The sequence below is a fragment of the Formosa sp. S-31 genome (assembly GCF_051172795.1).
Classification (GTDB): Bacteria; Bacteroidota; Bacteroidia; order Flavobacteriales; family Flavobacteriaceae; genus Formosa.
In genome coordinates this window covers 1-461373 of sequence record NZ_JAENDK010000002.1, presented here as the reverse complement: position 1 = coordinate 461373, position 461373 = coordinate 1, and the positions used below count along the sequence as shown (strand labels likewise).

Sequence of the window (461373 nt, the reverse complement as noted above, 5' to 3'; positions counted from 1 at the left end):
AGTAATATTCCAGCCAGGGTTTAAAGGCATGACCACCAATTTTTAATCTGGCGCGATTTATTTTAAATATCCTTCGGTTGTCGTCGTAAAGTTCGTCGTAAGTTAAGGGGTTCTGGTCGCTGGGTGTGGCAAACCTGAACTGAAATCGAGATTCTATTTGCAGTAAATAATTATCGTCTCTGGTACTGAATTCAAATCCCTTTTTACCATATTCTACCTTTATTTTTGGAAGTTCTTTTTTCGAAATTAAAGTGTCTTCACCAGGTGATTGCGCCAGTAAACCGGCAATACTACTAAGAAGAAAAAGAAAAAACAGTAATAAATAGTTGGTTTTTGTCGACATGCGGTTTGATTAAAGCAATTACTAATTTACTAAACTTCTTTGAAATTAATTTGCTTTTAATCAAACTATTAATCGTTTTTATGCGTTTTCTATAACACTTAAAGCCAGTCGGATTTTAAAATAATCGAGTTGTTCTTCGAAATAGTCGTAATACGGTTTAAGGCTGGAAGGCGATTCTAAAGCAGATTTCGCTTTTTTAACTTCGGCTACTTCACTTTTACTTACAAAGTCGTAAATATTTATGTTTTTACCATCGCTGTGTAACTTGGCGATATGCGAATAAATGGTCGTAGATTTTAATTTACGTTGCATAGAGATTTCTTCTATAGACAAGCCTTTTTTGTACAAATCGTAAGTAATTAAATGAGTTGCTTTCTTTTTTTCTTTCTTGAGTTTAGCTCCCAGGAAATTAGTAATCTCAGCAATAAATTCATCCCCGTAAACTTCGGCTTTATGTTGTCCCACACCGCTTACATCCATAAGATCCATTAAACTCATCGGGCGCACGCGCTCCATTTCAATCAGTGTTTTGTCGCTAAAAATTAGATATGCCGGGATATCTTCTTCTTTAGCAATGTTATAACGCAGTTTACGTAAACGTTCAAATAAAGTGTCTTCTGTGGTTGTTTTTGAGCGTTTTGCCTTTTTACGAGGGGCTTTTTCTGCTACTTTAGGCTCAGCGATATGAAGGGGTTTGGTTAAAGGTACTTTGGCGCCGTTGAATAAGACATGTTTAGAAAACTCGGTAAGCTGTAAAGCATTGTTTTTATGAAAAGCGATTTCGCAATAGCCCTGATTGATGAGCTGAATGATAAAATGCTGCCAGTCTTTCCAGGCAATATCCTTACCGATGCCAAAAGTCTTTAAGTTTTGATAGCCTTTTTCCAGAACAGAAGCGTTGTGTGCGCCACGCAATACATCTAAAACCATACCTATAGGCTCCTGCTGATTTAAACGATAAACAGCAGATAAGATTTTTTGAGCGATTATAGTACCATCGAAAATCTGAGGCGGATTTTTGCAGACATCACAATTTCCACAATTGGCTTCCAGTAGTTCACCAAAATAGCTCAGTAAAATTTTACGACGGCAGGTGGTGGCTTCGCTAAACTGTTTCATACGTTCTAGTTTAGCAATTTGTACGTCTTCGTTTGCTGCTCCTAAAGCGAAACGGCGTAATTGGATAACATCGGAATAACTGTGAAACAATAGGGCATGAGCATTAAGTCCGTCTCGACCACCACGACCAATTTCCTGATAATAGCCCTCTATATTTTTTGGCATATTATGGTGAATTACCCAGCGCACGTTAGATTTATCAATCCCCATTCCGAAAGCCACTGTAGCGCAAACTACTTGTGTATTATCGTATACAAAGTCTTCCTGAACTTTATTTCGCTCGTTAAAATTAAGTCCGGCATGATAGGCTGTTGCTTCAATACCATTACTGTTTAACTTTTTGGTAAGCTGTTCTGTGTTTTTTCGGCTTAAACAATAAATAATTCCCGATTGATTTGGACGCTTTTTTATAAAACTTATAATTTGTTTTACGCGATCTGTTCCCGGGCGCACTTCTAAAGAAATGTTCTTTCTGTCGAAAGAGGAAATGAATTGTTTGGCATGGGGTATTTGTAATTGATCTAAAATATCCTGGCGTGTGGCTTTGTCTGCTGTAGCCGTTAAAGCAATAATCGGGATATTAGGAATAGACTTTTTAAGGAACCCCAGTTGCTGATAAGAGGGTCTGAAATCGTGACCCCATGACGATATACAATGGGCCTCATCTATTGCAATACAGCTAATAAAGCGATCGTTTAAAATGTTTGAAAGTCCGGGAAGACTCTCTGGAGCCACATAGAGTAATTTTATATTCCGATTAGCAACCTGTTCTAAAATAGTGTATTGTTCTTCTGCAGTCTGGCTGCTGTTAAAGTAATTTGCCGAAATACCATTAGCTTTAAGCCCGTCTACCTGATCTTTCATAAGTGCAATTAGCGGCGATATTACTAAAGTAACACCCTCAAAAAGTAATGCAGGCACCTGAAAACACATCGATTTTCCACCACCTGTTGGCATAATAACCAGGGTGTCGTTACCTTCCAAAACGTGTTCTATAATAGCCTGTTGCTGTGCACGAAAGGCATCGTAACCAAAATGTTTTTTAAGTGTGGGAAGTAGCAGGTCTTTATATTCAGGTAGTGGCATATACTATAATTTCGGATTGCAAAATTAAGGGAAACAGATTGTAATATCATTTGTTATTAGAAAATACTATAAAATAATTTGCTTATTGGTTTTTGAGATTTGTGATATGGAATTTTAAAATTGTCAATTGTCCATTTTCAATTAAGCCTCGATACATTACAAATAATATGATTTCAATTTCTTTAGAATTTATTTGTTTCTCTGCACAAAAATCATTTAGATTTGTAGGTATAAATAAACTTTAGGAGTAACTACGAAGTAGTTTGAGAAATATCCTTGGAACCTGACGCTGTTGATACAGCCGGAGGAAAAAGTTAAGTCTTTTCAAAATCATTTCATTACAACGGTAATTGTCTTACTGTTGATTCTTAAAAGTTTATGGAGTTTTATCTAAATCAAGATTATGATATCTATAAACGTAAACAATTCTATTACCCAGGTTACAGAACATAGTAGCTTAGCTGCTGTTATTGCGCATTTTAGTGTTTTAACTTCCGGTATTGCGGTAGCCGTTAACAATACGGTAATTCCAAAATCTTATTGGGAAAATATTACAGTGCATGCAAACGATAATATTCTGATAATTCAGGCTACGCAAGGCGGATAGAACAGTTTCTTTTTATATCAAAGTCTTATTAACTAATTGTTTTCACAGCTAGATAAATATGTTGTGAACTAAAGTAAAATAACCATGAAAAAAAAAGACACTGCGCCGCAAAATGGCGTAACCAGGCAAGCATTTCCAAATTCTAAAAAAGTGTATGTTCAAGGAAGCTTGTTTCCCGAAATTCAGGTCGCTTTGCGCGAAATTAAACTTAGTGATACAGTCGATTCCATGACCAGGGAACGCACCCCTAATCAGCCAGTAACGGTTTACGATACCTCAGGGCCATACACAGATCCGGAAAAAGCCATAGATGTACGCAAAGGTATTGAACGCATTCGTGAACCCTGGGTGCTGAAACGAGGCGATGTTGAGCGGTTGGATACATTTTCATCGGAATATTGTAATGAAAGACTAAATGATGAGACTTTAGATCATCTACGGTTTACTACTTTACGAAAGCCTTTAAAAGCAAAACCAGGGAAGAACGTATCGCAAATGCATTATGCGCGACAAGGTATTATAACTCCGGAAATGGAATATGTTGCGATTCGTGAAAATCAGAAAATAGATGAAGTCATGCGTTTATCGGAGCAGCACGCGGGTCAGGATTTTGGAGCTGCTATACCTAAGAAAATTACCGCGGAGTTTGTGCGTGAGGAAATAGCCAGAGGTCGTGCAGTAATACCTTCAAATATCAATCATCCGGAAAGTGAACCCATGATTATTGGTCGAAATTTTCTGGTAAAAATTAATGCCAATATCGGAAATTCAGCAACAACTTCAAGTATCGAAGAAGAAGTTGAAAAAGCGGTTTGGGCCTGTCGCTGGGGAGCTGATAATATTATGGATTTATCTACGGGAGAAAACATTCACGAAACACGGGAATGGATTATACGAAATTCCCCCGTCCCTGTTGGCACAGTACCTATTTATCAGGCCCTGGAGAAAGTTAAAGGAAAAGCAGAAGACCTGACCTGGGAAATTTTCAGAGATACTTTAATTGAACAAGCCGAGCAGGGTGTCGATTATTTTACCATCCATGCCGGAGTACGATTACGTTACATTCCGATGACGGCTAAACGCATTACGGGAATCGTGTCGCGTGGTGGTTCCATCATGGCAAAATGGTGTCTGGCACATCATAAAGAAAGTTTCTTGTATTCGCATTTTGAAGACATCTGCGAAATAATGAAGGCTTATGATGTTGCTTTCTCTTTAGGAGATGGTTTACGTCCGGGATGTATTGCCGATGCTAACGACGAAGCCCAGTTTGCCGAATTGGAAACTTTAGGTGAATTGACAAAAATAGCCTGGAAACACGATGTGCAAACCTTTATTGAAGGCCCGGGGCATGTACCTATGCATATGATAAAGGCTAATATGGACAAGCAGCTGGAAGCTTGTCAGGAAGCACCGTTTTACACTTTAGGGCCATTAACAACAGATATTGCACCAGGGTACGATCACATTACTTCTGGTATTGGAGCAGCTATGATTGGTTGGTTTGGTTGTGCTATGTTGTGCTATGTAACCCCTAAGGAGCATCTTGGATTGCCGAATAAAAATGATGTAAGAACTGGTGTAGTGACCTATAAACTGGCGGCCCATGCTGCAGATCTGGCTAAAGGACATCCCGGAGCGCAACACCGCGATGATGCTTTAAGTAAGGCACGATTTGAATTCCGTTGGGAAGACCAGTTTAACCTGGCTTTAGATCCAGAATTAGCTCGGGAATATCACGATGAGACTTTGCCAGCTGAAGGCGCTAAAATTGCCCATTTCTGTTCGATGTGCGGACCAAAATTCTGCTCTATGAAAATATCTCAGGAAGTACGCGATTTTGCTGCGGTAAACGAGATTAAAGAAGATGAAGTCTTTATTAAAGGGATGGCCGAAAAATCGGAGGAGTTTAAAGATAAAGGAAGTGAAGTGTATCTGTAAATTTGAATGGAAATAAAACCAGTGCTATGCTCGTACTTTTTTCACCGCCTGAGAATCATCCGAATGAACAGGACTTGTTACAAGACATGTTTTGTAATGGATTGGCAGTATATCATCTTAGAAAACCGGGGATAAGTCTAGAGGTCTTTGAGGAGTATTTAAATGCTGTTGATCAGAAATATCATAATCGTATTGTACTTCATAATCATCATGAAATTAGTCAAGTGTATAATGTAAAAGGTATTCATTTTAAGGAATTTCACCGGGAACAACTAGAAAATAAAATACCTGAGTATGCCAAAGTATTGAGAAAATCAGGAAAAACAATAAGTTCATCGTTTCACAATTTAGATGCCCTTAATCAATGTTCTGTAGAATTCGATTATCAATTCTTAAGTCCGGTGTTTAACTCTATTTCAAAATCAGGTTATACGGGAAAAGGCTTTCATGTGCAACACTGTTTAAAAAAGCTTATTGCATTAGGCGGTGTTCATGTAAATCGGTTACAAGAGGTGTTAGAGCTGGGTTATGCAGGAGCGGCTGTTTTAGGTGCTGTCTGGGAATCAGATAATCCGGTAACCAGTTTTAAAGATTTACAACAGCGCATGGATATTTTAACACAACGATAGTAATTATGGAGCAGTCAAAACTATTTGTTCTGAGTATTGCCGGTTTTGACCCATCGAGTGGTGCGGGAATAACATCAGATATTAAAACTTTTGAGGCGAACGGCGTGTATGGGCTTTCGGTTTGTACAGCTGTAACCGTTCAGAATGATATCAATTTGGAACAGTGTTTTTGGCTTCCTCAGGACCTGATTCAGGATCAAATTACAACTTTATTTGGACGTTTTAAGATTGAAGTAGTCAAGATTGGAATCATTGAATCCTGGGAGTTTTTACAGCAATTAGTCAGATTATTAAAACGACTAAATCCGGATATTAAAATTGTTCTGGATACTGTTTTAAAAGCCAGTTCAGGGTTCGATTTCCATAAAAAAAGCAATATACCTGTGATATTGGAGGTGTTTAAAGTGTGTTTTTGTATTACCCCAAATTACGACGAAATTAAAACATTTTATCCCGAAAAATGTGTTCATGAGATTGCTGAGACATTATCAGAAAATACCATCGTGTTTATAAAAGGAGGTCACCGTAAAGACAAACGAGGCTGGGATGACATGTATGTTAAAGGCGCATTACAAAAAAGTTTTACTCCGGGACATTTAAAAGTTTATGACAAGCATGGAAGTGGCTGTGTTTTATCTGCGGCTTTAGCTTCAAATTTAGCAAAGAGGCTTCCTTTAGAAACAGCTTATAAACAAGCAAAAGAATATACGGAGTCGTTTTTAAACTCCAGTTTAACTTTATTAGGAGTACATAATTATAAAGAAAATGATAAGTAAATTACATTATATAACGCAGGGGAATAGTCCGGAAGCACATCTGAATCACCTGGAAAACGCCTGTCGTTTTGGTGCAGACTGGATTCAGTTGCGAATGAAACAATTCGAAACAATAGTTGTTTTAGAAACAGCTAAAAAAGCGAGAGAAATTACTCGGTTATACGGGGCTAGGCTTATAATTAACGACTTTTATGAAATCGCTAAAGCAGTTGAAGCAGACGGCGTGCATCTGGGGCAAACTGATGCTTGTCCAAAGAAAGTGCGTTCAGTGTTAGGGACAGATTTTATTATAGGAGGAACTGCTAATAGCTTAGAACATTGTAAAACACTCTTAGAAAAAAACATTGATTACATTGGTCTGGGACCCTATAGATATACAACAACCAAAACGAAACTGGAACCACTTTTAGGGATTTCGGGGTATAGTACTATTTTACAAAAATTAAATACAGACGTTCCGGTTATAGGAATTGGCGGAATTACTACCAAGGGCCTCTCCGCATTGTTAAATACTGGACTTCATGGTGTGGCTGTTTCCGGAGAAATCACTAAAGATTTTAGTGCTATTACGGCATTCCAAAGCAAACTGTATAAGGAATTATCGCCTGCATTTAACACAAAAAAAAATTAAGTTATGATACATGATAAATTAACCATAGCAGATAAAACATTCGAATCGCGTTTATTTACCGGCACAGGTAAGTTCTCAAATACTACCACCATGCGCGAAGCCATTTTAGCTTCAGAAAGTGAGTTGGTAACGGTGGCCTTAAAACGCGTAGAAGTAAAGGACACACAGGATGATATGTTACTACATTTAAATCATTCTTCTATTCATCTATTGCCTAATACTTCTGGAGTACGTACCGCAGAAGAAGCTGTTTTTGCGGCGTGTTTGGCGCGAGAAGCCTTACATACAAACTGGGTTAAACTGGAAATTCATCCGGATCCTAAATATTTGTTACCCGACCCTATAGAAACGTTAAAGGCTGCTGAAATCCTGATAAAGGAAGGCTTTGTAGTGATGCCGTACATTCATGCCGATCCTGTGTTGTGTAAACGACTTGAAGACATAGGTGCTCAATGCGTAATGCCGCTTGGAGCTCCTATTGGGACTAACAAAGGCTTAAAAACCTTGGATTTCCTCGATATAATTATTCAGCAGAGTAATGTGCCTGTTATTGTTGATGCCGGTATAGGAAGTCCGTCCCATGCAGCTCATGCTATGGAATTGGGCGCGGATGCCGTGTTGGTCAATACAGCTATTGCAGTTTCTCAAAACCCTGTAGACATGGGAAAAGCCTTTAAATTGGCCGTAGAGGCTGGCCGCATGGCATATCGTGCAAAACTGGCACCAGTAAAAGAAAGGGCAGAAGCCAGTAGTCCTTTAACCGGTTTCTTAAATATATAAGGTATGGGAGTGTTTAAAACTGTTCTCGATACATATGACTGGGATGAAACACTGAAAAGTATTTATACTAAAACCGAAGCCGATGTAGTAGCTGCGTTAAGGAATGATAAGCGGAATCTGGAAGATTTTAAAGCGTTAATTTCTCCTGCGGCAAGGCCTTTTCTTGAAGATATGGCTCAGGAAAGCAGACTGCTTACCCAAAAACGATTCGGAAATACCATACAAATGTATGCGCCTTTATATTTAAGTAACGAGTGCCAGAATATTTGCACGTACTGTGGTTTTAGCATGACGAATAAAATTCCGAGACGCACTTTAACAGATAATGAAATTTTAAAAGAAGTTGGTTATTTAAAATCCAAAGGCTATAATCATGTTTTACTAGTAACTGGAGAAGCAAATAAAACTGTAGGTGTATGGTATCTTAAAAATACCATTCAATTAATTCGTTCTCAGTTTGCAAATATCACCATAGAAGTTCAGCCTCTGGATCAGGAAGACTATGAATTGCTAATCGCTCATGGCCTTTATGCCGTTCTGGTGTATCAGGAAACTTACAATAAAACAGAATATAAAAAGCATCATCCTAAAGGAAAAAAGTCTAATTTTTATTACAGACTGGAAACTCCCGATCGGCTGGGAAAAGCAGGAATTCATAAAATAGGACTCGGTAGTTTATACGGATTGGAAGACTGGCGAGCAGATAGTTTTTTTACCGCCTTACATTTTAAGTATCTTCAGAAAACCTACTGGAAAACAAAATATTCCTTGTCTTTTCCTCGTTTAAGACCTTATTCAGGTGGTTTAGCTCCTAAAGTAGAAATGACCGATACGGATTTAGTTCAGCTTATTTGTGCGTTTCGATTGTTAGATGAAGATGTTGAACTCTCTATGTCTACACGGGAAAGCGAAGTGTTTAGAAATCATATTGTGAATTTAGGTATTACTTCTATCAGTGCTGAATCGAAAACCAATCCCGGGGGTTATGTGGTAGAAAAGCAATCGCTGGAGCAATTTGAGATTTCAGATGAGCGTTCAACAGAGATTATAACGGAAATGTTAAAATCAAACGGATTAGAAGTCGTTTGGAAAGATTGGGAAAATAGTTGGCAATAATGTGTATTTTTATACTATGCTTAACAAAGAAGAACAAATACAATATAAACGGCATTTAACACTTGATGCCATAGGGTTAACAGGTCAGGAAAAACTGAAATCAGCTAAAGTCCTGGTTGTTGGAGCGGGAGGTCTGGGCTGTCCGGTACTCCAGTATTTAACTGCTGCGGGTGTCGGAACTATTGGAATTATAGACCATGATGTTGTAGACCAGACCAATTTGCAACGTCAGGTTTTGTATACTTATAATGATATTGGGAAATCCAAAGTGTCCTGTGCAATAAACCGATTAAAGCAGTTAAATCCTTTTATTGAATTTCAGGGCATTGAAGACCGCTTGTCGGCAAAGAATGCTTTGACTTTGTTTAAGGCATATGATATCATTGTAGATGGCAGTGATAATTTTACTACCCGCTATCTGGTTAACGACGCTGCTGTTTTGTGTAATAAGCCTGTAGTATTTGGTTCTATTTTTAAATTTGAAGGGCAGGTATCTGTGTTCAATTATTTGAATGGGCCAACGTATCGCTGTTTGTTTCCTGAGCGTCCAACTGGAGGATTAAACTGTGAAGAAGCGGGAGTTTTAGGGGTTTTACCCGGAATAATTGGAGTATTTCAAGCCAATGAAGTGATTAAGATCATTTGTGAAACAGGAGAGGTGTTACGTGGTAAGCTTGTAGTTATTGATGCTCTTAGCTTAAATCAAAACATATTACAGTTCCAAAAAACAGAACGTGCTATCATAGATAAACTGGAAGAACAGACCGCTTTTTGTGATGTTTCTTCAGAAATTGAAGAAATGAGTTTTGAAACGTATACTGCTGAAAAAGCTAAGTTGTTCGTTTTGGATGTTCGTACAGACGAAGAACGGGACTATTTTCATTTAGAGAGTTATCACATTCCTTTAGATGAGCTGGAAACACGTTATCAGGAAATTAAAACTTCAAAACCTATTTTAGTGTATTGCCAGTCGGGAGCACGTTCTAAACAGGCCATACAAATATTAAAGTTTTTAGGTGTAGATAATAGTATGTTTAACCTCACAAAGGGGATTAGTCATGTTCCTATTTAAATTAGTGCCACCAGACTATAAAGCATTTTTCGGTCTCGCCGTTAGGATATTTCACCCAGCAAAGTGGTGACGACTGCTGATTTAAAATAGGAGCAATTCTGGTTCTAAATTCTGAATAAGATAACCACGGGGTTTGTATTTGAATATTTTGTAACCAATCTATTTTATGGGGTAAGTGAAATTTGCAGTGTTTTAAGCTTTCCAGCTCGGAATAATGCAAATAGAACCCTGCGATACAACTGTTATTTACTTCAGGAAAATAATTATTTTTCATATCTGCAGGTACAAATAACTGGGCTTTAAAATAAACGTATTGCTTGATGTTAGTTGAAGCTATTCCCAGAGTTTCAAGATAGGGTAGGGTTTCCGGATTTAATAACAGCGGAAGCTGTTTTTCTTTGAGCTTGCTAAGTTTTTCAACCAAACTATCTCTTCTGTTAGGGCCTATCCAGTGTTCTGATTCGGTTGTTCCTACATTTTTATCATAGAGATAAAATTTATACACAATTTCCAGATGAATATTTTGATTGTTTTGTTTTAACAGGCAGTCCAATTCGCCCAGAGTTTGTTTTTGATGTAGAATCTGAATATTTTCAGCAATAATTTTTATATCCGGCTGCTGTTGTAATTCGTAAGACACAAAACGTTCTACACGTTTCCCTAACCTTAAATTTCTATCCAAATTGTAGGGGTAGGTTTTTACTTGCGGACCTTCAAAATCAAATTGTGTTAATCCAAAACTATTGGTACCCTCCCATAATTTTGGAGTGTTTAAATAACCGGTAAACTGTAGGAAAATTGAAGACATATTTAAAACTTGATATAAAAATACGTTCTAAATTAATTAGCCCAAAATAAATATTAATTACAGATAGCGCACTATTTAAATTAGAGGCAAATCGTTTGTTATGATAAACTTTAAAATAAAATTAAAAATTCTAAAGTTTGATTTTCAAACCGTTGTTAATAAAAAATAGGAATCTGCCATAATTTCTCAAGAAATATAACCAAAAAGCCTAGAAAACGCCTTATTTTTGCAACTCTTAAAAGTCAATGTGAATGTCAGTTACAGCTACAGAATTAGCAGAAAGGAAAGCCGGAAAAGATTTATATAGTTACCAACGCGGGGCCATAAATAAAATTTTCAAATGTTTTGAAGAAGCCCCGGAAGATTACCATTTACTATACCAGTTACCTACGGGAGGTGGTAAAACCGTAATATTTTCTGAAATCGTCAGACAATATTTAAAGCATCATAATAAAAAGGTGCTGGTTATGACACACCGTATAGAATTGTGTAAGCAAACTTCGGGAATGTTAACCGAATTTGGGGTAACCAATAAAGTCATTCACAGTAAGGCTAACCTGGACGACCAGAAAGAATACAGCTGTTTCGTGGCCATGGTAGAGACTCTAAATAACCGTTTGAACGACGATAAACTTGATATTTCAGATATTGGTTTGGTTATTATCGATGAGGCACACTATAACTCCTTTACTAAATTATTTAAGTTTTTCGAGAATTCTTTTATTCTTGGAGTAACCGCAACACCTTTAAGTTCGAACATTAAGTTACCTATGAATGATAACTATAACGAACTTATCGTTGGTGAATCAATTCAGTCGTTAATCGAAAATAATTTCCTTGCCCGGGCAGAAGTATATTCCTATAATGTAGGATTAACCTCTTTAGTGGTTGGTGCCAATGGTGATTATACCGTAAAATCTTCGGAAGATTTATATACCAACAGCGATATGCTTGGTAAACTGTTACAGGCTTACGAAGAGCGATCTAAAGGTAAAAAAACACTGATTTTCAATAATGGTATTAATACGTCGCTTCACGTGTACGACACGTTTAAAGCTGCCGGATATCCGGTTGCTCATTTGGATAATACCAATACTAAAAAGGAGCGTAAAAAAATATTAAAATGGTTTAAAGAAACGCCGGATGCTATTTTAACTTCGGTTAGTATTTTAACCACCGGATTCGACGAACCTACAGTAGAATCCATTATATTAAATCGTGCGACTAAATCACTTACCTTATATTATCAGATGATTGGTCGTGGATCGCGTATTTTAAAAGATAAATCGACTTTTAATGTGATTGATTTAGGAAATAACTTCCATCGTTTTGGTCCTTGGGGAGCAGATTTAGACTGGCAAAAAATATTCAGATCGCCAAACTTCTATCTGGATGGAATTTTAAGTGATGAAGAGCTTGAGGAAAATTTCAGATACGAAATGCCGGAAGATTTAAGAAAGGAATTTTCTAAATCAAATTCAGTGTATTTCGATGTAAGAAAAACCTATATTGATTCTATTCGTAAGGGAGAGTCTTCTAAAGTAGTGTTAGAGCGTTCTATTCGCCATCATGCTTATATTTGTACAGAGAACAGTGAAGACATGTACGATGCTCTGGGCTTGGCTAAAATGCTTGGTGATGATATTGATTATCGTATTCAGCGCTATACCAAATGTATTAGTAAAAGTACTTATAATTTTGTGGAATGGTTACGAGACGATTATCGCAAAAAGTTAAGAGCTTATATTCGTGAGAATTTTGATGAATTATACGAAGAGATTAATGGTTTTCCACCGGAAGATTAAAACGGAATAAATTCAAATATACTTAAACGGTCTTTTTACAAAAGACCGTTTTTTTATTAAAATTTCCAGGCAAGAATACGACTCTTTTTATTGCCATGCTCCATTTCAATAACTTTATACGTTGCTTTTAGTTTTTCTAATTGCTTTAGAAGCTTAGCTAAATGTATTTTATGAGCTACCAGCGTTGTAAACCATCCCACCTGAGTTTTGAAACCGACACTTTGTTTTATCATTCGTTTAATAAATAATGCCTCACCACCATTACACCATAGTTCGTTAGCCTGACCACCGAAATTTTGAGCGGTATTCCCGCTTATTTTTAATTGCTTTAATTTAGTTTTAGTTGCTTTGTCAGCATCAGCTTCCGAAGTAAAAAAAGGCGGATTACACATCGTAAAATGGAAGTATTCTTCCAGTTTAATAATACCTTTAAAAATATCGGCATTACTGGTCTGCTGTCTTATACTTATACGATTAGTCAATTCTGGTGTATACGCAATGTTTTCTCTGGCACTTTTTACTGCCTTGGCGTTAATATCGCAGCCCACCATATGCCAGCCGTAAGTTTGAGTGGCAAGAATGGGGTATATGGCATTGGCTCCAATACCAATATCCAGACCTTTAATTTGTTGATTACTATCTACCTGTACTAAATCGTTAAGGTGGTGAATATAGTCTGCGCGTCCGGGAATAGGAGGACATAAATAGCCATGTGGAATATTCCATTCCTTTAAACCATAATCTGTTTTAAGAATAGCCTTGTTTAATTGTATTACCGCATCGTTAATGGAAAAATCTATAGTATCCTGTCCGGATAGCGGACTTATAAAAACATAAGGAGCTAAAGCCGGATGTTGCTTTATTAGGGCTTTAAAATTATACGGTTTGTTATGTTTGTTGGCGGGATGCATTGAAAAACTTTAGGCCAAAGATAAAAAGAAAAAAGCCTTCATTCCTAAAATGGAATAGAAGGCTTTTGCTTAGTTAATATTTGGGGAAAATTTTAGTATGCCATAGTTACTATGTGCTCTACATCTTCGGGTTTTAAATTTTGGTGTTCACCTAAGCCCATCCAGCCGCGCTCATAAAAGCGTTGAGAAATTAATTCTGCTGTACCTTCATATGCTTCGGTATATTCCGATAATCTGGTGTGTATGCCTAAAGATTTAAAAAAGGCCTCTGTACGTTCTATAGCCTGGTAGGCTTTATCTTCCAGACTTCCTTCTGTGATTTGCCATACACGCTCGCCGTATTGTGCTAATTTTTCCTTTTTAGTTTCAAAATTATACTGATAGTGACTTGGGGCAATTATAGCAAGTGTTCTGGCATGATCAATTCCGAATAAGGCTGTTAATTCATGTCCCATAGCATGGATAGCCCAGTCTGTAGGAACACCTTTTTGAATCAATCCGTTTAAAGCCATGGTACAACTCCACATAAAATTAGAAGCCGCATTATAATCCTTAGGATCTTCGATTATTTTAGGTGCTACTTCTATTAATGTCTGCATAATACTTTCAGCAAAACGGTCTTGCAACAGGGCACCTGCAGGGTAGGTTATATATTGCTCGAGTACATGGGTAAAGGCATCGGTAATGCCGTTTACCAATTGACGCTCGGGAATAGATTGTATTACCTGAGGATCTAAAACAGAAAACTTAGGAAATAATCCGGCACCACCCATAGCCAGTTTTTCCTGCGTTTCGGCTCTTGTAATTACTGCTCCCGAATTCATTTCCGAGCCGGTTGCAGGTAAGGTTAATACCGTTCCAAAAGGCATACCTTCCAGTGTTGGTATTTTATTGGTTAACAAGTCCCAGGGTGTTTCTCCTTCAAAATATGCCGCTGCCGATAAAAATTTAGTACCATCAATAACAGAACCTCCGCCAACAGCAAGGAGATACGTAATCTGTTCTTCCTTAATACATTTTAAGGCTTTTAAAAGAATGTCGTATTCCGGATTGGCTGGTATCCCTCCAAATTCCAAATGGTCTATATCTTTTAAGGCTGCTTTAACCTGATTGTATATGCCATTCTGTTTTATACTTCCTCCACCGTAAAGTAGCAATACTTTAGCATCTGAAGGAATTTCGTTTGCTAATTTTGCAATAGAATCTTTTCCGAAAATTATTTTTGTTGGATTTTTGAATTCAAAATTATTCATCGTCTTTAATTTTTATTGAAAATACAGCTTATTTAGGGGATAAGGCTATTATTGATTTTATCCGGAATTAGTCTATAACAGTAATAAACTCTTCTTTCGATTTTCTTACTTTCACCTGATTTACTAACCAGTCGTTTTCTTCGTCTCTATACCCTAAAGGTAATAATAGAGTACTGCGTAAACCTTTTGCTCTAAGACCTAAAATTTCGTCCACAGCGTCAGGTTCAAAGCCTTCCATTGGCGTTGCATCTACACCTTCGTAAGCCGCAGCTGCTGTAGCTAAACCAAAGGCGATATACGCTTGTTTAGAAGTGTGTATAAAGTTTTCTTCGGCATCTTTTTGAGGATAAACATTTAGTAGCATCTGACGGTAATTTTCGAAGCCTTCGTTTTTATAACCTCTAATATCGTTCGTGTTATCGAACACTTTGTTTATACGGTCTGCTGTGTAAGTATCCCAGGCAGCAAACACTAATAAATGAGAACAGTCTGTTACTACAGATTGATTCCATGCTACTGCCTTAATCTTTTCTTTAAGTTCTTTATTGGTAACCACTAAAATTTCAAATGGTTGTAATCCACTGGATGTTGGAGCTAAACGTGCAGCTTCTAAAATGCGTTCAATTTTGTCTTCTGCTACAACTTCGCCATTCATGGCTTTCGCTGCATATCTCCAGTTTAATTTGTCTAAAAGTTCCATATATGTAATGTAAATAAATTTAAATATTAAAGTTTAATGCTGTCCCAGGCCATCTGGTAGGCATGTTCCAGATGCGCTTTGGTAAATTTAAATTCGCCACTACGCTGGGCATGCATTAAAAACCCCAGAGGGTGTATACTATAAGCATAAAGCAGGTAAGGCGAAATAGGTTTAATAAGACCTATATCCTGTCCGCGTTTCCACAGGTCGAGCAGGGGCTCCAGATATTTTAAACCGCGTTGTCTGCTACTTTCGTCTATCATTGGCGTATTTTGACATTGAGCCAGGAAAAAGCCCTCATCTTCATTCTCTAATTTAAACTTGGCAATACGATGCCAGATCAGTTTAAAACCGTCTTGAACAGACATGTTTTCTACATAAGTTTTAAAGGCGTAATCAAGATATCTGCCATAAACCTCTATATAAACCTGATTGATTAAATCCTGTTTGTTTTCGAAATATAAATAAATAGTTGCCGGTGAAACATTGGCCATTTTGGCAATTTTAGCCATAGGAGCATCGTGGAATCCCTGATTATTAACTAAACTAATTGTAGCCTTTACCAAAGCCGCCCGTTTTATTTCACTCTTTTTTAAAGTAAGCATCTATATTAATTTCGGCTGCAAATATAGTTTTAAAAAAAGAATAAACATTCATTTTTTGAATGTTTAGTATCGATTTAACGCCGTGTTAAATTCCATTTAATTTTAAGCTCATTTCAATAATTATTCATTAAAGGGTATTATATTTGTCTAATAATACAAAACAAACAGTTAGACATTTTGTATGTATCTAAACGCATTTTTAATTTAGCATTACTATGATAAAAAATATTAAGTCATATGAGGGACTGTAACAGTATATATGATATTCCATTAAAAGATTTATCAGGACAACCGATAGATTTAGGTAGGTATAAAGGAAAATACCTTTTAATTGTTAATACGGCTTCTAAATGTGGTTTTACCGGACAATATCAAGATCTGGAGGCATTATACAAGCAGTATCAGGATAAATTAATGGTTATTGGCACACCTTGTAATCAATTCGGACAGCAGGAGCCGGGAACGGCTCCAGAAATTACTTCATTTTGCGAGCGTAATTACGGAGTGTCTTTTGTGATGAGTGAAAAACTCAAGGTAAAAGGCGAGGAGCAACATCCTTTATACGCGTGGTTAACGAAAAAAGAATGTAACGGAAGTAAAAATTCTACGGTACGCTGGAATTTCCAAAAATATTTAATCAATCCAGAAGGGCAAATAATAGACTATTATTATTCCATTACTAAGCCGTTGAGTATAAAAATCACAAAACATTTAAAATGAAATACTACTGGAAAATCTTTTTGTTTCTGATTATTAATTTTGGATGTTTAGCGCTTGGCAGTTTCCTAATGAATAATGGTCCGGCTAGTGCGTGGTATTTAAATTTAAATAAAGCACCGTGGACACCGCCGGGTCGGGTGTTTGGTTTAGCCTGGTCTGTTATCATGTTTTGTTTTTCTTTTTATATGGCCAAATTAATCAGCCTAAAAAATCAATCTGAAGTTTATCTTTTGTACGGCTTGCAATGTATTTTAAATGTGATCTGGAACTATTTGTTCTTTAATTTGCATGTTGTGAATTTAGCTATGTTGATATTATCAAGTTTAACGGTTTTAATAGTTCTGTTTTATGTAAAATATAAGTCGCTTTTAAAACAAAATAGTCTGTTAATAGCCCCTTATGCCATTTGGTTATTACTTGCCTGTAGTTTAAATGGGTACATCATTTTATTTAATTAATAGTTTATGGAATTTACGAGATACGGTTTGGTGTATCAATTAAAATGTTCGCAAACATTGCCAATCCCTTTAGATGAAGCCTGGGCATTTTTATCCCGACCTGAAAACCTGAAGACAATTACTCCGGAATATATGTCTTTTGACATTTTATCAGGTGGTGATACCGAAATGTATCCCGGCCAAATTATTCAGTATATCGTAACGCCTGTTTTAGGGATTAAAACACATTGGGTAACTGAAATAACCCACGTTAAGGATAACTCGTATTTTGTAGATGAACAGCGTTTTGGACCATATAAATTATGGCATCATAAACACATCTTAAAACCTGGAATCCACGGTACAGAAATGGAGGATATTATAGATTTTAAATTGCCTATAGGTATTCTGGGACGTTTTATATTTCCCCTGCTAATAAAGCCAAAGCTGACAGAAATTTTCCAATACCGAAGAAAGAAACTGGAGGAATTATTTGGAAGTCCACAACGTACATAAAAGCATCTTTATAACACGAGTTCCTGCATTAAAGTCTTTATCGTTTTATCTAAGTCGTAACTAAATCCGGGGTGTGGTCTGGAGGTTTGTATTACCGAACTTCGCACAGCTGTTAACCATCGGAACCTAGATGCTTCGTCGAGTTCAGAAATTACGCTACGTTTAGCTGTCCCCAAAGCAATAGTTGTAAAAGCGTTAAGATGCTCTCGAACCAAATCGATGTCCACAGCTTTACTGAATGCCATAAGACGTTTAGTATCTAAATGATATTCTATTTTTACACAGCGCTTGGATTTCGAGTATAACACAACCCCAAGGTTAACGAATTCCTCTCGTTCAACCTGCGGCAAGTACCTGATTACGGCATACTCATATAATATTTTCTCTTGCATGGATGGCAGTTTTAGTAAAGATTTCTGAATGTGCTAATCGTGTAGTTAAAAACTGGAGGTATCCTGCCTTAAATTCTTCCGGGGTTTCTAAAAACCCTTCCCACTGTAGCCAGCTTTCAGGGATTAATTCTATCAATTCCGTTAAAAACTCAGGAGTAATAAGCGTTTTGCTTGATTTTTCAATGGCTTCTAATTCCGAAGCCGATCGAAGCAGAACATGATCTTTAATCATAGCAAACGGGGTCTGTGCTGCCTTTTCAATATCTTTCCAGGTATGGTGAAAGTAAAACGAAGCACCATGATCTATAAGCCATAATTCCTTATGCCACATCAACATATTTGTATTTCTGTGCGTACGATCTATATTGGTAATAAAAGCATCTAACCAGACAATTTTAGAAGCTGTTTCAGCATCGACATCATTTACAACAGGATCGAAGTTTATCGCCCCGGATAGAAAATGAAGACCAATGTTAACACCCTGACTCCATTTTAAAAGGTCTTGTATTTCTTCATCTCCTTCAGTTCTACCAAAGGCTTCGTCCAGTTCGGCAAAAACAACTTCCGGTACGCGTAGTCCTAATTTGCGAGCTATTTCACAACCAAGAAATTCCGATATTAATCCTTTTGGGCCATGACCGGCACCTTTAAACTTAACAACATAGTTAAAATCATCGTCGGCGGCAGCTATAGCCGGTAAAGAACCACCTTCTCGCAAAGGTGTAATATACCGCATGACCTGAACCTCTCGTATTTGTATGCTCATAATCTTTTAAAATGAATGCAAAGATAAAGTAAATGCACTAACAGAAACAATGGATGGTATATTACGTAGAAAATAAAATGGCCTGAAAATAGACATTCCAGGCCAAGATACTAATGAGTCGGTTACTTATATTATTTAAATATATGAATCATGACCTGAAAGGCATGTTCGAACCAATTTGTTTTGTAGGTTTCAGTTTCTGCTGTTTTATAGCGTTTTATATTTTGGTAAATCGGGAATATCAATCCTACACCTAGTGTTATACTACCTAAAAGGAAAATATTTGAAGCATGAGTAAACGTTGTTCCTGCGGTTAAAATTCCTAATATATATAGTACCGCCAGAGGAAGAGATAATGCCAGTATGGATAAAGCAAAATCGACATGAAATGTTTTTTGCACCTCTTCAACATCAACTTCTTTGGCTGCAATTGAAGAAATATGGGCGAAAGGCCAGAAACTACAGGCACTTAATCCAAAAGCTAAAAGCAATAGAATATCCTGTGGCACCTTAATATCTACAACTGAAATAATCGTACCGATAAGTAAAAGGGTTACGCCGTACTTTAACATTAATAAGGTGAAAATCTGAGCAATCTGTTTCTTTTTTATCACTACAGCTAATCCAATAAAAAGAAGTATTAATGGTGTCATTATATTACTTAAACGACTTAAATTAAGCTGAATAAACCCAGGAAGATTCGTCATGGTTATTCCAAATCCCACACAAATTAAAGCTACCAGAATAAATATATTCACTGGTTCAAAAAGCATAACTTTAGCTAATGATTTCAGTTTTGTTTTAATAGGTTCCGGTTTGGTATTCTGATTTTTATAATACCAGGATATTGCCAGTATATATAGGATAAACAGTACAAAAAACTTGTTTCCTAAATCAGCCATAGCTGCCTTAGCCAGATACGGAGACCCCAGAAATTCCAAAATAAAAGGAAAGCAGGATAAACCCGGAGCTAAAGAAGGTAAAAGTAATTTAGCGGTATTCCTGATAGAAGTATCGTGTATTCCGGTAATATTTAAAAGTGTTGGAGTAATACCGTAAAGTATACCGTTAAACGCCAAAGCAATTAAAGGTAAAAGCAATAAATGGGTGTTTATTTTTACCTGAAGCAAAGCAATAAATATAGTGGCTGGCAGAGCCAGTAACAGAATAATCTTTTTTAGTCCGTTTACTTCATCTTTAGAGGAAAATTTCTTTTTAAGGGCTATTCCAATTAAAATAAAGCAGAGGAAAGAAAGTGCTTTTATATGCGCTTCTGTCATGTTTTATAAAATTTGGTCTATAGCTTCTGTAAATAATTTCATTTCTTCCATTGTTCCCATGCTTACACGGCACCAGTTTTTATCCCAGAAGGTAAACGCTCTCACACCAACACCTTTACTATACATTTGCTCCAGGAAAGGTTTGCCATCCATAGAAATTTCAAATATGATAAAGTTGGTTTCTGATGGCAGGTAGTGATAGCCTTTTTTGTCTAAGAACGCTTTAGTATAATTACGGGCTTCTGCAATTTTGGATTTTGACATTTTTAGAAATTCTTCACCTTTTAAACTGGTTGTAGCCGCCATAATAGAAGGTCCGGTAATCCCCATGCCTCCACGGGTAATATCATTGATACGCTTTAAGGTTTCAGTTTTACCAACTAAATACCCAATACGCAATCCTGCCATACCATGGATTTTAGAAAAGGTTCTTGCGATCATTACATCTTTACCCTGACTTACTAAATCAACCATACTGTCTTTAAGTCCGTTATCAGACAGTTCGATATAAGCTTCATCTACAAAAACCGGAACTTTTTCTGATACTCTAGAACAGAATGCTTTTAGCTTTTTAGCGTCGGTTAAAGAGCCTGTCGGGTTGTTAGGGTTACAAATGTATATCAGTTTTGTATTCGCATCAATACCGGCTTCCATAGCCTCTAAGTCGTGCTGTGAATCGGGAGTTAATTTATAAGATTTCCATTGCCCACCAACAGCTTCAGAGACATGAATTAAAGACATATAACTCGGATCGGCACTAATAACATCGCCACCTTTTTGAAAGAAAACCATTGCAACTTTTTCCAAAAGGTCAGAAGACCCTGGAGCCATAAGGATGTTTTCTTTTTTAACACCTTCTTTTTCTGCAATCATACCTATTAGGTTGGTTAAGGTGCCCCAGGCATATCGGTTTCCGGCAAATACTTCGTCCTGAAAAGCCTTTGCCGCTAAGGGTGGTGGTCCATAAGGATTTTCATTGGCTCTTAAAATAGCTTTTAATTCTACGTCATCCACCAGAGGAGGAGTAAATTCATTAAAATTCGTAGCATTTGAAAATACAAATGGACGATTGGATTTTTGAGCATCTTCGACAGATTTCGCCCAGATTTCGGTTGGCATCATAGCCAGACCAGCAAAAGTAAGGGTTCCCGTTTTTAACCAATTTCTTCTACTAATAGATGATGATTTCATTGTGATTTTTTTAATGTTTAGTTTAAAATTAGAATTTTATTTAAATATAAAATGTTAAAATCAGGAATAAACGTTAAAATTTTTATTGAATTTAATAATTGATTAATAATATTTCAAAAAATTATTTTATAATCAAAAAAACGTTTAAAAAATATCAAGTTTACAACGGTAATTTTGTGTTATTTTGGGAATGGAATATATTATTAACCCTAGTAATTTAGAGTGGTAACGGGGAATACAACCTTGTTTTAAAAACACAAAAAAACCTGATTAATTTCTAAAAAATCAATCAGGTTTATGGATAATAAATTTAATATAAAGGTTTTATCCTTTTATATCTACAACTTCTAAATCGAAAGTTACATCATGTCCGGCAAGCGGATGGTTGGCATCAACAGTAATTGTGTCTTCCTTTACTTCCACAACCATTAAATTATGCTCTGTACCATCAGGAGCGGTAGAGACTAAAGCCATACCAACTTCCGGATTTATTTCCGGTGGTAATTGATTTTTCTGTACTTCCTGAATTAATTCAGGGCGCGATTGTCCAAACGCCGCTTCCATTGGTAAATCGATGGTCTTTTTTTCATTCAGTTTCATGTCGATCAACGCAGCTTCAAACCCGGGAATCATTTGTCCTTGGCCTAAAGTAAACTCAAGAGGCTCACGACCTTCCGATGTATCAAAAACCTGACCGTTAGATAGTTTACCCGTGTAGTGTACTTTAACTGTATTGTTCTCTTTAACTTGACTCATAAACTTTTGTTTTTAATTTTTAAACAGGTGGCTCATAACTTTTATGAATTCCTGATTAATATTTAGCATGTCAAGCGCTAAAACCAAGCCAAAGGCTGACACCTGTAATATTGACAGGTTTTAACTACATAATAATAGGACTATTTGATTTTACCTGATAAAATAACATCCTGAAAGTAATTAATTGGTTCTGACTACGGAATTGAGTAACTTTATATGCCTCATCATAAGAACATTACATTCTAAACACATTAATTTTTATGGAAACAAAACAAGTAAAGGCCTTCGGAACGGACGCTTCCGATTATGCTTTGGGGGCAATGGATATTAAACGGCGACTGGCAACACCTAAAGATATAGAACTGGAAATTTTGTATTGCGGCGTATGTCATTCCGATCTCCATTTTGCCCGCAACGATTGGGGATTCACAGTATATCCTGTGGTACCGGGACATGAAATTGTAGGCAGGGTAACTCAAACAGGAAATGGCGTTACCAAACATAAAGTAGGTGATATTGTTGCTGTAGGCTGTTTGGTAGATTCCTGCCGCAGCTGTAATAACTGTAAAGCTGATCTGGAACAATACTGCCCGGAATGGGTGGGAACGTATGGCGGACAAGATAAACATTTACAACAACCTACCTTTGGCGGATATTCAGAAAGTATAGTTGTTGACGAACATTTCGTGCTATCTGTTCCCGATAACCTGGATCTTGCCGGTGTTGCACCGGTGTTATGCGCCGGAATAACAACCTGGTCACCTTTACGGCACTGGAATGTAAGCGAAGGGAGTAAAGTAGCTGTAGTAGGATTGGGTGGTTTAGGACATATGGCCATAAAGCTGGCACATGCACTAAAAGCCGAAGTCACTTTGTTTTCCCGTTCTCCCGAAAAAATAGAGGATGCCAAAAGGTTGGGAGCAGATCATGTGGTTATTTCCACAGATGAGAGTCAAATGAAAGATGTACAAGGTAAATTTGATGTAATTATAGATACGGTTCCTTATGCACACGACATAAATCCGTATGTTGGTACCTTAAATGTAAACGGAACTTTAGTGCTTGTGGGGTACTTAGGCCCCTTAGACCCAATGCTTAATTCTGTTCCTATGATTATGGGACGTCGAAAGGTTGCAGGTTCTCTTATTGGAGGAATTGCAGAAACCCAGGAACTGCTGGATTTTTGTGGTGCACACAATATTACTTCCGATATAGAGGTTATAAATATTCAGGAGATTAATGAAGCATATGAACGCATGTTAAAGAGTGATGTACATTACCGATTTGTAATCGATATGGGATCACTTAAAAATTAAAGCCCCAACTAATAGCTAACTAAAACCGATGCATTACCGTATCGGTTTTTTAATTTAATAATAGGTGCTTTGTACGGAAAGCTTTATTTTTATACTAGCATATTAATCCATAAATAAAGTGATATGACTATCATTACCTTAACCGTAAATCCGGCATTAGATAAAAGTGCAAAAGTAGATCAGGTTATACCCGATCAGAAATTAAGTTGTTATGATATCCAGTATCAGGCTGGAGGAGGGGGGATTAATATATCCAGAGTACTACATACTCTTGGGGTAAAAAACACCTGTATTTATACTGCCGGTGGTGACACTGGATTCCAGCTCACTAAATTATTAAAAGAAGAACAAGTAGACACTTTACCTATTAAAGTTCAGGGTGTGACACGAGAGAATTTATCGGTAGTTGATACCCATACACAATTACAATATCGATTTGGAATGCCGGGACAAACCTTAACGGAAAAAGAAATTGAAACCATTACAGAAACCGTTCTGGCTAAAGCTCAGGAACCGGCATTGGTTATTTTAAGCGGTAGTTTATCAGATTCCATGCCTCAGGATTTATATGCCAGATTAGTTAAGTTACTAACCGACAGGCACATTAAAGTCGTTATAGATACTTCGGGTAAAGCATTAACAGAAACTTTAAAGGAACCTGTGTTTTTAATTAAACCCAATAGAAAAGAACTGGCGCAACTGGCCGGGAATACCGAATTGAATAAAATGCAGCAGGAAGAATTTGCAATGGATCTGGTACAATCTAAACAAGTGCAGTATGTTGCTGTATCTCAAGGAGGGGAAGGAGCGTTTCTGGCTTGTCCTTTGGGAATTTTCTATTGTAAACCTCCGGAAATTACCGTAAAAAGTACAATTGGTGCCGGAGATAGTATGGTTGCCGGAATGGTTTATGCCATACAAAAAGGGATGACTCCACAAGACATAATTAAATGGGGCGTAGCCTGCGGCGTGGCGACCACAATGACTGAAGGCACAAATTTAGCAACCCAGGACCATATTAATAAGGTATTGACTTTCTTAAAATAATTATGTAAAATAGAACGCGTAATTAGTCTTTAAAATGAAGACGATACAGGAGTTCGACTTTAAATAAGGCGCCATCCTTAAACCTTGTATTCAGTCGGTTGCGGTGATCTCCAAAATATATATTGGTTATAGCAAAATCTACGGTATAATTACCGTCATAAACATCGTATGAACGTCCTATAGCATACCCAACTTTAGCGTTTAAATAAACAGAATCAAACAGTTTGTATCTGAGATATCCCGATATTTCATTAGTGGTTTTAACCACGTAATCCTTGGCTTCGGTATAGTTATTCTGACTTAAATTATAGGTCGTTCCAAGGCCATCAAACTTAACACCAGTCCAGAACCGGGAACTTAATCTGTAATTAATATCAGCTAAAATAGGAAGATTTAAATTGGCTTCCAGCTTGTCATTTTCGCTCAAATAATAAATTCCTAAAATGGGAACAAACAAAAGCCCGTAGTTTTCAGTATTAGCATATAAACCATATTTTAATTTAAAATCTGTTGTTCTGGTGTTAGTTATTAAAGCCAGAAAAGCACATTGAAAATTGTCGCTGTTAAATCTTAATTTATCACTTGCCAGTTTAGGAATAAGCATATAAGTCGCCGACCATTTTTTATTATAAACATGGTTTAATCCGAGGCCCAGACCAATAACTTTTAAATCTGTTGTAGATTGCTCGGGATCTAATTTTAAATTCGTTGTATTGGCAAACAGTCCGGTTAAAAGTGCAGTGTTTTCATTTAATGGAATTGGAAGTGTAATATCGAGTGATAATTCCTCAATTTGGGTTTGGGCTTTAGAATTTTCAAAACTATTGTTTGGTGTATTACTATAAAATGCGGTTGCCAGATTTACATATTCTTGTGAGAAACTGAAAAGAGAACATAAACAGAAAAGAACAGAAACTAAAACTTTCATTTATTGTAATACGGATTTGGGATATTATGCTTTAACAAAGGTATTAGTTTGTGTAATACATATAAGAGTAATTCTTCATTTTTTATAATCCTTGGTCAGTTTAAAAAGTGCTATTAGGTCGTAAAATAGCTCTAACTTAATTGTTGACGATATAAAACACTGCGTATTCATTATATCTACAACTATGTTAAATACCAATATTCGGCATTTTACACATTATGTGCTATAATTTATATTATGTAAAATAGAATATTTTTAACCTTAACCTTCTCCAACATTATTTACTGCTACGTTAGTTTTTCACTAAAAGCCTAGTTTAATATACATGCGTATAATTTTAATATACGGGTTTTGGTAAAGGAAATTTTTAAATACGCGATTCTCAGCGATTGCAATTTTTGAAGTTTTCTAATCAAATTTTCATTTTCAATCAACATTTAAAAACATCTGTTACACATAGTTACTTCTTTTCATTACTTATCTTTCCTTTTGGCTCGTCTCCAAACGATATAAAATATAATCATGGCTATTGGCATAACTATAAATACAATCACATCGAATGGACTGGATAAATCTATAGCGGAATTATCATCGGGATTTGGTGTCCCTATGGGTAATTGTAACATTAAAGCCCCGTATACTAACAACATAACTATTTTAAATTAAGTTCTTTATATTCTATAAGTTACAAAATATAAAATGAAACGGTATCGGATACAGTTCACGATACCGTATTGTTGGTCAGATTATCAGTATTTCCTTTCAATCTTTACTAGCCACATGTTTATTACCTCCCTGGTATACCTTAAATTCTAACAGATTATATTTATTTAAAAGTGGTTCCGGATTCATAGCAATATTTTCGTGTTTTAAATGGGTATCAAAAAAATTGAGTAAAAGATCATTGGTAAGTGCTATACCTAATTCAGCATCGATAGTTCCTGTTTGTGCCAGAGATTGTACAGGGACCATAAACGGGATATCCATAAAATTAGGATGAGCCGCAGTCTTAATTTTCGTTTCGTAAAAATAATCGGTGCTTTTATTTTTATACACATGAGCATTGATATCTTCATGATCTTGAGGCCAGTCTGCCGAAATATATAAAAATGGTTTTGTGTATATGGTGTCCATCATTTCTCCCCATTGCACACCGTCTATATTTGCAGCCGCTTTAATGCGCTTATCCTTTAAAGCTACCTGACCGGCAGCACCGCCACCGCGCGAATGTCCGAACACTCCAATTTGAGTTAAATCCATTTTATCTTTTAAGAAACCTTCGGAATTCCAGGCTTCAAACTGATCTATAGTATACATTATATCTGCAGTCCAACGCTTAACCATATGTGTTACATTGTAGTTCTTGGAAGCTTCGCGAATTATAGCATGACGTTCGCTATACGATAAATTTTTATTCTTAAAAGCCTCGCGTATAGGTTGGATATGTGACATAGCATCGGCATCTTCACGTTGCTGAAATTCATGGTTGAAATATTTTTCTGATCCGTCAGGAAATGTGGATCCCAGACTTTCATACGTATGGTTCATATTTACAATAATGTAACCATGACTTGCAATTTCTGATAACAAAGCGTAATACCCTGAGGCATTGGAACCATAGCCATGAGAAAACACCAAAACAGGAAAACGATTATTGGCAATTTTTGCTTCCGGATACACATGAGTTTTTACTAGATCCAGATAATTCATGGATGCAGGAGGCAGTAGTCCTCCCCCATATTTCATGATAAAATTAGTCCTGTTAGCATGATCGAGATATGGTTCCTGTTGTCCTAAAGACGCGGTAGTTGCCGGATACCATATTTTAACAATAAATTCGCGTTTATCGTTAATGTCCTTTGTTATAGGCTCGTTCATTGGTGTTTTTAAAAGTATATTGTGTGTCCCCACAGCGTACTGGCCTGTAGGTTTTGGTAAAGAAAATACGGGAAGTATTTTGGGTAAACCCCAGGCTGGAATAAGAGCAAGAATTAGTACCCCATAGCCTAATCCTCTTAAAAAAGTCATGCGTTTTGTTATGGAATAATCTGTGTTCCAGATACGCCAGATTAGAAATAAAAGGAGTCCGTAGGCAGGAAACATCTGCCAGCGCCCGCCCTCTATTATAATATGTAATAGCAGTACCATTGTTAATGTAATAGTGACTTGTTTTTTAGATATTAATTTTAGTACAGGACGTTTAATAAATGGTAAAATACTGACTATAAGTAATAATACTAGTTCTAAAATTCTCATAAGGTTAAAAGTTTAGTGAAACAATACTATAAAAGTACTTGTGAAGTTTAACTCAATCAAGGTGAAATCGGGGTGTAAATTCGTTGTTTAAAGTGCTTATTCTGAAAATGGATAAAATAATATGAGAATTATAAAATTACAGAACTATTAAAGGTAGCTTGGACATCCCCTATCTTTCAGTGCTATTAAGTGTTCATCAAAATCGGGATCAAGTATATTTCCTGATGGCTTATGACAAAACGGACACGAATTGAGGTTACCGTTAGTATCGATATAAATGCTTTTGTTTCCAGCACTTAAACACCCCATTCTGCGCTGATAATAGCCATGATACGTTAAAATAGGGTAATCTTTATATTTTGGGTTAAAATTTATGGTTTCAAAAACATCTTCCAAAATTTTAATTTCCTTCTTTTGTAGTAAGACATCTTTATTACTATAATGTCCGACCGCTTTCGGTTCTAAAATTTGCACAAAAGGAATTTTCAAATTTTTGGCCAATTCCAAATAACAGAACAAATGATTTTTGCTGGCTAACTCACGTGTAACACAAACTGAAAGTCCTGTAATCAATTTGTGTTTTCTTGCATTTAAAATAGCTTGCTCTACCCAAAAATAGGCATCCTTAAATTGCCTGAATCTATTATGCTTTTCGGGCAAATAATGGTCTAAACTAATAACAACACCGGTTAAGCCCGCATCTTTTAATTGTTTGGCATTAGCATCTGTAAGTTTATATCCCGAGGTATATATCCAGAAATCAGTAACTGACTTCGCTTGTTTTAAAATAGCCATAATATAGTCCATTTTTAACAGAGGCTCTCCGCCAGATATAAAGAGCTGGCTTACTCCCTTTTCCTGAATAATGTTTACAATACGCTGTAAATCTTTTTTATTTAAGGTATCTTTTTTATTAAGTTCGTCCCACTCAAAGCAATGTTCACATTGTAAAGCGCATTTTTTAGTTATCGCCAGTATGGTGCTTGAAAACCGATTTACTTTTTTATTCGTTATTGGTTTGTAGCCCTGTATTTGAGATAAAATAAAGGCGTCAAACACAAGTCCTGGCCACCCTGGAGTATAGAGTTCTAAATAATATTTACCATTACTTTTTATCATTTTCTGTACGCTATGGTGTCCCAGAAACTGGCGTCTTAGTTTAATTATATAACGCAAAGCGCCCAACCAGTCCATTGGACTGGAATAGCTACCGCGAATTAATTTTAAAATGTTTAACTGCATTTTATAGCGTATCCATTGTAATGTTAATCCACGAATAACCTCATGGTTACCATCCAACTCATGACTCTTGATTAAAGGAGATACTTGATTTTGTTTTTGAAGTTCGAATGCCATAATGCTATTTATTTAGAAACTAAATCGAACTGACTTTCATAATCCATTAGGGCTGCATATTCCAGTCTGGAATACTCTGTAAATGCCTCAGCTTCTTTAAAAACTTTTAGTTGCATTAAATTGGGCTTGGTTTTATAATCTCTTATATAGGTATAATAGCCTCTATTCTTTAAAAAGTAGGACGCCTTCATTTGAGCACTAGATGTATTCGTTTTAAAGGAAACAGTAACGGCATCTCCTACATTGGGTTGTACCAAATATTTACCCTCGGATTCCAATAATAAAGGTGTTACATCCTGATGATTCTGATCTATAGCCTGAAATGGATTTATATAATTTACTTCCAATTTGTCCTGACTGGAATAGTCTACTGCGGTATAGTCAACTTCCCAGAACATGAAACCGGTCTCCAGCTTTATCTCCAGATCTTTAGTTTGTATTTTTGTTAAATCTATAGGTACTACTATATCCCGTGTTGCCATGGGCCCAACAGTCTGTATACGCTGGACTAATTCCCAGCCCGTTGAATTTTTAACATAAACAGCTAATGGTAAATGCTGAGAGTTTATCCAGTTTGTGTTTTCCTCTCTGGTATATTCAGCTTGTTTTTTCTGAAATTCGGGAAAATAAGTGCCAAATAAAGCATTGAATTTTCCAAAAACATAGTCTAACCAAAGCGAATTTTTTAGAGTTAAAACCAGTTTGGCCTGAGTTGCATTTAAAGGTTTTTCAAAACTAAGTTCTACCTGTCTCGTATTTTTGTTTGTATTTAGGTTTGTATTGAATAGATACGAGTTCTCATCCTTTTCCATAGCCGGAATTATATTGGAAGTTTCCTGATCTATAAGAACTTGTTTTGGAGCCTGAGGGTTTTTAATGCTATACGGGGTTCCATCAGAATCCATTAAAACCTCTATGTCTTTGGGGTGAATTACTTCTATTAGCTGGACCAAATCTGTATATTGAACTTCCTTTAATTCGTTAGAGATTTTTACGTTAAAGTCATCATTTTCAGAAAAAATTTCAGGTAATTTAATATAATCATCCCGCTGTTGGTTTTCTGTAAGCACCCCCGGATATAATTCACCAGTGAAAACGAAATTATCACCATTCTGAACATAGATATACGGGCAGGAACTTTTAGTTAGCGCAACAACTATCGTCGCTATAGCCAGAACGCCAATAACCCCTAAAAACGCATTAGCAATACTTCGGCCTGTATTTTTATCGTTTACCGAAATTTTAGTAATGGCTGAAAATGGAATTGTTATCGGTGATCCATATTGACGTAAATCAATGTCTTCTAAATAAAAATGCAGTTCGTTAAAAGGTGATGCTTTACTTTGTGAATATGCATGTACGCGTTTGGTCTCACGAGGCTTTTCTGTTATATGTTTTGCTGTCAATTCCGCTACAGTACCCGACATGGTTTTATCGTATTCGTTTAAAGTGATATTTTCCAGATGCCAGGTAACCAGAGGGGAATGCATAACCGCATAAGGCTTTTCCTTATTTAAAGTTTCTATTTGTTGTCCGAGAGTTTCAGGTTGGGTTACCACATCATGAACGTTATAATAGCTACATGCCGTAACAAGATGTGATAACAAAATGATTAAAATATAGGCTATAACCCGTGTTGTTTTTTTATGAATTGAAAAGTATGTTAAGGGACAAAAACCGGAATGTAATGGCGTTTTCATAGTTCGGAAACTTTATATAATAAGTTTCGAAAATGGTCAATTTGGAACTCTGTAACACTAACTCTTAATAATAACTTAAAGTATTGATTTAAAGTAGTATAAATTTAATTAATTAAACTAAAAAACACAATTTATTAATTCGAAGAATTTTGAATCTTTCAAAACAAAATGGGAACAAAAAAAAGCGTATTTAATTCGATACGCTTTTTTTAAATTTTAATTAAATTAACTGTACTATTTAGTTCACGTCTAGTAATTCTACATCGAAAATTAAAACTGCACCTGCCGGGATAGTCTGGCTGCCATATCTGCCATAAGCCAAATGCGACGGAATTAATAATTTACCTTTACCACCAACTTTAAAATAAGTAATACCTTCTTTAAAGCCTTCAATTACATTACTAACATTAAAGCTAACCCCTGTATCGTTACTATGATCGAATACCGTTCCATCTGTAAAATACCCTTTGTAAATAACGCTAATTTCAGAAGAACTATTTGGTTGCTCGCCTGTACCCTGCTCCTCAATCACATAATATAAACCAGAATCTGAGGCCTGAGCTGTTAATTCATTCTCGCTGATATAATCTAAAATTTCCTTTTCGTTTTCCACTTTCAAATCGATAACTTCGATTTCGAACACAATTACCGAACCACCTGGAATGTCCTGATAATCATTACTCCCATAAGCAAGATGTGCGGGAACAAGTAGCATCCCGCTTCCTCCTTCGTTAAAATACTGAAGGCCTTCGGTCCAGCCCGGAATAACGTATTGAAGATTCAGACTTATCATATCTTCTAAATTCTCATCCAGAACGGTTCCATCGGTTAACATAGCTTTATATTTTACAGTAACATCGGATGTAGCAGTAATAGCAGCTCCACTCCCCTGTTCTTCTATAACGTAATATAACCCTGAATTTGTGCCATATGCATTTAAATTGTTATTCGAAATATAAGCCTGAATTTCCAGTGCATTTTCTTCGGAATAATCTTTATTTGAAAAGTCATCGTCAGCACTACAAGACACCATAAATAATACAATAAAAGCAGATAAAATATACTTCATGATTTGAGATTTTAAATTGATTCGCAAACATAAAAAATTAGCCTGAGCTTTAATTGGTAACAGGCTTTTAATTGCAGGAAAATTAGGCAAAACTAGGCCTGATAGGCTACTTAATTTTAAGAATATACACGTTTATTAAATGAATTTTACTAGATTGAACTCTAAATTAATCCCTTTCTTCCATGTTCCAGTGTTTACGTGTTTTAGTATGTATTGTTTGTTTTGCCTGTGGCGTAAGGGCTCAAAAGGCACATATAAAACAGATGGAAACTTTAGAGGACTTCATAGCGCATTCTAAAATAACAGACTGGGAAGTGGTTCAGCAAAAAGATGGTGTAGTTGTTAGCTACAGAGATCTGGAATTTAACGATACTATTATAACCCGGGAATTATGTGTGAAGTTCAAAACCCAATCGACCGTTGAGAAAGTGTATGAACTGGTTGTGAATCCTAATAAAATAACAGATTGGAACGATGCCATAAAGAGTATGAAAACACTAAAACAAACAGATTCCTACTGGATTGCACATAGTATTTATAATATTCCATTTCCATTAACCAAACAGGATCTGGTTGCAAAATACTGGCTGGAACGTACGCCGGAAAGCCTTATCATTCATGTAAAAGCTGTACCGGACTATATCCCTGAAGTAAAAGGTCTGGCTCGTGAAGCTTATAATTTATCACAATGGACATTCACTCCACAACAATCAGGTTTTATAGATGTGGAATTTACAGGTATTACCCTGTCCGATTCTAAAATCCCCAGATTTATTAAGGACCCCATTATACAGCGGAAATTATTACATTCCTTCCTGACCTTAAAAAATCTATTATAGATTGATTAATTTAGTTTTCTACATTTAATTTCTTAGCTCTGAACCTCTGAAAAATTAAAATCTTTTTCTTAGTGTTAATAAAATATACACCAGTTAATAAAATGCCTCCGGCAATTACAGACTGTAAACTGATTTGTTCATCCAGTACATACCAGCCTAAAAGTAAAGCAATAACAGGATTAACATAAGCCGAAGTGGATACTTTTTCTGTAGCAACTGTCTTTAATAAATAATTAAAAGCAGAGAATGCCACTATACTTCCCAACAGGATGAGTAAGACCATTGCTATTTGTGCATTTAAACTCCATTGCAAGGGTGAAACCCAGGATTCATTGAATGCCCAACTTCCCAAAAGCAATATACTACCCGCACTTACCATCTGATATCCGGTGCTAACAAAAAAATGAGACGGTAAATTAGCTTTGGATACAAAAATACTGGCATAGCTCCAACTCAACACGCAGGTAAATAACATTATAATTCCGATGGTACTTTCGTGGTTCAATTCTAAAGTATCCTGACTAATTAAAAAGTACATCCCAATTAACCCCAGAAATACACCGACTAAAGATTTAGGTTGAATTTTATTTCCGTGCAGTATACGCATAAGGAAAATCACAAATAAAGGCTGGGTTGCAGCAATTAAAGCAGCAAATCCGGAATCGACATATTTTAAAGCCCAAACAAATATACCATTACCATATACTAAAAATAAAAAACCAGCTATACCACAGTTTAACAGTTGTCTTTTGCTAATGCGCAGGGATAATTTTAAAAGTCTGGCAATAACAAGAATTAAACCCCCAGCACTTAAAAACCTTATGGCTGCCAGAAGTAATGGCGCCACTTCGCTCACGACAATTTTATTCATTAAATAGGTTGAACCCCAAATGACGTAAATAGCGAAAAATGACAAAACAATAAGCAGCCCTTTTTGAGGTTTACTCATAACCAATTGCATTAAAATTTAACGCGTAATGATATGAAATCTTTGGCTATATACGGTGTAAAATCCAATGATTTTTTAATAACTAAATTAGGGGTTAAAAACAGTAAGCCATTGTGCTCAAAGCGAAGGATTAACTGTATTTCGCGACCTTACCCTGAACTCCTTTAAAAAAACGCTGAATAACTTTAAAATCGGCTTCCATATCGTCTGTAGGGTAAAATGGAACCGATATTTTATTTTGTTTTTTACCAAAATCGAAAGTAACCATTACAATTGGTACCTGCGCTGTTTTGGCTATAAAATAAAATCCTGTTTTCCAGTTTTTAACTTTTTTTCTGGTGCCTTCCGGAGCAATAGCTAATCGGAATTCTTCTCTGGAGTTAAATAAATCAGCAATAGCCTGCACTTTATTTTGTCCAGAAGTACGATCGAGTGCAACACCGCCTACTCCACGGAAATACAGTCCCATTGGCCACTTAAATAATTCCTTTTTAGCTACAAAATTTATTGGAGTATCGGTGATTTTTCTAATTAACAAGCCGAAATAAAAATCATGCCAGCTGGTGTGAGGTGCGGCAATAACCACATACTTTTTTAATTCCTTAGGAAATTCACCTTTTAGTTTCCATCCTAAAAGTTTAAAATATATAAACTTGTAAAGTGACTTAAACATTCTAAAACTTTCTTAGATCTACATTTTTTCATACAGGCTGCGTAACTTCTCCCTAGTCATAATAGATTCCCATTCTTTTCCCAGTGCATTTTCCCAAAGTGGAGCAAGTCCAAGAGCAACATCCATCATGGTTTCGAATTCACTTTCGCTAAGATTCTTACATAAGCCTTGAGGTAATTCTATATTGTGTTTTGCTTTCATTGCTTTAAATAACTTTACACCTTCAGGATAAAATTCTTCCAGATAATCAAAAACAATACAGTTTCCAATACCGTGTTTAACTCCAAGAACATAGGCTAAACCATAACTCATGGCGTGAGCTACACCAACCTGAGAGTATGCGATACTCATACCGCCGTGCCAGGATGCCATCATGAGTTTATCCTGTGATTCTGCTTCAGATAAAGTGTCTTCCAGAAAAATTTCCTTACATAATTCTAAAGATTTTTCACCGTAACTCTGGCTAAAAGCATTTAAATAGCTACCCGTTAAAGATTCTATACAATGAATATAACAATCCATGCCGGTATAAAACCACTGGTCTTTAGGGACGTCTTTTGTCAATTCAGGGTCCAAAAGCACCTGATCGAAAGGTGTATAATCTGAATTTATCCCTAATTTTTTATCCGGTCCAGTTAAAACTGTAGTTCTGGAAACTTCTGCCCCGGTACCAGAAATTGTTGGCACTCCAACATGATAAATCGCCGGATTGTTTACCAGATCCCAACCCTGATAATCCTTGGCTTCTCCCGGGTTGGTTAACATAATGGCTACGGCCTTGGCTAAATCCAGTACGGTACCACCACCAATACCAATTATTCCAGACGGGCGCTCTTTAAATTCTAAAATAATCTGTTCTACCAAAGCATCTACCTGTGATGTTTTTGGTTCTTCACTGGCTGAAATAAAAATAATCTGATCCTGATAGGCCAACGGTATTCTGGTGTTTAACCAAGCGTTTTCTTCGAAAACATCATCAACCAAAAAAATAAACGGTGCATTTACGTTTATACGTTTTGGCTCTAAAATGTCTCCTAACTGATCAAAACTACCGCGTCCAAATACAACTTTAGACACCATTGGAAAATTTTTGTATTGCATTTATATTTTTAAAATGACTTTATTATTAATTTAAAATGTCTAAAACTTCCGATAATTCCGAAAGGGTTTTATACGCTTTACCATTGGTTTCCTTTTCGGTAACCTGTTCATGAATCCACGTGGTATGAAATGGCACATGGATGGCATGAGCTTTAATATTGATTAAAGGCAAAACATCTGATTTTAAGGAATTACCTATCATTAAAAACTCCGAAGGGTTTATATCCAGATGATTTAGAAGTTTAGAATAATTTGATTCTGTTTTATCGCTTAAAACTTCTATATGATGAAAATAATCCAGTAAACCGGATTGTTTTAATTTTCGCTCCTGATCCAGTAGATCGCCTTTTGTGGCAACGATTAACTTATACGATTTTGATAACTCCTGTAATACGGTTTCAACGCCATCCAATAATTCCACTGGTTTATTAATCATGTCTTTACCAATGTTAAGAATGGCATTAATCGTTTTGTTAGATACTGTGTTATTCGATAATTCTAAGGCCAGTTCGACCATAGATAACACAAAACCTTTAATGCCATAGCCATATAATGGTAAATTTGCCAGTTCCTTTTTAAAAAGTTCCTGATCTATTTTATTTTTGGTTTCGAATGCAGATAAGAGTTTACCAAATTCAGCTTCGGCATCTCTGAAATACGTTTCGTTAACCCAGAGGGTATCATCGGCATCAAAACCAATTACTTTTATGTTACTGTAATCTATTTCCATAGTTTTTTAGCGCGTTCCAAATCCTCAGGGGTATCAATTTCAACGCCCTGAACATCGGTTTCAACCATTTTTATACGTTTTCCGTATTCCAGATAACGAATGCATTCAATCTTTTCTGAAGCTTCCAAAGGTTTCATAGGTAATCTGTAAAAATCTAAAATAGCTTCTTTTCTGAAGGCATAAACGCCCTTGTGCTTATAATATTTTACAGGAGCATTTGTATCTCTTGGATAAGGAATCGGACTACGGGAAAAGTATAAGGCAAAATTGAAATTATCTACAATAACCTTTACTGTATTAGGGTTATTTATTTCTTCCGGATCTGTAATATGAACCATTAAAGAGGCCAGATCTATTTGTTTATCCGGATCTTCTTTAAATACCTCTATTAATTTTTTAAGCGATGTAACTTCTGTAAAAGGTTCATCTCCCTGAACATTTACTACGATATCTATATCTAAATCGGCTACGGCTTCGGCTATTCTGTCGCTACCACATTCATGTTCTTTCTTGCTCATTATAGCTTTACCGCCGTTTTTTACAATCTCGTTGAAAATAATCTCACTATCTGTAACCACAAAAACATCATCGAATAATTGTGTTTCTACTGTAGCTTCATAAGTTCTTAAAATAACCGTTTTTCCTCCCAGATCCTGCATTAGTTTTCCAGGAAATCGAGAAGCGCTGTAGCGCGCAGGAATCATAGAAATGATCTTCATAAAATATTATTAATTCTGTTCCAAAAATAGGACTTTAATACAGACTTTAAGTCCTATTGGATTTAAACTTTTTATAAAACTTGAAAATTAAAAAGATTAGCAGAGCTACTAATACTACAGCCAGTACAGGCAGAAAAATGGAAAACGCAGCCAAAAGTATTGACGTTAGGGTTTCTACAATAGAAACTACCGAATTCCCAACCCCCGCTGTAACAGTGGTTGAAGTTAATCTGGCCGAAGAAGCAGACCCTGCGATGGCTGCTGCTGTTCCTCCTCCTGCAATTATGGCCAGTGCCCAGCTAATTACAGGACTAAAATCGCCTATTGTTGATGCCATGACTATGGTTCCTGCTATACCTGCCAGAGGTATGGCTATAGTGTCCAGTAGATTATCGAGGTAAGGAATTAAATATCCTAGAATTTCCATGATAGTTGCTACACTAAAAACGATCATAGCCGAAGTTTGTCCCAACCATTGCCAGGATGTATTTAGTTCTAAAAGATTAAAATAAGACGCTAAGCTCAATGCAAGCAAAGGTATAAATACCCGAAATCCTACAGCAGCTGCTAAGCCAACACCCAGACATACACTTATTACTGACTCGAATGTCATAATTCCTAAACTTAATCCAACTCAAAAAAGTCGTCTTTAAAGCCTATAAGATACAATTTTTCTTTGGCACGTGTAACAGCAGTGTAGAGCCAACGTAAATAATCCCTATCGATACCATTTGGTAAATAAGGTTGTTCTACAAAAACAGTATTCCACTGGCCTCCCTGAGATTTGTGACAGGTAATGGCATAAGAAAATTTAACTTGTAGTGCATTAAAGTAATTGTTGCTTTTAACCTTTGTAAACTTCTTATAATTAATGGTTTCGTCCTGATAATCGGCCATTACTTCCTGATACAATCTGTTACTGTCCTCGTAAGTTAAAGATGGGGATTCTGCCATAATCGTATCTAACAATAAAACTGTTTCGAAAGGTTTCATTTTAGGGTAATCTACCATACGTACTTTTACTTCGGCAAACCGAAATCCGTATAAATCCTTAAAGCCGAAAATTTCAAGAACTTCTATAATATCACCATTAGCAATAAATCCGGCTTCAGTAGTTGGTTTTACCCAGAAATAATTATTCTTTACAACCATTAAAAAATCTCCGGGAGTCAGCTCATTTTCATTAAAAAGTATTCGACTTCTAATTTGCTGATTATACAGATTAGCGCGCTTATTACTTCTTACTATAATCGCCGTATCCTCGTTTCCTAATTCCTGATACGAGTCGTTAATAGCATCCATAATCTCCTGTCCGTCGGTTAGTCTTACTATATCATTGAAACCTTTAACATCGAATTTAAACGTATCAAAGAAAGTTCCAGACAGCAATTCACGAAGTTGAGTGGCATTATATAGAATACCGGAATCCTGTTCCTGCCGTACCACTTCATCCAATTCTGTATTTGTTACCTCTTTATTGTAATTTAGGCTTAATAATTTAGGGTCTAATGCCGGACTTAAATCTAATTTTACAGGAGGTAACTGCGCTGTATCTCCTATTAAAAGTAACTTACAATGGTGTCCGCTATAGACATACTGCATTAAATCATCAAGTAAAGATCCGTTTTCAAATAATTTAGATTCCCCTGCTGTATCTGAAATCATAGAAGCTTCGTCTACAATAAAAATGGTATTTCGGTGCTTATTCGGCTGTAAGACAAATTTTACGCCTCCACCCTTTTCTTTTTTCGGAAAATATATTTTTTTATGTATCGTAAACGCCTCTTTTTTGGAATAATTGGCAATAACTTTTGCTGCTCTCCCTGTAGGCGCCATTAAAACAGCACTTTTTTTAATTTTCCATAAATTACTTACAATCGTACTGACAATGGTGGTTTTCCCGGTTCCGGCATACCCTTTTAACACATATAAGGCTTTTGGGTCTTTGTTAAAAATAAATTCTGATAATTGTAATAATACAACATCTTGTTTTAAGGTTGGCGTAAACGGAAACTGCTGTTTTATAAGGGAATAAAATTCTGAAGCCTTCATTAAAGGGAATATCGATTGTAGTTTTTGTCAAAGATAGGAATGATTTTTACTCTCATTGGTTTTTACGAATAAAAAAAAATTGTAGATTTGCGAAAGACCTTTAATAAAATTTAATTAACAAAAAACACTATGCTTACAATAATTCTTATTGCAGTTGCGGCAATTCTGCTTACAATTGGTTTAGTTTGGATCATTGACAAATTTTTACCTTCAAGTTTAAAACCAGTTTTAATTATTGCACTTTGGGCTCTAATTGCATTTTTAGGATACCAAACGTTTATGTCGGTTTACAAACCCATCGAATTCAACCAGATTAAGAAAAAGCGTTATACTCAGGTTATTGAAAAATTAATCGATATCAGAGACGCGCAGATGGCTCACAAACAAGTAACAGGAGACTTTGCAGGTAATTTTGATAACTTAATTAAATTTATTGATACAGCACAATATACCATTACACAGCGTAGAGATTCTACCATTATCGATGAGGAACTTACAAAACGTTACGGTGGTGTAGAAATGACCAAAGATATCATTATTATTGATACTTTAGGATTTGTACCGGTAAAAGATTCATTATTTAAAACGTCTAGCCGTTACAAGAATATGATGGAGCTTCCTGCAGGAATTGGACCAGAAGGAGCTAAAATAGAAATGAAGGCAGGGACTTTAAATCAGGATGATGTTAAGATTCCTGTATTTGAAGCGTCAGTTAAAAAAGATGTTATTCTTTCTGATCAAGACAGAGATTTAGTAATTCAGGAAAATCAGGTTGTATCTGTAGACGGTGTAAACGGAGACAGAATTCAGGTTGGTTCTATGGATGAAGTAAAAACTAACGGAAACTGGCCAAAAACTTTTGGAGACGACGAATAATACCAAACAAACAATAAAACATCTGGAATTGTCCATTCAAATTAGTTTGAGTGGACTTTCTTTTTCTGTATTAAACCGAAGTACTAAAGAGGTTTTCACTCACAAACGTATTCAGTTTAAAACTCCTGAAAACCCGTTCAGACTTTTAGACCACATACAAACCCTATTCAATACAGAGGAAGTGCTTAAGCAGGACTTTGCTGCTGTTCAGGTTATTCACTGTAACGAATTATCTACCCTTGTACCCAAGGCATTGTTTAGCGAAGACCATTTGGGCGACTATTTAAAATTTAATTCTAAAATTTTAAAAACCGACTTTATCACTTTTGATGTTTTAGAAAGTAACGACGCTGTAAATGTATACGTGCCATACGTAAACATAAATAATTTTGTTTACGATCATTTTGGAAGTTTTACATTCAAACACTATTCAACGGTGTTAATCGAATCCATACTTCAACTGGAAAAAAATAACAAAGTACCTAAATTATATGTGCACATTGATAAGCGTCATTTCGAAATTGTAAGTGTAAATAATGGTGTCTTACAATTTTACAATACCTTTGAATATAACACTAAAGAAGATTTTATTTACTATCTTCTGTTTACCATAGAACAGCTAAAACTTAACCCGGAAACTATAGATCTGGTGTTTGTTGGAGCTATTTTAAAACATGACGATTTATACAATATGGCATACACCTATATACGTCACGTTAGTTTTGGTAAACTAAATAACAACTTTACATTTAAACAACAACCACAAACTCAGCATGCCGAGTTTATTTTACTAAATAGTTTTTAATGCGTATTATTTCCGGAACATATAAAGGTCGAAAAATAGTGGCTCCTAAAACCCTTCCTGTAAGGCCAACCACCGATATGGCTAAAGAAGCGCTGTTTAATATTTTAAATAATCAGTATTATTTTGATGAAATATCTGTGCTAGATTTGTTTGCAGGAACGGGGAGCATAAGTTATGAATTTGCATCTCGGGGAACTGAACACATTACCTGTGTGGATCAGGACTTTGGCTGCATAAAGTTTATTAATACCACTGCCGAAGCTTTCGACATGCCCATTCGCACGATTAAAAGTAATGTCTTTAAATATTTAGAACAGGCTACTCAAAAAGCAACTGTAATTTTTGCAGATCCGCCTTACGCCTTCGAATTGGAAGAATTTGCTAAAATTCCGCAATTGATTTTTGAAAATGACGTATTGGAAAAACATGGCCTTTTAATCGTAGAACATTCTAAACATACCGATTTATCGCATTTAAATATGTTTAGTTACTCCAAAAGCTACGGTGGTAATATGTTTAGTTTTTTTGAATACCCACAAGACGATTACACCACCGAATAAATGAAATACAGTGTTTTAATCGTTAGTCTCGTCCTTGTTCTATGGTCATGTAGTTCTAAACCAGAACAGCATATTACAGGGACGTGGAATATGATTTATGCGGAAACAAAAACCAACAACTCTCTTACAGTTAAAGATTTGAACACTGTTTCTTTTACAAAAATTATTACCCCTACACATTTCGCCTTTTTTAACACCGATTTAAAGGATGTAAAAAACTCCTACAGCGGCGGTGGCACCTACACTTTAAAAGATTCTTCATATATCGAGGTATTACAATTTACAAATATACCAGGCTTAAAAGATCAGACTTTCGACTTCATCATTCAGTTTAAAGGAGATACGCTTATACAAAAAGGGCACGAACATATACCTGAAGCAGGAATAAGCAGGTTTATTACCGAAAAATATATAAAGCAACAAAAATAGGTTTACACCTACTTACTAACATAACATCTACACTTGTATATGTTCAACTATTATTTTTTAAATAAACATATAATTATTTGTTAAAATAAATATAATTTATGTATTTTAGACCTCGCTAAGTTAAAACCGTTGAATATCTCAATCTTTTAACGAAACCATTAAAAGATTGTAAAGATACTTGAAAAAGGAAAATTTCCGCCAACCAATTAACAACTAACCAACCATTATATAACCAAAAACAAAGCCCTTTTTAAAGACTTAAAAAGGGCTTGTTTGTTTTAAGTAAATCTATAAGCCGAATTCTGTACCCTTTAAATTACAAGAATAAATTAAAAGGCCCTTATCATTTATCTGAATGTATTGTTACCAATACACTTTAGCTGCCTACCCTCCAACATCGAACGTGCCGCCCTCAAACATTGGTATACATGGCATTGCACCACATAGAGTTTACCTGATTTCACTACAGCATTACCTGTACATTCTTTCTGTTGCACTTTTCCTAACCTTGCGGCTGGTGGCCATTAACCACTATGTTGCACTATGGTGTTCGGACTTTCCTCTATTCTAAACGAACAGCGATAAGGCGATTTACTCGGTGTAAAATTACAACAAAGAAAATCTATATCCCATTTAAAAGTTTATAATTCTCCAGGTGCTTTTTCCTGTGCTGTTGTTAATAACTCATCGTAAATTATAAGTTCGGGATTCCGATTTTTAAATTGAATGTTTAACTTTGCTTCCTAATATTACCTATGGAACATTTTATAGTATCAGCTCGTAAATACAGACCTCAAACCTTTAAGGATGTTGTGGGGCAACAGGCTATTACAAATACTTTAGTAAACGCCATAGATAATAATCATTTAGCTCAGGCGCTTTTATTTACAGGTCCTCGAGGGGTTGGTAAAACCAGTTGCGCCCGAATTCTGGCTAAAATGATAAATCAGGAAGGTAATGAGAATAGCGAAGAGGATTTTGCTTTTAATATATTCGAACTCGATGCCGCTTCCAATAACTCCGTTGATGATATCAGAAATTTAACCGATCAGGTTAGAATTCCGCCACAGATTGGAAAATATAAGGTGTATATTATCGACGAGGTGCACATGTTGTCTCAGGCCGCTTTTAATGCCTTTTTAAAAACATTAGAAGAGCCACCAAAACACTGTATTTTTATTCTGGCAACAACCGAAAAGCATAAAATAATTCCTACTATTTTATCGCGTTGTCAGATTTTTGATTTTAAACGAATCACGGTTAAAGATGCTAAGGAATATTTAAAATATATTGCCGAAGAACAGGGAATAACTGCCGAAGATGATGCCTTGCATATAATCGCTCAAAAGGCCGATGGTGCTATGCGAGATGCGCTTTCCATTTTTGACCGAGTAGTTAGTTTTTCCGGAAAGAATTTAACAAGACAAGCCGTAACAGAGAATTTAAATGTTCTGGATTACGAAACCTTTTTTAAGAGTACCGATTTAATTCTTGAAAACAATATCCCGCAATTATTATTACAATTTAATAATACACTTGCCAAAGGTTTTGATGGACAGCACTACATTGCCGGTCTTGCTTCGCATTTCAGAGATTTACTGGTTTGTAAAACACCACAAACAGTAGAATTACTCGAAGTTGGTGAAGAAACTAAAGAACATTATCTTACTCAGGCCAGTAAAGCCAGTCAGCACTTTTTGCTGGAAGGAATTAATCTTGCCAACGAATGCGATTTAAAATATAAATCGAGTAAAAATCAACGACTACTGGTCGAACTTTGCTTAATGCAGCTTGCCTCTATCACTTTTGATGGAGAAAAAAAAAATAGCAAACGGTTCGTAATACCGCCTTCTTATTTCAGAGCGAAAGGTATCGCACCTATCGCGGTTAATGTACCGGACACCTCCAAAGTTAAAGCTGTAGCGGCCACTCAGTCTCATGTTTCTGAAACTGAAATTCCTCCAGTCAAACCTAAAGTTAACGTAGAAGTTTCTAAACCGGGTATAGAAAAAATTGTGTTATCCGGAGCTAACAAACGAACATCCGGCCTGTCACTAAAAAGCATTCGGGCTAAAAAAGAGCACGTTATAAAACAAAATGAAATTGTTCATGACGAAGCCGACAAACCTACGGATGATTTTACAGAGGAGGCTATGCAGCAAGCATGGCAGGAATACGTGGGTATTATAGAAAAAGACGGCATGTTTAACTTGGCCTCTATTTTAAGTATAGATACGCCTAAACTTGTAAATACAACCACTATTAAAGTGGTCTATCCAAACGAAACCAATAAGTTAGAGGTCGAAAGAAACCAATTCGACCTTATGAATTATCTAAGAAAACGTCTCAATAATCACGACGTAACTTTAGAAATAGAAATTAACGAAGAAAAGGAAAAGCAATATGCTTATACTGCCAGAGAAAAATTTAATAAACTCTGCGAAAAGAATCCAAGTTTAGAACTTTTACGTAAAACCTTCGATTTAGATGTCTAAGTTTATTCTGAATAAAATACTACCCTTGTTTTTTTTAGCGTTTATTTTGCTATGCTTTAATTGTGATGGCAGAGATAGTATAAAAAAAAATCATACTCAGGTGCTTGAAGAAAATAACTTAATTCAGGAATTTTCAGAACAGGTAACCTATATTCCGGAAACTAATTTAGAAACAGTAACAGATACACTTTTAAGTTCCGGATATAAGATTCATATTAAAACCTATTTTAATATGGATTCCAGCGTGTTAAAGACCAGGCATCAGGATAGTTTAAATCTTAAATCGTATTACAGAAATGGCCTGGCTGATGTTATAATTAGTACAGATGATAACGTTTTGTTTAGTAAAACCATAACCAAAACTTTTATAAGGGAAAACCTGAGTAAACCAATAGAGGGATTGAAATCTTTTATTTTAAAAAGTATCTGGATCGACGAAAATACAGCTCTTAATGGTACAGTAATTGCAATACAAATGGAATATTGTATACCTGAAACACAGGACTGTCTTACGTTTAAATTAAGCGTTAAAACCTCAGGCGAATACCAATTAAAACAATTATAAAGTATGTTAGGCTTAAAATTACCAACGGACCCAAGATGGGTAAATATTGTAGAAAAGAATATTGAAGATATTTTAACAGACCATGCATACTGCGAACAAAAAGCAACAAGTACGGCAATTTCTCTTATTGTTAGTTTTCCGGAATATACTGATTTGGTTCAGGAAATGATAGCTTTGGTAAAAGAGGAAATCAGTCATTTTAAATTGGTGCACGACAAAATTTTAGAAAATGGCTGGGTACTTGGTCGCGACAGAAAGGATGAATATGTAGTTAAACTTCATACGTTCTTCCCAAAAGGTGGAAGTCGTACTACTCAGTTAGTTCATCGTTTGTTGTATGCCGCTTTAATAGAGGCACGTAGTTGCGAACGATTCCGTTTACTTTCTGAAGAACTGGAAGATAAAGATCTGGCTGAGTTTTATCGCAAACTTATGGTGAGCGAAGCGAACCATTATACTATGTTTCTGGGCTTTGCAAGACAATATGGAGATCGCGCAGAAGTAGATAAAAAATGGCAGGACTTATTGGAATTTGAAGCAGATATTATGAAAGATCTGGGAAAAAGAGAAACCATTCACGGTTAACACGGTTTAGCTTATACACGACTTTATTGCCGAAATAGCATAATCTATTTCTTCTTTAGTATTAAAACGACTAAACGAAAATCGTAATGAGGCCTTCTTCAAGTCCTCTTCATTTAAAATAGCCTCCAAAACATGGGAGCCTTTCTGGCTTCCACTCTGGCAGGCACTTCCTCTGGAGCAGGCAACCCCCTTTAAATCCAACTGAAATAATAGTATCGATGCTTTTTCGGCAGGAAAAGGTAAACATACATTTACCAAAGTATAAGTATTACTATTTAAACTATCAGAATTACCATTAAACTTTACTTCTGGAATTTCTTCCTGTAAATGCTTAGTAAAATAGCTTTTTAATTCACCTATATATTGTGCTTCGGTTTCTAAATTCTCGTAAGCCAGTTTGAGAGCTTCACCTAAACCAACAATGTTATGTACCGATTCTGTTCCAGCGCGCAAACCACGCTCCTGTTCGCCACCAAGAATTAATGATTTTAGTCCTGCTTCCTTTCTAAAAAACGTAAATCCAATGCCTTTTGGACCATGAAATTTATGGGCGCTGGCTACTATAAAATCTACAGGAATCTCATTTAAATCAAGCTTAAAATGCCCTACAGACTGAACCATATCACTATGGAAAAGCGCCTCGTAATTTCTGCATAACAGACCTACTCTTTTTAAGTCGAGAATATGTCCTGTTTCGTTATTAATATGCATTAAACTAACAAGAGCCTTACCTGCTTTGCCTTTCAGCAATTCTTCCAAATGCGAATAATCTACATGACCTGTTCGGTCTAAATCAATATAATCAACTTTAACATCGTATTGCCCAGCTAAAGCCTCTACAGTATGTAAAACCGCATGATGTTCTATACGTGATGTAATAATATGCTTAACCTGTAAATCGCGAACAGCATATAACAGCACCTGATTATTAGCTTCTGTACCACCAGACGTAAACACTATTTCGGAAGCGGTGACTCCAAGTGTAGATGCAATGTACTTTCTTATTGTTTCAATTAAAACTTTAGACGAACGACCGTATCTGTGAGTAGATGAGGCATTTCCAAAAAACTCTCGCATTACAGATGTCATTTTTAAAATCACTTCTTCACGTAGCGGAGTCGTTGCCGCATTGTCTAAATACACTTGTTTCATAATCACAAAAATACTTCAAATAAAATAATTTGTGCTTTGCCTCCTTATAAATTCTCAAATCATTTATTTTTGCAATTAAATTATATTTCTATGCGCAAATTATCTTTGTTTTTAAGTCTGAGTTTATTTAGTATATTATCCTGCGACGATGGTGATTTGATTACAGTAGAATTTGATTTTGATGATACGTTTGCAGCATGTGGCGAATTGGTATTTTACAATATAAAAAGTGATCCTTACGAATCTTTATCTTTAAAAATTTCCTCACCAAGTATTACTCTGGATACACTATATAATGTAGGTGCCGATAATACTAAAACCATTACAGTAAATATAAACGAAACCTCAAATCCGTTTAACTACCGATCGTACAATGCAGATCCTTCGGATTTTTTCTGCAACGATGTTCCTCCTTCGGGTATAACAATAACAAACGATTTGCAAAGTTCGGGTGGTGTAGCGACTATTTCTTCGCTTTTAATAGAAGACGATAACGATGGTATTCCAGCTGAAGTTGAAGACGAGAATTTAGACGGAGATAATGATCCTAGTACCAATCCAACCGATCGTGACGGTGATGGTATTCCAGATTATTTAGATGATGATGACGATGGTGATAATGTAAAAACCAGTAGTGAATCGCCAAATTATGTTGTTGGCGTTGGCTTTGTTGATTCTTTAGACACAGATGGCGATGGTATTCCTGATTATTTAGATCCGGATGACGACGGAGACGGCGTTTTGACCCGTGATGAAGAAAACAAATCTCAGGACCAAAACCCGACTAACGATATTACTTATAGTAGTGTAGGCGCCGATTATTTAAATCCGGATGTTGCAACTACAGTGAAAGCAACAGCTTATAGAGAACATACTATAGAACAAAGTTATGAGGTAGATGTGCAGCTTACCAATATACAATTACCGGGTGTGAGTCAGGATGTTTTTGAACTGGGAACTTTGGAGGATAGCTCCTCATCTAAAAAACGATATGTAACGCCTGAATTTCCTTAATTACTTCTGGTTTTGAAAAATATATACTTCGGTAGCTCCCAAACCGTATTTCTGGTAATTGGCATCGTAGAATTTTAAATTGTCGTAGCGATTAAACAGGTATTCCAATTCCATTCGTAATACCCCCTCACCTACACCATGGATAAACACAACTTTTTGTATTCGGTTTTTAATGGCGTATTCCAGTTTATGCTTAGCTGTATCCAGCTGTATGTTTAACATTTCATGATTAGCCATATATTTTGTCGATTTCACCAGTTGATGAATATGTAAATCGACTTCCATAGCGGCTTCGAAGCGCTCCTTTGGTTTAATTCTTACAGACTTTTTCGGCTTATAAGATTCTTTTTCTGAGATGACATCATGTAAATTTTCATTAAATAATTGTCGGTCAAAATCCTGTTTCCCTCCTAGTTTAATAAGCTCTCTGGCTTCAAACTGCATCGGAAACCCATCCATCGTCTCAACTGAAATCAAACTACCTTCAACCTTCGATACCACACCTGTAATATCTTCGTCTAAAGCAGATACCTTATCCCCGACCTTTAATTTACTCATGCTCTGCATCGTTAAATTCGTCTTCTCTGTTCTTTTTACTCGGAATAGATTGTGATAATCTAAAAATTCCAAACATTAAAACACAAATACCAATAATTAAAATATATTTATTCTGATTCGGATCTATTTTGGCGAACATGGCCACGATAATACCAATAACGATTAAAATGTAATTTATACCTTGTCTTGATTTCATGAGTAAGAAGCTAATCTATTTGAAAATCCAAAATTACAATTAAAATCACATTTTCGCTTAAATTAATAGGCAAGGCATTGTATTTTACCTGGACATCTTGTTTATTCGTCCTACGCTAAATTTTATATTTGTAGTATAACTTCCGGAATATGGTATCGATTGAAGATTATATGTTACCCTGTCTTACCAAGAAATTTCTTGGTATGGATTGTTTTGGTTGTGGTATGCAGCGCGCCTTAGCTCTTGTTTTACATGGTGAATGGACTGCTGCATTTAAAATGTATCCGGCCATTTACACCTTAATTCTTTTAGGCCTTTTTCTTATCTTTAACATATTCGTCACTTTTAAATACGAAGAGTTTATAAAAAAGTGGCTTTTTATAATCAATATTTCAATTATCGTAATCAGTTATCTATTAAAAATAACCCACTAATCAAGACCAAATGGAAAAAATTAAACTAAACTCGAATGTCGTATATATCTTATCTGCACTGGGACTACTTTGCTGTTGTTTCGCGGGATTTGGTGTTATACCTTCAGGAATTGCCTACTACATCGCACAAACTAAACTAAAGGAAGCGGAATTAAATCCAGAAAATTACGATAATATTCAGGGGATGAATACTGCTAAAACAGTGGCTCTGGTGATTGCCGTTATAAACATCATGTATTTATTGTATACCGCATACCAGATTTATACTGTTGGCTGGGATAACATTATGATCCAGTCAGAAGAAATGATGGAGCAATGGAATATGCAGCAACCTGTTTAATTAATTAATTAATTAATTAATTAATTAAATGATTGCATTTTACTAAACCGAAAGTATTAGAAATATAAAAAGCGGCTAATATTATTATTAGTCGCTTTCAAATTTATAGCAAAATTAAGTTAGTTTACTCGAACTGTTTTAATGTTTTAACTATGATACTGACACAATCCTGTAGTTGATACTTCGTCATAACCAGTGGTGGAGCAAAACGGATAATATTACCATGTGTTGGTTTGGCTAATAAGCCATTATCGCGTAAGGCAAGGCAAATGTTCCAGGCTGTATCGCTTTCTTCGTCATCATTTATAACTATAGCATTTAATAAACCCTTTCCTCTTACCAGCTTGGCAATTTTACTCGTTTCTATATATTTATTTAATTCACTTCGGAACAATACTCCTAATTCTTCGGCTTTTTCAGCTAAATGTTCGTCTTTAACCACATTTAAAGCTGCAATGGCTACTGCAGCTGCAACTGGGTTTCCTCCAAAAGTACTACCATGATTTCCTGGTTTAATAACATCCATTACAGCGTTATTAGCTAGAACTGCACTTACAGGATAAACACCTCCACTTAATGCTTTTCCCAGAATAAGAACATCTGGCTTCACATTTTCATGATCTACTGCCAGTAATTGCCCTGTTCTTGCAATTCCGGTTTGTACTTCATCTGCGATAAACAAAACATTATGTTTTTCACACAAAGCTTTTGCTTTTGCCAGGTATCCTTCACTAGGTACATAAACTCCCGCTTCTCCCTGTATAGGCTCAACCAGAAAACCTGCTACATTTGGATTTTGCTTTAAAGCGACTTCTAACGCTTCAAGATTATCGTATTCTATTTTTATAAACCCTTTAGTAAACGGTCCAAAATGTTCTCTGGCCACCGGGTCATTGGAGAAAGAAATTATAGTTGTGGTTCTTCCGTGAAAATTATTTTCGCAAACAATTATTTCTGCATCATTCTCGTGGATTCCCTTTTTTTCATAAGCCCATTTACGACACAGTTTTAAAGCCGTTTCAACAGCTTCGGCACCTGTATTCATAGGTAACAGTTTATCGAAGCCAAAATAATCGCAGGCAAACTTTTCGTATATTCCTAACATATCATTATAAAAAGCACGCGACGTCAGGGTAAGACGTTTAGCCTGCTGAACCATGGCTCCAATAATTTTTGGATGACAATGCCCCTGGTTTACGGCCGAATAAGCCGATAAAAAATCGTAGTATTTTTTTCCTTCTACATCCCACACAAACACACCTTCTCCCTTTGTTAAAACTACAGGTAGTGGATGGTAATTGTGTGCGCCGTAATCGTTTTCTAATGCAATAGCCTGTTGTGACGTTAATTGTTCTAAAACAGCCATAATCAAATTTTGTTTAAAATTGAAACTTTACTATTCCTATCTTTTTTCCTTAATAAAAGCGAAGAAAAATGGAGAGAAATCATCCATTATTGCAACGCAAATTACTAAATATTAAAGGTTCCTTAAAATTATTAGACTTGTTTTTATAAGATTCTAATCGTTTTAAAACAGAAATTAAGCTCAGGGGTAAAAATTTTCTTTAGACATACATTTCAAAAGCCAAAAAGACCTTATTTTTGCGGCATGTCTAGAAGAAATAAAAAGAAAGTATTTACCAATATAGAAGTGGTAGATGCCGGAGCAAAAGGAAAAACCATTGCCAAATCGCCGGATGGTGCTGTTATATTTTTACCTAACGCCGTTCCTGGCGATATCGTAGATATTCAAACCTTTAAAAAACGTAAATCGTATTACGAAGGGAAAGCTACAGTGTTCCATAAACTATCGGAAAAAAGAACAGAACCACAATGTGAGCATTTTGGTGTTTGTGGTGGTTGTAAATGGCAGGATATGGATTATAAATACCAGTTGTTTTACAAACAAAAAGAGGTAGAAAATAATCTTACCCGTCTGGGGCATATTGAACTACCGGAAGTAACACCTATTTCCGGTTCTAAAAACCAATACTTTTACAGAAATAAAATGGAGTTTTCTTTTAGTGATAGCCGATGGTTAACATTAGAAGAAATAAATTCTGATGAAAATTTAGAGGATAAAAACGCTTTAGGATTTCATATTCCCGGTATGTGGGATAAAATTTTAGACATCAAAAAATGTCATCTTCAAGCCGATCCGTCAAATGCTATTCGTAATAGTGTTCGTGCATTTGCTGTTGAAAACGATCTTGAATTCTTTAATACCAGGAATCAGACCGGACTTTTACGTACACTCATGATTCGCACGTCCTCTACAGGAGAACTTATGGTACTTATTCAGTTTTTTAAAGAAGATAAGACTAAACGCGAATTATTACTTAATCATTTAGTGGAAACTTTCCCTGAAATTACTGCTTTGTTATATGTAATTAATGGAAAAGCAAATGATACGCTTTACGATCAGGAGATTCTATGTTACCATGGGCGTGATCATATTTTTGAAGAAATGGAAGGCTTAAAATTTAAAATTAACGCCAAATCCTTCTATCAAACCAATTCCGATCAGGCCTACGAATTATATAAAATTACACGTGATTTTGCCGGATTAACCGGTAAGGAATTAGTATATGATTTATATACCGGAACGGGAACTATAGCTCAGTTTGTAGCAAAAAATGCTAAAAAAGTTATAGGTGTTGAGGCTGTACCTGATGCTATTCTTGCGGCCAAAGCTAATGCTGAAGCTAACAATATAGCTAATGTCGATTTTTATGTTGGAGACATGAAAAACGTGTTTAACGATACCTTTATTAAAACTCACGGTCAGCCAGATGTTATTATAACCGATCCGCCAAGAGATGGTATGCATAAAGATGTGGTCGCTATGTTACTTAATGTGGCACCTGAAAAAATAGTGTATGTAAGCTGTAATAGTGCTACTCAGGCCAGAGACTTAGCTCTAATGGATGAAATGTACAAGGTTACTAAAGTGCAACCCGTTGATATGTTCCCGCAAACACATCATGTGGAAAATGTTGTACTTTTAGAAAAAAGATAAATCATTATTTATGAAATACCCCTTAATTCTAGTAGTCTTACTTGGTCTATGCTTTATAAGTTGTGAAAGAGATGACATCTGTTCTAACGATGTTCCTACAACCCCGAGTATTATCATCAGGTTTTACGATGTAACCAATCCTAATGTAGATACCGAAAAACAGGTTGTAAACTTAAGAATTCAGGGTGTAGGTAATTCGGAAGTGTTGCCAGACTATAATATTGTAGCCACAGATTCCATTACCATACCATTAAAAACAAACGATACAATTACAGAATACAGGCTCCATAAGGAATATGTTGTAGATGATAATGACACCGAAGACGATACAAGTGATGATATTGTTAAGGGTAATGAAGACATTATTACTATTTCTTACAATATGGAGCATGAATTTGTATCTCGCGCCTGTGGCTACAAAACCATTTATAATAATGTAAGTATAAATCTGGTTGAAGACGATAATAACTGGATTCAACTTATACGAGCTGTAAACGATAACCAATCTGTAGAAGATGAAAACCAACAACATTTTAAAATATATCACTAACTCCTTTATTTTTTTATTGTGTTTTAACGGCGCTCTTCTGGCTCAAAATGACTCCTTAAGTATTGTGGTTGTGGATTCGGTTAAAACAACAGTACAGGATTCTGTAAAAATAAAGCAGAAATACGGTTTACGTGTTGGTATCGATATTAGTAAACCAATCAGGACCTTATTTGAAGACGACTATAAAGGTTTAGAAATTGTTGCCGATTATCGCCTTACAAAATTCTGGTATATTGCAGGAAGTATAGGTACCGAAGATAAAACAACGACTAATGACTTTTATAGTGCTACTACTACCGGAAGCTATTTCAAGGCAGGAATAGATTATAATGCTTACCGTAACTGGCTGGATATGGAAAACCTTATTTATGGTGGTTTACGTATTGGAGCAAGTACATTTAGTCAAACTGTAAATAACTATCTGATATATACAGAAAATCAGTACTGGGAACCACAGTTCTCTACCAGCGAATCCTATAAACAATCCGGACTTTCAGCACTTTGGACAGAGTTAGTGGTTGGTTTAAAAGTAGAAGTTTTAAACAATCTGTTTCTGGGAGTGCATGCTGAATTCAAAATGATGCTGGCCCAGGATGAACCCAACAATTTCGAAAACATTTACGTTCCCGGATTTTATAAAACTTACGACAGCGGAGCCTTCGGTTTTGGTTATGGCTACAGTATATCTTATCTCATTCCGCTTTACAAAAAAGACAAATAAACTTTTGTCCGTTTTCCTGCTTCTTAGCGCGTATTAAAATGTTATTATTTTCTTAATTATCAAGGAATTCCAATTGTTCCTTCTACTACTTTACGTTTTATTTAATTAACTTTAATGGAGATATCAATTAACGCTAAAATCAATAACATTTTAATTATGAAAAACTTAAAAAATATTTTTATGGTATTAGCTCTTGGGCTAATAACTGTTTCGGTACAGGGGCAAACCGAAAAAGATAAAAAAATAATGACGGATGCCGATAATGCTAAAACCACTTTACTGACCAGTAATCCCGACCTAAAAAAATTCTTTAATGAAGCTGCTGGTTATGTCATTTTTCCAAATGTTGGGAAAGGCGGTTTTATCGTTGGAGGTGCAGCTGGTAACGGAGTACTCTACAAAAAAGGAGGCAAAAAACTAGGAATGGCTAGTCTTAAAAAAGTTAATGTGGGCTTTCAGGCTGGTGGTGAAGCTATTATAGAAGTTATCTTTTTTGAAACCGATAAAGAACTGAAGGAATTTATGGAAAGTAAATTCAATTTCTCAGCAGAAGCCTCTGCCACAGCTTTAAAATCAGGAGAATCTTTCAATGCCAAATATACCGAAGGTGTTGCTGTATTTACGCAAACCAAAGGAGGCTTAATGGCTGATGTCTCTGTTGGTGGACAGAAATTTAATTTTGAAGCCTTTGATGAATACTAAATATCAAAATGTACTATAATAAAGAAAAAAGCAAGTGGTTATACTTGCTTTTTTGCTTTCTTACTACCTTCATACATCATATATTTCACCAATCGCGATTCTAATTTCGCATTGAATAGTTTTATTTTTCGCGAAGGTCTTAAACCAACAAACTTTAATGCATCCAGATTCGAAGTAATTAACCAGGCATCTGTTCCTGGGTAATTTTGCTTTAAAGTATCGCCTATATTTTTGTAAAACGCTTCCATTTCTATATTTAAACGTTCTCCGTAAGGCGGATTAAATAACATGTGTAATTTATCCTGACCTCCTTTTTGCGTTTTGAAAAAATCCTCGTGTTTAACCGTTATAAATTCATCCAGATGTGCATTTTTCACATTCTCTTTAGCCTTTGCAACAGCAGAAGGCGATTTATCATAACCAATAATTTTATAATGAAAATCTCGTGTTTTCTTTAATAAAGATTCCTCTATTTTTTCAAACAAATCCACATCCCAGTCTGCCCAGCGTTCAAAGGCAAATTCTTTACGCATTAAGTTTGGCGGTATGTTACAGGCAATCATAGCGGCTTCGGCCAGAATGGTTCCACTACCACACATCGGATCCATAAAATCAGACTGTCCATCCCATCCCGATAACATAATTAATCCGGCGGCCAGCACCTCATTTATTGGAGCAATGTTAGTGGCGGTTTTATATCCGCGCTTATGTAATGAGTCTCCCGAAGTATCTAAAGAAATTGTACACTTCTGACGGTCTATATGAATGTTGATTTTTAAATCGGGAAATTTCAAATCTACACTTGGCCTCACTCCTGTTGTATTCCTGAATTTATCTACAATAGCATCTTTCGTTTTTTGAGCAATATATAAAGAATGCGTAAACACTTTAGAATTTACTGTAGCATCTACAGCCAAAGTCCCCGTAGGTTTTAAATACTCTTCCCATGGCATTTTATAAATATTATCGTAAATATCCTGCTCAGATACCACTCGGAAGGTCTTAATAGGTTTTAAGATTTTTATGGCTGTTCTAATTCCTAAATTGGCCTTATACATAAATCCTTTATCGCCAACAAAACTGACATTTCTCACACCCTGTTCTACGTTCTGAGCTCCAAGCTGAGTTAATTCCTTTGCCAATAATTCTTCAAAGCCAAATAAGGTTTTGGCAACCATCTTAAAATTATTCTCCATTATTTACTTTAAATAGATTACAAAAATACAGTATTTTTGCGCCTTATAAAGTTTAGTAATGATAAAAGATAATACAACGTGGTATACTGCATGGTTTGACACTCCGTTTTACCATATTTTATACAAAGAAAGAAATGATGCTGAGGCACATCACTTCATGGATACTCTTACTAGCTATTTAAACATTTCAGAAAACAGTAAAATTCTGGATCTAGCCTGTGGCAGAGGGAGACATTCGTTGTATTTAAATTCTCTTGGATTTAACGTAACCGGAGCCGATTTATCCGAAAACAGTATCAGGCATGCTAAACAATTTGAAAACGAACGGTTAAGATTTAAGGTTCACGATATGTGTAAACCGTTTTCCGAAAAATTCGATGCTGTTTTTAATTTATTTACAAGTTTTGGATATTTTGACAATGAAGAAGATAATCTTAATACTATAAAAGCCATTAAAACCGATTTAAACGAATTTGGTATTGGTGTAATCGACTTTATGAATAGCGACTATATAATTAATAATCTGGTTGCTGATGAAACTAAACACATCGATGGGATAACCTTTAATTTAAAACGCTATACCCAAAACGGTTATATTTATAAAGACATTAATTTTAATTTTGAAGGCGAAAACTTTAATTATCAGGAACGTGTTAAAGCATTTACTTTAAATGATTTTGAAACGCTTTTTGAAGCTGCTGAAGTAAACCTTTTAGAAGTTTTTGGAAATTACAAACTACAAAAATTCGATCCCCAAACCTCCGATCGATTAGTCATGTTATTTAAATAATGAATTCATATTTACTTCCCATATTAGCCGTAGTTTTAGGTGTTATTCTGGCTTTCTTCGGTAAAGACAAAACCATTTTCAATACCAAGTTATTGTTGTCGTTTAGTGGTTCATTCCTACTGGCTCTAACTTTATTTGAATTGTTACCGGAGGTGTACCATCATTTACCTACCAAACAAACCGGCCTTTTAATTATGTTTGGAATTTTAATACAGATTGTATTGGAATTCCTGTCTAAAGGTGCCGAACACGGTCACATTCATATTCACAAACATCAGCATCAGTTTCCTTGGTTATTGTTTATAAGTTTGTGTATCCACAGTTTTTTGGAAGGTTTTCCAATACATCATCATAACGATATGGTATATGGTGTGCTAATACACAAAATTCCAATAGCGACTTTAATAACTACATTTTTAATACAATCCAATTATAGTAAAAAGCAAATTATAAGCTTCTTATTTATTTTTATGATAATGACTCCGTTGGGAACCTTTATTTCCAATCATGTTACTCTGATAAAAGAGTATATATTGTATATTAATGCCATAGTTATTGGGATATTTTTCCATATTTCGACCACCATTTTGTTTGAAAGCAGTGAAGGTCATAAATTTAATCTTACTAAACTTCTGGCTATAATTGCCGGAGTTGCTATAGCCTATCTCATTTAAATTAAATTATGTTTAGCAGAGAAGAATCCAGACAACTACGAGAATTATTTTGGACCAGTTTCGGAAAGTCCTTTCCCAGAAAATGGCTGTTGTACAACACTAAAATAAAAGGCTTCAGCTTTAAATTTCATTTCGATACCAAAAGTGCACTAGTCGCTTTAGATGTGGAAGAAGATCTTGAAAACCGAATAAAATACTGGGAGAAATTAGAATCCTTAAAATCTATTTTAAAAGAGGATTATTTACCTGATGCTATTTTTGAGGAAGAATTTATGTTAGACAATGGTAAAGAAATATCGAGGATATATCTGCCTTTAGAGCAAAAAGTGTCCATTCACAATAAAAACACGTGGCAAGAGGTTATGGAGTTCTTTAACGAAAATATGGCTAAGTTCGAATCTTTTTTCGAAGATTATGAAGATGTAATTAAAGATTAATCTTCATTAAATTACATACTTAAAAATCATCAGGAAATGACTAATGGCACCTGCCAGAACAAACAAATGCCAGATGACGTGATTATATGGCAAGCGTTCTAAAGCATAAAATAGAATGCCTACTGTGTAGAAAAATCCTCCGGCAAAAAGTAAATACACGCCATTTGTTCCGATTACCTGAGATAAATTGGTAAAATCGAAAACAATAAGCCAGCCCATAACAAGGTATAATAAAGTAGAAAACACTTCAAATCGTCCGGTAAAAAACAATTTCAGAATCAATCCAAACCCGGCAATTCCCCAGACAGTCCAAAATAAATTCCAGCCTAAACTTTTGTGTAAAGCTATTAATAATACAGGCGAATAGGTTCCTGCAATTAACAGGTAAATACTAATATGATCTATGATGCGTAGATAGTATTTATGACGCTTTTTGGTTACCGAATGGTACAGTGCTGATGCTGAGAATAGGATAATAATAGAAATACCGTAAACTATAATACTAAACAAACTCCAACTGGAATGCTGTTTGGTGTAAAGTAATAAAAGTATCAGCCCAATAACACCAAGAACAGCTCCAAAAGCATGGGTTATAGTATTCCACTTTTCTTCTACAGATGTTTGTGTACGTCTCATACTAATCTTCTTCTAATCGTTTTTTCCATCTTGCGACAACCTCTAGAAAGTCAAAATCTAAAACCGAGGGTTGCCGCTCCAGTACTCCATTTTGAAAGTTACGCTGTAAAATATCTTCTATAAAATAATCTTCTTTAACCTCCATCGGATTAAATTCTTCTTTTAACGAAATGTCAAACAATTTCGCGGTATTATTAAACCAGAATGCTCTCCAACCACTTCTTAAACTTTTAATCAAATCGAATGTTGTATTTCCGGTTTGCCGGTGAATTAATTTTACAAGAATTTGTCCTTCCGTGCGTGTTAGTTTTTTTAATTCTTCAGAAAATTCTTCTTCCAAATATTTCTGAACCTGTTTGGTATATTTCTTTTGTTGTCGCTTCTTTCCCAATAATTCAAGACGTGTATTAAGCTCCTGCAACCGGTCGGCAGCCATTTTAGCATAAGGATATACTTTAAGCGTTTTTCGTCGTAAGATTAAATACTGTACACGTTCCTTTTTGTCTGTAAAATGAATCTGGTTAAAAATAAGCACTTCGTCCAGGTCTATAGATTTCCTTACTATCGAATCGCCTTCCATTACAATATAATAATCTGATATACTGTCGTTCCTTTTCTCAATCTGAGAAAAAACGATTACAGGGAAAAAGAATAAAATAATGGGTAGTATTTTCATACAATCAAGACAGCCAAAAACTATTCCAAAATTAATAATTTACAGGGCTTATAACTTTAAATTCGCTTTAATATTATTATTTTTATCCAAAACTTACACGAATGGCAAAGAAGAGTATATTAAATAAAAAATCGCTTGACTTTTTAGAAGCGTATTTAAATAATGCAGCTCCAACTGGTTACGAATGGACCGGACAAAAATTATGGATGGATTATTTAAAACCTTATGTAGACGAATTTATTACCGACACTTATGGTACTGCTGTAGGTGTTATTAATCCTGACGCACCTTATAAAGTGGTTATTGAAGGACATGCCGATGAAATTTCCTGGTACGTAAATTATATTTCGGATAACGGTTTAATTTATGTTATTAGAAACGGAGGTAGTGATCACCAGATTGCGCCAAGTAAAATAGTAAATATTCACACGAAAAATGGCATTGTAAAAGGCGTGTTTGGCTGGCCGGCTATCCATACCAGAGATAAAGCTAAAGAGGAAACTCCCAAACCAGAAAACATTACCATAGATGTTGGTGCTAAAGATAAAGCAGAAGTTGAAGGCATGGGCATTCATGTTGGTTGTGTAATAACTTACCCGGATGAATTTCATATTTTAAATGGAGACAAATTTGTTTGCCGTGCTTTAGATAACAGAATGGGTGGATTTATGATTGCGGAAGTTGCGAGATTGCTTCATGAAAACAAAAAGAAATTACCATTTGGATTATATATTACCAACTCGGTTCAGGAAGAAATTGGTTTACGTGGTGCCGAAATGATTACTCAAACCATTAAACCAAATGTGGCCATTGTAACTGATGTAACGCACGATACCACTACTCCTATGATTGACAAAAAGAAAGAAGGTCATTTAGAAATTGGTTTAGGTCCTGTTGTAGCGTATGCACCGGCTGTTCAACAAAAATTAAGAGATTTAATTACAGATACAGCTGAAGAGAAAAACATACCGTTCCAGCGTTCGGCTTTATCAAGAGCTACAGGAACAGATACCGATGCCTTTGCTTACAGTAATGGCGGAGTGGCTTCTGCTTTAATCTCATTACCGCTTCGTTACATGCATACCACGGTAGAAATGGTACATAAAGACGATGTTGAAAATGTAATTAAACTGATTTACGAATCGCTTTTAAAGATTGAAGAAGGCGAAACATTTAGTTATTTTAAATAAAAACATTAAGCCTCAGAAATCTGAGGCTTTTTTAATTGCTATTATGGACGAACTTATAGATATCGTTACAGAAACCGGGAAAGCAACAGGTAAAGTTGCGCCTAAATCGGAAATTCATTCTAAGGGCTATTACCACAATACAGCGCATTTATGGTTATATACTAAAACAGGTGAAATTTTACTGGCACAGCGTAGCTATAAAAAAGCTATTTGTCCGGGAATGTGGGACGTTTCTGTAGCAGGACATGTGGATGCTGGAGAAAGTATAGAAGCAGCAGTACTGCGTGAAACTAAAGAAGAACTGAGCCTGACGCTTTCTGAAAAGCAATTAACAAAAATAGGTGTCTTTCCCTGTTTTCAAAGTTATAATTCCGGTATTACCGATAACGAATTCCATCATACTTTTCTTGCAGAATTAACGGTACCTGTGGATAACTTAACACCACAACCCGAAGAGGTTGAAGCTTTTAAATTAGTATCCATAGCACAGTTTAAAAAGCTTTTAACCAATAGTGAAAATAATGAGTATTTTGTACCTTCCAATCGTGCCTATTATTTGGAAGTTCTTAAAAATATAACCGAGTCTTTATAGTATTTTACGCATGAATCTACTAGTTTTAGCCCTCGCTCCCATAGTCATTATTGTTACTTATATCTATTATAAAGACAAATACGAGAAAGAACCTAAACTTCTATTGGTTTACAATTTCTTACTAGGCGCCTTTGTAAGTATTTTTATCACTACCTTATTTTACATTATTTTCGACTATGCACTTCCCTTAGATAGTGCGAGTGTATTACAACAATTTGTAAAAGCATTTCTTGTTGTTGGCTTTACCGAAGAGTTTAGCAAGTATGTCATTATTCGCTATTTCGCGCAAACCAATCCCGCATTTAATGAACCTTTTGATGGTATTGTATATGCCGTTATGGTGTCTATGGGGTTTGCTGCAACAGAAAACATTTTTTATGTGTTGGAAGGCGGTCTTAATTCTGCTCTTTTAAGAGCTTTTACGGCAGTGCCAGCTCATGCGACATTCGGTATTTTAATGGGGTATTTTATGGGTAAAGCAAAATTTTCAAAAAAAAGTATAAAACTTAATTTAACTGGATTACTTTTGGCTATAATTTTTCACGGGAGTTATGATTTCTTTTTATTCATAAATTTTGTGCCTGGAGTATGGGTTGGAGCTTTCATTTCGCTAGCTATAGGACTGCTCTTAGCAAGAAAAGCAATAAAAACTCACCAAGAGAATTCATATTTTAAATAATAATTGCAAACAAAGCATTATATTTAGTACCCGAAAATTAGTTTAAATGAGAAGCATGAAGAATACGATTGCAGAGCGCGTAGCAGACTTTATAAAACATTTTCCTCCTTTCGATTTGCTTAGCAAAGAGCAATTGCTGGATATTTCTAAAGAAGTTAAAATTAAATATTTAGATAAAGAAAACACTATTTATCGAGCTAATACCGCCTTGCATGATCAGTTTTATATGATTTATAAAGGTGCTGTTAAACTTAAAAAAGTTATTAATGATAAATTAGAAACTATCGATAAGTTTGACGAAGGTGATGTATTTGGTCTGCGCCCTCTTTTTGCTCATGAAAATTATGCTATTACTGCGATTACCGAAGAAGAAACCATTTTATATTGTATTCCTATTGATATTTTTAAGCCTATTATTGAACAGAATAAGCAGGTTAATCAATATTTAATAGAGAGCTTCGCTTCTAATACCGAGAATCCGTTCTCTAACGAATTTGAAAAAAAATTACATCTGGACGATGAAGTTAAACTGGATTTTAGCAAAGAATTGTTCGAAATGCAACCGGTACGTCTGGTAAAAAATGTAGTAACTACAAAAAAAGAAACCTCTATTAGAGAAGCGGCTAAATTAATGAGCACACATAATGTGGGATCGATAATTATAGAAGAAAAAGAATGCCCTATTGGAATAATAACCGATAAGGACTTAAGAATTCGCGTTGCTACAGGTGACTATGCTATAGACGATACCGTTGCTGCTATAATGAATAGTCCTGTTTTGTGTTACAACAGAAACATTACCATTGCTCAAGCGCAAATCACGATGATGAAACATAAAATAAATCAAATCGTGGTAACCAAGGACGGTACACCTCACAGTAAAATTGTCGGAGTGTTTTCAGAGCACGACATTATTGTTATGAAAGGAACCAACCCTTCGGTATTGATGAAAGCTATTAAACGCGCAAACTCTACTAAAGAATTAAAACGCATACGTGAAAAAATAATGATGTTACTGGAAGGTTATATTCAGCAAAATATACCACTTACCCACATTAACAACATTATTTTCGAATTAAACGATGCAACCATTAAACGCGTAATAGAACGTTGCATCGACAAATTAGATCAGGCGCCTCCGGTAAAATTTGCCTGGATGTCTTTGGGCAGCCAGGGAAGAAAAGAACAGTTGTTACATACCGATCAGGATAACGCCATTGTTTTTGAAAATGTTGATGCGGATCATCTTGAGGAAGTAAGAACTTATTTTTTAACTCTTGCTAAAAAAGTTAATAAGCGCTTAAAGAATATTGGTTTTGCCTATTGCCCTGGAGAAATGATGGCCAAAAACCCTAGATGGTGTTTAAGTTTAGAGGAATGGGAAACCCAGTTTAGCGACTGGACAAAAGAAACGGGTGACGACGAATTATTATTGTGTTCTATATTCTTTGATTTTGATATAACTTATGGAGATGCTGCACTTACAAATGCTTTGTCTGACCATATTATGGAAATCACCAGAAACAATATGATCTTCTTGTCAAAACTAGGCGCCAGTTCTCTACGCAGTCCGTCACCTTTAGGATTCTTCAGACAGTTTTTAGTTGAACAGGATGGAGAACATAAAGATTTCTTCGACTTAAAGAAACGTGCTATTATGCCAGTTACCGATGCTGGTCGATTATTAGCTCTGCACTATCAAACCAAAAATATTAACAATACCGCAGAGCGTTTTGAAAAGTTTGCAGAGCTAATGCCTGAAGATAAAGAGCTGTTTTTATCCTGTTCTTACGCTTCTAAAGCCTTATTAAAATTCAGAACTAAACACGGATTACTTAACAACGATAACGGTCGTTTTATCGCTTTGGCTGAACTCTCTAAAGAAGAGAAAATGAAACTAAAACGTTGTTTTAAAGCCATAGCCAAAGTTCAGGAACTTATAAAACTTAAATTTAATCTAAAGAATTTTATATGATTCGGTGGCTTTTCAGTAATCCAGAACAAAAATCCTATCCCGACTATTGGAAGCGCTACGAAGCCTTATTTGATGAACCTAAAGAAACTGAAATACCAACAACAAATTTTGTCGTTTTAGATACAGAAACTACAGGCTTCGATTATAATGCAGACCGTATGCTATGCATAGGTGCATTAAAATTGCTGAATAATGAAATAGATTTAAAAGACGTTTTTGAAATCTATATTAAACAGGATTATTTTAATGAAGAAACGGTAGCTATTCACGGTATCATAAAAAATGAAAAATTTAAAACCTACACCGAAGAAGAAGCTATTATTCTGTTTTTAGATTACATTAAAGATGCGGTATTAGTAGCGCATCATGCCTTTTTCGATATTACTATGATTAATGAGGCCTTAAAACGCCTGGGCTTACCACGATTAAAAAACCGGGTTTTAGATACTATGGATGTCTATAAAGCTACTCGTATTAAATCGAATCTAATCGATCAGAAAAAAAGGTATACTTTGGACGAAATTGCCGAAAATTACGACATCGATGTTTCCGATCGTCATACTGCAGCAGGAGACGCCTTAATTACTGCTATTATTTTTGAGCGTGCTGTTCAGGAACTGATAAAGACCAAAAACTATACTCTTAAAAACTTATTTAAACTGTAATTAATTTCTTAATTCTTTACAGTTTACGTAAACTCATCATATTTCTTATATTTACTATAAGAAAAACGTTCACGATGAGTAAACCGTTCAATATCGTTGTAAATTCTCACCATCAATTTAAGTTAAATGCAAATCAGTTAACGGATTTTGATGTTGTAGAAATTTCACCTAAACAGTACCATATTTTAAAAGAGCATACCTCCTATTCGGCTGAAATAACAGCTTCAGACCAGGAACGTAAATCCTATACGGTAAAAGTTAATAATAGCAAATATGAGGTTGTCATTCAGGATGAACTGGATGTTCTTATTCAAAAAATGGGCTTCGAGCAAAGTGCTTCAAAGCAGATAAATAATATAACTGCTCCCATGCCAGGTCTTATTCTTGAAATCCCAATATCTATAGGCCAACAAGTTTCTGCTAACGAAACTCTTCTTGTTCTTGAAGCCATGAAAATGGAAAACAGTATAACCGCTCCTCACGAAGCAACAGTAAAAACCATAAATATAGCCCAGGGCGATGCTGTGGATAAAGGTCAACTTTTAATAGAACTGGAATAGTATGATACAGAAAATTTTGGTGGCCAACCGTGGAGAAATTGCCCTGCGTATAATGAAAACAGCTAAAAAAATGGGAATAAAAACCGTTGCTGTATTTTCTGAAGCAGATCGAGAATCACCACATGTAACTTATGCCGACGAGGCTGTTTGTATTGGTGAATCACCTTCTAATCAATCCTATCTTTTAGGTGATAAGATTATTAAGGTAGCCAAAAATTTAAAAGCAGATGCCATACACCCAGGATATGGATTTTTAAGTGAAAACGCCGAATTCGCAGAACAGGTAAAAGCGAACCAGCTTATTTTTATAGGTCCGGATGCTCATGCGATTAAAATTATGGGAAACAAACTCGCCGCTAAAGAAGCGGTTAAATTCTACAATATTCCCATGGTTCCTGGAACGGAAGATCCTTTAGACGATATTGCTGAAGCCAAAGCAATTGCAGAAAAAATAGGATTCCCCATTCTCATAAAAGCAGCTGCTGGCGGTGGTGGTAAAGGTATGCGCATTGTAAAAAATATTCAGGAGTTCGAAATACAAATGGAACGCGCCAAAAGCGAAGCACTTTCTGCCTTCGGCGATGGTTCTGTATTTATAGAAAAATACATTGCTTCTCCTCGACATATAGAAATCCAGATTTTAGCTGATTCTTTTGGACATACTGTGCATTTGTTTGAACGGGAATGCAGTATACAGCGCCGCCATCAAAAAGTCATAGAGGAAGCGCCTTCTACTGTGTTAACTCCTAAATTACGTGATAAAATGGGTGATGCTGCTATTCATGTAGCTAAAGCCTGTAATTATGTCGGAGCCGGAACAGTTGAATTTTTACTAGACGATCAGAACAATTTCTATTTTCTGGAAATGAATACCCGACTTCAGGTCGAACATCCCGTAACCGAGATCATAACAGGTCTGGACCTGGTAGAGCTTCAAATTAAAATCGCGAACGGTGAAGACATCCCTTTTATTCAGGCTGACCTGGAAATTAGTGGGCACGCTTTGGAATTAAGAGTATATGCAGAAGATCCACTTAATAATTTTCTACCTAGTGTTGGACTTTTATCTACTTATAAACTCCCAAAAGGCGACTATGTAAGAGTCGATAACGGCTACACTCAGGGAATGACTGTTCCTATTTATTACGATCCGATGCTTGCTAAATTAATCACTTATGGTGCTACGCGTGAAGAAGCTATTTTAAATATGTTAAATGCTATTAATGATTATAAAATAGACGGAGTTGAAACCACCTTACCCTTTGGTGAATTTGTGTGTAACCATCATGCTTTTCGCACCGGTAATTTCGACACCAATTTTGTAAACATGTATTATGCTCCGGAATTAATTGATAAAGCTACCGAAAAAGAAGCCAGAATAGCGGCTTTAATAGCCTTAAAACAATATCTTAAAGATATCAATCAACTTAAACTTCCTAATTGATTCAAACTGAAATGGACGACAAAATAAAACAACTAAACGATAAGCTAAATCTGGCGCATTTAGGAGGAGGTAAACATCGTATTGAAAAACAACACAAGAAAAAAAAGCTAACGGCACGAGAACGTATAAATTATTTGCTGGACCAGGGCTCTTTTGAAGAAATAGGTAATCTTGTTACTCATCGCTCTACAGAATTTGGCATGGACAAAGAGTTGTATTATGGCGATGGTGTAATTACGGGATACGGTACAATACATAAAAGACTCGTTTATGTTTTCGCTCAGGATTTTACGGTATTTGGAGGTTCTTTATCGGAAACCCATGCAGAGAAAATATGTAAAATTATGGATAAGGCTTTGCAAATGGGAGCGCCTCTTATCGGTTTAAACGATTCAGGTGGAGCGCGAATTCAGGAAGGTGTTCGGTCTCTTGGTGGTTATGCCGATATTTTCTTCAAAAATGTAAAAGCATCAGGAATAATACCTCAGATTTCAGCGATTATGGGCCCCTGTGCCGGTGGTGCTGTATACTCTCCGGCTATGACCGATTTTACTATTATGGTTGAAAATACCAGTTATATGTTTGTTACCGGGCCTAATGTAGTGAAAACAGTAACCAATGAAGATGTGACTTCAGAAGATTTGGGCGGAGCACACACACATGCTACCAAATCCGGAGTTGCTCATAAAGTATCTCTAAACGACATTGCATGTCTGGAGGATATTAAAACGCTTTTGAGTTATCTGCCTCAAAACAATACAAAAACCCCTGAGAAACTACCGTTTGTGTTACAGGATGAAATTCGCGATGAACTAAGCCAGCTGATTCCGAAAAATGCCAATAAACCTTACGATATGCACACCGTAATAACCGGCATTATTGATAAAGACAGTTTTTTTGAAATCCATAAGGAATATGCCGACAATATTATAGTGGGCTTTGCCAGACTCGGTGGACGTAGTATCGGTATAATAGCAAATCAGCCCATGGTACTGGCCGGCGTTTTAGATGTTAACAGTTCTAAAAAGGCAGCGCGTTTTACACGATTTTGCGACAGCTTCAATATTCCGCTTTTAGTTCTTGTAGATGTGCCTGGCTTTTTACCGGGGACCGACCAGGAATGGGATGGTATCATTTTAAACGGAGCCAAACTACTATATGCCCTAAGCGAAGCCACAGTACCTCGTGTTACTGTTATTACCAGAAAAGCTTATGGTGGGGCTTATGATGTAATGAACTCAAAACACATTGGAGCCGATATGAATTTTGCCTGGCCTACAGCCGAAATAGCTGTTATGGGTGCAAAAGGTGCCAGTGAAATTATTTTCAAAAAAGAAATAAATGAAGCCAACGACCCGGCAAATAAACTTAAAGAAAAGGAAACAGAATATGCCGATACCTTTGCTAATCCCTATAAAGCCGCACAACGCGGATTTATAGATGAAGTTATTGTGCCAAAAGACACCCGCCGTAAACTATTAAAGGCATTCAGTATGCTTGAAGATAAGCAGGTTGATTTACCTAAGCGAAAACATGGAAATATACCGCTTTAAACTTTAATCCGATGTTTTTTATCCTTTTTGGCTTTATATAACGTATTTAGAATGAGGGCTATAATTATCATAGAAATCCCAAGGAGGCTCCAGGATGTATATACTTCACTAAACAAGGACACGCCGAGTAGCATAGTGAAAATAACTTCAACATACTTAAAAGGAGCCACCACACTGGTCTTAGCCCCCTGAAACGCTTTGGTCATAAATAATTGTCCAAAATATCCGAAAACACCTAACAAAAATAAAAACAGCCATTCAAAACCTTTGGGAGTTACCCAGTTATTAATGGACAACACACCTCCAAAGAGTGTCGCTATTACCATAAAGTAATTAACCACTACTACGGGATGTTCGCTTTTTCCTATTTTATTGATAATAACATAAACAGTTCCACTGGTTACTGATGCGATTAACACTAAAATCAATCCATAAGTATTGACCTGAGTGTCTAAACCTTTCAAAATAATAACTCCCAGAAAGGCAATGATAAAAAACAGCCACTGTAATTTCCATATTTTTTCTTTCAGGAATAACACGGCGAAAATAGCAGCAAAAATGGGAGCCAAATATCTAAGCGATACAGCAGTGCCTATGGGTAAATATTTGGTAGACATGAAAAACAAAGTCATGGAAGTGACTCCGGCCACTCCTCTTAATATAAGCAAGCGCTGATTATTCCCTATTAAAGGAATACGGTTTTTCAATAAAAATCCAAACGTAAAAAAAAGTGAGCTAAACGATCTGAAAAACACAATCTGGAATGCATTAATGTCTTCTAAGTATTTTACTGTGGCATTCATACAAGCAAAGGCCATAGTGCTTAAAATCATTAATTTAATAGTTTGTTTTACAGGCATAGTTTTACTTAATCATTTTCTGAAAAATACAAGTCAAAAGTATATAATATTGTTTTACATTTCCGAAAAACACCCGTTTATTAATCCAGCACTAAACCAAATCGTATCACGATTAAAAACTTTTCCACCAGGCCGTGTCATCTGGATTATTTAGTTTTACAATAATCTCCTCTCCTATTTTTGGAGTTTCTACTGCAAGATTAAGACTTTGAGCTGCTTTTAAAACCCGGGTTACAGGCTCATCCCATTCGTGCATTGCTAGTTTAAATGCCCCCCAGTGAATTGGAATAATCCGGTTTGCATTTAAATCGACTCCTGCCTGTGCAGTTTCTTCCGGATACATATGAATGTCATGCCATAGCGTATTATACTGCCCACATTCCACTAAAGCCAGATCAAACGGACCAAACTCTTCGCCAATAATTTTAAAGTGCTTACTGTAGCCACTGTCTCCACTAAAGAAAATCTTCTCTTCTTTGGTCTGAATTATCCATGAGCACCAAAGTGTTTTTCCTCTGTCTGAAAAACCACGACCAGAAAAATGTTGTGCCGGTGTACAGACAAAGTTTAAGTCAAACAAAGTTGTATCCTGCCACCAATCCAGTTCTATAATTTTATCTTCTGGAATTCCCCAGGCCTTTAAGTGGCCCCCGACACCTAAAGGCGTATAAAACAAATCAACTTTGTTCTTTAAAGCTTTTATAGAATTGTAATCTAAATGATCGTAATGGTCATGAGATATTAATACAGCATCTATTTTTGGAAGATCTTTAATATCAATTGGTAACTCGTCGCTAAAACGTTTGGTTCCTAACCAGGGATGCGGTGCAGGAACTTCACCAAACATCGGGTCAATAAGAATATTTTTTTTATTTATTTGTAATAAAAAAGTTGAATGCCCATACCAGAATAGTCGGGAACTTCCTTTGTAATCCATTAATTCAGTTGGATTAACCTTTGCTACGGGAATTGGAGTATCAGGAATGGTAAATTTGGGAGGATTAAAATATTTAAGCATGGTTTTACTCATATCTCCAAAACTCATATTTACGTCTGCTCCTGTTTCGTTTACAAATTTCCCATTTTTATACTGTTTGGATTCTGCATATAACTTTTGTTGTTCCAGACTTGGTTTTCCTCCAAATTGCGGACTTAAATATAAAAACAATATGGTGATAGTGCTTATTAATAAAATTGTGATTCCTATAGTCATTGCAAGTTTTTTTAATATGTTCCTTATCATTTTTTATCGAATAAATATTCGTAAACTAAGCTTTAATCGCATCCCATATACAGGTAAACATGATATCTGTATCGGTTTCGGTTAATGTCAATTGCTTATTTTCTATCATTTTTACGGTTTGTAATAAAAACGATTCCATAATACCAGACAGGATTATACTATCTATATTTTTAATTAATCCTTCAGTTTTTCCTTTTTCCAGAAGGCTAATTCCTATTGAAGATTTCAAGTCCCTTATAGCCTTGGGAATTAAATCATAATACGGTGAAGTTTTAACCTGCATTATAAAATTAATCTCTTTCGCATTATTAATCCAAAAGTTGAGATAAAACACCCAAAACGCCTTTAATTTAAGCTTATATGGTAAATTTTGATTAAGTATCTTTTTTGTATCTGCAGTAGTTGTTTCAATTAATTCACTGGCAATGCTAAGTATTAAATCGTCTTTATTTTTAAAATAGACATACAAAGTAGATGGCGATAAGTTTACAGCTTTAGCTATCTGTGCCATTTTAATACCTGCAAACCCCTTATTGTACACAACGGTTAGTGTTTCTTCAATAATGGCCAATCTTTTTGTATCGTCTTTTAGTTTCATATGCAAATATACCTATAAACGAATAAATATTCGATTATAATCTTTAGTTTAACATTCTTAACACTATATGACTTGTATATTACCAGAAAATTCAGGGAAGATATTCCATCAAAAATTCGGGATCATCAAGCTTCAAATTGGAACCTTTAAAAATGATTTATTATGTAATTAAAAATTCAATAATTTAACGATATAATAATTGCGAAAACGACATAAAAATGTATCAAAACACAGTTGATTTTCTTAGGATTAAAAAAATGATAAATAAAAGTTTAATTGTCTAGTTTCGCATATAATTCATACAAATTTTATTTAATTTAGTCTTTTAACCAATAACAAAAACAGAGTACTATTAATCAAAACTAAGCTGGCTTTTTTTAAATCCGAACTAGTTTTTATATAACACCATGTATGGCATTAAAAGTTGTAATTTCTCATAAAACGACCTATAAATACGACCGAAAAGTATCGCTTTCCCCACATATTTTCAGACTTAGACCTGCACCGCATTCCAGAACGCCTATAGAATCTTATTCCATAAAAATAACTCCGGAAAACCAGTTTTTTAACTGGCAGCAGGATCCATTTGGAAATTATATGGCACGTCTGGTTTTTCCTGACAAAACAGATGAATTATCTATTGACGTAGAAATCATAGCCGATTTAACGACAATAAATCCTTTTGATTTCTTTGTTGAGGATTATGCAGAGGATTTTCCCTTTGAATATGAAGACACCATTAAAAAGGAGTTAATACCATATATGGAAATTACAGATGAAGGCCCTTTGTTAATGAAGTTTTTAAAAACAATAGATTATACTCCAAGAAAGACCATTTATTTTTTAATAGATATAAACAGGAAAATCTACGAATATTTAAACTATAATATTCGTATGGAACCCGGAGTACAATCCTGTGAAGACACCCTTCAATTAAAAAGTGGTTCCTGCCGTGATTTTGCATGGTTATTTGTTCAGACCCTTAGACATCTTGGCTTTGGTGCCCGATTTGTTTCTGGTTACCTTGTGCAGTTGAAATCTGATGAAAAGTCACTGGATGGACCTTCCGGTCCAGAGCAGGATTTTACAGATTTACATGCCTGGGCCGAAGTGTATATTCCTGGAGCTGGCTGGGTAGGTTTTGATGCTACTTCGGGATTATTGGCTGGAGAAGGTCATATCCCATTAGCCTGTACACCGTCTTTTGAAAGTGCTGCCCCAGTTTCGGGTATGACAGATGTTTGTGAAACGGAATTCTTTTTCGAAAATTCAGTTAAGCGTATATTCGAATCCCCGCGGGTAACAAAACCCTATACCGAAAAGCAATGGAAGGAAATTTATAAACTCGGATTTAAAGTAGAAAAACAACTTGAAAAGGGAGATGTAAGATTAACTATGGGAGGTGAACCCACATTTGTATCAATCGATGATATGGAGTCCGACCAATGGAATACTGCTGCCGACGGAGAACATAAACGTGAGTTAGCTGGAGACCTCTCTAGACGCTTGTTGGAAAAATTTGGAAAAGGCGGAATGTTGCATCATGCACAGGGCAAATGGTATCCTGGCGAACCGTTACCAAGATGGCAAATAGAATTGTGCTGGCGAAAGGATAACAGACCAATATGGTATAACAAAAAGTTGCTGGCTGCTTATTTATCAAAACCGGTTAAACTCCCAAAAGCTGCCGATAAGATATTTCTGGAAACGCTTACTGAATACCTCGGTATTACAAAAAAGCATATTCTACCGACTTACGAAGATGCCTTTTACTTTTTATGGGAACAGGGAAATTTGCCTGTTGATGTAAATCCCGGAGAAGATAAGGATGCTACACTGGTACAAAAAAAATTAAAGGAAATACTGGATAAAGGTACCGATAAAGCTGTAGGTTACCTGTTACCTTTAAATTATACGGAAGAGCAATGGTTTTCGAGCGCATGGACCTTTAGACGTAATCATTTGTTTTTAACACCAGGCACCTCACCTATCGGACTGCGGTTACCTATAAACTCATTAATGTCCAAGCCGGAGCATGAATTGTTTCCTGTTTACGAACCCGATTTATTTACGAAGAAAAAAAGGCTTCCAAGTTTTAAAAATAAAGTTGTAAAACGTCATAAAACGTTTCTAAAAAAGGGACTGGACTCAAACACGCCAAATTATTTTGTTAGAACAGCTATTTGCTCAGAAATCAGAGATGGCAAATTGTTCCTGTTTCTGCCACCATTAGAATCTGCCGAAAGTTATTTAGATCTTATTGCTTCAATAGAATTAACAGCTAAGGCATTAAAAATACCTGTCGTTTTAGAAGGTTACGAGCCACCTAAAGATAATCGTCTGGAATCCTTAAAAATCACCCCGGATCCCGGCGTAATTGAAGTTAATGTACATCCGGTTACCAATTGGAATGATTTATGCGAAAATACGTTTACACTTTATAATGAAGCCAAACAGGCGCGTTTAGGAACTGAAAAATTCATGCTGGACGGTAAGCATACTGGTACAGGAGGAGGAAATCATGTTACCCTTGGGGGAACAACACCAAAAGACAGTCCGCTGCTACGCAAACCAAGTTTACTTAGGAGTTTATTAACTTTCTGGCAACATCATCCCGGTTTAACCTATTTGTTTTCCGGTGCTTTTGTCGGACCTACAAGTCAGGCTCCAAGAATTGATGAAGCCCGCTTAGATAATTTATACGAACTGGAAATCGCGTTTAATCAAATTCCTAAAAACGGTAAAGTACCATTTTGGTTAACCGACAGGCTCTTTAGACATTTGCTTACCGACTTAACGGGAAATACACATCGCGCCGAATTTTGTATAGACAAACTGTATTCACCAGATTCGTCTTCCGGACGTCTCGGAATATTGGAACTAAGAGGTTTTGATATGCCGCCTCATCCACAAATGAGTCTGATGCAAATGTTACTGGTAAGAGCACTTGTAGCCTGGTTCTGGAAAAAACCATACGAACACGATCTGGTACGTTGGGGCACTGAGTTACACGATAAATTTTTAATAGAACACTATGTTCGAGAAGATATTAAAGATGTAGTTGCACAATTAAACAGAGCTGGTTATGGTTTTAAAGAGGATTGGTTTGATCCATTCTTTGAATTCAGATTTCCGTTACATGGCATGGTTGAAGTTAATTCCATTCACCTGGAGTTGAGAGCCGGTATAGAACCCTGGAATGTTTTGGGTGAAGAAATGACTGGTGGAGGAACTGCGAGATATGTAGATTCTTCTTTGGAGCGTCTACAGGTGAAAGTTACAAATTTTGTTGAGGAGCGTTTTGTTTTAACCTGTAATGGCGTGAAAGTACAACTGAATAATACCGGTGTTAAAGGCGAATACGTCGCCGGAGTAAAATATAAGGCCTGGGATCCGTATTCTGCCTTACACCCTACAATACCTGTAGATACCCCTTTAGTTTTTGATATCGTAGATACCTGGAACAGACGTTCCATTGGCGGTTGCACTTATTTTGTTTCGCATCCGGGTGGTAGATCTTACGACACCTATCCTGTTAATAGTTTTGAGGCCGAATCCAGAAGAATAAATCGTTTCTGGGAATTTGGTCATACACAGGGAGAAATTGACCCTGTTGAAAGTATTAATGTGGAAACCGAAAGCCCAAATAGAAGCGTTCATGAAAAAGGAAGCTCCAAACGCTTTAGATTTAAAGAATTACCTGTTAACTTTGAATTTCCTTATACTTTAGATTTAAGAAAAAAATAAGGGGACGCTCTCATGGAAACGAAAGGACATACTATTTTCCAACATTATTTTAAAGATTTTAGTAATTATGATGAATTGCTGAAGTCTGACCTCACTATTAAATCCGACTGGGAAACCCTTTTAAAAAACCTAACCGATATTGGCGGTGATGCCTTAAAGGAGAAGCAGGCCGACATCGATTGGTTACTTGCGGAAAATGGAGTAACTTATAATGTTTATAATGATCCTAAAGGATTAAACCGACCGTGGAATTTAAATGTTGTTCCTTTTATTATTCATCAGCGTGAATGGGAAAAAGTAGAAAAAGGTATTCAACAGCGATCTGAAATTTTGAACCTTGTTCTAAAAGACCTTTACGGAAAAAGGGAGCTCCTTAAAAATGGTATAATTCCACCTGAAGTTATTTATGCTCATCGCGGATTTTTAAGATCTTGCGATCAGATTCAATATAAATCATCTAAACATTTATTAATTCATGCAGCCGATCTGGCCCGTGGTCCGGACGGAAGAATGTGGGTGGTTAACGACAGAACTCAAGCGCCTTCAGGGATGGGCTATGCTTTGGAAAACAGATACTCTACAGGTAGAATTATTCCTGAATTATATTCAGATATTAATGTTTTACCACCATCTAATTTCTTCAACGATTTTAACCAGTTGTTGTTCAGTACTGCACCAACAAATAAGGCTAATCCAACCATAGTGATCCTTACCCCTGGTCCGCATAACGAAACCTATTTTGAGCATTCTTACTTATCATCCTTCCTTGGCTATCCTTTAGTAAAAGGAAATGATTTGGTAGTAAGAGAAAGTAAAGTGTGGCTTAAATCCTTAAACGGTTTAAAACAGGTCGATGTCATTTTAAGACGAGTTGACGATGTATTTGTCGATCCTTTGGAGTTAAGAGAAAATTCATATTTGGGAGTTGCCGGTTTACTGGAAGCTGTAAGGCAGCAAAATGTCGCTATAGTAAATCCTATAGGTAGCGGGGTTTTGGAAAATCCGGGTCTGATTCCTTTTATGGAGAATATTTGTAAGTATTTCTTAAAAGAAGACTTAATTCTGCCTCAAATAGCCTCCTGGTGGTGCGGACAGAAAAAAGAAAGAGATTACGTTGTAAATAATTTAAAATCGTTCGTGGTTAAACGGATTGATCGTTCACACAGAGAAAATATATTTTTCTGTGAATTTTATACAAAAAAGGAATTAGATAATTTAAAAGCTAAAATCTTAGCTAATCCTTGCCAATATGTGGCACAGGAAAAGATTTACTTTTCCACGGCTCCAAACCTGGTTAACGGCAATCTGGAACCAAGAAAGATTGTATCCCGTACCTTTTCAATAGCCAAAGACAAAGGTTATAGTGTTATGCCGGGAGGATTAGTGCGGGTGGCCGCAGAACGGGAAGAACTTTTTGTATCCAATCAACGTGGAGGAACAAGTAAAGATTTTTGGGTTATAAGCGATAAAAAGCAGCAGACCATTCATTTGTATTCCTGGAATAAAAGTCTGTATAATTACACTTCGAATATTAATGATGTCTCGAGCTACACAGCCGAAAATCTATTCTGGTCCGGTAGATATCTGGGGAGAACCGTTTTAACAGCCCGGTATATTCGAATGATTTTAAACCAGATGACCAACGTGCAATACAACGTACGAAAACCGGAATCTGAAAGTTTAAATATTTTATTTCAGTCATTAACCAGTATTACTTCAACCTACCCCGGATTTATTGGAGACAAGAAAAACTTATTAGATCCGTTGAAAGAAATTCAAAATATTGTGATGGATGAAACCCGTATGGGGACTTTTGCCCAAACATTAATAGGTTTAAGTAATTCAAATTATACCTTGAGAAATCTGTGGTCTAAAGATATGTGGCGTGTTTCGGAAGATATTCAGAAACTATGGCGAAATTTCAAATCAGAAGACACTTATTCCATACCTTCACTTACTAAATTTTTCGATAAAATAATTACCCGACTTATTGCATTTATGGGATTAACCGAGGAAAGTATATTGGTTAAGCAAGGACTTCTCCTCTACTTTATTGGTTTGCAACTGGAGTCGGCAACCATGACTATTTCTAAGTTTAGGTCTTTGGTAATTGTAGAACAGGATGAAGAGCTTGAATACGAAATTCTGGAAGGCTTATTGGCCAGTCACGAAAGCTTAAATATTTACCGGTATAGTTATCAGTCCTATTTAAGTCTGGAAAATGTAATTAAACTCCTTTTACTGGATAAGGATTATTCACGTTCCTTAACCTATCAAATCCATCGTCTTAAAAAAGATATCGATCAATTACCGAATCTAAAGAATGACAAGGTTACAAGTTCACAAATTCAAATCAATAAGGCATTAGAAACCATACAGAACCTTAATCTAAACTCTTTAATGGAGGTAGATAAGGAATCTGGAATGTATTTGAATTTAGAACAGATGTTATCCGAATTAAATGACATTTTATTTGAAACATCTTTAGCTATATCCGATACTTATTTTAATCATTCCTATCAGCAAAAGCAGTTGGTTAATCATACAAAATAATTATTATGATTTTCGATATTTCACATACTACCAAATATAATTATGAAAATGGCGTATCTTTTTGTCAGAACTTAGCAACTCTAAAACCTAAGGATTTTAAAGGACATCGCTTACTGGATTACCATTTGAAAATTAGCCCGACTCCGGTTGAACAATCTGAACGTATTGATTTTTTTGGAAATACTATTACCCGATTTTCAATTCAGCAATTTCATGAAGAATTAATTGTTACTGCTAAAAGTAGAGTTGACCGAAACTACGACTTAGAAATTGAAGATATCAATATGTCTTCCCGGAAGCTTGTGACCGTTGCATTGGCCAAAAAATTACTTTTAAGTATAGAACCCGATATTTTAGAGGCCCGTCAGTTTTCGCTTTTGTCTCCCTTAATTTCGAAGATTGGTAGTGACATTAAAAGTTATGCAGAAAGTTCTTTTAAACCTGACAGACCATTATATGATGCGGCTTTTGAATTGATGCAACGCATTTACACCGATTTCGATTTTGTTCCGGGCTTTTCCAATATAGCGACACCTTTAGATATGGTTATGAAAGAAAAAAAAGGAGTTTGTCAGGATTTTGCTCATATTGCAATTGCTTGCATGCGCTCTATAGGTTTACCTGCCAGATATGTTAGCGGATATATAGAAACTATTCCTCCTCCCGGAAAAGAAAAGTTAGTGGGAACAGATGCATCTCACGCCTGGTTTTCTGTATTTATACCAACATTGGGATGGTTTGATTTTGATCCTACAAATAATCAGATTCCAAAAAATCAACATATAACAGTGGCACATGGCAGAGATTACTACGATGTGCCACCATTAAAAGGAATAATTTATACCACCGGTAAAAATGACATGGACGTTTCTGTTGATATCAGGCCTGCTACAAATTCATTAGAAATTCAGAAATAACGATACTTGCATTTAGTAAATGAATTCTGTTTTTTTAGTAGAATTTATAATAACCGAATTAGAAATATTGAAATAATCTTCTTCAAGTTTTTCTGCTATGGTTTCCAGTTTTGTTACAAGAGAACCAATACAGCTTTCTAAATCATCGTCTATTTCTTCTATAAGTTTAAAATCGTATTCACATTTCATTTTTGCAATTAAAAACGATGCAGATGTATTCGATACATGTTTTTGCTTGGAAATAATGGAAATGTATTTATTGATTTCATTTAGACAATTTTTTATCGAGCGCGGACATTGCTTATTCAAAATAATAAATTCTAAAGCCGATTGACGCTTAGGTGTTTTCTTATATAATCGTCGCATCATATCGTAAGACGAAACACATTTTAACAACGTACTCCACTGATACCCCCTATTATCGCTATCTGTACTATACATATCTTTTTCGGCAGAAGCATCACTAACCTTAGAATTTATAATACGACTCACCTGCATGGCGCGTTCCAGATAAATCCCCAACATAATTATGGCATAAACCTCGTCGTGAAGTAAGGTGCTCCTGATTTTAGTTCTTATCCCGGAAGTCGCATCGGTGACTAAAGTTGTTAAATCGTATAAACCATTTCTTAAATAGGTATCTACAGGATAATTTTTAACCTCGTTTCTGATTTTGTTTATCGATTCAAACAATTCTGTAGAAATTAAGTCCCTCGAACTTCTGGCATTTTCATAGGCATTGGTAATAGAACTTATTATAGAATACGGTACATTTTTATTTAATCCTACATTATAAAGCACATCTTCTTCCTTCAATTCTATTTCCGGGTCAATAATATCGTTGGCGCTCATATACATAATGGATCTAAATACAAATTGACGCGATTGAGACACATCGTCGGGTGCGTCCAAAGAAGAAAAATAATTAACATTTAGATAGCGCGCTAAATGTTCGGAACGTTCTATATATCGTCCCATCCAAAATAAATTATTTGCAACTCTTGCTAACATACTACTATTTTTATTTTAAAACCCAGGTGTCTTTAGACCCTCCACCCTGAGAAGAATTCACTACTAAATTTCCTTTTTTAAGAGCTACTCGGGTTAAGCCCCCCTTTAATACATACTCTTTGTCTTTTCCTAGCAAAGTAAAAGTTCTAAGATCTACATGTCTTGATTCAAAAGATTCTGTTTCATGAACAAATGTAGGATGCGTAGACAGGCTCATTATAGGTTGAGCTATGTATTTTCTGGGCTCGGCTTTAATTGTGGTTTTTACTTTTTCTATTTCCTCTTTGGTTAATTTATTACCTATGGAAATACCGTAACCTCCAGATTCATCCACCGGCTTCACAACCAGTTTATCAATATTATTAAGTACATAATCAAGTTCCTTTTTTCTGCTGCAATGATAAGTGTGTACGTTATTTAAAACAGGCTCTTCTCCTAAATAATATTGTATAATTTCCGGCATATAGGTGTAAATGGCCTTATCGTCAGCTACACCGGTTCCAGGAGCATTTACAAGTGTAACATTTCCTTTTTGATATACCGAAAATAAACCCGGCACTCCTAAAAGAGAATCCTTTTTAAATACCAGTGGATCTATAAAAAGATCGTCTACACGTCTGTAAATCACATCTACTTTCTCTAATCCGTAAATAGTGCGCATATACACAAAGTCATTCTCTACGATTAAATCGCGACCTTCTACAAGGACAACTCCCATTTGTTTGGCCAAGAACGAATGTTCGTAATAGGCGGAGTTGTAAACCCCCGGTGTTATAATAACACAAACAGGATTATCGACTCCCGAAGGTTTTACAGATTCCATGGTTTCTAAAAGATTAGCACCGTAATCTACAACTGTGTGAGTTTTATATTGATCAAAAACCCCAAACAAAGCGTGTTTTACAGCCTGACGATTACCAATGACATAACTAACACCCGAGGGGCAGCGTATGTTATCTTCCAAAACATAATACTCTCCATCACTATGTTTAATAAGATCGGTTCCGGAGATGTGATTGTAAACACCTTCAGGCGGATTTAGACCTTTCATTTCAGTGAGGTAATTTACTGAAGAGTTTATTAATTCAATTGGTACAATTCCCTGTTTAATTATTTTCTGATCATGGTAAATATCCCATAAAAACAGATTAAGCGCTTTACTACGTTGTAAAACACCTTTTTCTATGGTACTCCATTCTTTCTGATTTATAATTCGCGGAAATAAATCGAAAGGAAAAATCTTTTCCTGGACTTCTGTTTCGCCATAGACCTGAAACGTAATACCTAAATTAAAAAAGGAATCTTTAGCGCGTTTATTTAAATGCTCAAACTCTTCTACCGAATAGGTTCGGAACAGATTAAACAAGGTTTTATAAATATCCCGGATTTCATTATTGTCTTTAAACAATTCATCATAAAATCTGGAATCGTAATCATAGGATGAAAATAATGGTAATTTTTCAAGCGTTTTCAAATTATTGGTCGTGTTAATTTAATAGGTTTGTTGAATAAAAATACATCTATTTATTAGGATTACCAATATACGAGAGCGTAGAATTCTGTCCCCTTCAATCAATATTATTAAAATGATAAATTATAAGTAAAGCAATTTTTATTCATGCAATTTTCTGGCTTTATTTTTAACTATTTGTTATTTACCTAAAAGGATTTAATACTAAGAGACACCATCTTTTTAATTCATTGGTCATGCTGTTAATTATCTTTCAAAACGGTATCTTCGCGCCATGTGGATATATTTAGGACTTCTGTCGGCATTATTCTTAGGTTTACATAATTTATGTAAAAAACATGCGGTTCAAGATAATGAAGTATACCCAGTGTTACTTGGGACAACTTTTGCCGGATTTTTAACCTTATTGCCTTTTTTTATACTTTCAAAATACAGTCCGGAACAAGCCAAATCCATAGGTTTATATATTAATTCTATTCCATGGGAAAAACACGGGTTTATATTTTTAAAATCTCTTGTTTTGGCGGTGTCCTGGATTTTAGCCTATCAGGCTTTAAAACATTTACCTATTACTATAGTAACGCCTATACGTTCGGCCGGCCCTTTTTTTACATTTATTGGCGCATTGGTACTCTATAAAGAACAGCCCAACACCTGGCAATGGTTGGGATTTTTTATCATTATATTTTCTGTAATTGGCTACTCACGAGTCGGTAAAAAAGAAGGTATTGATTTTAAAAGTAATAAGTGGATATTTGCTATAATAGCGGCTACATTTTTAGGCGCTTCTACCGGGTTATACGATAAATTTTTAATTCAGTATTTAGAATTACAACCGCAGACTTTGCAGTTCTGGTTCTGTTTTTACATTGTATTAATACTGTTAATAATCTTACTTTTTATTTGGTTTCCTAAAGCAGAAAAGCGTAAGGCATTTAAATTCCGCTGGAGTATTCCCGCCGTGGGCGTCTTATTGCAAACTGCCGATTATTTTTACTTTAAGGGATTACAGGATCCGGAGGCTTTAATCATGCTGCTTTCGGCTATAAAACGAAGTCAGATTCTTATTGCTGTAATTCTTGGTGGCTTGATTTTTAAGGAAAAAAACAAACGAAAAAAACTACTTCCACTTTTTGGAATTTTATTGGGGGTTGTTTTAATTCTATATGCAACATAAAAAAAACGACTGGAAGATTAACCAGTCGTTTTTTTTATTGTTTTAGAGCTTATAGTAGTAAATGATCGTCTTCTTCGCCCGGTAATTCCAGAGCTTTTACAGATTGAATAGCATTCCCGGCTATTCCTTTTATAGAACCATACATATCTATAGTATTGGTAACCACTTTTTCAATCTGTTTTTCTCGTTGTTTCCAGATACGTTGCATAGATCGTTTTTCACTTTCTAAATCCGATTTCATTTGAGTAAAGCCTTCTACAATAGCTTCTATTTGCATTCTAAAGGTTGTACTCGTTAAATAATCGTACAACAAGTCCATTTTGTCTCCTTTGTGTTCCTGAGCTACCATAGCTCTGTTTAACTGAATTACAGACTCTCTTAACACGGCACAAAGTCCTTTAAATTCTTCGTAATTACAAATCCAGATTCCATCTTTTAACCCGAGTCTATCCATATCCGAAGGCATAACTTCGGTTACCAAAACCCCGATATTTGCACCTTTGTCTCTAATATCGGCTTTAAATTTTTCTATCCAGCTTGGTTGAAAATCTTTGGTTCGTTTACTCTCGTAATAAATAGAGCCACAGTTTTGCTCGGTACGGGTATGTACAATTTGTATGCAATCTCCACCTCTCGCTCCTTTTTTAATTTCTTCAATAGTATCTAATGGAAATTTAGAAGCCAGCCATTCTTCAATGGCCAATTCCTGAGCCTCACCTTGTAACTGCATTGAGCCCTGCTCCTGTTTTCGTTTCATTTCTTCGGTTAACTTTTTCTGAGCCTCCAGCTGTATTTGCATTTCTTTAAAACGCAATTCGTTTCTTTCTTCCTCCGTTTTTCTGATTTTTTCACGTTCGGTTAACAACAGATCATTGAGCTTTTTCTGTGCTTCGGCTTCAGCCTGCTCTTTTAATTCGCCTTTTTCACGTTTTAACTTTTCTATTTCGGCTTTAGTTCTGTTCAGCTCCTTAATTTGCTCTGATTTTTCGTTTAATTCTGACTGTAACGCTTTAAACTGCTCAGATTGCTCTTCGGTAATTTTATGCTTTATAGACAATTCCAGTCTACGCTTCTCTTCTTTTAAGGTTAACTCCAGACGTTCCTGAAACAATTCGTTTTCTCTTTTTTTCTTTTCTTCAAAAGCCTGACGTTCCTGATTTAAGGCGTTTTGATTAGCTGTTAATATTTTATTGTTTTCAGCAATCTGAGCCTGATATTTTTGTTTGATTTCGTCTTCTAACTGATGCGCTAATATATCCTGCACGTCTATGGATGTCCCGCAATTTGGACATTTTATCTGAGTTTCGTTTTTCATTTAGACTATATAAAGAAGGTTTATTGTGTTGATAGGAATTCAAGAAGTCAAATATAAAGAATTTATAATTGCTTCCTTTTTGGTAATACGACTTTGCTGTTTATAGATAAAAAAAATCCCGATAAATAACTATCGGGATTTTTTAGTTTTAACTTAGATTAAAACTGTTTAATATTTAAAACCAGTAATGGTATGCTGGAATGATTACTTATCGATTTACTGTAAGACATGCCTAAAAAGCGTTTTAAAAAGTCCTGTTCTTTAGCAACTACACATAATAAATCCAGGTTTCTGCTTTCCACAAAAGCATGAACTCCAGAAGATACACCTATATCGGTTAGTGTATAAAAATTAGTCTCGGTATCTCTAAACAAATCTTGTAACTGAGCTTTACCACGTTCCTGAATTTCTGTTAATGGTCTTGCCTTCTCCATGATATTAACCACCGAAACTTTGGCCTCAGTTTTCTTAATTATGTATAATAGTTTGTCTAAACCTTTTTCATTAAAATCGATTTCGAAATCTGTAGAAAAACCAATCTCTTCAATTTCTTTAAATTTAGCATTCTGAGGAATGGCAAGAATTGGACACTGAGCTACACCTATTAAACCAGAAGTATTACTTCCTATAGTCATTTCTTTTAATGCAGTAGCGCCTTTAGTCCCCATTATTATACTTTGAATCTCCTTATCTTCTACTACTTTTTTTATCGCAGCTGGGAAGCTATCGTAAACCGATAAGGTTACAAACTTGTGTTGTTCGTTTTTAAATTCGCTTTTAATTTTATTTAAAACTTCAGCCAAACCTTCTTTACTGGCTTCCAGCTGGGCTTTATAAATAGATTCCTTTATTTTAGTAGATGTAATTCCCGCTGTTGGAGTCGACATAGGTTGACTAAAAGAGTTTAACAGGTAAAACGTACAGGCTTCATCCTTAAATAACTGTAAAGCAAAGGTTATTGCATTCCAAGCATTATCTGAAAAGTCTGTTGGTAAAAGTATTTTTTTCATTATTTAGAATCTTTGATTTTGTTAGTTAAAATTACATTTAAGGTATTAAATTTAAAATGATTTTGCTCAGTTTCAATGGCAATTAAAAGTTTTTTTTAAAATCTGCTTACCACTCATCTGCTTGTTAAAATTATTAATTTGTATCAGAGCATTTTAGCATGCTTTAAAATTTTGTTGTCCTTTCTCGTTTCTAGACCTTGAAGTACAAATTTTTGATATTAATTTTTTTAACAAATTTTAATCTCAAAAACTACTGGACTTTCCTTTTAAACGCATTTTTAAACAACTAAAAATCAGTACTCTATTAACGATAAAGAAAATCAGTGAAATTGAAGAACCTTTAAAAATCAGAAAGAAATTTTATAGGATGTTTAACAAACACAGGGCTTTTATTTTGATAGCTTAAAGAAGCTTTGTAATTTTATAAGAAAAGAAATTCCCTGAAATGAAAAACACTTTAAAAAACTGGGTTGTTACTCCAATATCTAAATTCGTACAGATTGAAAGTTTTGGAGGTATATTACTTTTTATTGCAACCATAGTAGCCTTAATCTGGGCAAATTCACCTTTAGCAGAATCTTATCACGCCATCTGGCATTACGAGGTCGGTTTTGAGTTTGGAAATTTTAAATTGTCCAAAACACTTATCCACTGGATAAACGATGGTCTAATGGCAGTATTCTTCTTTGTTATCGGACTGGAAATAAAGAGGGAAATATTAATGGGAGAATTAAATACCATAAGAAAGGCTTCTTTACCAATATTTGCGGCCTTAGGTGGTGTCTTTGTTCCTATAGGCATCTTTATGTTTTTAAATAAAGACCCGGAAACCTTTAGAGGTTGGGGAATCCCAATGGCTACCGATATTGCATTTTCATTAGCTGTATTGCAAATTCTGGGAAACCGGGTTCCTCTAGCCTTAAAAATATTTTTAACAGCCTTTGCTATTGTTGATGATTTAGTAGCGGTCTTAGCTATAGCTATTTTTTATAGTTCTTCAATCGATTGGATGTTGATTTTGTATTCGTTAGTGCCCCTAACAATAATGTTTATACTAAGTAGAAGACAGTATTTTAGTAAGTTTATTTATGCTATTTTAGGTTGTTCAGTCTGGTTTTTATTTTTAAAATCTGGAATACATCCTACCATTTCAGGAGTAATCGTGGCTTTATCTATACCTATTCATCAGAAAATGGAGTTGGCTTCAAATATCTATCAGTTAGAAGGCATCGCTAATAAGCTCTTTAAAATAAGTAAAGGTTCCAGTCCTATACTATCAAGAAAACAAATTTATTTAATTGACGATATTCAGGAATGGACCAGTAAGGTGCAATCGCCTTTACAATATTCAGAGCATGTGTTACACGGCTGGGTCGCTTATTTTATTATTCCCCTATTTGCTTTAGCCAATGCCGGGATTTCATTTAGTTCGGATGCAGAACTTAATCTCGATTTAGCCTGGCATATTGCCATTGCCTTAATTGTAGGGAAATGTATTGGTGTGGTATCCTTTTCTTATTTAGGATTAAAATTACGTTTAGCCGATTTACCTGGAAATATCAAGTTTCCTCATCTGCTTGGAACAGGTTTCCTTGCCGGAATAGGCTTTACCATGTCCATTTTTGTAACCAATCTTGCCTTTGAAAACAGTGCCATTTTCGCCGATTCTTCGAAAGTTGGTATCCTTGCCGGCTCTTTTATCGCAGGATTAATCGGATATATCATCCTCAGACTTTCTAAACCTGTTGAAGACGAGTAAAAATTAAACTATGGAAAAACTATTTCGGGCCATATTAGCCGCTATAGGGGCAAAGAAAATTGGAGGAGGTAAATGCGGATGTTTTGGTACTATAATAGTTTTTATTATTCTTTACTGGCTTTTAGGTTATGTTTTTAACCTGTTTTAATTTTATGAGTGTAAATAAAAAAAAGGAAATCAAAATAAAATGATTTCCTTTTTTATATCTAATCTTGAAGGTATGTTTTACTCCGGAATTTGCTGACTTAAACAATGTAAAGTACCAAATCCCCAGATTAAATCTATAGCACTAATCCCAATAACTTCATGATTTGGGAAACAATCTGCTATGGTATTTAAAGCGATTCTATCATTACTATCATTAAAAACAGGAACTAAAACAACCGCATTTAGTATTAAGAAATTTGCATAACTGGCTGGAATTTGCAAACCATCAAATATTAAAGGCTTAGGCATTGGTAAGGTTACTATATTAGGTGTTTTACCTGTTTCCAGTGTAGATGCCTTTAATCGCTCCAAATTATCCTGTAAGGCTTTATAATTACCATCTTCCGGATTCGTTTCAACCACTGTAATAATGGTATCTTCATTTACAAAACGGCATAAATCATCTATGTGTCCGTGTGTGTCATCGCCCACAATACCATCGCCCAGCCAGATCACATTTGTAATGCCCAGATATTCTTTAAAAACGGCTTCGTAATCGGCTTTACTAAAGTTTTCATTTCGTACCTGAACAGATGGATGAAGTAAGCATTCTTCAGAAGTTAATAAAGTACCTCTACCATTACTATCAATCGCACCGCCTTCCAACACAACCGGTTTCCCTTTGTAAGTTACCTGAATCAAAGGTGCATTTATTGCATTGGCCATAACTTGTGGCACTCCCCTGTCCAGTTTATAATTATTGTATTTTGCCCAGCCATTAAAGTTGAAGTTTAACGCCACACGCTCACTGCCTTTTTTAACGATTATGGGACCAGAATCGCGCATCCAGCTTCGATTTGTTTTATGAATTAAAAAAGATACACTGCTTGTGTTTACATGCGCTAATTCCAGCATAACAGAAACATGTTCCTTTTGCTTTTCATCTTTAACCATTAAAAATACAGTTTCTACAGCGGCAACTTTTTTAATAAACTCTACAAAAGCCCACTGAATCGCTTTATATTTTCCTGGCCAATCGTTGCCTTTGTAAGGAAAGCATAATAAAACGCCTTCCTGCTTCTCCCATTCCGCCGGTAATCGATAAGCTAATTCTGCCATGCTTAATCTATTGCACGTTTAGTAATGTCTCCAAAAGCATCAATACGTCTGTCCCTGAAAAATGGCCAGTTCTGACGTACATTTTCCTGTAAATCCAGATCTACTTCTGCTATTAAAATCTCTTCTTTATCATGCGATGCCTGAGCAAGAATTTCTCCTTGTGGACCTGCGATAAAAGAAGATCCCCAAAACTGTATACCATCGGTATCTGGTAAATATTGCTCTAAACCAATACGGTTCGCTGCTGCAACATAAACACCATTGGCTACGGCATGACCTTTCATAACATTCATCCAAGCTCCGTGCTGGTTTTCTCCATATTGCTCTTTTTCCTGCGGGTGCCATCCAATAGCTGTTGGATAAAACAATACTTCTGCTCCTTTTAAAGCTGTTAAGCGGGCTGCTTCAGGATACCACTGATCCCAACAAATTAAAGTACCCACTTTACCCTTATTGGTTTCGAATGCCTGAAACCCTAAGTCTCCAGGTGTGAAATAGAATTTTTCGTAAAAATGAGGATCATCCGGAATATGCATTTTTCTGTATAATCCGGCTTCAGATCCATCTGTATCTATAATATAAGCACTATTGTGATAAATACCTGCCATGCGCTTCTCGAAAAACGGCACTATAATTACCACGCCCAATTCTTTGGCTAATGCACTAAACGCAATAAAAGACGTACTGTATAACGGTTCTGCCAATGCAAAATTCTCTACATCCTCACTCTGACAGAAATAATGGCTACTATAAAGTTCGGGTAACAAAATGACTTCAGCACCCTGATTGGCAGCATCTCTTACCCAACTTAAACATTTTTTTAAATTGTTTTCAGCTACATCATTTAAGTTTAACTGAACAACGGCAATCTTATATTTTTTTGTTGACATTTTAAAAAGATATTAAAGTGTAAAAGTAGTTATTTTATAAAAGTGAATTTAAAACCACAATTAAAATTACAGTATTTTATTTATAATACTTTTTACGCAGCCAAAAGGCTACTTTCACCAGTAGAATTAAAGCGGGAACTTCTACCAAAGGCCCAATCACACCTGCGAAAGCCTGCCCGGAATTTAATCCGAAGACGGCAATCGCAACCGCAATAGCGAGTTCGAAATTATTACCTGCTGCTGTAAAGGCTACTGCTGCAGTTTTATCGTAGCTTCCCCCCATGGCCTTTGTAAAAAAGAAACCTAAAATGAACATAACTGTAAAATAAATAAGAAGCGGAATAGCGATAACCACTACATCCATCGGAATTTCAACTATTAACTCTCCTTTCAAGGAAAACATAACTACGATTGTAAACAACAAAGCAATTAAAGTTAAAGGTGAAATGGTTGGTATAAATTTGGTGTTATACCAGGTATCTCCTTTTATCTTCGCCAAAATACTTCTGCTTAATATGCCCAGTAAAAACGGTATCCCTAAATAAATAGCTACACTTTCAGCAATGGTTCCTATTGAAATATCAACTATAGCCCCTTCAAAACCAAATAGCGGTGGTAATTTGGTAATAAATAACCAGGCGTAGAAACTATAAGCAAAAACCTGAAAAATACTGTTTAAAGCGACTAATCCTGCACCGTATTCACTGCTCCCCTCAGCCAGGTCGTTCCAAACCAGTACCATGGCAATACACCGGGCCAAACCTATTAAAATTAATCCCACCATGTATTCAGGATAGTCCTGAAGGAAAATCAGTGCCAAAGCAAACATAAGAATAGGACCAACTACCCAATTTAACAGCAATGAAATAGAAAGGATTTTTACATTCTTAAACACTTTTGGTAATAAGGCATAATTAACCTTTGCCAAAGGCGGATACATCATTACAATTAATCCAATAGCAATAGGAATATTAGTTGATCCTGTACTGAAAGAATTAATGAAATCCGGAATGGAAGGCATAAGATATCCTAAGCCTACACCTATAGCCATTGCCAGAAATATCCATAAGGTAAGATTACGATCTAAGTAGCTTAATTGTTTCATTTATGGCTTGGTTTTATTTAATATTTGAAAATACGTATTTTAATTCAGTCGCTATCTGCAGGCTACGCTCAGCATATTTTTCTGCCTGCTGTGGTGTACCGTCAAACGCCTTTGGATCTTCAAAAGTAACAGGGATACGACATGCAGCACCTGAAACTACTGGACAGGCTTCATTAGCAGAATCACAGGTCATAATCGCTGCGAAATCAGATTTTGGATTAAAATCGTCGTCCAGACGTTTAGAAAAACAAATAACAGAATGATCATTACTAGCAAATTTTACAGCATAAACTGGATTTTTGCTTTCTGACAATTTTTGAATTTTAAAGCCCTGATTAATTAAAGTTTCGGCTACCTTTGGAAATAATGCTGTTGCTTCTGTACCTCCTGAATAAGAATCCACATTTTTTATATTGTAATACTCCGCCAAAGTTTGTGCCCAGATCTGCGACAAATGACTGCGTCTGGAATTATGTGTGCATATAAAGTTTAAGCGAATCGTCTCCCCATTAGCATGCTTCTCCTGAATAAAATCAATAAGTGGTTGTAACGTTTCTTTTCGAGTTTCTGAAATAGAATTTGTATCCAAATTAGAAATTAATTTGTCTACAGCTTCAAATAATTGGGTTTTCATTTTTATCATCATATGTTATAATTAACAACAGTTGCCACCTGGGGTGCAACCAGCTTGGGTATTTAAATCTCTTAATTTTACTTTTGGTTTTTCAACAGGAATTCCACAATTGTCTTTGGCTAAACAATCCGTTTGTTTTATTACTAACTCAAACATTTTTCCGTTAAAATCTAAGCCGAATTTCTGAATGGTTTCTCCTTGATATTCTACTTCTATTTCTGAATTTGCATCTAGTTTTAATTCACGTTCAGCTAATTCTATAATCTTAATTAGTTTCTCCGGATGCAGTCTGTGATTATAATCATTGGCATTCCATAATTGGAAATTTATTACAGATTCCTGTCTTAAGGTACCACAACAATCGATGAATTCTTTAGTAATCTTCCCGATTTCTGTAACGTGAAAAAGACTATGCACCAAGCTCCCGTTGGGCAACTGAAAAGCTATAGTGTCTAGTTTTTGTAAATGGTCTTTAATGTGTTTTAGTGTCATAAGCTTTAATATGTGGTACTAATTTTAATCTAGTTAACAACACCCGGTATTTGGGTTACATGTATTGTTTTGTATTTCGGAAAGTTTCAATTTAGGTTTATTAGTGGTTTTTCCCGGTTTTTCGGCATAAACAGTAATACTATAAATTCCGGTACCACCTTGATTAAAGGTATTAATTTCTTCTTCTGAAAGGTACTTTGAAAGAATATCATCCGGGATACTAATTGGCTTTTCTTTTTGAATACTGATATTTTTAAAACCGGTTTCGTTTATAAATTGTAAATAATCCTGCTTTTGAATAGCACCTGCCACACAGCCGGCATACATCTCTGCATCCTGTTTTAAAGCTTCTGGTAATTCTCCAATCAGCACTATGTCTGAAATACTAAAGTGTCCTCCGGGTTTTAATACTCGAAAAATTTCACTTATAACTTTTTGCTTATTGGGTACTAAGTTTAAAACACAGTTACTAACTATAACATCGGCTACGTTTTCGTTAACGGGCATATTATCAATATCGCCTTCACGAAACTCGACATTGTTGTAGCCTAATTTTTCAGCATTTAATCGTGCTTTATTAATCATAACCGGTGTAAAGTCTATACCAATTACTTTTCCTTCTGCTCCGGTTTCATGCCTCGCCACAAAACAATCGTTTCCCGCACCAGAGCCTAAATCTATAACGGTATCTCCTTTTTTAATTTTAGCGAAAGCCGTAGGTAAACCGCAACCTAAACCCAAGTCTGCATCTTCTACATAACCACTGGTTTCAGAGTAATCATCCATCATGATATTATATACTTTATTTGATGGTGTGGTAGCTCCGCAACAAGATGCTGCGTTTTCAAGTTTACCTTGTTCCGCAATCTTGGTATACTTCTCTTTAACGATGTCCTTTAATTCTTGTTCTTTTTTCATTTTAAACTATTTTACCAGATTAATAACTTCATTTATTGTTAACAGCATTTTGTCGTCTTTTCTGATGTTTTCTGATCAAAAAAATCAGCAAACATAAGCTTAATGCTGTTCCAATTGTCTTTATCTATACAGTAACAAACACTTGTTCCCTCGATTGTACCTTTTATAAATCCTGCCGATTTAAGTTCCTTTAAGTGCTGAGAAATTGTGGCCTGCGCCAATCCTATTTCTTCTACTAAATCGCCACAAACACAGGCATTGGTTTTAATCAAATACTCCAAAATACTTAGCCTGGCAGGGTGCCCCAGGACTTTTGCCATTTTAGCCAGTTCGTTTACTTTCTCGCTAAACATTTCTGTTTTTGTAACTCCCATAGATTTATTTAATTTATATATCGCAATATTACGATAAAGACGAATTAAAACAAAAAAAAGATAGTTAATTAACTATCTCTTAATATAAATTTGAATTACCAGTCAATCGGGAAATAATCCTTTAGAAATTTACCACACCAGTGTTTACCAGTATTAATACCGTCAAATAAAGGATCCATTACCCGAGCAGCTCCATCTACAATATCTAATGGTGGTTGAAAATCGTGTACGTCTATTTTATGTTTAGACAATTCAGCAGGATCTTCATCAGTAACCCAACCGGTATCCACTGCATTCATATAAATACCGTCTTTAGCTAAGGTGGCTGCCGAGGTATGAGTTAACATATTTAAAGCTGCTTTTGCCATATTGGTATGCGGATGACGATCTTCTTTATGAAAACGATGAAATTTACCTTCCATAGCCGAAACGTTGATAATATGTTTTTGACCTGTATTTTCCTTTTGCATTAAAGGCGATAAACGGTTACATAAAACAAAAGGAGCAACAGCATTTACCAATTGTACTTCTACCATTTCGGTTGTTTCTATCTGTCCCAGTTTTAGTCGCCAGCTATTTGTTTTCCTTAAGTCAATTTGTTGTAAATCGGCATCTAAAGCACCTTCCGGGAAAACCTCATTAGTCTGTAAAGTATTATCAAAACTATAAGGTATTTGCGATAATTTAGCCGAAGCAGACAAACCAATACCTGGTTCTGGTGCATGCCAGGACACGGGCATATTTCTATTCTCGACCGCGTTACTGTTTAAAGCCTTTAGTTCTGCCAGACATTCAGAATGTCTTCTTAACAAATCCTGAGCATATTGAGGAAGCTGTTCAATTGGTAACTCCTCTTTGTTCATTAAATGTTTGTAAAAACCTGAAGGGCGTCTTACGGTTTGGGCTGCATTATTAATTAAAATATCCAGACGATCGTATTTCTGTTCTATATAATTACAAAATATTTCAACACTGGGAATATGCCTTAAATCTAATCCGTGTATATGCAATCGGTGTCCCCAGGTTGTAAAGTCACTTTCCTCTGCAAAACGTAACGCAGAATCGACAGGAAATCTGGTTGTGGCCACTACAGTTGCGCCTGCTCTTAATAGCATTAAAGTAATATGATAGCCTATTTTAAGTCTGGACCCGGTAACTACAGCAACCTGATTTCTTAAATCGGCAGTTTGGAAGCGTTTCGCATAATTAAAATCTCCGCACTCGGTACACATGCTGTCGTAAAAATGATGTAATCTGGTATATACCGTTTTACAGACATAACAGTTTCTAGGCGATTCCAACTCTACAACTTTTTCGTCTGTCTTAGTTAAATCGATTAGTTTAGGGGCTATAAAAACAGGATTTTCCCGAGCAGTTCTAATACCTGTTTCTTTTCTGGCATGTTTATCGCGCTCTATCATTTTGCGCTTGGCAGCTTTTTTGGCGTCCTTTCGTCTTCTTATAAATTCATCTCTATCCGGACGAGTTATAAGTCCGGCAGCTTTCATTAAAGCTATGCGTTTAGCTTCCGGAAGTTCAAACAACTGATTGGTATCCTGCACCAGTTGTTCTAACATTTCAATACAAATATCTATAGGTTCGCGATAATTTGTATCGTTCTGTTTTACAGGTATGTCGTTCATTTAAATTATAAACATTAAGCGCGCAAATATACATTTAAATTCAGTTGAAATTATTTTTTAACACCGAACTGTATAAAATATTATAAAAACAAAAAGCACGGCAATATAATTAACCGTGCTTCAATATTTTAAAATGAATTTTTAGAATTTATGGATTAGTAGACCAAATACTAGATTCTTTAATAAACACACGTCTGTTTAATCGTAATTGCGCAATTATTAACTCCGCAAAATCTTCCGCTTGCATCACACTTTCCGGATTACCATCGGTTAAATTCAAATCTACAGCCATATCAGTGGCAATGGTACTAGGGGTTAAGGCAGTTACACGTATATTATGCTTTCTAACTTCCTGCATTAAAGACTCTGTTAATCCTAAAACAGCAAATTTAGAAGCGCTATAAGCACTGGTTACAGCGTTCCCTTTTAATCCGGCTGTGGACGAAATATTTACGATGTCTCCAGACTTGTTTTCAATCATTTGTGGTAAAAACGCACGGGTTACATAATAAATTCCCATAACGTTTACCTGAATAATATGTTCCCACTCTTTAGGATCCAGAGCTAAAAAAGAGCCGAATTTAGCTATACCGGCATTATTAATTAAGATATCGATGGACTTAAACTGATATAAAATGGTTTTTGCGGCAATATTTACATCTTCTATAGAAGACACATCAGCGGTAACAGTAATGGCCTCTACTCCTAATTTTCTTACTTCTTTTGCAACATCTTCTATATCTGAGGTGGTTCTCGATAAAAGAGCAATGTGAACGCCTTCTTTAGCCAAGGCTATGGCAAGTGCTTTTCCAATACCTCTTCCGGCTCCTGTAATTACAGCGTGCTGTCCCTTTAATGATCTCATAAATTATATGTATTTAAACGATTTTATCCGGCATCAAATTTACGGATAAAATGCCCTTTGAGAAAGTATTTTTTGGAATGGATTAAAAAAATATCTGAATGTATTAAGGTTGTTTATAACCTGTGTTTAGCTTTGAAATTGAAGCTGAAAGCCTATTCGTTTTGTCGGACTAAAGTGATTTTTATCGGATTTTTTTACATTTTTTTAAAGGCTTATCCTACAATAAATCAAATATTTAGATTTAAAATGTTAAAAAAGTTCAAAATTAAAAAGTCTAAAAAACGAATTAAGGCGTAGATATATTAAACCAAAAAATCAAAATTATGAGAAAAATTTCAATCGGAATTATAGCTTTAAGTTTAATGGCTACTTCTTGTGTTTCTAAAAAGAAATATGTTGCCTTACAACAAGAAAATGGAGAAATTAAAAGTCAGTTAACCAAAACAGCTGTTGAGAAAGAAGAACTGGAAGCTAAATTCAGTGAAATTCAAAAGCGTGTAGACGCTTATAATTCAAAAATCAATTCTTTAACAGAAGAAAACGATTCAAAACTTGTTGCAGTTGGTGATGTTGCCGTTATTTCTAACGACACCAAGAAAAGCATGAGAGAGACATTAAAGCACGTAGATCCTGCGAAATTAGGTGAAGCTAAAACGCTTAAAGATTCTATGAACTTAGCGGTATCTTATAACCTTCAGAAATCTTTAGACAACAGTTCTCTTAACGAAGACGAAGACATTGCTATCGATATTAACGAGACAGTAGTAATGATCTCAATTTCTGATAAAATGCTATTCAATACTGCTAGTTACCGCGTAAGCAGCAAAGCCGACGGAATTTTACAAAAGCTAGCGGACGTTATTAACTCAGAGCCTAGTATTGAAGTTATGGTTGAAGGCCATACAGATTCAAGAAGCATCAATACTGCAAACATTAAAGATAACTGGGATTTAAGTGTATTAAGAGCAACGTCTGTAGTTCGTAAATTACAAGATGATTACGAAGTAGCCCCAGAGAAAATGATTGCAGCCGGTCGCAGTAGTTACCACCCTATTGCCGATAATGATACCAGAGCAAATCAGGCTAAAAACAGAAGAACAAGAATTGTGATTCTTCCGAATATCAATAAATTCTTTGCTTTAATGGAATCTAACGAAGTGGCTAACCAATAGTTTACGCACTTTATAAATTAATAAAAGACTGCTCTAACAGCAGTCTTTTTTTATGTCTTACATTTTAGGTCTAAAGCGTATTACGATAAAATCCTTTAAGCTTTAGTATATTTGTACAAATTTTAAATTTATGAACACATTATTAAAAGTATTACGCATTGTGGGGTATTTAGAAGGTCTTTCCTATAGCCTGCTTTTGTTTGTCGCCGTGCCTGTTAAGTACATTTTAAACGACCCTCAATATGTAAAATTATTGGGGATGCCACACGGTTTATTGTTTGTAGCTTACGTTGTAATTGCCATACTTATTGGTCTGGAATTAAAATGGAGTAAAAAAACTATGGCATTCGTTCTTCTGGCTGCAGTCATTCCTTTCGGTACGTTTATCGCTGACAAAAAATACTTCAAACTAGCTTAATACATGCGACAGTTTAGTCATCTTTTTTACGATTATTTTAAATCTCTAGAATTCTCAGATGGTACAGCTACGTATTTAAATATGCTCGCGCTGCTACTGGTATTATTACTTATTGTTTTCATTACCGATTTTATTGCCCGTAAAATTTTACTTCAGGCGTTTTCTTCGTTTGCGAGTAAATCTAAAACCCAGTTTGACGATTTGCTTGTAGCTCATAAAACCCCAAGAAATATAGCACATTTTGTACCGTTAATTTTAACTTTAAAATGTCTTCCCATAGTTTTTATCGATTTTCCATCGTTCGAAAATGCGGTTGAACTTCTTTTAAAATTATATTGTGTTGTACTTGTTATCTGGATTATAAGAAGTGTACTCAGAACCTTCGAATCCTATTTTAAAACCATCCCAAGACTTAAAGATAAACCCATAGATAGCTACATACAGGTGCTTATGCTATTCTTATGGGCCGTTGGTATTGCCTTGATATTTGTCATGCTTACTGGGATTGATATCAAAACCTTTTTCACCACACTGGGGGCGGCATCTGCAGTACTGCTTTTAATTTTTAAAGACACTATTTTAGGTCTGGTGGCCAGCATACAGGTAGCCATTAACGATACCGTACGTATTGGAGACTGGATTACCATGGATAAATACGAAGCAGATGGAACCGTAATAGAAATTAATTTAAATACGGTACAGGTTCAGAACTTTGATATGACTATTACCAACATTCCTACTTACACCTTAATTTCTGATGCCTTTAAAAACTGGCGTGGTATGAATGATTCCGGTGGCCGACGTATTAAAAGAGCTTTAATATTAAAAGCTACAAGTGTAGCTTATTTAAGTGATGAAAAGATAAACGACTTAAAGAAAATCCAGTTGATTTCTGATTACCTGGAGCACAGACAACAGGATATTAACGCATTTAATACAAATAATGAGGTTGATAAATCCTTATTAATAAATGGTCGTAACATGACGAATCTGGGTGTGTTTAGAAAATACATTCAGAGTTATATTGAAAACCATTCTGCAATTAATAAAGACATGACCATTATGACGCGACAACTTGCTCCAACACCTCAGGGAATTCCCCTGGAAATTTATGCTTTTAGTAGCGATAAACGCTGGCAGAATTACGAGTATATCATGTCCGACATTTTCGATCATACTTTAGCTGCAGTACCGTATTTCGATTTAGAGCTTTATGAGCTCAATGCGATACAACCGAATTCTTAATTTAAGACATAAAAAAAGTCGAGTTTGAAACTCGACTTTTTTTATGCTGAGATAGAATAACAACTTTTAATTTGCCTGCGCTTTAGCATCTTCTATCATCTCTTCATTTGCTGAAATACCCATTTCCACACGTCTGTTTTTAGAACGTCCTTCATCTGTGGCATTATCAAATCTTGGTTTTGTTTCTCCATAAGCTTCAACAGTAAAACGACTGGCCGCAATACCCTGAGCTTCTAAATAATCTACCACAGATTGTGCACGGTTTTTAGATAATTTCATATTGTAATTCGCATCACCAGAACTGTCTGTATGGCCTTCCACTAATAAATTAGTGTCCGGAAATTCTTTAAAAATTTCAGCAATAGCATCTAAATTTTTCTTGGCCTCATCCGTAAGGGTTGCTTTATCGAAAGCGAAATTCACACCACTTTTATCGTCAAATACAACTTGTATCCCTTCTCCTACCCGATTCACCTCTGCACCTGGTAAAGCCTCTTCAATTTTATCGGCCTGTTTATCCATTTGATGTCCAATAATTCCACCGGCAGCACCACCTACTGCTGCACCAATTAAAGCTCCTGTAACATTACCTCCTATAAGCCCTCCAACAAGAGCTCCTGTGGCAACACCTATACCTGCTCCTTTCTGACTGCTGTTGGCATTTTTAATGGAATCACAGCTTACAAACGAGAGTGAAAAAATCAAGGCAATAGCCGTAAATATACTTGTAAATTGTTTCATTTTTATTTGTGTTAATGGTTAATTATAAATCTATATTATCTGACGTTTTATTAAAAGTCATAATCACATCAAAAGGATTGCCTTCATAAGTAGTTGGTACCTTTAAAACCATCACATTATCTGATAAATCCTGAATTGTCGCCCTATAACCCGAGGCAACATTTTTAGCTTTTATATCATCTCCTACATACTTAAACTGAAACTGGGTTATTCCATCTCCACTTTCTAAAAAAGACCAGTGTATTTTGTTTGTTGTAGCTTCACAAATGGAACTGTTGGCATTTGTAGAAAATTTACCTGAACCATTGTTGGGAATAAACACCCATTCTCCTCCTTTAAAACACGAGGAATCAGATAGGTCAAATAAAAAGGCTTTATAAATACCTTTATCTCCAATAAATTTAAGGTTAGTAACTTCCCAAGTCCCTTTTAACGTTTTTTTACTTGGTTGTTTTTGTGCTGTGGACTTTGAACCGGAACATGATAGTACCAACACGGCCAAAGTCATGTAAATAATTTTTCTCATATCTTAATTTAAATGGTTGATTAATAGATATACTAAGGTAATAATTCTAAATTTTAAAAAACAGAATTTGAATTAAAAAGTAAGAAAAGAAATCAATCTTTTTCAGCTGTATTCAGACGGTCCCTTACATATTCAATTTCTGTTTTACCGTGAGGCTTGGGTTTTCCGTCTTCGTCCAGATTTACCATTATGATATTGTCTACTTTAATTATGGTTTCCCGTGTCATTTTATTCCGGACTTCGCAATTTAAAGTCAGTGACGATTTACCAAAATTAACGACCTCAATACCAATTTCAACGATATCTCCGGTTTTAGCGGAACTCAGAAAATTAATTTCCGACATGTATTTTGTTACTACTCTGTTATTCTCTAGCTGGATTATGGAATACAAGGCTGCCTCCTCGTCAATCCAGGCTAATAATTTACCTCCAAATAAAGTGCCGTTGGCATTTAAATCTTCGGGTTTAACCCATTTTCTTGTGTGAAATCTCATGTATATACGTTTACGTTATTTCTCTTTGCATTCAAGCCCTGTATTACATTTGGCTTAAATACGTAATATTTTATATAAAGATACTTCTTTAATTGTTCATAACAACGTTAACAAGTAATAGCATTAACATCTATTTCATTAGAGATAATTAATACTTTTAAGAAAAATGTTTAAAATTATGACAACAAGACACACCAATTTGAAAGCTATGAGGCCTGAATTAGAGTCGGGAATAATTAGTGAAAACATGAGTAGTGACGAACGTTTTCAAAACGAAACATTACGCCCAATCATTAAACTTCAGGAAGACCTATTTATTGTAGTGGTTAAAAATTACATTGCCAAGCACAAAAATGTGTTTTACGGTTTAAGCCTGCCTAAAAAAATTGCCTATGTAGAAAACGCCATTCAAAGGGACATGAAATTCAGGAATTCGGTAAAAGGCATGATTATAGGGCAGTTTACCGTAGATGAATATTTACGATATATCGAAAATTCTTCTGCATTAAATAAACGCATGATGAATATCACCAAAGAACAGTTAATTAATAACATTCAGCTGTTCGATTTGCCTTTGGCAGAAGTGGTTTAAAGCAAGGATTCTCCGTTTATATTTGTGGTTAACACATCACTCATATAATCAAAATAGGGTTTTATCGCTTTAAAATCCACAGTTACTTTTGAAATAAAATCAGACGATAAAACTTCAGCATCCGTATAAGATTTAGTAAAAATAAACTGCTTCTTCTTAATTAAATCGATGTCTGGGTGATTTCTGTCAAATCCTTTTGGGGCCGTTTTCAATTCTTCTCCCTGTAAATCGCCCCAAACGGATTTTAAGGCGTTTTCATTTAAAATATCACGAAGTTCACTGGCGTCAATTTCTATCTCTTTTCTAATCCGCAACAGATCTTCTTTGTTCGGATCCCAAAATCCGGTAGCACTAAAGGATTTGTTATTAGGTTGGATTTGTAAATAATATCCACCCCTAAACTGTGGTTTCACACGATGAAATGTTCCTCCAAAATGAGTTTTATACGGTTGTTTGTTTTTAGAAAAGCGCACATCTCTGTAAATTCTGAAAATCTTAATGGCATCTACATCATCATGCTGCTTCAAAGCATCAAATAATAATTGAAAATGGTCTTTAACGATTTTTTCAACCACCTTAAACTCTGATTTATGCTCCTGAAACCAATCTCTGTTATTGTTGCTTTCCAGTAATTGTAGAAAACTAAGAACCTCCTGTGTTATCATAATACGCTATTTAAATGCTAAAAATATAAAAAAGCCTCAGTAAAACTGAGGCCTTAATTTCTTTGAATGATATAAACTTATTTCACCTGTTTGTATACTACCGACTCGACAGAATTTGTAGATTGATTCATTTCCTGCACTATAAAGTCGCCCTCCTGGTCAAAATAACCTATTGCTGTTTTGCCATTATCATCTAAGACAAACTGCGTATGATCTTTAGACTGTTTGGCTGTGATTATTTTTGAAGTCGTTGTATAAGTAATTGTAAACCCATCATCTGTTACTGTAAACAGACATTCCTGGCCATTAATAGTATATTTAATGGTCTTTTTACTTTCTGTAAAAGGGCTGTTACTTGGCACAGAAACCGTTTGAGAAATATCAACAACATCTGTACCCGTATTTTTTTCCTTGTGCGTACTGATTTCAATTTCTTCCTCTGTGACTGTTTTTCCGTCATTAACTTTTCTAACTACAACTTCAGATTGTTCTTCAACATCTTTCGGTTTCACCTGAGCATTGGATAACTGAAAAGCAAACAATACTCCTATAATAATAATATATTTCATAAATAAATATTTTACTGATTTTCAATTCTTTTAGTGTCCTATTAAAATAGGAAAAATTTTAATTTGAAGCAAAATTATTAGTTAAGGCATACATAACCATTGAAGTTATACCAAACATACAGTACACTCCATATGCAATCCTTTTATATGCAGGTTTTTTATTTAAGAGCACCTTTAAATAAAGTACCCACAAATAACAAAACAAAAACAAAGAACAGAATTTTAGCAAAACCGGCAGAAGCTCCTGCTATTCCGCTAAATCCTAATATTCCTGCTATAATCGCAATAACAATAAATGTAATAGCCCAACGTAACATAATGCAACATTTTAAAATTAATAATCAGTGAAGACATAAATTGCTGTTAACGAGAGAAAATTTAATCCATTTAACGTTCAATTTACGCTCTATATAAGTTACGTCGATTATGTAATAAAATGAAATTTGTTAACGGTTTTTAACCTTAATCCCTGAGTATTAACTGATTTTCTTCTAAAATGTAAGAAAATTATGAACCAAATAGCTTCCAAATTAAATAAGCTCCTATAATCTATTCGAAATCTACCTTATGCAATATCAAACCTGATGCCGGGGCTATATAATCCATAACGGCTGTACTTTCCGGTTTCAGGCTGTTTTTAATATAATCAAGAGTAATTTCATGGTGTCCCAATTTAATTAAAGCTCCCATCATTAATCGAATCTGATTTCGCATAAAACCCTGACCTTTTACACGAAGAATATAGGTCTGCTCCGGAAAAAAATTTGCTGTAAACAACGTGTTTTCTACAATTTCACAGGTATCTATTGTTCGATTGAAAATACCGGTTTCGGTAGGTTTATAACAATAGGTTTTAAAATTGTGAGACCCTTCAAATAATTTAGCACCCGCTTTCATTAGTTCTATATCCAGTTCATCTAAAATAGTAGTCATGATTGGGGCACAAAACGGATGAAACTTTCCACCATGCGCAAAAACATAGACATACTCTTTCATTTTAGATGTTTGTATGATATTGAATGCTTTATCCACTTCTTTTATCGATAAGGCTCTTAAATCCTGAGGTAAATTGTAATTGAACAATGCCAGAAAGGCATCCAGATCTTCTATCGGTTCCTCTAAAAACAATTCAAACGCTCCTTGTTCTGCCGATACCATAGCATCTGTTCTTCCCGAGCCCATAGTTTTAAAGACTTTACCATCAAGAATAAAACGCATGGTTTTATCAATCATTAAATGCACGGTTTTTAAATTAGGCTGTTTTTGCCACCCGTGAAAACGATAGCCTAAATACTGAATTCTAATGAGATAAAAAAAGCGCTTTTTCAATTGAAATTATTTTAAAAGGTCCGCAAGTAACTTATTTTAACAGACATCACAAAAAAATTATTAACTTATCTCCATAATTACTAACTAACCTTAAACGATATGAGTAACTTAATTAAACCTCCAATTTGGTATTGGATCGTCAGCGTTTTTTACCTGTTATGGAATGGTATGGGCGTAAATCAGTATTTACAACAGGCTTATAATACCGAGACTTACAGGTCGCAATACACTGCCGAACAACTGGAAGCTGCAGCCAATATGCCATCCTGGATTATGGGAGCTTTTGCCATTGCAGTATTCTTTGCCTTCCTTGGGAGTATACTTCTACTTCTCCGTAAAAAATTCGCTTATATCATGGCTTTAGTCGCATTAATCGCAGTTATAGCACAGATGAGTTACCTGTTTTTTGCAACGCAACCAACAAGCTTAATTTTACCTATAACGGTTTTAGTTCTTTCGGTTTTATTTATGTGGTTTTCAAAACACGCTATGAAAAAACAATGGATTGGATAAAAGCAATAAGCACTGGAAATCCAGTGCTTATTTTTCTCTTCCTTTTAAAACAGAAATGACATCCTCTATTTTAAAGCCTTTAGCCTGAAGCAACATGAGATAGTGAAACAACAAATCGGCACTTTCATTTAAAAACAGATTGTCGTCGTTATCTTTGGCTTCAATTACTACTTCTACAGCTTCTTCTCCTACTTTTTGAGCCACCTTATTTATACCTTTTGCAAAAAGCGATGACACATAAGATTCACTGGGCTTGGAATGCAATCGTCTATCCTCAATTATGGCTTCTAAATGCGAAATAAATCCGTAGTTCGACATATTGTCTTCCCCCCAACACGTATCTGTTCCTTTGTGGCAGGTTGGCCCCTTTGGATTAACGCTCATCAATAAAGTGTCGTTATCGCAATCCAGTTTTATGTCTACCAGGTGTAATACATTGCCACTTTCTTCTCCTTTAGTCCATAACCTGTTTTTAGTTCTGCTAAAAAATGTCACTAATTTAGTCGCTTTGGTTTTTTCAAAAGCTTCTGCATTCATATACCCCAGCATTAAAACCGATTTAGTACTTGCATCCTGAATAATTGCAGGAACTAATCCATCTGTATTTTTATTAAAATCTATAGTCATAGTATAATTTTATTAATATGTTATAATCTTACAGTTATACCGTTTTCCCTCAATGACTCCTTTAAATCCTGAATTGGAATTTCTCCAAAATGAAAAACACTTGCTGCCAGTGCTGCATCGGCCTTTCCTTCCTTAAATGTATCTACAAAATGTTGAATAGTACCTGCTCCTCCCGAAGCGATTATAGGAATATTAAGTTGTTCTGAAAGTTGAGCCAGAGCCTCGTTTGCAAAGCCATTTTTAGTTCCATCATGATCCATGGATGTAAATAAAATTTCTCCGGCTCCGCGCTGCTCCACCTCTTTAGCCCATTCGAATAACTCTATTTCTGTAGGAATACTTCCTCCTGCTAAATGCACCTTCCATTGTCCGTCTATCTGCTTGGCATCTATGGCTACAACGACACACTGACTCCCGAATTTATCCGCCAGTTCATTAACCAGTTCAGGGCGTTTTACAGCCGAGGAATTCACCGAAACTTTATCTGCACCACATTTTAAAAGGGCGTCGACATGTTCTACCGAAGAAATACCGCCTCCAACAGTAAACGGAATATTTACTTGTTCGGCGACATGTAGTACCATATCTAATGTTGTAGCCCGACCTTCCAGAGTAGCTGCAATGTCTAAAAACACCAGTTCATCTGCTCCTTTCAAGGCATATTGCTTAGCTAATGCAACCGGATCTCCGGCATCGATTAAATCGACAAAATTTACACCTTTTACTGTTCTCCCGTTTTTAATATCCAAACAAGGAATTATTCGTTTTGTAAGCATAATGTTTAAGAATTTACAACCAGTTTTTCCAGATCCTTCAAACTGATTTTATTTTCATAAATGGCCTTGCCAATAATAACACCTTCACAACCTAACGCTTTTAGTTTGGGTAGTTCATCCATTCCTGAAATTCCGCCTGAAGCAATCAATTTAACCGTCGGATTTTCTTTAATAATCTTTTGATATAAATCGAATGAAGGTCCTTCCAGCATACCATCCTTAGAAATATCTGTACAAATAACATATTGAATGCCTTTTGTAATATAAGTTTTTATAAACGGTAACAAATCCAGAGTGCTTTCTTCCATCCATCCGCTTATAGCTACTTTTTCGTCTTTAGCATCTGCTCCTAGAATAATTTTCTGACTACCGTATTTTTGAATCCATTTTTCGAAAACGTCTTTATTTTTTACTGCGATACTTCCGCCTGTAATTTGTTTAGCTCCGGAATTGAAGGCGATATATAAATCTTCGTTGGTTTTTAATCCTCCCCCAAAATCTATTTTTAAACGGGTTTTTGAAGCAATTTGCTCCAGCGTTTTATAGTTTACTACGGTACTTGCCTTTGCGCCATCAAGATCGACCAGATGCAGGTATTCTATTCCGGCATCTTCAAATTGTTTGGCGACTTCTAAAGGGTTTTCGTTATAAATTTTCTTGGTATCATAGTCGCCTTTCGTTAAGCGGACACATTTGCCATCTATAATATCTATGGCTGGTATAATTCTCATGGTTATATATTGATTAATTTATGATTTAAGGTCTAAAAAGTTTTGAAGTAACTGAGCTCCGGCCGTACTGCTTTTCTCCGGATGAAATTGAACCCCGTAAAAATTATTATGTTGCAAAGCTGAAGCATATTTTCCATTATAATCAGTCAATGCAATCGCTTCTTTACAGTTTTCGGCATAATAACTGTGCACCAGATACATATACGCGGATTCCTCAATACCGTGAAACAATTCCGATTTTAAATTGGTAATGGTATTCCACCCCATCTGTGGTACTTTTACAGTATTCGGAAACCGTTTTACATCTACCTGAAAGATACCCAGCCCTTTGGTATTACCTTCTTCTGTCGATTTACATAGTAACTGCATTCCGAGACAAATACCCAAAACTGGTTGCTTCAATGTGGGAATTACAATATTTAATCCCGTATTTTTTAACATTTTTAAAGCGGAACTGGCTTCTCCCACCCCGGGAAAAATAACCCGGTCTGCCTTTAAAATGGTTTCCGGGTCATGGCTTAAAACAGCCTCTATACCTAAGCGGTTAAAGGCAAACTGAATGCTTTTTATATTTCCCGCACCATAATCTATTATTACTACTTTCAATGGTTTAAGTTTTCTTATTCGTAATTCCGTTATAACACCCCTTTGGTTGAAGGTAAAATCATTTTTTCTATATCTCGTTTTACTGCCATTTTTACGGCTTTCGCAAAGGCTTTAAATATGGCTTCAATTTTGTGATGTTCGTTTGTACCTTCTGCCTTAATGTTTAAATTACATTTTGCTCCATCCGTAAATGATTTAAAGAAGTGAAAAAACATTTCTGTAGGCATTTTACCAACCATTTCACGTTTAAAATCAGCTTCCCAGACCAACCAGTTTCGTCCTCCAAAATCGATGCCCACAGAAGCCAGACAATCATCCATAGGTAAATAAAACCCATAACGTTCTATACCTAATTTATTCCCCAAAACCGTATTAAACAATTCACCTAAAGCTATAGCAGTATCTTCGATGGTGTGATGTTCGTCAACTTCGAGATCTCCAGCTACTTTTATATTTAAATCTAATTGGCCGTGACGTGCAATCTGATCGAGCATATGATCGAAAAAAGCGATTCCAGTATCGATATTACTCTGTCCGGTACCATCTAAATTTAATTCGATCTGGATTTTAGTTTCATTAGTATTTCTTACAATTCGCCCTGTTCTGTCCTCTACTTTTAAAAACTCATAAATACTAGCCCAGTCATTTGTTTCCAAAGCTATATAGGGGTTTAAAGCTTCGCGCTTTACCGTAATCTCATCAGTGCCTAAATGGGTTTCATCATTGATAAATATTCCCTTGGCGCCTAAGTTTTTCGCTAATTCTATATCTGTTAAACGATCTCCAATTACGTATGAATTTTCCAAATCGTAATCTTCAGTAAAATACTGGGTTAATAACCCGGTGTTTGGTTTACGAGTAGGTGCATTATCCCTGGCAAAGGTTCTATCGATAAACTGTTTCTTAAATTCAACTCCTTCACTTTTAAAGCTGTCTATTATAAAATTATGAACAGGCCAAAAGGTGTTTTCCGGAAATGCATCTGTCCCTAAACCATCCTGATTGGTTATCATAACAATTTCAAAATCCAGTTCTTTAGCTATTTTGCTCAGATACTGAAATACTTTAGGATAGAACTTTAATTTTTCAAAGCTATCAATCTGTTCATCTGCGGGCTCTTTTATTATCGTACCATCGCGATCTATAAATAATACTTTCTTTTTCATTGTAATGTGCTAAGTGCGGTTATTAGTGTTTTATTTTCAGAAGGAGTGCCTACCGTTAAACGAAGACAATTTTCACATAAAGGCTGCGTAGTTCTGTTTCTAACCACAACTCCTTCTTTAATTAATTGATTATAACGAGCGGTGGCATTATCCACCTTTACTAAAACAAAATTTGTGTCGCTTGGATATATTTTTTTTACATATGAGATATTTCCCAAAGCCTTAATTAAGTTGGTACGTTCCTTCAATATGGAATCAATTTCTATGCTGACGATTTCCCTTTGATTTAATAGTTCAACCGCTTTATTCTGCGTTAAAACATTTATATTATAAGGCGGTTTAATCGTATTTAAAACAGAAATAATTTGTTCTGAAGCATAACAAATTCCAAGTCTGATTCCTGCCATACCGTAAGCTTTAGACAGCGTTTGGGTGATGATTAAATTTGGAAATTCATCCAAGCGCTTTAACCAACTGTCCTGAATAGAAAAATCAATATAAGCTTCATCCAAAACAACTATGCCCTTAAACTCATTCAACAACTTTTCAACCGATTCAGTAGTAAAACTGTTGCCTGACGGATTATTAGGTGAACACAGAAACAAAATTTTACTGTTGGCATCTGCACTGTTTAAAATCTGATCGATTTCAGGTTGAAATGATTCCGATAAATTTACACGGGTAATACTTACTGCATTTAAATTGGCTAAAACCTCATACATCCCGTAAGTAGGTGGTAAAATAATAATGTTATCCTGATTGGGTTCGCAAAATGCCCGAACGATTAAATCCAGAACTTCATCACTTCCATTACCTAACAGTATATTGCTTGTTTTTACACCTTTTATTTCTGATAAAACTGATTTCACCTCCAGTTGCTGAGGATCGGGATAACGATTTATTCCATTGTTAAACGGGTTTTCGTTAGCATCCAGAAAAACCATATTACTGGTTTCCTCCTGAAATTCATCGCGTGCAGACGAATACGCTTTTAAGGCTTTAATTGACGGCCTTAATAAATCCTGTACATCTGTCATACCTAATTTTTTAAATCGTTTAACCGCAGGCTAACAGCATTTTTATGCGCTTGTAAACCTTCAGCTGCTGCCATGGCTTCGATTACCGGTCCCAATTCCAGTAAGCCTTCTGCTGTAATTTTTTGAAAGGTGATGCTTTTACTAAAACTATCCAGATTTACTCCCGAATAGGCTCTGCTAAATCCATTTGTCGGTAAAGTGTGATTGGTTCCCGAAGCATAATCTCCTGCGCTTTCCGGCGTATAATTTCCTATAAAAACCGATCCTGCATTTTGTACTCCGTTAATAAATACACTTTCATTAGCTGAACAGATAATAAAATGCTCCGGAGCATAAGCATTGATTAAATTAAGAGCTATAGATTCGTTTTCTACTAGGATAAGTTTCGAATTTGCTATGGCTTTTTTCGCTATATCCCGACGCGGTAACTGTTCAATCTGACTGCTTAATGCTGCTGAAACATCAGTGATAAATCCTTTGGAAGTCGATACTAAAATAACCTGACTATCGGCACCATGTTCTGCCTGACTCAATAAATCGGAAGCCACATAACTGGCATTTCCAGAATCATCGGCATATACCAGTAATTCACTTGGACCAGCAGGCATATCTATAGCGACTCCGAATTTTGTAGCCAATTGTTTTGCTACTGTTACAAACTGGTTACCCGGACCAAATATCTTATAAACCTGAGGTATAGTTTCCGTTCCAAAAGTCAGGGCGGCAATAGCCTGAATACCTCCTACTTTAACTATTTTTGATACCCCGCACAGTTGAGCAGCAAAAAGTATTTCATTCGCTATTTTTCCAGATGCGTTTGGAGGAGTGCACAACACTATTTCTTTGCAACCGGCTATTTTAGCTGGAATCGCTAACATTAAAACCGTAGAAAATAATGGAGCTGTACCACCGGGAATGTATAGGCCTATTTTTTCTATTCCTCGTTTTTCCTGCCAGCATTTTACGCCATTAGTAGTTTCAACTTCTACACGACTGGTTTTTTGCGCTGCGTGAAAACGTTCAATATTCGAAAAAGCCTTTTTTATGGCCGTTTTAAGATCTTCACTTACCTGATTAGTAGCAACTTCTATTTCAGCTTCTGAAACCAGACTGTTTTCCAGGGATACACCATCGAAAATTGACGTATATTTTGCTACAGCAGCATCACCGTGACGTTTTACATCTTCGAATATTTCATTTACTGTAGTTTCTATGTCATTCACCGTCTGGGTAGGTCGCTTTAATATGTCTGACCATTCTGAAGGATTCGGATTTTCTATAATATTCATTTTTCCTCGTATTAATACATTATAACACCATATTATCTATCGGGCATACAAGAATACCTTCGGCTCCATGCAGTTTTAATTCGTCTATAATTTCCCAGAACTGGTTTTTATTAATTACCGTATGTACAGAGCTCCAGCCTTCTACAGCTAAAGGTAATACAGTTGGACTTTTCATTCCCGGTAATATCGAAATTATTTCATCCAATTTATCGTTTGGTGCATTTAACAGAACATATTTAGATTGTCTGCCTTTTAAGACTGACTGAATTCTGAATTGAATTTTATTTAAAATCGCTTCGTTTTCTTCGCTTATCAAAGGGGATGCAGCCAGAACAGCTTCAGATTTAAGTAGAACTTCTGCTTCTTTCAATCCATTTTTAAACAGCGTGCTTCCGCTGGACACAATATCAACAATAGCATCAGCTAAGCCAATATTAGGAGCTATTTCTACCGATCCATTAATGATGTGAATATTAGCAGAAATATTATTCTTATCTAAAAACTGTTTTACTGTATTGGGATAAGAGGTTGCAATACGTTTGCCGTCCAGTTCCTGAACGTTTTTATATTTTACCGATTTTGGTACGGCCACAGAAACTCTGCAGGAAGAAAACCCTAATTTTTCCTTAATCTGAATGTTTCCGCCTTTTTCGATAAGAACATTTTCGCCGATAATCGCGGCGTCGACCACACCGTCTTTTAAATATTGAGGAATATCACCGTTTCTTAAATAAAAAACCTCGAGAGGAAAATTTCTGGCAGAAGCCTTTAACTGATCTTTTCCATTATCTACAGAAATTCCTATATCCTTAAGAATTTGCATAGATTCGTCGTATAAACGACCTGACTTTTGAACTGCAATTTTTAGTTTACTCATTGTTTTGATTAATACGGTTTGAGTAAATCTAGGCGGGAAAAACAAAACCCCATTTGATTTACTCAAACGGGGTTTAAAAATATATTATTCTGAATTTATTCAATACATTTTCAGCTCGCCTGAGTGCAAGTATGAAAATGATGATGATGAAATTGAATAAATAACATGTTTTCGATTTTGTCTTACAAAGATTCGGAAATTAAAAACACTTATGCAAGCTTTTGAATTAAAAATATTTGAAATTTATTGGTTTCCTAAAATAATGGGCATTCCACTCTCTCCTGCTCCAATTACTATAACCTTTGCATTTGAAGATTGCGATAATTTAACTGTAGCTTCTATACCTTTATCCTGTAAAATTCTCTCGTTCAGGGATTCACTTAAAATTTTATTAGCATCAGCTTTACCCTGGGCTTCAATAATTTGTTTCTGCGCTTCCTTTTGAGCCGTAACCAATCTAAACTCGTATTCCAAAGATTCCTGTTCCTGCTTCAACTTACGCTCTATCGCATCTTTAATTGTTGCTGGTAATGTAACATCGCGAACTAAAACTTCGTTTAACTGAATATACTGATCCTGTACTATATTTCTGGTTTCTTCGAAGATTTCCTGCTGAATGGCATCACGCTTACTGGAATACAACTGTTCTGGCGTATAGCGTCCAACCACACTACGTGCAGCAGAGCGAATAGCAGGAAGTAAAATACGTTCCTTATACATTTCACTTTTTTCCTGATGTAATTTTCCAAGATATTCATACTGCGGCTGGAACCAGGCCGAAGCCTCCAGTTTAATATCCAGACCGTTGGATGATAGTACATTCATTCGTTCGTAAATTTCCTGCTGTCTCACCTCGTAAACAAATACTTTATTCCAAGGTGCTACAATATGAAATCCTTCACCTAACGGCGGTTCATCTGTAACAACACCACCACCAAACGTTCTGTAAAGCACTCCTGCTTCTCCAGAACCAATGGTAATAGCCGATTTTGTAATAATAATTAGTAATGCCACTATGGCAATAACAAAGGGTAAGGCAATTTTTGGTAATTTTTGCATATCTCAATTTTTATATTAATCCGTTATATTTTCTAATAAACCACTCTAAAGCCAGACAACTAACTATAATACCCAAAAGGAATTTCCAGTCTATCATAGCCTGAGTTGTTTTAGTACTTTTCTGAATAGGTTTAAATCGGGAGTCTTCTATTAAATCTTCTAACAATTCAGATGAATCTGTAACAAAATATGATTTTCCTAAAGTATTAGACGCCAGTTGTTGCAACTTTGTTACGTCTGCATTCAGGAATTGCTGCTCTATATTATAATCTAAAATAGTTAAACTTCCCGACTTAGATAAATTAGACGCTAAAGCCTTTACAGTAAAATCGTATTCCGAAGCAGGTAAATGACTCAAATCGACCTGATAATTATTATTTTTCAACACAAAAGGTAAAGTAGTATTTATGTTGGTATTTTTATCTTTTAGAGAAATCTGGACCCGCTCAGTGGTATCAAACTCATAATTTTTATTGAACACCTGAGCTTTAACTACCACTTGATTTATCCCTTCATAAAACGCATCGTAGTCTAAGACCAGTCTGCTTTTACGTTGTGTTGAAGCCAGATACTGAACCTGTTTTCCAATAAAATTATCAAAAGGATAAAAACTGTTATGGTTCAAAAAACTCTGTGCTCGCCATTGCCAGATGTTCTCTCCAAGCAATAATGCCACTCTTCTTCCCTGATCTTCTACCGTAGCCAGTAAAGGTTTATCTGTTGTAATCTGCCCTAGCTTTTTAAATAAAATAGGTTCAAATGGCACTGAAAATTCGATATCCCCGAATACCGTTGTTAATGGCGGAAAAGATTCAAAATTTAAGTCGTCGACTATAAATGATGAAAAGTTTGAATTATAACTTCCCTGATAAAGTTCTGATTGCCCGGAAATATCGTGCTTAAAAAAACTAGATTCCCGGTTCAGAAAATACCAGTCTGTTTTAGGTCCTGTAATTATAAATGCATTACGCTTATTTGTCTTTAAATCATCGAAAATATATTTAAACTGATTATCCGGCTGATATAGAATAACCAATTGAAATTCATCCATTTTAGATTTAAATGTTCTAGTATCAAAAACCGTTACAGTTCGTTGTTCGTTGCTTTCAATACTTTTTTTAAGCATTCCAATATCCGGATGTATGAAATTGGAAATTATGGCGATTTTCATTTGCTCATCAATAACTTCTACAGCAAAATTCTTAGTGTTATTCAACACATTTTTCTCTGTACTTAAAGGCGTTATTGTGGCCTGATATGTACTTACACCAACCTGGGCTGCCGGCAAGGTAAATTGTATAACTTCGGAATTATTGGTTTTAGAAAAGCTAATGGATTTCTTAAAAACAGTTTGCTTACCTGTAGTAACTGTAAAAACAGATTCTACAGCCTCCGTTCCCTGATACACCAATATGGCTTCAACTGGAAATTTATTTTTTAAATAGGCATATTTGTTCACATTTAACTGCGATATCCTAAGATCTATGTGGCTTATGGTGTCGCCCAAAATAACAGGAAATACCGGCTGATTTATATCCGAATACACATAATCTTCTCCATAGGTCTGATTTCCGTCAGAAATCAATAAGATTGGAGCCAGTTGGTCATTATAGAGTGATTTAAAAGTTTTAAACAAGCTGGAAATATCAGTTTGTTTTTCAGAAAAACTTAGCGAATCTGTATCTTTTATTTCTGAACCAAAAGTGAAATAAGTAATGTTAAACTTATCGTTTAAGGCTCTGTTTTGTTTAATGGCATTTAGCACTTGCTGCACATTTATATTCTGATTAAGTTCTGTAACAGATTCAGAATTATCCAGCGCAACATTTAAGACTGGTTTTTGGGTTGTGGTTTTAAGTTGTTCGAATTTCGGATTTATTAAAAGCAACAAAATACAGAACACAGTTAAAAACCTTAAAAAAGAGAAAAGCATGTACCGTTTCGACATGCTTTTCTCCTTGTATTTATACTGAAAAAGCGCTACCAATAAAGCTACAATTCCAGCGAGTATAATATAAATTATGGTTGTTACAGGCATATATTAAGTTAACATTCCGCCGTCTACATTTAACGTTTGTCCAGTAACATAAGCACTCATATCACTTGCTAAGAATACACAAACATTTGCAATATCTTCTGGTGTACCTCCTCGTTTTAACGGAATGGCGTCGCGCCAGCCTTTAACTGTATTTTCATCTAACTTAGCTGTCATTTCGGTTTCAATAAACCCTGGAGCGACAACGTTACTTCTAATATTTCTTGATCCTAATTCTAAAGCTACAGATTTTGAGAATCCTATGATTCCGGCCTTAGACGCTGCGTAGTTGGTTTGTCCGGCATTTCCTTTAACCCCAACAACAGAACTCATATTAATTATAGATCCTTTACGTTGCTTTAACATAGTACGCTGTACGGCTTTAGTCATGTTAAATACAGATTTTAAATTAACTTCAATAACTGTATCAAAATCTTCTTCGCTAATACGCATTAATAAATTATCCTTGGTAATTCCGGCATTATTAACCAGGATGTCGATACTCCCAAATTCTTTTACAACAGCATCAGCCAGGGCCTGTGCCTCACTAAAATCAGCTGCATTACTCTGATATCCCTTTGCTTTAACACCTAAAGCGTTTAATTCTGCTTCTAAAGCATTTGCAGCTTCAACAGAAGAACTGTATGTAAACGCTACATTTGCACCTTGTTGGGCAAAAACCTGAGCAATTCCTTTTCCTATTCCTCGGCTTGCACCGGTAACAATTGCCGTTTTTCCTTCTAATAATTTCATGTGTGATTAAATAAAATTTTGTAAATCAAAGATACTAATTCCAATATTGACAAGACAAAAAAACCTCACAAAATTGTGAGGTTTTAATCTGCTTTTGTATTTTAATTAGCGGTTGTTATAATGCAACATCCTTGGCTGTTTCGTAATTAAACAGATAATCTACATCCATTTCTTCTACTTCGCCTAATTTACGTAAGGCATTAAAATCGATATCTTTCTTATTTCCTATAACCATAATATTGTAATGCTCACCCTTAATATTTTCATTAAAGAAGTTCATTAAATCATCTATCGTCATATTCTTTATAGTATAATACATTTTTTCACGGTTATCGTGATCAATCCCTAACTTTTTTAAACGCTCATAATTCCAGAAAATATTGGCTTTTGTTATACGCTGCGCAGCTATTTTTTTTAAAGCTGCGTCCTTTGCTGCCTCGAATTGCTTTTCTGCTTGTGGCATATCAGACATTAATTCCATCATTGCACTTACAGCCTGATCCATCTTATTAGCTTGCGTACCAATATAAGCCGTTACGTAATTAGACTCATCCTGTCTGTCTGCTGTATCATATCCAGCATACGCCGAATACGCCAGAGATTTAGATTCCCTGATTTCCTGAAATACTATTGAAGATAAGCCGCTACCGAAATACGCATTGAACAAATTAGCCGCTGCAAGATTCTCAGGATCGAAAGGTTTGCCTTTGGCTAAAAAGATCATTTCTGACTGAACCATATCGTAATCTACAAAATACACATGACCTCCTGTTTCTTTCTCCTGGAACGTCATCGGTTCTGGATATTCCTGCAATACTTCAGGTATCTTATGATGTTCATTTAAAGCATTTACAGCCATTTGGTAATCCTTACCATAATAGAAAATACGTTGTTTATAAGCTCTTAAATCTTTAATTATATCCACTAGTTCCTGTGGATCCTGAGCTTGTAATTCAGACGCTTTATTGATATTTCTTAAACGTGAATGCTCTCCATACTTCCCGTAATTTACCAAACCATTTCTTAGAATGTTTCCTTTCTCTGTTTTACCATCTTCTCTACGTTTTAAAATGGTTTCCACATATTTGGAATAGGCTTCCGAATCCGCTTTTGCATTTATCCATAAATCCTCCAATAATACTAATCCCTTAGGTAAGTTCTCTTTTAATCCACTTAAACCAACATATGTAACATCGCTATTTGCACTAACGTAATAGTTGATTCCAAGTTTATAAAACTCCTTTTTAATGTCTTCCGCTGTTTTACTGTCAGTCCCTAAATATTCCAAATACCCCACTGCTAAACTTAACTTTTTATCATGATCGCTTCCCATATCGAAAATGATATTTAAATTGAAGAGGTCGTTGGTTTCATTTTCAATGTAATCTACCTGCAGACCATTCTGTAAAGTCGTTTTATTTATAGCTTTATTGTAGTCTACGTATTTAGGTTGTAATGGTTCCGGTTCTATAGCCTGGAAATCGATTAAATACTGAGAACTTTTATCTCGGTTTAAATTTACAGGTGTAATTCCGGGATTTTCAACTTTTACAACATTAGGATCCTCTCCTTTACGTTTATAGGTTAACACATAATTGTCCTTATAAAAACGATTGGCAAACGTCACTAGCTCTGCCTTAGAAATATCACGTAAGGATTCTAAAAAGGCTACTTTATCTGACCAGTTTTGATGATGTATAAAAGCATTATAATACGCCGATGCTAAAGCGGTGCTGTTTTCGTATTCTCTGGTCTGACTCAGTTTTAAATCGTTAATAACCGCATCAAGCAACCATTCATCGAATTCACCTTTTTTAAGTTTTTCAATTTCCTGAAACAATAACGTTTTAACATCGTCCAGGCTTTGTCCCGATTTAGGTACACCGTAAAATTGATGAAATCCATAATCGTTTAAAAACATAGCTGAACTTCCTGCCGATTGGACCATTTGCTTCTGATTTAAATCCAGATCAATTAATCCTGCCTTACCATTGGCTAAAATCATATCGGCAAGGGTTACCAGTTTTTCATCTTCAGTATTTATACCATTACTTCTAAAAGCAATACGTATATTTTCGGATGTTGGTCCGAAAACTTCCTTCACGATTGGTGCTGTAATTGGCGCTTCTTTTGGTAATTCCGGATGTTTTACATCTTTACGTTCTAACGTTCCAAACGTAGTATTTACTGCCTGAATAGTCTTATCGAAATCTAAATCACCTACCAGCACCATAGCCATATTATTTGGCACATAATAGGTGTTGAAATAATTATTTATATCAACTAAAGACGGGTTTTTAAGATGTTCCGCCGTACCAATGGTTTGCTGCTGTCCGTAAGGGTGTGTCGGGAACAAACCATCTAACATAGCCGTGTAAACTTTTCTGCCATCATTATCCTGAGTCCGGTTAAATTCTTCAAAAACAGCTTCTAGTTCGGTATGAAATAATCTTAAAACCAAAGTACTGAATCGCTCACTTTCAAGATCCAACCATTTATTTAATTCGTTTGCCGGAATTTTATTTTTGTAAATCGTTTCTTCAAACCAGGTATGTGCATTGGTTCCTGTAGCTCCCATACCGTTAGTCATTTTATCATACTCGTTAGCTACAGCATAGTTTGATGCTTCTAAAGACACTTCATCTATCTTTCGGTAAAGTACTTCTTTTTTATCTTCATCAGTTTCGGCTCTGTGGGCTTCGTATAAATCGGAAATTTCCTGTAGATATGCCTTTTCCTTTTCCCAATCTAAAGTACCAATCTTATCGGTGCCTTTAAACACCATATGCTCTAAATAATGCGCAAGACCTGTGGAATTACTCGGGTCGTAATTAGATCCGGCACGAACGGCAATATAAGTTTGTATTTTAGGCTCGTCATCGTTTTTACTTAAATACACTTTAAGACCATTATCTAAAGTGTATAATCTAAGTCCGGTAGGGTCGTTCTCTACAGTCTGATACTTGAATCCATTAGCATCGGAGTGTTCTACAGTGGTCGATTTAATTTCTGTTATAGTATCGTGTTGTTTACAACTGATGTTGAACGTTACGATAATGCCCAGACAAATCAGAGTTTTAATTGGCTTCATACATTTTGGGTTAGAGTGAATAAAAAAATCCGTTAACAATTTAATGTCAACGGATTTAATATAAGTTTTATTTATAAAGATTTTAACAAAAAGCTAAACCTGTACACTTATACAGAAGCTACGTTTGCTAAAACTTCAGCAACTTTTTTACCTATTTCTGCAGGAGAATCCACTACGTGAATACCACAGTCTCTCATAATAGCTTTTTTAGCCTGAGCAGTATCGTCGCTTCCACCTACAATAGCACCTGCATGTCCCATAGTACGCCCTGCAGGAGCAGTTTCACCAGCAATAAATCCTACTACAGGTTTAGTACTTCCACTAGCTTTATACCAATTTGCAGCATCAGCTTCTAATTGTCCTCCGATTTCACCAATCATTACTACAGCTTCTGTCTCAGGATCGTTAATTAACAATTCAACAGCTTCTTTAGTAGTCGTTCCGATAATCGGATCTCCTCCAATACCAATTGCAGTAGTAATACCTAAACCTTGTTTTACAACCTGGTCTGCTGCTTCGTAAGTTAAAGTTCCTGATTTTGATACAATACCTACATTTCCTGACTTAAATACGAAACCTGGCATAATACCTACTTTAGCCTCTCCTGGAGTAATAACACCCGGACAGTTAGGACCAATTAAACGACAATCTTTTCCTTTAATATAATCGGCTGCCTTAATCATATCGGCAACAGGAATACCTTCTGTAATAGTGATAATAACTTTAATTCCAGCATCTGCAGCTTCCATAATCGCATCTGCAGCAAAAGCTGGCGGAACAAAAATGATAGTAGTATCTGCCTGTACCTGATCTACAGCATCTTTTACAGTATTAAAAACTGGTTTATTTAAATGGGTCTGACCACCTTTACCAGGAGTTACACCTCCAACTACATTTGTACCATATTCAATCATCTGACCAGCGTGAAAAGTACCTTCACTACCAGTAAAACCCTGAACTATAATTTTTGAATCTTTATTTACTAAAACGCTCATTTTTGTTAATTTTTTATTTTAAAAGCTTTACAAATGTAAAGTTTATAACGTATTTAAAAAGAATTTTTTCTACTTTTCTTTTAATAATTAAACCTGTTTTTAACTTAATTATTATTATTTACCTTTTAATTTTTCGAAAACCTCAGGAAGTCGTTTTACAAATGCCATACCTTTTAAATACCCCCTTACTTCTTCTGCCGGTGTACCCCAATAGGTTATTCCTCCTTTTATACTTTTAGTGACTCCCGATTGAGCCATTACTACAGCTTTCGTTCCAATCGTTATTCCGCTCGTAACACCAACCTGTCCCCAGATTGTTACCTGTTCTTCTACAATTACACAACCTGCAATCCCCACCTGTGAAGCGATTAAACACTTTTTACCAATTACAGTATCATGCCCAATCTGAATCTGATTATCGAGCTTAGAGCCTTCCCCGATAATTGTATCACCGGAAACACCACGGTCTATAGAACATAATGCTCCAATATGTACATTATCCTTTACGACTACACGTCCTCCGGATTTTAACTGATCGAATCCTTCCGGACGATTTTTATAATAAAAAGCAGAAGCGCCCAAGACGGTACCAGAATGTATTTCTACATTATCACCAATTATCGTATCATCGTAGAGACTTACATTAGAGTGAATAATACAATTATCACCTATTTTCACATTATGTCCTATAAAGCAATTAGGCTGAATAACAGTATCCTTACCAATAATGGCACTCGAAGCAATAGATTTGCTAGCGCCCTTAAAAGGTTTAAAATGTTTGGTAAGTAAATTGAAATCTCTAAAAGGATCATCTGAAATCAATAAGGCTTTACCTTCCGGACAGTCCACTTTTTTGTTAATTAAAACTATAGTGGCTGCAGATTGTAAAGCCTTATCGTAATATTTAGGATGATCTACAAAAACAATATCACCTGGTTCTACAACATGAATTTCATTCATGCCCAGAACAGGGAAGTCATTCGGACCAACAAATTCACAGTCAATTAATGATGCTATTTGTTCTAAAGTATAAGATTGTGGAAATTTCACAAGCCTTATTCTTTTACGCGTTCCTTATAAGTTCCTTTTTCAGTTTCAACTTTAATTTTGTCACCTTCATTAATAAATAGAGGTACATTTACAGTTGCTCCTGTTTCAACAGTTGCTGGTTTTGTTGCATTTGTTGCCGTGTTTCCTTTAACACCAGGCTCTGTTGCGGTTACTTCCAAAATAACACTTGCCGGCATTTCAACAGAAAGTGGCATACTGTCTTCAGAGTTGATTAAAACAGTTACAACTTCACCTTCTTTTAACAATCCAGGATTATCTAAAGCATTTACGCTTAAAGTAATCTGAGTATAATCTTCCACATTCATAAAGTGAAAAAGATCTCCCTCTGGATATAGGTACTGGAATTTATGTGTTTCTACACGAACATCATCTAATTTATGTCCTGCAGAAAAGGTGTTATCTATTACTTTACCTGTAGTTACACTTTTTAATTTCGTTCTTACAAAAGCAGGTCCTTTACCTGGTTTTACGTGTAAAAATTCAATTATTTTAAAAATATCATGATTATATCTGATACATAATCCATTTCTGATATCTGATGTTGTTGCCATTATTTATTTAATTTGATTTAAAATATCCTTTCATTATTCCGCGTTGAGAGTCTCTAATAAACTGAAGAATCTCATCGCGTTCCGGAGTGGCCTCCCACTCTGCTTCTATTATCTCTACAGCTTGTGTATTGTTGTAGTTTTTTTGATACAACACACGATAAATATCCTGTACTTCTCTTATTTTTTCAGTTGAAAATCCTCGTCTTCTTAATCCTACTGAATTAATACCAACGTACGATAATGGCTCTCTTGCCGCTTTAACAAACGGAGGCACATCTTTTCTTACCAATGATCCACCCGTTACAAAGGCATGATTACCTATAGAGCAAAACTGATGTACTGCCGTCATTCCTGCAAGTACTACATAATTTCCAACATTAATATGCCCGGCTAAAGTACTGTTATTAGAGAAAATACAATTATTACCTACTATACAGTCGTGTGCAATATGGCAATACGCCATTATTAAACAATTATCGCCTATAACTGTTTTCATACGGTCTGAAGTCCCCCTGTTAATAGTAACACATTCTCTAATGGTTACATTATCACCTATTATGGCCAAAGTTTCTTCATCATTATATTTAAGATCCTGAGGAACGGCAGAAATAACGGCTCCTGGAAAAATATTACAATTTTTACCTATGCGAGCACCTTCCATAATGGTTACGTTACTTCCTATCCAGGTTCCTTCACCAATTACAACATTGTTATGAATAGTTGTAAATGGGTCGATTACAACATTTTTTGCAATTTTCGCACCGGGATGCACATATGCTAATGGTTGATTCATCTATATATTTATTATTTAACTTTAGAAATTTGAGCCATTAATTCGGCTTCTGCACATAATTTACCATTCGCATAAGCATAACCTTGCATATGACAAATTCCTCTTCGTATTGGTGTAATCAGGTCACATTTAAAGATTACCGTATCACCTGGTACTACTTTCTGCTTAAATTTAACATTGTCAATTTTCATAAAGAAAGTTAAGTAGTTTTCAGGATCCGGTACTGTACTTAGTACAAGTATACCTCCGGTTTGTGCCATAGCCTCTACAATTAAAACTCCCGGCATTACCGGTGCGCCCGGGAAATGACCTGCGAAAAACGGCTCGTTCATGGTCACGTTTTTCATTCCTATAACACCTGAATCCGTTAATTCAAAAATTTTGTCAATCAATAAGAATGGTTGTCTGTGCGGCAACATATTCATAATTTGATTCACATCCATTAACGGCTCCTGATTTAAATCTATTACCGGTACGTTATTTCGACGTTCGTTCTTTATAATTTTAGACACTTTCTTGGCAAACTGTGTGTTTACAAAATGTCCTGGTTTATTAGCAATAACCTTTCCACGAATTTTAGTTCCAATCAGGGCTAAATCTCCAATAACATCCAGTAATTTGTGTCTTGCGGCCTCGTTTGGATGATGCAAGGTTAAATTGTCTAAAATGCCGTTAGGTTTAACTGCGATGCTGTCTTTATCAAAGGCTACTTTTAGTTTTTCCATTGTTTCTGCAGATAATTCCTTATCCACATACACTATGGCATTATTTAAATCGCCACCTTTAATTAAACCATTTTCCAAAAGCATTTCAATTTCATGTAAAAAACTAAAAGTTCTGGAATCTGAAATATTGTCCTTAAAATCGGAAATCTGATTTAAGGTAGCATTCTGAGTTCCTAAAACTTTAGTTCCAAAATCTACCATGGTAGTAATCTGATATTCCTTACAAGGCATCAGTAAAATTTCGCTACCCGATTCCTCATTGGTATAAGCAATAACATCGGTTACCACATATTCTTCTCTAAAAGCGTCCTGTTCTACGATTACCGCATTTTCAAGAGCTTCTACGAAAAACTTGGAGGATCCATCCATAATCGGAGGTTCTGCAGCATCTAATTCTATAAGAACATTATCTAAATCTAACCCGACTAAAGCTGCTAATACGTGTTCACACGTTTGAATTACCACGCCATTTTTTTCCATTACCGTACCGCGTTCGGTATTGGTAACGTAATTAGCATCGGCTTCGATTACAGGAGTTCCTTCAAGATCTAAACGCTTAAAGGCAAATCCAAAATTTTCTGGAGCTGATTTAAATGTTAAAGTCACATTTTTTCCAGTATGAAGCCCAACCCCATTTAAAGACACTTCTTTTTTAATGGTTTTTTGCTTGATTTCAGTAGTAACTATAGCCATTATTTTTTTTCTATTTCGTTTATTACTTTTACTAGTTTAGGTAAGTTTTTAAAGTGGACATACGATTTATTATAGTCCGTTAAAGTAAAGGCCGGAGAGCCTTGCAGTATTTCGTTATCTTTAACACTTTTATTTATTCCGGATTGCGCCTGGATCTTCACATTATTTCCTATAGAAATATGCCCTACGATACCAACCTGACCTCCAATCTGGCAATTTTCGCCAATTTTGGTTGAGCCTGCAATTCCTGTTTGCGCCGCAATAACCGTATTTTTTCCGATTTCTACGTTATGTGCTATTTGAATTTGATTATCCAGCTTAACGCCTTTACGAATTATTGTAGACCCCAGAGTTGCCCTGTCAATAGTTGTGCCGGCACCTACGTCCACAAAATCTTCCAGAATTACATTTCCTATTTGTGGCACTTTATCATATTCACCATGTTCATTAGGTGCAAATCCAAATCCGTCAGCTCCAATGATAGTTCCTGAATTGATAACACAGTTTTTACCAATAACACAGTCTGAATACACTTTAGCACCAGAAAAAAGCACGGTATTATCTCCTATAGTTACATTATCGCCAATGTAAGAATTCGGGTAAATTTTTACATTATTTCCCAGACTTACATTTTCACCTATATAGGTAAATGCGCCTATATAAATATCTTTTCCCTGTTTACAGGATTCAGCTATATAAACCGGGTGCTCTATTCCCTGCTTATTCATTTTCACACTATTATAGTATTCCAGCAATTTCGAAAATGCCTTATAAGCATCATCTACTTTAATTAATGTGGTTGCTATATCGTGTTCAGGCTCAAAAGTTCTGTTAACTATTGTTACAGAAGCCTTTGTAGTGTATATATGTGATTTGTATTTAGGGTTAGCCAGGAAAGTAAGAGCGCCTTCTACACCCTCTTCTATTTTAGATAATTTAGACACTTCTATTTGCGGATTCCCCACAACATCACCGTCTAAAACACCTGCTATTTGTTCTGCTGTAAATTTCATCGTGGCAAAAATAGGAAAAATGTACTAAAGTTTGACTTTAGGATAACATATAAAATATTTAGTAACAGGTTTAGATAAGGCTTTCAAATTTAATTGATCGGAGGCTTTTACAATATCTTCAATCTTACCCGATTTATGCAAAATGTTTATATGCTGTCCTTTTTGCTGATAAGCCTGATTAGAAATTTCGCCTGTAAACACAAAATATTCGGCCTCGTCTTCACTTATATTGTATTTAGTTGTTAATGCTGAAATATGACTATGCAATAGTTCCTTCTTTATTTTTTTCTTTTTAAGCTTAATGGTGAGTAAATCTCTGTTCAAAATCATTTCACATAGATTTTTCAAAACAAAATCATCGTGATACTGCCACTCTTTCATAGCAGAAACAATATCGTAATCGTCCAATTTGCTAAAGGTTTCTAGAGTCACCACATTAAAATTAGTTTCCGAAATTTCCTGATTTAAAAAATAGGACAAAGCCCGACTCGCTTTTAAGTGCACCCCTTTATGTGCCAATTCTTTTGCGCGCTTTAACACCCGAATTAAAAGCTGTTCGGCCACCAAACCTGTTTTATGCAAGTACACCTGCCAGTACATTAACCTTCGAGCAACAAGAAACTTTTCTACGCTGTAAATACCTTTATTTTCCACTACAAGTTCATCGTCTACAACACTAAGCATCGTAATTAAACGTTCGCTGTTTATATTACCCTCTGCCACTCCGGTATAAAAACTATCGCGCTTTAAATAATCGGCCCGATCCATATCCAGCTGAGAAGAAATAAGCTGACACATGAAATTTCGGGGGTATTCCTTTTTAAAAACAGAGATGGCTAAAGTTAAACTTCCGTTAAATTCATCATTCAAATGCTCCATAAATAACAGAGAAATCTGTTCGTGCGACACCCCGTTTACGATACTGTGTTCCATAGCATGAGAAAACGGTCCATGGCCAATATCATGTAAGAGAATTGCAATATAAAGCGCTGTTTCTTCGTCTTCAGAAATTTCAACACCTTTAAAACGCAGCACATTAACCGCTTTTTGCATTAAATGCATACAACCTATAGCATGATGAAATCTGGTATGATGGGCTCCCGGATATACCAGATACGACATGCCCATCTGAGTAATTCTACGAAGTCTCTGGAAGTATTTATGTTCTATTAAATCGAAAATTAACGAATTTGGTATAGTAATAAATCCGTAAATTGGGTCGTTTAATATTTTTAGTTTATTCATCTAAAATGTTTAATTAGCACTTCAAAACAAGCTTCAAAATAGTAAAAAAAATCGCAATAGCATTGCAAATATAACGATATGAACAACATAAATATACTTTGGGTAGATGATGAAATTGATTTGTTAAAACCCCATATTTTATTTTTAGAAAAGAAAAATTATAAAGTAACAACCTGTACCAGTGGCACCGAAGCTTTGGAAGTATTGAACGAGCAGGTTTTTGATATCGTATTTTTAGATGAAAACATGCCGGGGTTAACCGGACTGGAAACGCTTAACGAAATTAAAGAGAAAAACCATAATCTTCCTGTGGTTATGATAACCAAAAGTGAGGAAGAGTACATTATGGAAGAAGCCATTGGTAATAAAATTGCCGATTACCTGATAAAGCCAGTAAATCCCAATCAGATTTTATTGTCACTTAAAAAAAACCTGGATCACTCCCGACTAGTTTCCGAAAAAACAACTTCAAATTATCAGCAGGAATTTAGAAAAATAGCTATGGATCTCGCCATGGTAAATTCTTACGAAGACTGGGCTAATCTGTATCAAAAACTTATTTACTGGGAAATTCAGTTAGAAAACATTGAAGATCCGGGTATGATTGAGATTCTCGAATCTCAAAAAACGGAAGCTAATTCCCTTTTCGGAAAATTTATTGAAAAACATTACGAAGACTGGTTTTCTCCTAACTCAGATGCTCCAACTATGTCGCATACCTTATTTAAAGAGAAGATAGTCCCTCAACTTTCTAACGACCAACCTACTTTACTGGTCGTTATAGATAATTTAAGGTACGACCAATGGAAAGCTTTCGAACCTTTTGTAACAAATTATTACAAAAAAGAATCAGAAATTCCGTTTTACAGCATTTTACCTACAGCCACCCAATACGCCCGTAATGCTATATTCTCGGGGCTTATGCCGGCAGAAATGGAAAAAATGCATCCTGAATACTGGAAAAACGACACCGACGAAGGTGGGAAAAATTTATATGAAGCCGAATTTCTTGCCGCTCAACTAAAGCGACTCGGTTTATCTCATTTAAAACATGAGTACCATAAGATTACCAGCATGAAATCGGGCAAAAAAATGGTTGACAACTTCAGAGCAATGAAAAACAACGACCTTACTGTAGTTGTTTACAATTTTGTAGACATGCTGTCTCACGCCAAAACCGATATGGATGTAGTAAAAGAACTCGCAGCTAACGATAAAGCCTACCGCTCTTTAACACAAAGCTGGTTTAAAAATTCGCCTTTGTTCGAAATTATTCAACAGGCACAGCAATTAGGCTTTAAACTCATTTTAACTACAGACCACGGAACCATAAATGTGAAAAATCCTTCCAAAGTTGTTGGCGATCGCGATACCAGCTTAAATCTACGCTACAAAACAGGAAGAAGTCTCAGCTACGAAAGCAAAGATGTATTGGAGGCTAAAAATCCTAAATCAATTCACCTTCCGTCTATTACCATGAGTAGCTCTTTTATTTTTGCTAAGAACGACTTGTTTTTTGCTTATCCTAATAATTACAATCATTATGTGAGCTATTACAGAAATACCTATCAGCACGGAGGCGTTTCTCTGGAAGAAATGATTATTCCTTTTATTGTATTAAATCCGAAATAAAATTTATCAAAAACTGCATTTAAAACGCTGCAAAAAAAAGCATTAGCAATTTTAATTTATAATACTTATAATTGCATACATATACTATGCCGATAACAAAAGAATATAATCTGAATGAGCTTGAGGAGGTTGCCAAACTTATATTACGGGAGGCTACGTCTAAAATGTTGCTCTTTTATGGTGAAATGGGTTCTGGAAAAACCACTTTAATTAAAGCTTTAGTAGAAGCTTTGGGTGGCACCGACGAAGTAAGCAGCCCCACTTTTTCTATAGTAAATGAATATCAGGTAAATAACGATTTGGTTTACCATTTTGATTTGTATAGAATAGAAGATGAAGAAGAGGCTTACAACTTTGGTATTGAAGACTATTTAAGCTCTGATGCCTGGATGTTTATAGAATGGCCAGAACGTTTAAAAGATTTGCTTGAAGAAGAACAAAGCAATAGTATTGGTATTGAAGTAAAAAATAATGAAACGCGAATTTTAAAATTTTACAATAACGAAAGCCAAAATACAGCTGAAATTAAATTGTTTAATTAATACGAGTAGTTTTTACGGTAAAACCGTAACACTCAAGCCTTAAAACACGTTATTTTAACATAATTTTAACATTTTAGCGGATTTTTAATCTATGCATTCCATATATTTGAATCATTAATTAATTAATCCCTTAAAATTATGAAAACTAAAAAGTACGTAATCGCATTCGCGATTTTTGGAGGCATGTTATTTACTGCTCAGGCTGCAAACCTAATTAACTTAGATGACCAACAAGCACCACAAATCGAAAGATGGAGAATTAAAGTTCCAACGCACGGATAATAGAAACCTTATATTAGGGAGTATTATCGCAACGTTTATTGCTGCTACTCCTTATTTGTTCTATTTATACGAAAGTGTTCCAGATACTAAGATCTGGGACACTTTTTTATTTACATACGACAGTAAATTCTACGGGAGTGTATATGTTGTAGCTTGGACAATTACAGGAAAAATCATCCCTCTATTATTAATGTTCATTTGGTTTTTCACCTGTAGACATTGGTGGTATCACGTATTAATTGTACCTATCGCCATGTTTTCATTTCAGATATTTACCATTTTAAATGATGATCTTCAATATGTAGACAGTAACCAGATTTACTACCTTATTCCAATAATGGCCATCATTATCCCGTCCATATATTTAATACGTGCACAAATATTCAACGAGGTTAGCAATGCCAACCAAAGCATGCAGGAATTGGAAGACGAATTTAAAATAAGTCCAAAGGGGTTCTTCGGTAAACTCAGGGATTATTTTTAATTTCCTTAAAAACTTTAAGATATTTATTTGTAATTTGACCTTCTATTTTAGCGTCTAACAAATATGGCTATTTCGTTTTCACCTTTTACACAGCAACAACTTATTCCTCAGGAAGAAACACTTGAGATTTTAAAACACAAGGGCAATTTATTTATTGGTATTCCTAAAGAAACAGCCTATCAGGAAAAACGAGTTTGCCTTACTCCAGACGCCGTATCTGCCTTAATTAACAACGGGCATAAAGTACTTTTAGAATCGGGGGCTGGTTTAGGTGCTAATTTTACGGATAAGGATTATAGCGAAGCCGGAGCAGAAATCACTAAGGATACCGCTAAAGTATTTTCCTGTCCAATGATTTTAAAAGTGGAACCCCCTACTCTGGATCAGATTGAACTTATCAATCCGCAAACCATTTTAATTTCGGCATTGCAATTAAAAACGCAAACCAAAAAATACTTTGAAGCTCTGGCAGCTAAACGCATTACTGCTTTAGCTTTCGAATTCATTAAAGATGATGATGGTCATTATCCGGCTGTAAGATCTTTAAGTGAAATAGCTGGTACCGGAGCTGTTATAATTGCTTCGGAATTACTATCAAATATTAATCAGGGTAATGGTTTATTATTCGGTAATATTTGTGGTGTTCCGCCGGTGGAAGTTGTAATTATCGGAGCCGGAACCGTGGGTGAATTTGCAGCAAGAAGTGCTATTGGATTAGGAGCTAATGTCAAGGTATTCGACAATTCCATTTCAAAATTAAGACGCATACAAACCCATTTAGGACGCCCTATATATACATCTACGTTACAACCTAAAAATTTAACCAAAGCATTAAAACGCTGTGATGTTGCCATTGGTGCGGTAAGAGGAAAATCGCGTTCTCCTATTGTTGTCGATGAAAAAATGGTAGAGAGTATGAAAACAGGCGCTGTTATAATCGATGTCAGTATCGATATGGGAGGTTGTTTTGAAACCAGCGAGGTTACATCTCATAAAAACCCAACCTTTAATAAGCATAATGTAATACATTATTGTGTGCCAAATATTCCGGCCCGTTTTTCCAGAACAGCCTCTATTTCAATAAGTAACATATTCACCCCTTATCTTTTAAAAATTGCGGATGAAGGCGGATTAGAAAATTCTTTAAGATTTGAGAAAGGTTTAAAAAATGGGTTGTACTTTTATCACGGCATTTTAACAAACCGTTCGGTTGGAGAGTGGTTTAATTTAAAACATAGTGACATTAACCTTTTAATTTTTTAAATGACTTTATTTCAGCGTATTGGATATTATCTTGGCGGATTTTCTATAGGATTAATTATTCTGGCATTTTTTCTCAGTGGAAAAAAAACATCCTGTAGCTACGGGCCGGAATCGCGTGTTCTAAAAAACATTAATTCCAAAAACGTCACATTTTCCGAAGCAGCTCAGGCAGTTATAACAGAGAAACATCTGGATACCGTTGTCGTAAACCATATTTTAAGAAAAGGTGATGTGGATTTCTCAAAAAGTGATACAAAATCTGAACCTTGTAAAACCTATGTTTTAAATGGTACCTCAAACAAAAAGGCCATAAGTTTAACCGTAAAAAACTGTGAAACCACAGCCACTGTAGAACATATTACTGTGCAAAACTAACGCCCTAACTCCCTATCGTTTTCACGTTTGAAAACAATTAAAACAAAATAATTTCTTTACTTTTAAGAGCGTTTTAGTTGCACACTAAAATGATTATCACAGCCTTAAAATGTAAAGTATATGGATTTTAAAACAAACTCTATAAAGCTAATCGCTTTAGCTTTATTCTGTATCGCTTGCAGAACCGAACCTAAAACCAATGCTGTTTCGGAAATAAGCACTGCGGATACCATTAGCATACAATCTGAAGAAAAATCAACTCACCCACTTCAAGACAGCGTTGATTCAAAATATACCCCATCCAGTGTAAACGACGAACTCGCCCTTAAAATAGAGGTGTATATTAAAACTAAAATGCTTACAGCAAATGAAATTAATATTATCCCTGCAGAACAGCGTAAATTTCAGTTGTACCAGACAGATTTAAACGGAGATGGTCAAAATGAAATTCTAATCAATTTCATGACGTCCTATTTTTGCGGTTCGGGAGGCTGTACTATGGTTTTATTAGATCATAATTTTAATGAAATCACCAATTTTTCAGTTATGCGAACTCCCGTGTATGCCGAAACTACTACAAAGAATGAATGGCGCATTTTACTTACGCGATCCCAAGGTGAATTAAAAGCATTAGTTTTTAATAATGGCACCTATCCTTCCAACCCTTCCGTGGTAGAAAAAGCACCTTATGACGCTCCTAGTGGTCACGCCGAAATTATGTTCGATGACACTTTTAGTCCTGCTAAAACATATACTTTTTAACAGAAAACCATATCTTTCAAATACACCTATTTTAATCAAAAAACTCACAATCTAACACCTATGACTTCTATATCAAACCTTAAATTTAAACTTAAGGTTACTGTTTACATTTTCATATTTATTTCTTTTGGTTTTACCGGACACTGCGCAAATGGCATCTGGTTTAGTCCCGCAACGCAAACAGAAATAGCTTACACGGTTACGGATTCTAAAACACCCCTAAAAGATGCTACAGGCAACTATATAACTATAGTTTATTTGGAACATCTGGCTATAAAAAACCTTAGCGGTTTTTCCAATACCGAAAATAAAAACTGGTTATTAAAACAAGGGTATCGAATTATTACTTTGGACTATAAAAATCACCCTAAAACAGTTTCTCCTCTAATTAATCAGGATATTACAGCCATTAACCAGGAATTAGCCAACGGAAAATTCTTGACGACACTACAATGTTCTAATTATAAAAGCTATATTTTATTTGAAGGTTACCGGATTGCCAGAGATATAGATTATTTTAAAGATAATCCTGAGGTTTATAATACACCTGCTGAGTATAAAGCGGGAGACATGCTACATATGGATATCATTTATCCTGCAAACCCGAGCCATCCGGTTCCTGTTGTTTTATCCTTTTCTTATAGTAATAGTTACGCGTTCTATGATAAAAATTTAAACAGACTAAGTGATGCTGGTAAAGATTTACGCTTACATTTGCCATATACCTTAGCGGGATTTAAAGATTCTATACTTGAAGGAGCCCCCGCCAGTGGCATAGCATGGGTCATTGCCGATCATCCTAAGTACTGCCCCTGGGGTAGCGGTAAACCCGTGAACGGCCCCAATGATGCCTATAAATCATTTGAAAGTAATCCTGATACCGCTCAAAAAGTAAAATCCGCTATCCGTACATTACGAACTAAAGGTGCTATGTTAGGACTTTCGGGCCAAATTGGAATTTATGGCTTTTCACGAGGCTCTACAGCGGGTTCTATGGCACTTGGCACTAAATCTGTACTGGAGGTCAATCAAGCCGGCTTTTATCAAAATACTGACGATCAGATTCAAGCTGCAATATTAGGTCCTGGTGTATTCGATTATACCATTATTTATAATACTTTAAATGACGGTGATAAAAATTTAGAACAACGCTGCCCTTTGGTATGGGGAAACTTAAAACAAAATTACAAGCTTTGGAAAACCATGGGCTCTGAATATCTCATTGAAAGCTCAAAAACGCCTCCCGTACTCCTGTTTTACAATACGACCGATGATGCCTATTACGGTGAGCAAATTACGCATCTTAGAGTAAAATTAGACCGATTAAACATTACCAATACCCTTTTAAAAGATTATGGTAAAGGACATTCTGTTCCTCAAACTCCAGAAGATTTAAAAATTCTATATAACTTTTTAAAAGCGCATTTAAATCCTCCAAAAGTCAATTAGAAACATAAAAAACAAGGTTAAACTAAATTAGTTTAACCTTGCTGCTATTAATCTACCCGTTTAACACTTTAAAAACTTAAAGTTATAACGTAAGGAATATCAATTTATTTTAAAATAAAGTCAGAATTTCTAAAGCCAGGGGCCTTTGTTAATGTTATAGAAGAAAGAAAATGAAATTCTGACTTTATATGTTAGATTTAATCATTTATTGGGGAAAACGATACAAACTAAACTTTTAATGTTTTTAAAGGCGTGCCTTCAGTTATTACACTCGGCTTTTTAGATTTTGAGATTGATACTTTCATTAATATTGAAATAATTAAAGCAACCACAAAAAATACCGAAAATACCATTAACGTACTGTCTAATGATCCTGTACGATCTTTAACCCAGTCGTAAACTGTCGGTCCTACAACGCCGGCCACTGCCCAAGCTGATAAAACCCGACCGTTTATTACACCTAAACTTTTGGTTCCGAACAAATCGCCAACAAAAGCAGGTAACACGGCATAGCCTCCGCCATACATGGAGATTACTAAAAACAACACACTTAAAAATAACCATTCCATACCAATTTTTGGCAACATATAAAAGGCTACAATCTGAATTAAGAAGAACACAATAAAGGTATTATCCCGGCCTAAATAATCTGATAAGGTAGACCAGATTAAACGACCTAAACCATTAAATATTCCTATAAATCCAACTATGGCAGCAGCTTCCAGAGGTGTATAGTTCAACATTTCCTGCATCATAGGACTGGCAGCAGCAATGAGCGCAATACCACAGGAAATATTAATAAACATCATGGTCCACAAGTACCAGAACTTTTTAGATTTTATAGCCTCGGAAGAACTTATTTCTGTAGCAACAGCATGTTGCTCTTCTTGTTTAGGCGGCACATAACCATCGGGTAAATACCCTTCTGGCGGTGCTTGTAAATACAGCGAAGACAAGACTATTATAACCGCATATAAAGCTCCTAAAGTGTAAAATGTTGGTGCCACACCTAAATGTTCAAAAAGGGTTTGCATAAACGGTCCGAAAATAAGAGCCGAAAATCCGAATCCCATAATCGCCATGCCCGTAGCCAGACCTTTACGGTCTGGGAACCACTTTACTAAGGTGCTAACTGGCGCAATATATCCTAAACCTAATCCTACACCACCAATAACTCCATAAAAGATGTAAAATAAAGGCAGGGAATTGAATTGCGCCGCCAGTCCAGCACCAAATATCCCTAAACCATAGCAAAGTCCTGCTGTAATACCACTTTTTCTAGGTCCGACACGTTCTACCCATTTTCCTAAAAAGGTGGTCGTTAGTCCTAAGAATAAAATGGCCAATTTAAAGGCCCATTTAATATCGCTGCCTTCCACACCAAACACCTCTTTTACCGGGTTGGTCATAACCGAATACGCGTAAATGGAACCTATTGATATATGAATGCCTATTGCCGATGCCGCAATAAGCCATCTGTTTTTTAGTTTGTTTGTCGACATGGAGTTATTTGTATTAATTTACTTTAACCTCTTTAAAATAATTTTGAAGTACAGCAACAGCACGGTCTATTTCTTCTGGGGTATTCTCTCTGGCATCTTTCAATTCGTAGTCCCAACCCAGGGCTTCCCATTTGTGTACTCCCAGTTTATGATAGGGTTGTAATTCTATTTTCTCTATTGTTTTATAATCTTTAAAATGCGCACCAAGTGCATGCAGTAAGTCCGGAGAATTTGTTATTCCAGGAATTAAAACATAACGCAACCACATAGGTTTTCCTGTAGCTTCACGCTGAGCTGCGTAATTAAAGCTGATTTCTTTATTTTTTGCAGCTACCAGTTTTTGAAACCCTTCTTCGGTCATATGTTTAATATCCAGCATAACCAGATCGGCATAATCGTGAAGTGTTTCTGTAAAATGGTTTAAAATTCTACCATTAGTATCTATGTTGGTATGAATTCCTTCTTCTTTAAGACGTTTAAAAAACGGAATTAAGGCCTTGGCCTGTAATAAAGGTTCTCCCCCGGAAACGGTAACACCACCTGTGGTTCCAAAATACGGTTTCATTTTAACGGCACGATCAACTAAGGTTTCGATCTCATAAGTTGTTCCGCCGTGGGTATCAATCGTATCAGGATTGTGGCAATACTGACACTTTAATTTACAGCCCTGCAAAAAGATTACAAATCGTATGCCGGGACCATCGTGAGTGCCAAAAGATTCTAAGGAATGTACCTGGAGTGTGTGAGTTATTGGTGTTTCCATTGTAATGTTATTTAATTATAAAATTAAAAAAAAGGTGCTCAGGACATTCAGGTAAGAAATAAAATTGCCGTTAGCCAAGTCTGAAAATAATTACCTGAACGCTACTGAACACCTTTAATAAACATTACATGGATTCATGGAACGATCTTGAGATCACTTCCATTTGTTGTTCACGAGTTAATCTGATAAAGTTAACTGCGTACCCGGAAACACGGATTGTTAATTGTGGGTGTTCTTCCGGATTGACCATTGCATCTAAAAGGGTGTCTTTGTTTAACACATTCACATTTAAGTGTTGTGCGCCTTTTTCAAAGTAACCATCCAGAGTGGCCGATAAATTTACTATCTGATCTTCTACTGTAGCTCCTAAAGATTTAGGTACTATAGAGAATGTATTTGAAATACCGTCTAAAGCATCTTCATAATTCAATTTAGACACTGAGTTTAATGATGCTATAGCTCCGTTTTTATCGCGACCATGCATTGGGTTAGCTCCTGGTGCAAAAGGTATACCTTTAGCGCGTCCGTCTGGAGTAGCCCCTGTTTTCTTACCATACACTACGTTAGAGGTAATAGTAAGTACAGACATTGTTGGTTCTGCGTTTTTATAAACTGGTAATTGTTTTAATTCATTATTAAAGTCTGCGACAGCATTGGCAGCTAAAATATCTACACGATCGTCGTCGTTACCATAGGTTGGGAATTCACCTTCGATTTCAAAATCTGTAGTTAACCCTTGCTCGTTACGAATTGGTTTTACTTTCGCATATTTAATTGCTGAAAGTGAATCGGCAACAATAGATAATCCGGCAATACCATATGCGATATTAATATCTGGATTCGTATCGATTAAAGCCATCTGAGATTTTTCGTAGTAGTATCTATCGTGCATGTAGTGAATAATATTCATAGAATCGTTATACACTCTTGCAATTTCTTTCATCGCTACTTTAAAGTTAGCCATTACTTTATCGAAATCTAAATACTCATCGGTATACTCAGGGATGCCTGCAACCACTTCTTTACCTGTATTTTCACAACGTCCGCCATTAATCGCTAATAATAAAGTTTTAGCCAGGTTGGTACGTGCGCCAAAGAACTGAATTTGTTTTCCAATTTCCTGGTAAGACACACAACAAGCAATACCGTAGTCGTCTGAATTACGACTTGTACGCATTAACTCATCATTTTCAAACTGAATTGAAGAGGTGTCTATAGATACTTTAGAACAGAAATCTTTAAAGTTCTGTGGTAAATCTTTAGACCAAAGTACTGTAATATTTGGTTCTGGTGATGGCCCTAGGTTGTATAAGGTATGTAAGAAACGGAAAGACGATTTTGTTACTTTTGTTCTTCCATCCTGGAAAATACCACCAATGGCTTCAGTTACCCAGGTTGGATCTCCTGCGAAAATTTCATCGTATGCCGACATTCTTAAGTGACGAACCATACGAAGTTTCATAACAAACTGATCGATATATTCCTGAGCTTCAGCTTCAGTAATTAAACCAGCTTCAAGATCTCTTTCAATATAAATATCTAAGAAAGAAGACACATTACCTAAAGACATTGCAGCACCATCCTGCTCTTTTACAGCCGCTAAATACGCCATATACGTCCATTGAACGGCTTCTCTTGCTGTTTCTGCAGGACGACCAAGCTCTAACTCGTAATAGTTACCCATGGTAATCATATCCTGTAGCGATCTGATTTGCTCAGACACTTCTTCTCTTAAACGAATAACATCGTCTGTAAAAGGTCCGTTTATATTAGCTAAATCTTTTTGTTTTTCAGCAATTAAGAAATCAATACCATATAAAGCCACACGACGGTAATCTCCAATAATTCTTCCACGTGCATAGTTATCTGGTAATCCGGTTACAAAACCTAACGAACGGAATTTTCTGATTTCATCATTATACGCATCAAAAACACCATCATTATGGGTTTTTACATATTTAGAAAATAATTCAGTGATCTTATCGTTAGCCTGTAAGCCTTGCTCCTCTAATGCTTTTTGCACCACTTTAAAACCTCCAAACGGTTTCATGGCACGTTTTAAAAGCTCATCGGTTTGTAAACCTACAATTGTTTCGTTGTCTTTATCTATATATCCAGCCTGAAAAGCACTTACTCCTGAAATAACATCGGTATCTACCGAACGTACACCATTATTCGCGCGTTCCTCTTTCATTGCAGCTTTACAGATATCCCATAAAGTTTCTGTTTTCTTAGTTGGTCCAACCAAGAAATCGCTGTTTCCGTAATAAGGTGTAATGTTTTTAAGTACGAAGTCACGTACGTTAATACTGTTATTCCAAGCTCCGGCCTGGAAGTCTTTTGCTTTTTTCTCTTCTCTTATTAACTCTGCTGTTTCCATATAATGTTTATTTTGTTAATTAGAAATCCATTTATTAACACAACAAATGTACCTCAGGAGTCCTTTTTAAAACATGAACTTTGTCATGTTTCAAGATTCAGCAGTTATTATAAGTCATTACAACGTTTTAGTAAAATTAGAAGGAATTCAAATTAAAAGGGTTGATTTTAAATTATTTAAACAAAATTCAACAAACCCCTAAATAACACTAAAAAAAGATTGATTTTTATTGCGATAAATATAAAAAGTTGAAAAATTCTTAATTTTTTCACAATTTTTATCATTTCAGACACACTAAACTTACACCATTAATTTTCAAACGTTTACGTAAATTACACAACAAATTAAGTTTCATTAATTTAAAGTAATTTAAACATAAATATTGAAACACTTTTTTAAAATTTAAGTGCTGAAACAATCGGTTTTTAAACCGAATTATACTCTGTGAAGATGAGGAACAAATAGCCTATTGGCCCCGGAAAAATATAACGGTACTAATTGTTTTTACTAAAATATTTAAATCCAGAAAGAACCCGCGATGTTTTATATAATACAGGTCGTATTGTAATTTTAATAAACTGTCGGCAACGGTTTCCCCATAACGTACTTTAATCTGAGCCCAGCCCGTAATTCCGGGCTTAATCATATGTCTGGCTTCGTAAAACGGAATAGTTTCCGATAAATCCTTAACAAATTCAGGACGTTCAGGACGTGGACCGATTAGACTCATGTGTCCTTTTAAGATATTTATACATTGCGGAAATTCATCTAACCGTGTACATCTTAAAAACCTTCCAAAAGCAGTCACACGTTTATCGTTTTTACACGCCCATACTGCGCCGTTTTTTTCGGCATTTACCACCATGGTTCTGAATTTAACGATATTAAACGGCTTTCCATGTCGCCCTACGCGTTCCTGTGTATAAAATAAAGGACCTCGGTTTGCAAAAAGATTTCCCAGGGCAATAAAAGGTATTAACAGCACACAAAACAAACAGCCTACAACGGCAAAACTAATATCGAAAATCCAGCGTTGTAACAAATACAGTTTATTGTGGTTGTTTCGGCTAAACGGAAAATATTTATAAAAGTCTTTCCCTAAGTAATGTACAGGCACTCTTCCAGTCATAGATTCGAAAGCGTGTGTGTATTCTTTAATTGGAAACCCTTTTTCGAGCAGACACATTAAGTCGTGATATAAATGCGGAGTAATTAATTCGGCGTCATAGGCTGCCACAATAATTTCAGATACATGTTCTTCTTCAATAATACGATGAAGATCTATTGAATTAAAAGCTCTGGTATTTTGTTGTGTATACGTGTTTTCCGGCTGACAGTTAATAAAGCCCACGATATTATAATTTGGGTCTACACTTTTAAAAGACTTTACAATATCATCGATCTGTTCCGGTTCTCCTACCAGCAGTACATGCTTAAAAAACCGTGGACTCGCAATAAGGGTAATATATGCCGAACGCCAAACCATGATTCCACCTAAAATCCCAAGAAAGAAAAACAGAATCTGAATCCGCTTTTCAGGTAAAAACGGTGTAAAATAAGGCGTTAACAAATAGAAACACACCACGACCATCGTAGTCATAAACACATTAGGTAAAGTGCTTTCGAAAACACTGGACTTCTGCAAATCGTAAATTTCGAATACCGTACCAAAAATGGTAATATAAACCACTAAAACAAGTACCCACAACCAGTTCTCGTTGGAAATGGTAAAATAATCAAAATGGAAATAATAACTTAAGCCAAACAGTACAGAAAGTACTATAAAAATATCTACCAGACGCAACAAAATCTTTCGCTCGGAGATATTAAAAGAGATTTGATTTTTGGGCATAGGTTAATTAGTTGGTCTTCATAAATATATGTGATTTATTGACCCGTTCCCATCGCAAACACTCCGGATTCGATGTACGACTAAAATTTTCGTTATGCCGCTGAATTTCAATTATGAAGTTTTTAAAACTTTATAAATTTTATTACGGACTTACGGGTTTCCGTAAGAAAATGTAATAGTATTCTTAAATCTTTGTCATCTAAAAATCTTATTTTATGAAAAAACCAGTTTTATTTATTGCATTATGTTTAAGTTTAATTTTATCAACAGCTTGTAGTAATTCTACATCAGATGAATTTGAAGAAGCGAATGGAGACGTGAAAGAAAAATTATTAAAATCAGTAACGGTAAACTCCAACGGAGATTACAATGAAAGTCGAACTATAACCTTGACATATAATAATCAAGGCGCTCTAAGTACAATTAGTAACGGCGAAGAAAGTAGTGTACTTATATACGAAAACAACTCTTTAACTAACATAACAGGAGGCGGTGAATCCGCATCGATTGAAGATATTTCTGATTCGCCCTATGATGCTTTTGAAACAGGCATTCCTTTAGAATATGATAATAATGGGAACCCTACTTTAATTGAGTTCATAGAAGAATCATATGATTACGAAACCGATAGCTATTATAACAAAGTATACACAGCAGAAGTATCATACGATAAAGCTCCAAACCCTTATTATTACACCTTAGAATCTGCTGGAATAATTTCAGCGATGGATAAGATTAAATTAAACTTTAGTTTAACAAGTAGTCCAGAATTAGTTAAAGCAAAAAGTCTCTTTCCTGTAAACAATCCGTCACAAATCATATATAAAAATAACGAAGGAGATTTATTATTAACACTAACAGCTAACTACGATTATGATGACGAACAATACCCTGAGACAGCCACAATAACAGCTGTGAGTACAGAATATAATGAAACCTCAATTGTAACTGCTATATACTCGTATTTAAAATAATCGAATTTAAATTGAGTATTAAATACTGAATTGCTATATAAAATATGCAATTCAGTATTTTTTTTATTGCCCTGTTCAAACCATTTTATTCCGTATTTTCGTCTAAATTTCAAGTTATATGACTCTGGTTCGCACAGATGCTTTAAATCCCGATTTTGTAGGTCTGGTACGTTTATTAGACAGCGATCTCGCTAAACGCGATGGCGAAGAGCATGCCTTTTACCATCAGTTTAACGGTATCACCCAATTAAACCATGTGGTACTCTATTATCAGAACGGTATTCCTTTAGGTTGTGGTGCTATTAAACCCTTCGATAAAGACACTATGGAAGTAAAGCGTATGTACACCGCCCCGGAAGCGCGTGGTAAAGGTATCGCCTCTGCTATTTTAAGCGAACTGGAAGCCTGGGCAGCAACTCTGGGTTATAGCTATTGCATACTGGAAACCGGCATTAAACAACCCGAAGCGATAGGCTTATACACCAAACAAGGCTACAGTGTTATTCCTAATTATGGCCAGTATGAAAATGTAGCAAATAGTAAATGTTTTAAAAAGACCTTAGGACAATGAAACCAATACTAAGCATATTAGGCTGCGGCTGGCTGGGACTTCCTTTAGCGAGTCATTTAATTGAAAAGGGATATACAGTTAAAGGGACTACAACAACACCAGAAAAACTGGAGCTCTTAAAAACCAAAGGAGTTGAACCCTACCTATTTCAATTGGAGGTTGATTCGAGAATACCTGCAGGTTTCCTCGATACTATAACTTTAATTATTGCGATAACCTCTAAAAACATCGATGGGTTTAAAACGCTGATTACTGCCATAGAGTCCTCTACAATTAAACAGATTATTTTTATTAGTTCTACCTCGGTGTATCCCAACACCAATGGTGTGGTTACAGAAGACACACCTGTTCTGGATACACCACTTGCACAAATAGAACAACTGTTTATTAACAACCCTAATTTTAAAACCACCATTATTCGGTTTGCCGGACTATTTGGAGGCAGCAGACACCCGGGAAACTTTATGAAACCCGAACGTCCTGCCAGTAATCCGGAGGGCTATATTAACCTGATTCATCTGGACGATTGCATTGGCATTATTACTAAAGTCATACAGACAAATACTTACAATACTATTTTTAATGCCTGTTCTGATACGCATCCTACACGTCGCGAATTTTATACAAAGGCAGTTTTACAACAAGGACGCCCCGCACCTGTATTTAACGAAAACTCGTCTAACAGCTACAAAATTGTAAGTAATGCTAAAGTAAAACAGTTATTAAACTACAACTTTACACATTCAGATTTAATTAATTATATTTCAGCATTATAAAACATATAAAGGCAGTTTAAAACAAATTTTAAACTCGCGCATATAATTTATTATTACGCTGTCCTAATTATCTGTAAATTAGTGGTATTAATCCTCTAATTCCGTTTTGTAATGACGCGTATATTAAAAGTCTTTTACCTGATTCTCTTTATTTGTTCTGTAAACCTTCCATCTGCCAAGTCACAGATTAACTCTTCAGAAATTGATGCTCTCATAGCCCGAGCTCTGGATAGTTTTGCTGTTGCCGGTGTGGCTGTAGCTATAGTTAAAGACGGTAAAATAGTACATGAAAAAGGTTATGGTGTAAAATCTATAGATACTAAAACCCCCGTAAACGCCAGTACCAATTTCGGCATTGCCTCAAACAGTAAAGCTTTTACCTGTTCTGCACTCGCCATGCTAGTAGAAGACGGCAAGTTAACCTGGACTGACAAAGTAGTACAACACATTCCGGAATTTACCATGTACAATCCTTACGTTCAGCAAAACTTCACTATAGAAGATCTGCTTACGCACCGTAGCGGACTGTCTCTGGGTATGGGAGATCTTATGTTTTTTCCAGACGGCTCAGATTTTACTATAGACGACATCATTAGTAGCTTTCAGCATTTTAAACCAGTATCTGCATTCCGTACCAAATGGGATTACGATAACCTGCTCTATTTGGTGGCCGGCGAAATTATAAAGCGTGTAAGCGGTATGAGTTACGAGACGTTTATTGAGACTCGGATTTTTAAACCACTGGGTATGGACCACAGTTACAGCTCGTATAACTATATAAAAGACCACAGCAATACTGCCGTACCGCATCTTAATGAAGGCAAAACCATAACAACAGTGCGCCCGGAACAATGGGATCCTGAAAAAATTAACGGTGCTGCCGGGGGTATCTATTCCAATGTTCACGATTTAGCACAATGGATGCTGGTGCAGCTTAACCATGGCAAGTACGGTGAAAATCTGGATAAGGAACTGTTTTCTCTTGCCAGCCAGAACGCTATGTGGACCATACACACCGTACAGCAGGCCAATAAGAATCCGCGGTACAATTCGCATTTTGCCGGCTATGGTCTGGGTTGGCAACTTACCGATGCCAAAGGGAATATGGTCGTTTCGCACACGGGAGGTTTAATAGGCATGCTATCTAAAACGCTGCTTATCCCCGATTTAAACCTAGGTATTGTTGTGCTTACCAATACCTATCTGGACGGTGCAGGTGTTTTTTCAGCAGTATCGCAAACCATTGCCGATTCGTATATGGGATTAGAGACGTTCGACTGGGTAGCTACCTATACTAATACCTTAAAAAATAAAAATACTGAGGCACAAGCTGTTGTAGACGTCGTATGGCAAACTGTAAAGACTAATAAAACAGTACCTGTAAAACCAGAACACTATTTAGGCACCTATGCAGATGCCTGGTTTGGCAAAATCGATATCTATTTAAAAAACAACAAACTCTGGTTTAAATCGCAGCGCTCGCCAAAATTAACAGGTGAATTGTTTTACTATAAGGCCAACACCTTTGTATGTAAATGGAGCGATTCGTATATGGTAGATGCCGATGCCTTTGTCATGTTTAGTCTGGATGAAAACGGACTTGCACAAAGCATAAAAATGAAAGGGATTTCGCCTGCTATAGATTTCAGTTTCGATTTTCAGGATCTCGACCTGCAACGTATTCCTAATCAACAGGAAACCCGGACACACCACTAAAACGCCCGGTTTCTGCTTAACATTCGCTTTATTCTAATTTAACATATTTAAACATTTTATATAAAAACACTCATATTTCTCAAGGTTTCTTAATAGTTACTTAATAGGTTTTAAAATTTCAGTTAACATGTTTCGGTTTGTTTTGCATTCAGAAATAAAAACCAAATAAACTATTACCATGACTATTAAGAAAAGAAGTATTTTTGCTGCTTGTAGCCTACTTGCTTTCAGCTTTATCTCGTGTAGTAACGACGAAGATTCTATTAACGAACAGGACTATGTAACCTACGACAATCATATCGAGCTTATAGGTGAAGATAATATGAGAGACCTTGGAGGGTTTGTAGGTGCCGAAAATAAGCGCATATTATACCGTAAACTATTCCGCTCTGGAGAATTATCGGCTTTAACTGCAGAAGATCAGGCTACGCTTATAGATCTTGGTATTAATCAGGTGATCGATTTACGTACAGACAGCGAGGTTGAAGAAGCTCAGGACGTTTTACCAGCAGACATTGCAGCGTACCACTACTCTTTAATAGACGATTCTAACGGGGCTACCAATGGTACCGATTATATGGCTATGGTAATGTCTGGCGAGCTTAAAGCCACAGACCTTATGCTACCTGCATATTCAGAAATTGATACCCACAGAGAACAACAATGGGAAGCAATTTTCGATTTATTAGAGCAGGATAACGCTGTATCCCTTTGGCATTGTACCGCAGGTAAAGACCGTGCAGGTATGACTACTGCTTTAGTGTTAACAGCTTTAGGTGTAGATAAAGAAACTATTATAGAAGACTTTATGAACTCGAACACCTATCTATCTGAATACATAGAGAATACAGTAGCTTATATGAACAGTAACTACGGCCCTGGTGTTGGCGAATTATTGCGCCCGCTTCTTGGTGTAGAACGCGATTATATCGATGCGTTTTATACGGCTGTAAACGAAAAATACGGTAGTATGGACAATTTCCTAGAGGTACTTAAAGTAGATGTACAAAAACTTAGAGCCATTTATTTGGAAAAATAAGTGTCTTCATTTTTTAACTCGTTATATTTTCACACGTTTCAGAGCCTTGTAGTTTACTACAGGGCTTTGTACTTTTAGATAGAGTCCTGCCCTGACTTTATTCAGTTTAAATTGCGATAACTCCTCTCTGTTTCAAAAGCTTAAAATATTCGTTAACTTTAATAGTATGCAGGACCTGTTACCTAATACTATGATATTTTGGTTTTCGGTTCCTGTGCTAATACAGACCAACAATGCCAGAAACACAATTCGACATACAGGGCTTAAGCAGTGCCCAGGTAGACCAGTCCAGAGCAGAACACGGCACTAATGTTTTAAACTACAAACAGCAAAACACCGTACTAGATGCTTTAAAGAGTCTGGCTAAAGAACCTATGATTTTACTCCTGCTCGCCGCGGCCATTATCTATTTTATCAGTGGCGAAACAGGCGATGCCCTCTTTTTATTAAGTGCCATAGGTATTGTATCGGCCATTGCATTGTATCAGGACACTACAAGTCGCAATGCGCTCGAAAAGTTAAAAGCGCTAACGCAACCCCATTGCAAAGTAATACGCGACGGCGAAGTGCAATCTATAAACAGCGAAGCTCTGGTTGTTGGCGATTTTATGATGATTGAAGAAGGCACCGCCATTCCTGCCGATGGCCGCATTGTGCAATCCAACGACTTTTCGGTTAACGAATCCATACTAACAGGAGAAGCACTGCCGGTATTTAAAGACAGTACCCTAGACAACAATCAGAATGTTATTTATAAAGGCACTACTGTGGTTAGTGGTTTGGCTATTGCCACGGTAAGCCATATTGGTAATGCCACCCAGCTGGGTAAAATAGGGAAAAGTCTGGAAGACATTAGCGAAAGCAAAACCCCGCTTGAACTACAGATAAACAATTTTGTAAAGAAACTGGTTATTCTGGGTACCCTGGTGTTTCTAATTGTCTGGGCCATTAATTTCTTTAATTCGCGCAATGTTTTAGACAGTCTTTTAAAAGCCCTTACTCTGGCCATGAGTATACTGCCCGAAGAAATCCCCATGGCCTTTAGTGCCTTTATGGCTATAGGTGCCTGGCGACTCATGAAAAAAGGCATCCTTGTAAAGCAAATGAAAATGGTAGAAACACTGGGGAGCACCACAGTAATTTGCAGCGACAAAACCGGAACCATAACCGAAAACAGAATGCATCTGGCTAAGGTATTTACCTTAAACCCGCCTACAGTCACCGTTATAGATTCTGAGTTATCTGTACAAGCCATAGACCTTATTACCACCGCTATGTGGGCCAGCGAACCCATCCCCTTTAACCCTATGGAAGTCGCCCTGCACGAGACCTATGCCCAACACACCACTACAGACCTTCGTCCGCAGTACAGTATGGTACACGAATACCCGCTGGAAGGCAAACCGCCTATGATGACCCATGTTTTTGAAACCCGCGACGGACAGCGTATTATAGCCGCCAAAGGTGCCGCCGAAGCCATAATGGCGGTGTGTAACCTGAGTGCATCAGACAAACAGGAGGTAGAAACCGCCATACAGACTATAAGCAGTTCGGGGTATCGTATACTGGGGGTAGCAAGTAGTGATTTCAGTAGTAACACGTATCCAGAAAAACAACAGGAACTCCCCTTTAATTTTAAAGGTCTTGTAGCCTTTTACGATCCGCCAAAAGCCAACATTCATAGCGTGCTCAATCAATTTTACCAAGCGGGTATCGATGTAAAAATTATTACCGGCGATAATGCTGCAACCACCACAGCCATAGCGCAGCAAATAGACTTTAAAGGTCTGGAAGCGCATATGAGTGGCGAAGACCTTATGAAACTTTCAGATGCCGCCTTACAGGACCAGGTAAAACACACCTATGTGTTTACCCGCATGTTCCCCGAAGCCAAATTGCGCATTATAAATGCCCTTAAAGCCGACGGCCAAATTGTAGCCATGACCGGCGATGGTGTTAACGATGGGCCTGCGCTTAAAGCTGCTCATATTGGCGTGGCTATGGGTAAAAAAGGCACCGAAATAGCCAAACAGGCCGCGTCGTTAATCTTACTGGAAGACGATCTCTCTAAAATGGTCGATGCCGTATCTATGGGACGTAAAATATATACCAACCTTAAAAAAGCAATACAGTATATTATTTCCATACACATTCCCATTATCCTTACGGTGTTTATTCCGCTGGCACTGGGCTGGGTATATCCCAATATCTTTACCCCTGTACACATTATATTTCTGGAACTTATTATGGGCCCTACCTGCTCTATCGCGTTCGAAAACGAACCTCTGGAACCGCATGTCATGACCCAGAAACCACGCCCTTTAAGCACGACGTTTTTTAATAAAAAGGAACTCACCACCAGCATACTTCAGGGACTGGCCATTACTTCAGGAACTTTATTGGCATATCAGACAGCTGTACACTATCAGTGTAACGAAGCGCAAACCCGTACCATCGTATTTACTGTGCTTATTACTGCCAACATTTTTTTAACCCTGGTTAACCGCTCGTTTTACCATTCTGTTGTTACCACATTGGGCTATAAAAACAAACTCATCGGCCTTATTATTGCCATAACCATTGGTATTACCGCACTCTTGCTGTTTATACCGCCATTTACAGCCTTCTTTAAGTTTGAAACTTTAACCGCTACCCAAATTGCTTTTAGTATTGCTATTGGTTTTATATCGGTAATCTGGTTCGAAGGGGTTAAATATGTTAAAAGAAAAAAAAAACTTGCTTTAAATTTAAACTAACCCTCACTTAAACAACTCTATACTAATGCCATAATCTATTATAAAATATATTCACATCTTTATCCCCTCTTATTAATGCCTTATGCGGTAATTATTCCTTATTTTGCTAAGTTTTAAATCAATTATACAGTACCCAAATAACACAAATGACTCGTATAGTAACCTTAATTTTCAGCCTTATTTTAGTTTGTCCATACTTAAGTGCTCAGGATAGTTGGAGAACCCAATTAAAACTCGTGGAGTTTGACAGTTCGATTCATGAAAGACTTTATGAAGTTGATATCGAAGACTATCAGGTGCTTCAACTTATAGAATTAAAAAACGGAGATTTTAAAGGCGTTTTAACAAATGCCATTTCCTCAAGTAAAGACCAAGACGGTCATTTAAAAAGAGACGTGCAAAACATTAGCATTACTCAAACTACAGTTGAAAAACTTATGAAGTTATTGAAACAAAATGACTTTGAAACTATTCCTGACGATTGTTCTTACAATCAGACTCTTGATGGCAGCATGACCACGTTCGTAGTAAATACAAACTCCTTACAACGCAGCTATTCGTATTGGGAACTGGAATCGGACTATTACCATCGCGAGCCCAATATTTCTCCTGAATTGAGAAAAGTCAGAAAAATAATGGATGCTATTAATGCAGAATTTAATTTAAAACAACAGCTTAAAACACTGGTAAAAATATTACACCTTGAACAGCAATATTTTCATTCTATTTTTATGGATGTTGAGACCGAAAAGGGCACTAAAGCATTCAGAATATTTAATTTCAAAGAAGACAGTAAAACGAAAAGAGTAACTAAACAGCTCGAAAAACATGGGTTTACAGATATTCAAATTATAGCCCTAGAACAGGTAGACCATTTTTTGACCGCGCAGGAAAAAAATAATTCGTCCCATGAGGAATCGGCTGATGCTTTTAAAAGTATTATATCTCAGGAGGATTACAACAATTTACCTCTTACAGAAACACTGTATTACCGCGTAAAATTTGTAGAAAAAGCTCATCCGGATAAACTTAGATTAGTAAAACTAGACCTGTCGTTTAAATTTCAAAACACGATTCAATAAGCCTACTCTCGCGAATTTATATAATCTAAACAATCTACTACATTAGCTTCTTATAGTTACCCGTTAGTTATCCCTCGGATAACGCAAACACGATTTTAGAGGGGTTTTGTTCGAGGTTTGTTCGTCTCTGGCTCGGGGCTATATTTTAAAAATGAACGTTTTTAAAACGAATATAGTAGGATACTGCACCCGTATTAAGACAACACAGGAAAAACAGCTCCGGTTTACGGTTTGCCGTAAGGAAAGTCTTAAAAATAATAACTATTTTAGAAGCGGTAAACGAAAACTTAACACCTAAACCTAACAGCACTATTTTTTATATACTACGTTGAGATTTTGAAGATAAGCGTTTATAATTAACTATGAGAAAAAAAGCATATATACTATTTGCACTTTTTATTTTTACATCGTTATGCAGTTACAGTCAGGAAGAAAAAGAGATTTCAGACATCGCATTCGAGAAAGCTGTATTTTATGATATTTTTCCTTCAATTATAGATTCTATTTATTTTGAGACACGCCTGCATCTACCACCTCCCCCTCCTCCCGGTTTTTTCTATAGCAATGAAGAATACAAAAGCGACAGTAATAAAGCCATTAAAGACTACAGAAACACTAAGGAATATAAGACTTATATGGCTAAATACGAGCAAAAAAAAGACGCTTTAAACAAAGATACATCTGCTATCTTTTTAGTAGTTTATGATTCTATTTGTAGATTCGAAAAAAAGGACATCGATGAACTGTCTAAACACTTTAAAATTCAAACTACAATACAAATTAACCCTGAACTAAAGTACCGCATCGACTTAAATAAGCTAATAACGAATAACGAGAAATTTAAATTTAAGTATCGTTCTCAGTTCCCAAAAGGACGTGAATTCTGGAGAACCGAATATGATTATTTTATTGCTGCAAGCGTTGGTTTTAATAGAATTATATTTGACCAGACCAGAACTTATGGTGTTCTTAATGCGGGTTACTCTATTGGCATCTTAAATGGAAGAGGATATAGAATTTTTATTAAGAAAAATAAAAGTGGTAAATGGGTAATTGATTCCATTGAGGATACCTGGTATTCTTAAAAAGGACTACCCCAAACAGCTAATTAAACGTGCATTGCATAACCAGAAAATAAAACAAGGAAAAACTAAATGCATAAAACAATATTTGAGATTACTAAAATGGATTGCCCGTCGGAGGAAAATCTAATCCGCATGAAACTGGACGGGTTTTCAAGCATTGCTCATTTAGATTTTGATATCCCCAACCGTACATTAACTGTTTTTCACACCGGAGACACTGAACAAATAGAAACATCTGTACTTGAACTGAATTTAGGAGGAAAGAAACTATCGACAGAAAAAACACATCAAGTAGATTTTAAAGACAATGTAAACCAGAAAACCTTACTACAGACAGTACTTGCCATTAACTTTGCTTTTTTTATAATTGAAATAACCACGGGTATACTATCGAAATCGATGGGTTTGGTGGCCGATAGCTTAGATATGCTTGCCGATAGTTTTGTTTACGGTATTAGCTTATTTGCAGTTGGCGGCACTGTAGTTAAAAAAAAGCGCATTGCTAAGCTTGCCGGATATTTCCAAATAACACTTGCATTTATTGGGTTTGTTGAGGTTTTGAGACGATTTTTTGGAAATGAAAACCTTCCAGATTTTTCGACTATGATTATCGTTTCAATTTTTGCGCTTATAGCTAACGCAATTTGTCTTTATCTGTTACAACGGTCTAAAAGTAAAGAAGAAGCACATATGAAAGCCAGTATGATTTTTACTTCTAATGACGTTATTATTAATTTGGGCGTAATAATAGCAGGACTTTTAGTTAATTGGTTAAGTTCGAGCACTCCCGATTTAATTATAGGAACAATAGTTTTTGTTTTAGTTGTACAAGGCGCGTTCAGAATATTAAAATTAAGTAAATAAGACTATATTTAGAATTACTAAACCAGATAACTATGAAACTAAAATTTGGCATTTTGAGCCTGGTTATTGTTTTAGCTTTTCAAGCTTGTACAGAAAAAGAAGACGACCTAATAAGCCAAAATTGTGAAACCAATTGTACCGAAATAATTGGAAAATTAATGACAGACAATGCAACTGTACCTATTGTAAATAGAAAAATAACTGTTGTATGGGATAACACAACATATGGTGCCGGGGTTTTAAGAAAAAAAGCAACTACAAGAACGAATGAAAAAGGAGAATTTAATTTAAAGTTTTTAATTCGAGACGACGAGCTAGAAGAAGGCATTCACACAATGTATTATGATGAACTAGATGAGGATAAATTTATTGAGACAGACTTACGCAGAATTTCAATTTATCCGCTTAAAAGAGATACAATTTATATTAGAAACCATAATGTACCCAAAAAAGCGTTTTTAGATTTAACCTTATTAAACTTAGATGATTATCAACAAAAAGATTATTTCTCTACAAATTTCGATTACATCACTCCAGTTGGTTTTTCTCAATCTGTTAGTGGTTTAGTTCGGGGATGGTCTAATGAATTTGAGAGCAATCAATTAATTGAAATAGCTGGCAACCAACCTGTGGCTCTACAAATAGTTAGAAAAATAAATGATGTATTTACAAGGGAATACGACACACTATTTGTTGACGCCGGAACTACAAAAAAATATACTATTGATTTTAACAACTAAAAAACGAACTAGATACCAGATTACTTTTGCATATACTCAGGCTGTCTAGATGTATGATTTTGTTTACATTACGATATTAAAACCAAAATAGATGAAACTAAAAAAAAGAACCTTCGACTTCATTTTTATTGTTGTTTCTACCGCCATATTGCTAACATTATCGGCATATGGACTTTTAGAAAAGTATATGGCTTTTGCTTTAATTCCTATTTTAATAGCATACCAATTAGGACAATATTCTGAAAGAAAGTTTAAGAATAAATGATTTATGAGTTTGTAAATGGAAACACAAACTGACGAACTCTCTAAAAATTAAAAAAAAACAAATTATGAATAGCATACGAATTATTGGTTTAATAATGGTGCTCGTTGGAATTGTGTTACAAATTTCTTTTGAGCATGACGGAACAGATTTCCTTACAGGTGTTTTAGTTGGTGGCGGAATAGTACTACTCGTAACCGGACAGTTTAGATCTAAAAAGAAAGCATAATCTGAATTTTAGCTTGTTTACCATCATTTAAAACTAAAACCTATGAAAAAGCTCTTAATACTAATGGTATTACTACTACCGCTTTTTAACTGTACCACTAAAGATTCAGGAGCTTCTGAAGTACATATAAGACTCTCTAATACCAGTGCTTTTAACTATCAGGATATTATAGTAAACACCTCCACCGGTAACGTTAACTTTGAAGATATTGGCCCTGGTAAGGTATCCGACTATAAAACCTTTGAAATCGCCTATCGCTATGCGTTTGTTGAATTAAAAATAAACGATGAGACCTACACCCTGCAACCCACAGATTATGTTGGAGAAACACCACTATCCAGCGGCTATTACACCTACCAGATTGGTGCAAATGATACTACAGAACAATACCACAAACTATCGCTAACACTAATTAAAGACTAATACCCTTTGCAAATGAATTACCACAACAAACGGTTTAGACCGGTACAAAACACGATTAACGGGGAGACAACAGCAGACACTGTTTTTGAATACAAACAAGAAGGCAACATACTCACTGCCATATATCGTGGCGGTAGCATTACTAAAGGCCATTTAATGGGCCTGGTAGACGCCTTGGGCAATATAGAAATGTGCTACCACCAGATAAACGATAAAGGCGAGTTAATGACCGGCCGCTGTTTGTCTAAACCCGAATTACTACCCAACGGAAAACTAAGACTGCACGAAACCTGGCAATGGACCTCTGGTGATTGCTCGAAAGGACAGTCTGTAATTGAGGAAATTTAAAAATTAGCTTGCTTAAACTATTCTGCTAAAACAAAGTATCTTTAATACCCTGGCTAAAAAGCCTGTATCTTGCTACATAGTATTAGCTTCAAGCTGTAGCAATAAAAAACAGATAGATATAAAATGAAAACATGGAAAATTATTTCGGAAACCGATGTCTCACCAAGCCCTTGGTTTCCTATACAAAAGCACACCATAGAACTCCCAAACGGGACACTAATTGACGACTACTATATTACCACCTTAGGGAATGTGGCTATGGTATTGCCGATAACTACAGATAATGAGATTGTTATGGTGAAACAATATAAACACGGCATTAAAGAAGTAGTGATTGAGTTACCTGCAGGATTTCAGCAAAACGGCAAAAGCATTGAAGACTCTGCTCTGGCTGAACTGGAAGAAGAAACCGGCATTAAAACAAGTCTGGACAAGCTTATCCCCATTGGAAAGATTGCAAATGTACCCACTAAATCATCGCAAATAAGCTTTGGCTTTCTGGCTACAGGAGTCACGTTTAACAGCACACAAAACCTGGATATTAACGAGGATATTGAAATTATAAAACGTACGCCTACCGAAACGCTGAAAATGATACAAAATGGCGAGATCTGGGTAGCCGATACTGTGGCGTTTATTATGAAAGCCTATCTCATGTTTCCTGAGCTTTTTAAATAAAGACAGTAGGCTATTGAGATTGAGCAGAATATATAAATATCCTGCTAAAAGCGTTACACAAAACACAAACAACTGATTTTCAAAATAATAAATCGCATCAGTTTTACTATCTTAGTGTTTTAACCTTAACCAGCTTACTACACATTATTAGGTTGTGTGCCATTAAAACCAACACCATTATGAACCGTATTAAATACCGATTGCCTCTAATTGTCTTATTGTTTTATATACTTACCGGATGCAAAAATGATAACACTTTAGCGCCTGAAGAAAAACCTACCGATGCTGAACTGACGGCCCTGATTACAAAACAAGTAGACAGCCTTTATAGTGTATATCAACGATTTGATTACGATTGGATTGAATTTTACGCTGACAATTACACAGCTATTTACCCTGGTTCGCCTATAAAACAGTTAACAAAAGATTCTTTAATAACACAATGGAAACACATTTATAAGACATACGATGTAAAACTGATTAGCCGAGGTAGACCAACTATTATTCCCTCTGCAGATATGGCTGTGTCTTATAATACATTTAACGAGATTTTTATTAATAAGGAAACCTCTGACACCATTAAAAACGTTGGCACCTATATTATAAACTGGAAACGACAACCCGATGATTCCTGGAAAATAGTATTCGAAACATTACAAAATCATTAAAAAGCCTTCCGCAAAGGATGGATTTTAGTTACTAAAATCAAAGTTGTCAGTTCAACATTATAGGCTCTTTAAAAATTGACAATAAAAAATCTAAACAGTTAAAATACATACCCCAACACCATGGAATTTATTAAAGAATCAATTTTATCTGATTCTGAAAAACTTCAGATTTTCAGCCTCTGGAATACGGAGTACCCTGAACAATTGGCTTATAACACTGTAATTGAATTAAACAACTATCTGAATAGCCTGAAAGCACCATCTCATATTCTTATACTGGATACCAATAAAAATATTAAAGGCTGGTATGTAGACTTTATAAGAGAACAAACAAAATGGTTCGTTATCCTTTTAGACTCAACGATTCAGGGCCGGGGACTTGGGACACAAATTATAAATATGGCTAAAGACAAAGAAACTGAATTGTGCGGCTGGGTAATTGACCATAATAACGATTACAAAAGAAATGGCACATTGTATAAATCTCCTTTAAGCTTTTATCTCAAAAATGGGTTTAATATATGTCGGGACGCTAAATTACAATCAGACAAAATATCGGCAGTAAAAGTGCAATGGAAAAGTAAATACCAGATATAGTTAAACAAAATCATCGACCTAAACCCAATACATAAAAACTTGATTACTAACAAAATAAAACATAAACATATCACAAAACAACTTCGATAAACCATTTAAAACCACTACCTTAGTAAACCTATAGTTTTACAAATCCTCCGAATTACGATATAAACCTTATAAGTAGTAATACCTTTAAAACCAATGGTAGCAAAACACTTTACTTATAAACAGCGTAAAAAAATAAATACTTTGGTTCTGATCCTAGGGAATCTAATGTTCTGGATTTACTTTACCCCTGTAATAGCCAGAGATTTGGAATTTATAAAAGTAGCAATGCTCTCACTATTCTTTATGCTTATATACTTAGTTCCCAACATCGTTTTTACGGGAATAGCAGAACGAAAAAACACTAAATTACAGGTTATTATTTCGGGAAGTTTTATGCTATTAACACAACTTATTTACACGCACCTATTCATTAAAGATATGCTGAAAAGCACCAGTTCTACTGCAGGCCTTGGCATATTATCCGTATGGATTCCTCCGCTAATCGCTTTGTTTCTGGGATTAGGAATAGCTGTTAGTATAGAAATGTTTACTAAGAAACAAAAATAGTAATGCGTTTTATTATAAAATATAAAACACCATTTAAACCTATTATATACTGCTAAAATTAATCTTCCTTAGATTTTGGCTTATACATCACGATGATCTGAATAACGATCGCCAGAAACACCATTAAATAGATTTCAATTTTAGTAAAGAGTTCTACCGTATCCATGGCACGATTACTTATAGACATTTGCCGGCTGCCTTCTGTAAGCTGAATTTTAGACAATTCGTTTAAATTGGCCTTAATGTCTGTAATTTCTCCTGTAAGATTACTAATTCCTGATACCGATTTCAATTGCTTTTCCTTTTGATTAAGCTCCTCCAGATTTTCTTTCAGTGTCCTGAAGGCTATAGCTTCATCTCTAGTGAGTTTAGTGTCTTCATAACGCGTAATTAGTCCCTCAATATGACGATTCACAGTAATATTCTCCCGTTCAAAAAACAGACTGTCGTTTGTGGCTACTGCAAGTTCTTTCTCCTGTATGGACTGCGATAAATCAAACAACAAATCGTTTGCTATTAAGCGGTCTTCGTAAATGCTCTCTACCGAATCTTTAACCCGTCGGAAATTATTACGATCAATAAGATTGGTAGTAACAATCAATACAAATACAAGGAGAATACCAAGAACCCATTTAATTTTATTATATAACCCCATAATCTACAAAATTTTAGAAGTAAAAACTGTAACACAATAATACAAAAAACCTTACATATAAACCGAGTAAAACCAGAAGTCCGTTTCATTATTAAAAGGCACTATCAGTCGTCTAAAAATCCTGGAAAATAATGGTCTGCTTAAAGAATTCCGCTATATTTATTTTTTTTGCCGAACAAATTATAACTCAACTTAAAAACTCAATATGAAAACCATTACCATTACCTTTCTCTTTATTCTAAACATCATATCGTCAGTTCATGCCCAAAGCAAACCAGCGTATCAGCTATTTAATAATTCAGGTTCCCCTGCCGATTACGACAGTATGATAACTGATCTGGCGCAAAGCGACATGGTCTTTTTTGGCGAATACCACACTAACCCCATTTCTCACTGGATGCAACTGGAAATGAGTAAAAGCTTTTACGAGCTTAAAGGCAACGCACTCTATTTTGGTGCTGAAATGTTTGAGAATGGCAATCAGCTGGTACTAAACGAATATTTACAAGGCTTTTACCCGGAGGATAAAATGCTGCCGGAACTTACGCAGTTATGGTCCAATTACAAAACCGATTATAAACCTTTACTGGAATTTGCCAAAGCTCATGAACTGGCATTCATCGCCACAAATATTCCGCGTCGTTACGCCTCAATGATTAACAAAAAAGGTATTGCAGCTTTACAGGAGTTAAGCCCTGAAGCACGAGCTATGATTGGTCCGGATTTAGAAACGTATTTCGACCCCACCGTGAAAGCCTACGCCGAAATGAAAGATAAAATGGGTGGCCACGTTCCACCAAATATGTTAAACATACAAACAGCACAGGCGGCTAAGGATGCTACTATGGCGCATTTTGCACTAAAGCATTTTACTCCGGGGAGATTTCTGTTTCATTTTGAAGGCTCATACCATTCCAACTACGATCAGGGCATCATCTGGTGGGTAAATAAAATTCACCCTGACTTAAATATTAAATCGATAACCACGGTAACGGCTATGGAATGGGCAAGTATGAATACTGAAGACAAAGCCTCCATCGCCGATTATATTCTGGTTGTGGCAGATAGCATGACACAAACCAACAGATAATATTCTAAATTAGTATTACCAAGATGAAACGCGTACTGGTTATAGGAAATTGCGGTTCGGGTAAGTCTACCTTCTCCAAAAAACTGGCAGAACGTACAGGACTTCCCCTCTTGCATTTAGACCAGTACTATTATAAGCCCGACTGGAAAGAAACTGCTCCTGAAGTATGGAAAACCAAAGTGGAAACCCTATGCCAAAAAAACCAATGGATTATAGACGGTAATTACGGGGGGACTTTGGATTTAAGACTCCAGTACGCCGATACCATTATCTTTCTTAACCAAAATACATTGACCTGCTTATGGCATATTACCAAACGCATTTTAAAATATTATAATACTGTAAGACCAGATATGGCCAAAGACTGTAAGGAACGTTTCGACTGGAACTTTTATAAATATGTGGCCCGTTTTAATAAAACCAGACGCCCTGCCCTTCTGGAAAAATTAAAGCGCTGTGAGCACGACAAAACCTTCTTAATTTTTAGTAATGAAAGTGAAATGAGCGCCTTTTTAAAATCTTTGTAATTCCCATTCAATTTATCAAATTGACAGCTACAATTTTGTCACCAGATTAAATTTGTTATTTTTAAACCCTGAACATAAAGAACACCCCAAAGTTCTTTTAAACATTAACCTACTATGATTAAACATTGTATTGCGGTCCTGGCTTTATGTCTGACGACCAGTATGCAGGCACAAATTACATTTAATACCGGTAGTATTCAACTGGATACCGATTTAAATCAAATCAATCTGAGTGCCTCTGCAAATTTTGAAAGTTTTAAAAACGATTGTGCCGTGGCTTATCACGTCTCAACTTCCAGTCTGGAAGATATGCGTGTCAGACTACACTGGTCGCCTGGAGAAATTTACTTTGCACTGGAATTGGCCAGACTCAGTCGAAGACCGGTAGCGGATGTTATCCATATTTACCAGAATAATCCCAAAAATGGCTGGGGAAATATCGCAAAGCAAATGGGTATTAAACCCGGATCTTCCGAATTTCATCAGTTAAAACAAAATGCAGGAAACACTAAAAATAAAGCCCATTATAAGTCTAAAGGCAAACCAAAACACGCCGGAAAAGGCAATAAAAAGAAATACTCTTAAAACGTGATTGATTAAAAAAAGGTCTGTATTATACAGGCCTTTTTTATTACCTAATTATCCAGATTACGTCTTAAAATGTTTTACCTTTAATAGAGCTCTGACTCGTCACCGTTTAAAACAATATACATGACACGGATACAAAAACTAACCATCGCTTTCATTGTACTTTACCTGCTTTGGGAATATGTTATTCTGGCCTCTTGGAAAGCCAACACCGATGGTCCTTTAATCCGTGTCGACCTCATGATTATTTATCCCCTTTTGGCAATTGGCATCATCATTTCTATCTGGCAGTATTTTAAAAATTGAAATGCCCTAACTCCACTAGCTCTCCTTTTGCAAAAAATAACTTATTTTTCAAACACTTACACTAGCATAATAATATTTAATTTATCTTTATGTGAATTAAAAATGGTATACTTATGTTATTGAGACACTACATTTTAGCCTGCCTTTTGTTACTGTTTACTTTATGTATAAGTGCTCAAATAAAAACGATAGACCTTATATTTCCCGAATGGGAATCCCATACAGAATTACGAAGTACATTCGTTGGAGATGAGATAACAGATTACTTATTAAATGCCAACAAAGGCGACAAACTTTATGTTACACTGGCCAGCGATATCACTTCCTGTTATTTTAATGTTTTACCTCCGGGCTCGGATAATGTTGCTATTTTTATTGGACAGAATGAAGGGAATACCTGCAGTTTAACTTTAAATGAAAATGGCACCTATAAAATCAGAGTTTACCAGATGCGAAGTTCGGCACGCCGGGGAACCAAAGTGAATTATACTTTAAGTGTTAGCGTAATGGACGAAATACCTGAACCGCATATAGAGCCTTCGATTTCTGACACACCGTATCAGGCCAAAGGCACACTTAGAGCTGCTAATGGCTCGGTGGCCCAAAACGTTAGTTTCAGTGTTATCAGAAAACCAGATGATTCAATAGAAATACAGACCCAAAACACCAATACCGGTGTAAAACGCATTTTTAAGTTTCATGAAAATTCCTGGATTTGCACCAATGCAGACTGCAGTTTAAGCTATGCAAAAATAAGTACAGACGAATGGGAACTCATCTGTAATGGCTTCGAAAAGTACTACATTCCGGATGTCGTGATTTACGGCGATTAAACCTCAACTTTAACTGCTATAAGAATTGCCTTCCCTCTGATATTTTATCGAAATTTTAACACCACATTAAGGCTTACACGCCTGATATACAATGGATTCTTTTGTACCTTTATAAGACCAGCTAAGGGCCTGATTTGTTCCATAATTTTAAAAAGCGTTCTGACATGAAAAACATACTGATTACACTTAATTTCTCAGAAAATGATCAGCGGCTTTTAGATCAGGGCTACGAATTGGCCAAGGCTTTCAAAGCCAAACTATGGCTGATGCATATTGCAGCACCCAACCCCGATTTTGTAGGATATGAAGTGGGACCTCAATACATTCGCGATAGCAGAGCCTCCAAATTACGACACGAACACCAGTTACTTCAGGAATATGCTGCTGCAATGCAAATAGAAGGTGTTGAAGCCGATGGTTTACTCATACAGGGCGCTACAACCGAAATGATACTAGAAGAATCTAAAAAACTTAAAGTAGATCTCATTATTGCAGGATATCAGGAACACGATTTTATTTATAAAGCCTTAATGGGAAATGTCTCTTCGCAACTTATCAAGCAATCTAAAATTCCCGTACTTATTGTTCCGCTTCATTGAGTTCATAAGTCAGTTAATTCATCCAGAAATGACATTATAGGCAAATATCTTCAAGAAAAAACTTGAGATATTATTGTAAGTAAGTTCGTATTAAAATTTTACAACCCTCATTTACAAAACTTTAGGATTTTTTTGTAACTTTAAAAGGTATAAATTCGTCCCTAACGATTTCTCTCCCCAATTTTCAAATTTTTAGCGCCTATATATGCCCTGAATGTTTCATGATTAACCCATTAATTTACAATAAATAAAATGGGAAATCAGTCAGGCTCCACACATCCTAAATTCTCAGGTAAAAAACTTTGGTTTTGCGGCTTTCTTATGGGCTTAAGTAGTATTCTGGGCGTAATTGTTTACAAAGCGTTTTTTGAACAACCCGTAATAGAAACTAAAACTAGTGCCATTAACACCAATTCTGCTTTTGCCATTTTTTACAAAGATTACAATCCCGACCGTTTAGCGAATACCCCGGAATACGACACCATAAAACTGGGTTATAAAATATTCAATGAAACACCCCATTTTTTAGGCCCCGATATAGCAGACACCAGTAATATTTACCAAAATAACCGACTGGCCTGCAAAAACTGTCATCTCGATTCGGGCACCAAACCGTATTCAGCACCTCTGATAGGTATCATCCAGCGCTTTCCCCAGTTTCGTGGTCGCGAAAACAAAATTGGGACTATTCAAGATCGTATAAACGGCTGTTTTGAACGCAGTATGAATGGTAGAATGCTGGATGTAAACAGTAAAGAAATGACTGCACTGGTAAAATACCTGGAATGGTTAAGTCGCTTTGCTCCCGAAGACGGTAAAATTACCGGGCAAGGCTTTTTAACCCTAAATATTCCCGACAGAGCAGTAAATCTGGAACACGGAAAATCGGTTTTTATTAACACCTGCGCCGTATGCCACACACCGGATGGTCAGGGCGTAAAAAACAAAGACGGAAAAACCTATTTATATCCTCCGCTCTGGGGAGAAGATTCCTTTAACCATGGTGCCGGAATGGCGCGAGTCATAACCTCAGCACAGTTCATTAAAGCCAATATGCCATTCGGAACAAAGTTTGAAGCACCTGCCCTGACCGATGCCGAAGCCTATGATGTTGCGGGCTATATAAACAGCCAGTCGCGTCCACTTAAATCCAACCCTGAAAAAGATTTCCCTGATCTAAAAAAAAAACCAGTATCAACCCCATACGGGCCTTATGCAGACAACTTTCCTATAGAACAACACCAAATGGGACCCTTTCAGCCCATTATGGAATTTTACCAAAAACAATTTAATATCACTAAAAACAAGTAATTATGAAAACAACCACCAAAACAACAAACACAAGACGGCAGTTTCTTGGCGCTCTGGCTATGGGGGCCACAGCAAGTACCTTATCTGTACTTACCAACCCGATTTATGCTAATTTTCCGATAGATGATGTGGAAAAAATGAATAATGCCGACACCTGGTTCGATAAAATTAAGGGAAAACACCGAATTGTTTACGACGGCTCGAAGCCTCATAATGGATTTCCGGTAATCTGGAACTGGGCTTACTACCTTACTAATAATGGTACGGGAACACCCGATGAAGACATGACCGGCGTAACCGTTTTGCGCCACGATGCGATACCTTTAGCTTTAAACGATGCCCTTTGGGCTAAATATCCTCTGGGAGAAACTTTTAAAATCAGTATGACAGATGGTTCTCCATATACCAGAAATCCATATTATGATCCGCAACCCGGCGATATGCCAATGCCGCAGATAGAAGGCATAAAACGCATGCAGGAACGTGGAGCTATGTTCTGTGTCTGCGATTTAGCTATTAAGGTTTATAGTGGCGCCATTGCTGCTCAAAAACAGATGGATGCTAAAGTTGTTTATGACGATTGGATAGCTGCTATACTTCCGGATATCCAGTTGGTACCATCAGGAGTTTGGGCATTAGGCCGGGCACAAGAACATGGTTGCGGGTATATTTTCGCCGGGGAATAACTAATACTGAAACTCATGAAAACACTAAGCAGTTTTATTTGTTTATGGCTTTTATCTGCAATGCTACAGGTACAGGCGCAGGCTGTAAACATCGTATTCGATGTTACCAGTAGCGATACCAAAGTGCATCAGGCCGCTGTAAGACACGTAAAAGGCATGTCTGAGGCGTACCCCAATGCTAAATTTGAAGTGGTGATGTACAGCGGAGCCATGGATATGGTTTTAAAAGACAAATCCTCAGTAGCAGAAGATCTTGAATCACTGGCGAAAAAAGACAATGTCGATTTTGTAATTTGTCAGGGTACTATGCGCCGCTACCAAACCAAGGAATCCGACCTCATTCCCGGGGTAAAAACAGTTCCGGACGGGATCCTGGAACTGGTAGAAAAACAACAGCAAGGCTGGAGCTATATTAAAGAAAGCCGGTAATACAACCTTCTGACCTTATAAACCTAAGACCTTTTTAGATAGTAAAACTCCTCTGAATTCTGATGCAGAACTACAGAGGAGTTTATATTTCTATACCATAAAAACTTTAATAAACTTTTAAGACCATAGCTTAGCAATACAGGTATATTTGTTAAGTGAAGAAGACGCAAAACATATCCGGAATATTAGTACTTGTAGCAGTATACTGTTTTGGTATAGGCTTAATCAGTACTTTAAATCTATCTTCTTCTGTTCAGTATAAAGCCAAAAGCCACGACGGTGATTTTGTTAGTGCTGTAACCAATAATCTATTCAGTCACCTGGGTGAAGATGAACGCGATTATTCTTCAAATTCAGATATAAATACGTCCAAAGACTCTGAACCTGGCGGAGATTTTAGTACTGTCACTCCAAATTACGACTTAAGTCTGTTTGATATTAATTATTCCACAGACACCAAATCATCAGGACAGTTTATCATTGCGCATCATAAAGCGAAACTCTTATTTCCATTTCACTACTACTGGTAATTCCTGTTTAAGTATTTCCTGTGCCTTTTTAGGCTTTAAAAAAAACATAGCAATCTTAAACTCATTTTTTGATTGCTGATTATTAATATATTTACTTAAACACCTATGGATTTAGGAACCGCAATATTAGGAGGGACCTTCTCTGCCCTATGCGCTATGCCTTTTATAGCTACAAGCATTAACAGAAAAAAACGAGAAAAAAAATTATACCATGCCATCAAAACTATGGCTGCGAAACATAAGAGTAATATAACAGATTACGGGACCTGCGGACATCTGGCTATTGGCATGGACAGTATCACACAAAAGCTGTTTTTCTATAAAAGCTCTGATGAAAACACCATTGAAAACGTTTTGGATATGAAACAAATAATGTCCTGTAACATACAGCAGATAAGACGTCCTAAAAAACATAAAACAGACAGAACTACTGCTATAGATACTTTAGATCTGAATTTTACACCTAAAGAATCACAGTCAAAATCCATAACCTGGCGTTTTTTCAATTCCGAAGACGATGCCTTAATTGCCGGAGAGCTGGAACTTATAGAACAGTGGAACCAAAAGATAAATGCAGCCATTACATCTTAACCTGATTTTAGTACCCCCTGTAATACACTTACAGGGGGTTATTTAAAACTAATGTAGTTTAGGTAATCAACTTCTTGGTTTCTCTACAGCCAATTAAAACTCAAGACACACCCTTTTCTTTATTTTAAGAACTAAGTTAATATTTTATATATTTAAACTTGGATCTAAAATATTCCGTTTGAAACATAGCAAAATCATTCTACCTGTAATTGTGTTTGCGCAATTTTGTTGCACTTCACTTTGGTTTGCAGGGAATGCAGTGTTAAACGATCTGATTGCCGAATTTCATTTTAAAACAGGAGCCCTGGCTCATATCACTTCTGCCGTACAACTTGGTTTCATTTCAGGCACCTTAAGTTTTGCTGTATTTTTAATTTCCGATCGGTTTTCCCCCTCAAAAGTATTTTTTAGTTGTGCTTGTTTAGGTGCGATATGCAATCTTGGAGTTTTAATACCAAATAACACATTATTAAGTCTGTTAGTGTTTAGAGGACTAACAGGTTTTTTTCTGGCAGGGATATATCCTGTTGGTATGAAAATAGCAGCTGATTATTACGAAAAAGGCTTGGGCAAGTCTTTAGGGTTCTTAGTTGGAGCACTGGTATTAGGTACAGCATTTCCCCATATCCTAAAAGATTTTAGCTCCGGGTATTCCTGGCGCAGTGTTATTATAGGCACTTCAATCCTGGCTGGTTTCGGAGGTCTTATAATGTACCTAAAAGTACCAGATGGTACATACCGAAAATCCAGTTCCACTTTTGAACCTGTTGTCATCTTCAAAATATTTAAATCTCTCCCCTTTCGTACCGCAGCCTTTGGATACTTTGGTCATATGTGGGAGCTTTATACCTTCTGGGCATTTATTCCGCTACTGTTAAAAACCTATTTGGTTCTGCACCCTGACACGCCATATAACGTCCCACTATTAGCCTTTTTAATTATTAGTATTGGTAGTCTGGGTTGTATTATCGGTGGTATTTTATCTAAATACATTTCTGCCAAAACCATAGCTTTTTCGTCTTTAACAGCTTCAGGTATTTGTTGTTTAATATCACCCCTGGCCTTTCATTTAAGCTCAGAGCTTTTTATTATTTTTCTGATGTTCTGGGGACTTTTTGTTGTAAGTGACTCCCCGCTGTTTTCAACTTTAGTGGCACAAAACAGTCAACCTGAATTAAAAGGCAGTGCTTTAACTCTGGTAAACTGTATCGGGTTTTCGATTACCATACTTAGCATGCAATTCCTGAATTTTATGAGTACAAAAATTTCTCCGGTCTGGCTGTTTAGTCTTCTGGCTATTGGACCATGCATTGGAATCGTTCAAAGCCTGAAACATAAAATAAACGGATAACTACAATCTGGCAAATAAAGTAAAACATACATTTCATTTTAAAATTTTGTATTTTATAAGACTAAAACTGCAGTATGACCCACTTTTGGATTGCCATAATTTCTTTATCCACATTATTTTGCTCAGGACAAAATAATCCAAGTATAAAAGCTGCTGTTTTTACAGGAGGAAAAAACTTTGAACGAGACGCTTTTGTAAATGCATTAAATTCCCTTAATCACATAAAAACAGAAGAGTTTTTTCATCCGGAAGGCTTAATTAATTTTAAAGATCCTAAGTTGGATGGCTTTGATGTTCTTATTTTTTATCATGTCTCTCAAACTATTTCAGAAGACCAGAAACAAGCCCTTTTAAATCTTTTTAAGGCAGGTAAACCTATGCTTTTTCTACACCATGCCCTGGTATGTTATCAGGACTGGCCGGAATATGAAAATATAGTAGGCGGAAGATATTATCACGCCCGAAAGGATAAAGACAGTAGCTTAATTATTCCTTCAACCTATATACACGATCAGCAGATTCCTGTACATATTACTAATCCATCACATCCGGTAACTCAGGGTCTACAGGACTTTGTTATATTAGATGAGGTGTATAATTTATATAAAATACAGCCGGATGTCAGTCCCTTATTACAAACATCTCACCTGGATAGCAAACCCATAATAGCCTGGAATCATACTTATAAAAATTCTCCTATCGTTTATCTGCAATTAGGACACAATCACACAGCCTATAACGATACGAATTACAGAACTCTTTTAGAAAATGCTATAACATTCCTGGCTAAACAGCCATAAAAAAGGCTCCGCTATGGAGCCTTTTTAAATTTAAAACCTATTTACTGTTTTATCATAACCTTATTATAGTTACCTGAACTACTTACTATACTTATTACATAGGTGCCAGACAGAAAATGCTATAACATTCCTGGCTAAACAGCCATAAAAAAGGCTCCGCTATGGAGCCTTTTTAAATTTAAAACCTATTTACTGTTTTATCATAACCTTATTATAGTTACCTGAACTACTTACTATACTTATTACATAGGTGCCAGACTGAATTTCTGAAACATCAAGGGATTCAAAATTACTTTTAAACGTTTTTATCAGAGTCCCTAACAAAGAATACAGCTTCACTTCCCTGATTTGCGAGGCATCAGATATTCGTAACACATCATTTACAGGATTTGGGTATATTTTAAATCTTTTCTCTGTAGTTTCAAGTGTACTCAATGTAAATTTCAAACTCATTAAATACAGATTCGCGACATCAGCTTTAGTGATTTCGTAATCCCCTTTTGGTATCGTTAAGGTTAAAATACCATCATTTGCCTGATAACTCACTCCGTTTATTTTGATACTATTAGAAAAGCCGGAATTAAATACCATGGTAAAAGTAGCTTCACTATCTGTGCTAAATGAAATAGTTGTAGCTGATTCTATTTTAAGGCACTGGGTTAAAGTTAAGCCTTCGTAATATACCGTGCCTTTGGAATCTGACAGATTTCCTGAAATAACGAAATAATTACTTTCCAGACCTGATTCTGTAAAATTATGTACGATATCCCCTGCTATAACATTACCGCCTTCACCAGTAGCATCTCCTCCATCCTGTGATTCTCCATCGCCCTGTATCGCAACAAGCGACGTTTTATAATTTTTTAAAGCGGCTTTTAATTCTGAATTCACAGCATAGGAAACATCATCAATTTCATTGTTGAACGTCCATTTAAAATCACCTCCAGACATTCTTCCAGACCACGTAGTCACTTTCGTTTTTGCTTCTTCAGGAGTGTCGACTGAATAGGCATACATTAGCGCGGTATCTGTATCAAAATTATTATAGGTATTATTACCATATACAGATTGTATCGTGTTAGAAATTTCAGATGTTCTGTTCTCCACTACAATACCATCGAAATCTACAGTGGCATTAGGAAAATTACTATCACCATAAGCTACAAAACGCTTTTCGCCTGTCATATAATTATTAAATACTTTTATACTTCCTCCGTCTTCTTTAGAAAAAGTAGGCATGTTACTATAATCGTTGGTGCCAAAACTCTCATTATACACATCACTCCCCTGCATAGACGTTAAAATGGGGTATTTACAATTTCTAAAATAATTCCCTTCAACAAATACTGAAGACCCCATAGTTGCTCCCACACCATATTTAGCATTGCCGTCGTAATAATTATTGTAGACATGCGCCGAATAGAACCGGACTCTCGGATGACGAGAATCGGAATGATCGTACCAGTTATGATGATAGGTAATATACAGTCCTTCTGTAGTGTCCTCACTCAAACCTAAGAGATTTGATTTTCCGGTATCCCAGAAATGATTATAGGAAAAGGTAACATACGTAGAACGTTTACAATCCAAGGCACCATCACCTTTTGCCTGATCGGAATCGCTACCCGAATCGCCATAAAAGAAATCGCAATGGTGAATCCATATGTAGTTATTGTCTTGCTGCAGACCAATATTATCGCCTTCGTCACTGTTACAATTCATAATAGCCAAATTTCTGATTTCAATATTTGAAGCATTTTTAATGCGAATCCCCCAACCATCAGCAACTGCATCGTCGCCTACGCCTTCAAGGGTAATACAACCTGTACTTAAGTTATTATTTTCAATAACCAGATCCCCTTTAATTAAATAATCCAAGTCTTTAATCTGACCAATCAAACGAATAATTAGCGGTCTCGAATCTTTCCCTTTTTTAAAACCATCTAAAATAGCCTGGAGTCCGACGCAAGGATTGCTATTGGCCCCGATAACATCCAGACTCACCGTGTTTTTACTGTTTTCTGTTATATAAAGAACTACAGCATCTGCTTTAGGCGTCCCGTCAGCATTATATGCACCGGGAACTCTCCCTTTTGAAAATGAAAATCCGCTGCGATCCTGACCTAATACAGTTATAACTTCACTTTCACTTTTTGGTCCTTCAGCATCATTTATAACAGCTGATACACTAAAGGTGTAATTCCCTGGTTTAAGCCCTAGAATATCGGCTCTGAAATAGTCTCCATAATCCCGGATTAATGGGGTATCTATGGGTTGATTTTCTAAACCTTCTCCACTGTAATACACCCTGTAGGATTGCGCAGATTCGACAGGTTGCCAGGTGAAATAGGCCGACTCCAGCCAGCCTTCAGATTTTATAAGAGCTACATCCTGAGTAAAAGCACTCACACAATAAAATAATGTAAGTACACATAAAATAAGATTTTTCATGGGTTGAATTAGTGGTTAGTTTGTTATATCGATTTGGTAATCGATTACACTAATGTAAATAAAAAAACTTCACTATTAGCAAATTCCTAATTTTAAGTATATTAAAAAGGTAGATAATCAAATATTATAATTTAAGAAAGAAACCTGGTCCATAGACTGTTTCCAACCATTGCCTGGAAAATCATGTTTAAATTTTAAACAACTCCAGCCTGATTCTTATTTTGTAAAGTGCTATGGGGAATCAACGGAGTTTTAGAAATAGATCATTTTAAACCTGAACTCCATAAAACTATCTCCTTTATAAAACAGGAAATCTATGGATAGATAGCTTCCGGGACGCTTATTTTTACTTTTTTTTCCGTACCCGATTTTTTTTTGAAATCTAATGCCAATTTGTTGGTAGATTTACTCAATCATATTTATATCTGGTTCTATTATTATTGCAATAAACTACACGATAACAAAACTAATTTACACTAATCCGGAATCTAATTAAGCCTTATAATTATCGTCCCAGTCTTTTACTTTAGGTTCTCCCAGTTTATCTACCGATTTAGCCACTAGCATTGCCACAGCAGCATCTCCTGTAACGTTTACAGTAGTTCGGCACATATCTAACGGGCGGTCAACAGCAAAAATTAAAGCCAATCCGGCTTCAGGGATACCGGCCTGAGCTAAAACAATAACGAGCATTACCATTCCAGCTCCTGGAACAGCAGCACTACCAATAGAAGCAAGTGTTGCCGTAGCTATAATTCCAAGTTGAGCGCTTAAACTTAAATCCATACCAAACGCCTGTGCAATAAATACAGCGGCTACTGCTTGGTATAAACTGGTGCCATCCATATTTATTGTAGCGCCTATAGGCAACACAAAACTTGTTACCTCTTCTTCTACTCCTAAATGCTCTTCTACCCGCTCCATTGTAACCGGAAGTGTAGCTGCACTGCTACTCGTAGAAAATGCCAGAAGTTGTGCCGGAGAAATACCATTTAAAAAGAATTTAGGTGATTTTTTAGTGAATACTGCTACTATAACTGTATAAACAGCAAGCATAATTGCCAGTCCCAAAACCACACACAAGGCGTACCATCCCAAAGCTTTAAACAAATCTGCGCTTGGAGCCTCCACAATTAAAGCTGCCAACAAGGCAAATACACCATACGGGGCTGCTAGCATTATAATATCTATAAGCTTTAAAATAACATCATTAAAGCCATCAAAGAAATCCTTTACCGGTTTTGATTTTTCTTCCGGGATAAGAATTAAGCCTACACCGAAAAATATAGCAAAGAAAATAACCTGTAACATATTCCCGTTATCGCTTGCCGCCTGGAAAATATTACTAGGCACAAGATCTTCCAGTGCCTGTAGCGGACCAGCCTGCTTCTGTTTTTCGGCCGCTGCAATTTTAGAATCAGCATCTCCCTTGTAACTTTCTACAAGCTCCTGACGGGTTTCTTTAGATATGGATGCTCCTGGTTTTATTATATTAACCACAGCCAAACCAATACTTACGGCAATAACAGTAGTTAATATATAAGTACCTATCGTTCTTCCTCCCATCTTAGAGAGCTTGGAAATATCTTTTAAATCTGAAACACCTTTAATAAGAGACCCTAAAATTAAAGGAACAGCAATAACCTTTAAGGCATTAATAAAAATATTACCAAACGGTTTTATCCAGTTTTCTACAAATTTTCCTCCCCACTCAAACTGCACCATTATCAAGGCAAAAACAACACCTAAAACCATTCCTATTAAAATTTGCCAATGCAATGCGAGTTTTTTCATAATTGAGTAGTAGTTTTTAAGATTAATTTATGTTAGTTATTATTGAATTACTGATAGACTTTGTTTAATAAAAAATAATCTGCTAGCACCAGAGCAGCCATCGCTTCCACTATAGGCACAGCTCTTGGCACCACACAAGGATCGTGACGTCCTTTCCCCTGCATTTCCACAATATTACCATCCTTATCTATAGTGTCCTGAGTTTGCATAATAGTAGCTACAGGCTTGAAAGCTACTCTAAAATAGATATCCATGCCGTTACTAATACCGCCCTGAATACCTCCTGAAAGATTGGTTTTAGTTGTTCCGTCGGTATTATACAAATCGTTGTGCTCGCTACCTTTCATTTTGGCACCACAAAATCCGCTGCCGTACTCAAATCCCTTTACAGCATTAATAGACAACATTGCTTTACCTAATTCGGCATGTAACCGATCAAAAACCGGCTCGCCTAATCCAATAGGCACATTTTGTATAACACAGGTTACCGTACCTCCAATAGTATCGCCTTCCTTGCGTATTTCCTTAATTCGGTCTATCATTTTATCAGCTGTTTCGGCATCCGGACAACGTACTATATTGCTTTCAATCTTTGTATAATCAATATCCTGATACGGTTTTTCTAAAAAGATATCGCCTACTGACGATACATATGCCTGAATATTTATCTGATTAAGAAACTGTTTCGCTATAGCTCCGGCCACCACACGACAGGCTGTTTCTCTGGCCGAACTTCTTCCTCCTCCACGATAATCACGAATACCATACTTCTTTTCGTATACATAATCGGCATGGGATGGTCTGAAAGAATCCTTAATATGCGAATAATCGTGAGATTTCTGATTGGCGTTTTCTATTACAAAGCCTATGGAAGTTCCTGTTGTTTTACCTTCGAAAATTCCAGATAAAAATTTCACTTCATCCGGTTCTTTTCGTTGCGTTACTATGGCAGACTGCCCAGGTTTTCTACGATTCATTTCATGCTGAACCGCGTCAAAATCAATAGTTATTCCTGCCGGACAACCATCTATTACTCCGCCTAAGGCTGGTCCGTGCGACTCTCCAAAAGTGGTCAGTTTAAAAATTTTTCCAAAGGAATTTCCCGCCATAGCACTACATATTTTTTTGCTAATTTAAATTTATTATTACGAAAAATAAAATTGATTCCCACCATTCTATCTCTAAATATTGTAAAGCAAGTAACACAAACTTTACAATATGCTTTATTTTAATTAATTAGGAGTTTAAGTTTAAGTAACATCAAATACATTTATTTGCAGATATACAACCCTTTAATACCCCAAAGTATTTGAAAATTAAACGAAAAATTGAAATTGCAGTTATTTCCGATGTGCATTTAGGAACTTTTGGATGCCATGCTAAAGAACTTTTGTCTTACTTAAATAGCATTAATCCTAAAAAACTGATTCTGAATGGAGACATTATAGACATCTGGCAATTTAACAAACGTTATTTTCCGAAATCCCATATGCAGGTCATTAAAAAAATTATGGATATGGCTTCGGAGGGGATAGAAGTGATCTACATTGCAGGGAACCACGATGAAATGTTAAGACGCTTCTGTGACTCGACCATTGGTAATTTTTCGATTGTTAACAAATACACAACAGAACTCGACGGTAAAAATGCCTGGTTCTTCCATGGCGATATTTTCGATGTATCCATACAAAATGCCAAATGGCTGGCCAAACTTGGAAGTTATGGTTATGACTTGCTTATTTTAATAAACCGTTTTGTTAACTGGGGATTAACCCATTTGGGAAGAGAAAAATACTCGCTTTCCAAACGCATTAAAAATGGTGTAAAGGGTGCTGTAAAATATATTAATGATTTTGAAAAAATTGCTGCCGATCTGGCCATTGAACAAGGTTATGACTATGTAGTTTGCGGCCATATTCACCAGCCCAAAATGCTGATTAAAGAAAATAAGCATGGTAAAACCATGTACTTAAACTCCGGCGACTGGGTAGAAAATTTCACTGCACTTGAATATCAATTTAAGCGCTGGAAAATTTACAATTTCAATTACGATAAACTAACACCTTTTCTAGTAGATGAAGAGGTTAAAGATATGGATTTTCAGGATCTGATAGCCGCCATTACCATTGTCGATAAAAAGTCAAAAAAAAAGAAATCAAAGTAAAGCTTCTTTTAAAATGGTTACGGGATGTTTGGCTTCGCGATGCGTACCATCCTTAATCTGGTGTCTGCAACTCGTACCATTAGCCGCAATAACAATATCTGATTTAGCCTTTCTAACCGCAGGAAATAAAGTTTGCTCCCCTACGGCCATACTCACATCGTAATGCTCCTTTTCGTATCCAAAACTTCCTGCCATACCACAGCATCCGCTTGGTATTATCGTGGCCTGATAATTACTTGGTAAATTAAGAAGCTTAAAAGTTGACAACTGATTACTCAATGCCTTTTGATGGCAATGCGCATGAATTTTAATAGTCTTGTCCTGAGTATGAAAATGCTCTGATTTAATATAACCTTTTTCCATTTCGGCATATAAAAAGTCTTCTATCAGATAGGTATGTTTTGCTATTTTTTTTGCTGCATTTTTATCATCTGCTAATTTTAAATATTCATCTTTAAAGGTAAAAATTGCCGAAGGCTCTATCCCGATTAGAGGGGTTTCTTCAGTTATTAAATCCTTAAACACAGATACATTTTTATTGGCACAATCCTTAGCCTGTTCCAGAAATCCTTTAGAAATAAATGCTCTCCCGGACTCCTCGTGTTTTACCACTTTAATCTTGTAATTTAAACCTTCCAACAGAGCTATGGCATCTAAACCAATTACAGTGTCGAGATGATTTGTAAATTCATCAACAAACAAGTATACCCTCCTAAAACACTTATTACTAACATTCTTATTATCAATACTTTGAATTCTCTTATTTAAACTTTTATATGATACCAAAGGCATACTGCGTTCTGGAGCTATCCCCAAACGTTTTTTTATAACATTAGCTGTAAATGGTGTTTTAAAAAAGAAATTAGCTATTGCTGGAAACGTACTCGAAAAGCCGTTTAACCTGTTGTTGTAGGCAAATAATTTAGAGCGTAAATCGAAACCATTTTCCTTTTGATACTGATACAAAAATTCGGCTTTCATGATAGAAATATCAACCGTACTTGGACACTCGTTTAAACAGGCCTTACAACTCAGACACAAGTCTAAAACAGCCTTAAGCTCTTTATGGTTGAACGGATTTTTTCCCGTTTCTGTCTTTGTTAAAAATTCACGTAACGCATTCGCCCGAGCACGTGTAACATCCTTTTCGTTTCGGGTTGCTCTGTAACTGGGACACATGGTTCCTCCCATTTCCACAGGCTTTCTGCAATCTCCACTTCCGTTACATTTTTCTGCCTGTCTTAAAATCCCAAGAGAATCGGAAAAATCCAACAAAGTTTCAATCTCCGGCTCAGCCCGGTCTGCCTCGTAACGCAGATTTTCATCCATTGGAAAAGCATTTACAATTTTTCCGGCATTAAAAACCACATGCGGATCGAAAACCTGTTTTATACGTTTAACGATTTCATAATTAGCTTCTCCAATAATCAATGGAATAAACTCAGCTCTAACAATGCCATCCCCATGTTCACCAGACATAGAACCTCCATATTTTTTTACCAGATGGGCAACATCTGTCGTAATCTGCCTGAACAACTTGACATCTTCCCCTTTTTTTAAGTTTAAGACTGGACGTAAATGTAATTCGCCTGCGCCGGCATGAGCATAGTAAATAGCATTTTGATTATAACCTTTCATAATCGCAGTGAACTCATTGATATAATCAGCAAAATCGTGTAAAGTCACCGCTGTATCTTCTATACAAGCTGCAGATTTATCATCGCCAATCATATTCCCTAATAGCCCCAAACCAGCTTTACGCAATTCAATGGCCTTATCGATATCGTCATCAAATAACATGACATTAGCATAGCTTAAGCCTTCATTTGCAAGACTTTTAACCAAAGCTTCTCCTTGTTCCTGAACCGATGATTTGCTATTGCTTTTTAATTCACACATTAAAATTACCTGAGGATCTCCCACGACAAATTTTCTGTTTTCCTGTTGTTTTAAATTATTTTTAGTACAGTCTAATATGGTTTTATCCATCATTTCGCACATGTACAAATGATGCTTCATACAGGTAGTCACAGCTTTTAAAGCATCTTCGATTGTTTTAAAATGTGCAGCTACCATAACCCGCTCATTAGGCGGAAGCTCATCCAATTGTAAGGTGATTTCCGTTGTAAACGCCAGAGTACCTTCGCTTCCACACAACAGCTTACACATATTAAAAGGTTTATCCGATTCAGAAAACACTTCAGAATCTAATATCATATCCAGTGCATAACCTGTATTTCTGCGATGAATTTCTGGTTTCGGAAAATTGTTATGAATCTGCTGCTGAATAGCTTCCGGTTTTAAAGATTCATAAACTGTATTATAAATCTTCCCTTCAAGGGTCTCCAATTCCAGTTTTTTACGAAAATCTTCTTCTGATAATGCTCCAAATCTTACTTTGCTACCATCACTCAATATTGTTTTTAACTCCAGTACTTTATCACGTGTTACGCCATACTGGATAGAAGTAGTTCCTGAAGAGTTATTTCCAACCATCCCACCAATCATACAGCGATTAGAAGTAGAAGTGTCCGGCGCAAAAAACAAACCGTATTCTTTTAAATGTAAATTAAGCACATCTTTAACCACACCGGGTTGAAGCGTTACTGTACGGGCCTCTTTGTCCACAGCAATAATATTGGTGAAGTATCTCGACACATCAACCACAATACCATCACCAACACACTGTCCTGCTAAAGAGGTTCCGGCTGTTCTTGGAATTAAGGTAATTTTATTTGTAGTCGCAAAAGCTATTAAAGTTTTTAAATCAATTTCATTCTTTGGATAAGCTACGGCTAAGGGCAATTTTCGATACACCGATGCGTCTGTGGCATAAATAGACTGCATTAAAGCATCGAAAAACAACTCTCCCTCTAAATCGTCTCGTAATTCATTTAACTGATAATCAGAAACCGTACTCATAGCGTTTAAAAATTTAAAACAGAATTAAATGTAAGCATTGCGATAGAACTAACAAAAAATTCAATAACACGCCTTGGGATTATTTGATATATATTAATTTTACCCTCAAAACAGAAACAGTATTTTATGAAAAAATTATTATTTACTATTGCCTTTACTACTCTGGCATTTGCCGTACAAGCACAGGAAATCTCGCAACATGCTTTAGGATTAAGACTAGGAGACAGCGATGGTCTTGGATTTGAAATTTCGTATCAACATGCATTAGGCAGTAAAAACCGTTTGGAAGCCGATTTAGGGTGGCGTAATGGCCATAATTATGACGGATTTCAATTAACAGGAATCTATCAGTGGGTATGGCCTATAGAAAACCGTTTTAACTGGTATGCCGGTGTTGGTGGTGGATTAGGAAATCGCGATTTTAATCATCACAATGATAATGACGATCATGATGACGATGGTGTTTATGTATTTATTGCAGGAGATGTAGGGATTGAATACAACTTTGAAATTCCGCTTTTAATCTCTTTAGATTTCAGACCGGGAATCGGTTCTAATCACTACGATGGTTACGATGTTGCTCTTGGCTTACGTTACCAGTTTTAATCTTAGTGAATACGCCTATAAAAAACGCCTCAACCTATAACGTTGAAGCGTTTTTTTATTTTACTGGTATTATTTCCTTTAAAATTTCATTTCCAGTTTTATCGTAGTATACACAAGTCATTGTATCAAGGCTTACTATCCACTTTTCAATTCCTGTTTCCGCGCAATGATTACAAAATGTTAAATAATCTGTTTCTCCTTTTTGGTGAATTTTTAAATAACTTTCAAATTTCTCTTTATCAGAGATACCTGCTATTATTAAATTTTCATATTTCGGTTCCGATTTAACTTGAAATCCATCCTTTCCAAAATACTCGGTATGACTGTCGAACACCCAAGTTTCAAAGCCAGAGACACCAAGTTCCTTAATCTCTTGAATATAATTTGGAAAATCAGCTCCTGATTTGACTTTTCCGTGAGCAAATTCGATTTGTTCTATTGTAAACATTCTTCTTTATTTAAATAAGATTAAACTCATCTATTAAGACACCATTTGCTAGCTTAGGCTTGGTTCACGACAATAAACTGTTTCAGCACAATTAATTAATCATGTCGATTAAAACTTCAGTATTACACTACTGCTTTACTATTTTTTAGTGTTTCCTTGTACAGTGCTTCATATTTAGGAACAATATTCATAATATCGAATTTTAAAGACTGCGTTTTGGCATTCTTTTTAAATTGTTTCAACCTCTCGTTATCTTTAAGAATATAGATGGCATTTTTACTCATTTCCTCTACATTGCCCACATCGCTTAAAAATCCGGTAACACCCTGAATATTGACCTCTGGAATTCCTCCTGTGTTACTCGATATTACCGGCACACCTGAAGCCATAGCTTCCAAAGCTGCAAGTCCGAAACTTTCAGTTTCCGAAGGCAGTAAAAACAGATCACTAAAACACAAAATCTTATCGATTTCATTACTTCTTCCAAGGAAAATAACATCGTCTATAATCCCCAGTTCTTCACACAATTGTTCTGCTTTTTCGCGTTCCGGTCCTTCGCCAACCATCATTAACCGGGCTGGAATTTCTTTATGCACATTATAAAAGATTTTAATAATATCCATAATACGTTTTACCGGTCTGAAATTACTAATATGTGTTATAATGCGCTCTTCATCGGTAGCCATCATACCCCGTTGGCAATCGGTGAATGCAAATTTATAGTGCGTATTATCTATAAAATTGGTGATAACATGAATCTCCTTTTTAATATCAAAAAGCCTTAAAGTGTCTTCTTTTAAACTTTCGGAAACTGCTGTAACAGCATCGGAATTATTGATACTGAATGTTACCGCCGGTTTATAAAACGGATGACTTCCTACCAAGGTAATATCAGTCCCGTGAAGTGTTGTTACAAAAGGAATAGTTATACCCTCTTCCAAAAGCATTTTCTTAGCCATATAGGCAGCATAGGCATGAGGAATGGCATAATGTACATGAAGAATTTCCAGTTTATGCAGTTTAACCATATCTACCAGTTTACTCGACAAAGCCAATTCGTAAGGCTGATAATGAAAAAGTGGATATTCCGGTACATTCACTTCATGATAATGTACATTATGACTAATTAAATCTAACCTAACCGGCTGATTATATGTGATAAAATGTATTTCGTGTCCGCGTTTAGATAATTCTAATCCTAATTCGGTAGCGACAACGCCACTACCTCCAAAGGTGGGATAACACACTATACCTATTCGCATTTTACTGAATTATTGATTCGTAAATTAATTCCTGAATATCAGTTCTGATATTCTCTCGTAATAAAGTATTCTGTTCTGCCGTCGGGTACGTTCTGTTGGCCAGAAACACATACACCAGCTCTTCGTCAGGGTCGGCCCAGGCATAGGTACCGGTAAATCCGGAATGCCCGAAACTTTTCATAGATAAACATCCACAGGTTGGACCAGCAGTTCCTAGTTGTGGTTTATCAAACCCCAATCCGCGTCTGTTATCATTTTTACAGTAATAACACTTGTTAAAGGCGTCGATGGTTTCCGGTTTTAAATACCGTTTTCCGCCGTAATATCCATCTTGCAGATACATTTGCATAATTTTAGCTACATCATTCGCATTACTAAATACCCCTGCATGTCCTCCTACACCATTTTCCATGGCAGCGCCCATATCGTGAACATAGCCCTGTACCACCTGATACCTGTAATAATCATCAACTTCGGTTGGTATAATATGTTTTAAACTAAACTTCTTGTACGGATTATACGTTGTATAATTCATCCCTAAAGACTCATAAAAATGCTTCTGAACAAGAAAATCTAATGTTCTGTCGTAATATTGTTCAATAAATTTCTTTAAAATATAATACGGTAAATCGCTGTAACGGTAACTTAGGCGTTTTAATAAATCCGATTCGCGTATCACTTTCTGAATAGAATCCGGATAATCGCGTTTTAAAAACAGATTATTTGCCACCTTTATATTAAAAGTTTCACTCTCTGTATGACTGTAGTAATTAGAACTTGGCTTTTTTAGCGAATCTAAAGTCGCCACATAAAACGGAACCCAAGGCTTTAATCGCGCGTAATGCGACAACATTTGCTTAATGGTAATATCCTTCTTATTTGAATTTTTATACTCGGGAAGCAATTGAGATAATTTCGAATCTATGGTAATTTCTCCCCTTTCTACGATTTCCATCAACAAAGGCAGCGTTGCCAAAATTTTTGTTAATGACGCTAAATCGTATATATCATCAAATTTAACTTCCTCAGCATCTTTGTCGTAAGTATGCTTCCCAAAATTCCGGTTATAAATTACCTTGCCTTTTCTGGCAACCAGCAACTGAATCCCTGGTGTCATATGTTCATTAACAGCACGTTCGGCAATAGCATCTATAATGTGTAATTTTTCTGAATCCACTCCTACCCGTTCCGGTACAGTATAGCCTAATCTTAAAATAGAATTCAGCTCTACACCATCGCCGGCATTTAAACTATTACCAACAGATACAGGTAACTTTCCTTTAGCAGGTATCGCTCCGAAAATAATCTGCGCCGATTTTTCCTGAGCAACAATACTATTTTGATAACTCACCACAATACTCTCGATGCTATCAACAGACGGTAAATCTAATAAAGCGTAGGGTTTCACAAAAACATCTAAAATAACCTTATGCGTTTTAGAAATATTTTCCAGCCAGACTAATTCCTGAGTCGTAAATTTATAATCTTTCCACGGATTACCATTAGAGCGATGTAACCCGATAATTACTGTATTATAATTATCCAGTTTGGTTTGAATTTCGCTTAAATCTCCGCCTTCAATATGATGTACTTTAGTGTACTTCTTTAATTCATTTAAAAAAGGAGTGCCATCATCATCTCCCATTTTAACGTAAGCAATAGACTTTTTATCCAGATCGCGAATAGGCAGTAAGTCTTCCTCATTTTTAACTACAGTAATGGCATTCTCGAACAATTCTTCATTTAAAATATCATCCTTTAAACGATTTAGATCGGAAATTAAATTCGTCGTGTCTATTGGTTTATAATGATTCAAGCCGACTTTGTATTTGGCCATTAAAATTTTCTTTACAGAATGCGCCAGACGCTGCTCGGTAATCAAATTATCATTACACGCTTCTGTAAGTTTTTCAATGGCTTTAGGAACATCTTCCGAAATCAATAAAATATCGTTTCCCGCTAAAAAAGCAGCTAAATCTATATCTCCGGGACTGCTAAAATTAGCAACTCCTTTCATTTCTAATGCATCGGTAAAAATTAAACCTTTAAACCCTAAACGCTCTTTTAAAATCCCTGTAACTATGGTTTTAGACAAAGATGAAGGAAAATTAGACTGCGTCTCCAATGAAGGCACATTTAAATGCGCCACCATAACACTGGCAACGCCTTCGTTTATCAGCGATTTATAAGGATACAACTCCACAGAATCTATACGCTGGGCATTAAATGCAACAGTTGGCAAGGTTTTATGCGAATCCGTTTCTGTATCTCCATGCCCTGGGAAGTGTTTGGCTGTAGCTAATAAACCTGCGCCTTGAAAACCTTTCATAAAGGCTATAGCATCCTGTGTGACTTTATCCCTGTTTTCTCCAAACGAACGGTTTCCTATAATTGGATTATTAGGATTGGTATTAATATCTACATCCGGACCAAAATTAAAATGAATCCCAAGTCGTTTACAATGCTCTGCTATATGTTTCCCGGTACGCTCTATTAAACGCTTATCCTGAATAGCGCCTAAGGTCATATTCCATGGAAAGGCGTAGGTGGAATCCAGACGCATCGCCAGTCCCCATTCGGCATCCATCCCGATTAACATCGGTACTTTAGACAAGCCCTGATACCGGTTATTCAATTTCGCTAATTTTTCAGGACCACCTTTGGAATAAATGATTCCTCCAATATGATGTTTAGTAATTAAATCTTCTGTCAGCTTTACATCTCTGGTATTCGCCGTTGTCATAGCCCGAACCATAAAGAGTTGACCAATCTTTTCCTGCAAATCCATACTGTTATACACACTATCGACCCATTTCTGCTGTAAAGTAACATCTCTTGTTTCTAAGGGATTTGAGCTATCCTGACCAAATGAAACTTGAATACTGAAAAGAATGAGGGACAAATAAAAAATGTAGCGCATGAATTAATTTTAATTTAAGAGCAAAAGATTGATGTATGATTAACTATCGACCAAAATAATGGATTTAAATGAAGTTAAATAAACTTTAAGATAGTTTTATAACATTTTAAATTTCAATGCCAATCTGTTCAAATGATTTCTTTTTAAGATGCTCTTTATTGAACTATAATCAGCATAAATAGAAGTCAAACTAAAAGTTTAACTTCTTGAAATCCTATTATAAAACCTGATTCATATCTGATAAATCAGAAAGTATAGCAGGCTGAAACAGCCTAAACTAAAAGTACTAATTTAAAAAACGACTGTGCCAGCTGTCTGCTGCAGGGACTTCCCAGTTTTCTTTATATTCGGCAATATTAGTGACCAAGTTATTAAACACAATAGTGTTTTTAGAAACCGCTTTATCTTTAGCCATTTTACGAAATTCGGTAAGTGGTTTATAAGCCACAAATTCACCCTGCTTGTAGGACACGTTCATTTTATCCATTAAATCGACCTGATATTCTTTTTCCAGATTTTGAATAAAATGTACCGAAGCATCTATAGAACACCCCGTAGCGTTATTAACTTCCTGATTTAATCCCAGCACGATAAAACGCTTATATTTAATCTCGTAACCAGCATTTAAATCAGCGCCGTGAGCAGTCCAGTTACTTATAAACTCCTCTATTTTTTTACTAACTTCTTCTAATTCCTGTTCACTAAATGAACGATTAGCCTGATAAATCCAAACTTTAGACGTTTCAGGCAGTGTATTAAAATCTACTAACATGTTTCTTTTTTTTAATGTAATCTGAAGTTTAACGGCGAACTATAAATCCTGGGCATTTGCTATTAATTCAGCCACATCCATTACTAGAACGTCATCTTCTTTTTCTTTTACTTTAACACCATCAGTCATCATGGTATTACAAAACGGACAACCGGCCGCTATAATATCTGGTTTTACTTCAAGAGCTTCCTCTGTTCTGGCTACGTTTACTTCTTTGTTACCCGGCTCGGCTTCTTTAAACATCTGGGCGCCCCCAGCTCCGCAACACAATCCGTTACGCCGACAGTTCTTCATTTCTATAAGTTCTGCCTCCAGTTTTTGAATTAAATCCCTAGGTGCCTCGTAAACATTATTGGCGCGTCCTAAATAACAAGGGTCGTGAAATGTAATACGCTTGCCCTTATATTGCCCTCCTTCAATACTTAAACGGCCTTCACTTAAAAGACTTTTTAAAAACTGAGTATGATGCATCACCTCATATGTTCCGCCAAGTTGCGGATATTCGTTTTTAATGGTATTAAAACAATGCGGACAAGCCGTTACTATTTTTTTTATTTCGTAAGCATTTAAAACCTCGATATTGGTAACTGCTTGCATTTGAAACAAGAACTCATTCCCCGCACGTTTTGCAGGATCGCCGGTACAGCTTTCTTCTGTTCCCAAAACAGCAAACTCTACGTTGGCCTTGTTTAATAATTTTACAAAAGCTTTGGTTATTTTTTTTGCTCTATCGTCAAAACTTCCGGCACATCCCACCCAAAATAATACTTCTGGTTGTTTACCCTGTGCCATAAATTCTGCCATTGTAGGCACTTTAAGTGATTCACTCATTGCTGTGCTCTTAAATTATAAATCATTTTAGGGTCTGTACCCCTCTAAATACTTCGGCACTAAGCCTCGTCTTTCCAGTTTAAACGGTCCATCTGGTTATAAGGCCACGGCGCACCGTTATTTTCTATATTAGTCATCATGGTATTCAGTTCTACAGGGGCTGCAGACTCTTCCATAACCAGATAACGTCTGATATCTAAAATTATTGAAAGCGGATTAATACTTACCGGACAGGCTTCCACACAGGCATTACAAGATGTACAGGCCCATAGTTCTTCCTTGGAAATATAATCGTTTAATAATTGTTTCCCATCGTCTTTAAACTCACCGTTATTAGCATCGATATTCTTACCAACTTCTTCCAGACGATCACGCGTATCCATCATAATTTTACGTGGTGACAACTTTTTTCCGGTTTGGTTGGCAGGACATTCGCTGGTACAACGCCCGCACTCTGTACAGGTATACGCATTTAACAACTGTACCCAGTTTAAATCCTGAACATCGCTTGCACCAAATTTAGCAGGTGCTTCCTCATCATCATTTTCGGGCATAGCATACGGATCTGCATCAGGATCCATCATCATTTGTACTTCTTTGGTTACAGCCTCCAGATTATTGAATTCTCCTTTTGGTTTTAAGCTACCATAGTACGTGTTCGGAAATGCAAGTAATATGTGCAGATGCTTCGAAAAATACAGATAATTTAAGAATACCAGAATTCCAACAATATGTAACCACCAGGCTGCTCGCTCAATAACATGAAGTGTAGTTTCACCCATATTTTCAAACCATGGAGCAATAAACTGACTGATAATATTACCCGAATTCATATGCTGAAAATGCACGTCTGTTGCATTCATAATCAGAAACAACAGCATTAATACCATTTCAAAATACAAAATAATATTACCATCATTTTTAGGCCAGCCTTTCATTTCGGCTTTCCAGAAGCGTTGTAATTTAATTACATTTCGCCGTATCCAGAATACTATAACCGATACAAAAACCAAAAAGGCTAATACTTCGAAAGTTCCGATTAAAAAGCCATAAAAACCGCCTAAAAATGAAAATATACGATGTGTGCCAAATAAACCATCGATAATAATTTCAAGGACTTCAATATTAATAATTATAAACCCAACATATACAACAATGTGAAGTAGTCCCGCAACCGGACGTCTTACCATTTTACCTTGCCCCAATGCAATTCTGGCCATATTATTCCAGCGTTGTACCGGATTATCGGAAACGTCTACATCCTGACCTAATTTAATATTACGCATAAGGGTCTTTATATTCTTAACAAAATACCCGATACCAAAAATTAAAATTGCGGCAAATACTATGTTGGCAACAAAACCCATAAGAATTAGTTTTGTAAAGTTTTAATATCTAAATCTAAGCCGTTATCTTCAACCTGATTCTGCCCGGCATCAAAACCATTAGGTTTCTTTCCAAATACAGAGAAGTGAAAATAGCGTTTCGGATTTAATTTTATGTCCTGAAGTAATTGCTCCAACTGTAATGTTGCGCCTTCCAGATTATTGTATAAATCTTCATCTTTCAATAATTTACCTACAGAACCGTTCCCTTGTTCTAAATCACCTAAAACACCATTTAAAGACGTTAACGTCTTTTCTATATTATTCACCATTTGCGAGATATTGGCAGAAGAAAGTGAATCTGTTAATTTAGAAATATTGGTTGAAGCTTCATTCAGGTTGGTTAAAGTACCGTCTATCTTATCTTTGTTTTCAGACAAAATACCATTTAATGAATTTGAGGTTTTCTTGAACGAAGTAATAGTTTCATTTAACCCTGCCACAGCATCTCTTAAATTCTGTTTCGTCTTTTCATCAAACACCTGATTCAAACTCACCAGTAAAGAATCAGCATTATCTGCCATTGCTTCAACTTTATCCTGTAAAGGCGCTAGTTTTTCTGCTACTAAATCGGTTAAACCGGATTTTTTTGAAGCTTTCAGAAAGCTATTATCCTTTGCTACTTCGGCGCCATCGAATGCAGGAATAATCGCTACTGCCTTCCCGCCTATTAAACCGGTATCGTAAAGCTCGGCTGTACTGTTTTTAGAGAATTGAAACTCGTGATTTACTATTAACTCAACAAGTAAACTTGCCGTACCGTCGTTTTGAATGGTAATGGTTTTTACATTACCAACCTGTAGGCCGTTTATGGTAACCGGCGTAGATGGAGTTAAACCTTCCACATTATCGTAAACCACGTAAAATGTTCTTGAAGAATCCAGCAGGTTTTCGCCTTTTAAATAATTAAATCCAAAAATTAAAAATATAACTCCTGTTATTACTAAAATGGCGGTTTTGACTTCTTGTGTTATTTTCAAAGTATTTTTTTTAGTTGATAAACAAAATTAGAAATAAAAATATTAGGAAACACTTAATTTGAAGTTGTTTTTAACACGTCGTCCAACTGCACGCGTTCTCCATTTTTAAAAGCCACAATAAAACTTGAAGCGTATCCTTTCGATTTTGCTTCGGAATGTAACACCTTTATTTTATTGTAATCTGACGTGCTGCCATAGTAATATTTGTACAACGAGCCTAAAAACTCTCTGCTCACATTTTCCAGTCCTTTAAAATTATAAGACTTCGGTTCTATTTTTTTAGAACTCGCAGCTATCTGCACTTTAAATTCTACACCATTATACTCTTGAGCCTCTTCCTTTTTTATTGTTGATGTCAATCCTAAATTCTCGCCTACATTCAAATCTAAAGATTTTTTATACTCTAAAATCGCATCGCGAATGGCGTTAGAAATTTCATTTTGTCCTTTGTTTGAGTTTAAGTAAGCGCCTTCAGACTTATTTGTAATAAATCCTGTCTCTATAAGCACACTTGGCATATACGTATTATGCATTACCCATAAACTAGCCTGTTTTACCCCACGACTTTTACGATGTAGTTTTCCCGAAAAGTTATTTTCTATCATCCCCGCCAGCAAAATACTGTAGTCTATATAGTCTTCCTGCATTAAGGTTAAACCTATCAATGATTCCGGAGCATTGGGGTTAAATCCGTCATAATGTTTTTCGTAATCATCCTCTAATAAAATTACTTCGTTTTCCTGTTTAGCCACATCAAAATTACGTTGCGTATTGGCTACCCCTACTACATAAGTTTCGGTTCCATAAGCCTGAGAGTTATGAGCATTACAATGTATCGAAACAAACAAATCGGCATCGGCTTCATTTGCTATTTTTGCACGACCCCGTAAAGTTACAAAGACATCGGTCTTTCGGGTATAAATAACTTTAATACTTGGATTTTTCTCCAGCTCTTCACCAATCTTCAAAACTATTTTTAATGCAACATCCTTTTCTTTAAAACCATACTGCGTAGGCTTTCCCGGATCATGCCCACCATGGCCAGCATCTAAAACAACGACAAATTTATTAGCGTTTTGAGCTCTAAATTCTGAAAATGAGCTTGTAAAAAACAGTATAACAAAACATAAGAAAAATAATAGGGATTTCGTTTTCATATAGTCAATAACTCTTAACACGTCTGATTATTATTAAATTTTAATGATTATTAATCAATCACAAAAAATATATGTAATTTTGGCTTTTCAAAATACCGAGCCAGACTTTACAAAAATACATTTAAAAGCATTGCGTACAAACTACTTTCAAATACTTTTAGCGTTAAGTTTTACAGTGTTTATCAACACAACCAGCTTTTCTCAAGACATTCCAAAGCCCGGCACCAAAGTAGAGGTTAAAAATCAGGACAGCACACAAATCGTGAGCGACAGCTTGCGTACCAGAGTAGTATCGGAACAGATTATGGATACTACGCATCTGGATTCTGTAAAATTAAAACAAGAATTTTTAACCGATTTAGTTAAATATACTGCTAAAGACTACACGGCATTTAACCGCACCGAACAAAAATTATATTTATACAATGAGGCCGAAATAACCTATGGGGATATGAATATAAAATCAGGGGTTATTGTACTGGATTACAGCAAAAATGAAGTATATGCCGGTCGACTTAAAGATACTGCCGGAGTTTACTCGCAACACCCGATATTTACGCAAGGACAGAATGTTGTTGAACCGGATTCTATTCGATTTAATTTTGACACGGAAAAAGCCCTGATTTTCAATTCGAAAACCGAACAATCCGGTTTTCACGTTATCGCGCCCATAGTTAAAAAAGAAAACGACTCGGTAATCTTTATGTCGAAAGCGCAGTTTACCACTTCTGAAAATCTGGAAAACCCGGAATATTATTTTAAATCAAGTAAGATAAAATTTGTTCCTAATAAGAAAATCGTTGTTGGTCCAACCAATATGGTTATTGCTAACGTGCCCACTCCCGTTGCTGTTCCCTTTGGATTCTTTCCATTAACAGACAAGCAAACATCGGGAATTATCATTCCTAGTTTTGGAGAAGATAATAACCGCGGCTACTTTCTGCAAAACGGAGGATACTATTTCGCAGTCAGTGATTATGCCGATTTAACCCTTTTGGGAGATTACTATACCAACGGAAGTTACGGAATTAGAGCTGAAAGTAATTATGCCTATCGCTACAAATTCCGTGGTAATATGGGATTTCGATTTGAAAGTTTAATCAATAGCGAAAAAGGGTTCCCCGACTATTCCAAAAGTACGGTGTACAACCTGCGCTGGTCGCATAGTCAGGATGCTAAATCAAACCCAAGCTCTCGTTTTTCAGCTTCTGTAAACCTAGGTAGTAGTCAGTATTACCAAACGTCTATTAACCAGATTAACACGGGAAACTTCCTTAATAATACCATGTCGTCGTCTGTGTCGTATTCAAAAACTTTTGAAGGCGAACCTCAGGTAAATTTAAGTGTTACCGCCACCCATTCCCAGAATACACAAACCGAACAAATAAACATGACCCTACCTACTTTTCAGGGAAATGTTAGTCGAATATTCCCATTCGCTCCTAAAACAGGAAGTAAAAAGGGAATTATACAAAACATCAATTTACAATATAGTGCCCGAGCTGAAAACCGTATTCAAACAACAGACTCCTTATTTTTCAAACCTCAGATGTTCGATGAAGCCAGAGCGGGAATTCAGCAAACCGTACCTATTAGTACAAACTTTAAATTGTTTAAACATTTCAGTTTAAGTGCAGGAACAAATTATCAGGAAATCTGGACCTTTAAAACAATAAGAAAGTACTATGACGAGATTCTAGACGATGTGATTACAGAAGATGTTAATGGATTCGATGCCTACAGAACGTATAATTTTAACGCCAGTTTAGGAACGACCATTTACGGTATGTTCAATTTTGAAAAGGAAGGCAAAGACTCTAAAATTAAAGCGATTAGACACGTTATGCGTCCTTCCGTAAGTTACAATATCAACCCATCGTTCGATCAATATTACGAAAGCTATGTTATTGACGCCGATGGCAATACTTTCGACGAATATTCACGATTCGAGGAATCCATTTATGGCGCTCCAAACCAGAATTTTTCAAGTTCTTTAGGTTTATCCCTTGCCAACAATTTTGAAGCTAAGGTAAAAGACAGCGACAGTACTGCTACAGAACCTAAAAAAGTAATGTTGTTAAACAACCTTAATTTATCAACCTCTTACAATTTTGCAGCAGATTCTTTACGCTGGAGTCCATTACGTGTTAGTGGTGGTACACAGATTTTAAATAATAAAATGAATATCAACTTTGGTGCTACCCTGGATCCTTATGCCCTGGACAACAACAACCGAAGAGTAGATATTTACAATATTAATAATAACGGTAGCTTGTTTAGGTTAACCAGCGCCAATATGACGGTAAGTTATTCTTTGTCGAATAAATTATTCAGCAAAGACAAGGACGATGATGAAAACGACCGTAGCATTCAGGAAAATTTAAGAGGAGGTGGTCGTGGAGACGACTTGTTTGGGCGCTCACAGGATTTTTCAGATCAGAGCTTTTTTGATGAAGAGGACGGTGAAGAAAAAGAGGATTCGGAATTCTACAAATTTAAAATCCCCTGGACACTTAATTTAGCTTATGCTTTAAATTACAGCAATGCAGCCAGGCAAAACGAAATATCTTCGCATTCCTTAATGTTTTCAGGTAATATCGAGTTATCGCCACGCTGGAGCGTTGGGGCATCTTCGGGTTACGACTTTAAAAATATGGGCTTCACCTATACACAGCTTCGTTTAGAAAGGGATTTACTGAGCTGGAGAATGAATTTCAGCTGGGTGCCTTTTAGTGCCAGAAAATCCTGGTATTTCTTTATCGGAATTAAATCCAGTATCTTGAAGGACTTAAAATACGATAAACGCTTACAACCAGATCAACGCTTATAATCTTAATTCATATGAAAACTATTATCACAACACCAAATGCTCCTGCACCAATCGGTCCCTACAACCAGGCCGTATTAAACAACGGAATATTATATACCTCAGGCCAAATCGCCATCAACCCTAAAACCAACGAATTGGTTTTAGACACTATAAAAGCTGAAACAACTCAGGTAATGGAAAACTTAAAAGCCGTTTTAGCAGCTGCAGATATGACTTTTAACGATGTTATTAAAACATCTATTTTTATTAGCGACATGCACAACTTTGCTGAAATTAATGCGGTTTACGGTGAATATTTTAACGAAGAAACTGCTCCTGCAAGAGAAACCGTAGAAGTTGCGAATCTTCCTAAATTTGTTAATGTAGAGATTAGCGTTATTGCTTCAAAATAAATTCGAGTTTTTTACTCATTTAGCCCAAATTGAAATTAACAACTGTTAATAACAATTTGGGCTATTTTTTTTATTCTACACCTACTAATTAAACATAACTTGTATTTTTATAAGGAAACAAATCCCCTTATAAGATGCGTATAGAACAGGAAATAAAATTAGGCTTTAAAGACGTCATGATTCGCCCGAAACGTTCAACTCTTAAAAGCCGCTCTCAGGTCAGTCTGGAACGTGATTTTACATTCCTACACAGTAAATCTACCTGGACCGGAATTCCTGTCATGGCTGCCAATATGGATACCGTTGGGACATTTCAACTGGCTTTAGCTCTCGCAAAAGAAGGTTTGTTTACCGCCATTCATAAACATTATTCTTTAGACGAATGGAATGAATTTTTAAAGTCAGCTCCCGAAGCAATAGAAAATTATATTGCCGTAAGTACCGGTACAAGTAAAAAGGATGCAGCACATTTAAAACGAATTCTGGACAGCAATCCGCAACTCAGATTTATATGCATAGATGTAGCCAATGGCTATTCTGAACATTTTGTACACTTTGTAAAAGAAACCCGCAAGGCTCACCCTGACAAGGTGATAATCGCCGGAAATGTAGTTACTGGCGAAATGGTAGAAGAACTGTTACTGGCTGGCGCAGATATCATCAAAGTAGGCATTGGCCCCGGGTCGGTATGTACTACTCGAGTAAAAACCGGTGTTGGCTATCCGCAACTCTCTGCTATAATTGAATGTGCTGATGCTGCTCATGGCTTAGGAGGGCAAATTATTAGTGATGGTGGCTGTACTGTCCCTGGCGATGTTGCCAAAGCCTTTGGTGCCGGCGCCGATTTTGTTATGCTTGGCGGTATGCTTGCCGGCCACGAAGAAAGTGGCGGAGAACTTATTGAAAGAAATGGCATGAAATTTAAACAGTTTTATGGAATGAGCAGTGAAACTGCGATGAAAAAGCATGTAGGAGGTGTCGCTGAGTATCGTGCCAGTGAAGGCAAAACTGTGGAAGTGCCTTTTAAAGGCCGCGTGATTCAAACATTACAGGATATCTTGGGTGGCTTACGAAGCACCTGTACTTATGTTGGTGCACAGCGTTTGAAAGAACTAACTAAACGCACAACATTTATTCGTGTAGCAGAACAGGAAAATCAGGTATATACTAAATAAAAAAAGTCTTAATAATCGTTTCAGAAAACTGGTCCACCCGAGACCAGTTTGTGTATTCCAAAGGTTCTTTGGCCTGAGTTGGTCCATGTGTGATTTTCATGATTAACTTAATCAATAGCCTGTCGTACCAAGTATAAGAAGCATAATCCAGTCGACCGGCAAACACATCAACAATATCCGGTCGCCAGCTAATAGTTTTAAAAAACTTAATAAGATATGGATTCGTATCTTTTGAGTTTTTCTCTGGATTTCGGGCAACTAAATTCACAGAAAAAAAAGCCGTATTAACCTGTTCCAGCTTCTTCTGATGCGTTTCTATAAATTGGATTACATTTTTTTGATGCTTACCATATCTGATACTCGCTCCTAAAATAATAGTGTTATAATCCGACACATTACCCTTAAACGATTTAAGCTCGCGCAACTCGGGTTGAAAGCCTTGTTCATTGAGATAAGCTACAATATGTTTACAAATTTTTAGCGTCTGCCCGTCAACAGTAGAATAAAGTATTGCTGCTTTTTTATCCATATTAATATTCCACAACTTTATCTACTACCAACTGTCTCATTGTCTCACCGTCTTCCAACACATATTGGATTTGTCTGGTTTTACCAGTAGCTTTTCCATTTGAATATACTGGAAAGCGCTGTACAAAAGTTCCTTCTACCATAGCAAATTCATCGTGCCCCTGATAACCTGAATTTACGTCGCTTAAGGTCTGTATATCCGGAATACCAAGCATACTTATGGATTTACCATTATTCACAGAATATCCGTAAACCTTACCAAAAGCCTCCGGCTCGTTCTGAGTGTAAATTAAAATTTCGGGAAAAGTATCTTTATTTAAATCATCGATTTCTACATTGGAAATACTACCGGAAATCTCTGTAATTAAAGGTTCATTAGCGCTTGATAAACCTATTGGTCTAACCTCTAAGTTTCCTTGATTTTCTCGTATTACAAACAAATACTCGTTATAAAACAAGGTTTTTACATATCCGGTTTTATCAATCTGACTTGAATCAAAATCACCATCAATTTTAATATACTCATCTGCAAGACTCGCACCTCCCGAACAATAAAAGGCCAAAGTAGAAGCACCTGATTCAGTTTCTGCCGAAATTGCTAAACGCTTTCCTTCAAAATTAAAACGCATTCCTGTACCGTTTTCATACAACTTTAGCGTATTGGCATTTATCACATCAGCAATACCATCGAAAGTACAGGTTGCCTTTTTCTTATCTACTCTGGAACGAATGGATACTTTTACATGGTAATCGTCAATCGCAATTATTTTAACACCAACCCAGTCGTAACCTAAATCCTTTTTAGAATAAGATTCTGTTGCATAATTCCCATAGTTTAGCGAATTAAATTGCACCGTTTCCTGATTGTTTTGAGGTGAAATTTCAGTAGTTTTTAAAGCACCTTTAGCTATTTCCCGATCTCCCTGATACCAAATAAAATCGTCATTCTTTGTCCAGAACACCCAGCCTTCTTCATTTTCGTACTTTATACCACTTGCACTTGGTACGCGCTTTAAATTATAGCTGGTATTAGACTTTACATCGAAAAGCGTTATGATACCATCACTGGAATCGGGATTGGAAACCAGTTTAAATTCTAAGTTCTTATCTGAAGAAACATAAGTAGTAGCATTTTCGAAATCAGCAGCTTTAAAGCTAAAATCCGCTTCGGTGTTAGAGTTGTTACGGCAGGAATTAAAAAGGACTACACCAAAAATTACCAGTAGTAAAACCTTAAAGTTTATTTTCCGCTTCATGGTTGTAAATAAGGATTAATTGCACTTAAAGATAACTAAATAAACCATGCTATTGCTTTATATCTTAGTGTATTTACACAATCACCTACTAAACCTCTGATACTAAATAAAAAACAAATTGATGCTGTTTTTAAGGCGACAATCTGTCTTTTTGCCAGTTATAATCTTCCTGTAATTTATAGCGAATACGATCATGCAGCCTGTTAGGTCTACCCTGCCAGAATTCCAGTTCTACAGGCCTTACAAGGAATCCACCCCAATATTCGGGTCTTGGAATATCTTTACCTTCAAACGACTTTTCCAGATCCTTAAGCTTTTCATCTAAAAATTCACGGCTTTCTATAATTTCACTCTGACGAGATACTATAGCTCCCAACTGACTGCCACGTGGACGCGATTCAAAATAGCCATCGCTCATATTAGCCGCAATTTTTTCAGCCTGACCTTTAATGATAATCTGACGTTCTGCCTGAGGCCAGAAAAACGAAAGACATACATTAGGATTTGCTAAAATTGCTTTTCCTTTTTCACTTTCGTAATTGGTGTAAAATATAAAACCTTCATAAGTATAGCGCTTTAAAAGCACTACTCGGCTCTTAGGGTAACCATCTAAACCTAAGGTCGAAACCGTCATAGCATTGGTTTCATCATCCAGAAAATGCTGATCCACTTCTATAAACCAATTTCTAAAAAGCTCTAAAGGGTTCTCCGGCGTGTCCTCCATTAGCAAAGCTCTTTTCTCGTAAGATTTTCTGTAATTTCCTAAATCCTGTTCTTCCATAGTTTATTACACATTAAAATTTAAATGGTAAATGATTTACCTGCTTCTGCGATATCCACCTCTTTAAAAATGTCCTGAGCTTCTGTAATGAAATCGTTTAAATCGTCATAGCGTGTAGAAAAATGTCCAAGCAATAGTTGTTTTACATTGGCCAGCTGGGCTATGCTAGCAGCCTCTTTTGCTGTACTGTGTTTAGTTGGTGGCGCCAGACTTGCGTGTTGTTCCAGAAAAGTAGATTCGTGATACAGTAAATCTACATGTTTTATAATTGGAACTATAGCTTCATTATACGCTGTATCGCTACAAAACGCATAACTTTTTGGCGGTATTGGTGGTTTTGTTACAGTTTCATTTTTAACAAGTTCCCCTCTTTCATTTACCACATCCGCACCCTGTTTTAATTTCCTGTAGTAGGCAATACTAATGTCATCATTCAAGATGGCATTCATATCCAGTTTGCGTTCGCCTTCCTTTTCTTTAAATAAAAAACCATTGGTATACACCCGATGGTCTAAAGGGATAGTATGCACTTCCACTTTATCATCTTCAAATATTAATGTTGAAGACTTTGATGTTAACTCATGGAAAATAAGATTGAAATTCGTCCATGACTTACTCAGTTTTAACTGAAGTGTAATCACTTCCTTAATCCCTTTAGGCCCGTAAATATGTAAGTCGGTTTCCCGAGTTAACAAACGGAAAGTAGATATTAGTCCAACTAAACCATAAAAATGATCTCCGTGGAGATGCGAAATAAAAATATGCTTTATCCTGTTAAACTTAACTTTGTATTTTCTAAGTTGCACCTGAGTACCTTCTCCACAATCAATTAGAAATATATGATTCTTTATTTCTAATACCTGAGCAGTAGGATGTGTTGATATTTTTGGCGTGGCACTATGACAACCTAAAATAGTTAATTGCATATTTTAAAACCCTAAATCGCGCTCCATTTCCTCCATTTCCACAATATCGTATGCCTCCTTTAAAGTAGGAACAACAACAATTTCGTCCGGAGTTTCATCAAGATTAATTTTATCTGAAACAATTATAAATGAATGTTTCGATTTACGATGTGTGTTAGACAATTGCAGAAATTCGATAATATTATCTAATGTCACCTTATTCAAAGACGACAGGTTAACAATAATATTATCGTTTTTAATTTTAGCGTAAGACGCTTCAATTTTTTGTACTAACTGAATTGGGGTCGCTGTTTCTTGGGTAATAATTGTAATATTACCATCGGTATTTAAAATCATAATTACTGTTTTATTTTTGACGCTAATAAATAAATCACAGCCATTCTAATTGCTACACCATTTTGTACTTGATCTAAAATTATAGCTTGCTTAGAATCGGCAACATCACTCGTAATTTCAACACCACGATTAATAGGTCCAGGATGCATAATAGTTATTTCTTTATCTAAACTATCCAGCAATTCCTTAGTTACACCAAACTGTTGGGTATACTCTCTGGTAGACGGAAAATAACTGATATCCATACGTTCATTTTGCACACGTAACATATTCGCTACATCGCACCAGTTCAACGCTTTACGTAAATCTGTTTCAACTTTTACTCCAAGATCACCTATATACTTCGGAATTAAGGTTTTAGGTCCGCAAACCATGACATTAGCTCCTTGCAACTGAAGTGCATAGATATTTGAAAGAGCTACACGGCTGTGTAAAATATCACCAACGATAACCACATTTTTACCGGTAACCGTTCCTAATCGCTCACGTATTGAAAAGGAATCCAGCAAGGCCTGAGTAGGATGTTCGTGAGCTCCGTCTCCCGCGTTTACGATACTTGCATTCACATGTTTTGATAAAAACACACCGGCTCCGGGATTAGGATGACGCATGACAACCATATCTACTTTCATAGATAAAATGTTATTGACCGTATCTATTAAAGTTTCTCCCTTTTTTACTGAAGATTGTGCCGCTGAAAAATTAATAACATCTGCAGACAATCGTTTTTCTGCCAGTTCGAAAGACAATTTGGTACGCGTTGAATTTTCGAAAAACAAATTGGCAATGGTAATGTCTCGAAGTGAAGGCACTTTTTTAATAGGCCTGTTTATAACTTCTTTAAAATGATCGGCAGTTTCAAAAATTAACTGAATATCTTTTTCCTTAAGATATTTAATACCTAGTAAGTGATTAACACTTAATTCGCTCATCTTATTTAATTATTTATTAAGTACACAGCATCTTCTTCGCCTTGCTCCTGCCATTGTACTATTACTTTTTCTTTATTAATAGCATCCACCTGTCGCCCTCTGAAATTTGGCTGAATAGGTAAATGTCTGCTAAAACGTCTGTCTATTAACGTTAGTAGTTCTATCTCTTTAGGTCTCCCAAAGGATTGAATCGCCGTTAACGCGGCACGAATACTACGCCCGGTATATAAAACATCGTCGATAAAAACCACGTTTTTATTTTCTACTATAAAACTAATTTCTGTAGTATTTGCTTCCAGAGGTTTGTCGCTTCTTCGAAAATCATCACGATAAAATGTAATATCCAGCAGGCCCAGTTTAAGATCTTCTATCTTATACTCTTCTTTAAGGATTTTTGCTATGCGCTGAGCTAAATATTTACCTCTTGGCTGAATTCCAACCAAAACAGTTTCAGAAAAATCGGTATGTTTTTCAATAAGTTGACAAGCCAATCGATGAAGAATGATGTTTACCTCTGTAGCATTAAGTAACACTTTTTGACTCATATTGTTTCCAACGTATTTGCTTAACAAAGGTAAGGTAAAATTTTAATACTTGAGTTTTTCGAAACCAAGAAACACAAAAAAAGCCTTCCAGAATATGGAAGGCTTTTAAGTTATAAACAGTTAGAAAAAAATTATTTTCCTTCCATTTTGTCTTTAAGCGCTTGTAAAGCGTCGTTAGCATCACCTAAAGTTGGTTTTGCTTCCTGGGCCTGAGCAGCTACTTTTTTAGCAGCAGCTTTTACATTAGCGATTTCTTCTTCTTTAAAGATAGCTGTGTGAGACGCTACTACTCTTTTAAATTCTTTGTTAAATTCGATAATTTTGAATTCAGCTGAATCTCCTTTACCTAATTTAGAACCATCTTCTTTCTCTAAGTGACGAGTTGGTACAAACGCTACGATATCTTCGTTAAAGTCGATAGTCGCACCTTTATCCACTACATCAGCAATAGCAGCTGTGTGAGTAGTACCTACTGCAAATTCAGTTTCGTACTTATCCCAAGGGTTTTCAGTTGTTTGTTTGTGACCTAAAGATAGTTTACGTCCTTCAACGTCTAACTCAAGTACAACAACATCTAACTTATCACCTACAGCACAGAATTCAGATGGGTGTTTGATTTTCTTAGTCCAAGATAAATCAGAGATATAAATTAATCCGTCGATACCTTCTTCTAATTCAACAAATACACCAAAGTTTGTAAAGTTACGTACAACACCTGTATGCTTAGATCCTAATGGGTATTTTGAAGTAATATCAGTCCATGGGTCTGGAGTTAATTGCTTAATACCTAAAGACATTTTACGCTCTTCTCTATCTAAAGTTAAGATAACAGCTTCAACTTCATCTCCTACAGACACGAAATCCTGAGCTGAACGTAAATGTGTAGACCAAGACATTTCAGAAACGTGAACTAAACCTTCAACACCTTCTGCAACTTCGATAAATGCACCGTAATCTGCAATTACAACTACCTTACCTTTTACTTTGTCTCCTACTTTTACTTCTTCACCTAAAGCATCCCAAGGGTGTTTAGATAATTGTTTTAAACCTAATTGGATTCTTGATTTATCTTCATCAAAATCAAGGATAACTACGTTTAATTTCTGGTCTAACTCAACGATTTCGTTAGGGTGGTTAATTCTAGACCAAGAAAGGTCTGTAATGTGAATTAATCCGTCTACGCCACCAAGGTCGATGAATACACCGTAAGAAGTAATGTTTTTAACAACACCTTCTAATACCTGACCTTTTTCTAACTGACCAATAATTTCTTTCTTTTGTTCTTCAATATCAGCCTCGATAAGAGCTTTATGAGATACAACAACGTTTTTAAATTCGTGGTTGATTTTAACAACTTTGAATTCCATTGTTTTGTTAACATACTGATCGTAATCTCTGATAGGCTTCACATCGATTTGAGAACCAGGTAAGAATGCTTCGATACCGAATACATCCACAATCATACCACCTTTAGTTCTACACTTAACGAAACCATTAACGATTTCACCAGATTCGTGAGCTGCATTAACACGATCCCAAGCTTTAATAACACGAGCTTTTCTGTGAGATAATACTAACTGACCAGTTGCATCTTCACGAACATCGATTAATACTTCTACTTTGTCTCCTACTTTTAAGTTTGGATTATAACGGAATTCGTTTAAAGAAATAACACCTTCAGATTTCGCGTTAATATCGATAATAGCATCGCGATCTGTAATGTGAACCACTTCACCAACAACAACTTCATCATCTAAAGTGTCTACGAAATTCTCTGCTACTAATTTTTCAAATTCTTTTAATTGCGAATCTTCAACTTCATCAATACCTTCCTGGTAGTTGTGCCAGTTGAACTCTTTTAAGAATTTTTCAGGGTTTGCTTGAGCTTCAGATACTACCGGAGCTTCTGCTTTTTTTGCTTCAGTTGCTTCAACTTCAGCTTGTTTTGCTTTTTCAGCCATTTAATTAAAGTAATAATGTATGGAATTTATATACAAAAAACTCCTGATACATTACGTTTTGTATCCTGCATGTTCTTGGAAAAATTAAGCAACAAACACACAGAAGTGTTATCTATAATTTATTTATCTTCCCTTTTATTTTCCAATTGCCACTAAAAGGAGTGCAAAATTAATTATATTTTTTAAAATAGCCTAATTTTAAACCTTTAAATAAAACAACTGATTTTTAAATAGTTAATAAGCAAAAAAAGTAAGAGGACTAAAATTTATTTTAATTATTGATGCGCTCTTCAGCCAGTTTTAAAATAAATTGAATTTGTTCTTCAATAGTAGCGTTTGAATTATCAATCTCTATGGCATCACTGGCTTTTAATAATGGAGAATCTGCTCTTGTACTATCCAGATGATCCCGTTTCTGAACATTTTCAAGTACAGCATCAAAAGTAATGGTTTCGCCTTTTGCCTTTAATTCGTCATATCGTCTTTCTGCTCTGGTTTTTGCTGATGCCGTCATAAATATTTTTAACTCGGCATCCGGAAACACCACGGTACCAATATCCCGCCCATCCATAACTACAGCTTTATGCGCTCCTAATTCCTTCTGAATTTTAACCAGTGTTGCCCGCACCTCCGGCACCGCAGCCACCTGACTTACAAAATTTGAAACTTCCAGAGTTCGAATCTCTCGTTCTGCATTCCTGTCATTTAAATACACTTCAGCAAAACCTAAATTGGGATTGAATTTAAATGACACTTTTATTTTCTGCAGATTTTGCAATAAATCATCTTTCTTAAACCCAGCTTCAGAAATGAAATTTTGTTGCATCGCAAAGAAGGTTACCGCACGATACATCGCTCCACTATCGACATAAACATAGCCCAATGCCTTTGCAATTTGCTTTGCTATGGTGCTTTTACCTGTTGAAGAGTATCCGTCTATGGCTATCGTTATATGTTTCATTATTGTAAATCTATATTTAAACCAAAATAGTTTGAATTTCCTGCGCTGGTATAACTTGCATACGTATAACTAAATCGCACCCGATTTAATTTAATTGAGAACCCTGCAGATAAACCTGAAAAATTTCTCTGGTCCACTATACGTAGCTCTTCTCCTCGACGAAAACTATACCCTAAGCGTACATTAAATCCTTTGTCTGGAAACAGCTCTGCTCCTACGACCGTATGACGAATTACATTTTGCAAGAAAGACACTTTTTCTTCGGTTTGGTTGCCTTCCAAATCACTTTCTGTCCGTGCCGGATTTGAAACTGCTATAGGCCATTCCTGTAAATTTTCTAAAGTAAGATGCCAACGCAAAGGTACATTTTCCAGCTTTTGCGACATTCCATAATCAATCTCTAAAGGTAAAGGCTCTCTGGTTCCTGCGTAGGTTGTAATCTGAGTTCCTAAATTACGTACAACCAGAGTCGCATTAAAATTTATATCCTCATTAATATATAAAATTCCTAAATCCACCGCTGAACCAAAAGAAGAATACTGCTCTAACCTGGATGTTATCAATTTTAAATTTCCGCCCACATAAAAATCAGAAATACCAACCCGCAAAGCATAACCCAATGATACAGCCGATTCTCCCCCACTAAAGGTTCCGGTTTCGTTTCCTTCTTCATCATAGCCTTCAAAACTTCCATAATTCACATAAGTTATTCCGCCATGAAAGGTCTGAGTTCTTCTATCCCACGTATAAGCATAAGCTGCAGAACCGTAACTAACCGCCCCTAAATGACTCGTATAATTAACTGCTAACTGGTTATCCATTTCAACATTAATAGTCGCCGGATTATACAAGGCCTGAGTTACATCGTAATCGACATTGGTAAGCACTTTACCACCAAGAGCTGCCTGGCGTGGAGATGATACTAAATTTAAAAACTGGTAAGTAGATTCACCACCCAATTGCGCAGACGCCACAACACTACTAATACCAATAAAAAAAAACAGTAATTTTTGCCTCATACAGCTGCAAATTAAATAAATCTTAAACTTAAAACGTCTATTTCCGGATTATATTTTTTAACTATAAAATGGAATACAGCACTTGCACTTTTACCTATAAAATCAAAAATGCATCAAAACAAATTATTTTGATGCATTTCAATATTATACTTTTATTAGAACAAAAACTATAAGGTCTTGGCGTTCTTAACTTTTTGATTCGTTAACGCTACTTTTAAAACTTCACTCATTTCCGTTACATAGTGGAACGTTAAACCTTTTAAATATTCCTGTTTTATTTCTTCGATATCACGTCTGTTATCTTCACATAGAATAATTTCTTTAATTCTTGCTCGCTTGGCCGCCAGAATCTTTTCTTTAATTCCGCCAACCGGCAACACCTTACCTCTTAACGTAATTTCTCCTGTCATTGCTAGACTATCTTTTACCTTACGTTGTGTAAACAGAGATACCAGCGACGTAAGCATAGTAATTCCGGCACTAGGTCCGTCTTTTGGCGTTGCGCCCTCAGGTACGTGGATGTGTACATTATATTTATCGAATATATCCGGATTTAAATCCAGTTCTTCAGCATTCGCTTTAATATACTCCATTGCAATCGTAGCACTCTCGCGCATTACTTTACCCAAATTACCGGTAATATTTAAATTTCCTTTTCCTTTAGATAAAATAGATTCTATAAATAATATATCACCTCCAACACGTGTCCACGCCAGACCGGTAACTACACCCGCAACATTATTATTTTCGTACTTATCGCGTTCTAATTTTGGTCCGCCAAGTACTTCAATAATATCCTCATTTGTTACCTTAATATTATACTCCTCTTCCATAGCAATATTTTTGGCGGCATGACGCACCATTTTTGCTATTTGTTTTTCTAAACCACGTACTCCGGATTCTCTGGTATAACCTTCTACAATTTTTTCTAATTGCGGCTTTGCTATTTTTAAATCCTTTTCATTTAAACCATGTTCTTTTAGTTGCTTAGGAACCAAATGACGTTTGGCAATCTCCACTTTTTCCTCTATGGTATACCCCGTTACGTTTATAATTTCCATACGGTCTAAAAGTGCAGGCTGAATGGTATTTAAACTGTTTGACGTTGCCACAAACATGACTTTAGACAAATCGAAGCCCATTTCCAGGAAATTATCATGAAACTCGCTGTTTTGCTCCGGATCTAAAACCTCTAGTAAGGCTGAAGACGGATCGCCCTGATGCGAATTAGATAATTTATCAATCTCATCTAAAACAAAAACAGGATTCGAAGTCCCCGCCTTTTTAAGACTTTGAATGATACGGCCTGGCATAGCCCCTATATACGTTTTTCTATGCCCTCTTATTTCTGCTTCATCTCTCAATCCACCTAAAGAAATACGCACATACTCACGCCCTAAAGCCTCGGCAATAGATTTTCCTAAAGAGGTCTTACCAACTCCCGGAGGGCCGTAAAGACATAAAATAGGAGACTTCATGTCATTTCTTAATTTTAAAACAGCCAGATATTCAATAATACGGCGTTTCACATCTTCCAGACCATAATGATCACGATCTAAAATACGTTGTGCGCGTTTTAAATCGAATTTATCTTTACTGAACTCATTCCAAGGTAAATCTAAAAACAGATCCAGATAATTGCGCTGAATGGAATATTCGGCAACCTGAGGGTTCATTCGCTGCATTTTTGAAAGCTCTTTTTCAAAATGATTCTTCACGTTATCATCCCACTTTTTCTTCTTTGCACGAAGACGCATTTCCTCAATTTCTTCCTCATAGCTAACACCACCCAATTCTTCCTGAATGGTTTTCATTTGCTGATGCAAGAAATATTCGCGTTGTTGCTGGTTCATATCACTCTGAACCTTTAACTGAATATCGTTTTTAAGTTCCAGTTTTTGAAACTCCATATTCATAAATTTCAATGTCTCCAAAGCGCGTTCTTTAAGATCGTTATTCTCTAAAAGACTTTGCTTCTCCTTAACAGTAAGGTTCATGTTAGAAGAAATGAAATTGATTAAAAACGAATTACTCTCTATATTTTTAATAGCAAATGAGGCTTCGCTTGGAATGTTAGGGCTTTCCTTTATTATTTGCAGCGACAGCTCTTTAATAGACTCTACTATAGCTAAAAACTCTTCGTTATTCTGTGCGGGTTTTTCTTCCGGCACTTCAGAAACAGTAGCTTTTAAATAAGGCTCTTCTGTAATTACTTCGTTAACCTTGAAGCGTTTTTTCCCTTGGATAATAACAGTTGTATTGCCATCAGGCATTTTTAAAACACGTAAAATTCGTGCTACGGTACCTGTTTCGTAAATATCATTAGCTGTAGGGTCTTCTATGGTTTCATCCTTTTGCGAAACCACTCCAATTACTTTCCCCCCTTTATTAGCATCGTTTATAAGCTTTATCGATTTATCGCGACCTGCAGTAATAGGGATTACAACCCCAGGAAATAAAACGGTATTACGTAATGATAAAATAGGTAAGGTTTCCGGAAGCTCTTCTTTATTTATTTCTTCTTCATCTTCGGGCGTCATTAACGGGATTAACTCTGAATTTTCATCGAACTCCTGTAATGACAAACTGTCAAGACTTAAAAAATTAGATTTTTTCATATATCAATTTAGGTCAATCTGTCATAATAAACAGATTGCATTTCAGTATTTAAGCTATTTCGTTTTGTATATCGTATTCAAAATTAGCGGAATACCAACAAAAACACACCACTAATCATCACTTAAATTTCAATTTATATGCCAAGCTTCAAAAAAAATAAAAACTTTTTTTAACCAAACTGTAACAATTAGCCAATAAGCGTATCTTTAAAATAAACCATCATTATTAAAATAGTTGTCACTAAGCCACCAACATATTAACACGCTTATAGAACAATGTAAAACCGGAACCCAATCGGCTCAAATGGAAGTTTATAACCGTTACTATAAAGCCATGTATAATGCAGCTTTTAGAATTGTAAAAAACAGTTTTGAAGCCGAAGATATTATGCAGGACTCTTTTTTAACGGCCTTTACAAAACTAAACACCTTAAACGATATTAATACGTTTGGCGCCTGGTTAAAACGAATAGTAATTAATAATAGTATACAACATTTTAATAAGAATAGTAAACACAGCGATGTTCCTTTTGACACAGTAATGTATAAAGTTGAAGATACTTATGTAGACACAGACAAAGACGATACGGCAAAACAAAAAGCCCAGTTGGTTTTACAAAAAATGAATGGATTAAAAGATAATTACAGAATTGCCCTGACCTTACATTTAATTGAAGGTTACGATTACGAGGAAGTTTCCAGTATAATGAATATCAGTTATGCCAATTGCAGAACAACCATTTCCAGAGCGAAAGACAGTTTAAGACAAAAACTAGAACACATTGTTTAAAACAAAACATTATGAAACCAGATAATATAGATACCCTTTTTAAATCGTTACAGGATGATTTTGATTTTGAAGTACCAAACGCATCTCATGAAGATCGTTTTCTGGCAAAATTAAAATCGCAATCCAAAACTGTAACACTAGAAAAGAAACATTATCCTTTCTTAAAACCATTACTGGCTGTTGCTGCCTCTATAGTCCTGTTAATTGTATTAACCTTTACTTTTAACCAGCAGAATACAACTAAAGACCTGGCAAGTGTTTCTCCTGAAATGGCTAAAACACAAAGCTTTTTTACGGCTACCATAGCTCAGGAATTAAAAACATTACAAAACGAAAATGCACCTGAGGTGCAACCCCTAATACAAGATGCTTTAAAGCAATTAAAAATTCTTGAAGACGATTATGAAAAACTAAAATTAGATTTAACTAAAAGTGGCGAAGATAAACGCGTAATCTATGCCATGATTACCAATTTCCAAAACAGAATTTCAATTCTGGAAGAAGTTTTAAAAACTATTGATACTGTAAAACAATTAAAAAACACATCTCATGAAAACAAAATTATCATATAAAATCGCTTGCTTCTTAATAGCCTTACCCCTGTTAGTCATGGCGCATACTTCGCCTTGGAATGGAAAGCACACCAAAGACAAGGTTATTAAAAGAGAGTTTAAAGTAGACAAAAACGCCAATTTAAGTGTAGATAACAGCTATGGTAACGTAGATGTTATAACCTGGAACGAAAACCGCATTGTATTCGAAATCACTATTACAACTAATGGTAATGATGCTGATAAAGTGCAAAACAAATTAGACGATATTACTGTAGAATTTGAATCTTCACCAAGTCAAGTTTCTGCTAAAACCATTTTCACAAAAAGTAAATCTAAATGGTGGAACTGGAATGGTGCAGATAATGTAAACATGAAGATTAACTATCTTATTAAAATGCCTATTACTAATAGTGTAAATCTAAGCAATGATTATGGTGCAATTAATCTGGACAAGCTGGAAGGACATGCCAAGATAAGCTGCGACTATGGAAAAATTACGACCAAAGAATTAATGGCCGACAACAATGAGATTCATTTCGATTACACCAAAAATTCTTATTTCGAGTATATTAAAAGTGGAAAAATAAATGCCGATTACAGTGAATTTACCGTTGCTAAAACCAAAGACCTGTTCATAAATGCGGACTACACTAAAAGTAAAGTTGAAATTGCCGAAAACGCAAGCTATAACTGCGATTATGGTAGTATGACCATAGACAAAGTTAACAATTTTAAAGGTGAAGGCGATTATCTGACTGTAGTAATAGGAGACGTTTACAAATCGGTAAATATAAATGCCGATTACGGTTCAATTAAAATTAAAAACATGACGGCAAATGCCAACAACATTTCGATAGACTCGGATTATGTAGGCATTAAAATTGGTTACGATCCAAACTATCACTTTAAGTTCGAACTCGATTTAGACTATGCCGATATCCGCGATCAGGACGATTTTCAATTCGATATTAAGCGCTCAGATTCCAGTGAAAAATATTACAAGGGGTATTATGGTAGTGCAAACACTTCCAACCTGATTAAAATAAATTCCGATTACGGTAGCATTTCATTTGTAAAAAACTAATCATCAACTCTATAAATCAATCAAAAAATGAAAACAACACACTTAAAAAAGGCCCTGGCGCTGCTTATAATAACAGCTACTTTAAATTCCTGTGCCCAATATGGAACAAATGGTATTAAAGGTTCGGGAAACATTATTACTGAAAACAGATCGACTGCTTCATACGATGGTGTTACCTGTACAGGCTCTATGGATTTTAAATTAATTAAAGGCATAGAAGGTCAACTTACAATTCAGGGGGAATCGAATCTTATACCATATATCATTACCGAAGTAAACAACAACGTACTTAAAGTAAAGGTTAAAGACGGTTACAGTATTAACCCTAGTAAAAATCATAATGTTATCGTAACCATACCGTTTGAAGATATTTCGGCTGTTTCTTTAACCGGCTCGGGCGATTTAACTACAGAAGATAAAATAACAGTTGACAAACTAAACGTATCCCTTACAGGGTCGGGAGATATTTCTTTAGCCCTTACTGCCATAACTACGGAATCTTCAATTACAGGGTCGGGAGATCTTACTCTAAAAGGAGAATCGGACAATTTACATGTTTCAGTTACGGGTTCTGGAGATTTTCACGGCTACGATTTAAACGCTAATAACACAGATGTATCTGTAACTGGTTCCGGAGATGCCGATGTTGTTAGTAACAACACTTTGAAAGGACGAGTTTCAGGTTCTGGCGATATTAGTTATAAAGGTCACCCGGAAAAAGAAGACACTAAAGTCATGGGATCCGGAAGTATCTCTTCGTACTAATTCAAACTATTATCCAACCATAAAAAAAGCTCCGTAACGGAGCTTTTTTCACTTCATATCTTTGGGCACTCTAAAGAGTAATACGATACCTATTAAGAAAAAGATAAACAGAAAGAGAATGGAATTTCTCATACTTCCTGTAATCTGATCGATACTTCCATAAATAAACATACCGATAACAATACCTATTTTTTCGGTTACATCAAAAAAACTAAAATAAGAAGTTGTATCCTTTGTTTCCGGTAAAAATTTAGAATATGTCGATCTGGACAAGGCCTGAATACCTCCCATAACCAGCCCAACAAACATAGCCGTTACATAAAACTGCATTGGTGTTTTCACAAAATACCCATACACACAAATGCTCATCCAGATAAAATTAACCACAATAAGTGTTTTTATATTTCCTATTTTAGAAGATACTCTGGATGTTAAAACTGCTCCTGCAATAGCCACAATCTGTATAACTAGTATGCTTCCTATAAGTCCCATAGTTTTTTCCTGCTCTCCACCCCAGTTTACTTCCTGTTCTCCAAAGTAAGTTGCCACAAGCATAATGGTCTGAACCGCCATACTATAGACAAAAAAGGCATACAAATACCGCTTTAATTTCAGGTTTTCACTTATAGCCTTTGCCACAAGTTTTAATTCTTTAAACCCATTTAACAAGACGCGCTTAGTTACCTTATGTCCGGTTTTTACTCCCTTAGGTAAATAATAATAGGTAAACTGACTAAAGATAATCCACCATAAACCCACCGTAATAAAAGAGTAACGCATGGCTTTCATAGCAGCCTCTCCTTCGGTTCCTGTAATTCCAAACCAATTTGGCTTTAATACCATTGCCAGATTTACAAGCAGTAAAATAACACTACCCAAATAACCTAATGAAAATCCTTTGGCACTAATACGATCCTGTTGCTCGGAAAATGCAATATCCGGTAAATAAGAATTGTAAAATACCAGGCTTCCCCAATAGCCAATTAATCCGAAAAAATAGAAAAACAGACTCATATAAATATAGTCCAGGCTAAACCAGTTTAACCCGATACAAGCTATACCGCCAGTATAACAAAAGAATTTCATAAATCCTTTTTTATTTCCAATATAATCGGCCACACCAGATAAGATCGGAGATATAAAAGCAATGACTAAAAAAGCAAAAGCTGTAACAAAGGAAATTAATGCCGTGTTTTTTACAGTAGTTCCAAATACATTTACATACAATTCGCCTTCGGCAAACAAAGCCCCATAAAAAATCGGGAAAATAGTAGAAGCAATGGTTAAGGTATAAACCGAATTCGCCCAGTCGTAAAATGCCCAGGCATTTAAAAGAGTTTTGTGGCCTTTAGGATAAGATTTCATTTATGGAAAGGTCAGATTAAAATCATTTTTAAAGAAAAGCGAATTATCAATTATTAAATTATTCGGTAAAACCAGTAACTCCAAATTTTTTAGCTTCAGCTCTTGCATTAGCTACCAAGGCACTCAACTGAGCAATTCTTGAACTATTAGAAGGGTGTGTACTTAAAAACTCCGGCGTATTACTACTTTCCATACGCTTCCATAATTCCGGAGCTACAGCAGGATCGTACCCTGCTATGGCCATTAATATAATTCCTATTCTATCAGCTTCTGCTTCGTGACTTCTGCTAAATGGCAGCATAGCTCCCACAGTGGAACCAACACCATAATACTGATTGAATAAGTCTCGACTTTCATCGTCTGTAATAGCAACATTTCCTGCGATTGCAATGCCCTGTTGTATATAAGCCGCACTCATACGTTGCTGCCCGTGGTTGGCTAAAGCGTGAGCTACTTCATGCCCCATAATGGCAGCAATGCCGGCATCTGTCTGGGCCACTGGTAAAATCCCAGTGTAAAACACTATTTTACCACCAGGCATACACCAGGCATTTTTTGTTTTATCTTCAATTAAATGATATTCCCATTGATATCCTTTTAAATAACCTTCATAACCGTTCGCATTTAGATAACGCTCTGCAGCTTTTGCTATGCGTTGCCCTACACGAGTTATTCGAGCAGCATCCTCAGTACCTTCAACTACTTTATTCTCTTTTAAAAATTCGTCGTATTGTTTAAATGACGCTGGAAAAAGCTGATCGTTAGACACTATAGCCATAGTTTGTTTTCCTGTAAAGGGATTGGTAGCACACCCTAAAGACATTAAGAAAACTAAGAAAAGAAGATAATTCGATTTAAGGTTCATGTATTTTATAATTTGTCTAAAAATACAAAACAAAGAAAATTAACCTAAACTCAAATCATTTTTTTATTATCGTAAGTAAATTCATAATAAACGACTATTACAGTAAACATTTAAACTTATGAAACTTCCTGTTCTACTTATTATGTGCTTCTGCTTATTCTCATGTCACAGTAAAGCACAACAACCTAAAAAAAGCACAACTTACGAGGTGTCAAAAACTGAAGCAGAATGGAAACAAATTCTTAGCCCCGAACAATATTACATTCTTAGAGAAGCTGGTACAGAAGCACCGTATTCCAGTGACTTAAACAAACAATACGCTTTGGGTACCTATTATTGCGCTGCCTGTAAAGCTCCGTTATTTAAGAGTAACAACAAATACGACTCTGGTTGTGGCTGGCCCAGTTTCGATCAGGAAATTCCCGGAGCTATAGCGTATTCTAAAGACAGTGATCCTATTTACGGTACCGAAGAACACTGCGCCAAATGCGGAAGTCATTTAGGTCATATTTTTAACGATGGACCAAAAAACACTACAGGAAAGCGTCACTGTATTAATGGAGATGCACTTATTTTCGAGCCGGCCAATTAATTATTATCCACTTTAAACTTCTTTTTATAAGGCCTTATAATTAAACGTGCCTCGCGATCGAATCGAATATAATTATAAACCCAGTTTACAAATACAACCATCCGGTTTCTGAAACCTATTAAAAAGAACAAATGCACAAACATCCAGACAAACCAGGCAAAAACACCCTGAAACTTATAATCTGGTAAATCTACAACAGCCTTATTCCGACCAATTGTCGCCATTGCTCCTTTATCCTTATAGGCAAAAGGAACCATTGGCTGCTGTTCTAATAAAAGCTTTATATTATCTCCCAACTGTTTACCTTGCTGAATAGCAGGTTGCGCCATCATAGGATATCCCTTTGGATGCTCTACGGTTTCCATCTGAGCAATATCTCCTATCGCAAAGATATAAGTATACCCGGGAAGCTGATTGAATTTATTTACCCTGATACGCTGATTTCTTGTACATAAATCTTCCGAATTCAGTCCTTTAATACCAGCGCCCTTAACTCCTGCTGCCCAGACCATAGTTTCCGTTTCGAATGACACATCGGTATTGGTTGTAACGGTTTTCCCATCATAACCTGTTACTCTAAGATTCTTCCAGACATTAACCCCAAGCTCCTCCAGAAAATCTTCAGCTTTTGCTGACGCAACTTCACTCATTTCCTTTAAAATTCTATCCCCGGACTGTATCAGATGAATTTGAGCCAATCGCGTATCTAAATCGGGATAGTCCTTGGGCAGTATCCCTTTCTTGATTTCTGCCAGTGCTCCGGCCAGTTCCACTCCTGTGGGGCCGGCTCCAACAATTACAAAGTTCATTAGTGCATTCCGTTCATTTAAATCGGCAGTAAGCAGCGCTTCTTCAAAATTCTCCAGTATCAGACTCCTAAGATTTAAAGATTGCGGTATGGTCTTCATTGCCATACTATGTGCTTCTATAGATGCATTACCGAAATAATTCGTCTCTGATCCTGAGGCTACAACCAAATAATCGAACTTTAAATCACCTATATTCGTAATAACATTCTTTTTCTCTGGTTCAATTTCCAAAACTTCAGCCAGCCTGAAATGAAAATTCTTATAGTCTTTTAATATTTTACGAATGGGATACGCTATAGAATCGGGCTCCAGGCCACCGGTAGATACCTGATATAATAAGGGTTGAAAATTATGGTAATTGTTTTTGTCCAGCAATACCACCTGCACCTCCAGTTTCGATAATTTTCTGGCCAGCGCTACGCCTGCAAATCCACCACCAATAATAACAATACGGGGATAACTAGTTCGGGATATATTCATATATAGGATCTTACAAAACAAATGTAGCAAAAGTTAATTTTTTATAGGCACTAAATTCTATATTCGAAATAGGTTTCGTAAATTCGTAGCTTTAAACGATTTAATAAATTGACATGAGTAAATACGATATTATTGTCCTTGGAAGTGGTCCCGGAGGCTACGTTACTGCTATTAGAGCATCCCAATTAGGGTTTAAAACTGCCATAGTTGAAAAAGAAAATTTAGGTGGTGTTTGTCTTAACTGGGGGTGTATACCGACAAAAGCCCTTTTAAAATCTGCTCAGGTTTTTGAATACTTAAAACATGCTGAAGATTACGGATTATCTGTAAAAGAATACGATAAAGACTTTAATGCTGTAGTAAAGCGTTCTCGCGGTGTTGCCGAAGGCATGAGTAAAGGTGTTCAATTTTTAATGAAAAAGAATAAAATTGATGTTATTAACGGTTACGGTACTTTAAAACCTGGTAAAAAGGTTGAAGTTGAAGGTACTGAATACAGCGCCGACCATATTATTATTGCTACGGGAGCGCGTTCTCGCGAATTACCAAGTTTACCACAGGACGGTAAAAAAGTGATAGGTTACCGTGAAGCCATGACCTTACCAAAACAACCAAAGAAAATGATTGTGGTTGGTTCTGGAGCTATTGGTGTTGAGTTTGCATATTTCTACAACTCTATGGGAACAGAAGTTACTATTGTAGAATTCTTGCCTAATGTAGTACCTGTAGAAGATGAAGACGTATCTAAACAATTAGAGCGCTCGTTTAAGAAAAACGGTATTAATATTATGACGTCTGCTGAAGTAACACAAGTTGATACATCTGGAGAAGGTGTTAAAGCAACTGTAAAAACTAAAAAAGGAGAAGAAATATTAGAAGCCGATATTATACTTTCAGCTGTTGGTATTAAAACCAATATTGAAAACATCGGACTTGAAGATGTTGGAATTGCTGTAGATCGCGATAAGATTTTAGTTAACGATTACTACCAGACTAACATTCCTGGATATTACGCCATTGGAGATGTTACGCCAGGACAAGCCTTAGCACACGTAGCGTCTGCTGAAGGAATTCTTTGTGTTGAAAAAATTGCAGGCATGCACGTGGAAGCTTTAGATTACGGAAACATCCCTGGTTGTACTTATGCTTCGCCTGAAATTGCAAGTGTTGGTTTAACCGAAAAACAGGCTAAAGAAAAAGGATATGAACTTAAAATTGGTAAGTTCCCATTCTCTGCTTCAGGTAAAGCTAGTGCCGGAGGAAACAAAGATGGTTTTGTTAAAGTAATTTTCGATGCTAAATACGGTGAATGGTTAGGTTGCCATATGATTGGTGCTGGTGTTACCGATATGATTGCTGAAGCTGTTTTAGGTCGTAAATTAGAAACTACAGGTCATGAAGTTTTAAAAGCAGTTCACCCACATCCAACAATGAGTGAAGCTGTAATGGAAGCTGTTGCTGATGCTTACGATGAAGTAATCCACCTATAAGATTATAACTCATTTTTCATATAAAAGAAGGTTCAAATTAATTGAACCTTCTTTTTTTATTTAAAAATTACAAACTTCGCTTTATTTGTGCAAACCTTTATTTGTTTCTACTTTTGAATAAAAAATAGAAACATGACTATTCAGGACATAATAAAAAACAGACGCTCTGTTTTTCCCGATCAATACAACAATACACCTGTAACTAAAGAAACCATCGAGCAACTATTACAGGCTGCAAACTGGGCTCCTACTCATAAAAAAACAGAACCATGGCGCTTTAAAGTCATTCAAGGCGAATCTCAAGAACGTCTGGGACATTTTCTTGCCGAAAAATTTAAAAACACCGAAGATAAATTTTCTGAGTTTAAATATAAAAAGCTACAAAATAACCCTAAAAAAGCAGGTGCTATAATCGCCATTTGCTTATCCAGAGATCCAGACGAAAGTATTCCGGAATGGGAAGAAATTGCCTCGGTTGCTATGGCTGTTCAAAACATGTGGCTTACGGCTACCAGTTTAAACCTTGGAGCATACTGGAGTTCGCCAGGTTTAATTCAGTATATGGATGAATTCTTCAACTTGCAACCTAACGAGAAATGTCTGGGCTTTTTCTATCTGGGCTATTACGACATTCCTTCACCGGAACGCATACCCGAACCAATAGAAGCTAAAGTAGAATGGTTATAATAAATAAAGCGCACTTATCTAACATAAATGCGCTTTTCTTTTCTTACGATATTTTATAAAAAACTCTGTATAGCCAATTCGTAACTCTGTAGTCCGAACCCCAGAATTACCCCTTTGGCGTGAGGGGAAATATAAGACTGATGGCGGAATTCCTCCCGACCGAAAGTATTTGAAATATGTACTTCTACTACCGGCGTTTCTATACCTTTTATGGCATCGCCTATACCGATAGAAGTATGCGTATATGCAGCTGCATTTAATATGATGCCATCATAATCGAAACCTACTTCATGTAATTTATCTATAAGTTCTCCCTCTATATTAGACTGATAATAGGATAATTCTACAGAACTGTATTTGGATTTAACCGTTTCAAAAAATTCTGTAAACGTTAGACTACCGTAAATCGCTGGCTCGCGCTTACCCAATAGGTTTAAATTGGGACCATTAATAATGATTATTTTTTTCATAAAGTAAAAATATAAAAATAGTCCAAACAAAAAGGATGGATTTACCACCTCAATCGTATTTTATATTTTAATGAATATTAATTGTACAGCCCAGATTTATGGCCGACCAGGTCCAGTAATCGGTAATTCCACTATAAGAAATATTCAATTGTAACATTTCGGAAACATTATACCCAAACATTGGCCGGTAATAAAATCCTCCATCCCAGTTATCGCTTAAACCAATGGCGTAACCAATATCTCCGCCAACGACAATCTGAGCTGTTAAACCATATCGGGTAGCAAAAGCTACTGGCAAATATCTGAAATCGGATCCATCATGAATTGGTCCCCAGAAATTACTGGTGTCCTTTCCAAAGTAAATTCCATACCCCGTTGCCAACCCCACGCCTATCGTTCTTGAAGCCTGAAAAATATAAGTCAGGTCCCCTAAAACTCCCACAGAAGTAACTTCATTAGCCCCATTAACCGGGAAAGATACACTGGCTCCAATATTTAAACCTGCCTGAACATTAAAACCAGGCATTTGCGCAAACCCGGCAGAAGAATTGGTTTCCAACATGGGACTACTTATAGTTCGATCTACAGTCTGAGAAAAAAAGGGATGCCCTACAAAAATTATAAAAACAAAAGTGAAGAAAGACGTTTTCATTTGGTAGCGATTTAATAGTGCATATTTAAACTTAGATTATTAAATATGAATTGGTTACTACATAAAAATACTATTTTAAAATTATATTCGCTGTGTATCTAAACAATTTATAGATTTGAATCGTTTAAATTTAAGCTCCAACTATCTAATTTATGAAATGGAATCAGGCCCTAAAGGACTATAGTTTATATTTAAAAATTGAACGCGGATTATCTGACAATTCCATAAACAGTTATGCTTTGGATGTAAAAAAACTAATCGTGTATTTGGAGGATAATAATGTGACTGTTTCACCTTTAGACATTTCCTCTGAACAACTTCAGGAGTTTATTTACACTAGTTCAAAACATTTAAACGCCAGATCTCAGGCGCGATTAATTTCGGGACTTAGAAGCTTTTTTGATTATCTTATTTTTGAAGATTACCGAACAACAAATCCTTTAGAGTTAATAGAATCACCTAAAATTGGCCGAAAACTCCCGGATACGTTATCAGAAAAAGAAATTGATTCTTTAATTGCAGCCATAGATTTATCTACACCCGAAGGAGAACGCAACCGAGCAATGCTGGAAACCCTTTACAGTTGCGGCTTGCGTGTAAGTGAATTGATTAATCTAAAGCTCTCCGATTTATTTTTTGACGAAGGTTTTATTAAAGTTACCGGTAAAGGCGACAAACAACGTTTTGTTCCCATTGTAGCATCAACTATAAAATATATTAATATCTACACCCAAGCTGTAAGACCCCATTTAAACATTCAATCAGGGCACGAGGATACCGTTTTTTTAAATCGCCGTGGAAAACAACTTACCAGAGCTATGATTTTTACAATTATAAAGCAACTGGCTGTAAAAATTAATTTAAACAAAACCATTTCGCCACACACCTTCAGGCATTCGTTTGCGACACATTTACTTCAAAACGAAGCCGATTTACGATCAATACAATTATTATTAGGACATGAAAGTATTACTACCACAGAAATTTATGTGCATTTGGATAAAAAGCATTTAACCGAAGTTGTGGAAAAATTTCATCCCAGAAAATAAAAAAAGGCCCGGAATATCCAGGCCTTTTAATTACTAATTACTCGAGCATACTAGCCTTTTAACCAAGCTTTACGCAATTCTACTTCTTTAGCTGTAGCATTAGGATTTGCCTTTAATACTTCTCCAGAGGTATAGCTTGGAGTTAATTTTGTTTTAACCTCCACTACTTCTCCATTTCTTAAAAGTTTCACATCGATATCCTGACCTGGCTGCCACATAAACATTTTCTGTAACATGTTATTCGCGTTTGTCATTGTAATCTCTTCTCCATCTATCGCCTTTATAACATCTTTAGGCAGTACACCTTGTTCTTTCCAAAAACTATTATCGTTCACTTTATCGCTAAAATAAATTGTTCTTGATACCGGATCGCCTTCCAGAATTAACTGTCCATTATTCATTAAATAATTAGTCTCAACCTTATCGCTTACCACTTCCAGACCTACTTTAGAAAAATAATCCTGATAATTAATAGGTGTAGTACCTACAACATAAGTATTTAAAAACGCTCCCACTTCAGGATAAGTCATAGCTGTAATTTCTTCAATTAAGCTATCGTCTTCAAACGGCTTATTTTTACCATATTTCTGAGACAACTCTTTCATTAAAGATAAAATACCGCGTTGCCCATTACTTTCCGCTCTCATAATAATATCGATACACATGCCTATTAAAGCTCCTTTTTGATACACATCGATGTAATTCTGAGCATAAGGTTCGTCTAAAATATTTTCACTCATTTTAGTAAAGCTCATAGTATCATCAAAACGATAAGACATCTGAATTTTCTCCATTAATTTACCATAAAACTGTTGTTCGCTAACAAGATCCTGATTTACCTGAAATAATGTTGCGAAATATTCAGTAACACCTTCATACATCCACAGATGTTTAGAGAAAGTTGGTTTATTATAATCAAAATAATGCACATCTTCCGAGTGTACACTTAACGGCGTTACGATGTGAAAGAATTCGTGAGATACCACATCAATCATACTTTCATCCAAAGCAGCTTCAGGCATAGATTCCTGTAACACAACCACCGTTGATGTATGATGTTCCAAAGCTCCAAATCCTTTTGGCTGGTCTTCTCCATCACCGGCTAAATACAGATAAATATCGTAACGTGGTGTACTGTTAATATCACCTAAGAATGTTTTTTGAGCACGCATCATTTTCTCCATAGTCTCACGAAGCTTTTTAGCCGTATGCACTTTGGTTGGAGAATACACACTTAAAACGATTTTAATATCACCAACCTGAAATTCTTCAACATCCAGATTTCCATACATCATCGGATTATCGGTAATATCGAAATATCTGTCTGCTTCGTAACGCGTAGTTACTTTTGTCCCATCTTCGCTTTTAGTTTCTTTAACCGTATGCAATGCAGAAGTACGCTTAAAATCTACAGGAGCTGTAACATCTAAAGTGTATTGATTATTTTTTAATGAATCGAAATATCCGATAAACCCGTGAAGATTTAATACATAATTATCCGGTTGGATATTAGTTCCTGAAGGCGAAAAAGGCTGCTCTCCTCCAATTCCACCAACGGCTTCTATATCGAAAGTATCATTTACATCGTAAGTAATATAATCCAGGTCTTCAGCATTGGCTATAGTCCAGGAATTTGTATCTAATTTAGAAGTAGTAAGTTCTTCTCCTTTGTAATTATAAGCCTTGAAATCGTCTATATATTTACCAAAATCACTTACAGAATACGTCCCCTGTACTACCCGAGGTAATCTATAAATTACCGTATCAACAGTAAATCGTCCCGGATTAATGGTAACCGGCGCTTTATCGTTAATTACTTTGGTTAAGTCTATTGCGGTTACTATTGGTGTGTTTACAGCCAGATCGTTTTTCGAAGCTGTTTTAGAAGAGCCACAACTTGCAAGCACCAAACTTGCAAATGCCAAGGCTAAAAATTGATTTTTCATTATTTAGTTATAGTTTTTATACCATTCGACTGTCAAAGTTACAATCTGTTACAGAATATTAAATATAAGTTTTTGTTAAAGAATTTCCCAAAAAGCTGTACTTATCGACATTTTTAATATTTAGCCCTCAATTCTATTTGCAATTATTATATTTGACAAACATAATTATAAGAATGCAGTTTAAACATCCAGAACTTCTTTACGCCTTAGTTTTACTTGTTATTCCTATTATTATTCACCTGTTTCAACTCCGAAAATTTAAAAAAGAAGATTTTACCAATGTCGCTTTTTTAAAAAAAGTAGTACTGCAAACCCGTAAAAGTTCCCAATTAAAAAAATGGTTAACACTTTTAGCAAGAATACTCTTGTTAGCTTGTATTATTTTAGCCTTTGCGCAACCCATTAGTTCTAAAACCAATGTAAATTCTGCGCCTAAAGAAACTGTAATTTATCTGGACAATTCTTTTAGTTTACAGCAAAAAGGCCCGCAAGGTCCCTTGTTAAAACGAGCAGTACAGGATTTAATTTCTCAAGCCGACTACGAAACTCCGATTTCCTTAGTTACCAATAACCAGATATTTAAAAACACAACTTTAAAAACCATTAAAAACGATTTAATAGCTCTGGATTATTCACCTGAACCTCTGGATTATAATGCAGCTTTGTTAAAATGTAAATCCCTGTTTAGTAAAGACAATAACAAACAGAAGGAAATTATTTTTATTTCAGACTTTCAACAACAACCATCACCCTTTAGCACCGATAAGGAGGCATATTCCGGCATAACATTAATTCCTTTAAAACCAGCTAACTCAAATAATATTGCAATAGATTCTCTGTATTTAAAGCCAGTAAATACCTTGAATTCAGAATTAATAGTTAGCCTGAAAAACTATGGAATTCCTGTCGACAACCTGTCTATCGCACTTTATAATAGCGATAAACTAATGGCGAAAACAGCAGTATCGATTAAAGATGAAGCTAAAGCAACGTTTACCATAAATAATAAACAAAGCTTAAATGGAAAACTCGTAATTGAAGATTCCGGTTTACAATTCGATAATACCATGTATTTTAATTTAAATACACCTTCGAAAATTAATGTATTAAGCATAACAGCGGCAGACGATTCGTATTTAAAACGCATTTTTACAGAAGATGAATTTAAATTTTCTTCCAGCACGTTGAATCAGCTTAATTATAATACAATTCATCAGCAACATACCATCGTGCTAAACGAGTTGAACGACCTCCCGCAAACACTTATTAATGTCTTAACTACCTTTATAAATGAAGGCGGCAATCTTATTGTTATTCCGTCTCTAAAGGTCGATTTAAGTTCTTACAATCAGTTTTTAAACCAATACAATACCCGCCTAAATCCGGCCATTACTTCAGATAAATTAATTACTACCATTAATTTCAGCCATCCTTTATACAAAAATGATGTCTTCGAAAAACAGGTTAAAAACTTTCAATATCCTAAGGTTAATTTATTTTACCCTGTTTATGGAACACTGGCAACTTCAGCCCTAAGTTTTGAAGATGGCAATCCGTTTTTGAGTCAGATTAATACAAATGTTTATCTGTTCTCTGCACCAATAAACAAAGACAACTCAAATTTTAAAAACTGGGCTTTAATTGTACCAACCTTTTATAAAATTGCGGTTAACAGCTTAAAACAACCACGATTATTTTATACCGTGGGCACAAGCAACAGCTTTGATGTGGAAACCACATTGGGACAGGACCAGATTCTGTCTATTTCAAATGCTTCAGAACATTTTATATCACAACAACAATACTTTAATAATAAAGTTACGATTAAGACCAGCGAACGCCCTGAACACGCAGGAATTTACGAGGTAAAAAACAAAGATTCGGTTATAAAAACCATTAGTTTTAACTATAATCGGTCTGAAAGTAAACTGATTTACGATGATGTTCAGAATATTAAAAATGTTACCATAGAAAATTCGATTACATCCCTATTCGACAATTTAAAAAGTGATACAAAAGTTAATGAGCTATGGAAATGGTTTCTTATTTTTGCATTAGCTTTTTTGATTATAGAAATGCTCATCTTAAAATATTTTAAATGAACGTACTTATAAAATCTGCAACCATTATTGATGCTAAAAGTGAATTTCACAATCAGACACTGGATGTATTAATAGAAAACGGCAGTATTTCTGAAATTGGAAAATCCTTAAAAAATCCAAACAATTACACCGAAATAGTTTTAGATAATCTGCACATCTCACAAGGTTGGTTCGATAGTAGTGTAAGCTTTGGAGAACCCGGTTTTGAAGATAGAGAAACGATTTCAAACGGATTAAGGACCGCTGCCTATTCCGGATTTACTACAGTGGCTATGAATGCCAACAGTCATCCTGTAATCGATAGCAGCAGTGATGTTACATTCGTAAGCAGTCGCGCCGCCAATAATGCTGTTAAGCTTTTGCCTTTGGGGGCTTTAACCCGAGACAGTGAAGGTGTAGATTTAGCTGAATTGTACGATATGAAAACAGCAGGAGCCGTGGCCTTTTACGATTACAAGCACGCCATTGGTAATGCCAACCTAATGAAAATTGCCTTACAGTATGCCGCTAATTTTAATGGTTTAGTATGCTCATTCCCTCAGGATAATAAAATAGCCGGTAAGGGTGTTATGAACGAACATATTACCAGCACTACTTTAGGTCTAAAAGGTATACCTGCACTGGCAGAAGAACTTCAGGTGGCAAGAGATTTGTTTTTACTGGAATATACAGGAAGTAAACTTCATATTCCAACTATTTCCACTGCCAAATCGGTTGCTTTAATTCGTGAAGCAAAAGCTAAAAAACTGGATATTACCTGTAGTGTAGCTATCCATAACCTTTGTTTAAACGATGATGTTTTAACCGATTTTAACACACATTATAAAGTACTTCCGCCTTTAAGAATTCAAAGCGATATAGATGCCTTAATTGAAGGTGTTAAAGATGGCACTATAGATATGGTTACCAGCGACCACAACCCGCTTAACATAGAAGAAAAGAAAGTTGAATTTGACTATGCCGCTTACGGAACTATAGGCCTGGAAAGTGCTTTTGGAGCATTGCAGACCGTATTTACCTTAAAGAAAACCATTGAAGTTTTAACTCAGGGTAAATCCCGTTTCGGAAGAGAAAACATTGCTATAAAAGTTGGTAATCCTGCTGATATAACTTTATTTAATCCGGATACTAAATATACCTTTAGTGCTTCAGATATTACCTCAAAATCTAAAAACGCTATTTTTGAAGGCCTGAATTTAAAAGGAAAAACCTACGGTATTATTAACAATAATCAATTGGTTTTAAAATAACAGACCATGACAGATCAAACAGTAAAAGAAGGCAAAACCTGGGCCATTGTTAGCCATTTAACTTTTGTGGGCTTAATAATTGCTATTATAATGAACAGCGAAAAACGAAACCCGTTTACTTCGTTTTACAATCGACAAATGCTGGGTTTAATCATAATGTTGTTCATCTCTCAAATTACCGATAAATATATAAACGGTACTTTAGGGTACGCCCTTTGGGTTATTTCTGCCGTGGGTTGGTTATTTTCTTTTATCCACATTATAAAAGGCGAAACAAAACTATTACCTTACGTAGGTGAGAAATTTCAGGAATGGTTTAGAAATATTCATTAATGACAGACTTAAGTTTACACCACATTACGCGTCCATCTAGTTTAAAAGAAAACGCGCCCTTATTACTCATGTTTCATGGTTACGGCAGCGACGAGAACGATTTATATTCATTCGCTTCAGAATTACCCGAAGAACTCTATATTATTTCGGTAAGAGCGCCCTACCCTATGCAACCTTATGGTAATGCCTGGTACGCTATTAATTTTGATGCTGAAAAAGGAAAATGGAACGATAATGAGCAAGCCAGACAATCTCGTGACCTTATTGTTACCTTTTTAGATGAAGTAATAAACTCCTACCCTGTAAACCCGGATAATGTTACCTTGTTGGGCTTTAGCCAGGGTAGTATTTTAAGTTATGCCGTTGCACTAACCTATCCGGAAAAAGTTAATAATATTATTGCTTTAAGTGGCTATATAAATACCGATATCATTCCGGATAATCATAATCCGGAAGATTACAGCCACTTGCATTTTTTCTGTTCGCACGGTAATGTAGATCAGGTTATTCCTGTAGAATGGGCAAGACAATCTCCCGAATTACTGAAAGCATTACATATTAAATACGAATACCACGAATATCCTGTAGGGCACGGTGTGGCACCACAGAATTTTTACGATTTCAGATCCTGGTTATCTAAGTTAATTTAATACTTACTGTAAAGGATACAGTAATGAATCAATAACTTCAAAACGTATCTCAGTCTGACTTTCCACCTCGTATTTAATTAATAATTCGCCCCAGAAAATACCATCGGAGAAATCGCAGATTAACCATTTATGGTTTAAAAGTTTTATAGAATTCACAAGCATGGTTTTTCCTTCATTAGCGGCATAAGGAATTAAAGGATTTCCTCCTTTTTCTGTGTTTTGCTTATATATTTCATCTTTTATAAATGGAATAAGTGCGTTTACATCGTATCCCTTATTTTCAAGATAAGTATAGGCATCTTCGTTGTTTTCAATATTGAAATACGACATTTCAAACACCTTATCCTGTAAGGTCTGAATAGAATCATTTAGCGTTTCCGTATTTTCTCTACATGCTGTTATTGTTTTTAAGTCGTCCTCAAACACGTTTTTGGAGTTTACGTACTGAAACAAAATAAGGAGTAAAGAAAAAATAAACAAGTACATAAAAATTCGTTGTTTCATGGTATAGTGATTTGTAGGTTATCGTATGCTAAATTAATATTTGACGGTAAGGTTTTCTGTACTACCTCATGAAAGCCCAACAGATGACTTATATGGGTTAAATACGCTGTTTCTGGCTGAACTTTATCAATAAAATCCAAAGCTTCTTTTAAATTAAAATGAGAAATATGTGGGTCTATACGCAAGGCATTAACCACCAGAACCTTCACTCCTTTAAGCTTTTCTATTTCTGAAGATTCAAGCGTTTTCATGTCTGTTAAGTAGGCAAAATCACCAAATCTAAAACCAAAAACCTGTAGTTTATAGTGCATGCCATTTATTGGCACAACCTCTATATTACCAAGAGTAAAAGGTTCATTCCTGATTATCTTCTCATTAACACTCGGTGCTCCGGGATATTTATTCTCCGTTTCAAAAATATAATCAAATCGGGTTTCAAGTGCCTTTAAAACACGTTCGTGGCCATAAATATCAATATTTCCTTGCCTGAAAAAAAACGGTCGAATATCGTCTAAGCCAGCAGTATGGTCGGCGTGTTCGTGCGTAAACAAAATGCCATCTAATTTAGTAACGCCAGCCGTAAGCATCTGTTGTCTAAAATCAGGGCCACAATCTACCACAAAAGTAAAGTCATCCCACTCCACCAACACCGAAACTCTTAAACGTTTGTCTTTGGGATCCGTACTTAAACAAACCGGGTGATTACTCCCTATAATCGGAATGCCCTGAGATGTCCCTGTACCTAAAAAAGTGATTTTCAAAAGCGTAAAGATTTAATACAAATTTAGACTAATCTTTTTGTCAAGTAGGCGAATTTAATACCTTTGTACCTTACATACAAATCTACATTTTAAGATGGAAATCACCCTTAAAGGAGATAAAAAATTTGAAGATATTCCTTCGTTAAAAACGAAAGCACTTCGAATAAACCTTAATGAAAACATTTACGGTACGTTTGCAGAGATTGGTGCAGGTCAGGAAACAGTACGTCAGTTTTTCAGAGCAGGTGGTGCTTCGGGGACTATTGCAAAAGCAATGTCTGCTTACGACAAGGATTTTAGTGATGCCGTTTATGGTGCAGAAGATGATGGCCGCTACGTTACCGAAGCGCGTTTAAAAAAAATGCTTAATCATGAAATTAGGCTAATTGAAGAACGTATTTCCAGAGAAAAACACCCTAATAAGATGTTCTTCTCCTACGCCAATACAGTAACTACTATAGATTTTGCCAAACAGTATAAAGGGCATGGTTGGGTAGGTTTACGTTATCAGGTTGAACCAGACCAGGAATACAACGAAATTATTTTACACCTTCGTTTTAAAGAGAACGATGCGCGATTACAACAGGAAACCTTAGGAATATTAGGAACCAATCTTATTTACGGCGCCTTTTATAAGTATAATGAACCTAAAAAGCTTTTACGCTATTTATACGACCACTTGCATAAAGATCAATTAGAAATTGATACTATAAACTTTTCAGGTCCCGTTTTTGAAGATGTAGACAATAGATTAATGAGTTTACAACTGGTTAAAAATGGTATGACCGACGCGGTAATGTTTGACCCGGATGGAAACAACGTTTTACCAGCCCGAATTTTATACAAAAAAAACATTTTAGCTTTACGTGGTAGTTTCAGACCAGTAACTAAGGTAAATATGGACATGTTTCACAAATCGTACGACATGTTTATTAAAGAAAATAAGGTGGATAAAAACAACACCAAAGTTATTTTCGAAATTACCTTATCCAATTTACGTGCTGAAGGTGAGATTGACGAACAGGATTTTATGGATCGAGCCAAATTACTGTGTTCACTGGGGCAAACCGTACTAATTTCGAATTTCCAGGAGTACTATAAACTGGTAGAATACTTCTCCCAGTACTCTAAAAACCGTATGGGATTAGCCATGGGCGTAAATAACCTGGTAGATATTTTTGACGAGAAATACTATCGCCATTTAAGTGGTGGTATTCTTGAAGCCTTTGGTAAACTGTTCTTTAAAGATCTTCGTGTTTACCTTTATCCAATGCTGGATGAAAATGGTAACCTTATGAATAGTGAAAACCTAAAGGTTCATCCACGTATGAAAGAATTATATAAATTCTTTAAATACAATGGTAAAGTGGTTGATATTACAGATTACGATCCTTCGGTGCTCTCTGTGTTCTCCAGAGAAGTGCTTAAAAAGATTGCCTGCAACGAACAAGGCTGGGAAACCATGTTACCTGAAGGTATCTCTAAATTAATTAAACAAAAAAGCCTTTTTGGTTGCGAAACCGAAGAAAGTCTGCTCGATTAGAGCATAGAAAAACAAGTAAAAGAAAACAGCCGGTTATATATTATTTATAACCGGCTGTTTTTTACCACCATATTTAAATATACTTAAGTCTATTGCTTATCTAAAATTTGACTGGCATGCTCTTTAGTTTTCACCTTACTTATTACCTCTTCAATAGTACCATTTTCATCAATCACAAAAGTAGTTCTGTGGATACCATCGTACTCACGGCCCATAAATTTCTTTGGTCCCCATACTCCAAAAGCTTCAATAACCTTTTTATCTTCATCGGCTAATAAGGGAAACGGAAATTCATTTTTAATTTTAAAATTACTTTGTCTTTTTGCGCTATCGGCACTAACACCTAAAATATCATAATTTAAAGCTTGAAAACGCTGATAGTTATCTCTTAAATTACAGGCTTCAGTCGTGCAGCCCGGAGTACTGGCTTTAGGGTAGAAAAACACCACTAATTTTTTGCCTTTATAGTCGTTTAAAGAAATAGTATTTCCATCCTGATCTTTAGCTTCGAAATTTGGAGCCTTATCTCCTGCTTTTAAAGTCGTCATATTTATTAAATTTGTCCAAAAATACAATAATGACAAAACAAGAAAAAGTAGAGTTTGTTATAAATACCTTAAAAGCGTTATATCCGGAAATTCCTGTTCCTTTAGACCATAAAGATCCTTATACCCTATTAATAGCCGTATTAATGTCTGCTCAAAGCACAGATGTTCGTGTTAACCAGATTACACCTTTGCTGTTTGAAAAAGCCGACAATCCCTACGATATGGTAAAACTAACGGTAGAAGAAATTCGTGACATTATAAAACCTGTTGGTCTATCGCCAATGAAAAGTAAAGGCATCCACGGTTTATCACAAATATTAATCGAAAAATATAATGGAGAAGTCCCTCAAACTTACGAAGCTTTAGAATCCTTACCTGCTGTAGGGCATAAAACAGCAGCCGTAGTATTGTCGCAGGCCTTTGGCATACCTGCATTTCCCGTAGACACACATATACAGCGTTTAATGTATCGCTGGAATTTAAGTAGTGGTAAAAATGTGGTTCAAACCGAAAAAGATGCAAAACGCTTATTTCCTAAAGAATTGTGGAACGATTTGCACTTACAGATAATCTGGTATGGGCGTGAATATTCACCAGCGAGAGGCTGGGATTTAGATAAAGATATTATAACTAAAACTATTGGTAGAAAGTCTGAAATCGACAAATATTATAAGCAAAAAAAATCCTGATCGATAGATCAGGATAGCTTTTAGTCAATTTAGAATTATTTTAATCTTATCCGTCTTAGCATGCATAACATGTAATGCTTTGGAATAATTAAGCAAAAATTTTATAGTTTCTGCTTTTGGGTTTAAATCAATGTCACTTGATGTCTCAGAGTAAAGTTTCGCCATTTATAACAGTTTAGTAATGTTTCTATTATAACGGCACTTAATTGCTTTTATTGTTTAATTAGTTAAAACTATATTATGTTTTTCAATTATTTTTCTCATGTTAATTAATGCATAACGCATTCTCCCCAGTGCCGTATTAATACTCACCCCGGTTTTATCAGAAATTTCTTTAAAACTCATATCGTTATACATACGCATTAAAATCACTTCTTTCTGGTCTTCCGGTAATTCCTCTATTAATTTTCTGATATCGGCTTCTACCTGATTCTTTATAATTTGCTTTTCAGCATTTAAAGAAGAATCGCTTAAAATAGAGAAAATACTAAACTCCCCGGAATTGTCGAATTTAGGCATACGATTGTTCTTTCTAAAATAATCTATTACGAGATTATGGGCTATACGCATCACCCAGGGAATAAACTTCCCTTCTTCATTATAATTTCCAAGTTTAAGGGTATTTATTACTTTAATAAAGGTGTCCTGAAAAATATCTTCAGCTACATCTTTATCATATACTTTAGAATAAATAAAGCTATAAATCTTGTGCTTATGCCTTAAAATTAAAGTTTCTAAAGCCTGTTCGTTTCCTTTTATATAATTGCTTACTAATACAGCATCTGAGATAAGTTCGTTTTGCATAATCATTACTTTTAGACCAAGAAGGCGCACCTTCTTAACTGGGGTTAACATGTGTTTAAAAGTAATGTTGCTTTATAGGCTGTATCGGTTTGGTTATAACGTATTAGAATCCAAATATAAAAAGATTATGATACAAAACACAATCTTTCATTTATATTTTTTTTAACAATTTTATGGATGACAATCTATTTTTACAGCTGAAATACTTGTGTTATCTTTGAAAATTATACCTGAATACGACTATGAAAACCAATATTTCTGAAGTAAATCCAAAAGAAAACATCATTATAAAAGGTGCCAAACTGCACAATCTTAAAAATATTGATGTCGTGATTCCGCGGAACAAATTGGTCGTTATTACCGGACTTTCCGGTTCCGGTAAATCCAGTCTGGCTTTCGACACGCTTTATGCTGAAGGACAACGCCGTTATGTCGAGAGTTTATCCAGTTATGCCCGACAATTTTTAGGGCGATTAAACAAACCTAAAGTCGATTTTATTAAAGGTATAGCTCCGGCTATAGCCATTGAACAAAAGGTTAATTCTACCAATCCACGGTCTACCGTAGGTACAACAACAGAAATTTACGACTATCTCAAATTATTATATGCCCGTATTGGAAAGACCTTCTCACCCGTTACCGGAAATGAAGTTAAGAAAGACACCGTTACAGATGTTATTAATTATGTAAAAGAATTTACGGAAGGTGATAAATTATTGTTACTATCTCCTATTATACTGGAAGAAGGACGTGATATTATTGAAAAACTTAATACGCTTAAACAACAAGGTTATGCCCGTGTAAAACTTAATGATGACGTTTTACGTATTGAAGAGGTTGAAGATACTTTGGATACCACAGCCATTGCGTTGGTAGTAGACCGAATTATTTTTAGGGATAATGAAGATTTTTACAATCGTCTTGCTGATGCCGTACAAACTGCATTTTTTGAAGGTAAAGGTACCTGTAGTATCCTTTCACTAAATGATAACAAGAAACGAGAATTCAGTAATCAATTTGAATTGGACGGCATGTCCTTTTTGGAACCCAACGTGCATCTTTTTAGTTTTAACAATCCGTATGGCGCCTGCCCAAGCTGCGAAGGATATGGTGATATTGTTGGTATAGACGACGATCTGGTTGTACCTAACACAGCGCTTTCCATTTTCGAAAATGCCATTTTTCCATGGCGAGGAGAAAGCATGAGCTGGTATCGCGATCAGCTAGTAAATAATTCTCATAAATTCGATTTTCCTATACACAAGCCTTATTTTCAGTTAAGTGACACTCAAAAACAACTCATCTGGGACGGAAATCAATATTTTGAAGGCCTAAGCAGTTTCTTTGCCGAACTGGAAGCCAAAGCCTATAAAATTCAAAATCGCGTGATGTTATCGCGTTACCGCGGGAAAACCAAATGTAAAACCTGCCAGGGTAAACGCCTGCGTAAAGAAGCCAGTTATGTAAAGGTTGGCGGTAAAACCATTACCGACTTGGTAGAATTGCCACTGGATAAATTGGCTGATTTTTTTAAAAACATTCAGTTAAACGAGAATGACACTAAAATTGCAAACAGATTATTAAAGGAAATTAACAGCCGCTTAGAATTTCTTGCCAATGTAGGACTAAATTATTTAACTATTAACAGACGCTCCAATACCCTCTCTGGAGGAGAAAGTCAGCGTATTAATTTAGCTACCTCCCTGGGAAGTAGCTTGGTTGGGTCTATGTATATACTGGACGAACCTAGTATAGGCTTACACCCCAAAGATACAGAACGACTTATTGGCGTTTTAAAAGCTTTACGGGATTTAGGTAATACAGTAATTGTAGTAGAACACGATGAAGATATCATGCAGGCCGCCGATGAAATTATAGATATAGGTCCCGAAGCTGGTACTTTTGGAGGTGAAGTTGTAGCCGCTGGTAGTTACGATGCCATATTAAAATCAGATTCTCTAACTGCTAAATACTTAAATGGCAATTTAGAGATTAAAGTGCCTGAAACGAGAAAAACGTCAAAATATCACATTGATATTACCGGTGCGAGGGAACATAATTTAAAACAGGTCGATGTTAGTTTTCCGTTAAATATGTTAACTGTAGTTACAGGTGTTTCCGGTAGTGGAAAAAGTACTTTGGTAAAGAAAATTTTATATCCGGCTATCCAAAAGGAATTAACAGGTTTTGGAGACAAACCGGGACAATTTACTGCCTTATCTGGCAATTTCAGTACTATTAAACACATAGAATATATCGATCAGAATCCTATAGGACGTTCATCACGGTCTAATCCGGTGACCTACGTAAAGGCATACGACGATATCCGAAATTTATTCGCCAATCAGAAATTAAGTAAAATAAGAGATTATAAAGCCAAACACTTTTCTTTTAATGTAGATGGCGGTCGATGCGAAACCTGTAAAGGTGAAGGAGAAGTTACTATAGAAATGCAGTTTATGGCCGATGTACATTTGCAATGTGAAACCTGCAACGGTAAACGTTTTAAAAAGGAAGTATTAGAAGTTACGTTTGAAAATCAATCTATCGACGATGTATTAAACATGACTATCGATGAAGCTATAGCCTTTTTCAACCAGCACAAACAAAAAAAAATTAAAGAAAAACTTCAACCACTTCAGGATGTTGGTTTAGGGTATGTCACTTTAGGGCAAAGTTCTTCCACGCTATCAGGAGGTGAAGCGCAGCGTATAAAACTAGCTACTTTTCTCGGTAAAGGTACCACTAAGGAAAAAGCCTTATTTATTTTCGACGAACCTACTACCGGACTACATTTTCACGATATTCAGAAATTATTAAAATCATTCAGAGCCTTAATAGATAAAGGACATTCCATAATTGTTGTAGAACACAATCTGGAACTTATTAAATGTGCCGACCACATTATAGACCTTGGTCCGGGTGGCGGTGAATACGGAGGAGAAATTGTAGCTTATGGTACACCAGAAGAACTGGTAAAAAATAAAAACAGCGTAACAGCCAAATACCTTAAAGCAAAACTTTAAAACTTTTAATAAAACATAAAAGCTGCTACGGCAAGAATTACAAAAGCCATGGGTATTACCAATAAAGCATACAAAGTACTAACAAATCCCACTTTAAAAAAGCTTGAAAATAGTCCTGATTTATAAAACTTTAATACCGCCAGATATAAATAAACAAAAGACAGTAGTGTAATAACAGTATAAATAATATTAGGCAGTTTTATAAAAAAATGGAGTATTGTAAACAGGCTCAACAATACAAAAAGAAAGGAAAAATAGTACAAACTAAACACCAGATGTACAGCAAAGACTCCTTTTCTAAAATACACGAGCTTTAACAACAAGGCAAAAATTGGAAGTAAAATAAACAGGGAAATAGGAATGTAATTATAAAAGGTTTCCAGAATAGACCCTCCGCTTTTATATTTATACAATTTATAAAGTTGTCCGTAAAACTTACGCTGAAACCAACTCGCGTCGTCTTTCATCCCCAAAGCCTTCAAGACTTCAATTTCCGGAGCGTTATGAGCAATTAAAGAATCAACCTTTTTATTTTCTAATTTTAAATCATTATAATCAGTTACAGGTGTTATGGTGTCTCCAATCGCTACCACATTAAAATTTGAATTTCCTATCTGAACGGTTTCTCTGGGTTTGTGATCTTTGGGTGTCGTAACCGCTTCCTTTTTTAATACCTTATCAAAATTGGTTTCCTGTTTTCGTACTTCAAATGAAAACAGAAAAAAGAAAACTAAACTTGCGAACAAATAAAACTGAGCAGGATGCAGATACAATAAACGCTTACCTTCTACAAATTTTGAGGGTAAAAATCCAGGTCTTACTAATAATGGGAAAAAACTTTTAAAAAACCGGGCATCTACAGAAAAATAATTATGTATCGTATTTTTAAACAATACTCCAACTGTTAAACCTTCATTGCTTTTCTGCCCACAGTTTGGACAATAATTAAAAGAAGAATCGAAAATATACTCACAATTATTACAGGTCTTACTCATTGTAAAATTAAGGTTTAGGTCTAGCGAGTTAAAAATAAACTAATATTATTTACCTTCGTTTTTCAGATAAAAAAACTATGAAATATAAAATTTTAAAGGAAGATATTGTTTACAACGATTATTTCAAAATAAAAAAGGCTACACTTTTACACGATACATTTAATAGTGATACTCAAATCGAAGTTGTAAGGCAAAGCTTTGAACGTGGAAATGCCATTGCGATAGTATTGGTTGAGAAAGATACCGCCTCTGTTTTATTAATCAATCAGTTTCGATATCCTATAGTGACTGACCCGAACTGCGACGGCTGGTTACTGGAAATTGTAGCAGGGTCTATAGAAGGCGATGAAGATCCTGAATTATGTGCTCGTCGTGAAGTAGAAGAAGAAATAGGCTATCAGGTAAAAAACATGGAGTTTATCGGGGAATATTTTGTTTCACCTGGGGGTGCATCAGAAAAAGTTAATGCCTTTTATGCCGAAGTCCATTCAACCGATAAAATTTTTGAAGGCGGTGGTCTAGATACCGAACAGGAAGACATTCAACTAGTAAAAATTCCGCTTTCAGCAATACGAGAAAAATTAAATTCAAACGCTATTAAAGATGCTAAAACGATAATTGCACTGCAATGGATGCTCTTAAATAAGTCGTATTAAATTCAATTTCAAATTGTAATGGAACCTTTAGATAATATTTATTCACAAAATAATTCAACGACTTATAAGATGCACGCTTTGCCTGTGTTTATACCTTAACATTTGTTAACAAGTTACATTTTTAAAAGTCATAAATAGTTGTATTTTTACACCTAATAAAACCAAACTGTTAATGGGTAAAATCATTGCTATTGCAAACCAAAAAGGAGGTGTTGGAAAAACTACAACTTCTGTTAACTTAGCCGCCTCCTTAGGAGTACTTGAAAAGAAAGTTTTACTTATTGATGCCGATCCCCAGGCCAATGCTACTTCGGGTTTAGGTATTGATGTTGAATCTGTTGAAATTGGAACCTACCAGTTACTAGAACATACAGCTACCGCTAAAGAAGCTATTCTTGAAACAGAAACCCCGAATTTAGATATCATTGCAGCACATATAGATCTTGTTGCTATTGAAATTGAGTTGGTAGATAAAGACCAACGGGAATATATGCTAAAACGCGCTCTGGAAGAAGTAAAAGACGAGTACGATTATATTTTAATAGACTGTGCTCCTTCTTTAGGCCTGTTAACCCTAAATGCATTAACGGCCGCCGATTCGGTAATTATTCCAATACAGTGCGAATATTTTGCCTTGGAAGGTTTAGGAAAATTATTAAACACCGTAAAAAGTGTTCAGAAAATACACAATCCAGAATTGGATATAGAAGGGTTATTACTAACCATGTACGATTCGCGTTTACGTTTATCTAATCAGGTTGTAGAAGAAGTACAGAAACACTTCAACGATATGGTTTTTAAAACAATTATTCAGCGTAACGTACGTTTAAGTGAAGCACCAAGTTTTGGTGAAAGTATTATTAATTTTGATGCAAGTAGTAAAGGCGCAATAAACTATTTAAGTTTAGCTAAAGAAATCATCACAAAAAATTCTTAGAGACAACCATGGCGAAGGCAGTAAAGAAACAAGCATTAGGAAGAGGTTTATCTGCATTATTAAAAGACCCAAGTAACGATATAAATTCTGTACAGGACAAAAACGCCGATAAAGTTATTGGCAATATTGTAGAATTAGAATTGAGTTCGATTGAAATGAACCCATTTCAGCCCCGTACTAATTTTAATGAAGAATCCCTTAGAGAATTAGCGACTTCTATTAAAGAACTTGGAGTTATCCAACCTATTACCGTACGTAAATTAAATTTCGGTAAATATCAGTTGGTATCTGGAGAGCGCCGTTTCAGGGCCTCTCAATCTATAGGTCTGGAAACCGTTCCGGCTTATATTAGAATTGCAAACGACCAGGAGTCTTTAGAAATGGCTCTTGTAGAAAATATTCAGCGTCAGGATTTAGATCCAATAGAAATTGCCTTATCGTACCAACGTTTAATAGACGAAATTAATTTAACTCAGGAACAAATGAGTGAGCGCGTTGGTAAAAAACGTTCTACCATTGCCAACTATTTACGTCTTTTAAAACTGGACCCTATTATTCAAACCGGTATGCGTGATGGTTTTATTTCCATGGGTCATGGTCGCGCTATTATCAATATCGAAGACCAAAACATCCAGTTAGAGATTTACGAAAAAATCCTGGAAAATAAATTATCAGTACGTGATACCGAAACGCTGGTAAGAACTTTTAACGAAACTCAGGAGGTTGAAGTTCCGGCTACACCTACAAAAAAAGAAGTGGAAACCCCGAAATTTGTAAAGACCAGTATCAAGGATTTTTCAGATTATTTCGGACATAAAATAGACATTAAAGTATCGAAGAACGGGAAAGGTAAAATTACCATTCCATTTCATTCGGAAGAAGATTTTAATCGTATAAAAAAACTGGTACAGAGTGCAAAGTAAATCTCTTATATCTGTAGTATTTACGCTCCTTTTTTGTTTACATAGCATTGCCCAAGAAAACGACAAAGAGTCCAAAACGGACGCCATAAAGTCGACAGATTCTTTAAGTATAGAAACCCAAACCAGTCCCGCAAAAAGCGCCAAATTAGAATCTAATTATATAGATCCTTTAGCACCTTCACGGGCTGCGTTTTATTCTGCAGTACTCCCTGGTTTAGGTCAGGCATACAACAAGAAATACTGGAAAATTCCCATTGTTTACGCCGCTTTAGGTACGGGTATTTATTTTTATATAGATAATAATAATGCTTATAACAGATATCGTGATGCCTACAAACGGCGATTAGCCGGCTATACTGATGATGAATTTTACGATAAACTATCTACAGATGGTTTGCAAAACGCTCAAAAACAACTCAGACGAAATAAAGAAATGTCTCTGCTAATCACAATAGGGCTCTATGCCCTGCAAATTGTAGATGCCAATGTTGATGCCCATTTAATGCAATTTAACATAGACGACAATTTAAGTTTAGCACCACATTATAATTATAACGAGATGGAAAATTGTTCCAATCTCGGACTCACCTTTAACTTTAAATTTTAAAACATGAAAATTGCATTATTAGGATACGGAAAAATGGGTAAAACCATAGAACAAATTGCATTAGACCGTGGACATGAAATCGTAATAAAAGCAAGTATCGAACAACCGGACTACGACATCACTACAGCCGATGTAGCTATAGACTTTAGTATTCCAGATGCCGCGGTTGGAAATATATCTAATTGCTTAAACAATAATGTACCTGTCGTTTCCGGTACTACAGGATGGTTACAGGATTACGATAAAATGACAGCCTTATGCGAAGAGAAAAAAGGCGCGTTTATATATGCTTCAAACTTTAGTTTAGGTGTAAATATCTTTTTTGAATTAAACAAAACTCTGGCCAAAATGATGAGTGCTCTGGATCAGTATAATATTTCGATGGAAGAAGTTCACCATACCCAAAAACTGGACGAACCAAGCGGTACTGCAATATCTCTGGCCAACGACATTATCTCTGAACACGCTACTTACAACCAATGGGCTTTAAATGAAGCCGAAGGCACTGCTATTCCTATTGTAGCCAAACGTATTCCTGAAGTACCGGGAACACATGTTGTTACTTACGATAGTCCAGTAGACTCTATTACTATAGAACACAAAGCTCATAACCGACAAGGCTTTGCCTTAGGTGCCGTTATAGCTGCTGAATGGCTGGTTGGAAAAACCGGGGTTTACAGCATGAAAGATGTGTTAAATATTGGTTAATTAAACACAATACAGTAACAGTGCTGCTTATAAATATACTTACTTTTATAACTAACTAAATTTTACCTGTAAGGTAATCTACAATCTTATAAATTATGACTTTAACACAGTGGTTTATCTTTTTTATTATCGTCCAAATTATTCACGCTTTAGGTACATGGAAGTTATATATTAAAGCGGGCAGAAACGCCTGGGAAGCCTTTATTCCTGTTTATAATGCCGTAATTTTAATGAAGATAATAAACAGACCCTGGTGGTGGACCATCTTGCTGTTTTTACCTATTGTTAACCTAATTATGTTTCCGGTTGTATGGGTAGAAACCGCCAGAAGTTTTGGTAAACATACGACTCTGGATACTGTTTTAGCTGTGGTGAGCCTTGGGTTTTACAATTATTACCTAAACTACGCTACCGATGTTAGTTATATTAAAGATAGAAGCCTGGAACCAAGAACCAGCCTTGGTGACTGGGTAAATTCCATTTTATTTGCTATAGTTGCTGCAACTATAGTTCACACCTATATTATTCAGCCGTTTACGATCCCAACTTCATCGTTGGAAAAATCCCTTTTAATAGGTGATTTCCTTTTTGTCAGTAAATTGAATTATGGTCCTCGAATTCCTATGACCACACTGGCTTTGCCAATGGTTCATGACTCGATTCCTAAAACTAAACTTAAATCGTACGTAGCAGACGATAATTTAGCAACCAAAGAGAAATCACTTAAAAATAAAACTTTATTACCTTATTTACGTTTACCAGGCTTTCAGGACATTAAGCGTAATGATATCGTTGTTTTTAACTGGCCCGTAGATACGGTACAGGTATTTTTTAAAAATCCGGATCGTAATTACTGGAAGCCTATAGACAAACAATCCAATTACGTTAAGCGTTGTGTCGGTTTGCCAGGTGACTCGTTGGAAGTGAGAAATGGTTTTGTATACATTAACGGAAAGCAAAATGTATTACCGGATCGCGCTAAATTACAGTTCAGCTATTTAGTTCAACCTAAAACCCATCAATTTAATCCAAAAGAATTAGCAGATCGTTACGGTATTACCGATCGTTTTGGAATCATAAACGACAAGAACACATATATGTTCATGTCGATTACAGATGAAGCTGTTGCTAAATTTAAAAATCATCCAAACGTTGAAAGCATTACCCCTATTAAAGAACAAAAAGGAGTAAGAGATGCGAATATCTTTCCACACGATCCTAATTACAACTGGAATAATGATTTCTTCGGGCCCTTATATATTCCTGAAGAAGGCAAAACCATTAAATTAAATCTGGAAGTATTACCTCTATATAAACGCGTTATTACAGAATACGAAGGAAATACTTTAAAAGTTAAAGGAAACCAGATTTACATCAATGACAAGCTAGCAGATTCCTATACCTTCAAACAGAATTATTACTGGATGATGGGAGATAACAGACACAACTCTCAGGATGCAAGAGCTTGGGGCTTTGTTCCGTTCGACCACGTAGTAGGAAAGCCTGTATTTATCTGGATGAGCTGGGATCAAAACGGCAAACCACGTTGGGACCGTTTCTTTACTACCGTTCATGGTAGTGGTAAACCCGTGTCTTATTTAATTCCTGCATTAATTGCCGCCGTTTTATTATACGGTTTCAGTATCTGGAGAAAACGTAAAAAAGAAAACGCCTAAATTTTAAGGTCTTCTCTGTATGAGTATACTTTTACACCCCACTTATTTTCCAAATATTGCACATATGGCTGCCATGGCGCAAAGCAATTGTGTACTATTTGAGAAAGAAGATAATTTTTCAAAGCAAACTTTCAGAACGAGAACTTATATCTATGCTGCTAACGGCGAATTGTTATTAAATATTCCGGTAGTATACTCGCAAAAAAATCGTCAGAAATACAAAGATATTCTGGTATCTCACGACACAAAATGGCAAGGTATACACTGGAAATCTTTACTTTCAGCCTATAAAACATCTCCGTTTTTTGAATATTATGAAGACGAATTACAACCGCTTTTTGAGCTTCCGGTAAAGTACCTTCTTGATTTTAACTTAAAATGTTTTGATGTCATTTGCGACTGTCTACAGTTTTACCCCGAGATTGACTTTACCACAGAATATCAACACGAATTACAGGGCATCACGGATTTAAGACATCTTGTTGAACGCAAATCCAATTCACAATTTCAAAACGAACCTTACACTCAGGTTTTTGATACAAAACACGGTTTTAAACCAAATTTAAGCATACTGGACTTACTTTTTAATGAAGGACCAAATGCGCTGCATTATCTGGAACAGCAAAATGTAAAATTTTAAACCATGCTGCAAACCTGTATTCATTATGGAATACACTTTCTGGGGCCACTACTGATAGCTTTTTTATGCTATAAACAAAACTGGAAACACGCTTATTTAATAATGCTTTGTGGTATGCTGATTGACTTAGATCATCTTTTGGCTACTCCTGTGTTTAGCCCGGGACGCTGCAGTATAAACTTTCATCCGCTCCACTCCTACTGGGCCATTGCTGTTTATATCCTCCTATTAATGCCAAAATCCACCAGACTTATTGCTCTGGGCCTGGTAATACATATTCTTGCAGATAGCGTAGATTGTTATTTAATGCAAACTTAAACTGGCCATTACAGGGTAATGATCCGAATATAGAACATTGAAAGTTTTAAAATCGCGAACAGCAAATGCTTCATCAGAAAATATAAAGTCAATACGCACCGGATAAAATTTAAACTCGTAAGTCTTACCGAAACCCTCTCCGGCTACTTTAAAAGTATCCGTCAAATCCCCCTTAATTTTTCTATACACATAAGAACTTGCTGTATTATTAAGGTCGCCAGTAATTAACATTTTATATTTACACGCAGTTATATGCTCGAGCAACAATTCGGCCTGTTCCTGCTGTATGGAGAACGAATTCCCTATACTTTTCAATAAGCGCTCGGAATCCTGCTTTTTTAATTCTTCAACCTGAGTATTTATACGCAAAGATTGCAAATGAAAATTATAGACTCTTATCGTGTCTTCACCTTTAACCACATCCGCATAAATAGCATTATTTGGTGTATTTGGAAACGTAATAGATCCAGAATTAACTATAGGAAATCGCGAAAATATAGCCTGTCCAAAAAGTTTATGCTCTCCCGCTAGCTGGACATAATTATGTTTGTACTGAGAAAAATCAACACGCTTTTGTTCCGGGTGAAATTCCTGTATACACAAAATATCGGGACTCGCTTCCTGTACCAAACTGCTAATCTCCTGCTCAACATCTTTATCTTCTATCCATTTATAAATATTAAACAAACGTACATTGTAACTCATTACAGAGATTGTAGTTTCATTTTCATTTTTTTCTGAAGCTCTTTCTGAGGAAAATTTATAAAATGAGCCCAGATTAAAATAGCCTATAACTAAAACCAGTGCCGATAACAACAATTGCTTTTTTAGCTTTAACAGCCAGTATAAAACAAACAGCCCATTTATAAGCATTAATAACGGCACCATTAAACTGAGTACAGACAGTAAAGCAAAATGTTTAGGTGGAATATATGGTAACAGATATGATAATAGAAGAAGTGTCGCTAAAACAGAGTTGATTATAAAAATAAATTTATCAATAATGTTTAGCTTCCTCATGGTATTATTTGCCGGCCTTAAATAAAAATTCTTTTTCCTCTTTATTTAAGCTGTCGTAGCCGCTTTTTTTTATTTTATCCAGAATAAGATCTATCCGTTTTTGCTTGTTGAACGAATTAAACTCTTCACTGCTATACCCTGCATAATCTTGTTTCTTGCGTTTGTGTACCGTTTTTAGCGGCGATTTTTTCGACTTCTTAAACCAGCCTCCAATTGATGCTATTATACTTTCAAACCCTTTACCTATATCATGGCCCTTTTTATATTCCACCGCATACAAATATCCTAAAGCTGCTCCCCCAATATGGGCCAGATTACCGCCTGCATTTGTACCGAAAACACCAATAACATCCATGGCAACAATTCCTGCTGCAATATACCACAGCTTAATATTAAAAGTAAAAAAACGAACCTGAGTATGGGGCATATAGGCACATACAAAAATTAAAAGTGCACGCACTGCTGCTGAAGCGCCAACCAAACGATTACCTGAAGTGAAAACACCTGGCAAAAGATTATAGCCCAGTAAAAACAATAATCCTCCAGCCATGGCTCCTAAAAAATAAATATTTAAGGCCAGTTTTTTACTGAACAGGTTTAAAAACATTTGCCCAATAAAATACAGCCATAACATATTAAATAGCAAATGAATGAAATCGTAATGCACAAAAGCGTAGGTAATAATACTCCAGGGCTTAACCAGTAATTTAGAAACAGCACTAGGTAACTCAAACCAGCTTAAACTGGAATGGTAAGGCAAAGACCCTGCAAGCGCCTGAATAATAAAACCAACAAAAAAAACAATAACATTTATGGCTATTATCTTTTCCAAGACATTTAAATGTGTTAGTTTTTGCTTAATATCTTGATTTAGGGTTGTCATATTTTAATCCCATCTATGGTTATTAAATTGTGTTTTCTTCCAGTACCACATAATTAAAAATCCGGTTAAAGCCCCTCCGACGTGCGCTACATAGGCCGTGTTACTCGGACTAAATATAGATTGCCCTGTAATGGCCGAAAACAAGTCTAAAGCAATTATACCCGGAATAAAATACTTGGCTTTAATTGGAATTGGCAAAAATATAAGCATTAATTTCGATTCAGGATATAACATACCAAAAGCCACCAGCACGCCCATTATGGCACCTGAAGCTCCAACCATAGTTCCGTTAAACACACTAATAAACTTACCAAGCTCCTCGCTCGATAATGCTTGTTGCCAGCGCGTATCGTAACGTGCGTAGCCAGAGCGTAAGGTATTTAAAGTTTCATTAGCATCGAAACCTGCTTCAGTTAAAGTATTCATCCCCGAATAAAACTGAAAATAATAATAACCCAGCATTAATAAGGCGGCCCCAAGACCTGAAGATAAATAGAAAAACAAAAACTTTTTCCCTCCAAACCGTTGCTCTACAGGCGTACCAAACATCCAGAGCGCAAACATATTAAACAGAATATGCATAAACCCGCCATGCATAAACATGTGGGTGAAAATCTGCCAGGGCTGAAAGGCTTCATTCTTTGGGAAATGTAAAGCAAACCAATCATAAAATAAGGTACCTCCGCCAACAACCATAGTACCAATAAACACGATTACATTAATTATAATCAGGTGCTTTACTGTTTCGGAAATTCTATTCATAAATATTTTATTTGCTTTAAGTTACATAAATTTTTTATCCAATTCGTCAACAGTCATCGTAATAAATGTAGGTCTGTTAGCTGGCGATACATTAGGCTCTTTACAGGCAAATAAACTATTTACCAGATGTTCCTGTTCCGTCTGCGATAAAGACTGCCCAGATTTAATAGCCAGACTTTTAGCCAGAGATTTTGCTAACAAATCGGCCACACTAAAATGCGCATCAGGCACCCCTTGTTCTACATCGCTGATAAGCTGATCGAGTATAATGCTCACTTCACTTTCTGGAACGTTAATAGGCAATCCTATGACTTCAAAACCGTTTTTATCGAAATTCTGAAATACAAATCCGGCATGTTCCAGATCTTCTTTTAACTGTTTTACAATATCTAACTCCTGTTTTGAAAATGTTAACTGTAACGGAAATAATAATTGCTGACTTACCGTGTTTTTTCCGGTGATATGCTGAAGAAAATCTTCATATAATACGCGTTGATGTGCCCGGTGCTGATCGATAACCAACATCCCCGATTTAATGGCACTAAATACATATTTATTGTGAATCTGATATGTAGATTGTTTCGTAGTTATCTGCGATTCATCGAACATAGAAACGGTAGTCTCGGAACTTTCAAACTCCACTTCACTAAAATCCTGTTGTGACTTTGTTCCCTTCGATTCCAATCCTACATACAAACTTTCCCAACTTGCTGCAGGCGTTTCTCGTTTAGAGGAAAAAGACTGCGAAGACACCTTTGGCTTGGACAGAGTTGAAACTTTTGTCGTTTCATCGTTAAACGGATTAAACGTGCGATCTACCTCTATTGTGGGTGTACTCGCCTGCTTTTCTGAATACTCGTAAGGGGTATCCAAATTGGCATCCCTTTCAAAATCTAGTACAGGAGCTATATTAAACTGTCCCAAACTGTGTTTTACCGAAGCTCTTAAAATGGCGTACAAGGTATGTTCATCGTCGAATTTGATTTCGGTTTTTGTCGGGTGTATATTAATATCTATAGATTGCGGATTCACTTCCAGATTTAAAAAATAACTGGCATGAGCCCCTTCTTTAATCAGGCCTTCGAAAGCCGAAGAAATAGCGTGATTTAAATAAGCGCTTTTTATAAATCTGTGATTTACAAAAAAGAACTGCTCGCCTCTCGATTTTTTAGCATATTCCGGTTTCCCTACAAATCCCGAAATTTTCAATACTTCGGTATCTTCGTTTACAGGAACTAACTTTTCGTTGGTTTTAGGACCTAAAATATTAACGATACGCTGCCTGTAATTGCTCTGAGGCAAATTAAAAACCTCCGAACCATTATGATACATCACAAAACCAATATTAGGATGTGCGAGTGCCACACGCTGAAATTCTTCCATGATATGACGAATTTCGACGGTGTTGGATTTTAAAAAGTTACGACGCGCCGGTATATTAAAAAACAAATGTTTTACTGCTATCGAAGTTCCTTTTGGTGTTACCACGGCTTCCTGACTCACGACTTCACTCCCCTCTATGGTTATCGCTGTACCAACTTCGTCCTGTTCCTGTTTGGTTTTAAGCTCGACATGCGCAATCGCAGCAATACTTGCCAGAGCTTCCCCCCTGAATCCTTTGGTGTTTAACTGGAATAAATCTTCTGCCGAACGTATTTTTGAAGTGGCATGACGTTCAAAACTTAAACGTGCATCTGTAACACTCATGCCTACACCATCGTCGATAACCTGAACCAGAGTTTTTCCTGCATCTTTTACCAGTAATTTTATGGTCTCGGCTTTGGCATCTATGGCATTTTCTAATAATTCTTTTACTACTGAAGCCGGACGTTGTACCACCTCTCCCGCTGCTATCTGGTTAGCAACGTGGTCTGGTAAAAGTTGAATAATGTCTGCCATGTATTTATTTTGAAAAAAATATGGATAAATCAAATTCTATAATAAATAGAAAAATGAGAATCAATATTACTACTATAATTAAAATTCGTCTGTTAGCCTCCTTATCAGGCGACTCTTTTAACTCTTCTATAGCCGTTTTAAATTTTGTTTTTATGCCACCTGCCGGTCCCACTGTTTTGCGGTATCCGTCAAATTTATGTTTCATTTCAAAAGGACTCCCCTCTTCAGCACCTTTATAAAACCGTGGTGTGTAAGTAAATTTCTTGTTCTTGCGTCTACTAAAAATCCCCATAATCCTACATTTCGTAATTACTTAGAACATACCATAAAATTATAATTAAAGCCAAAAGGAGCAACCAACGCCATATAGCGTTAGCCCTTTTACCTTTATGCTTTCTCGATTGTTTAATGTCCTGCCATTTCGAGGACATATCTTCAGACGCCTTTTTGTTGTCTTCCTGAAATTTAGGCTTATAATTAAACGATTTGTTTTTACGCTGATTAAATAAATTCACTGTTTTAAAATCGACTATTTCTTTTGTTTCAAATGTACTTAAAATTGGGTAGAAAGGCGAATCTCGATTCCAAAAAAATGTTAACAAAGCCCCTAAAACACTATAAACTTAATGGGTTACAGTTTCTATTTTTATTCATTTATAATCACAGTATTGTCAATCCCCCCTTTAATATCACACTCCCAGATGTAAAAAGGAATAGTAGCATAGGCTAAATTGCGCTTAATACACGCCATGTTACGGAAAAGGAAACTATCGAATTACCCCTACATAAAAATACCTGACTGATAATTATCATTGTCCCCGGTTTTTATTAATTGTAACTTAAAGTAAGCGGATAACTTGAGTGCTTTTTAATACCTGGAAATCATGTATACTAAGAAAAACCCTAATATAGACATAGGAAGAAATAGCAGCATCTATTTTGCTATCGGGTTAAATATTATGCTGTTTTTTACTTGGCGTGCTTTAGAATATAAAACCATGGAACACGAACCTGAAGCTATTGAAAATGTAAGAATTGAACCCGATTTACAGGAGGACATTCCTATTACTAAAATTGAAGTAGCCTTACCACCGCCACCTGTAGCTGTAAGTTCCAGTATACAAGTCATCGAGTCGACTGCGGAAATTGTTGAAACGATAATAGAAAGTACAGAATCGTCTCAGGAGATAGCCATTGCCCCAAAAACATCTAACGAAGGTGTAATAGCGGTAAGCGATGTTAAAGTGGAAGAAGTTGAAGAAGACGTAAAAGTACCTTTTGCAATTATTGAAAAAGTTCCCGTATTTCCCGGTTGTGAAGGTCTCAGTAATCAGGAAGCAAAAGCCTGTTTTCAAATGAAAATGATGGAGCATATAAAAACCAATATTAAATACCCTGAATTAGCCTTAGAATTAGGACTTCAAGGCCGGGTAAATGTGGTATTTGAAATTGATACCAAAGGAAAAGTTACAGGAATAAAATCCAGAGGACCTGACAAAAACCTTGAAAAAGAAGCCGAACGTATTGTGGGGCTTTTACCAAAAATGACTCCAGGTGAGCAACGTGGTGTTCCGGTAAAAGTGTCTTATGCCGTTCCCATTATTTTTAAATATCAGGACTAAAAAAGTATTCCATTACTTTCAGTATATATAAAATGAAAAGCGCCCCGACTGGGGCGCTTTTCTCGCTATTAATCAACACTAAAGTAACTAATTATCATTAATTACTATGTTTTATTACCTGGAGTAAATCCTGTTTCTGAACCACTCCGGATTGTCTCCAAACTTGATTTCCAGATTTATACAATACTAATGTAGGTACACCTCTTACTTGCAATTTTGATGCCAGTTCCTGATTTTTATCTACATCTATTTTCAATATTGTAATCTCATCGCCCAAGGTCGCTTTTAAGTCTTTTAAAATAGGACTCATAGCTTTACATGGACCACACCACTCCGCAAAAAAATCAACCAAAACAGGTTTATCTTGTTTAATAAGTTCTGAAAAACGACTCATAATACATTCCCATTTTTATTTTGCGACTGCAAAAGTACAACCTTTTTACAATATCGCAATAGTAGTTAACTAATATTTAATACTTTACCTTATTTTTTAAGGGTAGACGGACACACATAATCGGTTAAAGGAATACCAGCTTCTCGTATTGCTTTCATACCTCCAGCTACATCAACTAAGTTGTGATATCCACGACTTTTTAATATTGAAGCTGCAATTACCGAACGATACCCTCCCGCACAATGTACGTAAAACGGCTCTTCTTTTGGTATTTCTGATAAATGCTCGTTTATAAATTCTAAAGAAGCATTTTTTGCATCCTTAATATGTTCAGATACAAATTCAGAATCCTTTCTTACATCGAATACATTTAATTTATCTTTCTCCAGACGCTCTTTAAAGGTTTCTGCTGAAATTGATGAAATCGTATCGTATTCCTTACCTTCGGCTTTCCAGGCCTCAAATCCACCTTTTAAATAGCCTAATGTATTATCGAAACCTACACGAGACAAACGAATAACCGCTTCTTCTTCCATACCCGGATCGGTTACCAGTAAAATCGGCTGCTTTACATCTTTAATTAAAGCACCTACCCAAGGGGCAAAACCACCTTGTAAACCTATAAAAATTGAACGTGGAATATGTCCCTTCACAAAATCATCCTGATGACGTACATCCAGTACCAAAGCTTCAACAGTATTCGCTACCGTTTCAAATTCATTTGGTGATAAGGCTTTCGTTCCTTTTTCAATTACGGTATCTATATTTTCATACCCTTCTTTATTCATCTTCACATTTAAAGGAAAATATTGTGGTGGAGGCGCTAAACCATCGGTAACTTCTTTAATGAATTCTTCTTTAGTCATATCTGCTCTTAAAGCATAATTCATTTTTTTCTGGTTCCCTAAAGTATCGACCGTCTCCTTCATCATATTTTTTCCACAGGCTGAACCAGCTCCATGACCAGGGTAAACTATTACGTCGTCTGCCAGTGGCATAATTTTAGTTCTTAAACTATCAAACAAGAAACCAGCTAAATCATCCTGAGTAATATCGCCTTTCTGTGCCAGATCCGGACGGCCTACATCTCCCAAAAACAAAGTATCTCCACTAAAAATAGCGTAATCCTTTCCGTTTTCATCCTTTAAAAGGTAAGTAGAACTTTCCATGGTATGCCCCGGAGTATGTAATACTTTAATTGTAACATCTCCCAATTTAAACTCCTGTCCATCTTCGGCTATAATCGCATCGAACGAAGGCGTTGCCGAAGGGCCATAAATAATTGGAGCTCCAGTACGTTCTGATAAGGTAACATGTCCGCTAACAAAATCGGCGTGGAAATGTGTTTCGAAAATATATTTAATTTTCGCACCTTCCTTTTCAGCGCGTTTAATATAGGGGTCTACTTCGCGAAGCGGATCAATTATAGCCACTTCTCCTTTACTTTCTATATAGTATGCGCCTTGCGCTAAACATCCTGTATATATTTGATCTACTTTCATATTTATAAATTTAGTGTTCTTCAAAATTAATAATGTTTTTAATTTGGCAACGTAACCTGAGTTACAATACTAATTCCTTAATTAGAATATAGACACCCATAACGAGTACAAACCAGCCAAATCCTCGTTTTAATTTATCGCCTTCTATATTATTAGACAGGAAACTTCCCAATAGAATACCTACTACAGACAAACCTGTAAAAGATAACAGGAATACCCAGTCTATATTTATGTTTCCGATATCACCGATAAACCCTATTAAGGAATTTACGGAAATGATAAAAAGTGAAGTACCTACCGCTTTTTTCATGGATAAGTTCCCCAAAACAATTAATGCCGGAATAATGATAAACCCGCCTCCAGCACCAACTAAACCGGTAAAAAAGCCGATAACAATAGCCTGGTTTAAAATGAGTAGATTACTTAACCTACGCTTTTTGGTTTCTTCTTCCTCATCTCTGCTTTTCGGTTTTAGCATAGTTACAGAAGCAATTACCATCATAATAGCAAATAATACCATAATGGCAATGTCTTTGGTAAAGGCATACCCGCCGAATTCGAAAATGACTTCCGGTATAGCACCAATCAAGTACTTTCTTGTAATATATACCATGGTAAAGGCCGGAATAGCAAAAACTGCAGCTATTTTTAAATCGACAAGACCTTTCTGAAAATTCTTAAAGGCACCAAAACTTGCTGAAGTACCAACTACAAATAAAGAATATGCTGTAGCTGTAATAGGATTAATCCCTAATAAATACACTAAAATAGGAACAGTTAAAATAGAACCACCTCCACCGGTAAGCCCTAAGACCAGACCGATAACAAGCGCTCCCACATAACCTAAAATTTGAGTAACTTCCATTGATTGCTTTTTCGTGCAAAAGTACTGTTTAGATCCACTTTTACCCGTAACAAAAGTTACAAATTCTTTTAAAGGTCTAAAACCTGAATATGATTTCGCATTAATTTAATTGTACCGTCGTTTTCCAGTTTTTTTAACAATCTGGATATCACGACTCTGGAAGTATGCAAATCCTGAGCTATTTCATAATGTGTTACCTGAATATGGTCATCATGATTTACCATAGCTTTATCTCTAAGATATTTTAACAGGCGTTCGTCCATTTTCAAAAAGGCAATGGTATCTATCGCTTCCAGTAACTCCTTCATACGTTCGTGATAACTCTGTAATATAAAGTTCTGCCAGCTTTTATATTTCCCCATCCACTCGGTCATTTTCTCTACCGGAACCATAATTAAAGTCGCATCGGTTTCGGCAATAGCACGAATTTCACTCTTAGTATTGCCCATACAACAGGTAATACTCATGGCACAGGTATCTCCCGTTTCTATGAAATACAATAATAATTCATCGCCTTTATCGTCTTCACGAAGAATTTTAATCGCTCCACTAAAAAGTAAAGGCATAAACTTTATTGGTTCTCCAATATCCATTAAAGACGTCCCGGAAGGAATTTCTTTAAACAGTCCTACCTGATTAATTTCCTTAAGTAAATCGTCTTCAAACAAATACCCATAATGCCTTTTTAGTGCTTCAATCATAACCTTGTTTTTATGCCTATAAAGATACTTATAAGCTTTTATATATAGACAAAAACTCCTTTTTAACTACTATAAAATTTCAGTCCCTTCCTAAAACAAATAAGGGCAGCAAATTAAAATCGCCACCCTTATTTTATAGTAAAATGTATGTGTGTTACAAATGTATTACCAGAAATACCAGTAGAATAATCCAGTGATAACTAGGATAATTACTGAATGAATAACATCCCAATGATTCCAGGAATCTCTGTCGCTTTGTAATTCTGCTTTTGTAGCTGTACCGAATACAAGTCCTTTGATTTTAGTTTCGTCTGGAGCTTCAGTCATTAAACTCACTACCACTACCACTAAAATACAGAATAAGAACATCCAGCCACAGAAGAATAACCAGTTAAGGTCGTAGAACAGATATTTAAACGTAGAATCAGCCACTTCACCTGCATTGGTATAATATACCTTAGCACCTAGACGAGTAAGACCAATAATAAGTCCGGAAATTAATCCCCACATACCACCTAGTGCCGATGTACGTTTCCAGGTAATACCTAATAAGAATGCTGCTGCAATACCAGGCGCTAATACCGATTGTACATCCTGTAAATACGTATACAATACATCACCTACACTACGCATAATAGGAATCCATAAAATACCTAATATAACAACTACCAGCGTAGCCATTTGTCCAATACGAACTAATTTAGTCTCTGGTGTATTTGGTTTAATTTTCTTATAGAAATCTATGGTAAATAACATAGCCGATGAGTTAAATAACGAGGCTAAAGAACTCATTAAAGCTGCCAAAATACCACAAACTACTAAACCTTTAACTCCTGCAGGTAATAACTTCGCTACTAATGTAGGGAACGCCGCATCTGCATTGGCCACTCCATTAGGTAAATATGGTAAGAAACCTTCTGCTCCTGCTCCAACATGTTTCTGGTGAATAGCATAGGCAATCATACCAGGGATTAAGAATAAAAATACAGGAAGTAATTTTAAATACGCTCCGAAAATTGTACCACGTCTCGCTTCTTTTAAATTCTTACCAGATAATACACGCTGTACAATATACTGGTCGGTACACCAGTACCAGAATCCGATAATAGAAGATCCAATTAAAGCGCCTAACCATGGGAAATCCGGATCGTTGTTACTACGGATTAAATTTACCATCGTATCACCATAATCATTCACAGGTTTAGCCCCTGCTATTTCAATCATCTGCTCCCAGCCTCCTAATTCTTTAAGACCTAAAACCACAATAATTAAAGATCCTAATAATAAAATCGGAGTTTGTAATACCGAAGTATATAATACCGAACGCATCCCACCAAAAATGGTGTAAAGCGCTGTAATTACAACTAAACCAATAGCCGCTATCCAGAAGAAATCAATTCCCCAAAGTTCTTCAATACCGAACACTTGCTGGAATACTAATCCACCAGCATAAACGGTTACTGCTACTTTGGTTAATACATAACTGATTAATGAGATAACAGATAATATGGTTCTTGACTGCGGATTATAACGTCGCTCTAAAAATTCAGGCATCGTATATACCATACTTCTCGAATAAAACGGTACGAATACCCAACCGAGAATTAAAATCATCCAGCCCTGGATTTCCCAGTGTGCCATGGCCATACCACTGGATGCACCAGCACCGGCAAGACCAATTAAATGTTCAGATCCAATATTGGATGCAAAAATAGAGGTACCAATAGCAATCCATGTTGCATCTTTTCCTCCTAGGAAATAATCTTCAGAACTTTGCTGTTTTTGTTTAACAACGTAAACAATAACACCAATTAATAAAATAGCAAAAACACCAATTACTACCCAGTCTAACGTTTGTAAAGCTTGCATAGTTATTGATGTTATTTAGTTGAAAATTTATATGTTGTTGCCGACTGATACGTCTCTCCAGGATTTAATACCGTAGATGGATAATCTTCCTGGTTTGGCGAATCCGGATAATGTTGAGTTTCTAAACATAAACCGGTACGTTGTGCATACGTTCCTCCTTGTTGTGAAGGTAAAGTACCATCTAAAAAGTTTCCAGTGTAGAATTGTATTCCTGGCTCATCAGTTAAAACTTCCATAAACCTTCCACTTGTTTTGTCATACACTGTAGCGGCCAGTCTAAATCCTTTATCCTGATTGTTTAATACCCAGCAATGGTCGTAACCTGTACCGTTTTTAATCTGAATATCTTCAGCGCTAATATCCTGTCCTACTGGTTTAGGACTGGTAAAATCGAAAGGCGTTCCTTTAACTTCTGCTAATGGACCAAACGGAATAGATGTTTCATCGATTGGCACATAACGATCTGCAGCAATCATAACGTCTTCATCTAAAATAGTTTTTGAAAAATCTCCAGATAAGTTAAAATACGCATGTTGAGTTAGGTTTACAATAGTAGGTTTGTCTGTTGTTGCTTCGTAAGTAATCTCTAAAGCATTATCTGGTGTAAGGGTATACACTACAGTTGAAGTTAAATTCCCAGGGTAACCCTCTTCCATATCTTTACTTAAATATGTCAGTTTTAAGGCTACGGAATTTCCGTTTTCAATTGGCTCTGCAGTCCAAACGACTTTATCAAATCCTTTTTTACCACCATGTAAATGGTTAGAACCATCATTTGTTGCCAAAGTGTAGTCTCTTCCATTTAAGGTAAACTTACCTTTAGCTATACGGTTACCATAACGGCCGATAAGTGCTCCAAAAAATGTAGGATTAGTTAAATACGGCTCTAAAGTATCGTAGCCTAAAACTACGTCTTCAAACTTACCGTCTTTGTTAGGTACTTTTAAATTTGTAATAATACCTCCGAATGTAATGACATCGATTTCCATGCCATTCGCATTTTTTAGGGTGTACTGTTCTACAAGTTCTCCTTCGGGAGTTGTACCGAATTCTGATTTCGAAATAGATGCTTGTTCCATAGGTTTTGTGGCTTCTGCTTCCGGTTGTTTCTGCTCTTGTTTAGCATCTTTACAATTGCTTGTAAAGATGGCTAAAACAAAAAGCATAAAAATTTGAAAGCAACGTCTCATAATTTTCATATCGTTTAACTAGATTTTAATTTCTGCGGTTAAAGATATGATAATATGCTTCATTTGCGTTCATTGTATCTTTAAATTGTCTGATATTAGTATTTTGATCGATAACTAATAATTCAATTCCAGCTATATCTGCAAAATCTTCCATACATTCCGTAGTTAAAGCCTGCGTATATACTGTATGATGTGCTCCACCTGCAAGAATCCATGCAGTAGCTGCAATATCTAAATCTGGCTTACAATCCCATAATACGCGAGCCACAGGAAGTTTAGGTAAGTCTGCCATAGGTTTAACAGCCTCTACCTCGTTAACGATTAATCTGAAACGGTTACCCATATCTACTAAAGACGCATTTATTGCAGGACCAGCTGGCGAATTAAATACTAAACGTACCGGATCTTCTTTTCCTCCAATTCCTAAAGGATGAATTTCACAACTTGGTTTTCCATCAGAAATGGTTGGACAAATCTCTAACATGTGAGATCCTAAAACATAAGATTTCTCTGGAGTAAAGTGATATGTGTAATCTTCCATGAAAGATGTACCTCCTTCTAAACCATAAGCCATTACTTTCATTACACGAGTCATAGCAGCTGTTTTCCAGTCACCTTCTCCACCAAATCCATAACCATCGGCCATAAGACGTTGTGTTGCAATACCAGGTAATTGCTTTAATTCTCCTAAGTTTTCAAACGTATCGGTAAAGGCTTTAAATCCACCTGCATCTAAGAACGAACGTAATCCTAATTCAATTTTAGCAGCATCGTATAAAGATTGTCTTTGCTCACCACCTTCTTTTAATCTGTCTGAAAGGTTGTATGATTCTTCGTATACTTTAATTAAAGCTTCCAATTCATCATCGGTAACTTTATCCATATGTGCAATAACATCAGAAGAGTCGTAAGCATTTACAGACATTCCAAAACGCATTTGCGCTTCTACTTTGTCTCCTTCAGTTACTGCTACTTCACGCATGTTATCACCAATTCTTGCAACTTTTAAGTTTTGAATTTCATCCCAACCTAAAGCAACACGAGTCCACATTCCTAATCTTTGTTGAACACGCTCTGTTTTCCAGTGACCAACGATAACTTTACGTTTTTTACGTAATCTGGACATGATAAACCCAAACTCTCTGTCTCCGTGAGCAGACTGGTGCAGGTTCATGTAATCCATATCGATATCTTCCCAAGGAATTTCTGCATTAAACTGCGTATGTAAATGACATAATGGTTTGTTTAAAATATTTAAACCACCAATCCACATTTTTGCAGGAGAGAATGTATGCATCCAGGTAATAACACCAATACAGTTTGGATTTGAATTGGCATCCTGACAAACCTGTAAAATTTCGCTAGGCGACTTTACAGTTGGTTTGTAAACAATCTTAATAGGAATGTGTTTAGAGGCATCTAATCCTTTAACAACCTCCTGAGAATCTGCAGCAACTTGCTTTAAAGTCTCTTCTCCGTATAAATCCTGGCTTCCGGTTAAAAACCAAATTTCCTTTTTGCTAATGTCTATCATGTAATTAGTTTTTATGTATTAAAATTATTGACCGTAATACGCATCTTTACCATGCTTACGCTCGTAATGTTTTTTTATTAATGAATCTTTTAAACGAGGTGCTTCAGGATTTATCTGACGTGTTAAATACGCCATTTCTGCCACAACCTCTAATACTTTACTATTGTAAACTGCTTTAGCCGCATTTTTACCCCAGGCAAATGGCCCATGGTTTCCTAATAAAACCATTTCTACTTCCTGATGATTTAATTCCTTCTCGTTAAAGCAATCGATAATCTGAATTCCGGTATTGTGCTCGTAATTTCCTTCGATTAAATCGTCTCGCATAGGTGCAGCACAAGGAATATCTTTAGTTAAATGATCGGCATGTGTTGTCCCAAAAATTGGAATGTCCATCTGTGCCTGGGCCCATGCCACCGAAAATTTCGCGTGTGTATGTGCTATACCTCCAATATCATCCCAGTTTTTATATAAATACGCATGGGTTTTTGTGTCTGAAGACGGACGCAAATTCCCTTCAATAATATTGTTATCATAATCTAAAATAACAATATCCTCAGGTTTTAAATCTTCGTAAGGCACGCCACTTGGTTTAATAGCGAATACACCATTTTCACGGTCTACGGCACTTACGTTTCCAAATGTATACACCACTAACCCCAACTCATTAAGTTGCATGTTTGCTGCGTAACATTCTTCTTTTAACGCTTGATACTTAGAACTCATATTAATTATTTTTTAGTTTGTTCTTCTACAAATTCGCATAAATCACTGTACTTATGCATTAATACATCGTAAGCTTCGATAGCTTCCGGTTGCGGGAAGTACTCAGCTTCAAGCGGACTACCTAAATGTTTACTGGCTTCAATAACATTAGGGTAAATTCCAGAGGCTACTGCTGCGTAAATAGCAGCACCTAAAGCTGGAGCCTGATCTGAGGCAGCAACTTTAATAGGACGGTTAAGTACATTGGCTAAAGTTTGCATAATGAATGCCGACTTTCTTGCCACACCACCAATACCAATTACAGATTCAATTTTCACACCTTCTTCTTCGAAACGCTCTACGATTTTCTTTGAACCAAAACAGATGGCGTTAACTAAAGCTTTGAATATATGCGGTGCTTTTGTTCCTAAAGACAATTGCGTCATAGCACTTTTTAGTTCCTGATTGGCATCCGGAGTTCTTCTACCATTCACCCAGTCTAAAGCTACCGGAATACTCTCTGATAACGGAATCTGAGCAGCCTGATCGGCTAAAGTTTTAATGAAGTTATCTTGAATTTCAGCCTTAAGCGCTTCTTTTTGCTCGTCTGAAATGGTTGAAGAGTTTAATACTAAATTCTCAATTGGCCATGATAATACATCTTTAAACCAAGCTAAAACATCTCCAAAAGCGGACTGACCGGCTTCCAAACCAATTAAACCTGGAATAACAGAACCATTAACCTGGCCACTAATACCACGTACAGCATGGTGTCCTATAACCTCTGGATCTGCTACCATAATATCACAGGTAGACGTTCCCATTACTCGCACAAGTGCATGGTGGTCAACTTTAGCACCAACGGCACCTGCATGCGCATCGAAAGTACCTACAGTAATAACAGTTTCAGTAGTAAGTCCTAATTTTTCTGCCCATTCAGCATTTAAGTTACCAGCAATTTCATCTGAAGTATAAGTATCTTCATATAAGCGATCTCTTAAAGATGCTAAATACGGATCTAATTTTTCCAAGAATGTTTCTGGTGGTAAACCATTCCAGTCTTCGTGCCACATTGCTTTATGTCCTGCAGCACAACGACTACGTTTAAATGATTTTAAATCCTTAACATCACTTAAAATAAATGTCATGTAATCACAATGCTCTATCCAAGAGTACGCCGCTTCTTTAACAGCTTCATCTTCACGGATTATATGTAATATTTTTGCCCAGAACCACTCAGAAGAATAAATTCCTCCTTCGTACTTGGTGAAGTTTTCACCACCCCAGGTTTCCGCTAATTCATTAATTTCATTGGCTTCCTGAATAGACGTATGATCTTTCCATAAGATCATCATTGCATTTGGGTTTTCTTCAAATCCTGGTAATAAAGATAAAGGCGTTCCTTCTTCGTTTACCGGAATTGGAGACGATCCCGTAGTGTCAATACAAATACCTTTTACAGCCTTCGGATCAACATTAGATTCTTTTACAACCGTTTTAATAGTGTGTTCCAGACCTTCAATATGGTCTAATGGATGTTGACGGAATTGGTTTTTAGATGGCACACAATACATGTTCTTTTTCCATCGTTGATACCAATGAACTTCTGATGCAAGTTCCTCTCCGCTAGTAGCATCTATAAGTACAGCTCTACAAGAATCTGAACCATAGTCTACCCCAATTACGTATGTTTTCATTTTTTGATTATATTAAGAATTTATCAAAGATAACTATATTATTTTTTTTAAGTGTAAAAAAAACACTTAAAATTTGTTAATATCATAATTCCTTCGATTTTAAATATTTAGATGGTCTTTACTCCTTTATTTTTTGCACCACAAAATTAAGCCTATATCCCTAAAAATCAAGGGCTTTTATTTTAATATTTTTGAAAGAAAACCATTAAAAATTTGTTAATTCTACATTAAAAAAAAGCGTATCTGGTTCAACCCACCATGGATTTGAAACACCAAACACGCCTAATTAATTTCATTTTATAATTGTTTTCTTACACAGGAAAACTTAATAAAGTTCAAATAGCGGCTTACCGTCTTCATCGAATTTAACTTCCATAATCCTCGCATGACGATTTGGGTCGTATAACGGATCTGCTATAATTTCCTCTAAAGGTCGTTTATCTATTTCCGGAACCACTGCAGGATCTCCTACTGCCTTTTCGTAATCTCTGGCATGATACACGCAAATTGGGGTTTTACCATCTTCTGCTATTGTAAAACTGTTATGTCCCGGACCGTAAATTTTCTTGTCGTAATCGGTTTCCAATACAGGATATCTGGTCTTCTTCCAGGAGTTTCTATCTAGTAAATCAGACGCCTCATCAGCTTCCATATACCCCATACAATAACAGGCTCCTGTGGCACTTGCCGAAAAGGTTATATAAATTTTTCCATTGTTTTTTATTACGGCCGGCCCTTCGTTCACCCAGAAATCAACACGTTCCCAATCATAATCAGGAGTGGTTAACATAAACTGTGGTGTCTTTAATTTTACGGGCGATTCCATTTCGGCCAGATACAGATTTGAAGCTGCAAACTGTCCTCCGGTTTTCTCTGCCCAGCAAAAATAACGTTTACCATTGTTCTCGAACACTGTACCATCTAAAGAAAAATCTACAAAGGTTTTATTATCACCATCAGCCGGTTGCATCTGGCCCAGTTCTACCCATTCATCCGTTAAAGGATTTTGCCCTGTGCACTCTAAAACGTATGGTCTTAATTTCCATATATCAGTTACTTCACTCGCTGCAAAATACACATACCATTTTCCGTCTAAATAATGAATTTCAGGCGCCCAGATATGCTGACTCATAGGTCCGCTTTCATGTTTAAACCACACATTAAATGGCTCTGCATCTTTTAACTCAGCTATGGTTTTAGCGCGTCTTAGTTCAATACTATCATAAGTTGGAACAGAACCTGTAAAATAGTAATACCCATCGGTATGCTTGTAAATAAACGGATCGGCACGTTGCTCAACTATTGGTTTGTTTGAATATAAAGTCATTTTAATTAAATATGAATTTTGTTTTTAATCAATTCGTAATAGCTATCTGTTATCTTATAACGGTAAATTAAAAGCCCGTTAATTAAGTGAAAAATGGCCGGGATTAAGGTTAGCATTAAAGCCAAGCCCATTAGCGTAGATTCTGATTGAATGCTATCTGGAATATATCCGAATGAATCTAACAATACGCCGACTACAGCACCTGCTATACCCATACCTGCTTTTTGCGCAAATGAAATCCCTCCAAAGGCTAAACCTGAAACACGTACTCCTGTTTCTGCCTGACCAAAATCTACTGCTTCCGCAATTGCTGTCCAGAAAATCGGAGCATGTAAATCCACTACAAAGGATAGAATAAAATACATGACGTAGGCCAATAACATGCTTTCAGGGTGTGGTTTAACAATTACAAACATTAAAACACTTAATACAGCCACTGCAAACTGAGACATCCAGAACAGTTTTACCTTACAAAAACGTTTGGTAATTAATGTTGATATCGGCATTGCAATAATAGCAGCCGCCACACCGGTTCCCATAAAAGTAGCCTCTACCACTTCGTCTCCTCCTAAATAGTATTTTGCGTAATAAATTGCTACTGATGCTCTGATAACATAACCGATAGTTCCTGAAAAACAAGACCCTAATAATAGCAACCACTGGTTGTTTTTACCTAAATACTTTAACTGTTCCTTAAACGGGCGCTTTTCCTCTACATGCTCTACTCGTTCGGTAGTCGTGAAAAAACAGAACAATAACAGTAAAGTACCGCAAAACGCCATGATTCCCATAGCTATCTGATACCCTCGAGCCATATCGCCCGCTCCCATTTTTTTAGCCAGTATAGGCACAACTATAGACACGGCAAATGCAGCAATCTTGGCAAAAAACAAACGGTAACCACTGGCAGACAATCGTTCTTTAGGGTCGCTTGTTAATACACCTATTAAAGAAATATATGGTATCGTTACCGAAGTAAACATTAAGGTTACCAGAATATAAGTCAGGTAGGCATAAATTAATTTCCCGGCATAATCAAAATCCGGGGTTGTAAAAGTTAAGAATACCGAGATTCCGAATGGAATAGATAAATAAAGAAAATAAGGTCTGAATCGCCCCGATTTAAATTTGAATTTATCAGTAATAATTCCCATTACCGGATCGCTAATAGCGTCGATAAACCGCACTAATAAAAACATTAGAGCCACATCTTTTGGCGTAATTCCAAAGATATCTGTATAGAAATAGGTTATAATAAGGAACATTGAAGAGATTACAACATTCACCGCTGCATCTCCCGAGCCGTATCCAATTTTTTCAAGGATACTTAATTTCTGATTTTCTGATTTCATGAGATAATTTAAAATCTAATCCAACGCATGGAATGGTTACTTGTTCTCTGCATCAGACTGTGCTATTAATTAATTGTTTTGGGGCGGCGTAGATAATAATCGTACACCATAAATTCCGGCGGTACTCGAACCTTGTTCTGCTTCAAATTTTACTACTAAAATTTCGTTTTTAGTAGCTATAGATTCAGGTATACTGTAATCCACTTCAAAGAAAGTATTTCCATTAGTGCCATCTAATCGCGGTTCAGCTATTACTTTGCCATTCACTAAAATTTTAAAGTAGCGTCCTGCATCCAAACCAAAATAGGTAATGCGTAAGGTTTTAGCCTTTGCATCTTTATTTTTAAGGTCGTAGCTAAACCAGCCCAAAGCATCTCTCCAGTGTTTGTTCTGGTTTAAACCACTATTCGTGTTTTCCGATTTAATGCCATGGTCAGATTCCGGCTGTTGCTCGCCCGGTGCCACAAAATCCAGGGTTATAGCTCTTAAATAAGCTTCTGCCTGTTGCTTTTCTTCCAGTTCGCGTTGCATTTTTTGAAGTCCTTCCGGAGTTTCATTTTTAAAATAAATGGAATAACGCTTTTCGTGAATTTTATAAAATGGTTGTAAAACCAGACCTTTATCCTTTTCCGGATAAAAAGCATCGGCTGCTGTAAACTCCAGTGGTTTTCCAGCTATCGGTTTTATCTTAGCCAATACATCGCCAGAACTGGTAACAAACATCGGTGCATCGGTCATCGGTAAAAAAGGTCCGTCTGCAACATGACCACCACGACTATCATCTGCAAATAAACCGTCCTGATTGTCATCTCCGGTAATAGCTGATAAAACGATTGGCCCGTACTTTACAGACACATACCCTGAATGATCCGGAATATCTTCCAGACTAAGTTCCATTGGTAACTCCATAGTAATACGATCGCCGTTTTTCCATTTTCTGTCTAAAGCAATATAAGATCCCGGAGTTGCTGTAATGGTTTGGGCTTCTCCATTAACAAAAACCTTTAATGCTCCAGCCGCAACCCATTGCGGATAACGCAACATTAAGGTCGCTTTTGTTTTCTTCTTCCCGTTCCAAACCAACTCTGTTGAAGCTTCTTCCGGAAACTTTGTATTTTGCGTTATAACCGCATTTTTTTCGGACCAGTTTACAGTAGATGGTAGAAATAAATTCACATATAAAGCATCGCCTTTCGTGGCATAAATCAACTCATTATACTTAGTATGGTTTTCTAAGCCTGAACCTACACAACACCAAAAACTGGTTTCCGGTTGCGAATATACACGGTAATGTCCCGGACGCATTGGTGTAAAATACACAAAGCCTCCTTTGGGGTTTTGAGATGATAAAATATGATTATATAAACCAGACTCGTAGAAATCTATATACTTCGCATCGGCTGTATCTTCAAAAAGCAGCTTGCTCAATTTAAGCATGTTGTAGGTATTACAGGTTTCAGGCCCCTGTTCACTACTTAATACCGAACTAAAATCATCTATCGGGTTAAAATGTTCTCTTACACTGTTTCCTCCAATACTTAAAGTGCGTTGGTCAACAACATTATTATAAAAATTTAATGCTGATACATGATACTTTTTATCATGGTCTAACTGACTGATACGTTCAAACCCGATAAATTTAGGAATTTGCGTATTCGCATGCATTCCTGTTAAAATATCCTTATTCTCTGCCAATGGGTTTAACAAAGCGTGTTCAGAAAAACGCTTCGCTAATTCCAGATATTTTTTATCGTTTGTAATATGATACACTTCGGCAAACACTTCGTTTAATCCGCCGTGCTCAGAACGCAACATATCCTGAACCTGAGCTTCAGACAAGCCCTTGGTTACATTTATAAACCAGTCTGTTAATGCTATCAGCATGGTTTTAGCTTCTGCTTTATGCGCATGGACCCAGGCATCTTTTAAACCTGCAAAAGGTTTATGAATATTATACAACGGTACCCAGCGATCGTTTAAACTAAAACTTCCAGCATTAATTTTACCCTGTTCTATTTCACTCCAAAGCGCTTTACTTTCCGGTATCCCGCCAATATAACCGTTTCCGTTAGCCTGCTGAACCCTTTTTAGCTCTGATAAAATATAATCTAAAATAGCTTCTGCTTTACTATCTCCGGTAGAGGCGTAATACATGGATAAAGCTGAAATGTAATGCCCCAGCGTGTGACCATCCAATCCGGTATTTTCCCAGTTGGTATAGGATGATGCTTTAGGTTCCAGACCTGCTTCCCGTAAATAAGGTGCTAATAATCGGTCTGCATCAAGCTTTTGTATATAACTAAAATCGGTTTCTGCAGCTTCCTTAAATACACCGGAAGTCACAGAAACCTGATTTAATGGGAACAGGTTTACGGCCTGCTGCGCTGTAGCAGTAACCGAAACCATTATCCCTAAACTTACAATTAATCTTTTCATGTTAATCCAGTACATTATCTTTAAGACTTGGCCATAAATCGGCGTTCCATTTAAGCTCTGAAACTCTTAATTTTGGTAAACCGTCATCGCTAGCATCATAGCCGTGGAAGAAAATATAATCCTTACCATCAAAAGTATATGCGCTGTTATGCCCTGCTCCGTACCATTTAGAACTTCCTTCCAGTACCAGCGTTCCACCACCTTCATTTAAAGGCACGCCATCTTTATCCACATAAGGTCCGATAGCATGTTTTGATCGCCCTACAACCACTTTATACGTACTGTTCTCTCCACGACAACAATAATCCCAGGACAGGAACTGATAATAATACCCGTTTTTCTTAAAAATAAACGGCCCTTCTAAAGCAGCATTTCCTGCGTCGGCATCGGCAGTTTTAAAATCACGTTCTCTTTTAGCAATGGTATGCCATTCTTCAGGCTGTGCTATGGTAATTAAATCAGCATTCAACTTTACCATTTTTAAACCACCCCAAAACGATCCAAATGCCATCCAAGGTGTATTATTATCATCGAATACCAGATTCGGATCGATAGCATTCCAGGAGTCACGATTAGGAACCGATTGAATTACGATACCATGATCTACCCATTTGTAATTGTTGTCTTTAGGATTCAATGTCGTATTGGTTACCACTCCTATAGCCGAAGTATTTTTACCGAATGCCGAAATTGAATAATACAAATAATAGGTACCATTGTGATGTGCAATATCCGGAGCCCAGATATGTCCGTCGAAATTCTTAACGATACCGTCTACCCAAGCTGGTGTTTCAGGAAAAACCTGATCTACCTGAGTCCAGGTTTTTAAATCCTTAGAGGTAAAACTGGTTATACCAGGCCCTGTACAGAATAAATAATAGGTATCTCCCTGCTTTGCAACTACAGGGTCGTGTGTTATTGGCTTATCGGTCGCTTTCTGTCCACATGATACTAATGAACTAAAGAATACCGATAAAACAACAAGTCTTTTAAATACTTTCATAATGCTTAATTTTGAATCCCTTCTGAAGTCATTATTACGCGTTTAAGCGTACCATCGGCATTGTAGTATAAACGATCGATACAAACCGAGCGTCTGAAACTCCCACCATTAGGCTGAATACCACCGGTATGATAAATAAAGTAATCCTTACCTTTAAATTCGATAATAGACTGGTGGTTGGTATTCGAGTTTCCTGCCAACTCATTTAAAACACCTTTATATTCCCAAGGTCCTGTAATAGACTTACTCATAGCATAGGCTATTTTTTCCGGGAACTGATAAGCATACGATAAATAATACCAATCTCCTTTTTTATGAATATATGGAGCTTCAGTAAAATTAGGAAGTTCTACAGTATGAATCGGACCATCTAACTCTACCATATTATCTTTTAATTTAGCATAATGACACACCGTGTTACCCCAGTATAAATACGCCTGGCCATCGTCGTCTAAAAATACTGTTGGATCGATATCATCCCACGAAATGTCTGTATGCTTAGTCATATCATTAGTAATTAAGGCTTTACCCAAAGCATCTTTAAAAGGCCCGACAGGACTATCTGAAACTGCCACACCAATGGCTTTACCAGGATGTTTATCATTATGTTCTACAGTAACGTACCAATAAAACTTACCATTACGCTCTATAACTTCGGCTGCCCAGGCTTCTCCTTTAGACCACTTAAATTCTGTTGGTTTTAACGGCACCGGATGTTCTTTCCAGTTTACCATGTCTTTCGACGAATACACCAGCCATTCGTTCATTTTATAAAAATGAAAATCGTTAGGTGCTTCGTCATGTCCGGCATATAAATATACGGTATCATCGTATACCATTGCAGCAGGATCTGCTGTAAACTTATCTTTAATGATTGGATTATTATCTTCTAATTGTTCCTGAGCTACAACCGCGTTTCCATAAAACGCCGCCATACATAGTGATGCTGCTATTATTACCTTTTTCATTATATAATATATTGTGTTTGTCTAATTTATTTTCTTTGCCCAAATTGGTTTTCCTTCCGGTGTTAATCCGGAGTATGAAATGGTTACTTCTCTAGGAGATGCTTCCCAGTTCCAGGCATCGAACAGTTTACATTCGTTACCGTTTACATTAATGGTTTTACCATTAGAATCTAATTCCCAGGTCCCTGAAATATCACCGGCCAGTGTACCATTTTTATTAAAAATTAAGGTCTTAGACGTTTGCATAACACGATATTCGTAGTTCATCGTAATCTGCTCCCAGGTCCCTACAATATCATCCACTGTAATTTCAGTTTCAGGAACATCGGCAAAACGTTCAGGAGCCACAACCGGCCATCCATCGGACGTCCATTCTATTTCTCTAACATGTCCCATCATAACAGCATTAGACACATTTACACCCGGCACACCCTCTGGTAACCTACCTTGCGAAGAATAGTACCATTTTTTAGAAATATCATCCTGAAATACAGAACAGTGTGAAATACCAACCCATCCCGTATGACCATTAAATTTATACGGGTGTGTTAACATTGGCCAGCACTCTGCGCCTTCGGAAACATTTTCCCCGTTAATGCCATAATATGGGCCTAGTATGTTTGTAGATCTTGCCACACGTGTGTTATAAGCAACAGACAACTCATCGTAAGCTAAAAACAAATAATAATACCCGGTATCGGCATTATAAATGATTTCGGCACCTTCGGTTCCCTGCCATCTATTTGTCTGTAGATCTCCTCTACCTGCAATTCTCGTACCATAATCATCTAATGTATTTAATTTATATGGTTTACCTGTATTCTGATCAATTTGAACTGCGACAATACCACTATGCCAAGACCCATACACCATATAATGTTCCCCCGCTGATGTAATAACATAAGACGGATCTATAGCATTGTATTTAAAATAAGCATTCCAATCGCTAGTATATGAAGAACGACTCCAATCCGTACCTTTATCGGAAACAGAACTAATAACCATACCTTTATCCTCCCACGAAGAATTAACAGAAGGGTCAGAGGTTTCCATCATACCAATAAAAGCGCGTTCTGTCCACGTGTTATCAAAATTATCTGCAATATTTGGAAGTCCGTTACCTATAAAATGATCTATAACTATACTGTAGTACATGCGGTATACATTACCTACTTTGCGCACTACAGGTGCCCAATATCCAATTTGCAGACTACCAGTTATTGGTGCTAAATTATAACTTGCCCTAATTTTATTTAATTCTTCTTTTACCCAGGCTGGTGCTTCATTCATAGTTGCGCCCAAATATTCCCAGTTTACTAGATCTTTGGAGCGTCTTCCGTGAAAATGACCATGCCCCTCATGTGCATTTCCATAGGATGCATCGGTTTGGTACATATAATAATAATCACCATGCTTAACAACAGTTGGATCATGTACATTGGCCAGATTCCATTGACTACGTTGCGCCCAGGCGCCTTTTGAAGTATAATTATCTGCGTAAGTAGGTCCGTCGAACGTTTCTTCAGGAGTGCCACCTCCTCCACCTCCTGTGTCCGGATCCGTTGGTTTTTCAGTCGTATCGCTATCACTGGAACAGCTAAAAACAGCACCCATTATAACTAATAGTGCTAATGCTTTAATTCTTTTCATTTTTTAATATTTTCACAATTCACCGATCCTCTTCTGCGTCTGCTTCAAACTCCTACTGTAAATTGTGTAGTTTGTGTGTTATGTAATAAATCCTCTACCTTTTATTTTAACTGGTTGTAAAGATTACCAGTCCTTTTTTTTAAAAAATTTCACCTTTACGTGTTAAGCAGAAAACAGCTTTTCTATTTGTTACATTTAAAAAACTATATCTCATCACAATAGTATTAAAAGCTAAATTTTTAATAAACAATCCTGTTTTTTATTCACTTTATAAATTTACATCCTTTTCATCGTAAACGCTTAATTATCAATCAACAAAATCACACAATCTTAACTTGTAGATTTTCATAATTGAGGTATTAAGGTTTCTTGAGATATAACATAAAAGCGTTTTGAAAATCCAATGATTTAGAAAATTAAAGTTTTAGTGCTGTGGAACTAGTTTTAAATAAGATCTGAGTTTTTTTTTGAACGTTAGCTTATTTGCTACATAAGGTTAAAATAAAATCAAATTTGGTATCGGTGCCATTAAATTTTAAGACACCGAAATACCAAATATGATAAAACAACTTAATATCGATAGTTTTATATCGCAATCCGGTTTTCTTACTTCGTTGCTTCGAAAACAACTACTGAAAACGGAGGTAATTCAATTTCTAATTCTCCCTTTTTAAGTTTAAAATCTTTAAAGTTTAGTGGAGTAATTTTATTTGGATTATCGAAAGTATTATGATCTTGTAACGTTTTAGATTTTACTATAGAAGCCGTTACATTTTTAACACCAAGATCTTTAACGTTTACTTTAACTGTTTGACTTTTATGTGCATCTATATTTACCAAAGACATATGTACTTTTCCTGCCTTATCTTTTGAAGCAGAAATAGAAACTGCATCTAAAGACTCGCCATTTAGAGTATATTTAGGCGAATGAAATTCTACAGGAATTAAAGTAGCATCTTGATGTACTTTGTACATATTCATAACATGATACGTTGGTGTTAACAACATTTTTTCATCCTCAGTAAGAATAACAGCCTGTAATACATTTACAGTTTGTGCTAAATTCGCCATTTTTACACGGTCTGCTCTGTTGTTAAAAATGTTTAAAGTTACACCTGCAATCATAGCATCACGCATGGTATTTTGCTGATACAGGAAACCTGGATTTGTTCCTTCTTCCACTTCGTACCATCCACCCCACTCATCAACGATAAGGGCTATTTTATTTTCCGGATCGTATTTATCCATGATAGCGGCATGCTTATCTACAAGCTCCTCCATTTTAAGAGCTGTTTGCATCGTAGAAAAATACTGTGCTTCGTCAAATCCGGTAGAAGATCCTTTGTCTTCCCACTCTACAAAAGAATACGAGTGTAATGCCACACCTTCAATTAAGCCTTTTGGGACTTCTTTCATTAGCACTTCAGTCCAGTGATAATCGGCTACATTAGCACCTGAAGCTATTCTAAACAAACCATCGCTATTGGTCCAGTCTGTCATAAACGTTGCATATTGTCTATACACATTGGCATAATGCTCGGCAGTCATGTTTCCACCACAACCCCACATTTCGTTACCAACTCCCCAATACTTAACATCCCAAGGTTCTTTTCTACCATTTTCAGCTCTGTAATCTGACATTGGCACCCCTTGTTCTCTCATTACATATTGTGTGTATTCTGTAAATTCTTTAACTGTACTACTACCAACATTTGCAGCGAGATAAGGTTCTGTACCTAAAACTTCACACAAGTTTAAAAAATCGTGCGTTCCAAAACTATTATCTTCTACAACGCCTCCCCACCATTTATTTACCATAGATGGTCTATCCTCTTTTGGTCCTACACCATCTTTCCAATGATAAGTGTCAGCAAAACAACCTCCCGGCCATCTTAAATTTGGAATATTAAGCTCTTTAAGCGCTTCAATAATATCGTTTCTAACACCATTAGTATTTGGGATACTGCTATCCTCTCCTACATAAAAACCACCATAAATACAACGGCCTAAATGCTCTGCAAAATGCCCGTAAATATGTCGACTGATTTCTGGAGCGTCAGCCTGTTCCTTTAACTTAACATCAACGTGATTCTGTGCTACTGAAACCTGAGACATCCCTAAAGTTATACCCAGTAAAGCAACAATTACATTCTTTCTTTTCATTCTAAAAATTGATTTAAAAAAAAAGACCGCGCGCACCGCGCGGCCTTTTTAAGGTATACCGAAAACCTAATTCAAAGTGATATTCGTATAATTAATAACCTTCATTTTGACCAATAACCATTAATGGGTTATTATCCATTTCTGATTGTGGAATCGGGAAAAACTCTCTACCGTTAATATAACTACCGTATTCAGGGTCTCTCGATTTTAACCATTCTAATTTAGAGGCATCATTTAACCATCCCCAACGACGGATATCATCAAATCTGTGTCCTTCTAATGGGAATTCCAAGAAACGCTCGTGAGCAATCTGATCTCTCATTTCTGATTGAGACATTCCTGGTTTAGTTGTTGCTAAGTCAGGTAAATTAACACGGTCTCTTACTTGCTGAATATAATCGTAAGCAGCACCAGTTTGTCCTAATTCGTTTAAACACTCTGCATACATTAACAATACATCTGCATAACGCATAATACGCTCGTTAATTCCAGATCTCCAGTCGTATTCATCTGCTCTGCTTCCATCAGCATTTTGATACTTCGCACAGAATAAATCATTAAGGTACGCTTCATTTCCACCGTAGTGTGTAGCAAAATCCACACCATAAAGCATCATACCTCCTGGTTTATTGTAAAACATTGTAGCATCCAGTCTTGGATCTACCTGTCCATCTACAGTTGCTTCCTTGTGGTAATCATCAAATAAAATACGAGTTGGCTGTACATCTGTAAACCCGAAAGATGGTGGTCCGTAAGTAATTGCTCTCGCTGACGTTTTACCCCAACCAGATGCCGGAGCTCCACCCCAACCTAAATCTACTCCTCCAGCTTCTCTACTAAACTGAACTTCGAAAATAGATTCTGAATTGTTTTCATTATATAAGGTAAAGTTATCCTGATAGTTTGCTACTAATGCATACTCTCCTGAATTTATTACCTGCTCGAACGCTGATTTCGCTTCTGAATAATTTTGGTTAAATAAATGTGCTTTACCTAAATAAGCATATGCCGCACCTCTAGTAGCTCTACCTGCCTGCCCAGCATCTAATCCAGAAACATCTGAGTAATTTGCAGGTAACAAACTAGCAGCCATTTCTAAATCTGAAATAACCTGAGCCCAGCCTTCTTCCTGAGATTTTTGCTCATGGTAAATTTCTAAACTAGTTAATGGAAGCGGTACATTTTTAAACATGTTTACCAAATGGAAGAAGTACAAACCTCTTAAAAAGTATGCCTGTCCAATAACTCTGTCTTTTAAGGCAGCATCTTCCATCTCAATTCCCGGTACATTTTCTAATACCTGGTTTGCTCTGTACACCCCTTGATAAAAGGTTTCGAAAGCCCAACCATAAATAGCGGCATCAGAAACACTGGAATTAAAACGTCCAACATTAGCCATAGCTCCCCATGGACTGTTACTTCTTGTACCATCGCCTTTTAAATCTAATAAAAGTGGCGTACTTCTCATGTACGATCCGTCTGTAATTAAACTTCCGTAAGTAGCATTAACACCTTGCAAAGCATCTTCGTCTGTTTTCCAGAAGTTATCTGCTACATCGAAATTTGGATCAGTTTGATTCAAATCTGAATCGCTTACACAACCTGTCGCTAATAAAGCAGTTGCTACAGCTAATGAATAAAATATATTTTTAGTTTTCATCATTTTGTAATTTTTCAAATTATATTAAAAGTCTACCTGCACTCCTAACGCAAATGTTCTTGGGTTAGGGAAAGATCCAAATTCAAATCCTCTGTTAAATAATCCGTCACTGATAAAGTCAGGATCATAACCGCTATACTTTGTAATTACAAATAAGTTTTGTCCAGAAGCAAATACTCTTGCTTTTTTAAACACTTTAGTTTCTATAGGAATATTGTATCCAAGCTCTAAACTTTGTAATCTTACATAATCACCGTCTTCAATAAATCTGTCTGATAATCTGTTGTTCGCATTCGGATCACCAATTACCGGTCTTGGAATATTAGTATCTGTATTTGTAGGTGTCCAGTAGTTTAATATATCTGTAGAACCATTTACTAAATCTCCTGTCATTAAGGCCTGGTATGTCCCGTTATAAATTTTGTGACCAGCAGCGCCCTGGAAGAATGCAGCAACATCAAAGTTTTTATAACTAGCACTTAAATTTAAACCGAAGTTAAGCGTTGGAATTACACCGCCTTGGAATGTTCTGTCCTCATCTGTGATTAAACCGTCACCATTAACATCTCTAAACTTAACGTCTCCAGCTTGCGCTCCAGATTGGAATGCATGATTATCGATATCTTCCTGACTTTGGAATAAGCCTTCAGTTTCATAAACAAATAACTCACCAGCAGAACGTCCAACTTCAGTTCTTCCTGCACCTGCAGAAATTGGAGTATTGTCTTTACCAATTTTAATAACTTCGTTCTTTAAAGTACCTACGTTGGCCGAAATATTATACTGGAAATCTTTTTTATAATCTCCCCAGCTTGCTGTAAATTCCACCCCTGTGTTTTTTACTTGTCCTGCGTTAGACGTTAATAAAATCGGGTATGAACCAGAAGAATAAGGAATTGGAATATCAGCTAATAAATCAGTAGACTGCTTCATGAAATATTCTGCAGTAAATTGTAATCTGCTGTTAAACATTGCGAACTCAGCAGCAACGTTAGCAGATTCTGTATCTTCCCATTTAATATCCGGGTCTACAATCTTTACTACAGTTGTACCGTTAGCAATTTCATTATTAAAGTTATAACCAGCGAATGGATTTAAGTTTAATGCGAATTCGTATAATCCAATAGTGTTGTTACCTAACTGACCGTAACCTCCACGAATTTTTAAAGTATCCCACCAGTCTGGCAAATCGAAGTCGTTATGTACTTTCCATGCTCCTGATACAGAGAAGTAGTTACCTGTATTGTTTCTTGGTGCGAATTTAGATGATTTATCCTGACGGAAGTTAGCAGTAAATAAGTAACGATCGTCGTAAGAATAGTCTACTCTACCAATATAAGACTTATAAGTCTCTTCACTTTCATATTCTGATGCATCACGGTTAGCAGCATATTCTAAATGAGCAACTGTACCCGCATCATATCCAGTACCCCAGGCTCTCATGTTGTAATAGTTATTACGCTCCTGAATGTTACCAGCTAATAAGTTAAACTTGTGTTTTTCACCTAAATCGAAATCATAAGTTAACAAGTTATTTAAAATAGTACGTGTTGTGTGTCCGCTATTAACATCTAATAATGATTCTTCTGGAGTAGTAATATAGTACCATCCTAAATCACTTTCAGGGTTAAAGTATCTTGTATCCCAGTTCGTACGGTCACCACTCACGCTTAATTTATATTTTAAGCCTTCAATAATTTCGTATTCTCCCCAGATATTTCCAACAAAACGATTTCTTTTGTTTTCGTTAGTAATTAAGTTGTTATATCCAATTACGTTTAAAGAAATAGCTCTTTGAGTAATAGCGTCTGTACCACCGTATCCTCCTAGTCTGTTTGAATCGTAAACCGGCATAGTTGGAATAGCCTGTAACAAGTTAATGATAGAACTTGTACCTGCGTTGTATTCGTTAAAACTTTCTTTATCTGAGTAAGAGTAAGAAATTTTAGATCCGTATTTAAACTTACCTTTTGTACCTGTTAAGTTAATATTAGTAGAATATCTTTCGTATTCCTGAGGTGTAGTCATATACCCGGTATTCTTGAAGTAATCTAAGTTTACGTTATAACTTAAAACTTCAGCTCCACCACTTAATCCTAAAGTGTGGTTTTCTAAAACACCTGTATCAAAGGCTTCGTTTTGCCAGTCTACATCTACATCGTCTATATAATAAGGACTTTCAGGATAGTTCGCAGGAGAAGTTGCTACATTTAACCCTTGGTTATTTGCATTCGTTTCTGCAGTTCTTACCACTTCCTGGTATTGCTCTCTGTTCATTAAAGAATACCATCTGTTTTTAGGAATATTCTGGAAACCAGTAGTCATTTTATAATTAATGTCTAATTTTCCTTCTTTACCTTTTTTAGTTGTAATAATTACTACACCGTTTGCGCCACGAGCACCATAAATAGCTGCAGAAGACGCGTCCTTTAATACCTGAATCGATTCGATATCTCCAGTTGCGAAATCATAAGGACTATCAACAATAACTCCATCTACTACGAATAATGGGTTGTTGTTTCTAAATGAAGTAATACCTCTAATTTTAATGTTTACAAAACCTCCAGGTTCACCAGATGATTGCACAGTAACTCCAGGCGCCTGACCTTGAATCATTTTAGCAACATCATACGTAATCGTTTTCTTAGCATCATCTACATCAACAACACTAACTGCTCCTGTTAAGTCTGATTTCTTTTTAGCACCGTATCCTACTACTACTACTTCATCCAGGGTAGCAAGATCTTCTACTAAAGCAACATTAATTTCTGTTTGGCTGCCTACTTTAATTTCCTGAGTAACGTATCCCAGAAAAGAGAAGACTAAAATAGATTCTGAAGTAGCATTAATGGAATAGTTTCCATCAAAATCTGTTGCGGCACCTGTGGTAGTACCTTTTACTAAAACGTTTACGCCAGGGAGCGTCATTCCGCCTTCGCCCTCTGTTACAGTACCCGTAATCGTTTTACTCTGTTGAGCAAAAATACTCATAGACGAAAGTAGCAATATTGCTAAAGTTAAAACCCTGGTTCGGGATCCTAACCACCCACGTCTATTCAATGATTGTTTTGTTGTAACCATGTGTGTTAGTTTAAAAATTAATATTAAGTGTGTTTTTTACATTTATAAAAGTATATAATTTTTATATATTAGCAAACAAAGACAAGGAAATTTAACAAAAATAAATTTAAATTTGATTTCGCTAAGAATTTAATAACGGTGTTAAATCTGCGTTAATGCAGTGCAAATAAAACACTAAAGCCCTTGGTTTTCATCAAATTTGGTATGTAACCGATTACACTACTAAAATTTATCTTTTAAAGAAAAGATGCTATGAATTTAAACAATTATAACTCAGAAGACAAAGTTTTACTGGCTGTAGACTGTATTATTTTTGGATTTGACGGAGAAGATTTGAAAATTCTTCTCATTAAAAGGAACTTTGAACCGGAACGCGGTAAGTGGTCTTTAATAGGTGGATTCTTAAAACGTGAAGAAACCTTACATGATGCTGCAAGTAGAATCTTAAACTACTTAACAGGTTTAGACCATATATATATGGAGCAGTTCTACTCTTTTAGTGAAGTTAATCGTGACCCGGGAGAGCGTACCGTATCGGTGAGTTATTATGCACTTATTAATATAGAAGATCACAACGAACAATTAAATAAGGAATTTTCGGCCGAATGGTTTAGTGTATCCGAAATGCCAAATCTGATTTTCGACCACAACCAGATGGTAGACATGGCGATAAAACGTCTGCGTTACAGAGCATCTACAAAACCAATAGGTTTTGAACTACTGCCTGAAAAGTTTACCATGAAACAACTGCAAAAATTATACGAGTCTATTTTAAACACCAAACTGGACAAACGTAATTTTATTAGTAAAATAAATGGTTTAGATATATTAATCAGATTAGACGAAAAAGAAACCGAGTCGTCCAAAAGAGGTTCGTATCTGCACACTTTCGACAAAGAAAAATATTCAAAAAAGACCAACGAGGGCTTTGTGTTTAAAATTTAACCACTGTATCACTCTTTTTCTTCTAACTTTAAACACTTTATCCTAACTAATTCTAAAAATTTCTACTTTAGAAAAGCATTGCTTCTTTCATTTCAAAATCAAAAAACAGGATAAAAAGCTGCATTTTATCGATAAAATGCATTTTTAATTGGTGAGGTGCACCTTTTTTTATACGTTTATATTATGAAACCTAAAGGCTCGTCTTAAACAACCATAGTTTAAAGAAACCTTTACGATTTATTAATTTTTAAAAGCGGATATATTGAAACAAAACTAGAACACTCTTATTTAAATACTAGTAATGCAGCCCCAAAAAGCATTTTTAGCATTTAAATAAACTTTACTAAACAACCATGAAACCTACTAACCTACCAAATAAGCAGTATGTATTTGCTTGCCTGTTGTTTGGGTTTATATTTTCGATTAGGAGTTATGCACAAATTACCATCTTAGCCCCTACTCTGGATTTTACTCAAGCCTGTGCATCGGCTGATTTTAATGAGTACCAAGTGACGTTCTCATTCTATCCCGTGCAGAATCTGGCTACAGACAATCAATTCATAATTGAACTTTCGGATGCTTCCGGAAGTTTCGATACGCCTACTGTTTTAAAAAGTTTCACTTCGGTTGCTTCTCCTACTAAAGAAAAATTCGCGTTCCCGGAAACTGTTTCCGGAGATAATTACAAAATAAGAATTCGCAGTACCAGCCCGGAATTTACAAGCCCGGAATCTGCTGCTTTTTCGGCATATTACGCGGTTCACAACCAACCGTTTTCAATAAACAGTTACGACAGCAGTGTTAACCTGTGCCAGGGCGAAACGTACACACTTCAAATAGACAACAATAACACCACAGCCTCTCCGGTTTATTACCCCGATCTCACATACATATGGTATAAAAACTTTAATGAAATTGCTGGTGAAACCTCATCGGCTTTAACTGTTTCCGAGACTGGCTCATATTACTGCGTAGTGGATTATGGCGATTGTGTTATGGATAGCTATTCCAATATTGTAGATGTTAGCGTTATAACTGATATTACACCTGTAATAACTTCAGACAATTCTTCGAATGCGCTATGCGCGGGCAACACCGTAAATTTAAGCTGTAATATTAATGATACCAGTTATACTTATACCTGGTTTAAAGATGATGCCGCTATATCGAATTCCAACAGTCCAGACTTAGATGTTACAACTGTTGGGCAATATTATGTTTCAATAAATATGGGTGGTAACTGCGATTTTATTTCAAACAAAATTGATATTGAAGCTCTGGATATCGATGTTAGTATTAACAACGGAGAAAGCAGTATTTTGCTTATTCCGGGAAACACCATTAATCTGCTGACAAATACAACCGCTAATTCTCCAAGCTATACCTGGTATAAAGACGACACACTGATTACAGGCCAATCTGAAGCGGACATTCTAATAAATGAAACAGGAACTTACACTGTAAAAGTGAGTCAAACTTCCCCTTGTGCTATCGAAAAGGAAGCTGCAATTACCGTAGTGTCTCCATTGTATTACGAACTGGAAATTGCTGCCGATTCTAATTACGACGCCTGTAACAGTACTAATACGGTTTTAAACATTATTACTTTTGATGCCGTTACCAGCGAAGAAACCATAAATCTTATTGGAAGTACCCAAAGTTACTCGTTCCAATGGTACAAAGATAATGTAGCTATTTCGGGAGCCTCTGATACCTCAATTTCAATAATCGATGCTTCCGAAAACGGAGCCTACACACTGGATGTTTCACTTACAAATGATGATACCGTAATTTCCAATACGCTAAACATTACACTGTCCACTGATGTTATTGAAATCAGTAATGATAAGGGATTATGCAACAATCAACAAGTCACTTTAAGTGCTAATGTCTCCAATACCAACTACAGTTACCAATGGTATAAAAACGACAGTAGTATTTCGGGAGCAACCGCTTCAACCTACCTGACTAACGAAGCTGGTTCGTATTATCTTGAAGTTACCAGCACTGGCTGTACACTAAATTCAAATACTATAAATCTGATAGATGGTGGTATTAATATCAGTTCCTCAACGCCGGAATCGGATATTATATTACCTGGCGACACGAAAACACTTAGCATAGAAACCGATGCCATAAACCCAGCTTTTAGCTGGTATAAAGATGGTGAAGAAATTACCAATGCTAACACAAACACTTATACTGCAACAGAAATTGGCACCTACAACGTACTGGTAACACAAACCGAAAATTGCTATTCGGAAGCTGAAAAAACCTTTATCTTAAGTGCTCCATCCGATTTTAGCGCCACAGTTAGCACTGAAGACTATAAATCCTGCGCTACGGATATCATTACTGCAAACTTAACCAGTCTTACGGCAAATGCCGATTCTGGTGCAATAAATTTACTGGACGGCGATTTAAGCAACTACACCTTCCAGTGGTACAAGGATAACGAAAGTGTTGTAAATGCCACCTCAACGTCAATTGAAGTAACTGATCCTGCTAATAACGGAACGTACCATGTTGTGGTAAATGTTCCCGATTTTGGAGAAATTACCTCCAATGCCATAGAAATTCATCTGGCAAGCGTAAAAACAGTTACTATCGCTACACAAGACAGTTTTTGTAACGCATCGAGCAGTGTTACCCTGTCTACAAATATTCAAAATGTAAACGCGGTTACTTTTGCCTGGTACAAAGAGGGCGAAACAACAATTATGGATACCTCTTCCGCGCTAACCATAAATGAAGCAGGGACCTATTATGTTGATGTTACTGATGGCGATTGTGTGATTTCTTCCAATTATTTGGAAATAAACGCTTTTGATGCCAGTTTAATTTCGACAAATTATCCAGAAAACATCAACCTGGTAATCGGCACTCAACTTACTATTAAAGCAGACGGAGCTGAGTCTTACAACTGGTCTTACAATAACGAAAGTATTTCTAATAGTAATGAAGCCCTGGTAACACAAGGTGGAACTTACATCTTAACTGCCAGTTTAGATGGCTGTGAAACTTCAAAAACATTTACCGTTACCGAAGTAGAAAATAATGCCATTAGCATCCCTAATGTGGTAACGCTAAACAACGATGGATTTAACGATACCTGGGCCTTACCTAATTTTTATTTAAACAATCCGGAAATAGAGGTTATTATATATCACACAGATGGTTCCATAGCTTTTAAAAGCGCCAATTACATGAATAACTGGCCGGAACCAGATTATAAATTTTCTTCTAAAAGTCCGGTATTTTATTACGTGATTTATGAACAAGGGAAAGCAACTAAAAAAGGATCTATTACAATAATTAAATAAACAGATGATAAAACATTACATCATATTATTTTTTATCGTTCAGCTTGCCGCAGTACACAGTGTTTGCGCGCAGGATGGTCCTGTTTTATCTTTGGATGTTCCGGCGCATAATAATCTCAAATTCAATCGTTTTTTACAAAACCCGACGTTCTCATACGTAAGAGAAGACCATACAAATATTGCCTTATACCACAGAAATCAATGGATATCATTTAACGATTCACCAAAAACCTATTTGGTTAGCTATTCTGGGAAATTTTCAGATCATACAGGTCTAGGTATTGGCCTGTACCAACAAAACCTTGGAGTTATTACCAGTTTTGGTGCTTTAGCCAATTACGCCTATAATATTCGCCTGAATGAAGACATGAATTTAACTTTAGGATTTAACCTGGCGTATTACAACAGCGGCGTAAACAGAAACAAAACCATTGTTGCCGATTCTGATCCGAGATTATACGATTTAGAAAACAATGCTCTATTAACCATAGAGCCGGGAATCAACCTAAGCTACAAGCAATTTGACTTTGGTGTATTTGCAGATAATCTGGTCGATTTCGATTTTAAATCTTCAAAATTAGCTAAAGATTATATTCCTAAAACCTTTGCTGCACATGCTATGTATACCCATCCGATTTTGTCTAACCAAACTGTTTTAGAGGCAAGTGTTTTACAGGTTCAGCTTAAAGCAAGAACCAACGAAATTACAGATTTTGGTTATGGAGCATCTGCTATTTTTGATGCCCCACACTTGGGGTGGGTACAAACCGCTTACGATGATTACTACGGTATAAGTGCTGGTTTAGGTGTGCATATTACCTCTCGCCTTTCTATAGGATATACTTACGAAAAAACCTTAAAAAACAATCTTAACCAGTTTGGTGCCACTCATGAATTTAATATGGCTTTTGCTATTAATCACGAGCGCAAATCCAGAGTTTTTGAAACTTATGAGAATGATGCCGAAAAAATTGTTGCTGATTTAGAAAAAGAACAACAGCAGGAAGTAACACAAAGACTTAATGAATTGGAAACCGAGCTGGATGATTACACCTTACCTCTGTTGGAAAAACTCACTCAGGACGAAACTATATCTTCTTTAGAAAAAGAAGAACTGGAAGCGCGTATAGCCAACTTAAAAGCTTACTCTCAAAGAGCTAAAAACACCAAACTAAACGGTAAAAGCAATCAGCCTATTGTTTTAAGAAATGTAAATGCTACGTCGACTAAAGTTGAACCTAAAACACTGGAAGATCTTAAACAGGCCGAAAACGGATACTATCTGGTTTCTACCCCAATTTCAAAATTAAATAAAAAGGATTTAATCGAAATTAAGCGCTACAATTTGCTACCGGAAGCTATTAGTGCTTTAGAAGATAAAAAGAAAAAGAATAAAGATCAGGACATTTATATTGTACATGTAGACAACCTGAAACCAAATACGGTTCAGGTGGAAAAAACCGAGTTACAGATTGCTCAGGAGGAAGTAGATAAATCCGTGCGAAACAACCTTATTCTGGCAGGAACAGATCAGTTAAAACAATCGCCTAAAGCTGGGGTTACCATAGAGATGAAAGACGTTCCTGTAGGCTATTACATTGTAGCTAATGTATTCTCGGAATATTCTAATGCAACAAACTTTATGAAAGTACTAAATGATCGCGGGCTTAAGGCCGATTCATTTATAAATCCTTTAAACAATTATATGTATGTGTACTTAAAGAAATTTAACACCTGGCAGGAAGCCTTAATCAGTTATTACACCAATGTAAATAACACATATTACGACACGATTTGGATAATGCCAATTAACACAGAATTAAACGAATTAATAAAAAACAAAAATAAACAATAACGCAATGCGACAGTGCATTCCCCAAAGTGCGGTGTCGTAAACAGAGATTAATTAAACCCAGTAAATATCTATTACAAAACAGCATTCCCCAAAGTGCTAAAAATGTAAAACCTATGAAAAAACCTACTTATTTAAAATCAGTATTGATTTTCGCTATGCTGTTGTGCAGTGTGCTTAGCTATGCGCAAAACAATTATGGAAATCACGTGCCTTTTAAGCCGCGATTCGACCAAACCTTAAAGGGAGACATTCTGCTTATTGGAAACAACATCCTTAACAGAAATGAAAACGGAAATGGCAACAAACCGAACGACCCTTATTATGGTGACGGACAAAATGGAAAGCTGGATATGCAATATATCGATATAGATAATGACAACAGCACTTTTAGTTCGTCTTCAGCAGATTTAACTGTTCCTACAGATTGTTATAAAATTGTGTATGCAGGATTATACTGGGCAGGTATTTCTTACGAAGACAACCGTAGCGACTTAAATAAAGTTAAATTTAAAGTACCTAATGGAAGTTATGAAGATCTTACAGGCGAACTTATTTATGATGCGGTAAACACACCTATTCAAAACACGTCTAAATCTTATGCCTGTTATGCAGATGTTACAAGTCAGATTCAGGCTTTAGCCGACCCTGAAGGAACCTATATGGTAGGTAATGTAACCGCCACAACTGGAAACTCCAGCCGCGAAGATATAGGTACCAGTGCTGGCTGGTCCTTATTTATAGTTTACGAAGACCCTGTAATACCTGGTAAAGCCATCGTTTCGTTTGATGGATTTAGTGCTATAGGGGGACAATATGTTCTGGATGTACCTATCCAAGGCTTTAAAACTATTCCTGTTGGTCCGGTACGTGCCAAATACGCGTTCTCTACACTTGAGGGAGACAAAGGACTGTCTGGAGATTACCTTAAAATTAATGGTACAAGAATGTTTGCTCCGGGGAGAGCCAATGATAACTTTTTTAATAGTAGCGTTACCACAATTTCAGGAACAGACGTTAGAAATCCTAACAGTACAAACACTTTAGGATACGATGCCGGTATTATAGAAATTGACAACCCTGGCAACTCCATAATTGCCAATGGTGATACTGATGCTACGATTACTTTGGGGACAGAAATAGATGTATTCCACTTCTATTTTAATGCATTTGCAGTAGAAATCATTCAACCAGACATCAACGTTACAAAAATCGTTGAAGATGCAGCCGGTAATAATATTAACGATGGAGACGTAACTTTGGGGCAGGAACTAGAATACGTACTTCAATTTCAAAACACAGGAAACGATGATGCTATAAATTATAGCATTAAAGACGTTTTACCCATAAACGTAAACTTTTTAGAAATGAATCTGGAAGGTGCTCCGGGTGTAACTTACACTTACGACGAAGCGACTCACACCTTAAACTTTCAAATTCCTGATAACTTAGTAGAAGAAAAAGATCCGGTTTACGAAATCCGTATTAAAGTACGCGTAATCGAAGAGTGTTACAAACTAAGAGATGCCTGTTCTAATATCATTCAAAACCTGGCCTACTCTACCTATTACAGTGAAACATCTGGAAATATTGTAGGAAATGAAAACCCGAGTGTTTCTGGCATAGGAAACTGTGGTCTTACAACACCAGGGTCGACTAACTTTTTAGTAGATATAGATGGTTGTACTTTCGAACGCGAAGAGGTTTTATGTAGTTCGTCTATGCAAATTACAGCAGGAGATGGTTACAAATCTTACCAATGGTACAAAGGGACTCCAGGAAACGGAACCCCGCTTGGTAACACACAAACGATTACCGTTACCGAACCTGGAATTTACACCTCTGTAAACACGACAGATCAGCCTTGTATTTCCATTACAGAGACTGTTAATGTTATCCTTTTCGGAGCAGACCTTCCAAACCCGATTTTACCTTATGCAGATAAAGTACTAACCTGCCCTGACGACAATAGCAAATTACCTGTAATCTATTTATGTGGTGAAGGCGACACAAAGCTTCTTGAATCCAATATTACAGATGCCGAAAGTATTGTTTGGGAAAAATTAAACGAAGGCAGCTGTAACGATGCCGGTGCCAATTGTGCCAACAAAAACACTTCGTGTACCTGGACAGAAGTTGGCTCAGAAGCTAATTACACCGCTAACCAAGCCGGAGAATTCAGATTGCGAATTATCTACCAGTCCGGTTGTTTCGTAACGTTCTATTTCAACGTATATAAAAACCTGTTTACACCAACAGAGACTCATAACGACATTATCTGTGATACACAGGGAAACATAACTGTACTTGGTGTACCAGATGGTTATGAATTTAGTATAAGCGGACCAGATGGTCCTTATCAGGATTCGAATAGTTTCGACATTGCTACAGCAGGGAACTATACCGTTTATATCAGACCTCAGGGCTTAACTACTGAAGCCTGTATTTTCACAATTCCGAATATCCCGATCAGAGCACGCGATTTCACGGTAGATGTTATCGATATTCAACCGCTTTGTGCCACGGATAAAGGAGCTATTCGTATTCAGATTAATGATGTTGATCCGCAGTACTATTATAAAATTGTAAAAGGAAATTCAGTTTTAAATGAAGTTGGACCTATTGATGATAACGATTACAGATTCGACAATTTAAATGCAGGAGATTACACCGTTAGTGTTACCACTGCCGATGGTTGTACGTATTCCGAAAATGTTACCATTACCAATCCGGAGCCATTAACTGTTTCAGCAGCTTTAACTGCTCCTGTAGGTTGTGCGAACGGAGAAGTTACGATAACTGCCTCTGGAGGTACACCCCCTTATTTTTATTATATAAATAATGAAACTGATTATCGAACTAACAATGTGTTTAATGTAGATTCAGCCGGAACTTATACAATTCAGGTCTTCGATTCTAACAACTGTGAAGCGACTACTCAAATTGAAGTATCTCAAGCAAACGCACCTAGCTATACTATTAGTAAAACAGATAATACCTGTGCCGATACTACTGCAGGAAGCATTACTGTTAATGTAGATAATTCTAATGGATACACTTTAGAATACAGTATCGATAATGGTACAACATTCCAAACCTCTAACGTGTTTAGTAATTTAACAACTGGAGACTATGATATTGTTATTAATTACACCCTGAGTGGAGCAACCTGTACACTTCAGGATACTGTAAGTATACTTGGGTCTTCTTCTATTACAGGAGAAGCTGTTTTAATTCAGGAGTACAACTGTAATCAGGATGCCAGTATTCAGGCTCAAAATGTTAGCGGAGGCACACCGCCTAACGAATATAGTTTAGACGGAGTCAGTTTCCAGAATTCAGAAACCTTTAGTGGTCTTACTGCTGGTACTTATGCTATAACTATTCGTGATGCCAACGGATGTACTTTTACAACCAACGAGATTAAAATAGAAGCTGTAAATGCTCCTCAGGGCGTTACGTTTACCAGTACAGAAGTGTCTTGTGATACTCCTAATGCAAGCGTAACCTTAAATGTAAATGGCAGCGGAACATATCAGTACGAAATTACTGCTCCTGTTAGCGTTGACAACGGAACAAACAATGTGTTTTCAGATTTAGCTCCTGGTACCTACACCTTCTTAATTACTAACGATAAAGGTTGTAGTTTAACAGATTCTTACACTATTGAAAGCATTTCGCCAGTAACTGTTGAAGGTACAGTAATTGGAGATGTTACCTGTGTGGGTACGGCTACTGGAGAAGTAACCTTTACTGTGGCCGGTTTTGAAACTTCCTACTCCTACTCTGTAAATGGAGGAACTACTATTACCGGTGAAACCCAAACAAGCTTAAACTTTAACTACGGAGCAGGAACTTATACTATTGAAGTTACAGATGAAACCACAAACTGTAAAGCTTCGGCCAGTGTAACCGTTTCGGAAGCAGATGCGCCTTTAGCTACTTCAACTCCAGAGATAACTCCAATGTCATGTAACACTGATGGAAGTGTTACCCTTAAAGCCACCGGCGGTACAGGAACCAAAACCTACACTTTAACATTACCAAATGGTACTACTGTAGGCCCTCAAAATAATCCGACTTTTAATGGCTTAAACCAATCTGGCAATCATACTTATACTGTTACAGATGTGACGGGTTGTTCTGTGAGTGACTCGTTCAACTTACAATCTACAACTGCGCCTGTAGCGACTTTAGATGTAAGTTCAGACTTATGTTTTAACAATACAACGAATTCAACTATTGTAGTATCTGTTACTGGCGGAACTGCGCCTTATACTTACAGTATAAACGGAAGTGCTTTTCAAACTGGTAATACCTTTAGCGGATTAACTCCGGGCGATTATACAATCGATGTTTTAGATGCTAACGGTTGTCCTGCGACAGCATTAACACAGACCATCGCACCACAACTGGTAATTGATGCTGTTTTAATTAAAAATCTGGATTGTACAACAAACCCGGATGCTGAAATTAGAGTGACTGTTACCGGAGGTGCTTCAGATTTCACTTATCAGGTTTCAAAAGATGGAGGAAATTATTCTGCTGCAACAGCGTTTTCTGGTACAGAATTCACGTATAATGCTGCTACAGCAGGCACATACACCTTCTTGATTAAGGATAGCAATAATTGTACTATAGAATCTACAGGTGTAATTGTAGATCCTAAACCAATATTAAATACACCTGATATAAATGTAACTCAGGGTATTTTATGTAATGGCGACAATAGTGGTGCAATTACTATAACGCCATCAGGAGGTTTACCGCCATACACTATTAGCATAGAAAATGATAGAGGTGTAGACTTTGGTGACCAGACTTCTGGATTATTTGCAGGAAATTATACGGCTTATATTACCGATGCCAATTCCTGTACTGTAAGTCAGGATTTCACCATCACGGAACCGGATGCAATAGCTTTTGATTTCGACAAAAAAGATATTACTTGTGAAGGTTATGATAATGGTACTGGAACTCAAATAGCATCTACCGGACAAATTACGATTAAAAATGTTTCAGGTGGCTCAGGAGACTATACTTATTATGTGACCAATAATTTTGGATTCAACCAGTCTTATGTACCTGCAGCGGGCGAAGATCACACATTTATCGTTATCGATTACGGTATCTACTCCATAAACGTTGTGGATAGTAACGGATGTGCTTTATTAAAAGAAAATATTACCATTGCTTCCCCTCCAGAAGATTTAGATATTGATGTTGATTTTGCAACAACTGATTGTAATGCAGGTGGAACTGCGGTTGTTTCTGTTGTTACTCCTGTTTCAAGCGGAAATTACCAATTTGCTATTTTAGAATACAATACTCCACCATATTCAGATAATTATTTACCCGCAGATGCAGGTACTCCGGAAACAAAAACCTTTACCGGTTTAACTCCCGGCGTATTATATACGTTTGTTGTATTCGACGGTACTTCTTGTTATACTATAAAATCTTCCTCAGAACCAATCAATACACTTTCTAATTTAACAGCTACTATAGATGCTGAAAATAACATAAGCTGTACCGGAAGTGGAGATGGTAATGTATCTTTCACTTTTGGAAATTATGCCGCTACTACCTCAGAAGTAACTTACGAAATATTCCATGCGCATTCTAATGTAGCAGCAGGATATACAGGGTCTGAATCTGGTTTAACCGGTGCAGATGTAACTGTTAACAACTTTGGAATGCTTGAGCCAGGCGAATATTACATCTTATTCAAAGAAGTTGGCGGATGTTCTGTGGCTTCGAAATCGTTCAATATTATTGAATCTTCTAAGCCACTGGAATTAAGCGCTACCATTACTAAAAATGACAACTGTAATTATGAGGCGGGAGTTATAACGGCTCAGGCACAATACGGAACGGCGCCTTACAAATACTTATTATTACCGGCTGGTAGTCCAACTCCGGATGCAACGGCTGCATGGGTAGACACTAAAGTATTTCATGTTGAAGGTGGAAATTATGATATCTATGCAATGGACGTATTTGGTTGTATAAAGCAAACTTCAGCAACCATTAGCTTACCTACCGATACTGCTCCTACACTAACATTAACTGTAGACAGCAATACGATTTGTGGTGAAGAAGGAAACTTCACATTAGTAGTAACAAGAGATAATGATGGTGTTGCACCTTTCACATATAGTGTTAATGGTTCTGCCTTTAAAACCTATACTGAAGACAGCAATAATGCTTTTGAATTAACAAACCTGAATTCAGGAGAGCACACTATTGTGCTTAAAGATGCTAACGGATGTACATCAGAACAGAAAGTTACTATCTATCCTCCTCTTAACGGAACAGCGACCCCGACAATCTCTGCTACACCAGACTGTAATACAACAGATGGTATTATAACTGTAAACGCCGTTGGTGGTTCAGGAAATTACTCCTATAGCATTTCACCTGCTGCAGGTAGCTTATCTGGTGGCACGTTCTCTGGTTTAGCTGCAGGCAACTATACAGTAACTATTACAGATGTTATTACCGGATGTGTTAAAACAATTGATGTTGAAATTCCGGCTGGGACTCCTGTTACTTTCGACATTACCAATGTTCAGGTTGATAATGTTACTTGTAATGGCAATGCAGATGGTAGCATTACTGTTAAATTACCAAACAATCAAATAGACTTACCGTATACATATACCCTAACGGGAACTACGCCAGTTGTAGCTGCTCAAAGCAACACTACCGGTATATTTGAAGGTTTAGCTGCTGGTGATTATACGATTACAGTAATCTCTGCCAGAAATTGTGAAGCTGAACTTAATGTTACTATTACAGAACCAGGTAGTTTATCAGCCACAGCTTCAGCTACCGAATTTGCCTGTGCTACAAATAATACAACTAATGCTTCTACGCTGACAGTTGATGCCAATGGAGGTACTACACCATACTACTACAGTATTAACGGTACTGATTATTTTGAAACAAACACGTTCCAAATCTTGGACAACGGTACTCAACAAACCATTCAAATCTATGTTAAGGATGCAAATGGTTGCGAGGTTACTACTTCTGTTACTTTAGAGCCTCTTCCGGATATGGACAATATTCAAATCGATCAGGTAGATGCTATTAGCTGTAACAATGGAGAACGCATTGTTTTAACTATTAATGATAACCCTCCTGCTTTAGGTTACACTTATCAGTTATTACCATCAGGCACACCGCAAAGTTCAAATGAATTCATTTTAACCGAACCGGGAACGTATACCTTTAAAATGACTAACAATGTTACAGGATGTTATGCCATTTCCGAGCCTTATACTGTTAATCCGTACGACACTATTGAAACTTCAATTGTTAGCACAACAGACGTATTATGTTATGGCGATTACAGCGGAAGTGTAACCATTAACATTACAGGTTATAACGGTACCTATACCTATGGTGTACGTGATATGGATGGCAATGAATTAGCGCCTGCTATCGGAGGCACTGTAAATCCGTTCCAGGATACTTTAACAATTAACAATTTACCGGCAGGTAATTTCTATGTCGAAATTACAGAAACAGAAAAACCTTTCTGTTCTACAAATACCCCGGTATTTAATATTTCAGGTCCTGATGCTGGAATCGCGGTGGAATTAGCGACTACAAGTCCTACCTGTACTAACGACTTAGGAACCATTACAGCACTTGGTTCTGGTGGTACTGGCGTATTATTATACGAGTTTAGTAATGTACTTACCAACACTGTAATTCAAGCTGCTTCTGCCGACAATAGTATTGAAGGTTTAGCTGCAGGAACTTATAGCGTAAAAGTAACAGACGAGAGCGGATGTGAATTTACATCAGCTAACATCACTTTAGACACTCCTGCTCCTATTAACGCTGATATATTTGCAGCCCCGACAGCTTTATCTTGTATCGGTGATGCTAATGCTGTAATTACAGTAGAAAATGTTACCGGAGGTCAGGGTAACGGATACCTTTACACTTTAGTAAATACTGCTACAGGTACAAGTTCTGGTCCGCAACCAAGCAACATCTTTTCTAATATTGCTGCCGGAACGTATTATGTAATAGTTAGTGATGGCTGGAATTGTGAATATATTACAGCTAATGTCACTATCACTGAACCTGCTGATGAAATTTTGGGTACGCTTACTTTAAATGCTTCAGCAACCTGTGCTACCGATGCTTCAATTACTTTATCAGTAAGTGGTGGAACAGCTCCTTACCAATACAGTACAGATGGAACTAACTTTAGTCCGTTAACCAATCCGTCTACTTTTAATGTTGCTGCCGGAGCATACCAGTATTATATTAAAGATGCGAATGACTGTGATATTGTTTTAACTAATAAAGTTGCTGTAGAACCGGTATATCCTGTTACAATAACACTGGATTTATCAGCGGCGACTGTAAGTTGTGTAGATGGAAGTAATGCTGTTATAATTGCCGAGGCTAAATATGGTACAGGAGATTACAGCTACGAACTTATAGATGTAACAACAAGTTCTGTAGTTGCCGGTCCACAAACCAGCGGAACATTTAAAAACTTAGCTGCCGGAACATACCAGATTATGGCTTACAGCGGTAGCGACTGTAGTGCAGCTTCGCAGGAAGTAACAATTTCTAACCCTGCTCCACTGGATATTACTTATACTAAAACGGACATAAGCTGTAACGGCGAAAACGACGGAAGCATAACCATTACTGCTACCGGAGGTACCGGAACAATTCAATATGCTATTTCTCCAAACCTGAAACAGTTTGTAGACGACAATACATTTACAGATCTTGCAGCAGGAACTTACCAGGTATATGTTCAGGATCAAAGTGGATGTTTCCAGATTATTGAAGTAACTATTACAGAACCGGAAACATTAACAGCTGAAATTACTGCTACTCAAAACGAACAATGTTTAGGAGAAGCTAACGGATCTATTACTGTAAAAATTACAGGAGGTACTGCTCCTTTCTCTGTACGTCTGGATGGTAATAGCAGTATTATTACCAACTTTACAGAAATAACCGGAGATGAGTATACATTTACAAACTTATCAGGGGATATCTTCTATCAGGTTTATGTAACAGACAGTAGCGATTGTACTATTGAAAACGCTCTTGAATTTTATATGGATCCTGCTGTTGAAATTAATCCGACAGTTACTATAGAACAAGTATGTTCTAATAACGGACCACAATCAAATATCACCATTAATGTTAACGACGCGGTGTTAGGAAGTGTACAATACTCAATAGACGGAACTACTTTTGTTGCCGATAATACCTTTACAAATGTTCCGGAAGGAAATAATACAGCGTATGTATTACACAACAACGGCTGTTTACAAACAGTAGATTTCTTTATAGATACTTTAGAACCAATCGCAGCAGATTACACCGTTACCTCTAATGTATTATGCTTTGGTGAAGCTAACGGAGAAATTGTAGTTAACGCTACAGGTGGAACAGGTAATTTACAATATGCCATTTCACCAGATTTCAACTTCCAGTCATCAAATACATTCAGTAACATAACTGCTGGTATTTATGAAATCATGATTAAAGATGAAATTGGTTGTGAATTGGTTTTAGATAACATTGTTATTAACGAGCCAACTTCAGCACTAACCGCTAACGCTACCCCAACGTCCGAAATCTGTTACCAGGCAAACGACGGAACAATTACTGTAGACATTTTAGGTGGAACTGCACCTTATCAGGTAAGTCTGGATAATACAAACTTTGTAGACGTTGTAGATACCCAACATGTATTTACAGATTTAGAAGGTGGTATAGAATACACAGTTTATGTTAAAGATGCCAATGGCTGTGAGATTACGCCGGTTAATGTAACTATTGATTCCGGTGTTATTATCGAACCACAAGTTACAGTAGACGATACATGTACCAATAATACCATTGGAAACACTGTTACTGTAAATGTGAATACTGCAATTGAAAACGAAGTACAGTTCTCTTTAGATAATACGTCATTCCAGACATCTAATGTATTTTCAAATTTAGCTGCCGGTACCTACACTGTTTATGTAAAGCATAATAACGGTTGTGTGGCTCAAACAGATTTCAGTATCGATGCACTTACACCAATTACTGCTACCGCAGATGTTACCTCTCAGGTATTATGTTTTGGAGCAGCTTCGGGTGAAGTAACCGTAACGGCTAACGGAGGTTCTGGAAATTATCAGTATGCCATTTCTCCGGATTATACGTATAACACTTCAAACAGCTTTACCAACCTAACTGCCGGAAGCTATACCATTAAAGTAATGGATACCGATTTAGGTTGTGAAACTGAAGTAACAAGTGTTATTATTTCTGAACCTGCCTCTGCCCTTTCAGCATCAGCTTCTGCTACTTCAGAAGTTTGTTATCAGGCTAACGATGGTACTATTACAGTTGATATTACTGGAGGTACTGCTCCTTACGAAATCAAATTAAACGATGGTAGTTTTGTTACTGTTACTGGAAACCAACATGTATTTACTGCACTTGAAGGTGCTACAGAATACACCATATACGTTAAAGATGCCAATGCCTGTGAGATTACACCGGTTAATGTAACGGTAACTTCAGGAGCTATTTTAACTCCAACAGTAACTATAGACAATACATGTAACAGTAATACTATTGGAAATACAGTAACTATTACTATGAACAATGAAGTTAAAGATGCCGTACAGTTTAGTATTGATGGTGTTACATACCAAACTTCAAATGTATTCACCGATTTAGCTGCTGGTACTTACACGCTTTCTGTTAAACATGATGGTGGGTGTATTACAGATACAACATTTACTATAGAAGATTTTACACCTATTGCAGCTACTGCAACAGTAACTTCAGATGTATTATGTTTTGGTGACGCAACCGGAGCAATAGAAGTAAATGCCAACGGAGGTTCAGGAAATTATCAGTATGCTATTTCACCGGACTTTAACTACGGACCTTCTAATACCTTCTCAGACCTCGCTGCCGGTAATTACACTATTAAAGTATTAGATACCAGTCTTGGTTGTGAAATTGAAGTAACAGGTACTGTAATCAGTCAACCGGCATCTCAACTTAATGCTACTGCTTCTGCTACAGGAGAAGTATGCTACGATGCTGCAGACGCTTCTATAACTGTAAATATTTTCGGTGGTACTGCTCCTTACGAAGTAAGTTTAAATGGAGGTGCTTTTGAAACTGTTACCGGAAGTGAACATACTTTTACTGCGCTTCAAGGGGGAATGGACTACGAAATAGTAGTTAAAGATGCCAACGGATGTGAGATTGTTCCAATTAGCTTATCTATTGGATCTGGAATTGACTTTGAACCAACAGTAGATATAGAAGCAAACTGTACAGCTAATGCTGCTGGTAACATTGTAACAGTTACCGTAGACGAAGCAGTTCAGGATGATGTAACCTATGCTTTAAACAACGGAAGTTATTCAACAAATAACATCTTTACCAATTTAGCAGTAGGAACACATACTGTCGCAGTAAAGCATACTAATGGATGTATTAAAACGGTTGAGGTTGTAATCGATCCAACAACTGCGATAACTGCAAATGTAGAGCATACAGAACCTTTATGTGCCGGAGACGAAAGCGGAACAATTACTATTACTAACGTAATTGGTGGTCAGGGAACAACATATACCTATGCCATTTCACCAGACTTTGCTCAGACCACAGAAAACACATTCAGTAACCTTGCTGCCGGAACCTATACTGTTAGAGTTTACGATGAATTAGGTTGTTATTTCGAAACTACAGAAACTGTTTCTCAGCCGACCCCATTACAGGTTAATGTGAAACAGATTTTTGAAGAAGACTGTGGAAACGACGATAACGGAGCTATAGAAATCGAAATCATCAGAAACTCAGGAACTGCGCCATATTTCACCAGTTTAGAACCAGATAGTAACTTTGTTGAAGGTCAGTTAATTTTCGACCAGTTAGACGGAGGTAAAACATATACTATTTATGTAAAAGATGCTAACGGATGTATGACTTCTGTAGAAGCTACCCTTGCAGAACCTATTAATATTGTTCCGGAAATTGAAACGCTTTACAGTTGTGAGCAAAACATTACAAGTCTTATTTTAGATGCAGATGTTATGGCTGAATCTTCAATCTTTATCGACGGCGAAGCTTCTAAAACCGGTGGGCAATTTATGAACCTTGCTTCTGGTACTTATGAAGTGGAAGTTCAGCACATTTCAGGCTGTACAGCTACAGTTAATTTCACAATTAACAATGCGCTTCCTTTATCTTTAGATGTTGAAGAAAGCAATATTAACGAAATAACAGCTACTGTAACTGGAGGATCGGGTAATTACACTTACACTTTTAACGGTGTAGATTACGGAAGCAATAATGTGTACCGTATTGAAGAAAGTGGCATTGTTTACATTGTTGCTACAGACGAACTGGGATGTCAGCGTGAAGCTCAGATAGAAGTAACTAAAATCGACCTTGAAATTGTAGACTTCTTTACACCAGACGAAAACGGAGAAAACGATACCTGGGGCCCAATAAACTCTTTTGTTTACCCAAATATTGTAACTAAAATCTTCGATCGCTATGGTCGCGAAGTAAGTACTTTAAAAGTTGGAGAAAACTGGGACGGTAAGTACAATGGTAACAACCTGCCAACAGGAGATTACTGGTACATTATTAACCTTCACGATTCAGCTAACAATAAAGATTACGTTGGACATTTTACACTGTACAGATAATAATTAAAAAGCACTGGATAATCCCAAATTATCCAGTGCTATAAAAACACCCCAAATACCTACAAATACCATGAAAAAATTTAACCTATTTATCTTAATGTGTCTGGTAGGCATGTTTAGTAAAGCACAAGAATTATCTATACCTACGTATACCCAGTATTTAGCAGATAACCCTTTTATTATGGCCCCATCTTATGCCGGTATAGGAGAAAACATTAAAGTGAGGGTTAACGGTTTAACCCAATGGGTAGGCATTAAAGATGCACCTGATAACCAATCTTTTTCCGGAGATATGCGCGTTGGAAAACGCTCGGGCGTTGGAGTATTTATTTACAACGATAAAAACGGGTATACCAATCAGTTTGGTGCCAAGTTTTCGTATGCCCATCACCTTACTTTTAATGCAGATACAGATAGTTACCTGTCTTTAGGTTTATCGTATAACATTAATACCTTCCGTCTGGATTATCAGGAGTTCGACGGTTTTGATTCTTCCGTTACCGACGACCGCAAAACTCTGAACCACAACTTCGATGTATCGGCGCTTTACCGTTTAAAAGAGTTTTATATCAGTTTTAACATTAACAACCTTTTAAATAAAGATTTAAAGATTTACAGCACCAACGAACCTGGTCGATTACGACATTATCAGGTGTACACGGGTTATACCTTTAAAAAGAGAAAAGATTTTGAAATCGAACCATCTGCTTTTATTCAGTATTTCGAAAGTGACGGTCGTTCCACTACCGATTTAAATATCAAATTCAGAAAAGTAGACAGAGAAAATTATTACTGGGCCGGTGTTTCCTATCGATTCTTAAATGATCAACCTTTAAACCCTCTAAACCTGGGCCCTATGGCCGGAATAAAATTAAACAAGCTTTATTTTGCCTATTCTTACCAGGTTACTATAAACGATTTTTTTGGCTATAACAGCGGTACACACATGATTACCTTAGGTCTGGATATTTTCCAGGGTCCTGGAGAATGTTCCTGTACACTATAAATTTAGCCTAAATACAATATTGAAAACTCATGGTGTTTTTCATAAAGCCCCAAAATTCAGAAATGGATTTGGGGCTTTTTCTTTTTTAAGTTAAACCGTAATAACATACCACTTCCCGAATAGTTTTTTTTGAAAGCTGTTTTCCTCTATTTTTTTAACTATATTTATATCAAGCTATTAAATCATATTTTTTCACTAAAACCAACATTCTAAACCAACACAAACACATTACACTTTTACTAGTATCAGGCGTTTTTTAAAACACTAAAAATCGAAAATTACAGACAGCTACATTTTTACCCTGTTTTAATTAACAAAACCTTAACTTCTTATTAGTTCGGAAAAAACCGAACTAATAATTACATTTGTCGCAAAGCATTGAAATGGAAAAACAAATTTGTAAAGAAAAATTACGATTAGTTGAAAAGCTAGGCGTGTTTATCGAACGTAACGATAAACTGGCTCCCGTAGCTGCACGCATCATATCCTATGCTATTTTAACCGGAAAATCAGGGATTACATTCGATGATTTAGTAACCAATTTATGTGCCAGCAAGAGTACCATTTCTACACACCTAAACCATTTATTAGATTTAAAACGGCTTACTTATTTTACAAAACAAGGTGATCGTAAAAAATATTTTATAGTCAATGAAGACACTATCATTCAACATATAGATGAAATGGTAGAAGCCTGGACAACCCAAAAAGAGTTACATATTGAAATAAAACATTATAAGGAGAAAGTTAACACCACAATAGAAAATGATTCAGAAAAGTTTGATATGGACTTCCATGATAACTACATAACCTATCTCAATGAAGTAACCGACTCTGTTACCATCCTAAAGGAAAAAATTTTAAAAAGCTATAAAAACTAAATTACCATTAATCTAAAACACATATGACACATAAAAATTTAATAATGTACTCGCTGCTTATATGTACAACCTTCTTTACAGGCTGTGGAGGCGAAACCAAACCAGAACAGGCCCCACAGCAACAAGCTTTGCCTTTTGCTGTAACTGTGGTTCCTAAAAAAAACATTTCAACGGCTAAGTCCTACCCTACAAGTATCGAAGGAAAAGTTAGTAGTGAAGTACGCGCCAAGGTTAGCGGATATATTCAAAATGTTTTAGTAGACGAAGGGCAGAAAGTAAAAAAGGGACAGGCTCTTTTTAAACTGGAAACACAAGCTTTAAGTCAGGATGCCCAGGCAGCAAAAGCAGCCGTTAATGTAGCACAGGTCCAGGTAAATAAATTAGGTCCTTTGGTTGAAAAAGGTATAATTGGCGAAGTACAGCTGGAAACAGCCAAAGCCCAGTTAGCACAGGCACAAAGTAATTATAATAGTGTAGCCGCAAATATTGGTTATGCTACAGTTAAAAGTCCGGTGAACGGGGTAGTCGGCGCCATTCCTTTAAGAGAAGGGTCTTTGGTAAGTGCCACAAGCCAAACTCCCCTAACTACGGTTTCGGATATTAAAGAAGTTTATGCCTATTTTTCAATGAACGAATCGGAATATTTGGATTTTTTACAACATACCGATGGTAAATCGCTACAGGAGAAAATAGAAAATTTCCCTAAAGTGAATCTGGTATTAGCCAACGGACTTAAATACGAACAGGAAGGCACTATACAGACGGTAACAGGGCAAATCGATCCAAAAACAGGAACTGTAAGTTTTAGAGCCGTATTCGAAAACCCGAATGGACTGATTACAAATGGAAACAGCGGAACCATAGAAATTCCCACCATGTATGACGCCGCTACCGTAATTCCGCAATCTGCTACTTTCGAGCAACAAGGTCAGATCTTTGTTTATAAATTAAACGAACAGAACCAGACAGTTTCAACTCCAATAAGTATAAAAGATAAAAACAGTTATTTATACCTGGTTGAATCCGGAGTAAATCCTGGTGATAAAATCGTGGCTTCGGGCGTTGGTAAACTGAGAAACAATACCACAATTCAACCACAAGAAGTTGCTTTTGATAGTATAGTAAAACCTATTAAAGTATTATTTCAGTAATTCATTTAGAAGCTAAAGTATATGTTAAAGACATTTATAGAAAGACCTGTACTATCTACTGTAATTTCCATTATTATAGTAATACTTGGGGTCCTGGGACTATTCACCTTACCGGTTGAGCAGTATCCCGACATCGCACCTCCTACTATTAAGGTAACAGCCAACTTTCCTGGAGCCAGTGCAGAAACCGTAATGGAAAGTGTAATTATTCCTATTGAAGAACAAATAAACGGTGTGGAGGGTATGACCTACATTACCTCTACTGCATCCAATAGCGGTACAGCTGATATTACAGTATACTTCAATCAGAATACAGATCCAGATATTGCAGCTGTTAACGTGCAAAACCGTGTTGCCAGAGCAAATCCGTTACTCCCTCAGGAAGTAATACAAACCGGGGTACTAACCAAAAAGCAGCAAACAAGTGCTTTAATGTTCCTTTCGGTATACTCAGAGAACCCTGATTATAACGCTACATTTATTCAAAACTATTTAAAAATTAATGTTATCCCTACATTACAAAGGGTTCAGGGTGTTGGAGATGTAAACGTGTTCTCTTTACAGGATTACGCGATGAGAATCTGGTTAAAACCAGAAAAACTGGCGGCTTATAATATTCTGCCAACCGATGTTACTGCTGCACTTAAAGAACAAAGTTTAGAAGCTTCTGCTGGTTCACTGGGTGAGAATAACGGTCAGGCGTTTACTTATACCATCACCTATAAAGGGCGTTTTAAAAATCAGGAAGAATATGAGAACATCATCATTAAATCCTTAGATAACGGCGAATATTTACGCTTAAGTGATGTAGCTAAAGTAGAACTAGATGCGCAATCTTATGGCGTTTATGGGTTTACCGAAGGGTTTCCTAGTGTAAACATGGGAATTTACCAGACCGCGGGATCTAATGCTCAAGACATTATTGAAGGGATCAAATCCGAACTGGAACGTTTAAAAAAGGATTTTCCTGAAGGCATAAAAGTAGAGATCAATTACGATACCAACGAATTTTTATCTGCTTCCATCGAAAAGGTAGTTCATACTTTAGTAGAAGCTTTCATTCTAGTATTTATAGTTGTATTTATTTTCCTTCAGGATTTCAGATCTACCTTAATTCCGGCCATTGCCGTACCGGTAGCTATTATTGGTACTTTTTTCTTCCTGAATGTCTTTGGTTATTCAATTAACCTCTTAACCTTATTTGCTTTAGTATTAGCCATTGGAATTGTAGTTGATGATGCCATTGTAGTCGTGGAAGCCGTGCATGCCAAAATTGATCAGGGCGCGAGTAGTGGAAAATCGGCAACCATGGACGCGATGCATGAAATCTCTGGAGCGATTATTTCTATCACCTTAGTTATGTCTGCTGTATTTATTCCGGTTACATTCGTACAAGGCCCTACAGGTGTATTTTACGAACAATTTGGGGTGACCTTAATTGTGTCTATCTTAATTTCAGCCGTGAACGCCTTAACCTTAAGTCCGGCATTGTGTGCTTTATTATTGAAACCACACGACGAACATGAAGATGAACATAAAAGCTTTATACAGAAATTCTACGACCGTTTTAACAAAGGATTTAACGCCGCTACTGAGCGTTACGGAAAATCTTTAAGGTTTTTATATACCCACAAATGGATAACTGGAGCATTATTAATTTTATCCTGTGTGGGTATATGGTGGGTATCACAAACCACGCCTACAGGATTTGTACCAGATGAAGATCGTGGTATCATATTTATGAATGTGGAATTACCACCGGGATCTTCTTTAGATCGTACCAACCAGGTGAATCAGGAAATTTATAGAAAAGCCAAAGAAATACCTGGTGTTAGAGGAGTAACAGTACTTAATGGTAGAAGTTTAATTAGTGGAGCCGGAAGCAATTATGGTTTAGGTTTCGTAAAGCTAAAAAACTGGGAAGAAAGAGAAAATGATGATGAAACCGCATCGGCAATCATTGGTAAATTATTTGCCATTGGAGCAACGATTCCGGAAGCTAATATTATATTCTTTGCGCCACCTAGTATTCCTGGTTTTGGATTATCTTCCGGTTTTGAAATGAATCTTTTAGATAAATCTGGTGGTGACTTTAAAGACCTGGAAGCAACTACTCAGGAGTTTATTGGAAACTTAATGAAAAATCCGGCTATTCAATACGGACAATCTTCATTTAACACTAAATACCCTCAGTACGAAATGGAAATAGACGTACCATTGGCAAAACGCTACGGAGTACCTATATCCAGTATTTTTGCAACGATGCAGGGCTATGTTGGAGGAATTTATGCAGCGGATTTTGCCCGATTTGGAAAGCAATATCGTGTGTATATTCAGGCCTCTCCAAATGATAGAACCAACGAAAACTCCTTAGATAAACTGTATATAAAAACCGGTTCGGGAGAAATGACACCTATAACCCAGTTTGTTAAGTTAAAACGCACATATGGTCCTCAAACCGTTACGCGTTTCAACCTTTACAACTCTACAAAAATAAGTGGTGCCACAAATCCTGGATACAGTACCGGAGACGCTCTAGCCATTATTAATGAAGAACTAAAAACCTTACCAACAAATTACGATGTCGCCTATTCCGGATTAACACGTGAAGAAGTAAATGCCGGAAACCAGACCGTGTTTATTTTTATGTTGGTTGTGGTATTTGTGTACTTCCTGTTATCGGCACAATACGAAAGTTATATTTTACCTTTTGCGGTATTACTGTCTTTACCTTTAGGAATTTTCGGAGCTTTCTTTACGACCAAAATGATGGGCCTACAAAACAACATCTATTTCCAGATTGCACTTATAATGCTTGTTGGTTTATTAGCCAAAAATGCCATCTTGATTGTGGAATTTGCCTTACAACGTAGACGAAATGGCGAAAGTCTTGTCGATGCTGCAGTACACGGTGCTAAAGCCAGATTACGTCCGATCTTAATGACATCATTCGCATTTATCCTTGGTTTAATGCCATTAGTTTTAGCCAAAGGTGTTGGTGCCGAAGGAAACAATTCTATTGGAACAGGTGCTGCCGGAGGTATGTTAATTGGTACTATTTTAGGAGTATTTGTTATTCCTATACTTTATATCATATTCCAGTGGATACAGGAAAGAATAAGTAATAAACCTGTTATGGTAGTAAAATCAAATACAGAAGATTAATCCTATGACATTTCATTTAAGATATATCACATTACAAAAGGTTGCACTAGTCCTTTTTGCGTTAGTTACATTTCAGAGTTGCTTTGTGGCTAAAAATTATGAGCGTCCGGAAATTCCAGAAACAGATACACTTTACAGAACAGACAATCTGCCTGCCGACAGTGTTTCTATGGCACAGTTAAGCTGGAAAGAAGTTTTCACAGACCCTGTATTACAGCAATACATCGAAAAAGGTTTGGAAAATAATATAGATGTTCGTGTGGCACTTCAACAAATAAGAGCTGCCGAAGCCTATGCTAAACAAGGTAAAGCTGGTTACTATCCAACTGTAGACCTTGGGACCAGTTATACCTATCAGAAATTTTCACCGAGTAGTGGCTTAGGACAAATTGTAAGTTCCATACAGCAATTCGAACTTAGTTCTTCCCTATCCTGGGAGGCTGATATCTGGGGGAAAATAAGAAGTACGGACAGAGCCTCACAAGCATCTTATTTACAAACCGTTGCAGCACATCAGGCGATTAAAACCCAACTTATTTCAGATTTAGCTTCCGTATATTATCAAATAGTAGCTATAGATGAGCAGACTCATATTACGGAACAGACAATTAAAGCCAGAGAAAAACGCCTGGAAGCATCGCATGCATTAAAAGAATCGGGAGATTTAACGGAAGTAGCCATTAAACAAACTGAAGCGCAGCTTTATACAGCACAGGCGCTTTTAGTCGATTTAAATTTAAATGCCAGAATATTAGAAAACACCTTTTCAATTTTATTAGGAGAATCTCCTACCGAAATAGAAAGAAACTCCTTTGAAGCACAGGAAATGTTGGCAGAATTAAAAACCGGTGTACCGTATCAGTTATTAAGCAACAGACCAGATGTAATAGCTGCCGAACAAAATTTCAGGCAGGCGTTTGAACTTACTAATGTTGCGAAAAGTAACTTCTACCCTGCTCTTACAATAGGAGCTACCGGAGGATTCCAAAGTACAGATTTTCAAAATTTCTTCGATGCTAATTCTCTTTTTGCCAATATTTTGGGAGGATTAACACAACCGCTTTTTAATGGTCGAAAAATTAAAACACAATACGAGGTGTCTCAGGCGCAGCAAGAAGAAGCTTTACTGCGTTACAAACAATCTATATTAGTAGCCAGTAAAGAAGTTTCAGATGCATTGTATAGTTATCAGGCTTCAGAAAAAGCTAAGGAAATACGAACTAAAGAATACGAAGCATATACTTTAGCTAAAGAATATTCTGCCGAATTATTAACCTACGGTTTAGCTAATTATTTAGAAGTAATCACAGCTGAAGAAAACGAGTTAAATTCCAGTTTAGGCTTAACCGATGCCAGATACAATAAGGTCAAATCGATTATCGATTTATATAAAGCCTTAGGTGGCGGCTGGCAATAATTTTAAGTTTTATAGTTATACAAAACGCCATTTTATACCCAGTGTAAAATGGCGTTTTTACTTTTATATTATGCCATTCACTACTAAACACAGCAATTTATAAGGTTAAATGGGTTTCGTAGACGCCTTTATTCCGGATTATAGCACCATTCCAGTATTTTAAATTAATTTTAGATTTTTTAAAACACAGATTTTATGACCATAAAATTACTTGCTTTCTTAAGCTCCTTTATACTTGTTGGGGCCTGTGCCACTAAAAAACATTTTGCAAAGTCTGAGCAGGAGAAAAATGCCGTAATAATTCAGGACAGTGCTTTAGTAATGAAATACGCCAGTACGATTACAATTCCCGAATTAAAATCGCATTTAAGCATTTACGCTTCTAACGACTTCGAAGGTCGGGCAACGGGTACTCCCGGACAAAAGAAAGCTGTACATTATTTAAAAGATTTTTACCAGGATGAACACATCCTGTCTCCCATAGAAGATTCTATTTACTTTCAGCCTGTTCCTAAAGCCTATTTACCGGAAGGTACTGGTGATTCAGAAAATGTAATAGCATATATCCCAGGTTCAGAAAAACCAGATGAAATCGTCATCATATCTGCACACCTTGATCATGTTGGAATTACCGACGGAGAAATTTACAATGGTGCCGATGACGACGGATCGGGTACGGTGGCTATTTTAGAAATTGCTCAGGCTTTTAAGCAAGCTTCTTTAAACGGCCATGGTCCAAAACGCAGCATATTATTTCTACATGTAACCGGAGAAGAAATTGGTTTATTCGGTTCAAGATATTATACCGAACACCCAGTATTCCCTTTAGCCAATACAATAACTGATTTGAATATTGATATGATTGGTCGTGTTGATGAAGCACATACCAATAACCCCAATTACATTTACCTAATTGGCTCCAACAGACTAAGCAACGACTTACACTACATTTCAGAAAAAGTAAATGATACTTACTTCAAGTTCGAATTAGACTACACCTTCAATGCCGAAGATGATGAAAACCGATTTTATTACAGATCTGATCATTACAATTTTGCAAAACATAATATTCCCATCATTTTTTATTTTAACGGCACACATGCCGATTACCACAAAGCCTCGGACACGGTAGATAAAATCAACTTCCCACTGCTGCAAAAACGCACCCAGTATATATTTGCTACAGCCTGGCAACTTGCCAATCAACCGGAAAAACCAGCGTTGAACACTGTCACTAAATAATACCTGTTACAGAATTACTCTATATTCAGCTTAAAATCGCACTAAAAACAGACAGACTTTTAGCATATTTTCGTATTATCGTAAAACAATTCTTAAAATATCTTCATAAATGAAAAAAACTATCCTGCTATCCGGTATGGCAGCTTTAACTTTTGGATGCCATACATCCAAAAATGTGGCTGAATCCCAACCGGCACCTTCATCGGTTCACGATGTAAATTTTTATGCTAAAAGCATTACTGCGGCTGAATTAAAAACGAATCTTTATACTTATGCTTCAGATGACTTTGAAGGTAGAGAAACTGGTCAGCCCGGTCAGAAAAAAGCGGTTGAATATTTAAAGCAGCATTATGTTAATCAAGATATACCAGCTGCAAAAACAGATGGGAATTATTTTCAGGAGGTTCCCCTTGAAATCATAAAAACACCGGAAGTGAATTTAACTGTTAACAGTGTTAAATTTGATTTACTAACCGATTTTATCTCTGTACTACCAAGCAAATCAGGAGCTATAAATACAGACGACATTGTATATGCAGGATATGGTATAGCTTCTGATTCGTATTCTGACTACAATAATTTAGATGTGAACGGAAAGGTCGTTTTAATTAAGGCAGGAGAACCTGTTAAAGCCGATGGCACCTACGAAATATCGGGAACTAAAGATGCCAGTAAATGGTCTAATTACAGACAGGAAATCGCTCTTAAAAGAGATCTTGCTAAGGAAAAAGGTGCTAAAGCTATTTTATTTTATGCCCCGAAAGTTTACGATATGGCTGCAAATCGCTATGGTAAATCCAGAGGTAGAATGAGTTTACAGGATAAAGAAGAATCTACCTATTATTTCATTATTAATACCAAACTGGCCGAAGCTATATTACCTGAAATAGAAACGGAAAATACTCCAAAACACATCAGTACCAAATTTAACCTGGAGTACACTAAAATTAGTGAAGACTTTAATTCTGAAAACGTAGCAGCTTTTATAAAAGGTACTGAAAAACCGGACGAAATTATTATTGTCTCTGCGCATTTGGATCATGAAGGAATAAAAAATGGTGAAATTTATAATGGAGCCGATGATGATGGTTCTGGTACTGTTGCTGTAATGGAAATTGCCGATGCATTCAAAGCAGCCCAAAAGGATGGTAACGGCCCGAAACGTTCTTTACTGTTTTTACACGTTACAGGTGAAGAAAAAGGATTATTAGGCTCCAGTTATTACGCCGATATTAACCCGATTAAACCTTTAAGTAATACGATTGCCGATTTGAATATAGATATGATAGGAAGAACCGATCCTACTAGAAAAAGTTCAAACAGAAATTACCTTTATTTAATTGGAAGTGACAAATTAAGCACCGAATTACACGATATCTCTGAAGCTGTAAATAAGTCTTGTTGTAATATTGAATTCGATTATACGTTTAACGATGATAATGATCCTAATCGTTTTTACTACAGATCGGACCATTACAACTTTGCTAAAAATAATATTCCTGTAATATTCTATTTTAACGGTACACATGCCGATTATCACAAACCAACAGATACACCAGATAAAATTCAATACGATTTACTGGAAAACAGAACCCGTCTGGTATTTTATACAGCCTGGGAATTAGCAAATCGTGCTGAACCGATTAAAGTTGATAAAGCTCTTTAAATAAGGTTTTCTTTAAACTAAAAAATGCTTTAACCACAATAAAGGTTAAAGCATTTTTTTTATTTACAGACTTAAATTAAATATACAAAAAAAGCCCTCCTTAAAAAAGGAAGGCTTGGTCTTTCTGGGTGGAAGATCGGTTGCTGACGTTCACAGTCAGCATCAAGACATCAACCTTATTGATCGTCTTGACTCGATTCTTTGTATTTTAGTATAAAACTTTCCAATCTAACACGGTTTAAATTCTTAAGTTTCCTTTCTAACACCATGGCTTCTGATTTTGTTGATTTAGGGAGAACCAAAATTAAATTCCAGGGAATACCTCTTGAAGTATATTTTTCATATCCAGAATTATGGCGGTGCAAACGTTTAAATACTGAATTTGTATAACCTTTGTAGTATACATCTAACTTCTCTGAATATAAAATATAAACGAAAAACATTATTTCAATATACAAAAAAAGCCCTCCTTAAAAAAGGAAGGCTTGGTCTTTCTGGGTGGAAGATCGGTCTCGAACCGACGACCTCCTGAACCACAATCAGGCGCTCTAACCAACTGAGCTACAACCACCATGTTGTTGCATTTCGTAATGCGAGTGCAAATTTAAACGAAATTACAGATATCACAAACTTTTTTTCAATTATTTTCTATTTTAAATCAAATAAATTTTCAACGGCCACATAACGTTCTGATGTAAAGCCTTCTGCAAATTTCACCCCAACTAAGCGTCCGAGGTCTCTTGCTCGATAATTTATACTATCGGTAAAGTTTTTACTTGAAATTGGCGTTTCCGGCTCCTTGCTAGCCGGATCGAAAAACTGAGTTTTATAGGCATAAACAGCCTTTTCTTTCATTTCGATAAAATCGGAAATATCAACTACAAAGTCCGGCTCAATATTTTTCCACTGAATGTAATGATACACCAGTTTTGGTCGCCATTGTTCCTGAGATATCCCATCCATCTCTGTTTCTATCTTCTTTAGACCACTTAAAAAACAAGCATCGCTTACCAGCTTACTTCCTTTTCCATGATCTATATGCCGATCATCAATAGCATTACATAGTACTATTTCAGGTTGATACTTTCGTATCATTTTTATAATTTCCAACTGATGTTTCTTATCATTCACAAAAAAACCATCAGCAAAACCTAAGTTCTCACGCACTGAAACACCTAATATTTTTGCAGCCTCTGCCGATTCTTCTGCTCTGGTTTCTTCGGTTCCGCGAGTACCTAATTCGCCTCTTGTTAAATCTATAATACCAACACTTTTTCCGTTGGAAATTTCTTTTGCTATAGTTCCTCCACATCCCAATTCAACATCGTCGGGATGTGCGCCTATGGCAAGTATATCTAATTTCATTTTAATGTTTTAATTTTCCTTAATGTAATTAAAGTCGTTATATATGATGTTATTTGAGAATTAGTTTGTTTTCCTAGAATCACACTTACCTACAGGACTTCCTGCTTAGCCTTTTTTTTAACCGCTGCCAAAGCCTGCTCGATATCCTGTATAATATCTTCTTTATTCTCAATGCCCACTGAAAAACGAATTAAACTGGCGGTTACTCCTATGCTATCGCGTTCCTCCTGAGACATTAATCCGTGAGAGGTCAGATAAGGAGATAACATCGTACTTTCTACCCCTGCTAAGCTCATAGAAGGCTTTATTAATTTCAATGCTTTTTGAAACTCTAAGGCATCCAGTCCTTCTTGAAGTTCAAAAGACATCATTCCTCCGAATCCTTTCATTTGAGATTTCGCCAAAGCGTATTGGGGATGACTTTTAAGTCCGGGATAATTTACTTCTTTAATATCCTTATGATTGGCTAAAAATTTAGCCAGTTTCTTGGCGTTTCTGTTTTGTGCTTTAACCCGTAATACTAAAGTTTTAATACTTCGCTCCAGCATCCAAACCATGAAATCGCTTAAACTTCCTCCTAAATTCTTTGCTACACTCCATATTTCCCGCATATGCGCTTCGGAACAGGCAACGGCACCTGCCAGAATATCGCTATGTCCTCCAAGATATTTCGTGGCTGAATGTACTACGATATCAATACCAAAATCTATTGGGTTCTGGTTTACAGGACTCGCAAATGTATTATCTATAATAGTCAATAAACCTTTTGATTTGGCCAAATCCGAAATTCCTTTTAAATCGGTAATCGTTAACATGGGGTTTGATGGTGTTTCTATGTACACCACTTTGGTATTGGCCTTAATTTCTGCTTCAAAATCAGCCACCTCATACCCTTTTGTAAAACTAAATTCTATACCGTATTTAGGAAATTGTTCGCGAATAAAATTACTGGTTCCTCCGTATAAGGTATTCTGAACCACAATATGGTCTCCTGCCTTTAAAAAAGCCAGTAAAGTTGTGCTTATTGCAGCCATTCCGGAAGCAAATATCATTCCGGCTTCGGCATGCTCTAATGCTGCTATTTTTTTAGATAATCCTTCCTGATTTGGCGTATTAAAACTACGTGGATAACGTCGTACATCGACCTCATCGAACTGATAAGAGGTTGACATATATATTGGAGACACAGCACCTTTAAACTGCGTATCCTCAATTTCCCCAACATGTGTACAAATGGTTTGTATGCCTTGCTTTTTTGTCATATTACTAACTTTTAATCCAAGAAATTATTGATTCATCTGTTGGTAAGGTTCTTGGAGAAACCACACGAACTAAATAACCGTTTTCGTCTAATAAATACTTTTGAAAATTCCATTGTACTTCTGAGTCTTCCAAACCATTTCTGGACTTCTCTGTTAAGAACTTATACACCTCATGCATATCTGATCCTTTTACAGAAATTTTACTCATCATAGGAAAACTTACACCGTAATTAGCTTTACAGAATTCTGCTATTTGTTGATCTGATCCTGGCTCCTGCCCTCCAAAATTATTTGCAGGAAATCCCACTATGGTAAAATTATCTTCTTTATATCTCTCATACAATTCCTGAAGATTTTCGTATTGCGGAGTTAAACCACACTCGCTTGCGGTATTAACAACCATAATCTTTTTCCCTTTTAAAGACGCAAAATCAAACGGATTACCATACAAATCGGTTACTTTAAACTGATAGATGCTTTCCTTTTCTACAGTATCATCTGTATTTATTTGTATTCCATTTGGTGTCATTGCCAGTTCTGCTGTGGTTTTAGCCTGTTCTTTACAAGAAAATAAAGAGAATACAAGCCCTAATAAAACTATTTTTTTCATATTTTAAAGGTATAAAAATATACGCTTTCAGTTAACTTATATAGTGTATAAAATTAAGGAATGTTTAATTTAAATTCCTTTCTGTTTCAATAAACCGAAATCAAAAAATACCCAAAAATGGGTATTTCACACTATAGATTCTTAAAATACATTTGTAACCTGTCTCGAAATATTTAAGTCTTAATTTTAAATTAAGATTACCATATACAAAGATGCTATTAATTGACCTTGGGAGAAAAACTACTGGTAATACTTGTTATTATTGGTAGTTTTTTCATTTTAATTAGGATTTCATTTTTCCCTTTAATAAGCTTGTTTGCTCTTTGAGCGATTCATTAATGGTAGTTAATAACTGAATATCTTTAGGAGTTTCCACCGTTTTATCTTCAGGATCCTGAGCTTTTTTGCGCAACCTGTTCATAAACTTTACAACTAGAAATACGGTAAATCCTATAATTAAAAAATCCAAAAAAGCTTCAATTAAAGCCCCGTACCCAATGGCGATTTGTTCTTTAACAACAGTACCACTGGCATCTTTGACTCCTTCGCGAAGCACCCATACTTTATCCTGAAAATGGATTCCATCCGACAGTAATGATAATGGCGGCATAAAAACCTCCTTAACCAAAACATCTATAACTTTATTAAATGAGGCCCCGATAATAATCCCCACAGCCATATCGATCATATTGCCTTTTACGGCAAATTCCTTAAATTCCTGAATAAGTTTCATACACTTGTTTTTTAACAAATATATTTTATATCAGCCCCTTAACAAAATGTAAAACACATCTAATTATATTACCTAATATACTAATAATAATATTTATAATACCTAAAGCTAATAATTAAAAAAATAATCTTTAAAGCTAATAATTTTGAAATTTAAGAGATTTCAAATATATTTGATTGAAACCAATACACCATGACAAGTATTATTACAGGAGACATTATAAATTCCAGAGCGCATTTACCTAAACTATGGCTAGAAAGTTTGAAGGACACCCTTAGTAAATTTGGTACGTCTCCTAAAACCTGGGAAATATACCGCGGAGATAGTTTTCAACTGGAAACACCACCTGAACTTGCTTTAAAAACAGCCATACTCATTAAAGCCAGTATAAAACAATTAAAAGATATAGATGTTCGTTTAGCGATAGGAATTGGAGAAAAATCTTATGCATCAGGAGCTATAACAGAATCAAATGGCTCGGCATTTGTTAATTCAGGTGAATGCTTCGAAAACTTAAAAAAAACGACCCTGGCTGTAAAATCGGAATATCCGGAATTTGATATTACCATCAATATTATGCTTGGCTTAGCCCTTTTAACCATGAATTCCTGGACGCCCACAACAGCCCATCTGATAACTTTAGCTCTGGAACATCCGGATTATAATCAAAAACAACTGGCTAAACTTACGAACAGTACCCAAGGAAATGTAAGTCAGGGCTTAAAGCGATCTGGATACGACGAAATTTTAAAACTACTGGAATATTATACTCAAAATATTTAAAACCTTATGTTAGCCCTATTTATCAAACTACTTTTAGCCCACTTTATTGGAGATTTCCTTTTACAACCGTCGTCCTGGGTACAGGATAAAGAACAAAAAACATGGCAATCTAAATACCTGTATTTTCATACCGCCATCCATTTTCTGGCTCTTATAATACTACTTCAGTTTAACTTTAAATACATCTGGGGCATTTTACTAATTACAATTTCCCACTATATAATAGACTTAATTAAATTACTATTAACACAAAAATTAAACACACGATGGTTATTTACCTTAGACCAGATAGCGCATCTACTAGTCCTTGCCATAACAACATATATTTACGAACCTTTTTCCTTTCAACTGGAAACCATTTACAATCCCAAAATACTACTAACTTTTACCTGTGTAATATTCGTAACTACAGTATCATCAATTATAATGAAAACCATAATATCTAAATGGGCTTTAGAAGAAAACAACGAAGCGTCACTAAAAGATGCCGGAGCGTATATTGGCATATTGGAACGCCTATTCGTTTTTGCTTTTGTTGTAATGAACTATTGGGAAGGCATTGGATTTTTAATTGCCGCGAAATCAGTCTTTCGTTTTGGAGATCTCTCGAAAGCCAAAGACCGAAAGCTAACAGAATACATCTTAATTGGCACCCTGCTAAGTTTCGGTCTTGCTATAAGTTGCGGATTGGTTTTTAACTACCTTATCCTTTTATTGTAAATAAAATTATTTTCCTTTTCTGTAAAATTTAGCGTATTTACTATAAGCGAAAGCAGCTATAACGGCAATAATAGCCAGAGCAATTAAAATAAACTTGACACTTACTATCTGATCACCACTTGCATAAGAATGAAGTCCCGCTAAATAAAAATTCACTCCAAAATAAGTCATCATAATACTGGAATATGCTAAAATAGAAGCCAGATTAAACCCAAATCGCCCTCTAAGTCCAGGCACAAGTCTCATATGTATTACAAATGCATACACCATAATACTAATTAACGCCCACGTTTCTTTAGGATCCCAGCCCCAGTAGCGCCCCCAGCTTTCATTAGCCCACATCCCTCCAAGGAAATTCCCTATTGTCAACATAACCAGACCAACGGTAAGAGCCATTTCGTTAATTACAGTTAATTCACGAATATTAATTCCCATCTTTTCCTTGTTTTCCTTATTAGTGAAAATCATAAGGAATAAAGCGGTTAACCCAAGAATCATACCCAATGTAAAAGGACCATAACTGGCTACAATTACAGCAACATGAATCATTAACCAATAGCTATCTAATACCGGCTGTAAGTTCGCAATAGCCGGATCCATCCAGTTCCAGTGCGCCACCATTAAAATCATGGAAGTTACGAAAGCCGTTGCTGCAATCGTTAAATCACTTCGACGTCCAAACAGTAATCCAAATAACATGGTTGCCCAGGCGACATAAATCATAGACTCGTAAGCATCGCTCCAAGGTGCGTGTCCGGAAATATACCAACGCGCTATTAAACCTGCAGTATGCAAAATAAACAGAAGCACGACAATACCTTTTAACACGTTTACTCCTAAGTTAACAGCTTTATTGTTACTATTAAAAATCTGAACTATAAGCACAATGAACAGTAAAGTTCCTGCGTACATATACCAGCTAAACAGTTTCTTAAAAATATCGTATTTATTATAAAGGATTTCTGTTTTCACTTTCTTATCCGATAACATAACCGCACTGCCATATTCCATTTGAGTTTTATGAAATGCATCCAGTAATTTATTGGCATCGGAATAGTCTCCTGTACGTTTCGCCTGATTTAAGGTCATTAAATAAGCCGAAAACCCACTATTTATAAAGTTTGCATATAATGAATCCTGAACTTTATAATTTCCTGTACGGTATTCTATTGAAGAAATCCATTTGTTGTTTTCGTTTTCCGGAAGTGGAAAAATACGCAAGGAACGCCCCTCAATCGTGTTATACAATAAATTTACACGCTGATCGGTTTCTTTAAATTCTTTCTGAAAACCGTTAGGTACCTGGGCCTTATAAGCTTCTTCCAAAAATGGCTCCAGCTTATACTCTCCTCTATCTGTAAAAAAGTCGGCCAGAGTAGCATATTTTTGTGTTTCTGAAACCCCAATAATATGCCTTATAGAATCTGCTTTTTTAGCTTTAAGATAAATTACCGGAACATTGTACCACAGTAACGGGCTCTCCTGAATGGATAAGAATACCTGATTAGCATTAAAATCAGAATACGTATCGTATTTGGTTAATTTTCTTAATAATTCAGAAGCATACGTATTTACCGGCATCATTCTTCCACCTAAATCCTGAATAACCATATGTCCAAATTTATCGGCATGGTCTTTAGACGTGATATTGGCCTTTAAAACCGAATCTATTTGTTGCTGATTTGGTTTTGAATGCACCGAATGGTCGTGATCTTCTGTATGTTGTTCGGTTTGAGCCAATCCACTTACCGTAAAACACAATAAAATTACTGGTAACAACTTAGCCTTCTTAGCTTTAACACTGTTTAACATACGTCTTAAATCTCCAAATCTGGTACCTTTACTGAATAAAATGGCTAATAAACCAAAATACAGCAAGAAATAACCGATATAAGTAAATAAGGTACCGTAGTAATCGTGATTCACAGACAGGATTGTTCCTTTTTCATCCGGATCGAATCCAGATTGAAAAAATCGATATCCACGATGGTCTAAAATGTGATTCATGTAAATCTTATAATCGAAATCACCTTCTTCTTCATCCAGAACGGTAACCTTACTGGAAAATGCAGAATAACTTTTCTCTGTTCCCGGATAGCGTTCAGCTTCAAAATCGTTAAGTTTTATACTAAACGGAAGCTCCAAACCTTTAGATCCGTATTTAAATGCAAAGTCCAGACCACCAACTTCTATTTGTTTAAACTCGCCATTAGAACCTTTTCCGCCAAGCAATCCAACTTCCTTAGTTTCTCCATTAGTCGTCACTTTTAGCAGAACGCCATCTTCATCATTTTTAAGAAATTCTGCTTTTTTTACAATACCAAACTTACCTTTTATCACGGGTTTAGGAAACACAAGTTGCATATTTCCTATTACATATCGCGATCTTAAGGCTAATGGTTGCAGACTGTCCTTTTCCAGCTTTCCGGTGGCCATAGTTGCCATAGTCATAAATTCCCCTTCAAACGGAGAATGGATATAAATTCCATCCGGTCTGTCATAAATATTTATTGCTCCCGGAGTTTCCTTATCCAGTGCTACAAGTATATTATGAATACTTTGAACTTCTCCCGATTTTAAAAAGTGATTATGCGGCTTACCACCACCAGCTTCTACAAGTTTTAAATACGACTCTCCTTCTTCGTCCGGGATAATATCTTCTTCGGCTCCCCCAATAAAATCGACTAATTCGATAGTTACCGGTTGCTGATCGTATTTCGTTTCAATTTTAAATGTATTGTTTAATCGTGGTGAAAAATCAACTTCTCGTTCTAAAGGCAGACGCTGTGGCACGCCATCAATCATATAATCACCGTCGATATAAGTGGTGATATATGTTTTCTGAGAGAGAAATGTATTTTCTGTTGCGCCTTCTCGAATAGCCATCATACCTTCAAATCCCACGTATCTGGTAATAAAGGCTCCCAACAAAATAAATATAAAAGCCAAATGCAAAATTAACGATGCCCACTTTTCTCTTTTATGGAGTCTGTAACGCTTAATGTTTCCTATAAAATTAATCATAAAAAACACCATGATAGCCTCGAACCACCAGGTATTATAAATTAAATTTCGGGAATATGGCGTTGGTGAAGTTGCTTCTCCGGCATCCATAAATGTACCTATAGCCATCGCTCCGGCGAAAACCAAAAATAAAATAGCAGTAAGTCGTGTAGAAAAAAGAATTTTGGCAAGTTTATTTTGCATAATAAATACTCTTATTTTTAAAGCGTTGCAAATTTAACCTATTTAGTTCGGTTGAAGGCTACAGATTAAAAAGAATGATTGTTAAATTTAACTTAATTTTAAGAGGTTAATCTTATTGATTTCCTGGTCTTGATTTATAAATATTCAGATATAAAAAGGTACTCATTTTACGCGCTCTTTGTTTCGCATTTTCTGCGGTTTCCCCCGAGTACAACTCATCAATAGTCCGAATCCAGATATTTAACCAGGCGCCGAAATGCTCCTGAGTAATACCATACTCATTTTCCCTATCTACTTTAATATGCACTTCTAACGGGTTACCGTAATATTTTGTTTTTAAAAATAAACTCGACTCCCAAAAAGTGGTTAATGTATTTAAATGTTCGTCCCAGTCTGTAATTCTGGTGTTAAAAAACGGACCTAAAAACTGATCGGCTCTTATTTTATCATAAAACGCAGAAACCAGTTTAAACACATCTTCCCTGTTAGAAATATCTGCTAAGACCTCTTTCATTAATTTTCTTTTATAACGTAAAGTTTCACAAAGATATACAGTACATACCGTAATCCTTTGCGTAATTATAAAAACATGATGAGAAAACCAATGCGCATAAATTATAGGATTAGCCTACTATTAGAACTAAATATACTATTTTAGCAGCATGATTTCAGTCGTATTACTTGGCGCCGGAAATGTCGCTACACATTTGTATAAAGCTTTAAAAGCTTCCGATACTATTACCGTTACCCAATGGTATAACCGTAATATTAAACGTATATCTACTTACGCCAACGAAGTAGACATTACCGATTCTTTAAACGACATAAAAGAAGCCGATATTTATATTATTTCGGTAAGTGATGATGCTGTTGCAGAATTATCGCAATCATTGCCTTTTAACAATCGATTTGTTGTGCACACCTCTGGCACGGTAAGTCTCTACGATTTGGATAAAAAAAACAGACGCGGTGTATTTTATCCGCTTCAGACCTTTACTCAAGGAGCTGATCTGGATTTTTCAGACGTTCCCTTTTGTCTTGAAGCCATTGAAAATTCCGATTTATCTCTGTTACAGTCTTTAGCTGCAGCTCTTGGCAGTCCGAATTATAAAATTTCTACAGAACAACGCAAACGCTTACATTTAGCAGCTGTTTTTGTGAATAATTTCACGAATCAGTTATATCGTATCGGGCATGAAATTTCCGAAGCTAATTTATCTGACTTTGATATTTTGAAGCCCCTGATTCTGGAAACAGCCAAAAAAGTGCAAACCATGTCACCATACATGGCACAAACCGGCCCTGCTGTAAGGCGTGATAAAAAAACCATTAAAAAACATTTAAAATTAATTGAAAACCCGCATCATAAAGCGATATACGAACTACTAACCGATTCAATTGCATACACTCATGGAAGAAAAAAGCTATAAGGAATACCTTACTCACATTACAACATTTATTTTTGATGTTGACGGCGTTTTAACAGATGGTTCTGTTGTCGTAACCACAGCAGGAGAAATGTTACGTACCATGAATGTAAAAGACGGTTATGCTATAAAAACAGCTATAGATGCCGGTTATAGAATTTGTGTGATTTCCGGAGGGTCTAATGAAGGGGTTAGAAAACGCCTTGAAGGTTTAGGTGTTACCGATATTTACCTTGGAGCACACAATAAAATAGATCAGCTGGATGAAATTCTCTTAAAATACGACATTAAAACAGAAAATGTCCTTTACATGGGAGACGACATTCCAGATTATCCGGTAATGCTAATTGCAGGCTTAGCTGCCTGCCCACAAGATGCTGTACCCGAAATTAAAAACATTTCCAAATACGTTTCTCATAAAAACGGAGGGAAAGGTGCAGTAAGAGATGTGATAGAACAGGTTTTAAAAGTGCAGGGCAAATGGAGCGGCAATTTTGACGCCCAATACGATTAGAATGCCCTTTTTAAATCTTATTCGCTGGCAAAACATCCTGCTTATTGTTTTTGCTCAGGTTCTTATTAAATACGTTCTGTTTCCAAGTTTAAATGCCTCTATAACATTAAATGGTATTCAGTTTACACTTCTTGTTATTTCTACAATTGCATTAGCTGCTGCAGGAAATATCATCAATGATATTTTCGATGTAAACGCAGACCGAATTAACAAACCTGACAAATTAATTATTGGCAGATACATTTCGGAAAAAGCTGGATTAACCCTTTTTATAACTTTTAATAGTATAGGTATTCTACTCGGTTTTTACCTGTCTCATACTATAGGAAAAAGGGGATTTTTCACTGTTTTCGTATGTATTTCCATAGTACTGTATTTGTATTCATCTTTTTTAAAAGGTATCCCTATTTTAGGAAATATTGTTGTGTCATGCCTCGTAGCTTTCAGTCTTTTAATAGTTGGTATTTTCGATGTTCTTCCAGCCATAACGACTCAAAACAAACTGATACAATTAGAAGTAATAAAACTAGTTTCAGGTTATTCCGGACTGGCATTTATTCTTAATTTAATTCGGGAAATCATTAAAGATATCGAGGATATTAATGGCGATTATGCTTCTGGCATTAGTACTCTACCCATCCTTATAGGCAGAAACCGGACTGCAAAACTAACCTCTATTTTAACCTGCATCCCATTATCCCTGATTCTTTATTATGTAATTATGGAACTATACAAACAGCCGTTTGCTGTAGTCTATTATACTTTTTTAATTATTGGTCCTTTAATTTATATCATCATTCAGTTGTTTAGTGCTAAATCCAAAAAGGAATTTCATCAGCTTAGTTCCACACTAAAACTTGTCATGTTATTCGGTTTATTATCTTTATACATAAATAGCTTAACTCTGTACTAATGTTAAACCAAAATATAGAAGACTATAACCTAATTCTTGCTTCTGGTTCCCCAAGAAGACAACAATTTTTTAAGGATTTGGGCTTAAATTTTAAAGTCGAATTAAAACCGGTAGACGAAATTTACCCACAACGATTGCGTCATTTTGAAATCAGTGATTATCTGGCTCAGCTCAAAGCTCTTCCTTTTAAAGAACACCTGGATTCGGATGATATTTTAATTACAAGTGATACTATAGTATGGCATAATGAAACAGCTCTCGGTAAACCCAAAACCGAAACAGAAGCATTCAACATGCTAAAATCTTTAAGCAATACGACTCACGAAGTCATCACCTCTGTTTGCTTTACAACAAAATCTTTTGTAAAAACACTTAATGCTGTTACAAAAGTTACTTTTAAAGCACTTAGTGATGAGGAAATAAATTACTATATAGAAACCTGTAAACCTTTTGATAAAGCCGGGGCTTACGGCATTCAGGAATGGATTGGCTATATTGGAGTAACTAAAATTGAAGGTTCGTATTTTAACGTTGTTGGCCTCCCCGTTCATTTAGTATATAAAGTTTTAAACGAAATCGTTTCCTAAAATTATTTATTTTTTTGAGTCAGGCTTCACAGTAATTAAGCAGAAATAATAGAATTTCTTGCTGTATCTTTGTTTAGTCGATAATCAAAATTTGAATGTTCGGTATATGCCGAAACTAATTACAGACCTTAATTAGATTTTATGTTTTTAGAATCCTATTTCTCTCAAATTATAGCAACGCTTATTCTACTTATTGTATTAATCGGAATAAGACAGATTGTAATTGTACTTGTAAAAAAAATCGGAAGAAAAAGCGGTATTAACGAAGCCAGAATTCATTTAATTCAACGCTATTCTACGGTAACTATATTTCTTATCGGACTTCTGTTTTTCTCTATTATTTTAGGTGCAGAACCTCAGGACTTAGCGCTGGTATTTTCTTCTGTTTTTGCTGTAATAGGTATAGCCTTATTTGCAATCTGGTCAATTCTAAGCAATATCACATCCGGAGTGATTATGTTTTTTTCGTTCCCTTATAAGGTGGGCGATAAAATATGTATTCATGACAAAGACTTCCCTTTAGAAGCTGTTATAGAAGACATTCGCGCCTTCCAGTTACATTTACGACTGGATAATGGCAACTTAGTAACTTACCCCAATAATTTAATGTTACAAAAAGCTGTAACTTTAGTTCAGAAAGATGCTATAGACGATGGCCACGATGCCATATAATTCGACTTACTCAATCTATGTCTAAAAAAAACAGAGCCAGAAGAAATAAACAAAAAACAGGATTATCGCCCGGAACCGTAGTGTATACCGGTCATAAATCGGAACAAAAACTTTTTATTGAGGCTTTTAACTACAGTCCGACTCACGTAAAAGAAGAAGAGATTCCAAGTGTAGATGGTGTTTTCAGTTATAAATCTGATTCCAAAGATCATGTTACCTGGATTAATATAAACGGACTTAATCACACCGATGTCATTGAACGTATCGGTACACATTTTAACATCCACCCCTTAATTCTCGAAGATATAGCCAATACATCGCAACGCCCAAAGGTAGATGAATTTGAAGACTATCTTTCGTTAAACATGAAAATGCTGTATTACGATGTGGAAAAAGGACTAATTACAGAGCAAATAAGTTTAATTCTGGGGCATAATTATGTGTTATCATTTCAGGAAGCCGAAGGTGATGTGTTCAACGAATTACGCGAACGGATACGCCATGGTAAAGGCAGGATACGAACTCTGGGGTCTGATTATTTATTTTATGCCCTTATCGACAATATTGTAGACCACTATTTTGTGGTTGTAGAAACTTTAGGCGATAAAATTGAAGATCTGGAAGATGATCTGTTTAATGGCAGTACTCAGGAATTTATTTCAACTCAAATTCAGGATTTAAAACGCGAAATATTACGAATTCGTCGCTCCATATTTCCGCTGCGCGATATTATAAACCGTATAGAAAAAAGTGAGCATCGACTAATAGACTCCAAAAATCTTCCTTTCTTTCAGGATTTATACGACCACACGATACAGGTAAACGAAAACACCGAAGTTTACCGCGAAATGGTCTGGGGATTAATGGATATGTATATGACCGGATTAAGCAATAAAATGAATGAAGTTATGAAGGTGCTTACTATAATTTCTACCATTTTTATCCCTTTAACGTTTATTGCAGGAATATACGGTATGAATTTCGATAATATGCCGGAGCTTCACTATCAATATAGCTACCCTATCTTATTGATAATCATGTTAGTTATGTTCGTTTTAATGATTTTTTACTTTAAACGAAAAAAATGGCTGTAACCATTTAAATATCAACAAAATACTTCTCTTAACTCACCCCAAACAGGTTAGGTATTATATTTAAATAAGCTTATTTTTTAAAGTTAAAGAAACCTTAAAATCTCTTATAGGCTATTCCTACTTTTTATATTTGAAATTCAACACGCTGTATAACGCCATTCCATGAAAAAAATACTTTTAGCTTTTAGTTTCTCTGTTGTTAGTTTTATTAATTCGTATGCGCAGCAACCGCAAAAACCAGATGCTTCAGAAATTTTTGAATCGATTAAAAAACTGAATTTTCTGGGATCGGTGCTCTATTTAGCTGCTCATCCGGACGACGAAAACACTAAACTTATTTCGTATATGGCTAACGAAGTAAAAGCCAGAACCGCCTATTTATCCTTAACGCGTGGTGATGGTGGACAAAATTTAATTGGTCCTGAGCTTCGTGAACTCTTAGGCGTAATACGTACCGAAGAATTATTGGCTGCAAGGCGCATAGATGGAGGTGAACAGTTTTTTACACGAGCAAATGATTTTGGTTTTTCCAAGCACCCCGATGAGACTTTAAGTATCTGGAACAAAAACCAAGTTTTAAGTGATGTCGTTTTAGCAATTAGACGCTTTCAACCCGATATCATCATTAACAGATTCGATCACCGATCTCCGGGAACTACGCATGGACATCACACCAGTTCGGCCATGTTAAGTGTAGAAGCTTTTGATATATCAAATAAAACCGAGCAATTCCCCGACCAACTTAAAACCGTGGATCCATGGCAACCAAAACGTCTGTTTTTTAATACATCATGGTGGTTTTATGGCTCTAAGGAAAAATTTGATGCCGCCGACAAAAGTAAATTATTACAATTAGACACTGGAGTATACTTTCCTTCCAGCGGATTATCCAATACAGAAATCTCTGCCATTAGTAGAAGTCAGCACAAATCTCAGGGCTTTGGTAACACCGGAACCCGAGGTTCTGAATACGAATATATCGAATTGCTTAAAGGTGATATGCCAATCGACCCGAACAATATCTTTGAAGGTATAAACACCACCTGGAGTCGTGTTAAAGGAGGTGAAGCTATTGGTAAACTCCTTAAGCAGGTAGAACAGGAATACGACTTTAAGCAACCTTCGTCCAGCATTCCAAATTTAGTAAAAGCCTATACCCTTATTCAAAATCTGGAAGACACGCATTGGAAAACCATAAAATCAAACGATATAAAACATGTTATAGCCGCCTGTGCCGGATTATATCTTGAAGCAGCTGCAAATCATAACTGGGCCACAATAAATGAATTAGTCAATCTGAACATTGAAGTTGTAAACAGAAGTAATCTAGGTATAACCTTAGAAAGTATTACTCTGCCAAACGGCACTTCGCTTTCAAAAAACATGACGTTGACTAATAATAAAAAATTCAACTTTAACTATGATTATACGATTGCCGATACTACCAAATTAACCACACCATACTGGTTACTGGAACAAGGCACTTTAGGTATGTATAAGGTAGATAAAGAAGCATTAATTGGAAAACCAGAAACACCGAGAACACAAAATGTTATATTCAATATTAAAATTGCAAATATTAACATCCCGTTTAACAAAGCTGTAATTTACAAAACGAATGATCCTGTAAAAGGCGAAGTTTATAAACCTTTCGAAATTATTCCAGAAGTAACATCGCAACTCTCAGAGCCGGTAGTTATTTTTGCGGAAGACACACAAAAACAAGTGGCTGTTAAAGTTACTGCCGGCCGAAGTAATATTATTGGGCATGTCTCTTTACAAACACCCGATAACTGGAACGTAACTCCGGAGTCGCACACCTTAAACATTGCAAATAAAGGGGAAACCCAAACCGTTTTATTTACGGTAACTCCTCCTAAAACACAAAGCGAAGTTAAAGTAGCCCCCCTGGTAACGTTAAATGGCAAAACATTCTCTAAAGCTTTAATTGAAATTGATTACGAGCACATTCCGTTTCAAACCGTAGTCATGCCAAACGAAAGTAAATTTGTGCGTTTAGACATAAAACGTAAAGGTGATAATATAGCCTATATTCAAGGTGCCGGCGATGTCGTTCCTGAAAGTTTAAGACAAATCGGATATCAGGTTGCAGAAATTACTCCAGAAGACATTACCCCGATTAACTTAAGTCGATTTGATGCCGTCGTTGTAGGAATTCGCGCCTACAATACACTACCCGATTTAAAATACAAACAACAAATTTTATTTGACTATGTAGCTAACGGCGGAAATTTAATTGTACAATACAACACCAGTCATCAATTAAAAGTAGACACACTGGCTCCGTACGCACTGCAATTATCACGAGAACGTGTTACCGACGAGAATGCTAAAGTAACCTTTTTAGACCCGGATAATGAATTGTTAAATTCGCCAAACAAAATTTCAGAAAAAGACTTTGAGGGCTGGACTCAGGAGCGTGGCTTATATTTCCCGAGCCAATGGGGTCCCGAATTCACTCCGCTACTGGAAATTCACGATAAAAACGAAAGTAAAAAAGAAGGTAGCCTATTAGTAGCAAAATACGGAAAGGGGCATTACATCTACACCGGTTTAAGTTTCTTTAGGGAATTTCCTGCGGGGGTTTCTGGTGCGTTCAGACTATTTGCAAATATGCTGTCGATAGGCAAGGAAAACATTAATTTAACTTCCAATTTAAACGATTAATATGTCCCAAGAAAAAGACCTGAAACCTGTTTGGAAAACGTCCTATACCTGGGTCCTTATTGCCAATGCTCTTTATATTATAATATTCTACCTAATAATGAAATCCTTTTAAAATGGCTGCTTTAGACTGGATTGTATTAATAGGAACGTTATTAACTATTGTTATTTACGGCACCTGGAAAACCAGGGGAAGTAAAAATGTTGAAGATTATATCCGTGGAGGAAATCAGGCGCAATGGTGGACTATAGGCTTATCGGTCATGGCCACCCAGGCCAGTGCCATTACCTTTTTATCAACACCTGGGCAGGCTTTTCATGACGGTATGGGCTTTGTTCAGTTTTATTTTGGATTACCCATAGCCATGATTATTATCTGCATGGTGTTTATTCCATTATATCATCGTTTAAAAGTTTATACGGCTTATGAATTTCTGGAAAGCAGATTCGATCTTAAAACCAGAAGTCTCACCGCTTTATTATTTTTAATTCAACGCGGATTAGCTGCAGGAATTACCATCTATGCACCTGCCATTATTTTATCGGCAGTTTTGGGATGGCCCTTAAATCAGTTAAATATTATAATTGGTTTTCTAGTTATAATTTACACGGTTTCCGGTGGAACCAAGGCAGTTAGTGTGACTCAAAAACACCAGATGGCTGTTATTTTTACCGGGATGTTTATCGCTTTCGTTTTAATTTTAAACTATCTGCCCGAACAAATCAATTTTAGTAAGGCGCTAACAATTGCCAAGGCCAATAACAAATTAAACATTTTAGATTTCTCTTTCAATCTGGAAAACCGGTATACCTTCTGGAGCGGAATTATAGGAGGAACATTCCTTATGCTTTCTTATTTCGGAACCGACCAGAGCCAGGTACAACGCTATTTATCCGGGAAATCTTTAAAAGAAATGCAGTTAGGACTTTTATTTAATGGCGCACTGAAGGTACCTATGCAGTTTTTTATACTGCTTGTAGGCGTGATGGTTTTTGTCTTTTATCAGTTTAACCCTTCCCCTATTCACTTTAACCCACATGCCAAAGAAGTGGTAAAAGTGTCCTCTTTCGCAAACGAATTTGAAGTCCTGGAAAGCAAACACCAAACTATTTTTGAATCTAAACAGAAGCTTTTAAACAACTATTCTCAGTCTCCAGAACCTGCTTTAAAATCAGAAATTTTAAGCCTGAATCAAGCTGAAAAAGAAAATCGTGAAAACGCCCGAATTATCTTAGATAAAGCAGCTAAGGAACACGACACCAAAATTGAAACCAACGATAAAGACTATGTGTTTATTCATTTTATTTTAAACAACCTACCTCGAGGCCTTATAGGACTATTATTAGCTGTAATTTTAAGTGCTGCCATGTCAAGTACAGCCAGCGAGTTAAACGCATTAGCCTCTACGACAACCATAGATTTATACAAGCGAAGCATTGCTCCCAACAAAGACGACATCCATTATGTAAAAGCAACAAAATGGTTTACGCTGGCCTGGGGTATCTTAGCGATTTGTATCGCCTGTATTGCCTATTTGGCAGATAATTTAATTCAATTAGTAAATATTATCGGATCTATTTTTTACGGAAATGTTTTAGGTATCTTTCTTCTGGCCTTTTTCTTTAAATCGGTAAAATCAAATGCGGTTTTTACGGCTGCCATTATCACTCAAATTATCGTACTTGTTGGCTGGTATCAAACCTGGATGCCATATTTATGGCTTAATTTATTTGGTTGTATTTTAGTAATACTTATTGCATTGCTTATTCAAACTTTAAAACTTAAAACGTATGAAAGCTCAACACGATAAAGTCATTAAATGGGGTATTATAGGTCTTGGCCGTATTGCTAAAAAATTTGCTAAGGACCTGTTAACTATCGAAAATGCTCAGCTCTATGCTGTGGCATCCCGATCTCAGGATAAAGCAGACACTTTCGCGAAATCCTTTAAAGCTGCAAAAGCTTACGACTCTTATGAAGCATTAGCCAAAGACGAGACTATAGATGCGGTTTATATAGCGACCCCACATAGTTTACATAAATCCAATGCCATACTCTGTCTTAACCATAAAAAAGCGGTACTATGTGAAAAACCTTTTGCCATGAATGCGAAAGAAGTTTACGAGATGATTGACATTGCCAAAACGAATAAAGTGCTGTTAATGGAAGCGCTATGGACTTATTTTTTACCGCATTACCAATATGTTTTACAACTGATAAAAAACAAAACCTTTGGAAATGTATTAAAAGTTGAGGCTGATTTTGGTTTTACCAGACCTTTCGATGATACATCGAGACTGTTCAATAAAAATCTTGGTGGAGGTAGTTTACTGGACATTGGTATCTACCCCATATTTTCTGCTTTAACAACTCTGGGTATTCCCGATGATATTGAAGCACAATGTACAACTTTCGATAATGGAGCAGATGCTACCTGCGATATGGTTTTTAATTATAACTCCGGGAGTACTGCAGTTTTAAAAAGCTCGCTTATCGAGGATACACCTACAACCTGTACCATTTATTGCGATACTGCTACCATAAAACTAAATACTCAGTTTCATGCCCCAACCAGTGTTACTATTATAAAAGATGGTAAGGATGAAACTATCGATTTTAAAGGCGACAAAATAGGATACTATTACGAAACCGTTCACTTTAACGCACTATTACGAGCTGGAAAAACCGAGAGTGACATTATGAGCTTCGACTTTAGTAAGACCCTGATAGAAACCCTCGATAAAGTAAGACAAAAAATTAATCTGGAATATTAATTACTTCATTCAATCCTTGAGGTTGTAAGTCTATTCATATTCAAGAGCTCAACACTCAAACTACACTGTAAGGCTTATGATTATATTCGTCTAAACCAAAAAAAATTAATATGCTAATAAAAATATGGTCCGATATACGCTGCCCTTTCTGCTATATTGGTAAAAGACACTTTGAATCTGCTTTAGAACATTTTCCTAACAAAGAACAGATTCAGATAGAATGGAAAAGCTTCGAATTAGATCCGAATTTAAAAACAGCACCTCAAACAGATGCCCTCACTCACTTCATTGAAAGTAAAGGCGTAGAGCGTTCTCAAGCTGAACTTATGTTCTCTAATGTCTCGAATATGGCATTACAGGCCGGTTTAACATTCAACTTAGAGCAATCCATACCAGCCAATACTTTAAATGCCCATCGTTTATTACACATAGCTAAACAGGAAAGTCCGGACCTAGCTTACAACCTAAAAGAAGCTCTCTTAAAGGCCCATCTTTCCGAAGGCAAAAATATTGACGATACAGAGGTTCTCATTGCAATTGCAGCTCATCTGGGTATGGATAGTGAAAAAACCAAATACATACTGGAATCGGATGATTTTATCTACGACGTAAGACAAGATGAAATGGAAGCCAGAAACCTCGGTATTAGCGGTGTCCCATTTTTTGTTATAGATAATAAATATGGTATTTCAGGTGCTCAACCGGTATCGGTATTCACAGAGACTCTCGAAAAGGCCTGGGATGCCCGTAAAGAAGAGTTAGAAATAATTAATTCAGGAAGCTCCTGCGATATAGATGGCAACTGTAACTAGTAATTAGCTTAGCAACCATTTTTCAAAACAATTAATCTTGACTATAGCAATAAAAAAACGCAATTGTGTGAAGCAATTGCGTTTTTTTAGCTTTTAAGCGTTTTCTATAAAGCCCCCCACTCTTTTAAAGAATCGGTATTCATTTTAATATAATCGTTATTTCCTGCAGCTTTAGCGCCTTCCAAAGACTTTTTAGCTGCTGCAATAGCACCTTTTTTATCGCCTGCCTTAGCGTGAATTAAAGACTGTTGTCTGTATTGCCAGAATGCCGGATTATCTGACATAGCAATAGATTTATCTACCCATTCCTGAGCTTGGTTAATATCTTTTCCTGACTGATAATAATATACAGCAGAAGCAAAATAATCGTTCGCTGACGGACCGTTCATAGCGCGTTCTATATCTTTACCAACCATAGCATCTGTTGGTACATCAAACTTAACTCCTACATAGGTCTTCTCCCATAAAATCCCTAAAACAGCAGAATCGTTGGTTAAATCATCAAATGTCATGGTGAACGTTTCAATATTTTCAGATATATCATAAACTTTAGCCGAAGTTTTTAAAGCCACTTTAGAAGCATCCCAATTTTGCGGTAACCCCCAGTTAGTAACATCGGAATAAAACAGCACTTCCCATGATGTTTTATTTGGAATGGTATAAATGGCATAAGAACCTGCTTTTAAGGTTTTTCCATCTATAGTAACATCTGTAGAAAAAGTAATCTTTGTATTGTTATTTGCTCCTGTTCTCCAGGTAGCTCCATAAGGCACTAAATCTCCAAAAACCTTACGTCCTCTCATACCTGGTCTGGAATACTCCAAAACAACATCTGTAAGACCTACCTTTTGTTCCATTTTACTAAATGGACTGGGTTGTGGCGTTTTAATTTGTGCCTGCACACCTAGAGTCACCAAAAAGGCAATGAAAGCTAATTTTAATGTTTTCATAATTTGTAGTTAATTAAATATTTAAAGTAAAATTAAGGATATTCCTTACTAAAATTTGTTAATAAAACCTTAAAGAATATTTTAGTTAATACTCAACATTCAACTTACTGAACGTTCTAACCAAACAACATATAATAATCGTTTTTTCCATTTTAATTTTATCTCAATTTTCCGTTATATGCCGAATTCCTTTAACTTTACTAGATAATCAATAATTTAATGTGCTGCAGTTCATCTTTCCAATACAATAAAGTAGAATCCTCCAGCTACTCTCTCTAAAAACAACATCACAAAAAGTATGCTTGGTACTGGTATCATATTTATAATTCTGGCAGGATTTACCTTTTTCGCCTTAAAAAAACTAAAACCCAAACCCAGAAAATCTTTTCCGCCGCATTGGCATAAATTACTATTGGAACACGTTGCCTTTTACAAAGCTTTGACTCCGGAAAAACAAAAACGATTTCATTCTAAAATGATGCAATTTTTAAGTGAAGTCAGTATTGAGGGTGTTCAATTACAACTGGAAGAATTAGATACCATATTAATTGCTGCGAGTGCCGTGATTCCTGTATTTGGATTCGACAACTGGCAGTACACAAATTTAAGTGGTGTACTCTTGTATCCAGATAACTTCAATGAAGATTTCGATTTTTCAGCAAACAAATCAAATAAAGTAATTGCTGGAATGGTAGGAACCGGACGACTAGAAAAACAAATGATATTATCTAAAAAAGCCTTATATCATGGTTTTTCTAACACTACAGATAAAAATAATACAGCCATTCATGAGTTTGTTCATTTAATAGATAAAATGGACGGCGATACAGACGGCATTCCTGAATATGTATTACAGCATACTTACGTTATTCCCTGGTTAAGTATTATTCATAAAGAAATGCAAGCTATTCATAAAAGGACTTCCGATATCAGATCTTATGGCGGTACCAATCAGGCCGAGTTTTTTGCTGTAGCTTCAGAATATTTTTTTGAAAACCCTAAATTAATGAAACGCAAACACCCGGAGCTTTATAAACTACTAAAGACCTGTTTTAATCCGTCTAACTAATATTAATTTATAATTTATGAAAATTTCACTAATCGGTTTAACCCTGCTATTTTTAGTATTTAGTTGTCCTGTTATATTTGGACAGAATGGAACTAAAGAACGGATAAAAGTGCATAGTACAGCTTTGGAAAACAATTTAATTGGAGATCCTGCTACCAGAGATGTTACAGTATATTTACCACCATCTTACGCTTCAAACACCAGCAAACATTATCCTGTATTATACTTTCTTCACGGATTTACAGACGACGACAGTAAATGGTTTGGCTGGGAAGACCATTGGATTAACCTCTTCGATATACTCAACAAGAGTATGAGTACAGGGCAAGCCAAAGAAATGATTGTGGTTATGCCTAATGCGTATAATACGTTTAAAGGCAGTTTTTACGGCAGTTCGGAAACGACAGGAGACTGGGAAACATTTATAACCAAAGACCTCGTAAGATATATCGATTCGCATTACCGAACGCTAACCCAAAGAAACAGTCGCGGACTGGCAGGACATTCCATGGGTGGTTATGGCACTATGCGCTTAGGCATGAAATATCCGGATGTCTATTCGGCGATCTATCTCCTTAGTGCCTGCTGTATGGACAACAGTTTTATTACCGATGAAACAGTCATGAAAAATAATGAAAACTTGACCTCTAAAACCGAACTGGCATCTGCTTCCTTTGTAGAAAGTATTAACATGGCTTTATCTTCATCCTGGGCTCCAAACCCGGAAAATCCACCGTTTTTCATCGACCTGCCTTTCAAAAACGGAACGATTCGAGACGATATCCTTAAAAAATATGCTGCAAATCAGATTCTTTATACTGCCGACCAGTATATTTATAATTTAAAGCAATTGAATGCTATAGGGATGGATGCCGGCACAGAAGATACAGAAATAAGCCTCGCTACCAGAAAACTTCATGAATTACTCAACAAATACGGTATTAAACACCAATACAAAAGTTATACAGGAGACCATTTAAACAAAATAGAAGACCGTATAATTACTAAAACCTTACCTTTCTTCTCTGAAAGTTTAGAATTTGAAAACTAGACTATTAAGCGTTTTTATATACTTAATTCCGCTTTGAAAAACCCTTATAATTTCGGATATTTATATAGCATTTTTTTAATGCCTGTAACAGATTCCTGAAGTTTAATTTTAGAAATTATCTAGTAACGACACTTTATGATCTGTTTCAGATAGATCATAAAACTAGCCATTATGGATTATATTGACTATTATAAAATTTTAGGCATTGACAAATCAGCGAGTGATTCCGATATAAAAAAGGCTTACAGGAAACTGGCCAGAAAATATCATCCAGATTTAAATCCTAACGACAAAGCAGCTGAACTAAAATTCAAACAGATTAACGAAGCAAACGAAGTACTAAGTAACCCGGAACATCGCAAAAAATACGATAAGTTCGGAAAAGACTGGAAACATGCCGACGATATAGAACGTGCGCAACGCGAACAAAGCTCCAGACAAAGACAAGGTTACCAGGACTTTTCCGGCGGAGGTCAGTATTCCGAAAGCGATTTTTCAGACTTCTTTGAATCTATGTTTGGGGGTCAAGGCGGTTCGGGCTTTAGACAAGGTCGTGGAAATGTTCAGTTTAAAGGACAGGATTTTAATGCCGAATTACAATTAAACTTATCTGATGTGTATGAAAAACATGCTCAGGTACTAACCGTTAATGGAAAAAAAATCAGACTAACCATACCTGCAGGAATAGAAAATGAACAGGTTATAAAAATTCCTGGCAAAGGAAGTCCGGGCATTAATGGGGGACCAAACGGCGATTTATATATTAAATTCAATATTGTAAATAATACGAAATTTAAACGTTATGGCCATAACCTCCACGCCGATGTGGATTTAGATTTATACACGGCCTTGCTTGGCGGCGAAATAATGGTGGATACATTTGCCGGAAAAGTTAAGCTTAAAGTTGCACCGGAAACCCAAAACGAAACCAAAGTAAAATTAAAAGGCAAAGGCTTTCCTGTTTATAAAAAAGAAAATCAATTCGGCGATTTTATAATTACCTACCACATTAAAACCCCAACAAAATTAACCGAAAAGGAAAAGGACTTATTTAAAGAATTACAAAAATTGAGATAAGATGGGAGAAAATCAGTATATATTAATTAAAACAATTTGTGTACAATATAATCTGAAACCCGATTTTTTAGAGGAATTACATGGTGTAGGTTTATTACAAATTGTCGATATTGAACAGGAACGCTTTATCCATCAGGAAGCATTGAGCGATCTTGAACGAATTATTAGAATTCACAACGAACTCAATGTAAATATTGAAGGGATTGATGTTGTTTTTAATTTATTAAAAAAGGTAAACACTCTGCAAAGCGAAGTTTCACTGTTAAAAAACAGATTATATTTTTACGAAAACGACTAACAAAAAATAATTTATTACATTTCGTTTTTGTTAGCCTATGAAATCTATTTACTCTTCCATTAAACTACGTTTGTTAATTTCATTAGTACTTTACTTTGTCTTTACAATTATTATGGTACAAGCACAAAATCAAACTTCAGAATCTATTTTAAATTCCCATAGACCATTAAGTAAAACCTTTATTCTGGGAAAATTTGAATATCAAACAGATGCTTCTTTCGTTAAAGTAGCTCCGGAATTATCAAACAAAACAATCTACCTTCAACAGGAAGTTTATTCAGCTTTTTTAAATATGCAGGCTGCCGCATTAAAGGATAGTGTTCAGTTTATAATCGTTTCCGGTACACGAAATTTCGAAGAGCAAAAAGGGATCTGGGAACGCAAATGGAAAGCCAATGATAATTTATCGCCTGTAGATCGTGCCAAAAAGATATTAGAATACAGTTCTATGCCGGGTACTTCCAGACATCATTGGGGTACAGATATGGACCTGAACAATCTAAGCAACAGCTATTTTGAATCTGGCGAAGGTTTAAAACTATATAACTGGCTTTTGGAACATGCCAATTCATTTGGCTTTTATCAGGTCTATACTTCGAAAACAAATGGCAGAACCGGCTACAACGAAGAAAAATGGCATTGGTCTTACCTTCCATTGGCCAGCAAATATTTAGCCTTTTACAATAAGCATATTTCCGAATCCGATATCCAAAATTTTAAAGGGAGTAATCTCGCTACCGAACTCAGAATGATTCCTGATTTTGTGAATGGCATTTCCTTTCGCTCTAAAAATTTCAAATAAATCCACAACAACTTGATTAAAAAGTAATTTTAATGCAATCGATTTAAAAATTTATTATTATTTTTAAATCAATACGTCGGAGTTTGTTTACATTTTTTTACTTTGACATTAATTTTAATACCACCTTAACTTTGGTCTTTTAAAAAGTCCGTCTTCAAGATTATGAATTTTAAAAAAGAGATTACCATTTACGATATTGCTAAAGAAACAAATTATTCCCCTTCTACAGTTTCAAGAGCATTAAATAACAATAGTAATATTAGCGAGAAGACCATAAAAAAAATACAGGAAGCCGCAAGAAAAATGGGCTACAGTCCAAACACCATGGCTGCCAATTTAAGGAATAGTAAAAGTAACACTATTGGTATTTTAATTTCTCGAATTAACCGTCCCTTTGTATCTAACCTTATAAGTGGAATAGAAGAAACTGCCCGAAATGCTGGCTATAACGTGATTATTTCGCAGTCTTACGATGAATACGAAATAGAAGTCAATAATTCTGAAGCTCTTTACAATTCCAGGATAGCGGGTTTAATATCTTCACTGGCAATGGAAACTCAAAATTACGAGCATTTTAAAAAATTTATAGATCAGGGAATTCCGGTGGTTTTCGTAGACAGGGTACCAGATTTATTTAATGTGTACAAAGTCATTATCGATAATTATTCGGCGGGATATAACGCGACGAAACATTTAATAGAACAAGGTTGTACACGCATTGCACATTTTGCCGGTTTACAACATCGCATGGTATTCCAGCACCGAAAACAGGGCTATCTGAATGCTTTAAAAGAACATAATATTGCTGTAGACGAAAACTTAATTATACATTTTAAATCCTTAAGTTTAGAAGAAGGAAAAAAAGCCACTAAAACCTTACTGAAGTCTGAAACCCCTCCCGATGGTATTTTTTCTGCCAACGATACCGCGGCTGTAGGCGCTATAATGAGTGCTAAAAAACTTGGAGTAAAAATTCCTGATGATTTATGTATTATTGGCTTTAACAACGACCCTATTGCGACAATTGTAGACCCTCCACTATCGACTATAAAGCATCCGGCTAGAAAAATGGGGGAATTGTCGGCCTTACGCGTGTTAAACCACACACACGACAATACTATAACCAAAGTTTCAGAAATTTCTATGTTAAAAACCGAAGTTTTGGTTCGTGCCTCTTCCTCACGAAAAAAAGAAAAGCCCAGTTAACAAAAATTAACTGAGCCTAGCTTAACAAACACAAACATTAATACTAATTATATCATCAAATAACTAACAATCTCAATAACAGGTAATAATTTAGTTAAATATATACTATTTCAGTAAATAAAACAATCGATTGCATGTTTATTTCATTCAGTTGCATAATTTTCCCTAATTTGCATTTATAAATGACTGTTAATCTATACTTTTATAAATAACAATCGATTTCATAAATTTTCAAATTAAATTAACTATTATACATATAACCCATTCATAATTTAAGCTATCTAAAACTATGGATGTATTAAAAAACCCAAAACAATGACACAAAAAACTGCTATAGTTACCGGTGGTAATGCCGGTTTAGGTTACGCTATTGCTAAGAAATTCTGCGAAAACAACATTAAAACCTACATTATAGGACGTTCTGTAGAAAAAACAGAACAGGCTGCAAAAGAAATGGGCGTTAACGCCTATCCTTTAATTCTGGATGTAACAGACTTAGAAAGACTTCCGGAAGTTGTTTCGCAAATTGCATCCGAATCTTCTTCCATCGATATTTTGGTAAATAATGCCGGGATCAACCAGAAAAAGGAATTTCTGGATGTTAGCAATGAAGAATTTCAAAATATAATAAATACCAATGTATTAAGTGTATTTGCTATAAGCCGGGAAGTTGCCAAAGTTATGAAAGCACAAGGCGCCGGAACAATAGTAAATATTAGCTCTATGGCAGCCCAGTATGGTTTACCTAAAGTAATTGCTTATTCTGCAAGTAAAACAGCAATAGAAGGTATGACAAGAGCTATGGCTGTAGATCTGGCTCAATTTAATATCAGAGTAAACTGTGTCGCTCCTGGATTTATAAAAACCAATATGTCTTCGAAAGCATTAGACAGCGAACCGGAACGTAAACAACGCGTTCTTAGCAGAACGCCTATGGGAAAATTAGGTTTACCTGAAGATATTGCAGATGCTGTTTATTACCTGTCCTCAGATCAGGCTAAATTCACTACAGGGATTGTAATGCCGGTAGATGGCGGAAATTGTATAGGATTTTAATACCCCATAGTACATGAAAAAAATGCAGCAAACCATGCGTTGGTATGGACCCAACGACACGGTTAAATTAAAAGATATACGTCAAGCCGGAGTTACTGAAATTGTTACAGCTTTACACCATGTTCCTGTTGGAGATATCTGGACAGTAGAAGCTATTAAAGACCATCAGAATTTAGTAAAGGAAGCAGGAATGGAATGGACTGTAATAGAAAGTTTACCGGTTCATGAAGACATAAAACGCAAAGCAGGAGATTATAAAACCTTTATAGAAAATTATAAAATCAGTCTTAAAAACATTGCTACCTGCGGCATCAAAGTAGTTACCTACAACTTTATGCCTATTCTGGACTGGGTGCGTACGCATCATGCATTTGAAAACACAGATGGCACAAAAGCGTTATTATTCAACAAAATAGCCTTTATTTATTTTGAAGTTTTCCTGCTAAAACGACCGGGAGCCGAAAGCCAGTTTACAGAAGAAGAACTGCAAAGCGCCGAGGAATATGGCGCTGGTTTAACTCCGGATGAAAAACAAATATTATTCGATAATGTTTTATTAGGTCTGCCGGGTAGTAAAATAAACTTTACTCCAGAAGACATTTTAACACTACTCGAAAAATATAAAGATATAAACGACGAAAAATTAAGAACCCATTTGATAGAATTTTTGTCGGAAGTTGCACCTGTTGCTCAGGAATGCGGTGTAAATCTGGCGATTCATCCAGATGATCCTCCATTCTCAGTTTTAGGTTTACCCCGAGTAGTTTGTACCGAACAGGATTTAAAGCAAATTTTTGATGCTGTACCCATTCAAGCCAATGGTTTATGTTATTGTACCGGATCATTAGGAGCACATCCTGATAACAATTTATTAGACATTATTGATGCCTTTGAAGATCGTATACATTTCCTGCATTTAAGAAATGTAATACGTGAAAACGAAAATATTTTCAGAGAATCTGAGCATTTATACGGTTCAAATCCAGTAGAAGCCATTATGGAAAAACTGCTTTTACTGATGCAAAAAAGAGATATTAGCTTACCTATGCGACCAGATCACGGCTTTTTACACGATATGGAAGCCGGTATAAAACAATACGCTGGTTATTCTCTTATTGGACGTTTAAAAGGACTGGCAGAAATGCGTGGTTTGGAATTAGGTTTAGCTTATAAACTAAAATAGCAGATTACCTTCCCAAAGGTTATTTTTAAAACTCAGGAATTCGATTAATTTCTGAGTTTTTTTATAAACTAATCTCTGCTCCCATTACTTTTAAAAAGGCACTGATAAATTCAGGATGAGCCGGCCATGCAGGAGCGGTTACCAGATTACCATCAACAAAAGCTTTATCAACCGCAATATTTTGAAACTCTCCTCCCGCTAAAGTAACTTCCGGACCAACTGCAGGATATGCTGTTAATTTTCGTCCTTTAACCACACGGGCAGCGGTTAAGATCTGAATGCCATGACATATGGCTGCTACAGGTTTATCTTCCTTAAAAAAATGCTGAACCATTTCAATCACTTTATCATTTAATCTTAAATATTCAGGAGCTCGACCTCCGGCTATTACTAAACCATCATAATGTTGTACTTCTACTTTATTAAAAGCATAATTAAGCACAAAATTATGTCCCGGTTTTTCCGAATACGTCTGATCTCCTTCAAAATCGTGTATGGCCGTTTTAATATAGTCGCCTTTAGTTTTATCCGGACACACGGCATGAACCTCATACCCTACCATTTGTAACATTTGAAACGGAACCATGGTTTCATAATCTTCAGTAAAATCTCCGGTGAGAAAAAGCACTTTTTTCATGACTATTTAATTTAATTGGTATTTCCTTTAGGCTATTAAAGTTACAAGGAAATCATGGGTAAATCTGACTTTCTCTGTTAAAATAATGATAATGTTCCTCATAGAATTAATTTCCTGAAACATTCAAAATATGGCTTTATAAAATTTAGAAATCCTAACTTTTTGCAATTTAACTCGTTCTTTTCCGTTTTAATAAAAACGTGCTATTTTCGCACTCCAAAATAAATACGCCCTATGCAAAAAAACATGAAACATATTATAGCCATAATCATTTTGTGTATCTGCTTCACTTCCTGCGATACTCTGGATGAATTAACAAAATTCAATATTTCTTACGACGAACAAGTGAGTATCCCAACAGCCTCTCCTATCGATTTACCCTTTAATATTAGTACTCCGAAAATAAATACCAATTCCGATTCTAAATTTAATTCTAACGACACAGCTAAAAATCTGGTAGAAGAAATACAACTTACGGAATTTAAATTAACCCTTACAAAACCAGATACGGAAGATTTAAGTTTTCTTGAAACCATAGAAGTCTACATCGCGGCCGATGATTTGCCGGATACTAAAATTGCATGGAATGCCACTCCCATTCAAAACCTGAGTAACGAATTACAACTGGAAACCTCGAATGAAGATTTAAAGGCTTATATTTTTAAAGAAGATTTCTATTTAAAATTTAAGTTCAGTACCGATGAGTTACTCACTCAGGAGCATGATATTAATATAAACACTACCTTTTTTGTTGATGCCAAAATTTTAGGTATTTAAACAAACAAGCGCCAAATGATTTTCATTTGGCACTTGTTTTTACTTATAGAATAATTTTTAAGCCGATGTTTCTAAATCGCGCATACTTTCCATTTTCTTTAATTGCAGAAAACCATTAATATCTTCAAAGTGTTCTTTAACACGTTTATTTCCAAATTCAAATACTTTAGTCGCTAAGCCATCAAGGAAGTCCCTGTCGTGAGACACAAGTATTAAAGTGCCATCGAAATCCAGCAAAGCATCCTTTATTATATCCTTAGTTTTCATATCCAGATGATTTGTAGGCTCATCCAGAATTAACACGTTAACTGGTTCTAAAAGCAGCTTTATCATAGCCAATCGTGTTTTCTCTCCCCCCGACAAAACTTTCACCTTTTTAGTAGAGGCATCGCCTCCAAACATAAAGGCTCCTAATAAATCCTTAATTTTATTACGTACATCTCCAACAGCAATACGGTCTATAGTTTCAAAAATAGTTAGTTCGCCATCCAGTAAGGAAGCCTGGTTTTGAGCAAAATAACCTATTTGTGCATTATGACCTAATTCCATATTCCCCTCAAACTCAATTTCACTCATAATCGCCTTTACCATAGTCGATTTTCCTTCTCCATTTTTCCCAACAAAAGCCACTTTCTGTCCGCGTTCTATAACCATATTAGCTTTACTAAATACGACATGGTCTCCGTAAGCTTTCGATAACTCGTTAACCACAACAGGATATTGGCCTGATCTTGGTGATGGTGGAAACTTTAATTTTAACGCTGCAGTATCTACCTCGTCAACTTCTATAGGTTTAAGTTTCTCCAGCATTTTAACACGCGACTGTACCTGAAGTGTTTTGGAATATGTGCCTTTAAAACGATCGATAAATTCCTGGGTTTCGGCAATCATTTTCTGTTGTTCGTCGTAAGCCTTTTGCTGATGCGCTCTACGATCTTTACGCAACTCCAAATAATGAGAATATTTAGCTTTATAATCGTAAATACGTCCCATAGTAACTTCTATGGTTCGTGTAGTAATGTTATCTACAAAAGCGCGGTCGTGAGAAATTACAACTACAGCTTTCGCCTGATTGATTAAAAATTCTTCCAGCCATTGTATACTTTCAATATCCATATGATTGGTAGGCTCATCCAACAGGATTAAATCGGGTTTCTGCAACAAGATTTTAGCTAGTTCGATACGCATACGCCAACCTCCACTAAATTCGGAAGTAGGTCGTGAAAAATCACTTCGCACAAATCCTAAGCCCATTAACACCTTTTCAACCTCGGCTTCGTAATTTATTTCCTCAATAGAATAATACTTTTCACTAAGCTCTGAAACCTTTTCTATCAGCTTCATATATGCATCGCTTTCGTAATCCGTTCTAACCGTTAATTCTTCATTAATCGCGTCGATTTCAGACTTCATTTTAAAAATACCCGAAAAAGCCTTGGAGGTCTCCTCCATCACGGTGCACTTATCTTCTGTTAACAAGTGCTGCGGTAAATAAGAAATAATATAACCTTTAGGTGCCGAAACATTACCACGGGTAGGTTTACTGGCTCCTGCTATAATTTTTAACAAGGTAGATTTTCCTGCTCCATTTTTTCCCATTAAGGCAATTTTGTCGTTTTCGTTTATGGAAAAGGACACATCGCTAAACAATGTTGTTCCTCCAAATTCTACAGCAAGTCCGTCTATTGAAATCATATTTACAGCTATTATTTTTTTGAGTGGGCAAATATAGGTTTAATTCTAACATATTTATAGCTAAGCCCTAAAAAACAGCGCTACAGATTTTTAATATTTAGAGACCTGTAGCGCTGTAAGTAATAATATGTTGAGAGACTAAAAACTGTAGCCTATTCCGAAATTTAAGATGGGATATCCGTTACCGGAAATAATATCAAAAAGCTCATCGTAAGTCACCCTAAACGTTTCGCGTTGCCCGTTAACATCCCCGGTTACGTCCAAACTTCTAGGAAGCTTACCAAATGCATAACCAGCTTCGATAATACAGTACACTGCCCGACCATATTTCCAGCCTAGTTTTACATTAAACGACTCCAGCTGCTCTTTAACCGTACCGTTTCTAAAATCACGTCCATCTATATCTTCTCCGCTTAAACCACTTACTTCTGCATCCAGATTGGCGTAAGACAAAGATGCATATCCGCTTTTTCCTATACTTCGAAAATAAATATTGGTCCCTGCCTCAAAATATTTTGAATCTATATCGTTAATCGGAATCATGGCATAATCTACAAACGGCGCTATTCTATTCCCAAGTAAAGGCGTAACAAATTCAGCCTCCAGGCCAACACCGGAAGGGAATCCTGTTTTTATAGCAATCCGGAATGGGTTAATATCTTCCTGCCTTTGGGACACCCCTAAAAATGGAATACTAAAAATTAAAATTAAAATCAGAGATCTCATAATAAAAAGTTCATTATTGGTTAATAGCAGTATAAAGATAGTTTAAAAAAGGCAGTTTCCAAGACTCTGCATATTTTAAGCCACCTATCCTTCCTTCTCTCTTTTATTCACAGTTTGCTTTTACGCTAATTTTGCGCGTGTTAAAATCCATAGATTTGAAACCGTTTTTGTAATTTTAGAACACGCAATTAATCCTAAAAAACCTTTAAAATGCCGGAAACGTTAACCAATGAGCATATACAAGAATTGTCTGAAGCTGTTGCCATACTGGAATCTCCAAGTATCGCCGCCAGAATAACTAATGTAATAGGCATGCCTATCGAGCGTATACTGGAATCTATCCCTAAAGACTGGCAATCTAAAATTGAAGACATCACACAAAAATCACTTACTAAAGCTACAGAAATTGCCATCTGGTCTTTAAAGGAAAATACAACTAATACACCTTCTAATATACTCCATAAAATGGGAGCTGCGGTTTCAGGAGGTGTAGGTGGATTCTTTGGCTTGCCCGGTCTGGCTTTAGAACTTCCGGTATCAACAACCATTATGCTGCGCTCAATTGCTGATATCGCACAATCTCAAGGCGAATATTTAAACGATATAGATACAAAATTAGCCTGTATAGAAGTTTTTGCTTTGGGAGGCGAAAGTAAATGGGACGATAGTAGCGAAAGTGGCTATTTTATTATTCGGGCAGCCTTAGCTAAATCGGTTAGCGAAGCCACACATTTTATAGCTACAAAAAAAATAACCGAAGAAAGTGCCCCTGCATTGGTTAAATTAATTACCCAGATAGCTTCCAGATTTAATGTTTTAGTCACCGAAAAAGTAGCTGCTCAAGCCGTTCCTGCTATTGGTGCCGTTGCCGGGAGTGTAATAAACACTATTTTTATTAACCATTTTCAAAATATGGCAAAAGGCCATTTTATAGTTAGAAAACTGGAACGCATTTACGGTACAGAGTTAACCAAAACCTGGTACCACAAAATACTTGAACTAAACTAAATTTTAATTGCCGCGTCTGCTTCCTTCCCCAATCTGGAAGCTATAATACTGATAATAAAAATCTGAGTGGCATGAAACAACATAAGGGGTAATAAAATAACACTGGATGCTGCAGTGTTTTTAAAGAGAATCTTATAAAAAATAGTACCGTGTACCAATGATTTTTTTGTTCCGCAAAACTGAGCTGTAATGATATCCTCTCTGTTAAATTTTAATTTTGACGCAATAAATCCAATAAGGTAAAACACAAGGTAAAAAACAGCAATTACAATAAGGAAAAGAATCCCCAAATCAATCCAGTTAATACTACTAAACACATGGTTATAAAAGGATTCTGAAAAACTTTTATAAATAATTAGTAAAATAACTGATTTATCAAAAGTACTTAGCTGTTTACTGTATTTAACCGCAAAGGAGTGGCCATACCGTTGAAGTGCCAATCCTAAAATAACCGGCAAAATAATACCCACAATCAGGTTGATATATATGGTTGAATAATCGAAATCTGTACCCGACTTTTCAAGGAACAAGCCAACCCAAAGTGGAGTTACCAGTATTCCTATAATTCCTGAAATACTGGCATTAAATATAGCTGCCGGCACATTTCCTCTGGCCAGCGAAACCATGACTACTGACGAGGATACCGTAGATGGTAATGCAGCCATAAATAATAAAGCCATCCAGAATTCCTGTTGTTCTTCGGTTCTTATAAACGGATGAACCAGTAAAATTATCAACGGGAATAAAACAAAAGTCGATAACTGAACCAGTATATGTAATTTCCAGTTAAACAACCCGCTTTTAATCTGTGTCGGACTCAATTTTAATCCGTAGAAAAAGAAAATCAGAAAAAATCCAACCGCACTAATGGCTGCTATGGGAATGGGGCTACTCGGTATCCCAAATTGAGGAAAAAAATATGCAAAAACAATGGTAGCAATAATTGCTAATACAAAACGATCTATTTTAAATGCCATACACTTAAATTAATCCTGCTAAGTAACACAATTTTTACGGCACTTGCTATTACTTTATATTCAGAATAGACTATTTAACAAAAGTGTACTACAGCCTTTACCCTAGTAACAATTCGTTATTAATAATCGTATTCATCAGGTGGATTTTGTTTTAATTTTTCCGCGTTCCATTTAATCGTTTCCCCATTCAATTTTACTGTTTTAAACATAACTTCTTCTGCAAAATCAACAAAGGGGTTACGCCCGGTTTCTTTCACCTTAAAGCGATTTAAATTAATATTCCTGATAGGCTTTTTATTATACCCTTTTAAATAAATGCCATAATTATTTGCCTTCTCACACTTTACATTGCTTAGGTTAATATTGTTAATTGTACTGGGAAATCCGAAGCCTTCATTATGGTAATTAGAAGTAATCATAAAACAATCCAATACTTCACCAAACTCAACATTTTTAATAAAAATATCGGATATTTCACCACCCCGATCCGGATTGGATTTTAAATACACCCCACGTTTTACATACCCCGCATAGGTACAATTTTCAACAAAAACATTTCTAACCCCTGAAGACATTTCACTCCCTATAACCAATGCATGCAGACCTTTAAAAGCACAATTGCGTACTACGATATTTTCGCTAGGCATTTGCATTGCTCTTCCCTCATGGTCGCGTCCTGCTTTAATTGCTACATTATCGTCGTTATTATTAAAACGAATATTTTCAATTAAAATATCTCTGGAATACTCTAAATCTATGCCATCGTTATTTTTATTCTGAGCATCATATTTTACCCCTCGTAAAATTGCATTCTCACATTTTAACAAATGTACACACCAAAAGGGGGAATCTTCAATACTAACATCTTCAATTAAAATTGTTTTACAATCAAAAAACTGAATTAACTGCGGACGCAGATAATGCCCCTTTCCAAACTGCCGTTCTTCAAAAGGAATTGAATTATGATTCATTTCGCGAGAACGCAATTGATCTTCCTTTTGTAATGGATGCCAGGTCGCAAAAGTATCTGAAGATTCTCCATCTATAATTCCTTTTCCGGTGATGGCTATATTTTCTTTTTGATAAGCATAAATAAACGGACTATAATTGTACAAAATCGTCCCTTCCCAACTGGTTAATACTAATGGATACGACTCCGGATTAGAACTGAATTTTAATACAGCACCTTCCTGCAATTCTAAATTTAAATGACTTTCCAGATGTAATGGCCCCTCCAGGAAATAATTCCCTTTTGGTACTTCCACTTTTCCGCCACCGGCTTGCTTACATTCCTGTATGGCCTGATCGAAAGCTGGTTTGGCATTTGTTATGCCATCTGCAATCGCTCCATAATCTATTACAGAAAAAACACGATTTTGAAATTCAGGTTCATTAATACGTTTAAGAATAGTAGCCTTGGCGTCTAAATGCTGTGCCGATAAAATAATTACAGAAAACAAATGCAGAGAAAGCACCAGTTTTTTTACACAATTTCGCATACCGGAATTATTTCATTTTTAATACAACAGCAGAAGATTCCACTTCATTACCTAAAGTAGTCAGTTTGGTAAAATCTGTGCTGTTTGTTGAATTCAAAATAATATCGCTATTCTTTGTTCCGTTGATACGAATTGCGTCTTTAGCTTCTGAATTGAATGTAATATCGGACAATTCTAAATCCTTGGTATTATAAATATCGAAGATCTTGGAATCTGCAATATTCATAGAAATGTTGTTAATTTTAACATCGCTGGCATCAATTATAGCAAACCCTTCATCTGAATGAATAATCATATCGCTTATCGAAATATGTTCAATATTCATTTCGGGTAAGCCCTGAAGAAAAACAGCCATTTTTGCACCGTTAATTACTACATCCTTAATCGAAATATTTTTAAACTGGGGTGTTTCTTCGGTAACCGGATGCACGTCTGTTGGTCCCTGCATTCCACCTTTTTCCATCATTTCTGAAACAGATAATCCACCATAATACAAATTAAAGGAAATGGCATTTGTTGGAATATCAAGCATTCTAACATTCGAAATAAAAACGTTTTCTACAACACCTCCTCTACCGCGCTTACTTTTAAAACGCAGACCTACATCGGTTCCCATAAAAGTACAATTTGAAACATGCATATTCTTTACGCCTCCGGACATTTCACTTCCTACAGTAACACCGCCATGACCATGATATACGATATTATTTCTAATGATAATATTTTCGGTTGGCACTCCCCGATCTCTACCGTCTTTATCTTTACCTGATTTAACACAGATTGCATCATCTCCCACATCGAAACTGGAATTTTCAACTATCACATTTTTACAGGATTCTACATCAAGCCCATCACCATTTTGGGAATACCATGGATTCCTAACGGTCAGGTTTCTAACAATTAAATCTTCTACGCCTAAAGGGTGAATATTCCATGCCGGGGAATTTTGAAATACAGGCCCATCAAACATAATGCGTTTACTGTTTTGAATACTTATAAACACCGGGCGAAGAAAGTCGTGAATAGTTTCAAATTCTTCCTTTGTAGTCAAATCCTTTCTAACGTTAAGTTCGGCACTCTCAGCTGCATTTTTATATTGCTCTGATGGATACCAGATACGTTCATCTTTATCTACAAAGCCTCCTGAATTCACCAGCTTTTTCCATTGCTCTGCAGTTAATTTACTTCGTTTTACATGACGCCAGGCCTCTCCAGAACCATCCCAAACTCCAGTTCCTGTAAAAGCTACATCTTCCAGATTTTCGCCATAAACCGGGGATAAACACCGCCAGGTATCCAATCCTTCAAAGCTGGTTTCTATTATTGGATATAAGGTTTTGTCTTTTGAAAATTTTATAATAGCCCCCTGCTCTGCATGCAATTCCAGATGGCTTTTTAAAATAATAGGCCCTGTTAACCACACGCCCGGAGGAATAACAACCGTTCCTCCACCGTTAGAGGTTACAGCCTCTATTGCTGCTGTAAAAGCCTGAGTGTTTAATGTTTCTCCATCGTTTACCGCTCCGAAATCTTTTAAGTTTACCTGATAGTCTGGTATGCGCGGTTCTTCTACCTTAGTCATTTTAAACTCTATACCTTCATAGGTTTCTGAATGCAAGTCGCCACTGCTTTCCTTACTTTTTGTTTCACTTTGGTTCTGGCAACTAAACACAAATAACATACTTAATATAAAGTTGTGTTTCATTATTCTCAATGTCATTTTAATTAGTTTTAGTTAGTTGTTTTGAATTATGGTTATTAAAATCTAATATAGTAAAAAAGTATCGGTTGAATAAACAATGTGTTTATTCAATGTAAATATGCTAAGATTTAACTAACAATATTATTAAATCAAAAAAATTAATTTATAAAAAATAAGGAGCTGATAAATATCAACCCCTTACTACAAATTCCTTTTCAAAATTTTCGTTACACTTAAAAAAATCGAAAATTATGTAAACAATATGTCTAATATATTGCTAGCTATCTTTTAAAACTATTAAATGCAGCACGTTCCAATTCTTCCCTAAAATCAGGATGCGCTATGTTTATAAGTGCACTTGCTCGTTGTCTCAGATTTTTACCAAACAAATCTGCCACACCATATTCCGTTACTACATAATGTACATTTGCTCTTGTAGTGGTTACCCCTGCACCAACTTTTAGAAAGCTAGTAATTTTTGAAATACCATTATGCGTTACCGAAGGCATAGCAAAAATTGGCTTTCCACCTTCCGAGAGCGAAGCGCCTCTTATAAAATCCATCTGCCCACCAACACCTGAGTATTGTCTGTTTCCAATGGTGTCTGCACAAATCTGTCCGGTTAAATCTATTTCAATCGCACTGTTTATTGCAGTCGCCTTAGGATTACGTCTGATTATAGCGGTATCGTTAGTATAAGCTGCCTCTTTAAAATGCACAATTGGATTTTCATGTACAAAATCATACAGCGCTTTAGTTCCAATAGCAAAACAGGTTACAATTTTTCCTGTTTTCACTTCTTTATCCTCTCCCGTAATTACCCCACTTTCAACCAATGGCAAAATACCATCTGAAAACATTTCAGTATGAATCCCAATACGTTTATGATTTTTTAAATTATTTAAGACGGCATTAGGAATATTACCTATACCAATCTGCAAGGTTGCTCCGTCCTCTATCAATCCAGCGACATTTGCTCCTATTTGCTTTTCAATTTCAGATAAATTTTGTTTTTCCACACAATGAATTTCCGATTCATGTTCTACGCCAAAATCTATTTTACTGAAATGTATTACTCCATCACCATGTGTTTTAGGAACCTTTGGATTTATTTGAGCGATAACAATTTTAGAATTCTGAATTACCGGCAAGGTAATATCTACCGATGTTCCTAAAGAGCAAAATCCATGCTGATCGGGTGGAGACACCTGAATAAACGCAACATCTACAGGCAAAATATTGCGACGAAACAACAGGTGAACTTCACTTAAAAATATTGGCATGTAATCTGCGTTTACGGCATTCCTTACATTACCAGCTATAAATAAACTGTTTATTTTAAAGGCTTTATTATAGGGTTCTTCTGTATATTTCGCTTTACCTTCGGTATGAATCTGAACAATTTCAACATCCTTCAACTCTTTATAACGATCACTCAAAGCATCGATTAAAAAATTTGGAGTCATAGCCGCTCCCTGGAAAAAAACCCGGTTACCACTATTTACTTTCGATACTGCTTCAGTTATGGATACTATCTTCATTTATGTTTTTTCTGAATTACGGGTCAAAATTACAATTCTAAAATACGCCAAATTATGATTTCTATCAGGATTAACATGCCTTCACCCTTAGCAGACCTAACGAACCTCATTGTTAAGTATTTAAATTTTAACAGGTTTTACACTTGCTGCTTTTTTATAAAAGCATCTAATTTAGCATTAGTTTTGTACTGAAACTTTGTTTTAAAATACGCAGTACCACCTAGCAAAGAACCTTTAAACCCCATGGCAAGTTTAGCCCATTTATGCAAATCAAATTCATCGGTGTGTTTGTAAATTAATCCGTCTTTAAACTCAAAAACAGCATGTACTCTATTGACAACCTGTTTTTCCGGTTTACCAAAAATATAAGACACATTCCAATCACACGAACCTTCATTACCTTCTACCTTTATATTAGAATACTGCACTTTAAAGGCCTTGCCTTGCTGCGATTTGCACAACATGCGCCACATATTTTTAGCGCGTTCTCCTTTAAGTGTCCCAAAAGCAGGATCGTGAAACGTAACCTCCGGATGATAACAAGCGACCATCCCTTCCGGATTGAGATTGTTAAAGGCTGTATAAAAAGAAATAATAAGATCTTCCATAGAGTTTTTAATTTAAACACCTATGTATTAAGTTAAAAACTTTATCGCCTTTAAAAAAACTTTAGAGTAATTATTTGTTAACCAGTTGCTAATCTAAAACATATATAAGTTCTACTGCTCCACTGGCAAAATGTTTTGAAGATTTTAATTTTAAATTCGTTTCCTTAGGAATGTTTTCGAAAAGATCTATCCCTTCCGAAATAATGATTGGCATAATATATAATTGAATTTCATCTATTAAACCAGCATTTAAAAGCAAGGTGTTTATTTGTCCGCCACCTACCAACCAGATATCCTTACCTTCTTTTAATTTTAAATCGCGAATAAAATCCAGATGGTGTTCAGCAACATACATTACATTTCTATCGTTGCGCAGACTTTTATTTCTGGTAAAAACATAATTGCGTTTATCCCGATACGGAAAATCTATTTCCCAGCTTAAAATCTGAGCATAGGTAGAATTTCCCTGTAAGGTGGTATCAATAGAGTCGTAAAATGAAGCGTAACCATAATCGGATTCGTCCGGATTTGGAATAGTCTCCAGCCATTCCACGCTCCCGTCAGAAGCAGCAATTTTTCCATTTAAACTCATTGCGATATATAATTTTACTTTTTTCATAAAGCAGCATTTAGGTTAGTTTGATTTAATAGCAGTTTCATATCGCAGTTTTTTTTGATTTCGGACTTTAAAGCCGAACATAGCTTACTAAATATATAAAAAAATTATGATTTATTTAACAATTTTAATTTTAGCTGTACAGATTTTAATGCTCTTAGGTAAATAGTCCCTCTGGCCATGAATAGCTTCCTAGCTATATAGTTATTTTTTTTGAAGTATTTCCATTAAATACCATATAATAACAAAATCACAATTAGGTAAACATTACCTCCAGTAATACCAATTTATTATTCCTCCACTATATAACAGGTACAAAAAAAAGGACGTTTCGAAAAACGTCCTCTTTACGAGATATGATATGAATTGATGGATTTATTTTAATGGTTACTCTGAAAAAATTAATTAATATGGAATTACATATTAATCCATTCTCCTGATTCATTGGCATAAATGGTTTTAAAATCCCCGTCTATACTTAATATTAACTTATATTCCTTCGCGTCGTTTACATAAGCCTTAGCAATGGTTGCTTCCGAAAAATCTGCTGCTACCGCATCGGTAACGGCTATTGGCAAATCGCTTACAGCAATTTCTTTAAAATTATCCTGAGCGACTTCAATTGTATTATTCAGAGGTGAATTTGTCGCCGTAATTAGCGAAAAACTACCAAATACTAATGCTGCTGCTATTACTACTTTTTTCATGATTTCTTTCTTTTAAATTATTAATTAAATGTACTAAGAGTGGTTATTGGTTTATTTATTGATCCAGTTTCCGTTTTGGTCGGCATAGACTACTTTTACTACACCGTCTAAACTTAATTCCAGTTTATATTCTTTCAGCTCATTTACATAGGCCTGATCAATGTCTGCTCCAGTAAAATCTTTTTGAACGGCCTCTAAAATTGAAACCGGTAAATTATTTATAGTTATTTCTGAAAATTCTTCCTGAAAAATTTCATCCATAATACCATCGTGAAAAAATATGGTTTGGGAAGGATTCGCGTAAGAAGCTGCTCCTCCTAAAACTAATGCTGATGCTAAAACTATATTTTTCATGTTGTTTGTATTTATTGTAATCATGTTTATTACTAATACTATTGAAAATAACGTGCCATTCATCCTTTAAATCACAAACCACATCCTAAACACCTAAAAAACAACAAACTACATCGTTTTCAAAAACTTACACACTGGAAAAACTGAGTAAAAAGTGTGAAAAACAAAAAAATCCTGTGTAATAATTACACAGGAATTTTTTAAATCAGAGTGTTTTCAGCTTAATTATTCCGTTTATAAAAAATATAATCGGTAACCAATGGTGTAATACCTCCCTGTTTTAATTCTAAAATTATTTGTCCTTTATGGTGAGAAAAGTGATTGGTTATATGAAACAGAATATCTTTTATGGTATTGGTATATTGTTCTCCTTTAGAATTTGTATATACAATTTCTGTATTTATATCCATCGTTTCTAAAATCCTTAAAGAAGTATTTAAATTTGACTCATCTAAAGTTGTCATGACCTTAAAAGTGTGAAGATCGTTTACCCCAAGAGAAGTTTCTCCTATAATTCTGGCATTCCATATTTGGTGCGCATTAAAACAATGAGACAGTAATTCCTGAGCGCGAACGGAAACTTGAGCACTATTCTCAAGACACTGCTTAATTAATAACTGATTGAAATGATGATGGTAATTAAACAAATCTTTTAAAAAGCCTTTCATTTTTTCAGTTATTAATTTATTTCTAATTTACAATTCTAATTTCGCATTATGCGCCTGTATTTCTTCCAGGTAGTCATGCATATTAAATTCAGACGGGTCAAAACTGGCACTTCGCTTTTTTGCCTGCTTTTGACGCTTTATACTTCTGGCAAAGCGTCTCACACTGTCTTCCGAATCCAGAATAAGTCCGGGTACAGGTATACTTTTATAATCTTTGTCCTTTGCTACCATAGTAAAATAAGACGAATTACAATGTTTAACTACTCCGGTATGAATATTTTCCGATTCTACTCTAAGTCCAACTACCATAGATGTGCGCCCGGTATAATTTACAGACGCTTTTAAGGTTACCAATTCCCCTACCTCAATAGCATTTAAAAAATCCACCTTATTTACCGAAGCGGTTACCGAGTAATGCTCTGAATGCTTGGAAGCACAGGCAAAAGCAATCTGATCCATTAAATTTAAGATATACCCTCCGTGAATTTTCCCTCTAAAATTGGAGTGAGATGGTAGCATTAATTGCGTCATTGTTATTTGAGAATCTTCTATGCGTTTAAATTTCATGTTTTCTATAATCCTAATTTGTAAAATAAAAGTACTTCTTTTTTAAATAACATTAGCTTCGAGCCGTGTTACTTTTTAAATTGTGTTAACTACATTTGTTATCTAAAATCAATTAATTTTAAAACTTTAAACGGGATATAAATGGCATCAGGATTTTTCGCTTTATTAGACGACATAGCTGCATTAATGGACGACGTAGCAACTATGGGCAAGGTAGCTACTAAAAAAACAGCAGGTATACTAGGTGATGATCTTGCTGTAAATGCCGAAAAAGCGTCTGGCTTTGTATCATCAAGAGAAATCCCAGTTTTATGGGCCATCACCAAAGGCTCGCTTAAAAATAAATTAATCATTCTTCCATTCGCTTTTGTATTAAGTGCAGTTTTACCTCAGGCCATACCTGTAATTTTAATTCTGGGCGGATTATATTTATCCTATGAAGGTGCCGAAAAAATATACGAATTTATAGTGCCTCATAAACAGTCTCACGATACTGAAAGCAAAAAATCCCTATCTAAAGAGGAGATATTAAGTCAGGAAAAAGATAAAATTAAAGCCGCTATTATTACCGACTTTATATTATCTGTTGAAATTGTAATTATAGCTTTAGGTACAGTTATAGATCAGCCACTTTTAAATCAGATTTTAATAGTTTCCTTTGTAGCCTTATTGGCTACCGTGGGTGTATATGGCATAGTCGCGCTAATTGTGCGTATGGACGACTTAGGATTAAAACTTATTAATTTAAATGAACGCGACGACAGTTTTTCCGATAAAATAGGAATAGCCTTGGTTAAAGGTCTGCCATTAGTTATAAAAAGTCTTGGGGTTATTGGTACTATTGCTCTGCTTCTGGTATCCGGTGGTATTTTTATGCACAACATACCTTATATACACGAACTTTTACATAGTCTGCCTACTATTTTAGGCGAACTGTTATCCGGAATTGTAATAGGTTTTATTGTCTTCTTTATTATTCATATTTTCAAAACCAGAAAAGACCTTTCGAAATCCCATTAATTAGCGATTTCAAAAGGCCTTAATTTAATTTATTATTTTAAGTTCTATTTTATAAAGCGATTCAGACGTACAGCTATACCGCCGCCTATAGCCGCTACATTATCTACAGAAACCACTCGTTCTGAGGCTGCATTTATCCCTTTATAATAGGCAAAAAGATCTATAAAACCGTTATGCCAGCCAACTTTACTCTGATAGTAAATACCGCTGTCTAAATCATCCTGAAATCCTACAGCATACCCAAAATCGATAGAAAAGAAAATCTTTTCGCCAAACTTTCCTCGTCCGGATACAGCGATAGGTAAAAACGAAAAATTATCGTATTTAAGGTTTAAACCATCTAAACCTACTTCCTTACCTGTAAACTGAGTAAACCCTGAAGCTCCACCTACTGCAAATACATGGGTTACCTGTACCAGGTAAGATACATCTGCTCCAAAATTCAATTTGGAAATATCGGTCACATCTCGCATTGGAGCGCCTATATGCCCGCCAATTCGCAGGCCTTCCTGCATTCTGTATTTATGTTGCGCGTACGTTTGAATTGTAAAGCCCAAAAAAGCGATACAAATAACTAGTAATTTTTTCATAATAGCTTTGGTTATAGTTAATAAGTTGGTTACAATATAATGCTTTTTTTAAAATCGAACTTAAGTAATCTACTGATACTAAAATAAGTTTATAAAGCCGACATACAGCAGCCTTAAAATTATTCCTTACTTTTAAAAGACTTTAAACATCTTTAGGATTATGGAATACACAGATGCAGATATTATTGAATTTCAAAAGCAGCTGGTAGATCTTTTTATGTCTTCAGATCGGTTTCCTGAAGGTTTAAAAGACGATATGGTTGATTATGTGAATTTCAAAAAAGCACTGATAACAGAATCAGACAAAGGCTGTGCGCTACTCGCCGTCTCTCATATTGCATTTCTTTTAGAAAAAGTCTTAAAACTTAAATTTGCTGGCACCCTAAAAGTTAAACAGCAACTTCTGGATTTTAATGGGCTTTTAGGATCTTTTTCTAATCGCGTTCTTATATGCCATGCACTCGGCCTTATATCGGAACAGCGCTTACACGAATTGGAGCTCATACACAAAATAGGCAACGCATTTGGCCACTCTGTGGTTATAGCTAGTTTTGATGATGAAAAAATCACAGAACTTTGTAATAATCTTCATTATACGTTCAAATCTAATTCCTCGGCTAAATCTAAATTTCTTACTTCGGTTTCCTTTGTTTCCGGAGGACTAACTGCGCTTCCCTACAGAAGTTGTCCTTTTACTGCACTTCCCGAAAAAGATATTTCCAAAGCCCAAAACATGAGTGAACTATTTAAAGAAACCATAAGCAGTATACTTGAACTTGAGAAAAAAACAAAAATGACTTAATCACCTCTCGGATCTGGTTTCAGCGGTAATTTTTTACTCCAGATAATGTCCGCCCCCTAATGAGTATTCGTACAACAATTCAAGATTCATGTCTGAAGACTAAGCTTTATGTACTAAAAATAGAATACTAAGTGTTAAAATTTCAGTATTGAGACCAAATATATTACTATTGAAATATTAGAAAATAGAGAAGAGAACAAAAATTAATTGTACATCACTTGACTAAAGAATACCGACTAACTACTCATTATTAAACGATTCACCGAATAACTGTATAATCGACTCACGACTAAAGACTACAAACTACTAACAACTAATGACTACATACTAAAAACTACCCCACTAAACTACTCTGTGATTTCAGAAGTATACTTTCGTCTTCAGATTCGACTTCGGGCCCCAGCTGTTGAAGACAGTGTTAATCATAAAAAGCTGTTTGAGAAGGCTTAAAGCCGACGAGTTCTTTTTATGTAACCGGCAAAACGATTCTGAGTGAACAAGAATCTGCAGACTAGACCTTTTTGGTTCTTTTTGGGGCAATGCCAAAAAGAATAAAATTTAAAATCCGTTGTCACTTCGAGTGGTTTTGTGGAGCGCAGGGGAACAAAATTGTATCGAGAAGAGTTTGAGTCTCGATAGAGTCTTATCTGCTAAAGATAAGTGTATGAAAATTATTTACAACCCCTCTAAATAATTTATGCTTCTCACTTTTTTCATTGATAAAAAAGTAAGCAAAAAATCTAGGCTTACGAAAGTATTTCTAAACGTATTGTTTGATTCCTAAATTTTAGGAACTCGCTACGCTCAAACCTACCTGCCGGTAGGCAGGCAGCCTAAAATTTCACGGAATCTTCACGTCACGTTTTACGATATACTTTCGGTAGGCCATGTTTGGCATTCGCTTACATTAATCGTATTCTTCTTGTATCTTGAAAACAGAGTTATTACAGCGAACGACTCTCTATTAACGATTACACCACTATACTACTACTCCATTACCCCACTTCACTACTCACAACTAATGCTTCACGATTAACGCCTAACGACTACACTACTATACCATTCTCCTATTATACTACTACAGACTAAAAACTACCCCGCTTTACTACTCCGTAATTTCAGAAGTATGCTTTCGTCCTCAGATTCGACTTCGGGACCCAGCCGTTGAAGACGGTGTTAAGCATAAAAAGCTGTTTGAGGAGGCTTGAAGCCGACGAGTTCTTTTTATGTAACCGACAAAACGATTCTGGGTGAACAAGAATCTGCAGACTAGACCTTTTTGGTTCCTTTTGGGGCAATGCCAAAAAAAACAAATTACAAATTAATAAACACTAAACTAACACAAGAAATTCAATGTCAGGTAGTTTGAAATAAGAGTTATTACAACTAACGACTCACGATTAACGATTCTCGACTACACCACTATACTACTCCTCCATTACCCCACTTCACTATTCAATACTTAAGACTAAAAACTTACGACTAATGACTACAGACTAACCATCTAACCAAGCACCTCAATCCATTTCAACTTTACCAACTCCCAGTCAAAGCCCTCCACTTTTTTACGCGCCTGAATGGCCAAAGTATTGGTCTGTTGCGGATGATGTACCAGCCGAATGATTTCTGAAACAAAAGCCTGAGCATTATTAGGTGGCACCAATACCCCGTCTACACCATCTTCAATCAAATACGGCATCCCACCGACATTAGTAGATACAACCGGTAGCCCCAACACCATGGCTTCTATCACGCTCACAGGCATATTATCAAAATTTGTGGTGTTGATAAACAGATTATATTCCTTAGACAAGCTGATCCATTCTGCTTTACTCAGCTTTCCGGTAAACTTAATTTGAACACCTAAACGATTAGCATATACTTTAACCTCAGCCAGTGAACCATCGGTATCCGGTCCCACCATACACAATTCAGTGGGATAACCTTTCTCCTGTAAGCCCTTTAAAATGTCCACGGCCAGCTTCGGATTGTAGATATTAGAAAAGGAACGCACCCACAGCAGGCCGATATTGTCATAAGTTCTTGTCTTAAACGGGTACTGCTCTAAATTGAGACTGTTGGGTATGTACACGACATTACTATATCCTGCGTTTTCAAACGCAACCTGTAAATACAAAGAAGGAGACACCAGCGTTTTTGCATTCTTAAAAATACGCTCACTTAATTTGGGATGTTCCTGTAAACGCTGTGGTAAATTCCCGCCATGTAATATAGGTATATATGGTAATCCAAGTAAACAACAACACTGACTCACGGCCAGTGCATAATAGAAGTTCTGGGTGCTATAGGTATCTATAAGCACAACATCGGCCCATGTCTTAAAACGGAAACAAGCCCCTACCATATCCAGTAACCTCAAAACTTTAGCAGTATACCCCGACTTACAGCGTACTGTATACCCTTCATCTTCCAGAGCAGCAGCCAGTCCCTGCATAAAAGCCGTATTCGTCTTAGGATTCGATAAGTTGTTGCCTAGGTACAGGACGTTTTTTGTCATAAGTTACTCGTAATAAAGCTAATCCATAAATAAATCCGGGGGCAGCAATACGCATAGAGGAATGGTTAATAGTTGCAAACCAAAAGATTAAAAAAGCATAAAACATGACATTCCCCTTGTGTTGTCCCCGAAATGACAATGGTTTAATTATTAATATCAGTAATATCATTACCCCCAACATGCCATGTTCAGATAAAATTCGGCTCACTTCATTGTGTGAGGCTACAATGTTCCCTTCCTCTTCGAGACGTACCTGTTTCATAACACTGGCACCTACTCCCAGAAACGGATGATTAATAAAACCTTCAAATTCACGCACAAACAAATCAACACGTCCTGTAGATAAATCTTCCTTCTCTCGTCCTAGTGCATCTTTATTGACATAACGATTTTCAATTAAGCCATTGGTCTGGTTTTTAGTAATGCTCCAGGTTAATAGCACACCTGCTAACAATAAAACAAATGAAAAAATTATCTGTTGCCGCCTTTTAAATCGAGATTGTGCATATAAAACAACTAAAAAACCAGCTATCATCATTACCGCTGCTATTACACCGCCTCTACTAAAAGTAATCAAGGCCCGATACGTTAATAAAGCCAGTAATATTAAATTTAATCCCTTTAAAAACACCGAAGGCGATTTCATAAAAAAGCGTACTATTAAGGCTACCATACCCAACCCCAATAAGGTTGATACCTGATTAGGTCCAAATCCACCCGATGCAGCATGATTAGATCCTGTTCCTGACAAGACCTCCTTGATACTTGGGTTATACAAAAACAAATACACCATCATAGCCAGGATTGGAAAACTCATACAGGCAACAACCTGTAGCAATTGTTCCTGATTAATTTTTTTATCATAGCAGTACAAGGCTGAAGCTCCCAGGCATACGGGACCACTTAATACGAAAGCGACAGAAGTCCTGAAATTTAAATCGAAACCTAAATTTATGGATGCTACTAATACACTAGGAAGTAATAGAATTAGGTAAATAAAATACGGGTAACTTTTACCGGAAACCCCGGTATAAAACATCCCCAGAAGCACTAATAAAATTATATAATATTTTGAAAACTCGTAAAACAATCCACCCCCTGTCATCCGGAACAAAGACTCTGCAGCCGACAAATAAGCACAACCGAATAATACCCACATAACTTTATCTGCTTGTGGAGCTACAATAATTTTAAAAATAAAATAAAAACAAACAACAGTAAAATACAGTTTAGAGAATCCAGGAATACCATAAATACAGCCACCCAAAACAAGGTGTAACACCACCAAAGCCACATACAAATCGTTTGTAAAATGATATTTTTTCTTTTGTTTTTTAGTGGATCGCATAACTCTTATTTATAGATAAATACACTTTAAAAATACGATCAAGAATTGCATCTGCATCAAATTCACTTTTAATATGGTTTTGTAAGTGCTTTCCGCAGGACTTGCGTTGCTTTTCGTTGTTCATAAAAAACATCAAAGCTTCAGCCAGAGTTTCTACATGCGCACTAGCGACAAGACACCCTGAAGCCCTGGATTGAATCACCCTCTTATTATCACCTACATCTGTTGCAATGACAGCCAGACCTCCTAATCCATACTCCAATAAAGATAAAGGCAAACCTTCCGATTTGGAAGCCAACACACCGATATCTGACTGAGAAATAATCCATTCCGTATCAGGACAACTGCCATACAAAAACACTTGTGTCTCCAAACCTAATACCTTTATAGTTTCAAAAAGTTGTTTTGAATAATCATCATTAAAATCCCTACCCACACAATGCAACGTCCAATCCGGATACTTTTGGGCTATTAAACCAAATGCTTCCAGCAAATTAAAATGATCTTTTTGTGGCCTTAAATTGGCAAGACATAAAATACGCTTCCCTACTTCCCCCTTTAAATGGGTTTTTCTTTTATAGTTTGAGTTTGCCACAAAGTTAGGAATGTAAGTCACACATTTACAGTTTAAATGTACCCGATGCCATCGTGCCAAAGCTTCATTTACAGTAATAGTAGCCTTAAAAAAATAAGAACACCAGAAAATGGCATGTTTTGGTCTCTGACTCAAAAACTCGCTTTGGCCATAATGGTCATGCCAGATAAGATCTATTTTAGGAATAACCCACTTTAATAGTGTTGCCAAAAAGAAAGAACTGGCGTGGGCATGCACTACACTTATATCCTCCTGTTTAACAAAAGTATATAAACGCCACAAGGCCTTGACATCTAAGATTCCATTTCTTTTCAGATATAAATACCCCACTGTATCGTCTACCGTATCCTTTAAGTCTCCTTCCGCACGAGTAGCACATAAATAAGACTTACTGATTTTAGACGTTAGACCATTGGCCAAATGTACAGCCATACGTTCGGCACCTCCAGCATTTAAACTATCTATTAACTGTAAAACACGCAATACTATTTCATTATTTTGAACACCAAATTATAAAGTATTAACCAGATCCCATTGCAATAACATTTGCTTTAGCCCCTCTTGTAAAGATGTTAATTCTCGTCCTAATATAGCTTTCATTTTAATGTTATTCGGGCAACGTCTACGCATATCGCCTTCTGATAAAGCCGGTAAATGAATGATTTCAGAACTTGAATTTGTAATTGATTTTATGGTATGCGCTAATTCTAATATCGTAATCTCGCTATGACTACCTACATTCAAAACTCCATTAATAAATTGATTTTGTGTCATAGCCTTAACACAGGTTTCAATAGTGTCATTTATAAAACAAAAGGATCGGGTTTGTAATCCATCGCCATAAATAGTAATAGGGGCACCCTGTTGTGCTGCTTTTAAAAACCGAGGAATAACAAAATCTTCACTTTGGTGCGGACCATAGGTATTAAAGAATCTAAAAACTGTATATGGTAATTCAAAATCTTTATAATAAGCTTTACAAAAAGCTTCTCCTACATTTTTCACAATAGCGTAAGGTAACCTGGAATTTAATGGTGTTGTACTTTCATGTTGTGGTACCTCAAAGGGCTCTCCATAAACCTCCGATGAACTGGAATAAAACACCCGTTTTACACCTGAATTTTTACTCAAAGACAAGATGTGCTTTATGCCTTCTATATCATCCAAAACGGCAATAGGATGCGCCAAAGTACGCTTAACCCCAACTACAGCTGCAAAATGAAATACATAATCAAAATCGAAACGACCAAATATAGGCACGATATCATTATAATCATTTACATTGGCCTTAATAAAAATAACATTTTCCCGTTCAGGTACGTGGCTACGTACACCAGTTAATAAATTATCTACAATTACAATTCTATTATTTGTATCTCCAGCAAGGATTTTTGCCAGTTGGCTTCCTATATTCCCGGCACCTCCTGTAATTAATATTGTGGTCATAGCGTTCAATAAAAAGATTGGTTAACATTGGAGTTAAATGGCTTGTTGTTAAAGTTAACCAATAAATCCTGTTTTCAAAATTTATCTCAAACTTATCGACCTACTATCCTTTAGCCTCGGTAAACCTCTACGATAAATCCCAAATGACCTATACCCAACTTTTAAAACTGCCGTCCAGAACCTGTCGTATATCATTTTCTAAACGGTCAAAAGTATACTGTTGCGACCATTGCAAGGCCTTCAGCGCCATAAGCTCAAGATTTTCCGTTTTATAGACCTTTAAAAAATGAGCTACGGCAGTTTCCAGTTCAGGGTTCACAAGGATTCCGCGAGTACCATGTCCCATCATCCACCCCACACAGGATACCGAAGTGGCTACAGGAATACAGCCAAAAAACATACCTTCGGCCACAGCTTTTGGCCAGCCTTCGCTTTTAGATAATAAAATATTAAAATGGGATTTGAGCAAAGCTGCCTTAACTTCACTTTTATCGCAATTCCCTCTTAAGAAAATAGAAGATTCCAGATTATGCTCTCTTACATAAACTTCCAGCTCTGGCATTAAAGGGCCGTCACCAAATAACTCGAGTTGGGCTGGCACCCCTTTTTTGTTTAATTTTTCTATAAACTGAATGGTTAACAAGGGCCGCTTACCAGGCACTAACATCCCGGCAAAAACAAATATTAAGGGTTGCGCATAGTCTTTTGCTTTAAATACTACTTTTTCATCTTCGGTATATGTAGCCGAAATAAAAGGATAAATATTTTTGGTTTCTCCCTGCCAGTCGCCATATACTAATACTTTCATGTTTCGAGTTAAAAACGTATTACGTAATATAGCCTGTTGCAATCTATAAGTCCATGGTTGTCCACTATTAGGATCCCAATTCCCTGCATATTTAGTGGATTTAGGCTTATTAGGAAAAAAGATCTGAGCCACGCTTGCTACCAGACTTACATGCGCCGGGCAACGTAAGTGAATATGGTCGGCCTCATGCATGACCTTACAAATCCTAAAAAAAACTACTGGGATGGCAAAAAAACTTTTGAGCACCCCTAAAAGGGTTAAGATATTAAAATCAGGTACTGGTGTAAATACAATATCCTTATCATAGGCTGAATCAATCCCTGTCGGAATATTGTCTGGCCGTTGGATTCCTACGACCAAAAGCTCGTCGACATATTTGCCCCATAGATTCATTTCTCTTACATAAGGACCGTATCCATAATACTTCCTGCCTTGATAAGTATGTTGAACTAAAGTGATAATGGCTAATTTCATTATTGAATTTTAGGTTTATTAAACATAAGACTCCACCAGCCCATAAAACGCCCCAAACCCTCTGTAAAAGCATTAATTTTCCTCTTTCCGAAAATACCAGAAAACGTCAAACAGGTTAAGAGTCCAGCCGTTAAATGCCACTTAAGCTTAGCCCTTAATGTTGGCTTTGGATACCGAACTCTCCAAATATACCAGCCATTTCGCAATACCATTTTACCATAAGTAAATTGATTTGGACGACCAGAGGCCTCATGATGATGTTCCAAGCGAGCACCAGTATTAACATATAACTTTCCTATTCTGGCCAACCGAAAACAAAAATCGGCATCCTCATACAGCCCATAGCCCTCAAAATAAGAAGAAAAAGTCAAAGCATCAAACACCTCTCTTCTGTAAGAGGAAACCCCTCCCATGAATTGTTCCACCTCATAGATGCTTTCAGAAGGCGGTAAAAAGCTCACTGAACGGCCGTGTGAAAAAGTAGGCAAATAACAAGGCGGTGTATCAGGTTGTAAACCAAATCTCCGCCTCACCCGAAATCGCTTGGGTTCGTCTCGCATCCAATCTTCTATATAAAACCAATATTTACTCTGTTTACCATCAGAGATACTCCAAGCCACTTCATTCGTAATATAACCTCCAACCCCTAAAGCTTCCGGATATCTTATATAAGTACTCAACAGTTTCTCAAAATAAGTGGGTTCTAAAATGATATCATCATCCAAAAAGCAAATAAAATCTATATTTTTATTCACTTTAGAAATACCATAATTACGCTGTTTGGTCAGGCCTCTGTCAATATCATCCACTTTATAATATTTCAGGTTTGGAAATATATCTTTTTCCAAAACTAGTTTTGAATGGTCATCTAAAGAACCATCTACAACTAAAATTTCATCAGGATACAACGTTTGTTGTTTTACTGATTTTAATAGTGTCAATAAAGCTTTGGGACGTTGATAAGTACAGATAATGAGGCTAAAATTCATGCTTAATACTTATTAAGAGTAACGTTCACCCAAATTAATCAATCGTTTGGCATAAGCCAGAGATTTACTAAATTGGAATTGTTTGTAAGGCAGCCTAAAAAACCTTAGCAACAGTTGTTTTTTAGAGCCTTTGAAAAAATAAATAAAAAAATGTTTTTTTCGCCATTCCTTAACTTGATTCATTGAGAAGTGTTTTAAAACACCGTAACTAATTGTTGGGCTTGGTATTGGTCGAATCCATTTTACAGGAGTATCCAGTTCCCAAGGCTGGGTTTTTCTATTCTTTCCTAAAACCCCCGCTTGCGTTCCCCAAAAACGATAACCTCCTTGAGGCGGCTTGAGATGTAAATTAGGAGAAAACGGATTGAATAACAAGACCTCACCCATTTTTAAAATGCGCAAACCAAAATCAGAATCTTCGCCATAACCGCCATCAAAATTAACATCGTTGCCCTGTAACTGTGCAACCAACTCCCGCTTTACTACCCCATTAGCATTACTGAACATGGGAGAAACCCCTACTTTCCATCGCGCTTCACTTAAAGCATTCAAACGTTTTTTTAAATCATTTAAATCCTGAGCCACGTGCTGCGCCATAATATCTAAGCCATTACAGGCCTTGGCTCCATAAGTTTGGAGTAACTTAATGTGATTTTCTACAAAATCCGGCAGGACCCTAACATCATCATCAGCAAAAATAATGTAATCCCCTGTACATAATGCGATAGCTTCATTTCGGGCACGACAACTCCCTTTGGTAGTTTGCCATTTCAGTGTAATATCAAAATTAAAATTCCTAGATTGATAGTACCTAACGTCACGCTCTGCTTCAGGGGTTGCATCTACAATAACCGCTTCTTTAATAGGATAGGTTTGCTGGTTATAGTCCTGTAATAACAATTCGGTATAATACTGACGTTTCATGGTTGGAATTACCAAACTTACCGTAGGATTCCCTTGTATAGGCTTTAGCGCTCTTAAAGAAATTGTAGGCGCTTTGTAGCGATTAATCGTTTTTGCTTTTTTAAATGCAGCGAATTCCTTTGGGAATTTAAAAAGCCCTTGACGCCACAACATATAATAAGAATGTCGCAACTTAAAATGTTTGGCAAAAAAACGGTACCTATCTTGGGTAGAGACCTTAACAGCTACAGAATCATACTCAAACAATCCTTTTATATACATGGGTATACCAGCGGCATAACGCAATAATGTAAAACCAAAATCCAACCCTTTTACAGCAACGCCTTCATAGTCCGCATCAAAACCCTTTAAAGTTTTCCACACCGAAGCCCGTACCACAAAATGATTGGCATCTACCCTCCAATTCACCGCTTGGGAAACACCTTCAAAATCATTGAGGAACCACCAATACACAGCTGTCTGGTATACTAACTCTGGAAAACAGTTTTTAAAACCATGGTCTAAACTGCTATGCCATACATCCCCAGGACCAGTAGCTAATTCATCCAAAAGTTCCAGCTTAGGAGAACCACAATACAGGAGTACATCTCCTGACATGGTGATATATGTTTTAAATTCCGTCATAATCCTTTATAATTTTCTTATAAAACGCGATACTTTTTTGTGCAGTCCTATGGGTTGAGAATAAATCTTCAATGCGTTTTCTACCGGTTTTACCTAGTTCCAGTCCTTTATTTTTATCTTTCAAAAGTTCAACAATTGTTAAAGCATAGGCCTCATGGTCTCTAGGATTAACTGTAAACCCAGTTTCTCCATCCACCATCAACTCCTTAGCCCAACCAATATTGGAACTCACCAAAGGTTTTTCCATTGCCAGAGTTTCCAACCAAGTCATGGGGAATGCTTCGGCAAAACTGGGCAAGACCACAACCTGTGCTTGGGCAATGTAGGTTTTTATAATCTCATAAGGCACCTCAACCAAATGTTTCACCTGGGCTTTAGCATTTGGGCTTAAGGCGTTCTGAAACAAACTCCATGTAGATTGTTGGGTCAATACATCTATATTGTCCTTACCTATTAAAACCAAATTAGCAGCTGGGAGTTGCTCTACTATTCGATTAAAAATAAAGGGAAGTTCCAACACACCTTTTTTACGCACTAAGGTCCCGAAATATAGAATTTGACAGTCTTGAATCTGCGAATGATCTGGGGTAAAGCTAGCAACATCAATACCATTATAAATGGTGGTAATATCTTGTTTTAAACCAAACAGAGCTTTAGTCTCTTCTCCCGTAAATGTACTGGCCGCCAGTAAAGCATCCGCATTCTGCATGGCCTTCCCTTCTAAAAACCGATGCTTCCATTTTTGCTGCCTTCCTTCCAAATGGCAAAAATAACCATCGCTGCCATGCATACGAATCACCAGGGGCACTGTAAATGTCATAAACGCCGAAAGTCCTGTCCAATCCGGGGCTTCAATCAGCTGAATCCCCTGAAGGTCAATCTCTTTTTGGATACGTCGCTGTAGTCGTTTGCGCTCCAAATACCAGTTAAAAGCCAAATTTTTTTTTTTAGTAATACCTACCAACCGAACCCCCTGGTCTTGAAGTGCTTTGTCTTGCCTTTGGCCTGTGACAAAGACCGTAACGGTTACCCCTTGTTGCACTAATGCTGCTGCCAGATTCTTAATACTGGTGCCCAGACCTCCCGAACGGGTGAAGTCTTCATGTGGATATTCGGGTGTAAGGAAGCCTATATGCATCGTACCAGATTAAAATGCTCCTCTACCATTTTCTCTAAACTGAAATTCTTTTCAATCTGAAGATTTACAGTATTAATAATACCACGTTCTCCTTTTACTATCCCTTTTAAAATAGCAACCAATGCATTTACATCACCTGCCTGAAATACAAATCCATTATCTTCATTTTTTACTAACTCCAGATTTCCTCCCACCTGAGTGGTAATAACCGGTACGTTTGCTGACAAACTTTCCAATAACGACAAGCTAAAGCATTCCATATAAGCAGGTTGTATCATATAACTATAGTTACAAAAAAGGTCGTTAAGTTGTGAGGTACTTCCATAAAATTTCACAGTCCTTTCAAGCCCCAGTTTCTGTACTTGTTGTTTTAATTCAGCTTCAAGCGGCCCTTCTCCATATATGTCTACCTGTATATTATTTTTTAAAAACGACTCCAATTGTGCCAGGGCCTGTAATAAATCCTGCACGCCTTTGGAAGGCCTAAGGTGGGAAGCGACTATAAATTTCCCTTCATTGGGAGCACTTCTTTTTTTAAAAACTGTGGTATCAATGCCATTATAAATCACCTTAGTTTTGCTAAGTAAGTATGTACCGTAATCCTCTAAAATACAATCCATCGTGTATTGAGATACCCCTACAAACTGATCTATATACCTTCCATACAAAAAACCTTTTATTTTGTTCTTTACCCTCTTTTTAAAAGGCACACCCGCTAAGGGTCTCGGATTATGGTCTACAGCTATCACATAAGCATTGGTCAAAGCTTTTAATTCTTTATAAAAAGGTGTACACAACTCCGTAAAATGGGTTATCACCACCCCATAGGGTTTCTGATGTTTTTGTATATAGTTTAGGGCAAACTGTTCTATGGCTTGCCCTTCGGAACTTATAATAGTTAACTCTTTATAAAACTTAAACCCCGAATAACTCGTAAAAAACCAATCGACCACATACCCTTCGTCTTTCGCCTTAGTATCAAAGGCTCTAAAAAACCGATCCATCCCGCCTATTCTATCAGAACGTAACTGGTAGTTACAGATAAGGGCAATTCGTTTAGTTTCCAAGAGCTACTTCTTTTATAGTTTCCACAAATCCTTTTGAAGTACCGTTTAGGGGTTTCCCTACTTGTAATTTAAGTAATCTGTGTTGCGCTTCCAGTCTCAGTTCAGGGTTATCCAAGGATTCCTGCAGGGCATTTATCAATTCATCAGCAGTCATTACTATAGACACAGCACCACTCTCTGCTACGCGCTTATAATGTGCATACTTTAAAAACCGTTGGTCGTCATATAGACCATTTTCGGAATTACCAAATACCGGATTAATGACTGGTTTATTAAAACACATAGCATCCAGACTCATCGTAGAACACATATTTACAAACACATCACAATGTTCCAAAACGCCTCTTAGATCTTCCATATCTTCAACCGTAGGCACCCGTTGCGACCAGGTTTCCTGATGTCCTTCTCTACTTAACGTCCATTTAGGATAATTCCATTTAATAAACGGAAACTTTTCCTTTAAATACAAAAAACGTTCTGGCGTCTCAGCGGGTGACGTTCTCACAAGAAAATTCACCCCCTTAAGAAGGTCCTCCTGTATTGCTTTAGCAATGGTTTCTATATACAAAGGATCGTTCTTACTGGTAGACACATCTCCACAGCTAAAACAAATCGTTTTCACGTTTGGATTCAATTGGAACTTTACCAAAAACACGTTCCTTTCTGTTGCATATCGTGTCAGCACATAAGGTTCAAATTGAGGCGTTCCTACCACTTGAATCTGTCTGGGGGTCACTGAACTATAAAACTGCAACAGCTCTTCCTTCATTAACGCACTCCACACAAAATAAGAATTAAAATTACCTGCCATTCGTCCTTTGGAGGCCAAATTGTCCCAACTAAAAATAAAAGCTCCGTTTGGGATTTTTAAGTGTTCAGCCGCATAAATCAAAGGCGCAATATAAGGCGGACGCTGATGGGTAAAAAATAAAAAATCAGGGGCATCAGCCTTTAAAAGTTTCAAATACCCTTTAGTAATAAAATGGTTTTTAAAAGTGACCTGCTGTAAACGGTTAAACCTTTGGATCCAGCGTTCTGAATGCAGAACACCTGTATATAAAAAGACCACTCTTTTAGTCCACCCTCTTATGGTATAATTAGGTTTTCTATTAATCCTGATACTATCTTGAATTCCAAAATTCCCCTTTTTATGACGTTGTAAATGCGCCATTTCTTTTAATTTTAAAAACAACCAGGTAAAGAAACGATCGGGATATACCTCTAAAGGCCGAATTTTAATTGGCGTATCAAATTCAGGATAAACATCCTCTGGTAAACACGAATAAATAATGACTTCTTGAAATTGTTTACTAGCTTCCATCATAAAATTACTCATGATAAAATTTCTAAATCCAACACCATCTGTAATAACTATACCTAATTTATTCATGTAAACTCCTTAAATTGTTTTTGATGATTCAACGTCCACAAGCTACCTGAATTCAGTATATCCATAAATAGCTGTGCACTATTACCCGAGCCGAAATTGGCTTTTACACCGTTTCTCCTTGCCTGAGAGACCTTATTTAAAGCTTTAGTTATTGCCTCATAACTATAATCAACATTAATGATATCACTGTGAGTAACACGATTATGTTGCCGTGTCCCGATATTAATAACCGGTATACCGTAATACGGGGCCTCCCGAACCCCTGCACTACTATTCCCTATAATAAAATTTGCTTGTTTTAGTAAGGTTAAAAAGTATTCAAACCGCAAGGATGGAAACACCCTAAATCTGGAGTTATTATCTAGTATTTTATAGGTATTTATAATAGCTGTACTTCCTAGGTCATTATTCGGAAAGATTACGACATAATTTTCTGAATCCTGCAATAACGCTTGTATTAAATTTTCAGCATATTGCCCCATTGCTTCATATTCGGTTGTTACGGGGTGAAACATAACAACTCCATAATGTTTAAACGGAATATTATAATAGGATTTTACTGTTTCCAGTTCCGGCAACGTATTAGAAAACATAATATCTACATCAGGCGAACCGATTTCGAAGATGGCATTTTCTAACTCTCCCATTTGTATTAATCGTCGTTTTGCTTCTGTGTTAGACACGAAATGCACGTGACTCATCTTACTGGTGGCATGACGTATCAATTCATCTATAGTACCTGAAATTTCACCACCTTCTATATGTGCTACCAGTATATTATTTAAGCTCCCTACAATTGCACTGGCCAAAGCTTCTACTCGATCGCCATGAATTACAATAAGATCGGGTTTACATTTTTTTACATATTCAGACAAACCCGAAATGGTTTTTGCCAGAGTAAGATCCATAGTACTTTCATTAGTGTCATTTGCGAAAGTATATACTTCACTAAATCCACAACGCTCAATTTCAATTAAAGTATACCCATACGTATGCTGTAAATGCATACCCGTAACAAAAACAAAGGGTTTAAATGCTGGAGATAATTCTACGGCCTCAATCAGCGATTTTATTTTGCCAAAATCTGCACGTGTCCCGGTAACAAAAAGTATGTTTTTAGAAGTAGGTTGCACTGAATAGTTGATAATAGCTTGGAGTTTAGGTTAGTTATCAGCAATATAATAATTTTAACAAAATAATAAACGCTCTAACATAAAAAGAACGAAATACAATTATCTGTCTTTAAAAAATTATACCAGAAACTAAAAAAATAGCAACTAGAATCGGCACCAAAACGCAAAAGCTTTAACCCTTCTCAATTATTCCCTTTCTGATCAACTATTTAAATAAAGTAAACCCAATTCTAACACAATAATTATTTGGCAATTTTACTTCTTTACTGGACATCGTCCCAACGCACCTGTACATCACTCTCTAAGTCCCTTACTGCTACTTTACCTATAAGATCGTTATAATATTCTGCGAAAATTTCTCCGGTGCCCGGACGCTTTACCCAAATATTATTTTTGGTAAACACCTCTCCTTTTTTTATGGGTGCTATACTGCAAACCGTAGCAAATGCAAAATCAATAGTAACCTGTTCTTCTTCGGCAGGTGCTTTTACACCGCCTCGCATTGTTGCTATTTCTGCACTATTGGTAATTAAATCTTTACAGTTTTGCTCATCCATACTACATACTATATCAGGACCTGTACGTTTCATGTGGTCGGTAAAATGTCGTTCTAAAATAGAAGCCCCTAAAGCCACGGCACCTAAACATGCATTATTATTTAAAGTATGATCGCTCAAGCCAAACACCTTATCCGGAAAGGCATAGTGCAACTCCTGCATAGCTCCAAAACGCACTAAATGCGATGGTGTTGGATATAAATTGGTAGTATGCAGTAAAGCCACAGGAACTTTAGCTTTATCAAAAATAGCAACTGCTTTTTGCACACTTTCGATAGTATTCATGCCTGTACTTAAAATCACAGGTTTGCCAAAAGAAGCAATATGCTGCAACAATGGATAATTATTGCATTCGCCAGACCCAATTTTATAGGCTGTGACCCCAAAGGATTCCAACCTATTGGCTGCTGCCCTGGAAAAAGGCGTTGATATAAAAATCATGCCTTTACTCTGAACATATTGCATAAGTTCATATTCTTCGGCTTCACTTAAAGCACAACGTTCCATAATATCATATATGGAAACCGTAGCATTTCCAGGGATCACGCTTTTAGCTGCACTACTCATTTCATCTTCCACAATATGGGTCTGATGTTTTACGACCTCCACACCAGCGCGTTGCGCAGCATCAACCATTTCTTTGGCAACTTGTAAAGACCCTTCGTGATTGATACCTATTTCAGCAATAACTAAAGGCGGAAAGTCCATTCCTATTTTTCTACCTGAAATTTCTATGTATGGGTGACTCATTTAATAATTTTTAATTGTTCCTATTAGTAAATACAATTTCTAATATAATGCTATAATGCTTCGCTGTTTAAGCTTCCCCCTCCTTGTCAGGCTGAGCCTGTCGAAGCCCCCTTTCCAGCAAAAACTCCGCATATTCAAAATCCTCTAAAGTATCTATATCTATCTTAGCAAAAGGATGATCTACTACCATAGCGTAATGATTATCCCCTAAAAGCCTTCCCTTTTTAATATTCTCAATACTAGAAATATACAACAAGCCATTTTCATAATACAAAGGTTCCAAATCCTGACTGCGTTGTCCCAACGCGTAATTATAGGGGACAAACGTATTACCTTCCAAAGTACCAAATTTCTGCTGATTTCTACTCACAGTCATCAAGCTGTCATACCCTCCTTCTTCAAAAATTTCCAAAGCTTCTTGCAAAAGGTGTTTTGGCCTCAAAGGATTCGTAGGCTGCAACACCACCACATACTCACAAGCACAAGCAATCGTTTCTAACACATGTTTTAAAGCCGAAACAGTAGTGGCGGTATCACCACACAACACCTCAGGTCTATCTACAACTTGTGCTGCATGAGCAACTGCAATAGCTTTAACCTCAGGATCATTAGTAGTAACATAAACAGCATCTGCTAAATCAGGATGGCTCTGGGCATACGCTATACTATGCGCCACCAAAGGCGCATCGCCTAAAACGCTCACATTTTTTTTAGGCAACCGCTTGGAATCCCTTCTGGCTGGTATAATAACTATAATTCGGTTTGAACTCATACTTGCTTTAACTGTTTTTGCCATGAAATTTAATTTACCGGTACCTTCTTTAGAACTTTATCCCATCTAAACTTTGGAAAACTCGACAAAAAAGAAAGTTTAGATAAAAAAATCAATACTTTAACAACCTTTTCATTCTTCGCTTTCAAATTCTGTTTTATTACCTCCAATATATATATCAAATTCTCTTCATCCTTATTAATCACAGCTCTATAAAATTGATTTATTAACATCCTATAAGAACTTCTTATCAAATCAGTATCATCTAATTCTATAGCTCTTTCTAAATTCATGGCTAAAGCATAATTTTCAGACGTTTTATAAAATGGATTATATGAAAGTTGATTTTTATAAGATGAACCATCTTCATGCATACGGTACTGATACAAACTAATGTTTTGAACATCGTAGTCATCCCTATGTAATTTAAAAAACAAACGACTATAAAACTCCATTTCTTGGCATTTTGTCAACGACTCATTAAATAGCGCTCTACCTTTCAAAAACTCCCTAGTAAAAATCACAGTTGGTGTAATTACATCTAATCCTCCTAAAACAAAATCATAATAAACATTATCTGTATCAAATACATTTAAAAACTTTTTATGATTTAAATTTCGGTCAACCACTTCTCCACTTGTTATCAATAGCTTTAAATTTGGTTTAAAAAGCGCTACCTTTTTACTTAAAAAACCTGGTAACATAATATCATCATCATCAAACCATTGTATGTAATCACCTTTGCTCAATCTAAATCCATAATTTCTACAGGCATTAGCTCCCTTTATCAATTTATCTGGCCTTTTATAGTAACGTATACGCGAATCTCTTAAAGAAAACTCATTCATCACAATTGATGTATCATCTACCCCACCATCATCTACAACAATACATTCCCAATTTTTATAATCTTGCTTAAGAATACTATCAATTGTTTCTGTCAACAATTCTTTTCTATTATATGTAGGAATTATAATGGAGACCATATATTTACTATTAAGCTAAATTTTTTATTCGAGTAAAAAATCAATAATGCCAACGTCTTTTTGTCATTTCCTTAGGCAACCCCTTAAACTTAATAAACCAATTGATAAATTTCTTATTCTCCATAAGTTTTCGAAACAAATGGTTTTTCATAAAATAAGACAAATAAGAGGTTGTAAGCGGTTTATAGGTATAACTTAACATTTCACCTTCAAATTGCTTGAGATTGTCAAACACTTCATCCATCCAAGGTTCATGTACATTCCCCATATGATACGCGTAATTGTTTTCAGTAGTCAACCTCCAACCACCTATTTTTAATACTGGTTCATCAAAATATTTACGCAACATCATACCCATTTTTTTATTAGTTACTTCAACGGGTCTCTTTGCCAAAGCTGAATACCTGTAAGTAGCAACAAAATGACCTGAACCTACTATAGCTTTAAAACCCAATTTATTCTCGATAGAAAGTTTTACTTTTAAAAAATCTTGATTATAGTTATTATCCCAGCCAATACTCTTGTAAAAATGCTGCATAGACTCAGGATTTACAACTTTAGTAAAAGTTAATTTTTTTGAAAAAAAATGTTCAAAAAGTAAATTACTGCATAAATCAGCATACATTTTAAATTGAGGAACTATACCTACAACACCCGCTTTAGGGAAATTGTTAAAAATTCTTATAGTTTCTGTTTGCCAATCATTTAAAAACAAAACGTCTGCATCCGCAATTGTTATTAATTCAATTCTAGCTCCAGAAAGCCCCTTATTAATAGCATTTATTTTACCTATGTTTCCGGTATGAATAAGTTCTTGAATAAGTCCTTTTGAATAAAGTTCCTGAAGGTACTTTGTTACATCCATACAACTACCATTATTAACTACCGTAATAAACGTTTTTTTATGTATGGTTTTAAATAAAGATTCCAAACAACATTGTAAAATCTTTAAAGCATCTTTAAAATATCCCTCTTGGTTAGGAATATATACAGGCAGTACTACTTGATGAATATATTCAAATGCTTCTAAAGTTCTGTTTTTATTAGGATTGACACCTTTACGCATTATTAACAACTAAACTAACTATATTTTGATATTCTCTCTTAATAATATGTGTTGAATATTGTTTCAAATATAAATTTCTATTTTCAAGTCCAATTTTACAAACAGCATCCCCCTTTAACTTATTTAGTTTAAAAATTATTTGTTCTATTGAAGCTAAATTATCTTGAGAAAACCAAAATGAATTATTAGACATTTCTAACCGTTCAATCATAGCACCTACAGGTGTTGAAACTATAATCTTACCCGCTGCCATGGCTTCTAAACCAACTAATGGTCCCGTTTCTTCTTTAGATGCAACAACCAACACATCTATCAACTTAAAAAAATCTGCTAATTGTCCATGTTCTACCAATCCTAAATAAAAAACATTCGGAGCCTTATCAATCATTTTTAATATATCTCCAAGCAAAGGTCCATCTCCTGCAATAAAAAAAGAATATCCCAATTCAATAAAAATTTTAGTTAACGGAATTATTTGTTTTTCTTCACTTAAACGACCTAAAAAACCAAATTTCAATGGCCCCTGATTGTTTATTTTCAATTTCAAAAGTTGAGATTCACACGTACAACACTGATCTATTACTACATAATTATGAGGGAGAAAAAATTCTAAATTACGAGCATTTGCTTTTGAATGATGAATAAAAAAATTTACTTTATTTAAAATTGATTTTATGTTTTTGGGAACATTAAAAATTGTTCCCGTTGTTCTTACTAATATAGGTATATTGTTAGTTTCACAAAAAAGTATTGTTTCTTTTAAATATAAAGAAGAAAGCTGTACTGGCATAATAACCAAATTACTTTCCAATAATATATCATAAAGAACTTTCAACCTCTTTTTATAATAGTTAAAATACCTTTTAGCCCAAGTGTTTGAAGCATATCCAAAAAAATGCTTGGTATTACCATTTTTAAAAGCATTTAGAAAAGCTAATATTCTAATTATTCTATATCTATCTGTAATAATCTTATCCAAAGTTGAAGATTGAACTTTTTCATGTATTTCATTTAAAGCAAAAGAATTATTTGTCATATAACTAGTTGAAACAATTCTAACTTTATAATTATTACATAAGGCTTTCGCAATGATATTAACTTCGACATCTCTCCCTCCATAATCACCAAAGGGCCCCAATATTAATATTTTTTTCAAAATATCTTTTCTTTTAATTTAAACAAAATTGAGCCTCTTTTTATTGCACTTTTAAAAAACATCAGATAATATATTATTAAATACGGATATTTTTGTTTAACTATATCGTATAAGTAATCTTTAGCATTTTCTAAATAAGGATGTGGTAATCCAATTCCATATTCAATTAAAATATTTTGTATTATCCTCCAAGATTTAATAGATTCTTGAATTTTAAATCTATTATTTTCTAGTTTACTCTTTGAGTCCTTTCCTTGTCTTCGATAAAATACTAGTATATCTCTAACTACCCCTATAAAACTTGCGTTTAATATAATTCTTGTAAAAAATTCTCCATCCTGATTAACACTCAAACTTTCATTCCATAAATTTGATTTTAAAACAACATCACGGGAAATCAAATATGAATGAGATGGTAAAAAAGTTCTATTTATACCAAAATCTACCAAAATCTTACTAGGAACAATGTAATCAGTATAACTTACATTACTCCATTGCTTTTCATCTTCTTGAGGTGTTTTAACAAATCTCTTCCAATAACAAATTGATATTGACTTTTTTATTTTAAATATTTTTTCTACCTGTAACTCCAGTTTTCTTTCTCCAATTAAATCATCGCTATCCAACCAATTAATAAATTCCCCTTTACTCAACTCAAAACCATAATTCCGGGCGGCATTTCCTCCTGGTAAGCGGTCTGCCGGGCGGTGATGATATTGAAAACGGGCATCCTTAGCGCAGTAGTTAGTCATAACTTCTGATGTCGAATCGCTACTGCCATCATCCACGACGATACATTCCCAGTTCGTATAGGTTTGTGCCAAAACAGAATCTAGCGTCTCCCCTATAAGATGCGCACGGTTGTAGGTAGGAATAATAATGGACACCAATGGTGAGTTGGTCATAGACTGGGTAGTTTTTAATAGCTGTGTTCTAATATAATAAATTGTTTGTAGTCCGCTCCCTTTAGAGTGTAGTTTTTTATTTATAAAACGTGATTCGTGAAGCGTGAGACGTGAAGCGTGCAGCCAGTCAGTATTCTTTAGTCGGCAGTCTTTAGTTATTTGGTGTCACTTCGAGTGATTTTTACGAAGCGCAACGAAGTAAAATTATATCGAGAAGCACTATGTAAACCCGGTCTCGATACACCGCCTAAAGTCGGCACTCGACCTGACATTCTATATTAAAACCCTTAAACGTGGTGCGTGAGACGTGAAGCGTGTAGCGAGGAATGGTATAATAGTATAGTTGTGTAATTGATAAATAATCACTTAGTAATATGATGATATCGTCAAAGATGAACCGTGAAGCGTGAAACGGGATTTTGTATAATCGTTTAATTGGACAAATACGTTTAACAACTCACGATTAACGATTCACTATCAAACTATTATTCCATTATACTCCTATAAAAGAACCTGTCACTTCGAGTGATTTTACGCAGAGCAACGAAGTAAAATTGTATCGAGAAGTATTTTGAAACCCGGTCTCGATACACCTCCTAACGTCGGCACTCGACCTGACATTCCATATTAAATCGTTAAGGGTGATGCGTGATGCGTGAAACAGGATTTTATATAATCGTTTAATTAGACAAATACGTTTAGCCACTCACGATTAACGAATCACTATTATGCTATTATACGCCTATACAAAGAACCTGTTACTTTGAGTGTTTTTTAAAAAACATCGTGGAACAAAATTGTATCAGAAAACTAACTCTTTAAGAAAACACATCCTTAGTCCTGAAACGGACACCTATACTCTATAGTTTGCGTACGGGCGCCGAAGTAGCGTATAACATGTGGTAAGTAACGTTCCCATATAAATGCCTTTCTTCTAAACGCCCTGTTCCAACTTGCATTGGGGAACAAGCGATGGAAACGCTCCAGTATACCCAAAGGATATACTTTAACATGCGAAAAATACTTTTCTCCTATTCTGCTGTAATGCCTACCACTATTATTCCTGTCCGGATGCGGATCTGCTAACTTCCAGGCCTTAAATTTAGCGCATTGTAAACTCGAGGGTCTTCCCTTTACGGGTATCATCCAGCGCAAAGTATCTAAAATTTTACTATTTACAGCTGGTTCAACATACCTTACCTGCCCTGTTTGTTTTAAAATAGCTACAATTCTCTTTAAAAAGGCCTTTTCCTGTTCATGTGTTAAATGATGCACAAATGCCTTTCCTATTACAATATCAAATGTGGTCTCTGGCAACGGAATCTTTAAAAAATCGCCCTCCAAATAACGTATAGGATATTTAAAAGCATAATTTGCATTTAAAGCTTTTACAATCTCGCCCGATTTAGAAGAGATATCGTTTGCCCAAACCTCGGCTCCCAAAGCCGCCATGACCGCTGCATTAGTACAATCGCCACAGCCCAGCTCAAGAACTTTTTTTCCTTTTAAACTGTTTTTAAAATCATCTCTGTACATACAAACCCAAGACGTATCAGTTGTTGTAGCATCATCCAAAAAGGCATCTAAATATTCCAATTTTTTCAAAATACCGGAAATATTTACACAGCTATAAACAGAATCGTAATGTGTTTTATTTACTGCTGTATTAACTTCTGAATGTAAAGATGCCATAGGGATTAATATTTAAATCGGAATTTTAATTATCTGTTTAAAGAAAAGAATCTATAATCCTATAGCTCCTTTTTATCTACTCTAATCTAAAATAATAATTTTAAAATAAGAATTTGGCTTCTACTACTATTTTTATCACGGCATAGAACCTAAACGCACCTAAATTACTTAAACTTTTATGTTACTAAGATATTATGGATACGGGGAATGTGTAGAGAGTTTATATAGCAATACTTGGATACAGTAAATTGTTATGTACTGGAATATGATTCGTGAAACGTGAAGCGTGTAGTCAATCTGTAGTCTATAGTCTATAGTCTATAGTCGGTAGTCTTTAGTAATTTGGTGTAACTTCGAGTGATTTTACGAAGTGTAATGGAGTGAAATTGTATCGAGAAGTACAGTTTAAACCTAGTCTCGATACACCGCCTGACGTCAGCACTCGACCTGATAATTCGTATTAAATCGTTAAGGGTGATGCGTGAGACGTGAAGCGTGTAGCCAGTCAGTAGTCTTTAGTCGGTAGTCTTTAATTGCTTGGTGTCACTTCGAGTGATTTCACGAAGAGTAACAAAGTAAAATTGTATCGAGAAGTATTTTGAAAACCGGTCTCGATACACCGCCTGAAGTCGGCACTCGACCTGACATAACATATTAAATTGTGAAATTTGGTACGTGAGACGTGAAACGTGTAGCTAGTCAGTAGTCTTTAGTTGGCAGTCTTTAGTTACTAGGTGTCACTTCGAGTGATTTTGTGGAGCGCAGGGGAGCAAAATTGTATCAAGAAGTATTTTGAAACCCGGTCTCGATATAGCTCCTGCCGTCGGCACTCGAGCTGATAATTCGTGTGAATTTCACCTAAAAAAAAGTAACTAACGGAGAGGTGTAAAAAAACGTACGGTGCGAATGATAAAAACATGCGGTGGTTTTAAGTAAAAGATGCGGTGCGTTTAGTTAACTTCACCGTACGTTTTTTAGAACGGTCTTTAAGACTCTTAAAATTAACTGCAGTATATCGAATTTAACAGCTAAAATTTGGGAGGCTAAAAAGAAAAAAATACATTTAATACCATAAAAAAACCTCGAATATGTTGGAGCATATCCGAGGCCTTTAGGTTCATGTTAAAAACAATACTAAGCGGACACTTTGGTATATTTTACAGTCTTTAACATAGCTTTTAAATCAGAACCAGGCGAGAATAATATTTTCGCCTTTTTTATGGCACTTGCCGAAAGCTCTTCAGAGGTTTCGACACCTTCACTACTTAGCGACATACGAAAACTGCCTAGATCTCCAAGATCGACAATTTTACCATCTGCCAAATGGTAGGTTACCAATTCTGATAATGAAATAAGTACAGCATAACAATCTGCACGACTTACTGTACTTTGCCTGGCTGCCAGTTGCGCCAAAGCTTTAAGATCTAAGCGGCCATCACTAACAGCCTGTGCATAGAACTTTTCCTGTGCAAGTAAATCCTGAGGATTTTTCTTGCCAATGGTCTTGAATTTAACCATTTTTATTTGGGGTATTTGTAACGCCCTTTTATTCAGGCGAATCCGGCACTATTGCCTTCATGCTTATAAAGGTAACTGAAAACCAATCACTTAATAAAAAAACTTATAAACAACAAAGGAATAGAATACTTTAACTTTTATGTGTTTTTTCTTACATAAAACACACCATTTATCGAATCACCAACATTTAATCTTCAAAAAAGCACATTTGAACCACAAAAAGAAGCTATTTTCTTACTTTGCAATACCTTTTAAGCTAACCTATTAACACTCCAATTGTTAATAACTTGGAAAAAACCTTAAAAACCTAAATATCAGATTAAAAAAAAGAAACAATATTTTCTCATATTTATAACTAGTTCAACCCCAAACTCATAAAAAAATTATCCATTTTTTTTGCCAAATTTATGGGTTCTAGTTCATCTAATAATAAAGAATCTAATTTTTTTGTACTAAATACACAATCCTTCGCCGCTGAATTTAAAGCTTCAATAACCGCATTCAAATTATTTGGATTAAAAGAATAACATTCATATTTGTCAAGTATTTCAGTTAAATTCCCTGTCCGCGGTCCTACAATTACTTTCCCAAACGTTAAGCCCAAAAACAGCACCCCTGAATTCAACGAATTAAACCTTGGAATAAAAACAACATCGGCAGCCGAAACTAATTCAGATAATTTACTATGTTCTAAAAATCCATAATTAAAATAACACCTTCTATTCCAGTTGAAATTATATAGTCGTTCAATAAGATCTTTTACATCTATTATTTTTCTTAAACGCCATCTACCTTTAAATTCTATATCAGACTTTTTCCATAACATCCTTGGTACAATTAATTGTTTATGTTTTACCTTTAACTTTTTAAATGACTTAATAATTAATTTACGTTCTTCTAAATTTCTAACTCTACCAGGAGCAATTACGATAAATGAGTCCTTCCTAAAACCTAATCTTTTTCTAGCCTCAAATTTATCTTCTATTTTATAACTACACTTATATAAACTATGAGAAATTACTATATGTCTTCTTTTTGGATATATCTTTTCAAACTTCTTTTTACTGAATTCTCCTAAATGAATCATAGCGTCACAATTGGAAATGATTAGGTTATACAATTTAGTAAACATAACTGAACCTCCTTCATGAGGTTGCAAATTATGCACCATATAAACAATTTTAATCTTCTGTTTCCAATACGCCAACTTTTGCTTTAAATCCAATAATTGGTTAATTGTAGGCTCCTTCCAGTTAAACAATTGTTCTGGCCAATGAATTAAAACGAGATCATAATCAGAAATATCTACTGCATTTTCATCGTAATAATAATCATGAATACTACAATGCGTAATTTCATCAAAAAATGGATTTTTATCTTTTAATGTCGGGATTAAAATCTTCATTTAATTCTTAATTCTCTGAAAAAAACCTGCCAAACAGCCCTTTATCCGAGCTTTTAAAATATCATCTGGGAATTTTCTTTGTTTAATACATTTTATTAATTCTTTAACTATATCTTTATTAGAATTAAACAAAACCGTACTATAATTAATTTTAAGTAATTTAGCCATGAGTAACCTATTTCTCTCCATGTAATAATAATAAGTTTTCCCTTTCTTACTAGATAAATGATAAGCGGACACTCTCGAATCAACCATCAATTTATATCCATTGTTTTTAGCCCTTATACACCACTCTGTTTCTTCAAAATACAAAAAGAAATCGTTTAACATAAATCCAATTTCTTTAAAAACAGAAGTCCTCGCTAAAAAGACACTTCCATTTACATAATCAACAATATGAGGTGTATTTAAATTCTTTACTTCTGAGTTTAACTTATTATAATTTAAATGTGTAGTAAAAACACCATAAGATAAATCAATAATCCCTCCGTCTGAATATATTCTATTTAAATTTGACCTATAACAAATTCTTGGCCCTATTGCTGCAATTTTTGGATCTTTCTCAATTTCATTAAGTAGATGCTGTACAGTAGACTCTTCAATTCGAATATCCGGATTAAGTAAAAAAACATATGGTATATTAAAATCTATAGCCTTCATTATACCTAATTTATTCCCTGCCGAATATCCAAGATTAACTTTATTAATAATTAAATCTTCTATAGCTATTTTATCAATTAATAATTTTTTATGGAAATCATCAGAAGCATTATCAATAACACTTATCCGATATTGAAATTTATATGACGTCTTTATTTTATCATATAATTCAATTGTTTCTATAGCTGAATTGTAATTTAATATTATGAAATTAACTAGCATATTAATTTAAAATATTAAATATCCTGTTATAAACACTTTGCTTTTGTTTCTTTACTCTTTCATTTACATATTTGAAATCCCAATTCCGCAATCTAACTTCAATTTTGTTTAATTCTTCCATTGGAACGTTTTTGTACTTTTCTCCCATCCAAGTTGTATTGTAATTCTCTAACTTTTCTATACTAGGATTTAGTCCAATAAAAGGTACTCCGAAACTTTGGGCCGTTATTGCTCCATGTAAACTTGTTCCTAAATACAGTTTTGAATGACTAATGCAATACATTATTTCAAAAATATTTTGGGGTTGGCAATAGTAAAACGTTTCTTCCAAAGTACTAATTTGTCTTAAGACAATATCATCCTCATGTCCTAAGGCCAAACCTATAGGACATAATAAAACTTTAACATCTAACTGTATACTTAATTCCTTTAAACTGGAAACAAATGCATTTAAATTTTTAGGCCTATAATATTTTCCTATTTGAATAAAGAGATAATCATTATTTAGAGGATTGAAAGCAGAACTACATAAATCTATTAAATTATCCTTTGTAAAAAAATCCGACATTATAATTGCTGAGTCTGCTACAAGTTCTGCATTCTCTTTTATCTTTTTTATGGAATCATAACTTCTTCGATCCCTTAAACTAATTGAACTGGCAGATAGAAGTGCCCTAGATATTTCAATCTGTCTTTCACTAGGAAAGTCCTCTTTTATAACTCCCCCTACACTATTATAGTGTATCTTTACTTTATCGGATAATTCAAATTGTGCTGGACAAAATGGTTCTCTTACTCTTCTACTACATAATAATTTAGCTGCTAGATTATACTTTGTATTTAATTTTCTAAATTTATAACTCTTTAATAATTTAACGTACATCGGGTTTATATAAGAATACAGTTTTGTCCAGTCAGGAAAAAACACTTCTCCCCCTCCTATTACGACTTTACCTCCTTCTTTTTTAACTCTCTTTAGAAACGTCTTATAGGATTCAGTTTTCAAAGCCCCAAAATGACTTAAGTTACTTGATACCAAACCATAATTATAAAACACTATTGGTATTTCTAATTTTTCTGCGGCTTTTTTAAATATTATAGGAAATAATAAATCGCCATAATTAATCCTGTCTGCTGCAGACAAAAAATGAATTACTTGTTTATTGCCATTCATAATCTATGTACACTCCTTTCTTCCAACTTGGTAATTTTCCATGTCCATAAAAGTCTCCCTTCTCCCCTGAAATCCAAAAACAAGCTTCTAAATGTTCTAGTAAATCACTATTCCTTTTAATATAACAATTCATATAGTATTCCCCTTGAACTAAAGGCCATTTTAAAATTTTTAAAGTTGCAGAAAAAGTCTCTGATATATCATCATAACATTTATCCATGACTTCAGTTGAACAATGTATTAAAGGCATATCGTTAATATCATAAATTCCCACTCCAAGTGAAAAAGGACCTTCAAGAGCTTTGTTTAAAATTGATAACTCTAAATAAATTTCATCACCACTCAATACAGTGGATTTTTCCTCCCCAAAACGATTTAAAATTCTAATATTTGAAATCGATATTCCTGAAGTCTCTTTTTTTATAGTATTTCTATTAAACCCAACGGTAGTATCTTTTCTGGACACATAAAAATCAATAGCATCCTCCACATCCCCCTCAAACACACTCCTGCCATGCTCCAGTACAATTGCTCGCGTACACAAATTTTTGACCGCAGCCATATTATGGCTCACAAACAGCACCGTACGCCCTTCACTTGTACTGATGTCCTGCATCTTCCCGATGGCTTTTTTCTGAAACTCGGCATCCCCCACAGCCAGCACCTCATCTATCACCAGAATATCGGGCTCTAAAAAGGCGGCTACGGCAAAAGCCAGACGCACCCGCATCCCGCTGCTATAGCGTTTTACAGGGGTATCTACATAACGGGCACAACCAGAAAAATCAATAATCTCGGCTTCCTTAGCCTTAATTTCCGCTTTGGTCATCCCCAGAATCGCCCCGTTTAAATAGATGTTTTCCCGTCCAGTAAGTTCCGGGTGAAAGCCTGTCCCCACCTCCAGTAAACTAGCAATACGTCCGCGGGTTTTAATTTCGCCCGTCGTTGGACTCGTAACCCGGGATAATATTTTTAAGAGGGTCGACTTCCCGGCACCATTCTTCCCGATAATACCCAGCACTTCCCCCTGCTGCACTTCAAAATTAATATCATGCAAAGCCCAGGCATAATCGCTTGTACTGGCAGTACTGCGATCATTCACTTCCCCCACCTTTAAATATGGGTCGTCCTTACCCCGAATACGATGCCACCACCGATTTAAATCGTGGCTCAGCGTCCCGGTTCCAATCGTACCCAGGCGGTATTGTTTACTTATATTTTCGGCTTTTAAGATAGTCATTGTCTAATTGTATAATCGCGTAGTCGCATAATGGAATAATTGTCCTTCTATGTATTTTATCTAAAAAGATTAAAGTTTAGCCTTAATATAATTTTTATATCCTATTAACAATTTACGCACTTTATGCAGTTGCTTCTCCACTAATTCAAAATCGCTTGATATATAATTGAGCTTTTCTGATATCAATAATTGAGTCTCCAATTCACTGGCTGATCCCATGGCTATACCAATAAACTGATATAATTCTTTAAATCCGTTTCTGGCACTTCCTTCTGCTATATTGGATGGAATAGAAACTGCAGATCTCCTGATTTGCGATGTTAACCCATACAATTCGGAGCTCGGAAACGTTGTAGTTATTTTATAAACCAGCTCCACTAAGACCATAGCTTCCTTCCATACATCTAAATCCTTATGATTCATTTTCACTCCTTTTAAATTCAAAATTATATACTTCCATCACACTACTATACCACTATACTATTATTCCACTACACTAACACGCTCCTAAACCGTATCAATAAACGTTTTCTCGGTTCTGTTAAATATGAGAATCCCTGTTAACAAAACAAACAGCGTCACTCCAATGGTATATAGAATGCCCGGGAGACTAAGCGTACCAGAACTTAAGAGCATATAGCGCCAGGTTTCTATAATATAGGCTAAAGGATTGTATTCCACCAGCCAGGCTATGCGCGGCAATTTTTCTCGCATAAGGGCTAGCGGATACATAACAGCCGAGACATACATTAACAGCTGAATCCCAAAACCGATTAAAAATTTTAAATCGCGGTACTTCGTAACAAACGATGAAATAATCATGCCCAGTCCCAGTCCTAAAAGGCCCATCATGATAATGAGCAATGGGAAAAAAATAAGCGTCCAGTGCACCTGAATGTCAGCTCCCTGGAACACGAAATACATATAAAACGCTAAAAAAATTAGGAGTTGAATTCCGAATTTCAACAGATTGGAAATGATTACCGATAAGGGCATAATAAGTCTTGGAAAATAGACTTTACCAAATATAGCGGCATTACTTTTAAAGGTATCGCTGGTAGACGTTAAGCAGTTATTGAAATAATTCCAGATGCTGATACCTGCCAGATTAAACAAAAATGGCGGCACCGTTCCGGTTTCAATATTGGCGACTTTATTAAAAATGAGAGTAAAGGTAATTGCAGTAAACAAGGGCTGAATTAAGTACCATAAAGGCCCCAGTATGGTTTGTTTGTATACCGTAACCACATCGCGCTTTACAAATAAAACCAGTAAATCCCGATAGTGCCAGAGTTCCTTAAAATTAAAATCGAAAAGCTTACGCTTGGACGAAATGGTATACAGCCATGGCAGCTCTGGTGGATTTGAGGAATTCAATAGCGATTGGTTTTAGTTCTAGCTAATATAATAATCTGAAGCTAATTATCAAATCCAACACGCCTAATCCCTTTAAATTTAACAACAAACCCTAATCGTATAATCGACTAAGAGTATCATTGTTAAATAGTTTTACAGTAAATCCATTATACCACTATACAAGTAAACTATTAAACTACTACTCCACTAGTACGCTATACGATTCACGTTTCACCTCTCACGTCTCACGTCTCACAACTAAAGACTACAGACTACAGACTAAAACCACTACACGACTAAACCACTTAACTATTCTTCGCCTCATATTTCACGTTTCACCTCTAACGACTCACAACTAAAGACTGCAAACTAAGACCTAAAGACTTAAGTATCGAGACCGGGGATACAATACACTTCTCGATACAATTTTATTCCGTTCCGCTTCGTAAAATCACTCGAAGTGACACAAAAAACTAAAATCAACAAAGGATTACTAAACACTTCACGAATCACGTTTCACATCTCACAACTCACGACTAAAAACTAAGAACTAAAAACTAAAACCACTAAACAACTATACCATTATACCATTCTTCACCTAACGTTTCATCCCTAACGACTCACAACTCCTTACTACTGACTATCGACTATCGACTAACAACAACAGACTCCCCAACAAAATTAACCCGCACTTAACACCTCAATATCAATAATTACTGTATTTTTGACACTTAAAAAATAGCATATGAATTTATCTCAGGTAAAACTAGTTGTCACCGATATGGACGGGACTTTACTAAATGACAATGGTGAATTAAGTCCGAAATTTTATCCGCTTTACGAGGCATTAAAGGCTAACGACATCCATTTTGTAGCCGCCAGCGGCCGACAGTATTACAGCATTATTGAGAAATTAAATGCCATTAAAGACGAGATTACCATCATTGCCGAAAACGGAGGGATTACCAAGCGCGGCAATCAGGAACTGGCAAAAACCTTACTCACCAAGGATAAAATTGACAGTCTGATTCCTTTATTGCGCACGTTGGACAATGTATTTATTGTGCTTTGTGGAAAAACCAAAGCCTATATAGAAACTAAAGATTTACACTTCCCGAAATTACTCAGTGAGTATTACACGGAATTTGAAATTGTAGAGGATCTGACTCAGGTAAATTCCGATGAGTTTTTAAAGATGGCGATCTATCACCCGGTAAATTCTGAAACTTATATTTATCCGCATGTTAAACATCTGGAAGCCGAACTACAGGTCAAAGTATCCGGAGAACACTGGCTGGATGTATCACACACCGATGCCAATAAAGGCTTTGCACTGAAACAGGTTCAGGATAGTCTGGGCGTTACCGAAGCAGAAACGATGGTTTTTGGGGATTACAATAACGATCTGGAAATGCTGGGACTGGCATACTTTAGTTATGCGATGCAAAACGCCCATCCAAACGTAAAGAAAGCTGCTCGCTTTGAAACCAAAAGTAACGAAGAACAAGGTGTGGAATACATTCTGGAACAGCTTATTGCTTCGAAACAGTAAGTAACTGATAGTCGGTAGTCGGTAGTCGGTAGTCGGTAGTCGGTAGTGAAATTAAAGTTTCAATATTCAATATTCAAATTCCAAAGGTTTCCAAATAGAATTGAGATTTGAGTAGTGAGAATTGAGACACTACTAATTTCAACACACTTCTTCTCGATAAAATTTTGCTTTGCTATGCTTCGCTAAATCACTCGAAGTGACAGGTTTTTGTTTAGTTGTATAATAGCATAATTGAATTTTCGTGAATTGTTAATCGTGAACTGTTAAACGTTGCCTTTTAACACCCATCTACTACTCCTAATATTCCGTTTCACGTCTCACATATCACGTTTCACTAATAACGTAGACTTTCCTAAATACTTAGACTTGAGTATTAAAAATGCCGTAATCAAATAATCGACTAATAGTATAATTATTAAATAAGCTAAATCCAAATCAAATCCATTATCCCACTACACCACTACTCTACTACCCGACTAACATAACAACTAAAGACTACAGACTAACGACTAAAAAACTAAAACCTAATCCACAAAAGTTTCTTTAATAATCGCTTTACAGTTTTGAATTTCAGAATCAGACAAGCTTTCAAATACTTTTATAATTCTAATTTTATCGACTGTCCGAATCTGATCTATAGCAATCATGCCTTGTTTATTATTATGACTTACCAAGACACGCGTAGGATAGACCTTTAAATTTGTAGTCATGGGAGCTAATACAATAGTATTTAAATACGCGTTCATTTCATTGGGAGACAATATAACGCAGGGACGCGTTTTTTTAATTTCACTTCCAATTGTGGGATCTAAATTTACAAGTACAATTTGATATTGCTTTATTTCCATGCTTCTAAATCTTCCTCTTCAAATACATCCTGAATTAAAAGTTTATCATCCTCTGAATCATGCATATCCTTAAACTTTTCTGCCCAATCTGCTCTGGGAGTAGCCATTGGACGTAAAATAATCTGTCCCTGTTCAAGTATAAGCTCCACTTTATCCTTAATGTTATATTTTTCCAAAATTGTTTTACTTAAACGCAAACCTTTTGAATTCCCTATTTTAACAATTGACACTTCCATATTACAAAATATTGTTATTACAAAGTAATCACATTAAGTTTGTTTTTCAAAATTATTTCACCTATTTAACTTAGCTGTAAACATCGTATAACCAGCAGATAAAGGTATTACTAAAGTACTCTGTAAAATCCGGTCCCAAATAATGAGATGGCTTCACAATTCACGCTCCCCCACTAACGACTACACTACTACACTATTCCTCGCTTCACGTTTCACGCCTTACATCTAACGACTAAAGTCTAGAGACTACCAACTAAAAACTATAACAAAACTATTGTGTTAATCGTTTATCCAAATCAATAACCGGCCACCCGTCTTTATCCCATATAATTTCAGTAATAATTAATTTAGATTCCCCTTTATTAGGGATTGAATATCCGTGAGCAAACAGATAATCCTTTCCATCAATGGTGTATACTGAATTATGTCCTAAAGCTGCAAATGTCTTTCCATCACCCACAGCTATAACGGTACTATTTCCTTCCAGCATATCAAAACCTACCCTGTTCAAGTAAGGCCCTGTAATCTGTTTCGATCGACCTACGGCTATTTTATAATCGCTGTTTACTCCACGACAGCACATATCCAGAGACACAAACAAATAGTAATACTCCCCTTTTTTAAATAGAAATGCCGCTTCAATCTGACTATCGGTTAACTCATAATCATAAGGTTTTTGGGTACTAGGTCTTCTCGCCAGCGTATGCCATTCCTGTGGCCAGACCAATCCACTCATATCCTGTTTTAATTTTACCAGTTTAATACCATCCCAGAATGAACCGAACGCCAACCAGGGCGTTCCACTTTCATCTACTATCGCATTGGCGTCAATAGCCTGCCAGGTATCACGTCCCATAACTGATTGTACAATTTTACCATGATCGGTCCATTTAAAGTTCTTACCCTTCGGATTCAAGGTAGGCGTGGTTGCATGCCCGATTGCTGCATGAGGTTTTCCCGGCATAGCATTACACGAATAAAACAAATGATACAGTCCCTGATAATACATAATATCCGGAGCCCAGATGTGATTACCAAATCCCGGAAGTGCTTCCTTAGTCCATTCCGGAACAGTATTAAAAACAGGAGGTTCTTTTTTCCAGGTTTTTAAATCTTTAGAAGACATTACCGAAATCCCCACTCCTGTCCCAAAAACATAATACGTATCGCCATCCTTCGCCATCACCGGATCGTGTACATACGGATTTGTAGCATTAAATGGCGGGTCTCCTTGTTCATTGGTCCCGACGGCGTCCTGAGCCTGAAGTAAATTACAACATATTAAAAAACAAAACGTGCTTACTATAAATTTCATTTTTACGGATTTTGATTAAAGATACAAAACCTTAATACCAAAGGACTAATTTTTAAGGCATACAATTTACACCAAGTATAGATTAGGATTAGATTGTATAATTGTATTTTGGCGAATCGTGAATTGTTAAACGCTATATTTTACCTTTTAACAATGACACGACTATACCATTATACAATTCCTCGCTTTACAGCTAATCTCTTCTCGATAATATTTTGCTTTGCTATGCTTCGCAAAATCACTCGAAGTGACAGAGTCTTTATGTTGCAGTATAATAGCATAATTGAATTTTCGTTAATCGTTAATCGTTAATCGTGAACTGTTAAACGTTGCCTTTTACTACTCATCTACTACTTCTTATATTCCGTTTCACGTATCACGTATCACGTTTCACTAATAACGTAGACTTCCCTAAGAACTTAGAATTGAGTATTAAAAATGCCGTAATCGTATATTCGACTAATAGTATAAGTGTAAAACAGTCTAACCCCATCCATTACACCATTAAACTACTACACCATTATACCATGCACGACTAAAAACTAACCTCTTGGTTTTCTAAAAAAGGCTATAACAAAAATGCCCAATGCCAGGAACATAGCAATCCGGGCGATATAATCTCCCATTTTAACATAGAAGGTCTGAGCATCATTCACTGGAATATCAGCTTTTAAAGCACCCTGATTTTCGTAATCCAGCGTCTTTATGAGATCGCCTTTCAGATTCAGAAATGCAGAGATTCCGGTATTGGCACTCCGGGCAATGGCACGTCTGGTTTCTATAGCACGCAGGCGTGCATAACTTAAATGCTGTTTATGCCCTTGCGTATTGCCCCACCAGGCATCGTTAGTCATAATCGCTAGCACACTGGCACCGGCACGCACATAGCCTGTTACAAATTCACCATATACCGATTCGTAACAAATGATAGATCCAACATTATAAGGTGTATCTATTAAATTAAAAACACTGCGTTCAGTCTGGGTTGTTTTCATAGCCACTGTTCCTCCAAGATCCAGCATGGCATCACCAATTACAGGCTTTAACACGCTTTGATATGGAAAATTCTCTACGCCTACGACGAGTTTTGACTTGTGATACACCTCAAAATCGGGATTACTATTTATAAAAGCGGCCGAATTAAAGTAATCTATCCACAAATGATCATTATACTTATTGGAAGTCGGCAGTATCGACGCTTCACTGGTATGCTTCTGATAAAACTGAAGTCCAAGCAAATAATTTAAATTCGGATAGCCATATAAAAACTGTTTCGCTTTAAAATACTCCGTACTCCTGCCAAAACCTGGTAAATTAACCCCATAATTTTCAGCCAGTACGGTTTCAGGGGTTACTAACAATCGCGTGCTGTCTGTAAGCTCAGGTTTCGCCAGTTCTTCCAATAAATATTCTACACGGGCATTGGTTGTGTTATACTTTTCATTATACGGATCGATATTGGGTTGTACCACTACAGCTTCAATAGTCGTGGAGGGCATTTCATAAGTATAATAGCGCAACAGACTTAGTCCTATAGGAAGTGCTATCAGACTTAGTCCACCAAGTACTGCTGGTCTGAGTGCTGATTTTGTTTTGGTTTCACGATACTTTAAATAGCCTTTAAAACCAATAATATTGACTAGCCAGATCCACAGGGTACCACCAAAAGTTCCGGTAAGCTCATACCATTGTATCCATTTCGGGTATTCCGAAAAGGCATTGCCCAGATTCAGCCACGGCCAGGAAAACTCCCACCCCAGATGCATCTTTTCAAAAGCAATCCAAAAACAAATTAAAAAACACAAGGCTTTATTCAAGGTGGTTTTCTGAGCCACTTTATGATACACTACAAATACCAGTGCCATTAGCAAACTATTCACCAGAATGGCAAAAGACGCACCAAATACATCGGCATACTGCAACCAGTTGGTGGTTATAAAATTCCAGATAAAGAAACTTAAATACGACCAGCCTAAGACCTTCCATCCCTTATGCTTAGCTTCTTGGTGTAAAATAGTATACTGAAGTATTAATACCGGAACAAATGCCACAAAAAGCAAAAGAGGCATGCCATAGGTGGGCCAGCCTAATGCCAGTAAAATTCCTGAAGTCAGGGCGAGGAACAGTTTTTTCACGTATAAACCTGAGGTTAAAAAAGATTCAAAATCATTTTATCGTCTAAAGATACTAAAATCCATTTTTAATGAAAACACATTCGAATATAAGGCCACACTCTGGTCGCCTATATCGGTAAACGCATAATCCACCTGAATCCCTTTATAATTAAATCCAACCCCTAAACTGGGTTGAAAACTAAGCTGCTCGCTGTTATCAATTTGAAGCTCCTGCTGAAAGTTCCCCATACCGCCACGTAAAAACACCATATCCAGATATCCGAATTCAAATCCAAAAGAGGGATTTACACTTACAAAAGACGACGAAATGATATCGTTATTTTCTTCAAAACGGAATTGTAGATCCACAGCGGTTTCCAAAGTATAATCGTAATGAAAAATGAATGTTTTCGACACCCCGAACTGCAGTTTCGGAATGGTGATTTCTGTAGTTTCTGGCAACTCCTGGTTCTGACCTTCTACCGCATCCTGAATATCCTGAAATTTATCTTCGTCTATCTGCCAGGCATTAAATGTGGTCGTAATATCTCGTGCCATTAAACCAATTTTCCAGGAATTCGATTCAAACTGAATGGACGCATCCAGACCAAACCCCCAGGAATTGGCAAAATCACCAATAATACGACGAATCACTTTAGCATTCACCCCGTAATTCAGGCCCTGAATGGGTAAAGCGCGGGCATAAGAAAAGGTTAAACCGTAGTCTGCAGTGGAAAACAATCTAATACGATCGTAATTTATATGCCCCTCATCATCAATTAACTGTGTGGTATCCAGAATATCATCTACTGCAAAACGAATTAATGACACCCCTACAGCACTTTGATGATCTATCGGCATGGCGTAAGCTATATAATCGTAATTTGCAATATTGGCAAAATAACTGGAGTGCATTAAGGCCAGCTGATTGTCTTCCAGATGCACCAGCCCTGCAGGATTCCAGTAACCGGAATTCACATCGGCCGACTGTGCTGTTACGGCATGACTCATCCCCAAAGCCTTGGCATCGACCCCGATATTCATAAACTCATTGGAATATTTTCGGGCTACCTGAGAAAAAGCAACCGTGGTAAACACTATCAGAAACGACGTAAATAAAATCCTCAATACCTAATTTTTTACAAATATGCAGATATTTTTGTTGGGGTAAAAACTTTATTTTATACCAAAACCATATATAACACCGTTACATTGTACAGCATCTGGTTTTACAATCTGCCTATGTTCTAACTTAAAAATTGAAGGCTTATTGTGTTATTTTTAAGAGTGCTTTTGTTTAAGACCATAATTCTTTACTATTTTTACACAAACTAACACCGTATGTCGTTTAAAAAACAAATTCCAAACGCGCTTACTTTATTAAACTTATTTTGTGGCTGTTGTGCCGTCATATTTGCGGTGCACAATCATTTTATTGTGGCTGCCATGTTTGTTTTTGGCGGTATATTCTTCGACTTTTTCGATGGTTTTGCTGCCCGAAAACTAAAAGTATCATCGGAATTAGGATTACAACTCGACTCTTTAGCCGATATGGTTACCAGTGGTCTGGTTCCTGGAATTGTTATGTGTAAATTGCTTAGCCTTACCATAGACAAACCTGAAACCCCGGTTGAAGAAAGTGTCTGGAATGCCTTTTTTAGTGGTGAAGCTATTATGCCGTCCTTATGGCCGGTTATGGGATTTTTAATCACCTTATCTTCTGCCTATCGTCTGGCTAAATTTAATATCGACGACGAACAGCAAAACTATTTTAAAGGCTTACCAACTCCAGCCAACGCCCTGCTGATTCTATCCCTGCCACTCATTTTAGAGCTACAGCACAGCGAGCTTATGAATTCCATCATCCTTAATAAAGGCTTTTTAATTGCACTAACCATAGTCAGTACAATATTATTAAATGCTCCTATAGTGCTATTTGCCTTAAAATTTAAAGAATGGGGATTCAAAGCCAATGCCACGCGCTACATCTTTCTATTGTTATGTGTCGTGTTATTAATTGTTCTGCAATTTGCCGCCATTCCATTAATCATTCTTTTATATGTTGCCATGTCTATGCTGGATGTGGTTATTAAAGGCGAGTATTAATTAGTTTGTAGGTTTTGTCTTTACTAAACATTACACATAAAAACCTTTTATTCCTACTATATTACCCTTAGCATTAAGATTTCACTTTAAAGAGTTAATTTTAATCCTTTCCTTGCTAAATATTAAAGAAACCATAAGCAGTATACTTGAACTTGAGAAAAAAACAAAAATGACTTAATCACCTCTCGGATCTGGTTTCAGCGGTAATTTTTTACTCCAGATAATGTCCAGACTGCAAAAATCAAAGTCGGAAGTTACTTTACCATAACAAGCATATACTCCTACTCCAAGAACCGGATACTGATGCACTACTTTTGTAAAATGTACCGTATCGAAATACTGTCCTTCTGCATCTGTGAACGTACAAAACCGAATACGTTTACCTTGTGATGTTTTATGAAACCTTGTATTTACCAACACTCCATATAACAATACAGTCTTATTAATGCATGTTTTTAAAGCTTTTGCTTTTATATGAGGCTGTAGCGACTCGTCTACCAAACTAAAATACGAACACAAAGGAAAACCAAGTAATTCCATTTGGTCGTAAGCATCTTCTATTATTGTGGTTTGCAAATTTGGTAACACAAAAGTCTTTTGCTGTGGTTTAAAAAGTTGCGACTGTACAGTTTTCGTTTTATTAGCATTACATTTAAAAATAGCCTGCCACAACAGCTCTGTTTTAGGTTGCTTTGTAAACCTGAAAGCGTCTATTCTAATCAATATTGTAAGTTGTTCTATACTTATAAGCACACGATCTATAAAATCGTCTAACGATGAAAAAGCACCATGACACTGGCGCTCTGTCAACAAACGTTGTACAACCAGATGTTCCAGGCTTTTTAAATATCCAAAACCTAAATAAATTGTCTTTCCCTTAATAATATTAGAATGATCACTGGTATTAATACAAGGTGGCTGCACCTCTGCCCCACACATTTTCGCTTCGTGTATATAATGCTCTGCACTGTAAAAACCTCCACCATTATTTAACACTGCAACCATAAACTCCAAAGGGTAATAACATTTTAAGTACAGGCTTTGGTAACTTTCAACAGCATAAGATGCCGAGTGCCCTTTGGCAAAAGCATAACCTGCAAAACTCTTTATCTGCTCCCATACTTCCATTGTTAAATTATCTGGATATCCACGCGCCTTGCAATTAGAAATAAACTTAGTTTCGACCTCCAGAAACTCTGTCCGCGATCGAAACTTACCACTCATACCCCGTCTTAAAACATCGGCCTCTCCTAAAGTTAAACCTGCAAACTGGCTTGCAACCTTTAGTACATCTTCCTGATAAATCATAATTCCATATGTTTCGGGCATTATTTCCAGCAATTTGGGGTTAGCTTCTATTCTGGTTTCGGGTAAGCGTTGCCGTTTTATAAATTCCTGCTTCATGCCCGAGCTGGAGACCCCCGGCCGAATTATAGAGCTCGCCGCTACCAGACCAATATAATCCTGGGTTTGCAACTTCTGCATTAAACCTCGCATAGCCGGAGATTCCACATAATACGCCCCAATGGCTTTTCCGCTCTTAAGCAAGTTATTTATATTAGGGTCTTTTTTGAATTGTTCTATCTGAGTAATATCTACAGGAGGTAATTCCGGACGATTATATTTTATAATCTCTATAGCTTCTTTAATCTTTGCTAATCCGCGTTGTCCCAGAATATCAAACTTAAAAATTCCGGCGTCTTCAGCTATAATCATATCAAACTGTACGGTAGGAAAACCTTTAGGTGGTAAATCGGTAGCAGAATACCCGTGTACAGCTTCTTCTAAAATAAGTATTCCGCAAGAATGCACACTCAAATGATTAGGAAAGCCCTGAATAAGAGCGCCATATTTTACCACTAAAGCTCCAATCTCATCCAATTCCAACGTGTGGTATTTATCTGCAGCAAGCTTATCTATCTCTTCTTTAGGCAATCCAAACACCTTTCCCAGCTCTCGCACTACAGCCCGGTACTTAAAAGTATTATAAGTCGCCAATAGAGCCACATGCTTAAACCGTTTAAAAATATACTGTGTAATCTCTTCGCGATCTTTCCATGAAAAATCGATATCGAAATCGGGAGGAGAAGCCCGAAACGGATTAATAAAACGCTCAAAATACAAATCCAGTTCTATAGGGTCTACATCGGTAATACCTATAATATAGGCCACTATACTATTAGCTCCACTACCACGCCCCACATGTACAAAACCACGGTGCTTAGCATAAGACACGATATCGTAATTAATTAAAAAATACGACACAAAATTCATGTCTTTTATAGTATTAAGCTCGGTTTGCAAACGTGCTTTAACTTTCTCTGAAGGCGCACTGTAACGCTTAGTCAAATTAATTTCACACAATTGTTTCAAGTAATTAAAATCAGCGTCTTTAGAGTCTAAATAAGTTTGTTGATTTTGAGAAATACGGGCTGTTCCAAAAGAAAACTTAATATTGCACTGTTCTAAAATGTGTGCTGTATTTTCTATAATAAACGGAAACTGCTTAAACGCTTCTTTCAAATCATTCACAGCAAGCATACTATCCTGCTCACTGCATTCTTCTGTTTTCTGAAGTTTACTTAACAAGGTATTATTATCGATAGCCCGTAGCAAACGATGCGCATTAAAATCGCGTTTATTCCTAACCGTAACCTGTTGCTGTACAACCAACTTATCTTTTAACTGAATATACTTTGTAAACGGAAGTTTACGAAGTTCTACTACTGAGACGCCGATATATTCGTTAGTTTTAAAATTGATTTTATCCTGCTCCAATACAGCTTCAAACGGATAAATTATAAAACTGTTTTTTAATTCCGGAGCCTGATCTGGAACACACTTTTTATTGTGGCTATACCCCGATAAAAGTTCATTTAACTCCAGAAAGCCCTTGTTATTTTTTGCAATCCCAACAAACTGTTGCTTAGCTCCGTTTCTAAAATCTATTCCTACGAGAGATTTAATATGATATTCTGGTGCTTTTCTGATAAAATTTAAACAGGCCGAAGTATTATTAATATCGGTTAATACCAAAGTTTTTACACCCCTGGCTTGAGCGAGCTCCAGAAGTTCGACTTCGGAAAATGTCCCGAAACGCAGTGAATAGTATGTATGACAATTGAGATACATAACAATAAATTATTGTTTTTAATTACTGTGTACGGTGTGCCAGAACGATAGGAGGTTCTCCATTAAACGGATTTTGAGTTCCTCCAATGGTTTTAGCCCCCATAGCCGAGGCCTTTTGAATACTGTGTTCTCCAAACCGATTCCGAATACGATCCATTGCGCTATAGAGATTGAGCATTTCTTCGGTATCATCAAATAAATTAATCTGATAATTTCCGGTAACCAGATTACTTAGTTTTACGCCCACCAAACGGATTAATAAACGGCGTTGATACAAGGCTTCAAACAATTCCAGCACCCGAGGAATAATAACATGATCGGCACTTGAATACGGAATTTGCATTTGTTTGGAATAAGTATTGAAATCGGAATAACGAATTTTCACACTAATACACGCTGCTAATTTGTTTCCACTCCGCAGCTGATACGCCAGACTTTCGGCCATAGCAAAAATGGTGGTACGCAACATATTCATATCGATAGTATCTTTACCAAACGTGCGCTCCATAGAGATGGATTTACGCTCGTGAAACGGAATAAGCGGCGGGTTATCTATTCCTAAAGCACGCTTCCAGATAGTACGACCGTTAACTCCCAGAACACTAATTAACATTTCTACCGGCATGTGTTGTATTACCTGTATTTTATCGATTCCCAAATGGCGTAACTTCTGGTAAGTCTTATCGCCTACAGACGGAATTTTTTTTATGGATAAAGGCGCTAAAAATGCTTTTTCATACCCATGTCCTATGTGTAATTTATTATTAGGTTTAGCTTCACCAGTGGCCACTTTAGACACTATTTTATTTGCAGATAATCCAAAAGAAATAGGTAATCCGGTTTCTTTAATAATTGTAGAACGCAATTCCGAAGCGTATTTATAACACCCGAAAAACTTATCCATACCTGTTAAATCGGCATAAAACTCGTCGATACTCGCCTTTTCAAAAACCGGGACTTTTTCCTTTATAATATCGGTTACCTGATGAGAATATTTAGAATATACCGATGCATTCCCCCGAATAACCACAGCCTCCGGACATAAGCGCCTAGCTACTTTCATAGACATTCCTGAATGCACACCAAACCTACGGGTTTCATAACTGCATGCCGATACCACTCCTCGATCGCCTGTTCCTCCTACAAGCAAAGGACGTTTTTGTAACCTACTATCAATCAAACGTTCACAGGACACAAAAAAGGTATCTAAATCCAAATGCAATATATTCTTATTCATATTGCAAAATTAGCTACATTTACAATCATTTATTGCTTACATTTGTAGCAAATAAAAATTTTAACGTCAACACCTCTGTTTTATCCTTTAAATTAAATACGTTATGACTTTAATAGCTAAAAATCTAAAACACCTCAGACATTTAAAACGGTTAACGCAGGAAGTGCTTGCCGAAGATTTGCAGGTTACCCGATCGCGTATCAGTTCTTACGAAGAAGGACGATCAGCACCTACTCTGGAGTTTTTAATTGCAGTTTCCGATTATTTTAAACTGCCTATAGATATACTTTTAAGAAACGACCTTACCAAAGGTCAGGATGCTTCGTTTATAGAAGTCGGCAATCAGCGTGTGCTCTTTCCTATTACCGTAGACAGCGATAATGAAAATCTTATAGAAGTCGTTCCTGTAAAAGCATCTGCCGGGTATTTGGCGGGTTACGACGATCCGGAATACATTGAGCAATTACAAAAAATTAAACTGCCGTTTTTACCAACCGGAAAACACCGTGCCTTTCCTATAAAAGGCGATTCCATGCTTCCTATGAAACCCGGTGCTTATGTTGTTGGGCGCTTTGTAGAAAGTCGTTTAGACATTATTAGCGGGCGTACTTACGTCCTCATCACTAAAAACGACGGTATGGTTTACAAACGTGTATATAACCATATTGACACGCAAAACACGCTGCGTTTGGTATCAGACAATACCACCTACGAGCCTTATGATATCTCTATTGAAGATGTTCTGGAACTCTGGGAGTTTACCTGTAGTATAAACACTCAGGAATACGACGAGCAGGAACTAAAAATAAGCAGTATCATTCAAATGTTTAACACCCTTGGTGTAGAACTTAAAGCTTTAGAACAACTCGTAAAATGATATACAGTATAATAGATATTGAAACTACAGGCAGTAGCAATAAAATAACCGAAATAGCCATTTTAAAACACGACGGCACCCGGGTAGTCGATACCTTTACCTCTTTAGTTAACCCGGAAACCTATATTCCGGATTACATTACCGCATTAACAGGTATCGATAATACCATGGTAGCCGATGCCCCAACATTTCCGGAAATTGCAGACACAATATTAAATTTTACTAAAGACACTGTTTTTGTTGCCCATAATGTAAATTTCGATTACAATATTATTCGTAACACATTCAAAACTATAGACATTGATTTTAGACGCCGCAAGCTATGTACCATCCGCTTATCCCGAAAACTACTTCCTGGGCACCGATCATACAGTCTGGGAAAACTATGCAATAGCTTAAACATTCCGGTATCCGATAGGCACCGCGCTAAAGGCGATGCCGATGCTACCGCTATTTTATTCGACCTGCTGCTGGCTCAGGACGACGCCGAAACTATCTTTAAAGACTTTTTAAAACAAACGTCCAAAGAGGCTACACTTCCGCCTCATTTACCTAATACGGTCTTTGATGCCCTGCCTCAGGCCCCCGGCGTATATTATTTTAAAAATAAAAAGGGAAAAATAATCTATGTCGGAAAAGCCAAAGACTTAAAGAAACGTGTATTGAGTCATTTCTACACCAAAACCGATAAAGAACTTAGCCTATGCCGGGAAACAGCCGATATCGATTTTGAGCTCTCAGGTAGCGAAACCATAGCTTTACTTATGGAAGATGCCGCCATTAAACAACATTTTCCCGAATACAATCAACTAGCCAAACGCAACCCTGCCAGCTATGCCATTTTTAGTTATCAGGATCGACAAGGAATCATCCATCTGGCTTTTAACAAATTAAAAGGACTACCTCAACCTCTACAAATATTCCACAATATTCGCGACTGCCGCAGCTATTTGGAAACTATTTGCAAACAGTTTGAATTATGTCCTAAATTCTGTCATCTACAGGAACAGGTTAGCTCCTGCTCTCATCACAGCATTACCAATTGTAAAGGTATTTGCGACCAAAAAGAACCTATAACCAATTATAATGCTAGAGTCAGAAAAGCCATTAAACACATACAACACAGCCTTGAAGATGTTATTTTGAAAGAAACCGGACGAACCCCGGATGAAGACGCCTTTATTTTGATACAACAAGGTCTGTATTTAGGCTACGGATTTATCAGTAAAACAGAGCAAATAAACAAGCCGGAAGACCTGGAACCGTTTTTAATTCCGCAGAAAGATTCTGTAGATGTACAGAAAATTTTAAGACGCTTTTTACTTTAAACATGTTTATAAAATGACCTCATTACTATTAACAAATCATTTTAATTTTCAATATCTAATTTAATACCTATCTTTATATAGGCCCCGTCGTATAAATTCTAACTTTTAATCTTCTTTTATGAAAAAAGTGCTATACTTCGGTTTATTCGCCTTATTTCTAACCTGTAGTACCACCAACAGCCCTACTACAAAGACAGAAACAACATTAAATAAAAAAACCATAATCGATTTATCGCATCCGTTTTCCGAGTCTACAATATATTGGGTAACAGCTGAAGAATTTACTTTAGATACTGTTTTTAACGGCATGTCGGACAAGGGGTATTTTTATGCTGCGAATAATTTTAAAGCTGCAGAACATGGAGGCACACATCTCGATGCTCCCATTCATTTCTACAAAGACGGACAAACTGTAGACGAGATTCCTTTGGCACACTTAGTTGGTACTGCCATTAAAATTGATGTATCCAGTCAAGCCTTAAAAAATCCAGACTATCTTATAAGTACAGAAGACCTTAAAGACTGGGAAACAAAACACCAAACTTCCATTCCGGACAACTCTATTGTACTTTTACAAACCGGACACTCCATATACTATCCCGATAAATTAAAATATTTGGGCACCAGTCAACGTGGCGATGCTGCTGTTAAAGATTTACATTTTCCCGGCCTTTCTCCCGATGCTGCACAATGGCTGGCAGACCACCGCCATATAAAAGCAATTGGTATAGATACACCAAGTATAGACTACGGGCAATCGGTATACTTTAAATCGCATGTTATTTTGTTATCGCAACAAATTCCTGTTTTCGAAAATTTAACAAACCTGAACAACTTACCAAACCGTGGTTTCGAAGTCATTGCTTTACCCATGAAAATTGAAGGTGGTAGCGGTGCGCCTCTGCGTATTATAGCCCTCGTTAATTAAACCATGTTTTACATTTATTTATAAGGTATAAAACATTTATAGCTACCTTTGCCGAAAATTTTTAAATGGCTTTAACCTTACTTTCGTCTCCTTTACAAGGTTTTACAGATTTCAGATTCCGGAATGCATTCCACCAGTATTTTGGAGGTATCGATACGTTTTATTCTCCTTACATACGACTGAATGGTAAGTTTAAAATTAAATCGTCGTACGAGAACGATTTGCTGCCAGAAAACAATACTACGTTAGAAGTTATTCCGCAGGTTATAACCAATAGTGTCGAGGAATTTTTATTTGTGGCCCGATATGTGCAAAGTTTAGGTTACACCGAATTAAACTGGAATTTAGGCTGTCCTTATCCTATGGTTGCTAAATCTGGTATGGGTTCCGGTTTAATTTGTAATCCGCCACAGATAGATGACATTTTAAAAGCAGCTCATACCGAAACCAATATTACGGTATCTATGAAAATGCGTATGGGCTACGACAATGCCCAGGAAATTCTGGATGTATTCCCGATTTTAGACCAATACCCGCTTAAAAATATTGCCATTCATGCCCGAATAGGCAAACAACTGTACAAAGGTCCGGTTGATCTGGATGCCTTAGAAACCTGCCTGTCGCATACCAGACACAAAATGTATTACAACGGAGATATTACCAGCGTTTCAGCTTTTAAAGCGCTTAAGGAGCGTTTTCCTTCTATAGATCATTTTATGATAGGCCGCGGACTTATTGCAGATCCATTTTTGCCACAAATGATAAAAAACGACACTCAGGACTATCCAAAAGACCGCTGGGATATTTTTGAAGCATTTCACAACACCATTTACACCGACTACGACGCCTACCTATCCGGTCCTACGCCTATAAAAATGAAAATGCTGGGCTTTTGGGAATATTTTGCGCAGTCCTGCTCCAATCCGCAAAAAGCATACAAAGCCATAAAAAAAGCAAGTAATCCGGCGAAATACCAAAAGACCGTTAAAGACATTATAGCTAACGAGAAAAGAGCATTACTTTAGATTAACCTTAAAACTTATTATTTTTTGAAGGTCTAAACGGCTACTTTCAATTCATTAATAACATGTTCGAGTCTGCTGCTTACTTCGTGAGCGACACGACCTAAAGCCTCATTTTTAACAGCCTGCATAGACACCATAGGGTTTATAGCTGAAACTTCTATGGTATTTGCTGCGGTTTCCTGAACTACCAGATTACAAGGCAACATAAGCCCTATTTTATCTTCTTCCTGCAATGCTGCATAGGCAAAAGGCGGATTACAGGCCCCCAGTATTTTATATTTCTTAAAATCGACATCCAGCTTATTTTTCAAAGTTTCTTTAATATCAATACTGGTTAAAATCCCAAAGCCTTCATCTTTTAAAAGCGCCGTTACTTTATCGATAGTCGCTTCAAAATTACCTTGTACGGTAGTCGTAAAATAATAATCCATGGTACTCTGTTTTAATTCATAATTATTTCTATTAAATTTAAAACAAAGCAATTACAATTAAAACGCTTATCACAAAAATTATTAAGCCTATACCTTTGAATCAACATACTTTAAAATATTCCAGATATCTATTTGTTTACGGCACTTTAATGCAACAATCTGATCATGAGATGTCGGTATTTCTGAAATCGCATTCCAAGTATCTGGGAAATGCCTGCTTCCAGGGTAAATTATACGATGTTACGGAATTTCCAGGCGCTATATTAAGTAAAGACAGCAACGATAAAGTATATGGACAGATTTTTGAACTCGACGCGCCGGAAACCGTTTTTGAAGTCTTAGATCCTTACGAAGGTATAGACAAGCGTTTAAATCCGCCTTATTTATATACACGAACACTGGTTAAGGCAAACTTAGAAAATAACGAAACCATAGCAACCTGGATTTATCTCTATAATTTATCGGTTAGTCACTTAAAACGCATCCCTTCTGGACGCTATTTTGATTATTAACCCAAGTATCCTATTTTTCTAAAAACGCCATATTACATAGTTAAGCACAAGGTTCATTCTTTATTATTTCGTTTCTTTGCAGCGTTTTTTAAAAGCCCTATGTTAAAATTTACCGATACCTTAGTACACCCTTTACAACAGAATACGACAACTGAATTACCTGAAAAATTCACGTTTCCGTTTTATTACGAGCCGAATCAATTAAGTATTCTGGCTGCTAAAGATTTACAGGAATATCTGGAATCGCAAACCGATTTTAATCATAATTTCGGACTGGACACTACACAAACGGGTCTGGTTATTGGCAAGATGTTTGGTGTTATGGTCGTTCAGGATTCTCAAGGTAATTTAGCTTATCTGGCAGCATTTTCAGGAAAACTGGCTGAAAGTAATCACTTAAAGGGATTTGTACCGGCAGTATTCGACACGTTAAACACATCTGGCTTTTATAAAAAAGGGGAAGCTGAGTTAAATGCTTTAAACAGAACTATAGAAGCACTCGAAAATTCGGAAAAACTTAAAAATGCCAATAAACAACTGGCCGAAAGCAAAGCTGCTGCAAAAAAGGAACTCCAAGAGTTTAAAGCTGTAATGAAAGCCAAAAAGAAACTGCGCAACAAAAAACGAGACGAGGCTAAACCTCTGCTTAGTGATACCGAATTTCAAAAACTTTTTGAAGATTTGAAGCGGGAAAGTATTGGGTATCAAATACAGTTAAAGCATTTAAAAGCACACTGGGAAGAGGCTATTAAAACGGCTGAAACAGACTTAAATTCCCTACTTGAACCCATACAAGCTCTTAAAGCCAAACGTGCAGCACAATCGGCGGGCTTGCAAAAGCGCCTACATGAACAATACCGCTTTTTAAATGCAGAAGGTGAGACAAAAGATTTACTGGATATTTTTAAGAGCACCACTTCTCCAATGCCTCCTGCTGGGTCGGGAGAATGTGCTGCTCCCAAACTATTTCAATATGCGTATGAAAACCAGCTAAAACCTATAGCTATGGCTGAATTCTGGTGGGGCGCCTCACCGAAGTCGGAAGTACGCAAGCATAAACAGTTTTATCCGTCCTGCCGCAGCAAATGCGAACCCATTTTAGGACACATGATGCAGGGGCTTCAGGTAGAAGACAACCCCATTCAACAGGCCATTACTGATGACAAAACTATAGAAATTGTTTTTGAAGATGATGCTTTACTGCTGGTTAATAAGCCGCATGAATTTTTATCGGTCCCGGGAAAAACCCAGAACCTTTCGGTTTTAAGTAAAATGAAAGACTACCTTCCAAAAGCCAAAGGTCCGCTTCTGGTTCATCGTCTGGATATGTCCACTTCCGGATTGTTACTGGTTGCAAAAACCGAACGCGTACACAAACAGCTTCAGAAACAGTTTATAGAACGCACGGTAAAAAAACGCTACGTTGCTTTACTGGATGGCGAATTAACGCAGACCGAAGGTTTGATTGATTTACCATTACGAGTAGATCTGGATAACAGACCGCAACAACTGGTTTGCTACGAACACGGCAAACCCGCTAAAACCAAATTTAAAGTCATTGCCATAGAAAACGGAAAAACCCGCATTCACTTTTACCCCATTACAGGTCGTACGCATCAATTACGTGTACATGCAGCCCATAGCAAAGGTTTAAAAATTCCTATCACAGGAGATGATTTATACGGGACAAGAGCTGACAGATTACATTTACATGCCGAAGAGCTTACTTTTGTTCACCCTATAAGCAAGAAAGAACTAACTTTTATTTGTAAAGCACCGTTTTAATCTTAAAACATAAACCTCAGAGCATCGTTTTAATATTATTCGTTTTACACCAAGATAAAGCTGAACAATCATTCGCCTTAAATTATCCTGAATTCTTAGTTTTATTGTGTAATTTATACAACAAATCTTTAGATGAGGACTATGAATAAAAAAAGCTTCTTTTTTTATTTTTTTATTTCTGTTACCACCATAGGCTGGTCACAATCCAGTACAGAAAACCCAATAGAAGATCATGATTTTACACGTCAAATCTGGATAGACCTCCAACCCTATTGGACAGTTAGCAACAATAGTAAAATTATTAGCGAATTTAGTTATCGTACAGTTAAGCCGGAAAGCTGGCATAGAGTCATTACCAGAGTATCCAAAGAGTTTATTGAAGACTCAATCATTTTCAAAGGTTTCAAACACAAAGAACGAATTGCAGGTGGAATCGGGTTATTTTTATTCCTCAGTGAATACGAAAAAAACACTTTTGAAATCAGACCGCATCAAAACTATGGCATCTCATTTAATATTAGCCCTAGGTTTAATCTCGGGCAATTACTGCGACTGGAAGAACGCTTTTTATTTTCAGACAATGAAAAGCATGATTTTTTCGGACTGCGATTTCGATATCAGGTTACAGGAACTATAGACTTACAGGGGCTTTTTTTTCAGGAGAAAAGAGGGTTTTATTTACCTATTTCGGTCGAGGCCTTTTTTAATATTTTTAAAGTAAGTCAATTTAACGACGTCATCAGGGTTACTCCCGGTATAGGATATCAAATAGATCCTGACTTTAAACTGTTAGCCAGTTTAGCCTATCATTATACCAAAGCAGGCATCGATTCAAGTAAATTAGTAAGAACAAACGATATTGTTTTCCGTTTCAGAATAATAAAAGGATTTTAATTCAGACTTTTAAAATATAAGGATGTATAAAGCTCCCGTGAGTATTACAAAAAAAGACCAGCCCGTTACAACTTTCGGAGCAAGAAAAAAATCCTTAATTGTAGTTTGCTTGGACAATAAAAGAAGTAACTCATTTATAAAGGACACCAAGCTGATTACAAGAAATACTATTGAAAAAATTACAGCACTATTATAAATTGAAACTACACTTTTGCTGTCGAAAAAATAAACAAATATAGGATGCCCTGAAAGCCCTGTTAATACATTCAAAAAAATAAAAACTATACTTAAAACAAGAATGACTAATGTTAGCTTAAAATTTATAAAATTGATAGTTCTTATTAATTCTTTCATAGGTAAAACTATACTTAATAGCTAAATCAAGGTCGCTACAATTAGAACTCTGCATTTTTAAAAGCGGTAACCGAATAGGTTACTATTATTCGTTTTTAAACAACTTAAAAACCGCAACAATTATTAATAATACAATAAATATCCATAATTCAAATGCCTGAATCTTTGTAGCCAATTCCGGATCATTACCCCTGATTTTCAACCAACTCCTATAAAATTTATATAACAAATAAGCTAAGGACAGGTAAAACAAAAAGGATATTACATTCATAAATAAGCTTATTTAGTACTTAAACATTGTTATTCAGAAAAAAACAGTAATCGTCCAATTTGAAATCAATATCTTACAAAAAACTAAAAACGAATTTCAAGTCAAAAAAAAAACCTGATACTTTAAAATAGTATCAGGTTAAAAAAAATAAGTCGGGGTGGCAGGATTCGAACCTGCGGCCTCCTGCTCCCAAAGCAGGCGCGATAACCGGGCTACGCTACACCCCGAGGTGTATATTTTAAGTATTTCTTTATCCCGGATCATTAAGAAATATTTGCGGAGAGACAGGGACTCGAACCCTGGCGACACTTACGCGTCGACAGATTAGCAATCTGCTCCATTACCACTCTGGCACCTCTCCTAAAAATTATGAACGTTGCAATTATTTTGCGGTTGCAAATGTATACTTTACTCTCGAAGTTCACAACCTTTTTTGAGCTTTTTTTTAAAAAATTATTCGGGGTATTCGATGCGCAAATGGTAAATATTTGCAAGCTTGCGTTTTAGCACTTTTTTGATGGATTGAATTTCTTTGAAGGTAATGTTAGAATTTAGAAATTGCCCCTCCTCCATCTGCTTATTTATGATATTTTCTACAAAAGCATCAATTTTTGTCGACGTTGGTTCCTTTAAACTTTTCGACGCCGCCTCTACACTATCGCACATCATTAAAATGGCCGTTTCCTTACTAAACGGTTTCGGTCCCCCATATTTGAAATCTTCAATATCTACCCCGTCTGGATTCGACTGCTTCTCTTTCATATAAAAATAATACACCAGACTTGTACCATGGTGCGTTCGTATAAAATCGATAACCCGATCTGGTAAATTCCGCTTCTTACCTATTTCTATCCCGTTTAAAACATGATCGATAATTATAGCCGCACTTTCTGTTGGCGACAATTCATCATGCGGATTTAATCCCGTAGACTGATTCTCGGTATAGTAGGTTGGATTTTTCATTTTACCAATATCGTGATACAAAGCTCCAACCCGTATTAACATGGCATTTGCGCCAATTTCGTTTGCCGATGCTTCTGCTAAATTCGCCACATTTAAGGAATGATGAAACGTTCCGGGAGCTTTCTCGGCAAGTTCCTTTAACAATTTTGAATTGGTATCTGATAATTCTAAAAGCGACACATCAGACACCAGACCAAACATCTTTTCGTAGGCATAAATTAATGGCTGTACAAACAAAGTTGCCAGACCACATAGAATAAACATTAAAAAGGTTTCAAGTTGTAAATTATCAATACTACCCTCGTGAATAACGAAAAAGGCAAAATAAGCGATAATATAAATTAAAGTAATCTGTCCTACAGAAATAAACAGATTAGCACGCTTATATAGCTCAGAAACCGTTAAAATAGTTACTATCCCAGCGATAATCTGCAAAAACATATACTCGTAACTGTTAGGCACGATAGACCCCAGTAAAAGCACTGTTACCACATGTGTGAATAAGCCTAAACGCGCATCGAAAAACGCCTTTAAAACCAGTGGTAAAATACAAAGGGGTACAACATAAATATAATGCGAATTATAGTTTACCACCAAAGAAGTAATAAACACCATTAATAACACATTAAAAAAGATAAAAGTGACCTTATGATTGTTTTCAAACACATCTCTCCTGTACTTTCGCAAAAACAACAACAACATTAACAGCGCCAAAGACACCAGTAATGTATAAGCAAATACAATCCAGTTATAATTCGAAGCATTCCATACCTGGGATTCGTATTCGGATTCGAGGGATTTTAAAATCTGAAATTTATCGCCTTCCACTACCTCCCCTTTGGAGATTAACAAGGTTTCTTTTTCTATGCTTCCACGCGTGTACGAAATCTTGCTGAGTTCTTCTTCAAGAACGCGTTCTGTAAATTCCTTATTGTAAGTTAAATTTGGCTTTATAACATCGTAGAAAATGGAAATAAACAACTTCTGGTAAGTATTCAGCTTAGCATCTGTTAGCGACTTTACCAAAATGGGAGTTATGTTATTTTGTTTTACCAAATTCGAGTATTCGGTATTTAATTTTTCAACCCGATTTTCCAGTAATATCACATAACTCTTTGGTGTAAAATTATAATCCTCGTGTAAAATACCATACTGATAAAAATCGTTTAAAATTTTAGTTCCTAAATTATACAACGCCCGATAATCCCGCCCGGAAACAGAATCCGGAACGGTTTCCTTAAACGTCAGTTTATAGGCACTAAACACCTCGTCTTTAATACCGCTGTCAATATCAAAATACCTGATCGCATTAGCATTTATCACCTGCTTTTCAGAAGTAATTTCTTCATTCGACTTCTTTATGGCAAAATTGAAAGGGGCATACAAATTCTCTGACTGCCAAGGCTTTCCTTTTTCAAAATTGTATTTAAACCGGCCGCTTTTCGGAAATAAATACACAATTAAAAATGTAGTACAGATAAAAAGCAAGCCTTTGTATAGCAAGGTATGATTCCTGTATAAAGTATTTATAAAGTCTTTCATGAACTGAATTAAGTGAAAATCAAATGTAAGAAAAATTAAAGCGTTTTAACAGGTTTATAAATCAGGAATCCTTCCTAATTCCTTAAAAATTGACTAATTTCGCAACACTAATTGATAAAACATAAACCATGAGTAAAGACGTCGTAATTGTATCGGCTGCAAGAACACCTATAGGGAGTTTTCTGGGGTCCTTATCTACTATCCCGGCACCAAAATTAGGAGCTATTGCTATAAAAGGCGCATTAGACAAAATTAATCTGAATCCCGATTTAGTTCAGGAAGTATTTATGGGCCATGTGGTACAGGCAGGAACCGGACAAGCTCCGGCAAGACAAGCGGCGATTTACGCAGGCATACCTAATACTGTACCGTGTACAACAGTAAATAAAGTGTGTGCTTCCGGGATGAAAGCAATTATGACTGCGGCGCAAACCATCGCTCTGGGCGATGCCGAAATTGTAGTTGCCGGAGGTATGGAAAATATGAGTATGATTCCGCACTATTTACACGCCCGCACCGGAACTAAATTCGGTCCGGCTACTTTAATCGACGGCCTGCAAAACGATGGATTAGTTGATGCATACGATAATAATGCCATGGGAGTATGTGCCGATGCCTGTGCAGTTGAATATAAGTTCTCACGCGAAGATCAGGATGCCTTTGCTATTCAGTCTTATGCACGCTCTAAAGCGGCCTGGGACTCTGGAAAATTTGATAACGAAGTAGTTCCTGTAGAAATACCTCAGCGTCGCGGCGAACCGGTTATATTTTCTAAAGACGAAGAGTTTACCAATGTAAAACTGGATAAAATTCCTTCGCTGCGCCCTGCCTTTACCAAAGACGGTACCGTAACAGCGGCAAATGCCTCTACGATAAATGATGGCGCCGGAGCTGTAATCTTAATGAGTAAAGAAAAAGCGGCCGAATTAGGTTTAAAACCACTGGCCGTAATAAAAAGTTATGCCGATGCTGCTCAGGAACCGGAATGGTTTACCACAGCCCCAGCAAAAGCCTTACCTAAAGCCTTAGACAAAGCCCGTATTACACTTGAAGATGTGGATTTCTTTGAATTTAACGAAGCCTTTTCTATTGTTGGTCTGGCTAACATGAAAATCCTTGGATTATCAGACGATAAGGTAAATGTAAATGGAGGTGCTGTTTCTCTGGGACACCCTTTAGGATGTTCTGGAGTGCGTATTATTATTACGCTATTAAATGTTTTAGAACAGAATAATGCACGAATTGGTGCTGCTGCAATATGTAATGGTGGTGGCGGTGCTTCGGCTATGGTCATCGAACGCGTTTAATTCAATTATTTTTTTTTAGAAACACTTTAAACTCTATATTTAAAGCCCAAAACCAAAATCCAGTTAATGCAATACGGCGTTTGTAATTTAAGCATTGTTCCTTTACGATTAGATCCTTCAGATTCCAGTGAACTCGTCTCTCAAGTTTTATATGGCGAACATTTTAAAGTATTAGAGCAGCGAAAAAACTGGAGTAAAATCCGTCTGGCATTCGACAAATACGAAGGCTGGATAGACAATAAGCAATATCTGGAAGTTACTCAGGAAGTGTATGATGCTCTAGATAAGGAAATGCCGAAACTGGCGAGCGATTTGGTTGAATTTGTGCATGATAGCAACGACCAGTTGTACCCTATTCCTTTAGGAGCCAGTTTAAATTGTCTGAACCTTTTAAATCATAAACACGATGGTAATGTTACCGATAAAGTATTACCAAAAACCAATTTAATCAGTACTGCATTTTTATATTTAAATGCACCGTATTTATGGGGAGGCAAAACACCTTTTGGTATAGACTGCTCCGGATTTACACAAATGGTTTACAAATTAAACGGCTATAAAATATTCAGAGATGCATCACAGCAGGCAAAACAAGGCGAACCTTTAAGCTTTATTGAAGAAAGTGAAGCCGGAGATTTAGCCTTTTTCGATAACGCCGAAGGCCAGATTGTACACGTGGGCATAATTATGAACGACAACTATATTATCCACTCTCACGGAAAAGTACGTATAGATCGTTTAGATCATTCCGGAATTTATAATGTCGATAAACGCACTCATACACATAAATTAAGAGTCATAAAAAAAATAATCTAAGTCTTGGTTTTAAAACTTCAGACTTAGATTATTATAATTTTTAAATACGAACCGTGTTAAGCCTGGCCGTAATTAAATAGATAAAAACTGTTTAGGAATAATATTGAATCCTAAATCGTGTACTGCTTCTTCAATTTTGGCTATTTCAACCAGTTTATAAGCATAAACTGTAATTCTTACCGGAAATCGATTCGATTTAATCTCAACTTTTTCAATAGCACGAATGCGCATTATAGCTTCCTTAATTTGCAATAAATCCTGCTCATCAGTGGCGTTAGTTTCGAACATTCGATTGTGATTTCCCGGTATTACGTTATCCAATAAGATGTCCATTTTCCTTGGTTTTTAGTTAATTATTAGGTTTTTAACTCTACCAAACTAGCATAATATTATTGAAATAAAAAATACTTTGACCACTTTTTGAATTGCAGAGTTTTACACAAAACTCAAAATTAACACTAACTTATTGCTATAATGACAAATACGACTTATTTTTTACCTAGTATTTTATTATTTTCTCCACAGGTCAACATCGCGGCTCCAAAGTAGGGATTGCGGATATCTTCCTCCAAACTAAGCCAATACCCTCCGGCATTAGCATTCGCCATAGGACAAAACTGAACGTACACAGTCTTATCGGTTCCGAAGTGTTCCAGCATATTTTGCATCTGATTAGAAATTACCAGAAACTGCTGGCGTACCATAGTAATATCACTAGAAGTTTCTACGTGGCCTAATTCTGAAAGCATCATGGATTTCATCTCATTAACATATTCCAAAATATCAGTATTCGATTGAACTGATTTTAAATCGATTTGCTCCAGACGTAATTTAAGTGACTTAGCTGCTTTTTTGGAAGCCTCAAAATCATCAGCAACCAAAGCATCTTTAAACTCAAGATACCCTTCCAGTAATTTATTAATTTCCTTTCTGAATGTTTTAGGCACCACAAATGGCTCTACAGAACCCTTCTCTTGAAATGTCATTGTTTTTTTAGTTCTTTGAGATGAATCTGATTGGTTCATCATCGACGTTTTTCCCTGTAACTGGGCAGCCGCATCTACTGTAAAAGCACCATGTGTTACAACCACATCTCCGGCTTGCAAACCACTAATCACCCTATAGGTTTCCCCTGTTTTAGTACCAAGTTCAATATTCCGCATTTCAAATACAGGCGCATCGGGTTGTACTTTTACATAAACCACCGAACGCTTACCCGTCCAGAGTACTGCCGAAGCCGGAAGACTAATCGCTGCATCTTCCTGAACATTCGAGTCTTGAAGCTGTCCTTCTACAAACATCCCAGGTCTCCACATGCCTTTAGTATTGTTTAATACCACTCTTACTTTTACCGTACGTGTATTTGCATTGAGCACGGGATCTATAAAATCGATTTTTGCCTTAACCGTATTATCTCCAAAAGCTTTAGAACGCATTTCCAGTGTCTGCCCGGTTTTCAAAAAAGCAATTTGATTTTCGTATGCATCAAATTCTGCCCAGACCGTACTTAAATCAGCTACTTTAAAAATAGCTTTTGCATCCATTATATGGTCGCCTTCATTGACACTGATTTCCGAAACCGTTCCCGAAACATGTGAATATATCTTAAACTGCTCCTTAAGCTCTCCGCTTTTTACTATATCGTCCAGTTGCGCATCGGTAATCATCCAGTTTTTAAATTTTGCTTTCACGGCTTCATACAACTTAGGTTGCGCAGATTTTAATTTATAAGCCGTAATGAGTTCCTGCTGTGCTTTTATAAGCTCCGGCGAATATATACTGGCTACCAGTTGCCCTTTCCTTACTTCCTGCCCAACAGAAGTGATATACAATCGTTCTATACGACCGTTAAAATGTGCTGGCTGCACATAGACTTTATCAGCATTTTCTGTGATGGTACCCGACAATACTAAAGTAGCCACTGGAGCTGTACTACTCCCAATAGTGGTCGTAGTAATATTGGCCAGTGCCTCGGCATTTTTAGTCAGTTTAAACTGCTGAGCAGTTACACCTTCAGCATCCTGTTCCATCGGAATTAAGGTCATACCGCAAATAGGACAATTTCCCGGTTCACCTGAGAAAATCTGCGGATGCATGGAACAGGTCCATTTTTCAACGCCATGCCCGTGTAAAGTTTCCTTATTCTCAGAATCTGACTTTGGAGTTTCCGAAGTCTTTCCAAAAATAAAATACCCCAACCCTAGACCTGCAAGCAGAGCCAATACGATATAAATACTGCTTTTATTCATGTTTTTCTTCTTGTAATCGTTGTATCATAGCCTTCATTTCGGCTATTTCTTTTCTTTGAGTTTTAATAATATCTTCTGCCAGCTGCTTCACCTCAGGATCTTTTATATCGGCACGTTCGCTAGTTAAAATAGCTATGGAATGATGCGGAATCATTGCTTTCAACCATAGTAAATCACCAATTACAGGCTTCTGTGCCCTCACTAAAGTTAACGCCGTTACAAACAATAGTACACTGCCTGCAAAAATTGCTCTGTTTTTAGTTTTACTGGTATACATCGGCAGCATAAACAACAGCATTACTATGGACATTACCGAAATTCCAAGGCAGGTCATGTAAAACCGGGTTAAACTAAAATAGACATGATCAAGTGCATACGTATTTAAATACATAGTGATGTACATCGTGATAAAAGAAACCGCCAACATTAAAAAAAATGTTGTATACTTTTTGTTTGATTTTGATGATTCAGAAGATTTCATAATGCTTTAATTTATATTGGCAGATCGCAATCGCAAGGCATTAGCAATAACCGAAACCGAGCTAAAGCTCATGGCCAGAGCAGCTATCATTGGAGATAACAACAATCCGAATACCGGATATAATACCCCTGCCGCAATTGGAATACCAATGGTGTTATAGAATAAAGCAAAAAATAAATTTTGTTTTATATTCCGCATAACGCTATCGCTCAAATTTTTAGCCTTAACAATACCATGTAAATCCCCTTTTACCAAGGTAATGGCTGCACTTTCTATAGCCACATCTGTTCCTGTACCCATGGCAATACCCACATCACTTTGCGCCAGCGCCGGCGCATCGTTGATTCCATCTCCAGCCATGGCCACAATATGGTTTTCACTTTGCAAATGTTCTATTTCTTTTAATTTATCTTCCGGAAGACATCCTGCTTTAAAATGTTTTAAATTTAAAGCACCTGCTACAGCCTTAGCCGTAGTTTCATTATCACCAGTAAGCATTATAACGTCTATACCCCGCTCCTGCAGTTCTTGAATTACCTTTTTACTGCTTAACTTAATTTTATCTCCAATAACGACAAAACCAAGAACTTCTTTATCTATAGCCACAAAGGATACGGTTTTTCCCTCCTCCTGAAATGGCTTTACTTTAGAAAGCACTTCTGCACTCAACTCTGCCTGAGCATAAGCCATCATCTTTTCGTTACCCAGAGCTACATGGCGACCGTTTACTTCACCTTCAACACCTTTCCCTGAAACAGCATTAAAATGTTCCAGCTTCAAACGCTCTACTCCTTTTTCTTTCCCATAACTCACTGTAGCATCGGCTAAAGGATGTTCGCTCTGCTGATTTAAAGACACTATAAACTGAAGCACCTGCTGTTCTTCAAGCTTACCTAATACACCAATATGTTCTACTGAGGGTTTCCCTTCGGTTAAGGTTCCGGTTTTATCTACAATTAAAGTATCAACCTTATTCATGCGTTCCAGTGCCTCTGCGTTTTTAATCAGTACGCCGTTTTGTGCGCCTTTACCAACACCAACCATAACAGACATAGGTGTCGCCAGCCCCAGAGCACAGGGACAAGCGATAATAAGTACAGCTATAGCATTTACAAGAGCAAACACATAAGCTGGTTCAGGTCCCCAAATAGCCCAGACAGCATAGGTAATAAGTGCTATAAGCACCACTATAGGTACAAAATATCCCGATATTTTATCGGCGAGTTTCTGAATTGGGGCTTTACTTCTGCTCGCATTATTGACCATATTTATTATCTGAGACAGTAAAGTATCTGAACCAATTTTTTCTGCCCGCATAATTACCGACTGATTCCCATTTATAGTACCACTATTAACACTATCTCCCTCGTATTTCTCTACTGGTAAAGGTTCACCTGTAACCATCGATTCATCCACCGCAGTTTTGCCTTCAGTAATGATGCCATCCACCGGAATTTTTTCTCCGGGTTTCACTCGAAGTAAATCACCCACTTCAATTTTATCGATACTTATGGTTTCTTCTTCTCCATTCACCACTCTCGTGGCTTTATTAGGAGCCAGTTTCAGTAGTTCTTTTACAGCACTATTGGTTTTACTGTGAGCTCTTGCCTCTAAAACCTGTCCCAGCAATACTAAAGTTAAAATTACAGTAGTCGCTTCAAAATACACATGCACATCGCCGGATTCGGTTTTAAACTGATCCGGGAAAAAACCGGGGAATAGTAAACCAAACACGCTAAACAACCAGGCCACACCTGCACCAAGACCTATTAGAGTAAACATGTTTAAATTCCAGGTCTTTACCGATTTGTAAGCACGCTCGAAGAACATCCAGGTAGCATAAAACACTACGGGAATCGATAAAGCAAACTGTATCCAGTTCCAGTACGTCCGGTCTAAAATGCGGTATAAAGGATTATTAGGCAGCATTTCGGACATGGCAATTATAAATACCGGGAGCGTAAAAGCGATAGCTAGTTTTAACTTTCCAATCAAATTTTTATATGTTTTCTCTTCTGCAGATAAATCAGCTTTCAAAGGCACTAGATCCATTCCGCAAATTGGACAAGCTCCCGGTTCATCTGAGACAACCTCCGGATGCATCGGACAGGTAAACTGGCTTTCTGTTCCGGAACTTAAACTCATTTCTTCAACCAGATCCATTCCGCAAACAGGGCAGTCACCCGGCTGATTGTATGTTTTTTCGCCTTCACAATGCATCGGACAATAAAACACGCCTGTTCCCCGACCTTTTGGTTTAGGTTTATCCTCAGATTGTACATTAGGCATAGTTCCGTCTGCATGAATGCTATAATGTCCGCCATCGTCCTGAAATGCCTTTTGCAACGTTTCCAAAGGAATGTGTTCAGACATTTCAATAGTCGCCTTAGCCTCATCCAGATCAACATTAGCTTTTACCACACCCTTAACCGTGTTCAACACCTCTTCCACATGAGTACGACAACCGTTACAGGACATACCGGTAATATGATAAGTATGCGTCATATTAGACATCGTCTTTACGCTTTCGGCATGAAAATCGTAAATACTATACGTCCCGCCATCTGCCTTTAAAACAGATTTAAAAGTTTCTATGGGAATATGCTTGGACATACTAATTTCTGCTTCGGCTTTTTCCAAATTAACAGTTACCGTTTCTACACCATGAACACCCTGTAATAATTCCTCAACGTGTTTTCTACAACCGTTACAGGACATGCCTCCTATTTTGTATTTATGTCTCATCATATTGTGTTAATACTTTAAAATTAATAGCATAACTGCGTTTTAGTTTGTATTATTCCGGACAATATTTACAAGATTTCACACTTACTATAATAAAACCTGTTTAAATCGCACGGCAAACAACGCCTTATTTTAATGTTTCCTGAACCACGCCACAGTGTAACATGGCATCGCCGTAATACGGATTATTAACTTCCTTTTCTACAGCAAACCAGTTCGCTCCCCCATTTAATGCCATTGGGCAGTGTTGTTCATAAATTTCTCCCGAAGTAATATGCTCAACTAAAAGTGGTTTTAGAGCCGTTGTTAATTCCGATAACACTTCCCGTTGCTTTTTAATATCTTCAGCTTCCGCAATGGAATATGCTATAGTTTTAATCTTTAAATCTTTAGTCACTTCCACCATCATTTGCGCTCCTTTTTTAGCTTCTGCCATATCTCCATTTACAAGCGCCGTTTTTAAATGCAGATAATGCTGAAATGTACTCGCTACTGAAGCATCCTTAAATTCCGGCACGGTATTTTGAGTCGACATTTCTGAATGTGCTGCGTTTTCCATTTCTGACTTACCAGCGTTTGATTTATCCTCCTTACAGCCGCTTGCTGAAATTAAAATGGCATTTAATACTACTATCCCTAAAATCTGTTTTACGTTTTTCATGATTCTTATTATTAATTGTTATTTACTTAAATATTTTATAATGGTTTGTTGCTGATAATACTGTAGTATGGCATCAATCTTATTTAGCTCAAATTTTAACTGCAGTTCCTCAATATCCAAAACATCATTAAAATCGACTTGTCCTGTTTCATATCCCGCCATTAAAATGTCCTGAGCATCTTTGGCCTGCGCCAAGTTTTTTCTTTGGGTATTATAGGTTATCCGGGCTTTGGCTCTGGCGGTTACAGCTTTCTCTAGAACGGTCTCCAAAGCATTTTGCTTTTGCTGTTTCCCACTGGTTAATTCCTGTTTTCTTAATTCATTTTGTCGGGTCTTGGAGCCGAACCCTTTATTAAAGACTGGAATCGACAAAGACACCATTGGCATAAATATGTCCTTACCGTTGTCTGGCACTTCCATATCCGTACGCTCATCGACTGCAATATAATCGAGACCAAAACCAATCATAGGTGATCGCTCTTTCTGATTTAACAATTCAGATTGCTCAACTGACTCGTATAATTTGTCGTATTGCAGTAATTCAGGATGTAAACCTGAAACTTCGGTATTAATTAGGTCGTCTTCAGCAGGTAATTCCAAACGTTCTGTTATCAGAATTTTTTCCGATTTTGCTCTGTTCAACGTTAAATTCAATTCCGACTGCTGTGCCAGATACTCCTGTTCCAAAACAGCTTTGAGCTGTACTATATCATTCTGCCGCATCTGAATTTTTAATACATCTACCACCGAAGCTTTCCCCACCTCTACAGCTGTAAGCGCCAGTGTTTCGTATGTCTTCAGTAATATTAATTGTGTTTCCAAAACATCCTGCTTTTCTTTTATACTCCACATGGAATAATATAACTGAGAAATTGTAGCAAGCAATTTACGTTTAGCAATCGCAAGAGCTTCGTATTGCGCATCGGCCATAGCCCCGGCGTAATGCTCTCGTGCAGTAACGGAACCAAACCAAGGCATCATTTGTTTTACCGAAGCTTTAAACCGTTGAGGTCCTGTGCGGGTTTCGGGTGAACTTACAAAATATCCAAACCCCAGTTCGGTATTCGGAATAGTGTTTACCTCATTTACCCTTTCGGAAGCAATCTGATACTGCAATTCCAGTTTTTCCAGTTCCGGACTCTGCTCTAACCCCAACTTAATAAAGGTTTCCAGAGACTGCGCCAAAACAGTGGAACATACCCCAAGGCCGAGCACGGCGCTTAAAACACCTTTGGTTATTAATTTATTATTTGTTTTCATGGGCTGCTCTAAGGTTAAATGATTTCACTTTAAGCTCTTGTCTCCAGCTATACAACACGGGAACAATAAAATACGAGGTAATATCTATAATCATCCCGCCAAACGATGGTATGGCCATGGGAATCATAATATCACTCCCACGTCCTGTCGATGTTAATACTGGAAGCAATGCCAATATGGTTGTTGCTGTTGTCATTAAACACGGACGAATACGTTTTTCGGCAGCTTCAACTGCTGTACTTCTGATACTTTTTATATCCTGAGGTTTATTTTTAGCGAAAGTCTGGGTTAAATACGTGGCCATAACCACCCCGTCATCAGTAGCAATACCAAACAAAGCAATAAACCCTACCCAAACGGCTACACTTAAATTGATAGGGTGCATCTGAAACAGATCGCGTAAATTCTCACCAAATACACTAAAATTTAAAAACCAGTCCTGTCCATAAAGCCACATCATTATAAAGCCACCTGCAAAAGCTACACTTATACCCGTAAATACCATTACTGAAGTTGCAACCGATCTAAACTGAAAATATAAAATCAGGAAAATAATTAGTAAAGCCAATGGCACAACCACCTGTAATGTTTGCTCTGCCCGCAACTGATTTTCGTAGGTTCCTGTAAACTGATACGTAATTCCTTTAGGAACGATTAAAGCTCCTCTTTTTATTTTAGTTTCGATTAATTGCTGAGCCGCTTCCACCACGTTTACTTCGGCGAAACCATCCTGTTTATCAAAAAGCACATAGCCTACCAAAAAGGTATCTTCACTTTTAATCACCTGAGGGCCCTGCTCGTAACGAATACTGGCCAGTTCGCTTAAAGGCACCGGTTTTCCTGAAGCCACCGGAATATAAATAGAACTCAAATCAGTTGGACTGGAACGTAATTCCCGCGGATAGCGTACACGCACGGCATAGCGTTCACGACCTTCTATGGTTTGGGTTAACTCCATACCTCCAACTGCTACTTTCAGTTCATTCTGCACAGTTTCTATGGTAATTCCGTAACGTACCAGCTTCTCGCGATCTATATCGATAAGCAAATACGGTTTCCCTACAATTCTATCGGCGAAAACTGCCTCAGCTTTCACACCTTCTACAGCTTTTAAAATCGGCTCCAGAGCCTTCCCAAAATCTTCAATCTGTTTAAGATCCTGTCCTTTAATTTTAATTCCCATCGGCGCCCGCATCCCTGTTTGCAACATCACCAATCGGGTTTCTATGGGTTGTAATTTAGGCGCAGAAGTCACTCCCGGCAATCTGGTAACCTCTATTATGGCATTCCAGATATCATCGGGCGACTTTATTTCTGGTCGCCAGTTTCTAAAGAACGCACCATCCTCATCCGGAATAAGGTCTTTTACAGTAAGGTCCGAAAATACCAGATTAGTCTCAGTTTCGGTCAGATTAGGATTACCTACCAGTGTGCCGTTTTTAGTAACAAACAGCTGATCTTCGTTAACTTTAAAACGCTGACGTTTCCCGTTAGCATTCAACATATATTCCGGTTTATACTGAATGACATTCTCGTACATAGACAATGGTGCCGGATCCAGAGCTGATTCTGTTCTCCCGGATTTTCCAACTACCGTGGCTATTTCAGGAATACTCACTACTGCCATATCCAGCTGCTGCAATACCCGCTTATTCTCTTCAATCCCAGCATGTGGCATCGATGTAGGCATAAGTAAAAAAGAGCCTTCATTTAAAGCAGGCATAAACTCCTTTCCTGTATTTTTCATGATTACGGCTCCAAGAATAACTACCGTTGCAGGAATACTTAAAAACAAAAGTTTATGCTGTAAAGCCCAATTTAAAATCCGTGAATAATACCTTCTGAATAGCGTAAATCCCCCCAGCAAACCAAAACAGATAAAAACTACAAAAATTAAATTCAGAATTAAACTTTTGTCTACACCCAATGGCCTCCAATACGCTGCCAATAAAAATACGATGGCAATCATGGCAAGCACACTGTTTATTATATTAACGCGGGCGTCCGAAATCTGCAATTGCCATTTTAATACGCCAGTTATTCCGAATGCTACCAGCAAAATACCAATGCCATATCCTTGTATAACAGCATAAAAACCTAATAGGGTTAAAATGCCATTTATCACATAGGACAACTGACGTTTCATGGATTTTTTTCGAAATAAAAATGCTGCAAACGGCGGAATTAAAAATAAAGCTACAATAATGGAAGCAGTTAGTGCCATGGTTTTAGTAAATGCCAGCGGTCGGAATAATTTCCCTTCTGCACCAACCATGGTAAACACCGGAATAAAACTTATAATCGTAGTCATAACCGCTGTTACAATGGCTCCGGAAATTTCAGCCGTTGCGTTGTACACCACCTGATTTATTGGCAGATTCTGGTCATTATCATCCAAATGCCTTATAATATTTTCTGCGAGAATCACCCCGACATCTACCATGGTACCTATGGCAATGGCAATACCTGAAAGTGCTACTATATTGGCATCTACTCCAAAATATTTCATGGCCACAAACACCATTAATACCGCCACAGGCAGCAATCCGGAAATTAAAATGGAAGCTCTTAAATTAAACACCATAACTACAATTACGAGTATCGTAATTAATATTTCCAGCGTTAAAGCCTCATCTAAGGTGTTTAGTGTTTCATGAATTAATTCAGTACGATCATAAAATGGCACTATGGTTAAGGTAGATTTACGACCGTTTTCCAACATTTTTACTGGCATACCGCCCTCCAAACCAGAAATTTTATCTTTTACATTGTTGATTACTTCCAGAGGATTTGCTCCATATCTGGCTACAACCACACCTCCTACAACCTCAGCACCTTCTTTATCAAGTATTCCCCGACGGGCTGCAGGACCAAGACTGACTCTGGCAATATCCTTTATACGTATTGCTGTAAAATTACTGGAAACAACAACGGCATTCTCGATATCGGAAACCGATTTAATATAGCCCAGACCCCGTACCAGATATTCGGCTTGATTTATTTCCAGCGTCTGGGCGCCGATATCCTTATTCGCTCCTTTTACAGCCTTAACCACCTGCTGAAGTGACACGTTGTATTGTTTCATCACTTCCGGATTAACATCCACCTGATATTCCTGAACATACCCCCCGATTGACGCTACTTCCGAAACCCCACTGGCTGAAGACAAGGCGTACTTCACAAAATAATCCTGAATGCTTCGTAATTCCTGTAAATCCCAGCCTCCGGTAACCTGTCCGTTTTCATCCCGTCCTTCCAATGTGTACCAGTAAATTTGCCCCAATCCGGTAGCATCCGGTCCCAGCGCCGGACTCACGCCCTCTGGCAACAAACCACTCGGTAAGGCATTTAATTTTTCAAGGATGCGGCTTCTACTCCAGTAAAATTCCACATCTTCTTCGAAAATGACATAAATACTTGAAAAACCGAACATCGACGAGCTTCTAATGGTTTTAACCCCGGGAATACCTAACAACGACGTTGTTAAAGGGTAGGTAATCTGATCCTCGATATCCTGAGGAGAACGACCATCCCATTTGGTGAAAATAATTTGTTGATTTTCGCCGATATCAGGAATAGCATCTACCGCTACCGGATCGCTGGGCAATATCCCTGTATCCCAACCAAATGGTGAATTGACGATTCCCCAGCCTACAAAAAGGACCAGTAACAGTAGCGCTACTAGTTTATTTTCTATTAAAAATTTTATGCTTTTATTTAGCATGACACTATATTTAAACAATGAAACCTTAGTGCAAAGCACCAACTATCTTGTGTTTCCAAGGCTTATTCTTGAAAGCACACAGCTTATTGTTTAAATATCAAATAAGGAAAGTTGCGTTAATTACGGAAATATCCGTGACCAACAAAGGAGGAGAATAGGCCTTAAAAGGCACAATATGTTCTTCTAAACCTTCAAAAAGGTTAATGTAAACATAAAAATAAGTGGCAACAAAGGTAAACTGATCGAAACTCAACTGATCCAGCGTATTCAATTTCAGTTCGTCCTGACCATCAACCTGAATTTTAGTATCCGAGCAACAGCCTTTTGCCATTTTAGACATTTGAGGTGTCGTAGATTCCTGCATGTCCATACCGCAGGTTTTTGCCTCTTTATTAATGGCTAAATCCACCAAAGAATCTCCACAATAATGCATATCTACGGAAAAGGACAGGGTAGAAAATACCACTACCAAAGCCATTGTACATGCTAATATTTTGGAAAATATTGATTTCATAGATGTCAAAATTAGTAAAAATAATTTTGATTTAAAGCACTTTAACTTCTTTAAATATAAAAGTAAATAAAATAACCGCATTTAAAATTGAGAAATTTACTTAGGATATCTTTCTTATTTTCAGTAACTTAGAAAGATAGCAAATATCCTTCTCTACTTTCCGTTACCTTCTTAATGAAAAAGTTCATTCTCATTTTAAATGATTCTCTAAGACTAATCAATAGCACCATTTAAAAACAGTATTAATCTTTAAAATCATTACATTATGAAAACGTCGCAACTTTTCCCTTCTGTTGGTTTTGCAATGCTGCTGTTAATTTTAACAAACTGCAACAAGACTAAGTCTGCCCCAACGTATGAAATCGATAAAGAAGTAATTACTATTACTGATACCATGCATACAACTTCCACTATCTACAATCCCGACAAAGGCTGCCATATTGTAGGTGCCGAAATGACCAAAATGCTTGGAGACTCACTGGGTATAGTAATGTACGAGTTCACTATGAAACCCGGAGATACTGTTGGCTGGCACGAACATCCGTATCACACTATTTATTTTCTGGAAGGTGGCACACTAGCTCTTTACGATGTAGAAAACAATAAAAGTATAGCAGAATTCCCAACAGGATTAGCTCTTATTGGAGGTCCTGAAGGAGATGCAGCCGTAAACATTGGAACTAATACTGTAAAATTTATCACCCAAGATCTATACAGCTTAAAACCTTAAAGCTAACAGGACGATTAAAATTTAAAAAATTAGACTGTGCGATTTATTTGCAATATAAATCGCCAGTTTTAATACATACCTTTTTCTTCGCTATATTAATACAAAAGCACACAAACGTTAAATCTGTTCTTTAATACCTCTTAATCCCTTCATTTTGTGCGCTTAAAATATTATATTGATAATTAATTCGATATTTTAGCTTAAACCAAAATTTTCTATTAATCATAACCTCTAACAATGCTAAACCGATTTATAAAACCATTTTCCGTTATATTCTTAGTACTAAGTCTGTTTTTTAATACCAAAGGCTGGTCGCAAACCTACAGTACCAGTACCCAATACCCTTATGTACTACCAATCTGGGGACAGAAGGTCCAGGATCGCGGCATGGCGAATCAGCTACAATTACCGTTTGGTTTCAACGTGAACTATGTTAACGCCTTTGTTGATCTCGAAATCACTGAATTTAAGCTACTGGCGGGCAATCAGGATTTAACGGGAATTATAAATGCTGAAACCTTAAACTTTACGCAGGTAAACGGAACGACCAATGGTGTAAATTTCAGAGCCGATGCCTGGGTACTTCCGTTTATGAATGTATACGCCTTATTCTCTACGGTTAAGGGTGGTACCGAAGTAAGTCTGCAGCCGGCCTGGAAAGACGGTACCGGAAACATCATGCTGCAATTACCAGAATTTTCATCGAAAGTCGATTTTGATGCGCTGGCCTATGGTTTGGGAACGACACTCGTATTTGGGTGGAATGGTTATTTTTCGAGTGTGGACATGAATTATTCTCGTACCGATACCGATTTACTAAAAGAACAAATTGGTTATTTAACCATGTCGGCACGACTTGGGCACACCTTCGGCTTAAGTAAAAAGAACAAGGATTTTTTTATTGGCCCGTATCTGGGTATGATGTTTCGTGATTTTGTTGGTGCAGATGGTAGTGGCGGACAAATTAACTTTAATGAGGTATTCCCGGAACTGGATGCTACATTTAACCAGAGGATAGAAGGCAAGATTGCCGCAAATCAGGAATTAATAGACGATCCGGGAACTTCCATACCGGAACGTCTGAAACTTCAGGCACAGAATCAGGCCTTGCACACCATTCAGGATACCGTAAACGACAGCGGATTATTTTCAACGCAAATCGATTATTTTATCCGTAAAGAACTGATACAAACCATTACGTTTCAATTCGGGTTTAATTTACAATTCAACAAACACTGGATGTTACGTGGCGAATACGGAGTAGCCGATTCCCAACGTTTTTTAATGACTGGCTTGCAATACCGGTTCGGCGTAAAAAAGAAAGGACTCTAAACGTTTTAGTATTTTAAAAATGAATTAGTTAACTTTATATTATATTGTACTATTCGATTAAAATAAGATTAAGCTCATTAAAAACTTAGAAAAAGAGATGAACGTTAAAAAACTAAAATAATGGGTAGTTTTTGGTTAACAACATTAGCGCTATAGCCATCTTTTTAATGATTAATTTTCTTTATTACAAGGTTGGCAAACATTAAAACTAAGAAGAATGGAAAATTGGAATTTTAAAATAAAAAAGAGACCCAAAGAAATTATTGAGAGATTAAAATCTGAACTTAATTCTATCGGAGGCTTTGTATTTGACGAAAAAAAGCCGACAACTTTTAGTTTTAGAAAACGAATTCTCTACCCTTTTTATATGGTTTTTCAAAATTGGACTATTGTTAACGGAAAACTATTAAATGATAATGTAGAGAATGACACGAATATGGAAATCTCATTTAATCAGCATTTTTTAATTCGTTTAATACTATTTATTCATATCATTTTTGGTTTAGGACTTGTTTTTGGATTATTCCTAACAACAAAAAATTACATTTTCGGTGGACTAATAATCGCTTTAGGAATAGTTCTTTGGATTGCAGCTAATAGAAAATTTAAAAAGGATACTGAAAAATACAAAACCCTAATAACTGAAATATTAGACCTTTAAAATAACGTTTGTCAACCGCCCATAGCTCCTTTAGACTTGTATAGTAAAAGATAGTAACTTTAGGATTGACTAAAGAGCAGGTAAACTATTACAGTTCATAGCATTTTAAAAACTCATAAAAAGGAAAGATTAAACAGGGTTAATTACATTGATTTTATATGCTCCTGTTTTGCCATAAACTAATTACCAGCTCCAGTTAACATTTATAATCAAATTATAAATCGCTAAAAAATCAAACTCTAATACAAACCACAAGCTTTTACTTAAACATTATGAGCAAAGTAATATTCGACTGCGCCATATCTCTGGATGGTTTCTTTGCGGGTGAAAACAGAAGCCCTGAAAATCCCATGGGTGGTGTTTCTGAAAAACTACACCAGTGGATGTTTAAACAAAAGGCTTTCTGGAAACACATTAAAGCTGAAGGCGGCGATGAAGACAGTGCCGATGGTAAACTAATTGAACGTGTATTTGCTCGAACCGGTGCTTATATTATGGGAAAACGCATGTATGAAGAAGGTGAAGTCCATTGGGCTGAAGATTTATTTGAAGCAGATGTTTATGTACTGACTCACGAACAACGCGCCCCCTGGATTCAAAACGGAACGACTACTTTTTACTTCATTAACGATGGAATTATGAGTGCTTTGAAAAAAGCAAAACAATCGGCACAGGATAAAGACATTAGAATTCAAGGTGGAGCAAACACCATTCAGCAATTTCTGAATGCCGGACTTATAAACGAATGTTTTATACATATTGCTCCTGTTTTTCTAGGCAGCGGCATTCGACTGTTTGAAAGTATAGATAAAGACAAATACGACATTATAATATCGGAAGTCATACCGTCGAACCTGACCACCCATATCAGATATCAGTTGACGCAAAAAAAATAACTCACAGCTCCAATAATAAAGTCTCTAAAACCCACAACTTATAATTTCGAAAATCAAAATCCAGACCTTATGAAACCAGTCTTATTTTTACAGATCGTCCTTATTTCTATTTTAAATGCTTCATGCAGCGGGTCCTTAAAAAAGGAAGTAAATCCCGAAGGCGAAACAAAAGCCTCTTCCTTGTTGTTTTTTAATGGAGATATCATTACAATGGAAGGAGATCGACCGCAATATGCCGAAGCCGTAATTGAATCTGATGGAAAAATTATTTATGTAGGTGATTTAAAAACTGCAGAAAAAAACTTCTCTCCTACTGCAAAATTTGATTTGAAAGGAAAAACGCTTTTACCTGGTTTTATAGAACCTCATTTGCATCCATCTATTGCAGCTATCATGTTACCTAATATAACTATCGCACCACACGACTGGCATAAACCAGATGGCGTTTCAAAAGCAGCTAAAACTCCCGAAGAATACAAAAAAAGACTTACCGAGGCCATAGATAAAAATGCGAAATCCAACAAAATGCTTTTTATATGGGGTTACCATCAATTATGGCATGGAGACTTATCCCGAAAAATGTTAAATGAATTATCACCCGACAAACCAGTGGGCGTAATACATCGTTCTTTTCATGAAATATACCTAAACGATAAGGCTATAGAATTATTTAAAATAAAAGAAGATGATTATAAAAACAATCCGCAGGTCGACTGGTTAAATGGACATTTTTTTGAAGGAGGTTGGCTGGCACTAGTGCCAATTATCGGTTCTGAATTGATAAATCCGCAATCCTATAGAGAGGGGTTACAAAAAATGACTCAATTGATGTTACGAAATGGTATCACCACTATTAATGAACCCGGGTTTCCTAGTTCCAACTTCGAAATGGAATATAATTTACTAAAAGAAGAAATGGACAAAAATCCACCTTATGATGTATACCTGATTCCAAATGGGACGCAATTATATGGCATGAATGACAATAGTAATGAAAAGGCTTTGGAGATGATAAAATCTTTACCGTTAAAATACAACACAAGTAACATTACATTTCTGCCCAATCAAGTAAAGTTATTTTCGGACGGGGCTATTTATTCTTTGGCTATGCAAATGAAAGACCCCTACATAGGTGATGCATTTAAAGGACAATGGATGACATTACCACTTTCTTTGTTTAAAGAACAGTTAAGTTTTTACTGGGATAACAATTATAAAATTCATGTACACTCCAATGGCGATCTGGGTATCCAGCAGGTTATAGATTTTAATTCGGATGATCAAAAAAGATATCCTAGAGAAAACCACAGATTTACTTTACACCATATGGGGTATTTTGACGCAGATATTGCCCAGCAAATTAAAGACCTAGACATAGAATCGTCGGTAAACCCATACTATTTATGGGCTTTGGCTGATAAATATTCAGCGTTTGGCTTAGGAAAAGAACGCGCAGAAAACCTGGTTCGGATAAAAGAATTAACTGATAGGGGTATTCCTGTTTCCTTTCATTCAGATTTTGCAATGGCACCGGCCGAACCCTTAACTCTGGCATGGACTGCAATTAACAGAGAAACTGCCGAACACAGTAAATTTTCACAGGATCAACGTATAGATATATTTACTGGAATAAAAGGCATTACCATTTCAGCAGCAAGAACCCTTAACCTCGAAGACTCTATTGGTTCTATTAAAATTGGTAAACGTGCAAATTTTACAATTTTGAAAGATAACCCTTTTAAAACAGACCCAATTAAAATTAAGGATATTAAAATTAACGGCGTCGTATATAAAGGCGAGTATTATAAAGCGAATGAATAGCTCCTATATTCAGATGAAAAGGTGTTAATGGACAAAAAAATATAAATATGAAATAAAACCTCATAAAACTTTATTTTTTAAGAAGCGCTCTAGCCTTCAGCTTTTTATCGGCCGTAGCCGACCGCTTTGGGCTCTGGAGCAAAGACCTGTCAACCTGGGGCAACTGGGATAACTTTTTAACCTATACTCAGGTCATAAATCCCTGGCTTCCGGAATCATTAATATCTGCGGCAGGACTTATAGCCACTACTGCCGAAATTGTATTTACCATATTCCTGATTATAGGTTTTAAAACAGAATTGTTTGCCAAATTAAGTGGTTACCTGCTTTTAGTATTTGGTTTATCCATGAGTTTTTCTACCGGTGTAAAAGGCGCATTCGACTATTCGGTTTTTACTGCTGCGGCTTCTGCTTTTGCTTTAAGCACAATGAAAACAAAGTATCTGGAATTGAATATATTGATTTAAAATATAAATGAAATTTCTAAAATAAAGCTTTACAGTTAATACAAACCTGTCAACAATATCCTGATTTATAAAATAAAAAATCCCCGAGCACCACACCATGTTCGGGGATTTCACTTTCCAGACTGCAGCTATTTATTTACTCGCAGTGTCCAGTAATTTCAAGTCTTCGGAATCGAGTGTCAATTTTGGTGCATCGAACAGGGTTTGCAACTGGCGTTCGCTGGTTGCACTTACTATAGGGGCAGCTATATGAGGTTGCTCCAATAGCCAGGCCAGAGCCACCGTTGCCGGCGTACTGTTATAACGTTTAGACACAGCATCGAGCGCCTGTAAAATCGATAATCCCTTATCGGTTAAATATTTCTCTACATCGGCTCCGCGCACACTCTTTTTAAGATCGTCTTTACTGCGATATTTTCCGGTTAGAAATCCGGAAGCCAGCGACCAGTAAGGAAATACACTTAAATTATACTGTTCTGCTAACGGGGCATAGGTGCTTTCGTAACCCGCACGCTCCACCAAATTATAATGTGGCTGTAAAGCCTGGTATTTAGGTAATCCGTATTTTTCCGAGGCTTCAAAAGAAGCCACTAAACGTTCCGGTGCTATATTCGAAGCGGCGATATAACGTACCTTTCCCGCTTTTATAATGTCATCGTAAGCCTCCAGTGTTTCCTCTACCGGCGTTTTTTCGTCATCGAAATGCGTATAATACAAATCGATATAATCGGTTTGCAGGCGTTGCAGTGATTTATCTACCGATTCCAGAATGTGTTTTTTACTGGTATCTACAGGGTGTACTCCCGTTTGTCCGCCCACTTTTGTGGCCAGAATAACATCCTTGCGATTACCACGGGATTTCATCCACTGTCCTAAAATAGTTTCCGACTGCCCTCCTGCTCCACCATCTACCCAGTACGAATACATATCGGCTGTATCAATATAATTAAAACCTTCAGCCGTAAAGGCATCCAGAATATCAAAAGACTGTTTCTCGTTTAAAGTCCATCCAAATACATTGCCTCCTAAATTTATTGGAGCTACTTCTAAATCGGTTTCTCCTATGATTATCTTTTTCATGTTCTATCTATCTAATTATTAAACTATTTAAAATTATTGCCCTATGGATTTTTCCATAAGGATGCGCCACACGTTCATGGGCAGCCACACCTCGTAATTCATAAGGTGTTTATATTGTGGCAGCTTTACCGAATACGGAATATCGAACAGGTTAGTACCTTTATCCAACTCCGCCTGAACAGCGGCATACAAAGCCTTAAAATAACCTTGCATAATGTGTAAATCGTCCCGACTCCCCACAGCTCGTACATGCGACATCAGTAAAGTATCGAAAGCCAAAGCATCTATTTGCGCTAAACTCTCTACCCATGCTTTAGGTTTGGCATCCGGCAGATAGGCATACAATACCCTATCGGGAACGACCAGATCTACTGTAAATACCATATTATGCTCTGGAAACCGAAATACGGTCATCCCGTTGCCGTGATTTTTCCCAAAATAAAACAGTTCCAGTGTTTTATTTCCAATGCTGTAGTGCGTCGAAGTCCCCGCCCAGGTTTCATCCGGCAAAACTACTTCAGTATTCGTAGCTATCTGAGCCTTAGCTTCTGCGTGACTGATGATAGTTGCTCCCTGAGCTTTAAAGACCTGTGCACCCCGAATATGATCCCAGTGATTATGACTGTAAAACACATGCGTTACCGGTAAACTCGTTAATCCTTTTATAGCTTTAAGCGTTGCCGAAGCATGTTTCTCACTGATGGGGTCAATAACAATCACCCCGGAATCTGTAATATAAAACAAGGAATACGTGCGATCGCCAACCATATACACATTGTCTTTCACCTTTATGGTTTCAATATCTTTGGCTCGCAGTATAGCGGTACTTAAGAGCATAAGTACCAGAAGCCATTGTTTTATATCGTATTTTAAATTCATAGCTAGTCTTTTAAATTACATGGAACATAAGCTGCTTCACTTAAACCGTACAGCCCAGTTAAATATAACCCATAAAACATTTGAATGACAACAGCCGACCAGTTTTCCTGAAACACAGAACCTAAAATTAATACACACATTAAAAGTACGCCAACACTAGCAGTCTGTCTGACCTTAAATCCTGAAAGTAATAAAACTCCAAGCACAAGCTCCATAATCGGCAGAATCAGTGCAAAAACATAGACTACAATTCCCGGCAATATAGTAGCTTCGAAAGCGGCCTCCATTCCGGCGGCAAACTGAAATAATTTAGGCAAACGAATCAGTCCGTGGCCTAAAAAACTAATAGCCAGCGGTAAACGTACCAGTACAGCTGTATGCATCAAAGGATTCTTCATTACAATTTTTAATCAAAGTTCGGCAATACTAACGGTAAGCTTTTTGTAAAAACTAATGAAAATATTGTAATTTTAAACTATGGAGCGTTATAAACAATTCAATAGCCTTGTAGTCGCCGACCTGGAAACCGACATCTGGAATCATCCCTTACACAATCACAATCATTTTGAGATTATTTACATCATGAAAGGTTCCGGAGTTCATCAGTTAAACGGCTTAAGTATGCCTTATAAAAAAGGTCATCTGTATGTTTTAGGTCCGGAAGACGAGCATGAATTTCAAATTGAAAAACGCACCCGTTTTATTTATGTCAAGTTTACCAACTTCTATTTAGACACTAAGGATGTTGATAATCCCGGGGAATGGAATCGTACCATAGATGCTATTTTAAAATCCCGAAATTGTAAAAACGGCAATATATTAAAACTCAATAACGATATTAAGCACGTAAACCTCCTCATGACTTTAATTGCTGATGAATATGAGAAAACCGACCTCTTGGGAAGAAGAATCATTTTTCAGCATTTCAAAGCTTTGGTTTTAATCATTAAACGGAATCTGGACTGTGACGGAAACATAAGTGAAAGAAAACCACAGGCAAACAGCACTGAAGCCCTTTTGGAGTATATTGCGTTACATATCTATCAGCCAAAATTTCTTACTAAGCAACGTATTGCAGAGGCCTTCCACCTGTCCCCTAATTACATTGGTATTTACTTTAAAGACAAGGTTGGGACCTCCTTAAAAGAATACATACAGGAATACCGCTTTAGCCTGTTGGAACAACGTTTAAAAAACGGACAACGCAGTTCGAAACAACTGGTACTTGATTTTGGTTTTACAGACGAAAGCCACCTGCATAAGTTTGTTAAACGACAGTCGGGAAAATCTTTAATGGAATTAAAAGCTGAATTAGACTAAATATGCTGTACTAACGTCCTAAGCTTCATTTTATTCATAACACATAAATTACCATTACATTCATTACCTTTTTTAAGTAACTTAGTAACAATCACATCATTCTAAAATTCTGAATATAACAACATTGTTACATCGAATTAAACAGCAACTAATCAGAGAACATAAAATAAAAAAATATCTACTCTATGCCGCAGGAGAAATTATACTGGTAGTAATAGGTATTTTAATTGCCTTAAAAATAAACAATATGAATCTGGGAGCCCAAAACAGAACTCTGGCCTACCAGAACTTAGCTGAAATAAAAGCAGATTTACAATTAAATGCTATTCAAATTGAAGATTACATACTGTTTCTTGAAGACCGCTGTAACCGAAAACGCATATTACTCAAACATCAGACTTACGACACTTTTAACTTAGATTCTCTGGTAAGTCTGGTACAGCCCTTGTACGATATGGTAGAAATAAATGCGAGAGCCTACAACAAAGCTATAAATGATAACATTCCGAATCTGGAAGCACATGCAAATGTATACAACGACATTAGCACCTATTACACGACAGTAAAGAACAAGTTTGATACTTACCTGAATTTTGAACGCGATCTTACTATTAAAGAGGCCGAATACTGGTATTACAATCCTGATGTCGAACTCATGTATCTTCATGAAGATTTTCCATTTATAAATTCTGAACAGGAACAGAAATCATATTTAATTAATCAGATTTCCACAGTAAGCGGCAACAACAGACTCCGTGCAAATTTGTACCGGAAACACCATACACTAAAAGCCATAAAAGTGATACAAACAAAAACCAGAACCCTTATTGAAGCAATCGATAAAACCCTTAAAACCGATTAAACCAACCTGTCAAACAGCTTAAAAACAACCTATTAACATATTAAATTTAAAGTCAAAATAAAACACTTTAATACATTGATTACAAAATACTTAAATCAAAAAAGAACAAGCACTAATTACCCCTATAAACAATCTCTATTACAGTAAAAATTTAAGGACTAACCTTAGGCTTCATTTTATTCCTATTCTACATCCGTTTTCTAAAAAACTGACTGTATTTTTAAAGTCCAACTGGTTAAACAGCCCGGTTTACCGATATTACTGACTGGAGTCTGATACTACTAGGAGACGCCCTGAAATTAAATGATATTCGTATTACAGGTGTTCTGGAAAAACGAAATAAATCCTGGGCCATTGTACAAATTCATGCTTCAGTACCTCGGGAATAATGTTCAAAACAAAGCTTTGAAATATAATTTGATTTGTTTTCCAAAAAATCATCATTCTGAATAAATTTTAGCTGAGGAAGTTTACTAAACTGCAACTAATAATTCGTTTGATTAATTGTTATTATCTTTAATCCGCTTGGCTCCGGTCAAGCGGATTTTTTGTGCTTCTAACATAAAGATTATCTATACAAACTATAAATCCTCCCTATTACTAATCCTCTATACTTTCTGTTAAAACCTTAGAAAACCAATAAAAAACCACCTCAAAATCAGCATTAAACGGCTCAGATTTTGATAACTCACATATTTTAGTATTATGTAGGTATATTTAATTTTAACTTAAAAAAATAATAATGAAATTATTAGTAATTGGAGCGGGAAATATGGGACTTACCTATGCCGAAGCCATGTCCAAATCAAAACTTCTTAAAAAGAGAAATATCATGATTCTGGACAACTCGGATGAGAAAATAGAAAGTCTTAATAAAGTCTCTCATTTCGACGTCTTCAAAGATCCTAAAGACTGTGTACCACAGGCCGATTTAATTTTTATAGCCGTTAAGCCTTATCATGCAGACGATCTATTCGAAAAAATGGCACCTTTAGTAACCAAAGGACAAATTGTAATCTCCTTAATGGCAGGAGTAACCATTAAACACATTCACAAAGCTTTAGACCTGGCAAAAGTGGTGAGAGCCATGCCTAATTTACCAGCTAAAGTTGGTAAAGGCTTAACCTCGTATACAGCCTCTGATGCGGTATCAAGAATTGAATTGTTAACTATTGAAAACCTTTTAAATACGACAGGTAAATCTATTCTGGTTAGCAACGAAAACTTTATTGATGCCTCTACAGGAATCTCTGGTAGTGGTCCGGCATATGTATTTTACTTTATGCAAAGTATGATGGAAGCCGCACTCCAAATGGGCTTCTCTAAAAACGATTCTAAAGTATTAGTCAGTCAAACCTTTACTGGCGCTGTCGATTTATTCAACCAAAGCGATTTATCTCCTACTAGCTGGATGGAACGTGTTGCCTCAAAAGGTGGAACCACAAGAGCTGCATTAGACAGTATGGATGACAATAATGTTAACGAGCTTATAAAAGAAGCGGCCTTTGCTGCATTTAACAGAGCTGTAGAACTTGGTGCCGATGACAAATAATAAAAAATACAAGCAAAAGATTGTCATTAAGGTTGGAACTAACGTAATGACAAATAAAGACAATAGAATCGTACGTCCGGTTTTAGACCGCTTGGTTAAGCAAATTGCCGAACTATACGAGCGCGACATTATAACGGTGTTAGTCTCTTCAGGATCTGTTATAGCCGGAATGGAAGTCTTAGGGCATTCAGAAATCGAAGATCAGGCATCCAGACGGCAGGTATATTCTGCCATCGGACAGCCGCGTATGATGCGCTTATACTATAATATTTTTCATGATTACGGGATGAAATGTGCCCAGGTCTTACCTACTAAAAACGATTTTGATCCGGGAGAACACCGAAGAAATATGAAAAATTGTTATATGAATTTATTAGCTGAGGGTGTAATCCCTATCGCTAATGAAGATGATACAGTATCGCTTTCACACGCCATGTTTTCCGATAACGATGAGCTGGCCAGTTTAATTGCTGAGCTTATCGATGCTGATAAACTGATTATTCTAACTGATATAGACGGTTTATTTGACGGACATCCGGAAGCAGACGATTCTTCTCTTGTTGAAGAGGTAGGTATCGATGAAAATGTGAATCATTTTATAAGCGACAGTAATAAAGGCGAAGCTGAAGGTAGAGGCGGCATGTTATCTAAACTTAATTATGCCAAGAAAACAGCTGCAAAAAATATCCCTACCATAATTGCCAACGGTAAAAACGAAAATACCATAATAGATATTATAGAAGGTAAAGCCGTAGGAACCAAAGTAGAAATTTAAAAAACACTCATGAAATTATTAAAAACCGACTTAAAAAATAATGTGCTTCAAACCATGATCCAGTTACTGGACACAAACAGAGCACAACTTTTAAGCGCGAACAAGAAAGATTTAGAAGCATTTAATAAAGACGACCAGGCCATGTACGATCGGTTAATCGTAGATGACAAAAAGATAGATGGCATGATAACCGCAGTTAAAGAAGTCATGCTACAAGACGATCCTATTGGACAAACCATCTCGCATAAATTATTAGAAGACGGCTTGGAAATAACCAATAAAACAGCGCCTTTTGGTACCATTATGATTATTTACGAATCACGTCCAGATGTTACCATAGAAGCTGCTGTACTGGCCTTTAAAGCCAACAACAAAATTTTATTAAAAGGCGGAAAAGAAGCCATAAACAGTAATAAAGTTTTAGTTGAATTCTGGCATCAGGCATTACAAACGCATGGTTTAGACACCAGTTATATTCAGCTATTAACATTAAACCGCGAAGAGACACAGGAATTCTTAAAAAACCCGTCTGAGAAATTAGATTTAATTGTACCGCGTGGCGGAGAACGCTTAATTCAGTTTGTAAAAGAACATGCACGCTGTGCTGTGCTGGTAAGCGGACGCGGAAATAACTTCCTGTTTATCGATAAAACCGCCGACTGGGAGAAAACCCTTAAGGTGATTTTAAATGCTAAAACCGATAAAATTTCGGCCTGTAATGCTTTAGACAAAATACTTATCCATAAAGACATTCCAGACTACGAGAAAAAAATAAAAGATTTAGAATTTACATTAATAGCAAAAGACGTATCCATCTTAGTAGATTCTGAAACTCAAAATATTCTTAAAGACCAAGCTTTAGTGCCGAGCGAAGCTGTATGGCACGAAGAGTTTCTGGCTTTAAAATGTTGTATCGGAACGGTTAATTCCTTGGAAGAAGCTGTTTCTAAAATAAACACCTATTCCGGAGGACACTCTGCTACCATAATGACAAACAGTAAAGAAAAAGCTATTCATTTTATGGAAAATGTAGACTGTGCGGCAGTATACCAGAATGCCTCTACCCGCTTTACCGATGGCGGTAAAATGGGAGTTGGTGCCGAATTGGCTATCAGTACCGATAAATTACACCACAGAGGTCCGTTGGGCCTTAAAGAACTGGTTACGAATAAATACTACGTTTTTGGAGATGGACACGTTCGCGTGTAACACCCTCTGAAAATTTCATATAAATACAAAAGGCTACCCATAGGGTAGCCTTTGTTGTTTGAAATCATCTTATCTTTTCTCTTAAAACATTTTAGACAGCCCTTCCCATTTTACCGTCCAAGTGCCATCTTTAGGAAAACCAGGGTTGTGCTCTTCCAAGCCGTCCCAACCTGCACACATCATGGCTACGGCTGTTAGTAAACCGCCATTTCCTGGTAAGTATACGGGTAATCTCCCTTCCTGATAATTGTGTCCGCTTTTAAGATAGGTATTGGTTTTAATATCCATAAACAAGGCATCAACTGCTTTTTCCGGTTGCCCAAGACGCGCTGCTGTCATTGCAGTCATAGGAAAATCCCATCCCCAGGTCTCTTCCCAGGCCCAGTTATTCCAGATCCAGTCAAAAGTATTTTTCATAATGGTTTTATCCAGTAATTCCGATTCCGGTAACATACCATAGGTTCCAAAAACTGACGGATGATCGGTTCTGTATTCCATATTAGTATAAGAATCAGGCGCACTTTCGGCTGCTAAATATTTATCGTCCTGAATTGGTAATGGAGACAGGCCATCTAACACGGTTTGCCAGTCAGGATTCGGTGTTTCATCTAATCGTGTTTTCCAGGCAATAGCTGTTTTTAGCGCCCAGTGCCAATACGCCAGTTCGTAAGTTGGATTATAAGTTTCTACAGCTTTAAAACGTTCCTGGGCTGCAATTACCGGTGGCCCCAATTCATACCTGTTCTTTTCTGTATTAAAGTTAGGGTAACTAGCCATAAAATCGGCTGTAGCGAATACCCGTTCTTTATACAGCTCCAGTGTTTCAGGCGTTGGATTAGTACGGTACATTAATTCGGCATAGGTTATAAAATGTGGTTGTTGCCAGATTAAGAATGCTCCCACAGACGATGGTCCTTCATCTCCATAAGGATCTGTCATTTTTTGCCACCTAGCGCCAGCAAACCCCTGCCGTTCTGCTAATTGCTTTGCTTTTTTAAACACCCGATTATACCAGGGTAAAGTACGTTCCAGATATCCCGGTCTGTTCCATAAGGCAAAATGAACGCCATGCCACCAATGCATTTCCAAATGAGGTTTTCCGTACCAGCTATTATAGGTTAGTCCGGTTTCCTGTGGTGGTAAAGTTCCTGTGCATTGTAGTTTTGTAAGATATTGAGACAAAATTATACGGCGTTCCAGCTCATCGGCTCTGGGGTCTGTACTGCCTTGAAAATCTATAGCTCCTCCACTTTTCCAAAAACGGTCCCATTCGGTTTTACTACTGATTTGTACCGCATCGAAGCTAATCAATTTATTTATTACTGACTCGGAAAACTGACACGTAAATTCGAATGTGTCGTTGTCTTCAGGATGTAACAAAAAATAATGGTCTTTTTGTTTTGTAAGTTTTGCTTTTCCTTTCCATTGCAAGCCCACCTGATATTGTAACGAATCCAGAGCACGAGATATAATCGCTTGCTGTTCGGACACTTTTGCTATTTCACTTTTATAGGGTCTTACACCCTCCCACTGTGCTGCCAAATCGGTCCATGCTCCTGTGGGATATGGAAAACGTACACGAACTCGCAATTGCTTTTTCTGAATTAATTCCGATTGAATTTTAATCCCAATAACATCTTGCTCCTGATGACAATTGGTCCAGACAACCACAGGTACGTTCTCAACTGTAAATTCACTTTTAATCTCCCCCGTCCAAAGATTTAGATTCTGATTAATGTTTTTAATATCTGAAGGCTCAACTTTCTCGCCATTGGATTTAAATAATTCCAACCCCAGATTTCCTAGTTGAAGGCGATGCGGATTCGACCTAAAGAATTCTGTTGCGGCTTTGGTGCGTTCCGAAATTTTATTCTGAATAGCATAAGACACAGATCTGCCATTCTGTTTATAATCTACTAAAGTTTCTTCAAATTTGTAATTCTCGGTATTAGGGTGACTGTCCCATCCCCACTCCGATTGTGTTCCTAAGGGCATACCATCTTTATAATATTCAGGAAAAGTCTGCATCCCCGTAACATCAACTGTATAAGCGAAAGTCCCATTACCAACCGACAAAGAAGCTAAAGTATCTAATGTTTTAATGTTTACATTATGACGAGACACCAATGCTTTTCTATCTATTTTTTCAGGCTGCAATTCAGACTGCTCTTCAACTTTGTCTTTACAGGACCATAAGTTTGGCATGATAATACATAGCACAAAAAGCGCATATAATTTTCTCATAGTATTAAAGGTTAGTTTGTTTTGTAGTTCATAAATTAATTCCGAATTAAAGTAACCCCCATAAGGCCAATTACCACATCATTTGCCAGAGTTTTTACTTCCAGGTGCTTTAAAATTTTGGTTTCATCTAAAGGCAAATCTAAAAGCGTGGCTGCTCCTCCGTCTACACCAAAATCTGAAAATCCTTTTATAGGTTTAAAATCTTTAAAATTATCTATAAATTCACCTGATTTTAAATATAACCTTGGTGGTTTTACAGCTCCCGTGGTAAACGCAAAACCATCTGTATAATAGTTTTGTTCTATAGGCCACCAGTTTTCTGGATTTTTAAGTTCCAAAGTTTCCGAAGTGTCATCGGTGTATACAACATTAACCACACCGTTAGTCATTCTGGTTTGCATAGGGTTTGTGGTTCCTGCCATTAGAAAATAGGCATGCGATGCATTACCACTTAGCGGAATTTTAATCGATTCAGGATAATTATCCCACATCGAAGTGAAAGCAATATTATTGCTCTGTCCAGCCAGCAAGTTAAATGGTATGTCCTGTAAAGATTTTATGGTACCTAAAGCTGCTTTTGTCCTTAATCCCGTATCATCTATTACAGGTTGAATATAAGGATAACACCAATTGCCAATCCCTTGTGTTGGTAATTGTAGCGTTGGTGATGTAGGTCGCGGACTTAAGTACTGTTGCTGAAAAACATCCGTGACTTTGGCATTAAAGTAAGTCTGGATATCTAAAACATCCTGAGATTCCTGAGGCCTTAACTTTAAATTCCAGTTTTGAAATGTTAATTTAAAACTATCATCCTCAGTAAGCACTTCAACCTGATTAGTTCCTGGTACACAATTTGCTTGTGGCATTTTGAGATACATATTAGTATTAGATACTGAAACCTTGAACTCCATAGTATTGCCATTTAGTTTTACAGCCTTAACTCTCGACATTTCATCTTTCTTTATTAAGAGATCAAAACTTTCTTTTTTTTCATCTATCTGCACAATTTCATATTTAGATTTAATTCGAATATTCATCGGCTGCCACCATTGCATTTCATCCTGCTGTAATTGCACAAACATTGTTTTATCTCCACCAAGCTTATTCACTTCCCCTTTTAATTCCTCTGCATTAAAATCCATATGTTTTAATACCCGCTGCGGATCATGTACATCTATTATCCTGGCCTTCGACATATTGAAAACAAATGGGCTTTCCGGAAACACCGTTATACTATCAGTAATTTTTTCAAGAGGCATTCCTGCCCAAACTATTTTTATATCATAATAAGAATGATACGGATGTTCCAGAATGATTTTAGGATGTCCAATGGCTGTTGTATCTACCTTCCAACTTAGAGGTTTATCGTTTACTGTGATGCTTTTAATAGAAGTTGCCTCGGCTTTTATTATAAGTTTTAAATTGAATTTAGTATCAAATTTTGGTTTAAATTGAAAAGCCGTAACATCTCCCGATTTTGAATATTTATACTCCATATCAGGGATATCTAACTCTGCGAAATCCCAATCGTCCGGAAAACCAGGAATAATTGTTAATGCCTTTTCTGTAGCATCAGGTCGGACACCAAATAAACCTTCTACCAGAGACCGTGCAGCCATGCCTATAGGATCGGCAAAATCACGATATAATTCGCCCCGAATAGCATCGTAAAAAGATAACTGCTGAAATCCGCCTGGTGATGCCCCGTAATACATACTTTCAATAAGCGCATTTCTCCATATCTGAAAGCCCTTTTCAGGTTTTCCACCTTGCCAGTAACCTAAAGCACCATGTAAATTTTCGGCCAGAGCCACATTATTTACACTCCAGGTATACGGATGCCAGTTTGTAGTAGATAATAAAAACATGTTTTTATGTTCCGGCTGATCAGTAACAACAGGAATATGCGGAATCTCCCGATCTACATAATCCAGCATTTGATAAGCCTGAAATGCATCAGCCAAATCTTCATCCAGTGTGTGATACACGGTCCAAAGTCCCGGATAATCATGTAGCAATCTGTTTCCCAATGCATCTTTATATTCTGCAAACACACCTTTATCTGACACCCATAGTTGCTCCTGCACTGATTTTTTTATAAGCTTAGCCTCTTTAATATAAGGCGCGGGATTCTCTCCTATAATTTCAGCAATCTTAGCTGCTATTTTATTAGCACTATAGTTATAAGCCGAAGCATAAGTTACACCTCCTCCACTATATTGCAGCGCATCACTGGCCCAGATACAGGCATAGGCATCATACAAACCATCTCCGTCCACATCAAAATTTCGTTTTTCCCATTCCAGATGGCGTTTTACTACCGGCCATAACTCCTTAATAAATTGCTGATCTCCGGTCCACAGGTAATGACGTAGCAACTGATTAATAAACACCGAATTCATATCATAATGATGCGCTATGGTATTATTCTCCGGTCGTCGACTTATATATCCCTTACTAAACATAGCAGTCCCCAGAACTTCTTTCTGACGTGCAAAATTCCGTGAGCTATCTAAAACTACCGGCCCCGTTTCTGGTTGCAGCACCTGTGATTTACCATAGCTTATGAAATGACTTTCGGCACGATCTTTCCATCCCAAGGGATCGGCAACATAAGCCCCGCGCCAGGCATTAAGATGCATACGCCAGGCTACGGCACCGTGTAAATAGGCCGGATCTTCGTAAATAGCATCGGCAGCAACAGCCAGAGCACCGCCAAGTGCATTGATGTAAGGATCCGGAGTTTTAAGCTTCACTCGAGATCGTAAAACTTTCATTTTTTCCACCCCCTTTTCAAAATCCAACTTAAGAACATCCTGTCCCTGATCTAGAACGGCTCCATTATTCTGAAACGACCAGTATAAACTGGTTTCCAATTTTAAGGCTGATTTCCCTGAAATTACTGGTAAGGTATCGGCTTTTGAAGCAAACAAATCTGAAGGTGACTCCTGATGTTCGGCACTCGTCATTTTTACTTCAGATGGCGGAAAACAACCAACAATATGCCGGTTATTACCTGTTTTCGCTTTATTGTTTTCCGAGCCAAAATCTAGTTTAAAACTACTGTCCCGTACAGTATAACTATTATTTATACAATAATCAGACTGTAGATAAAATACCGATTCGGGATCTGCACCTATATCTCCATCCCGATGAAATTTTTTACCACTCGCACCACCAAAAGCCCAGTACAAGTCGATGTTTTCCGGAATATTTTTAGTCGTCAGTTTCGCCAGAAAACCTTCGCGATCCGCATAGGCCACAACCTGAACCGTAATAAAACCTTCCTTAAGCAGGGCGTCTCTGATCTCGTACACCATGGTTCCCGGAAGATATCGTGTACTAATACTGTCTGCGGCTGTTATCCATTTACTTTTATCACCTCGAGCAAAACCCAATTTAAAATTGCCGCCCATACCAGGCAAATACATAGCAAATTCTGGCAAATCGCCTGTCTCCAGACGAAAACCTGTATTTGTACCATAAATAGCCCTGTTAAACTTTCTTGTTCCCTTAACCAACACAAAACTATCTCCGTCCGGTTTATAATGCAAAGACCGTATAGTATCGTGCCAGACTCCCGGATGATTTTGTGCGCTAAGCTGACAACAACTGAAAATCCAGAAAATAAACAGGGATTTAAATACAATATTTCTAAACATAACTAATACGTGTAATTTTCATTTGTAAACAGAACCTCTGAAACATTACTACAGCTAACTTTTGAGCTATCCTTAGTTTTTAAAACCACATTAGTTAAGTGCCAGTTTTTACTATAATTAATTGTTCCTGCTGTTTCTGCTTCAATAGACACGTTATTCAGACTTATGTTTTCAATTATAGATTGGGCCATACCATTTACATTTACAGCTGTTTTAGCCCCTTTTATGTTTATATTCTTAAGTGTTATATTTTTAAATTCTGGAATCCCTTTAGTTTCCGGATTTACTGTCTGAAGCATCTTTTTCCAGTGTTCAGGTATCGTCTCAGCATCATAACTCTCTGGTAATTTAGAATAACTGTATGTAGGATTCCAGTTCATAGATACCTTTATAAAAGTACCGACGCTATCCATTTTAATATTTTCCAGATAGACATCTTCAACGGTTCCTCCACGTGTCATGGCCGACTTAATATTCAATCCATTCTTTGTCCCAAAACCTTTTATATTCGATACGTACACATGACGAATGCTTCCGGAAGTTTCACTGCCTATAGTAAATAAGCCTGCTCCCTGTCTTGCTATACAATCTTTAATCACCACATATTCGGTAGGTCGGTTAACCCGTAAACCATCCCAATCGCGCCCCGCTTTTAAACAAAAATTATCGTCGTTACAATCAATATCACAATTCTTAACTAGTATCCATTTAGATGAATCTATATCTATGCCATCGGTACTAGGCCCGTGTCCTCCAATATTATTTTTAATTGTAAGCCCATCTACAGTAATATATTCTGAGTACAGAATCTGAACAGTCCAAAACCCTGCTTTTTGAAGTTGCAAATCTTTAAGTACAACATTTTTAGCATCAGATATTAAAATGGTGCGCGGACGTCTGGCATCGTAATCCACAATCCACCTAAGTCCTTTAGGTTCGTAAACGTCCTTTCTAAGTTTCCAGTAATAATCCCAAAACACCTTACCCTGGCCATCGATAATCCCTTCACCTTCAATAATTACATTATTCTGGTTTCTAACATTGATAAGTGCTGCAGGCCATTTCATTTCTACACCTGCAACCCGAGTATCTATAATCTTATAATCATTTATATCTTCACTCCCCAAAAGCGTAACTCCTTTATCCACTCGAAACCGTATATTCTCCTTAATAAATAAAGAACCGGACAAATACAATCCTGATTTAAAAACAATGGTGCCTCCTCCATTTTTATAACAAGCATCAATGGCCTTCTGAATGGCTTCAGTATTTAAAGTTTGTCCATCGTTCACAGCTCCAAAATCGTTAACATAAAATAGAGAATCTTGTATAACAGGAACTTCTGCCCCGACTTGTTCCACCCATCCAGGCTTAGAATCCTTAGTTTCAGACTGTTTATTAGAAGTGCTACAGGATAGACAGCAGAATACAAATACTAACAACAATAATTTCACTTTCAATGCTAAATAGTTTAAAATTTGATACCAATTTCCTTAAAATACTTACTATTTGCATCCTGTACCTACATGCTTCATTCATTTTAAATAAGCTTCCTTAACTATACACCTAAATCAAACTTTTTTCAAATTTCATAATAGTACAGGATAGTTCTCTGTTAATTTGATAATATTTTAGTAAAACAGATGCTAACTATAACTCCTGTTAATTTAAACAGGCAACCATAATTTATGAAACTAATTAAAATTACGCTTTTCCACTTATTGTGTTCCGTTTCCGTATTCTCCCAATCGCATACAAAAACCTTTAATTTTGGTACTGAAACATCAGGAAAATCAGGTACTTCAATAACAAAACCTATAGCATACACTGACGAATTAGGTTATGGTTTCGATTTTAATACGGCACAGTATGCCACATTAAATGAGCAGAGTTTAACAAGTAACAAAGGCATATATTTTTCGGTAAAACTACCCGAAGGCAATTACAAAATAGATCTCGTTTTGGGCGCTAATGAAGCCTCAACAACTACAGTTAAAGCCGAATCCAGAAGACTTATGCTAAATGAGGTCACTCTGAAAAAACATCAAACTGCGAACAAAAGCTTTGTAGTTAATGTGCGCACCCCTAAAATAAATTCTCATTCAGTCATTACTGTCAAAGACAGAGAAAAAGACGATTTAAACTGGGACGACAGATTAACTCTTGAATTTCTGGGCCAACCAGCTGTAAAAAGTATTACAATTACTCCGGTAAGCTCAGTAACTACAGTATTTCTTGCAGGAGATTCTACCGTTACAGACCAGGACATAGAACCCTGGGCTTCGTGGGGACAATTTATAACAGCATATTTTAACAACAGTGTTTCCATTGCCAATTTTGCAAACTCAGGAGAATCTTTACAATCGTTTAAATCCAGAAAACGATTTGAAAAAATACTGTCTATTATCCAGCCTGGAGATTACCTTTTAATTGAATTTGGACATAATGACGAAAAAATAAAAGGTGAAGGTAACGGCGCATGGGGCCTTTACACTAACTTATTAAAAGAGTTTATTACCGAATGCAGAGCAAAAAAAGCAATTCCTGTCTTATTAACCCCTACACAACGCCGCGCATTTGAAACAAATGGTACTTTAAAACCTACCCATGGCGATTTCCCTAATGCCATGAGACAAGTCGCAAAGGACCTCGATGTACCATTAATTGATTTAACCAAAATGACCACAGTGCTTTATGAAAGCTGGGGAGATGAAATATCTCGTAAGGCCTTTGTTCAATATCCGGCAAATACGTTTCCAGGACAAACAAAAGCATTAGAAGACAATACGCATTTTAATAGTTTTGGTGCTAACGAAATTGCAAAATGTGTAGTTAAAGGCATTCAGGATTTAAAGCTACCACTTAAAGATGCCCTACTACAACCTCTAAATTATAATCCAAGTCACCCTGATAATTATAAAAACTGGACCTTACCTTTAAGTTCTAGATTTGAAAACACAAAACCAGACGGCAATTAAAACTATTTACATGTCAAATTCAACAAGCAAACTTTTTATCCTGTTTCAAGCCTTTTTATTTACCCTGATTGGCCATGCACAAAAAACAGAAAAAATATACCTTTCCGGTAAAGACTTTAAAAACCCCGTGCAATGGGAATTTATGTGTAACAGTGGTAGAAACAGTAATACATGGACCACGATTGATGTGCCTTCCAACTGGGAATTACAAGGATTTGGAAACTACACTTACGGAAGATGGTATAAAGAGCTAAATGAAAAAGAACCCAGCAAAGAAGAAGGCTTTTACAAATACAAATTTAATATTCCTGCTCGATACAAAAATCAACATGTTACCATCGTTTTTGGTGGAGCCATGACCGATACAGAAGTTAAAATCAATGGAAAATCTGCCGGCCCCATTCATCAGGGCGGCTTTTATGAATTTAAATACGACATCTCGAAGCTACTTAATTATGGTTCAGAAAATATTTTAGAAGTTCATGTCTCCAAACACTCCGCTAACCCGACGGTAAACAATGCCGAAAGAAAGGCTGACTGGTGGTTATTCGGAGGTATTTACAGACCGGTATGGTTAGAAATTTCACCAGACTCTTACATAAAACATGTCGCGGTTGACGCCAAAATGGATGGTACTTTAACGGCTCAGCTCGAAGTAGTAAACGCCCCAAAAGGCAGTGTTATAGAAGCTACAATTAATCCTGTGGGAGCAAATAATACATTCAAAACTCTAAGTTTCCCTGTGAATCACAAGGAAAATTTTCAAATCATAAATACCAAATGGGACGCTGTTAAGCCTTGGAACCCTGAATCGCCTAATTTATATACCCTAAGTTTAACCCTGAAAAACAAGGGCTACATTTTACATACATCTAAAACCAGAATAGGCTTCCGCACTTTAGAGTTCCTAAAAAAAGATGGCATTTACGTTAATGGTAAAAAAATTATAATGAAAGGCATTAACCGACATACCATCTGGCCCGAATCGGGAAGGAGTACAGATAAAGACATAAGCGTACTGGATGTTAATTTAATTAAAGATATGAATATGAACGCTGTACGTTTTCACTACCCTCCAGACACTCATTTTCTGGAAGTTTGTGATTCACTGGGCCTATTTGTGCTTGACGAGCTAGCCGGCTGGCAAAACGGTTATGACACGCCTACCGGAACCAAATTAATACAAGAAACCGTAGAGCGCGATGTAAACCACCCTTCAGTGATTATCTGGGACCACGGTAATGAAGGCGGGTGGAATTACGAAATTGACGATGTTTTTCATCAGTTCGATTCCCAAAAACGCATTGTAATTCACCCATGGTCTGATTTTAACGGCTGGGACACACACCACTACCCGACTTACTTAACCGGAATGCACCGTTTTAATAACGGTGAAAATGTATTTTTCCCAACAGAATTCATGCACGGAACTTACGACAATGGTATTGGAGCTGGTCTGGAAGATTTCTGGACCCGCTACAAACAAAGCCCTTTATTTGCAGGCGGATTTATGTGGGCCATGCTGGACGAGGCTGTTTTACGTACCGACTGGACAGGAGAAGAAAAATATGATTCTAAAGGCAATTTGGCTGCTGATGGTGTTTTGGGACCTCATCGCGAAAAAGAAGGCAGTTTCTTTACTGTTAAAGAAGTCTGGTCGCCTATCCAGTTTGAACCCAAACAAATCACCTCAACATTCGATGGTAGTTTCCTGATTCGCAACGACTATATTTACACCAATTTAAACAGTTGTAAAATGGAATATCGTGTTGTACAGGCACACAAAAAAGCCCTATACAGCAAAGAAACCTCAACAATAATAGCTAAAAACCCAATTGTTATTAACGACATAAAACCAGGGGAAACACGAGCCATTTCCTTTGATTTACCTGCTAATTTTTTTGAAGGTGACTGGTTGGAAATTACTGCAACAGACCAACACGGCAGAACAATTTACACCTGGTCTTGGCCCATTCACCGAGCACCACATTACGCTGATAAATTTATAAACCAAGACAACAACAGCAACTCTGCTAAAATTAGTCAGAATGGAAAACAAATAACACTTTCAAGTGCAGCCTTAGCCCTGGTTTTGGACAGTAATACCGGAGAGATTGTTAGCATTAAAAACAAACAGGCTTCAATACCATTTAATAATGGTCCAAGACCTATAGGCATGAAAGCGGAAGTTGAAAGCACCAGTTTTAAATCCTATAAAGATTCTGTGGTTTGCAATGTAAAATACACTGGAGGTATAGACCACATAAACTGGACCATGTACAACGATGGCCGTTTAAAAATGCAAGCCATAATGCTTAAAAACGCAGGACAAAGTAGTGGATTTGACGGTGCATTTATTCAGGGAGAGATTAGCAAATTCGGACTAACATTCGACTTCCCGGAAGAGGGTGTACAATCTTTAAAATGGATTGGAAACGGACCTTATCGTGTGTGGAAAAACAGAATTAAAGGTACAACTATGGGCCTTTGGGAAAAAAAATATAATAAAACCATAACAGGAGAAAGTTTCGAAAATCTCGTATACCCGGAATTTAAAGGCTATCATGCCAATATGCTGGCCGCAAATTTAAGAACTGAACATGGCGACCTGAAATTCTTTAGTGCATCAGACAAACTGTTTTTGAGATTATTTACTCCGGATTTACCTAAAAAAGCGGTTTCAAAAGTATTTCCGCAACCCGAATTCCCGGAAGGAAATATCTCCTTTATGTTCGAAATTCCTGGAATGCGCGCTTTTAAGTCCTTGCAAGATCAGGGTCCGGAAAGTCAACCTACGAACATTAGAATAAAAAACGGAGACGAGGGTATTTCCATGTCACTGTGGTTTGATTTTAGAGCTAATACCAATTAATTAATATACATATATGAAAATTTTAAAACTTTTAGTCTTAACCTGTCTAAGCTTTACATTTATTAACTGTAATAACGAACAGCCCGCCGCTAAAAAAATTACAGTGTATACAGTTGGTGATTCCACTGTAAAAAATGGTCAGGGAAAAGGCGACGGTGGCCTATGGGGCTGGGGCGATTTTATTAATCAGTTTTTAGATACAACAAAAGTTACTGTTAAAAATCATGCTTTGGGGGGCACTAGTAGTCGTACCTATCAGAATTTAGGATTATGGGACAGTGTGCATAAAAAACTGAATAAAGGCGATTATGTTTTAATTCAGTTTGGTCATAACGATAATGGCCCTGTAAACGATACCATCAGAGCCCGTGGTACCATAAAGGGTATTGGAGACGAAACAGAAGAGATTGATAATCTAATCACTAAAGAACACGAAATTGTTCACAGTTACGGCTGGTATATCCGAAAAATAGTAACCGATGCTAAAGCACAAGGCGCCATTCCAATTATCATGTCTCCCATCCCGAGAAACAAATGGGAAAATGGGACTATACCTAGAAACAACCAATCCTACGGTTTATGGGCTAAACAAATTGCCGAGCAAGAAGGGATAACGTTTATAGACCTCAATAACTGCATGGCTTCAAAGCTGGAAACCTTTGGAGAAACAGGTGTAACGGGAACGTATTTTTATAAACGCGACCATACTCACACTGCAGCTAAAGGTGCCGTCTTGGCAGCATCATGTATTATTGAAGACCTAAAAACAACAGATAACAGCTTAAAAGAATATGTTGTTGATGCTCCAAAAATCATCTTACCAAAAAAATTCAATATGTTTTTAATAGGCGACTCCACGATGGCTAATAATGGCAACGATAAGGCTACTGGTTGGGGTGTACCTTTTCCGAAGTATGTAGACACCATGCGGGTGAATGTCATTAACAAAGCCCGTGGTGGACGCAGCACCCGAACCTTTACCAGAGAAGGCCTATGGGACGCCGCTAAAAACGAATTTAAACCAGGTGATGTCGTATTTTTACAATTTGGCCATAATGATGCCGGCAAGATCGATAAAGCAAAATATCGTGGTTCACTTCATGGAATCGGCGAGGATACTCAAGTGGTGGAACGTGATAGCCTAACGGAAACCGTACACAGTTTTGGCTGGTATTTAACTAAAATGATTGAAGATACCAAAGCAAAAGGCGCTAAACCAATTGTACTGAGTTTAACACCTAGAAATGAATGGCCAAAAGGCAAAGTGGAACGTCGTGCCGATAGTTATGTATTATGGTCTAAACAAGTTGCCGAAAAAGAAAATGTGCCCTTTATTGATTTGAATGACAGTATTGCTGTACAGTACGAACTTTTAGGCAAAGCAAAAGTGAAACCATTTTTCCCACAAGATCACACCCATACAGGTATTGAAGGCGCTGATTTTACTGCGAAAATCGTGGCTAAAATCCTAAAAAACTCGAAACCCATTGGCCTAAGAGATTATATATTCTTTTAGCACTCTTCTCTCTAAACATCTAAACCTTTGTACTAAAAAAAGCTGGATGGTTTGTCTATGAAAAACCATCCAGCTTTTTTATTTTATACTTCATTAGATTTACCACCCTAATATAGCTCCTTCAAAATTTCTACATAATCGATAACCATTCCGGTCTGATTTACTTCAATGTTAATGTGGTGTTTTCCTTTTTCCAGATATTGTTTCGGAAGTGCAATTACCGCACTGTTACGCAATACATTTTCTTTCCATTGTGCACTCCTCCCCTCGGTTGAAATGGACTGATTAGGATACTTATTGTCATCCAAACTTATATCGGCTTCCTGGTTAAATACATTGGTATGCGTTGGTAAAAAATGAACTTTAACTACATAATGTCCCGATTCGGATAATGTATATTTATACTCCAAACCAGGTTTATTCTCATCAAATTCTGCAAAATGAAATGGAAATAATGTTACTGATGCATTACTAAATCCTAGTCCGTTTATAGGTTTCCATGCATATTCTGAAACGCCTTCTGACTTTGAAAATTCACTTCCCTTTATAAGCACCTTTTCAGAAGATTTCAAATACTTAATATCTTCCGGGTTAAATTCATATTGAAGTGCTTCAAAAACAGGTAATCCTCGAGGATTCATGGACATAATGCCGTTCCACTTTCCTTCTTGCAAAGTGTTATTATAATAGTCCGTAAGCTCTTTAATTTCAGCATAGGCCTCCTTAGACCATTTTTCATAAGACTCCTTCTTTGTTTGTGATTTTTCCTGAGATGCTAACTGCCAATACAAAAATTTAAAATTCATATTCGCTGCTGCCATAACCGGATATTCTATAAACTGAAACCAGGCCGACTGCTGTTGCTCTGGTACTTTTAGAGATAGTTCTTCAACCCTATCACTTAAACGTTTATAGTCGGAAACGCGCTCTTGTATTTCTTCTTTTGTAAGGGTTGAAAACTTCACTTGCGTGGTCGGTTCCGTCTGACTCCACCCCATATATTCCGGTTTTCTAATAAACGCTAATCGATAATATTCAGATATTACCTTCGCAGATTCTTCTGCCACCTCTTCACCTAAATTTAATTGAAACCAGGTTAATAAATGCTCATAAATACTGTCTACATCTACACTATTTATATTCCAGGCCAAATCTAAAAACAGTTGTGTATTATACTCAGCTGGTTTTATATCGCCAACATTGGCAATCCACATGCTCCTAGCACCATTTTCGTACGCTTTATTCATTTCGTACCAGATTAACCCAGGTTGGGTTGTACTAAGCCACAAATAATCGTGTGGTCTGCCCCAATAACTTAAATGGTAATACACACCACTCCCTCCCTGACGTTGTTGCTCTTTGCTGTTGCTTAAACGTCGTATGTAACCATAATTATCATCGGTCCACATGAGGGTAACATCTTCAGGAAGATATAGACCCTTATCGTACAATTCCAGTACTTCTTTATAAGAAATAAATACTTGTGGAATTTCTAATATGGGCTTCTGCATTAAAGAATCAATCATAGCACGCTGGTTATTAATAATATTCTGAAGCATTTGCTTAGAATCGGCTACAGATTTAGCCCCTTCCATATGACTATCGTGTACACCGCGCATCCCCAGAGTAATAATATTTTGGTTTATAGAGTCTCCAACCTGATTAATGCGAGAGGCCCAGTAATTATTAACCGTCTCACTATTTGTGAAATAGTTATACTCGCCATAAAGCTTTTTATCCCATTCGTCTACATTATTCCTCAACATGGGTTCTGCATGCGAAGTTCCAATAACAATCTGATATTTTTTAGCCATATCCTGATTTCCTTTTACAGTATAAAACCCCTGGGTACAAGGGTGCATTGCCGGCCAGATGGTATTAGCTTTTAATCTTAGGAGTAACTGAAAAATTTTCTCGTAAGTTTTTGGACCTATATCACCTGTTTCAGGTTCAAATGTTTTAGCTGCCCAAGGTTGTAAGCCCCAGTCTTCATCGTTTAAAAAGACACCCCGATATTTTACTGAAGGTTCCTGAAATATTCCGTTTTCAGGAATCGCTACACTCAATTCTGTTTGCTTTTTTGGCACCACATCTCCCCACCAGACCCAGGGTGATACGCCTAACTGTTTAGCCAATTCGAAAACGCCATAAACAGTACCACGAACATCACTACCAACAATAAACAATTTGTTTTCCTTTAAAGAAATATTAAAAGCTTCCCAACGTTTTGTTAGATTTGAGAAATCTGCTGTTCCCAATTTAGAATGTTGTGCGTGTTCCCCGATATAAATTCCAGGATTATCAAATGTATTTGTTTTAACAACCTGAGGTCGAAGGCCTGTTATCAATTCAATATCTTCAGCCAGTTGCTTTGCAGCCCAAACAATTAAAGCATCGGACTCTGGAAGAATATATAGTGTTGTAATCCTTATAGAGTCTGTTATTTTAAAGGTTTTTAACTTTTCCTTCTGACTGAATCCATTATTAATAAAACAGAAAAAGCTCCATAAAAACATGAAGCTTTTTAAACATTTGTTTATTCTGTTATTTAATTGTCTTTCCATTTACAACAACATTTTTAAACGAAATGTTTTCAATTAAAGACTGATTTATTTTAGCATCTTTTGATGTGATTTTTAAATTTTCGAAATGAAAATCATTCAGTTTTATATTGTCATATTCATCAACAGCAAAAAAACGATCACAGTCTAAATCTAAATTCTTCATTGTAATAAATTGTCCTGTCGAAAGCGGAGGATCCTTACGACCTTTTAAATCGAAAAATTGTTTCCATTGGTATACTACCAAACCGCGCTCTACTTTTCCTTTTACATTTTCCACACGAATATATTCGTAAAGTTGCGGAGTGTCTGGGCGCATTTTTAACCATAATAACCGTGAAGGCCCGTCGACCTTACAATTTCTCATAATTACATTACGATTATGAATAGCTTCACTCCCATTGGTTAATGCTGAATGGCAATATCCAAATTCGCAATCTTCTATTATAATGTTTGTATTTTCTCCATTACCTTCCTGCGTATCTGCCCATGGCCCTTTACCTCCTTTTAAAGCAATAGCATCATCGTTAACAGACATATAGCACCCTTTTACCAATACATTATTACATACATCTATATCTATGGCATCGGTACTTGGCGCTTTTACAGGCTTGTAAGGCGAATAAATATATAAATCCAGTAATTTTATATTATTACACTGGTAATAATGACTGGTCCAGAATCCTGCATTTATAAGTTTTACATCCTGAAGCTGTATATTATCAGAATTCCAGATAAAAACCAATCGGGGTCTGGACACTTCTAAATTGGTACATTTAGGGTTTTCTTCGCGACGTTTCCAAAACGCTTTCCAATAGTTTAAACCATTCCCGTTTATAGTCCCTGTTCCTGAAATGGTAAATCCGTCTACGCCATAAGCATTAACCAAAGCTGGAAAATAGTCTAAATTTTGCCCTTCCATACGTGAGGCTCTAATTGGGTAGTCTTCTATATTATCTGATCCTTTAAGCACACCATGCTTGGTTACATGCAAATGAGTGTTTGGCTTAAAAAATAAAGCGCCACTTAAAAATACTCCTTCAGGAATAACCACAACTCCCCCACCTTGTTTTGCTGCTAAATCGATAACCTCCTGAATTTTTTCAGTCTGAGTTATCGTACTATCGTTAACAACACCGTAATCGGTAACTGAGTATTGTTTTCCTAAGTCGTTTAGCTTAATTTTTTTTGTTTGCTGAAACCACTCCGGGATTGGTGTGCCATCCGGAAACAAATTATCTTGTGCTCTTAACTGATGCTGAATTGTTACAAGTAAAAGCAGCATTGCTACTAAGTAATTTTTCATCTTATTTTATTTTTTATCGTTTAAAAATCAGATCAGATTCTGAAAATTCCACCACATTTTCGTGAATATGTTTTTGTTCTAAAACATTTTTAGCGGACACATGTTTTAATTCGATTTGTTTTATAGGTAATTCTTTGTCTCCTAAAAGTCGAGACACATATTGCACGGAATCTGCTGATACATTTTCTAAATATACATTTTCTATTGGCGTCAATTTACGTTCGATTGTAGGCACTAAATCGCGCCACTGGTATAACACATCGGTTTCGATACCCAATACGCCATTTTTTAAATTACCTGCATTTATATTACTGACATAAATGTTATTAACATAACCACCACGACGTTCGTTAGTTTTTATAAATACTAAATGAAACATTTTAGCATCTTGTGCTAAAGTACAATTGTCGACAAACACATTTTCTATACCTCCCGAAAGTTCACTACCAACAGCTAATAACTGGTGGCCATTTTTAACCACACAATTACGCATTACAATATTTTTAGCCGGAGTATGCAAGCGCCAGGCATCCTTATTTCTTCCGGATTTAACAGCGATAGCATCATCTCCCTGATCGAAAACACAGTTTTCTATCAGCATATTCTGACTCATTTCCGGGTCTACCCCATCATTATTATGACCATGAGCAAAAACCGTTACATTTCGTATTACGATATCTTTTGACAAATAAGGATGAATTGTCCAGAATGGACTGTTTGTAATCTTAATACCATCTATTAAAATACCTTCGCAACGGTTAAACTGAATAAAATGTGGACGTAAATTTGCTGTATCGTTTACCATTTGGCGTTCTTCTACCGGAGCATCTTCTGCAGCTAAATAATAAAGCCGTTTTAAATTCTGCATATGCCCCTCTGGCCTAGCGAACCATTTCTGCCAGACATCCATTTTAGCTTTAATTTCGCCCTGACCTGTTATTGCTACATTTTTGCATTGAAATGCATAAATTAATGGTGAATAATTAAAGCATTCTACGCCTTCCCAAGACGTATAGACCGGCGGTAAATAATCTTCGGGAGACTCAGAAAATAAAAGTACTGCTCCTTCCTCCAAATGAAGATCTACATTACTCTTTAAATGAATGGCTTTGGTTAACCATTCCCCTTTTGGAATAACTACGGTCCCGCCTTTGTTTTCGTTAGCTAGATCTATGGCTTTATGTATGGCCTCTGTTGTTTTATTTTTATCATCTGCAACAGCACCGTATTTGGTTATTACATATTGTTTGCTATTACTAAAATCGGGAATTTTAATTTCAGGCATATTAAAAGGGGCTTCTACAGCAATAGTTTCAAAATTTATCCCGGATATAGCAACTTCTTTCGTATTAGATTTTTTGCACCCAAAAAATAGAACGGTGCTAAAAAAAGTAGCGAATAAAGTTAAACATCTCATAATTAAAGATAGTTTGTAGAGTTTAAAATATAATGGACTATAAATCGTGTTTTTAAAAACAAACGCTATTATAAAAATTATAATAGCGCTTGTTAACTAACACACAAATTATGTTTTAATATCCTGGGTTTTGCATCTGATTTCTTTCGTCTGGAGACAATAAGACCCCATTTACGGTTACTGACTCTAAATAACTTTGAGGAATAGGTCTTAAAGTATGGTGTTGATCTACATTAGCTGCAGCTTCTGGATTAAATGCTTTTGCACGGGTTACTAATGTATTTGTTCTTGCCAAATCTACCCAACGGTGAAATTCTCCCATGAGTTCTCTAGCTCTTTCGTTTAAAACAAAATGAATAAACATCTCTGATTTAGATCCTACCCCTGCTGGATACATTTCTCCAACAGACTCTGGAGTACCTGACGTAAAATAGGCTTCTGTAGCCAGCATTTCGCTTTCAGTACTAATCTGTTCGTTATTTGCAACTTCTTCAGCTAAATAATACACAGAACTACGAGTTTCTCCTTCTTTATAAGCTGCCCTTGTTCTTAAGACATTAATATAATTTAATGCACTACCATAATCTCCCATTCTTCCGTAAGCCTCGGCAGCTATTAAATACGTTTCTCCTAATCTGGCTAAGATACCATCTCGGGTTCCTTTTGCATCGTTAAAATTGGTACGAAAAGGATCTCTGTATTTAGATAATGAAGGGTATGTTTGAATATTCCAATCTGTCATATTACCATCGTTGGTATATCTTACTAACATTAGAGGCGCAAAAGAATCTTTATACTGAGATGTAAATCTTGTATCATCCTTATCGTTAACTAACATTACAACGGCTGTTTCTCCCACTGAAAATTTAGGCTGATTTATCAAATCTGAACTTGGCGCATTTTCTGCAGTCCATTTCGGAATATTTGTGGACTCCACTACAGCTGTATAACTCGTTTGAAAACTCTTATAAAAACGCGAGTCATTTTTACGATCATAAATATCTAAAGCATAATCTGTAGGCTTATTACGGCTAAACTCTCTACCATCATATAAATTACGTGTCATACCCGGAAAATTTCTATAAATGGATAGATAATATAAATGTGTTTGATTGCCATAACGACCTAATAGAGCCTGAGTATCATCAAACTGAGCTGCTAACAAAATTTCATTTAATTGTTCATTTGGACCATTAACTTCTGTATAATTAAATATGTCATTATAATCTGGTGCCAATGTACGACTCGAAATTGCCATTTCGGCATATTTTGCAGCATTTTCTAAATCTGTAGATTGTGTTATATCTGCATTTAATTCACTAGCTCTGGTTAAGAAGGCTTTAGCTAGATAATGCTGAGCTGCAGCCTTAGTAATTCTACCCTCTTGACTTTCTACTACAGGTAATAAGGCTTCTGCTGTTGTTAAATCATCCAAAATTAAATCAAACACCTCAGCTTTAGTAGCTCTCGGAAACTCAGCAGTATCTTCTGTAATTGGTTCTATAGAAATCGGTACACCTCCAAATTGTTCAACTAATTTTAAATAATTAAATCCTCTTAAAAACTTTAGCTCTCCCATTCTTGTATTTTGAAGATCTTCATCTAAAGGGTCTGATAAGACCGTAGGAATCTTATTGATTCCGATATTACAAAGATTAATTTGTGCATATAAATTATCCCAAAAAGGCCTTAATATTGCTTCTTCATTAGAATCTAAAGTTGGGTCATACGTATTATACTGCAAACGATAAACACCAGCGCCATTAGTAAATTCATCCACTCCCATGTTTGTCATACCAACAGACCACTCATAGTTAAAATGAAAACGTAAACCTTCATATGCACCATTAACTAATTCTTCAATTCCAGGTTTGGTATCATATCTACCCTGTGTAAGAGTAGCTACCATTTCTTCTTCTAAAAAATCACTACAAGACGATACTAATCCTGTAACACCTATTAAAATTAATATTAATATTTTTCTCATTGTTTTCATTTTTTTAATTAAAATGTAACGTTAACTCCTAAAACGAAACTAACAGTTGTTACAGAGGATACACTATTATTTGATCCGTTACTACCATACCAAGAATCAGCATCTAAAAAATCGGTTTTAGAATACAACCAAGGATTATTCGCTTGTGCATAAATTTTAAATTTAGTTAATCCATAATTTTCTAAAAAATCTTGAGGCATATAATACCCTAAGGAGATATTCCTTAGCTTTATAAATGACCCATCTTGATAATTCATAGCGCTATAGTATAATGGCTGACCTCCATTATTATAGTCTGCTCTTGGATAAGCATTAGTAGGGTTATCGGGCATCCAATAATCTACCTTTCTATGCACATACCTGCCCTGCATATCTACAGCGCCTCCAAGAACAGTTTGTCCCCATCTTGAAAAAAAGAACGTATATAATTCTAAATTTTTATACCTAAAAGTATTTTGTAAACCTGCAACCCACTTAGGGTCTGAAGTACCTACAATTTCTTGGTCATTATTAGCATCAATAATATAATCTCCATTTAAATCTGCTACTCTAATATCTCCTGCTTTGAAATTATTTCCGTTATCATTAAAACGCTGCATTTCAGCCTCATCTTCTATTTGCCAAACACCTATTTTTTTATAATCATAGTAAACATTAAGTGGCTCTCCTATAAATCTTCTGTTTGATAAATCATCTACTTTACCATCTACTAATTCTACTATTTCGGTAGTATTTTTAGAAAAAGTAAAATCTGTTGTCCAAGTAAAATCTTGATTCTCAACATTCACAGAATTTATTGCAAGCTCAACCCCCTTATTTAGAGTTTTCCCGGCATTAATAGTAATATTACCATATCCAGTTACAGAATTAGGTCTTTTATCTAACAAAATATCATTCGTATTTGCTTTATATACATCAATAGAACCTGAAAGTCTATTTTTAATGAAACCAAAATCTAAACCAAAATTTAATTGGGTAGTTTTTTCCCAACCTAAAGTTTTATTAGGTATAGATCCTTGTTGGCTCGATGTCCCTTTAGGGTTACCTGTTACATATCCCAAAGCTGGAATTTCTCCAAATTGATATGGTAATTGAACTAAAGCCCCTGCAGTACCATAAGGATCAACAGCTTGATTACCGACAGTACCCCAACCAGCTCTAAATTTTAATTGGCTTACCCAATTTACATTCTGCATGAACATTTCCTTATCGATATTCCATCCAAAAGCTGCAGATGGGAAAAAGTCCCATTTAGAACCATCACTTAACACTGAAGATCCATCATACCTACCTGTTACTGTAAGTAAATATTTATCATTAAAGGCATAATTTAACCTCCCCATATAAGAGAGCAAGGTTTGTTTAGAATATCCAGATCCCCAACCATCAAGAGCTCCACTACTTACTGATCCTAAATTATACCATAATTGACTATCGTATGGTAAATTAGAAGCTACCATACTTGAAGATTCTCCTTCATAAGACGAAGAACTCTGTAAAAAAGTAGCACCTATTCTATGTTTCTCATTAAAAGTTTTATCATAATACAATAGATTTTCTAATGTCCAAGATAAATTTCGTCCTTGATCTAGTCGCGCATAATTAGTAGATGATGGAGCTCCTCCTCCTCTTAAACTCGATTCAGCGGTTTGAAATTGTCCATTTCTATAATTTCTAATTTCAGGACCGAAAATAGTTCTAAACCTCCAAGCATCCGAGAATTTAAATTCAGTAAAGAAACTTCCAAAAACTCTTACATTTGACCTTTCATTTCTTACATTATCTGTATTATCACGAATAGGGTTAACAATGTTTGTATCGCCTCCTGGATTAAAAATATAATTTCCTTCAGCATCATAAGGTACTGCAAAAGGCAATTGGCTTCTAGCTGCTTCATACAAAGTTCTAGCTCCTCTAGATCCACCTGCTAAATAACCATACTCCTGATCACTATAAAGCGCATTAATTGTTCCTCCCATAGTAAACCAATCACTCCCTTTTATTTCAACGCCTACTAATCCAGTATATTTTGAATAATCTTGCCCTATTACGGCTCCAACTTGATTTAAATATCCTCCTGAAACAAATGCTTTTACTTTCTCCGTACCTCCGTTAACATTTAAATTATATTGTTGCATTACCCCCATTTGTGTCACATTATCAACCCAATCTGTTGTCGGTATATTATTAGCATTATATACAGGTGTGCCATCTGCATTGGTTTGGGGTATTAAATTATCCTTATCATTCCAAGAATAACCAGCAGCTATACTTTCCCAAGCCGAAGCATCTTGCCCAAAATACTGAAAATCTTTTACTGGATCGGCATAATTCATAACGTTTCCATTAGCATCATTATAAAGTCCCGCATTTCTTAATGCATCTCGACGATATTCTGCATACTCACCTGCATTATAATAATCGGCTAAATCTCTAATTTGCTCAAATGCTACAGAAGTATCAAAATTTATTTGTAACCTTCCTTCTTTTCCTTTTTTGGTCGTAACTAAAATAACACCATTAGCTCCTCTAGACCCATAAATAGCAGTAGCAGAGGCATCTTTTAACACCTCGACAGACTGAATATCATTTGGGTTCAGCATTTCAATACCTCCAGTTTGTAGTGGTACTCCATCTACAACATATAAAGGCCCGTTACCCCCAGAGATCGATCTATTCCCTCGAATTCGAATACTCCCAACTTCACCAGGTCTTGTATTGGACCCAATGTCAACTCCAGCCGCTTTACCTTGTACCCCTTGCAAAGCATTTGAGGTAGGCTGAATTACTAATTCCTCAGAAGATACCGAAGAAATAGCTCCAGTAACATCACTTTTTTTCTGGGTTCCATATCCAACTACAACCACCTCATCTAAAACGGCGGTATCCGTTGGTAACGTCACATCTATAGTGTTTGAACTACCAATAGTGATTTCAATCGTTTGAAATCCTACATAAGAAAAAACCAGAGTTTCTCCTACCATTGCAGAAATTTCATAGTTTCCGTCAAAATCGGAAACTGTTCCTTTTGTTGTGCCTTTAATCACCACGTTCGCGCCTGGTACTGGCATACCAGTCTCGTCATTTACCTTTCCTCGTATTACCTTGCTCTGGGCATAACCTACACCCGATAATAGAGAAAAAATAAACACCAATAAAAAAATTAGTTTTTTGTTCATATTAATAAAAAGTTAGTATTTGTTTTACTCAAAAATATCTAACCACTTCCTTTGAAGTATCCTGCACTATACTGTATTCATGTATCAAACAAATAAATTAATCCAATAAAACATTGACTAACAAGTATTTAAGTTATTAACAAAATTTTATAATTTTTGATTTTATATATCAAATTTTCATTTTACCAACTAAAAGAGTGAAAAATAAACAATAAAAAAACCGAAAATTTAAAAAGTCAATAAGTTAATTGTACTCGATTTTATTTAACCTCTAACCCTAAAATCATCACAAACAACTGTTATTCAAAAGACTAACTAGATTGCATTATACTCATAGATTTGTTTTTATAATAATCACCGCAGCACTATAAATCGCTATCTTATGGCAATTCTACATTTACTGTTTTATCGTCTTTTAAAAACTGATTCTGAAGTAATATTTTCATGCTTTTAGCTAACGTAGTGTCTTGGTCTATGATATTATTTTTTTCTTCCGGATCTGTTTCTAAATTATACAACTGATATGTTTCTTTCTTTCCAATTTTATATCTGTTTCGGATAATCTTCCAGGGTTTATGTATTAAACTCTCCTGTATATGTCCTCGAATGTAGATATCATGACTTATAGATACATCTGGATTTTTGATAGACTCCCAGAGGTTTACACCCTCAACTTTATCCGGAATATCTCCCCCTATTAAAGACAAAATAGAAGGCATAATATCCTGTATGGAAATATAATTTGAATTAACCTGAGGTTTTAAATTATTTTTCCAGTACATTATCGCTGGCACTCTAATTGCCCCCTCATAATTAGATGTTTTCCAATCTCTTAACGGAGCATTACTTCCCAGTACCGGATTTGGATTAAATTTCCCATCGTACTGATACGTGGGATACCAGTTTTCCATAGCCCCATTATCACTAATAAAGATAACCAGTGTATTATCATCTAAAGATTGCTCTTCTAAAGTCTCCATCACCATTCCTATACTATGATCCATATGCGACATTGCAGCAGCAAAATCTATTCTTGATTGATCTTTAAATATTTTTAAATATGGTGTTTTCCAATGTTCTTCTTCCTGAAGCGGAAAATGAGGGGCACTATAAGCTAATTGCAGGTAAAAATTCTTGGTTGTATCTCTTTCCTTAGTCAACCAGTTAATTGTTTCTTTAGTCAACAAATCGGTGGTATGACCTTTCTCCTCTATCAATTTATCATTTCTATACCAACTGGCATCACCATTTTTATACCTGTGCGTATATTGGTCTATCTGCCCATGTAAAAAGCCATAAGCATAATCGAAGCCAAATTTATTAGGTCCGTTTGCAACATCCAGTCCTAAATGCCACTTTCCTAATAAAGCTGTTTGATAATCTTGTTTTTTTAAAGCTTGTGGTAAGGTTGTAATAGAATCTGGTAATGTTTTTTTACTCTTTCCGCTTATTGGTGCAACCACGCCTATTCGGCTCGAAGGCATTCCTGTTAATAACGATATCCGGGAAGGAGAACAGGTTGGATTTACATAAAAACGATTTAACTGTACACCATTTTGGGCTAAGGCGTCTAGATTAGGTGTTTTTATTTCTGATCCATTATATCCTACATCATTCCAGCCAGCATCATCTGCTATAATAACTAAAATGTTTACCCCATCCTGTTTTTGAACTATGTCAATGACTTTTTCTTTTTTTTGACAAGAATAAAACAAAACAGGAAAACACAAAACAAATTTATAAAGCCAAGTATTCATATCGTAATAATATTTTTTTAAAAAGATTTATAGATAAAGCTTTATAGCTTAACAAAACTCATTACAGGTTAAAAAACCAATACTAAAAACGCTACAACAAATTTGGTTGTAGCGTTCTTTTAAAACTAATCAAACTACTTACTAATTATACCCAGGATTTTGTTCATATAGCCCCGGATTAACTTCTATTTGAGTCTGGCTAATTGGATAAATTATAAAATTCGCTTCCATAGGATTCATGACATTTGCTGTATCATCTATGTCTTCCCAATCATTTATAACATCTATAACTTTACCAGTTCTAACTAAATCGTGAAATCTTAAGCCTTCTCCAAAAAATTCCTTCTGTCTTTCTGATAATAAAGTATCTAAATCCACATTAGATAAAGGTTGTAACCCTGCTCTGGACCTGATAGAATTTACAATATTGTCCACTTCCTGACTAGGTCCTGATTTTAATAAAATTTCTGCCTTCATTAATAAAACATCTGTGTAACGGATTACTGGAAAATTAATTCCCCAATTAAAACGATCTACAGGAATATCTGCTAAATCCAGAAACTTGGTAATCATAGCCTCATTACTAGTACTACCGTTCGCATCTACCCAATTTCTCAAAATAGAGAAGTCATCTCTTACATCTGCATCTTCAAATGAAGCTAAAATTTGATTTGAAGGTGTAATTAGTCCATCACTTGGCACTCCCCCTCCAAAAGGCATATTTACACGAGCCCATGGTTCATGATACATATCTGTAGGCAAAGTAGTTCCTATACCTCTGTTTCCTCCTACGCCATCATTTATATGCTGAATTGAAAATACGATATCTGCATTATCTTCTGATCTTGAACCAAAAATTGAAGCATAATCATTAACATAACCATATTGTCCGCTTCGAATTACATCATTAAATAACGTCAAAGCTTTTGATGTATTATCTACACCCAAACCAGGTCCGCTAATATTATAAGTTGGTCCTGACATAGTAAGGAAAACCTTTCCTAACAATGCTTTAGCAACGACAGATGAGGGTCTACCTTGTTCAGAAGGAGTTTCCGGTAATAAAGCTATTGCATCCTCCAAATCAGACACAATTAAGTCATAAACTTCCTGAGGTGTTGATCGGGAAATTGCTAAGGCTTCAGTAGGTGTTATTATTTTATCAATAACAGGTACTCCCCCAAAGAAACGTACTAAATCAAAATAGAAAAAAGCTCTCAAAAATTTAGATTCTCCTTCCATTCTATTTCTTACGTTTTCATCTGGCACCACATTTTCATTTAACTTTTCGATAACAGTATTTGCCCTTAAAATTCCAACATACGGATCGTTCCAAGCATTGGCTATAAGAGGATTAGTAATTAAAGTTCTCGAAAAATTACTTACTGGTATCCAATCTCTTACACCTGCCAAACCGGCTATATAGATATTATCTGAGCGAACTTCCGACAAAAAGAATTGTGATATTTCATGATAATTCAATGCGTTGTAAACACCTACAATAGCCTGTTCAAAATCAGTTTCGTTATTATAAAAATTAGATGCGTTTCTATTTGACAACGGAGCCTGGTCCAACTCACTTTCACAAGCGGTAAATCCAAAAATTGATAAAACTCCTAATAATATTATTCTTTTCATTGTTTCTACGTTTAAATTCTAAAAGTTTAAGTTAAGCCCTAATACAATCGATTTAGACAATGGGAAAGCGCCATAATCATCTCCACTGTTGTTTACTGCTTCAGGGTTAAATCCGCCATCATATTTATCCCCCCCAAACCAGTTTTCCATAGTGAAATACACTCTCGCTCCTGAAATTAATTCAGACTGAAACTGAGAACCTAAATCGAAACCAAGGGTAATATTTCGTATTCTCCAGTAATCACTTGAATAAAGCCAGTCTGTGTTTTTAATTCTTCCAAAACTAGAAGGCGACTTATGCTCTTTTCCGGCAACATCTGCTTCGGTTACAATAGCTCCTTCCTGCCATCTATATCTGTTTCTTGATTTTCCTAATGTATTATCTGCTGCACCTTGCCCTGTTCTGTACATTGCTCTACCAAATGTTGAATAGATTTTACCTCCGCTTTGTCCTTGTAACAGTACCGATAAATCAAAACTTTTATATTTAAAAGTATTCGTCATACCCCAAACAAAATCAGGGTTTGGATGTCCAGAATACGTTCTATCGCTTGGAGTTATAAAACCATCACCGTCCATATCGACATATTTAGGATCTCCGGCTTCCTGATTACCATATAATGGCACTCCATTATTAATATCTTCAGTAGTTAACAAACCATCTTGCTGTACCAAATATAAAGTATACATTGGCTTTCCTACTTCTAAGATATTATGAGTAATATCAAAAGCTCCACCTAAAATTGGTGTGTTATTTGGCCCTAGTTTTTTAACTTCATTTGAATTGTGACTTATATTAAAGTTGGTAGTCCACTTAAAATTATCCCCTTCTATATTTCGGGATGTCAATTCAAATTCCCACCCCTGGTTTAACACTTCTCCAATATTGGTAAGAGCCGTTCCAAAACCACTTGCTGTTGGAACAGGAATACTAAGTAACAAATCTGAATTTCTTTTGGTATAATACTCAATAGAACTAAATATTCTATTATTAAATAAACCTATATCTAAACCTATGTTTATCGATTCCGATTTTTCCCAGCTTAAATTAGGATTTGCGAAATTTGAAGGAGATTGACCATTTGCCAGAATGCCTCCAAAACTATAATTGGTATTACTTAAATTAGCTATATGCTCATAATTACCAATATTATTATTACCAGATAATCCCCAGCTTCCTCTTAATTTTAACTCATTAATTAATTCACTGTCCTTTAAGAAATCTTCTTCGCTAATTCTCCATCCCATAGAAAAGGATGGAAAAGTTCCAAACTTAGTATTATCTCCGAATCTTGACGAACCATCACGTCTTAAAGTAGCCTGAAAGAAATATTTTTCATTATAATCATACATAAATCTTCCAAAATAAGAGATTAATGTATTTCTACTTTTTGTTGTGCTTCCACTTGTCGTAGAAGCCACATTTATAGTTTGAATATCATCAGAAGGAAACCCTGTAGCGCTAATGGAATATCCTTCATAATCGAACATATTATAAGAATAGCCTCCTAATACATTAAAATTATGATTTCCAAATGATTTTATATAATTTAAAGTATGCTCGGTAACAAAAGAATTTCTTGTTTCCCCTGATTGAGATCCTGATGCTGTTCTGTTTCTATTTATCCAAGACGGTGTAAAACTATCTGTTGTATTGGTTTGTAAATCATGATTGATAGTCCCTTTATAATGTAAGCCTTCTAAAAACTCATATTCTAAAAATAAAGTTGCCAGATTTCTGAATCTATCAGTAGATCTTTTTCGAAATGTTGCTTCTGCTAAAGGACTAACTCTACTCCCCGCCCAGGCATAGCTTGTATAATCTCCTGTATTTGTATATAAAGCTCCAACAGACGATTCTACTATAGGAGCCATACTTACAACTATATGAGTAATCGCATCTTTACCTTCAACTCCCGGATCGTCTATAGTTCCAAATGAAGGTGCCAGGTTTAATCCGAATTTTAATTTATCTGAAGGAGATACTTCTACATTAGCTCTTAAATTAAATCGCTCATTGTTAACACCAATAGCTATCCCCTCCTGATTTGAATAATCTCCTGACACATAATATTTTGTTGTTTCTGTTCCGCCGGTTGCAGATAACTGATAACTTTGCACATAACCTTTTCTAAAATACAAATCCTGCCAATCTACATAATCTAAACCCGGATGCCCGTCCTGTAACCAACGCTCATCATACATATAATTAACGTTAAAATCGTTAGGCCCTAATCCTAAAATTGCACGTCTTTGATCATTTGTATCTGTAGAAGAAGCTCCAACATCTCCATAATTTCTTACATAGGAATAATTTTGATGTTCCATAGCGCGTTCTATCCAGTCTTCCGAGGATAAAACATCTAGTTTTTTTACGGTTTCATTCCATCCTGCATAAGTATTGAAACTTATTTTAGGTTTACCTGATTTTCCTTGTTTTGTAGTAATTAAAACCACACCATTAGATCCTCTGGATCCATAAATTGCAGTAGAAGATGCATCCTTTAACACCTGAATAGATTCAATATCATTAGGATTAATATTAGAAGGTTGTCCGTCTGTATCTAAAGGGAAACCATCTATAACATATAAGGGCTCATTTCCGGCATTTATTGATCCAGATCCACGAACCTGAATTTGAAACCCCGCACCTGGAACACCACTGGTTTGCTTAACCCTTACACCTGAAAGCTGACCTATAAGCGCTTGATCCATCCTTACCAGAGGTCTTTCATCTAACCCCTCTGCAGAATAGCTTGCAACAGCCCCGGTAACGCTCGTTTTTTTCTGAGTTCCATACCCCACAACAACAACTTCATCCAATTGCGCTGTATCCTGAATTAGAGTTACATCGATAGTATTTGATGCTCCAATTTCAATTTCAATCGTTTGAAATCCTAGATAAGAAAAAACCAGGGTCTCTTCTGGTATAGCAGAAATTTCATAGTTCCCGTCAAAATCGGAAACGGTTCCTTTAGTGGTTCCTTTAATTACCACATTTACTCCCGGTATTGACATACCTGTCTCATCATTTATTATTCCTTTTATTACCTTGGTCTGAGCATATCCAATACCGGACAATAAAGAAAAAATAAACACCACTAAATAAATTAGTTTATTGTTCATATTAATAAAAAGTTAGTATTTGTTTAGCTCAAAAGTATCTAAGCAATTTTTGCATACTATCCTGCACTATACTGCCCTTTTCACTCACAAAAAACAAAACACACTACAATACATTGAAATTCAATGGTTTAAATTTTTAACAAAATTTTATAATTTTCATATCAGACTACTATTATCTCAAAATAAAACAACAAATACTAAAAATTAATCAACAAAAATAACAAATAACCAAGAATTTAATAATAGCAAAATTCATCACCTAATATGAACAGGCAAAAAATCGAACAACAATCTATTGATTACCATAAGTTTAGTCACTAAACCAATAAGAGTTTCATACCTACACTTATCACACAACGAGGCTCTGCACACTCTTCTCAGGATGCCACAGGATAGTATTATGAATGAATAGAGATAATTTTAGCCAACTAATTTTACTAACTTATCCTATTAATGGCATTTTTAACAAACCATGAAACATAAAATAACATTTAGTACATGTACACTTCTAATATTATCTTTATTATCCTGTAAGAACAAACCTGCAGAAAATCAATCATCAAAAGATCCTATTCCTACGCTTAATGCGATACCTATTTTAGAAACCGGAAAACAGAATAGAATGCCGGAAATCTGGATAGATAAGGATACGCACCATAAAATAAAAAAGCTAACTGATCGTACCGGGAGTAACAGAAGTTTCTATTTTCATAATAATCCGTTTTTACCAACAGTAGACGGAAAGGAAATTTTAATGGTCTTTTATGGTAATAATCGTAAAAACAAACAATTGTATACGGTTAATCTATCCACAAAAGAAACGCAACAAATCACCACAAAACCGGGAAATAAATCCGGCGAGATTTTAGCTAGAAACTCCAGAAAAGTATTTTACACGACTAACGATAGCCTTTTTGCGACGCATATCGATACCAAGGAAACGGATTTCATTTATAAATTTCCCGATTCGATCGTTGGTTCTATGGTAACGATTAACGCTTCAGAAAACATCTTAGCAGGAAAAATTGTGAATGCCGCAGCGAGCAAAGCCTTAAGAAATACCTTGAATGGCCGTGGCAATTTCGATAAAATATACGAAGCCAAACTAAATCGTTCGTTGGTGAAATTGGACTTAGAAACCAAAACCATGACACCATTTTATTCGGAAAAAGCCTGGTTAAACCATTTGCAGTTCTCGCCTACAGATCCTAACAACCTCATGTATTGCCATGAAGGACCATGGCATAAAGTAGATCGTATCTGGAATATAAATATTGACTACTCCAAACCAATAAAAATACATGAGCGCACGGTAGAACGGGAAATTGCCGGACATGAATTTTTTAGCCCGGATGGAAAAACCATTTGGTTTGACTTACAGATTCCAAGAGGAGAAACCTTCTATTTGGCGGGTAAAAATCTGGAAACTAAACAAGAAACAAGATATGCTCTAAAACGGGATGAATGGTCTATACATTATAATATTTCGCCAGACATGAAAACATTTGCCGGAGATGGCGGAGACGAAAGTCAGGTAGCACAGGCGAAAAACGGAACCTGGCTATACCACTTTACACCGGAAAAAGATTCCCTGGTTTCAGAAAAACTAGTAAATATGAAATATCATAATTACGATCTTGAACCTAACGTGCATTTCTCTCCTGACGGAGAATGGATTATTTTTAGAGCAAACTTTGAAGGCGACACTCAGATATATGCAGTAGAAATAAAAAAATCGAACATTTAAACATGAAAATAAAATTAATTTTTATCGCTTGTCTTACCGCTACTGCGAGTATAACATGCTCCTCTAAAAAGGAGGCTAACAGCAAAGAAACTAATGCCTGGCCAAAGATTATAAACACCACTAAGCCCTGGACACGCTGGTGGTGGATGGGAAGCGCTGTCGATTCTGCTGGAATAAAGCAAAACTTAATAAACCTTCAAAATACAGGCATTGGAGGTGTAGAAATAGCTCCTATTTATGGTGTGAAAGGTGAGGAAGACCATTTTATAAATTTCCTGTCCCCCGACTGGATGAAGATGCTGAACTTTACTATAAAAACTGCAGATAGTTTAGATATGCAGGTTGATTTAACATTAGGGACAGGCTGGCCTTACGGTGGACCTCAGGTTACTCCTGAATTTGCTGCCACCAAACTTATTACTGCACAATACCATCTTAAAAAAAATCAGCTTTTCCAAAAAAAAATAATTCCGGAAAACCCTAAAGATAAAAACAACTCTACCTTACTTTATGTTCTGGCTTATGGAGAAGATGGCACTTTTAAAGACCTGACTGAGCAGGTTACCAACCAAACCCTAAATTGGATACCAGAAGATACAGATTACGAAATTTATGCTGTTTTTGAAGGTAAAACAGGCCAAAAGGTAAAGCGTGCTGCACCGGGAGGCAGCGGGTTTACTTTAGACCATTATTCCTCAGAAGCTTTAAAGGCCTATGTTAAACCATTTGATACGGCTCTGGTTGGATTTAATGGAAAAATTCGTTCCATTTTTAATGATAGTTACGAAGTATATGGCACTGATTTTACACCGCATTTTTTTAAAGCCTTTCAATCATTACGAGGGTATGATTTAAAAACCCTTTTACCTTTACTTTTAAAACAACAGGATGATACCTTAGCTAATCGTGTAAAGAGTGATTATCGCGAAACTTTATCGGACTTATTACTACACGATTTTGATGAACCCTGGACCGGATGGGCAAACTCAAAAGGATTTAAATCCAGATTACAGGCTCATGGTTCACCTGGTAATCTAATAGACATGTACGCCTCTGCAGACATTCCAGAATGTGAAACTTTTGGTTCTATGCCTTACGATATTCCTGGTTTTAGACGCGAAAAAGAAGATATTCGCGAAGGTGATGCAGATCCTATTATGCTTAAATTTTCGTCGTCTGCAGCACATATTTCCGGAAAGCCTTTAACCTCTTCTGAAACCTTTACTTGGTTGCGGGACCACTTTAAAGTAGCACTATCACAATGTAAACCAGAAGTAGAAGATTTATTTTTAAATGGTGTAAATCATGTTTTTCTACACGGTACCACTTATTCTCCTGAACGTGCCGCCTGGCCGGGGTGGAAATTTTATGCCTCAGTCAATTTTAACCCGAATCTAACCATTGGTGAAGACGAATCTGAATTATTCAATTACATTGCCAATTGTCAATCCATGCTTCAGGCTGGAGAACCTGACAACGATATTTTGTTGTATTGGCCTGTTTACGATGTATGGGACAACTATTTAAATGGCGATTTATTCTTTCAATTTAAGATTCATTCTTTAAATGAATGGCTTCACGATACCCCGTTTTACAAGACCACAAACCAATTAATGCAAAAAGGGTATGCTTTAGATTTTATCTCCGATCAATTTATTGAAAACGCAACCTATTCCGATGGATATATAAAAGTTCCTGGTGGACTATATAAAACCATTGTGATTCCGGACTGTGATAATATGCCTTTAAAAACGCTAAAAAAACTTAAGGACTTAAAAGATCAAGGCGCAGCTATTATATTTTCCGCGCTACCGAAAACTGTGCCTGGTTACTATAATTTTGAACAAGACAACATCACACTTAACGAAATCTCAAAAACCATTACGCCGAGTGCTGATATTTTTTCCGATTTAAAATCAGCTAAAATCACCCCGGAAAAGTTAGTAGATTCCGGATTAAAATATATTAAACGCCATGTTGATGGAGAATCGGTGTATTATTTAGTTAACCACACCTCGACAGGCATTAATGATTTTATTCCTGTTAATGCAACAAACAAAGATGTTGTTATTTTTGATCCGTTAACCAGAGCTTACGGGAAAGCTGCAACCAAAACTGAAGACGGCAAAACATTTGTAAAATTAATGATACGTCCCGGGGAATCGCTATTTTTAAAAACTGCTACCAATAGCACAGTAAAAGATTGGGAGTACTTTACTATAGAAAATAAGATTTACCCGATTACCGGAACCTGGGAAATCGACTTTATAAAAGGAGGGCCAACACTTCCAGAACCGGTAAAACTGGATAATTTAGAATCCTGGACCTCACTTGGTAAAGCCTACGAAGACTTTTCTGGAACCGCAAAATACAGCATCACTTTTAATAATCCTGATACAACGATTACGCACTGGGCATTAAATTTAGGTGATGTTAGAGAAAGCGCCAAAGTCTCCCTTAACGGTAAACATATAGGAACCGCCTGGTCTGTCCCTTATCAAATACAATTAGATAATTTACAATCAGGAGACAACGAATTAACAATAGAAGTTACCAACCTTGCAGCCAACCGCATAAGATCCAAAGAAATGCGAGGTGAAGAATGGAAAAATTTCTATGAAATTAATATGGTAGACAAGGATTATAAAACATTCGATGCTACAAAATGGCAACCTATGCCTTCCGGCCTAACTAGTCCAATAACTTTATCTCCTTTAAAACAAATAACTCATGAAAAATAAAATTCTTTTTACTCTACTAACTCTAATTTCCTTGTCTACAATTGCACAGCAATTACCCGACAGAAAGGCTGTTTTGGAAACGATGATGTTAACCAACGATTATTTTATGAAAAAATGGCCGGATGTTGGAAAAACTATTGTTACCAACAAAGAACGCCCTAGTAACATCTGGACCAGAGGTGTGTACTACGAAGGTTTAATGGCATTATACGAAATATATCCTAAAGAAACGTATTATGATTATGCTTATAACTGGGCTGAATATCATAACTGGGGATTCAGATACGGTAGCGCTAACCGAAATGCCGATGACTATTGTGCCGCTCAAACTTATATAGACCTTTACAATTTAGAACCGGATTCTAAAAAATTAAAAAACACAAAAGCCTGTATAAACATGCTTTTAAACACGCCTCAAAACGACGATTGGTCCTGGATTGATGCCATACAAATGGGAATGCCAGTTTTTGCCAAATTAGGCGTATTGGAAAATGACAACCGTTATTTCGAAAAAATGTACGATATGTACATGTACTCCAGAAATCTACACGGGGATAATGGTTTATTTAATGAAAAAGACGGACTATGGTGGAGAGATGCCGATTTCGACCCGCCATATACAGAACCAAATGGTGAGGATAGTTACTGGAGTCGTGGTAATGGCTGGGTAATAGCTGCCCTAGCTAAGGTTTTATCGATAATTCCGGAAGATGCACCTCATAGAGAGCAATATGTAAAAGACCTGAAATCGATGGCTGAAGCTTTAGTCCCTATACAACGAAAAGATGGTTTCTGGAATGTGAGTCTGCACGACCCTAAACATTTTGGAGGTAAAGAAACTTCAGGAACCGCTCTATTTGTTTATGCCATGGCATACGGAGTAAATAATGGTATATTAGACAGAACCACCTATCTTCCTGTTATATTAAAAGGATGGAATGCCATGGTAGAAGATGCAGTTCATAAAAATGGATTCTTAGGCTGGTTACAATCTACAGGAAAAGAACCTAAAGACGGTCAACCTCTTTCTTATGACAAAGTACCTGATTTTGAAGATTACGGCTTAGGTTGTTTTCTTTTAGCCGGAGCAGAAATATATAGATTGGAAGCACATGACAATTAAAAAACACTTATTATTACCAGCTATTTTTATAACCATTTTCAGTCTGTCCTTCTTAAAAGCTGAGGGACAGACTTTATCATCTTCTATTTCAAAGCAAGATTCCATTTTACTATTTTCCTATTTTAAAGGTAATGGTGAAGACGGATTACATTTAGCATTTAGCACAGATGGTTATACTTTTAAAGCTTTAAATAACGACAAAAGCATACTTACTCCTGAAATAGGGCCAAATAAACTTATGCGTGACCCCTGTATTATTTCAGGACCAGACCAAACATTTCATATGGTCTGGACAACAGGTTGGACAGACAAAGGTATTGGTTACTCTTCCTCCGAAGATTTAGTACACTGGACTAAGCAACAGTATATTCCTGTAATGGAACATGAGCCCGAAGCACGAAACTGTTGGGCTCCAGAACTAACTTACGATCCTACTTCCAATCAATTTATAATCTATTGGGCAACAACCATTACAGGTACATTTCCTGAAACTCAAACAGATGCCGATAAAGGTTATAACCACAGAATGTATTATGTAACCACTAAAGATTTCAGTTCATTTAGTAAAACAAAACTTCTTTACGACGGTGGCTTTAATGTAATTGATGCAACCATTCAGAAAGAAAACAACAGCTACATCATGTTTTTAAAAGATGAGACTAAAGCGCCGAAACCTGAAAAAAATCTCAGAATTGCTACTAGTTCATCACTCATAGGTCCTTACTCAAAAGCGAGTAATCCCATTACAGGCAACTATTGGGCAGAGGGCCCAACAGCTGTAAAGTTTAATGGCAATTGGATGGTATATTTCGATAAATATACCGAACACCAATACGGTGCAGTACGCTCTAAAAATTTGAAAGATTGGGAGGATGTTTCAGATAAAATTGTATTTCCAAAAGGCACCAGACACGGTACAATTATTCGGGTTTCTAATTTGGTGTTCCAAAATATTCAGAAGGAATTAAACAAATAACTATAAAACCAGAACTTTAACATGATCCCATTACGGTCGCTAAAATATATATTTATCACTTTCGGTTTTTGTCTTGTATTAAACCTTAAGGCGCAAGAATCTCATATTTTAGATCGATTATACCCAGCCGACTCATTAAAAATAACATATCACAACGCTTGGACTTTAAAAGAATACCCTAGACGGATTCAACAATTTAAAAAGGATCCTTTAAAGCCTAACGAAATTGTATTTTTAGGCAACAGTTTAACTCAGTTAGGTAGAAATTGGAGTCAGAAATTCCAAACCACAGGTATTAGAAATCGTGGTATTGCTGGAGATGTTACCGATGGAATTTTAGCCCGCTTAAACGAAATTAATTACTTTAAACCAAAAGCCGTGTTTTTACTTATCGGCATTAACGATTTATTTAATCTACATAAAAAAGAAGGTATACCATCGGCGAAATATGTCGGTAAAAATATTGTAAACATAGCAGAACATATCAAAAAAGAATCTCCTAGTACTATTATATATGTGCAAACCCTGTTACCTACAAAACATGAGTTCTTAAAAAATTATATTGTTGAAGTTAATGCTATACTTCAAGAAAATAAGCAGCACTATACATTTATCGATTTACACAGTCAATTTGTGAATAATACTGGTTTTATAAAAGATGAATTAACAAACGACGGCACCCATTTAACGCCTGAAGGTTATACCCGTTGGGTGAGTTTTTTATCGCCTATAATTAAAAAATTAAAAGCCAATGAGTAAAAAATTGACTCTTCAAAACACAACGATATTATTCTGGTTTTTATGGTTCTCTGTAGGTTTTTACAACGTGTTACATGCACAATTTAATAATATCAAAAATGATCAGTTTTGGAATACGGTAAACGAGCAACCTATATACAGTCAAGGAGGTGGTATTTTTAAATTTAATGACCCAAAAACAGGTAAACAAAAGTATTACTGGTATGGAGCACATTATAAAGAAGCAGAATTATACTATAAGGATCCGTCAATTACACAGCCCAAAGACAACTTTGTAGCGGTTACCTGCTATAGCTCTACCGATTTAGTGCATTGGACTTTCGAAAATAATGTACTTGAACGAGAAGAAGCAGTTAAACACGATTCTAAAACCGGGTGGATGGGACGTTTAGGGGTTGCTCATATTTCAAAATTAAAACAATATGCTATGTTTATTCAACATAACAATGGCGTGTTAATTGCATTATCCAATTCGCCAACTGGTCAATTTAAATGGCATCAACGTATCGATATGACTGATAGAATTGGGACACCTAACACTGGAGACCAAACAGTTTTCACTGATGAAGATACAGGAAAATCCTATCTGGTATATTCTTATGGACGTGGACGAAATAAAATTTACATTTCCGAAATTGGTTTAATAAATGGCAAGGTTGATCTATTGGATTGCACACAAATTTTTCAAGGTAAGGGCCGAGAAGGCAATTGTATGTTTAAATACAACGGCAAGTATTATGTATTTGCTTCTAACCTCTATGGCTGGGATTCCTCTTACGCTTACTATTTAGTTTCAGACTCTATCAAGGGTCCCTATCAGCCTGCCAACGAAATGCTTATTACACAAGGCTGTATGGATGATTTTGCACACATAACACAAACCGGCTTTTTTGTAAATGTAAAAGGTTCTAAACACGAAACTGTACTGTACTGCGGAGACCGTTGGGCCAATTTTGCTGGAAATGGTTTAGGTTATAACCAGTGGATGCCTTTATCTTTTGAAAATGACATACCTGTTTTTAATTCATTAAATTCCTGGAATTTAAATGAGACCTCTGGTGAATGGCACCCAGCAAACGATAATAATTTTGTAAAAAACCCAAGTTTTGAAGCCGATCGAAGAGCTATTCCTTCCCCGGTTAAACCCATACAAGCGCATATTACAGGCTGGGTAACACATTTTTACCAAGGCCATACAGTAGTGGTGGGAGAAAATGAGTCTCCACAACTTAATTATTTCAACAATCAAGAAGACAGACATCAGGTGATTGGAGAAAAGAGCCTGAATTTAGAAGACCGGGTGGCTTTTAAACGTAAAGTCTATCAAATTATAGAATCCACACCCTATGTAAACTTAGATGATGGTGTTTACACCTTGTCGGCTAAAATAAAGAGCAACAATAAATTTAATACACTCGAAATGTTTGCTGAAAGTGGCGGCAATAAAAAAAGTATTTCCGTTGAAACTTCAAATGGTCATTGGTCACAATTTAATCTGAATTCTATTGAAGTAAAAAATGGAAAAATAACCATCGGATTCTATGCTGATGGTAACGCCAATGCTAGTTGTCAAATCGATGATGTCTCATTATTAAAATCAGAATAACCTAACTAAAACCAACTCAATATTATGATAAGAAAAGCTTTTAAAATGAAATTATACGCCGATAAAATTGAAGAATACAAACTCAGACACAATCCAATTTGGGACGAATTAAAACATGTACTAAAAACATATGGTGTACATAACTACAGCATTTTTTTAGATGAAGATACCAGCTACACTTTTGGGTATGTAGAAATAGAATCAGAAGCGCAGTGGAACGCTATAGCTTCAACCGAAACGTGTAAAAACTGGTGGAAACACATGGCAGAACTCATGGAAACTAACCCCGATTACAGTCCCGTTTCAACCGAATTAGTTGAAGTATTTCATTTGGATTAACGCAATTGCACCCGAACAGGTTTATTACGATTACACATGATTTCTCCATTTACTAACTCTAATTCGGCTACCTGAATGGAACTTCGCCTTGTTTCGTAAGTATCTTTTCCTTTATTTTCTGGAGTTCTTCCCGGATGGGTAAAATAAAAAACAAAGGCTCGATCTTTATTTACAACTATCCCCGGGTGGCCTCCCATTACCTGATCGTCTTTACCAGTACCAGGTTCTTTTAAAATATTCTGGGCTTGACGCTCCCAATGTTCTAAATCATCAGATTTATAAACTCCCAAACCCGACCAATTATCTACAATCATCCAATATTTACCCTGCCATTCAAAGACATCAGGACCTTCACCTCCTTTATCCCCTACTACTTTTTTGCCACTATCAACCCAGTGATATAAGTCTTCACTATCTGCATAATACATCGATTTCCCGTCCTTTTCGTTATTATAATACATTCGCCAGACACCATTTGGCAACTGAAAAACACAAGCATCAATACACTTATCTGTAGCCAAATTCAATTTCGACTGATACTCCCAATCCAGTAAATTTTCACTGGTAAAATGGGCTATATATCGCGGATGTTTCCAATCGGAAAAAGTTCCAGGCACAATGGTTAAATACATATGATATACACCATCATATGCTATAACTTCTGGCGCCCAATGTGAATAATCTACTTCGCCATAGGGGATATTACAAACACCTTTATAAACCCAAGTATTCCCATCATCGGTAGATTCAGCAACACCTATTTTTGTACCGTGTACCCATTCCACACCTGAAGCCTTATCCATATTAGCTCGTCTGTTGGTATAAAACATAAACCATTTCTGTTCTGCTTCATTCCAAATTACAGTTGGATCTGCTGCTCCATCAAAAACAGGATCTCTAAAAAGGGGTTTAGATGCATATTGGGCATTTACTTTAATTAAAGTGACACTTAGAAAAAATAATTTAAAAGCAAATTTCATTATATTCATTGGGATCGTTTATCTTAAAGTTGAAAAATACATAATAAATTCATAACAATGTAACTCTAATAAAAAAAGCCTTCCAAGTATTAAAACTTAGAAGGCTTTATACTTTCACAAGAATACATTCTTAATTTAACACCACCTTTTTGGTTATCGTTTTACCTTTAACCTGTAGGGTTAACAAGTAGAATCCTTTTGGATATGCTGATAAGTCTATAACTTTTACAAATTCGGTTCCATCTGACTTAACAACCTCATTCAGTAATAACTTTCCTGACATATCGTAAACTCTTATTGGCGCTGTTTGATCTAATCCTACAATTTTAAGATTTAAAATTCCTGTCGTTGGATTAGGATACATATCGATGTCAAAGTTTACTTTAACAACATCGCTAATATCATCATTAACATCTTTATATTCTTCCACGATTACCATTACTATCGCTAAATCCCAACATCCGTTTTCATTGTATACTTCTACTTCATAAGTTGTAGTTGCATCCGGGCTTACAGTAATACTTTGAGTTGTTTCTCCCTTATTCCACTTATAGCTTGTTCCACCTGTTGCAGTTAAGGTTACACTCTCGCCTTGTTCTATCGTCTGATCTGCTCCAGCACTAGCTACCGGTAATGCTGCTACACTAACAATAACGTCATCCGTTGCACTTACATTACCTTCGGAAACGGTTACCGTATAGGTTGTCGTTTCTGATGGACTTACCGTGATACTTTCTGTCGTTTCTCCGTTACTCCAAACATAAGCTGATCCTCCACTTGCGGTTAGTGTTACACTTTCACCTACACAAATCGTTTGATCTGCTCCAGCATCAGCAATAACTATCGATGCTTCTCCGTCTTCTGTATCATCACCTTCTTCATCTCCTCCATCTATTACTTCTACTGTTACTGTTACATTTGCACTATCCGAACAACCGCCGTCATTGAATACTTCAACGGTATAGGTTCTGGTCTGATTTGGTGTTACTGTGATACTGGCTCTGGTCTCGCCTGTGTTCCACTTATAAGATGTTCCTCCGGTTGCGGTTAAGGTTACGCTCTCACCTTGTTCTATGGTCTGATTGTTTCCTGCATCGGCCACTGGTAAAGCTGTTACATTTACTGTTACAGCATCCGTTGCACTTACATCACCTTCGGAAACCGTTACTGTATAAGTTGTCGTTTCTGATGGACTTACCGTGATACTTTCTGTAGTTTCTCCGTTACTCCAAACATAAGCTGATCCTCCACTTGCGGTTAGTGTTACGCTCTCGCCTATACAAATCGTTTGATCTGCTCCAGCATCAGCAATAACTATCGATGCTTCTCCGTCTTCTGTATCATCACCTTCTTCATCTCCTCCATCTATTACTTCTACTGTTACTGTTACATTTGCACTATCCGAACAACCGCCGTCATTGAATACTTCAACGGTATAGGTTCTGGTCTGATTTGGTGTTACTGTGATACTGGCTGTGGTCTCACCTGTATTCCACTTATAAGATGTTCCTCCGGTTGCGGTTAAGGTTACACTCTCACCCTGTTCTATGGTCTGATTTGTTCCTGCATCAGCCACTGGTAAAGCAGTTACATTTACTGTTACAGCATCAGTTGCACTGACATCACCTTCGGAAACTGTTACTGTATAAGTCGTCGTTTCTGATGGACTTACCGTGATACTTTCTGTCGTTTCTCCGTTGCTCCAAACATAAGCTGAACCTCCGGTTGCGGTTAAAGTTACGCTCTCGCCTGCACAGATTGTCTGATCGTCTCCGGCATCGGCTTCAACTTCTACTGTTGGGATATTTACTGTTACTCTTACCTGAGCTGTATCTGAACAACCGCCGTCATTGAATACTTCAACGGTATAAGTTCTGGTTTGATTTGGACTTACTGTGATACTGGCTGTTGTCTCGCCTGTATTCCACTTATAAGATGTTCCTCCCGTTGCGGTTAAGGTTACACTCTCGCCTTGTTCTATGGTCTGATTCGTTCCGGCATCCGCAACTGGTAAGGCGGTTACATTTACTGCTACAGCATCCGTTGCACTGACATCACCTTCGGAAACTGTTACTACATAAGTCTTTGTTTCTGATGGGCTTACAGTGATACTTTCTGTCGTTTCTCCGTTGCTCCAAACATAAGCTGAACCTCCGCTTGCGGTTAGTGTCACACTCTCGCCTGCACAGATTGTCTGATCGGCTCCGGCATCGGCTGTGATTTCAACTTTAACTGCATTTACAGTCACTTTTACCTGAGCACTATCCGAACAACCGCCGTCATTAAACACTTCAACGGTATAGGTTCTGGTCTGATTTGGTGTTACTGTGATACTGGCTGTAGTCTCGCCTGTGTTCCACTTATAAGATGTTCCTCCGGTTGCGGTTAAGGTTACGCTCTCACCTTGTTCTATGGTCTGATTGTTTCCTGCATCGGCCACTGGTAAAGCTGTTACATTTACTGTTACATCATCCGTTGCACTTACATCACCTTCGGAAACTGTTACTGTATACGTCGTTGTTTCTGATGGACTTACTGTGATACTTGCTGTTGTTTCTCCGTTGCTCCAGACATAAGCTGAACCTCCGCTTGCGGTTAGTGTCACACTCTCGCCTGCACAAATCGTCTGATCGTCTCCGGCATCAGCTTCTAC

Annotated in this window: 403 protein-coding genes, 3 tRNA genes, 1 other RNA gene and 1 riboswitch (1 of these 408 only partly in view); of the genes, 185 read left to right on the top strand and 222 right to left on the bottom strand. The window is 36.3% G+C overall.

What is annotated here, in order from left to right:
* Both I3217_RS02295 and recQ read right to left on the bottom strand, forming a co-directional pair.
* A protein-coding gene (locus I3217_RS02295) for a porin (RefSeq protein ID WP_435048110.1) crosses the window boundary here: on the bottom strand, positions 1–343 show its 5' end (the start). 884 nt of this gene lie to the left of the window's left edge; 343 of the gene's 1227 nt are visible here — the first part of the coding sequence; it begins with the start codon at positions 341–343; its stop codon lies beyond the left edge, outside the window.
* Between the two features lie 78 nt (positions 344–421).
* Positions 422–2548 (bottom strand): DNA helicase RecQ, encoded by a 2127-nt coding sequence (recQ, locus tag I3217_RS02290; RefSeq protein ID WP_435048109.1) that lies wholly within the window; start codon positions 2546–2548, stop codon positions 422–424.
* Positions 2549–2781: 233 nt separating this feature from the next.
* Positions 2782–2875, top strand: a riboswitch (TPP riboswitch).
* Between the two features lie 76 nt (positions 2876–2951).
* Here recQ and thiS point away from each other — a divergent pair.
* The 8 genes from thiS to moeB all read left to right on the top strand — a co-directional run bounded on the left by thiS (position 2952) and on the right by moeB (position 10100).
* Positions 2952–3155 (top strand): sulfur carrier protein ThiS, encoded by a 204-nt coding sequence (thiS, locus tag I3217_RS02285; protein WP_435048108.1) that lies wholly within the window; start codon positions 2952–2954, stop codon positions 3153–3155.
* A gap of 84 nt (positions 3156–3239) precedes the next feature.
* Positions 3240–5096, top strand: coding sequence for a phosphomethylpyrimidine synthase ThiC (gene thiC / locus I3217_RS02280; protein WP_435048107.1), 1857 nt, complete (start codon positions 3240–3242; stop codon positions 5094–5096).
* Positions 5097–5122: 26 nt separating this feature from the next.
* A complete protein-coding gene (locus I3217_RS02275; protein WP_435048106.1) occupies positions 5123–5725 on the top strand; it encodes a thiamine phosphate synthase in 603 nt (200 codons plus the stop codon).
* A 5-nt stretch (positions 5726–5730) separates the two neighbouring features.
* Entirely contained in the window at positions 5731–6501 is a 771-nt protein-coding gene (locus I3217_RS02270) for a hydroxymethylpyrimidine/phosphomethylpyrimidine kinase (protein WP_435048105.1), read from the top strand.
* Positions 6491–7132, top strand: coding sequence for a thiamine phosphate synthase (thiE, locus tag I3217_RS02265; RefSeq protein WP_435048104.1), 642 nt, complete (start codon positions 6491–6493; stop codon positions 7130–7132). The genes I3217_RS02270 and thiE overlap by 11 nt, the downstream gene beginning before the upstream one ends.
* Positions 7133–7135: 3 nt before the next feature.
* A complete protein-coding gene (locus I3217_RS02260; RefSeq protein ID WP_435048103.1) occupies positions 7136–7912 on the top strand; it encodes a thiazole synthase in 777 nt (258 codons plus the stop codon).
* 3 nt (positions 7913–7915) lie between these two features.
* Entirely contained in the window at positions 7916–9028 is a 1113-nt protein-coding gene (thiH, locus tag I3217_RS02255; protein WP_435048102.1) for a 2-iminoacetate synthase ThiH, read from the top strand.
* 16 nt (positions 9029–9044) lie between these two features.
* Positions 9045–10100: a molybdopterin-synthase adenylyltransferase MoeB gene (gene moeB, locus I3217_RS02250; protein ID WP_435048101.1), complete on the top strand. Its 1056-nt coding sequence runs from the start codon at positions 9045–9047 to the stop codon at positions 10098–10100.
* A 1-nt stretch (position 10101) separates the two neighbouring features.
* Here moeB and I3217_RS02245 read toward each other — a convergent pair whose 3' ends face one another.
* Positions 10102–10908 carry a DUF1853 family protein gene (locus I3217_RS02245; protein ID WP_435048100.1) on the bottom strand — a complete coding sequence of 269 codons (807 nt, stop codon included), beginning with the start codon at positions 10906–10908 and terminating at the stop codon, positions 10102–10104.
* Between the two features lie 251 nt (positions 10909–11159).
* Between I3217_RS02245 and I3217_RS02240 the strand changes: the two genes are divergently transcribed.
* Positions 11160–12713: a DEAD/DEAH box helicase gene (locus tag I3217_RS02240; protein WP_435048099.1), complete on the top strand. Its 1554-nt coding sequence runs from the start codon at positions 11160–11162 to the stop codon at positions 12711–12713.
* A gap of 56 nt (positions 12714–12769) precedes the next feature.
* Here the strand turns inward: I3217_RS02240 and rlmF are convergent, their stop codons facing one another.
* The 4 genes from rlmF to I3217_RS02220 form a co-directional block, all read right to left on the bottom strand.
* Positions 12770–13624, bottom strand: coding sequence for a 23S rRNA (adenine(1618)-N(6))-methyltransferase RlmF (gene rlmF, locus I3217_RS02235; protein ID WP_435048098.1), 855 nt, complete (start codon positions 13622–13624; stop codon positions 12770–12772).
* 92 nt (positions 13625–13716) lie between these two features.
* Positions 13717–14877 carry an iron-containing alcohol dehydrogenase gene (locus I3217_RS02230; RefSeq protein WP_435048097.1) on the bottom strand — a complete coding sequence of 387 codons (1161 nt, stop codon included), beginning with the start codon at positions 14875–14877 and terminating at the stop codon, positions 13717–13719.
* Between the two features lie 67 nt (positions 14878–14944).
* Positions 14945–15577 carry a nitroreductase family protein gene (locus tag I3217_RS02225; protein WP_435048096.1) on the bottom strand — a complete coding sequence of 211 codons (633 nt, stop codon included), beginning with the start codon at positions 15575–15577 and terminating at the stop codon, positions 14945–14947.
* Between the two features lie 26 nt (positions 15578–15603).
* Positions 15604–16182 carry a TetR/AcrR family transcriptional regulator gene (locus tag I3217_RS02220; RefSeq protein WP_435048095.1) on the bottom strand — a complete coding sequence of 193 codons (579 nt, stop codon included), beginning with the start codon at positions 16180–16182 and terminating at the stop codon, positions 15604–15606.
* Between the two features lie 237 nt (positions 16183–16419).
* Here I3217_RS02220 and I3217_RS02215 point away from each other — a divergent pair, with 237 nt between their 5' ends.
* Genes I3217_RS02215 through I3217_RS02205 form a run of 3 tightly spaced genes read left to right on the top strand, consistent with a single transcriptional unit; the run spans position 16420 to position 17855 of the window.
* Complete coding sequence (locus I3217_RS02215) at positions 16420–16902, top strand: glutathione peroxidase (RefSeq protein ID WP_435048094.1); 483 nt, start codon at positions 16420–16422, stop codon at positions 16900–16902.
* Positions 16899–17360, top strand: a complete 462-nt coding sequence (locus I3217_RS02210; RefSeq protein ID WP_435048093.1) for a TspO/MBR family protein — start codon at positions 16899–16901, stop codon at positions 17358–17360. The genes I3217_RS02215 and I3217_RS02210 overlap by 4 nt, the downstream gene beginning before the upstream one ends.
* A gap of 6 nt (positions 17361–17366) precedes the next feature.
* Positions 17367–17855, top strand: a complete 489-nt coding sequence (locus I3217_RS02205; protein ID WP_435048092.1) for an SRPBCC family protein — start codon at positions 17367–17369, stop codon at positions 17853–17855.
* An 8-nt stretch (positions 17856–17863) separates the two neighbouring features.
* Here I3217_RS02205 and I3217_RS02200 read toward each other — a convergent pair whose 3' ends face one another.
* The 5 genes from I3217_RS02200 to I3217_RS02180 form a co-directional block, all read right to left on the bottom strand.
* Positions 17864–18247 carry a DUF3037 domain-containing protein gene (locus I3217_RS02200; protein ID WP_435048091.1) on the bottom strand — a complete coding sequence of 128 codons (384 nt, stop codon included), beginning with the start codon at positions 18245–18247 and terminating at the stop codon, positions 17864–17866.
* Entirely contained in the window at positions 18225–19013 is a 789-nt protein-coding gene (locus I3217_RS02195) for a HipA family kinase (protein WP_435048090.1), read from the bottom strand. Before I3217_RS02195 ends, I3217_RS02200 begins: the two co-directional genes overlap by 23 nt.
* Positions 19014–19144: 131 nt before the next feature.
* Complete coding sequence (locus tag I3217_RS02190; protein WP_435048089.1) at positions 19145–20293, bottom strand: permease; 1149 nt, start codon at positions 20291–20293, stop codon at positions 19145–19147.
* 3 nt (positions 20294–20296) lie between these two features.
* Positions 20297–21484, bottom strand: coding sequence for a pyridoxal phosphate-dependent aminotransferase (locus tag I3217_RS02185; RefSeq protein ID WP_435048088.1), 1188 nt, complete (start codon positions 21482–21484; stop codon positions 20297–20299).
* 324 nt (positions 21485–21808) lie between these two features.
* Positions 21809–22240 carry an FKBP-type peptidyl-prolyl cis-trans isomerase gene (locus I3217_RS02180; protein ID WP_435048087.1) on the bottom strand — a complete coding sequence of 144 codons (432 nt, stop codon included), beginning with the start codon at positions 22238–22240 and terminating at the stop codon, positions 21809–21811.
* 260 nt (positions 22241–22500) lie between these two features.
* Here I3217_RS02180 and I3217_RS02175 point away from each other — a divergent pair, with 260 nt between their 5' ends.
* Positions 22501–23556: an NAD(P)-dependent alcohol dehydrogenase gene (locus I3217_RS02175; protein WP_435048086.1), complete on the top strand. Its 1056-nt coding sequence runs from the start codon at positions 22501–22503 to the stop codon at positions 23554–23556.
* Between the two features lie 123 nt (positions 23557–23679).
* Positions 23680–24603: a 1-phosphofructokinase family hexose kinase gene (locus I3217_RS02170; RefSeq protein WP_435048085.1), complete on the top strand. Its 924-nt coding sequence runs from the start codon at positions 23680–23682 to the stop codon at positions 24601–24603.
* Between the two features lie 22 nt (positions 24604–24625).
* Here I3217_RS02170 and I3217_RS02165 read toward each other — a convergent pair whose 3' ends face one another.
* The 6 genes from I3217_RS02165 to I3217_RS02140 all read right to left on the bottom strand — a co-directional run bounded on the left by I3217_RS02165 (position 24626) and on the right by I3217_RS02140 (position 31912).
* A complete protein-coding gene (locus I3217_RS02165; protein ID WP_435048084.1) occupies positions 24626–25531 on the bottom strand; it encodes a DUF6268 family outer membrane beta-barrel protein in 906 nt (301 codons plus the stop codon).
* A 473-nt stretch (positions 25532–26004) separates the two neighbouring features.
* Positions 26005–26181: an adenylosuccinate synthetase gene (locus I3217_RS02160; RefSeq protein ID WP_435048083.1), complete on the bottom strand. Its 177-nt coding sequence runs from the start codon at positions 26179–26181 to the stop codon at positions 26005–26007.
* Positions 26182–26293: 112 nt separating this feature from the next.
* Positions 26294–27787 carry an alpha/beta hydrolase family protein gene (locus I3217_RS02155; protein ID WP_435048082.1) on the bottom strand — a complete coding sequence of 498 codons (1494 nt, stop codon included), beginning with the start codon at positions 27785–27787 and terminating at the stop codon, positions 26294–26296.
* A gap of 147 nt (positions 27788–27934) precedes the next feature.
* Positions 27935–29143 (bottom strand): radical SAM protein, encoded by a 1209-nt coding sequence (locus I3217_RS02150; RefSeq protein ID WP_435048081.1) that lies wholly within the window; start codon positions 29141–29143, stop codon positions 27935–27937.
* A gap of 8 nt (positions 29144–29151) precedes the next feature.
* Positions 29152–30843 (bottom strand): hypothetical protein, encoded by a 1692-nt coding sequence (locus I3217_RS02145; protein WP_435048080.1) that lies wholly within the window; start codon positions 30841–30843, stop codon positions 29152–29154.
* A 238-nt stretch (positions 30844–31081) separates the two neighbouring features.
* Positions 31082–31912 (bottom strand): FKBP-type peptidyl-prolyl cis-trans isomerase, encoded by an 831-nt coding sequence (locus I3217_RS02140; RefSeq protein WP_435048079.1) that lies wholly within the window; start codon positions 31910–31912, stop codon positions 31082–31084.
* Between the two features lie 182 nt (positions 31913–32094).
* On the opposite strand from I3217_RS02140, the gene I3217_RS02135 reads away from it, so the two are divergent.
* Positions 32095–32751 (top strand): hypothetical protein, encoded by a 657-nt coding sequence (locus tag I3217_RS02135; protein ID WP_435048078.1) that lies wholly within the window; start codon positions 32095–32097, stop codon positions 32749–32751.
* A gap of 10 nt (positions 32752–32761) precedes the next feature.
* On the opposite strand, the gene I3217_RS02130 is transcribed toward I3217_RS02135, so the two are convergent.
* The 7 genes from I3217_RS02130 to I3217_RS02100 form a co-directional block, all read right to left on the bottom strand.
* A complete protein-coding gene (locus I3217_RS02130; RefSeq protein WP_435048077.1) occupies positions 32762–33700 on the bottom strand; it encodes an EamA family transporter in 939 nt (312 codons plus the stop codon).
* Positions 33701–33830: 130 nt separating this feature from the next.
* Positions 33831–34373: a 1-acyl-sn-glycerol-3-phosphate acyltransferase gene (locus I3217_RS02125; protein ID WP_435048076.1), complete on the bottom strand. Its 543-nt coding sequence runs from the start codon at positions 34371–34373 to the stop codon at positions 33831–33833.
* An 18-nt stretch (positions 34374–34391) separates the two neighbouring features.
* A complete protein-coding gene (locus I3217_RS02120; RefSeq protein WP_435048075.1) occupies positions 34392–35474 on the bottom strand; it encodes an iron-containing alcohol dehydrogenase family protein in 1083 nt (360 codons plus the stop codon).
* A gap of 25 nt (positions 35475–35499) precedes the next feature.
* Complete coding sequence (locus I3217_RS02115; RefSeq protein WP_435048074.1) at positions 35500–36204, bottom strand: HAD family hydrolase; 705 nt, start codon at positions 36202–36204, stop codon at positions 35500–35502.
* Entirely contained in the window at positions 36195–36923 is a 729-nt protein-coding gene (kdsB, locus tag I3217_RS02110; protein WP_435048073.1) for a 3-deoxy-manno-octulosonate cytidylyltransferase, read from the bottom strand. The genes I3217_RS02115 and kdsB overlap by 10 nt, the downstream gene beginning before the upstream one ends.
* A gap of 46 nt (positions 36924–36969) precedes the next feature.
* Positions 36970–37536, bottom strand: coding sequence for a DUF4126 domain-containing protein (locus I3217_RS02105; protein WP_435048072.1), 567 nt, complete (start codon positions 37534–37536; stop codon positions 36970–36972).
* 11 nt (positions 37537–37547) lie between these two features.
* A complete protein-coding gene (locus I3217_RS02100) occupies positions 37548–38975 on the bottom strand; it encodes an ATP-dependent DNA helicase (protein ID WP_435048071.1) in 1428 nt (475 codons plus the stop codon).
* A 129-nt stretch (positions 38976–39104) separates the two neighbouring features.
* Here I3217_RS02100 and I3217_RS02095 point away from each other — a divergent pair, with 129 nt between their 5' ends.
* The 4 genes from I3217_RS02095 to I3217_RS02080 are packed head-to-tail and all read left to right on the top strand — an operon-like array spanning position 39105 to position 41645.
* A complete protein-coding gene (locus tag I3217_RS02095) occupies positions 39105–39851 on the top strand; it encodes a hypothetical protein (RefSeq protein WP_435048070.1) in 747 nt (248 codons plus the stop codon).
* Positions 39835–40656: a DUF3822 family protein gene (locus I3217_RS02090; protein WP_435048069.1), complete on the top strand. Its 822-nt coding sequence runs from the start codon at positions 39835–39837 to the stop codon at positions 40654–40656. The genes I3217_RS02095 and I3217_RS02090 overlap by 17 nt, the downstream gene beginning before the upstream one ends.
* Positions 40656–41216, top strand: coding sequence for a 16S rRNA (guanine(966)-N(2))-methyltransferase RsmD (rsmD, locus tag I3217_RS02085; protein WP_435048068.1), 561 nt, complete (start codon positions 40656–40658; stop codon positions 41214–41216). Before I3217_RS02090 ends, rsmD begins: the two co-directional genes overlap by 1 nt.
* The gene (locus I3217_RS02080) at positions 41217–41645 is read left to right on the top strand and encodes a hypothetical protein (RefSeq protein WP_435048067.1); all 429 of its coding nucleotides are present in this window, start codon (positions 41217–41219) and stop codon (positions 41643–41645) included.
* Between the two features lie 275 nt (positions 41646–41920).
* Here I3217_RS02080 and rnpB read toward each other — a convergent pair.
* Positions 41921–42243, bottom strand: an RNA gene (rnpB, locus tag I3217_RS02075) — RNase P RNA component class A.
* Between the two features lie 157 nt (positions 42244–42400).
* Between rnpB and I3217_RS02070 the strand changes: the two genes are divergently transcribed.
* The 3 genes from I3217_RS02070 to I3217_RS02060 are packed head-to-tail and all read left to right on the top strand — an operon-like array spanning position 42401 to position 45290.
* Complete coding sequence (locus I3217_RS02070; protein WP_435048066.1) at positions 42401–44140, top strand: DNA polymerase III subunit gamma/tau; 1740 nt, start codon at positions 42401–42403, stop codon at positions 44138–44140.
* A complete protein-coding gene (locus I3217_RS02065) occupies positions 44133–44705 on the top strand; it encodes a hypothetical protein (RefSeq protein WP_435048065.1) in 573 nt (190 codons plus the stop codon). The genes I3217_RS02070 and I3217_RS02065 overlap by 8 nt, the downstream gene beginning before the upstream one ends.
* 3 nt (positions 44706–44708) lie before the next feature.
* Positions 44709–45290, top strand: coding sequence for a tRNA-(ms[2]io[6]A)-hydroxylase (locus tag I3217_RS02060; protein WP_435048064.1), 582 nt, complete (start codon positions 44709–44711; stop codon positions 45288–45290).
* A 6-nt stretch (positions 45291–45296) separates the two neighbouring features.
* On the opposite strand, the gene I3217_RS02055 is transcribed toward I3217_RS02060, so the two are convergent.
* Positions 45297–46442, bottom strand: a complete 1146-nt coding sequence (locus tag I3217_RS02055) for a cysteine desulfurase family protein (RefSeq protein WP_435048063.1) — start codon at positions 46440–46442, stop codon at positions 45297–45299.
* 90 nt (positions 46443–46532) lie between these two features.
* Between I3217_RS02055 and I3217_RS02050 the strand changes: the two genes are divergently transcribed.
* On the top strand, positions 46533–47456 hold the full coding sequence (locus I3217_RS02050; protein ID WP_435048062.1) for a hypothetical protein: 924 nt from the start codon (positions 46533–46535) through the stop codon (positions 47454–47456).
* Here I3217_RS02050 and I3217_RS02045 read toward each other — a convergent pair whose 3' ends face one another.
* Together I3217_RS02045 and I3217_RS02040 are read right to left on the bottom strand one after the other, a co-directional pair.
* Positions 47457–48014, bottom strand: coding sequence for a Smr/MutS family protein (locus I3217_RS02045; RefSeq protein ID WP_435048061.1), 558 nt, complete (start codon positions 48012–48014; stop codon positions 47457–47459). It abuts the gene before it with no gap.
* Complete coding sequence (locus tag I3217_RS02040; protein ID WP_435048060.1) at positions 48007–48210, bottom strand: hypothetical protein; 204 nt, start codon at positions 48208–48210, stop codon at positions 48007–48009. The genes I3217_RS02045 and I3217_RS02040 overlap by 8 nt, the downstream gene beginning before the upstream one ends.
* A gap of 149 nt (positions 48211–48359) precedes the next feature.
* Between I3217_RS02040 and I3217_RS02035 the strand changes: the two genes are divergently transcribed.
* Together I3217_RS02035 and I3217_RS02030 are read left to right on the top strand one after the other, a co-directional pair.
* On the top strand, positions 48360–48644 hold the full coding sequence (locus I3217_RS02035; RefSeq protein WP_435048059.1) for a DUF2752 domain-containing protein: 285 nt from the start codon (positions 48360–48362) through the stop codon (positions 48642–48644).
* A 10-nt stretch (positions 48645–48654) separates the two neighbouring features.
* Positions 48655–48984 carry a CCC motif membrane protein gene (locus I3217_RS02030; RefSeq protein WP_435048058.1) on the top strand — a complete coding sequence of 110 codons (330 nt, stop codon included), beginning with the start codon at positions 48655–48657 and terminating at the stop codon, positions 48982–48984.
* 124 nt (positions 48985–49108) lie between these two features.
* Here the strand turns inward: I3217_RS02030 and rocD are convergent, their stop codons facing one another.
* Complete coding sequence (rocD, locus tag I3217_RS02025; RefSeq protein WP_435048057.1) at positions 49109–50350, bottom strand: ornithine--oxo-acid transaminase; 1242 nt, start codon at positions 50348–50350, stop codon at positions 49109–49111.
* Between the two features lie 243 nt (positions 50351–50593).
* Between rocD and rlmD the strand changes: the two genes are divergently transcribed.
* The 4 genes from rlmD (at position 50594) to I3217_RS02005 (ending at position 53976) form a co-directional block, all read left to right on the top strand.
* Positions 50594–52003, top strand: coding sequence for a 23S rRNA (uracil(1939)-C(5))-methyltransferase RlmD (rlmD, locus tag I3217_RS02020; RefSeq protein ID WP_435048056.1), 1410 nt, complete (start codon positions 50594–50596; stop codon positions 52001–52003).
* A gap of 10 nt (positions 52004–52013) precedes the next feature.
* Positions 52014–52553, top strand: coding sequence for a DUF6452 family protein (locus I3217_RS02015; RefSeq protein ID WP_435048055.1), 540 nt, complete (start codon positions 52014–52016; stop codon positions 52551–52553).
* Positions 52519–53274 (top strand): DUF6048 family protein, encoded by a 756-nt coding sequence (locus tag I3217_RS02010; RefSeq protein WP_435048054.1) that lies wholly within the window; start codon positions 52519–52521, stop codon positions 53272–53274. The genes I3217_RS02015 and I3217_RS02010 overlap by 35 nt, the downstream gene beginning before the upstream one ends.
* A gap of 156 nt (positions 53275–53430) precedes the next feature.
* A complete protein-coding gene (locus I3217_RS02005; protein WP_435048053.1) occupies positions 53431–53976 on the top strand; it encodes a YSC84-related protein in 546 nt (181 codons plus the stop codon).
* Between the two features lie 38 nt (positions 53977–54014).
* Here I3217_RS02005 and I3217_RS02000 read toward each other — a convergent pair whose 3' ends face one another.
* The gene (locus I3217_RS02000) at positions 54015–55172 is read right to left on the bottom strand and encodes a THUMP domain-containing class I SAM-dependent RNA methyltransferase (protein ID WP_435048052.1); all 1158 of its coding nucleotides are present in this window, start codon (positions 55170–55172) and stop codon (positions 54015–54017) included.
* A 58-nt stretch (positions 55173–55230) separates the two neighbouring features.
* Between I3217_RS02000 and I3217_RS01995 the strand changes: the two genes are divergently transcribed.
* The 3 genes from I3217_RS01995 to I3217_RS01985 are packed head-to-tail and all read left to right on the top strand — an operon-like array spanning position 55231 to position 57073.
* The gene (locus I3217_RS01995; RefSeq protein ID WP_435048051.1) at positions 55231–55962 is read left to right on the top strand and encodes an SAM-dependent methyltransferase; all 732 of its coding nucleotides are present in this window, start codon (positions 55231–55233) and stop codon (positions 55960–55962) included.
* Entirely contained in the window at positions 55962–56636 is a 675-nt protein-coding gene (locus I3217_RS01990; protein ID WP_435048050.1) for a ZIP family metal transporter, read from the top strand. Before I3217_RS01995 ends, I3217_RS01990 begins: the two co-directional genes overlap by 1 nt.
* Before the next feature lie 8 nt (positions 56637–56644).
* Positions 56645–57073 carry a DUF4268 domain-containing protein gene (locus I3217_RS01985; protein WP_435048049.1) on the top strand — a complete coding sequence of 143 codons (429 nt, stop codon included), beginning with the start codon at positions 56645–56647 and terminating at the stop codon, positions 57071–57073.
* A gap of 6 nt (positions 57074–57079) precedes the next feature.
* Here the strand turns inward: I3217_RS01985 and trhA are convergent, their stop codons facing one another.
* Entirely contained in the window at positions 57080–57709 is a 630-nt protein-coding gene (gene trhA / locus I3217_RS01980; RefSeq protein ID WP_435048048.1) for a PAQR family membrane homeostasis protein TrhA, read from the bottom strand.
* Between the two features lies 1 nt (position 57710).
* Positions 57711–58385, bottom strand: coding sequence for a DUF4294 domain-containing protein (locus tag I3217_RS01975; protein ID WP_435048047.1), 675 nt, complete (start codon positions 58383–58385; stop codon positions 57711–57713).
* A gap of 101 nt (positions 58386–58486) precedes the next feature.
* Here I3217_RS01975 and I3217_RS01970 point away from each other — a divergent pair, with 101 nt between their 5' ends.
* The 8 genes from I3217_RS01970 (at position 58487) to I3217_RS01935 (ending at position 67043) form a co-directional block, all read left to right on the top strand.
* Positions 58487–59575: a M42 family metallopeptidase gene (locus tag I3217_RS01970; RefSeq protein ID WP_435048046.1), complete on the top strand. Its 1089-nt coding sequence runs from the start codon at positions 58487–58489 to the stop codon at positions 59573–59575.
* The gene (locus I3217_RS01965; RefSeq protein WP_435048045.1) at positions 59541–60167 is read left to right on the top strand and encodes an NUDIX hydrolase; all 627 of its coding nucleotides are present in this window, start codon (positions 59541–59543) and stop codon (positions 60165–60167) included. The genes I3217_RS01970 and I3217_RS01965 overlap by 35 nt, the downstream gene beginning before the upstream one ends.
* Positions 60168–60177: 10 nt before the next feature.
* Complete coding sequence (locus I3217_RS01960; RefSeq protein WP_435048044.1) at positions 60178–60846, top strand: PrsW family intramembrane metalloprotease; 669 nt, start codon at positions 60178–60180, stop codon at positions 60844–60846.
* Between the two features lie 55 nt (positions 60847–60901).
* A complete protein-coding gene (locus I3217_RS01955; RefSeq protein WP_435048043.1) occupies positions 60902–62821 on the top strand; it encodes a DUF294 nucleotidyltransferase-like domain-containing protein in 1920 nt (639 codons plus the stop codon).
* On the top strand, positions 62818–63486 hold the full coding sequence (locus tag I3217_RS01950) for a 3'-5' exonuclease (RefSeq protein WP_435048042.1): 669 nt from the start codon (positions 62818–62820) through the stop codon (positions 63484–63486). Before I3217_RS01955 ends, I3217_RS01950 begins: the two co-directional genes overlap by 4 nt.
* A 74-nt stretch (positions 63487–63560) precedes the next feature.
* A complete protein-coding gene (locus tag I3217_RS01945) occupies positions 63561–64046 on the top strand; it encodes a biotin/lipoyl-containing protein (protein WP_435048041.1) in 486 nt (161 codons plus the stop codon).
* 4 nt (positions 64047–64050) lie between these two features.
* Complete coding sequence (locus I3217_RS01940) at positions 64051–65490, top strand: acetyl-CoA carboxylase biotin carboxylase subunit (protein ID WP_435048553.1); 1440 nt, start codon at positions 64051–64053, stop codon at positions 65488–65490.
* An 11-nt stretch (positions 65491–65501) separates the two neighbouring features.
* Positions 65502–67043 carry an acyl-CoA carboxylase subunit beta gene (locus tag I3217_RS01935; RefSeq protein WP_435048552.1) on the top strand — a complete coding sequence of 514 codons (1542 nt, stop codon included), beginning with the start codon at positions 65502–65504 and terminating at the stop codon, positions 67041–67043.
* On the opposite strand, the gene I3217_RS01930 is transcribed toward I3217_RS01935, so the two are convergent.
* The 3 genes from I3217_RS01930 to I3217_RS01920 all read right to left on the bottom strand — a co-directional run bounded on the left by I3217_RS01930 (position 67040) and on the right by I3217_RS01920 (position 69744).
* On the bottom strand, positions 67040–67903 hold the full coding sequence (locus tag I3217_RS01930; protein ID WP_435048040.1) for a DMT family transporter: 864 nt from the start codon (positions 67901–67903) through the stop codon (positions 67040–67042). The genes I3217_RS01935 and I3217_RS01930 overlap by 4 nt on opposite strands.
* Before the next feature lie 112 nt (positions 67904–68015).
* The gene (locus I3217_RS01925; RefSeq protein ID WP_435048039.1) at positions 68016–69116 is read right to left on the bottom strand and encodes an MBL fold metallo-hydrolase; all 1101 of its coding nucleotides are present in this window, start codon (positions 69114–69116) and stop codon (positions 68016–68018) included.
* A 55-nt stretch (positions 69117–69171) separates the two neighbouring features.
* On the bottom strand, positions 69172–69744 hold the full coding sequence (locus I3217_RS01920) for a TetR/AcrR family transcriptional regulator (RefSeq protein ID WP_435048038.1): 573 nt from the start codon (positions 69742–69744) through the stop codon (positions 69172–69174).
* A 411-nt stretch (positions 69745–70155) separates the two neighbouring features.
* Between I3217_RS01920 and I3217_RS01915 the strand changes: the two genes are divergently transcribed.
* Genes I3217_RS01915 through I3217_RS01905 form a run of 3 tightly spaced genes read left to right on the top strand, consistent with a single transcriptional unit; the run spans position 70156 to position 76961 of the window.
* Entirely contained in the window at positions 70156–73491 is a 3336-nt protein-coding gene (locus tag I3217_RS01915; RefSeq protein WP_435048037.1) for a DUF2126 domain-containing protein, read from the top strand.
* A gap of 12 nt (positions 73492–73503) precedes the next feature.
* On the top strand, positions 73504–76044 hold the full coding sequence (locus tag I3217_RS01910; protein WP_435048036.1) for a circularly permuted type 2 ATP-grasp protein: 2541 nt from the start codon (positions 73504–73506) through the stop codon (positions 76042–76044).
* A 5-nt stretch (positions 76045–76049) separates the two neighbouring features.
* Positions 76050–76961 (top strand): transglutaminase family protein, encoded by a 912-nt coding sequence (locus tag I3217_RS01905; protein WP_435048035.1) that lies wholly within the window; start codon positions 76050–76052, stop codon positions 76959–76961.
* 12 nt (positions 76962–76973) lie between these two features.
* On the opposite strand, the gene I3217_RS01900 is transcribed toward I3217_RS01905, so the two are convergent.
* Together I3217_RS01900 and I3217_RS01895 are read right to left on the bottom strand one after the other, a co-directional pair.
* Complete coding sequence (locus I3217_RS01900; protein ID WP_435048034.1) at positions 76974–77972, bottom strand: alpha-E domain-containing protein; 999 nt, start codon at positions 77970–77972, stop codon at positions 76974–76976.
* 10 nt (positions 77973–77982) lie between these two features.
* The gene (locus tag I3217_RS01895; RefSeq protein WP_435048033.1) at positions 77983–79446 is read right to left on the bottom strand and encodes a circularly permuted type 2 ATP-grasp protein; all 1464 of its coding nucleotides are present in this window, start codon (positions 79444–79446) and stop codon (positions 77983–77985) included.
* Between the two features lie 271 nt (positions 79447–79717).
* Between I3217_RS01895 and I3217_RS01890 the strand changes: the two genes are divergently transcribed.
* Positions 79718–80620, top strand: a complete 903-nt coding sequence (locus tag I3217_RS01890) for an EamA family transporter (RefSeq protein WP_435048032.1) — start codon at positions 79718–79720, stop codon at positions 80618–80620.
* A gap of 49 nt (positions 80621–80669) precedes the next feature.
* Here the strand turns inward: I3217_RS01890 and I3217_RS01885 are convergent, their stop codons facing one another.
* Complete coding sequence (locus I3217_RS01885) at positions 80670–81935, bottom strand: DUF2130 domain-containing protein (RefSeq protein ID WP_435048031.1); 1266 nt, start codon at positions 81933–81935, stop codon at positions 80670–80672.
* Between the two features lie 158 nt (positions 81936–82093).
* Positions 82094–82945, bottom strand: a complete 852-nt coding sequence (locus tag I3217_RS01880) for a universal stress protein (RefSeq protein WP_435048030.1) — start codon at positions 82943–82945, stop codon at positions 82094–82096.
* A 445-nt stretch (positions 82946–83390) separates the two neighbouring features.
* Here I3217_RS01880 and nhaA point away from each other — a divergent pair, with 445 nt between their 5' ends.
* Positions 83391–84704, top strand: a complete 1314-nt coding sequence (nhaA, locus tag I3217_RS01875) for a Na+/H+ antiporter NhaA (RefSeq protein ID WP_435048029.1) — start codon at positions 83391–83393, stop codon at positions 84702–84704.
* Between the two features lie 10 nt (positions 84705–84714).
* Positions 84715–84852 (top strand): hypothetical protein, encoded by a 138-nt coding sequence (locus tag I3217_RS01870; protein ID WP_435048028.1) that lies wholly within the window; start codon positions 84715–84717, stop codon positions 84850–84852.
* A gap of 77 nt (positions 84853–84929) precedes the next feature.
* On the opposite strand, the gene I3217_RS01865 is transcribed toward I3217_RS01870, so the two are convergent.
* The 9 genes from I3217_RS01865 to I3217_RS01825 all read right to left on the bottom strand — a co-directional run bounded on the left by I3217_RS01865 (position 84930) and on the right by I3217_RS01825 (position 92891).
* A complete protein-coding gene (locus tag I3217_RS01865) occupies positions 84930–85970 on the bottom strand; it encodes an agmatine deiminase family protein (protein ID WP_435048027.1) in 1041 nt (346 codons plus the stop codon).
* Between the two features lie 2 nt (positions 85971–85972).
* Complete coding sequence (locus I3217_RS01860) at positions 85973–86860, bottom strand: carbon-nitrogen hydrolase (protein WP_435048026.1); 888 nt, start codon at positions 86858–86860, stop codon at positions 85973–85975.
* A gap of 76 nt (positions 86861–86936) precedes the next feature.
* Entirely contained in the window at positions 86937–87965 is a 1029-nt protein-coding gene (gene arsB / locus I3217_RS01855) for an ACR3 family arsenite efflux transporter (RefSeq protein WP_435048025.1), read from the bottom strand.
* Between the two features lie 13 nt (positions 87966–87978).
* Positions 87979–88608, bottom strand: a complete 630-nt coding sequence (locus I3217_RS01850; RefSeq protein ID WP_435048551.1) for a protein-tyrosine-phosphatase — start codon at positions 88606–88608, stop codon at positions 87979–87981.
* 12 nt (positions 88609–88620) lie between these two features.
* The gene (locus tag I3217_RS01845) at positions 88621–89091 is read right to left on the bottom strand and encodes a DUF6428 family protein (protein ID WP_435048024.1); all 471 of its coding nucleotides are present in this window, start codon (positions 89089–89091) and stop codon (positions 88621–88623) included.
* A gap of 33 nt (positions 89092–89124) precedes the next feature.
* On the bottom strand, positions 89125–90009 hold the full coding sequence (locus I3217_RS01840; RefSeq protein ID WP_435048023.1) for an arsenite methyltransferase: 885 nt from the start codon (positions 90007–90009) through the stop codon (positions 89125–89127).
* Positions 90010–90047: 38 nt separating this feature from the next.
* Positions 90048–90383, bottom strand: coding sequence for an ArsR/SmtB family transcription factor (locus I3217_RS01835; RefSeq protein ID WP_435048022.1), 336 nt, complete (start codon positions 90381–90383; stop codon positions 90048–90050).
* 95 nt (positions 90384–90478) lie between these two features.
* Positions 90479–92026 carry an SDR family NAD(P)-dependent oxidoreductase gene (locus I3217_RS01830; protein ID WP_435048021.1) on the bottom strand — a complete coding sequence of 516 codons (1548 nt, stop codon included), beginning with the start codon at positions 92024–92026 and terminating at the stop codon, positions 90479–90481.
* 148 nt (positions 92027–92174) lie between these two features.
* Positions 92175–92891, bottom strand: coding sequence for a 3-ketoacyl-ACP reductase (locus tag I3217_RS01825; RefSeq protein ID WP_435048020.1), 717 nt, complete (start codon positions 92889–92891; stop codon positions 92175–92177).
* Between the two features lie 323 nt (positions 92892–93214).
* On the opposite strand from I3217_RS01825, the gene I3217_RS01820 reads away from it, so the two are divergent.
* From I3217_RS01820 to I3217_RS01810, 3 genes are all read left to right on the top strand, one after another.
* A complete protein-coding gene (locus I3217_RS01820) occupies positions 93215–94063 on the top strand; it encodes an OmpA/MotB family protein (RefSeq protein WP_435048019.1) in 849 nt (282 codons plus the stop codon).
* Positions 94064–94193: 130 nt separating this feature from the next.
* Positions 94194–94481 carry a DUF3817 domain-containing protein gene (locus I3217_RS01815; protein WP_435048018.1) on the top strand — a complete coding sequence of 96 codons (288 nt, stop codon included), beginning with the start codon at positions 94194–94196 and terminating at the stop codon, positions 94479–94481.
* A 3-nt stretch (positions 94482–94484) separates the two neighbouring features.
* The gene (locus I3217_RS01810) at positions 94485–95726 is read left to right on the top strand and encodes a mechanosensitive ion channel family protein (RefSeq protein WP_435048017.1); all 1242 of its coding nucleotides are present in this window, start codon (positions 94485–94487) and stop codon (positions 95724–95726) included.
* Positions 95727–95792: 66 nt separating this feature from the next.
* Here the strand turns inward: I3217_RS01810 and I3217_RS01805 are convergent, their stop codons facing one another.
* From I3217_RS01805 to I3217_RS01795, 3 genes are all read right to left on the bottom strand, one after another.
* Positions 95793–96467, bottom strand: coding sequence for an OmpA family protein (locus I3217_RS01805; RefSeq protein ID WP_435048016.1), 675 nt, complete (start codon positions 96465–96467; stop codon positions 95793–95795).
* Between the two features lie 22 nt (positions 96468–96489).
* Positions 96490–96993, bottom strand: a complete 504-nt coding sequence (locus I3217_RS01800; RefSeq protein WP_435048015.1) for a hypothetical protein — start codon at positions 96991–96993, stop codon at positions 96490–96492.
* Between the two features lie 92 nt (positions 96994–97085).
* A complete protein-coding gene (locus I3217_RS01795; RefSeq protein WP_435048014.1) occupies positions 97086–97487 on the bottom strand; it encodes an acyl-CoA thioesterase in 402 nt (133 codons plus the stop codon).
* A 178-nt stretch (positions 97488–97665) separates the two neighbouring features.
* Here I3217_RS01795 and I3217_RS01790 point away from each other — a divergent pair, with 178 nt between their 5' ends.
* Positions 97666–98079, top strand: a complete 414-nt coding sequence (locus I3217_RS01790; RefSeq protein ID WP_435048013.1) for a glyoxalase — start codon at positions 97666–97668, stop codon at positions 98077–98079.
* Here the strand turns inward: I3217_RS01790 and I3217_RS01785 are convergent.
* The 4 genes from I3217_RS01785 to I3217_RS01770 all read right to left on the bottom strand — a co-directional run bounded on the left by I3217_RS01785 (position 98076) and on the right by I3217_RS01770 (position 100642).
* On the bottom strand, positions 98076–98744 hold the full coding sequence (locus I3217_RS01785; protein ID WP_435048012.1) for a DUF2461 domain-containing protein: 669 nt from the start codon (positions 98742–98744) through the stop codon (positions 98076–98078). The genes I3217_RS01790 and I3217_RS01785 overlap by 4 nt on opposite strands.
* A gap of 77 nt (positions 98745–98821) precedes the next feature.
* The gene (locus I3217_RS01780) at positions 98822–99313 is read right to left on the bottom strand and encodes a hypothetical protein (RefSeq protein WP_435048011.1); all 492 of its coding nucleotides are present in this window, start codon (positions 99311–99313) and stop codon (positions 98822–98824) included.
* A gap of 158 nt (positions 99314–99471) precedes the next feature.
* Positions 99472–99630, bottom strand: coding sequence for a DUF1328 domain-containing protein (locus I3217_RS01775; protein WP_435048010.1), 159 nt, complete (start codon positions 99628–99630; stop codon positions 99472–99474).
* Positions 99631–99862: 232 nt separating this feature from the next.
* Positions 99863–100642 carry a tRNA pseudouridine synthase A gene (locus I3217_RS01770; protein WP_435048009.1) on the bottom strand — a complete coding sequence of 260 codons (780 nt, stop codon included), beginning with the start codon at positions 100640–100642 and terminating at the stop codon, positions 99863–99865.
* A gap of 99 nt (positions 100643–100741) precedes the next feature.
* On the opposite strand from I3217_RS01770, the gene I3217_RS01765 reads away from it, so the two are divergent.
* Positions 100742–101155 carry a hypothetical protein gene (locus I3217_RS01765; RefSeq protein ID WP_435048008.1) on the top strand — a complete coding sequence of 138 codons (414 nt, stop codon included), beginning with the start codon at positions 100742–100744 and terminating at the stop codon, positions 101153–101155.
* A 27-nt stretch (positions 101156–101182) separates the two neighbouring features.
* Here the strand turns inward: I3217_RS01765 and hisIE are convergent, their stop codons facing one another.
* From hisIE to I3217_RS01670, 19 genes are all read right to left on the bottom strand, one after another.
* Positions 101183–101782, bottom strand: coding sequence for a bifunctional phosphoribosyl-AMP cyclohydrolase/phosphoribosyl-ATP diphosphatase HisIE (gene hisIE, locus I3217_RS01760; RefSeq protein WP_435048007.1), 600 nt, complete (start codon positions 101780–101782; stop codon positions 101183–101185).
* 20 nt (positions 101783–101802) lie between these two features.
* A complete protein-coding gene (hisF, locus tag I3217_RS01755; protein ID WP_435048006.1) occupies positions 101803–102558 on the bottom strand; it encodes an imidazole glycerol phosphate synthase subunit HisF in 756 nt (251 codons plus the stop codon).
* Positions 102559–102563: 5 nt separating this feature from the next.
* The gene (gene hisA, locus I3217_RS01750) at positions 102564–103289 is read right to left on the bottom strand and encodes a 1-(5-phosphoribosyl)-5-[(5-phosphoribosylamino)methylideneamino]imidazole-4-carboxamide isomerase (RefSeq protein ID WP_435048005.1); all 726 of its coding nucleotides are present in this window, start codon (positions 103287–103289) and stop codon (positions 102564–102566) included.
* A gap of 18 nt (positions 103290–103307) precedes the next feature.
* Positions 103308–103895, bottom strand: a complete 588-nt coding sequence (gene hisH, locus I3217_RS01745; protein ID WP_435048004.1) for an imidazole glycerol phosphate synthase subunit HisH — start codon at positions 103893–103895, stop codon at positions 103308–103310.
* A 29-nt stretch (positions 103896–103924) separates the two neighbouring features.
* A complete protein-coding gene (hisB, locus tag I3217_RS01740) occupies positions 103925–105061 on the bottom strand; it encodes a bifunctional histidinol-phosphatase/imidazoleglycerol-phosphate dehydratase HisB (protein ID WP_435048003.1) in 1137 nt (378 codons plus the stop codon).
* The gene (gene hisC, locus I3217_RS01735) at positions 105058–106098 is read right to left on the bottom strand and encodes a histidinol-phosphate transaminase (protein ID WP_435048002.1); all 1041 of its coding nucleotides are present in this window, start codon (positions 106096–106098) and stop codon (positions 105058–105060) included. The genes hisB and hisC overlap by 4 nt, the downstream gene beginning before the upstream one ends.
* Positions 106099–106100: 2 nt before the next feature.
* A complete protein-coding gene (gene hisD, locus I3217_RS01730; protein WP_435048001.1) occupies positions 106101–107387 on the bottom strand; it encodes a histidinol dehydrogenase in 1287 nt (428 codons plus the stop codon).
* 19 nt (positions 107388–107406) lie between these two features.
* The gene (gene hisG / locus I3217_RS01725) at positions 107407–108264 is read right to left on the bottom strand and encodes an ATP phosphoribosyltransferase (RefSeq protein ID WP_435048000.1); all 858 of its coding nucleotides are present in this window, start codon (positions 108262–108264) and stop codon (positions 107407–107409) included.
* A gap of 243 nt (positions 108265–108507) precedes the next feature.
* Complete coding sequence (locus I3217_RS01720) at positions 108508–109323, bottom strand: prohibitin family protein (protein WP_435047999.1); 816 nt, start codon at positions 109321–109323, stop codon at positions 108508–108510.
* Between the two features lie 10 nt (positions 109324–109333).
* Positions 109334–111361 (bottom strand): VWA domain-containing protein, encoded by a 2028-nt coding sequence (locus I3217_RS01715; protein WP_435047998.1) that lies wholly within the window; start codon positions 111359–111361, stop codon positions 109334–109336.
* Positions 111362–111364: 3 nt separating this feature from the next.
* On the bottom strand, positions 111365–112111 hold the full coding sequence (gene fabG, locus I3217_RS01710) for a 3-oxoacyl-[acyl-carrier-protein] reductase (protein WP_435047997.1): 747 nt from the start codon (positions 112109–112111) through the stop codon (positions 111365–111367).
* Positions 112112–112226: 115 nt separating this feature from the next.
* Complete coding sequence (locus tag I3217_RS01705) at positions 112227–115202, bottom strand: M16 family metallopeptidase (protein ID WP_435047996.1); 2976 nt, start codon at positions 115200–115202, stop codon at positions 112227–112229.
* Between the two features lie 107 nt (positions 115203–115309).
* Complete coding sequence (gene sucD, locus I3217_RS01700; protein ID WP_435047995.1) at positions 115310–116197, bottom strand: succinate--CoA ligase subunit alpha; 888 nt, start codon at positions 116195–116197, stop codon at positions 115310–115312.
* A 114-nt stretch (positions 116198–116311) separates the two neighbouring features.
* Entirely contained in the window at positions 116312–117247 is a 936-nt protein-coding gene (locus I3217_RS01695) for a UDP-3-O-(3-hydroxymyristoyl)glucosamine N-acyltransferase (protein WP_435047994.1), read from the bottom strand.
* 5 nt (positions 117248–117252) lie between these two features.
* Positions 117253–117819 carry an elongation factor P gene (gene efp / locus I3217_RS01690; RefSeq protein ID WP_435047993.1) on the bottom strand — a complete coding sequence of 189 codons (567 nt, stop codon included), beginning with the start codon at positions 117817–117819 and terminating at the stop codon, positions 117253–117255.
* A gap of 7 nt (positions 117820–117826) precedes the next feature.
* Positions 117827–118612: an acyl-ACP--UDP-N-acetylglucosamine O-acyltransferase gene (gene lpxA, locus I3217_RS01685; RefSeq protein WP_435047992.1), complete on the bottom strand. Its 786-nt coding sequence runs from the start codon at positions 118610–118612 to the stop codon at positions 117827–117829.
* A gap of 11 nt (positions 118613–118623) precedes the next feature.
* The gene (locus I3217_RS01680) at positions 118624–120030 is read right to left on the bottom strand and encodes a bifunctional UDP-3-O-[3-hydroxymyristoyl] N-acetylglucosamine deacetylase/3-hydroxyacyl-ACP dehydratase (RefSeq protein WP_435047991.1); all 1407 of its coding nucleotides are present in this window, start codon (positions 120028–120030) and stop codon (positions 118624–118626) included.
* On the bottom strand, positions 120030–121043 hold the full coding sequence (gene lpxD / locus I3217_RS01675; RefSeq protein WP_435047990.1) for a UDP-3-O-(3-hydroxymyristoyl)glucosamine N-acyltransferase: 1014 nt from the start codon (positions 121041–121043) through the stop codon (positions 120030–120032). Before lpxD ends, I3217_RS01680 begins: the two co-directional genes overlap by 1 nt.
* Positions 121044–121067: 24 nt before the next feature.
* Positions 121068–122288 (bottom strand): HD domain-containing protein, encoded by a 1221-nt coding sequence (locus tag I3217_RS01670; RefSeq protein WP_435047989.1) that lies wholly within the window; start codon positions 122286–122288, stop codon positions 121068–121070.
* A 78-nt stretch (positions 122289–122366) separates the two neighbouring features.
* On the opposite strand from I3217_RS01670, the gene I3217_RS01665 reads away from it, so the two are divergent.
* The 7 genes from I3217_RS01665 to I3217_RS01635 all read left to right on the top strand — a co-directional run bounded on the left by I3217_RS01665 (position 122367) and on the right by I3217_RS01635 (position 129077).
* On the top strand, positions 122367–123920 hold the full coding sequence (locus tag I3217_RS01665; RefSeq protein WP_435047988.1) for a response regulator: 1554 nt from the start codon (positions 122367–122369) through the stop codon (positions 123918–123920).
* 86 nt (positions 123921–124006) lie between these two features.
* Positions 124007–124462, top strand: a complete 456-nt coding sequence (gene tsaE, locus I3217_RS01660) for a tRNA (adenosine(37)-N6)-threonylcarbamoyltransferase complex ATPase subunit type 1 TsaE (protein ID WP_435047987.1) — start codon at positions 124007–124009, stop codon at positions 124460–124462.
* A gap of 223 nt (positions 124463–124685) precedes the next feature.
* A complete protein-coding gene (locus tag I3217_RS01655; RefSeq protein ID WP_435047986.1) occupies positions 124686–125228 on the top strand; it encodes a hypothetical protein in 543 nt (180 codons plus the stop codon).
* A gap of 63 nt (positions 125229–125291) precedes the next feature.
* Positions 125292–126491 carry an alanine dehydrogenase gene (locus I3217_RS01650; RefSeq protein ID WP_435047985.1) on the top strand — a complete coding sequence of 400 codons (1200 nt, stop codon included), beginning with the start codon at positions 125292–125294 and terminating at the stop codon, positions 126489–126491.
* Positions 126492–126866, top strand: a complete 375-nt coding sequence (locus I3217_RS01645) for a hypothetical protein (RefSeq protein WP_435047984.1) — start codon at positions 126492–126494, stop codon at positions 126864–126866.
* A 120-nt stretch (positions 126867–126986) separates the two neighbouring features.
* Positions 126987–127628 carry a hypothetical protein gene (locus I3217_RS01640; RefSeq protein ID WP_435047983.1) on the top strand — a complete coding sequence of 214 codons (642 nt, stop codon included), beginning with the start codon at positions 126987–126989 and terminating at the stop codon, positions 127626–127628.
* Between the two features lie 60 nt (positions 127629–127688).
* The gene (locus I3217_RS01635) at positions 127689–129077 is read left to right on the top strand and encodes an alpha/beta hydrolase family protein (RefSeq protein ID WP_435047982.1); all 1389 of its coding nucleotides are present in this window, start codon (positions 127689–127691) and stop codon (positions 129075–129077) included.
* 227 nt (positions 129078–129304) lie between these two features.
* Here I3217_RS01635 and I3217_RS01630 read toward each other — a convergent pair whose 3' ends face one another.
* The 4 genes from I3217_RS01630 to I3217_RS01615 form a co-directional block, all read right to left on the bottom strand.
* Positions 129305–130579 carry an L-lactate MFS transporter gene (locus I3217_RS01630; RefSeq protein ID WP_435047981.1) on the bottom strand — a complete coding sequence of 425 codons (1275 nt, stop codon included), beginning with the start codon at positions 130577–130579 and terminating at the stop codon, positions 129305–129307.
* A 13-nt stretch (positions 130580–130592) separates the two neighbouring features.
* Entirely contained in the window at positions 130593–131342 is a 750-nt protein-coding gene (gene pflA / locus I3217_RS01625) for a pyruvate formate-lyase-activating protein (RefSeq protein WP_435047980.1), read from the bottom strand.
* A 124-nt stretch (positions 131343–131466) separates the two neighbouring features.
* Positions 131467–133722: a formate C-acetyltransferase gene (gene pflB, locus I3217_RS01620; RefSeq protein ID WP_435047979.1), complete on the bottom strand. Its 2256-nt coding sequence runs from the start codon at positions 133720–133722 to the stop codon at positions 131467–131469.
* A gap of 466 nt (positions 133723–134188) precedes the next feature.
* On the bottom strand, positions 134189–135574 hold the full coding sequence (locus I3217_RS01615; protein ID WP_435047978.1) for a sugar transferase: 1386 nt from the start codon (positions 135572–135574) through the stop codon (positions 134189–134191).
* Positions 135575–135789: 215 nt separating this feature from the next.
* On the opposite strand from I3217_RS01615, the gene I3217_RS01610 reads away from it, so the two are divergent.
* The 18 genes from I3217_RS01610 (at position 135790) to I3217_RS01525 (ending at position 150979) form a co-directional block, all read left to right on the top strand.
* A complete protein-coding gene (locus tag I3217_RS01610) occupies positions 135790–136548 on the top strand; it encodes a hypothetical protein (protein WP_435047977.1) in 759 nt (252 codons plus the stop codon).
* A 118-nt stretch (positions 136549–136666) separates the two neighbouring features.
* Positions 136667–137119 carry a GNAT family N-acetyltransferase gene (locus tag I3217_RS01605; protein ID WP_435047976.1) on the top strand — a complete coding sequence of 151 codons (453 nt, stop codon included), beginning with the start codon at positions 136667–136669 and terminating at the stop codon, positions 137117–137119.
* Positions 137116–137895: an SDR family oxidoreductase gene (locus I3217_RS01600; protein WP_435047975.1), complete on the top strand. Its 780-nt coding sequence runs from the start codon at positions 137116–137118 to the stop codon at positions 137893–137895. Before I3217_RS01605 ends, I3217_RS01600 begins: the two co-directional genes overlap by 4 nt.
* A 111-nt stretch (positions 137896–138006) precedes the next feature.
* Complete coding sequence (locus I3217_RS01595; RefSeq protein ID WP_435047974.1) at positions 138007–139611, top strand: serine hydrolase; 1605 nt, start codon at positions 138007–138009, stop codon at positions 139609–139611.
* A gap of 178 nt (positions 139612–139789) precedes the next feature.
* Positions 139790–140650, top strand: coding sequence for a tyrosine-protein phosphatase (locus I3217_RS01590; RefSeq protein ID WP_435047973.1), 861 nt, complete (start codon positions 139790–139792; stop codon positions 140648–140650).
* 233 nt (positions 140651–140883) lie between these two features.
* Complete coding sequence (locus I3217_RS01585; protein ID WP_435047972.1) at positions 140884–143406, top strand: cation-translocating P-type ATPase; 2523 nt, start codon at positions 140884–140886, stop codon at positions 143404–143406.
* Between the two features lie 146 nt (positions 143407–143552).
* Complete coding sequence (locus tag I3217_RS01580) at positions 143553–144488, top strand: hypothetical protein (protein WP_435047971.1); 936 nt, start codon at positions 143553–143555, stop codon at positions 144486–144488.
* A 362-nt stretch (positions 144489–144850) separates the two neighbouring features.
* The gene (locus I3217_RS01575; RefSeq protein WP_435047970.1) at positions 144851–145573 is read left to right on the top strand and encodes a hypothetical protein; all 723 of its coding nucleotides are present in this window, start codon (positions 144851–144853) and stop codon (positions 145571–145573) included.
* A gap of 69 nt (positions 145574–145642) precedes the next feature.
* The gene (locus I3217_RS01570; protein ID WP_435047969.1) at positions 145643–146437 is read left to right on the top strand and encodes a cation transporter; all 795 of its coding nucleotides are present in this window, start codon (positions 145643–145645) and stop codon (positions 146435–146437) included.
* 32 nt (positions 146438–146469) lie between these two features.
* A complete protein-coding gene (locus tag I3217_RS01565) occupies positions 146470–147177 on the top strand; it encodes a hypothetical protein (protein ID WP_435047968.1) in 708 nt (235 codons plus the stop codon).
* Positions 147178–147268: 91 nt separating this feature from the next.
* Positions 147269–147442: a hypothetical protein gene (locus I3217_RS01560; RefSeq protein WP_435047967.1), complete on the top strand. Its 174-nt coding sequence runs from the start codon at positions 147269–147271 to the stop codon at positions 147440–147442.
* Between the two features lie 64 nt (positions 147443–147506).
* Positions 147507–147668 (top strand): hypothetical protein, encoded by a 162-nt coding sequence (locus tag I3217_RS01555; RefSeq protein ID WP_435047966.1) that lies wholly within the window; start codon positions 147507–147509, stop codon positions 147666–147668.
* A 42-nt stretch (positions 147669–147710) separates the two neighbouring features.
* Positions 147711–148091 (top strand): hypothetical protein, encoded by a 381-nt coding sequence (locus I3217_RS01550; RefSeq protein WP_435047965.1) that lies wholly within the window; start codon positions 147711–147713, stop codon positions 148089–148091.
* Positions 148092–148103: 12 nt separating this feature from the next.
* Entirely contained in the window at positions 148104–148439 is a 336-nt protein-coding gene (locus I3217_RS01545; RefSeq protein WP_435047964.1) for a n-acetylglutamate synthase, read from the top strand.
* Between the two features lie 123 nt (positions 148440–148562).
* The gene (locus tag I3217_RS01540) at positions 148563–149117 is read left to right on the top strand and encodes an NUDIX hydrolase (protein WP_435047963.1); all 555 of its coding nucleotides are present in this window, start codon (positions 148563–148565) and stop codon (positions 149115–149117) included.
* A 179-nt stretch (positions 149118–149296) separates the two neighbouring features.
* A complete protein-coding gene (locus I3217_RS01535) occupies positions 149297–149785 on the top strand; it encodes a YybH family protein (protein WP_435047962.1) in 489 nt (162 codons plus the stop codon).
* 120 nt (positions 149786–149905) lie between these two features.
* A complete protein-coding gene (locus I3217_RS01530; protein WP_435047961.1) occupies positions 149906–150382 on the top strand; it encodes a GNAT family N-acetyltransferase in 477 nt (158 codons plus the stop codon).
* Positions 150383–150565: 183 nt separating this feature from the next.
* A complete protein-coding gene (locus I3217_RS01525; protein WP_435047960.1) occupies positions 150566–150979 on the top strand; it encodes a hypothetical protein in 414 nt (137 codons plus the stop codon).
* 58 nt (positions 150980–151037) lie between these two features.
* Here I3217_RS01525 and I3217_RS01520 read toward each other — a convergent pair whose 3' ends face one another.
* Entirely contained in the window at positions 151038–151634 is a 597-nt protein-coding gene (locus I3217_RS01520; RefSeq protein ID WP_435047959.1) for an MCP four helix bundle domain-containing protein, read from the bottom strand.
* 205 nt (positions 151635–151839) lie between these two features.
* On the opposite strand from I3217_RS01520, the gene I3217_RS01515 reads away from it, so the two are divergent.
* From I3217_RS01515 to I3217_RS01455, 13 genes are all read left to right on the top strand, one after another.
* On the top strand, positions 151840–152724 hold the full coding sequence (locus tag I3217_RS01515; RefSeq protein WP_435047958.1) for a ChaN family lipoprotein: 885 nt from the start codon (positions 151840–151842) through the stop codon (positions 152722–152724).
* 23 nt (positions 152725–152747) lie between these two features.
* Complete coding sequence (locus tag I3217_RS01510; protein ID WP_435047957.1) at positions 152748–153251, top strand: hypothetical protein; 504 nt, start codon at positions 152748–152750, stop codon at positions 153249–153251.
* 114 nt (positions 153252–153365) lie between these two features.
* The gene (locus I3217_RS01505; protein WP_435047956.1) at positions 153366–153836 is read left to right on the top strand and encodes a hypothetical protein; all 471 of its coding nucleotides are present in this window, start codon (positions 153366–153368) and stop codon (positions 153834–153836) included.
* A gap of 126 nt (positions 153837–153962) precedes the next feature.
* Complete coding sequence (locus tag I3217_RS01500) at positions 153963–154145, top strand: hypothetical protein (RefSeq protein WP_435047955.1); 183 nt, start codon at positions 153963–153965, stop codon at positions 154143–154145.
* A 113-nt stretch (positions 154146–154258) separates the two neighbouring features.
* Positions 154259–154978, top strand: a complete 720-nt coding sequence (locus tag I3217_RS01495; protein ID WP_435047954.1) for a hypothetical protein — start codon at positions 154259–154261, stop codon at positions 154976–154978.
* A 164-nt stretch (positions 154979–155142) separates the two neighbouring features.
* A complete protein-coding gene (locus tag I3217_RS01490; RefSeq protein WP_435047953.1) occupies positions 155143–155577 on the top strand; it encodes a universal stress protein in 435 nt (144 codons plus the stop codon).
* Positions 155578–155829: 252 nt separating this feature from the next.
* Complete coding sequence (locus I3217_RS01485) at positions 155830–156888, top strand: c-type cytochrome (RefSeq protein WP_435047952.1); 1059 nt, start codon at positions 155830–155832, stop codon at positions 156886–156888.
* A 2-nt stretch (positions 156889–156890) separates the two neighbouring features.
* Positions 156891–157574, top strand: coding sequence for a Tat (twin-arginine translocation) pathway signal sequence containing protein (locus I3217_RS01480; protein ID WP_435047951.1), 684 nt, complete (start codon positions 156891–156893; stop codon positions 157572–157574).
* Positions 157575–157589: 15 nt separating this feature from the next.
* On the top strand, positions 157590–158003 hold the full coding sequence (locus I3217_RS01475) for a DsrE family protein (protein WP_435047950.1): 414 nt from the start codon (positions 157590–157592) through the stop codon (positions 158001–158003).
* Between the two features lie 155 nt (positions 158004–158158).
* A complete protein-coding gene (locus I3217_RS01470; protein ID WP_435047949.1) occupies positions 158159–158533 on the top strand; it encodes a hypothetical protein in 375 nt (124 codons plus the stop codon).
* A 105-nt stretch (positions 158534–158638) separates the two neighbouring features.
* A complete protein-coding gene (locus I3217_RS01465) occupies positions 158639–159124 on the top strand; it encodes a hypothetical protein (RefSeq protein ID WP_435047948.1) in 486 nt (161 codons plus the stop codon).
* A gap of 178 nt (positions 159125–159302) precedes the next feature.
* Positions 159303–160475, top strand: a complete 1173-nt coding sequence (locus I3217_RS01460; protein WP_435047947.1) for an MFS transporter — start codon at positions 159303–159305, stop codon at positions 160473–160475.
* A gap of 74 nt (positions 160476–160549) precedes the next feature.
* Complete coding sequence (locus tag I3217_RS01455; RefSeq protein WP_435047946.1) at positions 160550–161275, top strand: ThuA domain-containing protein; 726 nt, start codon at positions 160550–160552, stop codon at positions 161273–161275.
* Between the two features lie 189 nt (positions 161276–161464).
* On the opposite strand, the gene I3217_RS01450 is transcribed toward I3217_RS01455, so the two are convergent.
* From I3217_RS01450 to aroC, 3 genes are all read right to left on the bottom strand, one after another.
* A complete protein-coding gene (locus tag I3217_RS01450) occupies positions 161465–163726 on the bottom strand; it encodes a T9SS type A sorting domain-containing protein (RefSeq protein ID WP_435047945.1) in 2262 nt (753 codons plus the stop codon).
* Positions 163727–164218: 492 nt separating this feature from the next.
* On the bottom strand, positions 164219–165520 hold the full coding sequence (locus I3217_RS01445; RefSeq protein ID WP_435047944.1) for a dicarboxylate/amino acid:cation symporter: 1302 nt from the start codon (positions 165518–165520) through the stop codon (positions 164219–164221).
* Between the two features lie 47 nt (positions 165521–165567).
* Positions 165568–166629: a chorismate synthase gene (gene aroC / locus I3217_RS01440; protein WP_435047943.1), complete on the bottom strand. Its 1062-nt coding sequence runs from the start codon at positions 166627–166629 to the stop codon at positions 165568–165570.
* Between the two features lie 200 nt (positions 166630–166829).
* On the opposite strand from aroC, the gene I3217_RS01435 reads away from it, so the two are divergent.
* Entirely contained in the window at positions 166830–167684 is an 855-nt protein-coding gene (locus I3217_RS01435; RefSeq protein WP_435047942.1) for a UDP-2,3-diacylglucosamine diphosphatase, read from the top strand.
* Here the strand turns inward: I3217_RS01435 and I3217_RS01430 are convergent.
* Positions 167676–170606 carry an FAD-binding and (Fe-S)-binding domain-containing protein gene (locus tag I3217_RS01430; protein WP_435047941.1) on the bottom strand — a complete coding sequence of 977 codons (2931 nt, stop codon included), beginning with the start codon at positions 170604–170606 and terminating at the stop codon, positions 167676–167678. The genes I3217_RS01435 and I3217_RS01430 overlap by 9 nt on opposite strands.
* A 126-nt stretch (positions 170607–170732) precedes the next feature.
* On the opposite strand from I3217_RS01430, the gene I3217_RS01425 reads away from it, so the two are divergent.
* The gene (locus tag I3217_RS01425) at positions 170733–171212 is read left to right on the top strand and encodes a hypothetical protein (RefSeq protein WP_435047940.1); all 480 of its coding nucleotides are present in this window, start codon (positions 170733–170735) and stop codon (positions 171210–171212) included.
* Between the two features lie 55 nt (positions 171213–171267).
* On the opposite strand, the gene I3217_RS01420 is transcribed toward I3217_RS01425, so the two are convergent.
* From I3217_RS01420 to I3217_RS01385, 8 genes are all read right to left on the bottom strand, one after another.
* On the bottom strand, positions 171268–171660 hold the full coding sequence (locus I3217_RS01420) for a DUF1398 domain-containing protein (RefSeq protein WP_435047939.1): 393 nt from the start codon (positions 171658–171660) through the stop codon (positions 171268–171270).
* A gap of 122 nt (positions 171661–171782) precedes the next feature.
* Positions 171783–172922 carry an N-acetyl-alpha-D-glucosaminyl L-malate synthase BshA gene (gene bshA, locus I3217_RS01415; protein ID WP_435047938.1) on the bottom strand — a complete coding sequence of 380 codons (1140 nt, stop codon included), beginning with the start codon at positions 172920–172922 and terminating at the stop codon, positions 171783–171785.
* A gap of 1 nt (position 172923) precedes the next feature.
* Complete coding sequence (locus I3217_RS01410) at positions 172924–175842, bottom strand: glycoside hydrolase family 3 N-terminal domain-containing protein (protein WP_435047937.1); 2919 nt, start codon at positions 175840–175842, stop codon at positions 172924–172926.
* A gap of 286 nt (positions 175843–176128) precedes the next feature.
* Positions 176129–176614, bottom strand: a complete 486-nt coding sequence (locus tag I3217_RS01405; RefSeq protein ID WP_435047936.1) for an ABC transporter ATPase — start codon at positions 176612–176614, stop codon at positions 176129–176131.
* Positions 176615–176653: 39 nt separating this feature from the next.
* The gene (locus I3217_RS01400; protein WP_435047935.1) at positions 176654–177445 is read right to left on the bottom strand and encodes a (Fe-S)-binding protein; all 792 of its coding nucleotides are present in this window, start codon (positions 177443–177445) and stop codon (positions 176654–176656) included.
* A 59-nt stretch (positions 177446–177504) separates the two neighbouring features.
* Positions 177505–178812, bottom strand: a complete 1308-nt coding sequence (locus I3217_RS01395; RefSeq protein ID WP_435047934.1) for a 4Fe-4S dicluster domain-containing protein — start codon at positions 178810–178812, stop codon at positions 177505–177507.
* Positions 178813–178817: 5 nt separating this feature from the next.
* Positions 178818–179810 carry an MlaD family protein gene (locus tag I3217_RS01390; protein WP_435047933.1) on the bottom strand — a complete coding sequence of 331 codons (993 nt, stop codon included), beginning with the start codon at positions 179808–179810 and terminating at the stop codon, positions 178818–178820.
* 53 nt (positions 179811–179863) lie between these two features.
* Positions 179864–180967 (bottom strand): N-acetylmuramoyl-L-alanine amidase family protein, encoded by a 1104-nt coding sequence (locus tag I3217_RS01385; RefSeq protein ID WP_435047932.1) that lies wholly within the window; start codon positions 180965–180967, stop codon positions 179864–179866.
* Between the two features lie 43 nt (positions 180968–181010).
* On the opposite strand from I3217_RS01385, the gene I3217_RS01380 reads away from it, so the two are divergent.
* The 3 genes from I3217_RS01380 to I3217_RS01370 all read left to right on the top strand — a co-directional run bounded on the left by I3217_RS01380 (position 181011) and on the right by I3217_RS01370 (position 185364).
* Entirely contained in the window at positions 181011–183797 is a 2787-nt protein-coding gene (locus tag I3217_RS01380; RefSeq protein ID WP_435047931.1) for a putative LPS assembly protein LptD, read from the top strand.
* A gap of 11 nt (positions 183798–183808) precedes the next feature.
* Positions 183809–184189: a Rid family detoxifying hydrolase gene (locus tag I3217_RS01375; RefSeq protein WP_435047930.1), complete on the top strand. Its 381-nt coding sequence runs from the start codon at positions 183809–183811 to the stop codon at positions 184187–184189.
* Positions 184190–184323: 134 nt separating this feature from the next.
* Positions 184324–185364 (top strand): GMP reductase, encoded by a 1041-nt coding sequence (locus I3217_RS01370; RefSeq protein ID WP_435047929.1) that lies wholly within the window; start codon positions 184324–184326, stop codon positions 185362–185364.
* Here the strand turns inward: I3217_RS01370 and hemG are convergent.
* The 11 genes from hemG to lon form a co-directional block, all read right to left on the bottom strand.
* Positions 185357–185893, bottom strand: a complete 537-nt coding sequence (hemG, locus tag I3217_RS01365) for a menaquinone-dependent protoporphyrinogen IX dehydrogenase (RefSeq protein ID WP_435047928.1) — start codon at positions 185891–185893, stop codon at positions 185357–185359. The two genes, I3217_RS01370 and hemG, sit on opposite strands and share 8 nt — an antisense overlap.
* 1 nt (position 185894) lies before the next feature.
* Positions 185895–187148: an MliC family protein gene (locus I3217_RS01360; protein ID WP_435047927.1), complete on the bottom strand. Its 1254-nt coding sequence runs from the start codon at positions 187146–187148 to the stop codon at positions 185895–185897.
* 130 nt (positions 187149–187278) lie between these two features.
* Entirely contained in the window at positions 187279–187929 is a 651-nt protein-coding gene (gene pdxH, locus I3217_RS01355) for a pyridoxamine 5'-phosphate oxidase (RefSeq protein ID WP_435047926.1), read from the bottom strand.
* Positions 187930–187949: 20 nt separating this feature from the next.
* Positions 187950–188855: a ribonuclease Z gene (locus I3217_RS01350; RefSeq protein WP_435047925.1), complete on the bottom strand. Its 906-nt coding sequence runs from the start codon at positions 188853–188855 to the stop codon at positions 187950–187952.
* A gap of 3 nt (positions 188856–188858) precedes the next feature.
* Positions 188859–189191, bottom strand: coding sequence for a ribonuclease Z (locus I3217_RS01345; RefSeq protein WP_435047924.1), 333 nt, complete (start codon positions 189189–189191; stop codon positions 188859–188861).
* A 2-nt stretch (positions 189192–189193) separates the two neighbouring features.
* A complete protein-coding gene (locus I3217_RS01340) occupies positions 189194–190123 on the bottom strand; it encodes an aspartate carbamoyltransferase catalytic subunit (RefSeq protein ID WP_435047923.1) in 930 nt (309 codons plus the stop codon).
* Positions 190124–190128: 5 nt separating this feature from the next.
* Positions 190129–190668, bottom strand: a complete 540-nt coding sequence (gene pyrR, locus I3217_RS01335) for a bifunctional pyr operon transcriptional regulator/uracil phosphoribosyltransferase PyrR (RefSeq protein ID WP_435047922.1) — start codon at positions 190666–190668, stop codon at positions 190129–190131.
* Between the two features lie 131 nt (positions 190669–190799).
* Positions 190800–192629: a 30S ribosomal protein S1 gene (gene rpsA, locus I3217_RS01330; protein ID WP_435047921.1), complete on the bottom strand. Its 1830-nt coding sequence runs from the start codon at positions 192627–192629 to the stop codon at positions 190800–190802.
* A gap of 271 nt (positions 192630–192900) precedes the next feature.
* A complete protein-coding gene (gene cmk / locus I3217_RS01325; RefSeq protein WP_435047920.1) occupies positions 192901–193590 on the bottom strand; it encodes a (d)CMP kinase in 690 nt (229 codons plus the stop codon).
* The gene (gene porQ / locus I3217_RS01320) at positions 193590–194609 is read right to left on the bottom strand and encodes a type IX secretion system protein PorQ (RefSeq protein ID WP_435047919.1); all 1020 of its coding nucleotides are present in this window, start codon (positions 194607–194609) and stop codon (positions 193590–193592) included. Before porQ ends, cmk begins: the two co-directional genes overlap by 1 nt.
* Positions 194610–194776: 167 nt before the next feature.
* Positions 194777–197227, bottom strand: coding sequence for an endopeptidase La (gene lon, locus I3217_RS01315; protein ID WP_435047918.1), 2451 nt, complete (start codon positions 197225–197227; stop codon positions 194777–194779).
* A 235-nt stretch (positions 197228–197462) separates the two neighbouring features.
* Between lon and I3217_RS01310 the strand changes: the two genes are divergently transcribed.
* Genes I3217_RS01310 through I3217_RS01295 form a run of 4 tightly spaced genes read left to right on the top strand, consistent with a single transcriptional unit; the run spans position 197463 to position 200420 of the window.
* Positions 197463–198017 (top strand): RNA polymerase sigma factor, encoded by a 555-nt coding sequence (locus tag I3217_RS01310; RefSeq protein ID WP_435047917.1) that lies wholly within the window; start codon positions 197463–197465, stop codon positions 198015–198017.
* Between the two features lie 11 nt (positions 198018–198028).
* Positions 198029–198589, top strand: a complete 561-nt coding sequence (locus I3217_RS01305; RefSeq protein WP_435047916.1) for a hypothetical protein — start codon at positions 198029–198031, stop codon at positions 198587–198589.
* Positions 198567–199655: a hypothetical protein gene (locus I3217_RS01300; RefSeq protein WP_435047915.1), complete on the top strand. Its 1089-nt coding sequence runs from the start codon at positions 198567–198569 to the stop codon at positions 199653–199655. Before I3217_RS01305 ends, I3217_RS01300 begins: the two co-directional genes overlap by 23 nt.
* A gap of 27 nt (positions 199656–199682) precedes the next feature.
* On the top strand, positions 199683–200420 hold the full coding sequence (locus tag I3217_RS01295; RefSeq protein ID WP_435047914.1) for a head GIN domain-containing protein: 738 nt from the start codon (positions 199683–199685) through the stop codon (positions 200418–200420).
* Between the two features lie 48 nt (positions 200421–200468).
* On the opposite strand, the gene I3217_RS01290 is transcribed toward I3217_RS01295, so the two are convergent.
* Positions 200469–201785, bottom strand: coding sequence for an MFS transporter (locus I3217_RS01290; protein WP_435047913.1), 1317 nt, complete (start codon positions 201783–201785; stop codon positions 200469–200471).
* 58 nt (positions 201786–201843) lie between these two features.
* Complete coding sequence (locus I3217_RS01285) at positions 201844–202650, bottom strand: M48 family metallopeptidase (RefSeq protein ID WP_435047912.1); 807 nt, start codon at positions 202648–202650, stop codon at positions 201844–201846.
* 118 nt (positions 202651–202768) lie between these two features.
* Between I3217_RS01285 and msrB the strand changes: the two genes are divergently transcribed.
* Positions 202769–203242 carry a peptide-methionine (R)-S-oxide reductase MsrB gene (gene msrB, locus I3217_RS01280; RefSeq protein WP_435047911.1) on the top strand — a complete coding sequence of 158 codons (474 nt, stop codon included), beginning with the start codon at positions 202769–202771 and terminating at the stop codon, positions 203240–203242.
* Here msrB and I3217_RS01275 read toward each other — a convergent pair.
* On the bottom strand, positions 203239–204531 hold the full coding sequence (locus tag I3217_RS01275; RefSeq protein ID WP_435047910.1) for an NAD(P)/FAD-dependent oxidoreductase: 1293 nt from the start codon (positions 204529–204531) through the stop codon (positions 203239–203241). The genes msrB and I3217_RS01275 overlap by 4 nt on opposite strands.
* Before the next feature lie 113 nt (positions 204532–204644).
* Here I3217_RS01275 and lpdA point away from each other — a divergent pair, with 113 nt between their 5' ends.
* Together lpdA and I3217_RS01265 are read left to right on the top strand one after the other, a co-directional pair.
* A complete protein-coding gene (gene lpdA / locus I3217_RS01270) occupies positions 204645–206021 on the top strand; it encodes a dihydrolipoyl dehydrogenase (protein WP_435047909.1) in 1377 nt (458 codons plus the stop codon).
* Positions 206022–206153: 132 nt separating this feature from the next.
* Positions 206154–206708, top strand: a complete 555-nt coding sequence (locus I3217_RS01265) for a nitroreductase family protein (protein WP_435047908.1) — start codon at positions 206154–206156, stop codon at positions 206706–206708.
* A 53-nt stretch (positions 206709–206761) separates the two neighbouring features.
* Here the strand turns inward: I3217_RS01265 and aroQ are convergent, their stop codons facing one another.
* Both aroQ and I3217_RS01255 read right to left on the bottom strand, forming a co-directional pair.
* Positions 206762–207178 carry a type II 3-dehydroquinate dehydratase gene (gene aroQ / locus I3217_RS01260; RefSeq protein WP_435047907.1) on the bottom strand — a complete coding sequence of 139 codons (417 nt, stop codon included), beginning with the start codon at positions 207176–207178 and terminating at the stop codon, positions 206762–206764.
* A gap of 67 nt (positions 207179–207245) precedes the next feature.
* Positions 207246–207830 (bottom strand): hypothetical protein, encoded by a 585-nt coding sequence (locus I3217_RS01255; RefSeq protein WP_435047906.1) that lies wholly within the window; start codon positions 207828–207830, stop codon positions 207246–207248.
* Between the two features lie 152 nt (positions 207831–207982).
* On the opposite strand from I3217_RS01255, the gene xerD reads away from it, so the two are divergent.
* Positions 207983–208879, top strand: a complete 897-nt coding sequence (xerD, locus tag I3217_RS01250) for a site-specific tyrosine recombinase XerD (RefSeq protein ID WP_435047905.1) — start codon at positions 207983–207985, stop codon at positions 208877–208879.
* A gap of 50 nt (positions 208880–208929) precedes the next feature.
* Here the strand turns inward: xerD and I3217_RS01245 are convergent, their stop codons facing one another.
* The gene (locus I3217_RS01245; protein WP_435047904.1) at positions 208930–210825 is read right to left on the bottom strand and encodes a peptidase M61; all 1896 of its coding nucleotides are present in this window, start codon (positions 210823–210825) and stop codon (positions 208930–208932) included.
* Positions 210826–210998: 173 nt separating this feature from the next.
* Between I3217_RS01245 and I3217_RS01240 the strand changes: the two genes are divergently transcribed.
* From I3217_RS01240 to I3217_RS01225, 4 genes are read left to right on the top strand one after another with little or no spacing between them, the layout of a single operon-like run.
* Complete coding sequence (locus tag I3217_RS01240; RefSeq protein WP_435047903.1) at positions 210999–212927, top strand: BatA domain-containing protein; 1929 nt, start codon at positions 210999–211001, stop codon at positions 212925–212927.
* Positions 212924–214177 carry a dihydroorotase gene (locus I3217_RS01235; protein WP_435047902.1) on the top strand — a complete coding sequence of 418 codons (1254 nt, stop codon included), beginning with the start codon at positions 212924–212926 and terminating at the stop codon, positions 214175–214177. The genes I3217_RS01240 and I3217_RS01235 overlap by 4 nt, the downstream gene beginning before the upstream one ends.
* 6 nt (positions 214178–214183) lie before the next feature.
* Positions 214184–214510 carry a hypothetical protein gene (locus I3217_RS01230; protein ID WP_435047901.1) on the top strand — a complete coding sequence of 109 codons (327 nt, stop codon included), beginning with the start codon at positions 214184–214186 and terminating at the stop codon, positions 214508–214510.
* Positions 214510–215160 (top strand): alpha/beta hydrolase, encoded by a 651-nt coding sequence (locus I3217_RS01225; RefSeq protein ID WP_435047900.1) that lies wholly within the window; start codon positions 214510–214512, stop codon positions 215158–215160. Before I3217_RS01230 ends, I3217_RS01225 begins: the two co-directional genes overlap by 1 nt.
* A 3-nt stretch (positions 215161–215163) precedes the next feature.
* Here I3217_RS01225 and I3217_RS01220 read toward each other — a convergent pair whose 3' ends face one another.
* Both I3217_RS01220 and I3217_RS01215 read right to left on the bottom strand, forming a co-directional pair.
* Entirely contained in the window at positions 215164–215664 is a 501-nt protein-coding gene (locus tag I3217_RS01220) for a hydrolase (RefSeq protein ID WP_435047899.1), read from the bottom strand.
* On the bottom strand, positions 215661–216425 hold the full coding sequence (locus tag I3217_RS01215) for an MBL fold metallo-hydrolase (protein WP_435047898.1): 765 nt from the start codon (positions 216423–216425) through the stop codon (positions 215661–215663). Before I3217_RS01215 ends, I3217_RS01220 begins: the two co-directional genes overlap by 4 nt.
* Before the next feature lie 94 nt (positions 216426–216519).
* Here I3217_RS01215 and I3217_RS01210 point away from each other — a divergent pair, with 94 nt between their 5' ends.
* On the top strand, positions 216520–217968 hold the full coding sequence (locus I3217_RS01210; RefSeq protein ID WP_435047897.1) for a TonB-dependent receptor: 1449 nt from the start codon (positions 216520–216522) through the stop codon (positions 217966–217968).
* Positions 217969–218057: 89 nt separating this feature from the next.
* Here I3217_RS01210 and bcp read toward each other — a convergent pair whose 3' ends face one another.
* The gene (gene bcp, locus I3217_RS01205) at positions 218058–218516 is read right to left on the bottom strand and encodes a thioredoxin-dependent thiol peroxidase (RefSeq protein WP_435047896.1); all 459 of its coding nucleotides are present in this window, start codon (positions 218514–218516) and stop codon (positions 218058–218060) included.
* A 29-nt stretch (positions 218517–218545) separates the two neighbouring features.
* On the opposite strand from bcp, the gene I3217_RS01200 reads away from it, so the two are divergent.
* Positions 218546–219205, top strand: a complete 660-nt coding sequence (locus I3217_RS01200; protein ID WP_435047895.1) for an endonuclease III domain-containing protein — start codon at positions 218546–218548, stop codon at positions 219203–219205.
* Positions 219206–219424: 219 nt separating this feature from the next.
* Here the strand turns inward: I3217_RS01200 and I3217_RS01195 are convergent, their stop codons facing one another.
* On the bottom strand, positions 219425–220009 hold the full coding sequence (locus I3217_RS01195; protein ID WP_435047894.1) for an RNA polymerase sigma factor: 585 nt from the start codon (positions 220007–220009) through the stop codon (positions 219425–219427).
* Positions 220010–220251: 242 nt separating this feature from the next.
* Here I3217_RS01195 and uvrA point away from each other — a divergent pair, with 242 nt between their 5' ends.
* On the top strand, positions 220252–223035 hold the full coding sequence (gene uvrA, locus I3217_RS01190) for an excinuclease ABC subunit UvrA (protein ID WP_435047893.1): 2784 nt from the start codon (positions 220252–220254) through the stop codon (positions 223033–223035).
* A gap of 5 nt (positions 223036–223040) precedes the next feature.
* Here the strand turns inward: uvrA and I3217_RS01185 are convergent, their stop codons facing one another.
* A complete protein-coding gene (locus tag I3217_RS01185) occupies positions 223041–224030 on the bottom strand; it encodes a DUF3667 domain-containing protein (protein ID WP_435047892.1) in 990 nt (329 codons plus the stop codon).
* A 77-nt stretch (positions 224031–224107) separates the two neighbouring features.
* On the opposite strand from I3217_RS01185, the gene I3217_RS01180 reads away from it, so the two are divergent.
* The 8 genes from I3217_RS01180 (at position 224108) to I3217_RS01145 (ending at position 230495) form a co-directional block, all read left to right on the top strand.
* Entirely contained in the window at positions 224108–224686 is a 579-nt protein-coding gene (locus tag I3217_RS01180; protein ID WP_435047891.1) for an NUDIX domain-containing protein, read from the top strand.
* A gap of 172 nt (positions 224687–224858) precedes the next feature.
* Positions 224859–225623, top strand: coding sequence for a ParA family protein (locus tag I3217_RS01175; protein WP_435047890.1), 765 nt, complete (start codon positions 224859–224861; stop codon positions 225621–225623).
* Between the two features lie 8 nt (positions 225624–225631).
* Positions 225632–226546: a ParB/RepB/Spo0J family partition protein gene (locus tag I3217_RS01170; RefSeq protein ID WP_435047889.1), complete on the top strand. Its 915-nt coding sequence runs from the start codon at positions 225632–225634 to the stop codon at positions 226544–226546.
* Positions 226536–227153 (top strand): DUF5683 domain-containing protein, encoded by a 618-nt coding sequence (locus I3217_RS01165; RefSeq protein ID WP_435047888.1) that lies wholly within the window; start codon positions 226536–226538, stop codon positions 227151–227153. The genes I3217_RS01170 and I3217_RS01165 overlap by 11 nt, the downstream gene beginning before the upstream one ends.
* A 3-nt stretch (positions 227154–227156) precedes the next feature.
* The gene (gene dapB, locus I3217_RS01160; RefSeq protein WP_435047887.1) at positions 227157–227861 is read left to right on the top strand and encodes a 4-hydroxy-tetrahydrodipicolinate reductase; all 705 of its coding nucleotides are present in this window, start codon (positions 227157–227159) and stop codon (positions 227859–227861) included.
* A 95-nt stretch (positions 227862–227956) separates the two neighbouring features.
* The gene (gene lepB, locus I3217_RS01155; RefSeq protein ID WP_435047886.1) at positions 227957–229537 is read left to right on the top strand and encodes a signal peptidase I; all 1581 of its coding nucleotides are present in this window, start codon (positions 227957–227959) and stop codon (positions 229535–229537) included.
* A gap of 19 nt (positions 229538–229556) precedes the next feature.
* Positions 229557–230177 carry a WbqC family protein gene (locus I3217_RS01150; RefSeq protein WP_435047885.1) on the top strand — a complete coding sequence of 207 codons (621 nt, stop codon included), beginning with the start codon at positions 229557–229559 and terminating at the stop codon, positions 230175–230177.
* Positions 230178–230180: 3 nt separating this feature from the next.
* Complete coding sequence (locus I3217_RS01145) at positions 230181–230495, top strand: DUF6122 family protein (RefSeq protein WP_435047884.1); 315 nt, start codon at positions 230181–230183, stop codon at positions 230493–230495.
* Here the strand turns inward: I3217_RS01145 and I3217_RS01140 are convergent.
* Genes I3217_RS01140 through I3217_RS01115 form a run of 6 tightly spaced genes read right to left on the bottom strand, consistent with a single transcriptional unit; the run spans position 230481 to position 235574 of the window.
* Entirely contained in the window at positions 230481–231515 is a 1035-nt protein-coding gene (locus tag I3217_RS01140) for an endonuclease/exonuclease/phosphatase family protein (protein WP_435047883.1), read from the bottom strand. The genes I3217_RS01145 and I3217_RS01140 overlap by 15 nt on opposite strands.
* A 4-nt stretch (positions 231516–231519) precedes the next feature.
* Positions 231520–232398 (bottom strand): rhomboid family intramembrane serine protease, encoded by an 879-nt coding sequence (locus I3217_RS01135; RefSeq protein ID WP_435047882.1) that lies wholly within the window; start codon positions 232396–232398, stop codon positions 231520–231522.
* A 3-nt stretch (positions 232399–232401) separates the two neighbouring features.
* A complete protein-coding gene (locus I3217_RS01130) occupies positions 232402–233160 on the bottom strand; it encodes a rhomboid family intramembrane serine protease (RefSeq protein ID WP_435047881.1) in 759 nt (252 codons plus the stop codon).
* A 21-nt stretch (positions 233161–233181) separates the two neighbouring features.
* The gene (gene mutL, locus I3217_RS01125; RefSeq protein ID WP_435047880.1) at positions 233182–235059 is read right to left on the bottom strand and encodes a DNA mismatch repair endonuclease MutL; all 1878 of its coding nucleotides are present in this window, start codon (positions 235057–235059) and stop codon (positions 233182–233184) included.
* Between the two features lie 4 nt (positions 235060–235063).
* On the bottom strand, positions 235064–235351 hold the full coding sequence (locus I3217_RS01120) for a riboflavin synthase subunit beta (RefSeq protein ID WP_435047879.1): 288 nt from the start codon (positions 235349–235351) through the stop codon (positions 235064–235066).
* Positions 235352–235355: 4 nt separating this feature from the next.
* Complete coding sequence (locus I3217_RS01115) at positions 235356–235574, bottom strand: hypothetical protein (protein ID WP_435047878.1); 219 nt, start codon at positions 235572–235574, stop codon at positions 235356–235358.
* A gap of 369 nt (positions 235575–235943) precedes the next feature.
* On the opposite strand from I3217_RS01115, the gene I3217_RS01110 reads away from it, so the two are divergent.
* Entirely contained in the window at positions 235944–236681 is a 738-nt protein-coding gene (locus tag I3217_RS01110) for an energy transducer TonB (protein WP_435047877.1), read from the top strand.
* Between the two features lie 97 nt (positions 236682–236778).
* Here I3217_RS01110 and trxA read toward each other — a convergent pair whose 3' ends face one another.
* The 18 genes from trxA to I3217_RS01020 form a co-directional block, all read right to left on the bottom strand.
* On the bottom strand, positions 236779–237075 hold the full coding sequence (gene trxA / locus I3217_RS01105) for a thioredoxin (RefSeq protein WP_435047876.1): 297 nt from the start codon (positions 237073–237075) through the stop codon (positions 236779–236781).
* An 89-nt stretch (positions 237076–237164) separates the two neighbouring features.
* Complete coding sequence (locus I3217_RS01100) at positions 237165–238577, bottom strand: MBL fold metallo-hydrolase (protein ID WP_435047875.1); 1413 nt, start codon at positions 238575–238577, stop codon at positions 237165–237167.
* Positions 238578–238638: 61 nt separating this feature from the next.
* A complete protein-coding gene (locus I3217_RS01095) occupies positions 238639–239442 on the bottom strand; it encodes a sulfite exporter TauE/SafE family protein (protein WP_435047874.1) in 804 nt (267 codons plus the stop codon).
* A gap of 68 nt (positions 239443–239510) precedes the next feature.
* On the bottom strand, positions 239511–240143 hold the full coding sequence (locus I3217_RS01090) for a Crp/Fnr family transcriptional regulator (RefSeq protein WP_435047873.1): 633 nt from the start codon (positions 240141–240143) through the stop codon (positions 239511–239513).
* 165 nt (positions 240144–240308) lie between these two features.
* Positions 240309–242012 (bottom strand): sodium:solute symporter, encoded by a 1704-nt coding sequence (locus I3217_RS01085; protein WP_435047872.1) that lies wholly within the window; start codon positions 242010–242012, stop codon positions 240309–240311.
* Between the two features lie 11 nt (positions 242013–242023).
* Positions 242024–243202, bottom strand: a complete 1179-nt coding sequence (locus I3217_RS01080; protein WP_435047871.1) for an aldose epimerase family protein — start codon at positions 243200–243202, stop codon at positions 242024–242026.
* A gap of 25 nt (positions 243203–243227) precedes the next feature.
* Entirely contained in the window at positions 243228–244736 is a 1509-nt protein-coding gene (araA, locus tag I3217_RS01075; RefSeq protein WP_435047870.1) for an L-arabinose isomerase, read from the bottom strand.
* Between the two features lie 24 nt (positions 244737–244760).
* A complete protein-coding gene (locus I3217_RS01070) occupies positions 244761–245462 on the bottom strand; it encodes an L-ribulose-5-phosphate 4-epimerase (RefSeq protein WP_435047869.1) in 702 nt (233 codons plus the stop codon).
* Positions 245463–245467: 5 nt separating this feature from the next.
* Positions 245468–247138, bottom strand: a complete 1671-nt coding sequence (locus tag I3217_RS01065; protein WP_435047868.1) for a ribulokinase — start codon at positions 247136–247138, stop codon at positions 245468–245470.
* Positions 247139–247463: 325 nt separating this feature from the next.
* A complete protein-coding gene (locus tag I3217_RS01060; RefSeq protein WP_435047867.1) occupies positions 247464–248465 on the bottom strand; it encodes a family 43 glycosylhydrolase in 1002 nt (333 codons plus the stop codon).
* Between the two features lie 5 nt (positions 248466–248470).
* On the bottom strand, positions 248471–249817 hold the full coding sequence (locus tag I3217_RS01055) for an MFS transporter (protein ID WP_435047866.1): 1347 nt from the start codon (positions 249815–249817) through the stop codon (positions 248471–248473).
* A 69-nt stretch (positions 249818–249886) separates the two neighbouring features.
* The gene (locus tag I3217_RS01050; protein WP_435047865.1) at positions 249887–252253 is read right to left on the bottom strand and encodes a beta-L-arabinofuranosidase domain-containing protein; all 2367 of its coding nucleotides are present in this window, start codon (positions 252251–252253) and stop codon (positions 249887–249889) included.
* Between the two features lies 1 nt (position 252254).
* Positions 252255–253256 carry an arabinan endo-1,5-alpha-L-arabinosidase gene (locus I3217_RS01045; RefSeq protein WP_435047864.1) on the bottom strand — a complete coding sequence of 334 codons (1002 nt, stop codon included), beginning with the start codon at positions 253254–253256 and terminating at the stop codon, positions 252255–252257.
* A 5-nt stretch (positions 253257–253261) separates the two neighbouring features.
* Positions 253262–254191, bottom strand: a complete 930-nt coding sequence (locus I3217_RS01040) for a glycoside hydrolase family 43 protein (RefSeq protein WP_435048550.1) — start codon at positions 254189–254191, stop codon at positions 253262–253264.
* 54 nt (positions 254192–254245) lie between these two features.
* Positions 254246–255874: an arabinan endo-1,5-alpha-L-arabinosidase gene (locus I3217_RS01035; RefSeq protein WP_435047863.1), complete on the bottom strand. Its 1629-nt coding sequence runs from the start codon at positions 255872–255874 to the stop codon at positions 254246–254248.
* A 606-nt stretch (positions 255875–256480) separates the two neighbouring features.
* Positions 256481–258037 (bottom strand): alpha-N-arabinofuranosidase, encoded by a 1557-nt coding sequence (locus tag I3217_RS01030; RefSeq protein WP_435047862.1) that lies wholly within the window; start codon positions 258035–258037, stop codon positions 256481–256483.
* A gap of 91 nt (positions 258038–258128) precedes the next feature.
* Entirely contained in the window at positions 258129–259700 is a 1572-nt protein-coding gene (locus tag I3217_RS01025; RefSeq protein ID WP_435047861.1) for a RagB/SusD family nutrient uptake outer membrane protein, read from the bottom strand.
* A gap of 21 nt (positions 259701–259721) precedes the next feature.
* Positions 259722–262778 carry a SusC/RagA family TonB-linked outer membrane protein gene (locus I3217_RS01020; protein WP_435047860.1) on the bottom strand — a complete coding sequence of 1019 codons (3057 nt, stop codon included), beginning with the start codon at positions 262776–262778 and terminating at the stop codon, positions 259722–259724.
* A gap of 252 nt (positions 262779–263030) precedes the next feature.
* Here I3217_RS01020 and I3217_RS01015 point away from each other — a divergent pair, with 252 nt between their 5' ends.
* From I3217_RS01015 to I3217_RS00965, 11 genes are all read left to right on the top strand, one after another.
* Positions 263031–263723, top strand: coding sequence for an NUDIX hydrolase (locus I3217_RS01015; protein WP_435047859.1), 693 nt, complete (start codon positions 263031–263033; stop codon positions 263721–263723).
* A 353-nt stretch (positions 263724–264076) separates the two neighbouring features.
* On the top strand, positions 264077–267046 hold the full coding sequence (locus I3217_RS01010; protein ID WP_435047858.1) for a gliding motility-associated C-terminal domain-containing protein: 2970 nt from the start codon (positions 264077–264079) through the stop codon (positions 267044–267046).
* Between the two features lie 4 nt (positions 267047–267050).
* Positions 267051–268901: a PorP/SprF family type IX secretion system membrane protein gene (locus I3217_RS01005; RefSeq protein ID WP_435047857.1), complete on the top strand. Its 1851-nt coding sequence runs from the start codon at positions 267051–267053 to the stop codon at positions 268899–268901.
* Positions 268902–269014: 113 nt separating this feature from the next.
* Positions 269015–281620: a T9SS type B sorting domain-containing protein gene (locus tag I3217_RS01000; protein WP_435047856.1), complete on the top strand. Its 12606-nt coding sequence runs from the start codon at positions 269015–269017 to the stop codon at positions 281618–281620.
* A gap of 70 nt (positions 281621–281690) precedes the next feature.
* Positions 281691–282626, top strand: coding sequence for a PorP/SprF family type IX secretion system membrane protein (locus tag I3217_RS00995; protein WP_435047855.1), 936 nt, complete (start codon positions 281691–281693; stop codon positions 282624–282626).
* 383 nt (positions 282627–283009) lie between these two features.
* Positions 283010–283507, top strand: coding sequence for a GbsR/MarR family transcriptional regulator (locus I3217_RS00990; protein WP_435047854.1), 498 nt, complete (start codon positions 283010–283012; stop codon positions 283505–283507).
* 23 nt (positions 283508–283530) lie between these two features.
* Positions 283531–284658: an efflux RND transporter periplasmic adaptor subunit gene (locus tag I3217_RS00985; protein ID WP_435047853.1), complete on the top strand. Its 1128-nt coding sequence runs from the start codon at positions 283531–283533 to the stop codon at positions 284656–284658.
* A 21-nt stretch (positions 284659–284679) separates the two neighbouring features.
* Entirely contained in the window at positions 284680–287823 is a 3144-nt protein-coding gene (locus tag I3217_RS00980) for an efflux RND transporter permease subunit (RefSeq protein ID WP_435047852.1), read from the top strand.
* Positions 287824–287827: 4 nt separating this feature from the next.
* Positions 287828–289240, top strand: a complete 1413-nt coding sequence (locus I3217_RS00975; protein WP_435047851.1) for an efflux transporter outer membrane subunit — start codon at positions 287828–287830, stop codon at positions 289238–289240.
* A 195-nt stretch (positions 289241–289435) separates the two neighbouring features.
* On the top strand, positions 289436–290482 hold the full coding sequence (locus I3217_RS00970) for a M28 family metallopeptidase (protein WP_435047850.1): 1047 nt from the start codon (positions 289436–289438) through the stop codon (positions 290480–290482).
* Between the two features lie 109 nt (positions 290483–290591).
* Positions 290592–292148: a M28 family peptidase gene (locus I3217_RS00965; protein WP_435047849.1), complete on the top strand. Its 1557-nt coding sequence runs from the start codon at positions 290592–290594 to the stop codon at positions 292146–292148.
* A gap of 176 nt (positions 292149–292324) precedes the next feature.
* On the opposite strand, the gene I3217_RS00960 is transcribed toward I3217_RS00965, so the two are convergent.
* The 6 genes from I3217_RS00960 to mscL form a co-directional block, all read right to left on the bottom strand.
* Positions 292325–292591 carry a GIY-YIG nuclease family protein gene (locus I3217_RS00960; protein WP_435047848.1) on the bottom strand — a complete coding sequence of 89 codons (267 nt, stop codon included), beginning with the start codon at positions 292589–292591 and terminating at the stop codon, positions 292325–292327.
* A 53-nt stretch (positions 292592–292644) separates the two neighbouring features.
* A tRNA-His gene (locus tag I3217_RS00955) sits at positions 292645–292720 on the bottom strand.
* Between the two features lie 76 nt (positions 292721–292796).
* The gene (gene bshB1 / locus I3217_RS00950) at positions 292797–293513 is read right to left on the bottom strand and encodes a bacillithiol biosynthesis deacetylase BshB1 (RefSeq protein WP_435047847.1); all 717 of its coding nucleotides are present in this window, start codon (positions 293511–293513) and stop codon (positions 292797–292799) included.
* An 89-nt stretch (positions 293514–293602) separates the two neighbouring features.
* Positions 293603–294775 (bottom strand): trans-sulfuration enzyme family protein, encoded by a 1173-nt coding sequence (locus I3217_RS00945; RefSeq protein ID WP_435047846.1) that lies wholly within the window; start codon positions 294773–294775, stop codon positions 293603–293605.
* 4 nt (positions 294776–294779) lie between these two features.
* The gene (locus tag I3217_RS00940) at positions 294780–295385 is read right to left on the bottom strand and encodes a glutathione peroxidase (RefSeq protein WP_435047845.1); all 606 of its coding nucleotides are present in this window, start codon (positions 295383–295385) and stop codon (positions 294780–294782) included.
* Between the two features lie 283 nt (positions 295386–295668).
* Positions 295669–296118, bottom strand: a complete 450-nt coding sequence (gene mscL / locus I3217_RS00935; RefSeq protein ID WP_435047844.1) for a large conductance mechanosensitive channel protein MscL — start codon at positions 296116–296118, stop codon at positions 295669–295671.
* A gap of 192 nt (positions 296119–296310) precedes the next feature.
* Between mscL and I3217_RS00930 the strand changes: the two genes are divergently transcribed.
* Together I3217_RS00930 and I3217_RS00925 are read left to right on the top strand one after the other, a co-directional pair.
* Positions 296311–296901 carry a transcriptional regulator gene (locus I3217_RS00930; RefSeq protein WP_435047843.1) on the top strand — a complete coding sequence of 197 codons (591 nt, stop codon included), beginning with the start codon at positions 296311–296313 and terminating at the stop codon, positions 296899–296901.
* Positions 296902–296907: 6 nt separating this feature from the next.
* The gene (locus I3217_RS00925; RefSeq protein ID WP_435047842.1) at positions 296908–297621 is read left to right on the top strand and encodes a DUF3307 domain-containing protein; all 714 of its coding nucleotides are present in this window, start codon (positions 296908–296910) and stop codon (positions 297619–297621) included.
* 6 nt (positions 297622–297627) lie between these two features.
* Here I3217_RS00925 and ccsA read toward each other — a convergent pair whose 3' ends face one another.
* The gene (gene ccsA, locus I3217_RS00920; protein WP_435047841.1) at positions 297628–300828 is read right to left on the bottom strand and encodes a cytochrome c biogenesis protein CcsA; all 3201 of its coding nucleotides are present in this window, start codon (positions 300826–300828) and stop codon (positions 297628–297630) included.
* A gap of 112 nt (positions 300829–300940) precedes the next feature.
* Positions 300941–301342 (bottom strand): group III truncated hemoglobin, encoded by a 402-nt coding sequence (locus I3217_RS00915; protein WP_435047840.1) that lies wholly within the window; start codon positions 301340–301342, stop codon positions 300941–300943.
* A gap of 148 nt (positions 301343–301490) precedes the next feature.
* On the opposite strand from I3217_RS00915, the gene I3217_RS00910 reads away from it, so the two are divergent.
* The 10 genes from I3217_RS00910 to I3217_RS00865 all read left to right on the top strand — a co-directional run bounded on the left by I3217_RS00910 (position 301491) and on the right by I3217_RS00865 (position 312307).
* Positions 301491–302258 carry a Rossmann-like and DUF2520 domain-containing protein gene (locus I3217_RS00910; protein WP_435047839.1) on the top strand — a complete coding sequence of 256 codons (768 nt, stop codon included), beginning with the start codon at positions 301491–301493 and terminating at the stop codon, positions 302256–302258.
* Entirely contained in the window at positions 302239–302769 is a 531-nt protein-coding gene (locus I3217_RS00905; protein ID WP_435047838.1) for a KdsC family phosphatase, read from the top strand. Before I3217_RS00910 ends, I3217_RS00905 begins: the two co-directional genes overlap by 20 nt.
* A 1-nt stretch (position 302770) precedes the next feature.
* Entirely contained in the window at positions 302771–303682 is a 912-nt protein-coding gene (locus I3217_RS00900) for a geranylgeranylglycerol-phosphate geranylgeranyltransferase (protein WP_435047837.1), read from the top strand.
* The gene (locus I3217_RS00895; protein ID WP_435047836.1) at positions 303682–304269 is read left to right on the top strand and encodes a Maf-like protein; all 588 of its coding nucleotides are present in this window, start codon (positions 303682–303684) and stop codon (positions 304267–304269) included. Before I3217_RS00900 ends, I3217_RS00895 begins: the two co-directional genes overlap by 1 nt.
* Positions 304270–304410: 141 nt before the next feature.
* A complete protein-coding gene (locus I3217_RS00890; RefSeq protein WP_435047835.1) occupies positions 304411–304941 on the top strand; it encodes a mechanosensitive ion channel domain-containing protein in 531 nt (176 codons plus the stop codon).
* Positions 304942–304958: 17 nt separating this feature from the next.
* Positions 304959–306035, top strand: coding sequence for a magnesium/cobalt transporter CorA (corA, locus tag I3217_RS00885; RefSeq protein WP_435047834.1), 1077 nt, complete (start codon positions 304959–304961; stop codon positions 306033–306035).
* Between the two features lie 162 nt (positions 306036–306197).
* A complete protein-coding gene (locus I3217_RS00880; protein ID WP_435047833.1) occupies positions 306198–308723 on the top strand; it encodes a PIG-L family deacetylase in 2526 nt (841 codons plus the stop codon).
* A 113-nt stretch (positions 308724–308836) separates the two neighbouring features.
* Positions 308837–310531, top strand: coding sequence for a sodium:solute symporter (locus I3217_RS00875; RefSeq protein ID WP_435047832.1), 1695 nt, complete (start codon positions 308837–308839; stop codon positions 310529–310531).
* On the top strand, positions 310512–311495 hold the full coding sequence (locus I3217_RS00870) for a Gfo/Idh/MocA family protein (protein ID WP_435047831.1): 984 nt from the start codon (positions 310512–310514) through the stop codon (positions 311493–311495). Before I3217_RS00875 ends, I3217_RS00870 begins: the two co-directional genes overlap by 20 nt.
* A gap of 110 nt (positions 311496–311605) precedes the next feature.
* On the top strand, positions 311606–312307 hold the full coding sequence (locus tag I3217_RS00865) for a DsbA family oxidoreductase (RefSeq protein ID WP_435047830.1): 702 nt from the start codon (positions 311606–311608) through the stop codon (positions 312305–312307).
* A gap of 104 nt (positions 312308–312411) precedes the next feature.
* Here I3217_RS00865 and I3217_RS00860 read toward each other — a convergent pair whose 3' ends face one another.
* A complete protein-coding gene (locus I3217_RS00860; protein ID WP_435047829.1) occupies positions 312412–313257 on the bottom strand; it encodes a DUF2911 domain-containing protein in 846 nt (281 codons plus the stop codon).
* Between the two features lie 298 nt (positions 313258–313555).
* Here I3217_RS00860 and I3217_RS00855 point away from each other — a divergent pair, with 298 nt between their 5' ends.
* From I3217_RS00855 to uxuA, 8 genes are all read left to right on the top strand, one after another.
* A complete protein-coding gene (locus I3217_RS00855) occupies positions 313556–314326 on the top strand; it encodes a zinc-dependent peptidase (RefSeq protein ID WP_435047828.1) in 771 nt (256 codons plus the stop codon).
* A gap of 16 nt (positions 314327–314342) precedes the next feature.
* A complete protein-coding gene (locus I3217_RS00850) occupies positions 314343–315377 on the top strand; it encodes an alpha/beta hydrolase (protein WP_435047827.1) in 1035 nt (344 codons plus the stop codon).
* A 171-nt stretch (positions 315378–315548) separates the two neighbouring features.
* Positions 315549–316454 carry a DnaJ C-terminal domain-containing protein gene (locus I3217_RS00845; protein WP_435047826.1) on the top strand — a complete coding sequence of 302 codons (906 nt, stop codon included), beginning with the start codon at positions 315549–315551 and terminating at the stop codon, positions 316452–316454.
* A 1-nt stretch (position 316455) separates the two neighbouring features.
* On the top strand, positions 316456–316752 hold the full coding sequence (locus I3217_RS00840) for a chaperone modulator CbpM (protein WP_435047825.1): 297 nt from the start codon (positions 316456–316458) through the stop codon (positions 316750–316752).
* A gap of 112 nt (positions 316753–316864) precedes the next feature.
* A complete protein-coding gene (locus tag I3217_RS00835) occupies positions 316865–317554 on the top strand; it encodes a M15 family metallopeptidase (protein ID WP_435047824.1) in 690 nt (229 codons plus the stop codon).
* Between the two features lie 162 nt (positions 317555–317716).
* Positions 317717–318760: a LacI family DNA-binding transcriptional regulator gene (locus tag I3217_RS00830; protein WP_435047823.1), complete on the top strand. Its 1044-nt coding sequence runs from the start codon at positions 317717–317719 to the stop codon at positions 318758–318760.
* Between the two features lie 315 nt (positions 318761–319075).
* On the top strand, positions 319076–319816 hold the full coding sequence (locus tag I3217_RS00825) for an SDR family NAD(P)-dependent oxidoreductase (protein WP_435047822.1): 741 nt from the start codon (positions 319076–319078) through the stop codon (positions 319814–319816).
* Positions 319817–319829: 13 nt separating this feature from the next.
* The gene (gene uxuA / locus I3217_RS00820) at positions 319830–320999 is read left to right on the top strand and encodes a mannonate dehydratase (protein ID WP_435047821.1); all 1170 of its coding nucleotides are present in this window, start codon (positions 319830–319832) and stop codon (positions 320997–320999) included.
* Between the two features lie 61 nt (positions 321000–321060).
* On the opposite strand, the gene I3217_RS00815 is transcribed toward uxuA, so the two are convergent.
* Entirely contained in the window at positions 321061–321636 is a 576-nt protein-coding gene (locus tag I3217_RS00815) for a DJ-1/PfpI family protein (RefSeq protein WP_435047820.1), read from the bottom strand.
* A gap of 246 nt (positions 321637–321882) precedes the next feature.
* On the opposite strand from I3217_RS00815, the gene I3217_RS00810 reads away from it, so the two are divergent.
* Positions 321883–322413 carry a hypothetical protein gene (locus tag I3217_RS00810; RefSeq protein ID WP_435047819.1) on the top strand — a complete coding sequence of 177 codons (531 nt, stop codon included), beginning with the start codon at positions 321883–321885 and terminating at the stop codon, positions 322411–322413.
* 57 nt (positions 322414–322470) lie between these two features.
* Here the strand turns inward: I3217_RS00810 and I3217_RS00805 are convergent, their stop codons facing one another.
* Together I3217_RS00805 and I3217_RS00800 are read right to left on the bottom strand one after the other, a co-directional pair.
* Complete coding sequence (locus I3217_RS00805; protein WP_435047818.1) at positions 322471–324108, bottom strand: ABC-F family ATP-binding cassette domain-containing protein; 1638 nt, start codon at positions 324106–324108, stop codon at positions 322471–322473.
* A gap of 138 nt (positions 324109–324246) precedes the next feature.
* Positions 324247–324834, bottom strand: coding sequence for a hypothetical protein (locus I3217_RS00800; RefSeq protein WP_435047817.1), 588 nt, complete (start codon positions 324832–324834; stop codon positions 324247–324249).
* Between the two features lie 210 nt (positions 324835–325044).
* On the opposite strand from I3217_RS00800, the gene I3217_RS00795 reads away from it, so the two are divergent.
* Positions 325045–325842, top strand: coding sequence for an EcsC family protein (locus I3217_RS00795; RefSeq protein WP_435047816.1), 798 nt, complete (start codon positions 325045–325047; stop codon positions 325840–325842).
* Here the strand turns inward: I3217_RS00795 and I3217_RS00790 are convergent.
* The 10 genes from I3217_RS00790 to I3217_RS00745 form a co-directional block, all read right to left on the bottom strand.
* Positions 325839–326819, bottom strand: a complete 981-nt coding sequence (locus tag I3217_RS00790) for a bile acid:sodium symporter family protein (protein ID WP_435047815.1) — start codon at positions 326817–326819, stop codon at positions 325839–325841. The genes I3217_RS00795 and I3217_RS00790 overlap by 4 nt on opposite strands.
* A 119-nt stretch (positions 326820–326938) precedes the next feature.
* Complete coding sequence (locus I3217_RS00785) at positions 326939–328318, bottom strand: glycoside hydrolase family 28 protein (protein WP_435047814.1); 1380 nt, start codon at positions 328316–328318, stop codon at positions 326939–326941.
* Between the two features lie 7 nt (positions 328319–328325).
* Complete coding sequence (locus tag I3217_RS00780) at positions 328326–330038, bottom strand: glycoside hydrolase family 28 protein (RefSeq protein WP_435047813.1); 1713 nt, start codon at positions 330036–330038, stop codon at positions 328326–328328.
* A gap of 263 nt (positions 330039–330301) precedes the next feature.
* Positions 330302–331561, bottom strand: coding sequence for an acetyl-CoA hydrolase/transferase family protein (locus I3217_RS00775; RefSeq protein WP_435047812.1), 1260 nt, complete (start codon positions 331559–331561; stop codon positions 330302–330304).
* A 137-nt stretch (positions 331562–331698) separates the two neighbouring features.
* Positions 331699–332169, bottom strand: coding sequence for a nuclear transport factor 2 family protein (locus I3217_RS00770; protein ID WP_435047811.1), 471 nt, complete (start codon positions 332167–332169; stop codon positions 331699–331701).
* An 88-nt stretch (positions 332170–332257) separates the two neighbouring features.
* Positions 332258–332788 carry a dihydrofolate reductase family protein gene (locus I3217_RS00765; RefSeq protein WP_435047810.1) on the bottom strand — a complete coding sequence of 177 codons (531 nt, stop codon included), beginning with the start codon at positions 332786–332788 and terminating at the stop codon, positions 332258–332260.
* Between the two features lie 413 nt (positions 332789–333201).
* Positions 333202–333492 carry a hypothetical protein gene (locus I3217_RS00760; RefSeq protein WP_435047809.1) on the bottom strand — a complete coding sequence of 97 codons (291 nt, stop codon included), beginning with the start codon at positions 333490–333492 and terminating at the stop codon, positions 333202–333204.
* Between the two features lie 51 nt (positions 333493–333543).
* The gene (locus I3217_RS00755; RefSeq protein WP_435047808.1) at positions 333544–333846 is read right to left on the bottom strand and encodes a hypothetical protein; all 303 of its coding nucleotides are present in this window, start codon (positions 333844–333846) and stop codon (positions 333544–333546) included.
* Positions 333847–334067: 221 nt separating this feature from the next.
* Positions 334068–334514, bottom strand: a complete 447-nt coding sequence (locus I3217_RS00750) for a DinB family protein (RefSeq protein ID WP_435047807.1) — start codon at positions 334512–334514, stop codon at positions 334068–334070.
* Positions 334515–334541: 27 nt separating this feature from the next.
* Entirely contained in the window at positions 334542–335081 is a 540-nt protein-coding gene (locus tag I3217_RS00745; protein WP_435047806.1) for an acyl-CoA thioesterase, read from the bottom strand.
* A gap of 141 nt (positions 335082–335222) precedes the next feature.
* On the opposite strand from I3217_RS00745, the gene I3217_RS00740 reads away from it, so the two are divergent.
* Entirely contained in the window at positions 335223–336101 is an 879-nt protein-coding gene (locus I3217_RS00740; protein WP_435047805.1) for a DUF808 domain-containing protein, read from the top strand.
* Positions 336102–336145: 44 nt separating this feature from the next.
* Here the strand turns inward: I3217_RS00740 and I3217_RS00735 are convergent, their stop codons facing one another.
* Positions 336146–336691 carry a hypothetical protein gene (locus I3217_RS00735; protein WP_435047804.1) on the bottom strand — a complete coding sequence of 182 codons (546 nt, stop codon included), beginning with the start codon at positions 336689–336691 and terminating at the stop codon, positions 336146–336148.
* Between the two features lie 160 nt (positions 336692–336851).
* On the opposite strand from I3217_RS00735, the gene I3217_RS00730 reads away from it, so the two are divergent.
* Positions 336852–337493, top strand: a complete 642-nt coding sequence (locus I3217_RS00730; RefSeq protein ID WP_435047803.1) for a hypothetical protein — start codon at positions 336852–336854, stop codon at positions 337491–337493.
* Between the two features lie 1504 nt (positions 337494–338997).
* Here I3217_RS00730 and I3217_RS00725 read toward each other — a convergent pair.
* From I3217_RS00725 to I3217_RS00605, 25 genes are all read right to left on the bottom strand, one after another.
* Positions 338998–340011, bottom strand: coding sequence for a glycosyltransferase family 4 protein (locus I3217_RS00725; RefSeq protein ID WP_435047802.1), 1014 nt, complete (start codon positions 340009–340011; stop codon positions 338998–339000).
* A complete protein-coding gene (locus tag I3217_RS00720) occupies positions 339965–341359 on the bottom strand; it encodes an O-antigen ligase family protein (RefSeq protein WP_435047801.1) in 1395 nt (464 codons plus the stop codon). Before I3217_RS00720 ends, I3217_RS00725 begins: the two co-directional genes overlap by 47 nt.
* A complete protein-coding gene (locus tag I3217_RS00715; protein WP_435047800.1) occupies positions 341346–342437 on the bottom strand; it encodes a glycosyltransferase in 1092 nt (363 codons plus the stop codon). Before I3217_RS00715 ends, I3217_RS00720 begins: the two co-directional genes overlap by 14 nt.
* A 27-nt stretch (positions 342438–342464) precedes the next feature.
* Positions 342465–343400 (bottom strand): NAD-dependent epimerase/dehydratase family protein, encoded by a 936-nt coding sequence (locus tag I3217_RS00710; RefSeq protein ID WP_435047799.1) that lies wholly within the window; start codon positions 343398–343400, stop codon positions 342465–342467.
* A gap of 148 nt (positions 343401–343548) precedes the next feature.
* Positions 343549–344682: a glycosyltransferase family 4 protein gene (locus I3217_RS00705; protein WP_435047798.1), complete on the bottom strand. Its 1134-nt coding sequence runs from the start codon at positions 344680–344682 to the stop codon at positions 343549–343551.
* Positions 344682–345671 (bottom strand): glycosyltransferase family 2 protein, encoded by a 990-nt coding sequence (locus tag I3217_RS00700; RefSeq protein ID WP_435047797.1) that lies wholly within the window; start codon positions 345669–345671, stop codon positions 344682–344684. Before I3217_RS00700 ends, I3217_RS00705 begins: the two co-directional genes overlap by 1 nt.
* A 12-nt stretch (positions 345672–345683) precedes the next feature.
* Positions 345684–347219: a glycosyltransferase family 2 protein gene (locus I3217_RS00695; RefSeq protein WP_435047796.1), complete on the bottom strand. Its 1536-nt coding sequence runs from the start codon at positions 347217–347219 to the stop codon at positions 345684–345686.
* Positions 347206–348357 carry a glycosyltransferase family 4 protein gene (locus I3217_RS00690; RefSeq protein ID WP_435047795.1) on the bottom strand — a complete coding sequence of 384 codons (1152 nt, stop codon included), beginning with the start codon at positions 348355–348357 and terminating at the stop codon, positions 347206–347208. Before I3217_RS00690 ends, I3217_RS00695 begins: the two co-directional genes overlap by 14 nt.
* On the bottom strand, positions 348348–349424 hold the full coding sequence (locus I3217_RS00685; RefSeq protein WP_435047794.1) for a glycosyltransferase family 4 protein: 1077 nt from the start codon (positions 349422–349424) through the stop codon (positions 348348–348350). The genes I3217_RS00690 and I3217_RS00685 overlap by 10 nt, the downstream gene beginning before the upstream one ends.
* On the bottom strand, positions 349414–350814 hold the full coding sequence (locus I3217_RS00680; RefSeq protein ID WP_435047793.1) for a hypothetical protein: 1401 nt from the start codon (positions 350812–350814) through the stop codon (positions 349414–349416). The genes I3217_RS00685 and I3217_RS00680 overlap by 11 nt, the downstream gene beginning before the upstream one ends.
* Positions 350811–351947 carry a UDP-N-acetylglucosamine 2-epimerase gene (gene neuC, locus I3217_RS00675; RefSeq protein ID WP_435047792.1) on the bottom strand — a complete coding sequence of 379 codons (1137 nt, stop codon included), beginning with the start codon at positions 351945–351947 and terminating at the stop codon, positions 350811–350813. Before neuC ends, I3217_RS00680 begins: the two co-directional genes overlap by 4 nt.
* A 263-nt stretch (positions 351948–352210) precedes the next feature.
* Positions 352211–353254, bottom strand: coding sequence for an N-acetylneuraminate synthase family protein (locus I3217_RS00670; protein ID WP_435047791.1), 1044 nt, complete (start codon positions 353252–353254; stop codon positions 352211–352213).
* Positions 353255–353321: 67 nt separating this feature from the next.
* Positions 353322–354026, bottom strand: a complete 705-nt coding sequence (locus tag I3217_RS00665) for a cytidylyltransferase domain-containing protein (protein WP_435047790.1) — start codon at positions 354024–354026, stop codon at positions 353322–353324.
* A 29-nt stretch (positions 354027–354055) separates the two neighbouring features.
* Positions 354056–355012: a glycosyltransferase family 2 protein gene (locus I3217_RS00660; protein ID WP_435047789.1), complete on the bottom strand. Its 957-nt coding sequence runs from the start codon at positions 355010–355012 to the stop codon at positions 354056–354058.
* A 40-nt stretch (positions 355013–355052) separates the two neighbouring features.
* Positions 355053–356078 carry a glycosyltransferase family A protein gene (locus tag I3217_RS00655; protein WP_435047788.1) on the bottom strand — a complete coding sequence of 342 codons (1026 nt, stop codon included), beginning with the start codon at positions 356076–356078 and terminating at the stop codon, positions 355053–355055.
* Complete coding sequence (locus I3217_RS00650) at positions 356071–357234, bottom strand: glycosyltransferase family 4 protein (protein ID WP_435047787.1); 1164 nt, start codon at positions 357232–357234, stop codon at positions 356071–356073. The genes I3217_RS00655 and I3217_RS00650 overlap by 8 nt, the downstream gene beginning before the upstream one ends.
* Positions 357231–358139 (bottom strand): glycosyltransferase family 2 protein, encoded by a 909-nt coding sequence (locus tag I3217_RS00645; protein WP_435047786.1) that lies wholly within the window; start codon positions 358137–358139, stop codon positions 357231–357233. Before I3217_RS00645 ends, I3217_RS00650 begins: the two co-directional genes overlap by 4 nt.
* Before the next feature lie 834 nt (positions 358140–358973).
* Positions 358974–359831 carry a class I SAM-dependent methyltransferase gene (locus I3217_RS00640; protein WP_435047785.1) on the bottom strand — a complete coding sequence of 286 codons (858 nt, stop codon included), beginning with the start codon at positions 359829–359831 and terminating at the stop codon, positions 358974–358976.
* Positions 359832–360965: 1134 nt separating this feature from the next.
* Positions 360966–361349 (bottom strand): HU family DNA-binding protein, encoded by a 384-nt coding sequence (locus I3217_RS00635; RefSeq protein WP_435047784.1) that lies wholly within the window; start codon positions 361347–361349, stop codon positions 360966–360968.
* A 355-nt stretch (positions 361350–361704) separates the two neighbouring features.
* On the bottom strand, positions 361705–362754 hold the full coding sequence (locus I3217_RS00630) for a hypothetical protein (protein WP_435047783.1): 1050 nt from the start codon (positions 362752–362754) through the stop codon (positions 361705–361707).
* Positions 362755–363636 carry a glycosyltransferase gene (locus tag I3217_RS00625; protein ID WP_435047782.1) on the bottom strand — a complete coding sequence of 294 codons (882 nt, stop codon included), beginning with the start codon at positions 363634–363636 and terminating at the stop codon, positions 362755–362757.
* A 1-nt stretch (position 363637) separates the two neighbouring features.
* Positions 363638–364780, bottom strand: a complete 1143-nt coding sequence (locus I3217_RS00620) for a polysaccharide pyruvyl transferase family protein (protein WP_435047781.1) — start codon at positions 364778–364780, stop codon at positions 363638–363640.
* Between the two features lie 16 nt (positions 364781–364796).
* Positions 364797–366050: an ABC transporter ATP-binding protein gene (locus I3217_RS00615; RefSeq protein WP_435047780.1), complete on the bottom strand. Its 1254-nt coding sequence runs from the start codon at positions 366048–366050 to the stop codon at positions 364797–364799.
* A gap of 69 nt (positions 366051–366119) precedes the next feature.
* Complete coding sequence (locus tag I3217_RS00610; RefSeq protein ID WP_435047779.1) at positions 366120–366473, bottom strand: four helix bundle protein; 354 nt, start codon at positions 366471–366473, stop codon at positions 366120–366122.
* Between the two features lie 84 nt (positions 366474–366557).
* Entirely contained in the window at positions 366558–367427 is an 870-nt protein-coding gene (locus I3217_RS00605) for an ABC transporter permease (protein WP_435047778.1), read from the bottom strand.
* A gap of 724 nt (positions 367428–368151) precedes the next feature.
* Between I3217_RS00605 and I3217_RS00600 the strand changes: the two genes are divergently transcribed.
* A complete protein-coding gene (locus I3217_RS00600; protein WP_435047777.1) occupies positions 368152–368958 on the top strand; it encodes an HAD family hydrolase in 807 nt (268 codons plus the stop codon).
* Positions 368959–369482: 524 nt separating this feature from the next.
* Here the strand turns inward: I3217_RS00600 and I3217_RS00595 are convergent.
* The 5 genes from I3217_RS00595 to I3217_RS00575 form a co-directional block, all read right to left on the bottom strand.
* A complete protein-coding gene (locus I3217_RS00595; protein WP_435047776.1) occupies positions 369483–369806 on the bottom strand; it encodes a type II toxin-antitoxin system PemK/MazF family toxin in 324 nt (107 codons plus the stop codon).
* The gene (locus I3217_RS00590; protein ID WP_435047775.1) at positions 369797–370042 is read right to left on the bottom strand and encodes an AbrB/MazE/SpoVT family DNA-binding domain-containing protein; all 246 of its coding nucleotides are present in this window, start codon (positions 370040–370042) and stop codon (positions 369797–369799) included. Before I3217_RS00590 ends, I3217_RS00595 begins: the two co-directional genes overlap by 10 nt.
* A gap of 271 nt (positions 370043–370313) precedes the next feature.
* Entirely contained in the window at positions 370314–371357 is a 1044-nt protein-coding gene (locus I3217_RS00585; RefSeq protein WP_435047774.1) for an arabinan endo-1,5-alpha-L-arabinosidase, read from the bottom strand.
* A 542-nt stretch (positions 371358–371899) separates the two neighbouring features.
* Positions 371900–373492, bottom strand: a complete 1593-nt coding sequence (gene lnt / locus I3217_RS00580; protein ID WP_435047773.1) for an apolipoprotein N-acyltransferase — start codon at positions 373490–373492, stop codon at positions 371900–371902.
* 36 nt (positions 373493–373528) lie between these two features.
* On the bottom strand, positions 373529–374515 hold the full coding sequence (locus tag I3217_RS00575; protein WP_435048549.1) for a PorV/PorQ family protein: 987 nt from the start codon (positions 374513–374515) through the stop codon (positions 373529–373531).
* A gap of 297 nt (positions 374516–374812) precedes the next feature.
* Between I3217_RS00575 and I3217_RS00570 the strand changes: the two genes are divergently transcribed.
* Positions 374813–375577, top strand: a complete 765-nt coding sequence (locus tag I3217_RS00570) for a CDP-alcohol phosphatidyltransferase family protein (protein WP_435047772.1) — start codon at positions 374813–374815, stop codon at positions 375575–375577.
* A 174-nt stretch (positions 375578–375751) separates the two neighbouring features.
* Here the strand turns inward: I3217_RS00570 and I3217_RS00565 are convergent, their stop codons facing one another.
* Both I3217_RS00565 and dinB read right to left on the bottom strand, forming a co-directional pair.
* Positions 375752–378709: a DNA polymerase III subunit alpha gene (locus I3217_RS00565; protein WP_435047771.1), complete on the bottom strand. Its 2958-nt coding sequence runs from the start codon at positions 378707–378709 to the stop codon at positions 375752–375754.
* Between the two features lie 22 nt (positions 378710–378731).
* The gene (gene dinB / locus I3217_RS00560; RefSeq protein WP_435047770.1) at positions 378732–379946 is read right to left on the bottom strand and encodes a DNA polymerase IV; all 1215 of its coding nucleotides are present in this window, start codon (positions 379944–379946) and stop codon (positions 378732–378734) included.
* A gap of 103 nt (positions 379947–380049) precedes the next feature.
* Between dinB and I3217_RS00555 the strand changes: the two genes are divergently transcribed.
* The 4 genes from I3217_RS00555 to I3217_RS00540 all read left to right on the top strand — a co-directional run bounded on the left by I3217_RS00555 (position 380050) and on the right by I3217_RS00540 (position 384104).
* Complete coding sequence (locus tag I3217_RS00555) at positions 380050–380823, top strand: XRE family transcriptional regulator (protein ID WP_435047769.1); 774 nt, start codon at positions 380050–380052, stop codon at positions 380821–380823.
* On the top strand, positions 380820–382151 hold the full coding sequence (locus I3217_RS00550) for an exonuclease domain-containing protein (protein WP_435047768.1): 1332 nt from the start codon (positions 380820–380822) through the stop codon (positions 382149–382151). The genes I3217_RS00555 and I3217_RS00550 overlap by 4 nt, the downstream gene beginning before the upstream one ends.
* 118 nt (positions 382152–382269) lie before the next feature.
* Entirely contained in the window at positions 382270–383079 is an 810-nt protein-coding gene (locus tag I3217_RS00545; protein WP_435047767.1) for a cyclase family protein, read from the top strand.
* Between the two features lie 65 nt (positions 383080–383144).
* Complete coding sequence (locus tag I3217_RS00540; RefSeq protein WP_435047766.1) at positions 383145–384104, top strand: tRNA dihydrouridine synthase; 960 nt, start codon at positions 383145–383147, stop codon at positions 384102–384104.
* A gap of 32 nt (positions 384105–384136) precedes the next feature.
* Here the strand turns inward: I3217_RS00540 and I3217_RS00535 are convergent, their stop codons facing one another.
* Positions 384137–384535, bottom strand: a complete 399-nt coding sequence (locus I3217_RS00535) for a DUF302 domain-containing protein (RefSeq protein ID WP_435047765.1) — start codon at positions 384533–384535, stop codon at positions 384137–384139.
* A 95-nt stretch (positions 384536–384630) separates the two neighbouring features.
* Here I3217_RS00535 and I3217_RS00530 point away from each other — a divergent pair, with 95 nt between their 5' ends.
* From I3217_RS00530 to I3217_RS00520, 3 genes are all read left to right on the top strand, one after another.
* Complete coding sequence (locus I3217_RS00530) at positions 384631–385047, top strand: gamma-glutamylcyclotransferase family protein (protein ID WP_435047764.1); 417 nt, start codon at positions 384631–384633, stop codon at positions 385045–385047.
* A gap of 99 nt (positions 385048–385146) precedes the next feature.
* The gene (locus I3217_RS00525; RefSeq protein ID WP_435047763.1) at positions 385147–386832 is read left to right on the top strand and encodes a pseudouridine synthase; all 1686 of its coding nucleotides are present in this window, start codon (positions 385147–385149) and stop codon (positions 386830–386832) included.
* 141 nt (positions 386833–386973) lie between these two features.
* Positions 386974–387726: a DUF2490 domain-containing protein gene (locus I3217_RS00520; protein WP_435047762.1), complete on the top strand. Its 753-nt coding sequence runs from the start codon at positions 386974–386976 to the stop codon at positions 387724–387726.
* Between the two features lie 777 nt (positions 387727–388503).
* Here I3217_RS00520 and I3217_RS00515 read toward each other — a convergent pair.
* From I3217_RS00515 to I3217_RS00505, 3 genes are all read right to left on the bottom strand, one after another.
* Positions 388504–388578, bottom strand: a tRNA-Pro gene (locus I3217_RS00515).
* A gap of 50 nt (positions 388579–388628) precedes the next feature.
* Positions 388629–388712: transfer RNA gene (locus I3217_RS00510), tRNA-Ser, on the bottom strand.
* 92 nt (positions 388713–388804) lie between these two features.
* A complete protein-coding gene (locus I3217_RS00505; RefSeq protein ID WP_435047761.1) occupies positions 388805–390856 on the bottom strand; it encodes an HD family phosphohydrolase in 2052 nt (683 codons plus the stop codon).
* 128 nt (positions 390857–390984) lie between these two features.
* On the opposite strand from I3217_RS00505, the gene I3217_RS00500 reads away from it, so the two are divergent.
* Together I3217_RS00500 and I3217_RS00495 are read left to right on the top strand one after the other, a co-directional pair.
* Positions 390985–392163, top strand: coding sequence for an acetyl-CoA C-acyltransferase (locus I3217_RS00500; protein WP_435047760.1), 1179 nt, complete (start codon positions 390985–390987; stop codon positions 392161–392163).
* A 66-nt stretch (positions 392164–392229) separates the two neighbouring features.
* Positions 392230–392979: an NlpC/P60 family protein gene (locus I3217_RS00495; RefSeq protein ID WP_435047759.1), complete on the top strand. Its 750-nt coding sequence runs from the start codon at positions 392230–392232 to the stop codon at positions 392977–392979.
* Positions 392980–393051: 72 nt separating this feature from the next.
* On the opposite strand, the gene I3217_RS00490 is transcribed toward I3217_RS00495, so the two are convergent.
* The 8 genes from I3217_RS00490 to I3217_RS00455 all read right to left on the bottom strand — a co-directional run bounded on the left by I3217_RS00490 (position 393052) and on the right by I3217_RS00455 (position 404613).
* Positions 393052–393312 carry a heavy-metal-associated domain-containing protein gene (locus I3217_RS00490; RefSeq protein ID WP_435047758.1) on the bottom strand — a complete coding sequence of 87 codons (261 nt, stop codon included), beginning with the start codon at positions 393310–393312 and terminating at the stop codon, positions 393052–393054.
* A gap of 155 nt (positions 393313–393467) precedes the next feature.
* A complete protein-coding gene (locus I3217_RS00485; protein ID WP_435047757.1) occupies positions 393468–395228 on the bottom strand; it encodes an efflux RND transporter periplasmic adaptor subunit in 1761 nt (586 codons plus the stop codon).
* Positions 395221–395709 (bottom strand): DUF305 domain-containing protein, encoded by a 489-nt coding sequence (locus I3217_RS00480; RefSeq protein WP_435047756.1) that lies wholly within the window; start codon positions 395707–395709, stop codon positions 395221–395223. Before I3217_RS00480 ends, I3217_RS00485 begins: the two co-directional genes overlap by 8 nt.
* 6 nt (positions 395710–395715) lie before the next feature.
* Positions 395716–398454, bottom strand: coding sequence for a heavy metal translocating P-type ATPase (locus I3217_RS00475; RefSeq protein ID WP_435048548.1), 2739 nt, complete (start codon positions 398452–398454; stop codon positions 395716–395718).
* 127 nt (positions 398455–398581) lie between these two features.
* The gene (locus I3217_RS00470; protein WP_435047755.1) at positions 398582–399115 is read right to left on the bottom strand and encodes a DUF3347 domain-containing protein; all 534 of its coding nucleotides are present in this window, start codon (positions 399113–399115) and stop codon (positions 398582–398584) included.
* Between the two features lie 18 nt (positions 399116–399133).
* Positions 399134–400375: a TolC family protein gene (locus I3217_RS00465; RefSeq protein WP_435047754.1), complete on the bottom strand. Its 1242-nt coding sequence runs from the start codon at positions 400373–400375 to the stop codon at positions 399134–399136.
* Complete coding sequence (locus I3217_RS00460; protein ID WP_435047753.1) at positions 400362–404099, bottom strand: efflux RND transporter permease subunit; 3738 nt, start codon at positions 404097–404099, stop codon at positions 400362–400364. Before I3217_RS00460 ends, I3217_RS00465 begins: the two co-directional genes overlap by 14 nt.
* Positions 404100–404196: 97 nt before the next feature.
* The gene (locus I3217_RS00455) at positions 404197–404613 is read right to left on the bottom strand and encodes an HYC_CC_PP family protein (RefSeq protein ID WP_435047752.1); all 417 of its coding nucleotides are present in this window, start codon (positions 404611–404613) and stop codon (positions 404197–404199) included.
* A 265-nt stretch (positions 404614–404878) separates the two neighbouring features.
* Here I3217_RS00455 and I3217_RS00450 point away from each other — a divergent pair, with 265 nt between their 5' ends.
* The 5 genes from I3217_RS00450 to I3217_RS00430 all read left to right on the top strand — a co-directional run bounded on the left by I3217_RS00450 (position 404879) and on the right by I3217_RS00430 (position 410053).
* On the top strand, positions 404879–405343 hold the full coding sequence (locus I3217_RS00450; protein ID WP_435047751.1) for a cupin domain-containing protein: 465 nt from the start codon (positions 404879–404881) through the stop codon (positions 405341–405343).
* Positions 405344–405580: 237 nt separating this feature from the next.
* Complete coding sequence (locus I3217_RS00445) at positions 405581–406675, top strand: hypothetical protein (protein ID WP_435047750.1); 1095 nt, start codon at positions 405581–405583, stop codon at positions 406673–406675.
* A gap of 217 nt (positions 406676–406892) precedes the next feature.
* A complete protein-coding gene (locus I3217_RS00440) occupies positions 406893–407336 on the top strand; it encodes a DUF423 domain-containing protein (protein WP_435047749.1) in 444 nt (147 codons plus the stop codon).
* 272 nt (positions 407337–407608) lie between these two features.
* Positions 407609–408232 (top strand): dihydrofolate reductase family protein, encoded by a 624-nt coding sequence (locus tag I3217_RS00435; RefSeq protein WP_435047748.1) that lies wholly within the window; start codon positions 407609–407611, stop codon positions 408230–408232.
* Positions 408233–408301: 69 nt separating this feature from the next.
* On the top strand, positions 408302–410053 hold the full coding sequence (locus I3217_RS00430) for an amidohydrolase (protein WP_435047747.1): 1752 nt from the start codon (positions 408302–408304) through the stop codon (positions 410051–410053).
* Between the two features lie 187 nt (positions 410054–410240).
* On the opposite strand, the gene I3217_RS00425 is transcribed toward I3217_RS00430, so the two are convergent.
* From I3217_RS00425 to I3217_RS00410, 4 genes are all read right to left on the bottom strand, one after another.
* The gene (locus I3217_RS00425; protein WP_435047746.1) at positions 410241–410363 is read right to left on the bottom strand and encodes a hypothetical protein; all 123 of its coding nucleotides are present in this window, start codon (positions 410361–410363) and stop codon (positions 410241–410243) included.
* Positions 410364–410652: 289 nt separating this feature from the next.
* Positions 410653–411600, bottom strand: coding sequence for an aldo/keto reductase (locus tag I3217_RS00420; RefSeq protein WP_435047745.1), 948 nt, complete (start codon positions 411598–411600; stop codon positions 410653–410655).
* Between the two features lie 33 nt (positions 411601–411633).
* Complete coding sequence (locus I3217_RS00415) at positions 411634–412479, bottom strand: MBL fold metallo-hydrolase (RefSeq protein WP_435047744.1); 846 nt, start codon at positions 412477–412479, stop codon at positions 411634–411636.
* Between the two features lie 2 nt (positions 412480–412481).
* Positions 412482–412877, bottom strand: coding sequence for a DoxX family membrane protein (locus I3217_RS00410; protein WP_435047743.1), 396 nt, complete (start codon positions 412875–412877; stop codon positions 412482–412484).
* Positions 412878–412956: 79 nt separating this feature from the next.
* On the opposite strand from I3217_RS00410, the gene I3217_RS00405 reads away from it, so the two are divergent.
* The 6 genes from I3217_RS00405 to I3217_RS00380 all read left to right on the top strand — a co-directional run bounded on the left by I3217_RS00405 (position 412957) and on the right by I3217_RS00380 (position 418197).
* The gene (locus I3217_RS00405; RefSeq protein ID WP_435047742.1) at positions 412957–413799 is read left to right on the top strand and encodes an AraC family transcriptional regulator; all 843 of its coding nucleotides are present in this window, start codon (positions 412957–412959) and stop codon (positions 413797–413799) included.
* A gap of 124 nt (positions 413800–413923) precedes the next feature.
* Positions 413924–414661: a DUF6090 family protein gene (locus I3217_RS00400; RefSeq protein WP_435047741.1), complete on the top strand. Its 738-nt coding sequence runs from the start codon at positions 413924–413926 to the stop codon at positions 414659–414661.
* 257 nt (positions 414662–414918) lie between these two features.
* Positions 414919–415050, top strand: coding sequence for a nuclear transport factor 2 family protein (locus I3217_RS00395; protein WP_435048547.1), 132 nt, complete (start codon positions 414919–414921; stop codon positions 415048–415050).
* A 353-nt stretch (positions 415051–415403) separates the two neighbouring features.
* Positions 415404–416213, top strand: a complete 810-nt coding sequence (gene proC, locus I3217_RS00390; protein WP_435047740.1) for a pyrroline-5-carboxylate reductase — start codon at positions 415404–415406, stop codon at positions 416211–416213.
* Positions 416203–416988, top strand: coding sequence for a glutamate 5-kinase (gene proB, locus I3217_RS00385; RefSeq protein WP_435047739.1), 786 nt, complete (start codon positions 416203–416205; stop codon positions 416986–416988). The genes proC and proB overlap by 11 nt, the downstream gene beginning before the upstream one ends.
* Positions 416989–416997: 9 nt before the next feature.
* On the top strand, positions 416998–418197 hold the full coding sequence (locus I3217_RS00380) for a glutamate-5-semialdehyde dehydrogenase (RefSeq protein ID WP_435047738.1): 1200 nt from the start codon (positions 416998–417000) through the stop codon (positions 418195–418197).
* 81 nt (positions 418198–418278) lie between these two features.
* On the opposite strand, the gene I3217_RS00375 is transcribed toward I3217_RS00380, so the two are convergent.
* The 3 genes from I3217_RS00375 to I3217_RS00365 are packed head-to-tail and all read right to left on the bottom strand — an operon-like array spanning position 418279 to position 425557.
* Positions 418279–420441 (bottom strand): hypothetical protein, encoded by a 2163-nt coding sequence (locus I3217_RS00375; protein WP_435047737.1) that lies wholly within the window; start codon positions 420439–420441, stop codon positions 418279–418281.
* Between the two features lie 35 nt (positions 420442–420476).
* Entirely contained in the window at positions 420477–424103 is a 3627-nt protein-coding gene (locus tag I3217_RS00370) for a DUF4450 domain-containing protein (protein ID WP_435047736.1), read from the bottom strand.
* A 2-nt stretch (positions 424104–424105) separates the two neighbouring features.
* Positions 424106–425557 carry a glycoside hydrolase family 28 protein gene (locus I3217_RS00365; RefSeq protein WP_435048546.1) on the bottom strand — a complete coding sequence of 484 codons (1452 nt, stop codon included), beginning with the start codon at positions 425555–425557 and terminating at the stop codon, positions 424106–424108.
* 234 nt (positions 425558–425791) lie between these two features.
* Between I3217_RS00365 and I3217_RS00360 the strand changes: the two genes are divergently transcribed.
* From I3217_RS00360 to I3217_RS00350, 3 genes are read left to right on the top strand one after another with little or no spacing between them, the layout of a single operon-like run.
* Positions 425792–427081, top strand: coding sequence for a rhamnogalacturonan acetylesterase (locus I3217_RS00360; protein ID WP_435047735.1), 1290 nt, complete (start codon positions 425792–425794; stop codon positions 427079–427081).
* Between the two features lie 10 nt (positions 427082–427091).
* On the top strand, positions 427092–429953 hold the full coding sequence (locus I3217_RS00355) for a glycoside hydrolase family 2 TIM barrel-domain containing protein (RefSeq protein WP_435047734.1): 2862 nt from the start codon (positions 427092–427094) through the stop codon (positions 429951–429953).
* A 13-nt stretch (positions 429954–429966) separates the two neighbouring features.
* Complete coding sequence (locus tag I3217_RS00350) at positions 429967–431469, top strand: rhamnogalacturonan acetylesterase (RefSeq protein ID WP_435047733.1); 1503 nt, start codon at positions 429967–429969, stop codon at positions 431467–431469.
* 107 nt (positions 431470–431576) lie between these two features.
* Here the strand turns inward: I3217_RS00350 and I3217_RS00345 are convergent, their stop codons facing one another.
* From I3217_RS00345 to I3217_RS00310, 8 genes are all read right to left on the bottom strand, one after another.
* Positions 431577–434033 (bottom strand): glycosyl hydrolase 115 family protein, encoded by a 2457-nt coding sequence (locus I3217_RS00345; protein ID WP_435047732.1) that lies wholly within the window; start codon positions 434031–434033, stop codon positions 431577–431579.
* Positions 434014–435336 carry a rhamnogalacturonidase gene (locus I3217_RS00340; RefSeq protein WP_435047731.1) on the bottom strand — a complete coding sequence of 441 codons (1323 nt, stop codon included), beginning with the start codon at positions 435334–435336 and terminating at the stop codon, positions 434014–434016. Before I3217_RS00340 ends, I3217_RS00345 begins: the two co-directional genes overlap by 20 nt.
* Before the next feature lie 13 nt (positions 435337–435349).
* Positions 435350–436753: a glycoside hydrolase family 28 protein gene (locus I3217_RS00335; protein ID WP_435047730.1), complete on the bottom strand. Its 1404-nt coding sequence runs from the start codon at positions 436751–436753 to the stop codon at positions 435350–435352.
* Between the two features lie 115 nt (positions 436754–436868).
* Positions 436869–438740: a RagB/SusD family nutrient uptake outer membrane protein gene (locus I3217_RS00330; protein ID WP_435047729.1), complete on the bottom strand. Its 1872-nt coding sequence runs from the start codon at positions 438738–438740 to the stop codon at positions 436869–436871.
* A gap of 17 nt (positions 438741–438757) precedes the next feature.
* Positions 438758–441928, bottom strand: a complete 3171-nt coding sequence (locus tag I3217_RS00325) for a SusC/RagA family TonB-linked outer membrane protein (protein ID WP_435047728.1) — start codon at positions 441926–441928, stop codon at positions 438758–438760.
* 380 nt (positions 441929–442308) lie between these two features.
* Entirely contained in the window at positions 442309–443685 is a 1377-nt protein-coding gene (locus I3217_RS00320; RefSeq protein WP_435047727.1) for a sulfatase-like hydrolase/transferase, read from the bottom strand.
* 141 nt (positions 443686–443826) lie between these two features.
* Entirely contained in the window at positions 443827–445323 is a 1497-nt protein-coding gene (locus tag I3217_RS00315) for a RagB/SusD family nutrient uptake outer membrane protein (protein WP_435047726.1), read from the bottom strand.
* Positions 445324–445341: 18 nt separating this feature from the next.
* Complete coding sequence (locus I3217_RS00310) at positions 445342–448449, bottom strand: SusC/RagA family TonB-linked outer membrane protein (RefSeq protein WP_435047725.1); 3108 nt, start codon at positions 448447–448449, stop codon at positions 445342–445344.
* 472 nt (positions 448450–448921) lie between these two features.
* Here I3217_RS00310 and I3217_RS00305 point away from each other — a divergent pair, with 472 nt between their 5' ends.
* Genes I3217_RS00305 through rhaM form a run of 7 tightly spaced genes read left to right on the top strand, consistent with a single transcriptional unit; the run spans position 448922 to position 457740 of the window.
* Positions 448922–450196: an oligogalacturonate lyase family protein gene (locus I3217_RS00305; RefSeq protein WP_435047724.1), complete on the top strand. Its 1275-nt coding sequence runs from the start codon at positions 448922–448924 to the stop codon at positions 450194–450196.
* 2 nt (positions 450197–450198) lie between these two features.
* A complete protein-coding gene (locus I3217_RS00300) occupies positions 450199–452937 on the top strand; it encodes a glycosyl hydrolase (protein WP_435047723.1) in 2739 nt (912 codons plus the stop codon).
* Entirely contained in the window at positions 452927–454060 is a 1134-nt protein-coding gene (locus tag I3217_RS00295; protein WP_435047722.1) for a glycoside hydrolase family 88/105 protein, read from the top strand. Before I3217_RS00300 ends, I3217_RS00295 begins: the two co-directional genes overlap by 11 nt.
* Entirely contained in the window at positions 454050–455036 is a 987-nt protein-coding gene (locus tag I3217_RS00290; protein ID WP_435047721.1) for a glycoside hydrolase family 43 protein, read from the top strand. The genes I3217_RS00295 and I3217_RS00290 overlap by 11 nt, the downstream gene beginning before the upstream one ends.
* Before the next feature lie 21 nt (positions 455037–455057).
* Positions 455058–455795, top strand: a complete 738-nt coding sequence (locus I3217_RS00285) for a GDSL-type esterase/lipase family protein (RefSeq protein WP_435047720.1) — start codon at positions 455058–455060, stop codon at positions 455793–455795.
* Positions 455788–457401, top strand: a complete 1614-nt coding sequence (locus I3217_RS00280; protein ID WP_435047719.1) for a family 43 glycosylhydrolase — start codon at positions 455788–455790, stop codon at positions 457399–457401. Before I3217_RS00285 ends, I3217_RS00280 begins: the two co-directional genes overlap by 8 nt.
* A 24-nt stretch (positions 457402–457425) precedes the next feature.
* On the top strand, positions 457426–457740 hold the full coding sequence (rhaM, locus tag I3217_RS00275) for an L-rhamnose mutarotase (RefSeq protein WP_435047718.1): 315 nt from the start codon (positions 457426–457428) through the stop codon (positions 457738–457740).
* Here the strand turns inward: rhaM and I3217_RS00270 are convergent.
* On the bottom strand, positions 457737–458729 hold the full coding sequence (locus I3217_RS00270; protein WP_435047717.1) for a family 43 glycosylhydrolase: 993 nt from the start codon (positions 458727–458729) through the stop codon (positions 457737–457739). The genes rhaM and I3217_RS00270 overlap by 4 nt on opposite strands.
* A gap of 121 nt (positions 458730–458850) precedes the next feature.
* The coding region (locus I3217_RS00265) for a T9SS type A sorting domain-containing protein (RefSeq protein WP_435047716.1) at positions 458851–461373 on the bottom strand (2523 nt) is incomplete at its 5' end.

Bases quoted from the DNA above. Each gene is read 5' to 3' on its own strand.
- recQ (WP_435048109.1), bottom strand. From the start codon at position 2,548: ATGCCACTACCTGAATATAAAGACCTGCTACTTCCCACACTTAAAAAA.
- thiS (WP_435048108.1), top strand. From the start codon at position 2,952: ATGATATCTATAAACGTAAACAATTCTATTACCCAGGTTACAGAACAT.
- thiC (WP_435048107.1), top strand. From the start codon at position 3,240: ATGAAAAAAAAAGACACTGCGCCGCAAAATGGCGTAACCAGGCAAGCA.
- I3217_RS02275 (WP_435048106.1), top strand. From the start codon at position 5,123: ATGCTCGTACTTTTTTCACCGCCTGAGAATCATCCGAATGAACAGGAC.
- I3217_RS02270 (WP_435048105.1), top strand. From the start codon at position 5,731: ATGGAGCAGTCAAAACTATTTGTTCTGAGTATTGCCGGTTTTGACCCA.
- thiE (WP_435048104.1), top strand. From the start codon at position 6,491: ATGATAAGTAAATTACATTATATAACGCAGGGGAATAGTCCGGAAGCA.
- I3217_RS02260 (WP_435048103.1), top strand. From the start codon at position 7,136: ATGATACATGATAAATTAACCATAGCAGATAAAACATTCGAATCGCGT.
- thiH (WP_435048102.1), top strand. From the start codon at position 7,916: ATGGGAGTGTTTAAAACTGTTCTCGATACATATGACTGGGATGAAACA.
- moeB (WP_435048101.1), top strand. From the start codon at position 9,045: ATGCTTAACAAAGAAGAACAAATACAATATAAACGGCATTTAACACTT.
- I3217_RS02245 (WP_435048100.1), bottom strand. From the start codon at position 10,908: ATGTCTTCAATTTTCCTACAGTTTACCGGTTATTTAAACACTCCAAAA.
- I3217_RS02240 (WP_435048099.1), top strand. From the start codon at position 11,160: ATGTCAGTTACAGCTACAGAATTAGCAGAAAGGAAAGCCGGAAAAGAT.
- rlmF (WP_435048098.1), bottom strand. From the start codon at position 13,624: ATGCATCCCGCCAACAAACATAACAAACCGTATAATTTTAAAGCCCTA.
- I3217_RS02230 (WP_435048097.1), bottom strand. From the start codon at position 14,877: ATGAATAATTTTGAATTCAAAAATCCAACAAAAATAATTTTCGGAAAA.
- I3217_RS02225 (WP_435048096.1), bottom strand. From the start codon at position 15,577: ATGGAACTTTTAGACAAATTAAACTGGAGATATGCAGCGAAAGCCATG.
- I3217_RS02220 (WP_435048095.1), bottom strand. From the start codon at position 16,182: ATGCTTACTTTAAAAAAGAGTGAAATAAAACGGGCGGCTTTGGTAAAG.
- I3217_RS02215 (WP_435048094.1), top strand. From the start codon at position 16,420: ATGAGGGACTGTAACAGTATATATGATATTCCATTAAAAGATTTATCA.
- I3217_RS02210 (WP_435048093.1), top strand. From the start codon at position 16,899: ATGAAATACTACTGGAAAATCTTTTTGTTTCTGATTATTAATTTTGGA.
- I3217_RS02205 (WP_435048092.1), top strand. From the start codon at position 17,367: ATGGAATTTACGAGATACGGTTTGGTGTATCAATTAAAATGTTCGCAA.
- I3217_RS02200 (WP_435048091.1), bottom strand. From the start codon at position 18,247: ATGCAAGAGAAAATATTATATGAGTATGCCGTAATCAGGTACTTGCCG.
- I3217_RS02195 (WP_435048090.1), bottom strand. From the start codon at position 19,013: ATGAGCATACAAATACGAGAGGTTCAGGTCATGCGGTATATTACACCT.
- I3217_RS02190 (WP_435048089.1), bottom strand. From the start codon at position 20,293: ATGACAGAAGCGCATATAAAAGCACTTTCTTTCCTCTGCTTTATTTTA.
- I3217_RS02185 (WP_435048088.1), bottom strand. From the start codon at position 21,484: ATGAAATCATCATCTATTAGTAGAAGAAATTGGTTAAAAACGGGAACC.
- I3217_RS02180 (WP_435048087.1), bottom strand. From the start codon at position 22,240: ATGAGTCAAGTTAAAGAGAACAATACAGTTAAAGTACACTACACGGGT.
- I3217_RS02175 (WP_435048086.1), top strand. From the start codon at position 22,501: ATGGAAACAAAACAAGTAAAGGCCTTCGGAACGGACGCTTCCGATTAT.
- I3217_RS02170 (WP_435048085.1), top strand. From the start codon at position 23,680: ATGACTATCATTACCTTAACCGTAAATCCGGCATTAGATAAAAGTGCA.
- I3217_RS02165 (WP_435048084.1), bottom strand. From the start codon at position 25,531: ATGAAAGTTTTAGTTTCTGTTCTTTTCTGTTTATGTTCTCTTTTCAGT.
- I3217_RS02160 (WP_435048083.1), bottom strand. From the start codon at position 26,181: ATGTTGTTAGTATACGGGGCTTTAATGTTACAATTACCCATAGGGACA.
- I3217_RS02155 (WP_435048082.1), bottom strand. From the start codon at position 27,787: ATGAGAATTTTAGAACTAGTATTATTACTTATAGTCAGTATTTTACCA.
- I3217_RS02150 (WP_435048081.1), bottom strand. From the start codon at position 29,143: ATGGCATTCGAACTTCAAAAACAAAATCAAGTATCTCCTTTAATCAAG.
- I3217_RS02145 (WP_435048080.1), bottom strand. From the start codon at position 30,843: ATGAAAACGCCATTACATTCCGGTTTTTGTCCCTTAACATACTTTTCA.
- I3217_RS02140 (WP_435048079.1), bottom strand. From the start codon at position 31,912: ATGAAGTATATTTTATCTGCTTTTATTGTATTATTTATGGTGTCTTGT.
- I3217_RS02135 (WP_435048078.1), top strand. From the start codon at position 32,095: ATGTTCCAGTGTTTACGTGTTTTAGTATGTATTGTTTGTTTTGCCTGT.
- I3217_RS02130 (WP_435048077.1), bottom strand. From the start codon at position 33,700: ATGAGTAAACCTCAAAAAGGGCTGCTTATTGTTTTGTCATTTTTCGCT.
- I3217_RS02125 (WP_435048076.1), bottom strand. From the start codon at position 34,373: ATGTTTAAGTCACTTTACAAGTTTATATATTTTAAACTTTTAGGATGG.
- I3217_RS02120 (WP_435048075.1), bottom strand. From the start codon at position 35,474: ATGCAATACAAAAATTTTCCAATGGTGTCTAAAGTTGTATTTGGACGC.
- I3217_RS02115 (WP_435048074.1), bottom strand. From the start codon at position 36,204: ATGGAAATAGATTACAGTAACATAAAAGTAATTGGTTTTGATGCCGAT.
- kdsB (WP_435048073.1), bottom strand. From the start codon at position 36,923: ATGAAGATCATTTCTATGATTCCTGCGCGCTACAGCGCTTCTCGATTT.
- I3217_RS02105 (WP_435048072.1), bottom strand. From the start codon at position 37,536: ATGACATTCGAGTCAGTAATAAGTGTATGTCTGGGTGTTGGCTTAGCA.
- I3217_RS02100 (WP_435048071.1), bottom strand. From the start codon at position 38,975: ATGAAGGCTTCAGAATTTTATTCCCTTATAAAACAGCAGTTTCCGTTT.
- I3217_RS02095 (WP_435048070.1), top strand. From the start codon at position 39,105: ATGCTTACAATAATTCTTATTGCAGTTGCGGCAATTCTGCTTACAATT.
- rsmD (WP_435048068.1), top strand. From the start codon at position 40,656: ATGCGTATTATTTCCGGAACATATAAAGGTCGAAAAATAGTGGCTCCT.
- I3217_RS02080 (WP_435048067.1), top strand. From the start codon at position 41,217: ATGAAATACAGTGTTTTAATCGTTAGTCTCGTCCTTGTTCTATGGTCA.
- I3217_RS02070 (WP_435048066.1), top strand. From the start codon at position 42,401: ATGGAACATTTTATAGTATCAGCTCGTAAATACAGACCTCAAACCTTT.
- I3217_RS02065 (WP_435048065.1), top strand. From the start codon at position 44,133: ATGTCTAAGTTTATTCTGAATAAAATACTACCCTTGTTTTTTTTAGCG.
- I3217_RS02060 (WP_435048064.1), top strand. From the start codon at position 44,709: ATGTTAGGCTTAAAATTACCAACGGACCCAAGATGGGTAAATATTGTA.
- I3217_RS02055 (WP_435048063.1), bottom strand. From the start codon at position 46,442: ATGAAACAAGTGTATTTAGACAATGCGGCAACGACTCCGCTACGTGAA.
- I3217_RS02050 (WP_435048062.1), top strand. From the start codon at position 46,533: ATGCGCAAATTATCTTTGTTTTTAAGTCTGAGTTTATTTAGTATATTA.
- I3217_RS02045 (WP_435048061.1), bottom strand. From the start codon at position 48,014: ATGAGTAAATTAAAGGTCGGGGATAAGGTATCTGCTTTAGACGAAGAT.
- I3217_RS02040 (WP_435048060.1), bottom strand. From the start codon at position 48,210: ATGAAATCAAGACAAGGTATAAATTACATTTTAATCGTTATTGGTATT.
- I3217_RS02035 (WP_435048059.1), top strand. From the start codon at position 48,360: ATGGTATCGATTGAAGATTATATGTTACCCTGTCTTACCAAGAAATTT.
- I3217_RS02030 (WP_435048058.1), top strand. From the start codon at position 48,655: ATGGAAAAAATTAAACTAAACTCGAATGTCGTATATATCTTATCTGCA.
- rocD (WP_435048057.1), bottom strand. From the start codon at position 50,350: ATGGCTGTTTTAGAACAATTAACGTCACAACAGGCTATTGCATTAGAA.
- rlmD (WP_435048056.1), top strand. From the start codon at position 50,594: ATGTCTAGAAGAAATAAAAAGAAAGTATTTACCAATATAGAAGTGGTA.
- I3217_RS02015 (WP_435048055.1), top strand. From the start codon at position 52,014: ATGAAATACCCCTTAATTCTAGTAGTCTTACTTGGTCTATGCTTTATA.
- I3217_RS02010 (WP_435048054.1), top strand. From the start codon at position 52,519: ATGAAAACCAACAACATTTTAAAATATATCACTAACTCCTTTATTTTT.
- I3217_RS02005 (WP_435048053.1), top strand. From the start codon at position 53,431: ATGAAAAACTTAAAAAATATTTTTATGGTATTAGCTCTTGGGCTAATA.
- I3217_RS02000 (WP_435048052.1), bottom strand. From the start codon at position 55,172: ATGGAGAATAATTTTAAGATGGTTGCCAAAACCTTATTTGGCTTTGAA.
- I3217_RS01995 (WP_435048051.1), top strand. From the start codon at position 55,231: ATGATAAAAGATAATACAACGTGGTATACTGCATGGTTTGACACTCCG.
- I3217_RS01990 (WP_435048050.1), top strand. From the start codon at position 55,962: ATGAATTCATATTTACTTCCCATATTAGCCGTAGTTTTAGGTGTTATT.
- I3217_RS01985 (WP_435048049.1), top strand. From the start codon at position 56,645: ATGTTTAGCAGAGAAGAATCCAGACAACTACGAGAATTATTTTGGACC.
- trhA (WP_435048048.1), bottom strand. From the start codon at position 57,709: ATGAGACGTACACAAACATCTGTAGAAGAAAAGTGGAATACTATAACC.
- I3217_RS01975 (WP_435048047.1), bottom strand. From the start codon at position 58,385: ATGAAAATACTACCCATTATTTTATTCTTTTTCCCTGTAATCGTTTTT.
- I3217_RS01970 (WP_435048046.1), top strand. From the start codon at position 58,487: ATGGCAAAGAAGAGTATATTAAATAAAAAATCGCTTGACTTTTTAGAA.
- I3217_RS01960 (WP_435048044.1), top strand. From the start codon at position 60,178: ATGAATCTACTAGTTTTAGCCCTCGCTCCCATAGTCATTATTGTTACT.
- I3217_RS01955 (WP_435048043.1), top strand. From the start codon at position 60,902: ATGAAGAATACGATTGCAGAGCGCGTAGCAGACTTTATAAAACATTTT.
- I3217_RS01950 (WP_435048042.1), top strand. From the start codon at position 62,818: ATGATTCGGTGGCTTTTCAGTAATCCAGAACAAAAATCCTATCCCGAC.
- I3217_RS01945 (WP_435048041.1), top strand. From the start codon at position 63,561: ATGAGTAAACCGTTCAATATCGTTGTAAATTCTCACCATCAATTTAAG.
- I3217_RS01935 (WP_435048552.1), top strand. From the start codon at position 65,502: ATGGACGACAAAATAAAACAACTAAACGATAAGCTAAATCTGGCGCAT.
- I3217_RS01930 (WP_435048040.1), bottom strand. From the start codon at position 67,903: ATGCCTGTAAAACAAACTATTAAATTAATGATTTTAAGCACTATGGCC.
- I3217_RS01925 (WP_435048039.1), bottom strand. From the start codon at position 69,116: ATGACTATAGGAATCACAATTTTATTAATAAGCACTATCACCATATTG.
- I3217_RS01920 (WP_435048038.1), bottom strand. From the start codon at position 69,744: ATGAAACTAAAAGACGATACAAAAAGATTGGCCATTATTGAAGAAACA.
- I3217_RS01915 (WP_435048037.1), top strand. From the start codon at position 70,156: ATGGCATTAAAAGTTGTAATTTCTCATAAAACGACCTATAAATACGAC.
- I3217_RS01910 (WP_435048036.1), top strand. From the start codon at position 73,504: ATGGAAACGAAAGGACATACTATTTTCCAACATTATTTTAAAGATTTT.
- I3217_RS01905 (WP_435048035.1), top strand. From the start codon at position 76,050: ATGATTTTCGATATTTCACATACTACCAAATATAATTATGAAAATGGC.
- I3217_RS01900 (WP_435048034.1), bottom strand. From the start codon at position 77,972: ATGTTAGCAAGAGTTGCAAATAATTTATTTTGGATGGGACGATATATA.
- I3217_RS01890 (WP_435048032.1), top strand. From the start codon at position 79,718: ATGTGGATATATTTAGGACTTCTGTCGGCATTATTCTTAGGTTTACAT.
- I3217_RS01885 (WP_435048031.1), bottom strand. From the start codon at position 81,935: ATGAAAAACGAAACTCAGATAAAATGTCCAAATTGCGGGACATCCATA.
- I3217_RS01880 (WP_435048030.1), bottom strand. From the start codon at position 82,945: ATGAAAAAAATACTTTTACCAACAGACTTTTCAGATAATGCTTGGAAT.
- nhaA (WP_435048029.1), top strand. From the start codon at position 83,391: ATGAAAAACACTTTAAAAAACTGGGTTGTTACTCCAATATCTAAATTC.
- I3217_RS01870 (WP_435048028.1), top strand. From the start codon at position 84,715: ATGGAAAAACTATTTCGGGCCATATTAGCCGCTATAGGGGCAAAGAAA.
- I3217_RS01865 (WP_435048027.1), bottom strand. From the start codon at position 85,970: ATGGCAGAATTAGCTTATCGATTACCGGCGGAATGGGAGAAGCAGGAA.
- I3217_RS01860 (WP_435048026.1), bottom strand. From the start codon at position 86,860: ATGTCAACAAAAAAATATAAGATTGCCGTTGTTCAGTTAAACTTAAAT.
- arsB (WP_435048025.1), bottom strand. From the start codon at position 87,965: ATGAAACAATTAAGCTACTTAGATCGTAATCTTACCTTATGGATATTT.
- I3217_RS01850 (WP_435048551.1), bottom strand. From the start codon at position 88,608: ATGATAAAAATGAAAACCCAATTATTTGAAGCTGTAGACAAATTAATT.
- I3217_RS01845 (WP_435048024.1), bottom strand. From the start codon at position 89,091: ATGACACTAAAACACATTAAAGACCATTTACAAAAACTAGACACTATA.
- I3217_RS01840 (WP_435048023.1), bottom strand. From the start codon at position 90,009: ATGAAAAAAGAACAAGAATTAAAGGACATCGTTAAAGAGAAGTATACC.
- I3217_RS01835 (WP_435048022.1), bottom strand. From the start codon at position 90,383: ATGGGAGTTACAAAAACAGAAATGTTTAGCGAGAAAGTAAACGAACTG.
- I3217_RS01830 (WP_435048021.1), bottom strand. From the start codon at position 92,026: ATGAACGACATACCTGTAAAACAGAACGATACAAATTATCGCGAACCT.
- I3217_RS01825 (WP_435048020.1), bottom strand. From the start codon at position 92,891: ATGAGATCATTAAAGGGACAGCACGCTGTAATTACAGGAGCCGGAAGA.
- I3217_RS01820 (WP_435048019.1), top strand. From the start codon at position 93,215: ATGAGAAAAATTTCAATCGGAATTATAGCTTTAAGTTTAATGGCTACT.
- I3217_RS01815 (WP_435048018.1), top strand. From the start codon at position 94,194: ATGAACACATTATTAAAAGTATTACGCATTGTGGGGTATTTAGAAGGT.
- I3217_RS01810 (WP_435048017.1), top strand. From the start codon at position 94,485: ATGCGACAGTTTAGTCATCTTTTTTACGATTATTTTAAATCTCTAGAA.
- I3217_RS01805 (WP_435048016.1), bottom strand. From the start codon at position 96,467: ATGAAACAATTTACAAGTATATTTACGGCTATTGCCTTGATTTTTTCA.
- I3217_RS01800 (WP_435048015.1), bottom strand. From the start codon at position 96,993: ATGAGAAAAATTATTTACATGACTTTGGCCGTGTTGGTACTATCATGT.
- I3217_RS01795 (WP_435048014.1), bottom strand. From the start codon at position 97,487: ATGAGATTTCACACAAGAAAATGGGTTAAACCCGAAGATTTAAATGCC.
- I3217_RS01790 (WP_435048013.1), top strand. From the start codon at position 97,666: ATGACAACAAGACACACCAATTTGAAAGCTATGAGGCCTGAATTAGAG.
- I3217_RS01785 (WP_435048012.1), bottom strand. From the start codon at position 98,744: ATGATAACACAGGAGGTTCTTAGTTTTCTACAATTACTGGAAAGCAAC.
- I3217_RS01780 (WP_435048011.1), bottom strand. From the start codon at position 99,313: ATGAAATATATTATTATTATAGGAGTATTGTTTGCTTTTCAGTTATCC.
- I3217_RS01775 (WP_435048010.1), bottom strand. From the start codon at position 99,630: ATGTTACGTTGGGCTATTACATTTATTGTTATTGCGATTATAGCAGGA.
- I3217_RS01765 (WP_435048008.1), top strand. From the start codon at position 100,742: ATGAGTAACTTAATTAAACCTCCAATTTGGTATTGGATCGTCAGCGTT.
- hisIE (WP_435048007.1), bottom strand. From the start codon at position 101,782: ATGACTATAGATTTTAATAAAAATACAGATGGATTAGTTCCTGCAATT.
- hisF (WP_435048006.1), bottom strand. From the start codon at position 102,558: ATGCTTACAAAACGAATAATTCCTTGTTTGGATATTAAAAACGGGAGA.
- hisA (WP_435048005.1), bottom strand. From the start codon at position 103,289: ATGAGAATTATACCAGCCATAGATATTATAGATGGCAAATGTGTCCGC.
- hisB (WP_435048003.1), bottom strand. From the start codon at position 105,061: ATGAAAAAGAAAGTATTATTTATAGATCGCGATGGTACGATAATAAAA.
- hisC (WP_435048002.1), bottom strand. From the start codon at position 106,098: ATGACAGATGTACAGGATTTATTAAGGCCGTCAATTAAAGCCTTAAAA.
- hisD (WP_435048001.1), bottom strand. From the start codon at position 107,387: ATGAATATTATAGAAAATCCGAATCCTTCAGAATGGTCAGACATATTA.
- hisG (WP_435048000.1), bottom strand. From the start codon at position 108,264: ATGAGTAAACTAAAAATTGCAGTTCAAAAGTCAGGTCGTTTATACGAC.
- I3217_RS01720 (WP_435047999.1), bottom strand. From the start codon at position 109,323: ATGCAAAAATTACCAAAAATTGCCTTACCCTTTGTTATTGCCATAGTG.
- I3217_RS01715 (WP_435047998.1), bottom strand. From the start codon at position 111,361: ATGCCTGTAACAACCATAATTTATATTATACTCGCTGGAATTGTAGCT.
- fabG (WP_435047997.1), bottom strand. From the start codon at position 112,111: ATGAAATTATTAGAAGGAAAAACGGCAATTGTTACCGGTGCAAGCCGA.
- I3217_RS01705 (WP_435047996.1), bottom strand. From the start codon at position 115,202: ATGAAGCCAATTAAAACTCTGATTTGTCTGGGCATTATCGTAACGTTC.
- sucD (WP_435047995.1), bottom strand. From the start codon at position 116,197: ATGAGCGTTTTAGTAAATAAAGATTCAAAAATTATAGTTCAGGGTTTT.
- efp (WP_435047993.1), bottom strand. From the start codon at position 117,819: ATGGCAACAACATCAGATATCAGAAATGGATTATGTATCAGATATAAT.
- lpxA (WP_435047992.1), bottom strand. From the start codon at position 118,612: ATGAATCAACCATTAGCATATGTGCATCCCGGTGCGAAAATTGCAAAA.
- I3217_RS01680 (WP_435047991.1), bottom strand. From the start codon at position 120,030: ATGGCTATAGTTACTACTGAAATCAAGCAAAAAACCATTAAAAAAGAA.
- lpxD (WP_435047990.1), bottom strand. From the start codon at position 121,043: ATGAAATTTACAGCAGAACAAATAGCAGGTGTTTTAGACGGTGATGTT.
- I3217_RS01670 (WP_435047989.1), bottom strand. From the start codon at position 122,288: ATGAATAAACTAAAAATATTAAACGACCCAATTTACGGATTTATTACT.
- I3217_RS01665 (WP_435047988.1), top strand. From the start codon at position 122,367: ATGAACAACATAAATATACTTTGGGTAGATGATGAAATTGATTTGTTA.
- tsaE (WP_435047987.1), top strand. From the start codon at position 124,007: ATGCCGATAACAAAAGAATATAATCTGAATGAGCTTGAGGAGGTTGCC.
- I3217_RS01655 (WP_435047986.1), top strand. From the start codon at position 124,686: ATGACCAACAAGCACCACAAATCGAAAGATGGAGAATTAAAGTTCCAA.
- I3217_RS01650 (WP_435047985.1), top strand. From the start codon at position 125,292: ATGGCTATTTCGTTTTCACCTTTTACACAGCAACAACTTATTCCTCAG.
- I3217_RS01645 (WP_435047984.1), top strand. From the start codon at position 126,492: ATGACTTTATTTCAGCGTATTGGATATTATCTTGGCGGATTTTCTATA.
- I3217_RS01640 (WP_435047983.1), top strand. From the start codon at position 126,987: ATGGATTTTAAAACAAACTCTATAAAGCTAATCGCTTTAGCTTTATTC.
- I3217_RS01635 (WP_435047982.1), top strand. From the start codon at position 127,689: ATGACTTCTATATCAAACCTTAAATTTAAACTTAAGGTTACTGTTTAC.
- I3217_RS01630 (WP_435047981.1), bottom strand. From the start codon at position 130,579: ATGTCGACAAACAAACTAAAAAACAGATGGCTTATTGCGGCATCGGCA.
- pflA (WP_435047980.1), bottom strand. From the start codon at position 131,342: ATGGAAACACCAATAACTCACACACTCCAGGTACATTCCTTAGAATCT.
- pflB (WP_435047979.1), bottom strand. From the start codon at position 133,722: ATGGAAACAGCAGAGTTAATAAGAGAAGAGAAAAAAGCAAAAGACTTC.
- I3217_RS01615 (WP_435047978.1), bottom strand. From the start codon at position 135,574: ATGCCCAAAAATCAAATCTCTTTTAATATCTCCGAGCGAAAGATTTTG.
- I3217_RS01610 (WP_435047977.1), top strand. From the start codon at position 135,790: ATGAAAAAACCAGTTTTATTTATTGCATTATGTTTAAGTTTAATTTTA.
- I3217_RS01605 (WP_435047976.1), top strand. From the start codon at position 136,667: ATGACTCTGGTTCGCACAGATGCTTTAAATCCCGATTTTGTAGGTCTG.
- I3217_RS01600 (WP_435047975.1), top strand. From the start codon at position 137,116: ATGAAACCAATACTAAGCATATTAGGCTGCGGCTGGCTGGGACTTCCT.
- I3217_RS01595 (WP_435047974.1), top strand. From the start codon at position 138,007: ATGACGCGTATATTAAAAGTCTTTTACCTGATTCTCTTTATTTGTTCT.
- I3217_RS01590 (WP_435047973.1), top strand. From the start codon at position 139,790: ATGACTATTAAGAAAAGAAGTATTTTTGCTGCTTGTAGCCTACTTGCT.
- I3217_RS01585 (WP_435047972.1), top strand. From the start codon at position 140,884: ATGCCAGAAACACAATTCGACATACAGGGCTTAAGCAGTGCCCAGGTA.
- I3217_RS01580 (WP_435047971.1), top strand. From the start codon at position 143,553: ATGACTCGTATAGTAACCTTAATTTTCAGCCTTATTTTAGTTTGTCCA.
- I3217_RS01575 (WP_435047970.1), top strand. From the start codon at position 144,851: ATGAGAAAAAAAGCATATATACTATTTGCACTTTTTATTTTTACATCG.
- I3217_RS01570 (WP_435047969.1), top strand. From the start codon at position 145,643: ATGCATAAAACAATATTTGAGATTACTAAAATGGATTGCCCGTCGGAG.
- I3217_RS01565 (WP_435047968.1), top strand. From the start codon at position 146,470: ATGAAACTAAAATTTGGCATTTTGAGCCTGGTTATTGTTTTAGCTTTT.
- I3217_RS01560 (WP_435047967.1), top strand. From the start codon at position 147,269: ATGAAACTAAAAAAAAGAACCTTCGACTTCATTTTTATTGTTGTTTCT.
- I3217_RS01555 (WP_435047966.1), top strand. From the start codon at position 147,507: ATGAATAGCATACGAATTATTGGTTTAATAATGGTGCTCGTTGGAATT.
- I3217_RS01550 (WP_435047965.1), top strand. From the start codon at position 147,711: ATGAAAAAGCTCTTAATACTAATGGTATTACTACTACCGCTTTTTAAC.
- I3217_RS01545 (WP_435047964.1), top strand. From the start codon at position 148,104: ATGAATTACCACAACAAACGGTTTAGACCGGTACAAAACACGATTAAC.
- I3217_RS01540 (WP_435047963.1), top strand. From the start codon at position 148,563: ATGAAAACATGGAAAATTATTTCGGAAACCGATGTCTCACCAAGCCCT.
- I3217_RS01535 (WP_435047962.1), top strand. From the start codon at position 149,297: ATGAACCGTATTAAATACCGATTGCCTCTAATTGTCTTATTGTTTTAT.
- I3217_RS01530 (WP_435047961.1), top strand. From the start codon at position 149,906: ATGGAATTTATTAAAGAATCAATTTTATCTGATTCTGAAAAACTTCAG.
- I3217_RS01525 (WP_435047960.1), top strand. From the start codon at position 150,566: ATGGTAGCAAAACACTTTACTTATAAACAGCGTAAAAAAATAAATACT.
- I3217_RS01520 (WP_435047959.1), bottom strand. From the start codon at position 151,634: ATGGGGTTATATAATAAAATTAAATGGGTTCTTGGTATTCTCCTTGTA.
- I3217_RS01515 (WP_435047958.1), top strand. From the start codon at position 151,840: ATGAAAACCATTACCATTACCTTTCTCTTTATTCTAAACATCATATCG.
- I3217_RS01510 (WP_435047957.1), top strand. From the start codon at position 152,748: ATGAAACGCGTACTGGTTATAGGAAATTGCGGTTCGGGTAAGTCTACC.
- I3217_RS01505 (WP_435047956.1), top strand. From the start codon at position 153,366: ATGATTAAACATTGTATTGCGGTCCTGGCTTTATGTCTGACGACCAGT.
- I3217_RS01500 (WP_435047955.1), top strand. From the start codon at position 153,963: ATGACACGGATACAAAAACTAACCATCGCTTTCATTGTACTTTACCTG.
- I3217_RS01495 (WP_435047954.1), top strand. From the start codon at position 154,259: ATGTTATTGAGACACTACATTTTAGCCTGCCTTTTGTTACTGTTTACT.
- I3217_RS01490 (WP_435047953.1), top strand. From the start codon at position 155,143: ATGAAAAACATACTGATTACACTTAATTTCTCAGAAAATGATCAGCGG.
- I3217_RS01485 (WP_435047952.1), top strand. From the start codon at position 155,830: ATGGGAAATCAGTCAGGCTCCACACATCCTAAATTCTCAGGTAAAAAA.
- I3217_RS01480 (WP_435047951.1), top strand. From the start codon at position 156,891: ATGAAAACAACCACCAAAACAACAAACACAAGACGGCAGTTTCTTGGC.
- I3217_RS01475 (WP_435047950.1), top strand. From the start codon at position 157,590: ATGAAAACACTAAGCAGTTTTATTTGTTTATGGCTTTTATCTGCAATG.
- I3217_RS01465 (WP_435047948.1), top strand. From the start codon at position 158,639: ATGGATTTAGGAACCGCAATATTAGGAGGGACCTTCTCTGCCCTATGC.
- I3217_RS01455 (WP_435047946.1), top strand. From the start codon at position 160,550: ATGACCCACTTTTGGATTGCCATAATTTCTTTATCCACATTATTTTGC.
- I3217_RS01450 (WP_435047945.1), bottom strand. From the start codon at position 163,726: ATGAAAAATCTTATTTTATGTGTACTTACATTATTTTATTGTGTGAGT.
- I3217_RS01445 (WP_435047944.1), bottom strand. From the start codon at position 165,520: ATGAAAAAACTCGCATTGCATTGGCAAATTTTAATAGGAATGGTTTTA.
- aroC (WP_435047943.1), bottom strand. From the start codon at position 166,629: ATGGCGGGAAATTCCTTTGGAAAAATTTTTAAACTGACCACTTTTGGA.
- I3217_RS01430 (WP_435047941.1), bottom strand. From the start codon at position 170,606: ATGAGTACGGTTTCTGATTATCAGTTAAATGAATTACGAGACGATTTA.
- I3217_RS01425 (WP_435047940.1), top strand. From the start codon at position 170,733: ATGAAAAAATTATTATTTACTATTGCCTTTACTACTCTGGCATTTGCC.
- I3217_RS01420 (WP_435047939.1), bottom strand. From the start codon at position 171,660: ATGTTTACAATAGAACAAATCGAATTTGCTCACGGAAAAGTCAAATCA.
- bshA (WP_435047938.1), bottom strand. From the start codon at position 172,922: ATGCGAATAGGTATAGTGTGTTATCCCACCTTTGGAGGTAGTGGCGTT.
- I3217_RS01410 (WP_435047937.1), bottom strand. From the start codon at position 175,842: ATGCGCTACATTTTTTATTTGTCCCTCATTCTTTTCAGTATTCAAGTT.
- I3217_RS01405 (WP_435047936.1), bottom strand. From the start codon at position 176,614: ATGTTAGTAGATTTTAATACACTGCCTGAAACGTCTAAAGTTTGGATT.
- I3217_RS01400 (WP_435047935.1), bottom strand. From the start codon at position 177,445: ATGAGTGAATCACTTAAAGTGCCTACAATGGCAGAATTTATGGCACAG.
- I3217_RS01395 (WP_435047934.1), bottom strand. From the start codon at position 178,812: ATGGGTTTTGTTGCCAACATAGTATTTGCCGCAATTTTAATTTTTGGT.
- I3217_RS01385 (WP_435047932.1), bottom strand. From the start codon at position 180,967: ATGAAAACGAAATCCCTATTATTTTTCTTATGTTTTGTTATACTGTTT.
- I3217_RS01380 (WP_435047931.1), top strand. From the start codon at position 181,011: ATGATTATTAATCAATCACAAAAAATATATGTAATTTTGGCTTTTCAA.
- I3217_RS01375 (WP_435047930.1), top strand. From the start codon at position 183,809: ATGAAAACTATTATCACAACACCAAATGCTCCTGCACCAATCGGTCCC.
- I3217_RS01370 (WP_435047929.1), top strand. From the start codon at position 184,324: ATGCGTATAGAACAGGAAATAAAATTAGGCTTTAAAGACGTCATGATT.
- hemG (WP_435047928.1), bottom strand. From the start codon at position 185,893: ATGGATAAAAAAGCAGCAATACTTTATTCTACTGTTGACGGGCAGACG.
- I3217_RS01360 (WP_435047927.1), bottom strand. From the start codon at position 187,148: ATGAAGCGGAAAATAAACTTTAAGGTTTTACTACTGGTAATTTTTGGT.
- pdxH (WP_435047926.1), bottom strand. From the start codon at position 187,929: ATGGAAGAACAGGATTTAGGAAATTACAGAAAATCTTACGAGAAAAGA.
- I3217_RS01350 (WP_435047925.1), bottom strand. From the start codon at position 188,855: ATGCAATTAACTATTTTAGGTTGTCATAGTGCCACGCCAAAAATATCA.
- I3217_RS01345 (WP_435047924.1), bottom strand. From the start codon at position 189,191: ATGATTTTAAATACCGATGGTAATATTACAATTATTACCCAAGAAACA.
- I3217_RS01340 (WP_435047923.1), bottom strand. From the start codon at position 190,123: ATGAGCGAATTAAGTGTTAATCACTTACTAGGTATTAAATATCTTAAG.
- pyrR (WP_435047922.1), bottom strand. From the start codon at position 190,668: ATGAGTCAAAAAGTGTTACTTAATGCTACAGAGGTAAACATCATTCTT.
- rpsA (WP_435047921.1), bottom strand. From the start codon at position 192,629: ATGGCTGAAAAAGCAAAACAAGCTGAAGTTGAAGCAACTGAAGCAAAA.
- cmk (WP_435047920.1), bottom strand. From the start codon at position 193,590: ATGAAACATATAACGATAGCCATAGACGGATACTCTTCAACAGGTAAA.
- porQ (WP_435047919.1), bottom strand. From the start codon at position 194,609: ATGAGGCAAAAATTACTGTTTTTTTTTATTGGTATTAGTAGTGTTGTG.
- lon (WP_435047918.1), bottom strand. From the start codon at position 197,227: ATGAAAAAATCTAATTTTTTAAGTCTTGACAGTTTGTCATTACAGGAG.
- I3217_RS01305 (WP_435047916.1), top strand. From the start codon at position 198,029: ATGAAACCAGATAATATAGATACCCTTTTTAAATCGTTACAGGATGAT.
- I3217_RS01300 (WP_435047915.1), top strand. From the start codon at position 198,567: ATGAAAACAAAATTATCATATAAAATCGCTTGCTTCTTAATAGCCTTA.
- I3217_RS01295 (WP_435047914.1), top strand. From the start codon at position 199,683: ATGAAAACAACACACTTAAAAAAGGCCCTGGCGCTGCTTATAATAACA.
- I3217_RS01290 (WP_435047913.1), bottom strand. From the start codon at position 201,785: ATGAAATCTTATCCTAAAGGCCACAAAACTCTTTTAAATGCCTGGGCA.
- I3217_RS01285 (WP_435047912.1), bottom strand. From the start codon at position 202,650: ATGAACCTTAAATCGAATTATCTTCTTTTCTTAGTTTTCTTAATGTCT.
- msrB (WP_435047911.1), top strand. From the start codon at position 202,769: ATGAAACTTCCTGTTCTACTTATTATGTGCTTCTGCTTATTCTCATGT.
- I3217_RS01275 (WP_435047910.1), bottom strand. From the start codon at position 204,531: ATGAATATATCCCGAACTAGTTATCCCCGTATTGTTATTATTGGTGGT.
- lpdA (WP_435047909.1), top strand. From the start codon at position 204,645: ATGAGTAAATACGATATTATTGTCCTTGGAAGTGGTCCCGGAGGCTAC.
- I3217_RS01265 (WP_435047908.1), top strand. From the start codon at position 206,154: ATGACTATTCAGGACATAATAAAAAACAGACGCTCTGTTTTTCCCGAT.
- aroQ (WP_435047907.1), bottom strand. From the start codon at position 207,178: ATGAAAAAAATAATCATTATTAATGGTCCCAATTTAAACCTATTGGGT.
- I3217_RS01255 (WP_435047906.1), bottom strand. From the start codon at position 207,830: ATGAAAACGTCTTTCTTCACTTTTGTTTTTATAATTTTTGTAGGGCAT.
- xerD (WP_435047905.1), top strand. From the start codon at position 207,983: ATGAAATGGAATCAGGCCCTAAAGGACTATAGTTTATATTTAAAAATT.
- I3217_RS01245 (WP_435047904.1), bottom strand. From the start codon at position 210,825: ATGAAAAATCAATTTTTAGCCTTGGCATTTGCAAGTTTGGTGCTTGCA.
- I3217_RS01240 (WP_435047903.1), top strand. From the start codon at position 210,999: ATGCAGTTTAAACATCCAGAACTTCTTTACGCCTTAGTTTTACTTGTT.
- I3217_RS01235 (WP_435047902.1), top strand. From the start codon at position 212,924: ATGAACGTACTTATAAAATCTGCAACCATTATTGATGCTAAAAGTGAA.
- I3217_RS01230 (WP_435047901.1), top strand. From the start codon at position 214,184: ATGACAGATCAAACAGTAAAAGAAGGCAAAACCTGGGCCATTGTTAGC.
- I3217_RS01225 (WP_435047900.1), top strand. From the start codon at position 214,510: ATGACAGACTTAAGTTTACACCACATTACGCGTCCATCTAGTTTAAAA.
- I3217_RS01220 (WP_435047899.1), bottom strand. From the start codon at position 215,664: ATGAAACAACGAATTTTTATGTACTTGTTTATTTTTTCTTTACTCCTT.
- I3217_RS01210 (WP_435047897.1), top strand. From the start codon at position 216,520: ATGGAAATCACCCTTAAAGGAGATAAAAAATTTGAAGATATTCCTTCG.
- bcp (WP_435047896.1), bottom strand. From the start codon at position 218,516: ATGACGACTTTAAAAGCAGGAGATAAGGCTCCAAATTTCGAAGCTAAA.
- I3217_RS01200 (WP_435047895.1), top strand. From the start codon at position 218,546: ATGACAAAACAAGAAAAAGTAGAGTTTGTTATAAATACCTTAAAAGCG.
- I3217_RS01195 (WP_435047894.1), bottom strand. From the start codon at position 220,009: ATGCAAAACGAACTTATCTCAGATGCTGTATTAGTAAGCAATTATATA.
- uvrA (WP_435047893.1), top strand. From the start codon at position 220,252: ATGAAAACCAATATTTCTGAAGTAAATCCAAAAGAAAACATCATTATA.
- I3217_RS01185 (WP_435047892.1), bottom strand. From the start codon at position 224,030: ATGAGTAAGACCTGTAATAATTGTGAGTATATTTTCGATTCTTCTTTT.
- I3217_RS01180 (WP_435047891.1), top strand. From the start codon at position 224,108: ATGAAATATAAAATTTTAAAGGAAGATATTGTTTACAACGATTATTTC.
- I3217_RS01175 (WP_435047890.1), top strand. From the start codon at position 224,859: ATGGGTAAAATCATTGCTATTGCAAACCAAAAAGGAGGTGTTGGAAAA.
- I3217_RS01170 (WP_435047889.1), top strand. From the start codon at position 225,632: ATGGCGAAGGCAGTAAAGAAACAAGCATTAGGAAGAGGTTTATCTGCA.
- dapB (WP_435047887.1), top strand. From the start codon at position 227,157: ATGAAAATTGCATTATTAGGATACGGAAAAATGGGTAAAACCATAGAA.
- lepB (WP_435047886.1), top strand. From the start codon at position 227,957: ATGACTTTAACACAGTGGTTTATCTTTTTTATTATCGTCCAAATTATT.
- I3217_RS01150 (WP_435047885.1), top strand. From the start codon at position 229,557: ATGAGTATACTTTTACACCCCACTTATTTTCCAAATATTGCACATATG.
- I3217_RS01145 (WP_435047884.1), top strand. From the start codon at position 230,181: ATGCTGCAAACCTGTATTCATTATGGAATACACTTTCTGGGGCCACTA.
- I3217_RS01140 (WP_435047883.1), bottom strand. From the start codon at position 231,515: ATGAGGAAGCTAAACATTATTGATAAATTTATTTTTATAATCAACTCT.
- I3217_RS01135 (WP_435047882.1), bottom strand. From the start codon at position 232,398: ATGACAACCCTAAATCAAGATATTAAGCAAAAACTAACACATTTAAAT.
- I3217_RS01130 (WP_435047881.1), bottom strand. From the start codon at position 233,160: ATGAATAGAATTTCCGAAACAGTAAAGCACCTGATTATAATTAATGTA.
- mutL (WP_435047880.1), bottom strand. From the start codon at position 235,059: ATGGCAGACATTATTCAACTTTTACCAGACCACGTTGCTAACCAGATA.
- I3217_RS01120 (WP_435047879.1), bottom strand. From the start codon at position 235,351: ATGGGGATTTTTAGTAGACGCAAGAACAAGAAATTTACTTACACACCA.
- I3217_RS01110 (WP_435047877.1), top strand. From the start codon at position 235,944: ATGTATACTAAGAAAAACCCTAATATAGACATAGGAAGAAATAGCAGC.
- trxA (WP_435047876.1), bottom strand. From the start codon at position 237,075: ATGAGTCGTTTTTCAGAACTTATTAAACAAGATAAACCTGTTTTGGTT.
- I3217_RS01100 (WP_435047875.1), bottom strand. From the start codon at position 238,577: ATGAAAGTAGATCAAATATATACAGGATGTTTAGCGCAAGGCGCATAC.
- I3217_RS01095 (WP_435047874.1), bottom strand. From the start codon at position 239,442: ATGGAAGTTACTCAAATTTTAGGTTATGTGGGAGCGCTTGTTATCGGT.
- I3217_RS01090 (WP_435047873.1), bottom strand. From the start codon at position 240,143: ATGATTGAAGCACTAAAAAGGCATTATGGGTATTTGTTTGAAGACGAT.
- I3217_RS01085 (WP_435047872.1), bottom strand. From the start codon at position 242,012: ATGCAAGCTTTACAAACGTTAGACTGGGTAGTAATTGGTGTTTTTGCT.
- I3217_RS01080 (WP_435047871.1), bottom strand. From the start codon at position 243,202: ATGAGACGTTGCTTTCAAATTTTTATGCTTTTTGTTTTAGCCATCTTT.
- araA (WP_435047870.1), bottom strand. From the start codon at position 244,736: ATGATAGACATTAGCAAAAAGGAAATTTGGTTTTTAACCGGAAGCCAG.
- I3217_RS01070 (WP_435047869.1), bottom strand. From the start codon at position 245,462: ATGAGTTCTAAGTATCAAGCGTTAAAAGAAGAATGTTACGCAGCAAAC.
- I3217_RS01065 (WP_435047868.1), bottom strand. From the start codon at position 247,138: ATGAAAACATACGTAATTGGGGTAGACTATGGTTCAGATTCTTGTAGA.
- I3217_RS01060 (WP_435047867.1), bottom strand. From the start codon at position 248,465: ATGACTTTATATTCAAACAAACCAATAGTTGAGCAACGTGCCGATCCG.
- I3217_RS01055 (WP_435047866.1), bottom strand. From the start codon at position 249,817: ATGAAATCAGAAAATCAGAAATTAAGTATCCTTGAAAAAATTGGATAC.
- I3217_RS01050 (WP_435047865.1), bottom strand. From the start codon at position 252,253: ATGAAAAGATTAATTGTAAGTTTAGGGATAATGGTTTCGGTTACTGCT.
- I3217_RS01045 (WP_435047864.1), bottom strand. From the start codon at position 253,256: ATGAAAGTATTTAAAAGACTTGTTGTTTTATCGGTATTCTTTAGTTCA.
- I3217_RS01040 (WP_435048550.1), bottom strand. From the start codon at position 254,191: ATGGCGGCGTTTTATGGAAACGCGGTTGTAGCTCAGGAACAATTAGAA.
- I3217_RS01035 (WP_435047863.1), bottom strand. From the start codon at position 255,874: ATGAAAAGAATTAAAGCATTAGCACTATTAGTTATAATGGGTGCTGTT.
- I3217_RS01030 (WP_435047862.1), bottom strand. From the start codon at position 258,037: ATGAAAAGAAAGAATGTAATTGTTGCTTTACTGGGTATAACTTTAGGG.
- I3217_RS01025 (WP_435047861.1), bottom strand. From the start codon at position 259,700: ATGATGAAAACTAAAAATATATTTTATTCATTAGCTGTAGCAACTGCT.
- I3217_RS01020 (WP_435047860.1), bottom strand. From the start codon at position 262,778: ATGGTTACAACAAAACAATCATTGAATAGACGTGGGTGGTTAGGATCC.
- I3217_RS01015 (WP_435047859.1), top strand. From the start codon at position 263,031: ATGAATTTAAACAATTATAACTCAGAAGACAAAGTTTTACTGGCTGTA.
- I3217_RS01010 (WP_435047858.1), top strand. From the start codon at position 264,077: ATGAAACCTACTAACCTACCAAATAAGCAGTATGTATTTGCTTGCCTG.
- I3217_RS01005 (WP_435047857.1), top strand. From the start codon at position 267,051: ATGATAAAACATTACATCATATTATTTTTTATCGTTCAGCTTGCCGCA.
- I3217_RS01000 (WP_435047856.1), top strand. From the start codon at position 269,015: ATGAAAAAACCTACTTATTTAAAATCAGTATTGATTTTCGCTATGCTG.
- I3217_RS00995 (WP_435047855.1), top strand. From the start codon at position 281,691: ATGAAAAAATTTAACCTATTTATCTTAATGTGTCTGGTAGGCATGTTT.
- I3217_RS00990 (WP_435047854.1), top strand. From the start codon at position 283,010: ATGGAAAAACAAATTTGTAAAGAAAAATTACGATTAGTTGAAAAGCTA.
- I3217_RS00985 (WP_435047853.1), top strand. From the start codon at position 283,531: ATGACACATAAAAATTTAATAATGTACTCGCTGCTTATATGTACAACC.
- I3217_RS00980 (WP_435047852.1), top strand. From the start codon at position 284,680: ATGTTAAAGACATTTATAGAAAGACCTGTACTATCTACTGTAATTTCC.
- I3217_RS00975 (WP_435047851.1), top strand. From the start codon at position 287,828: ATGACATTTCATTTAAGATATATCACATTACAAAAGGTTGCACTAGTC.
- I3217_RS00970 (WP_435047850.1), top strand. From the start codon at position 289,436: ATGACCATAAAATTACTTGCTTTCTTAAGCTCCTTTATACTTGTTGGG.
- I3217_RS00965 (WP_435047849.1), top strand. From the start codon at position 290,592: ATGAAAAAAACTATCCTGCTATCCGGTATGGCAGCTTTAACTTTTGGA.
- I3217_RS00960 (WP_435047848.1), bottom strand. From the start codon at position 292,591: ATGTTTTTCGTTTATATTTTATATTCAGAGAAGTTAGATGTATACTAC.
- bshB1 (WP_435047847.1), bottom strand. From the start codon at position 293,513: ATGAAATTAGATATACTTGCCATAGGCGCACATCCCGACGATGTTGAA.
- I3217_RS00945 (WP_435047846.1), bottom strand. From the start codon at position 294,775: ATGACAAAAAAGCAAGGCATACAAACCATTTGTACACATGTTGGGGAA.
- I3217_RS00940 (WP_435047845.1), bottom strand. From the start codon at position 295,385: ATGAAAAAAATAGTTTTATTAGGGCTTGTATTCTCTTTATTTTCTTGT.
- mscL (WP_435047844.1), bottom strand. From the start codon at position 296,118: ATGAAACTTATTCAGGAATTTAAGGAATTTGCCGTAAAAGGCAATATG.
- I3217_RS00930 (WP_435047843.1), top strand. From the start codon at position 296,311: ATGACAAGTATTATTACAGGAGACATTATAAATTCCAGAGCGCATTTA.
- I3217_RS00925 (WP_435047842.1), top strand. From the start codon at position 296,908: ATGTTAGCCCTATTTATCAAACTACTTTTAGCCCACTTTATTGGAGAT.
- ccsA (WP_435047841.1), bottom strand. From the start codon at position 300,828: ATGCAAAATAAACTTGCCAAAATTCTTTTTTCTACACGACTTACTGCT.
- I3217_RS00915 (WP_435047840.1), bottom strand. From the start codon at position 301,342: ATGAAAGAGGTCTTAGCAGATATTTCTAACAGGGAAGATGTGTTTAAA.
- I3217_RS00910 (WP_435047839.1), top strand. From the start codon at position 301,491: ATGATTTCAGTCGTATTACTTGGCGCCGGAAATGTCGCTACACATTTG.
- I3217_RS00905 (WP_435047838.1), top strand. From the start codon at position 302,239: ATGGAAGAAAAAAGCTATAAGGAATACCTTACTCACATTACAACATTT.
- I3217_RS00900 (WP_435047837.1), top strand. From the start codon at position 302,771: ATGCCCTTTTTAAATCTTATTCGCTGGCAAAACATCCTGCTTATTGTT.
- I3217_RS00895 (WP_435047836.1), top strand. From the start codon at position 303,682: ATGTTAAACCAAAATATAGAAGACTATAACCTAATTCTTGCTTCTGGT.
- I3217_RS00890 (WP_435047835.1), top strand. From the start codon at position 304,411: ATGTTTTTAGAATCCTATTTCTCTCAAATTATAGCAACGCTTATTCTA.
- corA (WP_435047834.1), top strand. From the start codon at position 304,959: ATGTCTAAAAAAAACAGAGCCAGAAGAAATAAACAAAAAACAGGATTA.
- I3217_RS00880 (WP_435047833.1), top strand. From the start codon at position 306,198: ATGAAAAAAATACTTTTAGCTTTTAGTTTCTCTGTTGTTAGTTTTATT.
- I3217_RS00875 (WP_435047832.1), top strand. From the start codon at position 308,837: ATGGCTGCTTTAGACTGGATTGTATTAATAGGAACGTTATTAACTATT.
- I3217_RS00870 (WP_435047831.1), top strand. From the start codon at position 310,512: ATGAAAGCTCAACACGATAAAGTCATTAAATGGGGTATTATAGGTCTT.
- I3217_RS00865 (WP_435047830.1), top strand. From the start codon at position 311,606: ATGCTAATAAAAATATGGTCCGATATACGCTGCCCTTTCTGCTATATT.
- I3217_RS00860 (WP_435047829.1), bottom strand. From the start codon at position 313,257: ATGAAAACATTAAAATTAGCTTTCATTGCCTTTTTGGTGACTCTAGGT.
- I3217_RS00855 (WP_435047828.1), top strand. From the start codon at position 313,556: ATGCTTGGTACTGGTATCATATTTATAATTCTGGCAGGATTTACCTTT.
- I3217_RS00850 (WP_435047827.1), top strand. From the start codon at position 314,343: ATGAAAATTTCACTAATCGGTTTAACCCTGCTATTTTTAGTATTTAGT.
- I3217_RS00845 (WP_435047826.1), top strand. From the start codon at position 315,549: ATGGATTATATTGACTATTATAAAATTTTAGGCATTGACAAATCAGCG.
- I3217_RS00840 (WP_435047825.1), top strand. From the start codon at position 316,456: ATGGGAGAAAATCAGTATATATTAATTAAAACAATTTGTGTACAATAT.
- I3217_RS00835 (WP_435047824.1), top strand. From the start codon at position 316,865: ATGGTACAAGCACAAAATCAAACTTCAGAATCTATTTTAAATTCCCAT.
- I3217_RS00830 (WP_435047823.1), top strand. From the start codon at position 317,717: ATGAATTTTAAAAAAGAGATTACCATTTACGATATTGCTAAAGAAACA.
- I3217_RS00825 (WP_435047822.1), top strand. From the start codon at position 319,076: ATGACACAAAAAACTGCTATAGTTACCGGTGGTAATGCCGGTTTAGGT.
- uxuA (WP_435047821.1), top strand. From the start codon at position 319,830: ATGAAAAAAATGCAGCAAACCATGCGTTGGTATGGACCCAACGACACG.
- I3217_RS00815 (WP_435047820.1), bottom strand. From the start codon at position 321,636: ATGAAAAAAGTGCTTTTTCTCACCGGAGATTTTACTGAAGATTATGAA.
- I3217_RS00810 (WP_435047819.1), top strand. From the start codon at position 321,883: ATGAAACATATTATAGCCATAATCATTTTGTGTATCTGCTTCACTTCC.
- I3217_RS00805 (WP_435047818.1), bottom strand. From the start codon at position 324,108: ATGATTTCAATAGACGGACTTGCTGTAGAATTTGGAGGAACAACATTG.
- I3217_RS00800 (WP_435047817.1), bottom strand. From the start codon at position 324,834: ATGAGATCTCTGATTTTAATTTTAATTTTTAGTATTCCATTTTTAGGG.
- I3217_RS00795 (WP_435047816.1), top strand. From the start codon at position 325,045: ATGCCGGAAACGTTAACCAATGAGCATATACAAGAATTGTCTGAAGCT.
- I3217_RS00790 (WP_435047815.1), bottom strand. From the start codon at position 326,819: ATGGCATTTAAAATAGATCGTTTTGTATTAGCAATTATTGCTACCATT.
- I3217_RS00785 (WP_435047814.1), bottom strand. From the start codon at position 328,318: ATGCGAAATTGTGTAAAAAAACTGGTGCTTTCTCTGCATTTGTTTTCT.
- I3217_RS00780 (WP_435047813.1), bottom strand. From the start codon at position 330,038: ATGACATTGAGAATAATGAAACACAACTTTATATTAAGTATGTTATTT.
- I3217_RS00775 (WP_435047812.1), bottom strand. From the start codon at position 331,561: ATGAAGATAGTATCCATAACTGAAGCAGTATCGAAAGTAAATAGTGGT.
- I3217_RS00770 (WP_435047811.1), bottom strand. From the start codon at position 332,169: ATGGAAGATCTTATTATTTCTTTTTATACAGCCTTTAACAATCTCAAT.
- I3217_RS00765 (WP_435047810.1), bottom strand. From the start codon at position 332,788: ATGAAAAAAGTAAAATTATATATCGCAATGAGTTTAAATGGAAAAATT.
- I3217_RS00760 (WP_435047809.1), bottom strand. From the start codon at position 333,492: ATGAAAAAAGTAGTAATAGCAGCAGCATTAGTATTTGGTAGTTTTTCG.
- I3217_RS00755 (WP_435047808.1), bottom strand. From the start codon at position 333,846: ATGAAAAATATAGTTTTAGCATCAGCATTAGTTTTAGGAGGAGCAGCT.
- I3217_RS00750 (WP_435047807.1), bottom strand. From the start codon at position 334,514: ATGAAAGGCTTTTTAAAAGATTTGTTTAATTACCATCATCATTTCAAT.
- I3217_RS00745 (WP_435047806.1), bottom strand. From the start codon at position 335,081: ATGAAATTTAAACGCATAGAAGATTCTCAAATAACAATGACGCAATTA.
- I3217_RS00740 (WP_435047805.1), top strand. From the start codon at position 335,223: ATGGCATCAGGATTTTTCGCTTTATTAGACGACATAGCTGCATTAATG.
- I3217_RS00735 (WP_435047804.1), bottom strand. From the start codon at position 336,691: ATGAAAAAATTACTAGTTATTTGTATCGCTTTTTTGGGCTTTACAATT.
- I3217_RS00730 (WP_435047803.1), top strand. From the start codon at position 336,852: ATGGAATACACAGATGCAGATATTATTGAATTTCAAAAGCAGCTGGTA.
- I3217_RS00725 (WP_435047802.1), bottom strand. From the start codon at position 340,011: ATGACAAAAAACGTCCTGTACCTAGGCAACAACTTATCGAATCCTAAG.
- I3217_RS00720 (WP_435047801.1), bottom strand. From the start codon at position 341,359: ATGCGATCCACTAAAAAACAAAAGAAAAAATATCATTTTACAAACGAT.
- I3217_RS00710 (WP_435047799.1), bottom strand. From the start codon at position 343,400: ATGACCACAATATTAATTACAGGAGGTGCCGGGAATATAGGAAGCCAA.
- I3217_RS00705 (WP_435047798.1), bottom strand. From the start codon at position 344,682: ATGAAATTAGCCATTATCACTTTAGTTCAACATACTTATCAAGGCAGG.
- I3217_RS00700 (WP_435047797.1), bottom strand. From the start codon at position 345,671: ATGAATTTTAGCCTCATTATCTGTACTTATCAACGTCCCAAAGCTTTA.
- I3217_RS00695 (WP_435047796.1), bottom strand. From the start codon at position 347,219: ATGACGGAATTTAAAACATATATCACCATGTCAGGAGATGTACTCCTG.
- I3217_RS00690 (WP_435047795.1), bottom strand. From the start codon at position 348,357: ATGCATATAGGCTTCCTTACACCCGAATATCCACATGAAGACTTCACC.
- I3217_RS00680 (WP_435047793.1), bottom strand. From the start codon at position 350,814: ATGAATAAATTAGGTATAGTTATTACAGATGGTGTTGGATTTAGAAAT.
- I3217_RS00670 (WP_435047791.1), bottom strand. From the start codon at position 353,254: ATGAGTCACCCATACATAGAAATTTCAGGTAGAAAAATAGGAATGGAC.
- I3217_RS00665 (WP_435047790.1), bottom strand. From the start codon at position 354,026: ATGAGTTCAAACCGAATTATAGTTATTATACCAGCCAGAAGGGATTCC.
- I3217_RS00660 (WP_435047789.1), bottom strand. From the start codon at position 355,012: ATGGTCTCCATTATAATTCCTACATATAATAGAAAAGAATTGTTGACA.
- I3217_RS00655 (WP_435047788.1), bottom strand. From the start codon at position 356,078: ATGCGTAAAGGTGTCAATCCTAATAAAAACAGAACTTTAGAAGCATTT.
- I3217_RS00645 (WP_435047786.1), bottom strand. From the start codon at position 358,139: ATGACCAACTCACCATTGGTGTCCATTATTATTCCTACCTACAACCGT.
- I3217_RS00640 (WP_435047785.1), bottom strand. From the start codon at position 359,831: ATGGCATCTTTACATTCAGAAGTTAATACAGCAGTAAATAAAACACAT.
- I3217_RS00635 (WP_435047784.1), bottom strand. From the start codon at position 361,349: ATGGTTAAATTCAAGACCATTGGCAAGAAAAATCCTCAGGATTTACTT.
- I3217_RS00630 (WP_435047783.1), bottom strand. From the start codon at position 362,754: ATGAAGATTTTAATCCCGACATTAAAAGATAAAAATCCATTTTTTGAT.
- I3217_RS00625 (WP_435047782.1), bottom strand. From the start codon at position 363,636: ATGCTAGTTAATTTCATAATATTAAATTACAATTCAGCTATAGAAACA.
- I3217_RS00615 (WP_435047780.1), bottom strand. From the start codon at position 366,050: ATGACTATCTTAAAAGCCGAAAATATAAGTAAACAATACCGCCTGGGT.
- I3217_RS00610 (WP_435047779.1), bottom strand. From the start codon at position 366,473: ATGAATCATAAGGATTTAGATGTATGGAAGGAAGCTATGGTCTTAGTG.
- I3217_RS00600 (WP_435047777.1), top strand. From the start codon at position 368,152: ATGAATTTATCTCAGGTAAAACTAGTTGTCACCGATATGGACGGGACT.
- I3217_RS00595 (WP_435047776.1), bottom strand. From the start codon at position 369,806: ATGGAAATAAAGCAATATCAAATTGTACTTGTAAATTTAGATCCCACA.
- I3217_RS00590 (WP_435047775.1), bottom strand. From the start codon at position 370,042: ATGGAAGTGTCAATTGTTAAAATAGGGAATTCAAAAGGTTTGCGTTTA.
- I3217_RS00585 (WP_435047774.1), bottom strand. From the start codon at position 371,357: ATGAAATTTATAGTAAGCACGTTTTGTTTTTTAATATGTTGTAATTTA.
- I3217_RS00575 (WP_435048549.1), bottom strand. From the start codon at position 374,515: ATGAATATCGGGGTCGATGCCAAGGCTTTGGGGATGAGTCATGCCGTA.
- I3217_RS00570 (WP_435047772.1), top strand. From the start codon at position 374,813: ATGTCGTTTAAAAAACAAATTCCAAACGCGCTTACTTTATTAAACTTA.
- I3217_RS00565 (WP_435047771.1), bottom strand. From the start codon at position 378,709: ATGTATCTCAATTGTCATACATACTATTCACTGCGTTTCGGGACATTT.
- dinB (WP_435047770.1), bottom strand. From the start codon at position 379,946: ATGAATAAGAATATATTGCATTTGGATTTAGATACCTTTTTTGTGTCC.
- I3217_RS00555 (WP_435047769.1), top strand. From the start codon at position 380,050: ATGACTTTAATAGCTAAAAATCTAAAACACCTCAGACATTTAAAACGG.
- I3217_RS00550 (WP_435047768.1), top strand. From the start codon at position 380,820: ATGATATACAGTATAATAGATATTGAAACTACAGGCAGTAGCAATAAA.
- I3217_RS00545 (WP_435047767.1), top strand. From the start codon at position 382,270: ATGAAAAAAGTGCTATACTTCGGTTTATTCGCCTTATTTCTAACCTGT.
- I3217_RS00540 (WP_435047766.1), top strand. From the start codon at position 383,145: ATGGCTTTAACCTTACTTTCGTCTCCTTTACAAGGTTTTACAGATTTC.
- I3217_RS00535 (WP_435047765.1), bottom strand. From the start codon at position 384,535: ATGGATTATTATTTTACGACTACCGTACAAGGTAATTTTGAAGCGACT.
- I3217_RS00525 (WP_435047763.1), top strand. From the start codon at position 385,147: ATGTTAAAATTTACCGATACCTTAGTACACCCTTTACAACAGAATACG.
- I3217_RS00520 (WP_435047762.1), top strand. From the start codon at position 386,974: ATGAATAAAAAAAGCTTCTTTTTTTATTTTTTTATTTCTGTTACCACC.
- I3217_RS00505 (WP_435047761.1), bottom strand. From the start codon at position 390,856: ATGAAAGACTTTATAAATACTTTATACAGGAATCATACCTTGCTATAC.
- I3217_RS00500 (WP_435047760.1), top strand. From the start codon at position 390,985: ATGAGTAAAGACGTCGTAATTGTATCGGCTGCAAGAACACCTATAGGG.
- I3217_RS00495 (WP_435047759.1), top strand. From the start codon at position 392,230: ATGCAATACGGCGTTTGTAATTTAAGCATTGTTCCTTTACGATTAGAT.
- I3217_RS00490 (WP_435047758.1), bottom strand. From the start codon at position 393,312: ATGGACATCTTATTGGATAACGTAATACCGGGAAATCACAATCGAATG.
- I3217_RS00485 (WP_435047757.1), bottom strand. From the start codon at position 395,228: ATGAATAAAAGCAGTATTTATATCGTATTGGCTCTGCTTGCAGGTCTA.
- I3217_RS00480 (WP_435047756.1), bottom strand. From the start codon at position 395,709: ATGAAATCTTCTGAATCATCAAAATCAAACAAAAAGTATACAACATTT.
- I3217_RS00475 (WP_435048548.1), bottom strand. From the start codon at position 398,454: ATGAGACATAAATACAAAATAGGAGGCATGTCCTGTAACGGTTGTAGA.
- I3217_RS00470 (WP_435047755.1), bottom strand. From the start codon at position 399,115: ATGAAAAACGTAAAACAGATTTTAGGGATAGTAGTATTAAATGCCATT.
- I3217_RS00465 (WP_435047754.1), bottom strand. From the start codon at position 400,375: ATGAAAACAAATAATAAATTAATAACCAAAGGTGTTTTAAGCGCCGTG.
- I3217_RS00460 (WP_435047753.1), bottom strand. From the start codon at position 404,099: ATGCTAAATAAAAGCATAAAATTTTTAATAGAAAATAAACTAGTAGCG.
- I3217_RS00455 (WP_435047752.1), bottom strand. From the start codon at position 404,613: ATGAAATCAATATTTTCCAAAATATTAGCATGTACAATGGCTTTGGTA.
- I3217_RS00450 (WP_435047751.1), top strand. From the start codon at position 404,879: ATGAAAACGTCGCAACTTTTCCCTTCTGTTGGTTTTGCAATGCTGCTG.
- I3217_RS00445 (WP_435047750.1), top strand. From the start codon at position 405,581: ATGCTAAACCGATTTATAAAACCATTTTCCGTTATATTCTTAGTACTA.
- I3217_RS00440 (WP_435047749.1), top strand. From the start codon at position 406,893: ATGGAAAATTGGAATTTTAAAATAAAAAAGAGACCCAAAGAAATTATT.
- I3217_RS00435 (WP_435047748.1), top strand. From the start codon at position 407,609: ATGAGCAAAGTAATATTCGACTGCGCCATATCTCTGGATGGTTTCTTT.
- I3217_RS00430 (WP_435047747.1), top strand. From the start codon at position 408,302: ATGAAACCAGTCTTATTTTTACAGATCGTCCTTATTTCTATTTTAAAT.
- I3217_RS00420 (WP_435047745.1), bottom strand. From the start codon at position 411,600: ATGAAAAAGATAATCATAGGAGAAACCGATTTAGAAGTAGCTCCAATA.
- I3217_RS00415 (WP_435047744.1), bottom strand. From the start codon at position 412,479: ATGAATTTAAAATACGATATAAAACAATGGCTTCTGGTACTTATGCTC.
- I3217_RS00410 (WP_435047743.1), bottom strand. From the start codon at position 412,877: ATGAAGAATCCTTTGATGCATACAGCTGTACTGGTACGTTTACCGCTG.
- I3217_RS00405 (WP_435047742.1), top strand. From the start codon at position 412,957: ATGGAGCGTTATAAACAATTCAATAGCCTTGTAGTCGCCGACCTGGAA.
- proC (WP_435047740.1), top strand. From the start codon at position 415,404: ATGAAATTATTAGTAATTGGAGCGGGAAATATGGGACTTACCTATGCC.
- proB (WP_435047739.1), top strand. From the start codon at position 416,203: ATGACAAATAATAAAAAATACAAGCAAAAGATTGTCATTAAGGTTGGA.
- I3217_RS00380 (WP_435047738.1), top strand. From the start codon at position 416,998: ATGAAATTATTAAAAACCGACTTAAAAAATAATGTGCTTCAAACCATG.
- I3217_RS00375 (WP_435047737.1), bottom strand. From the start codon at position 420,441: ATGAGAAAATTATATGCGCTTTTTGTGCTATGTATTATCATGCCAAAC.
- I3217_RS00370 (WP_435047736.1), bottom strand. From the start codon at position 424,103: ATGTTTAGAAATATTGTATTTAAATCCCTGTTTATTTTCTGGATTTTC.
- I3217_RS00360 (WP_435047735.1), top strand. From the start codon at position 425,792: ATGAAACTAATTAAAATTACGCTTTTCCACTTATTGTGTTCCGTTTCC.
- I3217_RS00355 (WP_435047734.1), top strand. From the start codon at position 427,092: ATGTCAAATTCAACAAGCAAACTTTTTATCCTGTTTCAAGCCTTTTTA.
- I3217_RS00350 (WP_435047733.1), top strand. From the start codon at position 429,967: ATGAAAATTTTAAAACTTTTAGTCTTAACCTGTCTAAGCTTTACATTT.
- I3217_RS00345 (WP_435047732.1), bottom strand. From the start codon at position 434,033: ATGGAAAGACAATTAAATAACAGAATAAACAAATGTTTAAAAAGCTTC.
- I3217_RS00340 (WP_435047731.1), bottom strand. From the start codon at position 435,336: ATGAAAAATTACTTAGTAGCAATGCTGCTTTTACTTGTAACAATTCAG.
- I3217_RS00335 (WP_435047730.1), bottom strand. From the start codon at position 436,753: ATGAGATGTTTAACTTTATTCGCTACTTTTTTTAGCACCGTTCTATTT.
- I3217_RS00330 (WP_435047729.1), bottom strand. From the start codon at position 438,740: ATGAGAAAAATATTAATATTAATTTTAATAGGTGTTACAGGATTAGTA.
- I3217_RS00325 (WP_435047728.1), bottom strand. From the start codon at position 441,928: ATGAACAAAAAACTAATTTTTTTATTGGTGTTTATTTTTTCTCTATTA.
- I3217_RS00320 (WP_435047727.1), bottom strand. From the start codon at position 443,685: ATGAATACTTGGCTTTATAAATTTGTTTTGTGTTTTCCTGTTTTGTTT.
- I3217_RS00315 (WP_435047726.1), bottom strand. From the start codon at position 445,323: ATGAAAAGAATAATATTATTAGGAGTTTTATCAATTTTTGGATTTACC.
- I3217_RS00310 (WP_435047725.1), bottom strand. From the start codon at position 448,449: ATGAACAATAAACTAATTTATTTAGTGGTGTTTATTTTTTCTTTATTG.
- I3217_RS00305 (WP_435047724.1), top strand. From the start codon at position 448,922: ATGAAACATAAAATAACATTTAGTACATGTACACTTCTAATATTATCT.
- I3217_RS00300 (WP_435047723.1), top strand. From the start codon at position 450,199: ATGAAAATAAAATTAATTTTTATCGCTTGTCTTACCGCTACTGCGAGT.
- I3217_RS00295 (WP_435047722.1), top strand. From the start codon at position 452,927: ATGAAAAATAAAATTCTTTTTACTCTACTAACTCTAATTTCCTTGTCT.
- I3217_RS00290 (WP_435047721.1), top strand. From the start codon at position 454,050: ATGACAATTAAAAAACACTTATTATTACCAGCTATTTTTATAACCATT.
- I3217_RS00285 (WP_435047720.1), top strand. From the start codon at position 455,058: ATGATCCCATTACGGTCGCTAAAATATATATTTATCACTTTCGGTTTT.
- I3217_RS00280 (WP_435047719.1), top strand. From the start codon at position 455,788: ATGAGTAAAAAATTGACTCTTCAAAACACAACGATATTATTCTGGTTT.
- rhaM (WP_435047718.1), top strand. From the start codon at position 457,426: ATGATAAGAAAAGCTTTTAAAATGAAATTATACGCCGATAAAATTGAA.
- I3217_RS00270 (WP_435047717.1), bottom strand. From the start codon at position 458,729: ATGAATATAATGAAATTTGCTTTTAAATTATTTTTTCTAAGTGTCACT.